Origin of the sequence: Caballeronia sp. GAFFF2, assembly GCF_023631485.1 — a bacterium.
Lineage (GTDB): Bacteria > Pseudomonadota > Gammaproteobacteria > Burkholderiales > Burkholderiaceae > Caballeronia.
Map to the genome: position 1 here is coordinate 1 of NZ_JALQDA010000027.1, position 461,373 is coordinate 461,373.

Annotated in this window: 403 protein-coding genes, 1 tRNA gene and 3 pseudogenes; 224 read left to right on the top strand and 183 right to left on the bottom strand. The window is 62.0% G+C overall.

The window, feature by feature from the left end:
* Positions 1–245 precede the first annotated feature (245 nt).
* The 4 genes from NCT04_RS16455 to xylB all read left to right on the top strand — a co-directional run bounded on the left by NCT04_RS16455 (position 246) and on the right by xylB (position 4,598).
* Complete coding sequence (locus NCT04_RS16455) at positions 246–890, top strand: SEN1982 family lipoprotein (protein ID WP_250466566.1); 645 nt, start codon at positions 246–248, stop codon at positions 888–890.
* 53 nt (positions 891–943) lie between these two features.
* A complete protein-coding gene (locus NCT04_RS16460; RefSeq protein ID WP_244828719.1) occupies positions 944–1,942 on the top strand; it encodes a LacI family DNA-binding transcriptional regulator in 999 nt (332 codons plus the stop codon).
* Between the two features lie 90 nt (positions 1,943–2,032).
* Positions 2,033–3,817 (top strand): IlvD/Edd family dehydratase, encoded by a 1,785-nt coding sequence (locus tag NCT04_RS16465; protein WP_250466567.1) that lies wholly within the window; start codon positions 2,033–2,035, stop codon positions 3,815–3,817.
* Between the two features lie 13 nt (positions 3,818–3,830).
* Complete coding sequence (gene xylB, locus NCT04_RS16470; RefSeq protein WP_250466569.1) at positions 3,831–4,598, top strand: D-xylose 1-dehydrogenase; 768 nt, start codon at positions 3,831–3,833, stop codon at positions 4,596–4,598.
* 58 nt (positions 4,599–4,656) lie between these two features.
* Here the strand turns inward: xylB and NCT04_RS16475 are convergent, their stop codons facing one another.
* Entirely contained in the window at positions 4,657–4,992 is a 336-nt protein-coding gene (locus tag NCT04_RS16475; RefSeq protein WP_244828716.1) for a hypothetical protein, read from the bottom strand.
* Between the two features lie 357 nt (positions 4,993–5,349).
* On the opposite strand from NCT04_RS16475, the gene NCT04_RS16480 reads away from it, so the two are divergent.
* From NCT04_RS16480 to NCT04_RS16515, 8 genes are all read left to right on the top strand, one after another.
* Positions 5,350–6,531 carry an MBL fold metallo-hydrolase gene (locus NCT04_RS16480; protein ID WP_250466571.1) on the top strand — a complete coding sequence of 394 codons (1,182 nt, stop codon included), beginning with the start codon at positions 5,350–5,352 and terminating at the stop codon, positions 6,529–6,531.
* Positions 6,532–6,669: 138 nt separating this feature from the next.
* Positions 6,670–8,310, top strand: coding sequence for a methyl-accepting chemotaxis protein (locus NCT04_RS16485; protein WP_250466572.1), 1,641 nt, complete (start codon positions 6,670–6,672; stop codon positions 8,308–8,310).
* A 13-nt stretch (positions 8,311–8,323) separates the two neighbouring features.
* The gene (locus NCT04_RS16490) at positions 8,324–8,791 is read left to right on the top strand and encodes a chemotaxis protein CheW (RefSeq protein WP_250466574.1); all 468 of its coding nucleotides are present in this window, start codon (positions 8,324–8,326) and stop codon (positions 8,789–8,791) included.
* A complete protein-coding gene (locus tag NCT04_RS16495; protein ID WP_250466575.1) occupies positions 8,788–10,116 on the top strand; it encodes a CheR family methyltransferase in 1,329 nt (442 codons plus the stop codon). Before NCT04_RS16490 ends, NCT04_RS16495 begins: the two co-directional genes overlap by 4 nt.
* Positions 10,113–10,829, top strand: coding sequence for a chemotaxis protein CheW (locus tag NCT04_RS16500; RefSeq protein ID WP_250466577.1), 717 nt, complete (start codon positions 10,113–10,115; stop codon positions 10,827–10,829). Before NCT04_RS16495 ends, NCT04_RS16500 begins: the two co-directional genes overlap by 4 nt.
* Entirely contained in the window at positions 10,826–13,264 is a 2,439-nt protein-coding gene (locus tag NCT04_RS16505) for a hybrid sensor histidine kinase/response regulator (protein ID WP_250466578.1), read from the top strand. Before NCT04_RS16500 ends, NCT04_RS16505 begins: the two co-directional genes overlap by 4 nt.
* A gap of 16 nt (positions 13,265–13,280) precedes the next feature.
* Positions 13,281–14,312, top strand: a complete 1,032-nt coding sequence (locus NCT04_RS16510; protein WP_250466580.1) for a chemotaxis response regulator protein-glutamate methylesterase — start codon at positions 13,281–13,283, stop codon at positions 14,310–14,312.
* On the top strand, positions 14,309–15,427 hold the full coding sequence (locus tag NCT04_RS16515; RefSeq protein WP_284503312.1) for a diguanylate cyclase: 1,119 nt from the start codon (positions 14,309–14,311) through the stop codon (positions 15,425–15,427). Before NCT04_RS16510 ends, NCT04_RS16515 begins: the two co-directional genes overlap by 4 nt.
* Before the next feature lie 78 nt (positions 15,428–15,505).
* Here the strand turns inward: NCT04_RS16515 and NCT04_RS16520 are convergent, their stop codons facing one another.
* The 5 genes from NCT04_RS16520 to clcA form a co-directional block, all read right to left on the bottom strand.
* Positions 15,506–15,667, bottom strand: a complete 162-nt coding sequence (locus NCT04_RS16520; RefSeq protein WP_035967564.1) for a DUF1328 domain-containing protein — start codon at positions 15,665–15,667, stop codon at positions 15,506–15,508.
* A 231-nt stretch (positions 15,668–15,898) separates the two neighbouring features.
* Positions 15,899–16,069, bottom strand: a complete 171-nt coding sequence (locus NCT04_RS16525; protein WP_244828708.1) for a hypothetical protein — start codon at positions 16,067–16,069, stop codon at positions 15,899–15,901.
* Positions 16,070–16,385: 316 nt separating this feature from the next.
* On the bottom strand, positions 16,386–17,000 hold the full coding sequence (locus tag NCT04_RS16530; protein ID WP_250466581.1) for a LysE family translocator: 615 nt from the start codon (positions 16,998–17,000) through the stop codon (positions 16,386–16,388).
* A gap of 118 nt (positions 17,001–17,118) precedes the next feature.
* A complete protein-coding gene (locus tag NCT04_RS16535) occupies positions 17,119–18,147 on the bottom strand; it encodes an aldo/keto reductase (protein ID WP_250466583.1) in 1,029 nt (342 codons plus the stop codon).
* 121 nt (positions 18,148–18,268) lie between these two features.
* Complete coding sequence (gene clcA / locus NCT04_RS16540; RefSeq protein WP_250466585.1) at positions 18,269–19,612, bottom strand: H(+)/Cl(-) exchange transporter ClcA; 1,344 nt, start codon at positions 19,610–19,612, stop codon at positions 18,269–18,271.
* Positions 19,613–19,804: 192 nt separating this feature from the next.
* Here clcA and NCT04_RS16545 point away from each other — a divergent pair, with 192 nt between their 5' ends.
* The 3 genes from NCT04_RS16545 (at position 19,805) to NCT04_RS16555 (ending at position 23,583) form a co-directional block, all read left to right on the top strand.
* Positions 19,805–22,114, top strand: coding sequence for a VTT domain-containing protein (locus NCT04_RS16545; RefSeq protein WP_250466587.1), 2,310 nt, complete (start codon positions 19,805–19,807; stop codon positions 22,112–22,114).
* Entirely contained in the window at positions 22,111–22,863 is a 753-nt protein-coding gene (locus tag NCT04_RS16550) for an endonuclease/exonuclease/phosphatase family protein (RefSeq protein WP_244828703.1), read from the top strand. Before NCT04_RS16545 ends, NCT04_RS16550 begins: the two co-directional genes overlap by 4 nt.
* 231 nt (positions 22,864–23,094) lie before the next feature.
* On the top strand, positions 23,095–23,583 hold the full coding sequence (locus NCT04_RS16555; protein ID WP_250466589.1) for an HU family DNA-binding protein: 489 nt from the start codon (positions 23,095–23,097) through the stop codon (positions 23,581–23,583).
* Positions 23,584–23,681: 98 nt separating this feature from the next.
* On the opposite strand, the gene NCT04_RS16560 is transcribed toward NCT04_RS16555, so the two are convergent.
* Complete coding sequence (locus tag NCT04_RS16560) at positions 23,682–24,575, bottom strand: LysR family transcriptional regulator (RefSeq protein ID WP_250466591.1); 894 nt, start codon at positions 24,573–24,575, stop codon at positions 23,682–23,684.
* A gap of 129 nt (positions 24,576–24,704) precedes the next feature.
* Between NCT04_RS16560 and NCT04_RS16565 the strand changes: the two genes are divergently transcribed.
* A complete protein-coding gene (locus NCT04_RS16565) occupies positions 24,705–25,448 on the top strand; it encodes an SDR family oxidoreductase (RefSeq protein WP_250466592.1) in 744 nt (247 codons plus the stop codon).
* A 45-nt stretch (positions 25,449–25,493) separates the two neighbouring features.
* On the opposite strand, the gene NCT04_RS16570 is transcribed toward NCT04_RS16565, so the two are convergent.
* On the bottom strand, positions 25,494–27,074 hold the full coding sequence (locus NCT04_RS16570; protein ID WP_244828699.1) for a 3'-5' exonuclease family protein: 1,581 nt from the start codon (positions 27,072–27,074) through the stop codon (positions 25,494–25,496).
* Positions 27,075–27,253: 179 nt separating this feature from the next.
* Between NCT04_RS16570 and NCT04_RS16575 the strand changes: the two genes are divergently transcribed.
* The gene (locus tag NCT04_RS16575) at positions 27,254–28,123 is read left to right on the top strand and encodes a proteasome-type protease (protein ID WP_244828698.1); all 870 of its coding nucleotides are present in this window, start codon (positions 27,254–27,256) and stop codon (positions 28,121–28,123) included.
* Between the two features lie 15 nt (positions 28,124–28,138).
* Here NCT04_RS16575 and NCT04_RS16580 read toward each other — a convergent pair whose 3' ends face one another.
* From NCT04_RS16580 to NCT04_RS16590, 3 genes are all read right to left on the bottom strand, one after another.
* Positions 28,139–29,104: a glycerophosphodiester phosphodiesterase family protein gene (locus NCT04_RS16580; RefSeq protein ID WP_250466594.1), complete on the bottom strand. Its 966-nt coding sequence runs from the start codon at positions 29,102–29,104 to the stop codon at positions 28,139–28,141.
* A gap of 219 nt (positions 29,105–29,323) precedes the next feature.
* On the bottom strand, positions 29,324–30,493 hold the full coding sequence (locus NCT04_RS16585; protein ID WP_244828696.1) for a porin: 1,170 nt from the start codon (positions 30,491–30,493) through the stop codon (positions 29,324–29,326).
* A 343-nt stretch (positions 30,494–30,836) separates the two neighbouring features.
* Positions 30,837–32,204: a YihY/virulence factor BrkB family protein gene (locus NCT04_RS16590; protein WP_250466595.1), complete on the bottom strand. Its 1,368-nt coding sequence runs from the start codon at positions 32,202–32,204 to the stop codon at positions 30,837–30,839.
* Positions 32,205–32,441: 237 nt separating this feature from the next.
* Here NCT04_RS16590 and fdnG point away from each other — a divergent pair, with 237 nt between their 5' ends.
* Genes fdnG through NCT04_RS16605 form a run of 3 tightly spaced genes read left to right on the top strand, consistent with a single transcriptional unit; the run spans position 32,442 to position 37,099 of the window.
* Positions 32,442–35,519, top strand: a complete 3,078-nt coding sequence (fdnG, locus tag NCT04_RS16595) for a formate dehydrogenase-N subunit alpha (protein WP_250466597.1) — start codon at positions 32,442–32,444, stop codon at positions 35,517–35,519.
* Positions 35,520–35,529: 10 nt separating this feature from the next.
* Complete coding sequence (fdxH, locus tag NCT04_RS16600; protein ID WP_244828693.1) at positions 35,530–36,462, top strand: formate dehydrogenase subunit beta; 933 nt, start codon at positions 35,530–35,532, stop codon at positions 36,460–36,462.
* Positions 36,449–37,099, top strand: a complete 651-nt coding sequence (locus NCT04_RS16605) for a formate dehydrogenase subunit gamma (protein ID WP_244828692.1) — start codon at positions 36,449–36,451, stop codon at positions 37,097–37,099. The genes fdxH and NCT04_RS16605 overlap by 14 nt, the downstream gene beginning before the upstream one ends.
* 12 nt (positions 37,100–37,111) lie before the next feature.
* Here the strand turns inward: NCT04_RS16605 and NCT04_RS16610 are convergent.
* Together NCT04_RS16610 and NCT04_RS16615 are read right to left on the bottom strand one after the other, a co-directional pair.
* Positions 37,112–37,459: pseudogene (locus NCT04_RS16610) on the bottom strand (type II toxin-antitoxin system ChpB family toxin).
* Positions 37,453–37,704, bottom strand: coding sequence for an AbrB/MazE/SpoVT family DNA-binding domain-containing protein (locus tag NCT04_RS16615; RefSeq protein ID WP_250466598.1), 252 nt, complete (start codon positions 37,702–37,704; stop codon positions 37,453–37,455). The pseudogene NCT04_RS16610 and the gene NCT04_RS16615 overlap by 7 nt, the downstream one beginning before the upstream one ends.
* 118 nt (positions 37,705–37,822) lie before the next feature.
* Between NCT04_RS16615 and fdhE the strand changes: the two genes are divergently transcribed.
* The 6 genes from fdhE (at position 37,823) to NCT04_RS16645 (ending at position 45,105) form a co-directional block, all read left to right on the top strand.
* Positions 37,823–38,800 carry a formate dehydrogenase accessory protein FdhE gene (gene fdhE, locus NCT04_RS16620; protein ID WP_250466599.1) on the top strand — a complete coding sequence of 326 codons (978 nt, stop codon included), beginning with the start codon at positions 37,823–37,825 and terminating at the stop codon, positions 38,798–38,800.
* 18 nt (positions 38,801–38,818) lie between these two features.
* Positions 38,819–40,270, top strand: coding sequence for an L-seryl-tRNA(Sec) selenium transferase (gene selA, locus NCT04_RS16625; protein WP_250466601.1), 1,452 nt, complete (start codon positions 38,819–38,821; stop codon positions 40,268–40,270).
* Positions 40,267–42,180, top strand: coding sequence for a selenocysteine-specific translation elongation factor (gene selB, locus NCT04_RS16630; RefSeq protein WP_250466602.1), 1,914 nt, complete (start codon positions 40,267–40,269; stop codon positions 42,178–42,180). Before selA ends, selB begins: the two co-directional genes overlap by 4 nt.
* A 61-nt stretch (positions 42,181–42,241) precedes the next feature.
* The gene (locus tag NCT04_RS16635) at positions 42,242–44,245 is read left to right on the top strand and encodes a bifunctional DedA family/phosphatase PAP2 family protein (RefSeq protein ID WP_250466603.1); all 2,004 of its coding nucleotides are present in this window, start codon (positions 42,242–42,244) and stop codon (positions 44,243–44,245) included.
* A gap of 48 nt (positions 44,246–44,293) precedes the next feature.
* A complete protein-coding gene (locus NCT04_RS16640; RefSeq protein WP_250466605.1) occupies positions 44,294–44,914 on the top strand; it encodes a DedA family protein in 621 nt (206 codons plus the stop codon).
* Between the two features lie 95 nt (positions 44,915–45,009).
* Positions 45,010–45,105 (top strand) — tRNA-Sec (locus NCT04_RS16645).
* Positions 45,106–45,135: 30 nt separating this feature from the next.
* Here NCT04_RS16645 and NCT04_RS16650 read toward each other — a convergent pair.
* Positions 45,136–46,368 carry an NHL repeat-containing protein gene (locus NCT04_RS16650; RefSeq protein WP_250466607.1) on the bottom strand — a complete coding sequence of 411 codons (1,233 nt, stop codon included), beginning with the start codon at positions 46,366–46,368 and terminating at the stop codon, positions 45,136–45,138.
* Positions 46,369–46,910: 542 nt separating this feature from the next.
* On the opposite strand from NCT04_RS16650, the gene NCT04_RS16655 reads away from it, so the two are divergent.
* Complete coding sequence (locus NCT04_RS16655; RefSeq protein WP_250466608.1) at positions 46,911–47,801, top strand: NmrA family NAD(P)-binding protein; 891 nt, start codon at positions 46,911–46,913, stop codon at positions 47,799–47,801.
* Positions 47,802–48,256: 455 nt separating this feature from the next.
* The gene (locus NCT04_RS16660; protein ID WP_250466609.1) at positions 48,257–48,439 is read left to right on the top strand and encodes a hypothetical protein; all 183 of its coding nucleotides are present in this window, start codon (positions 48,257–48,259) and stop codon (positions 48,437–48,439) included.
* 71 nt (positions 48,440–48,510) lie between these two features.
* Here NCT04_RS16660 and NCT04_RS16665 read toward each other — a convergent pair whose 3' ends face one another.
* Positions 48,511–49,422, bottom strand: coding sequence for a sterol desaturase family protein (locus NCT04_RS16665; protein ID WP_250466610.1), 912 nt, complete (start codon positions 49,420–49,422; stop codon positions 48,511–48,513).
* Positions 49,423–49,765: 343 nt separating this feature from the next.
* Here NCT04_RS16665 and NCT04_RS16670 point away from each other — a divergent pair, with 343 nt between their 5' ends.
* Positions 49,766–51,973, top strand: coding sequence for a TonB-dependent receptor (locus tag NCT04_RS16670; RefSeq protein ID WP_250466612.1), 2,208 nt, complete (start codon positions 49,766–49,768; stop codon positions 51,971–51,973).
* 81 nt (positions 51,974–52,054) lie between these two features.
* Here NCT04_RS16670 and NCT04_RS16675 read toward each other — a convergent pair whose 3' ends face one another.
* From NCT04_RS16675 to NCT04_RS16685, 3 genes are all read right to left on the bottom strand, one after another.
* Positions 52,055–53,353 (bottom strand): SUMF1/EgtB/PvdO family nonheme iron enzyme, encoded by a 1,299-nt coding sequence (locus NCT04_RS16675; RefSeq protein WP_244828681.1) that lies wholly within the window; start codon positions 53,351–53,353, stop codon positions 52,055–52,057.
* 136 nt (positions 53,354–53,489) lie between these two features.
* Entirely contained in the window at positions 53,490–54,200 is a 711-nt protein-coding gene (locus NCT04_RS16680; protein ID WP_244828680.1) for a helix-turn-helix domain-containing protein, read from the bottom strand.
* A gap of 101 nt (positions 54,201–54,301) precedes the next feature.
* Entirely contained in the window at positions 54,302–54,772 is a 471-nt protein-coding gene (locus tag NCT04_RS16685; protein WP_250466613.1) for a universal stress protein, read from the bottom strand.
* 264 nt (positions 54,773–55,036) lie between these two features.
* Between NCT04_RS16685 and NCT04_RS16690 the strand changes: the two genes are divergently transcribed.
* The 3 genes from NCT04_RS16690 (at position 55,037) to NCT04_RS16700 (ending at position 59,424) form a co-directional block, all read left to right on the top strand.
* On the top strand, positions 55,037–56,569 hold the full coding sequence (locus NCT04_RS16690) for an MFS transporter (protein WP_250467442.1): 1,533 nt from the start codon (positions 55,037–55,039) through the stop codon (positions 56,567–56,569).
* A gap of 297 nt (positions 56,570–56,866) precedes the next feature.
* A complete protein-coding gene (locus NCT04_RS16695; RefSeq protein WP_250466615.1) occupies positions 56,867–58,453 on the top strand; it encodes an aldehyde dehydrogenase (NADP(+)) in 1,587 nt (528 codons plus the stop codon).
* A 32-nt stretch (positions 58,454–58,485) separates the two neighbouring features.
* On the top strand, positions 58,486–59,424 hold the full coding sequence (locus tag NCT04_RS16700; RefSeq protein WP_250466616.1) for an SMP-30/gluconolactonase/LRE family protein: 939 nt from the start codon (positions 58,486–58,488) through the stop codon (positions 59,422–59,424).
* Positions 59,425–59,522: 98 nt separating this feature from the next.
* Here the strand turns inward: NCT04_RS16700 and NCT04_RS16705 are convergent, their stop codons facing one another.
* Positions 59,523–59,981 carry a hypothetical protein gene (locus NCT04_RS16705; protein ID WP_250466618.1) on the bottom strand — a complete coding sequence of 153 codons (459 nt, stop codon included), beginning with the start codon at positions 59,979–59,981 and terminating at the stop codon, positions 59,523–59,525.
* A 185-nt stretch (positions 59,982–60,166) separates the two neighbouring features.
* On the opposite strand from NCT04_RS16705, the gene NCT04_RS16710 reads away from it, so the two are divergent.
* Entirely contained in the window at positions 60,167–60,319 is a 153-nt protein-coding gene (locus NCT04_RS16710) for a hypothetical protein (RefSeq protein WP_244828674.1), read from the top strand.
* Between the two features lie 61 nt (positions 60,320–60,380).
* Here NCT04_RS16710 and NCT04_RS16715 read toward each other — a convergent pair whose 3' ends face one another.
* Positions 60,381–60,998 (bottom strand): DUF3005 domain-containing protein, encoded by a 618-nt coding sequence (locus NCT04_RS16715; protein WP_250466619.1) that lies wholly within the window; start codon positions 60,996–60,998, stop codon positions 60,381–60,383.
* Positions 60,999–61,278: 280 nt separating this feature from the next.
* Here NCT04_RS16715 and NCT04_RS16720 point away from each other — a divergent pair, with 280 nt between their 5' ends.
* On the top strand, positions 61,279–61,512 hold the full coding sequence (locus NCT04_RS16720; protein ID WP_244828671.1) for a DUF6566 family protein: 234 nt from the start codon (positions 61,279–61,281) through the stop codon (positions 61,510–61,512).
* A gap of 97 nt (positions 61,513–61,609) precedes the next feature.
* Positions 61,610–62,590, top strand: a complete 981-nt coding sequence (gene epsC / locus NCT04_RS16725; RefSeq protein ID WP_250466620.1) for a serine O-acetyltransferase EpsC — start codon at positions 61,610–61,612, stop codon at positions 62,588–62,590.
* 5 nt (positions 62,591–62,595) lie between these two features.
* Here the strand turns inward: epsC and folE are convergent, their stop codons facing one another.
* From folE to NCT04_RS16745, 4 genes are all read right to left on the bottom strand, one after another.
* A complete protein-coding gene (folE, locus tag NCT04_RS16730; RefSeq protein ID WP_250466621.1) occupies positions 62,596–63,246 on the bottom strand; it encodes a GTP cyclohydrolase I FolE in 651 nt (216 codons plus the stop codon).
* A gap of 73 nt (positions 63,247–63,319) precedes the next feature.
* Positions 63,320–63,538 carry a hypothetical protein gene (locus NCT04_RS16735; protein ID WP_244828666.1) on the bottom strand — a complete coding sequence of 73 codons (219 nt, stop codon included), beginning with the start codon at positions 63,536–63,538 and terminating at the stop codon, positions 63,320–63,322.
* 49 nt (positions 63,539–63,587) lie between these two features.
* A complete protein-coding gene (locus NCT04_RS16740; protein WP_250466622.1) occupies positions 63,588–64,043 on the bottom strand; it encodes a VOC family protein in 456 nt (151 codons plus the stop codon).
* Between the two features lie 37 nt (positions 64,044–64,080).
* On the bottom strand, positions 64,081–64,503 hold the full coding sequence (locus tag NCT04_RS16745) for a YybH family protein (RefSeq protein WP_250466624.1): 423 nt from the start codon (positions 64,501–64,503) through the stop codon (positions 64,081–64,083).
* 150 nt (positions 64,504–64,653) lie between these two features.
* On the opposite strand from NCT04_RS16745, the gene NCT04_RS16750 reads away from it, so the two are divergent.
* Positions 64,654–65,289 carry a TetR/AcrR family transcriptional regulator gene (locus tag NCT04_RS16750; protein WP_250466625.1) on the top strand — a complete coding sequence of 212 codons (636 nt, stop codon included), beginning with the start codon at positions 64,654–64,656 and terminating at the stop codon, positions 65,287–65,289.
* A gap of 56 nt (positions 65,290–65,345) precedes the next feature.
* Here NCT04_RS16750 and NCT04_RS16755 read toward each other — a convergent pair whose 3' ends face one another.
* The gene (locus NCT04_RS16755) at positions 65,346–66,725 is read right to left on the bottom strand and encodes an MFS transporter (protein ID WP_250466626.1); all 1,380 of its coding nucleotides are present in this window, start codon (positions 66,723–66,725) and stop codon (positions 65,346–65,348) included.
* A gap of 419 nt (positions 66,726–67,144) precedes the next feature.
* Here NCT04_RS16755 and NCT04_RS16760 point away from each other — a divergent pair, with 419 nt between their 5' ends.
* From NCT04_RS16760 to NCT04_RS16810, 11 genes are all read left to right on the top strand, one after another.
* Positions 67,145–68,107, top strand: a complete 963-nt coding sequence (locus NCT04_RS16760) for a 2-hydroxyacid dehydrogenase (RefSeq protein WP_250466628.1) — start codon at positions 67,145–67,147, stop codon at positions 68,105–68,107.
* Between the two features lie 85 nt (positions 68,108–68,192).
* Positions 68,193–69,092: a LysR family transcriptional regulator gene (locus NCT04_RS16765; RefSeq protein ID WP_250466630.1), complete on the top strand. Its 900-nt coding sequence runs from the start codon at positions 68,193–68,195 to the stop codon at positions 69,090–69,092.
* Positions 69,093–69,265: 173 nt separating this feature from the next.
* Positions 69,266–71,143: an ABC transporter permease gene (locus NCT04_RS16770; protein ID WP_250466631.1), complete on the top strand. Its 1,878-nt coding sequence runs from the start codon at positions 69,266–69,268 to the stop codon at positions 71,141–71,143.
* Positions 71,140–71,886, top strand: a complete 747-nt coding sequence (locus NCT04_RS16775; protein ID WP_244828647.1) for an ABC transporter ATP-binding protein — start codon at positions 71,140–71,142, stop codon at positions 71,884–71,886. The genes NCT04_RS16770 and NCT04_RS16775 overlap by 4 nt, the downstream gene beginning before the upstream one ends.
* A complete protein-coding gene (locus NCT04_RS16780; RefSeq protein WP_244828646.1) occupies positions 71,883–72,602 on the top strand; it encodes an ABC transporter ATP-binding protein in 720 nt (239 codons plus the stop codon). Before NCT04_RS16775 ends, NCT04_RS16780 begins: the two co-directional genes overlap by 4 nt.
* Before the next feature lie 30 nt (positions 72,603–72,632).
* On the top strand, positions 72,633–73,838 hold the full coding sequence (locus tag NCT04_RS16785) for an ABC transporter substrate-binding protein (protein WP_250466633.1): 1,206 nt from the start codon (positions 72,633–72,635) through the stop codon (positions 73,836–73,838).
* Positions 73,839–73,854: 16 nt separating this feature from the next.
* Positions 73,855–74,775: a LysR family transcriptional regulator gene (locus NCT04_RS16790; RefSeq protein WP_244828644.1), complete on the top strand. Its 921-nt coding sequence runs from the start codon at positions 73,855–73,857 to the stop codon at positions 74,773–74,775.
* A gap of 150 nt (positions 74,776–74,925) precedes the next feature.
* The gene (locus tag NCT04_RS16795; protein WP_250466635.1) at positions 74,926–76,014 is read left to right on the top strand and encodes an HlyD family secretion protein; all 1,089 of its coding nucleotides are present in this window, start codon (positions 74,926–74,928) and stop codon (positions 76,012–76,014) included.
* Positions 76,015–76,018: 4 nt separating this feature from the next.
* Positions 76,019–77,593 (top strand): DHA2 family efflux MFS transporter permease subunit, encoded by a 1,575-nt coding sequence (locus NCT04_RS16800; RefSeq protein ID WP_244828642.1) that lies wholly within the window; start codon positions 76,019–76,021, stop codon positions 77,591–77,593.
* A gap of 12 nt (positions 77,594–77,605) precedes the next feature.
* Entirely contained in the window at positions 77,606–79,066 is a 1,461-nt protein-coding gene (locus NCT04_RS16805) for an efflux transporter outer membrane subunit (protein ID WP_250466637.1), read from the top strand.
* A complete protein-coding gene (locus NCT04_RS16810; RefSeq protein WP_250466639.1) occupies positions 79,063–79,512 on the top strand; it encodes a PaaI family thioesterase in 450 nt (149 codons plus the stop codon). Before NCT04_RS16805 ends, NCT04_RS16810 begins: the two co-directional genes overlap by 4 nt.
* Before the next feature lie 42 nt (positions 79,513–79,554).
* On the opposite strand, the gene aptA is transcribed toward NCT04_RS16810, so the two are convergent.
* Entirely contained in the window at positions 79,555–80,883 is a 1,329-nt protein-coding gene (gene aptA, locus NCT04_RS16815; RefSeq protein WP_250466641.1) for an omega-aminotransferase AptA, read from the bottom strand.
* A 163-nt stretch (positions 80,884–81,046) separates the two neighbouring features.
* Between aptA and NCT04_RS16820 the strand changes: the two genes are divergently transcribed.
* A complete protein-coding gene (locus tag NCT04_RS16820) occupies positions 81,047–82,456 on the top strand; it encodes an aminotransferase-like domain-containing protein (protein ID WP_250466642.1) in 1,410 nt (469 codons plus the stop codon).
* Positions 82,457–82,473: 17 nt separating this feature from the next.
* On the opposite strand, the gene NCT04_RS16825 is transcribed toward NCT04_RS16820, so the two are convergent.
* The 5 genes from NCT04_RS16825 to NCT04_RS16845 all read right to left on the bottom strand — a co-directional run bounded on the left by NCT04_RS16825 (position 82,474) and on the right by NCT04_RS16845 (position 85,519).
* Positions 82,474–82,872, bottom strand: a complete 399-nt coding sequence (locus tag NCT04_RS16825; protein ID WP_244828624.1) for a hypothetical protein — start codon at positions 82,870–82,872, stop codon at positions 82,474–82,476.
* 112 nt (positions 82,873–82,984) lie between these two features.
* Positions 82,985–83,752 (bottom strand): class I SAM-dependent methyltransferase, encoded by a 768-nt coding sequence (locus tag NCT04_RS16830; protein WP_250466644.1) that lies wholly within the window; start codon positions 83,750–83,752, stop codon positions 82,985–82,987.
* Between the two features lie 10 nt (positions 83,753–83,762).
* Complete coding sequence (locus NCT04_RS16835; protein WP_250466645.1) at positions 83,763–84,542, bottom strand: ABC transporter substrate-binding protein; 780 nt, start codon at positions 84,540–84,542, stop codon at positions 83,763–83,765.
* Between the two features lie 120 nt (positions 84,543–84,662).
* Entirely contained in the window at positions 84,663–85,067 is a 405-nt protein-coding gene (locus NCT04_RS16840) for an Hsp20/alpha crystallin family protein (protein ID WP_244829720.1), read from the bottom strand.
* A 17-nt stretch (positions 85,068–85,084) separates the two neighbouring features.
* On the bottom strand, positions 85,085–85,519 hold the full coding sequence (locus NCT04_RS16845) for an Hsp20/alpha crystallin family protein (protein WP_250466646.1): 435 nt from the start codon (positions 85,517–85,519) through the stop codon (positions 85,085–85,087).
* A 261-nt stretch (positions 85,520–85,780) separates the two neighbouring features.
* Here NCT04_RS16845 and NCT04_RS16850 point away from each other — a divergent pair, with 261 nt between their 5' ends.
* From NCT04_RS16850 to NCT04_RS16860, 3 genes are read left to right on the top strand one after another with little or no spacing between them, the layout of a single operon-like run.
* Complete coding sequence (locus NCT04_RS16850) at positions 85,781–86,761, top strand: 2-dehydropantoate 2-reductase (RefSeq protein ID WP_250466648.1); 981 nt, start codon at positions 85,781–85,783, stop codon at positions 86,759–86,761.
* A 44-nt stretch (positions 86,762–86,805) separates the two neighbouring features.
* Positions 86,806–87,246 (top strand): nucleotide pyrophosphohydrolase, encoded by a 441-nt coding sequence (locus NCT04_RS16855; protein ID WP_244829719.1) that lies wholly within the window; start codon positions 86,806–86,808, stop codon positions 87,244–87,246.
* A gap of 59 nt (positions 87,247–87,305) precedes the next feature.
* Complete coding sequence (locus tag NCT04_RS16860; protein ID WP_250466650.1) at positions 87,306–88,481, top strand: acyl-CoA dehydrogenase family protein; 1,176 nt, start codon at positions 87,306–87,308, stop codon at positions 88,479–88,481.
* Between the two features lie 36 nt (positions 88,482–88,517).
* Here the strand turns inward: NCT04_RS16860 and NCT04_RS16865 are convergent, their stop codons facing one another.
* On the bottom strand, positions 88,518–88,781 hold the full coding sequence (locus tag NCT04_RS16865; RefSeq protein ID WP_250466651.1) for a DUF4148 domain-containing protein: 264 nt from the start codon (positions 88,779–88,781) through the stop codon (positions 88,518–88,520).
* 388 nt (positions 88,782–89,169) lie between these two features.
* Here NCT04_RS16865 and NCT04_RS16870 point away from each other — a divergent pair, with 388 nt between their 5' ends.
* The 7 genes from NCT04_RS16870 to NCT04_RS16900 all read left to right on the top strand — a co-directional run bounded on the left by NCT04_RS16870 (position 89,170) and on the right by NCT04_RS16900 (position 101,183).
* On the top strand, positions 89,170–89,409 hold the full coding sequence (locus NCT04_RS16870; RefSeq protein ID WP_244828611.1) for a hypothetical protein: 240 nt from the start codon (positions 89,170–89,172) through the stop codon (positions 89,407–89,409).
* A gap of 292 nt (positions 89,410–89,701) precedes the next feature.
* The gene (locus NCT04_RS16875; RefSeq protein ID WP_250466652.1) at positions 89,702–90,163 is read left to right on the top strand and encodes a DUF3293 domain-containing protein; all 462 of its coding nucleotides are present in this window, start codon (positions 89,702–89,704) and stop codon (positions 90,161–90,163) included.
* A 442-nt stretch (positions 90,164–90,605) separates the two neighbouring features.
* Positions 90,606–99,344 carry a hemagglutinin repeat-containing protein gene (locus NCT04_RS16880; protein WP_250466654.1) on the top strand — a complete coding sequence of 2,913 codons (8,739 nt, stop codon included), beginning with the start codon at positions 90,606–90,608 and terminating at the stop codon, positions 99,342–99,344.
* A 1-nt stretch (position 99,345) separates the two neighbouring features.
* On the top strand, positions 99,346–99,621 hold the full coding sequence (locus tag NCT04_RS16885; protein ID WP_250466655.1) for a hypothetical protein: 276 nt from the start codon (positions 99,346–99,348) through the stop codon (positions 99,619–99,621).
* Positions 99,622–99,892: 271 nt separating this feature from the next.
* Positions 99,893–100,135 (top strand): hypothetical protein, encoded by a 243-nt coding sequence (locus NCT04_RS16890; protein WP_250466657.1) that lies wholly within the window; start codon positions 99,893–99,895, stop codon positions 100,133–100,135.
* Between the two features lie 419 nt (positions 100,136–100,554).
* A complete protein-coding gene (locus NCT04_RS16895; protein WP_250466659.1) occupies positions 100,555–100,938 on the top strand; it encodes a tRNase toxin domain-containing protein in 384 nt (127 codons plus the stop codon).
* Positions 100,935–101,183 (top strand): hypothetical protein, encoded by a 249-nt coding sequence (locus NCT04_RS16900; RefSeq protein ID WP_250466660.1) that lies wholly within the window; start codon positions 100,935–100,937, stop codon positions 101,181–101,183. Before NCT04_RS16895 ends, NCT04_RS16900 begins: the two co-directional genes overlap by 4 nt.
* Before the next feature lie 39 nt (positions 101,184–101,222).
* Here the strand turns inward: NCT04_RS16900 and NCT04_RS16905 are convergent, their stop codons facing one another.
* Positions 101,223–101,420, bottom strand: coding sequence for a SymE family type I addiction module toxin (locus tag NCT04_RS16905; protein ID WP_250466661.1), 198 nt, complete (start codon positions 101,418–101,420; stop codon positions 101,223–101,225).
* A 106-nt stretch (positions 101,421–101,526) separates the two neighbouring features.
* Between NCT04_RS16905 and NCT04_RS16910 the strand changes: the two genes are divergently transcribed.
* The 5 genes and pseudogenes from NCT04_RS16910 to NCT04_RS16920 all read left to right on the top strand — a co-directional run bounded on the left by NCT04_RS16910 (position 101,527) and on the right by NCT04_RS16920 (position 105,521).
* Complete coding sequence (locus NCT04_RS16910; protein WP_250466662.1) at positions 101,527–101,967, top strand: Imm42 family immunity protein; 441 nt, start codon at positions 101,527–101,529, stop codon at positions 101,965–101,967.
* A gap of 135 nt (positions 101,968–102,102) precedes the next feature.
* Positions 102,103–102,270: pseudogene (locus NCT04_RS34880) on the top strand (tRNase toxin domain-containing protein); the annotation flags it as partial.
* A 495-nt stretch (positions 102,271–102,765) separates the two neighbouring features.
* Positions 102,766–102,918: a hypothetical protein gene (locus tag NCT04_RS16915; protein ID WP_250466663.1), complete on the top strand. Its 153-nt coding sequence runs from the start codon at positions 102,766–102,768 to the stop codon at positions 102,916–102,918.
* 518 nt (positions 102,919–103,436) lie between these two features.
* A complete protein-coding gene (locus NCT04_RS34710) occupies positions 103,437–103,523 on the top strand; it encodes a hypothetical protein (RefSeq protein WP_350030018.1) in 87 nt (28 codons plus the stop codon).
* A 201-nt stretch (positions 103,524–103,724) separates the two neighbouring features.
* On the top strand, positions 103,725–105,521 hold the full coding sequence (locus NCT04_RS16920; RefSeq protein ID WP_250466665.1) for a ShlB/FhaC/HecB family hemolysin secretion/activation protein: 1,797 nt from the start codon (positions 103,725–103,727) through the stop codon (positions 105,519–105,521).
* A gap of 86 nt (positions 105,522–105,607) precedes the next feature.
* On the opposite strand, the gene NCT04_RS16925 is transcribed toward NCT04_RS16920, so the two are convergent.
* Complete coding sequence (locus tag NCT04_RS16925; RefSeq protein ID WP_244829716.1) at positions 105,608–106,108, bottom strand: M48 metallopeptidase family protein; 501 nt, start codon at positions 106,106–106,108, stop codon at positions 105,608–105,610.
* Positions 106,109–106,321: 213 nt separating this feature from the next.
* On the opposite strand from NCT04_RS16925, the gene NCT04_RS16930 reads away from it, so the two are divergent.
* The 3 genes from NCT04_RS16930 (at position 106,322) to NCT04_RS16940 (ending at position 112,463) form a co-directional block, all read left to right on the top strand.
* Entirely contained in the window at positions 106,322–106,882 is a 561-nt protein-coding gene (locus NCT04_RS16930) for a metal-dependent hydrolase (RefSeq protein WP_244828604.1), read from the top strand.
* Positions 106,883–106,940: 58 nt separating this feature from the next.
* On the top strand, positions 106,941–107,438 hold the full coding sequence (locus NCT04_RS16935) for an LEA/WHy family protein (protein ID WP_250466667.1): 498 nt from the start codon (positions 106,941–106,943) through the stop codon (positions 107,436–107,438).
* Positions 107,439–107,606: 168 nt separating this feature from the next.
* Positions 107,607–112,463: an NAD-glutamate dehydrogenase gene (locus NCT04_RS16940; protein WP_250466669.1), complete on the top strand. Its 4,857-nt coding sequence runs from the start codon at positions 107,607–107,609 to the stop codon at positions 112,461–112,463.
* A 1-nt stretch (position 112,464) separates the two neighbouring features.
* Here the strand turns inward: NCT04_RS16940 and NCT04_RS16945 are convergent, their stop codons facing one another.
* The gene (locus NCT04_RS16945) at positions 112,465–112,653 is read right to left on the bottom strand and encodes a hypothetical protein (protein WP_244828599.1); all 189 of its coding nucleotides are present in this window, start codon (positions 112,651–112,653) and stop codon (positions 112,465–112,467) included.
* A 297-nt stretch (positions 112,654–112,950) separates the two neighbouring features.
* Between NCT04_RS16945 and NCT04_RS16950 the strand changes: the two genes are divergently transcribed.
* Both NCT04_RS16950 and NCT04_RS16955 read left to right on the top strand, forming a co-directional pair.
* On the top strand, positions 112,951–114,231 hold the full coding sequence (locus NCT04_RS16950) for a sensor histidine kinase (protein ID WP_250466670.1): 1,281 nt from the start codon (positions 112,951–112,953) through the stop codon (positions 114,229–114,231).
* Positions 114,228–114,908: a response regulator transcription factor gene (locus tag NCT04_RS16955; protein ID WP_250466671.1), complete on the top strand. Its 681-nt coding sequence runs from the start codon at positions 114,228–114,230 to the stop codon at positions 114,906–114,908. The genes NCT04_RS16950 and NCT04_RS16955 overlap by 4 nt, the downstream gene beginning before the upstream one ends.
* Positions 114,909–114,949: 41 nt before the next feature.
* Here NCT04_RS16955 and NCT04_RS16960 read toward each other — a convergent pair whose 3' ends face one another.
* The 10 genes from NCT04_RS16960 to NCT04_RS17005 form a co-directional block, all read right to left on the bottom strand.
* A complete protein-coding gene (locus NCT04_RS16960) occupies positions 114,950–115,219 on the bottom strand; it encodes a hypothetical protein (RefSeq protein WP_250466672.1) in 270 nt (89 codons plus the stop codon).
* A gap of 144 nt (positions 115,220–115,363) precedes the next feature.
* A complete protein-coding gene (locus NCT04_RS16965; protein WP_250466674.1) occupies positions 115,364–115,699 on the bottom strand; it encodes a host attachment protein in 336 nt (111 codons plus the stop codon).
* Between the two features lie 195 nt (positions 115,700–115,894).
* Positions 115,895–120,712 (bottom strand): cellulose synthase subunit BcsC-related outer membrane protein, encoded by a 4,818-nt coding sequence (locus tag NCT04_RS16970; RefSeq protein WP_502800682.1) that lies wholly within the window; start codon positions 120,710–120,712, stop codon positions 115,895–115,897.
* Positions 120,712–121,863, bottom strand: a complete 1,152-nt coding sequence (gene bcsZ, locus NCT04_RS16975; protein ID WP_250466678.1) for a cellulose synthase complex periplasmic endoglucanase BcsZ — start codon at positions 121,861–121,863, stop codon at positions 120,712–120,714. Before bcsZ ends, NCT04_RS16970 begins: the two co-directional genes overlap by 1 nt.
* 1 nt (position 121,864) lies before the next feature.
* Positions 121,865–124,345 (bottom strand): cellulose biosynthesis cyclic di-GMP-binding regulatory protein BcsB, encoded by a 2,481-nt coding sequence (gene bcsB / locus NCT04_RS16980; RefSeq protein ID WP_250466679.1) that lies wholly within the window; start codon positions 124,343–124,345, stop codon positions 121,865–121,867.
* A gap of 10 nt (positions 124,346–124,355) precedes the next feature.
* The gene (gene bcsA / locus NCT04_RS16985) at positions 124,356–126,572 is read right to left on the bottom strand and encodes a UDP-forming cellulose synthase catalytic subunit (RefSeq protein WP_244828583.1); all 2,217 of its coding nucleotides are present in this window, start codon (positions 126,570–126,572) and stop codon (positions 124,356–124,358) included.
* Entirely contained in the window at positions 126,569–127,354 is a 786-nt protein-coding gene (gene bcsQ, locus NCT04_RS16990) for a cellulose biosynthesis protein BcsQ (RefSeq protein WP_250466681.1), read from the bottom strand. Before bcsQ ends, bcsA (NCT04_RS16985) begins: the two co-directional genes overlap by 4 nt.
* On the bottom strand, positions 127,351–128,211 hold the full coding sequence (bcsP, locus tag NCT04_RS16995; RefSeq protein ID WP_250466683.1) for a cellulose biosynthesis protein BcsP: 861 nt from the start codon (positions 128,209–128,211) through the stop codon (positions 127,351–127,353). Before bcsP ends, bcsQ begins: the two co-directional genes overlap by 4 nt.
* Before the next feature lie 157 nt (positions 128,212–128,368).
* On the bottom strand, positions 128,369–128,827 hold the full coding sequence (bcsD, locus tag NCT04_RS17000) for a cellulose biosynthesis protein BcsD (protein ID WP_250466685.1): 459 nt from the start codon (positions 128,825–128,827) through the stop codon (positions 128,369–128,371).
* A gap of 606 nt (positions 128,828–129,433) precedes the next feature.
* Entirely contained in the window at positions 129,434–129,631 is a 198-nt protein-coding gene (locus NCT04_RS17005) for a hypothetical protein (RefSeq protein WP_244828575.1), read from the bottom strand.
* Positions 129,632–130,064: 433 nt separating this feature from the next.
* On the opposite strand from NCT04_RS17005, the gene NCT04_RS17010 reads away from it, so the two are divergent.
* Positions 130,065–130,679, top strand: a complete 615-nt coding sequence (locus NCT04_RS17010) for an NAD(P)-dependent oxidoreductase (RefSeq protein ID WP_250466686.1) — start codon at positions 130,065–130,067, stop codon at positions 130,677–130,679.
* A 91-nt stretch (positions 130,680–130,770) separates the two neighbouring features.
* Here the strand turns inward: NCT04_RS17010 and NCT04_RS17015 are convergent, their stop codons facing one another.
* The 5 genes from NCT04_RS17015 to NCT04_RS17035 form a co-directional block, all read right to left on the bottom strand.
* Positions 130,771–131,244, bottom strand: coding sequence for a DUF3331 domain-containing protein (locus tag NCT04_RS17015; protein WP_250466687.1), 474 nt, complete (start codon positions 131,242–131,244; stop codon positions 130,771–130,773).
* 871 nt (positions 131,245–132,115) lie between these two features.
* Entirely contained in the window at positions 132,116–132,955 is an 840-nt protein-coding gene (locus NCT04_RS17020; RefSeq protein ID WP_250466689.1) for an ABC transporter permease, read from the bottom strand.
* A gap of 4 nt (positions 132,956–132,959) precedes the next feature.
* On the bottom strand, positions 132,960–134,231 hold the full coding sequence (locus NCT04_RS17025) for an ABC transporter permease (protein WP_250466690.1): 1,272 nt from the start codon (positions 134,229–134,231) through the stop codon (positions 132,960–132,962).
* Between the two features lie 87 nt (positions 134,232–134,318).
* The gene (locus tag NCT04_RS17030; RefSeq protein ID WP_250466692.1) at positions 134,319–135,359 is read right to left on the bottom strand and encodes an ABC transporter substrate-binding protein; all 1,041 of its coding nucleotides are present in this window, start codon (positions 135,357–135,359) and stop codon (positions 134,319–134,321) included.
* 85 nt (positions 135,360–135,444) lie between these two features.
* Positions 135,445–136,542, bottom strand: a complete 1,098-nt coding sequence (locus NCT04_RS17035) for an ABC transporter ATP-binding protein (RefSeq protein ID WP_250466694.1) — start codon at positions 136,540–136,542, stop codon at positions 135,445–135,447.
* Between the two features lie 216 nt (positions 136,543–136,758).
* Between NCT04_RS17035 and pdxR the strand changes: the two genes are divergently transcribed.
* The 11 genes from pdxR (at position 136,759) to NCT04_RS17090 (ending at position 151,204) form a co-directional block, all read left to right on the top strand.
* Positions 136,759–138,261, top strand: coding sequence for a MocR-like pyridoxine biosynthesis transcription factor PdxR (pdxR, locus tag NCT04_RS17040; RefSeq protein ID WP_250466695.1), 1,503 nt, complete (start codon positions 136,759–136,761; stop codon positions 138,259–138,261).
* A 416-nt stretch (positions 138,262–138,677) separates the two neighbouring features.
* Complete coding sequence (locus NCT04_RS17045; RefSeq protein ID WP_244828565.1) at positions 138,678–139,223, top strand: fimbrial protein; 546 nt, start codon at positions 138,678–138,680, stop codon at positions 139,221–139,223.
* A 116-nt stretch (positions 139,224–139,339) separates the two neighbouring features.
* Positions 139,340–140,083, top strand: coding sequence for a fimbria/pilus periplasmic chaperone (locus tag NCT04_RS17050; RefSeq protein ID WP_244828563.1), 744 nt, complete (start codon positions 139,340–139,342; stop codon positions 140,081–140,083).
* 156 nt (positions 140,084–140,239) lie between these two features.
* Positions 140,240–142,837: a fimbria/pilus outer membrane usher protein gene (locus NCT04_RS17055; protein WP_250466697.1), complete on the top strand. Its 2,598-nt coding sequence runs from the start codon at positions 140,240–140,242 to the stop codon at positions 142,835–142,837.
* Positions 142,838–142,849: 12 nt separating this feature from the next.
* The gene (locus NCT04_RS17060; protein WP_250466698.1) at positions 142,850–143,956 is read left to right on the top strand and encodes a fimbrial protein; all 1,107 of its coding nucleotides are present in this window, start codon (positions 142,850–142,852) and stop codon (positions 143,954–143,956) included.
* 75 nt (positions 143,957–144,031) lie between these two features.
* A complete protein-coding gene (locus NCT04_RS17065; RefSeq protein WP_250466700.1) occupies positions 144,032–144,550 on the top strand; it encodes a fimbrial protein in 519 nt (172 codons plus the stop codon).
* 135 nt (positions 144,551–144,685) lie between these two features.
* Entirely contained in the window at positions 144,686–144,841 is a 156-nt protein-coding gene (locus NCT04_RS17070) for a hypothetical protein (RefSeq protein WP_250466701.1), read from the top strand.
* 664 nt (positions 144,842–145,505) lie between these two features.
* Complete coding sequence (locus tag NCT04_RS17075) at positions 145,506–146,441, top strand: lysophospholipid acyltransferase family protein (protein WP_250466702.1); 936 nt, start codon at positions 145,506–145,508, stop codon at positions 146,439–146,441.
* Between the two features lie 68 nt (positions 146,442–146,509).
* Complete coding sequence (locus tag NCT04_RS17080) at positions 146,510–147,739, top strand: HlyD family secretion protein (protein ID WP_244828543.1); 1,230 nt, start codon at positions 146,510–146,512, stop codon at positions 147,737–147,739.
* A 2-nt stretch (positions 147,740–147,741) separates the two neighbouring features.
* Entirely contained in the window at positions 147,742–149,862 is a 2,121-nt protein-coding gene (locus NCT04_RS17085; RefSeq protein ID WP_250467443.1) for a peptidase domain-containing ABC transporter, read from the top strand.
* Positions 149,855–151,204 carry a TolC family outer membrane protein gene (locus NCT04_RS17090; RefSeq protein ID WP_250466704.1) on the top strand — a complete coding sequence of 450 codons (1,350 nt, stop codon included), beginning with the start codon at positions 149,855–149,857 and terminating at the stop codon, positions 151,202–151,204. The genes NCT04_RS17085 and NCT04_RS17090 overlap by 8 nt, the downstream gene beginning before the upstream one ends.
* On the opposite strand, the gene NCT04_RS17095 is transcribed toward NCT04_RS17090, so the two are convergent.
* A complete protein-coding gene (locus tag NCT04_RS17095; protein WP_250466706.1) occupies positions 151,201–151,773 on the bottom strand; it encodes a TetR/AcrR family transcriptional regulator in 573 nt (190 codons plus the stop codon). The two genes, NCT04_RS17090 and NCT04_RS17095, sit on opposite strands and share 4 nt — an antisense overlap.
* Before the next feature lie 106 nt (positions 151,774–151,879).
* Between NCT04_RS17095 and NCT04_RS17100 the strand changes: the two genes are divergently transcribed.
* Entirely contained in the window at positions 151,880–152,347 is a 468-nt protein-coding gene (locus NCT04_RS17100) for a nuclear transport factor 2 family protein (protein ID WP_250466708.1), read from the top strand.
* A 13-nt stretch (positions 152,348–152,360) separates the two neighbouring features.
* Here NCT04_RS17100 and NCT04_RS17105 read toward each other — a convergent pair whose 3' ends face one another.
* Positions 152,361–153,383, bottom strand: coding sequence for a transporter (locus tag NCT04_RS17105; RefSeq protein ID WP_250466709.1), 1,023 nt, complete (start codon positions 153,381–153,383; stop codon positions 152,361–152,363).
* Positions 153,384–153,630: 247 nt separating this feature from the next.
* Here NCT04_RS17105 and NCT04_RS17110 point away from each other — a divergent pair, with 247 nt between their 5' ends.
* From NCT04_RS17110 to NCT04_RS17120, 3 genes are all read left to right on the top strand, one after another.
* The gene (locus NCT04_RS17110; protein WP_244828535.1) at positions 153,631–153,954 is read left to right on the top strand and encodes a hypothetical protein; all 324 of its coding nucleotides are present in this window, start codon (positions 153,631–153,633) and stop codon (positions 153,952–153,954) included.
* An 82-nt stretch (positions 153,955–154,036) separates the two neighbouring features.
* Entirely contained in the window at positions 154,037–154,483 is a 447-nt protein-coding gene (locus tag NCT04_RS17115) for a response regulator (RefSeq protein ID WP_250466710.1), read from the top strand.
* Positions 154,484–154,805: 322 nt separating this feature from the next.
* Positions 154,806–155,084 carry a hypothetical protein gene (locus NCT04_RS17120; protein WP_244828532.1) on the top strand — a complete coding sequence of 93 codons (279 nt, stop codon included), beginning with the start codon at positions 154,806–154,808 and terminating at the stop codon, positions 155,082–155,084.
* A 136-nt stretch (positions 155,085–155,220) separates the two neighbouring features.
* On the opposite strand, the gene NCT04_RS17125 is transcribed toward NCT04_RS17120, so the two are convergent.
* The gene (locus tag NCT04_RS17125; protein ID WP_250466712.1) at positions 155,221–156,180 is read right to left on the bottom strand and encodes a chemotaxis protein; all 960 of its coding nucleotides are present in this window, start codon (positions 156,178–156,180) and stop codon (positions 155,221–155,223) included.
* A gap of 355 nt (positions 156,181–156,535) precedes the next feature.
* Between NCT04_RS17125 and NCT04_RS17130 the strand changes: the two genes are divergently transcribed.
* The 3 genes from NCT04_RS17130 (at position 156,536) to NCT04_RS17140 (ending at position 159,020) form a co-directional block, all read left to right on the top strand.
* Entirely contained in the window at positions 156,536–156,979 is a 444-nt protein-coding gene (locus NCT04_RS17130; RefSeq protein WP_250466713.1) for a CBS domain-containing protein, read from the top strand.
* Between the two features lie 191 nt (positions 156,980–157,170).
* Positions 157,171–158,181, top strand: coding sequence for a diacylglycerol/lipid kinase family protein (locus tag NCT04_RS17135; protein ID WP_244828528.1), 1,011 nt, complete (start codon positions 157,171–157,173; stop codon positions 158,179–158,181).
* Positions 158,178–159,020, top strand: a complete 843-nt coding sequence (locus NCT04_RS17140) for a metallophosphoesterase family protein (protein WP_250466715.1) — start codon at positions 158,178–158,180, stop codon at positions 159,018–159,020. Before NCT04_RS17135 ends, NCT04_RS17140 begins: the two co-directional genes overlap by 4 nt.
* A 42-nt stretch (positions 159,021–159,062) precedes the next feature.
* On the opposite strand, the gene NCT04_RS17145 is transcribed toward NCT04_RS17140, so the two are convergent.
* Complete coding sequence (locus NCT04_RS17145; RefSeq protein ID WP_244828521.1) at positions 159,063–159,470, bottom strand: PPC domain-containing DNA-binding protein; 408 nt, start codon at positions 159,468–159,470, stop codon at positions 159,063–159,065.
* A 132-nt stretch (positions 159,471–159,602) separates the two neighbouring features.
* On the opposite strand from NCT04_RS17145, the gene NCT04_RS17150 reads away from it, so the two are divergent.
* A complete protein-coding gene (locus NCT04_RS17150) occupies positions 159,603–159,992 on the top strand; it encodes an MAPEG family protein (RefSeq protein ID WP_250466717.1) in 390 nt (129 codons plus the stop codon).
* 39 nt (positions 159,993–160,031) lie between these two features.
* Positions 160,032–160,718: an alpha/beta hydrolase gene (locus NCT04_RS17155; RefSeq protein ID WP_250466718.1), complete on the top strand. Its 687-nt coding sequence runs from the start codon at positions 160,032–160,034 to the stop codon at positions 160,716–160,718.
* 115 nt (positions 160,719–160,833) lie between these two features.
* Here the strand turns inward: NCT04_RS17155 and NCT04_RS17160 are convergent, their stop codons facing one another.
* The 9 genes from NCT04_RS17160 to cobA form a co-directional block, all read right to left on the bottom strand.
* Positions 160,834–161,793, bottom strand: a complete 960-nt coding sequence (locus tag NCT04_RS17160; RefSeq protein ID WP_250466720.1) for a nucleoside hydrolase — start codon at positions 161,791–161,793, stop codon at positions 160,834–160,836.
* Positions 161,790–163,817: an ATP-binding response regulator gene (locus NCT04_RS17165; protein ID WP_250466722.1), complete on the bottom strand. Its 2,028-nt coding sequence runs from the start codon at positions 163,815–163,817 to the stop codon at positions 161,790–161,792. Before NCT04_RS17165 ends, NCT04_RS17160 begins: the two co-directional genes overlap by 4 nt.
* 332 nt (positions 163,818–164,149) lie before the next feature.
* A complete protein-coding gene (locus NCT04_RS17170; RefSeq protein WP_244828514.1) occupies positions 164,150–164,308 on the bottom strand; it encodes a hypothetical protein in 159 nt (52 codons plus the stop codon).
* A gap of 159 nt (positions 164,309–164,467) precedes the next feature.
* Positions 164,468–167,290: an Hsp70 family protein gene (locus tag NCT04_RS17175; protein WP_250466724.1), complete on the bottom strand. Its 2,823-nt coding sequence runs from the start codon at positions 167,288–167,290 to the stop codon at positions 164,468–164,470.
* Positions 167,291–169,174: an Hsp70 family protein gene (locus tag NCT04_RS17180; RefSeq protein ID WP_250466725.1), complete on the bottom strand. Its 1,884-nt coding sequence runs from the start codon at positions 169,172–169,174 to the stop codon at positions 167,291–167,293.
* The gene (locus NCT04_RS17185) at positions 169,171–169,755 is read right to left on the bottom strand and encodes a DUF2760 domain-containing protein (protein WP_250466727.1); all 585 of its coding nucleotides are present in this window, start codon (positions 169,753–169,755) and stop codon (positions 169,171–169,173) included. The genes NCT04_RS17180 and NCT04_RS17185 overlap by 4 nt, the downstream gene beginning before the upstream one ends.
* A gap of 488 nt (positions 169,756–170,243) precedes the next feature.
* Complete coding sequence (locus NCT04_RS17190; protein ID WP_250466729.1) at positions 170,244–171,383, bottom strand: CmpA/NrtA family ABC transporter substrate-binding protein; 1,140 nt, start codon at positions 171,381–171,383, stop codon at positions 170,244–170,246.
* Between the two features lie 20 nt (positions 171,384–171,403).
* Positions 171,404–171,979, bottom strand: a complete 576-nt coding sequence (locus tag NCT04_RS17195) for an ANTAR domain-containing response regulator (protein WP_244829714.1) — start codon at positions 171,977–171,979, stop codon at positions 171,404–171,406.
* Positions 171,980–172,168: 189 nt separating this feature from the next.
* Positions 172,169–172,930, bottom strand: coding sequence for a uroporphyrinogen-III C-methyltransferase (gene cobA / locus NCT04_RS17200; protein WP_250466730.1), 762 nt, complete (start codon positions 172,928–172,930; stop codon positions 172,169–172,171).
* Between the two features lie 716 nt (positions 172,931–173,646).
* Here cobA and NCT04_RS17205 point away from each other — a divergent pair.
* The 5 genes from NCT04_RS17205 to NCT04_RS17225 are packed head-to-tail and all read left to right on the top strand — an operon-like array spanning position 173,647 to position 181,908.
* The gene (locus NCT04_RS17205) at positions 173,647–174,972 is read left to right on the top strand and encodes an MFS transporter (RefSeq protein WP_244828502.1); all 1,326 of its coding nucleotides are present in this window, start codon (positions 173,647–173,649) and stop codon (positions 174,970–174,972) included.
* Positions 174,973–174,995: 23 nt separating this feature from the next.
* Positions 174,996–177,539, top strand: coding sequence for a nitrite reductase large subunit NirB (gene nirB / locus NCT04_RS17210; RefSeq protein WP_250466731.1), 2,544 nt, complete (start codon positions 174,996–174,998; stop codon positions 177,537–177,539).
* Positions 177,540–177,554: 15 nt separating this feature from the next.
* Positions 177,555–177,899, top strand: coding sequence for a nitrite reductase small subunit NirD (gene nirD / locus NCT04_RS17215; RefSeq protein WP_244828499.1), 345 nt, complete (start codon positions 177,555–177,557; stop codon positions 177,897–177,899).
* Complete coding sequence (locus NCT04_RS17220) at positions 177,896–179,164, top strand: NAD(P)/FAD-dependent oxidoreductase (protein ID WP_250466733.1); 1,269 nt, start codon at positions 177,896–177,898, stop codon at positions 179,162–179,164. Before nirD ends, NCT04_RS17220 begins: the two co-directional genes overlap by 4 nt.
* A 2-nt stretch (positions 179,165–179,166) precedes the next feature.
* On the top strand, positions 179,167–181,908 hold the full coding sequence (locus NCT04_RS17225) for a nitrate reductase (protein ID WP_250466735.1): 2,742 nt from the start codon (positions 179,167–179,169) through the stop codon (positions 181,906–181,908).
* A gap of 554 nt (positions 181,909–182,462) precedes the next feature.
* Here NCT04_RS17225 and NCT04_RS17230 read toward each other — a convergent pair.
* The 6 genes from NCT04_RS17230 to NCT04_RS17255 form a co-directional block, all read right to left on the bottom strand.
* The gene (locus tag NCT04_RS17230; protein ID WP_250466737.1) at positions 182,463–183,983 is read right to left on the bottom strand and encodes a heavy metal sensor histidine kinase; all 1,521 of its coding nucleotides are present in this window, start codon (positions 183,981–183,983) and stop codon (positions 182,463–182,465) included.
* Entirely contained in the window at positions 183,980–184,693 is a 714-nt protein-coding gene (locus NCT04_RS17235) for a heavy metal response regulator transcription factor (RefSeq protein ID WP_244828488.1), read from the bottom strand. Before NCT04_RS17235 ends, NCT04_RS17230 begins: the two co-directional genes overlap by 4 nt.
* A 100-nt stretch (positions 184,694–184,793) precedes the next feature.
* Positions 184,794–186,257 carry an efflux transporter outer membrane subunit gene (locus NCT04_RS17240; protein WP_250466738.1) on the bottom strand — a complete coding sequence of 488 codons (1,464 nt, stop codon included), beginning with the start codon at positions 186,255–186,257 and terminating at the stop codon, positions 184,794–184,796.
* Positions 186,254–187,504: an efflux RND transporter periplasmic adaptor subunit gene (locus tag NCT04_RS17245; RefSeq protein ID WP_250466740.1), complete on the bottom strand. Its 1,251-nt coding sequence runs from the start codon at positions 187,502–187,504 to the stop codon at positions 186,254–186,256. Before NCT04_RS17245 ends, NCT04_RS17240 begins: the two co-directional genes overlap by 4 nt.
* Positions 187,505–187,529: 25 nt before the next feature.
* Positions 187,530–190,730, bottom strand: a complete 3,201-nt coding sequence (locus NCT04_RS17250) for an efflux RND transporter permease subunit (RefSeq protein WP_250466742.1) — start codon at positions 190,728–190,730, stop codon at positions 187,530–187,532.
* 352 nt (positions 190,731–191,082) lie between these two features.
* Positions 191,083–191,364, bottom strand: coding sequence for a DUF4148 domain-containing protein (locus NCT04_RS17255; RefSeq protein WP_244828483.1), 282 nt, complete (start codon positions 191,362–191,364; stop codon positions 191,083–191,085).
* A gap of 331 nt (positions 191,365–191,695) precedes the next feature.
* Between NCT04_RS17255 and NCT04_RS17260 the strand changes: the two genes are divergently transcribed.
* Entirely contained in the window at positions 191,696–193,027 is a 1,332-nt protein-coding gene (locus NCT04_RS17260) for an Nramp family divalent metal transporter (protein WP_250466744.1), read from the top strand.
* Positions 193,028–193,094: 67 nt separating this feature from the next.
* On the opposite strand, the gene motB is transcribed toward NCT04_RS17260, so the two are convergent.
* Both motB and motA read right to left on the bottom strand, forming a co-directional pair.
* Positions 193,095–194,075: a flagellar motor protein MotB gene (gene motB, locus NCT04_RS17265; protein WP_244828478.1), complete on the bottom strand. Its 981-nt coding sequence runs from the start codon at positions 194,073–194,075 to the stop codon at positions 193,095–193,097.
* Positions 194,076–194,108: 33 nt separating this feature from the next.
* Positions 194,109–194,978, bottom strand: coding sequence for a flagellar motor stator protein MotA (gene motA / locus NCT04_RS17270; protein WP_244828477.1), 870 nt, complete (start codon positions 194,976–194,978; stop codon positions 194,109–194,111).
* A 254-nt stretch (positions 194,979–195,232) separates the two neighbouring features.
* On the opposite strand from motA, the gene NCT04_RS17275 reads away from it, so the two are divergent.
* Complete coding sequence (locus NCT04_RS17275) at positions 195,233–196,114, top strand: helix-turn-helix domain-containing protein (protein WP_250467444.1); 882 nt, start codon at positions 195,233–195,235, stop codon at positions 196,112–196,114.
* Between the two features lie 63 nt (positions 196,115–196,177).
* Positions 196,178–196,450, top strand: a complete 273-nt coding sequence (locus NCT04_RS17280; RefSeq protein WP_250466746.1) for a hypothetical protein — start codon at positions 196,178–196,180, stop codon at positions 196,448–196,450.
* Positions 196,451–196,666: 216 nt separating this feature from the next.
* Here the strand turns inward: NCT04_RS17280 and NCT04_RS17285 are convergent, their stop codons facing one another.
* The 3 genes from NCT04_RS17285 to NCT04_RS17295 all read right to left on the bottom strand — a co-directional run bounded on the left by NCT04_RS17285 (position 196,667) and on the right by NCT04_RS17295 (position 199,831).
* Complete coding sequence (locus NCT04_RS17285; protein WP_244828474.1) at positions 196,667–196,834, bottom strand: hypothetical protein; 168 nt, start codon at positions 196,832–196,834, stop codon at positions 196,667–196,669.
* Between the two features lie 106 nt (positions 196,835–196,940).
* A complete protein-coding gene (locus NCT04_RS17290; protein ID WP_250466747.1) occupies positions 196,941–198,398 on the bottom strand; it encodes an MFS transporter in 1,458 nt (485 codons plus the stop codon).
* 122 nt (positions 198,399–198,520) lie between these two features.
* Positions 198,521–199,831 (bottom strand): MFS transporter, encoded by a 1,311-nt coding sequence (locus tag NCT04_RS17295; protein ID WP_250466748.1) that lies wholly within the window; start codon positions 199,829–199,831, stop codon positions 198,521–198,523.
* A gap of 501 nt (positions 199,832–200,332) precedes the next feature.
* On the opposite strand from NCT04_RS17295, the gene NCT04_RS17300 reads away from it, so the two are divergent.
* A complete protein-coding gene (locus tag NCT04_RS17300; protein WP_250466750.1) occupies positions 200,333–201,076 on the top strand; it encodes a response regulator transcription factor in 744 nt (247 codons plus the stop codon).
* Between the two features lie 113 nt (positions 201,077–201,189).
* Here NCT04_RS17300 and NCT04_RS17305 read toward each other — a convergent pair whose 3' ends face one another.
* Complete coding sequence (locus NCT04_RS17305; protein ID WP_250466752.1) at positions 201,190–202,095, bottom strand: dihydrodipicolinate synthase family protein; 906 nt, start codon at positions 202,093–202,095, stop codon at positions 201,190–201,192.
* A gap of 213 nt (positions 202,096–202,308) precedes the next feature.
* Here NCT04_RS17305 and NCT04_RS17310 point away from each other — a divergent pair, with 213 nt between their 5' ends.
* From NCT04_RS17310 to NCT04_RS17340, 7 genes are all read left to right on the top strand, one after another.
* Positions 202,309–203,259 carry a 4-hydroxyproline epimerase gene (locus NCT04_RS17310; RefSeq protein ID WP_284507785.1) on the top strand — a complete coding sequence of 317 codons (951 nt, stop codon included), beginning with the start codon at positions 202,309–202,311 and terminating at the stop codon, positions 203,257–203,259.
* Positions 203,260–203,264: 5 nt separating this feature from the next.
* Complete coding sequence (locus NCT04_RS17315) at positions 203,265–204,404, top strand: NAD(P)/FAD-dependent oxidoreductase (protein WP_250467445.1); 1,140 nt, start codon at positions 203,265–203,267, stop codon at positions 204,402–204,404.
* Positions 204,405–204,541: 137 nt separating this feature from the next.
* On the top strand, positions 204,542–204,799 hold the full coding sequence (locus NCT04_RS17320; protein ID WP_250467446.1) for a (2Fe-2S)-binding protein: 258 nt from the start codon (positions 204,542–204,544) through the stop codon (positions 204,797–204,799).
* Complete coding sequence (locus tag NCT04_RS17325) at positions 204,796–206,058, top strand: NAD(P)/FAD-dependent oxidoreductase (RefSeq protein ID WP_250466753.1); 1,263 nt, start codon at positions 204,796–204,798, stop codon at positions 206,056–206,058. The genes NCT04_RS17320 and NCT04_RS17325 overlap by 4 nt, the downstream gene beginning before the upstream one ends.
* A gap of 52 nt (positions 206,059–206,110) precedes the next feature.
* On the top strand, positions 206,111–206,284 hold the full coding sequence (locus NCT04_RS17330) for a hypothetical protein (RefSeq protein ID WP_250466755.1): 174 nt from the start codon (positions 206,111–206,113) through the stop codon (positions 206,282–206,284).
* A gap of 40 nt (positions 206,285–206,324) precedes the next feature.
* Positions 206,325–207,164: an AraC family transcriptional regulator gene (locus NCT04_RS17335; RefSeq protein ID WP_250466757.1), complete on the top strand. Its 840-nt coding sequence runs from the start codon at positions 206,325–206,327 to the stop codon at positions 207,162–207,164.
* Between the two features lie 377 nt (positions 207,165–207,541).
* Positions 207,542–207,952 (top strand): response regulator, encoded by a 411-nt coding sequence (locus NCT04_RS17340; protein ID WP_244828431.1) that lies wholly within the window; start codon positions 207,542–207,544, stop codon positions 207,950–207,952.
* A gap of 72 nt (positions 207,953–208,024) precedes the next feature.
* Here NCT04_RS17340 and NCT04_RS17345 read toward each other — a convergent pair whose 3' ends face one another.
* Positions 208,025–208,195 carry a hypothetical protein gene (locus NCT04_RS17345; RefSeq protein ID WP_244828429.1) on the bottom strand — a complete coding sequence of 57 codons (171 nt, stop codon included), beginning with the start codon at positions 208,193–208,195 and terminating at the stop codon, positions 208,025–208,027.
* Between the two features lie 139 nt (positions 208,196–208,334).
* Between NCT04_RS17345 and NCT04_RS17350 the strand changes: the two genes are divergently transcribed.
* From NCT04_RS17350 to NCT04_RS17360, 3 genes are all read left to right on the top strand, one after another.
* On the top strand, positions 208,335–209,006 hold the full coding sequence (locus NCT04_RS17350) for a glutathione S-transferase family protein (protein ID WP_250466759.1): 672 nt from the start codon (positions 208,335–208,337) through the stop codon (positions 209,004–209,006).
* 89 nt (positions 209,007–209,095) lie between these two features.
* Positions 209,096–210,733: an ATP-binding domain-containing protein gene (locus tag NCT04_RS17355; RefSeq protein ID WP_244828427.1), complete on the top strand. Its 1,638-nt coding sequence runs from the start codon at positions 209,096–209,098 to the stop codon at positions 210,731–210,733.
* A gap of 4 nt (positions 210,734–210,737) precedes the next feature.
* Positions 210,738–212,582, top strand: a complete 1,845-nt coding sequence (locus NCT04_RS17360; RefSeq protein WP_250466760.1) for an ATP-binding response regulator — start codon at positions 210,738–210,740, stop codon at positions 212,580–212,582.
* 6 nt (positions 212,583–212,588) lie between these two features.
* Here the strand turns inward: NCT04_RS17360 and NCT04_RS17365 are convergent, their stop codons facing one another.
* Complete coding sequence (locus tag NCT04_RS17365; protein ID WP_244828425.1) at positions 212,589–213,443, bottom strand: helix-turn-helix domain-containing protein; 855 nt, start codon at positions 213,441–213,443, stop codon at positions 212,589–212,591.
* A gap of 292 nt (positions 213,444–213,735) precedes the next feature.
* On the bottom strand, positions 213,736–214,005 hold the full coding sequence (locus NCT04_RS17370; protein ID WP_250466762.1) for a hypothetical protein: 270 nt from the start codon (positions 214,003–214,005) through the stop codon (positions 213,736–213,738).
* A gap of 548 nt (positions 214,006–214,553) precedes the next feature.
* Here NCT04_RS17370 and NCT04_RS17375 point away from each other — a divergent pair.
* From NCT04_RS17375 to lra1, 4 genes are read left to right on the top strand one after another with little or no spacing between them, the layout of a single operon-like run.
* A complete protein-coding gene (locus tag NCT04_RS17375) occupies positions 214,554–215,315 on the top strand; it encodes an SDR family NAD(P)-dependent oxidoreductase (RefSeq protein ID WP_250466764.1) in 762 nt (253 codons plus the stop codon).
* 57 nt (positions 215,316–215,372) lie between these two features.
* Positions 215,373–216,698, top strand: a complete 1,326-nt coding sequence (locus NCT04_RS17380) for an MFS transporter (protein ID WP_250466766.1) — start codon at positions 215,373–215,375, stop codon at positions 216,696–216,698.
* A 32-nt stretch (positions 216,699–216,730) separates the two neighbouring features.
* A complete protein-coding gene (gene rhmD, locus NCT04_RS17385) occupies positions 216,731–217,909 on the top strand; it encodes an L-rhamnonate dehydratase (RefSeq protein WP_250466768.1) in 1,179 nt (392 codons plus the stop codon).
* 11 nt (positions 217,910–217,920) lie between these two features.
* A complete protein-coding gene (gene lra1, locus NCT04_RS17390; RefSeq protein ID WP_244828419.1) occupies positions 217,921–218,703 on the top strand; it encodes an L-rhamnose 1-dehydrogenase Lra1 in 783 nt (260 codons plus the stop codon).
* Here the strand turns inward: lra1 and NCT04_RS17395 are convergent.
* Positions 218,690–219,646 (bottom strand): LysR family transcriptional regulator, encoded by a 957-nt coding sequence (locus NCT04_RS17395; protein WP_250466769.1) that lies wholly within the window; start codon positions 219,644–219,646, stop codon positions 218,690–218,692. The genes lra1 and NCT04_RS17395 overlap by 14 nt on opposite strands.
* Positions 219,647–219,807: 161 nt before the next feature.
* Between NCT04_RS17395 and NCT04_RS17400 the strand changes: the two genes are divergently transcribed.
* The 6 genes from NCT04_RS17400 to rhaS all read left to right on the top strand — a co-directional run bounded on the left by NCT04_RS17400 (position 219,808) and on the right by rhaS (position 225,867).
* Positions 219,808–220,122, top strand: a complete 315-nt coding sequence (locus NCT04_RS17400; RefSeq protein WP_250466771.1) for an L-rhamnose mutarotase — start codon at positions 219,808–219,810, stop codon at positions 220,120–220,122.
* A gap of 33 nt (positions 220,123–220,155) precedes the next feature.
* Positions 220,156–221,046 (top strand): amidohydrolase family protein, encoded by an 891-nt coding sequence (locus NCT04_RS17405; protein ID WP_250466773.1) that lies wholly within the window; start codon positions 220,156–220,158, stop codon positions 221,044–221,046.
* A 149-nt stretch (positions 221,047–221,195) separates the two neighbouring features.
* Entirely contained in the window at positions 221,196–222,719 is a 1,524-nt protein-coding gene (locus tag NCT04_RS17410; RefSeq protein ID WP_244828413.1) for a sugar ABC transporter ATP-binding protein, read from the top strand.
* A complete protein-coding gene (locus tag NCT04_RS17415) occupies positions 222,719–223,759 on the top strand; it encodes an ABC transporter permease (RefSeq protein ID WP_502800683.1) in 1,041 nt (346 codons plus the stop codon). The genes NCT04_RS17410 and NCT04_RS17415 overlap by 1 nt, the downstream gene beginning before the upstream one ends.
* The gene (locus tag NCT04_RS17420; protein ID WP_250466775.1) at positions 223,752–224,756 is read left to right on the top strand and encodes an ABC transporter permease; all 1,005 of its coding nucleotides are present in this window, start codon (positions 223,752–223,754) and stop codon (positions 224,754–224,756) included. The genes NCT04_RS17415 and NCT04_RS17420 overlap by 8 nt, the downstream gene beginning before the upstream one ends.
* A 97-nt stretch (positions 224,757–224,853) precedes the next feature.
* The gene (gene rhaS / locus NCT04_RS17425; protein WP_244828410.1) at positions 224,854–225,867 is read left to right on the top strand and encodes a rhamnose ABC transporter substrate-binding protein; all 1,014 of its coding nucleotides are present in this window, start codon (positions 224,854–224,856) and stop codon (positions 225,865–225,867) included.
* Between the two features lie 189 nt (positions 225,868–226,056).
* Here the strand turns inward: rhaS and NCT04_RS17430 are convergent, their stop codons facing one another.
* The 7 genes from NCT04_RS17430 to NCT04_RS17460 form a co-directional block, all read right to left on the bottom strand.
* Complete coding sequence (locus NCT04_RS17430) at positions 226,057–226,656, bottom strand: hypothetical protein (protein WP_244828408.1); 600 nt, start codon at positions 226,654–226,656, stop codon at positions 226,057–226,059.
* A gap of 34 nt (positions 226,657–226,690) precedes the next feature.
* Positions 226,691–227,095, bottom strand: coding sequence for a helix-turn-helix domain-containing protein (locus NCT04_RS17435; RefSeq protein WP_244828407.1), 405 nt, complete (start codon positions 227,093–227,095; stop codon positions 226,691–226,693).
* A gap of 647 nt (positions 227,096–227,742) precedes the next feature.
* Positions 227,743–228,072: an H-NS family nucleoid-associated regulatory protein gene (locus NCT04_RS17440; protein WP_244828406.1), complete on the bottom strand. Its 330-nt coding sequence runs from the start codon at positions 228,070–228,072 to the stop codon at positions 227,743–227,745.
* A 401-nt stretch (positions 228,073–228,473) separates the two neighbouring features.
* Positions 228,474–228,725, bottom strand: a complete 252-nt coding sequence (locus NCT04_RS17445) for a hypothetical protein (RefSeq protein ID WP_370652151.1) — start codon at positions 228,723–228,725, stop codon at positions 228,474–228,476.
* Between the two features lie 212 nt (positions 228,726–228,937).
* Positions 228,938–229,933 carry a luciferase-like monooxygenase gene (locus NCT04_RS17450; RefSeq protein ID WP_250466776.1) on the bottom strand — a complete coding sequence of 332 codons (996 nt, stop codon included), beginning with the start codon at positions 229,931–229,933 and terminating at the stop codon, positions 228,938–228,940.
* Between the two features lie 134 nt (positions 229,934–230,067).
* On the bottom strand, positions 230,068–230,883 hold the full coding sequence (locus tag NCT04_RS17455; protein ID WP_250466778.1) for a phosphate/phosphite/phosphonate ABC transporter substrate-binding protein: 816 nt from the start codon (positions 230,881–230,883) through the stop codon (positions 230,068–230,070).
* 62 nt (positions 230,884–230,945) lie between these two features.
* Positions 230,946–232,040, bottom strand: coding sequence for a fatty acid desaturase (locus NCT04_RS17460; RefSeq protein ID WP_250466780.1), 1,095 nt, complete (start codon positions 232,038–232,040; stop codon positions 230,946–230,948).
* Between the two features lie 303 nt (positions 232,041–232,343).
* On the opposite strand from NCT04_RS17460, the gene NCT04_RS17465 reads away from it, so the two are divergent.
* Positions 232,344–233,375: a HoxN/HupN/NixA family nickel/cobalt transporter gene (locus NCT04_RS17465; protein ID WP_250467448.1), complete on the top strand. Its 1,032-nt coding sequence runs from the start codon at positions 232,344–232,346 to the stop codon at positions 233,373–233,375.
* A 98-nt stretch (positions 233,376–233,473) separates the two neighbouring features.
* Positions 233,474–234,382, top strand: coding sequence for a formate/nitrite transporter family protein (locus tag NCT04_RS17470; RefSeq protein WP_250466782.1), 909 nt, complete (start codon positions 233,474–233,476; stop codon positions 234,380–234,382).
* Positions 234,383–234,445: 63 nt separating this feature from the next.
* Here the strand turns inward: NCT04_RS17470 and NCT04_RS17475 are convergent, their stop codons facing one another.
* From NCT04_RS17475 to NCT04_RS17500, 6 genes are all read right to left on the bottom strand, one after another.
* Positions 234,446–234,757, bottom strand: coding sequence for a beta-xylosidase (locus tag NCT04_RS17475; RefSeq protein WP_250466784.1), 312 nt, complete (start codon positions 234,755–234,757; stop codon positions 234,446–234,448).
* 162 nt (positions 234,758–234,919) lie between these two features.
* A complete protein-coding gene (locus NCT04_RS17480; protein WP_244828399.1) occupies positions 234,920–235,228 on the bottom strand; it encodes a hypothetical protein in 309 nt (102 codons plus the stop codon).
* Between the two features lie 336 nt (positions 235,229–235,564).
* Positions 235,565–235,834 carry a hypothetical protein gene (locus NCT04_RS17485; RefSeq protein ID WP_250466785.1) on the bottom strand — a complete coding sequence of 90 codons (270 nt, stop codon included), beginning with the start codon at positions 235,832–235,834 and terminating at the stop codon, positions 235,565–235,567.
* Between the two features lie 6 nt (positions 235,835–235,840).
* Complete coding sequence (locus NCT04_RS17490; RefSeq protein WP_250466787.1) at positions 235,841–236,173, bottom strand: hypothetical protein; 333 nt, start codon at positions 236,171–236,173, stop codon at positions 235,841–235,843.
* Between the two features lie 124 nt (positions 236,174–236,297).
* Entirely contained in the window at positions 236,298–238,001 is a 1,704-nt protein-coding gene (locus NCT04_RS17495; protein ID WP_250466788.1) for a peptidoglycan D,D-transpeptidase FtsI family protein, read from the bottom strand.
* 50 nt (positions 238,002–238,051) lie between these two features.
* Entirely contained in the window at positions 238,052–238,894 is an 843-nt protein-coding gene (locus NCT04_RS17500; protein WP_250466790.1) for an arylamine N-acetyltransferase family protein, read from the bottom strand.
* A 221-nt stretch (positions 238,895–239,115) separates the two neighbouring features.
* Between NCT04_RS17500 and zwf the strand changes: the two genes are divergently transcribed.
* From zwf to NCT04_RS17515, 3 genes are read left to right on the top strand one after another with little or no spacing between them, the layout of a single operon-like run.
* Positions 239,116–240,696 carry a glucose-6-phosphate dehydrogenase gene (gene zwf, locus NCT04_RS17505; protein WP_250466792.1) on the top strand — a complete coding sequence of 527 codons (1,581 nt, stop codon included), beginning with the start codon at positions 239,116–239,118 and terminating at the stop codon, positions 240,694–240,696.
* Positions 240,697–240,713: 17 nt separating this feature from the next.
* Positions 240,714–241,559: an ROK family protein gene (locus tag NCT04_RS17510; protein WP_244828393.1), complete on the top strand. Its 846-nt coding sequence runs from the start codon at positions 240,714–240,716 to the stop codon at positions 241,557–241,559.
* A complete protein-coding gene (locus NCT04_RS17515; RefSeq protein WP_250466793.1) occupies positions 241,556–242,443 on the top strand; it encodes an HAD family hydrolase in 888 nt (295 codons plus the stop codon). Before NCT04_RS17510 ends, NCT04_RS17515 begins: the two co-directional genes overlap by 4 nt.
* Before the next feature lie 180 nt (positions 242,444–242,623).
* On the opposite strand, the gene infA is transcribed toward NCT04_RS17515, so the two are convergent.
* The 6 genes from infA to NCT04_RS17545 all read right to left on the bottom strand — a co-directional run bounded on the left by infA (position 242,624) and on the right by NCT04_RS17545 (position 247,587).
* Entirely contained in the window at positions 242,624–242,890 is a 267-nt protein-coding gene (gene infA, locus NCT04_RS17520; RefSeq protein WP_244828391.1) for a translation initiation factor IF-1, read from the bottom strand.
* 543 nt (positions 242,891–243,433) lie between these two features.
* On the bottom strand, positions 243,434–244,411 hold the full coding sequence (gene corA, locus NCT04_RS17525; RefSeq protein WP_244829707.1) for a magnesium/cobalt transporter CorA: 978 nt from the start codon (positions 244,409–244,411) through the stop codon (positions 243,434–243,436).
* A 174-nt stretch (positions 244,412–244,585) separates the two neighbouring features.
* On the bottom strand, positions 244,586–245,026 hold the full coding sequence (locus NCT04_RS17530) for a bactofilin family protein (protein ID WP_244828389.1): 441 nt from the start codon (positions 245,024–245,026) through the stop codon (positions 244,586–244,588).
* Between the two features lie 63 nt (positions 245,027–245,089).
* The gene (locus tag NCT04_RS17535) at positions 245,090–245,446 is read right to left on the bottom strand and encodes a hypothetical protein (RefSeq protein ID WP_244828388.1); all 357 of its coding nucleotides are present in this window, start codon (positions 245,444–245,446) and stop codon (positions 245,090–245,092) included.
* Positions 245,433–246,416 (bottom strand): M23 family metallopeptidase, encoded by a 984-nt coding sequence (locus NCT04_RS17540; protein WP_250466795.1) that lies wholly within the window; start codon positions 246,414–246,416, stop codon positions 245,433–245,435. The genes NCT04_RS17535 and NCT04_RS17540 overlap by 14 nt, the downstream gene beginning before the upstream one ends.
* A 208-nt stretch (positions 246,417–246,624) precedes the next feature.
* The gene (locus NCT04_RS17545; RefSeq protein WP_250466796.1) at positions 246,625–247,587 is read right to left on the bottom strand and encodes a LysR family transcriptional regulator; all 963 of its coding nucleotides are present in this window, start codon (positions 247,585–247,587) and stop codon (positions 246,625–246,627) included.
* A 192-nt stretch (positions 247,588–247,779) separates the two neighbouring features.
* On the opposite strand from NCT04_RS17545, the gene NCT04_RS17550 reads away from it, so the two are divergent.
* The 3 genes from NCT04_RS17550 (at position 247,780) to NCT04_RS17560 (ending at position 250,856) form a co-directional block, all read left to right on the top strand.
* Positions 247,780–249,327 (top strand): CoA-acylating methylmalonate-semialdehyde dehydrogenase, encoded by a 1,548-nt coding sequence (locus NCT04_RS17550; protein WP_250466798.1) that lies wholly within the window; start codon positions 247,780–247,782, stop codon positions 249,325–249,327.
* Positions 249,328–249,340: 13 nt separating this feature from the next.
* Positions 249,341–250,243 (top strand): 3-hydroxyisobutyrate dehydrogenase, encoded by a 903-nt coding sequence (mmsB, locus tag NCT04_RS17555; RefSeq protein WP_250466800.1) that lies wholly within the window; start codon positions 249,341–249,343, stop codon positions 250,241–250,243.
* 256 nt (positions 250,244–250,499) lie between these two features.
* Positions 250,500–250,856, top strand: a complete 357-nt coding sequence (locus NCT04_RS17560; protein ID WP_244828383.1) for a hypothetical protein — start codon at positions 250,500–250,502, stop codon at positions 250,854–250,856.
* A 70-nt stretch (positions 250,857–250,926) separates the two neighbouring features.
* Here the strand turns inward: NCT04_RS17560 and NCT04_RS17565 are convergent, their stop codons facing one another.
* The 4 genes from NCT04_RS17565 to glgC form a co-directional block, all read right to left on the bottom strand.
* A complete protein-coding gene (locus tag NCT04_RS17565) occupies positions 250,927–252,363 on the bottom strand; it encodes a dihydrolipoyl dehydrogenase (RefSeq protein ID WP_250466802.1) in 1,437 nt (478 codons plus the stop codon).
* Positions 252,364–252,427: 64 nt separating this feature from the next.
* On the bottom strand, positions 252,428–253,228 hold the full coding sequence (locus NCT04_RS17570) for an SDR family oxidoreductase (protein ID WP_250466804.1): 801 nt from the start codon (positions 253,226–253,228) through the stop codon (positions 252,428–252,430).
* A gap of 58 nt (positions 253,229–253,286) precedes the next feature.
* Complete coding sequence (glgA, locus tag NCT04_RS17575; RefSeq protein WP_250466806.1) at positions 253,287–254,750, bottom strand: glycogen synthase GlgA; 1,464 nt, start codon at positions 254,748–254,750, stop codon at positions 253,287–253,289.
* Positions 254,751–254,787: 37 nt separating this feature from the next.
* Complete coding sequence (glgC, locus tag NCT04_RS17580; protein ID WP_244828377.1) at positions 254,788–256,062, bottom strand: glucose-1-phosphate adenylyltransferase; 1,275 nt, start codon at positions 256,060–256,062, stop codon at positions 254,788–254,790.
* 451 nt (positions 256,063–256,513) lie between these two features.
* Between glgC and pdxY the strand changes: the two genes are divergently transcribed.
* Complete coding sequence (gene pdxY, locus NCT04_RS17585) at positions 256,514–257,392, top strand: pyridoxal kinase PdxY (RefSeq protein WP_244828375.1); 879 nt, start codon at positions 256,514–256,516, stop codon at positions 257,390–257,392.
* Positions 257,393–257,507: 115 nt separating this feature from the next.
* Positions 257,508–258,467, top strand: a complete 960-nt coding sequence (locus tag NCT04_RS17590; RefSeq protein WP_250466808.1) for an MBL fold metallo-hydrolase — start codon at positions 257,508–257,510, stop codon at positions 258,465–258,467.
* Between the two features lie 30 nt (positions 258,468–258,497).
* Here the strand turns inward: NCT04_RS17590 and NCT04_RS17595 are convergent, their stop codons facing one another.
* Positions 258,498–258,980: a hypothetical protein gene (locus NCT04_RS17595; RefSeq protein ID WP_244828372.1), complete on the bottom strand. Its 483-nt coding sequence runs from the start codon at positions 258,978–258,980 to the stop codon at positions 258,498–258,500.
* Between the two features lie 584 nt (positions 258,981–259,564).
* Between NCT04_RS17595 and NCT04_RS17600 the strand changes: the two genes are divergently transcribed.
* Positions 259,565–260,830: a glycosyltransferase family protein gene (locus NCT04_RS17600; protein ID WP_250466810.1), complete on the top strand. Its 1,266-nt coding sequence runs from the start codon at positions 259,565–259,567 to the stop codon at positions 260,828–260,830.
* 300 nt (positions 260,831–261,130) lie between these two features.
* Here the strand turns inward: NCT04_RS17600 and NCT04_RS17605 are convergent, their stop codons facing one another.
* Both NCT04_RS17605 and NCT04_RS17610 read right to left on the bottom strand, forming a co-directional pair.
* Positions 261,131–261,958, bottom strand: coding sequence for a shikimate dehydrogenase family protein (locus tag NCT04_RS17605; RefSeq protein WP_250466811.1), 828 nt, complete (start codon positions 261,956–261,958; stop codon positions 261,131–261,133).
* 484 nt (positions 261,959–262,442) lie between these two features.
* Positions 262,443–264,161 (bottom strand): SulP family inorganic anion transporter, encoded by a 1,719-nt coding sequence (locus NCT04_RS17610; protein ID WP_250466813.1) that lies wholly within the window; start codon positions 264,159–264,161, stop codon positions 262,443–262,445.
* Positions 264,162–264,534: 373 nt separating this feature from the next.
* Here NCT04_RS17610 and NCT04_RS17615 point away from each other — a divergent pair, with 373 nt between their 5' ends.
* The 5 genes from NCT04_RS17615 to NCT04_RS17635 all read left to right on the top strand — a co-directional run bounded on the left by NCT04_RS17615 (position 264,535) and on the right by NCT04_RS17635 (position 270,199).
* A complete protein-coding gene (locus NCT04_RS17615) occupies positions 264,535–266,313 on the top strand; it encodes an FAD-dependent oxidoreductase (protein WP_250466815.1) in 1,779 nt (592 codons plus the stop codon).
* The gene (locus NCT04_RS17620) at positions 266,310–266,921 is read left to right on the top strand and encodes an NIPSNAP family protein (RefSeq protein ID WP_250466816.1); all 612 of its coding nucleotides are present in this window, start codon (positions 266,310–266,312) and stop codon (positions 266,919–266,921) included. Before NCT04_RS17615 ends, NCT04_RS17620 begins: the two co-directional genes overlap by 4 nt.
* A gap of 10 nt (positions 266,922–266,931) precedes the next feature.
* Positions 266,932–267,756, top strand: a complete 825-nt coding sequence (locus NCT04_RS17625) for a sugar phosphate isomerase/epimerase family protein (RefSeq protein WP_250466819.1) — start codon at positions 266,932–266,934, stop codon at positions 267,754–267,756.
* 69 nt (positions 267,757–267,825) lie between these two features.
* A complete protein-coding gene (locus tag NCT04_RS17630; protein ID WP_250466821.1) occupies positions 267,826–268,686 on the top strand; it encodes an IclR family transcriptional regulator in 861 nt (286 codons plus the stop codon).
* A gap of 67 nt (positions 268,687–268,753) precedes the next feature.
* Positions 268,754–270,199: a cytochrome P450 gene (locus NCT04_RS17635; RefSeq protein WP_250466822.1), complete on the top strand. Its 1,446-nt coding sequence runs from the start codon at positions 268,754–268,756 to the stop codon at positions 270,197–270,199.
* Between the two features lie 13 nt (positions 270,200–270,212).
* Here NCT04_RS17635 and NCT04_RS17640 read toward each other — a convergent pair whose 3' ends face one another.
* Positions 270,213–270,818 carry a helix-turn-helix domain-containing protein gene (locus tag NCT04_RS17640; protein ID WP_250466824.1) on the bottom strand — a complete coding sequence of 202 codons (606 nt, stop codon included), beginning with the start codon at positions 270,816–270,818 and terminating at the stop codon, positions 270,213–270,215.
* A gap of 199 nt (positions 270,819–271,017) precedes the next feature.
* Here NCT04_RS17640 and amaB point away from each other — a divergent pair, with 199 nt between their 5' ends.
* From amaB to NCT04_RS17685, 9 genes are all read left to right on the top strand, one after another.
* Positions 271,018–272,517, top strand: coding sequence for an L-piperidine-6-carboxylate dehydrogenase (gene amaB, locus NCT04_RS17645; protein ID WP_250467449.1), 1,500 nt, complete (start codon positions 271,018–271,020; stop codon positions 272,515–272,517).
* An 18-nt stretch (positions 272,518–272,535) separates the two neighbouring features.
* Positions 272,536–273,708: an NAD(P)/FAD-dependent oxidoreductase gene (locus tag NCT04_RS17650; protein ID WP_250466825.1), complete on the top strand. Its 1,173-nt coding sequence runs from the start codon at positions 272,536–272,538 to the stop codon at positions 273,706–273,708.
* Between the two features lie 255 nt (positions 273,709–273,963).
* Positions 273,964–274,164: a hypothetical protein gene (locus NCT04_RS17655; protein WP_244828357.1), complete on the top strand. Its 201-nt coding sequence runs from the start codon at positions 273,964–273,966 to the stop codon at positions 274,162–274,164.
* A 348-nt stretch (positions 274,165–274,512) separates the two neighbouring features.
* Complete coding sequence (locus NCT04_RS17660; protein WP_250466826.1) at positions 274,513–275,061, top strand: hypothetical protein; 549 nt, start codon at positions 274,513–274,515, stop codon at positions 275,059–275,061.
* Positions 275,062–275,231: 170 nt separating this feature from the next.
* Entirely contained in the window at positions 275,232–275,618 is a 387-nt protein-coding gene (locus NCT04_RS17665) for a PaaI family thioesterase (protein WP_250466828.1), read from the top strand.
* A gap of 11 nt (positions 275,619–275,629) precedes the next feature.
* Positions 275,630–276,547 (top strand): LysR family transcriptional regulator, encoded by a 918-nt coding sequence (locus tag NCT04_RS17670; protein ID WP_244828354.1) that lies wholly within the window; start codon positions 275,630–275,632, stop codon positions 276,545–276,547.
* A gap of 107 nt (positions 276,548–276,654) precedes the next feature.
* On the top strand, positions 276,655–277,848 hold the full coding sequence (locus NCT04_RS17675) for a CaiB/BaiF CoA transferase family protein (RefSeq protein ID WP_250466830.1): 1,194 nt from the start codon (positions 276,655–276,657) through the stop codon (positions 277,846–277,848).
* Positions 277,845–278,777: a hydroxymethylglutaryl-CoA lyase gene (locus tag NCT04_RS17680; RefSeq protein ID WP_244828352.1), complete on the top strand. Its 933-nt coding sequence runs from the start codon at positions 277,845–277,847 to the stop codon at positions 278,775–278,777. Before NCT04_RS17675 ends, NCT04_RS17680 begins: the two co-directional genes overlap by 4 nt.
* Before the next feature lie 75 nt (positions 278,778–278,852).
* Entirely contained in the window at positions 278,853–280,181 is a 1,329-nt protein-coding gene (locus NCT04_RS17685; protein ID WP_244828349.1) for an MFS transporter, read from the top strand.
* Between the two features lie 326 nt (positions 280,182–280,507).
* Here NCT04_RS17685 and NCT04_RS17690 read toward each other — a convergent pair whose 3' ends face one another.
* The 3 genes from NCT04_RS17690 to NCT04_RS17700 form a co-directional block, all read right to left on the bottom strand.
* Positions 280,508–281,614 (bottom strand): acetate/propionate family kinase, encoded by a 1,107-nt coding sequence (locus NCT04_RS17690; RefSeq protein WP_250466831.1) that lies wholly within the window; start codon positions 281,612–281,614, stop codon positions 280,508–280,510.
* A 4-nt stretch (positions 281,615–281,618) separates the two neighbouring features.
* Entirely contained in the window at positions 281,619–284,018 is a 2,400-nt protein-coding gene (locus tag NCT04_RS17695) for a phosphoketolase family protein (protein WP_250466833.1), read from the bottom strand.
* Positions 284,019–284,198: 180 nt separating this feature from the next.
* On the bottom strand, positions 284,199–285,497 hold the full coding sequence (locus tag NCT04_RS17700) for a glycosyltransferase family protein (protein WP_250466834.1): 1,299 nt from the start codon (positions 285,495–285,497) through the stop codon (positions 284,199–284,201).
* 123 nt (positions 285,498–285,620) lie between these two features.
* Here NCT04_RS17700 and NCT04_RS17705 point away from each other — a divergent pair, with 123 nt between their 5' ends.
* Positions 285,621–290,084, top strand: a complete 4,464-nt coding sequence (locus NCT04_RS17705; RefSeq protein WP_250466836.1) for an Lhr family helicase — start codon at positions 285,621–285,623, stop codon at positions 290,082–290,084.
* Positions 290,085–290,242: 158 nt separating this feature from the next.
* On the opposite strand, the gene NCT04_RS17710 is transcribed toward NCT04_RS17705, so the two are convergent.
* Positions 290,243–290,464: a hypothetical protein gene (locus tag NCT04_RS17710; protein WP_250466838.1), complete on the bottom strand. Its 222-nt coding sequence runs from the start codon at positions 290,462–290,464 to the stop codon at positions 290,243–290,245.
* A gap of 618 nt (positions 290,465–291,082) precedes the next feature.
* Here NCT04_RS17710 and NCT04_RS17715 point away from each other — a divergent pair.
* Positions 291,083–293,227 (top strand): serine/threonine protein kinase, encoded by a 2,145-nt coding sequence (locus tag NCT04_RS17715; protein ID WP_250466840.1) that lies wholly within the window; start codon positions 291,083–291,085, stop codon positions 293,225–293,227.
* Positions 293,228–293,278: 51 nt separating this feature from the next.
* Here the strand turns inward: NCT04_RS17715 and phaP are convergent, their stop codons facing one another.
* Entirely contained in the window at positions 293,279–293,701 is a 423-nt protein-coding gene (gene phaP, locus NCT04_RS17720) for a phasin family protein (RefSeq protein WP_244828337.1), read from the bottom strand.
* A 480-nt stretch (positions 293,702–294,181) separates the two neighbouring features.
* Complete coding sequence (locus NCT04_RS17725) at positions 294,182–294,568, bottom strand: DUF3564 family protein (protein ID WP_244828335.1); 387 nt, start codon at positions 294,566–294,568, stop codon at positions 294,182–294,184.
* Between the two features lie 60 nt (positions 294,569–294,628).
* On the opposite strand from NCT04_RS17725, the gene NCT04_RS17730 reads away from it, so the two are divergent.
* Positions 294,629–294,823 carry a hypothetical protein gene (locus NCT04_RS17730; RefSeq protein ID WP_250466841.1) on the top strand — a complete coding sequence of 65 codons (195 nt, stop codon included), beginning with the start codon at positions 294,629–294,631 and terminating at the stop codon, positions 294,821–294,823.
* Positions 294,824–295,293: 470 nt separating this feature from the next.
* On the opposite strand, the gene NCT04_RS17735 is transcribed toward NCT04_RS17730, so the two are convergent.
* The 3 genes from NCT04_RS17735 to NCT04_RS17745 are packed head-to-tail and all read right to left on the bottom strand — an operon-like array spanning position 295,294 to position 297,656.
* Positions 295,294–296,628 (bottom strand): ATP-binding protein, encoded by a 1,335-nt coding sequence (locus NCT04_RS17735; protein WP_250466843.1) that lies wholly within the window; start codon positions 296,626–296,628, stop codon positions 295,294–295,296.
* Positions 296,625–297,338, bottom strand: coding sequence for a response regulator (locus tag NCT04_RS17740; protein ID WP_250466845.1), 714 nt, complete (start codon positions 297,336–297,338; stop codon positions 296,625–296,627). The genes NCT04_RS17735 and NCT04_RS17740 overlap by 4 nt, the downstream gene beginning before the upstream one ends.
* Before the next feature lie 12 nt (positions 297,339–297,350).
* Positions 297,351–297,656 carry an EF-hand domain-containing protein gene (locus NCT04_RS17745; protein WP_244828329.1) on the bottom strand — a complete coding sequence of 102 codons (306 nt, stop codon included), beginning with the start codon at positions 297,654–297,656 and terminating at the stop codon, positions 297,351–297,353.
* A 239-nt stretch (positions 297,657–297,895) separates the two neighbouring features.
* Here NCT04_RS17745 and NCT04_RS17750 point away from each other — a divergent pair, with 239 nt between their 5' ends.
* The 3 genes and pseudogenes from NCT04_RS17750 to NCT04_RS34715 form a co-directional block, all read left to right on the top strand.
* Entirely contained in the window at positions 297,896–298,225 is a 330-nt protein-coding gene (locus NCT04_RS17750; RefSeq protein WP_244828327.1) for a hypothetical protein, read from the top strand.
* An 893-nt stretch (positions 298,226–299,118) separates the two neighbouring features.
* A complete protein-coding gene (locus NCT04_RS17755; RefSeq protein ID WP_250466847.1) occupies positions 299,119–299,955 on the top strand; it encodes a 3-oxoadipate:acetyl-CoA acetyltransferase in 837 nt (278 codons plus the stop codon).
* A 635-nt stretch (positions 299,956–300,590) separates the two neighbouring features.
* Positions 300,591–301,163, top strand: a pseudogene (locus NCT04_RS34715) (ESPR domain-containing protein); the annotation flags it as partial.
* Between the two features lie 53 nt (positions 301,164–301,216).
* Here NCT04_RS34715 and NCT04_RS17760 read toward each other — a convergent pair.
* Positions 301,217–301,636 (bottom strand): hypothetical protein, encoded by a 420-nt coding sequence (locus NCT04_RS17760; protein ID WP_250466848.1) that lies wholly within the window; start codon positions 301,634–301,636, stop codon positions 301,217–301,219.
* On the opposite strand from NCT04_RS17760, the gene NCT04_RS34885 reads away from it, so the two are divergent.
* The 8 genes from NCT04_RS34885 (at position 301,557) to NCT04_RS17810 (ending at position 312,241) form a co-directional block, all read left to right on the top strand.
* A complete protein-coding gene (locus NCT04_RS34885) occupies positions 301,557–304,982 on the top strand; it encodes a YadA family autotransporter adhesin (RefSeq protein WP_502800684.1) in 3,426 nt (1,141 codons plus the stop codon). The genes NCT04_RS17760 and NCT04_RS34885 overlap by 80 nt on opposite strands.
* A gap of 142 nt (positions 304,983–305,124) precedes the next feature.
* Complete coding sequence (locus NCT04_RS17780) at positions 305,125–305,817, top strand: FadR/GntR family transcriptional regulator (RefSeq protein ID WP_250466855.1); 693 nt, start codon at positions 305,125–305,127, stop codon at positions 305,815–305,817.
* Positions 305,818–305,941: 124 nt separating this feature from the next.
* On the top strand, positions 305,942–306,913 hold the full coding sequence (locus NCT04_RS17785) for a dihydrodipicolinate synthase family protein (protein WP_502800670.1): 972 nt from the start codon (positions 305,942–305,944) through the stop codon (positions 306,911–306,913).
* 279 nt (positions 306,914–307,192) lie between these two features.
* Positions 307,193–308,365 carry an ABC transporter substrate-binding protein gene (locus NCT04_RS17790; RefSeq protein ID WP_250466856.1) on the top strand — a complete coding sequence of 391 codons (1,173 nt, stop codon included), beginning with the start codon at positions 307,193–307,195 and terminating at the stop codon, positions 308,363–308,365.
* 87 nt (positions 308,366–308,452) lie between these two features.
* Positions 308,453–309,529 carry an ABC transporter ATP-binding protein gene (locus NCT04_RS17795; protein WP_250466858.1) on the top strand — a complete coding sequence of 359 codons (1,077 nt, stop codon included), beginning with the start codon at positions 308,453–308,455 and terminating at the stop codon, positions 309,527–309,529.
* The gene (locus NCT04_RS17800) at positions 309,526–310,392 is read left to right on the top strand and encodes an ABC transporter permease (RefSeq protein WP_250466860.1); all 867 of its coding nucleotides are present in this window, start codon (positions 309,526–309,528) and stop codon (positions 310,390–310,392) included. Before NCT04_RS17795 ends, NCT04_RS17800 begins: the two co-directional genes overlap by 4 nt.
* Positions 310,392–311,306 carry an ABC transporter permease gene (locus tag NCT04_RS17805; RefSeq protein ID WP_250466862.1) on the top strand — a complete coding sequence of 305 codons (915 nt, stop codon included), beginning with the start codon at positions 310,392–310,394 and terminating at the stop codon, positions 311,304–311,306. Before NCT04_RS17800 ends, NCT04_RS17805 begins: the two co-directional genes overlap by 1 nt.
* Complete coding sequence (locus tag NCT04_RS17810; protein WP_250467451.1) at positions 311,306–312,241, top strand: aldose epimerase family protein; 936 nt, start codon at positions 311,306–311,308, stop codon at positions 312,239–312,241. The genes NCT04_RS17805 and NCT04_RS17810 overlap by 1 nt, the downstream gene beginning before the upstream one ends.
* Positions 312,242–312,345: 104 nt before the next feature.
* Here NCT04_RS17810 and NCT04_RS17815 read toward each other — a convergent pair whose 3' ends face one another.
* On the bottom strand, positions 312,346–312,798 hold the full coding sequence (locus tag NCT04_RS17815) for a response regulator (RefSeq protein WP_244828312.1): 453 nt from the start codon (positions 312,796–312,798) through the stop codon (positions 312,346–312,348).
* 195 nt (positions 312,799–312,993) lie between these two features.
* On the opposite strand from NCT04_RS17815, the gene NCT04_RS17820 reads away from it, so the two are divergent.
* Positions 312,994–313,689, top strand: coding sequence for a response regulator transcription factor (locus tag NCT04_RS17820; protein ID WP_284503325.1), 696 nt, complete (start codon positions 312,994–312,996; stop codon positions 313,687–313,689).
* Positions 313,690–313,918: 229 nt separating this feature from the next.
* Positions 313,919–314,407 (top strand): hypothetical protein, encoded by a 489-nt coding sequence (locus tag NCT04_RS17825; RefSeq protein ID WP_250466863.1) that lies wholly within the window; start codon positions 313,919–313,921, stop codon positions 314,405–314,407.
* 15 nt (positions 314,408–314,422) lie between these two features.
* Here the strand turns inward: NCT04_RS17825 and NCT04_RS17830 are convergent, their stop codons facing one another.
* Positions 314,423–314,683 carry a hypothetical protein gene (locus NCT04_RS17830; protein ID WP_250466865.1) on the bottom strand — a complete coding sequence of 87 codons (261 nt, stop codon included), beginning with the start codon at positions 314,681–314,683 and terminating at the stop codon, positions 314,423–314,425.
* 499 nt (positions 314,684–315,182) lie between these two features.
* Here NCT04_RS17830 and mprF point away from each other — a divergent pair, with 499 nt between their 5' ends.
* From mprF to NCT04_RS17845, 3 genes are all read left to right on the top strand, one after another.
* The gene (mprF, locus tag NCT04_RS17835) at positions 315,183–317,780 is read left to right on the top strand and encodes a bifunctional lysylphosphatidylglycerol flippase/synthetase MprF (protein ID WP_250466867.1); all 2,598 of its coding nucleotides are present in this window, start codon (positions 315,183–315,185) and stop codon (positions 317,778–317,780) included.
* Positions 317,777–319,075: a virulence factor family protein gene (locus tag NCT04_RS17840; protein WP_250466868.1), complete on the top strand. Its 1,299-nt coding sequence runs from the start codon at positions 317,777–317,779 to the stop codon at positions 319,073–319,075. Before mprF ends, NCT04_RS17840 begins: the two co-directional genes overlap by 4 nt.
* 227 nt (positions 319,076–319,302) lie before the next feature.
* Positions 319,303–319,686 carry a VOC family protein gene (locus tag NCT04_RS17845; RefSeq protein ID WP_250466870.1) on the top strand — a complete coding sequence of 128 codons (384 nt, stop codon included), beginning with the start codon at positions 319,303–319,305 and terminating at the stop codon, positions 319,684–319,686.
* Here the strand turns inward: NCT04_RS17845 and NCT04_RS17850 are convergent.
* Positions 319,679–320,188 (bottom strand): DUF1993 domain-containing protein, encoded by a 510-nt coding sequence (locus tag NCT04_RS17850; RefSeq protein WP_250466872.1) that lies wholly within the window; start codon positions 320,186–320,188, stop codon positions 319,679–319,681. The two genes, NCT04_RS17845 and NCT04_RS17850, sit on opposite strands and share 8 nt — an antisense overlap.
* 250 nt (positions 320,189–320,438) lie before the next feature.
* The gene (locus NCT04_RS17855; protein ID WP_244828304.1) at positions 320,439–320,609 is read right to left on the bottom strand and encodes an oxidoreductase-like domain-containing protein; all 171 of its coding nucleotides are present in this window, start codon (positions 320,607–320,609) and stop codon (positions 320,439–320,441) included.
* A 188-nt stretch (positions 320,610–320,797) separates the two neighbouring features.
* Here NCT04_RS17855 and NCT04_RS17860 point away from each other — a divergent pair, with 188 nt between their 5' ends.
* The 3 genes from NCT04_RS17860 to NCT04_RS17870 all read left to right on the top strand — a co-directional run bounded on the left by NCT04_RS17860 (position 320,798) and on the right by NCT04_RS17870 (position 326,389).
* Positions 320,798–323,527: a penicillin acylase family protein gene (locus tag NCT04_RS17860; RefSeq protein WP_250466873.1), complete on the top strand. Its 2,730-nt coding sequence runs from the start codon at positions 320,798–320,800 to the stop codon at positions 323,525–323,527.
* Positions 323,528–323,637: 110 nt separating this feature from the next.
* Positions 323,638–325,107 carry a M20 family metallopeptidase gene (locus NCT04_RS17865; RefSeq protein WP_250466875.1) on the top strand — a complete coding sequence of 490 codons (1,470 nt, stop codon included), beginning with the start codon at positions 323,638–323,640 and terminating at the stop codon, positions 325,105–325,107.
* Between the two features lie 184 nt (positions 325,108–325,291).
* Positions 325,292–326,389, top strand: coding sequence for a malate/lactate/ureidoglycolate dehydrogenase (locus NCT04_RS17870; protein WP_244828300.1), 1,098 nt, complete (start codon positions 325,292–325,294; stop codon positions 326,387–326,389).
* Between the two features lie 126 nt (positions 326,390–326,515).
* Here the strand turns inward: NCT04_RS17870 and NCT04_RS17875 are convergent, their stop codons facing one another.
* Positions 326,516–327,412: an NAD-dependent epimerase/dehydratase family protein gene (locus tag NCT04_RS17875; protein WP_250466876.1), complete on the bottom strand. Its 897-nt coding sequence runs from the start codon at positions 327,410–327,412 to the stop codon at positions 326,516–326,518.
* Between the two features lie 150 nt (positions 327,413–327,562).
* Between NCT04_RS17875 and NCT04_RS17880 the strand changes: the two genes are divergently transcribed.
* Positions 327,563–328,462 carry a LysR substrate-binding domain-containing protein gene (locus tag NCT04_RS17880; protein WP_244828296.1) on the top strand — a complete coding sequence of 300 codons (900 nt, stop codon included), beginning with the start codon at positions 327,563–327,565 and terminating at the stop codon, positions 328,460–328,462.
* A gap of 32 nt (positions 328,463–328,494) precedes the next feature.
* A complete protein-coding gene (locus NCT04_RS17885; RefSeq protein WP_250466877.1) occupies positions 328,495–328,890 on the top strand; it encodes a RidA family protein in 396 nt (131 codons plus the stop codon).
* Between the two features lie 280 nt (positions 328,891–329,170).
* Here NCT04_RS17885 and NCT04_RS17890 read toward each other — a convergent pair whose 3' ends face one another.
* Together NCT04_RS17890 and NCT04_RS17895 are read right to left on the bottom strand one after the other, a co-directional pair.
* Entirely contained in the window at positions 329,171–330,868 is a 1,698-nt protein-coding gene (locus tag NCT04_RS17890) for an acid phosphatase (RefSeq protein WP_250466879.1), read from the bottom strand.
* Positions 330,869–331,126: 258 nt separating this feature from the next.
* Positions 331,127–331,921 carry a sulfite exporter TauE/SafE family protein gene (locus NCT04_RS17895; protein WP_250466881.1) on the bottom strand — a complete coding sequence of 265 codons (795 nt, stop codon included), beginning with the start codon at positions 331,919–331,921 and terminating at the stop codon, positions 331,127–331,129.
* 229 nt (positions 331,922–332,150) lie between these two features.
* Between NCT04_RS17895 and NCT04_RS17900 the strand changes: the two genes are divergently transcribed.
* Positions 332,151–334,343: an amylo-alpha-1,6-glucosidase gene (locus tag NCT04_RS17900; protein WP_250467452.1), complete on the top strand. Its 2,193-nt coding sequence runs from the start codon at positions 332,151–332,153 to the stop codon at positions 334,341–334,343.
* A gap of 125 nt (positions 334,344–334,468) precedes the next feature.
* On the opposite strand, the gene NCT04_RS17905 is transcribed toward NCT04_RS17900, so the two are convergent.
* Positions 334,469–335,650, bottom strand: coding sequence for a 4-hydroxybenzoate 3-monooxygenase (locus NCT04_RS17905; RefSeq protein ID WP_250466883.1), 1,182 nt, complete (start codon positions 335,648–335,650; stop codon positions 334,469–334,471).
* 187 nt (positions 335,651–335,837) lie between these two features.
* Here NCT04_RS17905 and NCT04_RS17910 point away from each other — a divergent pair, with 187 nt between their 5' ends.
* Positions 335,838–336,704, top strand: coding sequence for a glucose 1-dehydrogenase (locus NCT04_RS17910; RefSeq protein ID WP_250466884.1), 867 nt, complete (start codon positions 335,838–335,840; stop codon positions 336,702–336,704).
* A 9-nt stretch (positions 336,705–336,713) separates the two neighbouring features.
* On the opposite strand, the gene NCT04_RS17915 is transcribed toward NCT04_RS17910, so the two are convergent.
* Complete coding sequence (locus NCT04_RS17915; RefSeq protein ID WP_250466886.1) at positions 336,714–337,754, bottom strand: aldo/keto reductase; 1,041 nt, start codon at positions 337,752–337,754, stop codon at positions 336,714–336,716.
* A 233-nt stretch (positions 337,755–337,987) separates the two neighbouring features.
* On the opposite strand from NCT04_RS17915, the gene NCT04_RS17920 reads away from it, so the two are divergent.
* From NCT04_RS17920 to NCT04_RS17940, 5 genes are all read left to right on the top strand, one after another.
* Positions 337,988–338,983, top strand: coding sequence for an AraC family transcriptional regulator (locus tag NCT04_RS17920; RefSeq protein ID WP_250466887.1), 996 nt, complete (start codon positions 337,988–337,990; stop codon positions 338,981–338,983).
* Between the two features lie 144 nt (positions 338,984–339,127).
* The gene (locus NCT04_RS17925) at positions 339,128–339,499 is read left to right on the top strand and encodes a COG4315 family predicted lipoprotein (protein WP_244828283.1); all 372 of its coding nucleotides are present in this window, start codon (positions 339,128–339,130) and stop codon (positions 339,497–339,499) included.
* Between the two features lie 71 nt (positions 339,500–339,570).
* On the top strand, positions 339,571–339,714 hold the full coding sequence (locus tag NCT04_RS17930; RefSeq protein ID WP_244828281.1) for a hypothetical protein: 144 nt from the start codon (positions 339,571–339,573) through the stop codon (positions 339,712–339,714).
* Positions 339,715–339,739: 25 nt separating this feature from the next.
* Positions 339,740–340,258 carry a sigma-70 family RNA polymerase sigma factor gene (locus NCT04_RS17935; protein WP_250466889.1) on the top strand — a complete coding sequence of 173 codons (519 nt, stop codon included), beginning with the start codon at positions 339,740–339,742 and terminating at the stop codon, positions 340,256–340,258.
* Positions 340,255–341,013: an anti-sigma factor family protein gene (locus NCT04_RS17940; RefSeq protein ID WP_250466890.1), complete on the top strand. Its 759-nt coding sequence runs from the start codon at positions 340,255–340,257 to the stop codon at positions 341,011–341,013. The genes NCT04_RS17935 and NCT04_RS17940 overlap by 4 nt, the downstream gene beginning before the upstream one ends.
* Positions 341,014–341,081: 68 nt before the next feature.
* Here NCT04_RS17940 and NCT04_RS17945 read toward each other — a convergent pair whose 3' ends face one another.
* Entirely contained in the window at positions 341,082–341,297 is a 216-nt protein-coding gene (locus NCT04_RS17945; protein ID WP_404989445.1) for a hypothetical protein, read from the bottom strand.
* A 398-nt stretch (positions 341,298–341,695) separates the two neighbouring features.
* On the opposite strand from NCT04_RS17945, the gene NCT04_RS17950 reads away from it, so the two are divergent.
* Positions 341,696–342,220, top strand: coding sequence for an RrF2 family transcriptional regulator (locus NCT04_RS17950; protein ID WP_244828276.1), 525 nt, complete (start codon positions 341,696–341,698; stop codon positions 342,218–342,220).
* 16 nt (positions 342,221–342,236) lie between these two features.
* Here NCT04_RS17950 and NCT04_RS17955 read toward each other — a convergent pair whose 3' ends face one another.
* Entirely contained in the window at positions 342,237–342,662 is a 426-nt protein-coding gene (locus NCT04_RS17955; protein ID WP_244828275.1) for a BspC domain-containing protein, read from the bottom strand.
* 259 nt (positions 342,663–342,921) lie between these two features.
* On the opposite strand from NCT04_RS17955, the gene NCT04_RS17960 reads away from it, so the two are divergent.
* From NCT04_RS17960 to NCT04_RS17970, 3 genes are all read left to right on the top strand, one after another.
* Entirely contained in the window at positions 342,922–343,482 is a 561-nt protein-coding gene (locus NCT04_RS17960) for a putative glycolipid-binding domain-containing protein (RefSeq protein ID WP_250466894.1), read from the top strand.
* A 63-nt stretch (positions 343,483–343,545) separates the two neighbouring features.
* Positions 343,546–344,610: a selenide, water dikinase SelD gene (gene selD / locus NCT04_RS17965; protein ID WP_250466895.1), complete on the top strand. Its 1,065-nt coding sequence runs from the start codon at positions 343,546–343,548 to the stop codon at positions 344,608–344,610.
* A 51-nt stretch (positions 344,611–344,661) separates the two neighbouring features.
* On the top strand, positions 344,662–345,591 hold the full coding sequence (locus tag NCT04_RS17970; RefSeq protein WP_250466898.1) for a cation diffusion facilitator family transporter: 930 nt from the start codon (positions 344,662–344,664) through the stop codon (positions 345,589–345,591).
* A 22-nt stretch (positions 345,592–345,613) separates the two neighbouring features.
* Here the strand turns inward: NCT04_RS17970 and NCT04_RS17975 are convergent, their stop codons facing one another.
* Complete coding sequence (locus NCT04_RS17975; protein WP_250466900.1) at positions 345,614–345,853, bottom strand: hypothetical protein; 240 nt, start codon at positions 345,851–345,853, stop codon at positions 345,614–345,616.
* A gap of 261 nt (positions 345,854–346,114) precedes the next feature.
* On the opposite strand from NCT04_RS17975, the gene NCT04_RS17980 reads away from it, so the two are divergent.
* The 6 genes from NCT04_RS17980 (at position 346,115) to NCT04_RS18005 (ending at position 356,868) form a co-directional block, all read left to right on the top strand.
* Positions 346,115–348,679, top strand: a complete 2,565-nt coding sequence (locus NCT04_RS17980) for a mechanosensitive ion channel domain-containing protein (RefSeq protein ID WP_250466901.1) — start codon at positions 346,115–346,117, stop codon at positions 348,677–348,679.
* Between the two features lie 139 nt (positions 348,680–348,818).
* On the top strand, positions 348,819–349,970 hold the full coding sequence (locus NCT04_RS17985; protein WP_244828266.1) for a purine-nucleoside phosphorylase: 1,152 nt from the start codon (positions 348,819–348,821) through the stop codon (positions 349,968–349,970).
* Between the two features lie 514 nt (positions 349,971–350,484).
* The gene (gene flhD / locus NCT04_RS17990) at positions 350,485–350,802 is read left to right on the top strand and encodes a flagellar transcriptional regulator FlhD (protein ID WP_244828265.1); all 318 of its coding nucleotides are present in this window, start codon (positions 350,485–350,487) and stop codon (positions 350,800–350,802) included.
* A gap of 18 nt (positions 350,803–350,820) precedes the next feature.
* Positions 350,821–351,483, top strand: a complete 663-nt coding sequence (gene flhC / locus NCT04_RS17995) for a flagellar transcriptional regulator FlhC (protein WP_244828264.1) — start codon at positions 350,821–350,823, stop codon at positions 351,481–351,483.
* 196 nt (positions 351,484–351,679) lie between these two features.
* Positions 351,680–354,064 carry a DNA polymerase II gene (locus NCT04_RS18000; protein ID WP_502800671.1) on the top strand — a complete coding sequence of 795 codons (2,385 nt, stop codon included), beginning with the start codon at positions 351,680–351,682 and terminating at the stop codon, positions 354,062–354,064.
* Between the two features lie 125 nt (positions 354,065–354,189).
* On the top strand, positions 354,190–356,868 hold the full coding sequence (locus NCT04_RS18005; protein ID WP_250466905.1) for an ATP-binding cassette domain-containing protein: 2,679 nt from the start codon (positions 354,190–354,192) through the stop codon (positions 356,866–356,868).
* A 128-nt stretch (positions 356,869–356,996) separates the two neighbouring features.
* Here the strand turns inward: NCT04_RS18005 and NCT04_RS18010 are convergent, their stop codons facing one another.
* From NCT04_RS18010 to sctC, 15 genes are all read right to left on the bottom strand, one after another.
* Entirely contained in the window at positions 356,997–357,422 is a 426-nt protein-coding gene (locus NCT04_RS18010) for a hypothetical protein (protein ID WP_250466907.1), read from the bottom strand.
* Positions 357,419–358,750: a FliI/YscN family ATPase gene (locus tag NCT04_RS18015; protein WP_250466908.1), complete on the bottom strand. Its 1,332-nt coding sequence runs from the start codon at positions 358,748–358,750 to the stop codon at positions 357,419–357,421. The genes NCT04_RS18010 and NCT04_RS18015 overlap by 4 nt, the downstream gene beginning before the upstream one ends.
* Positions 358,750–360,825: a flagellar biosynthesis protein FlhA gene (locus NCT04_RS18020; protein WP_250466909.1), complete on the bottom strand. Its 2,076-nt coding sequence runs from the start codon at positions 360,823–360,825 to the stop codon at positions 358,750–358,752. The genes NCT04_RS18015 and NCT04_RS18020 overlap by 1 nt, the downstream gene beginning before the upstream one ends.
* A 17-nt stretch (positions 360,826–360,842) precedes the next feature.
* Positions 360,843–361,583 (bottom strand): EscU/YscU/HrcU family type III secretion system export apparatus switch protein, encoded by a 741-nt coding sequence (locus NCT04_RS18025; protein ID WP_250466911.1) that lies wholly within the window; start codon positions 361,581–361,583, stop codon positions 360,843–360,845.
* A gap of 15 nt (positions 361,584–361,598) precedes the next feature.
* Positions 361,599–362,324 (bottom strand): EscT/YscT/HrcT family type III secretion system export apparatus protein, encoded by a 726-nt coding sequence (locus NCT04_RS18030; RefSeq protein WP_250466913.1) that lies wholly within the window; start codon positions 362,322–362,324, stop codon positions 361,599–361,601.
* 2 nt (positions 362,325–362,326) lie between these two features.
* Positions 362,327–362,602: a type III secretion system export apparatus subunit SctS gene (gene sctS / locus NCT04_RS18035; protein ID WP_244828251.1), complete on the bottom strand. Its 276-nt coding sequence runs from the start codon at positions 362,600–362,602 to the stop codon at positions 362,327–362,329.
* Positions 362,599–363,249, bottom strand: a complete 651-nt coding sequence (locus NCT04_RS18040; RefSeq protein ID WP_244828249.1) for an EscR/YscR/HrcR family type III secretion system export apparatus protein — start codon at positions 363,247–363,249, stop codon at positions 362,599–362,601. Before NCT04_RS18040 ends, sctS begins: the two co-directional genes overlap by 4 nt.
* Positions 363,246–364,229 (bottom strand): FliM/FliN family flagellar motor switch protein, encoded by a 984-nt coding sequence (locus NCT04_RS18045; RefSeq protein ID WP_250466915.1) that lies wholly within the window; start codon positions 364,227–364,229, stop codon positions 363,246–363,248. The genes NCT04_RS18040 and NCT04_RS18045 overlap by 4 nt, the downstream gene beginning before the upstream one ends.
* On the bottom strand, positions 364,226–364,981 hold the full coding sequence (locus NCT04_RS18050; RefSeq protein WP_250466917.1) for a FliH/SctL family protein: 756 nt from the start codon (positions 364,979–364,981) through the stop codon (positions 364,226–364,228). The genes NCT04_RS18045 and NCT04_RS18050 overlap by 4 nt, the downstream gene beginning before the upstream one ends.
* Entirely contained in the window at positions 364,975–365,556 is a 582-nt protein-coding gene (locus NCT04_RS18055; protein WP_250466919.1) for a hypothetical protein, read from the bottom strand. The genes NCT04_RS18050 and NCT04_RS18055 overlap by 7 nt, the downstream gene beginning before the upstream one ends.
* Positions 365,553–366,395, bottom strand: a complete 843-nt coding sequence (gene sctJ / locus NCT04_RS18060; RefSeq protein WP_250466921.1) for a type III secretion system inner membrane ring lipoprotein SctJ — start codon at positions 366,393–366,395, stop codon at positions 365,553–365,555. Before sctJ ends, NCT04_RS18055 begins: the two co-directional genes overlap by 4 nt.
* Positions 366,395–366,718, bottom strand: coding sequence for a hypothetical protein (locus NCT04_RS18065; protein ID WP_250466923.1), 324 nt, complete (start codon positions 366,716–366,718; stop codon positions 366,395–366,397). The genes sctJ and NCT04_RS18065 overlap by 1 nt, the downstream gene beginning before the upstream one ends.
* A gap of 80 nt (positions 366,719–366,798) precedes the next feature.
* Positions 366,799–367,170, bottom strand: a complete 372-nt coding sequence (locus NCT04_RS18070) for a hypothetical protein (RefSeq protein ID WP_244828241.1) — start codon at positions 367,168–367,170, stop codon at positions 366,799–366,801.
* Between the two features lie 136 nt (positions 367,171–367,306).
* On the bottom strand, positions 367,307–368,404 hold the full coding sequence (locus NCT04_RS18075; RefSeq protein WP_250466924.1) for an FHA domain-containing protein: 1,098 nt from the start codon (positions 368,402–368,404) through the stop codon (positions 367,307–367,309).
* Positions 368,401–370,155, bottom strand: coding sequence for a type III secretion system outer membrane ring subunit SctC (sctC, locus tag NCT04_RS18080; RefSeq protein ID WP_250466926.1), 1,755 nt, complete (start codon positions 370,153–370,155; stop codon positions 368,401–368,403). Before sctC ends, NCT04_RS18075 begins: the two co-directional genes overlap by 4 nt.
* Before the next feature lie 4 nt (positions 370,156–370,159).
* Here sctC and NCT04_RS18085 point away from each other — a divergent pair, with 4 nt between their 5' ends.
* Positions 370,160–371,923: a hypothetical protein gene (locus NCT04_RS18085; RefSeq protein WP_250466928.1), complete on the top strand. Its 1,764-nt coding sequence runs from the start codon at positions 370,160–370,162 to the stop codon at positions 371,921–371,923.
* A gap of 218 nt (positions 371,924–372,141) precedes the next feature.
* Here NCT04_RS18085 and NCT04_RS18090 read toward each other — a convergent pair whose 3' ends face one another.
* Positions 372,142–373,224: a DUF1521 domain-containing protein gene (locus NCT04_RS18090; RefSeq protein ID WP_250466929.1), complete on the bottom strand. Its 1,083-nt coding sequence runs from the start codon at positions 373,222–373,224 to the stop codon at positions 372,142–372,144.
* Between the two features lie 406 nt (positions 373,225–373,630).
* Here NCT04_RS18090 and NCT04_RS34725 point away from each other — a divergent pair, with 406 nt between their 5' ends.
* The 6 genes from NCT04_RS34725 to NCT04_RS18120 all read left to right on the top strand — a co-directional run bounded on the left by NCT04_RS34725 (position 373,631) and on the right by NCT04_RS18120 (position 380,919).
* A complete protein-coding gene (locus NCT04_RS34725) occupies positions 373,631–375,304 on the top strand; it encodes a YadA family autotransporter adhesin (RefSeq protein WP_350030016.1) in 1,674 nt (557 codons plus the stop codon).
* 145 nt (positions 375,305–375,449) lie between these two features.
* Positions 375,450–375,995 (top strand): fimbrial protein, encoded by a 546-nt coding sequence (locus NCT04_RS18100; RefSeq protein ID WP_250466931.1) that lies wholly within the window; start codon positions 375,450–375,452, stop codon positions 375,993–375,995.
* A gap of 82 nt (positions 375,996–376,077) precedes the next feature.
* Positions 376,078–376,821, top strand: coding sequence for a fimbrial biogenesis chaperone (locus NCT04_RS18105; RefSeq protein ID WP_250466933.1), 744 nt, complete (start codon positions 376,078–376,080; stop codon positions 376,819–376,821).
* Positions 376,822–377,040: 219 nt separating this feature from the next.
* Positions 377,041–379,554, top strand: a complete 2,514-nt coding sequence (locus NCT04_RS18110; RefSeq protein WP_250466935.1) for a fimbria/pilus outer membrane usher protein — start codon at positions 377,041–377,043, stop codon at positions 379,552–379,554.
* Positions 379,551–380,672, top strand: a complete 1,122-nt coding sequence (locus NCT04_RS18115) for a fimbrial protein (RefSeq protein ID WP_250466938.1) — start codon at positions 379,551–379,553, stop codon at positions 380,670–380,672. Before NCT04_RS18110 ends, NCT04_RS18115 begins: the two co-directional genes overlap by 4 nt.
* A 106-nt stretch (positions 380,673–380,778) precedes the next feature.
* On the top strand, positions 380,779–380,919 hold the full coding sequence (locus tag NCT04_RS18120) for a hypothetical protein (protein WP_250466940.1): 141 nt from the start codon (positions 380,779–380,781) through the stop codon (positions 380,917–380,919).
* Positions 380,920–381,022: 103 nt separating this feature from the next.
* On the opposite strand, the gene NCT04_RS18125 is transcribed toward NCT04_RS18120, so the two are convergent.
* The 12 genes from NCT04_RS18125 to NCT04_RS18180 form a co-directional block, all read right to left on the bottom strand.
* Entirely contained in the window at positions 381,023–382,003 is a 981-nt protein-coding gene (locus NCT04_RS18125) for a UDP-glucuronic acid decarboxylase family protein (RefSeq protein ID WP_250466942.1), read from the bottom strand.
* Positions 382,004–382,024: 21 nt separating this feature from the next.
* On the bottom strand, positions 382,025–382,984 hold the full coding sequence (locus NCT04_RS18130; RefSeq protein WP_250466943.1) for a glycosyltransferase family 4 protein: 960 nt from the start codon (positions 382,982–382,984) through the stop codon (positions 382,025–382,027).
* Positions 382,971–384,035, bottom strand: a complete 1,065-nt coding sequence (locus NCT04_RS18135) for a glycosyltransferase family 9 protein (protein WP_250466945.1) — start codon at positions 384,033–384,035, stop codon at positions 382,971–382,973. The genes NCT04_RS18130 and NCT04_RS18135 overlap by 14 nt, the downstream gene beginning before the upstream one ends.
* Positions 384,032–385,099, bottom strand: a complete 1,068-nt coding sequence (locus NCT04_RS18140; RefSeq protein ID WP_250466947.1) for a glycosyltransferase family 2 protein — start codon at positions 385,097–385,099, stop codon at positions 384,032–384,034. The genes NCT04_RS18135 and NCT04_RS18140 overlap by 4 nt, the downstream gene beginning before the upstream one ends.
* Positions 385,096–386,841: a carbamoyltransferase family protein gene (locus tag NCT04_RS18145; protein ID WP_250466949.1), complete on the bottom strand. Its 1,746-nt coding sequence runs from the start codon at positions 386,839–386,841 to the stop codon at positions 385,096–385,098. Before NCT04_RS18145 ends, NCT04_RS18140 begins: the two co-directional genes overlap by 4 nt.
* A gap of 12 nt (positions 386,842–386,853) precedes the next feature.
* Complete coding sequence (gene waaF, locus NCT04_RS18150) at positions 386,854–388,038, bottom strand: lipopolysaccharide heptosyltransferase II (RefSeq protein ID WP_404989430.1); 1,185 nt, start codon at positions 388,036–388,038, stop codon at positions 386,854–386,856.
* Positions 388,014–388,604, bottom strand: coding sequence for a D-glycero-alpha-D-manno-heptose-1,7-bisphosphate 7-phosphatase (locus NCT04_RS18155; protein WP_250466952.1), 591 nt, complete (start codon positions 388,602–388,604; stop codon positions 388,014–388,016). Before NCT04_RS18155 ends, waaF begins: the two co-directional genes overlap by 25 nt.
* On the bottom strand, positions 388,601–389,881 hold the full coding sequence (locus NCT04_RS18160; protein ID WP_250466953.1) for a glycosyltransferase family 4 protein: 1,281 nt from the start codon (positions 389,879–389,881) through the stop codon (positions 388,601–388,603). Before NCT04_RS18160 ends, NCT04_RS18155 begins: the two co-directional genes overlap by 4 nt.
* A gap of 189 nt (positions 389,882–390,070) precedes the next feature.
* Positions 390,071–390,979: a glycosyltransferase family 2 protein gene (locus NCT04_RS18165; protein WP_250466955.1), complete on the bottom strand. Its 909-nt coding sequence runs from the start codon at positions 390,977–390,979 to the stop codon at positions 390,071–390,073.
* Positions 390,976–391,695, bottom strand: coding sequence for a PIG-L deacetylase family protein (locus tag NCT04_RS18170; protein WP_250466957.1), 720 nt, complete (start codon positions 391,693–391,695; stop codon positions 390,976–390,978). Before NCT04_RS18170 ends, NCT04_RS18165 begins: the two co-directional genes overlap by 4 nt.
* Positions 391,696–391,766: 71 nt before the next feature.
* Entirely contained in the window at positions 391,767–392,774 is a 1,008-nt protein-coding gene (locus NCT04_RS18175; RefSeq protein WP_250466959.1) for a hypothetical protein, read from the bottom strand.
* A gap of 162 nt (positions 392,775–392,936) precedes the next feature.
* Entirely contained in the window at positions 392,937–394,553 is a 1,617-nt protein-coding gene (locus NCT04_RS18180; RefSeq protein WP_250466961.1) for an FAD-dependent monooxygenase, read from the bottom strand.
* Positions 394,554–394,772: 219 nt separating this feature from the next.
* Here NCT04_RS18180 and NCT04_RS18185 point away from each other — a divergent pair, with 219 nt between their 5' ends.
* From NCT04_RS18185 to NCT04_RS18240, 12 genes are all read left to right on the top strand, one after another.
* A complete protein-coding gene (locus tag NCT04_RS18185) occupies positions 394,773–396,101 on the top strand; it encodes a glycosyltransferase family protein (protein WP_250466963.1) in 1,329 nt (442 codons plus the stop codon).
* 196 nt (positions 396,102–396,297) lie between these two features.
* A complete protein-coding gene (atzF, locus tag NCT04_RS18190) occupies positions 396,298–398,133 on the top strand; it encodes an allophanate hydrolase (RefSeq protein ID WP_250466965.1) in 1,836 nt (611 codons plus the stop codon).
* A complete protein-coding gene (locus NCT04_RS18195) occupies positions 398,130–399,227 on the top strand; it encodes a BMP family ABC transporter substrate-binding protein (protein WP_250466967.1) in 1,098 nt (365 codons plus the stop codon). Before atzF ends, NCT04_RS18195 begins: the two co-directional genes overlap by 4 nt.
* Before the next feature lie 26 nt (positions 399,228–399,253).
* Positions 399,254–400,387: an ABC transporter permease gene (locus NCT04_RS18200; RefSeq protein WP_244828204.1), complete on the top strand. Its 1,134-nt coding sequence runs from the start codon at positions 399,254–399,256 to the stop codon at positions 400,385–400,387.
* Positions 400,380–401,306 (top strand): ABC transporter permease, encoded by a 927-nt coding sequence (locus NCT04_RS18205; protein ID WP_250466969.1) that lies wholly within the window; start codon positions 400,380–400,382, stop codon positions 401,304–401,306. The genes NCT04_RS18200 and NCT04_RS18205 overlap by 8 nt, the downstream gene beginning before the upstream one ends.
* 23 nt (positions 401,307–401,329) lie before the next feature.
* Positions 401,330–402,022, top strand: a complete 693-nt coding sequence (gene biuH / locus NCT04_RS18210; RefSeq protein ID WP_250466971.1) for a biuret amidohydrolase — start codon at positions 401,330–401,332, stop codon at positions 402,020–402,022.
* Between the two features lie 4 nt (positions 402,023–402,026).
* Complete coding sequence (locus NCT04_RS18215; protein ID WP_250466972.1) at positions 402,027–403,613, top strand: ABC transporter ATP-binding protein; 1,587 nt, start codon at positions 402,027–402,029, stop codon at positions 403,611–403,613.
* Positions 403,614–403,632: 19 nt separating this feature from the next.
* A complete protein-coding gene (locus tag NCT04_RS18220) occupies positions 403,633–404,631 on the top strand; it encodes a formamidase (RefSeq protein ID WP_250466974.1) in 999 nt (332 codons plus the stop codon).
* Positions 404,632–404,635: 4 nt separating this feature from the next.
* Positions 404,636–405,301 carry a cysteine hydrolase family protein gene (locus NCT04_RS18225; RefSeq protein WP_250466976.1) on the top strand — a complete coding sequence of 222 codons (666 nt, stop codon included), beginning with the start codon at positions 404,636–404,638 and terminating at the stop codon, positions 405,299–405,301.
* Complete coding sequence (gene hpxZ / locus NCT04_RS18230) at positions 405,298–405,702, top strand: oxalurate catabolism protein HpxZ (RefSeq protein WP_250466978.1); 405 nt, start codon at positions 405,298–405,300, stop codon at positions 405,700–405,702. The genes NCT04_RS18225 and hpxZ overlap by 4 nt, the downstream gene beginning before the upstream one ends.
* A gap of 139 nt (positions 405,703–405,841) precedes the next feature.
* The gene (locus tag NCT04_RS18235; protein ID WP_244828193.1) at positions 405,842–406,498 is read left to right on the top strand and encodes a GntR family transcriptional regulator; all 657 of its coding nucleotides are present in this window, start codon (positions 405,842–405,844) and stop codon (positions 406,496–406,498) included.
* Between the two features lie 142 nt (positions 406,499–406,640).
* Positions 406,641–406,820 (top strand): hypothetical protein, encoded by a 180-nt coding sequence (locus NCT04_RS18240; protein WP_250466980.1) that lies wholly within the window; start codon positions 406,641–406,643, stop codon positions 406,818–406,820.
* On the opposite strand, the gene NCT04_RS18245 is transcribed toward NCT04_RS18240, so the two are convergent.
* Both NCT04_RS18245 and NCT04_RS18250 read right to left on the bottom strand, forming a co-directional pair.
* Positions 406,821–407,207 carry an HPF/RaiA family ribosome-associated protein gene (locus tag NCT04_RS18245; RefSeq protein ID WP_244828189.1) on the bottom strand — a complete coding sequence of 129 codons (387 nt, stop codon included), beginning with the start codon at positions 407,205–407,207 and terminating at the stop codon, positions 406,821–406,823. It abuts the gene before it with no gap.
* Positions 407,208–407,310: 103 nt separating this feature from the next.
* The gene (locus NCT04_RS18250; RefSeq protein WP_250466982.1) at positions 407,311–408,192 is read right to left on the bottom strand and encodes a LysR family transcriptional regulator; all 882 of its coding nucleotides are present in this window, start codon (positions 408,190–408,192) and stop codon (positions 407,311–407,313) included.
* 130 nt (positions 408,193–408,322) lie between these two features.
* Here NCT04_RS18250 and NCT04_RS18255 point away from each other — a divergent pair, with 130 nt between their 5' ends.
* The gene (locus NCT04_RS18255; RefSeq protein WP_250466983.1) at positions 408,323–409,093 is read left to right on the top strand and encodes a TerC family protein; all 771 of its coding nucleotides are present in this window, start codon (positions 408,323–408,325) and stop codon (positions 409,091–409,093) included.
* 28 nt (positions 409,094–409,121) lie between these two features.
* Here NCT04_RS18255 and NCT04_RS18260 read toward each other — a convergent pair whose 3' ends face one another.
* Entirely contained in the window at positions 409,122–410,735 is a 1,614-nt protein-coding gene (locus NCT04_RS18260) for a Na+/H+ antiporter (RefSeq protein ID WP_250466985.1), read from the bottom strand.
* A gap of 131 nt (positions 410,736–410,866) precedes the next feature.
* Here NCT04_RS18260 and NCT04_RS18265 point away from each other — a divergent pair, with 131 nt between their 5' ends.
* Complete coding sequence (locus NCT04_RS18265; RefSeq protein WP_250466987.1) at positions 410,867–411,070, top strand: hypothetical protein; 204 nt, start codon at positions 410,867–410,869, stop codon at positions 411,068–411,070.
* Between the two features lie 123 nt (positions 411,071–411,193).
* Positions 411,194–413,032: a glycoside hydrolase family 15 protein gene (locus tag NCT04_RS18270; RefSeq protein ID WP_250466989.1), complete on the top strand. Its 1,839-nt coding sequence runs from the start codon at positions 411,194–411,196 to the stop codon at positions 413,030–413,032.
* 62 nt (positions 413,033–413,094) lie between these two features.
* Here the strand turns inward: NCT04_RS18270 and NCT04_RS18275 are convergent, their stop codons facing one another.
* Genes NCT04_RS18275 through bcsA (NCT04_RS18290) form a run of 4 tightly spaced genes read right to left on the bottom strand, consistent with a single transcriptional unit; the run spans position 413,095 to position 420,861 of the window.
* Positions 413,095–413,373 carry a hypothetical protein gene (locus NCT04_RS18275; RefSeq protein WP_250466990.1) on the bottom strand — a complete coding sequence of 93 codons (279 nt, stop codon included), beginning with the start codon at positions 413,371–413,373 and terminating at the stop codon, positions 413,095–413,097.
* Positions 413,360–416,182 (bottom strand): cellulose synthase subunit BcsC-related outer membrane protein, encoded by a 2,823-nt coding sequence (locus NCT04_RS18280; RefSeq protein ID WP_250466992.1) that lies wholly within the window; start codon positions 416,180–416,182, stop codon positions 413,360–413,362. Before NCT04_RS18280 ends, NCT04_RS18275 begins: the two co-directional genes overlap by 14 nt.
* Positions 416,163–418,475: a cellulose biosynthesis cyclic di-GMP-binding regulatory protein BcsB gene (locus NCT04_RS18285; protein ID WP_250466994.1), complete on the bottom strand. Its 2,313-nt coding sequence runs from the start codon at positions 418,473–418,475 to the stop codon at positions 416,163–416,165. The genes NCT04_RS18280 and NCT04_RS18285 overlap by 20 nt, the downstream gene beginning before the upstream one ends.
* Positions 418,476–418,488: 13 nt before the next feature.
* A complete protein-coding gene (gene bcsA / locus NCT04_RS18290) occupies positions 418,489–420,861 on the bottom strand; it encodes a UDP-forming cellulose synthase catalytic subunit (protein ID WP_250466996.1) in 2,373 nt (790 codons plus the stop codon).
* A gap of 375 nt (positions 420,862–421,236) precedes the next feature.
* Here bcsA (NCT04_RS18290) and NCT04_RS18295 point away from each other — a divergent pair, with 375 nt between their 5' ends.
* Positions 421,237–422,118 (top strand): IclR family transcriptional regulator, encoded by an 882-nt coding sequence (locus NCT04_RS18295; protein WP_250466998.1) that lies wholly within the window; start codon positions 421,237–421,239, stop codon positions 422,116–422,118.
* On the opposite strand, the gene NCT04_RS18300 is transcribed toward NCT04_RS18295, so the two are convergent.
* On the bottom strand, positions 422,115–423,188 hold the full coding sequence (locus NCT04_RS18300; protein ID WP_250466999.1) for a porin: 1,074 nt from the start codon (positions 423,186–423,188) through the stop codon (positions 422,115–422,117). The genes NCT04_RS18295 and NCT04_RS18300 overlap by 4 nt on opposite strands.
* 462 nt (positions 423,189–423,650) lie before the next feature.
* Here NCT04_RS18300 and NCT04_RS18305 point away from each other — a divergent pair, with 462 nt between their 5' ends.
* The 14 genes from NCT04_RS18305 to NCT04_RS18370 are packed head-to-tail and all read left to right on the top strand — an operon-like array spanning position 423,651 to position 436,915.
* A complete protein-coding gene (locus NCT04_RS18305; protein ID WP_250467001.1) occupies positions 423,651–423,968 on the top strand; it encodes a non-heme iron oxygenase ferredoxin subunit in 318 nt (105 codons plus the stop codon).
* 1 nt (position 423,969) lies between these two features.
* On the top strand, positions 423,970–424,278 hold the full coding sequence (locus tag NCT04_RS18310; protein ID WP_250467002.1) for a recombinase-like helix-turn-helix domain-containing protein: 309 nt from the start codon (positions 423,970–423,972) through the stop codon (positions 424,276–424,278).
* A 45-nt stretch (positions 424,279–424,323) separates the two neighbouring features.
* Positions 424,324–425,382, top strand: coding sequence for an aromatic ring-hydroxylating dioxygenase subunit alpha (locus NCT04_RS18315; RefSeq protein WP_250467004.1), 1,059 nt, complete (start codon positions 424,324–424,326; stop codon positions 425,380–425,382).
* A complete protein-coding gene (locus tag NCT04_RS18320) occupies positions 425,375–426,130 on the top strand; it encodes an SDR family oxidoreductase (protein ID WP_250467006.1) in 756 nt (251 codons plus the stop codon). Before NCT04_RS18315 ends, NCT04_RS18320 begins: the two co-directional genes overlap by 8 nt.
* Before the next feature lie 33 nt (positions 426,131–426,163).
* Positions 426,164–426,691, top strand: coding sequence for a cupin domain-containing protein (locus NCT04_RS18325; protein WP_250467008.1), 528 nt, complete (start codon positions 426,164–426,166; stop codon positions 426,689–426,691).
* Between the two features lie 8 nt (positions 426,692–426,699).
* A complete protein-coding gene (locus NCT04_RS18330; protein WP_250467009.1) occupies positions 426,700–427,557 on the top strand; it encodes an alpha/beta fold hydrolase in 858 nt (285 codons plus the stop codon).
* Between the two features lie 17 nt (positions 427,558–427,574).
* Complete coding sequence (locus NCT04_RS18335) at positions 427,575–428,441, top strand: IclR family transcriptional regulator (protein ID WP_250467011.1); 867 nt, start codon at positions 427,575–427,577, stop codon at positions 428,439–428,441.
* Positions 428,438–429,247: an SDR family oxidoreductase gene (locus tag NCT04_RS18340; RefSeq protein ID WP_250467013.1), complete on the top strand. Its 810-nt coding sequence runs from the start codon at positions 428,438–428,440 to the stop codon at positions 429,245–429,247. Before NCT04_RS18335 ends, NCT04_RS18340 begins: the two co-directional genes overlap by 4 nt.
* Positions 429,240–430,907, top strand: coding sequence for a thiamine pyrophosphate-binding protein (locus NCT04_RS18345; protein ID WP_250467015.1), 1,668 nt, complete (start codon positions 429,240–429,242; stop codon positions 430,905–430,907). Before NCT04_RS18340 ends, NCT04_RS18345 begins: the two co-directional genes overlap by 8 nt.
* Positions 430,900–431,724, top strand: coding sequence for an aspartate dehydrogenase (locus tag NCT04_RS18350; protein ID WP_250467017.1), 825 nt, complete (start codon positions 430,900–430,902; stop codon positions 431,722–431,724). The genes NCT04_RS18345 and NCT04_RS18350 overlap by 8 nt, the downstream gene beginning before the upstream one ends.
* A gap of 15 nt (positions 431,725–431,739) precedes the next feature.
* Positions 431,740–433,230 (top strand): aldehyde dehydrogenase, encoded by a 1,491-nt coding sequence (locus tag NCT04_RS18355; protein ID WP_250467019.1) that lies wholly within the window; start codon positions 431,740–431,742, stop codon positions 433,228–433,230.
* A gap of 20 nt (positions 433,231–433,250) precedes the next feature.
* The gene (locus NCT04_RS18360) at positions 433,251–434,216 is read left to right on the top strand and encodes a VOC family protein (protein ID WP_250467020.1); all 966 of its coding nucleotides are present in this window, start codon (positions 433,251–433,253) and stop codon (positions 434,214–434,216) included.
* Positions 434,209–435,444 carry an NAD(P)/FAD-dependent oxidoreductase gene (locus NCT04_RS18365; protein WP_250467022.1) on the top strand — a complete coding sequence of 412 codons (1,236 nt, stop codon included), beginning with the start codon at positions 434,209–434,211 and terminating at the stop codon, positions 435,442–435,444. Before NCT04_RS18360 ends, NCT04_RS18365 begins: the two co-directional genes overlap by 8 nt.
* 40 nt (positions 435,445–435,484) lie before the next feature.
* Positions 435,485–436,915, top strand: a complete 1,431-nt coding sequence (locus tag NCT04_RS18370) for an MFS transporter (RefSeq protein WP_502800672.1) — start codon at positions 435,485–435,487, stop codon at positions 436,913–436,915.
* Between the two features lie 103 nt (positions 436,916–437,018).
* On the opposite strand, the gene NCT04_RS18375 is transcribed toward NCT04_RS18370, so the two are convergent.
* Complete coding sequence (locus NCT04_RS18375; RefSeq protein WP_250467024.1) at positions 437,019–437,252, bottom strand: hypothetical protein; 234 nt, start codon at positions 437,250–437,252, stop codon at positions 437,019–437,021.
* 400 nt (positions 437,253–437,652) lie between these two features.
* Here NCT04_RS18375 and NCT04_RS18380 point away from each other — a divergent pair, with 400 nt between their 5' ends.
* Positions 437,653–439,284, top strand: a complete 1,632-nt coding sequence (locus NCT04_RS18380) for an ABC transporter substrate-binding protein (protein ID WP_250467026.1) — start codon at positions 437,653–437,655, stop codon at positions 439,282–439,284.
* A 1-nt stretch (position 439,285) separates the two neighbouring features.
* Here the strand turns inward: NCT04_RS18380 and NCT04_RS18385 are convergent, their stop codons facing one another.
* The 10 genes from NCT04_RS18385 to NCT04_RS18430 form a co-directional block, all read right to left on the bottom strand.
* The gene (locus NCT04_RS18385; protein WP_250467027.1) at positions 439,286–439,912 is read right to left on the bottom strand and encodes a DAK2 domain-containing protein; all 627 of its coding nucleotides are present in this window, start codon (positions 439,910–439,912) and stop codon (positions 439,286–439,288) included.
* A 12-nt stretch (positions 439,913–439,924) separates the two neighbouring features.
* Positions 439,925–440,935, bottom strand: coding sequence for a dihydroxyacetone kinase subunit DhaK (locus tag NCT04_RS18390; protein WP_250467029.1), 1,011 nt, complete (start codon positions 440,933–440,935; stop codon positions 439,925–439,927).
* A gap of 41 nt (positions 440,936–440,976) precedes the next feature.
* Positions 440,977–441,978: an ABC transporter permease gene (locus tag NCT04_RS18395; RefSeq protein WP_250467031.1), complete on the bottom strand. Its 1,002-nt coding sequence runs from the start codon at positions 441,976–441,978 to the stop codon at positions 440,977–440,979.
* A complete protein-coding gene (locus tag NCT04_RS18400) occupies positions 441,975–443,510 on the bottom strand; it encodes a sugar ABC transporter ATP-binding protein (protein ID WP_250467033.1) in 1,536 nt (511 codons plus the stop codon). Before NCT04_RS18400 ends, NCT04_RS18395 begins: the two co-directional genes overlap by 4 nt.
* Before the next feature lie 83 nt (positions 443,511–443,593).
* Entirely contained in the window at positions 443,594–444,706 is a 1,113-nt protein-coding gene (locus NCT04_RS18405) for a sugar ABC transporter substrate-binding protein (RefSeq protein ID WP_250467035.1), read from the bottom strand.
* Positions 444,707–444,770: 64 nt separating this feature from the next.
* Entirely contained in the window at positions 444,771–445,442 is a 672-nt protein-coding gene (locus tag NCT04_RS18410) for a class II aldolase/adducin family protein (protein ID WP_250467037.1), read from the bottom strand.
* Positions 445,439–446,518 carry an S-methyl-5-thioribose-1-phosphate isomerase gene (mtnA, locus tag NCT04_RS18415; protein ID WP_244829676.1) on the bottom strand — a complete coding sequence of 360 codons (1,080 nt, stop codon included), beginning with the start codon at positions 446,516–446,518 and terminating at the stop codon, positions 445,439–445,441. The genes NCT04_RS18410 and mtnA overlap by 4 nt, the downstream gene beginning before the upstream one ends.
* A gap of 16 nt (positions 446,519–446,534) precedes the next feature.
* A complete protein-coding gene (mtnK, locus tag NCT04_RS18420) occupies positions 446,535–447,803 on the bottom strand; it encodes an S-methyl-5-thioribose kinase (protein WP_250467039.1) in 1,269 nt (422 codons plus the stop codon).
* Positions 447,804–447,854: 51 nt separating this feature from the next.
* Complete coding sequence (locus tag NCT04_RS18425) at positions 447,855–448,550, bottom strand: GntR family transcriptional regulator (RefSeq protein WP_250467041.1); 696 nt, start codon at positions 448,548–448,550, stop codon at positions 447,855–447,857.
* Positions 448,551–448,762: 212 nt separating this feature from the next.
* A complete protein-coding gene (locus tag NCT04_RS18430; RefSeq protein ID WP_459904443.1) occupies positions 448,763–450,931 on the bottom strand; it encodes an NHL repeat-containing protein in 2,169 nt (722 codons plus the stop codon).
* Between the two features lie 166 nt (positions 450,932–451,097).
* Between NCT04_RS18430 and NCT04_RS18435 the strand changes: the two genes are divergently transcribed.
* Positions 451,098–451,586 carry a nucleoside deaminase gene (locus NCT04_RS18435; protein ID WP_250467042.1) on the top strand — a complete coding sequence of 163 codons (489 nt, stop codon included), beginning with the start codon at positions 451,098–451,100 and terminating at the stop codon, positions 451,584–451,586.
* Here NCT04_RS18435 and NCT04_RS18440 read toward each other — a convergent pair.
* The 8 genes from NCT04_RS18440 to NCT04_RS18475 all read right to left on the bottom strand — a co-directional run bounded on the left by NCT04_RS18440 (position 451,574) and on the right by NCT04_RS18475 (position 460,422).
* Entirely contained in the window at positions 451,574–453,403 is a 1,830-nt protein-coding gene (locus NCT04_RS18440) for a serine aminopeptidase domain-containing protein (protein ID WP_250467044.1), read from the bottom strand. The two genes, NCT04_RS18435 and NCT04_RS18440, sit on opposite strands and share 13 nt — an antisense overlap.
* A gap of 422 nt (positions 453,404–453,825) precedes the next feature.
* Complete coding sequence (locus tag NCT04_RS18445) at positions 453,826–454,587, bottom strand: IclR family transcriptional regulator (RefSeq protein ID WP_250467046.1); 762 nt, start codon at positions 454,585–454,587, stop codon at positions 453,826–453,828.
* Between the two features lie 14 nt (positions 454,588–454,601).
* Positions 454,602–455,342 carry an amino acid ABC transporter ATP-binding protein gene (locus tag NCT04_RS18450; RefSeq protein WP_250467048.1) on the bottom strand — a complete coding sequence of 247 codons (741 nt, stop codon included), beginning with the start codon at positions 455,340–455,342 and terminating at the stop codon, positions 454,602–454,604.
* On the bottom strand, positions 455,339–455,989 hold the full coding sequence (locus NCT04_RS18455; RefSeq protein ID WP_250467049.1) for an amino acid ABC transporter permease: 651 nt from the start codon (positions 455,987–455,989) through the stop codon (positions 455,339–455,341). Before NCT04_RS18455 ends, NCT04_RS18450 begins: the two co-directional genes overlap by 4 nt.
* A gap of 14 nt (positions 455,990–456,003) precedes the next feature.
* Positions 456,004–456,720: an amino acid ABC transporter permease gene (locus tag NCT04_RS18460; protein WP_244829669.1), complete on the bottom strand. Its 717-nt coding sequence runs from the start codon at positions 456,718–456,720 to the stop codon at positions 456,004–456,006.
* A gap of 46 nt (positions 456,721–456,766) precedes the next feature.
* On the bottom strand, positions 456,767–457,600 hold the full coding sequence (locus NCT04_RS18465) for an ABC transporter substrate-binding protein (protein WP_250467051.1): 834 nt from the start codon (positions 457,598–457,600) through the stop codon (positions 456,767–456,769).
* Between the two features lie 200 nt (positions 457,601–457,800).
* The gene (locus tag NCT04_RS18470) at positions 457,801–458,799 is read right to left on the bottom strand and encodes a PDR/VanB family oxidoreductase (protein ID WP_250467053.1); all 999 of its coding nucleotides are present in this window, start codon (positions 458,797–458,799) and stop codon (positions 457,801–457,803) included.
* Between the two features lie 78 nt (positions 458,800–458,877).
* Positions 458,878–460,422: a Rieske 2Fe-2S domain-containing protein gene (locus NCT04_RS18475; protein ID WP_250467054.1), complete on the bottom strand. Its 1,545-nt coding sequence runs from the start codon at positions 460,420–460,422 to the stop codon at positions 458,878–458,880.
* Positions 460,423–460,656: 234 nt separating this feature from the next.
* On the opposite strand from NCT04_RS18475, the gene NCT04_RS18480 reads away from it, so the two are divergent.
* On the top strand, positions 460,657–461,343 hold the full coding sequence (locus tag NCT04_RS18480; protein WP_244829665.1) for a GntR family transcriptional regulator: 687 nt from the start codon (positions 460,657–460,659) through the stop codon (positions 461,341–461,343).
* Positions 461,344–461,373 lie beyond the last annotated feature (30 nt).

Sequence of the window (461,373 nt, forward strand, 5' to 3'; positions counted from 1 at the left end):
TGATAGTGCGGATCTCCCGTGTGAAAGTAGGTAATCGTCAGGCTCCTCATGCAGCAACAAAAACCCCACCCCCAAACCAGGTGGGGTTTTTGCATTTCTGCGGCGTTGGGCGTGCGAGAGAACACGACGTCAACGCATCCATTAGAGTCAGGCACGTTATAAGCTTCGAAGGCTGTGATTCTGTCGGTAGAATGGCAACGCAAGGTTGTCCATGCCGAACGATTAGGCTGACCTCTGGAGCGCATATGAGAACGAGTCTGTTGATCGCCGCCGTGAGCGTCTCGCTGCTATTCGCAGCCTGCGGCAAGAAGAACGATGCGAGCGAGTCCAGTCTGGGCGACGCCATTTCCGCCGATATGAAAACAGATCGCGGGCTTCTGTGTCTGAATCGCAGTGGACGTGGCCCGTACACATTTCCATCGGCCTATACGAGTCGCGACCTCAACGAATATTCCGGCGCCGCGCTGCGTGAGCAACTCGCGGCGCTCGAAAAAAGCGGACTTATCGCGCGCTCCGCGGCGACGCCCGCCAATGCCAATGCCAAGCAAAATGGCATTGCATATAGCCTGACGGGCGAAGGGCAAAAGTACGCGGTTGAAACCACGCGTCCGGCTGGCGACCCGAACGCCACCAGCGATTCCCGTGTCTGGATGCTGTGCTACGCGCACGTCAAGCTCGACAAGGTCGTCAGTTGGACAGAGCCTGATCCCACCGCGCATCGTTCGGACGTCACCTACACCTATAAGCTCGATAATCCCGCGTCGTGGGTCGACGACCGCGACATCAAGCGCGCTTTCCCCGACCTGACCGCCGCCGATCGCGAAGCGGGCGAGACCAAGCTGCACGTCACGCTCGAACAGCGTACCGATGGCTGGGTGCGCGTGGATTGAGGAACTTCGCGCAAGCCAGGCCGAGCGACGACGCGCCATCGGGTCCGCCCCGCATGTCCGATGTAGCGGCGCTCGCGGGCGTCTCGAAAATGACGGTATCGCGCGTGCTCGCGGGACACAGCGTTGCCCTGGCGACTCGTGAGCGCGTGCAGAAAGCCATCGAAGAACTCGGCTATGTAGCGGATGCCGCCGCCGGTGCGCTTTCATCCGGGCGGTCGGAATTCGTTGCCGTGCTCGTGCCGTCGCTCGCAAGCTCCAACTTCTCCGATACGGTGCGCGGTCTGTCCGCGTCGCTCGAACCGCATGGCTTGCAACTGCTGATCGGCGATACCGACTACGACTTGCAGCGCGAAGAACGCATCGTGCGTTCGATGCTGCGTCATCAACCACGCGCCATCGCACTGACCGGCTCGCGTCACACGGACGCTGCCCGCGTTTTGTTGCGCCGCTCAGGCGTACCTGTCGTGGAAATGTGGGATGCGCCCGCCGAGCCAATTGATTCCGCCGTCGGCTTCTCCAACGTCAGCGCCGCGCGCGCGATGGTGCGCCATCTTGCGGAACGCGGCCATCAACGTATCGGATTTCTGGGTGGCGCGAGTGAGTTGGACAGGCGCGGCCTCGACCGGCTCAAGGGCTTTCGTTCGCAGATGAAGGCGTTCGGTCTCGACGATACCCGCGTCATCCGGCTAGGCGACTCGCCGATCACGATGAGCCACGGCGGCCCTGCAATGGCCGCGCTGCTCGAAGCATGGCCGGATACGCAAGCCGTGATGTGCGTGAGCGACATGTCCGCGTTCGGCGCGATAATGGAATGCCACAGGCGCGGGCTTCGCGTGCCGCAGGACATCGCCATTGCGGGCTTCGGCAACTTCGAAGTCGCCATGTGCTGCACGCCGTCGATCACAACCGTTTCCGTCGATGCTTACGGCATCGGTTCGCGCACGGGCGCGACGCTGCTCGAAGCGATCGAAGCGCGCGATCGCGGAGTGATGGAGGGGATGGGCAAGAAGGTACGCGTCGGTTATTCGGTATTGGCGCGCGAGAGTGCTTAGGCGCATATCGAAGTAACTCGAACGCTGCGATAAACAACCCGCCCGTGTTACCGGTAACATAACGCAATCGAAAACCACGGAGACAACCCCATGCCCCAGCATCCAACTCGCCGTCTACGTAGCCAGGAATGGTTCGACGATCCCTCGCACGCCGACATGACCGCGCTCTATGTCGAGCGCTTCATGAACTACGGTCTTACGCGCGAGGAGCTGCAATCGGGCAGGCCGATCATCGGTATCGCTCAGACGGGTAGCGATCTCGCGCCATGCAATCGCCACCATATCGAGCTTGCCGAGCGCACGAAAGCCGGTATTCGCGATGCGGGCGGCATTCCCATGGAGTTCCCCGTGCATCCGCTCGCGGAGCAAAGCCGCCGTCCGACCGCCGCGCTCGATCGCAACCTGGCCTATCTCGGTCTCGTCGAAGTGTTGCACGGCTTCCCGCTCGATGGCGTCGTTCTCACGACCGGCTGTGACAAGACCACGCCCGCATGTCTGATGGCAGCGGCGACCGTCGATCTGCCGGCCATCGTGCTGTCAGGCGGGCCGATGCTCGACGGCTGGTACGAAGGCAAGCGCGTCGGCTCGGGCACGGTCATCTGGCATGCACGCAATCTGCTTGCGGCAGGCGAGATCGATTACGAAGGCTTCATGCAACTCACGACCGCATCGTCGCCGTCCATCGGCCATTGCAACACCATGGGCACCGCGCTCTCCATGAACAGCCTCGCCGAAGCGCTCGGCATGTCGCTGCCGACTTGCGCGAGCATTCCCGCCGCATATCGCGAGCGCGGTCAGATGGCGTATGCGACGGGCAAGCGCATCGTCGACATGGTGCGCGAGGACTTGCGGCCATCGCAGATCATGACGCGCGAGGCTTTCGAGAACGCGATCGTCGTGGCGTCGGCGCTGGGTGCATCGACCAATTGCCCGCCGCATCTGATCGCGATTGCGCGTCATATCGGTATCGAATTGAGTCTGGAGGATTGGCAGCGTTATGGCGAGGACGTGCCGCTGATCGTGAACTGCATGCCTGCTGGAGAGTATCTCGGCGAGAGCTTTCATCGCTCGGGCGGGGTGCCGGCCGTGCTCAGGCAACTCGATGCGGCCGGTCTCATCGAGCGCGCGTGTCGGACGGTATCGGGCCGCAGCATCGGCGAAATCGCGGACGACGCGCCCGCCGCCGACCGCGAAGTCATTCGCACGGCCGACGATCCGCTCAAGCACGGCGCGGGCTTCATGGTGCTGTCGGGCAATTTCTTCGACAGCGCGATCATGAAGATGTCCGTGGTCGGCGAGGCCTTCACGAAGACCTATCTCAGCAAGCCGGGCGAAGAGAACGTGTTCGAAGCGCGCGCCATCGTTTTCGATGGACCGGAGGATTACCATCGGCGCATCAACGATCCCGCGTTGAACATCGACGAGCATTGCATTCTCGTGATTCGCGGCTGCGGCACGGTGGGTTATCCGGGCAGCGCGGAAGTGGTCAACATGGCGCCGCCTGCGGAAATGATCAAGCGCGGCGTCGATTCCCTGCCTTGTCTCGGCGACGGCAGGCAAAGCGGCACGTCGGCGAGTCCGTCCATTCTCAACATGTCGCCGGAAGCGGCCGTCGGCGGCGGTCTCGCGCTCTTGCGCACGGGCGACCGGATTCGCGTGGACCTGAATGCGCGTTCGGTGAACGTGCTGATCGAGGAAGGCGAACTCGAAAGCCGCCGCACGCATGCCGCGTTCGCCACGCCGCCCGCGCAAACGCCGTGGCAGGAGTTGTATCGGCAGACGGTGGGGCAGTTGTCGACGGGCGGGTGTCTCGAACCCGCGACCTTGTATTTGAAGGTGATCGAGACGCGCGGCAATCCGCGTCATTCGCACTGAAGAGGAGACGCTCATGGCCTATGCAATCTATCCGAGCCTCGTAGACCGACATGTCGTCGTGACGGGCGGCGGCAGCGGAATTGGCGCATCCATCGTCGAGGCGTTCGCGAAGCAAGGGGCGCGCGTGTCGTTCATCGATGTCGCCGAAACCGACGCGCGCGAACTCGAACAGGCGCTCGCCAACGAAAAGCACGCGCCGAAGTTTTACCGTTGCGATCTGCGCGATACGGCCGCCATCGAAGCCATATTCGACGACATGATCGCGGCGGCGGGACCGCTCGATGCGCTTGTCAACAACGCCGCCAACGACGACCGCCATCGATGGGACGACGTGAGCGCCGCGTATTGGGACGAGCGCATGGCCGTGAATCTGCGGCATCAGTTCTTTTGCGCGCAGGCGGCGGCCAAGAGCATGCGCGCGAACCGGCGCGGCTCGATCATCAACATGGGTTCGATTTCGTGGCATCTCGCGCTGCCGGAACTCACGCTCTACATGACGGCGAAGGCGGCTATCGAAGGCCTCACGCGCGGATTGGCGCGCGATCTCGGCGCGCACGGCATTCGCGTGAATACCGTGATTCCGGGCGCCGTGCGAACGCCGCGTCAGATGAAGCTGTGGCAGTCGCCCGACAGCGAGGCCGCGCTTCTTGCGCAGCAGTGTCTGCACGAGCGAATCGATCCGGAACACGTCGCGCGGATGGTGCTCTTTTTGGCATCCGACGATGCGGCGCGCTGCACGGGGCGCGATTATTTTGTCGATGCGGGATGGTTTGGAACCTGAGCGTTACGGCCAGGACGTTCCATGTGTCGTCTGCCCGTAACGTAACGTACACGGCACCTCACACCCGCGCGTCGCGCCCACGCATTGCACGCGGCGTCGCCTTCACCTTCGGCACGCTGCTGGTTTCGATGTAATGCTGCACGCGTTCGGCCGCGTCGTAGTAGCCGCGTTCATCGAGCCAATGCCAGACTGCCGCGAGGAAGAGCCCGAGGCCCGTATGGCCGCAATGGGCGATGAAATCCGCGACGCCTTCGGCCAGCGCGGCATCGCGCCCGGGCTCCTGCAGTGCGCTCGCCACGTGAGAGGCGCTGCGCGACACGAGCATGGCGTGCATCGAGAAAAGTTGCGGATTGAACGTGCGTGCAGCGTGACTGCGTTGTTTACTGCCCATCATCGGGCCCCCGGTTTCGAAAGTGCGGTGTACGGCGCGCTCGGTCCTGAACTGCTAGATGAGAAACGAGCGCGCGCCACCAATGGTCTATTTGGATTGTTCGTGACGCCTGTGCCGACGTTCGGAGCGGTTTATTGCAAGAAACGGGCCTACTTTGTCGATTTCGTTGTCCCGCCTTGCGGGATAAGGCAGACGAATACATGCGGCTTCATCCAAACAGCACCTGCCGGTGCGAAAAGACAAGTTTTTCTACATTCCGTAGAATCAATTGCCCGGCGTGCTTAATTCATAGCGAAGCCTAAGAAGCCGCCAACCGCGCATGGCCTGGCCTAAAGCCCAATGCGCTCAACCGGTCAACTCATGCGCCGTATCCTTGCGAGCCTTTTCAATGCAGGACAGCACGGCCCGCGCGCCGTCGTATGTGCCTTCGCCGTGCTGGCCGGCTGCTCCGGCAACACGGTCGCGCAGAGTGAGGAGCCAGCGAGCGCGAGCACCGCGAAGACCGATGCGCAAACCCAGCCGCAGCCGTTGCATCACGCGAAGCACACCGCGTCCGGCTTCGAGAACGACTACGGCCAGTTGCCGCACGAGTCGCTTCTGAAGTGGCGCTGGGAGCGCTTGCGGCAGGGTCTGCCCAAGCCGCCCGCGAACGGATATCGGTTTCCGATGGCGCATCCCGACATCGCCTGGCTCAAGGCCAATCGCACGGAGAACACGTTCACGTGGATCGGCCACGCGAGCGCGCTGCTGCAAATCAACGGCGTGAACATCCTCGCCGATCCGGTGTTCTCCGAACGCGCGTCGCCGTTCTCGTTCGCGGGTCCGAAGCGCAAAACGCCGCCCGGGCTCACACTCAACGAGTTGCCGCACATCGATATCGTGCTGATTTCGCATAATCACTACGATCATCTGGATAAGGCGAGCGTCGAAGCGCTCAACCGGCAGGCGGGCGGCCCGCCGCGCTTTCTGGTGCCGCTCGGCGTGAAGAAGTGGATGAACGACGACGGCATCCAGAACGCGGAAGAACTCGACTGGAGCGACGAAACCCATGTTGCCGGCCTCGATATCTGGTTTGTGCCGAGCCGGCACTGGTCGGCGCGCACGCCCTTCGACCGCGCGGAAACGCTGTGGGGCGGCTGGGTCGTGAAGACGCCGGCGGGCGCGGCGCATCCGTTTTCGTTTTACTTCGCGGGCGACACGGGTTATTCGCCGGACTTTCGCGATATCGGCGCGCGCTTCGGCGGCTTCGACCTTGCGCTCATTCCCATCGGCGCGTACGACCCGCGCTGGTTCATGCACGGCCAGCACGTCGACCCCGAGGAAGCCGTGCGGATCTTCCAGGACGTGCAGGCGAAGAAGGCGATTGGCATCCACTGGGGCACGTTCGAACTCACCGACGAGCCGCTCGACGAGCCGCCGCGCCGGCTCGCCGATGCCGTGCGCCGCGCGGGCCTGCCCGCCGATTCCTTCACCGTGCTCAAACACGGCGAAATGATCCGTCTCGATTCCTCCCCCTCAAGCGCCGCCGCAATCAGCCGTTAACCCAGTCAACTGCACTGGCATATACCGTGCATGGTGCGTGGGACGCCGCGCGCAGTCAGAACGCGCGCGCCGCAAACGATTCAATGCTCGTGACGCCTTCCGACGCGGTTTCATACGGTCCGCGCCGATCGATTACACATGAGGGTTCATCGCGTGAAGCATCTGTCCATCCGGCATCGCATACTGGCGAGTTTCGGCGTCATTCTCTTCCTGATGCTGGTCATGGCCGCGCTGTCCTATACGCTGCTCGGCGGTATCGACCGCGAGGCGAAAAGCCTCGAAGAAGATTCGATGGTCGGTCTTTCGCTGTCCAACGATCTGCGCGCGGCCTGGCTCGAAAGCTACGCCGTGACGCAACGCCTGGTCTTCGCCGATAGCGACGAGGCACTCATTCGCCGCGATAGCGACCGTCTGACGCAAACGCGCGCGACGCTCGACAAGCTCATCGAGAACTACGCGCCGACCGTCCACGAAGAAGACGAGCGCCGCATCTTCGACGAATTCAGGCATCAGCGCGCGCTCTACGCGCCGCTGCAGGACGAAGCGCTGCGCGGTCTCATCGATTCGAAACAAGCCGGCGCCACGGTGTTCAACACGCGCCTGACGCCAGTCTGGGAAGCGGGGCAAAACGCGGCGCGCGCGCTCGTCGACTACAACGAGGCGAGCAACACGAGTTCGGTCAAGAGCATCCGTCATTCGGTGGGCAAGTCGGAGACGACGCTCGTCGTCATCATGCTGGTGGCGTTGGCCACGGCCGCCGTGCTCGGCTTTCTGCTAATGCGCGCGCTGACCGTGCCGATGCTGCGTCTCGTCGATGTCGTCGACAAGATGCGTACGGGCGATTTCACGCAGCGGCTCGACCTCGCGCGCGCCGATGAGTTCGGCACGCTCGAAGCGGGTTTCAACCGCATGACCGACGAACTCACGGGGCTCGTCGGGCAGGCGCAGAAGTCTGCGCTGCAAGTGACGACATCGGTCTCCGAAATCGCCGCCACCGCACGCGAGCAGCAAGCGACCGCGAGCGAGACTGCGGCAACCACGACGGAAATCGGCGCGACGTCACGCGAGATCTTCGCGACGGCGCGCGATCTCGTACGCACGATGAACGAAGTGTCGGGCGTCGCGGAACAGTCGGCGACGCTCGCGGGCACGGGTCACGCCGGACTCACGCGCATGGAGGAAACCATGCGGCACGTGATGGAAGCGGCCGGTTCGGTGAACGGCAAGCTCGCGATCCTCAACGAGAAGGCGGGCAACATCAATCAGGTCGTCGCGACCATCACGAAGGTGGCGGATCAGACGAACCTGCTTTCACTGAACGCGGCCATCGAAGCGGAAAAAGCCGGCGAGTACGGGCGCGGCTTCGCGGTGGTGGCCACCGAGATTCGGCGTCTTGCGGATCAAACCGCGGTCGCGACCTTCGATATCGAACAAATGGTCAAGGAGATTCAGTCTTCGGTCGCGGCGGGCGTGATGGGCATGGACAAGTTCTCGGAGGAAGTGCGGCGGGGCATGCTCGACGTGCAGCAAGTGGGCGGGCAACTGTCGCAGATCATCCATCAAGTGCAGACGCTTGCGCCGCGCGTGTCGATGGTCAACGAAGGCATGCAGACGCAGGCAGCCGGCGCGGACCAGATTTCTCAGGCGCTCTCGCAATTGTCGGAAGCCGCGCAGCAGACGGCGGAGTCGTTGCGTCAATCGACTCAGGCCATCGACGACCTGACGCATGTCGCCAACGGTCTGCGCACCGGCGTATCGCGCTTCAAGGTGGCCGCGTAAAGCGGCGCGCGCCATGCTCTTCGTCCAGTTCACGCTCGGCTCCGATCGCTATCTGCTCGACAGCGCGCAGATCGAGCGCATGTTGCCGCTCGCGCCGTTGAAGGCGCTGCCCGGCGCGCCGGAGTGGGTTGCGGGCCTGTTCGATTACGAAGACGCACCCGTGCCCGTGATCGATGTCGCGGCGCTGGCGCTCGGGCGCGCGTCGCGCGAACGCTTGTCGACGCGGCTCGCGCTCGTCGCTTACCGGCGCGGCGGCGCGCACGATTCGACGACGCATCGACTGGGTCTCGTGCTCGAACAGGCAACCCGCACCGTCACGCTCGATACCGCCGCGTTCGCCGATGCGGGCATCGACACGCCGCACGCACGCTATCTCGGTCCCGTCGCGCGCGATGAAGCAGGCCTGCTGCAATGGGTGCGCATGGAACATTTGTTGCCGCTCGACGTGCAGGCGTTGCTCTTTGCCGAGAGCACATCATGAACGAAGACAACACGCGCCGCTTTACCGAGCTGCTGCATCGGACGATCGGGCTCGACGCCGAGTCTATCGGCACGAACGCGGTGATGCGCGCGGTGCGCGAGCGCTTCGATGCATCGCGCGCGGTGACGCTCGACGACTACTACCACGCCGTATCAAACGATCCCGCGCTGTTGCAGGAACTGATCGAAGCGGTCGTCGTGCCGGAAACGTGGTTCTTTCGCGATCCCGAGGTCTATACGGCGCTCGCGCGGCTTGCGCGCATTCGTCTGTCGGAGCGCCCTTCGAACCCCGTGCGCGTGCTGAGCCTGCCCTGCTCGACGGGCGAGGAAGCCTATTCGGTGGCGATGGCCTTGAGCGATGCAGGCATCGCGGCGGACCGCTTCGTCATCGAGGCTATCGATGTAAGCGAACGCGCGTTGTCGCATGCGCGCCGCGCGCACTATGGACGCAATGCGTTTCGTGGCCGCGCGCTGGGTTTTCGTGACCGGCATTTTCGCGCGACCGAAGACGGCTGGCAGCTCGACGAGCGCATGGCGCGCTGTGTGCGCTTCACGCAAGCCAATCTGTTTCAACTCGATGCGCGCATGTTCGAACGCTTCGACTTCATTCTGTGCCGCAACGTGCTGATCTACTTCGATCGCGAGACGCAGAGCGCCGCGTTGCGCGTGCTCGACAGCTTGCTGGCCGACGGCGGCATGCTCTTTATCGGACCTGCTGAAACGGGTCTCCTGATGCGCGAAGGCATGAGTCCCGCGAACATTCCGCTGGCTTTCGCGTTCAGAAGGCCCGAGCGCGAGATCGTGAATGCCGCTCCTCCGCTAAAGCCCGCGGCATCCGGCGAATTCGTCATGCCTGCATGGGCGCGAGGCGCTACGCGTGTGGACTCGTCGAAGATCTCCGTGTCGAAGCCGATGGCGTTTGCAGCGCCTGCAATGGCGTTGCATCGAACCTCGACACCGGTGAGCGTCAATCCGGCGCCGGCCTCGACGCCAACGCCAACGCCAACGCCAACGCCAACGCCAACGCTCGCGCAAGCCCACGCTCTCGCCGATGCCGGTTCGCTGATCGAAGCCGAATCCATCGCGCGCGGGTGGTTGCACAAGCACCCGGCAAGCGCGGATGCGTACTATCTGCTCGGCGTGATCGCCGATGCCCGCAACGCGCACGACGAATCGCGCGCGCATTATCGCCGCGCGCTTTATCTCGATCCGACGCATCGCGAAGCGCTCACGCATCTTGCCGCGCTGCTTCAACTCGATGGCGACACGGACCGCGCGCGCATCATGCTGGCTCGCGCCGAACGCAGCGCCGAGAGCGCGCGATGAACGCCCGCACGCCGCTCATTCCCGATGTCATCGACGACTGCTGGAACCGCATCGGCGTGCGCGGCGACGGCTCGTGTCCGAAGCTCGAACGGTACGTGCATTGCCGTAATTGCCCGGTCCATGAGTCGGCGGCGGCGCGCGTGCTCGATCGTGTCGATGCGGTTTCGGTCGTCGAGCGCTTCAAGGGCGACGCAAAACGAACGCGCGACGCAGCCGATGCCGTTTCGTATCTCGTGTTTCGCATCGGCGGCGAATGGCTCGGCTTGCCGACCGCGTGTTGTGCGCAGGTCGCGCAACTTCGGCCGGTGCATACGTTGCCGCATCGGCGTAACCGCGCGGTGCTCGGCGTCGTGAACGTGCGTGGACGTTTGCTGGTATGCGTGTCGCTGGCGCGTCTCTTCGGTATCGAGGAAAGCGTGGCGAAAGCGGTTTCGAAATCGCAAGTTGTCGATGCACGCGAACTCGGCCGTCTGCTCGTCGTTCAACGGCATCGGGATGACGCGCACGCGGATGACGAAGGACCGCTCGCTTTTCCCGTCGATGCCGTCGATGGCGTGCATCGCTTTTCGGCCGCGCGTTTGCAGCCGGTGCCCGCGACGCTCGCGCAACGTCATGCGTCGCATACGCAGGCGCTTGCGCCGTTCAAGGATACGACCGTCGGCTTGCTCGATGCCGAACGTCTCATCGACAGTCTCGACGGGAGTCTCGGATGACGAGTGCCGATCCCGGACGCCGCTCGCTGCTCGACCTGTTTCAGGAGGAAGCGCGCGCGCAGGCGCAGATTCTTTCCGATGGCCTCATCGCGCTGGAACGCGCGCCGAACGATCCGGTCACGCTCGAAGCGTGCATGCGCGCGGCGCATTCGCTTAAGGGCGCGGCGCGCATCGTCGGTGTGCCGGTCGGCGTGACGCTCGCGCATGTCATGGAGGACTGCTTCGTCGCGGCGCAGGAAGCGCGCGTGACGCTCGATGCGGTCTATATCGACATGCTCTTGTGCGGCGTGGATATGATCGTGCGGATCGGTCAGGCGGAAGAAATCGACGCGCAGACGACGCTGGAAAGCGAGGTGAATGCGTTTGTCGAGGGGTTGAATGCGCGTTTGGTGGGCGATTCGGATGGATCGCGCGAGTTGGCGTTGGCAACGTCCACGGCGGATGAGACGGACAGGCTTCGCCTAGGCGCAACTTATGATGTTTCGTCGCGCGATCGTGCAAACGATGAGCCTCGTTCGCACACACCGCGTCATACGCATTCCGCAATGCGCTCGAACGAAGCTCACGCGCTTCACGCAAGCGATGAATCGAATCTCACATCGCGTTCTGACGAAGCCCACACGCTGCGCGCAAGCGCCGAAACGCATCGTTCACGAGCGTCGCAAGAAGCATCACGCCCAACCGAAGCCCGCATGCTTCGCGTGCGCGCCGAAACTCTCGACCGCCTGTTGAGTCACTCCGGCGAGACGCTCGTCGAATCGCGCTGGCTCAAGCCTTTCTCGCAATCGATGCTGCGCGTGAAGCGCATTCAGCATGACGCGAGCCGCGCGCTCGAACGCCTGCACGACACCTTCGCCGACAGCGCGCCACTCGACGCGCGCGCACAGGCCGCGCTCGACGAAGCCCGGCGCCTGACGAACGAAGCGCATCGGCAACTGAGCGAGCGGCTCGCCGAACTCGAAAACTACGACCGCCGCTCGACGCATCTCGCGCAACAAATCTACGACGAAGCGCTCGCTTGCCGCATGCGTCCCTTCGTCGATGCAACCGGCGGCTTTGCGCGCATGGTCCGCGACGTGGCACGCTCGCTCGGCAAGGAAGTACGCCTCGTGATCGCCGGCGAAACCACGCAAGTGGACCGCGATATCCTCGATTTGCTCGACGCGCCGCTCGGCCATTTGCTGCGCAACGCGGTCGATCACGGCATCGAAGCGCCGTCGCTGAGACGCGCGCTCGGCAAGCCGGAAATCGGCACTATCACGCTCGAGGCACGGCATAGCGCGGGCGCGCTTTTCATCAGCGTATCCGACGATGGCGGCGGTATCGACCTCGATGCATTGCGCCGCAACGTCGTGCACAAACGCCTTGCAAGCGAAGACACGGCCGTGCGTCTTTCCGAGGCGGAACTGCTCGAATTCCTCTTTCTGCCAGGCTTCACCATGCGCGACGCCGTCACCGATGTATCCGGCCGCGGCGTCGGGCTCGACGCCGTGCAAGACGTCGTGAGGCAAGTGCGCGGCAGTCTGCGCGTGACGCAGGATGCCCACGCCGGCACGCGCTTCGTGCTGCAGTTGCCGATCACGCTGTCGGTCATTCGCAGCCTGATCGTCGAAGTCGCGGGCGAGCCCTATGGCTTGCCGCTTGCGCATGTCGTGCGCACGCTCGTGCTGCCGGCGAACGCTATCGATACGCTCGAAGGTCAGCAGCATTTCGCCTTCGACGGCAAGCGGCTGGGTCTTGTGACGGCGCATCAAATCTTGCAGACGCCGAGCTTCGAAGCCACGAACGACGCGCTCGATGTCGTCGTGATCGGGCAGGGCGCGTCGAGTTACGGCATCGTCGTGGACCGCTTTCTCGGCGAACGCATGCTCGTCGTGCAACCGCTCGACAAACGGCTCGGCAAGGTGCGCAACATCGCGGCGGGCGCGTTGATGGAAAACGGCGACCCGCTGCTCATCGCCGATCTCGACGACTGGCTGCGCTCCGTCGAAAAGCTCGTCGCGGGCGGCGAACTCGGTCGTGTCGATAGAAGCGCGTCACGCACGACGACAGCAAGCGCGAAACGTGTGCTCGTGGTCGACGATTCACTCACCGTGCGCGAGCTCGAACGCAAGCTGCTTGCATCACGCGGCTACGACGTCGCCATCGCGGTGGATGGCATGGACGGCTGGAACGCGGTGCGCGGCGAGCACTTCGATCTCGTCATCACGGATATCGACATGCCGCGTCTCGACGGCATCGAGCTCGTGACGCTCATCAAACGCGACGCGCAACTTGCGCGCACGCCCGTGATGATCGTGTCGTACAAGGACCGCGCGGAAGATCGCCAGCGCGGTCTCGATGCGGGCGCGGATTACTATCTCGCCAAGGGCAGTTTTCACGATCAGGCGCTGCTCGACGCGGTGCGCGATCTCATCGGCGAGGCGAAGCCATGACCACGGAGCGCGCGCGATGAAGATCGGTATCGTCAACGACATGCAGCTCGCGGTCGAAGCGTTGCGGCGCGCGCTTGCCATTCGCCCCGACCTCGAGATTCTGTGGGTTGCAAGCGACGGCCGGCAGGCTGTCGACCTGTGCGCTTCGCAGGCGCCGGATGTCGTGCTCATGGATCTCGTCATGCCGAACATGGATGGCGTGGCGGCCACGCGTCACATCATGGCGAAGTCGCCGTGCGCCATTCTCGTCGTCACGGTGGATATCGGCGCGAACACGTGGCGCGTGTATGAGGCGATGGGCGCGGGCGCGCTCGATGCCGTCGATACCCCCGCGCTCGCCGGTGCCGATGCGCGGCGCGGTGCAGCGGCGCTCATCGCGAAGATCGATCAGATCGGCGCACGGCTCGCGCCTTCGATGACCATGACGGCCACGCCCAAGAGCCAATCGCGGCTGCTTGCAATCGGCGCATCGGCGGGCGGCCCGGCGGCGCTCGCGACATTGCTCGGCGCATTGCCTGAAGATTTCTCCGCCGCGACCGTTATCGTGCAGCATGTGGACCGCGCCTTCGCCGAAGGCATGGCGGACTGGTTAAGCGGTCAATCCGCGCTGCCGGTGCGTATCGCGCGCGAAGGCGACGTGCCCGCGCCCGGCGTCGTGCTGCTCGCGGCGACCAACGATCATCTGCATTTCACGGATGCCACGCATCTCGGCTACACCGCGCATCCCGAAGCGTTGCCGTACCGGCCATCCGTCGATGTGTTCTTTCAGAGCGTGGTCGAACGCTGGACCGGACGCGCGGTCGGCGTACTCTTGACAGGCATGGGACGCGACGGCGCCATCGGTCTCAAGGCGATGCGCGCCAAGGGTTATCACACGATCGCGCAGGACGAAGCAACGTCCGCCGTCTACGGCATGCCGAAAGCGGCCGCCGCGCTCGATGCCGCCGTCGCGATCCTGCCGCTGCCGCGCATTGCGGGCGCACTCGCGCAAGCTTTCGACAAAGAAAAAGAAGCGCGTATAACGACATTTCCGAGGACACGTTTATGAAGCTCCCTCATCCCGATCCGCTCGCCGAACGCGTGAAGCGCGCAACGGCCGCCGCGGCTCAGAGCATCGAGCAGGCGAGCGCGCGCTCGCTGGCCCATGAACGCGCCGTATCCGAACTGCTCGCGGTGGCGCTCAATGCGCCGCCTGCCGCCGACTTGCCGGTGATGGTGCTGCTCGTGGACGATCAGGCGATCATCGCCGAGGCACTGCGCCGCGCGCTCGCCGACGAACCGAATGTCGATCTGCACTATTGCGCCGATCCCGCGAGCGCGCTTGCCGTCGCGCGCGAAACGCGGCCGACGGTGATCCTGCAGGATCTCGTGATGCCCGGCGTCGATGGACTCACGCTCGTGCGCCAGTACCGCGAACATCCGGCTACGCGCGACATTCCCATCATCGTGCTTTCGACGAAAGAAGAGCCGCGTATCAAGAGCGCGGCGTTCGCGGCGGGCGCGAACGACTATCTCGTGAAGCTGCCCGATACCATCGAACTGGTGGCGCGCGTGCGATATCACTCGCGTTCGTATCAGAACCTGCTGCAGCGCGACGAAGCGTATCGCGCGTTGCGACAGTCGCAGCAAAAGCTCCTGGAAACGAATCTGGAATTGCAGCGCCTCACGCATTCGGACGGTCTCACGGGACTCTCGAATCGTCGACGACTCGACGATTATCTCGATGCCGAATGGCGACGTGCGGCGCGCGATCGCGCATCGGTCGGCTTTCTCATGATCGATGTCGACAACTTCAAGTCGTATAACGATACCTACGGACACGTCGCCGGCGACGATGTGTTGAAGCTTATCGCGCATGCCATCGAAACCAGTCTGAATCGTCCGGCCGATCTGGCCGCGCGCTTCGGTGGCGAGGAATTCGCGGTGGTGTTGCCATCGACATCGGCGCCGGGTTTGCGGCTGCTCGGCGAGAAGATTCGCATCGCGGTCGAGGCGTTGCAAGTGCCGCATGCGGGATCGGCCACGGACTTCGTGACCGTGAGTGTCGGCGGCGCGACGCAGGACGTGATCGACGAAAACGCTTCGAAACAACTGGTCGAATCGGCCGATCTCGCGCTCTATCGTGCAAAGCGCGATGGACGCAATCGCGTGATCATCGGTTGACTGGTGTAAAAAGCAAAGCCGGAAGCAAAAACGCGCGGTCCGAAGCTCCGCGCGTTTTCGTTTGGGCTCACGCTTTCGTCATCGCCTGAACACGCCGAGCAAGAGCGTAGCGAGGAAGATCACGATAAAGATGAAGAACAGGATCTTGGCGATTTCCGCCGCGCCCGTTGCGATCCCGCCGAAGCCGAAGAAAGCCGCGATGAGCGCAATGATGAAAAAAATGACAGCGTAACGGAGCATGAAGCCTCCCACGGGGACACGATTGGTTGGTTTTTGATTCGCATGCGGACTGACATCGTCGCCGCCATCGCTCATCGGTTCATGCCGCGCTTTTGTTCAATGTTCGACGCGGCACGAGGACCTGAGCAACCAATGTGCCTAAGACCATGTCTGCATTTAAATGCAACAACGCCGCGAGCACTGCTCGCGGCGTCGAGTAACGCGCTTCCATATGTGAAATGTCGATGCGCTCTAGCTGCCTGGCGCGCGATTGGAATCGGCTTCGTCTTGGAGATCGTCTTCGTCGTCGACTTCGTTTAGCGCATCCGGCAGGTTGTTCTCCATTTCGTCGCGCTCGATCTGATCGGCCAGGTCGAGAGATTTACGCGTGGCGGGACCGGATGGGCGGTTGGCTCCAGACATGGCATGACTCCTTGAACGGATTTCGAAGCCGCGCCGGGAAGTGGCGCGAGTGAACGGTGCCAGTCGAGGCACGTGCACGCCGGCAAGAGCCGCCTTAACGAATCGCTTAAGGGTGAATGCGCGATCGCTCGAAACGGCAATGGGTCGATGTCGACCGATGTCGACCACCGGGAAAAGACGCAGTCCCAAACTTGCAAGGGGGACGGCAAGAATTGCGCGGCCGGCGCGTCGGACCAGTATGCACCGGTCCGGCGGCGCGGCAAAGAGGCAATTAAAAGATCATCGGATGTTTAGCGCCGCGCTGGAAAAGCAAATCTCAGGCGAAGAAATGCGCGACGATGGGATACAGCGAGCACACGAGCAGCACGGCCATGGTGATGTTGAACGCGCGCAACCAGCGCGGTCTTGAAAGGAAGCGCCGCAACGACATGCCGAAAGCCGCCCACGCCACGATGCACGGCATGCCGATCACGACGAACAGGAGCGCCATCAGCCCGGCATTGAGCGAGAGACTCGAATGCAGATGGATGGTCGTCGCGGCGGTGAGGACCATCATCCACGCTTTGGGATTGACCCATTGAAACGCGACGGCTTCGTAAAAGCGCATGGGGCGGCGCTCGCCGTCGCGCATCTGCACGGACGACGACGTTCCGATCTTCCACGCCAAATACAGCAGATAGACTACGCTTGCGGTTTCGAGCACCGTATAAAGCCACGGCAGCCGCTCGAAGGCTTGCGCAAGCCCGAGCCCCACTGCAAGCATCAGGAGCGCGACGCCCGCACTGATGCCGAGTACATGCGGCACCGTGCGCTTCAGGCCGAAGTTGACGCCCGACGCGAGCAGCATGGTGTTGTTGGGACCGGGCGTGATGCTCGTCACCATCACGAAGAGGGCAGCGGCGGGCAAGGCGTTCAGGAAGTCGATTGGCATGGTGCAGTCCGCAAACAAAAAATCTATTGCACCAAGTGTAGGGAAAGCCGGCAGTACAGTACCGGTACAAAACGTCAGAGGCTTTCCGGTACGGTACGAGCGCCTTCAACGAGAGCTATCAGACAGGAAACGGATTGCGCTCCGCAAATCCTTGCTGATGCCAGTACGGATACGGCGGCTTCACCGTGCCCGCTTCGTCGAGCTTCTTCACCTGCTCCGCCGTGAGGTTCCAGCCGACCGCACCGAGGTTCTGCCGTAACTGTTCTTCATTGCGCGCGCCGACCAGTACGGTCGCCACCGTCGGTCTTTGCAGCAGCCAGTTCAGCGCGATTTGAGGAATGGTCTTGCCGGTTTCCTCGGCGATGGCGTCGAGCGCGTCGATCACGCGATACAGATGTTCTTCCGGCACCGGCGGCCCCATGTCGGCGGTCTTATGCAGACGGCTCGACGCGGGCAGCGGCTGGCCGCGCCTGATCTTGCCCGTGAGACGCCCCCAGCCGAGCGGACTCCACACCACCGCGCCCACGCCTTGATCGATACCGAGCGGCATCAGTTCCCATTCGTAGTCGCGCCCGATCAGCGAGTAGTAGGTCTGATTGGCGACATAGCGCGGATAGCCGTAACGGTCCGCGACATCCAGCGACTTCTGCAGATGCCAGCCCGAGAAATTCGACACGCCGGTATAGCGGATCTTGCCCGCGCGCACGAGATCGTCGAGCGTGGAGAGCGTTTCCTCGACGGGCGTTTTCGCATCGAAACCATGTAGCTGGAAGATGTCGATGTAGTCCGTCTGCAAGCGCTTCAATGCATCGTTCACGGCATGAATGAGATGGAAGCGCGACGAGCCCACGTTGTTCGGCTCGTCTTTATCGAAGCGAAAGGTCGCCTTGGTCGAGATGATGACTTTGTCGCGCCGGCCCTTGAGCGCTTCGCCGAGGATGGCTTCCGACGAGCCGCCCGAATAGATGTCGGCGGTGTCGAACATGGTCACGCCCGCGTCGAGGCAAATGTCGACGAGCCGCTGCGCTTCGCTGACGTCGGTTTCGCCCCAGGCCTGAAAGAACTCGCCCTTGCCGCCGAACGTGCCCGTGCCGAAACTCAGCACGGGTACCTTGAAGCCCGAAGCGCCTAGATGTCGATATTCCATTGTTGCGTGTCCTCATTCGGTTGTCGGTCTGTCCTGCCGCATGTATCGCGGAAGGGGGATCGTCGAGACTACCGCAATGCGCACGTATGCGCTGAGACTGCCGCCGTGCGCTTTCGCGAGGCTAACGCCGTTTTGCCGCGCGCTCGCCGAGCGAATCGTATATGGGCGGACAGCGCAGCAGCATGGGCACGAGCATGGCGGTGAAGCACGCGGTAAGCATCGGCAGGAGCAGCGTGAAGCTTGCGGTCATTTCGGTGACGAGCACGATACCCGTCATCGGCGAACGCACGACTGCCGCGAAGAACGCGGCCATGCCGACCGCCGCGAAGGTGCCGATATCGCCGGTGGATGCGGACATGCCGGGGAACCAGTCGAAGCAGATGCGGCCGAACACGAAACCCGTCTGCGCGCCGAGCACGAGCATGGGCGCGAAGAGACCGCCCGGCGTGCCGGCCGCATACGATACCGAGCCGAGCACGAAGCGCAGCGCAAGAATGGCCGTGACGCCCGCGATGCTGCCCGCGCCCACCAGCGTTCGTTGCGTGAGGACATCGCCGCCGCCCGCCAGATCGGGCGCGAACCACGCGAGCAAACCGACCGCCGCGCCAATGACAGCCGCGCGCGCGAAGGCTCTGCGCGTCGGCGATGCAATCAACGGATGACGCGTGAGCCAGTCGGATGCGTCGAGTGTCCAGAGAATCGTGCGTGAATAAGCGGTGCCCAACAGGCCGAGCGCCACGCCGAGCACGAGATGCGCGGCCGTCATGCCGAAGCCTGGAAACGGCTGCGCGGGCAGATGGAAGTCGGGCAGATCGCCGTGCATGAGACGCGCCATGGCAATCGCACTTGCCGATGCGCCGAGCGCGGCCACGGCGGTGCGCGTATCGAAGCGGCGCATCAGTTCTTCGAGCACGAACACCGCGCCCGCGATGGGCGCATTGAACGCGGTGGCGAGCCCCGCGCCCGCGCCGGCCGCGAGCAAGACGCCGCGATCGGTTGCGCTGCGTCCAAGCAAGGTGCCGATGCGATGCGCGATGCTCGCGCCCATCTGCACCGTCGGTCCTTCGCGTCCGAGCGCGAGTCCTGCACCGATGGCGAGCACGCCGCCCACGAACTTGACCGGGATGAGGATGAGCGAAGCGGGCGGCGCCTTGCCATGCAAGACTGCCTCGACATGGGGAATGCCGCTGCCGCTTGCCTCGGGCGACAAGCGCGCGACGAGCCACGCCGCCAACGCAGCGGCGAAAGCCGCCGCAAGCACCACGACAATGCTTGCCGCGCCATGCCCCGAATGCGCCCATGCAACGAGCGCGTAGCGCAGCGCATCGGCGCGTTCGAGCGAAAAGCGGAATAACGCACCGAGTGCGCCACTCGCCGCCCCGACGATGACCGCGGCTACGGCGAGCGGAATGAGTCCGCGTGGCGAGTCTGCTTCGACTTCGGCTTCGGGCTTGTAGTCGGTCATGGCGCTCGGTCGTTTGAAGGATGCGCGCCAAGCGTAGCACCGAACGCGGCTGCATCGCGGGCACGGCACTTGCAAACTTAGACTCGATGCAAATGCCGCGCTTGAATCTGGCGCGGCGAGCGAAACCTTCACGGAGCAACCGGCATGAGTCGTACCCACGAACGCACGACGTCTGACGAAGCTGCATAACGCATGACGCACGTCGATGCCCCTTTCTTCGAGCCGGACCGCAATTGCGCGAACGTGCGCCATGCGGATCGCTTCAGCCTGCTGATAGACGGTGCGGATTATTTTCGCGTGCTGCGCGAAGCGATCACGCGCGCGGAGCGCACCGTGTTCATCCTCGGTTGGGATATCGACAGCCGCATGCAGCTCACGCCGGAAGGTGTGGACGATGGTTTCCCAGCTGCGCTCGGCGACTTCCTGCATGAGATCGCGGCGAACAAGCGCCGTTTGCGCATCTACATCCTCGCGTGGGATTTCGCCATGCTGTATGCGTTCGAACGCGAATGGCTGCCGGTCTACAAGATGGGCTGGCGCACGCATCGGCGTATCGCGTTTCAGATGGACGGCAAGCATCCGATGGGCGGATCGCAACATCAGAAGGTCGTCGTGATCGACGATAAGCTCGCGTTCGTCGGCGGTCTCGATCTCACGCGTTCGCGCTGGGACACGACCGCGCATGCACCCGACGATGCGCTGCGCCGCGATGCGAACGGTGCGCCGTATCAGCCTTTCCACGATGTCCACACCATGTTCGATGGCGATGCCGCGCGCGAAATGGGTATCCTGGCGCGCGAACGCTGGGCGCGCGCGTGCGGAAGACGGCTTGCGATACGCGCACATCGCGCGGCCGCCGACAGCGATCCGTGGCCGCCTGCGCGCGCGGTCGATATCGACGATGTGCGAATCGCCATCTCGCTCACCGAGCCTGCTTACGGCGGACGTCAGCCCGTGCAGCAGATTCGCACGCAATATCTCGATGCCATCGCGAGGGCGCGCCGCTCGATCTATATCGAGAACCAGTACTTCACGTCGGGTTCCATAGGCGCGGCGCTCTCGGAGACGCTCGCGCGCGAGGACGGGCCGGACGTGGCTATCGTGGTGCCGCGCAATCAGAGCGGCTGGCTGCAGGAGGTGACGATGGGCGTGTTGCGCGCGCGGCTCAACACGCTCTTGAAAAGCGCGGACCGGCATGGGCGATATCGTCTGCTGAGCCCAGAAGTGCCCAATCTCGGCGAGCAGATCGTCAACGTGCACAGCAAACTGATGATCGTCGATGACGAATTGTTGATCGTCGGCTCCGCGAATCTGAACAATCGCTCGATGGTGCTCGACAGCGAATGCAACGTATCCATCGACGCTGGCGCCGATCAGCGCATTCGCCGCGCGATTGCGAAGATGCGCGATACGCTGCTCGCGGAACATCTCGGTTGCGAAGTCGCGGATGTCGTGCGCGAGCGCGATGCACGTGGCGGCCTCAATGCCGCGATCGAAGCGTTGCAACGCAATCGCGATGAACATCGCACGTTGATTGCGCTCGACCCGGAAGTATCGGCGGAACTGGATCAGCTCATTCCGCCCGATGCGCTGATCGACCCTGAAACGCCTATCGCCGCCGATCAGCTCGTCGAACAATTTCTGCCCAAGGAAAGGACGCGTCCGCTGATTGGCCGCTTCGCGCTTCTCGGCGTGCTCGTGCTGATGGTGGTCGGCGTGGCCGCGCTTTGGCACTGGACGCCGCTTGGCGACTACGCCAATCTGAAGTCGTTGACCAACGCCACACGCCACATCGAAGCACTGCCGTTCGCGCCGCTGTTGATCATTCTGTGCTACGTGGCGGCCGCCGTGCTCTCGGTGCCGGTGACGTTACTGATCGCGACGACGGGCATCGTGTTCGGCGGTCTATGGGGCGGCGTCTATGCGTTCGCCGGCACGCTGGCAGCGGCGGCGATCACCTATTCGCTCGGCAACTGGCTTGGGCGCGATGCCGTGCGCAAGGTCGCGGGCGCGCGCGTCAACCGGCTATCCGAACGCGTGGCGAAGCGCGGCATCGTAGCGGTCGTCGTGTTGCGGTTACTGCCGGTGGCGCCGTTCGCCATCGTCAATCTCGTGGCGGGCGCCTCGCATATCCGCATGCGCGACTTCATGATCGGCACGGCGCTCGGCATGGGACCGGGCATCGTTCTGACAGTGGCGTTCGCGCATCAACTGGTGGCGTCGTTCCGGCATCCGACGGTCGGCTCGTTCGCGGTGCTGATCGGCATCGGCGCGGCGTTACTCGGCGTGTCGCTGCTGTTGCAACGCTTCCTCGGAAGTGGCGAAGAAGAAAAAGTCCACGAAGGCGCACCGAGCGATGCCGACAAACCGCGCGCCAGCGACGAGGCGCAACGCGCGAGCCGTCTGCGCGAAAGCGGTGCGATGCCGCGCGAAACCGGCCATGCCGCAAGTAACGGCGCGAACAAGGGCGCGCCTACACGCCATGACGAGGTCAACCCATGACGATGATGCACGAAGCGGGAATGGATATCGGCAATCAATCGAAGCACGTGGCGCGTGCGAGAGAGTTGCGTATCGCGACTTACAACCTGCATGGTGCGGTTGGCATCGACGGACGTTTCGCGCCGGAGCGTATCGGTGAAGTGCTCAACGAAATCGATGCCGATATCTTCGCGCTGCAGGAAGTGCCGCTCGGCGGCAGTGCATCGTCCGATGTACTCGAAGTGCTGCAGCGCATGACGGGTCTGCACGCGGTCGCGGGCCCGACGCTCGATACACCTGCGCGCCGTTATGGCAACGCGGTCCTTACGCGCTATCCGGTGCAGGCCGTGCGCACGCTCGATCTTTCGTTCAGAAGCCGCGAACCGCGTGGCGCGCTCGATGCCGACATCGACTGTGGCGGTGAAGTGTGGCGCGTGGTCGCGACGCATCTCGGGCTTGCATCGAGCGAACGTCGCATGCAGGTCGAACAAGTGCTGCAAAAATTCGATACACCTGCCTTGCCCGTGATCCTTCTCGGCGACCTGAACGAATGGTTCGTTCATGGCCGCACCTTGCGCCGGCTCGTTACGCACTTCCATCGCGCGAGTGCGCTGCGCACGTTTCCGACGCGCTATCCGCTCTTCGCGCTCGATCGCATCTGGGTGCATCCCGGTGAACGTCTGATGAGCGTGAACGTGCATCGCACGCGCTTGTCGCGGGTTGCATCGGATCACTATCCGCTCATTGCGCATATCGCGCATCGTTCGTGACTGGCTCTTCATGAGCCTTTCAACTCGACGCATGAGCATCGATTCGATGCTCATCACTCGATCGTCGACTCGCATGTCAGCGCGACGCCACGAAAAAGCCCTAGAAAAACGATATAAAAACGCAAAAGACTCGCACGAACTCGCTTGGCGTATGTAGAATCCGGCCTGATACGAACGCATTACCGCGAACGTATTCCGATATCACTGACCAAAAACACAGGTAGGAGAAACATGCCGACTTCCGCAAAAACCGCTGCCAAGAAAGCCACGGCCAAAAAGGCCACGGTAAAGACCGCCGCACCGGTTAAGAAAGCAGCATCGAAGGTTGCCGCGAAGAAAGTACCCGCCAAGAAGGCCGTCGTTGCCAAGAAGGCAGTCGCCGCCAAGAAGACCACTGGCGCGCTGGCTCCGATCAAGGACACCTTCACCAAGGCATCGCTTGCAACGCATCTGTCCGAGCGTGCAGCCGTGGATGTGAAGGCGGTCAAGGCCGTGCTGGTCGCGCTGGAAGACACCATTCTCGGGTCCATCCACAAGAAGGGCGCAGGCGAGTTCACGCTCTCCGGTCTTCTGAAGATCACGGCGCAAACCGTTGCCGCGAAGAAGAAGCGCTTCGGCAAGGACCCGTTCACGGGCACGGAGCGCTGGTTCCCGGCCAAGCCCGCAAGCGTTCGCATCAAGGCGCGCGCGTTGAAGAAGCTGAAGGATGCCGCAGCGTAAGGTTTAAAGCCTGAACTGATTGCCTGATTTTCGGTGATCGGGAATCGAGAGGCCAGCGTTCCTTTTAATCGAGGACGTTGGCCTCTCGTGCTTTGATTTCAAACGTCGGCTTTCGCAAAGATATCGCTCAACCAGTCCACGAAAACCCGTACGCGCGCTGAAAGCTGCCGCGCATGCGGATAAAGCAGCGATACCGGCATGGGCGGAACAATCAAATCAGGTAACACGCATTGCAGCCTGCCATCGGCGAGTTCGCTTTCTATGCGATAACGCGGCACTTGCACAATACCGAGTCCCGCGAGCGCAGCTTGCGTATATAGCTCGACGCCGGTAACGGAAATCGCGCCCGGCAGTTCTATGCTTTGCACGCCGTCGGCCATTTCGAATTCAAGGGCAACATTGCGCCCGCTTGCACTCGATACATAATTCACCGCGCGATGCGCCGCAAGCGAATCGATATCTTCAGGCGTGCCCATTCGCGCGAGATAAGTGGGACTCGCCACCGTCACTTGTTCGAGCGTGGCGACGCGTTTTGCGATCATCGACGAGTCCTGCAGGGTGCCCGCGCGCAACACGCAATCCACGCCTTCACGCACGAGATCGACGAAGCGGTCGTCTTCGCCTACATGCAGTTCGATCTGCGGATAGCGTTCGAGAAACGCCGGCAACCCAGGCACGATGAAATGGCGTGCAAGCGTTCCTTGCAGGTTGACGCGCAGCAAGCCCTTCGGCTCCGCATGCCTGAACGAACCTTCCGCTTCCTCCATGTCCGCGATGAGCCGCACGCAACGGCGATAATGCGCGTCGCCATCGGGCGTGAGGCGTACGGTGCGTGTCGTGCGTTCGAGCAGGCGCGCACCGAGCCGTTCTTCCAGGCGCTTCATCAGATTGGTGACGGTTGCGCGCGGCATCTGCAAGTCGTCGGCGGCTTGCGTGAAGCTGTGGCGCTCGGCAATGCGCACGAACACCTGCATTTCCTGAAAGCGGTCCATGTCGGCTGAAGTTCGAGGTCTGAGATTGTTGAGGCAACTGGAACGATGATACTAATCCGCAAGCGATGATCGCGAAAACGAAATGATCCATCATGGCGCTCATCGATTAACGAACATGAGGAGCAAACCATGAATCAATCGCACGCGAACAAGGTTGCCATCGTCACGGGCGCATCGCGCGGAATTGGCGCGCAGATTGCGAGACGTCTCGCGGAGGAAGGTTTTGCGGTAGCGGTGAACTATGCATCGAGCGCGAAGGAAGCGGACGCGCTCGTCGCGGAACTGGAAGCCGCGGGAAGCCGCGCGCTCGCGGTAAAGGCGGACGTGGCTAGCGCCGACGACGTGCGACGCATGTTCGATGCGGTCGAAGCGCAACTCGGCCCCGTCGATGCGCTCATCAACAACGCAGGCGTGCTCAAGGCCACGCCGCTCGCCGACACGAGCGACGCGCTCTACGACCAGACTTTCAACATCAATGTGCGCGGCACGTTCAACACGCTGCGCGAGGCGGCGAAGCGTTTGAACGAAGGCGGGCGTATCGTCAATTTTTCGAGCACGACGCTCGCGCTCAACATGCCGGGATACGCCATTTACAACGCCACGAAAGCGGCCGTCGAAGCGTTCACGCATGTCTTCGCGAAGGAGTTGCGCGGACGAAGCATTACCGTGAATGCGGTGGCGCCGGGGCCGGTTGCGACTTCGCTCTTTCTCGATGGCAAGACCGACGAACAGATCGCGAACTTTTCGAAGATGCCGCCGCTTGAGCGGCTCGGCCAGCCGGAAGATATCGCGTCGGTGGTTGCGTTTCTCGTCGGCAAGGATGCGGGATGGGTCAACGCGCAAGTATTGCGGGCGAACGGCGGGTTGGCTTGAGTTGGGCGCTCGATCGCGCCGTGTCGTTAGGGCGCCGTCTTCGCGTCAGAAACTCAATGCGAATTGATCTTCGACGTAACGCGTCTTCATGCGCTTCGTCTTCGTTTGGGTCGGCGCCGGCGTCTTCATCGGCGCCGCCACGATTTGCGCGATCTGCGCGACGAGACTGAACGCAGGTCGCGCATCGCACGCGATCCATTCGAACTGACCGGCCGACAGGCGTTTCGCGATCAGCGCGTACACATCCGGGTCGAACGGACGTATCTCCGGCGCACTGGCAAGCAACGATGCAATTTCATCGCGCGCGGCGCATGTGCCGAGATAGCACCATCGATCGATGACATGCCACGCCTCGCGATTCGTCGATGCATCGCGTTCGCTGATCGCGATGGCGCCTTCATGCGGCCAGCGCACGAGGCGCGCATTGCCGAGCGCTTCGAGCGCACGCGCCGCATGGTCCGCGAACGGCTCCGCGCCCGCGCATGAACCGAGACAGCGCTTCACCTGATAGCCGAAGCAACCGCGCGCCGGTCCCGCTTTTTCCAGGCCGAGCGTGGCGTGGCAGAGTCGATGTTCATCGGCGAGATGGCGCAGATACGCATGCGCCTTCGCGCGCGATTCGAACACGCCGAAGAGATGCGCCTCGCGCGACAGATCGCGCTTGCTCGCGCGCAGCAGCACGGGCGCAGGCGCGCCCGGCAGCCATTGCCACGCGCACGCCGCCGACGCGCGCTTGAGCAGCCGGTTATGCAGCGGCTGCAAGTCCTTCACGAGCTTCGCTTCGAGCAACAGCGCGCCGAGTTCGCCCACGGTCTCGCGGTATTCGATTTTGCGGATGGCCTGCGATATCGACAAATCCTTCGCCAACCGATGATCCCCCGCGAAATGCGCGCTCACACGCTGCTTCAGATTCACGCTCTTGCCGACGTAGAGCGTAATGTCGTCCGCGCCGTGGAAGAGATAGACGCCGGGCGTGGCAGGCAACGCGTCGAGCGCGCCCTCGGGCAACGCGGCGGGCAGACTCGCGCGCCTGACGAGCGCTTTCACGGCGGCATCGACGAGTTCTTGCGAATAGAGCGCGTGAATCTTTTGCCAGAACTGCCAGAGGAGGTCGGCATCGGCGAGCGCGCGGTGGCGTCCTTCAGGCGCGAGATTGAAGCGCGCGATGAGCGCATCGAGCCCATGACGTTCGACCGATGGAAAGAGCGAGCGCGACAAGCGCACCGTGCACAGCGTATCCGCGCGAAACGCAATGCCCGCGCGACGGAACTCGTTCTTGAGGAAGCCGTAGTCGAAGCGCGCGTTATGCGCGACGAAAAGCTTGCCCTGGAGACGCTCGGCAAGCGCCTGCGCGAGCGATTCGAAAGTGGGCTGACCGCGCACCATGCTGTCCTCGATGCCCGTCAGACGCGAGATGAACGGGGGCACCGGCATGCCCGGATCGACGAGCACGCTATAGCGTTCGATGCCCGCCTTGCTCACTTCTATGACGCCGATTTCGGTGATGCGATCCACCGTCGGATTGCTGCCGGTGGTTTCCAGGTCGACGAACACGATGGGACGCGCGAGGCCTGCGAGCAGCGTGTCCGCTGCGAATTCATCGAGGTCGTCCGTGAGATCGTGCATGAATAAGGTGCTGGAAGTGCGCGCTGGTGACGCTCTCAAGCAGCGCGGATAAGTGCCGTTAATCAGTTTAATGCCTTTACTGCCGCATTTATGCGATTCAGCGAAAAAACGCAGCGCGAATGCGATGCGCGGGCAGCGTCAGTACAATAGCGTTTTGTTTGGCTTCAGGATTGATCGACATGACTTATTGCGTGGGTATGTGTGTGGACGAGGGCCTCGTGTTCCTTTCCGACACGCGCACGAATGCCGGTGTGGACCACGTAAGCGCCGCCCGCAAAATGACTGTTTTCGAACAGCCGGGAGACCGGGTGATCGTGCTGCTCGCGGCCGGTAACCTCGCGCTCACGCAAGCGGTGACGCACATGCTCGCCGAACCCGCGGACCCGGACGCGCCCACGCTTTATAGCGTCGCCACCATGGCGGAAGCCGCGCGCATCGTCGGCGACGCGGTGCGCGAAGTGCATCGGCGCGACGCGCTTTCGCTCGCGGAATTCAGCGTCGATTTCAACTGCAGCTTCATTCTCGGCGGTCAGATACACGGCCAGCCGCCGCGCCTTTTCATGGTTTATGCAGCGGGTAACTTCATAGAATCGACGCGCGTTTCGCCTTATTTTCAGATTGGCGAGTCGAAATACGGCAAGCCGATCATCGACCGCGTCATTACGCCGTCCACGGATCTCGACGAAGTCGCGAAATGCGCGCTTATCTCCATGGATTCGACGCTGCGTTCGAATCTCTCGGTGGGCTTGCCGCTCGACTTGCTGGTCTACGAGAAAGACGCGTTGCGCGTGACGCGTTTCGCCTCGCTCGACAACGACAGCGCGTATTACCAGATGATCCACCGCACGTGGGGCGAGCGCCTGCGGCAGATTTTCGGCGAGATTCCGAACCCTTCGTGGACCGATCTGGCCAACGTGCCGCTGCGTCCGCGCGAGTCGCGCACGATCGTGCCGCGGCTTGTCATCGGCGATCTGCCAAGTTCTGGTGAAGCGCCGGCGCAGACGCTCGCCGAGGACGTGGATTCAAACGGCAACGCGCCGCAGCAGTAGACCTTCAAGAATCCTTCAGGGCGCGTTTGCAGGGCACTGGAGCGGCTCGGCGAGGCTTGTCTTGCTCGCGTATGCCCGGCGCGGCGAATCGGCCAGCACGGCGTCCATTCCAAGACACGCGGCGGCGCGATAATCCTCCGCCTGGTCGACCCCGATCGCCAGAATCCGCACGTTGCCGTTCGTCTTGAAGCAACTGACCGCCTGCGGCGTCCAGAGTCGCGCATCCACGGCGGAGCGCGCTTCGCCAAGCGTGAACGTCTCGACCAGTTCCATCTTTCTCCTGTATTCGAACGCCGTCCATGTGCCTTCGGGCGGCGGCTTTCGGCACTCGTGCTCCAGCGCGACTTGCGCCAGGCGCTCACGCGTCGCATCGCGCGATTCGAAAAGACGCGCTTCGCGATAAGGCGCAAACGCCGCCTGGTAGGCGGCATCCGTCGAATAGATCAGCACGCGCGGCCACGCGCTTTCCTCGCTCAGCACGCGGGCGACGGCGCTTGCCTGCGTTTCGGCGGGCAGCGCTTTCATGTCGAGTATGACCGTCGTGGACGATGGAATGGCCCGCAATGCCTCGGCGAGCGAGGGAATAGGCAACGGCCGCGCGCGATACGGATACTGCTTCTCGCCGTTCGCATCCGTCTGCGTGAAGTTCCAGCCCGCGTTCAGGCTTCGCAACGCGGCGAATTCGTGGCTGGCGACCGTGCCCGTACCATTTGTGTTTGCGGAGAGATCGGCCGGACGATAGAGCACCGGGACGCCATCGCGCGTGAGTTGCACGGTGAGCCAGATCGCATCCGCGTGATTCGCGAGCGCGGTCTCAATGGCGAGCAGGGTGTTTTCAGGCGCGTCCGCCGCGCCGCCGCGATGCGCGACGATCATTGGCAAAGCGTTGCCGGATGCGGCTGGCACAGGCGCGAAACGGCAGGCCCCGAGCAAGATGAGCCAAGCGAAACACGAGACAGCGGCGAGTTGGCGCGACAGCATGAACGAATCCCCCCGGATGCTTGGTTATCCGAACGATTGTGCTTTATGCGCGCGTGTCGATGAAGCCCGTCGGCACAATTTGTTGCGGTTCACGCTGGCTCGATGTGTGGGGCAAAGGCTTTGCACAAGAAAAAACAGCCACCGGAAAACCGGTGGCTGTCGAGGTGTGCTGCTCTATCGTGTGGCGCGGTACTCGCGTACCGGGCCATCCGCTTGTTCTTAGAACTTGTGACGCACGCCGATGATGACGATTTCTTGATGGCTGCTGCCGCTGTCGTAGCCGTAGGAACCGATCGAGGCTTGCGCCGAGTTGATGCCGCCCGTCGTGCCGTCGCGCTGATCGCCGCTTGCGTGCTGGTAAGCCGCAACTGCGTAGAAGTCCGTGCGCTTCGACAGCGAGTAGTCCGCACCCAGGCTGGCCTGGTGGTACTTGGCCGACGTGTCGCCGCCCGACTTTGTGTAGGTGTAGCCCACGCCGAGCAGCAGCGCCGGGGTTGCCTGGAAGTTCACGAAACCGTTGCCGACGTTGAAGTGTTCCGAGCCGAAGCGCGAACCACCGTCTGCCTTGAACTGTGCATTGCTGTACGAACCGCCGACCGTGAACGCGCCGATCGTGTACTGAACCGCGCCGCGAGCGATGCCGATTGCGTGCGCCGATGCGTATGCGTTGTTGATCGGGCCGTCGAACAGTGCGTCCGACGTCGTGCTGTTCCACGTGCTTGCGCCCGTCGGCGGAATGCGGCCGGCGTTCGGGTTGTTAGCGTAGAAGTAGCCGCCGGCGACTGCCAGGGGGCCGTTGTTATACGTTGCAGCGCCCGACCAGGTTTGACCTTGGCCCGTTGCGCCTGCCAGACCCGAGAAGCCGTACAGGCCTTCGACCTGGAAGCCCGCGTAGTTCGGCGAAACGTACTTGACGGCGTTGCTCACGCGCAGCGAGTTGTCGTAGTTGTCGACGTCGCCCGGCGTTGCGAAGATTGCGCCCCAGTAGTTGTCGGCCGTGATGCCTTGGACCATGTCAACCAGCGGATCGTATTGGCGACCCAGGGTGACCGTACCCCACTGATTGCCCGACAAACCGACGAATGCTTGACGACCGAACTCGCGGCCACCTTGGCCGAGACGGCCGGTGCCGATGTCAAAGCCGCTTTCCAACTGGAAAATTGCCTTCAGACCGCCGCCCAGATCTTCTTGACCCTTCAGGCCCCAGCGATCGCCGGACAGATTGCCGTTGATCATGCCGTACAGGTGGTCGCCATTTGCGTTGGCGTTGCTCACATAACCGAGACCAGCGTCGATCACGCCATACAGCGTCACGCTCGTTTGTGCCTGTGCCGCGCCAGCTGCGCCGAGCAGCGCCAGCGAGAGGGACGTCAGTGCGAATCGTTTCATCGAATTCTCCACGCGATTGTTAAATATCGTTGTTGCCGGCGCAGAGAATAACGCAACGTTTCGAATCTTAAGAAACGAAAAAAATTTACTGTCTCGTAAAAGACACAGTTGCTAACGTGGTCTCAAAAAGAAGGATTTCTGTTTGTTTTGAACGGGTTGCGGGTGACAGGCTAACTTGAAATAAGTTCCGCGCTCAATTCTAGGATATTCCGATGGCGCGCGATTACCATCAATCCGATTAACAAACAGCAGCCGTGAGCGGGTATTTTCCTTTCACCAAGGCAACAAAAAACGCCGCGCTCTAGAGGCGCGGCGTTCGTGGAAGGCGAAAAGGAAATGCGGATCAGCTTTGCAGGTCGTCGTTTTCCCGAGGCGCGGAGCCGCGGCGTGTGAGCAACGCGACTGCCATTCCCGCGCTTGCCGCGAACAACACCGAGCGCCACGGGTGCCGCTTCACTGCGGCATTGGCGGTCGATGCCTTGCGACCCGCACCCAGCATGGCCATCGCCGTGGCGCGCGTCGCGGTGCTCTCGACGCGCGCGATCTTGCGCGATATCTCCAGCGCCTTCGCCACCGCCGATACCTTCTTGCGCGCCTGTCCCGTCAACAACTGTGTGTGTTGAGCGCGCGCGCCGATGGCACGCCGAGCGCTCGCGGGCACGGGCGCATCGATCCGAGCGCTGGCGGGCGATACGACTGGCGCTGCGTTCGATGCCCCCGTCGTCGCCGCCGATGCGGATGCCGCCGCGGGCATGCCCGTGCGCGTGGAAGCCGCGAGCATCGAACCGATCTTGGCGCGGCTGCCCGGCGGCACGCGTCCCATGTTTTGCTGGCCCCACGCGCCGCGCGGATCGTGCAGACGCGCGCGGGCCGCCGAGAACTCCGCGCCGAGCAACAACACGGCCGCCGAAAAATACAGCCACATGAGCAGAACCGCGAGCGATCCGGCCGCGCCGAACGCGCTGGCCGTGCCTGCGTGCGTCAAATAGAGCGCGAACAGTTTCTTGCCCGCCGAGAACAACAGCGCCGCGACAAGCCCGCCGACGAGCGCGTCGCGCCACTGCACGGGGGCATCGGGGAGAAATTTGAGCAGCGCGCCGAACGCAACGGTCAGAATGGCGAGACCGGCGACCAATTGAACGATATCGCCGATGATCACGAACGGCGAGTCGCCCCAGAGCCACATGCCGACGGCCTGGATCGCGGTGTCCAGCACCAGCGAGACGATCAGGAGAAACGCCACGCCGAGCACGAGTCCAAACGAGATGAGCCGCACGCGCACCATCGCAAAGACGCTCGAGCGCTGATCGCCCGTGAGCGGCCACACAAGATTGAGCGCCGTATTGAGCGATGAAAACGTCGCCGACGCACCGATCGCGAGCAGCGCGAACGAGATGACCGCCGCGATGCCCGTCCCGCCGCTGCGATGCGCATTCTCGACAATACTCTGCACGCCCGCCGCGCCCTGATCGCCGAGCAGCCCGTTGACCTGATGAAAGAGCTGACCGCGCGCGGCTTCGGCGCCAAACACCCAACCGGCCACGGCGATCACCATGACGAGCGTCGGCGCGAGCGAAAACGCAGAATAGAAGGCGATACTCGCGGCCATCGCGGCGCAGCGATCCTCCGAAAATTTCTTGAGCGCGCCGAGCACCCAGGAGGCGTCCTTTTTGACGACGGCTTCGATCTTCTGTGTGGATACGGAACTCATGGCGGACCTCTGGATACGATGAACGGACTGACCAAACTCGAACGAAGTAGAGCAGGAACTATTCCAGTCCAACCGTAAGTCGACGTGACTGGGTGCAACGTTTGGCTCTTGAGCGCGCGTCGGCGCAATGCCACAACGAGGCTTCGCATCGAGTCGAAAGTGCCGTGTTCGCCAGCGAAATAAGACAGCGCGCCCTATAATTTCGCCACCCACATTACAAAACGCCGAGGCACTAAAATGCTGCAAATGTCACGGCGACAGTTCCTGAAGGTCTCAGCGAGCACGCTCGCCGGATCGAGCCTGGCGGCGCTAGGCTTCTCTCCGGCACCTGCGCTCGCCGAAGTTCGTCAGTACAAGCTGTCGCGTACCACGGAAACGCGTAATACCTGCCCGTACTGCTCAGTCGGATGCGGCATCCTCATGTACGGCCTCGGCGACAACGCCAAGAATGCGAAGGCCAGCATCATCCATATCGAAGGCGACCCCGACCATCCCGTCAATCGCGGCACCCTGTGCCCGAAGGGTGCATCGCTCATCGACTTCATTCATAGCCCCAGCCGCCTCATGCATCCCGAGTATCGCGCGCCGGGATCGGACGAATGGAAGCGCATCTCGTGGGAAGACGCGCTCGACCGTATCGCCAAACTGATGAAGGAAGATCGCGACGCGAATTTCATCGAGACCACGGCGGACGGCAAGAAGGTGAATCGCTGGCTGACCACGGGCATGCTCGCGGCGTCGGCGGGCAGCAACGAAGTCGGCTATCTGACGCATAAAACTGCCCGCAGCCTGGGCATGCTCGCATTCGACAATCAGGCGCGTGTCTGACATGGCCCGACGGTGGCAGGTCTTGCCCCGACGTTTGGCCGTGGAGCGATGACGAACCATTGGGTCGACATCAAGAACGCGGACGTGATTCTGGTAATGGGCGGCAACGCAGCCGAGGCGCATCCGTGCGGTTTCAAGTGGGTGACCGAGGCGAAGGCGCATCGCAAGACGCGTCTCATCGTGGTCGATCCGCGCTTTACGCGCACCGCATCGGTGGCGGATTTCTATGCGCCGATTCGCACGGGAAGCGACATCGCGTTCCTGGGCGGCATCATCAATTACCTGCTCACCAACGACAAGATTCAGCACGAGTACGTCCGCAACTACACGGACATGTCCTTTATCGTGCGCGAGGACTTCGCATTCAAGGACGGCGAGTTCTCGGGCTATAACGCCGAGAAGCGCAACTACGACAAGTCGAGCTGGGACTATGAACGCGGCGACGATGGCTTCGTCAAGGTCGATCCGACCTTGCAGCATCCGCGCTGTGTCTACAACCTGCTCAAGCAGCATTTCTCGACCTATACGCCCGAGATGGTGACGAAGGTCTGCGGCACGCCGACCGACAAGTTCCTCAAGGTCTGCGAGATGCTTGCCACGACCGCCGCGCCGAATCGCGCGGGAACCATTCTGTATGCGCTCGGCTGGACGCATCACTCGGTCGGCGCGCAGATGATCCGCACCGGTGCGATGGTGCAACTTCTGCTTGGCAACATCGGCATGGCGGGCGGCGGCATGAACGCGCTGCGCGGGCACTCGAACATTCAAGGCCTGACCGATCTCGGCCTGATGTCGAATCTGCTGCCCGGCTATATGACCTTGCCGATGGAAGGCGAGCAGGACTTCGACGAGTTCATCAAGAAGCGCGCGACGCAGCCTTTGCGGCCGAATCAGTTGAGCTACTGGAAGAACTATCGCGCGTTCCATGTGAGCTTCATGAAGTCATGGTGGGGCGACAACGCGACCGCCGAGAACAACTTCGGCTTCGACTATCTGCCGAAGCTCGACAAGTCTTACGACATGCTCCAGGTGTTCGAGCTGATGGCGCAGGGCAAGATGAACGGCTATATCGCGCAGGGTTTCAACCCGCTCGCGGCCGCGCCGAACAAGGCGAAGATCGGGCTCGGACTGTCGAAGCTGAAGTGGCTCGTCATCATGGACCCGCTCGCCACCGAGACTTCCGAGTTCTGGAAGAACCACGGCGAGTTCAACGATGTCGACGCCTCGAAGATTCAGACTGAAGTCTTCCGTCTGCCGACCACGTGTTTCGCGGAAGAGCGCGGCTCGCTCGTGAGTTCGAGCCGCGTGCTGCAATGGCATTGGCAGGGCGCGGTCGCTCCGGGCGAAGCGAAGAGCGACCTGGAGATCATGTCGGGGCTGTGGCTGCGCATTCGGCAGGCCTATAAGGAGAAGGGCGGCAAGTATCCCGATCCTATCCTCAATATGACCTGGCCTTACGCGGACCCGGAAAGTCCGACGCCCGAAGAGATCGCGATGGAGTTCAACGGCCGCGCGCTCGCGGATGTCGCCGATCCCACCGACAAGACGAAGGTGCTGGCGAAGAAGGGCGAGCAGTTGTCGAGCTTCGCGCTTTTGCGTGACGATGGCTCGACGGCGAGCGGTTGCTGGATCTTCTGCGGATCGTGGACGCAAGCGGGCAATCAGATGGGCCGGCGCGACAACTCGGACCCGACGGGCATCGGTCAAACGCTCGGCTGGGCGTGGGCGTGGCCGGCGAATCGCCGTGTGCTCTACAACCGCGCGTCATGCGATGTGAGCGGCAAGCCTTTCGACCCGACGCGCAAGCTGATCGCATGGAACGGCAAGGCGTGGACCGGACCGGACATTCCCGACTTCAAGGCCGACGAGCCCCCGGAGAACGGCATGAATCCGTTCATCATGAATCCGGAGGGCGTGGCGCGTTTCTTCGCGCGCGACGGCATGAACGAAGGACCGTTCCCGGTGCATTACGAACCGTTCGAGACGCCGCTCGGCTATAACCCGTTCTTCCCGGACAACAAGGCCGTGGTGAGCAATCCAGCCGCGCGCATCTTCCCGGATGACCGCGCGGCGCTCGGCACCGCCGACAAGTTCCCGGACACGGCAACGACCTATCGCCTGACCGAGCACTTCCACTACTGGACCAAGCACGCGCGACTCAACGCCATCGTGCAGCCGCAGCAGTTCGTGGAAATCGGCGAGGAACACGCAAAGGAAGTGGGCGTCGTGGCGGGCGAGCGCGTGAAGGTATCGAGCAATCGCGGGCATATCGTCGCGGTGGCGCTCGTCACCAAGCGCATCAAGCCATTGAACGTGGAGGGCAAGAAGGTGCATACCGTCGGCCTGCCGCTGCATTGGGGCTTCAAAGGCCTCACGCAGCCGGGCTATCTCGTCAACACACTGACGCCTTCCGTGGGCGACGGGAACTCGCAGACACCGGAGTTCAAGTCGTTCCTCGTGAAGGTCGAAAAGGCCGAGAAGGCTTAAAGGAGACGAGATGGCTCTGCAATCGCTCGACATCAAGCGCCTCTCGGCCACCACCACGCCGCCGCCGCAAGTTCGCGAGCCGGTGACGGGGACGGTCGCGAAGCTCATCGACGTATCGAAGTGCATCGGCTGCAAGGCATGTCAGACGGCGTGCATGGAGTGGAACGACCTGCGCGACGACGTCGGTCATACGACCGGCGTCTACGACAACCCGCGTGATCTCACCGAACATTCGTGGACGGTGATGCGCTTTACGGAGTACGAGAACCCGAAGGGCGACCTCGAGTGGCTGATCCGCAAGGACGGCTGCATGCATTGCGAGGATCCGGGGTGTCTCAAGGCGTGTCCGTCGCCGGGCGCGATCGTGCAGTACACCAATGGCATCGTGGATTTTCACGAGGAAAACTGCATTGGCTGCGGATACTGCGTCACGGGCTGCCCGTTCAACATTCCGCGTATTTCGAAGGAAGATCATCGCGCGTACAAGTGCACGCTCTGTTCGGACCGCGTCGCGGTCGGGCAGGAGCCGGCGTGCGTGAAGACGTGTCCGACGGGCGCGATCATGTTTGGCACCAAGGTGGACATGATCACGCAAGCGGAGGATCGCATCGAAGACCTGAAGGAGCGCGGTTTCGAAAACGCGGGTCTTTACAACCCGGCGGGCGTGGGCGGCACGCATGTGATGTACGTGCTGCATCACGCGGATCAGCCGCAGCTTTATCACGGGCTCGCGAAAGACCCGCACATCAGTCCGCTGGTGTCGATCTGGAAAGGCGTGACCAAGCCGCTTGCAATGGCGGGTATCGCGCTGGCCGCGATCGCCGGGTTCTTCCACTACACGCGTGTCGGTCCGAACGAGGTGAGCGCGGAAGAAGAAGCCGAAGCACAGCACGAAGCCGAAGAGGCGTTTCAGCAAAGGGAGCGTTCGAATGAAACACGATAGCGAACTGCGCGACGTGAAGGGCAACCGCCTGATCGTCCGTTACACGCCGAACGAGCGCAGCAATCACTGGATCACCGCGATCACGTTCGTCTTGCTGGCGCTCTCCGGTCTCGCGATGTTTCATCCGTCGATGGCCTGGCTCTACGCAATCTTCGGCGGCGGCCAGTGGACGCGCATTCTGCATCCGTTCGTCGGCTGCGTGATGTTCGTCTCGTTCATGATTCTTGCGCTGCGTTTCTGGCATCACAACTATCTGGACAAGGCCGACGTGCAGTGGATGAAGCAGATCGACGACGTGCTGGCGAATCGCGAAGACCGGCTGCCGGAGATCGGCAAGTACAACGCCGGGCAAAAGCTGCTGTTCTTCACGATGGCCGCTTGCCTGCCGCTTCTGCTGTTGAGCGGCATCGTGATTTGGCGGCGCTACTTCTCGTTCTACTTTCCCATCGAGATCATTCGCGTGGCGGCGGTCGTGCATGCGGCGGCGGCGTTCGTGCTGATCGTCGGGATCATCGTGCATATCTACGCGGCGATCTGGATCAAGGGTTCTGTCGGCGCGATGACACGCGGCACGGTCACTTATGGATGGGCCAGGAAGCACCATCCGCGGTGGTTCAAGGAGATCATCGGCAAGTAGGCCGAATGCGCGTCAGTCGAGAATGGCGTGACGGCGCGCTAGCGCGTCGTCCGTCACTTCGATTGGCGCGCGTTCCTCGACTCGCACCGCGCGCTTCGAGGTCTAACGTGCGGACCATGTTGACGAGCGCGACGCCTTGCGTCCTTGTGCCAAGCCCGGCGAGCGGGACTGCGAAACCGGCGTATCGCGCGAAGCCGCCGCTCTGCGTGACAGGCGCGACCAGTGCGGTCTCCAGCGCATTGAATGACGCAGCCGACAGCACGAGCCCGGGCCTGAAGTCGCTTTGTTGCTCATGGCCGATTGCCGGACTCAGGCCGACGTGCGCAATATCCCCGTGTCAAATTTGTTGCCTTTCACCATAGCTCACGTCCTACCGGTTTTAGATTGTTCCAGTCAGCCAATTCATCGGAGATAGGCGCCTTCGGGTCGCACTGCACCTGCAGTTCCTCGAGCGACAATTCGCGACGAGCCGGCATCGGCATGATTCCGTCCGGGCACACCTCGACATTGAATTTGTCGCCAAGGGTCCGTTTCATGCCTTTCAGCAGCGCGGCGGGCAACCGGACTGCGGCGCCATTTCCCTGCTTCCGTATTGAAAGTTCCATTTAAGTTTCCGTTTGCGTGAACTCATTTTTGTACCTCCGCGCGGAGCATGAGCATCCCTGAGCGCTCCGTTATAAGCTGTTATTCTTGATCCCGCCCCGACCTTCCTTAAGGAATCCCGTGGTCCAACGCATTCTCGAAGCCGCCAAGATCGAGTCTCTCGATCCTTCGGCCATTCCCCGTCTTCGCATGCCCGAACGCGGCACCGTGTTCGCCGCCCGCGCCGCGCGTCTGTTGCAACTCGCCGAAGCGAGCAATCCGATCGCGGGCTATCTGCGCCTCATGGCCGCGCTCGCCGATGCGCAGCAACGCATCCTTTCGACCTCCACCGCATTGATGCCCGCGCGCGAGTCGATCGAACGCAATCAGCAGCATTCGATGCCTATCGTCCCCGCGCTCACCGACGAGCGCGATCCCGCGTGGCGCGACGTGCTGTTCATGCTGCTCGACAGTATCGAAGCCGCGGGCGCGCTTACGCCGCCGCTCGCGCAACTCGTCGCGCGTCTGCGCACGACCGACGCCGCCACGCTCGACACGCAGGCCGACGCGATCATCGCGCTGCGCTTCGCGGAGATCGATCCGGCGGCGGCGCCATTCATCGTCGCCGCGCTGCAAGTGGTGTGGACCGATCTGGCCACGCGCATCGCCGTGTCGGATGTGCCTTATCTCGATGCGCCCGGCGTCTGCCCGCTCTGCGGCTCGATGCCGGTGGCGAGCATCGTGCGCGTCGGCGGCACGCATGATGGATATCGCTACGTGCAGTGCGGCTTGTGCTCGACCGAATGGCATGTCGTGCGCGCCAAATGCTCGAATTGCGACTCCACCAAGGGCATTGCGTATCACGCCATGGGCACGCCCACGGACGACGAAACCGAGGAACAACGCGCCGCCCGCGCGAAGCAGGCCGCGCTCAAGGCCGAGTCGTGCGACGAATGCGGCATCTACAGAAAGATCGGCTATCAAGACAAGGCCTACGACTTCGAGCCTTACGCCGACGATCTGGCAAGCCTCACGCTCGACCTTCTGATGGGCGACGCCGGTTTTCGCCGTGCGTCGCCGCATCCGTGGCTGTGGCCCGAACACGTCGATGAAGCATGAAGGGAAGAGGATAGAAGCGTGAGTAATGTCACCGGCAACAACGACAGCGAATTGCGCGCGCTGATGGCACGAGTGCCATCGGTGGAGCGCGTGCTGGCATCGGCGGCATTCGCGCCGGTCTTGGCCGCGCACGGACGCACGCAGACGCTCGCCGTGCTGCGCGCGTCGCTCGACGCATGGCGCGCCGAAGCGCAGGCGGGCCGCGCATCCGTCGAGGCACTGGCCGATGCGAGCCTCGCGGCAAGCGTCGGCGCGACGCTCGACAAGCGCGCGGAAAGCAGCGTGAAAAGCGTCTTCAATCTCACGGGCACGGTGCTGCACACGAACCTCGGCCGCGCGCTGTTGCCGGATGAAGCGCTGCGCGCCGTCGCCGAAGTCCTGTCGCGGCCGGCCAATCTCGAATTCGATCTCGCGACCGGCGCGCGCGGCGACCGCGATGACCTCATCAACGAACTCATCTGTGAACTGACGGGCGCCGAAGCCGCGACGGTCGTCAACAACAACGCGGCCGCCGTGCTGCTGACGCTGTCCGCGCTGGCCGCGCGTCGCGAAGTGATCGTGTCGCGCGGCGAGCTGGTCGAGATTGGCGGCGCGTTTCGCATTCCCGACATCATGAGCCGCGCGGGCGCGAAGTTGCGCGAAGTCGGCACGACCAACCGCACGCATCTGAAGGATTACGACGAAGCGATCAACGCCAGGACCGCGCTCCTGATGAAAGTGCATTGCAGCAACTACGCGGTCACGGGCTTCACCAAGGAAGTCACGCTCGCGGAACTCGCGCCGCTCGCGAGGACGCGCGGCTTGCCGGTTGTCGTGGATCTCGGCAGCGGCACGCTCGTCGATTTGGCGCAATGGGGCTTGCCGCGCGAGGCCACGGTTCGCGAGACGGTCGAGGCTGGCGCGCAACTCGTCACCTTCAGCGGCGACAAGCTGCTCGGCGGCCCGCAGGCGGGCCTGATCGTCGGTACGAAGGAACTGATCGCGAAGATCAAGAAGCATCCGCTCAAGCGTGCGCTGCGGGTCGGCAAGCTCACGCTCGCGGCGCTCGAAGCGGTGTTGCGGCTTTATCGCACGCCGGAGACGCTCGCCGAACGTCTCACCACCTTGCGCCTGCTGACGCGTCCAGCGGACGCCATGCGCCTTGCCGCCGAACGCATCCGGCCCGTGCTGCAGGCAATGACCGGTGCGGATTTCGTCGTCGCCACCGAGCCGATGTTCAGCCAGATCGGCAGCGGCGCGTTGCCGGTCGATGTCCTGCCGAGCTACGGCCTCGTCGTGCGGCTCACGAGCGGCAAGAAGGCGGGCGGCCAGTTGAATCGCATCGAGCGCAGACTGCGCGATCTGCCGCGCCCGGTCATCGGGCGCATTGCGGATAACGCGCTGTGGCTCGATCTGCGCTGTCTCGAAGCACAGGACGAAGCCGCGTTCATCGCCCAGTTGGAGATGCGGGCAACGGGCCGCAACGCATGATCGTCGGCACGGCGGGGCATATCGATCACGGCAAGACCACACTCGTGCGCGTGTTGTCGGGGGTGGATACGGATCGTCTGAAGGAAGAGAAGGCGCGTGGCATTTCCATCGAACTGGGTTATGCATACGTGCCGCTCGGCGATGGCGGCGTGCTCGGCTTCATCGACGTGCCGGGGCACGAAAAGCTCGTGCATACGATGGCTGCGGGCGCATGCGGCATCGACTTCGCGCTCGTGGTGATCGCCGCCGACGATGGCGTCATGCCGCAAACGCGCGAACATCTCGCGATTCTCCAGTTGCTCGGCGTGAAAGACGGCGCAGTGGCGGTGACGAAATCCGATCGTGTCGATGCCGCGCGCCTGAACGAAGTCCATGCCGAAATCGCCGCGCTTCTAGCCGGCACCGCTTTGCAACACGCACCGCTCTTTAACACCAACGCCACGCGCGATGACGACTCCGGCGTGGCCGCGCTGAACGCGCATCTGCACAATGTCGCCATGCACTGGCGCGCGCGCCGCGACGACGGCTTCTTTCGTTTGGCCGTGGACCGCGTGTTCACGCTCGCGGGCCAGGGCACGGTGGCGACCGGCACGGTGTTCGCGGGGCAGACGAAGGTCGGCGACACGCTGGCGCTCGCGCCGCGCGAGGGCGAAGCGCCGGTTCGTGTGCGCAGCATTCACGCGCAGAATCGCGCTTCGGAGACGGGGCGCGCGGGCGAGCGCTGCGCGCTCAATCTCGCGGGCATCGAGAAAGACGCGCTGTCGCGCGGCGACTGGATTCTCGATGCGCGTCTCGCGCGAGCGTCCGAGCGAATCGACGTCGAACTCACGCTTCTCGCCGATGCCTCGCCGGCGCTCACGCACTGGAGCCCGCTGCATGTACATCTGGGCACGATGCACCGCGTCGCGCACATCGCCTTGCTCGACGGCGAAACGCTCGCGGCCGGGCAGACGGCGCGCGTGCAACTCGTATTCGATAAGCCGGTTTGCGCGCTGCCGGGCGACCGCTTCATCGTTCGCAATGCGCAGGCAGATAAAACGGTAGGCGGCGGGCGTGTGCTCGACCCGTTTGCGCCCGCACGCAAGCGCCGCACGCCGCAGCGCCACGCGTGGCTCGATGCGCTCACCGCGATGCTCGACACCGGCGCCATCGACGAACTCTTCGCGCAGTCGCCGTATGGCTTGCCGCGCTCGCTCGTCGAGCATCTTGCAGGTCGAACGCTTGGATCGATGACCCAGCCCGACGGTCTGCGCAGCATACCCATTCACGACGATGCGCTCTTGATCAGCGTCGCGCGATGGGACGCGTTGCACGCGTGTCTGACGGATGCACTCGCCGCCTTCCACGAACGCTTTGCGGACGAGCAAGGCCCGGATACCGCGCGCCTGCGCCGCATGGCCGCGCCGCTCGCGCCCGAAGCGCTGTGGCGCGCGCTCATCGACGACGCCGTGACGCTAGGCACGATTGAGCGAAGCGGTCCGTGGCTGCATTTGCCATCGCATACGGTTACGCTCGATGCCGCCGAGGACGCGCTGGCCCGCGTCGTGCTCTCATCGATCGAGGAAGGCCGCTTCGACCCGCCGTGGGTCAGGGATTTGGCCACCACGCATGGCGTGCCCGAAGACGCGGTGCGGCGTCTGTTGCGCAAGCTCTCGCGCCGTGGCGATGTCTTTCAGGTGGTGCGCGACTTGTTTTACGGACGCGCGTCCATCGCAGCACTTGCACGGCTGGCTGCCGAACATGCAAATGCGAACGGTGCGATAGGCGCGGCCGCATTTCGCGATGCCAGCGCGCTCGGCCGCAAACGCGCGATCCAGGTTTTGGAGTTCTTCGACAGGGTTGGGTACACTCGGTTTCACCGCGACCTTCATCTGTTGCGAACCGACAGCCGCTGGCACGAATCCGTCTGACTATCGAACGTCGAGTTACGACGTGGAGACCTTCGCGGCGCACGCTGTCGCGTGAAATCCGATGGAGCATTCCTACTACAAGCTCTTGCATCTTCTGTCGAGCCATCCCGAATGGACGCTCGTGGTAGTGCTGCTTGCGTCCTTTCTGGAGTCGCTCGCATTCATCGGCACCTTCATTCCGGGCAGCACGGCCATGTTCATCGCGGGCGCGCTCGTCGGAACCGGCGCGCTCAATCTTGGCTGGGTGATGGTCTGCGCGGTCGTCGGCGCCATTGCGGGCGACGCAGTCAGCTTCTGGTTCGGCAAGCGCTATGCAACGAGCATTGCGCAGATGTGGCCGTTTCGGGCACATCCCGGCGCACTCGTCGCCGGCCGAAGATATTTCGACAAACACGGCGCGAAGAGCGTGGTGCTCGCGCGTTTCGTCGGACCGATGCGCGCGGTGGTGCCGGTCGTCGCTGGCGTCGCGGGCATGACGCCCGCGCGCTTTCTGGCGGTCAACATCATTTCCGCGCTGATCTGGGCGCCGCTGCACATCCTGCCGGGCGTGGTCTTCGGAGCTTCGATCGAACTGGCGGGCGCGGTATCGATCCGGCTCGTGGTGATCCTCGTCATCCTCGCGGCGCTTGCGTGGCTCGTGTTCAATCTCGCGCGCGTGGTGATTTCGCATGCGAAGGAATGGACGTTCGCCTCGCGCGACATGTTGCTTGCGACCTGCCAGCAACGCCGTGGTCTGGCCGCGCGGATGCTCGCACGCGCGCTCGATCCGGGCAATCCGGCGACCGGGCTCATCGTGATGATCTCCGCGCTGCTGCTCGTCTCGGCGGTCGCGTTCTTCTACGTGCTGTCGGGCGTGGCGCGCGGCAGTTCGCTCGTGCAGGTGGATACCTCCATCTTCCGGCTGTTGCAGTCGTTCCGTTCGACCTGGGCCGATTCCATCCTCGATGCCGCCGCCACGCTCGGCAGCACGCCGACGCTCGCCGCGCTCGCCGTAACGGTCGTCGTGTGGATGGTGTTCGAGCGGCGCTGGCGCACGGTCACGTACTGGCTCGTCGCCGTCGTGTTTTCGCAATTGCTGGTGCTCGCGATCCGCTTCACCGCGCGCGATCCGATGCTCGTCACGCTCGCGCCCGCCGACCATTCTTTTCTGAGCAGTCACGTCTCGGCCACGGTCGTGATCTACGGCTTTCTCGCGTTCTTGCTGCTGCGGCGCGTCGGCACCATTTCGGGCGTGTTGATCGCGACGGCGACATCGGCGATCGTCACGGCCGTCGCGCTCGCCGGGTTGTACTTCGGCCGCTTCACCATTTCCGCCGTGCTCGGCAGCGTCGCGCTCGCGGCCATCTGGGTGTTTCTGATCGCGCTCACGGCGGTGTGGCGCAATCCCGGCAAACCGAAGCCGCGTCCGTGGATGCCGTTCGCGGTGCTAGCCGTCATCTGCGCAAGCGTGGCGTTGCAGTTGAGCGATTCATCCGAGGCGCACAGCGCGCCGCCCGTCACGGTCGTCATCACGCCGATTCAATGGACCGATACCTTCTGGCGCACGTTCTCGTGCTACCGGTCGGCCATGGATGGCGACCGTCGTGAGCCGATCACCGTGCAATGGGCGGCCACGCCCGCGCAGATCCGCGCGCAACTGACGAGCCGCGGCTGGACCGAGGTGTCGGGTGTGTCGGTGAAAAGCGTGATGTCGGTGGTGTCGCCCAACGCACCGGCGGTCGCCTTGCCCGCGCTGCCGCGTCTGAACAACGGCGAGCCGTCGAAGCTCGTGTTCACGCGATCCCATCTCGGCCCGCAGGAGCGCGACGTCCTGCGTTTCTGGCCCACGAACTACGCGCTGGGCATGGGCGCCCGCGCGCGGCCCATGCCGATCTGGCTCGGGTCCGTGGTCCATGAGCGCATCAGGCGACCGACCTGGCCGTTCAACGTGCTGCGCCCGGACTTGCGTGGCGACCCGATGGCGTTCGACCGTGGCGCGAGTTCGCCGTGGGGCGGCATTGAAATTGCGAATAGCGCGGGGTGCGGCGGCATTCCCGTGATGCTCGTCGAATCGCGGGCCGATTGAGCGCGTCCGGCCGCGAGACCATAGACCACAACGAACCGAGGAAGACGCGTGATTCAGATACCGCCATCGGCGATTGCGCAGTGGGGCGGGGCGGCGGTGTTCGCCAATGTGCTGCTGACGCGGCTCGGTGTGCCGCTGCCTTCCGCGCCGTTGCTGCTGTTTGCGGGAACGGCTGTCGCGAACGGGCGGCTCTCGTTCGTCTCCGTGCTGATGGCGGCGGTGGCGGGCGCGCTCATCGGCGACGGTGTGTGGTTTGCGGCGGGACGCATCCACGGGCGCAAGCTCATTGCCGCGCTTTCGCGTCGCTCCTATGCGATCGACAACGGCATGCGTACGACCGGCGCTCTTTTCGAGCGGCATGGCGCGCCTATCGTCGCGGTATCGAAGTTCATACCGGGACTCGGACTCGTCACGCCGCCCTTGATGGGTACGACGCAAATCGCCGTGCCCGCGTTCTTTCTCTGGGATACGGGTGGGATCGTCGCGTGGGCTGCGTTCTGGCTGCTGGGCGGCGCGCTCTTTCAGCGGCAACTGCAATGGACGCTGATGGAGTTGCATCTGCATGGCGCGACGGTGATCGACCTGCTGGTGGTGCTCGCGCTTATCTTCTTCGCGTACCGTCTGTTACGCCGCAAGCCGCCGCATCAGCCTAGCGACAAGAGCGGTTAATGGCCGGTGCGCCGGCACGTATGCGAATTACGCATCACCGCTATAATCGCGGCGCGCCTGGTCGAAGTGTTGTCAGCGTGCTGAGTTTCTCCGCAGGAAGGCATTCGTATCCGGTGGTACGGCCGGGCTTCAAACCCGGTTGGGGATGTCAGACATTCCCAGGTCGGTTCGACTCCGGCTGCCTTCCGCCAATGCCTTTCCTCGCGCCTCTTTGGGTGCCGTTAGCGACGCTCGTACGACAACGTCGCCGGATCGCTGTTTCTGAAAACCGCGAACCACGGATCGACGAGGCCTCCGCCAACCGGAACGACGACGTCGCATTTCTTCGTGCGCGTGTCGCATCGGCGCAATTCGCCTGTCGTCTCCGCTGCGCTCCCAGAGATCGGAATGTACAGCTTTCCTTCGGGACCGAAGATCAGTGCCTGCGCGGATGCTCGCGGTTTATCGAAGTCGGATAGCGGCAAGGAGTCGACGACTTTCCCGCTCCTCACGTCGAACTTCAGAATGCGGTCGACGTTGTTCTTATCCAGCGGATCGGCGCTGCTGGTGGTATCGCGAAAACTCGTGACCCAAAGGTAGCCCTTGTCGTCGAACACCAAGCCTTCTGGCCGATGGAATCCGAACTTCAAGCCCTGACTTTGCACCGATGCATTGGTCGCAATCACCTTGTCCAGTTTATGGGTGTAGGGATTGAAGCGAAGGATGTACGCGAGCAGCGATAAGGGGTCCGTCGGCGCTACCGCAGGACAGCCGCGCGCCGCGACATACAGCATGCCGTCCGGCCCGAATACGACGCCACGCGGATAAAAGCCCGCCGCGAATCCGACACGGTCCAGCGTGCGAACGAACGCGCCCGATTCGCTGTATTCCCGCACATCGCCTTCGTCCACCTTCGTGCAAGTTTGCCCGCTCTTGATGACGTTCGCGACGTAGTAATGGTCCGGCTGATAACCGTAATGCCAGTCGCGCGTGCCGCCGCCGAAAACGATGCCCTGCGGCGCATAAGGTACGTTTCGCGATTTTGGATTCACGAGGTACTGCTCGAACATGCCCGTGCGCCCATTCAGCTTGATGACGTCGCCACTCGCCGTAGGATCGATGCTGAAGTTTTGAATGCTGGCGATCAAGGAGGCGTCGTTGAAGATGATGCCCATGACGCCGTTCAACTCGCCACCGAAGGTAGAAGATGCGAAAACGCGCACGGCTCCGGTACGGAGGTCGACCTGCTTGATGGTGTCATCGTTCGTGTCATTCGGGTCGCCGATATCGCCGACGAAGATGCTCTCGCTTCTGTTGCCACCTCCTCGCGAGAACGAGTCATCGGCTTGCGCCCAATGCGTCGTGAATATGCCGCCCGCGACGGCCGCACCCAAAAATAATGAACGAAGAATCTTCGACGCGAATACCGCTCTTGCGTGCCGTGTCTCGCTTGAGACCGGGAAAGCTGGTTTCATTGCCGCCTCCATGGATGAGCTTGATGTGTTCCTCGTATGCGCCACGGTCCGATCGCGCATCCGTGTCGCGACATGTGTGTACGGCCGTGGCTTTCATCGACGTCGCGTGCGGCGTCTGGTCTTGCTGAATTGCGCGGACAAAAGGAGAGGCGTGCTCGTGTCCGTCGAGCAGCATGAATTCGTTTGGAGTCGGAAATATACCGAACGGTCGGATGCGCGATTGCTTTCTGGCGCGCGCTGGGACGCTGGCGATGACCTGACTTAGCATAGTCGGAACGAAGCGGAATGCAAGGCAATGACAATACGCTCGTCGGATGCGTCCGGTGGGTTTCGGGTACAGCCAATTCAGCGCGAATCTTCGAGCCATGCGGAATTCACAATTCAGACTTGCTTTGACCTCTGTATAGATTTTGGCTAACATCCAATCACTTGGTGTGTTCGTTTCGGGTTTTTGCAGCTCTTGCCCGCGCTTAAAAGTGCATATGCACTTTAGCCGGCCAACCTGGAACGGACGTGCTTAACCACGAAACAGGAGAGGCATCATGGGACAGCAACGAATTTTGGTTACGGCAGCGGCGGGCAAGACGGGCGTGCATACCGTTCAGAACCTCCTCGACAGCGGACATGCAGTCCGCGCGCTCGTGCGAACAGTGGATGCGCGCAGCGAGGCGCTTCGGCAGGCCGGGGCGGAAGTCGTCGTCGGAGACTTGCTCTCGCACGACGACGCCATTCGTGCGACGGATGGCGTCTCTGCCGCGTATCTCTGTTTTCCCGTGCGTCCGGGCTTCATCCAGGCGACCGCGTATTTCGCCGATGCAGCGCGTCGCAACGGACTCGATGTCGTCGTCAACATGTCGCAAATTTCCGCGCGAGAAGATTCGAAAAGCCACGCCGCGCGCGACCATTGGATTGCCGAGAGAGTGCTCGACTGGTCGGGCGTGCCGACGGTGCATATCCGTCCGACGTTTTTCTCCGAGTGGATGGTTTTTCCGTGGGTGCGCGATACGATCGTGCAGGACGGCAAGATTGCGCTGCCATTCGGCAACGGACGTCACGCGCCGATTGCCGCCGAAGATCAGGCGCGCTTCATCGCGACAGTGCTCGCGAAACCCGCAGGTTATATCGGCAAGACGTACGAGCTTTGCGGTCCCATCGAGCTGAGTCAGAAGGAAATTGCCGAGAAGATCGGCGCGGTGCTCGATCGCAAAGTCGTCTACGACCCGATGACGCTCGACGCTTATCGCGAGCATCTGAGCCAATACAAGCTGCCCGAGTTCATGATCCAGCATTTCATCGAAGTGGCGGTGGACTATCAGAACGGCGTATTCGAAGGGCGCGACGAGATCATCGGCCGGGTCACCGGGAAGGCGCCGCAGACCGTCGAGGAGTTTGTGGAAGCCAATCGGGCTGCGTTCGAAAAGCGCGGCATTTAAGGCGCGTGCTCTGTAGCGTTGCCGTGGCGCGTTTAGTGTAAGAGCGCGTCACCGGCCCGCTTCAGCATCACGGACGTGTGCCGTTTGCAGATGTTCTCTGCATTAACGCGTCGCATGCGTTCCGACCCGTAGCGGTCTTTGGGTACGCTGGCTTATTCGCTGCAGAGCGCGTACCGCGTCGTCCGCGCCATGTACGGCCGAATAGCTTGAGTTTTGCAACCGGTCTAAATCGTTACCGGCCGACTGGCAGCGCAACGTATATGCGTCTTGCCAAACGACAGACATATTTAGGACGTTTAATAAAGTATCTTTCGTGCAGCTTGGTTACGATTGGGGTTCCGCTTGCTTTCGAACGACCGAGCCTGGTGGCTCCGGTTGTCGACAGCTTAAGTATCTGGCGACAGCATGTTTGCTGAAAGCGGACTGTCGCCCCACATAACCAGAAAAGGTTTGAAATGATCAAGATCGATCGCATTGCACTGGCACAATCGAATATCGCTGGCGGCGCTGTGAAGCAGGGCACGGGCACCGGCCCGTACTCGCCGAGCACGCCTGCCGCACCGACGCAAACGGGCACTGCCAGTTCCGTCATCATCGTCAACGGTCAGACGGTCATCAGTCAAAGCGTCACGTTCTAACGAACGCTGCGGCTGACAGTCGGCAAAGGCGGATCGCACGATCCGCCTTCGTTCGAGTGTGTAACTGCCGTTTAACCTGCCTGCGCGGGTTGTACGCTGTCTTTCTGCCTGCGCTGCAGTTCCTGCGTCGTCTCGCCTTGACCGTTCGGCAACCAACCCGGCGGGCGAAGCACGAAGGACACGGCATCCGAAACGCGCTTTGCACCGGCCATGTCTTTTGCAAGGCTCACCCAGTGCTCCGTCTCCACGACGACCGGGTTATGCGAAGTGGTCGGCGTTGTCAGGCCGTAGCGGAAGGGTTCATCGGCGCGTTCCTCCACGTAAGTGCCGAACAGCCGGTCGAAGATAATCAGCACACCGCCGAAGTTGGCATCCAGGTAAGTGGCATTCGAAGCATGATGAACTCGGTGTGAAGAGGGCGTGTTGAACACGTATTCGAGCCAGCCGAGCTTGGGTATCCACGTAGCGTGCAACCAGAACTGATAGAGCAGATTGATGGACACGACGGCTATCACCACTTCCGGTTTCACGCCGAGCCACGAGAGCGGCGTGAAGAAGATGGCCGAACCCGTGAGCTTGGTGGTCCAGCCGAGCCGATAAGCGGATGACAACGTCAACTGGTTCGGCGAGTGATGAACCGCGTGGCTCGCCCAGAAGAAGCGCACCGTATGCGCGATGCGGTGATACCAGTAGTAGCAGAACTCCTGGCCAATGAAGAGCAGGAAGATCGTCAGCATGTCGTTGGTCGCGACGGTATGGATACGGTGTTCCCACGCGAAATGAAACACAGGCGTTGCTAGCGAAAGCGGCAAGAACGCGAGCAGCTTTCGGCCGATCAGATCGGCGAGCGAGATCCAGAACTCGTGCCAGTCAAACGCGCGGTCGGTGCCTTTGTACTTGCCATGCAGTACGAACGCTTCGGTCATCGATGCAACAAGCACGATGGCCATCATGTACGTCGTGATTTTGCCGATCAATTCCATGATTTCACTCGGTTCCAGTGGGTTGCGAATGAAGTCACTTTAGCGATCGACTTCGTTGAAAACCATGCAGAAGTTATTTCGCGGGATGTCACGTCAACGACCTGCACCGGGCCTGCCGAAAAATCGAATTTAGATGCGCTTGCCTTTGGACAGCCGTCTGAATGTTGCGTCGCTACAAATTTTCCATGCGGTTAATGATAACGAATCGCATTTACACTATAATGCCGGCGACAATAGAACAGACCGAACGTGCGTGAGCCTTTCGGCGTTCGCCAAAATAATCCCGCCCGGATTCCCCTTGCCCTGGGACGGTAATCGACCATCACCGACGTTCTTCCGATTCATGCCCGTGTTCCGTTCGAATTCCGCGCAGGCCTTGCCTGCCAAGGCGCTTGTTCATCGCGCCGCTATCGTTGCCGCTATCGCCGTCGTGTTTTCCGTGTCGGCCCAAGCTCAAACTGCCGACGCTCCATCCAGCACCGATAACAGTGCTTCTACCGCCAATACTTTGCCTGCGGTCAAGATTCAGGCATCGAAAGAAGCGTTGCCCGGTTCGCTCGAACCGACTTATGCAGGCGGCCAAGTCGCGCGCGGCGCAAGTTTTGGCGTGCTCGGCCAGCAGAAGATGCTCGACGTGCCGTTCAGCATGACGACTTACACGTCCAAGCTGATCGAAGATCAACAAGCGCGCACTATCGGCGACGTGCTGATGAACGACCCGTCAGTGCGCACGTCTTACGGCTTCGGCAACTTCGCCGAGACCTACGTCATTCGCGGCTTCCAGTTGCAGGGCGACGATGTGTCGCTCAACGGTCTCTATGGCATCACGCCGCGCCAGCTCGTCGCGACCGACGCGCTCGAACGCGTCGATGTCTTCAAGGGCGCAAATGCGTTTCTGAATGGCGCATCGCCGGGCGGTTCGGCGGTGGGCGGTGGTTTGAATCTGCAGTTGAAGCGCGCGGACGATAAGCCGCTTACGCGCGTGACGGTGGAGGAAACCGCTTCGGGCGATTTCGGCGCGCATGTCGACGTGGGTCGCCGTTTCGGCAGCGAAGGGCAGTTCGGTATTCGCGTGAACCAGGCGAATCACGACGGCGAGACGAGTATCGACGGCGAACATCGGCGCGACAATACGACGGCCGTGTCGCTCGACTGGCGCGGCGAAAAGCTGCGTCTCTACGGCGATTTTCTGTATCAGCGCCAGCGCGTGAACGGCGGCCGGCCGACGGTCAACGACTCGGCGAACTACATCCCCGAGCCGCCCTCGGCCACGTATAACTATGCGCAGACGTGGAGCTATTCATCGCTCGAAGATACCGTCGGCATCCTGCGCGCGGAATACGATTTTCTGCCTGGCTGGACGGCTTACGTGACGGGCGGCACGCGTCACACCAACGAGCACGGGGAGTATTCGTCGCCCACGGTGAGCGCGACTGGCGTGACGGCCACGCGTCTCGGCGTGCCGCACCAGGAGGACAACACGTCGGCGGAAGCGGGTGTGCACGGTCATTTCAACACGGGACCGGTGTCGCATTTCGTGGCGGCGGGCGCGTCGATCGTACGGACGGATTCGCAGTCGGCCTACACGCTTTCCGGTTCGTTCCCGACGAGTCTGTATGACACGCCGCAAGTCGGCTATCCGGCTAACGCGTTCACGGGCGGCAATCTGCAAGATCCGCAGACCACCGCGCTGAATCTGCTGCGCAGCATTTCCGTGTCGGATACGCTCGGCTTCCTGAACGATCGCGTGCTCTTCACCATTGGCGCCCGGCACCAGGAATTGCTGTCGAATTCTTACTCGTACACCGGAGCGCAGACGGCGAACTATAACCAGTCGATCACGACGCCGGTCTTCGGCCTGGTCGTGAAGCCGTGGGAAAACGTGGCGCTGTTCGCGAATTGCAGCGAAGCACTGACCATCGGCGACACGGCGCCCAACACCGCGCTCAACTTTGGCCAGCAACTCGCGCCCGAGAAGTCGAAGCAATACGAAGTCGGCGCGAAGTACGACAACGGCAAGTACGGCGCATCGCTCGCGCTATTCCAGATCGAAAAGCCGATGACCTACACCAACACCGCGGGCTTCTTCGTCGCGGACGGTGACGAGCGCCATCGCGGCGTGGAGGCATCGGTGTACGGCGAGCCGGTAAAGGGCGTGCGCCTGATCGCGGGCGCGACTTACATCAACGCGACGCAGCAGGACACGGGCACGGCCGTGACCAACGGCAACAAGCCGATCGGCGTGCCGACCATGATGTTCAACCTGAACGCGGAATACGATGTGCCGATGCTGAACGGCCTCACGCTGACGGCGCGCTGGATCCACACGGGCTCGCAGTATCTGAACGTGAACAACACGTTGTCGATCCCGGCGTGGGATACCTTCGACCTCGGCGCGCGCTACTCGACGGCGGTTTTCGGCCGTCCGACGACCTTCCGCGCAAGCGTGCTCAACGTGGCGAACAAGTCTTATTGGTCGTCGACGAGCGGCGGGTATTTGCTGCAAGGCGCGCCGCGCACGGTGCTGTTGTCGGTAACGACGGATTTCTGATGCTCACATAAAAACGCCGCTGGTTCGCAATGGAACCGGCGGCGTTTTCGTTTGCGCGATACACGTCAGGCAATCAGGCGTTCAGGCACTTATGCAGCGAAACCCGGCGTAGACGTACTGGTAATGCCCTTGAAACCAGTTGCGAAAACTTGGTCTCAACATGCATGCCGCGGTACGCGGTGAGCCGCCCTTCATGATGAAGTGCTTGCCGTCGAAGAAATTGGCCGAATAGCCGAGATAGAACGGGAAGGGCTCGAAGCCTTCGAGCGGCCCGAAGACCGTCGAGGTCCATTCCCAGCCATTGCCGAACTGGCCTTCGACGCCAAAGCCGCTGCGATTCTCCGGATAGGCCTGCACGGGTGAGGGATCCCAGCGCCGGAAGTCGAAGTTGCCTTCTACTTCATGCGGCGCGCCTTCCGCCGCGCGCTGCCATTGCGCCTCGCTCGGCAGCGCCTTGCCGGCCCAGCGCGCATAGGCGTTCGCCTCGGCATAACTCACGTACACCGGCCAGTCGAGCGGCAACTCGATTTCCTCGAACATCGTGCGCAGTCGCCAGCCATCGGAGCTGTCGCTTTCGGCGGGAATCCAGAACGCCGGATGCGCCACGCGTTGCTCCTCCTTCCACGCCCAGTCGGCATCGGTCCAATAGGCACGATTCCAGTAGCCGCCGGCATCGATGAAGCGCAAATAGTCGCCGTTCGTCACCATGTGACGGTCGATCTCGAACGCAGGCACGTCCACGCGAACCTGGCCGAACTCGTTGTCCCAACCGAACATGCCGCCTTGGCGCGTCAGCCCGAGTGTCGCCGTTCCGGCCGGCACGCTCACCGTCTCGTGGGAAAGTTCACGTTCGGAGTTTCGCTGCGAAATCGCATTGGCCGGCGCGATTTTTCTATCGACTGGCAATTGATGCAGCATGTAGGCAAGCGTTTCGGCGTGCATCAGCCGATGTTCGATTGCGACTTCCAGCAACTGCGCGGGCGATTCGTCGGCGGAAAGCGGCCGTGCGGCGATGGTCACCGGATCGAATTGCGCGTCGATATCCGCGCGCACGCGGTCGCGATACGCCCGCACTTCGGCGAGCGTGGGCCAGTCGGCGGGCTGATCGGTGGGCAAGCCGCCATCGACCGGATCGATGCCGAAAGCAAAGAGTTGGTCGTAGGCAGGATTGAAGTCCGGCAGGTCGAAGAGCCGTTTGTCGAGCAGATTTCGGTCGAAGGCTTCGAGATGCCCGATGTAGAAAACGATGCGATGCCGTTCGGCAATCGGCCGGTCGTAAAGATGCTCCGGCTTGACGATATCGAACAATTCGTCGGTCACGCGACGCGCCTCGGCGAGCCGGTCGAGCAACGGGTGACGCAGGGAAGGTTCGCGATTCATGTCGCCCAATCTCCGTGGCTTAGCCAATCAGAAAGATTAAAGCGTAGCGAACCGCGTGCCAACTGAAAAATCCACGCGGTTTATGCGCGTTTTGTCTAACAATCGCGGCGCAAGGCGCGCCGCGCAAGGCTTGGCGTCAGATGCTGCGCAGGCGTTCGAAATCGTTGATGCGAATGGATTTGCCCTTCGCTTCGATGAGGCCGAGCTTGTCGAAACGCGAGAGCGTGCGGCTCACGGTTTCAAGCGTCATGCCGAGATAGCTGCCGATATCGTCCCGCGTCATGCGCAACGTGAACTCCGCCGTGGCATACCCCCGCTTGGCGAGCCGCATGGACAGATCGAGCAGCAAGCGCGCAACGCGCTCTTCGGCGCGCAGTAGGCCGAGTTGCAGGACATGATCCGCCTCGCGATTGATAGCCTGTCCGAGCATGCGAAGCATCCGCTTTTGCAGGGTGTCGGTTTCGCGGCACATGCGCTCGAAAAGCGCATACGGAATGACACACACGGAACTGTCTTCGAGCGCGATTGCGTCGCAGGCATGCTCGCCTTCGCCGATACCGTCGAGCCCGAGCGCGTCGCCCGCCAGCAAGAGGCCCGTGACCTGTTCGCGTCCGCCTTCGCGGATGACCACGGTCTTGATCGACCCCGAGCGCAACGCGAACAGCGAATCGAACGGAGTGCCCGCACGGTAGAGCGCTTCGCCACGCCGCACCGAACGCGTAACCGAGATCACATGTTCGAGCTTGGCGATGTCACGAGCGTTCAGGCCTTCGGGCATGCAGAGATGGCGCATGGCGCAGGTCGAGCACTGAGCCAGATTGCGCCGTGAGGGAAAAATGTCGGACATGGCGGCCGCTTTTGTTGATGGATGACAAAAACCATTGTCCCATCGCGGGATTGTTAACCCTGGCGACAAAATGCCGCGCATCCGTTTGCGCTAGTCCATGGTTAGGCGCTCTCGTTGCCTTCCGGGCTGGCTGCCGAGGGAATCAGCAGAACGGGCAGCGTGGCTTGCCGCAGGCATCGCTCCGCAACGCTGCCAAGAAGCAGGCGCTGAAAGCCTTTGCGTCCGTGCGTGCCCATGATCAGCACATCGGCGTTGAAGTCGACGGCGGCCTTGGTGATGAGCATCGCAATGTCGTCGCTCGCGGTGGCCTCGACGGTCACAACCTGCCCTTCGATGCCGCGTTGCCTGAGCGCGTCCGCCGCCTGTCGAGCAAGGTCGGAGCCTTCCTCCGCCAGCGTTTTCTGCAACTGGCTCGGATCGTAGCCGGGCACGTCGAAGTACACGGCCCCGCTCTCGACGACGTAATACGGCTGCACGACGGCCTGATGCGTGACAGCGAGATCGAGCGCGATTTCGAAGGCGCGCTGTGAAGTGCGGCTTCCGTCGATGGCGACGACAATGCGTTTGAACATGACGTTTTCCTCATTCCCGGTCGATGTTTCACCGTGGATTGCACGGCGAGAAGGCGCTTCCAGCATAGCGCGCGAGTAGTCCGAAGACGTGCGGTTAATTTTGCGCTGAGTCGATCTGCCGCAAGCTAACCCGTACAATTCGTCTTTCTGACATCAGCGCCCGCTTAAAAATTCCACGGGCGTTCCTCCGACTCGTTTTCTCCAGCCCGCCGCATGACCGAAATCCAGCCGCCAGCACTCGCCTTCAGAACCGCGCTTTACGCGATGCTCGGCATCGGACTCGTCAACATGCTCGTGGCGCTCGATCAGACCGTGGTGAGTACCGCGCTGCCGTCTATCGTCGCGGAACTGCACGGCTTCGAGTATTACGCGTGGATCGCGAGCGCGTATCTGCTGGCGTCGGTGGTGACGGTGCCCGTGTTCGGACGTCTCGGCGATTACTTCGGGCGCAAGCGTTTCGTGATCGCCGCGGTGATCACGTTCACCGTGGCGTCGGTGCTGTGCGGACTCGCGCCGGACATGCTGTTTCTCGCGCTTGCGCGCGGCTTGCAGGGCGTGGGCGGCGGCATGATGGTCGGCACCGCGTTCGCCGCGATCCCCGATCTCTTCCCCGATCCGCGTGCCCGCGTGCGCTGGCAGGTGGTGCTGGCGGCGGCATACGGCATAGGCACGGCGGCGGGGCCGTCGCTCGGCGGCTGGATGAGTCAGCACTGGGGCTGGCGCTCGACCTTCCTCGTGAACTTGCCGGTCGGCGCGCTGGCGCTGTACTTCATCTGGGCGCATTTGCCGAATCTGCATCAGCCGCGTGAAGGTGGCGTGAAGATCGACTGGCCCGGCGCCGTGCTCGTCGCGCTCGTGCTCGGCGGTTTTCAGGCGTTGATCGAGGCACTGCCGAAAGGCGGACTGTCGGCTGGCAATCTCGCGCTCGGCGGCGCGGTGATCGTGGGCGCGGCGGCGCTTCTGATTTGCGAGCGGCGCGCGACGCATCCGATCATCCCGCTCGATATTTTTCGTGAGCCACAACTCGTCACGTTGTTCACGCTGTCGTTCCTCGCCGGCTTCGTCATGTTCTCGCTGATCTTCTTCGCGCCGCTTTTGCTGCAGGGCGGCTTCGGCCTTTCGCCGCAGGAGGCGGGGTTGCTCGCCACGCCGATTGCCGCGTGCATTGCGCTTGGCAGCTTCATCAACACGCGTATCGTCATTCATTTGCGCAAGCCGACGATGATCCTCACCATCGGCTTCACGCTGCTGATGCTGGCGTCGGTGGCGCTTGCCTTCGCGCAGGAAACGACGCCCTATTTGTATATCGAGCTGCCGATGGGCGCGGTCGGCATTGGTTTGGGCTTCGTGCTCAACAACATGAATATCTTCGGGCAGGAGATCGCGGGGCGCGAGCGTTTCGGCATCACAACGGCGCTCTTGCAGTCCACACGCATGGTCGGCGGCATGCTCGGAACGAGTATCGTCGGGACGATCGTCGCGCATCATTACGCGAGCGTGGTTTCGCGCACGATCAGCGTTCTGGGTACGAGCGCGGCGTCGCAGTGGCGGCCGCGTTTTATCGACCCGCGCATTCTCGTCGATGAAGCGTTGCGCGACACACTGCTGTCCGAACTGCGCACGGCCGGGCTCGATGCTCCCGCGCTCTTCGATGCTGCCCGCGACGCGCTCGTGCAGTCCATTCACATCGGCGTGATGTTGACCGCAGTGGCCGCGCTGGTGGCGGCGTTGCTCGTGCGGCGGATTTCGCATATCACTTTTCGGCGGGCTGGGGCTTCGGCGAAAGACGCGGCGTAAGGCGCGGCGGTCAGGCTGAACGGCTGCCGCGCTCGAAGTACGATCGGTTGCGCCTTCCACGTTTGATACCTTTCTGGCGCCAGTGTGCTAGCTTTTCGACGCGATCACCGCAGCTACGACACGCGTCGCTCATGCATTCGCGGAACGCTTCCCTCGCGTCGCCGGTCACTTAAATCAAGACGCGCAGCGCCGCACGCGGCACGCTTACTGCGCCCGTTCGTCGACACGTTCATTGCCGCGCGCCCTCGGATTTAGTGAAAGAAGGCGCATCCGGCCTCATCGATACAAGGAGCTGACATGAAGATCACCGGCGAAATGCTGATCGGCGCATCGGCCGTACGAGGCACCGACGCCACGCTGCGCGCCTTCGATCCCGCACGCGACATCGAACTCGAACCCGTCTTCGGCGGTGGCGGCGACGCCGAAGTCGCGCGTGCCTGCGAACTCGCGGATGCCGCATTCGACGCGTATCGTCTCGCGCCGCTGGAAACCCGCGCGCAGTTTCTCGAAGCGATCGCGGACAACATCATCGCGCTCGGCGATACGCTGATCGACCGTGCGCACGCGGAATCCGCGTTGCCGAAGGCGCGAATCGAAGGCGAACGCGCGCGCACGGTCGGACAACTGCGGCTCTTCGCGTCGCTCGTGCGTGAAGGCCGATGGCTTGCCGCGACGCTCGATTCCGCCCAACCCGACAGAAAGCCGTTGCCGCGCTCCGATCTGCGTTTGCAAAAGATCCCGGTCGGTCCGGTGGCCGTGTTCGGCGCTAGCAATTTTCCGCTGGCGTTCTCGGTCGCGGGCGGCGACACGGCGTCGGCGCTCGCGGCGGGCTGTCCTGTCGTCGTCAAGTCGCATCCGGCTCATCTCGGCACGTCGGAACTCGTGGGACGCGCGATCCAGAAAGCCGTTGCCGACAGTGGCCTGCCCGAAGGCGTGTTCTCGCTGGTGGTCGGCGCGGGCAATGCCATCGGCGAGGCGCTGGTGGCGCATCCCGCGATCAAATCGGTTGGTTTCACGGGCTCGCGCCGCGGCGGCCTCGCGCTCGTGAACATCGCGGCGAAGCGCCCCGAGCCGATTCCCGTTTTCGCCGAAATGAGCAGCGTGAATCCGGTCTTCGCTTTGCCGGGCGCGCTCGCCAAGCGCGGCGATACGCTCGCTTCGGGCTATATCGATTCGGTGACATTGGGCGTCGGCCAGTTTTGTACGAATCCCGGCCTCGTGATCGCGCTGGCGGATTCCGATCTCGACGACTTCATCGATCACGCGGCGGCCGCGCTCGAAAAGAAGGGCACGCAGACAATGCTGACCGCGGGCATCGCCGACGCCTACGCGAACGGCGTGAAGGAACGCGACGCGACGGGCGCGGAACGCATTGCAACGGGCAAGCAGGAAGGTGGCGCAGGTGGCAAGGGCGGCGCGTTGCCGGCGCTGTATCGCGTGACGGCGGAGCAGTTCTTGACCGTGCCGCAGCTCGCCGACGAAATTTTCGGGCCCACGTCGATCATCGTCGTGTGTCAGGGCGAGGACGAGATGATCGACGTCGCGCGTCGTTTGGAAGGCCAGTTGACCGCGACCTTGCTGATGGACAACGACGACATCGATCTCGCGCGCCGGCTCATGCCCGTGCTCGAACGCAAAGTGGGCCGCATTTTGGCGAACGGCTTTCCGACCGGCGTCGAGGTGTCGTACGCGATGGTGCACGGCGGCCCGTACCCGGCGACTTCCGACAGCCGTGCGACTTCGGTCGGCGCGATGGCGATCGAACGATTCCTGCGGCCGGTCTGCTATCAGGATTTGCCGGCAGCGCTCTTGCCCGAATCGCTTGCCGATGACAACCCGCTCAATCTCTGGCGCCTGCGCGACGGCGAGCTGGGACCGAATTGATCCACTTGAGCCAAACCGAGGAGACCCCAAGCATGACAAGCAACGAGCGCCGCTATCCCGACCCTGCCGTCCGTGTGCTGGACCCGCGCTTCAATGCGTTGAGGCTGGCATCGGCGTCGGTGGAATGTCTGTATCAGGGCGCGCGATGGTCGGAAGGCCCGGTCTGGTTCGGCGATGGCCGCTATCTGCTGTGGAGCGACATTCCGAACAACCGCATCCTGCGCTGGGACGAAGAAAGCGGGCAGGTCGGCGAATTCCGCAAGCCGTCGAATAATGCCAACGGCAACACGCGCGATCGCGAAGGGCGGCTCGTCACGTGCGAGCATCTCACCCGGCGCGTGACGCGCACCGAGTACGACGGTTCGATCACCGTGCTCGCGGATCAATACCAGGGCAAGCCGCTCAATTCGCCGAACGATGTGGTCGTGAAGTCGGACGGCTCGATCTGGTTCAGCGATCCGCCTTTCGGCATCGACGGCTATTACGAAGGCGAAAAGCAGACGGCGCAATTGAAGCCCGCGGTGTATCGCGTCGACGGCCAAAGCGGCGAGGTCACGCTTGTGTTCGATGGCTTCATCGGGCCGAACGGGCTGGCTTTTTCGCCCGATGAGTCGGTGCTGTATGTCGTCGAATCGCGTTCGTCGCCACGCACGATTCACGCGTTCGATGTGCTCGACGACGGCCGGAAGCTAGGCGAACCGCGCCTCGTCATCGACGCCGCACGCGGTACGCCGGATGGCTTTCGCGTGGATATCCACGGCAATCTTTGGTGTGGCTGGGGTATGGGCGACGCGGAACTCGACGGCGTGCGCGTTTTCACGCCGCAAGGCGAGGCGATCGGACATATCGATTTGCCGGAGCGTTGCGCGAACGTGTGTTTCGGGGGAAGGCATCGCAACCGGCTGTTCATGGCGGCAAGTCACGGCCTGTACGCGCTTTATGTGAATACGCAGGGCGCAAAAGGCGGTTAAGCCATTCAGAATGCGCCGTGTGTGAGCGCGGCGCGTTCAAACCGATGCTTACTTGAAACCTGAACGGGTTCCGGCATCGAGCGCAGCGCCTACGCAATTCAGGCTGTAGCGCGCAGCGGCATCCGCGAGACGAGATAGAGCGATGCCGCGAGCTTGCACACCAGTGCCGCACCGCAAATGACCGCGCCGGTCGGCAACGCATGCCATTGCAGGGCGATGGTCGGCGCCACGAATATGACGGACACGAAGCCGAGCGCGACGGTCATCCAGCGCGCCCACTGCAGTCGCGCGGCGACGCACAGATAGAGCAAGCCGACAAGCAAGCGCGAGACAATCGATGCAGCGAGCGGATGACTCGACGCATCGCCGGGAAATCCAATCGCGATAGCTAGCGCGAGTTCGGCCCATGACAGCGCGTACGCCGCGCCAAGGCACACGAGCGCGGATCTGAAGCGCTGTTCGGCCGCCGTGCGCGGCTCAGGAGGAAGCGTGTTATCTGTTGGGACGGATGCGGCGGTGTCGCTCGCGTAGCTTTCATAGGCTTCGATCGTGGCCATTTGTTCTTCCCCTTGGTCGCGCTTCAGTCGATTAACGCGTTATCCGCGCTGTCGTTCTCATGCCTGTTCTCAGGCGTTTTTTCGTTGCATGACATGAGCATACGGCGTGCCTGAGCGATTGACGTTCGTCGGAGGAACACGCGTTGCTCGCTGAACATCAGCTTTCACCACGACAGGAGCCGAACATGAGCAACCAGAAAGAGCAAAATCCTCACTCCGAGCGCGACGAGGAAGACGTCGACAAAGCCGTGGAAGATACTTTCCCGGCAAGCGACCCGCCAGCAACCGGCGGCGTCACGCGTATCGAGCCGGATGAAGAGAAAGATCAGAAGAAATGAAAAAAGCCACGCTTCGCGCGTGGCTTTTAGTGGCGTCACGCCAGCGTGGCGTCGCGCTACGTTACGACTTGTCGATTTCGAAAAGCCGCGAAGGCCGCATGTGATTCAGGGCGTAATGCTTACGGCCACGCAAGGTGTTGCCATGTGCATCGCGGCTCACGTAAACCTGATTTTCCTCGACGGCGCGAATGCTTGGCGGCACCATCCCGCGGTCGATCACGCGATAACCGTGATCTAGCGCCAGCAATATTCCGTTGCGACCTGGCCGGCTGTCGAATCCGCCAAAGCCGTCGCCTTGCTCGGCGACATGGTTGGCATGCGTCGCGTTCGAATTGATGACGGCATCCGGATCGGTGGCCTGCATCTGCTCATAGCGCTTTGCCTGAATGTTCTTGCCATCGGCATCGACGGTGTCGTCGAGGGTCTCGTCGTTGGCGACGTCGATGCCGCGAGGCCGCGACTCCGGCGTGCCGAGCGGTCCGATATTGCGGTCGGCCTGGCCCGCGCTTTCCTGCTTCGCGCCCGCGCCCGCGCCCGCATGCGCCTCGCGGCCAGACTCGGCCTTCTTCGCATCGCTCATGTTCACGCGCGCAGTCTCTGCGCTCGGCGTCTTGATCGGGCTGTCGGCGGCGCGATCCGCTTGCTTGTCTTGCGACTCGTTGGATTCGGCGTTATTCATTTCCTGCTCCTTGGGAACTGGCTAAACCGTTTTCCCTCACGCAAGACTCGTTCCGGAAATTTGGCGACGGAACTCTAGCCCTTGCAGGCGGGACACTCAATCGTCATCGAATTTTTAAGGCTTTTTTTTCAATGCCAAGCGGATTTCCTGCAAGTATTATTTGGAACCTGCTGGCAGCAAAGCGCGAATGCGGGACGCGAGCAACAAGGAGGGCGCGTCCAATACGGCTGCTGGTTGAGCAAGTCATACGAACGAGCAGGGCACTTCACACAGGTGACTCATGCAACAAGATGCAGCCTTTTCACATCGAGGCTATCTACTCAACTGTGCGCCAGCCAGGACGGGGGATGGCAATTATCAGCCGTACGTCGTGATCTCGCGATCCAGCGACGGCGAACTCGTTGCGAACCGATTCTTCCCTGCGGACTTGCGATTTCGCAACGAGGGGGAAGCCATCGCGCACGGCCGCGATTGGGCCGTCCGATGGATTGACGCAAGTCACGTGACCGTTTAATCCGCGGGCCGTACACGCAGCACGCTTGCGCAAAACCGTTTACGCTTAGCGTTCATCCGCCGCCACTGCGCGGCCTCCGAACGCCAGCCCAGAAGACATGCAGAACAAGTCCTTACCCGAGCAGGCAGCGCCATCCGATTCTTCCACTCACGCGCCCCACGAATGGGGCTTGTCGCGCATCGTCGCTGACTTACGCCAATCGCGCGAGGAACTGCATCGCACGCGGCATCCGCTTGGCATACGTGAGTTGCCTTCGCGCGAGGCGATCGTGAGGATCGTCAACGGCCTGCGCTCCGCGCTCTTTCCCACGCACTACGGCGCGCCTGATCTGACCGATGAAAGCGTCGACTACTATGTCGGCCAGACGCTGGAAACCACTCTGCGTCTCTTGCATGAGCAGATTCGCCGCGCGCTGCGCTTCTTGCCCGAGCATCGTGAGACGGGCGAAGCGGAGGTCACGGCGCAAGCGTTCGCCATTGCGCGCGAGTTCGGCTCGCAGTTGCCGGAGATTCGCGCGCTGCTCGTCAGCGACATTCAGGCTGCCTTCACGGGCGACCCCGCCGCGCAGCACATCACCGAGATTCTGCTGTGCTATCCCGGCATCTGGGCGATGACGCATCACCGGCTCGCGCATGCGTTGCATCGGTTGGGCGTGCCGCTGCTCGCGCGCTTCATCAATGAGATCGCGCATTCGCTGACGGGTATCGACATTCATCCGGGCGCGACCATCGGGCCGAGCTTCTTCATCGATCACGGCACGGGCGTGGTGATCGGCGAAACGGCCGTGATCGGCCGGCATGTGCGCGTGTATCAGGCCGTGACGCTGGGCGCAAAGAGCTTTCCCTCCAGCAGCGACGGCGTGCTCGTGAAAGGCAACGCGCGGCATCCGGTTGTCGAGGACGATGTCGTGATCTACGCGGGCGCGACCATTCTCGGGCGCGTAGTCATCGGCAAGGGCTCGGTAATCGGCGGCAACGTTTGGCTCACGCACAGCGTGCCGCCGGGCAGCAGCGTTTCGCAGGGCAAGATCCGCGAAGGCAGCGGCGCCGATTCACCGGGCAACGGTTACGGCGCTTGATAGCTCTAAGTGTTCGAGACGTTGAACACGCTTTGAGTGCCGACGATAGACAAGAACTCACGCCGCGTCGATGGGTCGTCGCGGAACGAGCCAAGCATGCGCGACGTAACCATCGACACGCCCGCCTTGTGCACGCCGCGCGTCGACATGCATTGATGCGCGGCTTCCAGAATCACGCCGACACCGAGCGGTTGCAGCACTTCGTTGAGCGTATCGGCAATCTGCGCGGTCATCTTCTCTTGAATCTGAAGGCGCTTGGCGAAGGCGTCGACCAGACGCGCGAGCTTGGAAATGCCAACCACGCGTTCTCGGGGCAGATACGCGACGTGCGCCCGCCCGATGATCGGCACCATGTGATGCTCGCAATAACTCTCGAAGCGAATGTCCTTCAGGACGATCATCTCGTCGTAGCCCTGCACTTCGGAAAAAGTGCGGGCAAGGATTTCATGCGGGTCTTGCTGATAGCCGGCGAAGAACTCTTCATACGACCGCACGACACGCGCCGGGGTGTCGAGCAGGCCTTCGCGACGCGGATCGTCGCCCGCCCAGCGCAAGAGAACGCGCACGGCGGCTTCGGCTTCCTCGCGGGACGGACGATCGGCCGATTTAGCGTGGATGTCCGAATCGGAAAAATGGGTTTTGCGCGGGGCGCTCATTATTAGCTCCTTTCACATCGAAAGTGCGGATAGCACCCCTGTATTGTTCCATGTTTTCGGACCCTATCAGGGGTCAGGTCTTTCCTCCACCGTCGATGCCTGAGCCCGTCCGCCAGACTTGCTTGCCGTCTTCGGTGAGCGTGCCGCTACTGTTGTCTTTGTCAGGCTCGGTGCCCGGTTCGGCCAGATGGCCGCCCGGTTGCTCCTGCGCGGGCTGCTTCTCGCCCTTGCGCTGCTCGATGCGCTCCTCTTGCGAACGTCCCGCGTAATTGTTGCTGCCTGCATTAGTCATGGCGCTTCTCCTCGATTAAGTTACGACCAGAAGCGCGCAAGAGCTATACCTAAGCGGGTTTGTTTTCCGCGCCGCCAACCACCATCCACGACACGCCGAACTTGTCCTGCACCATGCCGAAGCGCTTGGCGAAGAACGTCTGCGTGAGTGGCATCTGCACCTGTCCGCCGTCCGATAGTGCGTGGAAGAACTTTTCGGCTTCCTGCTCGTCTTCCGTAGAAAAGGACAGCGACACGCCCTGGAAATTCGGCTTGCCGCTGCACATGCCGTCGGACGCCATCAGCATGAACTGGCCCACTGTAAAGGCCACATGCATGACCTTGTCTTCCGACCCAGGCGGCATGCCGCAACCGCTCGCGGCCTCGTTGCCGCCACCGGACTTGCCGGCGTCAGGGTTGTCGCGAAAGCGCATCATCATCAGCACTTGTGCGCCGAGACTCTCGCGATAAAACGTGATCGCTTCTTCGCAGCGGCCTTCGAAGAACAAATAGGGTTGCACTTGCATGTCTGCTCCTTGAGTAATGCGTGAGTTGCCAGGTGAATTACTGGGACTCGTCGGGGTCCATGTCCATTGTCAATGGCACCGACGCGTGTTCGTGCACGACGCGCCAGTCGCCGTCGATTCTTCTGAAGCACACGGTTGCACGCACGACGTCGTCGCGCCCGCCCGCGGCCACGCGATTCACCGCATGCGCGAAGGCGAGATCGCCGCTCACCGCCACGTGCAGATCGCGCACCTCGAACACGAGCGGGCCGCTGATGCTGTCGAACCAGCGCTGCCAATGCTCGCGATACAGCTCGACGCCTTTAAAGGATGCGGGCGGCACGACATCGAACACGACGACATCCGCCGCGTAATGAGTCACCAGCGCAGCCGCGTCTTTTGCAAGCACGGCCTGACGCCACGATTCCGTGAGTTCACGGATGCGTGCTTCATCTTGCGCACGTTCGTTCTTGACGACCATGACATTCTCCTCGATGACGTTGAACCTGAGTCGTGACAATGCAACGACACAGCCTTTGTTTCAGGCGATATTTTTGTTTGTGTACACCGTCCACAAAAAATAGCAGAGATAATGGACAGTGTCCACATAGGTAAAGCCTCGCTTATAAAAATGACAAAAGCCAAGCCGCGCAGCACGTATCGACATGGCGATTTGCGCCGCGCAATGATCGATGCCGGCATTGCGCTCGCACGCGACGGCGGGCCGGACGCCATCGTGCTGCGCGAAGTCACGCGGCGCGCGGGCGTGGTGCCGAACGCCGCGTATCGTCACTTCGGAAGCAGGCAGGAGTTGTTGACGGCCGTGCGTTCCGCGGCGTTATCGGCGGTCGCGCAAGCAATGGAGGAAGAACTCGCCGCGCGGCCGAAAAAGCGCAAGCGTGCCGATGCCGCGAAGGCGGGGCTACGCGCGGTCGGCGTCGGTTATCTGCGTTTCGCGCAGACCGAGACGGGTCTCTTTCGCACCGCGTTCACCGCGCCGCCGACCGAGTGGGGCGAGCATGAAGCCTTGTATGGCGTTGGGCCGGGCGGGCTCGATCCCTTTCAGTTGCTGAGCCGCGCACTCGATGAGATGGTGGATGCCGGCGCGCTCGATCCGTCAAGCCGGCCAGAAGCCGAATATCTCGCGTGGAGCGCGGTGCATGGCTTCGCGCTGTTGCTGATCGAAGGGCAGTTGCAGGGATTGCCCGGCAAAGCCATCGAACCGCTTGCCGAGCGCTTGCTCACGATGGTGGAGAACGGTTTGTAATCGCCATGAAAAAAGGCCGCGAGACAATCGCGGCCCTTGGCAGAAGCGAACGCTGGTTACACTCGTTCTATCTTTCCGGACGCAGGCTCGACCACGCTGAACAGCAGCAACAGACAAAGCAGCGACGTCCCGAGCATGTAAAGGAATACACTGGTCCAGCTATAGCTGTCGAGCAGGAAGCCCACCACGAGCGGTGCGCACGCGCCGCCTATCTGCCCGAGCGAATTGACGATACCGAATGCAGTCGGATACGTCGCCTTGCTTGCAAGTCCCATGGGATACGCCGAGTATCCCGCGAAGCCGATGCCGAGCATGAGGCCCGAGAGAATCAACGCTGCGCCGAGATAGACCACGCTGTCCGGCGCGTCGATGAGCGCGAACATCATGAGCATGGTGCCGAGCGCGCCGAGCATCATCATTGGCTTGCGGCGGCCGCCGAGCAGACGGTCGGAGATCAGGCCGCCGAGCATGTTGCCCGCCACCGCGCCGATGAACGGCGCCGAAGCGAGAAAGCCCATCTTCACCGAGGCAAAACCCTTCACGGTGACGAGATACGTGGGGATCCACGAGATGAAGATGTTGCTGATGCCGATCATGCAGCCATACCCCAGCGCAATGCCGAAGATATTCCACGAGCGGAACACTTGCCCGACCGTTTCCAGCGGCGCCACGCGCTTCGTGCGATTGATGCCGTCGAGCCAGGGCATGGGCTCCATTTCGCCACGGCGCACGAGCTTGCCGGTCGAGCCATCGGTGGCGGATTCATCGAGAATATAGCGGCGTTCCGCAGGCGAGCAGAAGCGGTTTTCGCTCGGCGAATTCGTGACGAGAAACATCCATGCGACGGCAAAGAGAATGCCCGGAATGGCGAACACATAAAAGATTTCGCGCCAGCCCCAGAGCTGGATCACGATGATGCACACCGAAGGCACGATCAACGGTCCGAGCTTCGATGCGGCGATCCAGAGTCCTGCCGCCGTGCCTTTTTCGCGCGTCGGAAACCAGCGGTTGATGACGTTCGTGCAGCCAATGCCGAGCGGCCCTTCCGACAGCCCCAGACCCACGCGATACGTCATCAGAAGCAATACCGAGGACGTCGTTCCCATCAAGCCCGTGAAGACCGATGTCAGCAGCATGAAGACGGAAAACAGAATGCCCGTGGTGCGTTCACTGAGCCGTTTGTAGAGCAGGCCAACCGGAATCTGCACGAAACCGTAAGCGAAGGAAAAGAGACTGACGATCATCCCCGCCTCCGAATTGGAGATGTGATATTCCTTCTTGAGATACGGCAAAGCGAAGCCGAAGTTGGCGCGGTCCGCGCACGCGATGGCCCAGATGCAGAAGATCAGGCCCATCACTACCCAGCGATGGCTGGTTCGCTTCTCCGCGATCGGTTCTGCTTTCGCCGCGCCCGCGACGCTGTCGGCATTGTTCATTCGTCTTCCTCCGGTTCATACGGCTTCAGCGCTTCGACGCCTTTTCCGCGCGATGCTGCAACAGATGAATTTCAGCGCGCGTTGCCGCCGAGATAGACCGACTGGGTGGAATGCGATGCAGAAGGGGAAAAGAAGCGGCGTGTTTTCAAGCTGTGTCTCCGATCTGTATGCAAGGCTTTTTTATGGTGTTCCTGCCGGTGAACCCATTGTCGGGGTGGTGATTTTGGGCGTCCAATCTTTTATTGCTATTACCTGATTCCCGGATTGAATCGATCGAGCGATACCTTTGAGAGCACGCCAATAACGGTATCAGTTGATAGCGCTTTGGGATTGGACGCGCCATGCAAAAGGCGACATGATCCGTCGACATCGCGGCCTGGCGCATGGCAGGCGAGACATGACCCAAAGGAGCCACCCAATTGAAGCCGACGAAGCCGAGCATTCTGCAACTGAACCCGATCCTCGTTCCCGCGATCAACGAGACGCTGGAGTCGCTCTACATCATGCATCGTCTCTTTCAGGTGGACGATAAGGACGCGTATATCCGCGAGCATGGCGCTGCGATCGAAGGCGTCATCACGGGCGGCCATACGGGCATCTCCAACGATCTCGTCGACAAACTGCCCGCGCTCAAGGTGATCGCGGTCAATGGCGTGGGCACCGATGCCGTCGATCTCGCGTACGCCCGTTCGCGCGGCATTCCGGTCACAGCCACCTTCGGCGCCTTGACCGAGGACGTCGCGGATCTCGCCATTGGCCTGATTCTCGCGGTGTTGCGTGAAATCTGTCCGGGCAACGACTTCGTGAAGACCGGCAAGTGGCCTGAAAACCCGAGCCCCGCTGCGATTCCGCTGTCACGCCGTTTCAGCGGCAAGCGCGTGGGCATCGTCGGCATGGGCAAGGTCGGACGCGCCATCGCCGTGCGCGCCGCGGCGTTCGGCTGTCCTGTCGCCTATACCGATGTACGCGCCATGGACGACATTGCGCATCGCTTTGTGCCCGACCTGCTGCAACTCGCGCGCGACAGCGACATCCTCGTGCTTGCCGCAGCCGCCGATAAAGCGCAAGGCATCGTCGATGCAGCCGTGTTGGACGCCCTGGGCCGCGACGGCTATCTCATCAACATCGCGCGCGGCAAGCTCGTGGTGGAAAGCGATCTCGTGCAGGCGTTGCAGGGCGGCGTGATCGCGGGCGCGGGTCTCGACGTATTCGTCGATGAACCCAACGTGCCCGCCGAACTCTTCGGCATGGACCGCGTGGTGTTGCAGGCGCATCGCGCGAGCGCGACGGTGGAATCGCGCACGGCCATGGGCGAGATGGTTCTGTCGAGCATCGCGCAGGCGCTTGCCGGGCAGCGTCCCGAAGGCAGCCTGACGACCTGATGCATGCACGGCCGTAAAGCAACGCAGGAGCCACTCGCGAGCCTCGACCTATAATGATCGGCTATTTCGTCAAAGTCGATTCCGCATGCTCGATCTCGGACAAGTGCGTTGCTTCGTCGCCGCCGCGACGGAACTGAACTTCAGGCGTGCGGCTGCGCTGCTCAACATGACGCAGCCGCCGCTTTCCAGGCAGATTCATCTGCTTGAAGAGAATCTCGGCGTCATGTTGTTCGAACGCGTTGGCCGCACGGTCAAGCTGACGCCGGAAGGGCGCGTCTTTCTTGCCGATGCCGCGCGTCTGCTCAATCTCTCCGAGCAAGCGGAAAGCACGGTGCGGCGCGCGAGCAAGGGCAAGACGGGACGCGTGCGGCTCGGCTTCACGGGCGCGGCCGGCTACGAGTTGATTCCGCAACTGCTCGTCGCGGCCAAGCACGCGCTGCCCGATATCGATGTCGTCCTGCTCGAACTCGTTTCCGTCGCGCAGATCGAGGCCTTCGCGGCCAATACCATCGACCTCGGCTTTCTGCGGCCCTTGCCTTCGCGGCAACAGCTCGAATTTCTGCTCATCGACAGAGAGCCGCTGATCGTCGCGCTGCCCGCCGGTCACGAGCTATGCGCTTATGACGAGATCGCCCTGCCGCAACTCGATCAAGAGCCGTTCATCATGCACTCGCCGGTGCACGGCAAATACTTCTGCGACCGCATCATGGGCATGCTCGCGAGGGAAGAAGTGAACCCGCATTTCACGCAATATATCGACCAGACGCCCACCATTCTCTCGCTCGTGCGCGCGGGGCTTGGTCTTAGCATCCTGCCGGCGTCGGCGCAGCGCTTTCATTACGACAACGTCGAGTTCAGGCATATCGCCAACAATCACGTGCAGGCGGAAATGAGCATGGCATGGCGCGTGGATCAGGATAATCCCGCTGTGACGGCCTTCAGACTCATGGCCGCGGATCACTTCGCGAGCCGGGTGCAGGACTGATCGACGCTTGCGCCCCAAGCGCCCATGCGAGCTTCAAAAGCAGCGCTCGAACCGGTTTCCCGCGCGCCGCTTTTTAATGCAATAAGGCCGAAGCGTGCATTTCATCGATAATGACGGCTCGCTCGCCCAACGCACGACTCAGCCCGATTCAAGCCGACTCCCGACCGCGCCCGATGCTCGCCAACTTGCTCGTCCAACTCGTCAACGGTCTCGCCGATGCCTCCGCGCTCTTTCTCGTCGCCTCGGGTTTATCGCTGATATTCGGGGTGACGCGCATCGTCAACTTCGCGCACGGCTCGCTCTACATGCTCGGCGTGTACGTCGCGTACAGCCTGACGAGCCGCTTCGGACAGAGCGTCGCGGGCTTCTGGATGTCGGTGCTGGCGGCGGCGCTCGTCATCGGCGTGCTTGGCGCGCTGATCGAAGTCGGCGTGTTGAGGCGCATCTATCGCGCGCCCGAGTTGTTCCACCTGCTCGCAACCTTTGCGCTGGTTTTGATCTTTCGCGATGCCGCGCTCTATCTCTGGGGCCCCGAAGACCTGTTCGGTCCGCGCGCGCCGCATCTCGCGGGCGCCGTGCAATTGCTCGGTCACGCGTTGCCTTCGTATGACATCGCGCTGATGTGCATCGGCCCGCTCGTGCTCGCGGTGTTGTGGTGGGCGCTGACGCGCACGCGCTGGGGCACGCTCGTGCGCGCAGCAAGCGCCGACCGCGAGATGCTCGGCGCGCTCGGCGTGAATCAGGCGTGGCTTTTCACCGGTGTCTTTTTCGCGGGCGCGTTTCTCGCGGGGCTGGGCGGCGCGCTGCAAGTGCCGCGCATGTCGGCGAATCTCTCGCTCGATCTGGAGACTATCGGCAACGCGTTCGTCGTGGTGGTCGTGGGCGGCATGGGTTCGATACCCGGCGCGTTCGTCGCTGCCTTGCTGATTGCGGAGATCAAGGCGCTATGCATTGGCATTGGGCATGTGTCGCTCGGCGGTATCGACTTTTCCCTGTCGAAGTTCACGCTCGTCGCGGAGTTCGTCGTGATGGCCGTGGTGCTCGTATTGCGTCCGTGGGGACTCTTCGGCCGTCCGCAAGCCATCGCGCGCACTGCCGCGCCCGCCGATACGCCGCTTCGTCCCGCCACGCGCCGCCTGAAAATCGCAGCAGCGGGCGTAATCGTCTTGCTGGCGCTTGCGCCGCTCGCCGCTGGCGCGTTTCCCTACATGCCCGTGTTGCTCGTCGAAATCTTTATCGCCGTGTTGTTCGCCGCGAGCCTGCATTTCATCATGGGACCGGGCGGCATGCATTCGTTCGGGCACGCGGCTTATTTCGGCTTAGGCGCCTATGGCGCGGCGCTTTTCCTGAAGCTCTTTTCGTGGCCGATGGAAGTGTCGCTCGTGCTCGGCCCGCTCATGGCAGGCGTCGGCGCGCTCGTGTTCGGCTGGTTCTGCGTGCGCTTGTCTGGCGTCTATCTCGCCATGCTCACGCTCGCGTTCGCGCAGATCGTGTGGTCCGTCGTGTACCAATGGGATGAAGTCACCGGCGGCAGCAATGGTGTGCTCGGTATCTGGCCAGCGGCGTGGCTGGCGTCGCCGGTTGCGTTTTACTATTTGACGCTCGGGTTCGCGATCATCGGCGTATGGCTGTTGAGGCGCATGCTGTTCGCGCCGCTCGGCCTCGCCATGCGCGCCGGCCGCGATTCGCCGTTGCGTGCGGAAGCAATCGGCATCGACGTCATGCGCGTTCAATGGATGGCGTTCGTCGTCGCGGCGCTCGTGTGCGGTCTCGCCGGATCGCTCTATGCCTTTTCCAAAGGCAATATCTCGCCGGATGCGATCAGCGTCTCCCGATCCGTCGATGGTCTCGTCATGGTCCTGCTCGGCGGCATACAGACGCTATCCGGGCCTGTCGTCGGCGCCGCGCTCTTCACGTGGCTGCAGGATACCGTCGCGCGTCAGACCGACTACTGGCAGGCGCTGCTCGGCGGCGTGATCCTGCTGCTCGTGATCGCGTTTCCGCAGGGCATCGTGGGCTTTGCGCGCGAACGTTTCGGGAAGGCGCAATGACGCTCTTGCGCATCGAGCATCTTTCGAAATCGTTCGACGGCGTCAAGGCTGTCGATAGCGTGTCGTTCGATCTCGCGGCGGGCCAGTTGCTTGCGCTCATCGGGCCGAATGGCGCGGGCAAGTCGACGTGCTTCAACATGATCAACGGGCAGTTGAAGCCTTCGTCGGGATCGATCCGTTTCGACGGTCACGAGATCGCGGGCAAGCGTCCGCGCGATATCTGGCGGCTGGGCGTCGGGCGCACGTTTCAGATTGCCGCCACGTTCAATTCGATGACGGTGCTCGAAAACGTGCAAATGGCGTTGTTATCGCGTGAGCGTCGCGTGTTCAATCCGTTTGCGCGCGTGGCCGCGTGGCGCGAGGATGAAGCGCTCGCACTGCTCGAACTCGTCGGCATGACGTCGCACGCGAACCGTAGTTGCGCGGTCTTGGCGTATGGCGATGTGAAACGCGTCGAACTGGCGATCGCGCTTGCGAATCGACCGAAGCTGCTGTTAATGGATGAGCCCACCGCAGGCATGGCGCCGCAAGAGCGTCACGCGCTAATGGCGTTGACGGCGCGGCTTGCAAGGGAGCGCGATATCGGCGTGCTGTTCACGGAGCACAGCATGGACGTGGTGTTCGAATATGCGGACCGGTTGATCGTGCTGGCGCGCGGCAAGCTGATCGCGGCAGGCGACGCGCGCACCGTACGCGACGATCCGCGCGTGCGCGAAGTCTATCTCGGGGAGGGCAGCGAATGAGTCGATCGAACGCGCTCCTCAAGGTCGAGGCTTTGAACGCATACTATGGCCGCGCGCAGATTCTGTTCGATGTCGGCTTCGAAGTGGGGCGCGGCGAAGTCGTCGCGTTGATGGGCCGTAACGGCGCGGGCAAATCCACGACGATGAAAGCGGTCATGGGCATGCTCGCGCGGACATCGGGCACCATTCGCTTCATGGGCGAGGACATTGCGGGCATGGCGCCTTACCGTATCGCGCGCATGGGGCTTGGCTACGTGCCGGAAGACCGGCGCGTGTTCGGCGATCTCACGGTGATGGAAAATCTCGACACGGGACGCCAGCCGCCGCGCGAAGGTGCGCCGCAGTGGACGCCGGACAAGCTCTTTCGCGTATTTCCGAACCTTGGCGAGATGCGCGAGCGGCGCGGCAGCCGCATGAGCGGCGGCGAGCAGCAGATGCTCACGGTTTCGCGCACACTGATGGGCAATCCGCGCCTCGTGTTGCTCGACGAGCCATCGGAAGGCGTTGCGCCGGTGATCGTGCGGCAAATGGCCGACATGATCCTCGAACTGAAGCGCGAGGGCTTGTCGATCCTGCTGTCCGAGCAGAATCTGAACTTCGCGGAACGCGTCTGCGACCGCGCGTATGTGCTGGAGAAAGGGCAAGTGCGCTATGCGGGCGCGATGCGCGATTTCGTGCGCGACGGCACCGCGCGACGCGACTTGCTCGGCGTCTGACGGAACGAATCGACCAAAGGAGAACGCTTGATGATTACCCGAGCAGGCACGCTGATTCGCCTGACCCTGACTTCCGCCGCCGTGAGCGTGACCCTCGGCGCGTACGCCGACACCATTCGCATCGGCGAGATCAATAGCTACAAGGCGCAGCCTGCGTTTCTCATGCCGTACAAGAACGGCTGGAATCTGGCGCTCGACGAGATCAACGCGGCGGGCGGCATCAACGGCAACAAGCTCGAAGTCGTCTCGCGCGACGACAACGGTAATCCGGGCGATACGGTGCGCGTCGCGCAGGAACTCATCGCGCGCGAACAGGTGCAACTGCTCTTCGGCGGCTACTTGTCCAACACTGGCCTCGCGCTCTCGGACTTCGCCAAGCAGCGGCGCATTTTCTTCCTCGCCGCCGAGCCCTTGACGGACAAGATCGTCTGGCAAGATGGCAACAAGTACACGTATCGGCTGCGGCCATCGACCTATATGCAAGTGGCGATGCTCGTGCCCGAAGCCGCGAAGCTCAAGAAAAAGCGCTGGGCGCTGGTGTATCCGAATTACGAGTACGGACAATCGGCCGTGGCGACCTTCAAGCGTCTGCTCAAGGCCGCGCAGCCGGATGTGGAGTTCGTCGCCGAACAAGCGACGCCGCTCGGCAAGGTGGATGCCGGCGCGGTGACGCAAGCGCTCGCCGACGCCAGGCCCGACGCCATCTTCAACGTGCTCTTTAGCGCCGACCTCGGCAAGTTCGTGCGCGAAGGCAATACGCGTGGCTTGTTCAAGGATCGCGCGGTGGTGTCGTTGCTGACGGGCGAGCCTGATTATCTCGATCCGTTGGGCGCTGAAGCCCCGGTCGGTTGGGTGGTGACGGGCTACCCGTGGTATTCAATCGATACCCCCGCCAACAAGAAGTTCGTCGCGGACTACGAGGCGAAGTATCACGACTATCCGCGGCTCGGTTCCGTGGTCGGTTATACCGCGATGATGTCGCTTGCCAACGGCCTGAAGAAAGCCGGTTCCGCCGATCCCGACAAGCTCGCGGCCGCCTTCAAGGGCCTTGGCGTCGATTCACCGTTCGGACCGATCACCTACCGCAAGCAGGACAATCAATCGACGATGGGCGCGTATGTCGGCGTCACCGCGCTCAAGGACGGCAAGGGCGTGATGACGTCGTATCGTTATATCGACGGCGCGAGCGTGCAGCCATCCGACGACGAAGTGAAGAAACTGCGGCCCGCCGACTGACGCATCGACATTAAAAATGGACTACCTGACAAGCCTGAAGATCTTTCGCACGGTAGTGGAGGCGCGCAGCTTCGCGCGCGCGGCGGATATTCTCGGCTTGTCGCCGCCGGTCGTTTCGCGCGCGATCGCGGGTCTGGAGCAGCGCCTGGGCAGCAGGCTTTTCAATCGCACGACGCGGCAGATATCGCTGACCGAAACCGCCGAGCGCTTCTTCACCGACTGCTCGCGGCTTCTCGACGAGCTTCAGGCAATGGAGGAACGCGCCTCCAATCGCGCGAGCGAGGCGACAGGCCTCTTGCGGCTCGTCGCGCACACCACGGTGATGATGAGCCGCTATGTCCCGCTGATCGCGAGCTTCAGACGCGAGCATCCGCAAGTGCGGCTCGATGTGACGCTGACCGAGCGTCCCGTCGATCTCGTCGGCGAAGGCTACGATCTGGGTATCGTCATGCCGTTCATGTTGTCGAGCGATACCGTGGTCACGCGTCTGCTCGAAACCATTCCGCTTGCGCTCGTCGCCAGTCCCACGTATCTTGCGGCTCATCCGGCGCCGCGTCATCCATCCGAACTCATCGATCACGACTTCGTGCCGATGTCCGCGTCCATCCGCAAACCGGCGCTGACGTTTAGAATCGGCGGCGAGGACGTGATCGTGCCGCTGCGTTACGATACCTCGTCGAACAGCGCCGTCTTCAATCGCGCGATGGTGCTGGAAGGCTTCGGCATCGGCATGTTGCCTGTCGCGCTCGTGCACGAGGAAGTGCAAGCCGGCCGGCTCGTGACGTTACTCGATGCCTACGAACTCGTCGATGGCGCCATCGAATTCAAGCTTGCCTTCAGCACGCGTACGCTTTTGCCCGCCAAGGTGCGCGCCTTCGTCGAACATGCGGTGCGTTTCTGCTCGGACCAAAGCGCAACAGCCCGCCCGCACGCCTGATCCCCGATTCTTTCTCTCCGCGTTATTCACTCATGTCGGCCGCGCAGGTTGACCGGGTGCATATGCACATATAGTCTTTCGAGTCATCATGCGCGGCTCGAAACGCGCGCCATTCCGTTCACTTTCGTGCATATGCACAACGACTCGCAAATGACGACTCCATCGACCAATCTTCCTTCGGCCACTTCGCCCGCAGCGGCCGCGAAGCCGCGCCGGATACCGTGGATGCTGCTCTCGCTAGGGCTTGTCGCGATCATCGTGATTGCGGCTGCGGCATATTGGGCGCTCGTGCTGCGCTTCGTGCAGACCACCGACGACGCCTACGTCGGCGGCGATGTCACCGTGCTCGCCCCGAAGGTCAACGGCTTCGTGACGGATGTGCTCGTCACGGACAATCAGCCGGTGAAGGCAGGCCAGGTGCTGATTCGCCTCGATGCGCGCGACTACGACGCCCGCCTGGCGCAAGCGAACGCGGAAGTGTCGAGCGCGCGGGCCGCGGTCGATGAACTGCGCGCCAAGGACGCGTTGCAGGCGGCGGTCATCAACCAGCAGCAGGCGGAAGTGCGTGCTTCGTCGGCGGAATTGTCGCGCAGCACGTCCGACCGTTCGCGTTATCGGGAACTCGTCAAGGACGACGCGGTGTCGAACCAGATCGTCGAACGCGCCGATGCCGACTATCTCAAGGCGCAAGCGGCGATGGATCGGAGCGGCGCATCGCTCGTCGCGGCAAAACGCCAGTTGACGGTGATCGAAGCGCAGATTGCAGACGCGCAAGCGCGCGTGCAGACCGCCGAAGCCGCGCGGCGCGTGGCCGAACTCAACGTCGAATACACGACGATCCGTTCGCCTGTCGATGGCTACGTGGGAAATCGCACGGCGCGCGTCGGCGTGCTCGCGAACGTCGGGACATCGTTGTTGACCGTGGTGCCCGCCACGGGCCTCTGGGTCGACGCCAACTTCAAGGAAGACCAGCTCAAGAAAATGCGCGCCGGCGATGAAGCCGATGTGAACCTCGACGCATCGAGCGTGCCGCTGACGGGTCACATCGAAAGTCTCGCGCCGGCCACGGGCGCGACCTTCAGCGTGCTTCCCGCCGAAAACGCCACCGGCAACTTTACCAAGATCGTTCAGCGTGTGCCGGTGCGCATTCGTCTGGACGTACCGAAAGGCATGGAGCACGTGTTGCGGCCCGGCCTTTCCGCGACGGTGAAGGTTCATCTCGACAAATCGCGCGGATAAGACGATGACACAGACCGCTCCCTTGGACCCGGCAAGTCAGCCCACGCGTCAGCGCGTGCTCGCGTTCGCGCTGATGTGCCTCGGCTTTTTCATGGCGACGCTCGATATTCAGATCGTCGCGTCATCGCTCAAGGATATCGGCGGCGGTTTATCGGCGAGTCAGGACGAGCTTTCGTGGGTGCAGACGTCGTATCTGATCGCGGAGATTCTCGTCATTCCGATGTCGGGCTGGCTCTCGAAAGTGTTCTCCACGCGCTGGCTATTCGTGGCATCCGCGGTGGGCTTCACCATCACGAGCATGTTGTGCGGCATGGCGTGGGACATCAATTCGATGATCCTCTTTCGCGGCATGCAGGGCGCGCTCGGCGCCGCGATGATCCCGACCGTGTTCACGACCGCCTTCGTGCTGTTCCCCGGCAAACAGCGACTGATTGCATCGACAACTATTGGCGCGCTGGCCTCGCTCGCGCCTGCAATCGGACCGGTGATCGGCGGGTGGATCACCGATCAATGGTCATGGCACTGGCTCTTCTATCTGAACGTCGTGCCGGGAATCGTGGTCGCGGTGCTGGTGCCGAAATACGTGCATATCGATTCGCCCGATCTTTCGCTGCTCAAGAAGGGCGATTACGTCGGCATCGCGCTGATGTCCGGCTTCCTCGGCTGTCTGGAATACGTGCTCGAAGAAGGGCCGCGCAAGAACTGGTTCGGCGACAACGTAATCGTGGCCTGCACCTGGATTTCGGCGATCTGCGGTTTCCTGTTCCTCGTGCATGCGTTCACCGCGAAAGAACCGATTGTCGATCTGCGCGCGCTCGCGGTTCGCAACTTCGCAATCGGCAGTCTGCTCTCGTTCGTGACGGGCATCGGCATCTTCGTGTCAGTGTTTCTGACGCCCGTGTTCCTGAGCCGCGTGCGCGGCTTCGACTCGTTGCAGACGGGTCTCGCGCTGCTTTCCGTCGGCTGCTTTCAGTTGATCGCGCTCGGGGCTTACGCGTTCGCCACGCGCTTCTTCGACATGCGCATCTTGCTGGTTTTCGGGCTCATCTGCTTCGGCGCGGGATGCTTTCTCTATACGCCGCTCACGCATGATTGGGGCTGGCAGGAACTGCTTCTACCGCAGGCGTTGCGCGGCATCGGGCAACAGTTCGCGGTGCCGCCCATCGTGACGATGGCGCTCGGGTCGTTGCCACAGTCGCGGCTCAAATCGGCGAGCGGACTGTTCAATCTGATGCGTAATCTGGGCGGCGCGATCGGCATTGCAGTGAGTGCGACCATGCTCAACGACAGGCTGAATCTGCACTATCTGCGGCTGAGCGAGAGCGTGACCGTTGGCCGGCCTGTCATCGAGCAGATGCTCTCGCGCAGTTCCGCGCATCTCGCCGCCGCCGCCGGCGATGCGCTCGATGCATCGCAAGCCGGGCTCGCTTCGCTGCATGCGCTCGTGTTTCGCGAAGCACTCGTTCTGACTTTCGCCGACTGCTTCTATCTGCTCGCGCTGTGCTTTCTCGTCGGTATCGTCAGCGTGATTTTTTCGAAGCCGATTGCAAGCGCGCCGCCTTCGTCCGATGCGCATTGAGTGAATACGACCATGAAGAAGCTTCTCATCGAATTACTGGCCTTGAGCGCGTTTAGCGTGTTGAGTGCTTGCGCCGTGCAACCCGCGACGCGCGCCGATCTTCCGGCGACGGTTCAGACGACGGCTCCTGTCGATTGGAACGTGGAAGTGCCCGCCAATACCGCCGATCCAGCGGCATGGTGGAATCAGTTCAACGACCCGGTGATGCATGAACTCGTCGCGTCGGTGCTGAACGGCAATCTCGACCTCCAGGCCGCAGTGGAGCGCGTGAAGCAGGCCGAGGCGCTCACCACGCAACGCCGCGCTGCCTTGCTGCCGCAACTCGATGCGAACGTCACGGCGTCCGATACGCGCCAGAACACGCCGCCGCCGCTTGGCTATGTGCGTCAGGCGGGCGTCGGTCTTGCACTGAGTTGGACGCCGGATGTGTTCGGCGGCGAGCGGCTCGAATTGCTGGCGGCGCAGGCGCAACTGGTCGGCCGCGAACACGCGTCGGATCAACTGCGTCTTGCCCTCGCTGCCGATACGGCCGTCGCTTACGTCGATTTACGTTGGGCGCAGGCCGAACTCAAGATTCTGCAAGACAACGAGGCGATCCGCGAACGCGCGCTGAAGCTCACGCAACGCCGCCTGCAATTCGGCTTGTCGACGAAACTCGACGTGGCGCGCGCGCAGAATCAGCTCAGTGATCTGCAATCGCGCATGCCGCGCACGCAGTCGACCATTCAGCATCAGTTGAGCCTTATTGCCGTGTATTCGGGCCGCACGCCGGAGTCCATCGACCAACTGATGCTCGCCAATCCCGGCGCATCGCCCGTGATTCCCGTCCCTGCCGAGGGCGCGCCGCAATTACTGCCTTCCGAAGCGCTGCTGCGTCGACCCGATGTGCTGGTGGCCTACGCGACGCTTCAGCAACGCGCGGCGGAAGTGGGCGTCGCGCGCGCGGAGCGCTATCCGAAGTTCTCGCTGCGCTTGTCGGATGGCTTGCTTGCATCGTCGTATCTCGGCTTGCCGACGCTCACCGACAACCTGTTTTCGGCCGCGCTCAACGCCACGAGTCCGATTTTCAACGCGGGGCGTATCACGGCCGAGATCGAACAGAACGAGAGCAGGATGCGCGAGTCGGAACTGCATTTGCGGCAGACCCTGCTCGAAGCGCTCAAGGACGTGGAAGATACGCGCAGCGACCTCATCAGCACGACGGAGCAGAGCGCGAGATTGACCGACGCGCTCGGTGCATCGGGACAGTCGCTCACGCTTTCGACGCAGCTCTACAAGGGAGGCGCGGCAAGCTTTCTGGATGTGCTCGATGCCCAACAGTCCTATCTGCGCGACGCCGATGCGCTGAACCAGGCGAAGCGCGAGCACGCGCTCGCGGCGGTGGCGCTGTATCGGTCGCTCGGCGGCGGCTGGAGCGTGACTAACGATGACGATCCCATCAAGACAGCGAGTCTCAAGGAGAACACGAAATGAGCTTGATCGACGAAACCGCACCCGGCCTCGACGGCCTCGCTCAATTGCGCCGGCTGATCGCTAGCGGCCGCAAGCCCGGCATATTCGAGTCGCTCAGGCTCGACTTCGTGGAAGTGGAAGCGGGCAGGGCCGTGTTCGAAGGCATACCGGGCGATCATGCGTATAACCCGATCGGCACGGTGCATGGCGGGTACGCGGCCACCTTGCTCGATTCGGCATGTGGATGCGCGGTGCATTCGTGTCTGACCGCGACACAGGCCTATACGACGCTCGAGTTGAAAGTGGCCTATCACAAGGCCGTGACGCGCGATTCCGGTTTGGTGCGCGCCGAAGGACGCGTGCTGACGATGGGGCGGCGCGCGGCGTTTGCCGAAGCGACGCTCAAGGACGCGAGCGGGAGGTTGTTGGCTTCGGCGACATCGACGCTGCTGGTCATCGAACGGTGAGAAGGCCCGGCATCCTCGAATCGGGATGCCGGGCAGTGGCGCTTACTTCACGCTCTGCAACACCTTGCGCACCGTGCCGAAGATATGATCGATCTGATCGTCCTCGACGATCAGCGGCGGCGAGAACGCGAGGATATCGCCGGTGTAGCGCACGAGCACGCCTGCCTCGAAGCACTTCACGAACACTTCATACGCACGCGCACCCGGCGCGCCTTCACGCGATTCTAACTCCACGCCCGCGACGAGTCCGAGATTGCGGATGTCCTTCACATACGGCGCATCGCGCAACGCGTGCACGGCGCTTTCGAACTTCTCCGCCTTCGACGCCGCGCGCTCGAACAACTTGTCACGCGCGTACAGATCGAGTGTCGCGACAGCCGCCGCGGTTGCAACAGGGTGTGCCGAATACGTATAGCCGTGGAACAGTTCGATCGCGTTCGCCGCGCCTGCATCGACGATTGCGTCGTGCACCTTGCGATGCGCCGCGACCGCGCCCATGGGAATGGTGGCATTGTTGATGGCTTTCGCCATGGTGATGAGGTCCGGCGTCACGCCGAAATACTCGCTCGCCGTGGCCTTGCCCAGACGCCCGAAGCCGGTGATGACTTCGTCGAAGATCAGAAGAATGTTGTGTTTCGTGCAAATTTCGCGCAGCTTCTGCAAGTAGCCCTTCGGCGGCACCAGAACGCCAGTCGAACCTGCGAGCGGCTCGACGATGACCGCGGCAATCGTCGATGCATCGTGCAGCGCGACGATACGTTCCAGTTCTTCCGCGAGATGCTCACCCCACGCGGGCTGACCCTTGGAAAACGCGTTGTGCGCGAGGTCGTGCGTATGCGGCAAGTGATCGATCGACGGCAACAGCGCGCCCGAGAACGTTTTGCGATTCGGCGCGATGCCGCCCACCGAGATGCCGCCGAAGCCGACGCCGTGATAACCGCGCTCGCGGCCGATGAGACGCGTGCGCTGACCTTCGCCGCGCGCGCGATGGTAGGCAATCGCGATCTTCAACGCCGTATCGACGGATTCGGAACCGGAGTTCGTGAAGAAGATGCGATCCAGTCCTTCGGGCATCAGGCCCGCGACCTTGGTGGCCGCCTCGAAGGCAAGCGGATGGCCCATCTGGAAGGTCGGCGCGAAATCGAGCGTCGAGAGCGCCTTCTGCACCGCTTCGACGATCTCGTCGCGGCAATGGCCTGCGTTCACGCACCAAAGGCCCGCGCATCCATCGAGAATTTCGCGGCCGTCCGTCGAGCGGTAGTACATGCCTTTCGCGCTTTCGAGCAGGCGCGGTGCGGCCTTGAACTGGCGGTTGGCGGTGAAGGGCATCCAGAACGACGAAAGGTCTTCGATGACGGGGCGGGCATTCATATCAAGTCTCCTCAAGGAACGGTCACTCTATTCCTCGACAAAATGGCGAGGCATAGACAGTTGGTTCACTGCATTGCCAACTGTGCTGGCAAAATGATGCAAACTGTAGTGGCGAGCGCGGCGCATATTCATCCACTCCCGCGTGTTTCGACTATCCATATACATGATAGAACTCAGGCTCGAACGCGGCTCGCGTCATGCGCCGACGCTCGTCGAACAACTCGTGCAGGCTTTTTCGGGCGCTATCGAGGCCGAGACGCTGCGCGCGGGCGCGCTTTTGCCCTCGGTGCGCCGGCTGGCCGAGTCGCACGCGCTCAGCACGTTCACGGTGACCGAAGCGTATGGCAGGCTCGTGTCGATGGGTCTTGTCATCGCGCGGCGCGGTTCGGGGTATCGCGTGGCGGTGCGCCAGAAAAGCGAGCGCGTGCGGGCTGTCGAATGGCAGCCGCCTAGTCTCACGGCGACCTGGCTGCTCTCGGATGTCTTCGCGGATCATTCCGTGCCGATCAAATCCGGCTGCGGCTGGCTGCCGAACGAATGGGTCAACGAAAGCGGTTTGCAGCACGCGTTGCGCGCGGTGAGCCGCGTGCCGGCGGCGCGCATTGCCGATTACGGGCGGCCTTATGGATTTGCGCCTCTGCGCGAACGCATTGCGGAGCAGCTCGACCGGCACGGCCTGCCCGTCGATGCCGCGTCGAACGTACTGTTGACGGCCGGCGCCACGCAGGCGCTCGATCTGATCGTGCGCACGCTGCTGCGGCCGGGCGATGCGGTCGTCGTCGAAGATCCCGGCTACTGCAATCTGCTGCAGATTCTGCGGCTCGCGGGTCTCGACGTGCATGGCGTGCCGCGCACCGTGGCGGGCATCGATACGGAAGCGTTCGAGCGGATTGCAATCGAGCATCGGCCGAAAGCGGTTTTTCTCAATACGACTCTGCAGAACCCGACGGGCGCGACGTTCAGCATGGCGTCGGCGTTTCGTCTGATGCAGATTGCGGAGCGCCACGGCATGTGGGTCGTCGAGGACGATGTCAATCGTGAACTCGCGCCGCCCGGCGCGCCCTTGCTCGCGGCGATGGAAGGGTTGCACCGCGTGCTGTATGTCGGCGGTTTCGCGAAGACCATCACGCCTTCGTTGCGATGCGGTTATGTCGTCGCCGAGCGCGAAGTGCTGCGCGAACTCGCGCGCACGAAGATGGCGGTGGGACTGACATCGTCGGAGACGACTGAACGAATCGTCGAGAAAGTGTTGACCGAAGGCCGCTACGCGCGGCATGTCGAATTCGTCGTGGAAAAACTGAAGGACGCGCACGCGCTCGTGGAGGAGCGCATGGATGCGCTCGGCATAGCGCTGTTCCGCCGGCCGCGCGCGGGGCTGTTCGTATGGGGCGAATTGCCGATCGATCCCGCCGATTCAGGCGACATCGCAACGCGCGCGTTATCGCATGGAATCTGGCTCGCGCCTGGCTCGTACTTTCGCCCGGGCGACGCCGAGAGCGCGTCGTTCCGCTTCAACGTCCCGTATTCGATGGACGATTCGCTGTGGTCGTTCCTAGAAGGCGCGATTACGTAGGCACCCGCGATGCAGCCTCAAGCACTTCCGCTGGACTCATGCGTGCGCTGCCTCGCGATGTTCGCGTTGCGTGGCGGCGTCACCGCTGCGCTTACGTCGGAAGGATTGCGCAGACCATGCCGTGTCTCGCGCGACGCGGCCAAATGCGCCTGTAGCCGCTCACACACGTCTTTTCTGCGTACGGGATTGAGCGGATCGCACAGACGAATGGTGAGCGTGCAAGCGTCGATATGCTTGAGACGATTGGTGGCGGGCTCGGGCGCCTCCCACAGCACGACGGTGTGCGTGCCATCGGAAACCTGCACGACCTGAAAACGTGCAAGATCGATCTTGGTCAATTCATGCGGTTCGATCGCCTGATGCATGGTGTCCTCGACATTAGCCGGCTGGGTGAGCGAGAGCAATGCAAGCACCATGCCGAGATGCGCAAAGCACGTCGGATGGTCGAGCGCGTTTCGAGGCGCATTCGCCCGCGTGCAAAAAGGACAACGCGCGCTTCAAACTACGCGCCCCGTCTTCGTGCACGCGTCATTTCCTGACCGCAACGAAGGCCGCAGTCGTGTAGGGCACAGTGACGACATCCTTGCCGCGCAACTCCGGTTCGGCTTCGATCAACGCGCGTGCTTCATCGTCGATGAGCACGCGTTCCGCTTCCGGCAACGCCGCGATAAAACTGGTCGAGCGCACGCGATGCACGATCACATCGTCGGGGGAACCGGTGTGTCCGATCGAAAAATGGGTTTCGGCGAGCGCGTCGAAACCTTTATGCGGAAACGCGTGGCGCCATTCGCCTGTATAAAAGCGCGGCGCATCGCCCTCGTAGCGGTTCACGATGGCGTCGAGCTTCGCCACCCACGGCACACGAAAGTCGCGCAGATTCCAGACGAGGCCGAGCTTTCCGCCCGGCTTCAACACGCGATGAATCTCGCTCAACGCTTCGCCGTTCGCAAACCAGTGGAACGACTGTGCGCACACGACGGCATCCACCGATGCATCGTCAAGCGGAATGGCTTGCGCGGCGCCTTCCAGCACTTCCACACCCGGCTGCGCGGCGGCGAGCTTCGCGCGCATCGAAGCGACGGGTTCGACGGCAATCACGCGCGCGCCGGTTGCAACGAGGCGCGGCGTGAACTTGCCCGTGCCCGCGCCCAGGTCGACGACGCTCGCGCCCGGCCGCAAGCCGAGCGTCTCGGCGAGCCAACCCGCGAGTTCGGGCGGATAGTCGGGCCGTCCGCGCACGTAGCTATCCGCGTTCGCCGTGTAGCCGACGCTTGCGGCCTGATGAACGTTGGTCATGGCAGCTCCTTCATTCGCCATAGATATCGAAATCGAAATACTTTTGCTCGATGCGCTTGTACGTGCCGTCCTTGATCATCGCGGCGATGGCGCCATCGAGCTTCTCCTTCAAGTCGGTGTCTTCGCGACGCAAGCCGATAGCCGTGCCCGGTCCGAAGATCGCGGGGTCTTCCAGCGCGCCGCCTGCGAATGCGTAGGGCTTGCCGCGCGGGGTATCGAGAAAGCCGCGTTCCGCTTGCACCGCGTTTTGCAGCGACGCGTCGAGCCGGCCCGTGAGCAGATCCGCATAGACCTGATCCTGATCCGCATACGACACGATGGTCACGCCCTTCGCGCCCCAATGCGCCTTTGCGTATGTCTCTTGCATCGACCCTTGTTCGACGCCCACGGACTTGCCCGCGAGCGATTCGGCCGTAGGCTGGATCTTCGCATCGCGCTTCGAGACGAGACGCGTGGGAACGTGGAAGAGCTTGCTCGAGAAGGCGATCTGCTTGACGCGCGCGGGCGTCATCGACATGGTGGAGAGCACGCCGTCGAACTTGCGCGACTTGAGGCCGGGAATCATGCCGTCGAAGGCGTTTTCGACCCACACGCATTTTGCTTCGAGCCGCCGGCAGAGTTCGTTGCCGACATCGATATCGAAGCCGACGAGCGTTCCATCGGGCGCTTTCGATTCGAACGGCGGATAGCTCGCGTCCGTGCCGAAGCGAATGGTCGACCAGTCTTTCGCATGCGCGCTGACGGCTACAGTCAGCATGGAGCCCAGCAACACCGTCAACAGCCTCTTCACGATTAAGTCCCTTGTTTGAGTTTGATTGCTTGTGACCGCCCTGGGATTATAGAGGCTCGTGCAGACGAAAAAACGGCCGCGTGATAGCGGCCGTTCGTTATTGCTGAGACATCGAAGCGCTCAACTCGCGCGCACTTCCACGCGACGCGGCCGCGCTTCTTCACGACGCGGAATGGTCAGCTTCAGCACGCCGTTCTGCAGGTTCGCATCGATCTTCGCGGTGTCGAAGTCGTCGCTTATCGTGAATGCGCGTGCAAAGCGCGGCACGCGCAATTCGGCGTGATGCACACGCAGCGACGCCGTGACAGGGACGATTGCCTCGGCTTCGATGGTGAGACGCGAGTCATGCACTTTCACATCGAGTTTCTCGCGGGGCACGCCGGGCAGGTCGGCCCACAGCGTGATGCCCTGACTATCCTCGACGATATCGACCGCAGGCGTGACCGTCGTGCGGCGCACGGTGTCTTCCTTCTTGCGTGCAACTTCGTTTGCCTGACGCTCGGTGATTTGCGTGGTGTCGTTCATCATGTTCTCCCTGTGCCTTACTGAATGGTGATGGCGCGCGGCTTGGATGCTTCGCGCTTGCCGATGACGATAAACAAGGTGCCGTTTTCATAACGCGCTTCGACCTTGTCGGCATCCGCGTTTTGCGGCAGTTCGATCACGCGGCGAAACGCGCCCGTGAAGCGTTCCCTCGCGTAGGTGCGCGAGCCTTCGGTCAATGCTTCGGCGCGCCGTTCGCCGCTGATGGTGAGCAGGCCTTTGTCGACCGTCACGTCGAGCGATGCCGGCTCGACGCCCGGCACGAATGCCACGACTTCGATGGCTTCGTCGGTGCTGCCGACGTTCAGCGAGGGAAACGCATCCGCGCGGCTGGCACGAATGCTGGAAGGCAGATTGCCGAGAAGCGAAGACATCTGCCGTTGCACGCGGTTCAGATCGCTCAGGAAGTCGCCGCCAAAATAAAAGTCACTCATGATTCGGTCTCCGATGTTACGGCCGTCAAGCCGGCAGCAGGAAGTTGAGATATGTCACCATGACAGCGCGCTGGTTCGCTGCCTCTGCATGCAAGGTAGGTGCGACGGCTATCGTTTCAATATCGAAAAGCGTATTTTGGGCGGGAATATTTATTCGCTTTCGTGCTCTTGAAATGAGCGTCGGCGCGCCTAGATTGAACCGTTTCGGCATGCGCCAAGCTCTTACAATGAAGTCCGACAGTTCAGACGAGGAGACGAGACATGAAGGTGTGCATTTATGGCGCAGGCGCGATCGGCGGCTGGATCGGCGTGAAGCTCGCGCAGGCGGGTTGCGATGTCAGCGTGGTCGCACGCGGCGCGACACTAAACGCCATTCGCGCGCACGGTCTGCAACTCGTCGAGAAAGATGCGACGCATGCCGTGAAGGTCGCGGCGAGCGCATCGCCCGAAGAACTCGGTGCGCAGGATCTCGTCGTGGTGGCGGTGAAAGCGCCCGCGATGGAAGCCGTGGCCGTGCAGATCGCGCCGCTTTTGAGCGAAAAGACCACGGTTCTGAGCGCGATGAACGGCGTGCCGTGGTGGTTCTGCGAAGGCCTGGGCGCCGATTTCGCGGGCAAGCGGCTGAGCTCGATCGATCCGCACGGCGCCATCGCCGACGCCATTCCGGCCGCGCAAACGGTGGGCTGCGTGGTCCACGCGAGTTGCTTGGTCGAAGCGCCGGGCGTGATCCGGCATCATCAAGGCAAGGGTCTCATTCTCGGCGAGGCGGCGGGGCGGTCGGGCACGCGTGCCGAAGCGCTCGTTTCGCTCTTCACGAAGGCCGGTTTCGACGCGACGCTCTCGCCGCAGATTCAGCGTGACGTGTGGTTCAAGCTCTGGGGCAACATGACGATGAACCCGATCAGCGCGATCACCGGCGCGACCACCGACCGCATCCTGAGCGACGATCTCGTGCGCGGCTTCGTCACGAACATCATGCTGGAAGCGAAGGAAATCGGCGCGCGCTTCGGCATTCCGATCGAGCAGAATCCGGCGGATCGCCATGCCGTGACACTCAAGCTCGGTGCAATGAAAACCTCCATGCTGCAAGACGTGGAAGCGCGCAAGGCCGTCGAACTGGATGCGCTCGTGGCGTCGGTACGCGAACTGGGCGCCATGACCGGCGTCGCCACGCCTTTCACCGACGCCTTGCTCGGCCTCGCGCGTCTGCATGCGCGCACGCTGGGCCTTTATCCCGCATAACGACACAACGGCATAACGGCATGACGACACGTCAAAGGATGGCGATGGATCAGCACAACGCGCCAGAAGGCCGAAGCGAACTCACGGAAATGCGCGACATGCTGCGCGAGTTCGTGCGCGAGCGGGACTGGAGCCGCTTTCACTCACCGAAGAATCTGGCGAGCGCGCTTTCAGTCGAAGCGAGCGAATTGCTCGAACCGTTCACATGGCTGGCCAGCGGCGACAAGAGCGAGCTGGACGAGACGAAGCTCGTGGCGATTCGCCACGAAATGGCCGACGTGCTCGCGTATCTCGTGATGCTCGCCGATTCGCTCGACGTGGATCTGCATCGCGCGCTCATCGAGAAGATGGCGTTGAATCGCGCGAAGTATCCGGCGGACATGGTTCGCGGCGATGCCCGCAAATACTCCGAGTACAAAGCCGCAGATAACAAAGCGGATAAAAACAAAGCGGATGAAAACAAAGCGGCCGGGTACAAAGCCTGATGCCGCGCCGTTTCGCGCGCGGTTAAGCTTGTGGATCACCGCCTTCAGAGGATTTGCCGATGGACTTCTCCCTCACGCCCGAGTTGACTGAATTGCAGGCGCGCGTGCGTGCCTTCATCGCCGAAGAGGTCATGCCGCTGGAGAGCGATGCGCGCTGCACGCCGCATGGCCCGGACGAGTCGCTGCGCGCGGAACTGATCGCCAAGGGCCGTCGTGCGGGACTTCTGTCGAGTCACGTATCGCCGGAATTCGGCGGCCTTGGGCTCAATCATGTCGCCAAGGCGATCCTTTTCGAGGAAGCGGGTTATTCGCCGCTCGGTCCGGTCGCGCTCAATATCGCCGCACCGGACGAAGGCAACATGCATTTGCTCGAAGCCGTCGCGACGCCCGAGCAGAAGGAGCGCTGGCTGCGTCCGCTCGCCGCAGGCGAGATTCGTTCGTGCTTTTGCATGACCGAACCGCCGCCGGGCGCGGGCGCCGATCCTTCCATGCTGCAAACGCTTGCCGTGCGCGATGGCGACGGCTACGTGATCGACGGCGGCAAGTGGTTCATCACGGGCGCACATGGCGCGGCGGTCGCGATCATCATGGCGCGTTTCGAGGACGGCCCCGCGACCATGTTCCTCGCCGATATGACGAGCCCCGGCATCGTGATCGAGCGCGCAATGGATTCGCTCGATACATGCTTTCCCGGCGGCCACGGCGTGGTGCGTTTCGAAGGCTTGCGCGTGCCCGCGCAAAACGTCCTTGGTGAAGCGGGCGAGGGGTTCCGATATGCGCAGGTGCGCCTGTCGCCCGCGCGTCTCACGCATTGCATGCGCTGGCTCGGCGCGGCCCGGCGTGCGCACGATGTCGCCACGGCGTATGCGCGTCAGCGTCAGGCGTTCGGCAAGTCGCTCGGCGAACACGAGGGCGTCGGCTTCATGCTCGCCGATAACGAAATGGATCTGCACATCACGCGCCTCGCCATCTGGCATTGCGCGTGGGTGCTCGACCAGGGCGTGCTTGGCAAACACGAATCGAGCGTCGCGAAAGTGGTGTCGTCCGAGGCGTTATGGCGCGTCGTGGATCGTTCGGTGCAAGTGCTCGGCGGACAAGGCGTCACGCACGAAACGGTCGTCGCGCGCATTTTCAGCGACATGCGCGCTTTTCGCATTTACGACGGTCCGTCCGAAGTGCATCGCTGGAGCATCGCGCGGCGTATCTTGCGCGGTCAGCGGCCGCGCGCGGAGTAACGCGCGAGTACCGTGCTCAGGCAGCAGAAACGCTACCTAGTTCGCACCGGTCGCGCGTTGCGCTTGCCGTTGCTGGGAGACGATCTGTCCCGCGCGCATGGCATTGTCGGGATAGTTCAGCCAGTCGTTGGGATCGTAGCCGGCCGCGCGCCAGGCGAGAAACTCCTGCTTGACCTGAGCGCGTGTCTTCGGCGCGGAAGGGTCGCCGATCGGCGTGACCGGCTGGGCGAGCGCGCACGCGGCACATGAGGCGACGGTCGCAAAAAGTATCAGATGGGAAAGACGAAATTTAGATGCCATGGCGATCACCTCGCATCGCGTCGAGCGGTTATTCCATTCTAGGCGACGGACACACGGCGGACACGTTAGAAGCGCCACTTATCCGCATCGAATAGAGGTGTTTTTGGCGAGATAGCCTTGAGTCAATACGGGTGCTTCATTGTCGATCTTCCGTCTATCTCGTGTAAAAGGTTCCGCAATGATCGGCCTCGTCGGATCGGTACCACGCCTCGGGAAACCCCGTGTTGCAATGCAGCATCCCATTGCGTATGCTGTTCTGAGCGGGGCGGCTCACAGCCGCTCAAGAATATCAACAGACATCGACGCAATAACAAAGCGCCCGTTTTCGAGGGCGTTCGTCGAGGAGGCAGGTTAGCCTTACGAACGTCAGCTTGAAGGAGCCGCAAACATGGACTTGACCTTATCGTCTCTGCCGACGCTGCATGTTTTTTATCAGGAAGGCGGCTGGCATTGGGCCATCACCGTCGAACGTGCCGCAGGTGTCGGCATGAAAATCGCCGCTTATAGCGACGAAGGTTTCGATACGGAAGAGGAAGCGCGCGAGGACGGCGAGCAAGTGCTTCGCTCCGACGACTGGCGTTCGCGTCAAATCTTCAGCCGCGGCGAGCGGCAGCAGGGCTGCACATAACGGACGATCGTCGGGCCTCGTTGCTTCTCTGTCTTCTAGCTTCTCTGCGTTTTATCTTCGGCCGCGTTATGCGTGACACGCCGCGCGTCGTTATCGACACGAATCGCATGGGTCGATGTCTCTCTGCTTCTCTCTCTCGATGCACTCCGCTTCGCGATGCCTTGCATGAATTCGCTTCGCTGTGCGGTAGTCTGCGTTTTATCAATCCGCTAAGTCGAGCGCGGTAAAGTTCGAGATGCAACGTGCGTCTTCAGCGCATGCCTTCTCAGCCGCCGATTCGCGGATTACCTACATGAACCACGACGAGCACCAACGGTTTCAACCCAGCCCGAGCCTTTTGGACGCGACGCGAGATAGTTACCGCGAGGCGATTTATCGCATCGATATCGAGCCGGTCGTGGAGATGAAAATCGGCGAGCATAATGCCGATGTTGCTTCACTTCTTTCAAGGCATCATGTCTTTAGCGCGGTGTTCGTGACGGCCTTCAATCCATTCGGACACGTGCTTGAACCGGCGCATAACGCAAAGCGGCAGTGCTTGCTGATCGACCATATCGAACGAGCGGGCTTGCATGCGCTGCCCGGAGCCGGCATCGATCCGAAGGGAAAGTGGATCGCCGAAGCAAGTCTTTTCGTCCTCGGCACGACGCGCCAATTCGCCGATGCGCTTATGCAAAAGTTCGAGCAGAACGCCGTGGTTTATGTCGATGCTGCAGGTCTGCCTTGTTTGCTGTGGCATCCGGTTTATCGTTGATATCGGTATTAGCGGTTGATCTCCATCACTGGGTTTTCTGACTGACCACATCGCATGATTCGGACAGGTGGTGCTATGTGCACGCGCCAGTTGCTAACGTGATCGTCCATAAGACACGCAACGCAATTGCAAGTAATGCGTAGCACGCGACAAACGTAGACAGTTTTCGACACCTTCGTCGACGATGTCTGCATGCCTTCTGCCCGATCGATTTGCCAACACTACCGAACGCTTCGGACCCGATACCGCGTTTTCAGTCCGCGTCTTGCAAGCGTGTGACTTTGTTCTGCTTTTCGTTAGCGACAAGTCCTTCTGTCGAATGTCCGGCGTCCCATCAAAGTAGGAACATTCTGATTGTTACGAACGGTTAATCCGCGAGTAAATAGCGGCCTTCCGCTTCGGGCGTGACCTGCGTTTTGAAATCTTTATAAAACTATAAGAAATGAATAAGCATTCCTACCGGCTGGTTTTCAGTCGCGTGCGACGTATGTTGGTGGTAGTGGCTGAGTTTGCATCGGCCCACGGTAATGGTGCTGCACGGGGAGAAGGTCTTGCACGGCGCGCGCCCGTCGCCTCGATGTTTCAATCAGCTTTTAGCGCAATGGCCTGGGCGGCCATGCTGCTGCTCGGTTCGGCTTCCGGGCTGACGTTTGCACAGATCGTCGCCGCACCCGGTTCCGGCGCGCAGGTCATTCAAACTCAGAATGGTTTGAATCAGGTCAACATCGCGCGACCGTCCGGCAGCGGTGTTTCCGTCAATAATTTTTCACAATTCGACGTACCTGCGAAGGGCGCGATTCTCAATAATTCGCCGGTCAATATCCAAAGCCAGCTAGCGGGATATATCTCGGGTAATGGGAATCTGACACCCGGCAATTCAGCGAAGATCATCGTCAATCAGGTGATGAACAATGCGCCTTCGCAGCTGCACGGGTATTTGGAAGTTGCGGGGCCTAAAGCAGAGGTGGTCGTCGCCAATCCGAATGGCTTGGTAGTCGACGGCGCGGGCTTCATCAACACTTCGCGCGTCATTCTCACCACCGGCACGCCGAATTATGGCCCGAACGGCAGTCTCGCGGGCTTCAATGTCACGGGCGGCAATATCACCGTGCAAGGCGCGGGGCTGAATGCGACGAACATCGATCAAGTTGATCTTCTGGCTCGCGCGATTCAAATCAATGCGGCGGTGTACGCCAACAATTTGAACGCCATCGCAGGTTCAAATCAGGTTGATCACGACACCCTTGCTGCGACGCCCATCGCTGGCAATGGCACGGCACCGGCAGTCGCGATCGACGTGAGCGCCCTGGGTGGTATGTACGCCAACCGGATCTTTCTCACGAGCAACGAATATGGCGTCGGTGTATCGACCAAGGGTGTGCTGGCCGCGCAAGCCGGCGATCTGACGCTGCAGTCGAATGGTCAGCTCGTGCTTGCCGGAACGACGAATGCCAGCGGCTCGATCAACGCATCGGCGCTCGATGGCATTTCGAACAGTGGCACGACTTACGCGCAAGGCAATGTCATCGCCACGACGAGTGGTGCGCTGAACAATAGCGGCACACTGGCCGCGCAGCAGAACACGTCAGTCAGCGCAGGCAGCGTCGCATCGACGGGGACGCTCGGCGCGGGCGTGAGTACCAATGGCGCGGTCGCTCAGAGCGGCGATCTGACCGTCATGGGCACGGGTGCGGTAAGCGCGACCGGTCAGAACGTGGCGGGCGCAAGTGCGACGCTCTTCGGCAGCAGCATCAATCTTGCGGGCAGCCAGACCGCGGCAAACGGCGACGTTTCGTTGTCCGCGACCGCAGGGGATCTAAACCTGTCGGGCGCGACGACGAGCGCGGGTTCATCGGTGGTGGCCCGTGCAGCAGGCGCGCTTGTAAATGATCACGGGGCCTTGACGGCTGGCGGCAGTGTGACGCTCGACGCGGGCAGGCTCTCGAATCAAGGGGGCCAGGTCTCGGCGCAAGGACCGCTCGTCGTGCAGAGCGCGAGTCAGATTGCCAACGAGAGCGGCTCGCTCGTATCGCAAGGCGCGATGCAGGTGCGCGGTGGCATCATCGCGAACAATCAGGGGACGATGCAAAGTGCGGCGGCGCTGTCGGTGTCGGGGACATCGCTTGACAATACCGCTGGGCGCATCACGTCGCTCAACGGCGATGGCCTAACGCTGTCGACCATCGGCCAGCTCACAAACGTGGCTGGCGCGACCGCGACGGGCGCGCAGGGTGGCGTGATCGGTGGTAATGGCGCGGTTACGCTCCAAGGCGGGAGCATCGCGAACCACGGCGCGGTGAGCGCGCAGACGGATTTGCAGCTCACGAGCGCCTCGCTCGATAACAGCAACGGCACGCTCGCGGCGGCCGGCAATGCGACGGTGAACGCCGGCACGCATCTGGCCAACAACGGCGGGTCGATCACGGCGGGGCAGCGCGCCACACTCAGCGCGACCACGCTTGACAACAGCGCAGGGGCCATGCAGGCGGCGCAGTTGTCGCTAAACGCGACGAGCCTCGTCAATCACGCGGGCATCATTACGCAGACGGGCTCCGGGCCGATGACTGTCGCCGTATCGGGCACGCTGGATAATTCGAACGGCGGCACGCTGCAGACCAATAGCACGGATCTGACGTTGACACCCGCCACGCTCGATAATGACGGCGGCACGATTACGCATGCCGGGAACGGCACGCTGTCGATCAACGCTGCCAACGGCGCGGGCGCACTGTCGAACTCGGGCGGGACCATCCAGAGCAACGGGCAGGTCACCGCGCAGGCTGGAAGTTTCAACAACGCAGCAGGCACGCTGATCGGCCAGAAAGGCCTTGCGGCCACAGTCGGCGGCATGCTCAACAACGCCAACGGCAAGCTGCTGTCGAATGCCGATCTGAGCGTTACGAGCGGCACGCTGACCAATGACGGCGGGCAGATCGGCGCGGGCGCGAACGAAACGATTCGTACCGGATCGCTGACGAACAACGGCGGCTCCATTGTCGCCCCGAATCTCACGCTTGCGACCAGCGGCACGCTCGATAACAGCGCCGGCGACATCGAAGCGAACCAACTCGCCTTGACCGCGACCGACTTGCTGAACCACAGCGGCACGATCACGCAGTACGGCACGGCGACGATGGGATTCAACGTCGTTGGCACATTCGATAATTCGAACGGCGGCACGCTTCAGAGCAACAGCACCGACCTGACGCTCACGCCCGCCACGCTGATCAATGACGGCGGCGCCATCCTCGCGGCCGGCAGCGGCACATTGACGATTGCGCCCAGCAACGGCGCGGGCGCCTTCTCGAACGCGGGCGGCAAGATCATCGCGGCTGGCCAGATTGCGGCGCAAGCGGCCAGCCTGAACAACGCGAACGGGGTGCTAGCCGCGCAGGGCAATCTCGCGGCCAACATCGCGGGCGATGTGAACAACGCGCAGGGCGCGATGCGTTCGCTTGGATCGCTGTCGCTTGCGAGCGGCGGCGCGCTGAGCAACACGAATGGCCAGATTCAGTCTGGCACGGACACCGGCGATGCAAGCACGCTCGACGTTCAGGCGGCGTCCATCGATAACACGAGCGGGCTTATCGGCGATCTCGGTACAGGCGACATGCACGTGCAAGGCGGCAGCCGGATCGTCAACAGCGGTGGCGTGATCACGGGCAACGGTAATGTCGCCGTCGACACATCAACGCTCGTAAATACCAACGGCGCGCAACTCAGTGGCGCGAATGTCGCCGTGCAGGCGGACACCGTGGACAACAGCGCTGGCCAGATTGGCAGCCTTGCGGACACGATGGGCGATGTCGCCATCACGACCACCGGCGCGATCACGAACACGAACGGACAAATTGGCGCGAGTCACAATCTGTTGGTGACCGCTGCCACCCTCGCGGGCGGCGGTGCATACAGCGCGGCCGACGACGTTGCGGTGAACGTTCAGGGCAACTTCACGCTCGCTTCAGATCTGCAACTCAACGCCGGTCACGACTTGACTTTCACCCTGCCCGGCACGTTCAGCAACGGCGCCGCGCTGGAGTCGGTCAACAACCTGAACGTCAACGCAGGCGACATCGCAAACAGCGGCGTCATGATGGCCGGCGGCACGCTCACCACGCACTCGAATACGCTGACGAACACCGGCGCGATCATCGGTGGCAGCGTCTCGCTGAATGCGAACAGCACGCTCTCCAACGTCGGACCGACCGCACTGATCGGCGCCACCGACAGCAATGGTTTGCTGGAGCTGCTCGCATCCGACATCGAGAACCGCGACGACACGACGATGACCGATACGCAGGCCACCACTGCGATCTTCGGTCTCGGCAACGTCGTGCTGGCAGGCGCCAAGGATGCGAACGGCAACTATACGAACGCAAACTTGATCCGCAACCAGTCTGCGCTGATCGAATCGGCGGGCGATATGGCGCTGCACGCCGATCAGGTCACGAACACCCGTACGACGATGACCACCACCGGGCTGAATCAGCCGGTCGATCCGAATCTGCTGACGCAACTCGGCATCAGTCTGTCTGGATGCACAGCGGTGGTTGCCGCCGCGTGCGCGGGTCAAGATGTGGGCTGGACCACCTCGACCCCGGACATGATTGGCGGCGTCAATATCGAGCCGCCGCACGGTGGCCAGTGGAACAGCGGCTACCAGTACACGACCTATACGGGCGTGGCGGTGGCGAACCTGATCGCCTCCATCAGCCCGCAAGCGCAGATCGTGGCGGGCGGCAATCTGGACGCGTCGAAGGTGGGGCTGTTCCAGAACTACTGGAGCGCGGTGACGGCGGTGAGCAACATCGCCGCGCCCGTTTCGCTCGACCAGAACAGCTGGCAGGGGCAATCCGCGCCTCAGGTGCAGATCACCTATTCGGGCTACTACCACTACAACAACTACGACAACTCGGAACACAACTGGACGCTGCCGTTTGGTGACGCGCCTTTTGTGGGCGGTCGGCCCGGTGGCTACAGTCAGGCCGCGCCCGCCGATGTCCGCTTGTACGCGCTGCCAAGCGACGAATCGAGCTTCGTCGCGGGCGGCACGCTTTCGGGCACGGGCATCAGCATCGACAACACGGCAGGCAATGCGGGCATTCCGTCGATGGGACTCGCGCCCGGTCAGGCGATGTCAGGCGTGAGCATCGGCGGAGTGAACGGTAGTGCGGGCGGCGCCAAGGCTGGCGCGGCGAGCGTCAATGGCGGCTCGGGCCTCGTGGATCCCGTCATCGCCAGCGCGACGGCGCTCAATGTCCTGGAGAATCTTTCGATTCCCGCAGGCGGATTGTTCAGTCGGACCACCGCGCCGGGCGTCACGTATCTGATCGCGACGAACCCGGCCTTCACGAACCAGAAGAGTTTCATCTCCAGCGATTACTACCTGCAGCAGCTCGACATCGACCCGCAGAAGGTCGAGAAGCGTCTGGGCGATGGCTTCTACGAGCAGCAGCTCGTACGCAATCAGATCACGTCGCTGACGGGCAAGGCGGTGCTGGGACCGTACACCGATCTCCAGTCGATGTACGAGGCGATGCTCGGCGCGGGTGCATCGCTCGCGCAATCGTTGAATCTGCCGCTGGGCATGAGTCTGTCGCCGGAACAGGTGGCGTCGTTGACGTCCAACGTCATCATCATGCAGACCGAGGTGGTCGACGGGCAGTCGGTGCTGGTGCCGGTCGTGTATCTGGCAAAGTCGAGTCAGCAGAACATGAACGGACCGCTGATCGCGGCGACCGACATCGATCTGAAGAACGCGCAGACCTTCACCAACAGCGGCACGGTGCAGGCGGGCAATACGTTGTCGATTCAGGGAAATCAGATCAACAACGCCTTCGGCACGCTGCAAAGCGGCGGCCTCATGTCGCTCACGACGAAGGGTAATGTCGATCTAACGTCGGCGAGCGTGAACGCCGGCAGTCTCGCGCTGAATGCCGGTGGCGATTTGATCCTCAACACGGCGGTGAAGACGGTCGATCAGATCAGCCCGACGGGCGCCACGCGCACCACGGCAACGCTCGGACCCATCGCGAGCCTGAACGTCGCGGGCAACGCGGTCATCGTGACGGGCGGTAACGTCGAGCAGAACGCGGGCAACCTGAACGTGGGTGGCAACCTCGGCATGATCGTCGGTGGCGACTGGGATCTCGGCTCGGTGCAGACCGGTGAGCACAAGGTGGTCGAGCGCGCGAACGGTGTGTCGAACACCGATATCAATCGGACGACGGGCAGCAACGTGAACGTCGGGGGTGTATCGCTGATTGGCGTGGGTGGCGATCTGACGGCGACCGGCGCGAACCTGAATCTCGGCGGCGGCGGCTCGCTTGCGGCCAATGGCAACGTAACGTTGCAGGCAGCCAAGGCGACCTCGACGATCGACGCCAGCAGCGCGGGCAGCGACCACCACGGCAGCTATGCGGAGTCGATGCACACCGCCGACGATACGCTCACGGCCACCACACTCAACGCGGGCAATTCGCTGAGCGTGGTGGCGGGCAAAGACATCAGCCTCACCGGCAGCGCAATCAGCCTCGACAAAGGGACGGCGACGCTTGCCGCGGCGGGCAATGTCAATGTCGGCGCGGCCACCGAAACGCATGTCGACAACTCGCAGGAAACGCATAGCCACAGCAATGTGGTGAGCGGTAAGGAGGTGGCGAGTTCGTCTAACTCGACGGCGATCCTTTCGCAAGGCAGCATGATTTCCGCCGATGCGGTGACGATCACCAGCGGCAAGGATATCAACGTGCAAGGCAGCACGATTGTCGGCACGAACGATGTGTCGCTCAATGCCACGCACGACGTGAATATCACCACGACGCAAGACACCATGCAGTCGTCGGGCAGCCATCAGGAGACACGCACGGGGTTGGGCACGAGCGGGTTGACTGTCACGGTCGGCACCAACAAGCTCGCCACGACCGATCAGGCATCGAGCGTGACGAACAACGCGAGTACGGTCGGCTCGATCAACGGCGACCTGTCGATCCAGGCCGGCAACACGTTACACGTGACGGGTAGCGATCTTGTTGCGGGCGGAAACCTCGCGGGCACGGCGGCGAACGTGATCATCGACGCTGCAACCGATACCTCGCATCAGGCGCAGACGCAGAAGACCAGCAGCAGCGGCGTCACGCTCGGACTCGCGGGTTCGGTGGGCGACGCGATCAACAACGCGTATTCGGAATCTCAGGCGATCGGCCATTCGGCCAGCAGTGGCAATGACCGGGCGGCAGCGCTCCACAGCATCGCGGCGGTGGGCGACGCCGCGATGGTCGCGAACGGTGCAAAAGCCCTCGCCGGTGGCGGCAAGCCCGACATCGGTGTCAAGGTGAGTATCGGTTCGAGCAAGAGCCAGAGCCAGTCGTCGGAAGATCAGACCACGCAGCGCGGCTCCAGTGTGCAGGCAGGCGGCACCGTGGCGTTCGTCGCGACCGGGGATGGCACGCCGGGCAGCGGTAACGTGACCATCGCCGGTTCGAATGTGGGCGCGAACGACGTATCGCTCGCGGCCAAGAACCAAGTGAATATCGTCAACACGACGGACACCGACTCGACGCGTAGCTCGAATAGTTCGAGCAGCGCCAGCATCGGCGTCCAGTACACGTTGGGCAGCGGCTATGGCGTCTCGGCGGCGATGGCAAACGCGCATGGCGATGCGAACAGTGACGCATCGATCCAGAACGCCTCGCATGTCACGGGGGCGAACAGCGTCACGGTTATTTCGGGCGGCGACACCAACATCATCGGCTCGCAGCTGAACGGCAAGCAGATTGCGGCCGATGTGGGCGGGAACCTCAACATCACGAGCGTGCAGGACGTGACGAACAGCGCCGCGCACCAGAGCAGCGCGGGCGGCGGGGTTACGATCAGCCAGGGTGGCGGTAGCGCGAGCTTCAGCGCACAAAACGGTCATGCCGATTCGAACTACCAAGGCGTCAATGAGCAGGCCGGGATCAATGCGGGCGATGCCGGTTTCAGCATCACGAACGTTTCAAGTCAGACGCAGGATGTGGCGGGTCTTTCTCGCGACACGACGAGCACGAATGGCACCGTTTCGAAGACGCCGGACGTGAACAAGATTCTCAGCCAGCAAGCCGATACGATGCAGGCCGCGCAGGCAGCGGGTCAGGTGGTGGCGCAGGGGATCGGGGCGTATGCGGATATGAAGCGAGACGAGGCGGTCGATGCGGTCGACGCGGCAGCCAAGAGCGATGATCCGCAGGCGCTGGCCGCGGCGCTGGCCGACTACGCCGATTGGCGTGAAGGCGGTGACTCGCGTGCGATTCTCCAAGCAGGCGGTGGCGCCTTGATCGGCGGGCTGGGCGGCGGTGCATTCAGTGCATTCGGTGGCGCAGCGGGCGCGGCTATTTCCTCGAAGCTCGCAGACCAGACGAAAGCGGCGGCCGACGCAGTGACGGGTGCGACGGGTTCGTCGTTGATGGGTAACCTCGCTGGGAATATCCTGTCAGGTCTGGCCGGTGCGGCCGTGGGTGGCACAGCGGGCGCGGCGATGGGATCGAATGTGAACCTGTACAACCAGGGAAATGACAAGGACGCAGCCGCGAAAGACTCCCATGTGAAAGCCGTAATTGCGCAAGCGCTCGGCAACCCGCCTGACTTCAACGCGATTTCGCTTGGTACGCTGATTGACCAGTTTGTTGGGCTGATGAAGTCCGGCGCGCAGGCTAAGATGTCCGAATCGCCGGCGGACCTAATGGCGCAAGGCGCGGCGAACGGGCTCAATGCGATAGTAGGTACGGGCGGTGGCAAGCCGCCTGCTGCCAGTCCAGGAGTGGTGCTCGCGGATTCCACGGCGGCAAACGCTGTTCCTGGGACACCGGGGTATGGGCCGGGTAATGCGACGTTTAATAGTGGCGACAATTCTGGGTCGCAGGATGCAAGTACGCCGGTGGGGGTCAGCGGTAGTCCAATGGATGTGCCACGGGGTACTAATGCCCCGGCGACCATTGGAGGAGTTGATTACTCAGCTCATGCTATAGACCAAATGCAGGGTCGGGGTGTGCCACCCTCAGTGGTGAAAAACACCATTGATAATGGCGTTAACTACCCTACGCGTCCTGGAACAACGGGATACTATGATCCGGTGAACAACGTTCGGGTCGTCACGAATTCAAAAACCGGGCTTGTCGTCACGGTTATCCCTGGAGCACCTTAAAATGACGAGAACGTTTATTGGTCTGGATCTGGATGTGAAAAAAATCTTGCTCAAGGAATGGGATCCAATTGGTGTTGGCGCTTCACCTGAGGCGGACGATGAATACGACTCATATGTCCAGGATATTAGCCGTATGCTTCGAGAGGAAAAGACAGTCGACGAACTGTACTCTCACCTCAGGTGGATTGAGGTCGAGCATATTGGTCTCGATGGAGATGAATTACATACCAGAACTGTTGCCCATCGACTCATGAGTTTGGATAAAGCTACTCGCTGATGACGACAAACTCGGCCGCCGCCGGCCGCCGCCGGGCTTGTCGTCTGTAGAGTCGTTCAATCCGGTGTGATGACGAGCCTGCTGCGCTCGACCTAGATTCTCACCCGCTGGCCTCCTTCGGGCGGTGTGCCGAGTATTGCCATACTGAATAGCGGAAATGGAGATAGCGGTGCGGACGGTGGGGATAACGATAAGAGTTCGTTCTGGTCCTCCACTAAGGATAAAACGCCAGTCGAAAATGCCTATGGCCATTCGACCAAGCACGGAGACGATGGGATCGACGGACATCGACGTGGTTGCGCCAAACGGTGACCTTATTGCGGTGGGTGGTCCCGCGAAGGCAAACAACCTTGGCAAGTTGGGGCAGGAGCTTCGAATCTATCAAACGATTGCTGATCAACGTGGCGTGTCGGCACAGGTCTACTTCGCCGAAGGAACCCCGCAATCGGCAATCAACCTTGCGACCAAAATTCTTGGCGAAGGGAACGTAAAAATCATCTCAGGGACCAAATGATGGCAACTCGTATCTTGCGTGTTTCGATTCCAGGACGCCTAGTTTTGGCATTCACTTTTATCGCAGCTTGCCTCAATTCGGCGGGCTTGGTGATCGAAAATCCAGAGACTGGAAGAGTAACCTCTTGGTCTGATGAAGGTGAGCAGATCGTGACCGCCACGGAAAACCTTTTACACGAAATTAAGTCAAGGGCGCTCAAAAACGCAGTTTTGGATTTCACGCAGTGAAGATATGTTTGTATCGTGGAATGAAGACGGTAATCAGAGTGTTTTCTCGCTTCATCTTGATGGGGTTGACGTCAGTCGCTCGGTAGCTGTGGCTTCCAGCCTCATAGAAGGATTGCTCACTCAGTACGTAGGTATGAACTTATCAGGAGACGGCTTTGCCATGGTCTTCGAATAGATTCCGCATCGGGGTATGTGCCTAGTAATGCCATACTGAATAGCGGCAGCGATAGCCAGGCGTCCGCAAACAGTGGAAATGTCAGCGACCTTGAAAATGCAGCAAATGAACCATTTAAAGATGGGCAAGCGATAACCAATGCTGGTCGTGCTGCTACCAAGCATCCCGAGTACTTTGGTTTCGACTCTACACAGGATATGCGGCAGACCTATCGAAGCGGTGCTCAGTTGAATGAACTTGCATCGCAAGCGGTCCAAGATATCTTGCAAAATGGCACACAGACGAAAGGTGCCGGAGGTCGGTATCCGAATGGTTGGATTACGTACACACTTCCTGATGGTCGAGCGGCTAGCTGGACAACATCGGGTGAGTTCATCGGATTTAGAGGATTGCAGAAATGAACTACGGTTTGATATTCGAGAAGGTTGGTGACGTTAATAGTCTATACCCATACATTTGTGTATATGTAGAGGGAGAAGGAAATGCTTTTATGGAAATAGGTGTTACCGATGAAAAGCAGCTTGCATTTACGTTTTATGCAAATGATAAAAACGTTGCATTGACTATTGAGCAGTGGGAGGAAATCGTGAAGCGGGGCCGCGAATTCTTGCCCAAAGCAATAGCGGACGAAGAAGCATCGATGTAGGCACCCACAACAAACCCGGCCGCAGCCGGCTTTGTTGTTTTAAGGCATGGCAGGCAGTGGCGTAATGATTAGCTGCCCGTGCTGCACAAGCACGCAGACACGGGAATCGGGTTTGAATCCGGCTTGTTCAAGCCAGTGACCCATGACCCGGATGCGAGGCATGTTGCGCTCGTTGGAGTCGCAAGTGGTCGAGCGCACAGAAAACGTGTTCGTTGCTTTAAGATTGGCATCAGCCATGGTCGACTCCTGATTGGACAGGTTCCACTGGCGATACCAGATCACCTATCGACGTTTCAACCATCCCTATAGGTGTTAGGCGGCCCTCGGATTTAAAGGAAAATAAATGTTAGTTGGCAACCCTGATAGTTTCGCGATCTGGTGCGACGCCGTCGATTCATGGTCCACAGATCGATTTAAGAACGGTTGCTTTGCCTATTTCCATAGGTGGAGAACTTTTATGCTATCTGGGCTGAACTGCTTGAAGCACAGCGTTGAAGATGTGCGACTGTTCAATCTGCCCACTTCAAGCGCATACGCAGAGCTCGTTGCGCGAGCTTTTCCGCCAATGGATTCGGACGTGGCACATAGCGATTACAGTCATCTGGTTTCAATTGGTAGCCTGCTGGATGACGACGAAAATGTCTTTCTAGTGGAGTCGGGAGAACAGGCCAAACTTGTATTTGGTAGCCGTAGCGAAATGCCAACCTCGCGCGAAGTAATCCTGACGCGCGGCGAATTTCAATCCGTTGTACACGCTACGATAGCGCAATTAAAGACTTCGTAAAGTGGGATCGGGGTATGGGCCTAGTAATGCAATCTTTAATAGCGGAAATGGTGAACAGGGTTCGCAAGGCGATGCTCGCACTAGCAGCGTCAGTGACTTACAAAACGCAGCGGATCAACCGTTCAATGTTCAGGGTTATCTGCTGCAGCAAGAGCGTGGGACAAGCATGCAGGTCGAGCAGGAGGAACATTCGACCCACTCACAGGTTCTATTACTCACAAAAACGCGGCGGCGAGTGAATTTGTGAATCAAGTGTTGAATGATCCTGCTACAACAAGAACAACTCTCACGTGGCGGTGTTGAATTATGCCATTCCTAATGGATAGGGAATAAGATACAACGCAGACGGTTCGTTCTCTGGCGTTCTAGACCCAAGAAAATAAGGTGATTTAAATGACAGGATTTAGCATCGACTTTGTTAGTGATATGGATCACGAACACCTAATGGCGGAAATTAGCTTCAATGGTCAGCGGCTTTGCGTCTTGGACAAAGAAGGTGGGAATGATCGGATTGAAATCGAGTTTCTAGCTGACTTGTACGTTTTACCGGAGAGCGTGAAAATGAAGTTCAGTCTTGCGAAGTTTGTAGAGACAGTGGAAACCGCGAGAGCCGACTTGGAAAAGTGTGTCTAGGAACGTCAAGACAACAAACCCAGCTCCGAGCCGGGTTTGTTGCTTCTAGAGCCGTTCAGTAGGCATAGTGATAAGCCTTCCATCCTCGACCCTGAACGCGCACGCGGCTATCGGGTTTGAATCCAGTTTGTTCGAGCCACCGACAATGGCAATATGGCGTCGAACGTGAACCTGTATAACCGGCAAAACGACAAGAGCGAAAGCGAGGCTGCGAAGAAAGCTAAAGAACTTCGGAAGATACTGGATACAGAGCGAGCGGCGCTTGGGCAGAAGACTGTGCAAAAGTTGACAATGGCGCTGCAGCGATTGCTTTTCTGACCGGCGCGGTTGCCGCGAAGGGATCGACGATCGCACGGAACAAGGCAAAGGGCGACGCATTTGAACAAGAGATGCTCGACTGATCAAGTGGTCAAAATGCCCAGATCGGTCAGCAAGAACCATCAAGACGAATGATGGAGCGCGCGCCAGAGTGGACATTATGACGAAAGACGCGCAAGGTACAATTGGGTGTATCGAATGTAAGTCATCTTCCACTGCGCCGCTGACATCAAACCAAGCTATCGCTTTCCCAAACAAATTGAAGAGATCGGGCGCGTGATCGCGGGTAAAGGGAAACCAGGATTTTCGGGGGCACTGTGATTCCACCTACTAAGGTAGATATCGTAAGACCACCATAGAAGACAGGAACCAACTAAATGTCCATTACTGATTCGACCACCGTCGACTTCATTAGTGTCGATCCCGAAAAGAAAATCGCTTGACTCGACATTTCCGATCACGTGGGATGGGACGATGTGGAGTTGGAAAAGGAGCACCTTTGGCTTCTTTAAGAGAAAATCAACGGGTACCTATGTTTCATGGAAAGTGGAGATATTTTCGAGAACTATCCTGATGCTCGTGATGCGAAGTGCAAAATCGAATAGTCGCGAAATACCCGCTCTCAGTAGCTGGCGTAAGTCTCTTCGAGCAAGCGCGTGCCATTGTACGGGCAAGCGGATTTAATCTCGTTTATCGAGTTCTCGCTCCCAATAAGGGAACGGGAATGTCAACATAACTCAACACCCGGTTTCGGCCGAGTCTTTTGTTTCTACGCAGTTGTAATTGGTATGCCGAATAAAATAGCTATGAAAAGAGTCGCGCGACTGGCGGCTTTGCCGCTTACAGCCTTGGTTGCGTTCGCGGTCCACGCCCAGCAAGCTCCGAACAACGCAGATGAGACCGCAGCAGCGCGCGCCAACGCCCAGCAAGAACAACAGGTCCAGCAGCAACGCGAAGCGCAGCAACGTGAGACGTCAGTTCAAACGCCCGCCGTGCGCTCAAGTGTTCCCGGCGATCAGGGCTTTCCAACCCTGCCAACCGAATCGCCGTGCTTCCGCATCGACGCGTTCACGCTCGACGTTCCACCAAGCCTGCCCGACGCAATACGAGCCAAAGGCGCATCAGCCTTACCGCTCGATCCGTTCGCGTTCGCGCGTGAATGGCTCGGCCACTACACCGATCAATGCATCGGAAAAGAAGGCGTGAACGTGCTGACCAAAGGCCTGCAGCAAGCGATCCTGAGTCGCGGCTACATCACCACGCGCGTGTTGTTACCCGAGCAAGACCTGTCGCATGGCACGCTCAAGTTCGCGCTGGTCCCCGGCGTCATTCGTGACATACGGTTCGCCGAACCCTTGTCACGGGGCTCGTGGAAAACCGCTTTCCCCACAAGACCCGGCGACGTCCTCGACTTGCGCGATCTTGAACAAGGCATCGAACAGATGAAGCGCGTCGCCAGTCAAGATGCGGACATGAAGATCGAGCCGACCGACATCCCCGGCGAGAGCGATGTCGTGCTCACGGTCAAGCGCGGCAAGCCTTATTCGTTCGTCGCATCGGTCGATAACTCGGGCAGCCGCGCGACGGGCAAGCTCCAAGGCAACCTCAGTCTCGGCATCGACAACCTCCTTGGCCTGAATGACATCCTCACTGTCGGCGCAAATCAGGACCTCGAGTTCGGCGACAAGGGCTTGGGCTCGCATGGCTTCAACGGATCGTATTCGATGCCATGGGGCTATTGGACCGCGACCGTCTTCGGCAACACCAACACGTACTATCAACAGATCGCGGGCGCCAACCAGACCTTCGTGTCGAGTGGCAACTCACAGACCGCCGGCGTCAAACTCGCGCGCGTCTTACATCGCGGGCAAAGCGACGTGTTCGGCACCTACGTGCAACTGTCGAAGCGCTTCGGCGCGAGCTTCATCGACGACACCGAGATCGAACTCCAGCACCGCAACAACACGTTCCTGGAACTTGGTCTGACGGATCGGCATTACCTGGGTGGCGCGCAGTTCGACGGCACGCTCGCGTTTCGCCAGGGCATCGGCGCATTTGGCGCGACGCCCGATCCATCCTTGCCGCCCGACCCGAATATCGCACCGACGCCGGCGACCAAGCCGAGCGGCCCGACTTACCGCTTCCACATGGCCGTGCTCGATGCGAACCTCTCGGTGCCGTTCGCCATCGCAAATCAAGCGCTTCGCTACGTGACGACGATCCACGGCCAGTACACGAACGACACGCTCAACTACATCGACGATTTGACCATTGGCAGCCGCTACACGGTGCGTGGCTTCGACGGTGAACAGATGCTCGCGGCCGAGCGCGGTTTCTACTGGCGCAACGAGTTGCAAGCGCCGATCGGAAAGACAGGGCAAGCGCTCTATGCCGGCATCGACTATGGACGCGTGTTTGGCCCGAACACGGCGTTTCTCGCGGGTACGCAGCTCGTGGGCGCGGTAATCGGCATTCGCGGCGGCGTCCCAACGAAATATGCGGGCTTGAGTTACGACCTTTTTGCCGGCACGCCAATCTACAAGCCGTCAGGGTTTCCAACCTCACGCGTTACGGTTGGATTCCAAATGACGGCCCAACTCTAAGTCATCGCGAAGGGGCGTACTTGAAAGTACGACCCCTCGCTCGGGCACTGAGCGAGCAGGCGTCGCACCCTTAGCCTTCTTCCTGATCATCCTCCCCGCACCAAATCCCGATGCGTCAAATAAAGCCGTAGATCGAACTCGATTTGGTGATACCCCGGCTGCATCAATTCGCAAAGCCGGTAAAACGCCTTGTTGTGATCGTTCTCTTTCAGATGCGCGAGTTCATGCACGACAATCATCCGAAGAAACTCGGGAGCCGTATCCTTGAAGAGCGATGCGATCCGTATCTCTTTCTTCGCCTTGAGCTTGCCGCCCTGCACACGTGAAATCGCCGTATGAAGACCGAGCGCATGACGCAGCACATCGAGCTTGCTGTCGTAGATAACCTTGTCGATGGAAGGCGCCACGCGCAGAAACTCGCTCTTGAGCTCCGCACAGTATTGATAGAGCGCGCGGTCGGACTGCACCGCGTGCTTCTGCGGATAACGCGCTTCGAGATAGCTGCCGAGCTGTTGCTGGGCAATCAATCGGCGCACTTTGTCCTGTAGCGTATTCGGATAAGCGCTCAGGTATTTCAGCTGTTGCATGACGATAAAAGTCGATAGATAAAGATGCGCGAAGGCGCGCACGCGCAGCGTTGTTTTATTCATTCTAGTCAACGCTGCGCCATCTCGCCGCCGAAAGAACCATGAGCGGTGTTGCAGGTCCCGCATTTACGTAAGTTTCTGTATCCGCCCGCTCCGGCAGACGCGCGCCATGCGAACATCTGCGCTCTTCATTGCAAGCAGGACAAGGCAGTCATGGCATCGAGCAAGGCCCATCACGCGACCGGGTGGGCTGCGGGAATCATCGCGGCGGCAATCGTTGGCCATATGGGCAACATCGGCAGCGCGCAAGGCATCGACAAGACCAGCGGCGGCATGTATTACCTTTACCTTGCGCTGGCGTTACTTGCTGGGGTAGCCGGTGCAACCGCGCCGGACTGGCTCGAAGTCGCCTGGTGGAGCAAGAGGCGCAAGCTCTGGATCACGCATCGCACGCTGACGCATTGGGGCATCGGCTGGGGCGCCTTGCTTGCGCTTTCGTGGCATCTGTTGAGACAACATCCCGCCGCGGCGGTCGGCTTCGGGTTCGCGTGCGGCGGCATCATGCATTTGCTCGCGGACTGGCCCAACCCGCTCGGCGTGCCCTGGATCGGTCCGCGTCATTCGCTCAATCTCTGGACGAGCGGAACCTGCGACCTGATCGTGGTCGGCTTGTCATGGGTTGCCGCGTTCTATGTCGTGGACGATCTCTGGTTCCATCACGCGCATGTTCGCATGCTGCTGAACGCGGTGCATGTGCTGACCGGTCCGGCATGAAGGCATCACCCCGTTAGAATGTCCGTTGCCTAATCTCTCGCAACAGGAGCCCTTGCCGATGCAACCGAATCACGCGCGAAGCCGTTTCCTTTTCCTGATCACCGCTCTCGTGATGCTGTTCGCCTTCTCCGGGTGCGCGAGTCTGCTCAACCGCGACAGCCTGCGCGTGAGCGTCGCGGGCATCGAACCGCTCGAAGGGCAGGGGCTCGAAATGCGCTTCGCCGTGAAGCTGCGCGTGCAGAATCCGAACGATGCCGCCGTGAACTTCGACGGCGTCGCGCTCGATCTCGATGTCAACGGCCGTTCCTTCGCAAGCGGCGTCAGTCCGCAAAGCGGCACGGTGCCGCGCTTCGGCGAAGTCGTGGTGTCGGTGCCGGTGACGGTGTCGGCGGTATCGGTGGCGCGTCAGGCGCTCGGCTATGCATCCGGCGACTCGGTCAGCAAGGTCTCCTACGTCGCGCGCGGCAAGCTCGCGGGCGGTCCATTCGGCGGCACGCGTTTCTCCGACTCCGGCACCATCGACTTTCCCGGCGGCAACGGCGCGTTGGGTTACTGAGCAGCCCGTCTTCGGGCTGTCGCGCGTTCGTCATCGTGACGGAATAAGGTGCCCTGACGAGCGCTCGCGCATTGTGCATCCGCACATGGTCCATCCAAGGCTTCCGCACGACGGGGCGCATAATCCTGCAGAGCATCCGACAGACTCGAAAAGACTGAGGAGGGCACCATGCTGGTCAGGAACGAAGCGCAGGTCGAACATCTCATCAAGGATCTGCTCGAATTCGCACGCGGGCGTCTGCCTGACGGCGCCTTCCAGCTCATCGAGCCTTTCCTGCGTCATTACTACGACCAGGTGGATATCGAGGATATCGCGAGCCGCGATATCGCCGATCTCTACGGCGCGGCCATGGCGCACTGGCAAACGGCGCAGCAGTTCGCGGGCGGGCGCGAGGTCCTGCGCGTCTACAACCCCAATCTCGAACAGCACGGTTGGCATTCCGACCATACGGTGGTCGAGATCGTCAACGACGACATGCCTTTCCTCGTCGATTCCGTGACCATGGAGCTGAACCGTCTCGGTCTTGCGCTGCATTCGGCCATTCATCCGGTGTTCCGCGTGTGGCGCGCGGATGCCGGGCCGCACGCCGGCGAGATCGTGCGTATAGGACAAGGTCACGCCGATGCAGGCGATGGCCGCTCGTCGCTCGAATCGTTCATTCATTTCGAAGTGGACCGCTGCAGCGAAGGCGAGCGGCTCGAAGAAGTGCGCGAGAGCATTGCGCGGGTGCTCGGGGACGTGCGCGAGGCGGTCGAGGACTGGCCGAAAGTGGTCGATGCGGCGCGCGCGTCCATCGCCGATCTGAAAACGCGCGATACGTCTCCCGACGGTCTCGAAGCGCGCGCCTTTCTCGAATGGATGGTGGCCGATCACTTCACGTTCCTCGGCTGCCGCGATTACGACCTCGTCGAGCACGAAGACGGTCTCGCGCTGCGCGGCGTGCCGGGTTCGGGAGCGGGCATTCTGCGCGAGCCGGCGGGCGGCGATCTCACGCCGCTGCCGCCGGGCGCGGCTACTATCGTCGAAGGCGCGGCGCCGATCTTTCTGACCAAGGCGAATTCGCGTGCCACGGTGCATCGGCCGGGCTATCTGGATTACGTCGGCGTGAAGCGCATCTCGCCCGACGGCAAGGTCACGGGCGAACGGCGCTTTCTCGGGCTTTACACATCGACGGCTTATCTCGTGCCGACCTCCGAGATTCCTATCGTGAGGCGCAAGTGCGCGAACATCGTGCGGCGCGCGGGCTTCCTCGAAAAAGGGCATCTCGCGAAGTCGCTCATCTCCGTGCTCGAACAATATCCGCGCGACGAACTTTTCCAGGCCGATGAAGACGTGCTCTTCGACATCGCGCTCGGCGTGCTGCGTCTGCAGGAACATCAGCGCACGCGTCTGTTCGTGCGGCGCGATCGCTTCGACCGCTTCGTGTCGTGTCTCGTGTTCGTGCCGCGCGACAAGTTCAACACCGACTTGCGCCGCCGCATTTCCAAAGTGCTGATGGAGGCGTTCAACGGCAAGAGCATCGAGTTCACGCCGCTGTTGTCGGAGTCGCCGCTGGCGCGAATTCATATCGTCGTGCGCGCGGATCGTGGCGCAATGCCCGAAGTCGATACGCGCGAACTCGAAGCGCGCGTCGTGCAAGTCGCGCGCCGCTGGCAGGACGATCTCGCCGATGCGCTCATCGACAGTCACGGCGAGGAAGAGGGCAACCGGCTGTTGCGCCGTTATGCGGATTCGTTTCCCGCCGGTTATCGCGAGGATTATCCGGCACGCACGGCGGTGCGCGACATCGAACTGATCGAGGCGACGCATTCGCGCCCCGGCGGTCTCGCGATGAGTCTTTATCGGCCGATCGAAGCGGCCATAGAACCGGGACGGCGCGCGTTTCGCTTCAAGGTGTATCGCGTGGGCGAGCCGATCGCGTTGTCCGCAAGCTTGCCGATGCTCGAACATCTCGGCGTGCGCGTGGACGAGGAGCGGCCGTATCTGATCGAGCCGATCGGTGCGCCTACCGCGTGGATTCACGATTTCGGTCTCGAATTGCAGGACGACGTGGAGTTCGATATCGACCGCGTGAAGCCGCTCTTCGAAAACGCGTTCGCGAGCGTCTGGACCGGCGAAACCGAGAGCGACGACTTCAATCGCCTCGTGCTGCGCGCGCAGTTCGGCGCACGCGACGTGACCATCATGCGCGCGTATGCGAAGTATCTGCGGCAGGTCGGCTCGAATTTCAGCGACGCGTATATCGAACGCGCGCTCACCGGCAATCCGAAAATCGCGACGAAGCTGCTCGAACTTTTCATGGTGCGTTTCGATCCCGCACGCGGCGGCTCGGCCGAAGAGCGCGAACCGCACGTCGAACGCGTGCTCGCCGATATCGAAGCGGCCCTCGACAAGGTGCCGAATCTCGATGAAGACCGCATTCTGCGGCAGTTCCTCGGCGTCATCACGGCGACCGTGCGCACGAATCATTTCCGCCGCGAGCCGAACGGAGAACCGCGTCCGTATCTGTCGTTCAAGCTCGATCCTTCGAAAGTGCCGGGTCTGCCCGAACCCAAGCCGATGTTCGAGATATGGGTCTACGCGCCGCGCGTGGAAGGCGTGCATCTGCGCGGCGGCCGCGTGGCGCGCGGCGGCTTGCGCTGGTCGGACCGGCGCGAAGACTTCCGCACCGAGGTGCTTGGCCTCATGAAGGCGCAGATGGTGAAGAACGTGGTGATCGTGCCGGTCGGTTCGAAGGGCGGTTTCGTCGTGAAGAATCCGCCGCCGCTCACCGACCGCGAAGCGTTTCTCGCGGAAGGCGTCGCGTGCTATCAGATGTTCCTGCGCGGCCTGCTCGATGTCACCGACAACCGCAAGCCCGATGGCATCGTGCCGCCGCCCGATGTCGTGCGCCACGATCCCGACGATCCGTATCTCGTCGTGGCGGCGGACAAGGGCACGGCCACCTTCTCCGATTATGCGAACGCCATTGCGCATGAATACGGCTTCTGGCTCGACGATGCCTTCGCCTCGGGCGGCTCGGTTGGCTACGATCACAAGAAGATGGGCATTACGGCGCGTGGCGCGTGGGAGTCGGTCAAGCGGCATTTCCGCGAGATGAACTTCGATACGCAGACCACCGACTTCACCGTGGTCGGCGTCGGCGACATGTCGGGCGATGTGTTTGGCAACGGCATGTTGCTGTCGCGGCATATCCGCCTGATCGCGGCGTTCGATCATCGGCATGTGTTCCTCGATCCGAATCCGGATGCGGCCACGAGCTTCGAGGAACGTCAGCGTCTCTTTGCGTTGCCGCGTTCGAGCTGGGCCGATTACAACACCGCGTTGATTTCGGCGGGCGGCGGCATCCATGCGCGCACGGCGAAGACCATTCCCGTGTCGCCGCAAGTGCAGAAGGTGCTGGGCATCACGGCATCGAGTCTTGCGCCCGTCGAGCTGATCCGCGCGATTCTGCTCGCCGAAGCCGATCTGCTCTATAACGGCGGCGTCGGTACGTACGTGAAATCGAGTATCGAGACCAACGCGCAAGTCGGCGATCGCACCAACGACGCCGTGCGCGTGAACGGTGCGGAACTGCGCTGCAAGGTCGTCGCCGAAGGCGGCAATTTGGGCTTCACGCAACTGGGGCGCATCGAGTTCGCGCAGCGGGGCGGACGCATCAATACGGATGCCATCGACAATTCGGCGGGTGTCGACTGCTCGGATCACGAAGTCAACATCAAGATTTTGCTCGGCCTCGTGGTCGCGGACGGCGAGATGACCGAGAAGCAGCGCAACGTGCTGCTCGCGGAAATGACGGACGAAGTGGGCCTGCTCGTGTTGAAAGACAACTACGCGCAGACGCAGGCGTTGTCGATTGCGAACCGTCACGTCGCTGAAACGCTCGATGCCGAGGCGCGCATGATGCGTTATCTCGAACGCGCGGGCCGGCTCAAGCGCAAGATCGAGTTCCTGCCATCCGACGACGAAATCGCCGAGCGCGCCGCTGCAAGGTCAGGACTGACATCGCCCGAACGCGCCGTGCTGCTTGCCTACGGCAAGATGTGGCTCTACGACGAATTGCTCGAATCCGACGTGCCGGAAGATCCGCTCGTCGCCGATCTGCTGCCCGCGTATTTTCCGAAGCCGCTGCAGCGCCGTTTTAGCGCGACCATGCAGCATCATCCACTCAAGCGCGAAATTCTCGCCACGCATCTGACCAACGTGCTCGTGAATCGCACGGGTTGCACGTTCGTGCATCGGCTGATGGAGGAAACCGATGCGCGGCCGAGCGATATCGTGCGCGCCGCATTGATGGCGCGCGACGTCTTCAGCCTCGATGACTTGTGGCGCAATATCGACGGACTGGACAATCTCGTCGCGGATGAAGTGCAGGCACGCATGTTCGTCGATGTCGTGCGTCTGCTTGACGACACCGCACTCTGGTTTCTGCGAACGCTCGAACAAAGTCCGAGCGATGCAGCGGGCGTGCTCGCGCGTTGCCGTGAAGCCGCGCATAGGCTCGCGCCGCAACTGCCCGCGCTCTTGCCGGCCACGCAACTCGATGCCTGGTACGCGCGCCGTCGTGAACTCGAAGACGCCGGCGTGGAAAGCAGTCTCGCCGCACGTGTCGCGAGTGGCGAGATTGCCACGGCGGTGCTCGATAGCGCGGAAGTGGCCGCCTGCTCGGTGCGTGGTCTCGAAATCGTGGCGAGCGTCTACTTCGGCATCGGCACGTTGCTGGATTATCGCGGTATCGCCGAGCGCGCGATGGCTTTGCCCATCACCACGCACTGGGACTTGTTGGCCCGCGCCGCCGCGCTCGAAGAGCTCGGCCGGCTCAAGCGTGCGCTGACGGTGAGTGCGCTCGAACAGTCGAGAGGCATCGACGATCCGGATGTGATCGTGGAGAGTTGGCGCGCCAAACGCGAGGCGGCGCTCGACCGCTACACGCGCTTGCTCACCGAGCTTCGAGCGAGCGGCGGCACGAGTCTGTCGATGCTGCTCGTCGTGGTGCGCGAAATGGCGGTGCTCGAACGCGCCTGAATCAGCGGCGCTTTTTCCTGGTGGCTTTCGGTGGCGTGAGCGCGGCGGTCCAGAAGTCGGCTACTTGCTTCTGGCTGCGGCGCGTCGCCGTTTTCGTCTGTCGCCTGGCTGCCGCCGTTGCGTGGCCGCGCACCGATCCGGCCACGGCATTGGCGCCGGACAACCACATGCTCAGAAAAGGGTTCTTCATGGCGTTTGCCTGATGGTTGCGTTCGTTGATTCGTTTTCAACGCATCTCGAACGCACGGGACGTGCCCGCGCGGTGCGGTTGTGGTATTGCTTGGACGAAGCCTTGACGATCGAGGTTTTCGGTGAACGCAACATTCGCGCTGCGCCTTGCAGATGGCGGGTTGGCGCTGCGACCTTGATCGGCAAGAGAAGAAAGTAGCGACGCGCTTGGCAAATGCCGGGGCATCGCCTACGTCCTGCATGCCATTTCACGCCGCCGCGTTTGTAACGGGCGACGGACTGACAGGAGCACGGGGTCATGGCTATCGTGCACGCCACAGCGGCCTTCGCGGCCGCGTTGATGGGACTGACGCTCGCGCCCTTCGGCAAGCGCGCGCCGGCGCGGGACATTCGGGTGGCGCGCGCGTCGCTCTCGCTTCGTTTCAGCTCGCTGTTCTCCGTGCCGCCGTTCAAGCGGCATGCGCATGGTGCCGCATCGCAAGCCATTGCAGTGCCCGCGAGCATCGAACCCAATTCGTCCTTGCGCGATACGCTCGAATGCCTTCCGCTCGCGATCCTGATTCTGCAAGCCGATGGCCGTATCGAGTTCGTGAACGGCAGCGCCGAAAAGCTGCTCGGTTATGCGCGCTGCGAGCTGATCGGCGAACTCGCGGAGCTCGTCGTGCCCGGCTTGCAGATGGCGAGCCTGCAGCAGCCTGGCGATATCGGCACGACCGTCGCGCAACTCTTCGCACGCCGCAAGGACGGCACGCAGTTTCTGGCCGATGTCGCCCTCAACGCGATGCACGGCAGCGACGCCTGCCTCACGCTTGCGGTGGTCATCGACCGCACGGACCGTTACGAGCTGCAGCGCAATCGCCAGGAACTCGCGCATATGACGCGCGTGTCGATGCTCGGCGAACTTGCAGCATCGCTCGCGCATGAATTGAATCAGCCGCTCACAGCCATACTCAGCAACGCGCAGGCGGCCCAGCGCTTCATGAGCCGCGAGCCGATCGACCTCGACGAAATGCGCGAGATTCTGCGCGATCTCGTCGCCGACAACAATCGTGCGAGCGAGATTTTGCGACGCATTCGCGCGCTCGTGAAAAAGGGCGAGCTGGAAGTCGCGCCCTTGTCGATGGCTGGCGTGATCGGCGATGTCGCGTTGCTCGTGCATAGCGACGCCATCGTGCGCGGCATTCGCGTCGTGCTCGAATTGGCGCCCGACTTGCCGCAGATCCACGGCGACAAGATTCAGCTGCAACAGGTCGTGCTGAACCTGCTGCTGAACGCCTTCGACGCGATGAACGATTGCACCGGCAAGCGCGTCGTGACCGTATCGGCTGCGCGTGATGGCAATGCGTGGCTGCAAGTCACCGTGCGTGATGAAGGCGAGGGCTTGCCCGCTGCTTTCACGGACGAACTCTTCAAGCCGTTTCATACGTCGAAGCGCGATGGTCTCGGGCTTGGGCTTTCCATCAGCCGCACTATCGTGGAGATGCACGGCGGGCGCATCTGGGCGGAGAGCAACAGCGGACATGGCGCGGCGTTTCATTTCAGGTTGCCGATTCGGGATCACGTAAGGACCGCGCCATGAGCGAAGTCTTCATCGTCGACGACGATGCTTCCGTGCGCCGCGCGCTCGAGCGTCTAGTGGGCGCGGCGGGTTATCGCGTGGAGGCGTTTGCATCGGCACAAGCGTTTCTCGATCATGCGCGCAAGCGCGCGGACCCCGCGTGTCTCGTGCTCGATGTTCAGTTGCCGGGCGTGAGCGGACTCGACTTGCAACGCGCGTTATGCAACACGAGCGAGACCTTGCCGATCATCTTCATCACCGGTCACGGCGATATTCCGATGACGGTGAGCGCCATGAAAGCGGGCGCGACGGATTTTCTGTCAAAGCCCGTTGGCGATACGGCCTTGCTCAATGCAATCGATGCCGCGCTGCTTCGTTCGGCCGCGGCGCTAGCCAGCCGCGATGAAATGGCCGGAATTCAACGCCGTATCGAACGACTCACGCCGCGCGAACGCGAAGTGCTGATACTCGTGGTGAACGGCTGGCTCAACAAGCAGGTGGCGAGTGAACTCGGCACCGTCGAAAAGACCGTGAAGGTGCATCGCGCACGTGTGATGGAAAAGATGGAAGCGCATTCGCTCGCGGAACTGGTGCGTCTGTCCGACAAGGCGGGCATCTTCACTTCAGTCGGCGCATGCGCGGGGTACGCGAGCCGTGATCGTGGCGAGCGTGGCGCTGGCAATGCAGAGGTTCATTGAGCCGCGCCGGAAACTCAGGCGCGACTTCTTGCCGTTACGGCTTAGTGCGGGAAAGCGCCGTGTTCCGGTGCTTGCATCGGCGCGTGCTCGTGGTCGCGATTCTGCTCCATGCCGCGGTTGTCGGCGTGAAGCTCGTCCCGACGGCGTGCGTCCGGACGGCGTTCGTCGTGACGACGCGAATCGACGCGGCGTTCGTCGCGACGCTCTTCGTGACGGTACTCGTGCTTTTCATGCTTGTCGTGCTTGTCGTGCGCGGCGAACGCGCTCAGCGACAGCGAAGCCATGACGATCGCGGCGAAAATCTTTTTCATTTAAAGCGCTCCTGATTCCATGACCGCAAGCCGGATGGCTCGCGATGCGGAATCAACGTGCGCTTGGGTCTTTCGTTGACCCTTAGTATGCCGTTGTAAGGACTTTCAACATTTGTTCACAGATGTCGGCATGAGCGCGCGCCGTCAGAAGGGGCGGCGCGCGCTCATGCCGGCTGAGTCTTCGCTGGCATCTTCATGGACGAGCTTTTGAATCTCGATGCTCAGATACTCACGCAAGGTGCCGAGAAAACGCGGTTCCACTGCCAGCCGCAAGCGATCGAAGCGATGATTCACACGGCTGCGTTCGAGCATTTCGGCAACGGTTTTGGCGAATTGCCGGTCGCGTTCATTGGACTGCGGGGCGCGGGGCGCCGGGTTACGAAGCTCCTCGATTTGCCTGAGGTCAAGCTTAAGCCCTCTGGTTTCGAAGATCCGGGCACGGCTGTCATCGGCGGCCAGAACCCAGGTGATGGCGGTCATGTTGCTCCTCCTCCTCGCGGCCTTGAGCGCGAAGTCCCGACATTGTGCGCTTTCTCTCGCGCGTCGTCAGACATGTCTGTCACGCAGTGCAGCAAAGCGCGCGGCGGGTTCCAGGAGGAGCAACGATGTGAGGCAGCGTCATGCAATTTCGATGCGCCATGCACCGCAACGTAGGCGCATGGCGTCGAGTCCGCATCAATTCGCGAACGACAAATACGGCGAGCTGAAAGCCTGCGGCGGGAAGAGCGGCTGCACGCTGGTTTGCCGCGTGAAGCTGTATCGAACGTACACGGCAGCGAGCCATTCGCGATACTGATACGCGTTGCCGAACGAAGCCGTCGCGCCGATGGCGAGTTGCGGCGCAAGCTGGTATTCGCCCGTCGCGTTGAGCGAGTAGGACACGCCCGTCTTGCTCTGGCTCGGATAGACCGCGCCGGCATCCGGTGCAAGGTTGGCCGCCGTGAACGCCGCCTGATAATTCGGCTCCGTCGGGAAGTAGTTCGACGCGTCCTGCCGATAATGCTGCACGCCGATCGAGCCCTTCAGGTCGTATGTGAAAAGCCCGGTGCGGCCCATGTATTCGACCGGAAAGTTGAGAATGACGTACTGCTGCGGACTGAAGTAGCCGCCTTGTCCGTAGGTGAAGTACGAAAGGTTTTTGTCGTAGTGCATCAAGGTGGTATTCGCGCCGATGGTCAGCGCCTGATCCGCGTCCTTGATGATGCGCGTGTACACACCGCCGCCGCCCTTGACCGCGTTGTTCGTGGCGACGTTCTTGCCGTCGAGGAACTGGTACATCGCGTTGACATAGACACCGCTCGTGCCGTCGTCCCAGGCGAGGTCGCCGCGCGCACCGCTCGATGTCACGCCGCCCCAGGTCGCGCCCGCAAGCTGATCGCGCGCGCCGGCATAGGACAGCAGGCTGTCCGTGACCGCGCGTCGTGCGACGGCGAGCGAGTACGAGACTTTATCGGTGATGGCGTTCTGATACTGCAAACCGCCAACGACGTTGGTCTCGCGAAAGCCGAGCGGCGTCGTGCCGACGTCGCCCTTGAAGTTGCGGTTCTCGTAACCGACCGCGAGTCCCACGCCGGTCGCCGTCTGGGAGCCGTACTGGTTGCCGGCGGCCGGAGCGATCGCGTTGATGCCGGAGCCGAAGCGCGCGAGCGTGTTCTGCTCGCTGCTGGCGGTGCCGGCGTCGAGCGTGACGGGCGTCGCCCGCACGATCACGTGGCCGTTGCCGGCCTTGATGCGGCCTTCGATGGGCGCTTCGATATCGGTGAGGTTCGAGAGACCGTCTTCGCCGTTGCGATTGCGGAAGATGATCCCGCCCGACACCGTGCTGGCCTGTTCCCGCTCGATCTGCGCGAGTTCATCGGCGACGCCTGCAGTTTGCGGATTCGCGACGGGCGCGGGCATGCCGCCTGTGTTCATCGTGGCGGCGGACGCGGCGCGCTGCCCGGCTTGCGCGGCTTGCGGATAATACGGCTGCGCGTAACCGGCGGGTGGTTGCGGCACGTACTGTTGCTGGGCGTATTGCGGTGGATAGGGTTGTTGATATTGCTGTTGCGGATACTGTTGCTGCGGGTAGGGCTGCTGATATTGCTGCTGCGCATAAGCTTGCTGCGGATACGCTTGCTGATACGGCGGCTGATATTGCTGCTGCGGATAGCCTTGCTGCGCATAAGCCTGCTGACCATACGACGCCTGCGCGTACTGCTGCTGCGGCGCGTTGGCGGCTTTACGCGATGCCGAGCGCTTCGCCGTCGATGTACCCGCCCGAGTGCTCGCGCTTTGCGGCGCATAAGCTTCCGACTGCGCGGCTTGCGCCGCGGGCGACATCGGCCAGGGCGAACTGTTATACGCGTCCTGAGCGGCAGACGGCGCGCCTTGATACATCGGCGCTTGCTGCGGATACGGCGCGGGCTGCGCGTATTGACCTTGTTGCGGATATGAAGCGGGTTGCGCGTACTGCGCTTGCTGAGGATACGAAGCCGGCTGCGCATACTGAGTCTGCTGACCCGGGTAAGCCTGCTGCGCGCCACCCGCGCCCTGATCCTGTCCCGGGTACGGCTGCAACGGCGCACCGGATTGCCCCGAGCCATAGTTGTCGGGACCATAGCCGCCCTCGACCGGACGCGGCACCCTGACAGGGACGACCCCGCCACCCGACTCCCCCGACCCATCCGCCGCACCGCCATACCCACCGCCCGCAACCGGACGAGGCACATTGGCAGGCGCCCCCGGCGCGCCGTTATAAGGACTCACATAAGGCGCGGAATAAGGCACGGTCTGAGGAGGCGGCAAATAGTTCGGCACGGGCTGCGAATAAGTCGGTGTGATGTTCTGGCGATACCCCGGAAACGCATTCGATCCGGCGGCAAGCGCGGACGGCGCCGTATCGACGGCGGTCTTGCCTTCGAATGGATTGGTGCCCGGCAACGGCATCGTGCCGATGCGGCTCATCGCGGTCTGCCAGTCGCGCGGCAGGTTGCTCGCTGGCTGACCGGGAGCAGGCGCGAGCGGCGTATTGGCCGCAAGCAGCGAGCGCTGCAGGAACTGCGCAGCGAGATCGAGCTTGCCTTCTGCCCGATACATTCGCCCGATCGATGCAAGCACGCCCGGATCGTTTGGCGCGGTGTCGTACGCCTGTTTGGCAAGCGTCTCCGCCAGCTTGAAATCGCGCACGCCGGTGGCGGCCGACATCGCGGCGGCTTGCAGATTCACGTCGTCCGGACGGCGCGCGAGCGCAGTTCGATAGCAGTTGAGCGCGCTGCGGTCGTCGCCCGCCGAGGTGTACATGCGGCCGAGCGCGGCCTGCAAGTCGGCGTTGTCGGGCATCGCGGCGAGCCAAGGTGCGATCACGTCGTAAGCCGCCGCGAGATTGCCGCTCTGGCGCACGTTGTCCGCCCGCGCGATCACGATTCCGACGTTCAGATTGTTGAAGTCGGCGCGTTGCTGCGCGGTGAGCGGCATCGACTGCAGCCGGCGCATCACGGAACCGAGTTCGGCGTCCTGCTGGGTCTGCGAGAGAATGCCCGCGTATTGCAGCAAGAGACCGGGATCGTTCGGCGAATTGGCGATCGCGCCGCGCGTGAGCGAGAGTGCGCGCGATGCATCGCCCGCTTTCAGATACGCCGACGCCACCGCGCCCGTCAGTTCCGCGTTGCCGGCAGCAAGCGGCTCGGCGCGACGCAGAATCGCATAGGCCTGCTGGCGCTGACCGGCCGCGGCGGCGCGCGTCGCGAGTTCGGTCTGCTGATGCACCCACAGACGATGCTGCAACGCGCCCATCGCCGGCGTGCGCTGCGCGGCGGGAATCCGGTCCAGTTGCGATAGACCCGTCGACCAGTCCTGTGTTTCGGCGGACAGAAGGGCGCTCGCGTAGAGCGCGTCGGTCATGTCGGGGTGCGCCGCGAGCAAGCCGTCCATCATGCTGCGCGCATTGCCGACCGCGCCCTGACGCACGTAAATGCGCGCGAGGTCGAGCCTAAGCCACGGATCGTCGGGGCTATTGAGCAGCGCGTCCTCGAAGAGACTGCGCGCCGTACCCAGATCGCCGCGTGCTTCGGCGGCGCGTGCCTGCGCGGCTTGCGCATCGCCACGCAGCTTGTTGATGCCGCCGGCTTTCGCCTGTTGCTCCGCGTTCAGCTTGTTGGCGAATTCGAGCGCTTCATCGCCACGTCCCTGCGCCGCGAGCGCGCCGACGAGTCCGCGAATGGCATCGGGATTGTCCGCCTGACGCCGCAACGCCATGCGGTACGCCGCTTCCGCGCCCTTCGGATCGCCATTCGCGAGCAGCATTTCGCCGAGCAGCGTCTGCGCGGTGACATCGGCGGGACTCGTCGCGATGGCGCGTTCGAAGAGCGCCTTGGCCTTCGCGATCTCGCCGTTGCTGCGTGCGCCGATGGCATCGCTCGTATAGGTCCAGTACGTCGCGCTCGTCAGCGCGTCCTTCCAGCGCGCCGGATTGCCGGCCCGCGACGCGCGTTCGAGATAGCTGCGCGCTTCCGCGAAACGCTCCTGTTTCAGCGCGATGACGCCGAGGCCGCCGAGCGCGTCGGCATCGTTCTGATCGCTTGCGAGCACCGACGAGAAACGCGCCTGCGCCGCGACCAGATCGCCGCGATCCACGGCAGCGAAACCTTCTGCGACAGTGCGACCGCGCGCATCGACGACTGCGCCCGCCTGCGCGCGTTCGCGTGCTTCCTTGTCCTGCAGCACCATCGAATCGAAACGCGCCTTGACGGCGGCATCGTCGGGCGAACCTTGCAGATACGCCTGAAACAGCGGTGCGTCCGATGCGCGCGCGCCGAGCCACAGCAGCGCCTGCCGCCAGCTCTTCTTCGCCTGCGCGCCGACCGTGCTGTCGTTCGACAACGCCGCCAGCCGGGCGATGCCATCGCGCCGCGTCGAATCGCGATACGTCAGATGCTGCGCATAGGCGAGGGTGTAGCGCGGATCGTCGGCGTTCTGGCGCGCGAGTTGTTCGAGGCCGCGTCGCGCTTCGTCCCAGCCTTGCGGCGTCGCGGCGAGCGCCTGGTAATACTCGAGCTGAAGTTCGGGCGTCGCGGGCTTGCCTCCGATGGCACGCTTGTATTCCTGCACCGCCGACGCGCTCTGTCCGCTCTGCGCGAGACGGCGCGCGTCGTTGACGGTCTGATCGCGCGCGCTGGTTTCGCCGAGACGCCGCCCCAGATCGTCGATGTTCGGATAGTTCGGCGCGACCTGACGCAGTTGCGCGAGATACTGCTGCGCGCCGCTGCCGTCCTTGCGATCGGCGAGCACCATGCCCATGCCGAAGAGCGCATCGGGCTGCTTCGGGTCGAGGCGCAGCACCTTCTGCCACGCCTGCTCCGCGAGGTCGCCGCGCTTGTGCGACTGCCAGTATTTGCCCTGGTCGATCAACACGTTGAGCGGATCGGCACTCGTCTGCGCGATGGCGATGGCCGGCGCCGCCGCCGCGAACAATGCCGCGATGCGGATGGCCAAGGTACGTTGTCTGGCCCGCATCAGCATGCGCTTCTCCAGTTCGGCACGAGACGGCCGGATTCGTCGAAGCGATAGCGGCCTTCGACAAAGCCGCCACCGAAGAGACCGAGCACGCGGTCGTAATACACCGGTTCGCGGCCCGCGCCCGGCGGCGCGACGAGTGCTTCGAGATGCGTGCGCGCGAGGCCCAGGCCGTGCTGGTCGTTCAGCGCCTTGAAGTATGGCGCGAGCGCGCCCCAATACGAGAGCGGGCCTTCGCCGCTGGCCGTACCGGTCGTCGAAGAAACCTTCTCCGGCGGAAATCCCGTCTGCGCCACGCTCTGGCGCATGCCGCCGAGCGCGTCGAGCCAGGGCTTCGCGAGCGGATCGCCCGCTGCCGTCATGCCGGCCCAAAGATAGACGCGGATCGCGTCGTAGCTGCCGGTATCGCCGCTTTTTGGATCGACCACGAACTGGCCGTTCTGACTTGTTTGATACGCCGCCCAGTCGGGCGCATAGCCGCGCGGCGCGGTGATCTTGATCATGCGCGCGGCGCTTTGCGCGAGCTTCGCCCACGGGCCGTCGGGCATGTCGCGAGCCAATGCTCGCAGGAGCGGCAGCGGCAGATAGCTCGGGTTCAGACGCGTGACATTGCCTGTGCGAAAGCCTTGCGGACCGGGCAGCAGCATCGGCCCGAGGCCCGGCATATCGACCACTTCCTGCTTGGCGATCTGCGCCGCGAGCGCCTGGCCGAGCTTCGTATAAGCCGGCTCCTTCCACAGCCGTCCGGCTTGCAGCAAGTCGTATGCAATCCACAAGTCCGAATCCGATGCCGAGTTCGGGTCCATCACGCCATAGCTGCCGTCCGGCTTCTTGCCCCATTGCCACGAAGGCAGACGCACGTTGTTCGCATCGAACTGATTGCCGGCCAGATTGGCGCGCGTCCAGTCGAGCAGACGGTCGAAAGTCGCGCGGTCGTTGGCGACCAGCGCGAAGAAGAGGGCGTAGGACTGGCCTTCTGAGGTGGTCTGCTGCGCGTCGGTGGAATGGTCGACGACTCTGCCATCGGCCTGCACGACGCGCTCGACGAACAACCGATACGCCGGCCATTCGCATTGCTGTGCAGATTGTGAACTCAACGCCGCGCCGGCAAGAACACCCGCGACGGCGGCCTTCGAAATTGAACCCCGCATGTCAGTCCCTCAGACGCCGCGCGGCGAGCGAGCGCAGCGCACGATAAAAGACGGCAGCGATGATGAGCGCGGCGATCACGGCGGAAAACACCAGCAGCACCGGATGCGCGGACAAGGCCCAGCGCATGTAGTGCATGGGCGAAAGCTGGCCGACGTAATAGGCTTCGCCGTTGGACGTGACCGCGACCGTGCGGCCGTGAATCACCGCCATCGCGCCTTGAATGGATGGCAACAAGTCGTTGTCGAGCAGGGCGGCGGACAAATCCGCATCCGACTGTCCCGCCGCGCTGATGAGCGCCACCGCGCTGCGCCCGCTCTTCAACGGCGACTCGAAGCCGGTGAGAAGCGCGTCGCCGTTGGAGCTCACGAGCGACAGATCGGCGCGCGCCGGAGAACGTTCCGGGCCATGCTCGCCATGCCACCAGTCGACCAGCTTGAACGCGACATCGCTCAGCTGGAAGGTGCGCGCGTCGCCGTCGCCGGAAAAGGGCATGTTCTTCGCCCAGCGTTGCAGAAGCGGCTGGCGGCCCGGCGAGCCGAGGACCAGCAAGTCCTTGTCGGCGAAGCGGTCGACATCGTTCGCGCTCGTCACTGTGACGCCCGTGACCGGATAACCCGTCGACGCCCCCATGCGGCCCATCTCCAGCAGAAAGAGACTGTAGTCCGCCGAGTTCGGATCGTTCGGCAGCACGACCGCCGTCTGCGACAGGTCGGCCATGCGCGTGAACGGGAAACCGCCGTTGGCGAACGCGGCCAGATCGGGCAGCGCCATGTAATGCGGGAAGCTCGAAAGATCGATGGTCGAATTCGGGTCGATGGCGCCGACGACGTTATCGAGCAGACGGCCGGTGCATTCGCCGGTCTTCGGAATGTCGTAGTAAAAGTGCATGCGCAACTGCGCGCGCGGCGAGATCAGAAGCGGCGGCAGATAAACCTCGCGGCGCGCGGCCACGGTCTTGTCCGGCATCACGCGGCTGAAGTACTGGCCGAGATCGAACGTCGAAGTCGATACCGCCGGGATGCGCAGCGACTGCACGAAGCCATTGTTCACGCTGATATTGAGCGACGAACGGTCCGGCGCCGGACGCACGGTGTAGCGATAGCTCAGATCGACCGGCACGCCCTTGGTCTGCCACATGAAGAGATCAGGCGGCACACGCAGGTTCACGCGCACGGCGTCGGCGTCGTAACCGCGCGCGGTCAGATCCTGCGCTTCGGCCAATTCACCGAAACGCACGGCGCGGTCGGACGGCAGCCAGTTCGGCGCATCGTAGGGGCGGCGCGGTTGCAGATCGGCGAATTGCGTGATCGTCGCGCTCGTGCCGGAGAACGCGTTGCGACCGACACCCAGCGCTTTCGCGGCGGTCTTCAACTCGTTGTCGTCGCGGCCCATCACGAGCAGCAAGCGGCCGCGCGCGGCGGCATCGCGTTCGACGACCGCGATGGTCGGACCGGAAACCGGCGGCAGATCGACGCCCGCGATTTTCGCATCGCCGGTGGCGAACACGACGGCGTTGCCCGCGAGCGGGACGTTATCGGACTGTGCCGGGAAGATCGCGCCGCGATACCCCGCGAGCGAGCCGAAGTACGACGCCACGGTGCCCGCCGCTTCGAGCGCGGGCAGGCTCGGCTTGCCCGCGAAGACAAACGGCAGTTCCAGGCGGCGCACGTCGCGCCGGTCGAAGAACGGCGCGGGCAGCGCGGCGAGATCGGGCTTGCTGGCAAGCGACGCATAAGTGAGATCGAGCGAACTCGCGTTGCTGACCGTCGCCCACAGCGTCGAATTCGACGGGTCCTCGCACTGCTGCGTGTAATGGCCGATCAGCTGAACGTTGAGGTGATTGAACTCGGTGATGAAGCGCGGATCGATGGCGATATCGCGCGCCACGAGCGTGCCGGCCTGATCGCGCGGCACGGGCAGGGTCGCCGCGACTTCGCCGTTGACGAGCACCTTCAATTGCGAGATGGACGGCAACAGCGACGGCGAATAGCTATAGATCAGATGCAGGACCGCGGCCGTCACGACTTCGTCGCCGCGCACGGAAAACGCCACGCCGTTCTGGCCATCGGTGCCGCGCATTTGCAGCGGGTCCTGCGCGCCGAGGTCCACGAAAGTAAGCGTCTGACGACGGCCGCCGGGAACGAGCGTGCCCGGATCGGCGGTAGTCGGAAGACGCGCGGCGAGCGGCGAGGACGGCTTGCCGGAGAACGCGGGAACCGGCATGGCGAGCGCGGGCTGGACGATCGTCGCGGAGTTGTAGATCACGGCCGGGCTTGGCGCGGGCACGCTGCCGACGCCGGTGGCCTGCTGCGTCGGCGCGCCGTTGGCCGCGACGGCATCCGCCGCTGCCGCGATGGACGCGAGCGGGCCGGCAAGCGCGGTCTGCAGTGCCGCGAGGAACGCCAGCGCCCGCACCAGCGGGCGTTCGCAAAAACGCGGCGCGCGCTCGCCCGCATCGTGATCAACACGCAACTTCGCCATGCCGGTGCCTTTATTGGTCTTTGGTGTTCAGCTTCTTCATGTCGACTGAACGCTTGCTCGTCCAGGTCCGAAGGTCGCTGTAGAGATGCTCGAAAAGCCCCGCGATACCGCGCGTGCCTACCAGCAGCACGTGCGAAAGGCCGCGCAGCGGCGTATCGGGGCGGCGTCCTTCGGACCAGCCGGTCCACGCGTCCGCGCGCGCAAAAGTGGTTTTCACGAAGTCGTATTCCTGCTCGCGCGTGAGTTGCGAGAAGCGCAGGCCAACGCGGCCCTTCGCCGTGAAGCCGACCGTGGCCGGGAACGCGTATTCCTCGTCGCCTCGAAAGAGCGAGACGGTGACGCGTTCGTGCATCGGCACTTCGATGTCGTTCGGCAGCTTCACGCCGACGCCGCCTTCCGAATAGTCGATCGTCTCGCAAGCCAGCGTGCGCCCCGTCGAGAACTTGAGCATGACGGGCATCTTCATCGTCACGCGATGCGTGCTGCGCACCTGACGCCGCTCGCTAGCCGCCGCCACGCTCGCGCCGAGAATCAGCATGTTGTAGACGGTCCAGCAGAGATTCAGCACGGTGGTCTGCACTTCGCTGCGGATATGCCAGTTGATGACGATATGCACCACGCCCGCGATGAAGCCAAGCAGGTTCAGCAGCAACAAGAACAGATAAGGACGCGAGATGCCCCAGTCGAAGTAATCCTTCGCGATCTGGCCGCCCTTGGCCGTGACGTTGAACTTGCCGAGCTTCGGGTTGATGACGGCCAGCAGCGTCGGCGCCGTGATGTACGACGCCAGCACCGACTCATACACTTCGGCCCAGAACGAATGGCGGAAAGAACGCTGCATGCGCGAATTGGTGATGCTCGCGTGCATCATGTGCGGCAGCGCGAAGATGGCGATGGTGCCCGCCGCCGCCTCGATCACGTGCGCGCCGAAGAACAGATACGAGAGCGGCGCGGTAAGGAACACGAGACGCGGCACGCCATAGAAAAAGTGCAGCATGCCATTGAGATAACACAGCCGCTGGCCGAGCTTTAGGCCCTTGCCGGTGAGCGGATTGTCGATCCGGAAAATCTGCGTCATGCCGCGCGCCCAGCGAATGCGCTGACCGATGTGGCCCGAAAGACTTTCCGTGGCAAGTCCGGCTGCCTGCGGAATCGCGAGATACGCCGTGGTATAGCCCAGCCGATGCAGCTTGAGCGCGGTATGCGCGTCTTCCGTCACGGTCTCGACCGCAATGCCGCCGATCTCTTCGACCATCGAGCGGCGCAGCACGGCGCACGAGCCGCAGAAGAACGTCGCGTTCCACAGATCGTTGCCGTCCTGCACGAGACCGTAGAACAGTTCGCCTTCGTTCGGCACCTTGCGGAACGTGCCGAGATTGCGCTCGAACGGATCGGGCGAGAAGAAATGGTGCGGCGTCTGCAGCATCGACATGAGCTTGTCGCGCAAAAACCAGCCGAGGCAGATTTGCAGGAACGAGCGCGTCGGAATGTGATCGCAATCAAAGATGGCGAGGTATTCGCCCTTCGTGATCTTGAGCGCTTCGTTGATGTTGCCGGCCTTCGCGTGGCGGTTATGCGTGCGGATCGTCCAGTTGACGCCCACCTCCTCGCAGAACGCCTTGAACTCGGGACGGCGGCCGTCGTCGAGCACGTGGATCGCGATCTTGTCGGTCGGATAGTCGAGCGCGAGCGCCGCGTAGATGGTCGGCTTCACCACCGAAAGCGGTTCGTTATAAGTCGGAATGAAGACGTCGACGGTCGGCCAGTCGTTGCGATCGGCGGGCAGCGGCAGCGGCTTGCGCTTGAGCGGCCACGCGGTCTGGAAGTAGCCGAGCAGCAGCACGAGCGTGGCGTAGACCTCGGCTGCGACGAGCAACAGGCCCCACGCGGCGTCGAGCGGACGCTCCCAGTAGGTCGTCTCGGTCAGACGCCAGAACATGTAGCGTCCCGACGATACGACCGACAACATGATCATGACGAGCGTCGCGTACTGGCCTTGCAGACGCCGGAAGCCGAGCGCGCAGGCAAAGCAAACGGTTGCGAAAGCGAGCTGCTGACCGAACGCGAGCGGCACCGTCACCACGAAGTAGAGCGAGAACAGCGCGAACAGCGTGAGCAACACCGTGAGGATGCGGCTGCCCCAGATGCGCGCATCGACGAAACGTTCCAGCCGCGACGTGGCGACGCTGACTTCCGTTTCCTGCGAGGGAATCTTGGCGGAGCTCATGCGACGTTCCTCGAAGCGGCCATGGAGTCGACGGTGGCGAGAAGCCAGTCGCCGCACGCGCGCAAATCGGCGGCGGCTTGCGAGAGCGGGTCGTAGTGGATGAGTGTCGTGTCGCACGCAAGCGACTCGGAGACGCCTTCGTCCTGATGGATCACGCCCGGAAAGAGCTTCGTGCCGAGCATGTTGCGTAAGACCTTGAGCACGTCCTTGCTCAACTGGCGCGATTGGTCAACCTGATTCACCACGTAGCCCTGTCCGCCGAAGTCCTGACGCGGCGCGGCGTAGGCGTCGATCATGCGCTCCATGCCGGGAATCGCGGCGTAGGAGGCGGCATCCGCGAGCACGACGTTGAGCGCGAAGTTCGCGGCGCACAGCGCGGTGCGCGTATAGACCGACGAGCCCGGAGGGGTATCGACGATAACGATGTCGTTGAGATCGAGCGCAAGCGATTCGAGCGAGCGCGCGAGCCACGCGGGGTCCTGGTCGACGAGCGCCTCGAAGCGGCGGCGATCGTCTTCCAGCACCGCGCCGTAGGGCAGCACGGTGACGCCGTCGACGCCATCGAACATCACGGTCTGCCACGGGTCGCCCGCGAGCGTTGCACGCGAAATGCCGTCGATGCTGTCGAGCGGAATGCCGAAGTGCAAGCGCAGCGCGTTTTGCGGATCGAGATCGACGACGATCACGCGGCGATGGCGCGCGGCGAGCACCGAGGCGAGGTTCGCGGCGAGCGTGGTCTTGCCGACGCCGCCTTTCGCGGAAACTACCGTGATGACTTTCATGAGCGTGTGAGGCGGGCAGCGAAGAGGGCGCGGTTCGGCTGCGCGGAATCGGTTGCGCCGGATGACGGGCTCGGTTGGCGCAGGCGGTCGAACATCGCGGTGAGCGAGCCTTCGGGGGCTTGCGGTGCTTGTGGCTCTTGTGGCTTGAAGAGCTTGCCGAGAATGGAAGGCGCGTTGCTTTCCTGTTCGCGCGGGCCGGTGCGGGTTTGCACAGCCGGGTCGAGCGCGGCGGGTATTTCGCGAGCGCGGAAGGTCGAGGCGCCTTCCCGAGCGAGGGAGTTCGAAGCGGTTTTGATGCTGCCGCTCGCTTCCGCCGCAAGAATGGCCGGAGGTGTCACGGCACCAGCGTTCCCCTGCTCAGACGCGAAGGGCGACGCCGAAAACCGCGCCGGCGCGCTCGGACGCGCAAAGACAGGCGCTGGAGCGGAATCGGGAATCGGTGCCGCGCTTTCGGGCTTCGCCTCGACGGCAACCGGCGCGGCGTCGGCGAGCGCCGAAAAGCGCAAGGCGCTCAGCGAATCGAGCGCGGCGGGCGGCGTGACGGGCGGAATCGTGCGGCGATGCGCACGCGCGAAAAGCGGCGGCTTGGCGCGATTGATCGGCATTGGCGTGGGCGCGGCCGTGGCACGGTCGGCATCCGCTTGTGCCGCAAACTCGCGCTTGTGCACCGGACTCGCCTGCACATCACGACGCGGCGCGATTTCCGGGATGGCCGGTTGCGCGAAATCGAGCGTGGCCAGGAGCGGCCAGCGCGTGCGGGCATTCCTGGCCTCGTTTTCGCGGCCGATTTCCTGGTAGTCGCCTGCATTGCCGCCGAAATGATCGAACAGCTTTTCGATGTCGCGTGATGTATTCATGTTGCCGCATCCTCGTCGTGCCTTGCGTCGAACTGGCCTGATGCAATATTTTTGGCGCTGTCCGTTGCATGGACAGTCGATATCGCCGTTGCCTTCATATATAACGGCGGTCGTTGAAATTGATTGAATCCTTGCAGCGCCGCTTCAGTTGCGTCGCTTATCTCGTTGCGGCGCGCGCGAGCCGGAACTCGACTGCACCATCACTGCTCAATTCGCTTGCCTGGGAAATAGCAAGCCCTTGCGCGCCCAAACCGCTCAACCAGTGCTGATAAGCGCCTTCAAGAAAAGCCGGTGTCCATGCAAGCGCGCTTTCTCCGAACGCCGGCAACGGCGCGCAGTAGTGAACGATGCTCAGATACTCGCGCTCGTCGGCTAATTCGACGAAGCCCCATTCCGAATCGCGCCACAAAACATTCAGCGCGTGTGCGAGGTCGGCGGTCGAATCGCATTGAGGAAGCGGCCGGGCATCGGCGAATCGGCTGCCGACTCGATGCATCAACTGTCGAAGTTCCGCACGACCGATCTGCGCTTCGAACTCCTCGGCAAGCGCGCCAAGAAATCCACGCCATTGCCTGGAAATCGTGTGGTCGAAGAGGTAATCGAAAGTAGCTGACATGGTTGCCGTTCAGAATGGCCTAAGGGAGTCTGCAAGAATTCTTGCAATGTCGTCGGTTCTTTTTACCTGGAACGCTGCGACTGTCTAACTGCGCGACAGAGCACCGATCCGGTGGTTTGTCCAGTCGATAAAACACGTCTGAAGGTATCCCACTGGGTTTTTTTTCGCCAGTGGAAAGACTATCAGCGCATTTTTTTATCGTATTGAGCGAATAGGCATGCGATTGCGGCTCAGTTCGAGCATTCGAATAAACCTGCCTTTTCGACAAAATTTAGACAAGCTCGGGCGAAGGCCCGCCCGCTATGGCTCTGCGGTCGTGGACGCGAGAGTGTACCATCTTGTTAATATTATCAAACGACAAAACTCAGGCCTGATTCATACGGATTGACAATCACAGGAAGGGGTTAATCCTCTTATTAATTGCGTTGAGACAAAATGCATCTTTTTGTCTGACATTAGTGTTTCGAGGCATTTAAAAATGTCTGTAGATTGAACTGATATCGGTCAATGTGACCGATAATCGGCGCGACTCAGCGCAACTCTCTAACGCGTGACAGGCGAAAAAAAACGCCCCGAGCGGGGCGTTTTTTTCTTGGCAAGCAACGATCACGGATTTGCGCGCACCGCGTCTCGAACTGCATCCATGACGATGCCGTAGTCGAGCGGAATGTCTAGCGCATCGGAGTAACCGTTTTCGTCGGCGGACTCTTCGGGCGCGGCACTGACCGGAAGCGACTCGTAGGCGGTTTCGCCAGACGGATTGTCGCGTCCTTCGATGGCACCCTGTAATTGCGGATTCTTCACGATTAACTCCTTCCGGTAATGGAGCGGCGAGGAAATGCAATATAAACCAATGACATGACAAATTGACGAATCGATGGAAGCTCTCGATGAGCGTGCTTCGCGCGGTGCGCCGATGACCGCTGCAGTTGCATATTCCCAAGAGCACGGGGCCCTACAGTGTAAGGGCGACGTGCTCGTGTGAATGTGCGTTCTGATTATGACGAAGCATGTTCTGAATTGTCTTGCAAATCTGTTTTTCGGCTCGAAACTTGCGTCCTTTTTAGCGAGAAAAATGTAGCTAAACACGCGGCGAAAAACGAGATCGTCGTATGACGCGACTATGATGAAGAATCGTTGCGAAACGCCTTTCGAATGAGCGATTTATTGCGAAGTGGGGTAAGTTAAACGCAGGCCCGATCGCCGGCGAAAGCGGTGTCACAAAGGAGAACCAACAATGAGCAAAATAGCGATCATTGGCGCGACCGGACATGCCGGAAGCAAGTTGCTGGAGGAAGCGTTGCGGCGCGGACACACGGTGACGGCGCTTGCACGCAACACGTCGGAGATCGCCCAGCGTTTTGAAGTCAACGCGAAGAATGTAGACGCATCGGATGCGGCCGCGCTAAGCGAAGCCGTCGCCGGTCACGATGCCGTCTTCAGCGCCGCGCATTTCGCTTCATTGTCGGAGAGTGCGATCACCGAGCCGCTTCGACGCGCGGGCGTCAGGCGCTTGCTCGTGGTGGGCGGCGCGGCGAGTCTTTATGTCGGGCCGGGCCAGCGCGTGTTGGATCTGCCCGATTTTCCGGAAATGTACCGTTCAGAGGCAACCGCGGGCGCGGCATTTCTCGACGCGCTGCGTCGCGAGCGCGAACTCGAATGGACGTTCGTTTCGCCGTCCGCGGAATTCGTCGACGGTCCGCGCACGCGAAAATTCCGTATCGGCGTGGACGAATTGCTCGTCGATAACAATGGCCGAAGCTGGATCTCTTTCGCTGACTTTGCCATCGCGTTTCTCGATGAATTCGAGAGCGGAGCGCATATCAAGCAGCGTTTCACCGTCGGTTACTGACAGCAACCAATAGACGCAAGGCGGCGACGATCCCGACACCCTGGGGTGCCGGAACCCGTCGCCGTCGTCGCTGCGCGACCGAGCGGTCAGCTTAGTCGTGCACGTCGCATTCGACTTCCTCGCTGTTGGCCGGCATCGCTGCGGCGAGAATCATCGCGGAGGCATTCTGCGGTTTCGGATCGCGCTGTGACGGGCGATACACCTGATCGCCGCGATGAATCGGCATCCCCGAGAGCGAGCAGATGCCTTCGGCGCTCGCCGTCGTCGCGCGCCAACCTTGATAACCATAGTGGCAGGTACCTGGGTCCGACCAGTAGACGAGCGCCGTCGCGCTGGACGGCCGCTCGATCACGCGCACGACTGCCTGTGGGAAAGGCAGGCGGTCATCCGACGGGCGCGGATGCGGGTGGGCGCGGTTCCAGTCGCGCGTCAGGCGGTCGAGGAAACTATCTTCGATACGCGCGGTTTTTTGCGAGGGGCTGGTGTGGGCGGCGTCATGCGGCGCCGCCTCGAGCAGGTGAACCGTCTGTGACCACGGGTCTGCAATTTTCGAAAAAGCTGTCATGGCATTGTTCCAGGCTTTGACTCGACCTAGAACGTACGCTATTAAGCATATTCCGATAAATAGTGCATAGGTGAAAACACTGTCCCGTTGCCGCGAATAATCGCGCGCTGGCGAAGCGAAGGCTTGCTGGACATGGGTTTGAGCGCCGGACGCTTGCGATCGCGGACCGCCGGTATTGTACGATCGTTCTCCGAAGTGGCGGCCTTGGCGGCTTAATTGGCCGACATAGCAATGAGGCAAGCGGGTAAGCGGGCGCTTTACGCGTCCTTCGTCCCGGAAGCGACGATGCGCCGGGCACGCTCTTCCACACGTTGCGCTATATGCGAATCTGCCGGAAAGCGACGGCTTTATCTGACGGCCGGCGAAGCGTCAACGCGCAAAAAGTGGCCATCCTGGGTCTGTCGCGTGGCGCAACGAAGCCGGTGTCGGACGCAAGCAGCGCGTGCCGCGTCTTACGTTGCCGTTGTCGCTGTGTATGACCATCGTGTCACATTTTCACGCGCGCTGTGAGTCAGTTGCCGCGCGATGAATGAAGTATCTACAAGCAGCGCCTCGGTGGAAAGGTGACTTCAGCGTTAGCAAACTGCATGTCGTTTGGCGGTCGCGGGCCCAATCGAAGGCGTAGCCAGCAAGCGCCTCACGCCAACGGTGGGCACGCTTGCGGACTGGCGTATTAGCGAAGACATTGCGGATAAAGCGTCGACATTGAAAGGAGCACGCCGAACTCTCGCTTATCGCCGACCGAAACCTGAAAATACGACTTCGGCGACATCGCATTGCAGTGCTTTTCGCAGCCGAGGCCCTACTCGAAGCCTCAGCCGGCAACGCTTTGTCTCGATCTGGCGAGCTAGCTTGGACCGCTTGCAGATCATTACTCCGCAACCGCGCGCGCCGCCGCACGGCCCCGCAACCACTCCAGCGCCAGCAATAAACTCGTCGAAAACACGATCAGAATCGTGGCCAACGCGGCGATCGTCGGGCTGATGTTCTCGCGGATGCCCGTGAACATCTGACGCGGTAGCGTCGTCTGATCGGCGCCCGCGAGAAACAGCGTGACGACCACTTCATCGAACGATGTCGCGAACGCGAACAACGCACCCGAAATCACGCCCGGCGCAATGACCGGCAGCGTCACGCGAAAAAACGTCCGCAGCGGACTTGCGCCAAGCGACTGACTCGCCCGCACGAGATTCATGTTGAAGTTTTGCAAGGTCGCCGCAACCGTGGTCACGACGAACGGCACGCCCAACGCCGCATGCGCCAGAATTAACCCAAAATATGTGTTGGCGATGCCGAGCGGCGCAAAGAACAAATACATGCCGACGCCGACGACGATCACCGGCACGATCATCGGCGAAATGAGCACGGCCATGAGCACGCTCTTGCCGACGAAATTCGCCTTCGTCAATCCAACCGCCGCGAGCGTGCCGAGAATCGTCGCGACGAGCGTAGCCGAGGGCGCGACGATAAAGCTGTTCTTCGCCGCCATGCGCCACTCGTCCGACATGACGAGATTGTGATACCAGCGCATCGAATAGCCCGGAATGGGATAGACGAGAAACGTGCTCGACGAAAACGAAAGCGGCACGATGGCAAGTACCGGCAGAATCAAATAGAGCAACGTCAGCACGCAAATGAGGCGCAATGCAAAATACCAGACGCGCTCGATAGCGGACGTATGCGGCGCGAACATCGGTTTGGCGAGTTTCATTGTCTTACCCCAGGCTTACGTTCGAGCGCGTGAATCGACCGTAGACGACATAAAGCACGAGCGTCGCGGCAAGCAGCAGCGCACCGAGCGCGCAAGCCATGCCCCAGTTGATCGTTACGTTCGTGAAATACGCGATGTAGTAGCTGACCATCTGGTCGTTCGGCCCGCCGAGAAGCGCCGGCGTGATGTAGTAACCAATCGCCAAGATAAACACCAGCAGCACGCCGGCCCCGATGCCCGGATAAGTCTGCGGCACATACACGCGCCAGAACGCCGCGAACGGATGACTGCCAAGCGAAACAGCCGCGCGCTGATAAGTCGGCGGCACGGACTTCATCACGCTATAGAGCGGCAAAATCATGAAGGGCAGAAGAATGTGCGTCATCGAGATATAAACGCCCACGCGATTGAACAGCAGCGCGAGCGGCGAACCAATCAGCCCGCTCGCGAGCAGCGCCTTATTGACGAGCCCTTCGCTTTGCAACAGCACGATCCACGCGGCGACACGCACCAGCACGGAGGTCCAGAACGGAATCAGCACGAGCACCATCACGAGATTGGCACGGCGCGCGGGCAGCATGGAAATCCAGTACGCGAGCGGATAACCGAGCAGCAGCGCGAAAAACGTCACCGCGACGCCGATCACGAACGTGCGTCCAAAGACGTTCAAATAGATGGATTGATCCGGACCTGCATGCTCGATGTCACCGAAACCGTCCTGCCGGTGATCGAGCGAAGCGAGCAGATAAAACGGCGAATATCGACCGGCGTTTTTCGCGATTGCCTGCCAATACGCGGGATCGTTCCAGCGCTCGTCGAGTTCGACGATCTTCGCGCGAATCTGCGGCGCGGCGAGCGGCTTGCCGTCGTCCGCGGCGAGCGGCATCGCGCGGGCAGTTTTTGCAACCAGCGAGCGATAGCCCGGAATCTCGGTGTTGAGTCGGCGAGCGAGCGCGCCCAACGATTCGCCGTCCTGTATCGCGGTGAGATCTTGCGCGAGCGCGGCATAAGCGGCATCGGGCGGCGCGGTTTTGCGATCCCAGCTTGCGAGCGCCGCGCCCGTGTGCGGCAGCGCGTTCGCAACTTCGGGGTTCTGCACGGCGCGTGTGAGCAGCGCACCGATTGGCACCACGAAGATCAGGAACAGAAAAATGGCGAGCGGCGCAATCAGCGCGAGCGCCATTGCGCGCTTTTTCGCATCGACGAGCTTCAGTTCGCGCTTGAGTCGCGCGCTCGATTCGCGCGTGTCGTCCGCGGCGATCGTCATGGTGTTCACGCTTTCTGTCTCCTATCCATGCAAAGGCTTGGCGTTGGCTGCGGTTCGCATTGCACGAAACGCAGCCGTGCTTTCACCAAAAAACGCTTACTTCGACGACCACGCCGTGAAGCGCTGTTCGAGCTCGTCGCCGTGATCGGTCCAGAACGCCATGTCCTGCAGCACGGCATTCTTCGCGTTGGCGGGCGAATTCGGCATGTCGGCCTGGATCTTCGGATCGAGCGCCGCGATGGCCGCCTTGTTCACCGGACCATAGGCGATGTTCTTCGCGTACGTTTCCTGCGGCTGCTGCGACACCGAATATGCGATGTACTGCGTCGCGACATCCTTGTTCGGCGACCCCTTCGGAATGGCCCAGTAATCGAGGTCATAAATGCTGCCGTTCCAGACGACCTTCAGATTCTTGCCTTCCTTGCGCGCGGCATCGATACGTCCGTTATAGGCCGTCGACATCACGACATCGCCCGCGACGAGGAATTGCGGCGGCTGCGCGCCCGCTTCCCACCACTGGATATTCGGCTTCAGTTCTTCGAGCTTCTTGAACGCACGATCGGCGCCGGCTTTCGTGCCGAGCACCTTGTAGACATCCTTCGGCGGGACGCCGTCGGCCATCAGCGCGAATTCGAGGTTGTAGCGCGCGCCCTTGCGCATGCCGCGTTTGCCGGGGAATTTCTTCGTGTCCCAGAAGTCTGCCCAGCCGGCCGGCGCGCCCTTGAGCTTGTCGGCGTTATAGGCGAGCGCCGTCGACCAGACGAAGAAGCCGGCTCCGCAAGTTTGCGGCGATTCGGTGACGAGTTCCGACTTCTTAGCGATCTTCGACCAGTCCAGCTTTTCGTACAGACCTTCGTCGCAGCCGCGTCCCAGATCGCCCGATTCGACTTCGACGACATCCCAGTTGACGTGCTTCGCTTCGACCATCGCTTTGACCTTGGCCTGCTCGCCGTTGTATTCGACGGCCGTGACCTTGTTACTCGATGATTTTTCGTAAGGCTGATTGAATGCGGCCTTTTGCGCATCGCCGTTCGCGCCGCCGAAATTGACGACGGTCAGTTCCGCCGCGAATGCGGATGCGCCCGACATGCACACGAGCGCCGCCGACGCCATGGAGCACAGTGCGAACTTCTTCATGGTGGTTTCCTCTCTTCCTTTTTGGCTTGGTGTTAGCAGTGGACTTGCGAGTAGGCAAAGCAAAAGCGATGAAGCGCGCGCCGCTTTAGGCAAATACGCGCAAATGCTCGGGAGCGAATTCAAGCGCGACGGGCGCGCCGGGCGTGAAGGTATCGAGCAACGCATTGCCGAGTGGCACTTTCACGAAGCATTCGTCCTGTTCGCGTACGCCGCAGCGCATGCGTACGTGATCGCCGAAATAGATGAGGCTCTTGGCCTCGCCAGCGAGCGCGTTATGTGTCGCATGGTTCTGTTCGCGGATGGCCGCGAGCTTCATGCGCTCGGGCCGGATGCAGGCAATAGCCGACGCACCCGCCTTCGCCTTCGCGACATTCAGCCCGGAAAGCCGCGTGCCGTCGGCCAGGCGGATATCGCAGAACTCGCCTTGTGTTTGCTCGATGGTGCCGCGCAAGCGGTTGCTATCGCCGATGAAGTTGGCGACGAACTCGTTGCACGGCGCTTCGTAGAGATGGTCCACGGTATCGAGTTGCTGCACGATGCCTTTGTCGAATACCGCGACGCGGTCCGACATGGTGAGCGCTTCGCCCTGATCGTGCGTGACATATACGAAGGTCACGCCAAGCTTCTCGTGCAACGACTTCAGTTCGTACTGCATGTGCTCGCGCAGTTGCTTGTCGAGCGCGCCGAGCGGCTCGTCCATCAGCACGAGCTTGGGCTCGAATACGAGCGCGCGCGCGAGCGCGATGCGCTGCTGCTGACCGCCCGACAATTGCGCCGGGTAACGTTTCGCGAAGCTCTCCATGCGCACCATCCTGAGTGCGTTGTCGACGCGATGCGCGCGTTCCTCGGCGGACATCTTGCGAACCGTGAGCGGATATTCCACGTTCTGCTGCACGGAAAGATGTGGAAACAAGGCGTAGTTCTGAAACACCATGCCGATCTCGCGCTTATGCGGCGGCACCTTGTTGAGCAACTTGCCGTCTAGCCAGATCTCGCCGCCAGTCGGGAATTCGAAGCCCGCGAGCATCATCAGGCAAGTGGTCTTGCCCGAACCGGACGGCCCGAGCAGCGTGAGGAATTCGCCTTGATAGATATCGAGGTCGAGCGATTTGACGACTAGGGTTTCCCCGTCATAAGTCTTTCTAACGCCGCGAAAACTGACGATCACCTGATCGGATTTCATCTTCCGTGTCTCCTTCGGAAATCGATGCGTTGTAGCTGGGAGCGGCCTGTATCAAGCCTCTACGGCGCCTGACCGGCGCCTTTGCGGCGCTCGGAAATTTTTCCACTGCCTGCGATAACTATAGCCCGTGACGGTTCTACAATGTGGAGCCATTTCAATATTCAACTTGGAACCACTTTGCCTTCTGGCGAGGTTCCTGAGGGCTCGGGGAAATTCATGGATACCATCATCCTCGCGGACTGGCTGAGTACGCGACTCGTCGAACGCTCGCAGGCGGAGCCGATGTACCGGCAGATGCTGGAACTCATGCAGCAGGCCATCCTGACCGGTCAACTTGCGCCCGGCACCAAGCTGCCGAGTTCGCGCATGCTGGCAAGCGATCTCGGCATCGCGCGCAATACCGTGCTGCACGTGTACGACCAGTTGACGGCCGAAGGCTATGTCACGTCGACGACCGGCAGCGGCACCTATGTGGCCGATACGGCGCCGCGCGAACGCGCCGCTGCGAAGCCGGGCGCCAAGTCGAGCGCCGACGCCGCTCAGAAGCCCTGCGCGATTTCGCAACGCGGCGCGCGCTTGATCTCGCAGGCGGGGGTATCGCCGAAACAGTGGGGCGCGTTCATGCCCGGCGTGCCCGATGTACGCGAGTTTCCCGCGCAAACTTGGAGCCGCTTGCAAGCGCGGCTCTGGAAGCGCGCGAATCCCGATTTGCTGACCTATGCGCCCGGCGGCGGCTACCGGCCGCTGCGGCGCGCGTTGTCGGACTATTTGCGTGTCGCGCGCTCGGTCAAGTGCTCGCCCGATCAGATCATCATCACGACGGGCATCCATCAGTCGATCGATCTGACCGTGCGTCTGCTCACCGATTTCGGCGACCGCGCGTGGGTCGAAGAACCGTGTTACTGGGGCGTGCGAAGCGTCCTGCAGTCGTCCGGGCTGTTGCTCGTGCCCGTGCCCGTAGATGACGAAGGCTTGAATCCGAACGCGCGTGACATGGCCACGCCGCCGCGTATCGCGCTGGTTACGCCTTCGCATCAGTATCCGCTCGGCATGGTGATGAGCCTCGCGCGGCGTCGCGCTTTGCTGGAGTTCGCGCGGCAACATGGCACGTGGATCATCGAGGACGATTACGACAGCGAGTTTCGCTATGGCAGCCGGCCGCTTTCGTCGCTGCAGGGACTCGACGACGCCGGACAGGTGATCTATGTCGGCAGTCTCGGCAAGATGCTGTTCCCCGGTTTGCGCATGGGCTATATGGTGGTGCCGGAAAATCTCGTCGATACGTTTCGCACGGGCGTCGCGGAGCTGTATCGCGAAGGGCAACTGATGCAGCAGGCCGTGCTCACCGAATTCATTCTCGACGGGCATCTCACCTCGCACGTGCGGCGCATGCGCGGGCTATACGGCGAACGAAGGGAATTGCTCATCAACGCCATTCGCGCGCGGTTCGGCAATACGCTCGCGGTGCACGGCGATCAAGCCGGACTGCACTTCGTCCTGGGCATGCCGGAACACGTCGACGACCGCGAAATCACGCGTCACGCAATGACGGCGGGCGTGGTGACACGGCCGCTAGCCAATTACTACATGAACGCGGATGCCGCGCGTCCCGGTCTCATGCTCGGCTACGCGTGCGTGCCGAACGATGAGATCGCGCCCGCGTTTGCGAAGCTCGCCGAATCGATCGAGATGGCGCTCTCGCCGGCGATGCAGGTGTGATGACGGCTCGTTGGCACCATTGCGCCGCGTGACCGCGGCGGGGCGGTCAAGATAACTGCTGAAGCGCAATCGAAGCAGGCGAGCGCCTTGCATGCCGTCGGATGTTCGCTGACCAAAGTCACGTCGAACAGAGCTGCTGCTTGCGTCAGGCAGCATTTATCGCATCACTAACTATTCCCTGACAAATTAGGAAAAATCGAGTGCCGTTTCTCGACGGTCTCGATTATCGTTGCGCTTCGCATTTCAACCAGACGAGATAAACGTAGCGCGTAAGCGGATGTCTATCTGTAGCAAACCTGGAAGCCGAGATGCGGCATTTGGGCGTCAAGTTCGAGGAGTGTGCGACCGCCTTTCGCGGCCGAACATTCAGCTTGATCTGACGACTCATCCCTGTCAATTTTTATAAGCATATCCAAATGAAAAAATCCTTGATCTCGGCGATGGTCGCCGCAGCACTGGGCCTCGTAGCAAGCGCCGCGTTCGCGTCGGACGGCACCATCACGTTCAATGGCGCGCTGACGGCCACGACCTGCACGATCAACGGCAACGGCACCAGCAGCAAGGACTTCACGGTCACGCTGCCGACCGTTTCCACGTCGACCCTGACGGCATCGGGCCAGACGGCCGGCACGACTTCGTACAACATCGCGTTGACGGGTTGCGCGCCGGTTACGGCAACGAGCGAAGCGGGCGTGTTCTATGAAGCCGGTGCAACGGTCGATGCGAACGATGGTCGCCTGATCGTGGCCACGGGCGGCGCGGGCAACGTCAAGCTGCAACTCCTGAACTCCGATGGTTCGATGATCAAGGCAGGCTACTCGCGTGAGCTGCAGAACGTGAAGTCGGCCGACATCTCCAGCGGCGCGGCATCGCTCAGCTATCAAGTTCAGTATTACGCGACGGGCGCGACGACCGCTGGCGCAGCCAACTCGTCCGTGATCTACAGCATCGACTACATGTGATCTTGCGGTAGTGGAACGGGGTCTTCGGCGCGATCATCGGTTGAAGACCCGTACATATGCGGGCGCGAGCCCGCTTTATCTTTACACTCGCGCTCCGTTTCGGGCATTACGTCAACATGAAAGTGGCAAAGAGACTCATAACGACCGCGGCATTTATCGTCGCGATGCAAGGGTTCATTCCTTCCGCGAATGCGTCGGTGGTGATTGCCGGCACGCGCGTCGTCTTCAATCAAAGCGATTCCGAAGTCACGGTGAAGCTGACCAACAACGGCAAGCTTCCCGGCCTGACCAAGGTGTGGATGGACAAGGGCGATCCGAACATCAAGCCGGACGCCATCGACGTGCCGTTCACCATCACGCCGCCGATCATGCGTATCGATCCGAGTAAATCGCAGACCTTGCGGATCATGTCGACGGGCGAGCCTTTGCCTGCGGACAAGGAAAGCATCTTCTATTTGAACGTGCTCGAAGTGCCGCCGAAACCCACGGGCGACGAAGCGAGCGCGAACCAGCTGCAGCTTGCATTTCGCACGCGCATCAAGTTTTTCTATCGCCCGAGTGGCCTCAAAGGCCAGGCAACGGACGCGCCAGGACAGATCGTGTGGCATCTCAAACACGATGGCGGCAAGAACTCGATCGAGGCGAGTAACCCCACGCAGTATCACGTGTCGTTCGACCGCGTGCAGGTTAGCAACGGCGCGAGTGCATCGGAGTTCACTGACGGCGGCATGGTAGGCCCGGGCGAAAGCAGGGCTTTCCCACTCAAGGGCGAGGTGCCCGCGAACAGCACGAAGATTCGCTATACCGCAATCAACGACTACGGCGGCCCGCAGGACGGCGATGCCAGTCTGGCGCCCTGAGTCATTCGCAGGCTTCTCGTCGGGCCTGCCCAGCAGGCCGATTCCCCGCGATAGCGCAGCGTTGCGCTGAACATCGCCATCACTCGTTAAGGATGAACTCGGAGCATGCCGCATAGCGTGCCGAGTCACGCTGTTGCCGTAATTTCGGAACACTAAATGAATATGCAATACCGAAGCGCTCATGTGTCCGGCATGCGCCTGAGACCCATCAGCCTGTTCACGCTTCAGGCATTGGCCGCAATGGGCTTGAGCGCTCACGCATGGGCCGATTCTACCCAGCAGATCGCGGCCGTCGAATTCAACGAACAATTCCTCGAAAACGGCAGCGGCGAAAAGCTGGACATATCGCGCTTCAACAAGGGACAAGAGATTCTGCCTGGAACGTATCGCGCGGATACCTACGTGAACGCCGTCTGGAAAGGCAAGTTCGATATCGATATCCGCGAGGCGGGCGCAGGCGCGGGTGTTGTCGCCATGCAGCCTTGCGTGAATGCGGACCTGCTCGATCGCATGGGTGTCGATCTGCGCAAGCTGTCGCCGGAGGCATCGGCGAAGCTCGATAACGCGGGCGATGCCTGCCTTACGTTGCCCGATCTCATTGCTGGAGCAACCGCGTCGTTCGACAACGGCGAGCAGCGTCTCGACGTCTCCGTTCCGCAAATCGCGATGAATTCGCGCGCACGCGGCTACGTCGATCCGAAGTACTGGGACGACGGCATCAACGCGGGCACGCTGCAGTACAACGCGAACGTTTATCACAGCTCGTCCGGCGGATACAACAACGACTCGCAGTATCTCGGGCTGATCGGCGGCATCAATGCGGGACCGTGGCGCTTTCGCTATCAGGGCAACCTGACGCACAACACCATCGGCGGTCAGCACTATCAGAGCGTGCAGACTTACGTGCAGCGTTCGTTCAGGGACATCAAGAGCCAGCTTACCGCCGGCGATACCTTCACGGACGGCGCGCTGTTCGACAGCTACGGAGTGCGCGGCGTCACGCTCGGCACCGACGACCGCATGTATCCCGAGTCGCAGCGCGGCTATGCGCCCGTGGTGCACGGCATTGCAAACAGCAACGCGCGGGTGCAGGTCAGGCAGAACGGCAACATCATCTACGAGACGACCGTCGCGCCCGGCGCATTCGAGATCAACGATCTTTATCCGACGGGTTACGGCGGCAATCTCGATGTCATCGTCACGGAAGCCGACGGCTCGCAGCACATTTCCACCGTGCCTTATGCGGCGGCGGTGAACGCGTTGCGACCCGGCGTCACCCGCTATAGCGCGACCATCGGTCAGTACCGCGATCCGAGCATCGATATTCATCCGTTCGTCTCGCAGGCAACGGTGCAGCACGGCGTCAACAATCTCGTGACGCTCTACGGCGGCATGATCGGCGGAGATATGTATTTCTCCGGCATGGTCGGCGCCGCGCTGAATACGAGCGTCGGCGCATTCGGCCTCGACGTGAGCCACGCCACCGCGAGCTTCAAGGGCTACGGCACGCACAATGGCGCGAGTGTGCGCTTGAGCTTCAGCCGTCTGTTCGAGCCGACGAATACGAATATCGCGGTCGCGGCCTATCGCTATTCGACCAATGGCTTTTACACGCTGCAGGATGCCGTCGCGCTGCGCCAGTTGTACGAAGACCATCAACCAGGTTTTCTCGATGCTCGCCAGAAGTCGCGCGTTCAGTTCGTTCTGAATCAGAGTCTGGGCGAGGGCGGCAAGTACGGCTCGGTGTATGCCGTGGGATCGATTCAAAACTACTGGAACCGGTCCGATCACGACACGCAATTTCAGATCGGCTACAGCAATAGCTGGCGACGCCTGACGTATGGCGTATCGGCGGTGCGTCAGTATCAAGTGAACACGAATCGCTGGGATAACCGCATCATGCTCAACCTCATGGTGCCGCTCGGCTTCGGCGCGCACGCACCGCAATCGTCCACGACCTTCCAGCACGATACGAGCGATAGAAGCTCCACGTTGCAGGAATCGGTGACAGGAACGCTCGGCGCGGACAACGCGTTCAGCTACGGCGTCAACGCCAACTACAGCGACGGCGGAAATGGCTCGGGCAGTTCGACGAGCGCTGGCGGCAACGTCGGCTACATGTCGCCATTCGCGTTGATGACCGCAAACGCCAGTACCGGACGCCACTATTCGCAGGTCGGCGCGGGCATTTCCGGCGGAGTGGTCGCGTGGCGCGACGGCGTGGCGTTCACCCCGAATATGGGCGATACGGTCGCCGTGGTCGAAGCCAAGGACGCGGCAGGCGCGCGCCTCGCGAATGGTGCGGGCTTGCGCGTCGACCGTTGGGGGCATGCGGTCATCTCGGGCATGCAGCCTTATTCGAACAACGAGGTCGAAATCGACCCCAAGGGTCTGCCGCTCAACATCGCGCTGAAGTCGACGGTGCAGCGCACGGCGCCGACCGCCGGTGCGGTGGTCGCCCTGAAGTTCGAAACCGAAAACCTGGGCAAGCCAGCGGTCATGCGCGTGACGCAGGCCGATGGCACGCCGCTGCCGTTCGGTGCCGAGGTATTCGACGGCGACGCCCACACCGTCGGTACCGTGGCGCAAGGCAGCCGCATCATCGCTACCGGGTTGAAGGCGGACGCGGGCGCGTTGAACGTGAAATGGGGCGACGGAGCCAGCCAGCGTTGCGTGGTGCGCTATCAGTTGCCGCAGTCCGTCGATGCAACCAAACCCAATTCGATCTCCATCGGCGATGGCGTGTGTCAGTGAGGAGAAGACGCGATGATTAATCAAGAAAACCATATGGGTATGATCGACAAGGTCGCCTCGGCGCTGGTGCGCGCTCTGCTGTGCTGGCTCGTCGCGTGGGCGCTGTTACCGGCGAATGCATATGCGGATTCCGCTACTTGCCGGTCCAACTACAGTGCATTCACGCTTTCGATGCCCGCCGCCGTGGCCGTTGCGCGCGATCTGCCAAATGGGTCGATCTTGACCGCATGGTCACTGTCGCCATTGAAGAGCGACTATTACACGTGCACCGTGGTTGGCTCCGTGTACACGGGGACCGACTTCGAGACCGCGGGAGTGACGACGGACAGTCGAACCACATATACCGTGACCTACAACGGCGTTGCGTTCGCTGTGTACCCGACCACTGTGCCGGGTATAGGCATCGCGATGGGCGGTTACGTCGTCCCCGATGGCAGACAGACGAACCTTCGCTCGTTCGAAAAGATGGGTTCGCAGTGGAACTACCCCGGCACGATCTACAACGGCGGGCAATTGATCGTGGCTTTGGTGAAGATCGGAGACGTGACACCCGGCACACTCGCGGGAACGATCGCCCAGGCCTTCTCCTGGCAGACCTTGACACCACCGCCCGCTGGCAACGTGCTGTCCGCCGGGGTGATCGACTTCAACATCACGCCGGTCGTGATTACCGTTCTGACCTGCGAGACACCGGACGTGACCGTGCCAATGGGAACGCAGGGACCAGCCGACCTGCCATCCGTCGGAGCCGCGCCTAGCAAGGTCATCGGCTTCAATCTGAGCTTCAACAATTGCCCGGCCGGTGCGGCGGTGCCGAATACGTCGGCTGGATTGATCCACAGCGTGCAGTACCGGATCGATCCGACTAACGGAACCATTGCCGGCTTCACCGACGTGGCCGCGCTGAATGGCAGTCCGAGTGCGGGCGGCGTGGGCATCCAGCTGTATGACAGCACGGGCTCGGTATTCGGCTTTGGCGTCAACCGCACGTTGAGCGGATTCGACGGCACGCGCAATAGCAGTTACACGCTCCCCATGACGGCCCGTTACTACCGCACCGGCGCGCTGAGTGCGGGACCCGCCAACGCCACGATGACCTTGACCGTGCTTTATCTGTGACAACGCGCGGCGAATTTGCACCGAGATATCGCCGCGCATTGTCTGACCGCTCATCAACACAAAGGAGAAACTCGAATGAAGCTTTTGAAAACCGGCGTGGCCGCGCTTGCACTCGTTGCCGCGCATTCGTCATTTGCCGCCGATGCCACGCTCAATTTCACCGGAACGATCATCTTGCCGACATGCACGGTGGATACGGATTCCGTTAATCAGACAATCACGCTTCAACAGGCTAAAACGACCGACTTTGCAGCCGTTGGCGCAACCAACTCCGCGCAGGCGTTCAACGTCAAGCTGGTCAGTTGCGCGGCCGGCACGAATATAGGGATGACCGTCAATGGAACCATCGATACGGTGGCAAGCGTCCTGAAAAACACGGGTACTGCTGCGCAAGTGGGCGTGCAATTGCTCAAGGCCACGAATGTGGGTGACAGTACGGGTTCGCCTCTCGCGTTGGATAGCGCGCTCACGCTGGGCGCAGCGGACGCTTCGGGTTCGATGACCGTTCCGATGGTCGCCCAATACTATAGGCTCGGCACGATGACCGGCGGCACGGTGACGGCATCGGCTACGGTGAACTTCACTTATAACTAAGGTTTCAATCGCATCGTTAAACATAGCTGGCAAAACTACTTATTTGATTCCACGGAGTCGGTATGTAGTCTCTGATTGCCTGTTAAAACTGGCTCAAGCAAATCTTCCTACTTAGCAACAAACAGGACCATATTTATGCATAAGATCGATCGAGATGCGCTGGGCGAATGCTATATCGCCGGTGGTGAAGCCAAGACGTCGAGCAATTCCAGTTCAAATACTAACGTTTCCATTTCCATTACGTCTGGGAACTTCAACGACAAGGCAAGAATCTCCGTGGCGGTCAGCTGACGGTTTCATTCTGTCCGAAGAAGCGATTGAACGACGGGGCCAGTGGCCCCGTTGTCGTTTGCCTTTAAAAAACAGTCCACGATGACAATGAAAGCTCAATTGAAGCAACCGATAAGGGCTTCTCGGCAATCACAAACTTTATTTGATTGCCTGTGGGCATGTATATACCCCTATGACCAGTTTTATTTTTCGGAATTATCGAAGTTTAAATTCGTTTCGGGATGCCGTATCATTCGCCTTCCTTTGATATTCAGCAAGATTCGGATATCAAAGGCAATGTAATTCGCAAGAACCTCATACTTGAATTCTTGCGCGTATCGTCAATCTAAAAATAGTTTCAAGGCAATCATGCAAAAAATCGAACGTAACGCACTCCAATACGCTGACATCGCAGGCGGCTGCAACAAGGGTTCGTCGGCTAAGTCGCAAACCGTGATCAACATCTACATCACGGGCTAAATCGAATATCCTCTTAGCACTTCCCGGGCGGCGGTAAGTGGTGGCCAACAGGGTAGTGCTGGCGATTGATTGCTTGGCTTTTGACCTCTCCTGGTTTGCTCTCCGCGAGAGGTCATCGCAAGGGTAAAGAACGGATAATCCGCGCTGTATCCAATCTCGCCTAAGAGTGCGAGATCCGCTTTCTCAATATCTAACAGAAAATACCATGGCATCGTTGCGCCCAATGCTGAGAAAGTGGCTCGCGGTGTGTCGACATCGCGTGAAGCGCGCGGTGATCGGACGTATTCCGATGACCAAAGCGGAACAGCTCGCGAATATCATGCTGCGCGTCAACGGTTTATTCAATGCCGTCTGCCGCGCGCACGGCAACATTCGCGCAGAGATCGCGCGCGATATCCTGCATTTGCCAGCCGTGCAAATAAAGCGTTCACGCGCGGCAGCGCAACTGGAAAAGTTGATCGACCAGCGCATTTATTTCGGCCGCGATATTCGCAAGCACGAAGCCCTGCCCGAGTTAGACGCAATCGCGGAGAAGTTGGCGGCGCGAATCAGGCAACTCAAACGCGATGTGCCGAATCAGCCCGTGTTTGTCTCGCCCTTTCACTATGTCTCGCAATACGCGAATATTTATATCGTCGAGCGGCTTGTCGCCTTGCTCGACCTGAAGTCGCTTTCGGTGGTTTCGGGCGTGCCAAGGAATCAATATGGCGACGATCACAAGCTCATTCCCGGCATTAAAGTGCTTTACACCTATGGTGATGCGAATCGCAATGGTCTTGGCGTGCGCGTGGCGCGTTCGCTGAAACGCGATGGCGTCGTCGTTCTGTTCTCCGACGTGCCGCCATTCACCATGCATCGTTATCCCATGGAGACCGCCGAGGTCAGAATGTTCGGACGCAGCGCGCGTATTCATAACGGCGTGTTCCGCATGGGCGAGAGTTTCAATGCGCTGTTGCTGCCGTTTTATTTGCGCTTCGAGCGCGGACATTTCGAGGCGCATATCTTCGACCACATTCCGCTCGCCGCGCCCGACGCGCCCCAGCGGCTCGCAAATTACATCGAAAGCGCGCTGACCGATAACTATCAGCAGTGGACTCCGGGCGGTCATCCCGCCATGTATTCGTTCGCTCCCAATCGCTAATCAGCGCAACCGAATCTGCGCGTCACGCACCCGGTGCAGACCACGCAGCGAAGCCAGCCTTCATTCTCATGCAGCCGACCGATCTTCCCGAATTCAAAGACGTCCCGTGGCGATGGATAGCCTACGCGACGTCCATTTTTACTGTCGCCGCCGTCGCTTTCGCGTTCTTCCATCAGGTCGAACTGAAGCAGGATGTCAGTGGCGAAGTCATGTCTCCGTCCGAGGTCAAGATTCAAGGCTTGAGTGGACTGGTGTCGGGCATCTACGCGCGCACGGACGAAAAGGTGCAGCCCGGCACGCCGCTCTTTCGGCTGCAGCGGGATTTCTCGCTGACGACAGACGGACGTCGCCGACAAGTATTCGACGAGCAAATGCGCGATGACCAGATTCGCTCCATCGACGCGCAGTACAACGAGCGCCGCATCCAGTTGAATGCGCAGCGCGAATCGGCGCGCCTGACAGCAGTGAGCCGCCGCGCCGAGCTTGGGGCGCTCAACGCGCAGATCGCGCAGAACAATCAACTGGTCGGCGAGTTCCAGCAGCGGCTGGCGCGTCTGGATTCGGTGGCGGATTACGTTGCCGCCGACAAGGTCGAACAGGCTCGCGCGGATGTTCATCAGGGCAAGGCGACGGCCGCGCAAAGCGTCGCGCGTCAGCAGCAACTGGCGGGCGAAGTCAGCGCGTCGAGCAGCACGCAAGCCGATCTCGAAGCGCAATTGCGCGGCCTCGACGCGCAACATGAGCGCGACGTGCAAGACGTGCGCACGCGCTTCGAACGCGAACGTCAGGACGCGACCGTGTCCGCGCCGAAGGGCGGCACGGTCACGTTTTCGGGCCTCGTCGCGGGCCGCATGTTGACGACGGCCGACGTGGCGATGGTCATCGCGACAGACGAGAGCGGGCCCTTGCGCGCCGCGTTGAGCATTCCTTCTCGGCGTCGCGGTTTCGTGCGCGAAGGTCAGATCGTGCGGCTCAAGTTCGATGCATTTCCGTACGCCAAATTTGGCACGTACGAGGCGCGCATCGACTCCATCTCCGGCACCACCGTGCTGCCGGCGAGCCCGCCCAGTCCACCCGGCACACCAGGCGCGCCCGATCCGACCGAACAGACGGATAGCTCGAAAGAAGGCGAAGGCGATTACCTCGCATGGGCCACGCTGCGCGGCAACACCTTCGACTTCGAGGGACAGCATTTCAAGATTTTGCCGGGGATGCGGGCGACGGCGAGCATCGTCGTCGAGCGAAGGACGATTGCCGAATGGGTGCTGGCGCCCTTGTTCCGAATGCTGAGAGGTTGATGGTGCGGGTAATTTATCAGAATGAAGTGGCCGAATGCGGCTATGCGTGTCTGGCCATGGTGCTGTCGCATCTCGGCCGGGCGACCGAAGTACGCGAGTTGTCGAGCTACAAGCCCATTTCGGCGAACGGGCTGAGCTTGATGGACCTGTACGATGTCGCCACCGATTTCGGCCTTGCGGTGCAGGCATACCGCTTCGATCCCAACGATCTCTCGCAGGTCAAGAAGGGCTCGCTCATGCATTTCGGCGGCTCGCACTTCGTGGTGTTCGAAAAGGCGAGTCACGGCTACGTGCGCGTGCTCGATCCGGCAAGCGGCCGCCGGCGTATCTCGATGGACACGTTCCGCTCCGCCGTCTCCGGCTTTCTGCTGGAGTTCGCGCCTACGCCGCAAATGCCGCGCATCCGCGCGAAATCGCGCGTGCCCGCAGCGTTGAAGCGCGTGCGCGCACTTAATCCGGACCTCACGGCGCTCATCGCCAAGGTGCTGTTCGTCGCGCTCGGCAGTCAGTTCGCCATTCTCGCCGCGCCGTACTTCGGCAATCTGGTGCTCGACTACGTGGTCGCCGCGGACAATCGCAACTTGCTGAACGTGCTGATCATGACGTTCGCAAGCATCTTCGTGCTTGGCGCGCTGAGCGAATTCGTGCAGAAGTATCTGACTGAACTGCTCTATAACGTCACGCAGATCAACATGACCGAGGGGCTGATCGGCCATTTGCTGCGCAATCCCATGTCATGGTTCGAGAAGCGTCACGTCGGCGACGTCTTCGCGCGCGTGAAGGCGCAGGACGAGATCAGCGTGTTCGCCACGCGCTCCGCCATTTCCTTGCATATCGATCTGGCAGTCGGCGCACTCGCGCTCGTGCTCATGTTCATTCAGAGCCGCCAGCTTGCCGTGGTCGCGCTCGTCGTTTTCGCCGTGTATGTGGCGGTTGCGCTCAGCATGTTCGCGGCCATGCGCGACAATCACGCGCTCGTGCTCGAAACCTCGGCCCGTTGCGACGACTCGCTGATCGAGACCATCCGCGCGGCTTCGCTGCTCAAGCTCGCGCAAGGCGAGACCCGCCGCACGGCCATCTATATGACCGTCTACAAGGCTTACGCAGCGGCGCTTCTCAAGAGCAGCCGGCTGACCTGCACGCGCGACGGCATGCTCAAGCTCGTCAATTATGCCGATACCATCATCATCACGTATCTGGCGGCGCGTCTTATGCTGGGCGGCAAGGTGTCGGTCGGCGTGTTCTATTCGTTTCTGATCTACAAGTCGCTTATGTCGGAGCGCTTTGCGAGCGCCATCAACGCGATGTTCCAGTACTTCATGCTGAGCGTGCCGACCGCGCGCGTGGACGATATCGCCGAGAACGAGAACGAACGCTATACGCCGCTCGCGGATGCGCAGCGTGCCACCGAAGTGCGTCATTTCGAGCGTATCGACGTGCGCGATGTGACGTTCAGCTATGGCATTTCGGACCAACCGGTTCTGAAGAACGCGAGCTTCGAAGTGCGCAGGGGTGACAAGATCGTCATCACGGGGCCGTCGGGTAGCGGCAAGTCCACGCTCTTCAAGTTACTGTCGGCGGCCGAGCCGTTGCAGGAAGGGCATATCGCGCTCAACGACATCGCCTGGCCGAATCTCGCCGTCGATGAAATCCGCCGGCATCAGGCGCATATGCGTCAGGGCGACATCATCCTGCACGGATCGATCGCGGACAACATCACGCTCTTCACGGGCCAGGCGAACGAGGAGCGCATCCACAAGCTGCTCGACGACGTCGGCTTGTTACCCGACATCATGCGTTTGCCAATGCGAACGCGCACTGTCATTAGCGACACCATCGCGAATATATCAGCGGGGCAGCGGCAGCGTCTGTTGCTGGCGCGCGCGCTCTATCAAAATCGCGAGCTATTGCTGCTCGACGAACCGACCTCGAATCTCGATCCTGCATCGGTGAAGCATATCGCCGGGTTGTTGCGCAATCTCGATCGCACCGTCGTCGTGATTACGCACGATATGTCGCTGGCTTCGGCTTTCGATACGCGCTATCGCTTCGAGGATGGTGGACTCGTGCGCGAAGGCCAAGCGCCTGTGGTTGCGACGCCGGAAGAAGAAGCTCATGCATAAATCGTTGAAGCGCAGCTTGCTGCTCGGTATGTTGATACACGCGTCGTTCGCCCATGCCGACGATCTCATGGCGGTCGTTCAACAATCGCTCGGTCACGACGCCGAATTCGCGCAGGCGCGCGCAAGCTACGAGGCCGCGAAGCAAGCGGTGCCGATCGCGCGCGCCGCATTGCTGCCGCAAGTCGGAGGCGGCTGGGGACGCGCGTATAACCGCATCGTCATGGACGGCTTTCCGCGTCAGGACTATTGGCAGAACGGCTGGATGGTGACCGTCTCGCAACCGCTCTTCGACTGGAGCAAGTGGACCGCGTATCGTCAGGCGGATTTCACGGTGGCGCAAGGCGCGGTGGACTTCGCGGGGGCGCAACAGGCGTCGATCCTTCGCGCGGTGCAGGCTTATTTCGATGAGCTCGCCGCGGAAGACGAGCAGAAGCGCACGGCGGACTATCTCGCGGCCATCGACTTGCAGCTCGATCAGGTGCGTCGCAAGCGGGCGGCGGGTGAGGCCACGCTCATCGACCAGCGAGAAGCCGACACCGCGCGCGAACAAGCCCAATTGCAGCAGGCGGATGCGCAGGAAGATGTATCGACGAAACGCCGCGCGGTCGAGCAAGTCACCGGCCAGCCGTTCTCGGCGTTACTTGCGTTGCCCCCAGGCATGACCTTGCCCGCCCTTTCCGACGGCGAAGAGTCGTGGACCGAGCAGGCGAAGGCGTCCAACTATTCGGTACAGTCGAAGCAACTCGGCTGGGAGATCGCGAAGTTCGATACCGCGAAGGCGCGCGCCGCGCATTATCCCGTCGCAAGCATTACGGGCACTTATCAGCCTGCGGGCGCTGCATCCGGCTACTCACGGCCTACGACTACCACCACGGCCATGTTTCAGGTGCAGATACCGCTGTTCTCGGGCGGCGAGGTTCAGGCGCGCGTGAAGCAGACGCTCGCGCTCGCGGACAAGGAGGAGCAGGCGTATCTGCTGGCATCCAGGCAAGCAGAAGCGTCCGCGCGCGACAACTTTGCTCGCTATACGCGTCAACGGATTCGGGTGGATTCGCTCACGCATCTCGTGCAATCCTCGCGAGACACGCTGGATGCCACGCAGATCGGCTACAAGGTTGGCAGCCGTTCGGGCACGGATGTGCTTCGATCCATCGACGCGCTTTACACCGCGCGCCGCGATCTGCTGCGCTCTCGCTACGATGCCATCGTCGCGTTCCTGAAACTGAAGGCCGATGTCGCGACCTTGAGCACGAACGATATCGAGGCCATGAACGCGAAGTTGTGTTGCAGCGCGCAGACGGCGCTCACGGCATCGGCGAAAGCGAGCGGCGGGTCGTTCTAGTCCGCGCTCGCTCCGCGTTTCACCGCTCGCACCACGCGTGCGAGCGCCTTCAATGCATCGGCGGGGGAGTCGGCGAATTGCGCGGCGACTATGGCGCCATCCACGGCGAGCGCCAGCGCTTGTGCATCGGCCTTGGCTGTGCGCGATGCCGGCATGAGTGCGCGAATTGCCGCTGTCATATCCTGCTTGTGCCGCCGCGCGATATCCACGGCCGGCGGCAACGTGCCGCCCACTTCCACCACCGAATTGATGAACGCGCAGCCGCGATACGTGTCGCCGCCGAACCACTCGGCAAGCGCGGGCACGAGCGCTGAGAGCGAGCCGCCGTGACGCGCGAGCGCGTCGCGAAACCACGTCATCCAGTTCTCGTGACGGAACGCCAGGAACGCGACGATCAGATCGTCCTTGCTCGGAAAATAACGGTAGAACGTTTTCTTCGCGACGCCCGATTCCGCAATCACCCGGTCGATGCCGGTCGCGCGAATGCCGTCGCGATAGAAGAGATCGTGAGCCGTTTGCAGGATGCGCGCGTCGGGCGTGAGTTCCGTGACTTCGGTATGCGTATTCATGCAATCGATTGTAGACAGGTTCGTCTACCTGCGCTAGAGTAGGCCGCAGGTAGACAGACCTGTCTCCCCATATCGACTACATGTCAGAGGCAAAGGAGAGTTCGCCATGGAAAGCAAACCGCCGTTCCCGCCGTTCACCGCCGAAACCGCCGTGCAGAAAGTCCGTGCCGCCGAAGATGGCTGGAACACGCGCGACCCGAAGAAAGTCGCACTGGCTTATAGCCAGGACACCCGCTGGCGCAATCGCGCGGAATTCGTCGACGGCCGGGCCGCCGTGGAAGCGTTCCTGCAGCGCAAGTGGGATCGCGAACTGGACTATCGACTCATCAAGGAACTGTGGGCGTATACGGGGAATCGCATTGCCGTGCGTTTCGCTTATGAATGGCACGACGATTCGGGCCACTGGCATCGCAGTTATGGCAACGAGAACTGGGAATTCAACGAGGCGGGTCTCATGACGCACCGCCATGCGTCGATCAACGACTTGCCGATTCGGGAAGCGGATCGCAAATATCATTGGCCGCTCGGACGCAGGCCGGGCGACCATCCCGGCCTGAGCGATCTCGGCTTTTAACACGCGCGTACGCTCACATGTTGCGACGGCGGCGAAACGCCCACCATCCCGCGAGCACGGTAAAGCTCGCGACGATCAACACGAGCAGCCAGAAGCCGTGATGATTTTCCGCGAGCGGAATGCCGCCCACATTCATGCCGAAGAAACCCGCGACGATATTGATCGGCAACGCGAGCACGGTCACGAGCGTCAGCGTGAACAGCGTGCGATTGCTCTGCTCGTCCATGCGCGTCGCGATCTCTTCCTGCAAGAGCTTGATGCGCTCGACGAGTCCCGCGAGATCGTTGAGCACGAGCGAAAATTCCTCGGTGGCGTCGCGCAATTCCTGAATGTCCTGCGCGTGCAGCCAGCGCGGCGGACGCGCAAGCAGCCGGAATACCGAGCCCGGTTCCGGCGCGAGCAGGCGTTGCAGCCTGACGAGCACGCGTCGCAACGCGCCGAGATCCGAACGGCTCGTGGGCGAATGCAGCGACAGAAAGCGGTCTTCTATGCCGTCCACTTCCACGCTCGTGCGCCGCACGATCTGCACGAGCAATTCCGCCTGATCGCGCAGCAGATGCGCGAGTAATTCCGCGGGCGAACGAAACAGCTCGCCACGTCGCACCGATTCGCGCAGGGAGTCAACGGAACGCAGCGGCTTCATGCGCGCGGTGACGAGAATCTTGTGATGCGTATACGCCCACAAGGTGGCGATCTCGGACGGCGTCAGTTCGAAGTTGAAGATCACATCGTTGATGACGGCGAACAACGCGCCTTCCTTATGCTCGATGCGCGTCGAGTGCGAGCCTTCGCTGAGCGTCTCGAAGAATGTGTCGGGAAGGCCGAGCCGCGTGCGCATCCAGCGTTCGCACGCGCTATTGGCCAGATCGAAGTGCAGCCAGATGAATTCCTTCGACGTATCGTCGCGGGCGAGCCAAGCGCTCGCGGTGTCGGCGTCGATGGCAACGCCCGGCTGGTCGAGATGAAACCGGAAGCCGCAGACGAGGCCGGAGAAGTCGGAGCCGTAGGACGGTCTATGCAGGGTAGCGGGATTCATGCGGGCGGTCGGTGGCAGTGGCTAAACGGCGTCATCGATATCGACTGGCGTGACAGGGCGGCAGGCGTTAGTGTGCCATTGCTCGCGCGTCTGTCGAATGGGGCGCGCGAGCCTGGTTCTTCATACCCGTGCAAATATGGCTGTCACAAAGCGGGCGTATCATGGCGCAACGCAAGAAGGGCGCGGCGCGCCCTCGCATCGGACGATATCGACGCGAATCATTTGCCCAAACTGGGGAGAGGCAAGAGTGGACGACCGTGATGAACTGGATGGCGATACGCAAACCACGGCAGCAGGCGTGGTCCGGCTGGCTTCGGTGATCGCTGTTCTCGTGCGCGAAGGCGCGGTGGATACGCGCTTTGGCGGCAAGCTTTTCAAGCGGATCGACAAGGAAGCCCGGCGCGTGGCGGAAAACGAAGAAGCGGAGCGGGACGCGGTTTTCGCGGCGCTCGGCGAACTCGATCTGGCCTTGCGTCAGCACGACGCCGCATCGCTCGTGGAAGCAAACGCGCGCCTGCGTGACCGCGAAGAAGTGGTCGCGGGCAAGCGTCGCAAAAGCAAAAAAGACTGACCGCGCACGCCGAGAAGCGGCGGCGCGCGTCTCTGGTCCGAAACCTGCTGGCTGTTCGGCAAAATGAATTTGCCGGATTGCCATGCCTCTGACTTCGCTGACCTCGTCTTCTCAACCGTGTTCGCTGTGGACCAACCGCAGCGTCGACGTCGACCGTAAGCAATGGCGCATTCTCATCGTGGATGACAACGCCACGAGCGCCGAGGCACTCTCTGCCGCCTTTCTCGCCGATGGCTTCGAGACGCGCGTCGCGCTCGGCGGCCTCGAGGCGCTGCATGCGGTGGATCGTTGGAGCCCGCACATCGTCATTCTCGATATCACCATGCCCGAGCACGACGGTTTCGCCACCGCCCGTGTCTTGCGCCGCGTGGCTCAGACGCGCGACGCCGGGATCATTGCGTTTACCGCGCTCGGTGAAGAACTCGTCAGGACGCAAGGGCTTCACGCCGGTTTCGACGGTTATTGCCAGAAGGGCAGTTCGCCGGCCGCGCTCGTGCGGCTCATCGAAAAGCTCGTGCAGGTGCATTGAGAGATAACGCCGGAAATCAGCCCGAGTTACCCGTCTATTGCACGCTCGTGCGATAAATAATCGTTTTGCCCCCGCTAAACAAAGTTCGCGCCGCTGCTGGACTGCATCGTCCGCAAACCCTTATCCGAAAAGGCTACTCAGAACTTAAGCACAATCGTGCTGCCAGCGATTGTTGGTTCAGCGTGAAAAGTGTATTGAAAGATATCGAGATAAAAAAACGATAGTAGGGGTATACACTGCATTTCATCGACGTAGCAGACAGTTTCTCGCAAGACCGCTGCGGCGCTTTCTGATTGAACGTCAACCGTCTTTGGAGCTCACCATGAAACGCAATCTTATCGCTACTCTTTTGATCGCCGCTTCCGCCACGCTCGCAGCACCCGCATTTGCAAGCGGCTACGGCCCGGCTCCGTTTTACCGTCCGGCAGTCGGCGCGCCGAGCTCGCAACAAGGCCCGAGCGCACAAACCATTGCTGCTGAAGAAGCGGCTCATGGCGATAATCGCGCTTTCGGCGGTTCGCGTGACTCGCTGGCTCAATCGGGCAACCGTGCGCAAGCCAACGGCGATAACAACGCAAACTCGGTTTTCTTCGGTCACTGATCGAAGCAGTCCGGCCGGATTATCGTTCGGCTGAACGGACTGACCAGTACGCAATAAGCAAAGAAAACGGCGCCCGGAGAAACAGACTCACAAGGTCTGTTTTCTCGGGCGCCGATTTTGTTTGATCGCTCGGTTTTCAGGCCGCGTTGGCCAATGCGCCGCGCATGACGGTTGCGAGTTCGGAAGCCTCGAACTTCGACACATACGCATTCGCTCCGACTTTGCGAACGTGCTGCTCGTTCGCGGAACCCGAAAGCGACGAGTGGATCACCACCGGAATATGCTGCAAACCGGATTCCGCCTTGATCCGTCGCGTGAGCGTGAAGCCGTCCATTTCCGGCATTTCCAGGTCCGTCAGCACGAGCGCGATCTGATCCGACACTTCCGTGCCGTCCTTCTGCGCCTTTCTGAGCGCCGATTCCAGCACGTCCCACGCTTCCTGACCGGTCTTGGTCATGACGAAGGGCACGCCCATCGCGGTGAGGCTCTGTCCGATGAGCGAGCGCGCCACGCCCGAGTCGTCCGCGGCGAGCACGCGCGCGCCGGGCTTGAGCCGCAGGCGGCCCGTGCTTTCCTCAGTGATATCCGATTCCTGCCCCGGCAGCACTTCCCGCACGATGCGCTCGACATCCAGCACTTGCGCAAGACGCGATCCGTCGACGTTGCCGTCCAGCCGCGCGAAGCTCGTTACCGTGCTGCCGCCCGAATGCGATTCCGCCGACAGCACCTGATTCCACTCCAGCCGCACGATGTCGTCGACTTCCTCGACCGCGAAGCCCTGCGTGGTACGCGCGAACTCGGTGACGAGCAGGATCTTCGGACCGTTTTTCGGCCGGCATCCGGTGATGCGCGCCAGATCGATCACGGGAATGATCTGCCCGCGAATGTCGGCGACGCCGAGAATTGCCGCGCTCGATCCCGCGACGGCGGTGATCGTCGGCATCGCGAGAATCTCGCGCACCTTGAACACGTTGATGCCGTAGAGCTCGCGCTGTTCCGAACCCGGCGCCTCGCCGAGCCTGAACAGAAGCAGCTCGAACATGTTGCTGCCCGCGAGCCGCACGCGCTGCTCGATATCCTGTTGTGAACTGCTCACCTTTGTCATCTCCATGAGCGGCGCCTCATTGCGCCGCTTGATGCGCGCATCGCGGCGCGCGTGTCTGATTAGCGGCACGAATCGACAAAACTGAAGGCGACGCGCCATGCGCGCGCAAACGCAAGTCCAGCGGGCTTGCGAAAACATGCGAGCGGACGGGCGCATATCCGCGAGCCGGGGTTGATCTATACTTTTTCCACGGTCGGACTTTCGCCGATGCAGCCGGTCACTTTTAAGCCCGCGCTACATGTCGCACGACGAACTGCCTCGCCCGTTACGCGCAACATCGGTTCCGCACAACAAAAGCGCGTGTTCATCGGCCGGTGAGCCGCGCGAAGCCAGACGGAGGCGCTCGATGGCAACAGTCGCACAGGTACTCAGTTCCAAACCCGATCAGACGGTCATCACGATCGCGGCAACTGCATCGGTCTACGATGCAATCAGATTGATGGCCGACCGCCATATCGGCGCGGTGATCGTCACGGAGAACGAGGAGATCGTCGGGATCGTGACCGAGCGCGACTATGCGCGCAAGGTCGTGCTGATGGACCGTTCGTCCAAGCAGACGCCGGTGCGCGACATCATGACCTCGCACGTGCGTTACGTCCGCCCCGACCAGACCACGGACGACTGCATGGCGCTCATGACGGAAAAGCGCATGCGCCATTTGCCGGTGATCGACGACGGTAAGCTGACCGGCATGATTTCCATCGGGGACTTGGTGAAGAACATCATCTCCGAGCAGCAGTTCACCATTCAGCAGCTCGAGTACTACATTCGCGGCGGCGAACACACCTGATCTGCCTTGAGCGATGGCGCACGTCTGGCGCGTGCGTCTCGTCATGCAGCTGTAAGCATTTTGTTATGATTCGGCAGATACTCGCCGGGTTTCGTTGCGTGCGTGTCGGCGGGACGTGGCGTCTTAAGCGCGCTTCCACGGCACGTCGGCGGCCAGGCGGGACGAATCGCACGATGCCAGGAGCGCTGCCGATGACCCCGACCGCCACACCCGTCATACCCGCCGAACCTGCTCGAGGCGCGGAACAAGGGCAGACACTTGCGCCGCACGCGCCGTTTTTCATCGTGATGAACGCGGGATCGGGCCGCAAGCAGGCCGATGAAACCCGCGCCGTGCTGGACCGCGAACTTGGCGCAGCGGGTCGGCGCTTCGAAATGTGCGTCGTCGATGACCCTGGCCGTTTGCCCGCCGCCGCGCGCGAGGCGGCACAATTGGCGTTCGATCAAGGCGGCGTGCTGGTCGGTGCCGGTGGCGACGGCACGCTATGCGCCGTGGCGGAAGCGGCGCTTACGCGCGGCGTGCCATTCGCGGTGCTGCCGCGCGGCACGTTCAATTACTTCAGTCGCGATCACGGTATTCCCGCCGATCTCGAGCTTTCCACCCGCCTGTTGCTCGAAGCGCGCGTGTTTCCCGCGCAGGTGGGCTACGTGAACGGCCAGATGTTCATCGTCAATGCGAGTCTCGGGCTTTATCCCAAGCTGCTGGAAGATCGCGAAACCTACAAGCAGCAATTTGGCCGCAGCCGTCTGGTCGCGCTGTGGTCCGCGCTCAACACGCTATTGCGGCGGCATCGGCATTTGCGGCTGCACATCGAGCACGAAGGGCAAGTGCGCGACATCCGTTCATCGACGCTCTTCGTCGGCAACAACCGGCTGCAACTCGAACAGATCGGCATGGCCGAAGCCGGCGCACTGGAACATGGCTTGCTCGTGGCCATTGCGCCGCGTCCGGTCGGGCGGCTCGCGCATCTGTTCCTGTCCTTGCGCGGCGCGGCAGGGCGGCTATCCGACTCCGATCACGTGACGAGTTTCACATTCGAGCGCATTACGGTGACGCATCCGTCCGGACGACGCCGTCGCGTGAAGATCGCAACCGATGGCGAAGTGGCGTGGCTGCAGATGCCGCTGGAATTCCGCGTTTCCGACAAGCCATTGCTGCTGCTCAAACCCGAGCCGGCCGTGGCCGAAGCCAATCGCTCATGAACGTTTTGCTGCAAATATCCGATCCGCATTTCGGCACCGAACGCCCGACGGTGGTGGCGGCGCTCTTGCGGCTTTCCGATGCCATCTCGCCCGATTTAGTCGTCGTCTCGGGCGACATCACGCAGCGCGCGCGGCGTTATCAGTTCGCGCTGGCGGGCGCCTTCTTCGATGCCCTCGGCACGCGGCCCCGGCTCGTCATTCCCGGCAATCACGACATTCCGCTCTTCAATCCGCTCGCGCGGCTTTTTCGTCCGTATGCGAATCATCAGCGCGTGTTCGGCGCGGAGCTCGAGCCGTCGTTCGAATCGGACACGCTGCTCGTGCTCGGCGTGAACACCACGCGTCCGTTCCGTCACAAGGACGGCGAAATTTCGATGCAACAGGTCAAACGCGTTTCCGCGCGGCTCGAAGCGGCAAGCGCGAAGCAATTGCGCGTGGTGGTCACGCATCAGCCGGTCGCGGTCACGCGCGCGAAAGACGAGGCCAACCTTCTGCATGGACACGAGCGCGCCGTGCAGCGCTGGGCGCGCGCGGGCGCCGATCTCATTCTTGGCGGGCACATTCATCTGCCCTACGTGTTGCCGCTGCACGATACCTTCGCCGGCCTGCCGCGCAAGCTGTGGGCGGTGCAGGCGGGCACGGCGCTGTCCCGGCGCACGCGCGGGACCATCGACAATTCGGTGAACGTGATTCGCTACGACGGGTCATCGGGTACGCGCAGCACGACCGTCGAGCGCTGGGACTATGTGGAAACAAGCGAGCGCTTCGAGCTGATCGCGCGTCACGATCTCGCGCTGGATAGCGCCGCCGCCGAACCGGCAACAGTCGCATCCGCCTGATCGACGCTCTTGGAGCGCTTCGTGCTGCTGCAACTCAGGAAGCTATGTACGCCGGATGACGAGTTCCGCGAAACCTGTCGCGGGATCGTGCTCACGCGTGTAGCGTTCGTCCGGCAACTTTGCGATCAGCACTTCCGCCGTCGTGCGCACGATGCATCCCGCCGTGACGTGGCCGCCGAAGACGCGGCCATCGGCATCGGAGATGCTCATGTGCAGATGCGGCCCATCCGCCGATAGCGATCCCGCCAGCGTCAAGATTTCGAGGTCGCCGCGCAGAACGGTTGCCTCGTCGCGCCCGGCATAGCGCAAGGCAGCCACGCTCAAGCTGCCAATGCCTTGCAGGACGAACGCCGCGCCCGCTTCTTGCGCGCTTTTTTGCGAGCGAACTGCGAGATCGAGCGCGAGGCGCAGGTCATCGCCGGGAGAAAGACGCAGGGTAAGCGTGTGCATGGGAGTTTCGCCGCAAGCGTAAGCGTGAGAACGAGCGTAAGTCGAAGGAATGCCAACAAGCGTACACGTTCGCACGGCCCGATGGCATGATGGACCGTCGCTTGCATCGCCAACAAACCGATTGGAGACGCCATGAGTTTCGAACTGACGATGCTGGCCTGGACGCTCATCCTCGCTCTCGCGCAAGTGCTGCTGCCCGCGTTCTTGCGCAACAAGGAGACGGGCCTCAGATACAACGCCGGTCCGCGCGACGGCCCGGCGCCGCCGCCGCGCAAGCTCACCGGGCGTCTGATGCGAGCGCAATCGAACCTTTTCGAGACCTTGCCGATCTTCGCTGTCGCGGTGCTGATCGTGCATGTCGCCGGGCGCGAAAATGCGCTTACGCACTATGGCGCGCTCATGTATTTCGTCGCGCGCCTGTGCTACGTGCCGCTTTATGCGGGCGGTGTGCCGTTCGTGCGCTCGCTGGTGTGGCTCATTTCCATCGTGGGTATCGTGTTATTGCTCGTGCCCATCATCTGACGCGTGATTGAACGTGATCGACCTCAAGGGAGTGATTGCATGTCCGCACAACCGTACGATCCATCGGTAGTGGAAGTCGAAACCGCGCCGGACCCCGAGTTCGCGGTGATCCTCATGCACGGACTCGGCGCGGATGCCAACGACTTCGTGCCGCTCGTGCCCGAACTGCGTCTGGCCGATGCCCCCGCCATGCGCTTCGTGTTTCCGAACGCGCCGGAGATTCCCGTAACCGCGAACAACGGCTACGTGATGCGCGCGTGGTACGACATCCTGTCGTTCGAAGGTATCAACCGGCGCGTGGACGAGGCGGGCATCGAGACGTCTGTGGCCTTCGTGCGCGAACTCGTCGCGCAGCAGAACGCGCGCGGCATCGCCTCCGAGCGCATCTTTCTCGCCGGCTTTTCGCAGGGCGGCGCAATGACCTATCAGGCGGGGCTCACGCATCCGGAAAAGCTCGCGGGGCTGATCGTGCTGTCGGGTTATATCCCGTCGAAAGGCTTGATCGATGCCTCGTTTAGCGAGGCGAACCGCGACACGCCGATCTTCGCCGCGCACGGCAGCTTCGACGACGTACTCAACGTGCGGCTAGGCGAGGAAGCCGTGGACTTCGCGCGCGAGCAGGGCTGCACGGTGGAATGGAATACGTATCCGATGCCGCATTCGGTCTGCATGGAGGAAGTGGAAGCACTGCGCGAGTGGCTGGGTGCGCGCTTGCGCGAGGGTTGAAGCGCCGCGTTGGTATGCCCGCCGATCCGCTTCGGCAAGGTGGAAGCCGCAGCGTGTCGGCATTGCCGCGGCGCGCGCCGGTTGCATGAAAGAAGCGGTGCACTAGACAAGCACGTCAGCCGCGCAATGTCCGAGCAAAGAGTTCGAGCACCGCGTCCGCATTGACGCCGATACACGCGTCGCACGATGGCCGCGTGTCCCAATCCGGCGCGCTGGCACGCATCGACGTGGGCTTTTGCACAGTCAAACCCGCCGCGATACCTTCGGTCAGCACGCGCACCGGCCCGCTTCTCGTCGTGAACAGTTCGCGCGCGACGACGAAAGCGGCCGCCGAATAATCGTGCGCGTAGATGCCGCGCGTCTCGCCGTCGTTCGCGTGAAAGCGCTCGTAAAAGCGCGAGACGTTCCATACGAACCGGCCGGCATTGCCTGCGCTGTCCCGCACATCGGCGAGAAACGCGTTCGTCATCACGGTTTCATGCGTTACATCGAGCCCGACGATCGACACCTTCCACGGCGCGCCGAAGACGATATCGGCCGCTTCCGGGTCGCCATGGATGTTCGCCTCGGCGGCGGGCGTCACGTTGCCGAGCGCGCCGTTGTAACCGAACGCGCCGCCCATGACGACGACCTCGCGCACGAGCGATGCAATCTCCGGATCGTCTCGCAACGCGAGCGCGAGATTCGTGAGCGGCCCGACCGCGAGCAGCGTGATTTCGCCCGGCTCCGCGCGCACCTTCTCGATGATGAACCGATGTGCCGCGCGCCCGTCCTCCTTCACCGTGACGGCTTCCGTGCGCTCGACGTTGCCGAGCGCATCGTCGCCGTGGATATGCGGAATAGGTTCGGGCGCGGCGCGTTGCAAAGGCGCCGCCGCGCCGCGCGCGACCGGCACGTTCGGCGCGAAACGCGATGCAAGATAGAGCGCGTTGGCGGTCGTCGTATGGATGTCGGCATTGCCGAACACGCTCGTGATGCCGATGAGTTCGATCCGCGGATGCAACGTCTGAAACACGAGCGCGATAGCGTCGTCGATACCGGGGTCGGTGTCGTAGATGACCTTGTGCACACTCATGCGATGGCTGCCTCGCAAGCGCTCTGGCCGGCGGCTGCGTTCGGCATCAACGCGACCATGCCGCGGCGCAATTCCGCCGGGCTCACGGGCTTGCTCAGCACATCCTGCTCGCACGCGAGCGGCACGATGGTGGCCGACGGTTCGCCCGTCACGACCAGACACGGACACGGACGGCCGAGCCTTGCGGTGCCCAGCATGGCCACTTCGCGCGCGGTCTTGGAGTCGCGCAGGCGGTAGTCGGTGATGATGAGATCCGGGAAGCGCTCGATGTCCGCGAGAATGGTTTCGAACTCGTCGAAGGTCGCGGCGGAGTCGTAAAGCACGCCCCATTGCGAAAGCAGCGCCTCGGTGGATGCGCGCACGAGGCCGTCGTCTTCCACGAGCAGCACGTAGCGCCCGCTCAGCGCCGCCGCTTCGTTCGCCTCGGACAATGCAGGCGCGCGCGTGGACGGCTTGTCGAGCGTCGGTCCGCACTGCGGCATTTCCAGCGAGAAACGCGAACCGCGCCCTTCGGTGGACTTGAGCTCGATGCGGTGTTCGTCCAGCATCGAAATGACCGCATTGACGATAGACAGGCCGAGTCCCAGCCCCTTGTCGCGATCTTGCTCCGGGTTGTCGACCTGGAAGAAGGGCTGGAAGATGGCATCGAAATAATCGGCCGGAATGCCGATGCCGTTATCCAGCACGTCGATGCGCGCCCGCGTCGGCGAGCGCACCACGCCGACGATCACGGTGGGCTTGGCGGTCTTGCTTTGATCGGCGTACTTGATGCCGTTCGAGATCAGATTGGCGATGGCGCGTCCGAGCCAGTGCGCGTCGCTTCGCACGCAGACGACTTCCGACTTCGGCAGCCGCAGCCGCAAGTCGACGCCACGGCTCATGGCGAACGGACGCAATTGTTCGACGGCTTCCTCGATGGTTCGCCGCACGTCGAACACATGATATCGCGGCACCACGCGGCCCGATTCGAGCCGCGAGAGATCGAGCACGGCATTCAAGAGCCGCGCCAGAATGATCGACGAGCGCCCGCATTCGTCGATGAGCCGTTCCGCCTGCTCGAACTCGCCGTTGCGGATGGCCTCGGCGGCGGCTTGCAGGAACAGGTTGAGCGCGTGCATTGGCTGGCGCAGATCGTGGGTCGCGGCGGCGAGGAAATTGGACTTCTCGCGGCTCGCGGTTTGCGCGGCGATCATCTGCTGTTCGCGCAACGCGAGCAATGCCGTGGTCTTGTTCTCCTGGTCCTTCCTGGAGATCTCCAACTCGTCGTTCTTGCGCGCGAGCGAGCCGTTCGCGGCGCGCAGTTCGTCGTTGAGCGAGGCGAGCGCGCGCTCGGCGGAAAAGCGTTCGCGCGAGACGCGTTCGGCGTGCACGCAGACGCCGTGGCCGACCACGATCACGTTGAACATATAGAACAGTCCGGCAAAGAAATTCTCCGGATTGAGCAGATGCGCGGTGAGCTGCAGCACCACGATCGACGCCATGGTGACGATGCCCGCCGTCAGCACGACCCGCGAGCGCAGATAGAAGAAGCTGAACTGCACGAAGAGCGCGAGGCACAGCCCCGTGAAATGCTGCGTGTAGTTATAGGGCGAGGGCGTGATCGCGAAGAGCGCGAGGATCAGACACAAGAGCCCGTAGATGCCCGTGAGGATGACCTTCTCGGACATCGCGTGCGAGCGGAACGAGGGCCGCAGGACGAGACAGCATTCGAGAATCAGCAACACGATGCCCGCAAAGCGGATTGCCAGAATGTCGGACAGGCGCCCGTTCAGCGCGCTGTTGCCTTGCGAGAAACTGAAGTCCCACCAGAGGAAGCAGGTCCAGATGACGAGCGCGAGCAGCGCGGATGCGCGCCTGAACGCGCAGAAGCGCTGCGCGTGATCTTCGAGGAATTGCGCTTCCAGCGCGCGGTCGGCGAAAGCGGCCGGAATGGAAAGATTGCGAACGAGACTGAGCCCCGCTTCTCGCGCGGCGGAGAAAATCTCGGGAGTGCGCACACGTTCGGCGCGTTGAGGGACGGCCATCGCTTGTTCGAGTCGCGGTTTTGGGGATATCTACTGTAGGCCAACTTGGTCTTACCAATACGCCTTTTTTTAGGCATCAACCGTTAAAAACGGAAATTAATGCGAGCTTTTGGCGGGCGGACGCTGAAAAAAGATGGCTTTGGACGGCAGCGGCGGAGAAGGAGGAGAGAGTCGACGCACAAAGCAACCGGTGTATCTCGAACCGGATCAGTCGAACGGCGAGCCGGGCATGCCTGCTCGCCGTATCGAAGGACAGCCACGACCGATGCCCCCCCGCGATGACGAGGGCTAACCGTACCGCGCGAGAGTGCGCGATACCGCGCCTCACGCATTCACGATTTCGGTTTGGCCTTGGTGCTGCGTTTGGCGACCTGCGTTTCCTTGGCGCCCGCTGCCTTGGGCGGCGATGCCTTGGGACCGGCCGTTTTCTTGCGGCTCGACATTTCGGTTTCGGCGGGATTGCTCGCTTGAGCCTTGCGTGGGGATGGCATGATGACCTCCTTCAGTGTGTGTCCAGGACGAACACACTGATAACCATAGGACGCGCATAGCCGGGAATCAAGACGGCGCAAGGCTTTCGCGCCGTCTTTCGCAAAAAGCTTCTGAGAGCGAAGCAATTCGCGGTCTCGACGCGCCGCATCGACGCCAGTTCAGCCGATGAGCTTGAGCCCCGCCGGCAACGCCTCGCCGAACACGCGGCCTTCGTCGGCGCGATCGAGCGTGACGACTTCGCGCACCATGGCGATCCACGCTTCCGCCGCGCCCATCGTCTCCAGGCGCTGCACGACGGCGGCGCGAATGTCGTCGGGAAGGTCGCGCGAACGGTCGCCCGTCATGCGCGCGATCTGCACGGCCGCGAACGCCGCCGGATCGACCTTCTTCCAGTCGAGCGCGAGGATCGTGCCGAGCCAGGCGGTCGCCGTCTCGGGCGGCACGACGCCATGCGCGCTGCCGTAGAACGGCTGCCGCGCGCCGATCCGCCCGACCGCCCACCAGCTCTGCACGTTCTCCGAAGGCTTCTTCAGCCGCGTGAGCAGCCATTCGCCGGTTTCGATCTTGCGCGCGACCGGCACGCGTTCGAGCGATGCCGCGAGCCGCACCATGTCTTCATAGCCCGCGCGCGCAGCGCCCGCCGCGCGCCGATAGCGGCTCGTGCCGGGCGGCTGAAGCACGAAGGCCATGTCGTCGAGCAGGCGCAGTTGCGCGGCTTCGGGCAGACCACCTGCCGCGCGCCGCCATAGCGTCCACCACTCGGACCAGATCTGGCTTTCGTTGCCGTACTGGATGCCCTGGTCGAAGAGCGTCCACAATTGCTCGACGCGCCAGCCATCCAGCGGATGACCGAAGCCCGGCCGCAAGCAATAGCCCGTCAGGTTGAGCCACAGCCGTTCGTGATCGGCGGAACGGCGGCGGCGTTTCGCGCGGTCCCACAGCGCGCCGTAAAGCTCGCGCAAGAGCGCGAGATCCCAGCTATCGCGCGGGCCGAGCGCCTGTTCGAGCAGCGCGCGCAGGCGCTTGATCTCCTTCGGGCCGACGTCCTGCGAACGCGCGCCGAAAGTGCGGTCGATCAGATCGATGGCTTTCGGCAACGCAGGATGCGTTTCGCTTGCCGCCGCGTCGTTCGACGCATTCTCCCGGCGCAATTGAAATTCGAGCAGCCAGCGTTTGGCGGGATCGTCGGTGGCGATGCAGTGCATCTCCAACGTGCCGACTTCAGTGAGCGAAGTCGTCAATTGCACGGGCGTCTCGTTGGGCTTGTGCGCGTGATTCGCCTCCTGGCCGCGCGGATCGACGACCGTGGCGATGGGCGGCAAGCGCACGAAGTCGCCGGCCGAGGCGCTGACATCGGCGATTTCGCCTGCCTTGAACGTCGCATCCGCCACCGAAGACACCAGGTGAAAGCGCACCGGCGCGCCGAGCCGCAACGCGAAGGTGCGGTCCGCCAGATGGATGGCCTGACCTTCCTCGGTGCCGCGCGGCAGCACGCAGACGCCGCGCTCGCCAGCGTCGCTCTTGTCTTCGTCGAGCAGCAGGAAGTAGCTGCGTGCAGAGCCGCCGCCGATCTTCGGTGCGCGGCCCGCGCGCGCGAGCGCATAGGCGACCGCGCCGCGCGCCACGGCAACGTCCGGATCGTGATTGGCCAGCACGTGGACCGGCGCGCCGCGCCATGAACCGAGCGCCTCGGCGATACGGCTCGCAAGCGGTTCGGCGCGAAACACGCCGCCGTTCAGGAGCAGCGTGTCGGGAACGGGCAAGCTGGCTTGGTCAGATGCCGCTTCGCCCAACGCCTCGCGCGCCTGCGTGGCGTGTTGTGCGAGAAACGCCGCGACGTGCCGCGTGACGCCGGCATCGCTTGCATAAGGCAGCCCGAATTCGACGAAACCCCCGCGCGCGCGACGCGGACGCTCGTCGGGCGCGACCATCGGAAAGAAGCCATCGACGATGATCCGCGCGATCTCCTCGCGCGTCACTTCCGTGGAGCGCGCGCCGCCGATCAGCTTCGAGCCCGCGCCGAGCAGCGTGATCGTGGCCTTGTCCGGCGCGTTGGCGCCGAGCAATTGCTCCTTGGCCGCGCGGCAACGTTCGACGAGTTGCGAAAGACGCGCGGCGGAGAGGCGCTCCTGATCGTTGCCGGCAAGGCGTTGCTCCACCAGATGCGCAAGCGCCAGGTCCATGTTGTCGCCGCCGAGCATCAGGTGGTTGCCCACGCCGATGCGCGTCAGGCGCGGCTCCGAGCTGTCCATCGCGACCTGGATCAGCGTGAGGTCGGTCGTGCCGCCGCCGACATCGCAGATGAGCACGAGCCGCGTGGCCGCGAGTTCATCGGCGAGCTTTTCGCGATGGTGAAACAGCCAGTCGTAGAACGCCGCCTGCGGTTCTTCCAGCAGGCGCAGCGCCGTAAGCCCGGCCATGCGCGCCGCTTCGAGCGTGAGGGCGCGCGCGCCTTCATCGAACGATGCGGGCACGGTGAGCACGAGGTCCTGCGCTTCGAGCGGCGAGCCCGGAAAGCGATGGTTCCACGCCGCGCGCACATGCGCGAGATAACTCGCGCTCGCGGCGACGGGCGAGATCTTTTCGATGTCGTCGCCCGCGCCCCACGGCAGAATTTGCGCGACGCGATCCACCGAAGCATGCGAGAGCCAGCTTTTCGCGCTCGAAATGAGCCGCCCCGGAACCTGCGCGCCCAGCACGCGCGCGAGCTGGCCAACCACCTCGGGCTGTGCCCCGGAATTTGCGTCACGGGGCCACGGCAACTGCAAGTCGTTCGCGTTCAGTTCTCCCGCCGCCGCGTGATACCGCAACGACGGCAGGAGCGGGCGCGCCGCCACTTCGCCCGGACTCACGAGCTGTTCCATCTCGAAGACGCGAATTTCGTCCGAGCCCGCTTCGGCATAGGCGACGACGGTATTGCTCGTGCCCAGATCGATACCGACGCGATAGCGCGCGCCCGCCGCCTTCTTACGCGCCGGCACTTACAGGCCCATGCCCGAGTCGGCGCTCACGCCGCCGCGCATGTCGAACTCGACCTTCCAGCGCTCGGACGATCCGCGCGGCACGGCTTCGAGTTCGAGCGTGCCGGCCTCGGTGATGCGCGCGTGCAGCTTGACCGGCACGACTTCGCCGGGCGTGCGCCCTTCCGATGGCAGCGATGCCTCGATCTCCTCGAGTTCCTGCAGTTCGTCCGGCTGCCAGTATTCGAGCAGCGTGCCCACCTCGTCCTGACGGCGCACCGACGAGCCGAAGAAGCGGAAATGCACCGGCTCTCCGACCACGAGCCCGAACTCCTGCGCGGGCAGCGCGGCCTCCGTGCCTTCCTCCATGCCGAAAGGCGCCACGCACAGTGCCTGCACGGGCGGTTCGAGTCCGGGCACGGCAGGCATTGCCGACTCGACCGCGACGTAGTATGCGCGTGCCGTGCCGCCACGAATGCGCACGCCCTTGCCGCGCCGAACATAGCCGTAATAGGCCGCGCCGCGCGCCACCGCCAGATCGAGGTCCGCGCCTTCGAGCAGACGCGCGGCGGGCGCGTTCTCGGCGGCGAGCCATGAATTGAGCGTGGACATGACGCGCTCGACCAGGAGCGGCGACTTGAACACGCCGCCGTTGAAGAGCACCGCGGTCGGATGCAGCAGCGTCGCGCCTTGCGGGGCTTCGTGCGGCAAGCCTTCGATTTCCGCGAGCGCGTTCACCTGACGGCCGAGGAACGCGGCGAGGTGACGCGTCACGGCGGCATCCTGCGCATAGGGCAGACCGAGTTGCGTGAGACCGGCGCGTGCGCGGCTGACCGGGCGCGCGCTGCCATCGACTTGCGGGAAGAAGCCTTCGAGCAAGATCTGCGTGAGTTCGGCGCGCGTGAGCTCGGTGCGCAGCGAGCCGCCGATCAGCTTCGAGCCACGGCTCGGCACGACGAGCGGCACGGTTTCCGTGTCCGGATGGGTGAGCAGCGTTTCCTTGGCCGAACGGCACGCATAAGTGAGCGCGCGCAGTTGCCACGGATCGGGTTGTGTGCCGGCGGCCGCGAGCTTGCGCGCGACGATATGCGCGAGCGCCAGGTCCATGTTGTCGCCGCCCAGCAGGATGTGTTCGCCGACCGCGACGCGATGCAGTTCGAGATTGCCTTCACGCTCAACCACGGCGATCAGTGAGAGATCGGTGGTGCCGCCGCCGACATCGACGACGAGAATCACATCGCCCACTTTCACTTGCTTGCGCCAGCCGCCCGTCGACTTCTGAATCCAGCTGTAGAGCGCGGCTTGCGGTTCTTCGAGCAGCGTCATGCGCGCGTAGCCGGCCGCCGCCGCAGCTTCGGCGGTGAGTTCGCGGGCGGCGGGGTCGAAGGAGGCGGGAATCGTCACGGTGACGTCCTGCTGATCGAAAGGCGCGTCCGGATGCGCGTGATTCCATGCCTCGCGCAAGTGCGTGAGATAGCGCACCGAGCTTTCGAGCGGCGAGACGCGTTCGACTTCCTCGGGGGCATCGGCGGGAAGGATGGCCGCGCGACGATCCACGCCCGGATGGCAGAGCCAGCTTTTCGCGCTGGAGACGAGGCGGATGGGCGTGCCAGCGCCCCGGCTGCGCGCCAGCTCACCGACGATAAACGGCCGCTCCTGCGTCCACGGCAAGGTCAGATCGCCGGGCGCGAGTTCGCTCGGATGCGGCAGATACAGAAACGAAGGCAGCAACTCGCGCTCCTCGGCCGCGCCAGGCGCCGTCAGTTGCGCGATGGACAGCACGCCTTGCGCGGTCTTCTCGCCGTCGCTTGCGGACAAGTCGACGTAGGACAGCGCGCAGTGCGTGGTGCCGAGATCGACGCCGATGGAATAGCGCGGCGCGTTCTCTTCGTGATGATCGCTCATAGCTCCACCTCGGCCGGTGCGACGATGCTCGCGTCGTGTTGGTCCGCGAGCTTCGGCAGACGTGTTTCAGCGACCTTCCAGCCGCGATGGCTGAGATTGCCCGAGAACGGCGGCTTGCCGACGACGTTGCCGGTCACCCGCACGGCGCTGGCGTCGAAACCTTCGGGCAGCGTGATGCGGCTGCCTTCGGCTTCGTTGCGCACAGGCTGGATGGTGAAATGTTCGCGCAGCACCGAGCGGCAGCCGTCGTGCACGAGACGCGCGGCCGCGCCGATATCGGCGTCGCTGTAGTTGGCGATGTCTTCCTCGACGAAATCGATGAAGCGGGCGTCGCGCTGCAAAAGGCCGAGCAATTGCAAGGCGGCGACGGGGCTCGATTCCTTCAGCGGCGACGGCGCGGGCTTGGGCGCGACCGGCGCGGTTGCTACCGGCGCGGCGGCGGGCACGGGCGCTTCCGGCGCATGCGGGGCTTCGCGCAGGCGCTGCACGCGGCCGGCGAACGCGCCGTTGCCGAGCACGCCGAAGAACGCTCCGAAGGCAATGCCTATCCTGCCGAAGAAGGACGGATTCATGTCGGTCATGTGTTTGATGCTCCTTGTGGCTGCTTGCGAGGACGACCTATCCTCGGCGGCGCTGGTGGCCGGTGGCGGCGCGGTTCTGGTGTGCGGAAAACGGCAGCCGATGCCGCGAGCGGCGGCACGGCAGGCCGTTTGAGCGCGGTTGCGTGAGCCGAAGCACGCGACGAGAACGTCAGCGCGTTTCGATCCGTATCCCGATATTGTCCATGATGTTGGCGCCGGGGCGCTAAAACCCGCCCGCGAGGGTCGCGCGGCGGCGCCCATTCTCTTGATTTAGGCGCTTAAGTCAAGGCTTGGCGGGATCGAGACGGCTTGATCGTGGCGCGGAGGCCGAGTCGCCACTGAACCTTGCGTTGGCTGGCGTGCTCACGACCGGGTCGAACCGACGTGCATGCAAGCTGGCGTACGGCGTGTCTTGGTCGCTTGCGACGTTTGCGCCTGGCCCTCGCACCGGCCGATGCAGTTTCGCGAGACGAGACAACAGCCCGCGCTCAAGCCTTCACATCGAAGCCCGCGAGATAACCGGCCGTATCGCCGCCATCCCAAACGCGTCCATCGCACAAGGTCGCTTTCCGATACTCGTCCGGCACACTTACGCCTGCCGCCAGCGCCGCCTCGCGATACAACGCCGTCTGGTTCACTGCCGACGCAATGGCGGCATCGTCGTGTTCACCGGAAAGCATGCCCCAGCGCCGATACTGCGTGACGAACCACGAGCCATCCGACACGCGCGGAAAGTTCACCGCGCCATTGTCGAAGAAGCGCACGGGAAGCGCGCGCGCGTCGCCGCCATCGGCAGCAGCCAGCCGGCTTTCGATGAGCGCCGCCGGGACGCCAAGCAACTCCGCCGAAGCCAGCGCCCGCGAAATCTCCACGCGATGCTCGCGCGCGTCGAGCCACGCGCATGCGTCGAGCAGCGTACGCACCAGCGCCCGCGCGCTATTCGGATACAGCGCGACGAAATCGCGCCGGCACGCAAGGACCTTCTCCGGATGATCCGGCCAGACTTCGCTCGTGTACGCAACCGTGCGTCCCACGCCGCGCGCTTCGGCCACCGCATGCCACGGCTCACCCGCGCAGAAGCCGTCGAGCATGCCTTCGGCCATCGCATCGGCCATGCGCGGCGGCGGAATCACGACGCTTTGCACGTCGCGCAGCGGATGCACGCCATTCGCCGCCAGCCAGTAATACAGCCACATCGCGTGCGTGCCGGTCGGGAAAGTCTGCGCAAGCACGGGCGGGCGGTCGAGCGACGCCAGCGCATCTTTCACGCTCGCGCCATTCCGAATGGCATCGGCGAGCGGGTTTGAAAAGGTGATCGCCTGACCGTTGCGGTTGAGGACCATCAGGACGCCCATGTCCGCCTGCGGCCCGCCGATGCTCAGTTGCACGCCATACACGAGCCCATATAGCGCGTGCGCGGCGTCGATCTCGCCGGAAAGCAGCTTGTCGCGCACGGCGGCCCACGAAGGCTGACGGCACAGTTCGATACGGATGCCGTGGCGCCGCCCCATCTCGTGGATGGCCGCGACGGCAAGCGGCGCGGCGTCGCTCAACGCGACGAAGCCGAGCCGCAAATGCGTGCGTTCGGGCAACGCGGACGGGGATGTATTCGTTTCGGGCAAGTTCATGGTCTGTGCAGTGTGCTCGGTCAGGGCAGCAAATCCGCGACCGAGAGAAGCTGGCGCGCGATCTCCGCGACTTTCACGCCCTGGTCCATCGCGCGTTTGCGCAGCATGGCGTAGGCGTCGTTCTCGGACAGGCCGCGGCGATCCATCAGCAGCCGCTTCGCGCGGTCGATGATCTTGCGCTCCGCAAGCTCGTTCTCCACTTGCGCGAGCCGCTGCCGCAACTGCGCCTCGTGTGCGAAGCGAGCAAGCGCGACTTCGATGATCGGTGCAAGCCGCGCGGGCGCGAGCCCCTCCACGGAATACGCTGTCACGCCCGCGCCGACGGCGGCGCGAATGAACTGCTGATCGGCGTCGTTGCTGAACATGAGCACGGGACGCGGCGCGGCCTTGTTCATCACCGCGAGCTGTTCGAGTGTGTCGCGCGAAGGCGAATCGGTATCGATGATGACGACATCCGGCTTCTGGCTCTCCACGGCCGCATGCAGCGCGGAAGGCGCGGCGACCTCGGCGAGCATGTCGTAACCGAGACGCGCCAGCTGCTCGCGCAAGTCGCCGATGGGCTTGGCGGTGTCGGTGACGAGCAAGACGCGCAACATGGATGGAGCAGGAGTCATGCGGGAAACGGTCGGAACGAAGGCATACGCGATACCTTCGACTCTAACGTGCGCCAGGCCGCTTGAGAACCTGGCCGAATGGCATAGGCAATACGGCGTGCGAATGTGCGCGACCAACGTCTTTCGTTGCGACGAACGCGCGGATTCAACGTTGCATCGCGAGCTATTCGTTCAAGCGGCATGCGCGAGACCTTGCCTGGAATGGCACGCGAATTCGACGGCTTCGCCGATCGCGCTGCCAATCAGAATGACGGCGGGGCTGCCGAGTCCGGCGGCGGTGGCTTCGGCGGCGAGACGATCGAGCGTGGTGACGAGGCGCTTCTCATCGGGCGATCCCGCGTGCTGCACGACCGCGGCCGGCGTATCGGCACGCAGCGCCAGGAGCAACGCCTGAGCGATGCTCGCAATGCGGCTCATGCCCATGTAGATGGCGAGCGTCGTGCCGGTGGCGGCGAGCGCGGCCCAGTCCGGTTGGCTGTGATCCTGCATGTGTGCCGTGACGAAGGTCACGCCCTGACAATGATCCCGATGCGTCAGCGAAATGCCGAGCCCCGCTGCCGCCGCGAATCCCGACGACACGCCGTTCACGATATCCACGGCAATGCCTGCATGGCGTAGCGCCGAGATTTCCTCGCCCGCGCGGCCGAACAGCAGCGCATCGCCGCCTTTTACGCGCACCACGTGCAGGCCCTTTCTCGCATAACGCTGCATCAGACGTTCGATGAACGCCTGCGGTGTCGACCGGCAACCGCCGCGCTTGCCGACGCGAATCACGCGCGCGTTGGGCGCAAGCGTGACGATCTCTGGATTGGCGAGGTCGTCGAGCATGAGGATGTCGGCGGCGGCGAGCGCCTTGGCCGCGCGCAAGGTCAGCAAGTCGAGATCGCCGGGACCCGCGCTCAGGAGGGTGACTTTGCCTTCAACGTGATTCATCGTGTTCTCTTTCGGCTCGGGGCGAGATGACTCGCCTGTATCGGTGGGGCGCATCGGCGCGGCGGGACGAAATGCAAAAAGCGTCCGCCCGTGTCGTTGCACGAGGGGACGCCGTTGTCCTTGGGCCTTGGTCGATGCACGCATCGGTCGATGTATGCATGCTTTGCGCTGCTGCCAGCGCCGTTGCCGGCAGCGCTTCGAGCAATGCAATAAGCGGGCCATTTGCGCCGGGAACGCGCTTGCGTAGATGTCGCGAGGGCTTGCGCCTCGACGCGCGCATCACGTCGCACCGCAAGGAGGCACTGTCGATGTGCAGCCGGCACCCGAACAGCGCGCGCATGCCTCGATGCGTTGCCAAACGCATGGCGTCCCACGTTCATTCGCACGATTAACCAGACGGTTCAAAAATAAGCGACGTTCGCACGCCATCAGTGCTGCGCCGCACCAGCGATGTGCCCGCGCGCATCAAAACGCGACGCGGAGCCAATGCGCGTTGCCGGTGCAGGATGGCTCGAACGCTTATGCCGCATGGTTTTGAGCTGCACGCCTTCAACATGGCATATCCCTTGCCTTATGTCCCGCCATCGGATCAACGGCGATCCGTCCTGATTACAGCGCCCGGCAGGTTAAAGCCATGCGGGCATCGGACAACGGCGTCCCCCGCATCGGCTTCCCGGCTGATGCGCGGGACGCCTTTCTTTTTTGGCGGAAAGACGATGGACAAAGCCACCCGGATCGATCTCTTCAGCATGCGCACGGCGCCGATGCGCGCCTTCCATCTCACATGGATGGCGTTCTTCGTATGCTTCTTCGCATGGTTCGCTTGCGCGCCGCTGATGCCGCTCATCAAGCGCGAATACGGCCTCTCCAACGACCAGGTCGCCAACCTCAATATCGCGGCCGTGGCCGTGACCATTCTCGTACGTCTGATCGTGGGCCCGATGTGCGACCGCTTCGGCCCGCGCAAGGTCTATAGCGCGCTGTTGCTCGCAGGCGCGGTGCCGGTGTTCGGCGCGGCGCTTTCCACGGGCTACGACAGCTTCCTGTGGTGTCGTCTTGCCATCGGTGCAATCGGTGCGAGCTTCGTCATCACGCAATACCACACGTCGGTGATGTTCGCGCCGAACGTCGTCGGCACCGCGAACGCCACGACCGCGGGCTGGGGCAACGCAGGCGCAGGCGCGGCGCAAGCTCTCGTGCCGATGCTGGTTGCCGCCGCGATCGCGTTGGGCGCAGGCGCGGCATCGTCGTGGCGCATCGCGCTGATCGTGCCGGGTATCGCCATGCCTGTGATGGCGTACTTTTACTGGCGCTATACGCAAGACTGTCCGCAAGGCAACTTCACGCAACTGCGCGAACTGGGCGTTGCCATCGACGGCGGCAAGAAGGGCGGCTGGCAGAGTTTCGTGACCGCATGCTCGAACTATCGCGTGTGGATGTTGTTCGTGACCTACGGCGCGTGCTTCGGCGTGGAAGTGTTCATCCACAACATGGCGGCCGTGTATTACGTCGATCACTTCAAGCTCTCGCTCGGCGCGGCAGGACTGGCGGCAGGCAGCTTCGGTCTGCTCGCGCTCTTTGCCCGCGCGCTCGGCGGCTGGCTTTCCGATAAAGCGGCCGCGCGCCGCAGCCTCGATATTCGCGCGACCTTGCTGTTCGTACTGATCGCGGGCGAAGGCATCGGTCTCTATGCGTTCGCGCACGCCGAAGGCGTCGCGCTCGCCATCGTATCGATGCTCATCTTCGGACTCTTCACGCATATGGCTTGCGGCGCGACCTACGCGCTCGTGCCGTTCATCGACCGCAAGGCGCTGGGCGGCGTGGCTGGCGTGATCGGCGCGGGCGGCAACGTCGGCGCGGTCGCGGCGGGCTTCCTCATGAAAGGCGTGGGCAATGCGCAAGCCACGCTCTCGATGCTCGGCGTGATGGTCGGAGGCGCTGCACTGTGCGCGCTGGCCGTGCGCTTTACTCCGGAACACAAGGCACGCGAAGCCGCGTTGCGTGAAAGCGCGCTCGCGGGCAACAACCGTGTAGCTGGTTAAGTCATCACTCAGGCAGAGTCTCCATGAAAATCGTCGTCATCGGCCACGGCATGGTCGGCCACAAGTTCCTCGAATGTCTCGCCGAAAGCGGGCATGACACGCTGCAAGTCACCGTGCTCTGCGAAGAACCGCGCGCGGCCTATGATCGCGTTCATCTGACCGAATTCTTTTCGGGCAAGTCGGCCGATGAGCTTTCGCTCGTGCAGGAAGGCTTCTTCGATCGCTCGGGCTATGCGCTTCAGCTCAATGCGAAAGCCGTCGCGATCGATCGCGCGGCGCGTACCGTGACGGCATCCACGGGCGAAGTGCTGCCCTACGACAAGCTGGTGCTCGCAACGGGTTCGTATCCGTTCGTGCCGCCCGTCGAAGGCAAGGAGCGCGCGGGATGCTTCGTGTATCGCACGATAGAAGATCTCGAAGCGATGCGTGCCTTCGGTGCGAAATCGAAAGTCGGTACGGTCGTCGGCGGCGGTTTGCTTGGTCTCGAAGCGGCGAAGGCGTTGCGCGATCTCGGGCTCACCACGCATGTCGTCGAATTCGCGCCGCGTCTGATGGCCGTGCAAGTGGACGACGGCGGCGGACGCGTGCTGCGCAGCAAGATCGAGGAACTGGGCGTGACGGTGCACACGGGCCGCAACACGCTTGCCATCGTCGATGGCGAGGGTGCTGCGAATCGCATGAATTTTGCCGATGGCGCGCATCTCGATACCGACATGATCGTGTTCTCCGCGGGCATTCGTCCGCGTGACGATATCGCGCGTGCGGCCGGTCTCGAGATCGGGCCGCGCGGTGGCATCGTGATCGACGACGCATGCCGCACGAGCGATGCGGATATCTACGCCATCGGCGAATGCGCGCTGTGGCAAGGGCAGTTGTTCGGCCTCGTCGCGCCGGGTTACGACATGGCGCGCATCGTCGCGAAGCAGGTCATTGGCGCGGACGACGCCATGTTCGCGGGCGCGGACATGAGCACCAAGCTCAAGCTGATGGGCGTGGACGTGGCGAGTATCGGCGACGCACATGGCAAGACGCCGGGCAGCCGCTCGTATCAGTTCAGCGACGAGCGCAAGCAGATCTACAAGAAGCTGGTCGTGTCGGATTGCGGCAAGTTCCTGCTGGGCGGCGTGATGGTTGGCGACGCCACTGAATACGGCACGCTTTTGCAGATGATGCTCAACAAGATCGAGCTGCCGGAAGCACCCGAATTCCTGATCTTGCCGCAAAGCGACGGCAAGGCGAAGCCCGGCCTCGGCGTCGAAGCCTTGCCCGATGCCGCGCAGATCTGTTCGTGCAACAACGTGAGCAAGGCGGAAATCTGCGCGGCGGTGTGCGCGGGCGCGACGAGCATCGGCGCGTTGAAGAGCGCATGCAAGGCGGGCGCATCGTGTGGCGGCTGCGTGCCGCTCGTCACGCAGGTGCTGAAGAGCGAGATGAAGCGCCAGGGGCTCGCGGTCAACAACCATATCTGCGAACACTTCCCGTATTCGCGCCAGGAGCTTTATCACATGGCGCGCGTGGAAGGACATCGCACGTTCGGCTCGATGCTCGCGAAGCATGGCAAGGGTCTGGGCTGCGATATCTGCAAGCCTGCCGTGGCCAGCATTCTCGCTTCGTGCTGGAACGAGTTCGTGCTGAAGAAGGAGCATGCGGGCCTGCAGGATTCGAACGACTACTACCTCGCCAACATTCAACGCGATGGCACGTATTCCGTCGTTCCGCGCATGCCGGGCGGCGAAGTCACGCCCGATGGTTTGATCGCGGTCGGACAAGTGGCGAAGAAGTACGGGCTCTATACAAAGATCACGGGCGGCCAGCGCGTCGACATGTTCGGGGCGCGCGTGGAGCAGTTGCCCTTCATCTGGGAAGAGCTGATCGCCGCGGGCTTCGAATCGGGACATGCCTATGGCAAGTCGCTGCGCACGGTGAAGTCGTGCGTCGGTTCGACATGGTGCCGCTATGGCGTCGGCGATTCGGTCGGTCTCGCCATCGCGCTGGAAAACCGCTACAAGGGCCTGCGCACGCCGCACAAGATCAAGTTCGGCGTCTCGGGTTGCACACGCGAATGCGCGGAAGCGCAGGGCAAGGATATCGGCGTCATCGCGACGGAGAAGGGCTGGAACCTTTACGTCTGCGGCAACGGCGGCATGAAGCCGCGTCACGCCGAACTGCTCGCATCCGATCTCGACGAAGTCACGCTCATTCGCTACGTCGACCGCTTCCTGATGTTCTACGTGCGTACGGCGGACCGCCTGCAACGCACGAGCGTGTGGCGCGACAACCTCGAAGGCGGCCTTGATTATCTCGTCGATATCGTCGTGAACGACAAGCTCGAACTCGCCGCCGAACTCGAAGCGGAGATGCAACTCGTCGTCGATACGTACGAAGACGAATGGAAGAAGGCCGTCACCGACCCCGAAACGCGCAAGCGCTTCCGTCACTTCGTCAACAGCGACAAGAGCGACGAGAACGTGACCTTCGTGGAAGAGCGCGGCCAGATTCGTCCCGCGACGCCCGAGGAACGCAAGCTGAAGCTGATCGACATTCCTGTCGTCGTCGAAACCGTTTGAGCGCTGGAGACCACCATGAATGACCGCATTGAACAGGACTGGACCGAGATCTGCGCACTCGATGACATCGTGCCCGACACCGGCGTCTGTGCGCTTTTCAAGGGCGCGCAGGTGGCCGTGTTTCATGTGGCGGGCGACGAGCAGAGCGTCTTCGCCATCGACAACTTCGATCCGCATTCGCAGGCGGCGGTGCTCTCGCGCGGTATCGTCGGCAGCTTGGGCGAGCGCATTGTCGTGGCATCGCCGATCTACAAGCAGCACTTCGATCTGCGTACCGGCGAATGCCTCGAAGCGCCCGAGCGCTCCGTGACCGCGTATCGCGCACGCGTGGCCGGCGGTAAAGTGTGGATTGCCGCATGAAGACGGAATATGCGGTTGCGGCTGGCGCGGCCGATGTACCGGTGGTGCAGGCGCGTCAGCGTCTCGTCGTGATCGGCAACGGCATGGCGGGCATGCGCACGGTCGAGGAATTGCTGAAGATCGCGCCCGAGCTGTACGACATCACCGTGTTCGGCGCCGAGCCTTACGGCAACTACAACCGCATTCTGCTTTCGCCCGTGCTTGCAGGCGAGAAGAGCGTGGACGACATCATCCTCAATACGCGCGAATGGTATCGAGCCAATGACATCACGCTGCATGCAGGCGACGCCGTGGTCGGAATCGATCGCGTGCGGCGCATCGTGCGCTCGGCAAGCGGTGTCGAGGTGCGCTACGACCGACTTCTCATAGCGACGGGTTCGAAGCCTTTCATCATTCCCGTGCCGGGTTGCGATCTTCCGGGCGTGATCGCGTTTCGCGACATTCAAGACGTGGAAAAGATGCTGGCGGCATCGCGCGATCATCGTCACGCGGTGGTGATCGGCGGCGGCTTGCTCGGTCTCGAAGCGGCCAACGGTTTGCAACGTCAGGGCATGTCGGTGACGGTCGTGCATTCGAGCGAAAGCCTGATGGACCGTCAACTCGATGCGAGCGCGTCCACGTTGCTCAAGCGTTCGCTGGAAGCCAAGGGTCTGCGTTTCGCGATGGCCGCGAAGACGACGGAGATCGTGGGCGATGAACGCGTGACGGCGGTGCGCTTTGCCGATGGCCGCGAGATCGAAGCCGATCTCGTCGTGATGACCGCGGGCGTGCGTCCCAACATCGCGCTCGCGAAGGAAGCGGGACTGCACTGCGAGCGCGCGATCGTCGTCGACGACACCTTGCAGACTTACGATCCGCGCGTCTATGCAGTGGGCGAATGCGTGCAGCATCGCTCGGCTACGTTCGGTCTCGTGGCGCCGATCTGGGATCAGGCGCGTGTGGCCGGCGCGCATCTCGCCGGCGCGGGACATCGCCGCTATGTGCAGCGCGCGACCGCGACCAAGCTGAAAGTCACGGGCGTCGATCTTTACTCGGCGGGCGATTTCATCGGCGACGATTCGTCCGAAGACCTCGTGCTGCGCGATCCGCGTCGCGGCGTCTACAAGCGTCTCGTGTTGCAGGCGGGCTGTGTGATTGGCGCGGTGCTGTATGGCGACGTGAAAGACGGCGCATGGTATTTCGAGCTGATTCAGAACCGCACGGATGTCTCGCATCTGCGCGGACGTTTGTTGTTCGGCAAGACGCTTTGCGAAGCGCAAGCATAGATATGAACGCGAGAATCCCCATCATTCCGGTTCAGGCCGCTGCCGTTCGCACGACGTGTCCTTATTGCGGCGTGGGTTGCGGCGTAATGGCGACACCGCGCACGGCTATCGACGTGGCGATTGCTGGCGACGAAACACATCCGGCCAACTTCGGCCGCTTGTGCGTGAAAGGCTCGGCACTCGGCGACACGGTGAGCCTCGAAGGACGTCTGCTCAAACCGAAGCTGCGCGACAGTCAAACCGGCGCGCTCGCCGATGTCTCCTGGAGCGATGCCATCGGCACCGTGGCGAGCGGATTCGCTCGCATCGTCGAACGTCACGGTCCGGATGCGGTCGCCTTCTACGTATCGGGGCAATTGCTCACGGAAGACTATTACGTCGCCAACAAGCTGATGAAGGGCTATATCGGCAGCGCGAACATCGATACGAACTCGCGGCTTTGCATGTCGTCGTCGGTGGCGGGACACAAGCGCGCGTTCGGCGAAGACCTCGTGCCGCTGAATTACGAAGACCTCGAACTTGCCGATACCATCGTGCTCGTCGGATCGAATACGGCATGGTGTCATCCAATCCTGTTTCAGCGCATCGTGAAGATGAAGGAAGCGCGGCCGGACGTGAAGATCGTCGTGATCGACCCGCGCCACACGGCAACGTGCGAGATGGCCGATCTGCATCTGCCGCTCAAGCCCGGCAGCGATGTGCGGCTGTTCAACGGCCTGTTCGCGTTTCTGGCGGAGCATGGCGCATCCGATTCCGCTTTCGTCGATGCACACACCAACGGCTTCGATGCCGCGCTCGCGGCAGCAGGACCGTCCGATCTCGCGCAGACCGCGAAGGACTGCAAGCTCGATGCGCACGACTTGATGACCTTCTATCGGCTCTTTGCGCGCACCGAACGCGTGGTGACGGTTTATTCGCAAGGCGTGAATCAATCGAGCGCGGGGACGGACAAAGTCAACAGCATCATCAACTGTCATCTGTTGACAGGACGCATTGGCAAGCCAGGCATGGGACCGTTTTCCTTCACGGGACAACCGAACGCGATGGGCGGGCGCGAAGTGGGCGGCCTTGCCAACACGCTGGCGGCGCATCTCGAACTGGATAGCCCGTTGCATCGCGAGATCGTGCAGACGTTCTGGGCGTCGCCTGCGATTCCCGAACGCGCCGGATTGAAGGCCGTCGATCTGTTCGACGCCATCGAAGCCGGCCGCGTGAAAGCAGTGTGGATCATGGGCACGAATCCGGTCGTGAGTCTGCCGGACGGCGACCGCGTGAAGCGCGCGCTTGCAAAGTGCGACCTGGTGGTGAGCTCGGACATCATCGAGCGTACGGATACCAACGCTTGCGCCGATGTGTTGCTGCCCGCGCTCGGCTGGGGCGAGAAGGACGGCACCGTGACCAACTCGGAGCGCCGTATCTCGCGGCAGCGCGCGTTTCTGCCGGCACCGGGCGAAGCGCGCGCCGACTGGCGGATCATGTGCGATGTCGCGCGTCGCATGGGCTTTGCAGGCTTCGACTTCCAGGCGCCGCATGAAATTTTCGATGAACACGCGCGTTTGAGCGCGTATCGCAACGACACGGAGACGGGCGTTTATCGCGCATTCGATATCGGCGGACTAACGCAACTCGGAGAGCAAGATTACGACCTGCTCGAACCCGTGCAATGGCCGCTGCGCTCGAAAGACGACACCGGCAGCGCGCGACTCTTCGAGGAACGACGCTTCAGTCATGCCGATGGGCGCGCGCGTTTCATCGCGACGCCGCCGCGCGATCCGGTCAACGCGCCCGATGCCGACTATCCGCTCATTCTCAACACGGGCCGCGTGCGCGACCAATGGCACACGATGACGCGCACCGGGCGTTCGGCGAAGCTCGCCGGGCATATCAGCGAATCGTTCATCGACATGCATCCGCAAGACGCGCTTGCATACGGCGTGCGCGAAGGAGAACTCGCGCGCGTGACGAGCCGCTGGGGTTCGATGATCGCGCGCGTTCAATTCGGCGGCGGCATGTCGCGCGGCAGCGTGTTCGTGCCGATCCACTGGAACGATCAGGTTGCCTCGGATGCGCGCGTCGGCGCGGTGGTGAATCCGGTCGTCGATCCGGTATCGGGCGAGCCCGAGTTCAAGCACACGCCTGTGTCGATCGAGCAATTCCACGTGACATGGCACGGCTTTGCGCTTTCGCGACGCGCGCCCGCGCTCGATTCCGTCACGCACTGGACGCGCGTGCACGGCGCGCGTTTCGTGCGCCATGAACTGGCAGGACGCAATCGTTTCGATGCCGCGCATGACGATCATCGCGACTGGGCGCGCGCGCTTTTTCGCATCGACGATCCGCATGCGGACTGGATCGAATACGAGGACAAAAGTGCGGGCGTGTATCGCGCGGCGCATGTGGTGAACGATCGCATCGAGAGTTGCGTGTTCGTTTCCGAGCGCCCCGACTTGCCTGCGCGCGCTTGGCTTGCGAGTCTCTTCGATAAAGAGCGTCTCGACGATGAAGACCGCGCGAGCCTTTTGCTCGGCCAGCCGATAGGCAAGGGCGAGGACACAGGACCGACAGTCTGCTCGTGCTTCGGTGTCGGGCGCAATACGATCTGCAAGGCGATTCAGGACAAGGGTCTGAAGACGGCCGCGGAGGTCACCGCTTGCGTGAAGGCCGGCGGCAACTGCGGATCGTGCGTGCCGGAGTTGAAGAAGCTGATCGTCGAAACGGAGATGGCTCGGTTGAGCACGGTTTGATTTGTCATTGACGGCTGCGGCAAGAAGCGGGCGCCTCGGCGCCCGTTTTTACTTCATGCCGTCTTCCAATAAGCGCCCTGTGAGCGTTGTCGAACCAAACATCTGATGAATCAGCTCGATTTCAGCGCATATGTTGGTTCGCCCGCCAATTCCTTTCGCAAATCTCCTTACAGTCCTTTCCCACAGGCGCATCGACAAAAATGAGCGTCAGCGGGCATCGTCGAATGGCTATAGGGATTGAAACGAAGGCACGGTTATTTCGGATGGCGAATAAGTTTCTTGCGGACGCTTCCATGCTACACGGCACACGAAGCGAAGCTTGCCGCCATTGCAATAGCCATTGCCATTGCCATTGCCATTGCCGCGACTAAACCGACGTCGCAAACAGCTCAGTAACACCGTTGGAACTCCGGAGGCAACCAGGCAAGGTGGCGTTTCTGGAGCATGGAGATGTGCTTCACAGCCGTCTCTTCTTTTTGGGTTGGCTCGGATGTGGATACATCGGAAGGGCCAACCCTTTTTTTTGACGTCGAGGGAAAGCACTGCGAGAACAATCAGCCCGTGGAATGCCGTTCCGAAAGGCCCATCGCAATGCGCGCCTGCTGCGCATGCTCGGCGGATAACGGCGCCCCGGCCGATGCTCCGCCTTCGCTCATGGGCCGATGCTCATTGCCGAATCGCGCCACCGAGAACGCGAATGTGTTGATGCCCTTGGCACTCGTCGCCGATACCGTGCCGCGATGCATTTCCGCCACGGCCTTCACGATAGCCAGTCCCAGCCCGTGATTCTCCCGGCTGTTGGTGCGCGAGCTTTCGGCGCGATAGAAACGATCGAACAGATGCTCCATGACAGGCGGCGCGATCTGCTCGCCGGGATTAGCCACCGCGATCCGCACGCGCCCATGCTCGCGCGCGATGTTGACCGAGATAGTCGCGCCCGGCGCGCAATGCTGAATGGCGTTCATCACGAGATTGGAAAGCGCGCGGCCGAATAGCGACGTGTTGACGAAGGCGCGTGCATCGCCGCTTGCCGTCGCGCGCACTTGCGCTTCTTCGAGCGGTATCTCCAGAAACTCCAGCGTGCGGTTCACTTCCGCCGCGAGCGACACTTCGACGAGCCCCGTTGCGCGTTCGCCCTGATCGGCACGCGCGAGGAACAGCATGTCGTTGATGATCGCGCGCACGCGCTCGAACTCTTCGAGATTCGACTGCAACGTATGACGCAATTCTTCGATCGGCCGGTCGCGCGTGAGCGCCACTTCCGTCTGGCCGATGAGGATGGTGACGGGCGTGCGCAACTCGTGCGCGACATCCGCATTGAACGATTCGAGCCGTCCATACGCGTGATCGAGCCGTTCTAGCGCGCCGTTGAATGACTTCGCGAGGTCTTCGAGTTCAAAGGGCAACGAGCGCGTGTTGAGCCGCTGCGAGCGATTGTTCGGGCTTACGTTCTGCGCGTCGCGTGTCAGACGCGTCAAAGGCGCAAGGCCCAGTCGCGCCACCGAATAGCTTAGGAACAACACGGCGACCGTGGCGAGCGCCGTCAATGCGGCAAGCGCAAGCCCGAAGGCGCGCATGGTCCGCACGTTCGGCGAACAGTCCACGGCCACGAAAAGCTGCAACGGCGGACGGTCCATATACGGCGGAATGGTCAGCGTAGTCATGAGCATTTCATACGCGCGGCCTTCGGGCTGGAAGTGCCCGTAATGGTCCTGCACGCGCTTGATCTGATCGCGCAAGGGCGGCGCGCCGTAGTTATAAAGGCCGTCGTTGCTGGCCACGGCGAACATCGTGGAGCCGTCACGCGGCGTGATGTCCGCGAGCTTCTCCTTGGCCATCTTCCACTTGTCGGGGTTCGATACGTGCGAGACGATCAGCCGTGCGATCTCCGCGCGATTGTCGAGCGAGTCGCGCAGATGCTGTTCGAGCTGCACACGCAGCACGAGAAAAAGCCCGGTGCCTACGAGCGCGAACACGAACAACGCGACGACCGCGAACATGACCGCAAGCCGCCGCGCAATGGATCGCTGCGAGCGCGGTTCGCCGTCGCCGGATTTGGCCCACTGCACGTTCATGATGTTCTCGCGTCTTCCCTGGTTTCCCGCGTGTCGCGTGCTTCGCGCACTTCGAGCACGTAGCCCATGCCGCGCACGGTATGCAGGAGTTTGGTGCGAAACGGCCCGTCGAGCTTGGCACGCAGCCGCTTGATGGCGGTTTCCACCACGTTGGTATGACTTTCGAAATCTACTTCCCAGACGAGTTCGGTGATGGCCGTCTTCGACAGGATATCCCCATGACGGCGCGCGAGCACGCTCAGCAGCTGAAATTCCTTCGCGGTGAGATCGAGGCGCACGCCGTCACGCGTGGCGCGTCTGCCGATCAGATCGACGTAAAGATCGCCCACGGAAATGAGCGTGGATTCCTGCGCGCGCGTGCGCCGTGCGAGCGCGTGCAGTCGCTCGACGAGTTCGAGAAACGAAAAAGGCTTGGTGAGATAGTCGTCCGCGCCCTCGCGCAGACCGCGCACACGGTCATTGATATGATCGCGCGCCGTGAGCATGATGACCGGCGTCGACTTCTGCAGACGCAGCGCCTTCAGCACCGCGAAGCCATCGCGGCGTGGCAGCATGACATCGAGCACGACCACGTCGTAATCGTATTCGATGGCCAGATGCGTGCCTTCCTCGCCGTCCATCGCCACATCGACGACCCAGCCTTGCTCGGTCAGTCCGGAGCGCAGGTAATCGACTACCTTGTGTTCGTCTTCCACTATCAGGACTTTCATGCCTGCCTCTTCAAGGGGTTTGCTTACCGCTCGCTTGCTTATTGTTATAGGTGATTACTATACGATCCTCACGTCTAACATGCTTGCATCGAACCGCCATTCAACGCGATGATTCCTCGACGCTCTGATTCGATGCACCCTGTTCCTGCGCCGCGTCATGCACGTCCCATCCGCCGCCCAGCGCCTTGACGAGCGCGACAGACGTGGTGTGTTGCTGGCCACGTATCTGCACATCCTGGCGCTCGCTCGTGAGCAATTGCTGCTGTGCGGTGATCACGTCGAGATAAGCGACGAGGCCGCCCGAATATCGATCATTGGCAAGCGAAAGCAGACGCTGCGAGTCGACCACGGCTGCATGCGATTGCTTCGCCGCGCCATCCAGCACCGATAACCCGACGATACCGTCCTGCACCTGCTGGAACGCGCCGAGAACGGTCTGACGATAATTCGCCTCAGCCGCCACGTAGCCTTCGCTCGCGAAGTCGACGGCAGCGGAACGCCGGCCGCCATCGAACACGACCTGGCTCGCCATGGTGCCGATGGTCCACAAGAGGCTTGGCGCGGAGATGAGACTCGAGAACGCCGTGCTCTCCCAGCCGACGTTACCGTTCAAGGTCAGGCTCGGAAAGAATGCAGCCTTGGCGACGCCGATCTGCGCATTCGCCGACGCCATCGAACGCTCCGCCGATGCCACATCCGGCCGGCGTTGCAGCACGTCGCTCGGCAGGCCGAGCGGTATCGACGGCACCGGACGATCCTTGATGTCCGCCGCGATGGAGAACTGCGGCGCGGGCGTGCCGACGAGCGCCGCAATGGCGTGTTCGTATTGCGCGCGCTGATTCAGCAGCAGTTGCGCCTGCACGCGTGTCGAGTCGAGTTGCGACTGCTGTTGCAGCACGTCGAGACCGGATACCGCGCCCAGATCGTGCTGCGAGGTCACGTAATCGAGCGCTTTCTTTTGCAGCCCCACGGAGCGATTCAGCACGTCGATCTCGGCATCGAGTTCGCGCATCGAGAAATAGCTGCTCGCGAGTTCCGTGGTGAGAACGAGCCGCGCGTTGGCGAGGTCGTCGCGCGATTGTTCCGCCGTTGCCTGTGCGCCTTCCACTTCGCGGCGAATGCGTCCGAACAGATCGAGGTCATAGCTCACGGAAGGCGCGAGCTTGATGTCGTTCTGAACCGTGCTCATGACCGGCGTGTTGTAGCTCGTGACCGGACGATTCTTCGATACGCGCAGACGGTCGGCCTGCGCGCCGAGATCCACCTCGGGCAGCGCGAGCGATGAGGTTTGCGCGAGCGTTGCGCGGGCCTGTTCGTAATGCGCGACGGCGGCCGCGAGCGTCTGATTCTGCGCGAGTGCTTGCGTCTCCAGCGTGTTCAGCGTGGCGTCGTCATAGCCCGTCCACCAGTCGAGCGCGAGCGGCGCGTGCGAAGGTTCGCCGACTCGCCAGTACGAGTCGGTTTGCCAGTCGGGCGGCGTCTCGGCGACGGGGCGCTTGTAATCGGGGCCGACGGTGCACGCCGCGAGCATCGTCAACATGCCGATGGCAACGATGCCTCTCATGACGCGGCCTTTTGATTCGGAGTCTGCGGATCGTGCTGATTCTGCTGCTTCTGCGGCTGGACCACGACATGATCGCCGTCCGCAATGGAATCGCTCGGATTGATGATGATCTTGTCGGTCGGCTCGATACCGCTCTCGATTTCGAGCGACTGCCCGAGATCCTGCGCGATCACGATCTTGTTCAGATGCACATGGCCGTTCGAGTCGACCACCGCGACGCGCGGTCCTTCCGCACGAAAGAGCAACGCATTGCCCGGCACGAGCAGGCGTGCATGGACGACGGCTGGCACCGCGACCTGCACATAGGCGCCGGGACGGAGGCGCTGATCGGCGTTGGGCAGCGTGACTTCGACTTGCAGCGAACGCGTGGGCACGTCGATCGCGCCGGAGATATGCGTGATCTTGCCGTGGAACTGCTGACCGGGAAGCTCGGCCTGCATCACGATCACCGACTGACCGACCGACACGTTCTGCGCATACGCCTGCGGCAACTGCACGAACACGCGCAGCGGGTCCGACTGCGCGAGCGCAAAGAGCGCGCGGCTCGCGCCACTGCCCGCGTCGATGAGATCGCCGACATCGACGTTGCGCTGCGTGACCACGCCTGCAAACGGCGCGACGATGCGCTTGAACGATTCGAGCTGACGCAGACGTTTCACGTTGGCGTCCGCGGCGGCGAGATTGGCCACGTCCTGGTTATACGTGCTCTGACGTTCGTCGAGTTCCTGCTGCGAGACGGCATCGCGCTGACGCAGTTGTTGCCAGCGTTGCAGCGAGCTTTTCGCAAGGCCCAGGCTCGATGCTGTCTGATCGCGTTGCGCGACCGCCTGCGCGAGCTCCTGATCGATTTCAGGGGTATCGAGATCGGCGAGCAACTGGCCTTGCTTCACGCGTGTGCCGATATCCGCGTACCAGTGCAGCAGATAACCCGTCGCGCGCGCATAAATCGGCGATTCGACGAAGCCGCGCAGCGTACCCGGCAAGGTCGTGTTGCCGCCGCCATCGGTCTGCGTCGGCGCGACCACGTTGACGTATTGCTGGGCGTTCTGTTGCGTGCGCGTGACGACCGAGCGGTTGTGAATCATGTCGCTGATCACGGTGCGCGCCGCGCCGAGCGCGAGCAGCGCAAGCACGATCACGAGCGCGATCTTCGCGCGTTTCCATTCGACATGGCGCGGTGGCAGCGCGGGTCCTTCATTCGGATCACGCGCGGGAATCGCGAGCGAGGCGTGGTTCTTTTCAGTCATGTTCGTCGGAGTGCCTGGATTGAATTCAGTGCTGCGTGTTCGTGTCGTCGGACTGCGCTTCGCCGTGCGGTTTCTGGCCTTTGCGTTCCGCGCGTTTAGCAAGGCGCGCGTGAATACCCGCGAAGACGAGCGGCACGAAGAACAGCGTGGAAACCGTGGCAAACAGCAAGCCGCCGATCACCGCACGGCCGAGCGGCGCGTTCTGTTCGGCGCCTTCGCCGAGACCGAGCGCCATTGGAATCATGCCGATGATCATCGCGAAGGCTGTCATCAGCACCGGGCGAATACGGCTTGCGCCTGCTTCGAGCGCGGAGGCGAGCGGCGGCACGCCCGCTGTCAGACGTTGCCGCGCGAACGACACCATTAAGATACTGTTGGCGGTGGCGACGCCCATCGTCATGATCGCGCCCGTGAGTGCGGGCACGGACAGATGCGTGCCGGTGAGAAACAGCATCCAGACGATACCCGCGAGCGCCGCCGGCAACGCGCTCACGATGATGAGCGGATCGACCCACGACTGGAAGTTGACGACGATAAGCAAATACACCAGCACGATCGCCATGGCCACGCCAACGCCCAGCCCGAAGAACGATGTACGCATGGTCTCGACCTGACCACGCACGTTGATCTGCGTGCCGCGCGGAAGCGTGCGGCGCGCTTCATCGACGAGATGATTCACCTGACGCGCCACGCTGCCGAGATCGTTTCCTTCCACGCTCACGAAGAGATCGATCACGGGACGGATGTTGTAGTGCGAGACTTCCGCGAACTGATTCTGCGGCGAGACACGCACGAGGTTGCCGAGCAACTGCGTCGGTCCCGTGAGCGAGGCAGACACAGGCGTGCGCAAGAGTTCGTCGACCGATGAAACCTGATACTGCGGCGTCTGTACCGCGAGGTTGTATTCCACGCCATTCTTCGGGTTGAACCAGAATCCCGGCGACGTTTGCGAACTGCCCGATAGTGAAACGAGCACGTTCTGCGCGACATTGCTTGCCGAGAGATTGAGCTGCTGCAGACGCGTGCGGTCCATGGTCAGGTTGATGACGGGTTCGTCGAGCTTTTGCTGGATGTGCGTATCCACGTTGCCGGGAATCATGCGGATCTGCTTCATCAGCTTGGCCGCGACCTGAAAGTTAGCTTGCTGATTTTGGCCTTGAATCTGCACGTCTACGGCGGCGGGCAAGCCGAAGTTCAGAATCTGCGTGACGATATCCGCGGGCTGAAAGAAGAACTCCACGCCGGGGAATTTCTGCGGCAAGAGCGCGCGCAGTTCGTCGATATATTTTTCGGTCGGCGCGTGATCTTCCTTTAACGCGACCTGTATCTCGCCGTCGAGCGTACCGATGGTGCCCGAGTTGCTGTACGAGAGATTGATACCGCTATAGGGCAGGCCGAGATTGTCGAGGATGGTATCGAGCTCATCGGCGGGCACGACCTGACGCACGACCTTCTCGACTTCATCGGCGAGACGCGCGGTTTCCTCGATACGCGTGCCCGTCGGCGCACGCATGTGCATGCGGATGTCGCCGGCATCGACCGTGGGAAAGAAGTCCTGGCCGAGCACGAACACCAGCGCGGTGGAGATGAGACAGAAGCCGAGAAAGAGCGAACCGTAGAGCCGCCGCTTCACGAGCAGGCTGCTCAGAATCACGATGTATGCGGCGCGCATGCGCTCGAAGCCGTGATCGAACCGGCGATGCAGCCGCATGAAGAGATTCGGTTTCTTCTTGGCATCGGGTGCATGCGCGTGGCCCATCAGCAGCATGGCGAGCGTCGGCACGAGCGTCCGAGAAAGAATGTACGACGCGATCATGGCGAACACCACGGCTTCCGCGAGCGGCACGAACAGGAACTTCGCCACGCCGGTCAGGAAGAACATCGGCACGAACACAATACAAATACACAGCGTCGAGACGAGCGCGGGCACGGCAATTTCGCCCGCGCCTTCGAGAATCGCTTCGTGCAGATCGGTGCCCATGTGCAGATGGCGTTCGATGTTCTCGATGGTGACGGTGGCGTCGTCGACGAGAATGCCCACCGCGAGCGCGAGCCCGCCCAACGTCATGATGTTGATGGTTTGCCCGAGCGCATGCAGCACGATCAACGACGACAGAATGGACAACGGAATCGAGATCGCGATGATGCAGGTGCTGCGCCAGTTGCCGAGGAAGAGCAGGATCATGGCGGCCGTGAGCGCGGCGGCGATCAGCGCTTCGCGCACCACGCCCTGCACGGCGGCTTTCACGAACACCGATTGATCGAAGAGCGCGGTGATCTTGATGTCTTCCGACAACGACGAACGCGCTTGCGGCAGGAGACCCTTCAACGTGTTGACGATAGAGAGCGTCGATGAATCGCCGTTCTTCAGCACCGAGATCAGCACGCCGCGCCGGCCATCCTGACGCACGACGTTGGTCTGCGGCGAGAAGCCATCGCGCACGTGCGCCACTTCACGCAGATAAGTCGTCGCGCCGTTCACGGTTCGCACGGGCAGGTCGTTGAGGCCTTCCACGGTGGTCGGTGAACCGTTCATGTTGATGGTGAATTCTTTCGGCCCGATCTTCGCCGTGCCGGTCGGCAGAATCAGGTTCTGCGCGTTGACGGCGCTGACCACATCGGTTGGCGTCAAGCCTTTGGCGAGCAGCGCGCGCGTATCGAGGTCGATGGAGATGAGACGCGACTTCCCGCCATACGGATACGGCACCGATGCGCCCGGAATGGTCACGAGCTGTGGGCGCAGGAAGTTGAGCGCCGTATCGTTGAGCGATTGCTCCGACTCCTTAGGACTCGACAATCCAAGCTGGATCACCGGAATGCTCGACGCCGAATAACTGATGACGAGCGGCGGCGTTGCGCCGGGCGGCATCTGCTTGAGCTGCGCCTGTTCGACGGCCACCGTCTGCGCGATCGCCGTCTGAATGTTCGCGGTCGGCTGCAAAAACAGCTTGATGATGGCGATACCCGGCAACGACTGCGACTCGATATGCTCGATGTTGTTGACGGTGGTCGTGAGACTGCGTTCGTTCACGGACGTGATGCGGTTGGCCATGTCCTCGGACGAGAGGCCCGTGTACGTCCAGATGATGCTGACAACCGGAATGTTGATCTCCGGAAGTACGTCCACCGGCGTCGTCAGAATGACGAATGGCGTGGCCAGCAGGATCATGATGGCCATTACGATGAACGTATAAGGCCGCTTCAGCGCTACGTTGACAATCCACATTGAGGCGTTCGGAAGAGCGAGGGAGGGACGCAGGTGCTTTCACGCGCGGGACGAGTCTCGAAGCCGGGTCGGTGAGCCGCCTTCGGTGCCCTATGGTAGTGCCAACGTACCAACGAGATAATGACGCGAAAATGGCGATTTCGTCATCTTGCGTGAAATGAAAGGCGTGCGTAATACTAGGCGCTCGAAAGGAAAGCCGGCAGCGCGCAATGGAAGGTGAACGTAATCGGAAAGTACGTCGATGCATCGCGCGAAAGGCAATGCGAGTACCGCAGTGAGACGGCGCGGGATCGCTTCAATTCAGCGGAAGCCGCGCTGGCCTCGTTCGGAATGGCGTGACTGTTGAATGACGTTATTGCGGAGTCTGGCCGAGCGGCGTGGTCGTCATGGTCGGTTGTCCCGATGCGGACGAGCCTTCCGACGATGCGCCATACGACGGGTTCGAGACCTTCTGTTCGGCAGCCTGAATATCGTTCGGGTAAAACGCATCGCGCTCCGACGGGTTGTAGCCGGCTTGTTCGACCTTGACGAGATCCTGTCTGACCTGTGCACGGGTGAGTCCTTCGCTTTGAGCAAAGGCGGCAAGTGGCGCTGCGGCCAACGTAACGATAGCGATGCGAGCGAGTAGTTTCATGGCGAACTCCCTGAAAAGTTAAGGACGATTCGCGGCGTGCGGTTTCGTGGTTTCGAGCGTCATGAAGCTCGTTACACCCACCACCGCCACGGCACCGATTCTATGTCTGGCACCGTGACGAGATGCTGGCGGTCAAATGGCGCTTTGGTCAGATTGAAGCGGGCGCTGTCACAAACGTTTTCGCCTGTGGCGGCAAGCGCCCGATGATAGACTCGCGAGCTTCGAGCGTCCTGTAAGACAAAGGCATGGTTCGTTTCAGTGACGCTCGCTTTCGTTCGAACATCTTTCGTTCGAACATCTTTCGTTCAAACATCGACACCGGGACCGTCAATTGCCGTTCAAGCTGCCGACCACGGCCACCGCGCCATTCTGTCCGTCTGAAGTCAAAGGCTCCGTCGCCGTCGCGCCTGGCGCGTCGTTCTGGAAAAAGCTGCTGCAGTTCGCGGGGCCGGGGCTGCTCATCTCCATCGGTTATATGGACCCGGGCAATTGGGCCACCGATATCGAAGCCGGATCGCGCTATGGCTACGACCTGCTTTTCGTGGTCGTGCTTTCGAGCCTTGCGGCGATGGTGCTGCAATGTCTGTCGATGCGCCTCGGCATTGTCACCGGACGCGATCTCGCGCAGCTATCACGCGAACGCTACGCAAAGCCCGTCGCTCATGCGCAATGGGCGCTCGCCGAACTCTCGATCATCGCGTGCGATCTCGCCGAAGTGCTCGGCGGTGCGCTCGCGTTTCACTTGCTATTCGGCTGCTCGCTGATGTGGGGCGTGATCTTCACCGCGTTCGATACGCTCATCGTGCTCGGTCTCAAGGGCAAGAACTTTCGCGATCTCGAAGCCATCATGCTGGGTTTGATTGCGACCATCGGGCTTGGTTATATTGTCGAACTCGTGCTCGTGAAGCCGCATTGGGCTTCGGTCGCCGCAGGTCTCGTGCCTTCGATCAGCCTCTTCTCGCAGCGCGAGCCGCTGTATCTCGCCATCGGCATTCTCGGCGCAACCGTGATGCCGCATAGCCTCTATCTGCATTCGTCGATCGTGCAAACGCGCGTGGTTCAGCGCGATAAGAAGAGCCTGGCGTCGGCCATCGGCTTGTCGCGCATCGACACTATCGTCGCGCTCGTGCTTGCGTTGCTCATCAATGCGGCAATTCTGATTCTCGCGGCATCGGCGTTTCATGCGACAGGGCATACGCAAGTCACCGAGATCGAAGATGCCTACAAGCTGCTGGCGCCTATCGTCGGCACCGGGCTGGCCGCGGTTCTCTTCGCGGTGACGCTATTCGCTTCGGGACAAAGCTCGACGTTTACCGGCACCATCGCAGGCCAAGTCATCATGGAAGGCTTCCTGCACTTGAAGATTCCGTGCTATCAGCGGCGTTTCATCACGCGTGCGCTCGCGCTCGTGCCCGCGCTGATCGGCGTGTATGCGATGGGCAACGGCGCGGTCGGCAAGCTGCTGGTCGCGAGTCAGGTCGTGCTGAGCCTGCAATTGCCGTTTGCATTGTGGCCGCTCATTCGCATGACGAGCGATCGGACGCTGATGGGCGAGTTCGCCAATGCCATGACCACGAAGCTGCTGGCGTGGCTCTTGTTCGTCGTGATCAGCGTGGCGAATGTGTGGCTCGTCGTGCAGACCGTGAGCGACTGGCTTTCCTGAGCGCATGAAAGAAAGCGCCATGCACGCGTGATTCGTGCATGGCGCATCTGTCGATGAAGGCTGGAGGTTACTTGACCACCGCTGCCGGTGCGGTCGATTTCGCCGCCACGGCCGCCGGAATCGCGGTTTCGGGAGGCAAGGTCTGATCCACCGTCGTGCGGCCGCCATCGCGGAAGAATGCCTGTTCCGCAGCCTTGTTCAGCACGAGAATACTGATACGGCGGTTGGTCGGTTCGTCGGCAACGTCCTTATTGAGCGGCAGTGCATCGGCGAGACCGCGCACCTGAAGAATCTTGCTTTCCTTCATGCCGCCGCTGACCAGCGCCCGGCGCGCGGAGTTGGCACGCTCGCTCGACAGCTCCCAGTTCGAGTAGCCCGTCTGATTGCCGGAGTAGGGCACGGCGTCCGTGTGACCGGCGATAGACACGCGGTTATCGACGTCATTCAACGACGCGCCGATATTCGTGAGAATCGTCGTCACGTAGCTTTCGAGCTTGAAGCTGCCCGACGCGAACATGGGCCGCTTGAGCGAATCGACAATCTCGATACGCAAGCCTTCGCTCGTGATCGCGATCCGAATCTGATCCTTGAACGCTTTCAGTGCGGGCGTCTGTTCGATCAGCGCTTGCAGCTTCTGCTTCAGTTGCTGCAGGCGCTGCATGTCGTCCGCAGCGACGGCGGCACGCGCAATTTGCGGCGGCACTGGCTGCGTCTGGCTCTTCTTGCCTTCGCCGGGACGCGTGCTCGACAGATCGCGTCCGCCGCCCGGAATCACGCTCGTGTGCGCGGATGCGCCGCCGTCGTTGCCGAAGAGCGCGGAAAGCGGTGTGTTGAAGTAATCCTCGATGCCTTCCTTGTCGTACTTCGACGTGGAGCCCAGCAGCCACATCAAGAGAAAGAAGGCCATCATCGCGGTGACGAAGTCGGCGTAAGCAATCTTCCATGCGCCGCCATGATGACCGTGTCCGTGCGCCTTCTTCTTGCGGCGCACGATGATGGTCGGCGCGAGCACGGATTGCAGCGGATCGCGTGAAGGTTTCTCAGCCATGAACGTGTTTTCCGGTAATGAGCGCGAGCGGCTTTAAGCGGACTTCGGCATCTTGGTGGCGCGCACGGCGTCGTCCAGTTCCTTGAAACTCGGACGGTCCGCCGTGAAGAGCACCTTGCGGCCGAACTCGACGGCGATGGTCGGCGCGTAGCCGTTCATCGACGCGAGCAACACGGACTTCACGCACTGGAACGGCTTGGCTTCGGCCGCGCCCTTTGCGTTGAGCAAGTCAGCGAGCGGTCCGAAGAAACCGTATGCGAGCAGAATGCCGAGGAAGGTTCCGACGAGCGCACCCGCGATCATCTCGCCGAGCACGGCGGGCGCGGCGCCGACCGAGCCCATGGTGTGCACCACGCCCATCACCGCCGCGACGATACCGAACGCCGGCAAGCCGTCCGCCATCTTCTGAATTGCGTTGCCGGCAATCGCGCTTTCGGTGTGATGCGTTTCGAGTTCTTCGTCCATCAGGTCCTGCATTTCCATCGCGTTGACGTTGCCTGCGGACATCATGCGCAGATAGTCGACGATGAATTCGAGCAGATGATGATCGTTCATCACGTGTTCGTACTTCTGGAACACGGGGCTGGCTTCGGGAGCATCGACGTCGGCTTCGAGCGCCATCATCCCTTCCTTGCGGGCCTTTTGCAGCAGCTCATAGAGCAGCGCGATCAGCGCAAGGTATTTCTCTTTCGTGTAGGCGCCGCCCTTAAAGGCCTTCGGCAGACCTTGCAAGGTCTTCTTGAGCGTTGCGGTCGGATTGGACACGACGAACGCGCCGATTGCCGCCCCGAAAATACACAGCAACTCGAACGGCTGAACCAGCGCCGCCAGATGCCCGCCGACGCCGATAAAACTCCCGATCACCGAACCGATGACCACTACCCAACCGATAATGACAAACATGATCTCTCCGCAAGAAGTCAGGGCGTCGCGAGCACTGCGAGCTCGACATGAGACACGCACGGCACGCGAAACTTTATTGGCTTGTTGATGGCTTTTAACGGCGCGGACCACCCGAGATTTAGGGTTACGCGCGCAAAGATTTCTGCGCAATGGTTTGCGAGGTAAATGTTACGACGGCATTCGACGCAACTTTGACCGGTCATTACGCGTGAGGTAATGGATCGCGGATGGACGAATCGACTAACATCGGCGGCATGAATTCGACTTTTGCGTTCGTTGCATCGAGTGTTGCGCCGCCCGCGACGGTCGGCGCGCTGTTGCGTGAATGGCGCCAGAAACGGCGCATGAGCCAGCTCGACCTGGCTGGCGACGCCGATGTATCGACGCGTCATCTGAGCTTCATCGAATCAGGGCGATCGTTGCCAAGCCGCGAGATGCTCATGCGCCTGGCCGAGCAACTCGATGTGCCGCTGCGCGAGCGCAATACGCTTCTGATGGCGGCGGGTTATGCGCCGCTATATCGCGAACGCCCGTTCGCCGATCCGCAACTCGATGCCGCGCGCCGTGCCGTCGAACTCGTGCTCAAGGGACACGAGCCGTATCCGGCGTTGGCCGTCGATCGTCACTGGACGATGATCGCTGGCAACGCCGCCGTGGCGGCGCTGGTTGCGTTCGCGGCGGATGCGTCGCTACTCGCGCCGCCCGTGAACGTGCTGCGCTTGTCGCTGCATCCGCAAGGCTTGGCTCACGCAATCGAGAACTGGCACGAATGGCGCTCGCATCTACTGGCGCGTGTGCGTCGGCAGATCGAGGTTTCTGGAGACGCCACGCTCGCCGCGCTGCTCGTGGAACTCGAGGCGTATCCAACGCCGCCGCATGCCGGCAAGGCGAGGAGTGCCGAACTCGATCCCGTGGTCGTGCCGCTGCGCCTTTTGACGCCACACGGCACACTGTCGTTTCTGAGCACGACGACGGTATTCGGCACGCCGGTGGACATCACGCTATCCGAGTTGGCAATCGAGGCCTTTTTTCCCGCCGACGAATTTACGGCTACCGCGCTCGCGGAGATGTCGTTGCGCTCACGGCCATCAGCTTACAAAATTGAACCTGACGACGCGGCGCGAATCAATGAATGAGCACGCGGCGTTTTAGCGAAGCGGCTAACCATGGCTTTTGTCCAACCAACGCGGAAGACAGCGATGATTCAAACATTCGAACAAGTAATCGGCGGGCAAAGCATGCAGTTCTGCGCGAGTATCGCGGACGGCGGCGGTCCCCGGCGCGTCATCATCAGCCGGGCGGATTCGGCGGAATCGCTCGTGATCGTGGAGGCGGGCGGCATTATCGGTGTCATCAAAGCGGAAGTCGAGGCGCCGGATACGTTCGTCGCGGATGCCGTGAAGCGGGCGCAGGAGGAAGGCTTGATCGAGCGCGCGCTGCAGACGGGTACCGTGCAAACTACGAATTTGTAATTCTGGTTTAGACAGCAACAACGCCCGCGCGGGGATGTTCGGTCGCGCGGGCGTTGTGCTTTCTGTGTTTGGAAGATAGTGCGAGCCAGACAGCGCGCTGCTTACTCGGTCTGCCGTCTCTGCGGTCAGTTAGGCGTGACCTCGACCGGCGCCGGAATTCAGCGGAGCCGCGCGGTCCGTTTCACGAAAGCAGCGCCGCTCGAACAACGCGCGTGTTCAAAGGCGCGGCTGCCCATTCCTCGGATCGGCGGGAACCAGTGGCGTCGCTGAATCCGGGCCATCGGGCATGTCCGGATCATCGGGATTCGGCGCCGCGTCGGGGTCGAGCAGCTTGTCCGGGTCCGGTTCCATCGGCTCTTCGGGTGAGCGGGGCATCGTCGACATGATGGGGTGTTCTCCAGAGTATGCAGTTCATGTGTGACCGGCACGGTTTCGTCGATGCCGGGCGTCCCTCATGCGTCTGCAACGCGCGTTCCCGAGTCTCGTCGCACTACTCCGTCGCCTGCCGAGCCGCGCTCATCGGGCGATTGCCACGCGCATCGCGCACGAGAAACCCGCTGAAGCAAGCGCAGACTAGGAGCGCGACGGATATGCCCGCCGACCAGCGCACCGCATCGACGATCTGCGCCGTTGCCGCGCCGCCTTCGCCATGTCCCGCGAGCGCGCCGAATGCCGCCACGCCGATTGCACCCGCCGCCTGCCGCGCCGTATTCAGTACTGCGGACGCCGTGCCCGCGCGCTCCTGACCGACCGTGCCGAGAAGCGCGGTGGTCATTGCCGGAACCGCGACGCCCATGCCGGTTGGAATCAGGAGGAACGGCACGATGAGCGCGAGCGCGGGCGTGTGGGCATCGACGAAAACGAGCGCCGCGAAACCGGCGGCGTCGATAAGCGCGCCGGCGATCATCGGCGCACGCGAGCCGAAACGCGCGACGACCGGTCCGCTCGCCAGATTCGACAGCAGAAAGCCGCCCGTCAGCGGCAGAAAAGCGAGACCGGTCTGCAAGGGCGTATGTCCGAGCACGCGCTGCAAGTACAGACTCAGCACGAACACCATCCCATAGTAGGTAAGATTCACGCCGATACCGAACACCACCGCCGCGCTGAAGGTGCGATCCTTGAAGAGCGCGAGCGGCAGCATCGGCGAACGTGTGCGGCCTTCGATCACGACGAACGACGCGCCCGCCAGCAACGCCAGCGCAACCCCGCCGAGCACGAGCGGATGCGTGAGTCCGAGCGGCCGCATCTCGATGACCGCGCCGACGAGCGCCGTGAGCGCGATCACGGCAAGCGCCTGACCGGGCAGGTCGATACCGCGCGCGCCACGACCGGTTCCAGGTTGCGCGGGTGTTTCGCGGACCCACGCGAACGTCGCCGCTATGCCCGCCGCACAGATCGGCACGTTGACCCAGAAGATGCTGCGCCAGCCGAACGCCGCGATCAGCACACCGCCGACGATCGGCCCGGCCGCGATCGAAATCGAGCCCGCAGCCGTCCACAGACCCACCGCGCGCGCCCGCAAACGCGGATCGTGACCGCAGGCTGCGTTGAGCAGCGCGAGCGAATTGGGCAGCATCGCCGCCGCGCCGATTCCTTGCAGCGCGCGGGCCGCGATCAGCTGCGGGGCATCGCGCGAGAACGCGCAGGCGAGCGACGCCAGCGCGAACAAGGCGAGCCCGCCCGCGAAAAGCCGCCGCGCGCCGATGCGATCGCCGAGCGAGCCGGCGGAAAGCATCAGCGCGGAAAAGGCGAGCGCGTAGCTGTCGATGGTCCATTGCAGACTCGCGACGTTCGCGTGCAGGTCGTGACCGATGCTCGCCAGCGCCACATTGACGATGGATACATCGAGTTGCGAGACGACGAAGCCGACGCTGGTGGCGGCAACGATAAGCACCTGACGCGCGCTCAGGCGCGCCGTTTTGGGATCGAGATCGAGGTTCGAGTTCATGCCCTCAATGCTAGACGCGGCGCACGCTCGATGTTTCAGGCACGGGTGAAACGTGGCGGTTCAAGGCGAGAAAAGCGCACTCACGGGGAGTGCGCGTTGCCTGATCGGATCAGGCCCGCCGTTCAGGCCTCGACCGCCGCTTCCCGGATAAACAGCGTAGTCACCGCGCCCACCGCGCACAGCGCGCAGACGTAGATCACGGGCGCCATCGGACTGGATTTCATCATCAGCGAAACGACGATCGGCGTGAGTCCGCCGAAAACGGCATATGCGACGTTATACGAAAACGAAATGCCCGAAAAGCGAATGGCGGGCGGAAACGCTTTCACCATGACGAACGGAATCGCGCCGATCACGCCAACCGTGAAGCCCGCGCACGCGTACCACGGCAAGAGCACGGACGTATCGAGCGAAACTTGCCGGAACAGCAGGTAATACGACACGCCGAGCGCAATCGCGCCGATGAAAATCGTCCTGCCCGCGCCGATGCGCCCCGCAATCGCGCCCGCCAGCACGCAACCGATGGTCAAGAACAGCGTCGCCATGCAATTGGCCGCGAGCACGGTCGCCGGCGCGATGTGGAATTGCTTCTGCAGAAGCGACGGCGTCATCAGAATGACCACGACGATAGCCGCGGAAAGCTTCCACGTGAGCAGCATCGACACGATCACGGCGCGGCCATGATCGCGCAGCACGGCTTTGAGCGGAATCTCGGCGGCAAGCGACTTGCGCTTTTGCAGTTCGGCGAACACGGGCGTTTCATGCAGCCAGCGTCGCAGATACACCGAGCACAGCCCGAATAATCCGCCGAGCAGGAACGGCAGACGCCACGCGAAGTCCGCGACTTGCGCCGGCACGAAGCTCTTGTTGATCGCGGTCGCGACCAGCGAACCGAGCAGAATGCCGGCCGTCAGTCCCGCCGTGAGCGTGCCGCACGCGTAGCCGACATGACGACTCGGCACGTGCTCCGACACGAAAACCCACGCGCCAGGCACTTCGCCGCCGACGGCCGCGCCTTGCATCACGCGAAAGAGGAGCAGCAGAACGGGCGCCATCATGCCAATCGAAGCGTAAGTGGGCAGCAGGCCCATCAGGAGCGTCGGCACCGACATTAGCAGCACGGAGAGCGTGAACATGCGCTTGCGGCCGAGCAGATCGCCGAAATGCGCCATGACGATACCGCCCAGCGGCCGGGCAAGATAACCCGCCGCGAAGATGCCGAAAGTCTGCAATTGCCGCAGCCAGTCAGGAATCGTGGCGGGAAAGAACAGCTGGCCGATCACCGGCGCAAAGAACACGAAAATGATGAAGTCGTAGAACTCGAGAGCGCCGCCAAGTGCGGCGAGGGTGAGCGTTTTATAGTCGCCGCGCGTGAGACGGCGGCCCGCGGCGCTCGTGGTGTCCGGGGCGCCGGGCAGAGGTGTTGCATGCATCGAAAAAAGAACCCGTAAATGAAAAGAGCCGCGCACGTGTCGGGACGTGCCGCGCAAGAAGAGGCGTTGTCCTGCGGCTTTTCAAGACGCGCCGGGTGAGCGCGAATCAAGGACCGGATGATGAGCCCGACGGACGCATTATCGTATCGCGCCCGGCGGCCGCGCTGCGCGAACGACTCGGAGTCGCGCGGCAGCGTTCCTTTGCGAGACATCGGTAAGAGCTCGCAAACGGGGACGTTCAAGCCAGACGCGCGATGTTACAGGATGAAAGGCCACCTCCGGCAGAACGGCCGATCTATTTTCGAGATGGTTGCGCGTGCGACACGGTGTCGAAATCGTCACATGCGTTGACAAATTCGGATGAGTCCGATGGGAAAGGGAAACAGGTCTGCCCAGAATGCCGCCTGTATTTAACCGTCTCAGTCTGTAACGAGACGTCCTGCGGTGCCCGTTCGACAAGGCATCTGCTTATTGCCCCTCAGACTCATCAGGCCAGACCCTATGCGCGTCGCCGTTTTGCAAACCGACCCAAGTTATAGAAATCTCATCAGCGACGTCGTCAAGCGGCTTGGTCACGCGTGCGTGACCTTTGGCGACGGCCTTCAGTTGTCCAAGGCGCTCTCGCGTTCCACGGTCGATCTGCTCATTCTCGACTGGAATTCATCCGGTCTGTGCGGTCTCGACCTGCTCAAATCCGTGCGCTCCAGTTTCGGCGAGCGCGTGCCGGTCATGTTCGCCACGCCCGACGGCGCCGAACACAACGTCGTTTGCGCGTTGACGGCAGGCGCGGACGATTACGTCGTTTATCCGGTGCGCCCGGGCGAATTCGGCGCGCGCATCGAAGCGCTGATCCGCCGGGCGTATCCAACCACGTCGAGCGCTTGCCTCGAAGTCGGGCCGTATCGCTTCGACTCGCGTCAGCAAGCCGTCACGGTGCGCGGCCGTCCGGTGCAGTTGAGCGGCACGCAATTCCGCCTCGCCCAGTTGTTCTTCTCGAATATCGGTCGCGTGCTGTCGCGCGATCATATTTTCGCGATGGTCTGGGGTCGCGAGTTCCGCGAAACCACTCGCACTATCGACAGTCACGTGTCGCGTCTGCGTCTGGCGCTGGAAATCGAGCCGGTCAATCACTTCCGACTGCAGCCGGTGTACAAGAGCGGTTATCGCCTGTTGCATCTGTATGGCGATGGCGAGGAAACCGGCGACGAGCGCGTCGAACCCGAGCATGCCCGTATTGCTGCTTAAGAGCACCAAGTAAAAATGCCGTCGCGAGACGGCATTTTTGCGTTTGCCTTGAAAGACTCACGCTTTCACATAATGGATTCCGTCGCGAGACGGCATCGCTGTGATCGGCGAAATCAGAACCGCGGCAATTCAGGCCGCGTTTCGATACTTTGCCGGATCAGCGCTTCGATCTCCTTGCGTTCGTCGCCGGCAAGCGGAAGTCGCGGCGGGCGTACCGGCTCCGTGCCAAGGCCGACGATTGTTTCCGCGAGTTTGATGTTCTGCACGAGCTTGTGCGACACGTCGAGCGCGAGCAGTGGCGCGAACCAGCGGTAAATCGCGCGCGCTTCCTCCATGCGTCCCGCCTGCAAAAGCTTGTAGATCGCCACGGTCTCGCGCGGAAACGCGCACACGAGGCCAGCCACCCAACCGTGTGCGCCCATCAGCATGGCTTCCATCGCCAGATTGTCGACGCCGCAAAAGAGCGCATAGCGGTCGCCGACTTCGTTGATCAGGTCGGTAATGCGCCGTACGTCGCCGCTGGATTCCTTGATCGCCGCGAATTTGCTGTCTTCGGCCAGTTCCGCGAACATGCGCGGCGTGACATCGACGCCATACGCGAGCGGATTGTTGTAGACCATGATCGGCAGCGGACTTGCATCCGCGACCATGCGGAAATGGTTGAGCGTCTCGCGCCGATCCGACATGTAACGCAGACCCGGCAGCACCATGTAGCCTTTCGCGCCCCGGCTCGCCGCGCGCGCCGCCTGGCGGCAGCCGTCGAGCGTGCTGTTTTCCGCGATGGTCAGCAGTACCGGCACGCGTTCGCGCGCCGCGTCCACGGCGATATCGAGCACGTCGAGCTTTTCGTCGAGCGAAAGCGTCGAAGCTTCGCCGAGCGAGCCGCACACGATGATGCCGTCCACGCCAGCCTCGATCTGCGCTTCGATGTTCTTCTTCGTCCACGCGCGGTCTATGCTGAAATCGGCGTTGAACTTGGTGGTGACGGCGGGCATCACGCCTTCCCAGATATGCGACACGGCGGCTCTCCGAAAATGTTTGAACGCTGTGCAGTTTAAGCACGGCAAAACAAGGCGTCTTGCGCGTTTCGCGCGCGGCGCGTGCCGATTTCGGCACAGCGCGCGCGGGCTCCGGCGAGCGTCATCGGGCGAGGGCGGGTTATGCCGATATCGTCATCGAAATCGCGTAGCCGCTCCAAGACGCCTGCCGCGCGCATTTTTAGGATAGGCGGCATGAAAACCATCGACATCATCGATTCGCATACGGGCGGCGAGCCGACCCGCCTCGTCACCGCGGGCGGTCCGGACTTGGGCGACGGCACACTCGCGCAACGGCTGGAGACGTTTCGCACGCGTTTCGACGACTGGCGCCGCGCCATCGTCACCGAGCCGCGCGGCTCCGACGTCATGGTCGGCGCGCTTCTCTGCGCGCCCGACGACCCCACCGCGACTGCGGGCGTCGTCTTCTTCAACAACGTCGGCTATCTCGGCATGTGCGGGCACGGGACCATCGGGCTCGTGGCGTCGCTGGCGCATGCGGGACGGATAGCGGCGGGGCGGCATCGTATCGATACGCCCGTCGGTCCCGTCGATGCCACGCTCAATCCGAACGGCAGCGTTAGCGTGCGCAATGTGCCGGCATACCGGCATCGGCGCGCGGTGACGGTAGATGTGCCCGGCTACGGTCCGCTCACGGGCGATGTCGCGTGGGGCGGCAACTGGTTCTTCCTCGTCGCGGACCACGGACGCACGCTCGACGGCGCGCGTATCGCGGAGTTGACGGCATTTTCCGATGCGATCCGCGAAGCGCTGCAGGCGCAGGGCATAACGGGTGCGGCGGGAGCGTACATCGACCATATCGAACTGTTCGCGGATTCGCCTTCGACGGGCATCGACAGCCGCAGCTTCGTACTGTGCCCAGGCAGCGCGTACGACCGGTCGCCGTGCGGCACCGGCACGAGCGCGAAGCTCGCGTGTCTCGCGGCGGACGGATTGCTCGCGCCGGGCGAAATCTGGCGGCAGGAAAGCATCATCGGCAGTGTGTTCGAGGCGAGCTACGAGCACGCGCAAGGCGAGATCGTGCCGACGATCACCGGCTTTGCGCACGTCATGGGCGAAGGGCGGCTCGTGTTCGACGAGCGCGATCCGTTCGCGCGCGGCATTCCGGCGAGCGTTGCCGCGTGACGCACATGTCGGCGGATGTGATCGTCGTCGGCGCGGGCATCGTCGGCGCGGCGTGCGCGGCGGAACTGGCTGCGCGCGGGCTTGTGGTCGATGTCGTGGATGCGCGGGGTATCGGCGGCGGCGCGACGGCGGCGGGCATGGGGCATATCGTCGTGATGAACGATTCTGCCGCCGAATTCGCGCTGACCCGCGCGTCGCGCGACTTGTGGCTGGCGCTCGCGCCGCACTTGCGCGAACGCGACGCCTTCGTGCGATGCGGCACCGTCTGGGCCGCCGAAGACGACGAGGAACTCGACGCGGCGCAAACCATGCGCGATGCCTTCGCGGCAGGCGGCGTGCGCGCGCATTTGCTCGATGCGACCGGCTTGCGCGAGGCGGAGCCATCGCTGAGTCACGCGCTGCGAGGCGGCGTTCTCGTCGATGACGACGCCATCGTCTATGCGCCTGCAGCCGCGCAATGGCTGCTGACGCGCTCCGAAGGCGCCGCGCGCATTCGCGTCGTCACCGGCTGCGCGGTCGCTGGCGTCGCCGCGACCGACAGCGCTGCGAGCATCACGCTTCGCGGCGGCGAGCGGTGTCACGCGGCGCATGTGGTCGTCGCCAACGGGATTGCGGCGGCGGAGTTGATCGATGGCGTGTCACTCGAAGCCAAGAAGGGGCATCTGCTGATCACGGATCGTTATCCGGGCACGATCAGGCATCAGGTGGCGGAACTCGGGTATATCAAGAGCGCGCATCACGCGCGCGGCGTGTCGGTGGCGTTCAACGCGCAGCCGCGACCGACGGGACAGATTTTGATCGGCTCTTCGCGGCAGTTCGGCAATGTCGATCCGGCCATCGATGCCCGCGTGCTCGCGCTCATGCTCAGACGCGCGTCGCGGTTTTTGCCGGGCATCGGCGCGCTCAACGCGATTCGCGCGTGGACCGGTTTGCGCGCGGCGACGCCGGACGGCATGCCGCTGATCGGCCCGGCGCGGTTTGCGGGCGATCGGTTGTGGCTTGCGGCCGGGCATGAAGGGCTGGGCGTCACGACTTCGCTAGGCACTGCCGCGTTGCTGGCGGATCAGATTCTCGGCGCGATGCAAGCGCCTTACGCGGCTGCGTTTTCGCCGCAGCGGTTTGCGCGGGAGCCGGTCGATGGTTGAAATTGCGCGCTTGCCGCTTGCGTGGCCGCTTTGGCTTCGCAAGCTCGCAAGCAGGAATGCCTCGACGATTGCTGCCGGGCGTGGCGAAATCGACGGCGAAGCGCCGGGTCCGCTCGCGCTCTTACAAGATCATCCAGATGGCTGAAACCGTCCGCATCTTCATCGACGGTGAAGCGCTCGACGTCGCCGCTTTCACCACCATCGCCGCCGCGCTCGCGATGCGCTCGATCGGAGGCACGCGCCGCTCTGTTTCGGGCGAGCCGCGCGCCGCGCTCTGCGGAATGGGCGTCTGCCAGGAGTGCCGCGTCGTCGTGGCGGGCCGCGCGCATGTGCTCGGCTGTCAGACGTTGTGTGACGAAGGCCTCGTCATCCAGACGATGGCGACGCCGCGATGACGCCCGAAATGTTCGATCTCGCGATCGTCGGCGCGGGGCCGGCGGGGCTTGCGGCGGCGCAGGAAGCCGCGCGCGCGGGCGCGCGGGTCGCGCTCATCGACGATAACCCGCGTCCCGGCGGTCAGATCTGGCGGCAGGGTCCGCAGGCAGCGCTCGCCGATCCACTTCGTCACTGGCTCGCCGATACCGCCACGCGCCCGAATCTCACACGCTTGAGCTCGACCAAAGTGGCCGCCGTCTCCGGCGACAAGCGGCTCCTGCTGGAGCAGCAGACGGCATCGCTCGAAATCGCATGGTCGAAGCTGATTCTCGCGACCGGCGCGCGCGAGCGTCTGTTGCCGTTCGAGGGCTGGACGTTGCCCGGCGTCACGGGCGCGGGCGGCTTGCAGGCGCTCATCAAGAGCGGGATGCCGGTGCGCGGGCAGCGCGTCGTGGTGGCGGGAAGCGGTCCGCTACTGCTCGCCGCCGCCGATACCGCGCGCCGTCACGGCGCCGAAGTTCTCGCGGTCATCGAGCAGGCGCGTTTTGGGCGCATCGCGCGTTTTGTCGCGTCACTTGCGGTGACGCCCGCGAAGCTCGCGCAGGCCATGGCGCTTGGGACGGCTGGCTATCGGACGGGCGGTGTCGTCGTGAAGGCGCACGGGCGTGAGCGCGTTGAAGCCGTCACGATCCGCACTGGCAGTCGGGAGCGAGTCATCGAAGCCGATCGCATCGCGTGCGGTTACGGGCTCGTGCCGAATACGACGCTCGCGCAGGCGCTAGGCTGCGCATTCGCCGATACCGCCGCCCTTTGCGTCGACGACACTCAGCGCACTTCGCTCGATGCGGTGTTCGCCGCCGGAGAATGCACGGGCATCGGCGGCATGGAGCTGGCGCGCGTCGAAGGATTGATTGCGGCGCGCGCGGCGCTGGGGCTCGCCATCGACATGCGTCTCGTGCGCGAACGCAGGCGCTGGCGTGCGTTTGCCGGGCGCGTCGAGCGCGCTTTCGAGCTGGGTGCCGCCGCACGCACGCCGCCATCCGCCGACACGCTCATATGCCGCTGCGAGGACGTGCGCTTTGGCGACGTCGCGGCGCATGCCAATTGGCGCGATGCGAAGCTGCAGACGCGCTGCGGCATGGGCGCGTGCCAGGGACGCATTTGCGGCGAGGCGGCGGCGGTGTATTTCGGCTGGGAACGCCCGATGACGCGTCCACCGTTCGCGCCGGTTCGCATCGATACATTGATGGCGGAACTCGACGAAGGCGCGGTGGATTGAGATCTTGGCGGCCGATGAACCGCGTACTAGCGTGATGAAGCCGTGCCGCGATATGCTTCACGCCAACGCCAACGCCAACGCCAACGCCAACGCCAACGCCAACGCCAACGCCAACGCCAACGCCAACGCCAACGCCAACTTCAAGAACCGACGCCCGCTCACGCATGAGCCGCCATGCAAGGCAGACGCCACGCTCAATTTTGTCCCGATGCACGCGCTCCTATAATCACCCGCATCGCGTTCAAAGTCAGCCCAACCGAAAACGCATGCCAACCTCGCCCGGCCTTCCCGACGAAGAACCCGCAGCCGATGCCTCGCCTGCATCGACGCTCGGCGCCATGCTCGCGCACTTCGCGCTGCTCGCGCCGGTGTTCGACGCGATGCCCGACATCGTGTTCTTCGTGAAAGATCGCCACGCGCGCTACGCGATGGTCAACCGCACCCTCGCGCGCCGCTGCGGCCACAAGGACGACAAGTCCGCGCTGCTCGGCCGAACCGCCGAGGACGTTTTTCCGAGCCGCTTCGGGCGCATCTATACGGCGCAGGATCAGGCGATCATCGCGCAGGGCACTCAGCTTATCGATCAACTCGAATTGCATCTGTATCCCGGCCGCGAGCCCGGCTGGTGCATGACCTGCAAACAGCCGCTGCATGATGCGACGGGCAAAATCGTGGGTCTCGCGGGTATTTCGCGCGATCTGCAAGCGGCCGAAGGCACGCATCCGGCCTACAGTCGGCTCGCGGCGGTCGTGCAGCACATCCAGGAAAATTTCGTGCAGCCGCTCAACATGCGGCAACTCGCGCAGATGGCGAACATGTCGATCGCGCAGCTCGAACGATATTTCCACAAGGTCTTTCACCTGACACCGCGCCAGGTATTGCTGAAGACCCGGCTCGATGCCGCCACCGCACTGCTCGTCTCAAACGACAACAAGGTGACGGACGTGGCAGCGTTATGCGGCTACACCGATCACAGCGCCTTCACGCGGCAGTTCAAGGCGACGGTCGGAATTACGCCGACGGAATATCGCGCGCTCTTCCAGACGTCGCAGGCGCCGCAGCCGTCTTCCACGCGCCCCGATTCCGCCGCGAACCTAAATGTCTGACGAGAAATCGGGGCATGGCTGCGGTTTTAATTACACGGTCGTGCGGCTTTACCGGCCGGTGCGCCACTAGAAAAACGCTGAAACCGCCACCAGTCAAGGGTCTGCGGGCGACGCCGCAGACCGGTCCGGTTCTTGCTCGATTTCGGTGCGCCGAGACCGGCATTACCCCCGTTGTTCCGGCGCGAGACATACTGCGCGGCATTCCGCACCGGTGCACGCGCAGCATAGAACACGGTGCGTTCGGAATTCCCGCCGCGTTTTCTTGTCAACGTATGCTTGGTGCGCGCAGTCGACGCAAGGTTGCCCAGGCAGTCAGGAGCGGCGAGCCGTGGAGACCGTGCGCGAGAATTCCGTTTTAGGCAGTCGAAAAGAACATCATGAACGAAGTAGCAAGACTGGGGCACACGCGGATCGTGCTGGTCGAAGACGATCCCGAAAGCAGGGCATCACTGCAAATTTTGCTGGAAGAAGAAGGCGCCGATGTGATCGCCGTAGCCGACGCCGAAGACGGCGCGGAAGCCGCGATCCGGAATCTTCCCGATGCGGTGATATGCGATCTCGACCTTCCCGGAATGGACGGTTTCTACCTCGTGCAACGTTTGCGCGACCACGAAATACGGGGCAATCTCCCGCCTTCCGTGGCCATCGCGCTGACAGGACACGACGGCGACGAATACCGATTACGAAGTATCGGCGAAGGATTCCAGCATTTCATGACGAAGCCCGCGCATCCCGATGAACTGGTGGCGCTGATTCAAGACGCGCTGTCGGCACGTGTGGTGACTTGAATTCGCGTTTGTCTTGCGCGAGCGGCGTCGGCTGCAAGCGCAAGACAGCGGGAAAAGGCAGGCGATAAGCGGCTACGAGCGGTCGCGATTGCGGGCGCGCGTTGCGCCGGTAATGACGGCGATGCCGAGCAGGATGACGGCTACGATGGCGATCGTATGTTGCGACACGTGCATGGCAACGAGCCCCCACGCTACGCCGCCGATGAAAATCAGCCAGCCCACCAGATAAATGATCAGCGTCACGGTTTCTCCTGTTGTCCCTGTGTGCGTGTGAAAGAGATGCGCCCTCGGGCGCGCGGACATTATCCTTCGACGTATGCTCGCGTGGTGTCGGCTTGCAAGTCGCATACCAACGCTCACGATAACAATACGAGGCAACAGCGTGCTCACCGTCCATCACCTCAATAATTCCCGCTCGCAACGCGTCCTCTGGATGCTCGAAGAACTCGGCGTCCCGTACGAGTTGAAGCGTTACGAGCGCGATCGCAACACCATGCTCGCGCCGCCCGAATTACGCGCCGTGCATCCGCTCGGCAAGTCGCCGGTCATCACGGATGGCGCGCAGACCATTGCGGAATCGGGCGCCATTCTCGAGTATCTCGTCGATCGCTACGGCGAAGGGCGTTTCTCGCCGCCGCATGGCGCATCGCCGGAACGCGTGCGCTTCAATTACTGGATGCATTACGCCGAAGGCTCGGCCATGCCGCCGTTGCTGCTCAAGCTCGTGGCCTTGCGCATCGGCAGCGCGAAGATGCCGTTCTTCGTGAAGCCGATCGGCCGCCGGATCGCGCAGACCATGCAGACCAGTTTCATCGATCCGCAATTGAAGCTGCACTTCGGTTATATCGAAAGCGAACTCGCGAAGTCCGAATGGTTCGCGGGCGACACTTTCAGCGCCGCCGACGTGCAAATGAGCTTTCCGCTCGAAGCCGGCAGTCAGCGCGCGGGCGCGAAGAGCTTGCCGCATGTGCGCGCGTTTCTCGAACGCATTCACGCGCGGCCTGCATATCAGCGTGCGCTCGAGCGCGGCGGCCGTTACGATCTCGCGGGATAGCGTCGGATAGCGCCCGACGCTTCGGCGCGCGCCGTTGCGTACAATGAAGCGCGACTTCATCGCAGATGCAACCAAGCTCCAAGGCAAGCATGGCTCGAATCGTTCCCGACGACTGGAAGAACCTGGAAGCAACCGGCGCAGCGGCCCGCGAGCTCGAAACGCTCGCGCTGCTGGAAAAGCTGCCCGAGGACTACACGGTGTATCACGGCGTGCACTGGACGCGCGTCAACGAAGGCTTCTCCGTCTTCGGCGAAGCGGATTTCGTGGTGGTCGCGCCATCGGGCCGCGTGCTGATGATCGAGCAGAAAGCCGGTTTCCTGCGCGAGACCAGCGCGGGGCTCGTGAAGGTCTACTTGCAGAAGGAACGCAACGTCGCCATTCAACTCGCGCGCACGCTGGAAAATCTGCATCGGCGCTTTACGGCGGCGTTCGGCGCGGGAACGTATCGCATCGAGGAACTGCTGTATTGCCCAGACTACACAGTGAAGGACGCGGCCATTGCCGGCGTGCCGCCCGGACGTATCGTCGATGCAAGCCGCAAGGCGCAACTGCCGAAAGTCGTGCTGGAGATTCTGCCGCCCGACGAGCCGCGCTTCGAGTCGGCCGCGCGCATCCATCACTTTCTCGCCGATGAACTCTCGCTCACGCCCGATACCAACGCGCTCGTCGGCGCAGCCAACACGCTCGTCACGCGCCTTTCAGGCGGTTTGGCGACATGGGCGCGCCGGCTGGAGTTTTCGCCGTTTCGCTTGCGCGTGATCGCAACCGCCGGCGCGGGCAAGACGCAACTCGCCGTGCGCGTCATGCGCGACTCGCTCGCGGCGGGCAAGAGCGTGCTGTACGTATGCTTCAACCGGCCGCTCGCGGATCATATCCGCGCGATTGCGCCGAAAGAGGCGAGGATCGCGAATTATCATCAGCTGAGCGCCTCGGTGGCGCGCGATGCCGGCAGTCCGCCCGACTTCTCCCAGCCCGATGTCTTCGCGACGCTCGAAGAACGCTTCGCCGCCGTGCCCGTGCCCGAGCACTGGAAGACGGATGTGTTGATCGTTGACGAGGGACAGGATTTTCAGCCGGGATGGGTCGAACCGCTGGAACGGTTGCTGAATCCGGACGGCGCGTGGTGGTGGCTCGAAGATCCGATGCAGAACCTGTATCTGCGCGAGCCCGTGCCGCTGCCCGGCTGGACCATTCTGCGCGAGACGACCAATTACCGCAGTCCGCGCGATCTTCTGGGCTTCATCCGCAAGATCGTCGGTCCGGGCGCGCGGCTGGATGCGGGCAGTCCGTTCGATGGCTCGGACGTGACTATCGCCACCTACGAGAACGGCCATTCCGACGAAGTGATCGAGGCGACCAAGCGCGCCATCACGCAGGCGCTCTCGCTCGGCTTTCGCAAGCAGGACATCGCGGTGCTGTCGTTTCGCGGGCGCGAGGGTTCGGCGCTCACGCCCGTCGATCATCTCGGGCCGCATCGGTTGCGCGCGTTCACCGGCACGTACGATCTGTTCGGCAATCCGGAGTATCGCGAGGGCGACGTGCTGCTCGAATCGATCTATCGCTTCAAGGGACAATCCGCGCCGTGCGTGATCCTCACCGAAGTCGACTTCGACGTGCTCGATGAACAAGCCGCGCGCAAAGTCTTCGTCGGCGCGACGCGCGCGACCATGAAGCTGATCGTGGTCGCGTCGGAGCGGGCGGCAGCCGCCATCGAAACGCTGCCATAAAGCAATGTCCGTCATAGCCGCCAAACCTGCCGCGCCCGGCGTGCCCGGAAGGCCGTGGTTTCGCCGTTTCTGGTACGCGGCGCTGATCGTGCTCGCGGTGGCACCGCCTATCGGCGCGGTCGGCTACATGCTGTATTCGGGGCTGTTGGCGCGCGATTCGCATCGCTTCGCGCTGCCTTACGACGGCCTCTATTGGGACGCGGCGCAATTTCAGATCGACTACGAACGTTTCGAGAGCCAGGTGCTGCTGTTCCGTGGCGGAATCGATGAAGACGCCGATGCCGTGCGCGCAAGCTACCGGCAGCTACGCGCGCGGTTGAAGCAGGTCGCGGAATCGAACGATCTGCTCGCCGGACACGACACGCTGCGCAATCGTCAGCAGGAAATTCTCCGGCAGATCGATACCGCGCTCGGCTCGGTCGAAACCGATGTCGAGGCATTGCGCACCGACCATCAACGCACGCTGCGCACCATCGGCGTGTTGCGGCAGAACGCGCCCGCCGTCGCGGAACTCGCGAGCGGCCGGCGTCTGATGGAAATCGTCGGGCGCGATTCCGTGGTGCGCGACTTCGAAAAGAAGCGCACGTATCTGATCTACGGTGGCATTCTGCTTGGGCTTTTATCGGCGGCGGCCACGGCGCTATTGCTGTTCAACGGCTACCGGCGCACGCGTCTCATCGAGCAGCAACGCGCCGCGCTCAGCGCCGAGCATCAGGCGACCCGCGCCGCGCGCGAGGCGGGCGTCGCGAAAGACACGTTCCTCGGCATGATCAGCCACGAACTGCGCACGCCGCTGCACGCCATCGTCTCGTCGGTCGAGCTTCTCGGGCTGAATCTGCGCGCCGAGGCGGATCGCAAGATCATTCAGCGGCTTGAAGCAGGCGCGCGCCATCTCGAAGCGCAGATGCGCGATCTCACCGACTACGCGCGTCTCGGCGCGGGCAAGCTCGAACTGCGCATGGCCGTGTTCGATCCCGCGGAACTGCTCGATTCAATCGTCGATGCCAACACGCCCGCGGCCAACGCGAAAGGTCTTGCGTTACGCGGCGGATTCGAAGGCGCGCGCGGGCCGCTCGAATCGGACCCGCATCGCGTGCGGCAGATCGTGACCAACCTCGTGACCAACGCCGTCAAATACACGGAGGCAGGTTCCATCGACGTGCATTTCGTGCGCGCCGACAAGCGCCTCGACATCTCCGTGGTGGATACCGGACCCGGCATCTCTCGCGAACAATTGCCGCTCATCTTTCAGGAGTTCACGCAACTGGATTCGTCCAGCACGCGGCGCTTCGACGGCGCGGGCATGGGTCTCGCGGTCGTGCGCGGCCTGGTGAATTTGCTGGGCGGGACGATCGAGGTATCGAGCGAAGTCGGGCAGGGCGCGGCGTTTCGCGTGAGTCTGCCGGCGGTATCGGTGGACTACTTGCCGGAGCCGCGCGATGAAGCGATAGAAACGCCCGCCAGCGGCAGATCGCGCGTCCTCGTGATCGACGACCACGAAGCGATCCGCGATTCATTGACGGAAATGCTCACGCACCTGGGGTATTGGACAGTCGCAATGCCCGATGTGGACAGCGCACTCGCATGGCTGCGCGCCAACGACGCCGATGTGATCCTCGCCGACCTGCACATGCCGGGCAAGGACGGCTACTCGTTCGCCAACGAATACCGCGCGCGCCTTTCGCCGGGCGCGAGCGTGCCGATCATCGCGGTGAGCGCCTACGCGCCGGAACTCGTCGACCCGCGCGCGGCGATTCTCTTCTTCGATTATTTGCTGAAGCCCGTGCGCTATGACGTGCTGAAAGGCGCTGTGCACCGCGCCGTGACGGTGCGGCGGCGCGCGGCGTGAGCGGACTCAACTACGCAAAAGCCGCTTGGAAAGATCCGCGACGAGAATGCCGAGCCGCGCCGGTTTTTCGAAACACGTCACGTTGTAGTCGCGAATCACCTGGCTGATTTCGGACTCGCTCGCCTTGCCGGTGGTTAATTCGCCTGTCAGCACGAAGATGGGCGCATCCGGATTGTCCGACTCGCGCACGTCGCGGATGGCGCCGGCTGACGTGTGTACGCCGAACAGCCAGTCGATCACCACGGCATCGAACACCTGCACTTGCAGCGCTTCGTGGAACGCGTCGAGCCCGTAGTAAGCCATCGCCGTGAAGCCGCTGAATTCCAGATAGTCGTGCAGATTGTCGGCGGAAGCGTGATCGTCGTCGACCACGGCGATGATCGGCTTCTCGATATCCGCGCGGCGCGGCAGGATCTCGATCTTGTGGACGTCGAACGCTTCGTGAAGCAGCACGCCTTCGTGACGCGAGACGATCCAGCGGTTATTCAGCTTCTGCGCGATGAAGTCGGGCCGGCTGCCCGCGTCCAGCGCATTTCCGACCCATGTCATGCAGGGAATTTCCAGCGAGCCGATCTTGAGCACCGCGTCGTGCGCCGTGCCTTCACTCTCGTCGGCGCGCGTGTCGATGGGTTCGAAGAGCTTGAGCGCGGCTTCGTCGAACGCGTCCGCGACCTTGCGAATTTGCGCGAGCGTCCACGGGCTGTTACCGCGCAGTTTGCGGTGCCCTTGCGAAAAACTCAGGTCGAGGATGCGGCACAGTTCGGCGGTTTGCTGCCGCTTGCCAATACCGTGGCGGGCCATGAGCTCACGCACGCGCTCAGCGACGGCGAGCGATTCCGATGAAGACGTTTCAGTGACCATACAGCCAAATGCGTAGAGGGGTGTCGACAAGGAAGCGGTTCGAGCGAGGCAAGACGCCTGAGTGCCACATTGTAAAGGGCGCGGCTAAGCGAACTCAAAACGGACCGGCGGACGATCGACAATGAGCTCGCATTTTACTTTCGTGCGATTGCTGCCGTCGTTCGTTGGCGCTCATTGAAGATCGTGGTTTACGAGGCGTGCGTAAGTGTTGCCGATCGACCCGCCAGGGGCGTCGGATCGGCGTCGCGAGCCGCGACGCTCGATTGCGCAACAGGCATCGGTTGCGCCGGTTTCAGGCAAATGCGGGCGCGGCTTGGCGCGCGGATTTTTGCGAGACGGGCATTTCATCGCGCAGCGTGGAAAGCTGGCTTTCGGCGTCGCGTCCACTGAATTCGCGCAAGGTGGCAAGCAGCGTGCGCCACGGCGCGGGCCAGCGCGTCTCGCGGACGCAATGTCCGGTTGCGTCTGTGATGCGCAGTAGTGTGGTGTCGGGGAAGTACGTGAGCGTGACGGGCATTCCGTCGAGTACGCAAGTGGCAGTGCAGGCTTTCGGTGTGAACATGCTTTCTTATGTGAGTAATGTTCGGGCGCGGCCCGATTTATCGTCTGGTCAATGCGACCGTGAAGAGCTAGAGCAACGCGCGTTCCCGACGATGGCTGCGAACGCTACTTGAACATTCGGAATCGGCTCCATCTTAAAAAGTCGCTTCGATAGTTAAACGGCGTTTTGCGAAGTTGGGGATAATTTGACCGAGATTATCGCTTTATACTGCGACGTAGCCAGTTTAAGGAGTTTCTCGTGTTCGTCGCCATTCTTCTCTTTAGCCCAATCGGTATCGCCGCTTTATTTGCCTTTGCCATGTTCGCCGACCGCGCCTTTCACGACCAGCACTTGGAAAGGTCTGGGACTGCAGTCCACCCCGAGACACCTCGGCGCATGTTCAAACTTCGCTCACGCGACGCAAAACCTGCTCGTCGATAAGCCAGCCGATCCGCTTTCGCTATCGAACGATTGCCCTTTCGAATTGTTGCGCTATTGCCGTGGGACTATAGTGCGTCTCACGGCATTCATTTCTTGCATGAATGACGCAACAACAAGGAGACGAAAGGATGAACCGGATCGATCTGGCGGGCCGCACGGTGGTTGTAACAGGCGGCGCGCGCGGCATTGGCCTCGCGGTGGCGCAACGGGCGCTCGAATCGGGCGCGGATGTCGTGCTGTGGGACGTCGACGGCGAACGGCTGCAACGCACGACTGCGGAACTCTCCGCCAAGCATGAAGACCGCAAGGTGAGCGACGCAGTCGTCGAACTCACCGATGAAGCCTCCATCGAGGCGGCCGTCCAGAAAGCGCTCGCCGCGCACGGCCATATCGATGTCCTCGTGAACAACGCAGGCATCACCGGCGGCAACGGCACGACCTGGGAACTCGCTCCCGATGTCTGGCGCCGCGTCGTCGATGTCAATCTGATCGGGCCGTATCTCACTTGCCGCGCCGTCGTTCCGCACATGCTGAAGGCGGGTTACGGGCGCATCGTCAACGTGTCGTCCATCGCGGGCAAGGAAGGCAACCCGAACGCCTCGCACTACAGCGCGTCGAAGGCCGGGCTGATCGGGCTCACCAAGTCGCTCGGCAAGGAACTCGCGGGCAAGGGCATTCTCGTCAACGCGGTCACGCCGGCCGCCGCCAAAACCGAAATCTTCGATTCGATGTCGCAGCAGCACATCGACTACATGCTGTCCAAAATTCCGATGAACCGCTTTCTTCAGCCGCAGGAAGCCGCGTCGCTGATCCTCTGGCTCTCGTCGGAAGACTGCGCGTTCAGCACGGGCTCGGTGTTCGATCTGTCGGGCGGACGCGCGACTTATTGATATCGCCGTGATTGCTCGATCGCCATCATAAAAAAGCAAGGCGACGTGGAGAGAGACATGAATGACTCCGTTAGCGCGGAAGGCGCCGTCACGTCCCGCGTGATGCGCCGGCTGCTGCCCTTTCTGCTGCTCATGTATGTGCTTGCGTTTTTGGACCGCGCGAACATCGGTTTCGCGCAGAAGGCGCTGCAGCAGGACACCGGCCTCACCAATGCCGCGTTCGCGTTCGGCGCGGGCGTGTTCTTCGTCGGCTACGCAATCTTCGAGGTGCCGAGCAATCTGCTCTTGCATCGCGTGGGCGCGAAGCTGTGGATGTGCCGCATCATGGTGACGTGGGGTCTTGTTTCGGCGGCGATGTCCTTCGCGCACAACGCCACGACCTTCTACACGTTGCGCTTTCTGCTCGGCGTGGCGGAAGCCGGATTCTTTCCCGGCATCGTCTATTACCTGACGCGCTGGTTCCCGCAAAGCGCTCGGGCGCGTGCGCTCGGCGTGTTTTACTTCGGCGCGCCGCTCGCGTTCATCTTCGGTGCGCCTTTGTCCGGATTGCTGCTGGACTTGCACGGCGCGCTCGGCTTCTCGGGCTGGCAATGGCTTTTTCTGGTCGAAGGCTTGCTCGCGTCGATCGTCGGTGTCTGGGCGTTCTGGTATCTCGACGACGACCCCGCCCGCGCACGCTGGCTCACTCAGGATCAACGCGCGCTGCTCGTCGCGCGTCTCGATGACGACGCCCGCAACGCGTCATCGCACGGACCGCGTGGCGTGCTGGCGGCGCTCATCGATCCGCGCGTGCTGGTCTTGTGCTGCGCGTATTTCCTGATCCAGGCAGCCGTCTATGGCGTGGTGTTCTATCTGCCGCAACAAGTGTCCGCGCTGCTCGGAACCAAGGTCGGCTTTCGTGTCGGACTCGTGACCGCGTTGCCGTGGGTGGCGGCCGTCATCGTCACGTGGATCGTGCCGCGTTATGCGGATCGCACCGGCAAGCATCGCGTGTGCGCTATCGCGTTGCTCGTGATGTCGGGCGTCGCGATCGTCGTGTCGGGCATCGCGGGAACGCCGGTGGTATCGCTTATCGCGCTGTGTTGCGCCGCGAGCGGATTCATCGCCGCCCAGCCGCTCTTCTGGACGTTCCCGACGCGTTATCTCACTGGCGCGGCCGCGGCGGCCGGCATCGCGCTCATCAACTCGTTGGGCGGCCTCGGCGGATTCTTTGCACCGATGGCCCGCACCGCCGCCGAAGCCGCATTTCATTCGACCAGCGCCGGACTCATGGTGCTCGGCGCGGCGAGCGTCCTGGCTGCGCTCGTGATCGTCGCCTTCGTGCGCGTGCCGCAGCGCGACGCCTCGCGCGATGCCCGCGCCAAACCCGCCAGCGCATCCTGAACAACAACGCCTTCAAACGGAGACAGACACTCATGTCCATGCCCACCATTCGCCAAGTGCGCGCTTTCACCGTTCGCGGCGGCGGCGCCGATTATCACGACCAGGGCGCGAACCACTGGATCGACGATCACATCTCGACGCCGATGGCGCGTTATCCCGAGTATCGCCAGAGCCGTCAGTCGTTCGGACTGAACGTGCTCGGCTCGCTCGTCGTGGAGATCGAGGCAAGCGACGGCACGGTCGGCTTCGCGGTGACGACGGGCGGCGAGATCGGCGCATTCATCGTCGAGAAGCATCTGGCGCGCTTCCTCGAAGGGCAGCGCGTGACGGATATCGAAAAGATGTGGGATCAGATGTATTTCGCGACGCTGTACTACGGGCGCAAGGGTATCGTGCTCAACGCGATATCGGGTGTCGATCTGGCGTTGTGGGACCTGCTCGCGAAGGTGCGCCAGGAACCCGTCTTCCAGTTGCTCGGCGGCCCGGTGCGAGATGAACTCCAGTTCTATGCAACCGGCGCGCGGCCGGATCTCGCCAAGGAGATGGGTTTCATCGGCGGCAAGATGCCTTTGCAGCATGGACCGGCCGAAGGCGAGGAAGGGCTCGCGAAGAACATCGCCAAACTGGCCGACATGCGCTCGAAAGTCGGTGACGACTTCTGGCTCATGTTCGACTGCTGGATGAGCCTCGACCTCAACTACGCGAAGCGCCTCGCGAACGCGGCGCGCGAGCATGGCCTGAAATGGATCGAAGAGGCGCTGCCGCCCGACGATTACTGGGGCTATGCCGAACTGCGCCGCGCGGTGCCAGGCGGCATGATGGTGACGACGGGCGAACACGAAGCCACGCGCTGGGGTTTTCGCATGCTCTTCGAGATGGGCTGCGCGGACCTCGTGCAGCCGGATGTCGGCTGGTGCGGCGGCATCACGGAGCTCATCAAGATATCGGCGCTCGCGGATGCGCATAACGTGCTCGTGGTGCCGCACGGTTCGTCGGTGTATAGCTATCACTTCGTGGTGACGCGTCACAACTCGCCGTTCGCCGAGTTCCTCATGATGGCCGAGAAAGCCGATCAGGTCGTGCCGATGTTCACGCCCTTGCTGCTCGACGAACCCGTTCCGGTGAACGGCCGCATGAAGGTGCCGGAGACGCCGGGCTTCGGCGTGCGGCTGAATCCCGAATGCGCGTTGACGCGTCCGTACACTCATTGAAGGAAACGTTCATGCTGTTGAAAGACAAAGTGGTGATCGTGACGGGCGGCTCGCGCGGCATCGGCCGGGCGATCGCGCTGGCGAGCGCGCGCGAAGGCGCGAACGTCGCGATCAACTATTGGGGCGACAACGACAAGTCGTACGGCAAGGGCTACGCCGTCGAGTCGATCCTGCGCGAGATCGAGGCGCTCGGCCGTCGCGCGATTGCGGTCGAAGGCAATGTCGCCGAACACGAGACCGGCCGCGAACTCGTGCGCCGCACGGTGGACGCCTTCGGGCGCGTCGACGTGCTGTCGAGCAACGCGGGCATCTGTCCGTTCCATGCGTTTCTCGACATGCCGCCATCGGTCTATGAAACCACGGTCGCGGTGAACCTGAACGGCGCGTTCTACGTGACGCAGGCCGCGGCGAATCAGATGAAGGATCAAGGCACGGGCGGCGCGATCATCGCGACGAGTTCGATCAGCGCGCTCGTCGGCGGCGGCATGCAGACGCATTACACGCCGACCAAGGCGGGTGTGCATTCGCTGATGCAGTCGTGCGCCATCGCGCTCGGCCCTTACGGCATCCGCTGCAATTCGGTGATGCCGGGCACCATCGCCACCGACCTCAACGCCGAGGACTTGTCCGATACGGAAAAGCGCGCCTATATGGAAAAGCGCATTCCGCTCGGAAGACTCGGTGAACCGGACGATGTGGCGCAGTGCGTCGTGTTTCTGGCATCGGATCGCGCGCGTTACGTGACGGGCGCGTCGCTGCTCGTGGATGGCGGTCTCTTCGTCAACCTGCAGTGACCGCGAGCGACGACGCCGAATACTTGCGCAACAGCGCGATGAAGTATTCGGCGGGTTCGGAAAGCGTCTCGAACTTGCGGCGCAGCAAGCCGAAGCCCGACAGACTCTTGCCGATTTCAATGGGCAGTTCCACCAGGAATTGCGCGCGCAGATAATCTCGCACGACGGATTCCGGCAGCATTGCGACGGCGTCGCTGTTTTGCAGCAGTTGCAGCGTCGCGAAGATGGACGCGCATTCCACGATATCGGCAGGCGTGGTGAGCCCGGCGCGCGCGAGTTCATCCTCGAAGAGATGACGCGCGGGACTCGTGATCGGCTGGAGGATCCACGGCCAGCCGACGAGTGTATCGAGCGCGAGCGTCGTCTTCGAAACGAGTGGATGTCTAGCGCGCACGACGAGCCGCATGGCTTCGCGCGCAAGCGGTTCGAAATCGAAGTCGTTGTGCTGCAAAGGCGTGGTGAGACGGCCGAGCGCGAGATCGACTTCGCGGCGATGCAGCAGTTGCACGACCTGGTCGCTGGTTTCGCCGAGGATGCGCACGTTGAGCAGCGGCCGCTCCGACTTGAGTTCGGTTACGGCCATGGCGAGCACGTCGGGCGCGGCGCCCATGATCGCGCCGACCGTGAGTTGGCCATGTCCGCCACGGCGTTTGTTGTCGAGGTCGTCGGCGAAGCGGGTGAGGTCGGCAAGCGAGCGGCGCGCGTAGGCGAGCGCGGACATGCCGAGCGGCGTTGGCTGCATGCCGCGCGCGTTGCGCTCGAAGAGCAGGAAGCCGAACGCTTCCTCGATATCGGCCAGCATGCGGCTCGCGCTCGGCTGCGCGACGTTGATGGCATCGGCGGCCTGGTGCAGATTGCGCGCGTCGTCGAGCGCGACGAGCAGCGCCAGATGCTTGAATTTCAGGCGATTGACGAGCGCCACCTGTGAGACGTTCTGATTCATTGTCGGTCCGCGGTGATGCAACGCAGTAGCTTCAAACCGATACGCATTTGCGATCGGCCAATCCTTCTTTCGGATTGTCGTGTTATCGGTCGGCGAATTATAGTCGCAGCACAACGAGCCGCGAACATTCGGGCTCACTAAACAAAATCAGGCGGTCCGCCATGGAGACAATGGCATTTCGCATGACCCTGAAGCCGGGCATGCGCGAGGAATACGAGAAGCGCCATCGCGAGATATGGCCCGAACTGGCCGATGCGCTCGTTGCAGCGGGCATCCGCGACTACTGGATTTTTCTCGACGAAGCGACCGGACATCTGTTCGCCACCTACAAGCGCACCGGCACGCATTCGACCGACGCGTTGCCGCATTTGCCCATCATGCGCAAATGGTGGGACTACATGGCCGAGCTGATGGAAACGCATGCGGACAACGCGCCTGTTGCCGTGCCGCTTGCGCCCGTCTTTCATCTTCCGTAATCGCGCATTTCCAAGCTCGTGAGGAACACCATCATGCAGGTCGTCGATCCGCATATCCACTTGTGGGATTTGTCCACGCATCACTATCCGTGGCTGGCGAATCCGCAGACATCGTTCGTCGGCGACGCGCGCGATTTAAAGCATGACTATCTGCTCGCCGATCTGTTGCGCGATGCCGGCGACATCGAAGTGCTGAAGATCGTGCACGTCGATGCGAACCACGATCCCGCCGATCCTGTCGAGGAAACGCGCTGGCTGCAAGGACTCGCCGACGACACCGGCCGCGGCATGCCGAACGGCATCGTGGCGGGCGCGGATTTATCGGCCGACGATGCACCCGCCGTGCTCGAAGCGCACGCGGCCTTCGCCAACACGCGCGGCATCCGGCAGATTCTCAACGTGCACGAAAACCCGTTGTATGACTACGTCGGGCGGCACTTCATGCACGAGCCTCGGTGGCGCCGGAACTTCGCGTTGCTCGAGCGCTTCGGCATGTCGTTCGACTTGCAGCTTTATCCGTCGCAGATGAACGATGCCGCGCAACTCGCGCGCGAACATGCAAACACGCAGTTCATCGTCAATCATGCGGGGATGTTCGTGGACCGGTCTTCGGTCGAAGGATATCGCGCGTGGCGCGACGGCATGCGTGCGCTCGCGGCTTGTCCGAACGTCGCGGTGAAGCTGAGCGGCTTCGCCATGCTCGATCACGAATGGACAGTGGAGAGCTTCCGGCCGTATGTGCTCGAAACCATCGATACCTTCGGCGTCGGCCGCGCGATGTTCGCATCGAACTTCCCGGTCGACAGGCTTTTCGGTACTTACAAACAGTTGTGGAACGCCTACGCGCAGATCGTGAGCGACGCGAGCGACAGCGAAAAGCAAGCACTATTCGTGCGTAATGCGGAGCGGATTTACCGCATTTGATAGCAACGTTCGAAGACCGGAACTGGCGTCGGACTTGATCGAAGGCGTCGCGTGAAACTCGCGTAAGCGCTCAGGCGCAACGCCAAGGTCCACGGCGTTGCACAGGCCGGAGCAAGCGCCAGCTTCGGCCGACAAACAGGAGACAGCGCATGACAACCAACAAGCCGCCAAGACTCGAATTGCGGCACGCGAGCAAGGCGTTCGGCCGCGTGCGCGCATTGGGCGACGGCAGCCTGCAACTCTTCGCGGGCGAAGTCCACGCGTTGCTCGGCGAAAACGGCGCGGGTAAATCCACGCTCGTCAAACTGCTCGCCGGCGTGTATCAGCCGGATGCAGGCGAGATTCTCGTCGATGGCGAACCGCGCCGCTTCGCCAATCCCGCCGAGGCACGCGATGCCGGTCTCGCCGTCATCTATCAGGAGCCGACGCTGTTCGCGGACCTTTCCATCGCGGAGAACATCTACATGGGCCGGCAGCCGCGCGACCGGCTCGGACGCATACGCTACGACGAAATGCATCGCGAAGTCGATGCGCTGCTCGCGTCGCTCGGCGTGAACCTGCGCGCGCAACGGCTCGTGCGCGGCTTGTCGATCGCGGACCAGCAAGTGGTCGAGATCGCCAAGGCGCTTTCGCTCGACGCCAACGTGCTCATCATGGACGAGCCCACCGCCGCGCTCTCGCTAACGGAAGTGGAGCGGCTCTTCGCCATCGTGCGTGCGCTGCGTGAGCGGGATGTCGCGATCCTCTTCATCACGCACAGGCTCGACGAAGTCTTCGCACTGACGCAGCGCATGACCATCATGCGCGACGGCATGAAGGTCTACGACGCGCTCACCAGCGACATGACCATCGATGCCATCGTGAGCAAGATGGTCGGCCGCGATCTGGACACGTTCTATCCGAAGGCGGACGTGCAGCCCGGCGACGTGCGTCTCTCGGTCCGCAACCTGACGCGCGAAGGCGTATTCAAGAACATATCCTTCGATGTCCGCGCAGGCGAGATCGTCGCGCTCGCGGGCCTCGTCGGCGCGGGACGTAGCGAAGTCGCGCGCGCCATCTTCGGCATCGATCCGGTCGATGGCGGCGAAGTGAAGATCGCGGGGAAGGCGCTTGCCCTCGGCCATCCGGCGGCAGCCGTGCGGGCGGGCCTCGCGCTCGTGCCGGAGGATCGCCGCGCGCAAGGGCTCGCGCTGGAACTGAGCATCGCGCGCAATGCATCGCTCACCGTGCTCGGCCGCTTGATGCGGCACGGGCTCATCTCCGCGAAAAGCGAATCGACGCTCGCCGCCGACTGGGGCAAGCGCCTGCGCCTCAAGGCCGGCGATCTCGATGCGCCCGTCGGCACGCTGTCGGGCGGCAATCAGCAGAAGGTCGTGCTCGGCAAGTGGCTCGCGACGAATCCGAAGGTGCTCATCATCGATGAACCGACGCGCGGCATCGACGTGGGCGCGAAAGCCGAGGTGTATCGCACGCTCGCCGAACTCGTGAAAGAGGGCATGGCCGTGCTGATGATTTCAAGCGAGCTGCCCGAAGTGCTCGGCATGGCGGACCGCGTGCTCGTCATGCACGAAGGCCGTATCAGCGCCGACATTGCTCGCGCCGATGCAAACGAAGAACGAGTGATGAGCGCCGCGTTGGGCGCATCGCCGCAAACCTTGGGACGCGCCGCATGATGACACGACACTCTCCCACCATGCCCGCGCTGCCTGCCGCCGAAACGAAACGCGAGAGTCTCGCGGGTTCGATCGCGAAGAGTCGCGAGCTCACGCTCTTCATCGTGCTGCTCGTGCTGATTGGCGCGACCGCTGCGGTGAAGCCGGACTTTCTGAATCTGCAGAATCTGCGTGACGTGCTGCTGAATGTGTCGATCATCGGCTTGCTGACGGCGGGCATGACGATCGTCATGCTGATGCGGCATATCGATCTGTCGGTCGCGTCGATCGTCGGCGTGAGCGCCTATGCGGTCGGCAGCCTCTTCGTGATGAACCCGCACATGCCGGTGATCGTCGCGATGTGCGCGGGCATGGGCGTCGGGCTCGTGATCGGCGCGGTGAACGGCGCGCTCGTCACCTTCGGGCGCGTGCCGTCGCTCGTCGCCACGCTCTCGACGCTGTATATCGTGCGCGGCGCGGACTACGCGTGGGTCCACGGCGGCCAGATCAACGCGACGAGTCTGCCGGATAGCTTCGCCTCGATCGCAACCGGATCGCTGCTCGGCGTGCCGAATCTCGTGTTGATCGCGCTCGTCGTGCTGATCGCGTTGTCGGTGTATCTGAAGCAGTATCGCGGCGGCCGCGAGCATTACGCCATCGGCTCGAACCCCGAAGCCGCGCGTCTCGCGGGCATTCGCGTGGACCGCCGCGTGATGATCGGCTTCCTGCTGTCCGGCGCGATCGCCGGCCTTGCGGGCGTGCTGTGGCTTGCGCGTTTCGGCACCGTCGATGCCAGCACGGCGAAGGGCATCGAGCTGCAGGTGGTCGCGGCGGCGGTGGTCGGCAGCGTTGCGATCACGGGCGGCGTCGGCACGGTGGCGGGCGCGACGCTCGGCGCGCTGGTGCTGGGCGTCATCAACATCGCGCTCGTGGTGTTGCGCGTGTCGCCGTTCTGGCAGCAGGCCATTCAAGGCGCGCTGATCGTCGCGGCGATCGCGCTGGATACGTTGCTCGCGCGCTCGGTCGCGCGCCGCATGATGAGGAAACGCGATCATGGCTAAACCCGACTCGGCTCTTTCCACGGCAAAACGCCGTCATCTGCAATGGGAGGCGATGCTCGCCATCGTGCTGGTCGTCTCGCTGATCGGCGGACGCGTGCTTTCGCCGATGTTCCTTTCCGGCGCGAACCTCTCGAACATGCTCGCCGATTTCACCGAGATCGCGCTGATCGCCTTGCCGATGACGCTCATCATCGTCGCGGCGGAAATCGATTTGTCGGTGGCGTCGGTGCTGGGCGTGTCGAGCGCGTTGATGGGCGTGCTCTGGCACATGGGCTTGCCGATGCCGCTCGTCATCGCCATAGTGCTCGTCGCGGGCACGATGGCCGGGTTGCTCAACGGGCTCGTGATCGTGCGCTTCAATCTGCCATCGCTTGCTGTCACCATCGGCACGCTAGCGCTGTTTCGGGGTCTCGCTTACGTGTTGCTCGGCGATCAGGCCATCGCGGACTTTCCGTCGTCGTACACGTCGTTTGGCATCGATACCATCGCGGATACCTTCCTGCCGATGCCCTTCGTTCTCGTGATCGCGGGCGCGCTCGTCTTCACGGTGCTGTTGCAGGCGACGCCGTTCGGCCGCAGCCTCTTTGCCATCGGCGCGAACCCCACGGCCGCGCAGTTTTCGGGTATCGACGTGACGAAGACCAAGATCAGACTCTTCATGCTGTCCGGCGCGATGGCGGCGCTCGCGGGCATCGTCTATACACTGCGTTTCACCAGTGCGCGCGGCGACAACGGCGAAGGCTTCGAGTTGTCCGTGATCGCGGCGGTGCTGTTCGGCGGCGTGAGCATCTTCGGCGGACGCGGGTCGATGATCGGCGTGCTGCTGTCGCTCGTGATCATCGGCGTGCTGCGCAATGCGCTGACCCTCGCGGATGTATCGAGCGAAACACTGACTATCGTGACCGGGGCGCTGCTGCTGTCCTCGGTGCTAATTCCCAATCTGGTCGCGCGCTGGCGGGCCGCGCGTGAAAGACGCTTCATGGCGCAGACGTCGTAGGTGTTGAGGGCTGGTCGAGGGTGCATTGAAGAACGTTGATAACCAGCGCAACGGTTTGTCCAAAGGCAAAACTCGCGCGCAATGACAGGAGACATACATGAAAAAACCGTATCGATTCTCACGCGGGCCGGTGCTCGCGGCGGCCTTGCTGGCCGCCACCGTGGCGCTTGCCGCAAGCGCCGCCGAGCTGAAGAGCGGGCTGAAGATCGCTTTCCTGCCCAAGCAGATCAATAACCCGTACGAAGTCATTGCCGATGACGGCGGCATGGCCGCGATCAAGGAGTTCAAGGGCGATGGCAAGGTCGTCGGCCCGTCGGATGCGGGCGCGTCGTCACAGGTGAGCTATATCAACACGTTGATCACGCAGCGGCAGAACGCCATCGTGATCGCCGCCAACGACGCCAACGCGGTCGTGCCGTATCTGAAAAAAGCGATGTCGCAGGGCATCAAGGTCGTGACTTTCGACTCGGACACCGCGCCCGACGGACGGCAAATTTTCGTGAATCAGGCCGAATCGGAAGCGATCGGACGTGGACAGATCCAGTTGCTGTCGAAGCTGATTGGCGGTGAAGGCGAATTCGCGATTCTCTCCGCGACGCCCAACGCGACCAATCAAAACACCTGGATCAAATGGATGCAGGACGAACTGAAGAAGCCGGAGTATTCGAAGATCAAACTCGTGAAGATCGCCTACGGCAACGATGACGATCAAAAATCATTCGTGGAGACGCAGGGCCTGCTGCAGGCTTATCCGAACCTGAAGGGAATCGTGGCGCCGACATCGGTGGGCATCGCGGCGGCGGCGCGTTATATCTCGAGTTCGCCAGCCAAGGGCAAGGTCACGGTGACGGGTCTCGGCACGCCGAACCAGATGCGCGCCTTCGTGAAGAACGGCACGGTCAAGGCGTTCCAATTGTGGGACCCGGGTCAGTTGGGTTATCTCGCGGCGTACGCGGCGGCCAGTCTTGCGTCGGGCACGATCACGGGCAAGGAAGGCGATTCGTTCGAAGCCGGGAAGCTGGGCAAGCGGACCGTGGGAAAGAGCGGGGAAGTGATTCTCGGACCGCCTACGACGTTCGATTCGGCGAATATCGATAACTTCAATTTCTGAGGTCGAAAGGGTAGTGGGAATGAGAGGTTGGCCCCGCGGTCGCGGGGCTTTTTTATTCGCGTATGCAAATGGGTCATCCACGAAACTATCCACAGTTTCTGTTGAAAGCCCTGTGGATAGCCGCTGCGTGACCCATCCAACGCATTGATCCGCAAAGGCTTTCCTGAGGATGGCGATTGCGCGTCAAGATCAGCGTAAGGGCTGCCCGTCCCTGAGCACTTGAATGGCCGTCGCCGATTCGAATTGCGCATGCACCATATCGCCGGACTTCAAGCCGTCAAGCGATAAGTCCGGCGCGACCGCAAGCGTCACCGTGTGGGTCGGGCCGCGTAGCGTGATCTCGCGCTTTTTCTTGTCGATGTGCTGAATCGTCGCCAGTATCTCCACCGTGCGCGCCTGCGCCGTCACGCCGTTCGTCGCCGGAACGGTCGCTTGCGTGTCGACGCGCTCACGAATCGCACCCGGCTTCGCCTTGACCGCGCGCATCAGCACGGCGTTGCGATACTCGATGTTCACCGTGTCGCCTATCTTGAGCTTCTTGACATCGGCGACCTGCGGATTGACGGCTACTTCCACGACGCGCCCCGCCGGCCCCTTTAGCGCGACGCTGTTCGTCACCGGGTCGATGCCAACCACATGCGCCTGCACTTGCGCCACCGCCGCCCCGGCTCGCGCTTGCGGTTCCGACGCGGCATCCTGCGCCGCAGCCGGCAAAGCCGAGCCACAAGCAAGCGCGACGAGTGCGCATCCGATCCATGAACTGCCTGCACGACGCGAAGTTCGAAGCATGGTCATCTCCTTTGATATGTGAACATCACCGGCATCAGCGTCGCGACTTCGACAGCAGATGCCCAAGTCCGAGATTGGTCGCAATCTGCCACACATAGACGCGCGAATAACGCACGCCGAAGCGCCGCTCGATCAGTTCGCGCAGACGCGAGTTGGTCCACGCGTCGCTCGCAAAACCATGCACGCGCGCCGGGCCCTGCAAGGCGGCCGCGATCCATTCGAGCGCCTCGCGGTCCAGCACCGATACCCGTCCGCCCACGCCCATTTTCGCGAGCTCGTCGAGCCCGCCATCGGACACGATTGCCTTGTAACGCTTCACCGTCTGCAAGGACAGATGCAGATGCTCCGCCACGGCCTGCACCGATGCCCCTTCGAGCAACATGCGCCCGGCTGTCATGCGCCGCTCGACGCTCGGCAGGGTAGTGGGCCGGGGCAACATGGCGCTCCTCGTTCGATACGCGTTTCGCGGACGCTATACGTCAGCCGCGATGCAAGGCGAGGCCTGAGCGCGTGCTCCGCTTCCTCGTCTGTCGATGCAGCTGCCAATCAGTTTCGGTTTCGGTATCGTGGCGCGCGAGGCGTCGGTAAGCGTTCATGCGTTCCCCCTGTCGAGCAAAGACTGCGGGACCTGTTCGGCGTACTTGCGGTGTACTAACGGTGTGCTGGATGTAACGATGAAGTGTTCGCGAAACGGCGGCGCTTTCAGGAAAGCCGGGTACTGGTCACCACCAATAAACGTTTTCCGCCGCGAAAGGGAACCATCGTCGAAATTTTTTAGGCTTGATTATTCGCGATGAATTGCCTATGCGCGAGGCTTCGCACGCGCCGAGCCGCGCAATTGCATGCGTGTGCGTTTCGAGTGTGCACGGCCGGTCGGCAAATGCGGGCGCGATTAACCACGCCGTCTTTGCGAAAAACCGGCGCGCGCAGAAGCGCGCGGAGCATTCCGCTTGCATGGCCTGAGGTGACAATGACGAAGGCGAAACGCCCATGCCTTACGAATCGCGCTTAATGACTACGCATAATGATGGCGTTTATTGGCCACCGTGCATGCGTATCCGAAAGGCGGGGAAACGAGGAAGGGCGTTACACGCGATAAAACTCGATATCCTGACCGGCATGTACGGCGCGCTTCAGCCATTCGGGCATGTCGCCCAGGCCGTCCCACGTGTCGCCGCTGGCGTTACGGAAAATCGGCGCTGCGCCGTCTCCGGATTGCGGCAGTGACGGCAATTGCGGCATGGCCCGAGCTGGCTTCGCCGTACCGTTGGCGCCGTTGGTCTTGGTAAAGGTAGGCGGCGGTTCGGCCGCTGGTGCGTCGGCCAATGCTTCGGCCAGCGCGCCTTCCGTAATGCCGAACTCGACCATCCGGCTGCGTAAATACGCGATGATGCTGTCTCGCTTTCTTTCGTCCACGGCTTTCCTGATTCAGCTTTTTGATTTGCGAAAGACGAACCGATGCCCCGCGCGGACCGGGGCGGCTCGATGACTAGGTTTGATATGTTTTATCCAGCGTGACGCACAGTGAAACGTGCGTCAATTAGTGTATTTACCGCAGACCGCGCTTATCCCATCACACGCGCCGCCCACACCGATTAATGTCCCCGCTGTGTCGGCTATATAACAGTAATACCGGCTTCGGACATTGGCTCGTGCGGGAATCGCCATGACGGACGCACGACTATGGTGCGCGCGGGAGGTCACGTCGGGAGGCTACGAACTGCGGGAAAGCGACACTCGAACCGCCCGGTTTCCCGAACGGCTGATGCGTCGCCTGAACGCTATTGTATGCTGCTTGCGCCAACTATTAAATTGTTTTAACGACTATGTTGTTCACCCGGCAATTCCGCACCGTGCGCGCGAATTGCCGCAATCAGTTCGGCGGGCGTAATTTCATAACGAACTTCACGATGAATACCCGGCTTGCGCTCGTCGATCTCGATCAGCAGAACAGCCTTGCCGTCGGATGCGGGTTCGAGCCGAAGCGAACGCACTTCCTGGCCGCTCGATTCATCGTATTCCGTCAGGAGCGTCATGGCGCCCGTGGCGGCGCTTTTCGGCATCGACATTCTTCCTCCCGTCTTGCGACGTATTTGTTGTTGTCTTGCCGCGCCTCCTCTCTCATGCACGAATTTCGGGCGCACGACGAAGGCAGACACGGCGGATAAGCAGATGCGAAGCGCGCACGCGCCCCGCCTGTCTCATTATTGCCTGTCAAAAGCGCGCGCGTAAAGCGTAGGGGCTTTCCCGAATGTCGTGCGGCCTTCGTCGTTGCGCCGATTCAACCGCGGGCGGCAATCGAATCGCGTACTTCCGCCGTGATCTCGAACGAGCGCAGACGCGCCCGATGATCGAAGATCTGCGCCGTGACGATCAACTCGTCGGCCTGAGTCTGCTCGATCACCGAGCGCAAACCCGCTTCGACATCCGCACGCGCGCCGACCACCGAACACGCGAGCGACCGCTCGACGCCTGCGCGCTCGCCCTCGCTCCACGCGATCTGGTCGACGGGCGGCGGCAACTGGCCGGGCGTGCCGCGCCGCAAATTGATGAACTGCTGCTGCAGCGAGGTAAATAGAAAGAGGGCTTCATCGACGGTATCGGCGGCGAAGACGTTCACGCCGACCATCGCGTGAGGCTTCTTGAGCGTCGCCGATGGCCGGAATTGCGTGCGATACACCTCCAGCGCGGTCAGCAGATAATCCGGCGCGAAATGCGACGCGAACGCGAACGGTAGCCCGAGCGCCGCCGCCAGTTGCGCGCTGAAGAGCGACGAGCCGAGCAGCCAGATGGGCACATGAAGACCGGCGCCGGGCACTGCGCGCACGCGTTGTCCCTCGACGGGATCGGCGAAAAAACGCTGCAGTTCGACGACGTCGTCGGGGAAGGAGTCGGCGCTGCCTTGCAAGTCGCGACGCAGCGCGCGAGCCGTGGTCTGGTCGGTGCCGGGCGCGCGTCCGAGGCCCAAGTCGATACGTCCCGGAAACAGCGACGCGAGCGTGCCGAACTGTTCGGCAATGATGAGCGGCGCGTGGTTCGGCAGCATGATGCCGCCCGAGCCGACGCGAATGGTCTTGGTGCCCGCCGCGATATGGCCGATCACGACCGCCGTCGCCGCGCTGGCAATGCCCGTCATGTTGTGATGCTCGGCGAGCCAGTAGCGGTTATAGCCCCAGCTTTCCGCGTGACGGGCGAGGTCGAGCGAATGCGCGAAGGCGTCGGAGGCGGTCGAGCCGAGCGGAATCGGTGAGAGGTCGAGAAGCGAGAAGGGGATCATTGCGACGTTCCGGATGCGTGGGACGGCGAGAAGCGTGGCCGTCAGCGTTCAGGCCCGGCTGGCGGACAAGCCGCGCCGGCGCCTCGCGTTTAAAAGTCGATTGTGCCGAATGTGCGGGATTCTTGCCGAAGCGATCAGGCCAGCCGCGGATAGCCTTGCGCGATGGCATCGCGTTCGAGGTCGAGAATCGGCGCGTAGTCGGCGCGCGTGGGGCGCACGAAGCCGTCGAGCCGCAGCCGTTGCGCAAGCGCGGGATGGTCGCGTACGGAATCCGCGAGCGCGGCGGCGAGCCGCTCGATGCCGTCTTGCGGAACCCGCTTCGAGGCGATGAAAGGCAGCGCGGGCGAACTCGCCGTCACGCCGATTTCCCTGACGCCTTCGGCTAGTTCCGGCACATGTTCGCGCACGTAAGCAAAGGTCACGCAGTCGATGGCGGCGACATCCGCGCTTCGGTCCGTCGCGAGCGCTTGAAGCGAAGCCAGATGCCCACCGCTTCGCTCGACCGATGCGAAGAAGCGGCCCTCGCGGGCCAGCGGCGCGACCGCGTGACGCAAGAAGTTCATGCCGCTGTTGGAGTCGTCGCTGTTGTAGATGGCTCTGAGGCCGCGACAGTCGGCGAGCGTCGTCGCCTGCGTGTGCTTTCCGGCGACGATCACGCTGCGATAGCTGCCGTTCGCGCAGCCGGGGACATCGAAATTGGGCGTGGCGACGAGTTGCACGCGGCCTTCGAGCGCGTGAACGAGCGGATAACCGCAGGTTTGCGACAAGAGCAGATCGTCGCGTTGCCAGAAAGTGGTGAGATCCGCGCCCGGATCGACGATGTCGAGCGTATCAGCGCGTTCGTCCAGCCAGTCTGTCACCCGCGCTTTCACGTCCGTCAGCAGCGCGCGCCAGTCGGCAGCCAGCGCGGGCGTGACGTTGTACATCGGAAGGGCGGTGATCCATTGCATGGGCGAGCTTTGCGAGAAGCGAGAGCGCTCTATCGTACAGGGCGGCTCGGCCGCAAGCCGATCTACGAAACCTTCGCCGAGCGCGAATCACGCGTGGACGCCGCAGCCCTGACGAGCACCGGCTGCCCGAAGCGCTTGGCCGCGCCGCGTTGCATCGCGTTCGTGCGCGTCGTGACGGCGGTATCGGCGATCCATTCCACCGGCGCGCGCGTCCCGCCCGCGAACGGATGCACCGGTGAAACCGCGCGCGCGAATGCATGCTTTTTGATCCACTCGCCGTACCCGCGCACGACGAATCCGCCATTGCTCGCGCCGTACGCTTCGCGCCGCTGCCGATACACCGCGCCCAGCGCAAACCACGGCACGCCGGGCAAGTCGTGATGCACCGAATGATAATTGTTGTTCAGAAACAGCAGTCGCCAAGGCCACGCGGCCTCGTTCAGAACGGTGCGTTCGCGGGCATCGCCTTCCGCGCGATGCTCCTGAAACGATCGCACCGAAGCCAGCGCCAGCGATGCATAGCCGACGCCGAACAGAAACGCGCGCCACGGAATGCCGCAACGGGCATCGAGCCACCATGCAAGCGCGGCAAGCGACGCTGCGTGCACGAGCCAGCTCGCGACGATCCGCCATTGACCCAGCGCGACCGCCTGCGCGGCTTCGCGCCACGAGGCGGCGATCGAGAACCATGGACCGATCAGCACGCGGCCCAAGAACGTATTGCGGGCAGCGAGAGCCGCGCGCAATACGACGCCCGCATTGGCCCACTGCTCCGGCGTGACGTAATAGCTTTCCGGGTCGCGGCCGGGCTCGGTCAGATGCGCGTCGTCGTGATGACGCAGATGCGAGTCGCGATACACCGCATACGGAAACCAAACGGCGAGCGGCGCCAGGCCGAAAAGCATGTTGACGAGCGGCCAGCGCGTGGGATGTCCATGCAGCAGTTCGTGCTGCAGCGACATGTACCAGCACGAGAGCACCGCGAGCAGCGTGAGCGTGACCGGCAAGCCGAGCGTGCGCGCATGGAGCGCCACGCCGAACCAGCCGCTGTACACCGCGACGATCACGAGCCACGTCGGCCACGCGCTGCGCCAACGCCACGTCGCGCGTTGTTTTTGGAGTTGCTCGCGTTGCGCGTCGTCGAGATAGCGGGGCATGGCGAAAGTCGGGATAAGCGAAGTGCCATCCTAGCTGCGCGCTTCGATGCGCCCAACCAATGAATCCGCCTATGTTTTCCCCGCTCAGCGAATAGGAATAGGCAAAAAGTCATATATGCGGCAGGTCACGTGATTGCCCGGTGAACGCGCCGAACGCGCGGGAGTGGCCGCGCCGATTATTGGCCGCCCATCGAAGCGCGGTATCCTTTGACCCTTTGTGGCCCCAAATCCACCGACATGTCCCGATTTCACGACAGAGACGCCAACCCGAGTCACAGCGCGGTCATCGAGACTGCCGGGCGAATGGGCGCTTTCAGTCTGCAACGCAAGTCGACGCGCATGTTTGCCGGGCTCATCGTCTTCAATGTGCTCGCGTGGCTCTGGGCGCTCGTCGCGTTCCGGCACTATCCGGTGCTGCTTGGCACGTCGCTGCTGGCGTATTCGCTCGGACTGCGCCATGCCGTGGATGCCGATCACATCGCCGCTATCGATAACGTCACGCGCAAGATGATGCAGCAGGGTAAGCGTCCGCTTGGCGTCGGCATCTTCTTTTCGCTCGGCCATTCGACGGTCGTCGTGGTGGCGAGCGCGCTCATTGCCGCGACCGCGTTCGCCGTGCAGGGCCGCTTTGCGCAGTATCGTGAGATCGGCGGGGTGATCGGGACGTCCGTCTCCGCGCTTTTTCTCTTCGCCATCGCGGCGATGAATCTGTTCGTGCTGCGCGGCGTCTGGCGCGCGTTCGGGCGCGTGCGTCGCGGCGAAGCATGGCACGACGACGACGCCGACCTGCTGATGGCGGGCGGCGGACCGATCGCGCGCATCGCCCGGCCGCTTTTCCGCCTCATCAGCCGAAGCTGGCATATGTATCCGCTCGGCTTTCTCTTCGGACTCGGTTTCGATACGGCGACCGAGATCGGCCTCATGGGTATCGCCGCCGCGGAAGCCGCGCGCGGCATGCCGGTGTGGTCGATCCTCGTGTTTCCGGTGCTTTTCACCGCGGGCATGTCGCTCATCGATACCGCCGACAGCATGCTCATGGTCGGCGCCTATGGCTGGGCTTTCATGAAGCCGATCCGCAAGCTCTACTACAACCTCACGGTCACGCTGGTGTCGGTGCTGATCGCGGTGCTGATAGGCGGCATCGAAGCGCTCGGGTTGATCGCGGACCGGTTGCAACTGAAGGGCGGACTGTGGGACGCGGTCGCCGTGCTTTCCGAACACTTCGGCGCGCTCGGTTATGCAATCGTCGGTCTCTTCGCCGCGTGCTGGCTTATCTCAGCGCTGATCTACAAGTGGCGCGGCTATGATTCGCTCGATGGCGGCATCGTCCGCTAGAAATGTCTTCAAACTGACTCGTCGGGCATTCTTTCTGCTTGAAAGCTTCGCCGCCGCTCATCCGATCCCTGCATCGAGCGGCTTTCAGGGAGAAAAACATGTCACAGCCGAAACCCGGCGCGCAGCAAGAAGAAACATCCACCGAAGCTTCTCCCAAGGAAAGTTCCGCTGGCGCACAGTCGCCCAACCTCGATAACGCCGAGCGTGAACAGGCGGCCGAGCATTCGACGCCGCATGCGCTCGTCGTTCACGAAATCGTCCGCGAAGAAGGCGAGGCGGCGATGGAGCGGACCTTCGGCGCGCTGATGTGGTCGGCGCTTGCCGCCGGCCTTTCGATGGGTTTCTCGTTTCTCGTCCAGTCGATTCTCGAAAGCTCGTTACCGGAGACGAGTTGGCGTTCGCTCGTATCGAGCTTCGGCTATACGATCGGTTTCGTGTTCGTCGTGCTCGGACGCCAGCAATTGTTCACCGAGAGCACGCTGACCGCTGTGTTGCCGGTGCTCACGCGCCGCGATATGAAGACGCTGTTCAAGACACTGCGGCTTTGGGCGATCGTGCTCGTCTTCAACCTTGTCGGCACGGCAATTTTCGCGGGCATTCTGCAGATCAAGGGCGTCTTCTCGCCGGAAGTCACCGAAGCGCTCGCCCACGTCGCCGAGATGCCGTTTTCCGCCGACTTCGGCGTGACGCTCGTGCGCGGCGTGTTTTCAGGATGGCTGATCGCGTTGATGGTCTGGCTGCTGCCGAGCGCGCGCTCGGCGCGGCTGCTGACCATTTTGATCGTGACTTATACGGTTGCTGTGAGCAAGCTGACGCACGTGATCGCGGGATCGGTGGAAGCGGCCTATGCGGTGATGATCGGTGCGGCGAGTATCGGCGATTACTTTCTGGTCTTTATGATTCCGACCGTGATCGGCAATATGCTCGGCGGGATATCGCTCGTGGCGATCGTGAATCACGCGGCCATTGCGCCGGAAATCGAGGGAACGCCGCAAGGCGAGAAGTAACGGATAGGCGGCACAGGGCGTCGAGTAACCGGCAACGCCCTGATCGCTATCCGACCACACGCCTTATTTATTGTTGCCAGCTCCCGTGCCGTAGAGACCGTTGTTGAACCCGCCCGCGCCATCGGTCTTGTGATCCTTGCCGGCGCTGGGGCCTCGCGCCGCGCCCGCCGCATCCTTCGATTGCGGCTTTTGCGATTCATGCACCGTCACGCCCGCCGGATTCGCACGCGAAGTCGAATCCGAGGCGCGACTGTCTTGCGAGTCGGAGCCGGAGCCCTGGACGATCTGCGCAAAGCCGTAAGTGCTGAACACCGTCGTGCCGATGGCAACGATAGCAGCGACCATCTTCGAGGTGCGGTGTGATGTGTTGGACATGGCGTTCCCTGTATGAATCGATGACCTTTCATTGAGCAGGAACGATGCCCGGCAGTGAGCACCGGGAACCCCTCGCGCAGCTTTCGCGCGAACGGATATGACAATAGCGCGCGCCGCAGCGCGGAATTTCGCGCCGCCCGGCGCGAGTGGCGAAAGCGGTTTTTAGGCCGCTTTCGCCCACAGCCTGTTCGTGGATTTCTTGCGGCTTCCCGGGCCGCTCGGCCCTTTGCTGCTCACGGAATCGAGCGCCGTCGAAAGCGCTTCGATGCGCTGCTTCTGCGCCGGCACGAGCGCGAATCCCGCCGATACCGCCGCAAGCCGCTCGCGCCAATAGTCGACATTGAGCGTGCCGGAAGACTGGTTGTTCATCGTGCGAAGCTGCGCGACTGCGCGCTCGATATGCTGAAGTTCGAGATCCGCCATGGCCGAGGGCAAGAGACTGCCCTTGGTCTCACTTTTCTTTTTTTTCATTTGTGGTCTTCCTCTCGGCAGGCAAGCGCGCGATGAAATCGCTCATCGTCGTGCTACGCCGTAGCCGCTTCACCCCGTACCCCGATCACCCACGCCGGCTCTGGTCGAACCGTCGTGAGCGCCCCTTACTCGTCTTTGTTTTCACGACTCGTGCGGCGACGACATCCCCATGTCAACGCCTTGCGAATTGTTGAAAAAATAGTCGCAAACGGCGAGGCGGCGCTCCGTCTGGCATCGCACATTCAAGCAGGCGCGGTGCGGCGCTATGTGCGCTGCGCCGCGCAAAGGGCTGATGAGATTCGGAAGGATGCGGGACTACCCGCGAAGACGAAACTGCTACTCGGACGCGCGCTTGCCGCTGCGGCCGATCTGCGCTTCGAGCGCCTCGTCGAGCTTGCTGACCTTGCGCGGCTTGCCGGGCTCGCGCGCGTTGACGAAGGCGACGAAATCGTCCATTGGCATTGGCTCGGAGATCTTGCGCGAGCCTTCCGCCGATCGTTCGATTAGATAGAAGTAGCCGCCGGGCATGGAGACGGCCGCATAGTGCGCGTTGCCGCTACGCGTTTTAAGCCGTTCGACGGCGTTGATGGCTTTGGTCGAGCGCATTTGAACTCAGGGCGCGCACTTTTTGCCAGCGCCTTCGATCCAAAGATTCGATGCGTGGCGCTCGCCGGGATAAAAGCGGTACGTGGTTTCGCCGTTGTCGTAGCGGACCTTGACGACGTTAGAATCGCCGAATTCGAGCATGGTGCCCTGCGGGATTGGCGTCGACTTGTATTTGGTGTCGTGCTTCTTTGCTTCGTCGGTGATGCACTGGACGATTTCGCCGACCCGGTTATCCGTGGATGCGGCTTCGACTTCGGGTTGCCCGGCATCGGCGTTATGAAAACGGCCGCACGCGGTAATGAGCAAAGGCAGCGCTAGCGCCGCGAAAAATTTCTTCATGAGTCTCCCGAATGACCGTTGTTCTCTGCGAACCCGCATTAGAGCACAGGGCCTTTACAGTTCGATAAGGCGGCCATGCGGCAAGGTTCGCGCTCGATGAATGGGCAGCAAAGTGCGCGCCCGCTCAAGCATCCGGCGGCACGCCCAGCAATGGCAACGTCGCGCCGACGATGCCCGAGAACACCGGCCCCGCTACTGTCCCGCCGTAATACGTCGTGCCCGACGGCTCATCGATCATTACCGCGACGATCACGCGTGGATCGCTCATCGGCGCGATGCCGACGAACGACGCGCGATACTTGTTCGCCGCATACGACCGCCCGATCTGCTTCCTCGCCGTGCCGGTCTTGCCGCCCACGCGATAGCCTTCGACCGCGGCGGCGCGGCCGGTGCCGTTCGGGCCCATCGCCATTTCCAGCATGTTGCGCACGGCCTTCGCGGTGGCGGGCTTCGTGACCTGCAACGGGTCGCGGCGCGTTTCGCCCTGAATAAGCGTGGCTGCGTGAAAGCGCCCGTCGCCAGCATAGGCCGTATAGATCTGCGCAATCTGCACGAGCGACAGCGACATGCCGTAGCCATAAGCCATGGTCGCCTGCTCGATCGGCTTCCAGCGCTCGGGCGCGCGCAACCTGCCGACCGCCGCGCCCGGAAAAGTCAGCTCCGGCGCGCGGCCGATGCCGTAATCGCGGTACTTGTCCCAGATGGTCTGCGCGGGAATCTGCAGCGCGAGCTTCGTGAGCGCGACGTTGCTCGACATCTGCACCGCCTCCGACACGGTGATGACGCCGTGATTCGACGTATCGTGGATCACGTTCGGGCCGATCTTGAGCGTGCCGGGCGACGTATCGATGCGCGTCTCCGGCCGCGTCTTGCCGAGGTCGATGGACAACGCGGCGACCAGCGGCTTGATGGTGGAGCCGGGCTCGAAGGTATCGGTGAGCGCGCGATTGCGCAGTTGCTCTCCGGTCAAATGGCTGCGGTCGTTCGGATCGAAGGTCGGATAGTTGGCGAGCGCGAGCACTTCGCCGGTCTTGGCGTCGAGCACGACGACACTGCCCGCGCGCGCCCGATGCTTCGCAATCGCCGCCTTCAGATGCGTATGCGCAAGCTGCTGAATGCGCCGGTCGATGGTGAGCGCAATGGTCTCGCCGTTTTGCGGCAAGTCGGGCTCGCCGATCTGCGAGATCACGCGCCCGAGCCGGTCGCGAATCACTTCGCGCTGACCCGCTTCGCCTGTCAGACGCGCGTTCGCCGCGAGTTCGACGCCTTCCTGACCGTTGTCCTCGTTGTCGGTGAAGCCGACGATATGCGCCGCCGATTCGCCTTCCGGATAAAAGCGCTTGGTGTCCGGCACGAGCGTGATGCCCGCGCGCCCAATCTGCGCGATCTTCTCCGCTGTCTCGGCCTCCACTTGCCGCCTGAGCAATACAAAGCTGCGGCCGGTTTCGACGCGTCTTTGCAAATCGCGCGCGGGCATGCCGAGCAGTTGGGCGATGTCGTCGCCGCGCGTGCCGTCGAAGAGTTTCGGGCTTGCCCAGACTTCATACGTCGACAGGCTGACGGCGAGCATGGCGCCGTGACGGTCCACTATCTTGCCGCGCGTCGCCTGCAAGGAGAGCGTGCGCTGATAGCGCTTCTGACCTTCGCCGATATAGAACTCGCGGTCGACCACCTGCACCCACGCCGCTCGTCCGGCGAGCGCGAAAAAAGCCGCGGCAAGGCCGATCACCACGAGTTGCGAACGCCACGCGGGCAACTGCCGCGCGAGCATCGTACTGCGATGATGAGTCTGAAAATCGCTGCCGCCGCGCGTCTTTTTCTTGAGCATCGTGGTCTCGTGCGTGTGCTGGGAGTGGGATCGGCGTTGCGCTCGCTGCGTTACGGAAGCCGCGCGAGCGCGCCATCGAGATCGGCGGCGTCCGGCAGACGAATGGCGAACTCGTCCGACAGCACACGCCTTAGTTCTTCTATCGTCTTCAGTTCGCGATGACTCGTGCCTTCGCGGTCGTCGTGCACGCTCAGGCGCCGGTTGAAAAGCCCGTAACGCTTGCCGGGCGCAAGACGTGCCGCGAGCAGGTTGTTCACGAAGACGGAACTCGGGTAAGTCGACACGAAATGGTTCGACATCTCGTAGTCGACGTCGTATTGCGGATCGAGGTCGAAGCGATAGACCGGCTTCCAGTCGCCGTCGATATAGGCGTTCAGGATGTAGCCCGGCAGCATGGTTCCGGTTTCGATGCCGTCGAGCCGGAACGCGCCATGAGGCGTGATCTGTTCAAGCCCGGACTTGAGCGCGAGCGGCGCGGAGAGCGTCATGCCGCCGAAACCGACATCCGTGAGGAAGGGACCTTCGTCGAGATCGACGATCAGCAGCATGTGGGCACGCGGCGGCATGGCGGGATCGTCGCGGCCCCACAGCACACGTCCCGCGTAACCTCGCGCGCGAAAACCGAGCGCTTCTAGTACCCTGCGGAACAGCAGATTGTGTTCGTAACAATAGCCGCCGCGCGCATTGGTCACGAGCTTGCGCTGAACCGAGGCAAGATCTAGGCGAACGGGACGGCCGAGCAGGACATCGAGATTTTCGAACGGGATGGCTTGCGGGTGCAGCGCATGCAAGGCGCGCAGTGTTTCGAGCGTGGCCGCCGTATGCTGCGTTTGCTCGTAGCCGATGCGTTTGTAATAGGCGGGCAGGTCGATCTTGGTATCGTCGGCATTCATGTGAGGTCCGTGTCGCATTGATGGTTGATGATGACGCATGCCCCGCACCGCCCGTACCCACGCCGCTGGCGCGCATATTTTACGACACGTAAGGTTGCTAATTACAAAAGCCATACGTCTTTATTGCTTCTACCGCAAAGCACTGCAAGCTTTTGAACTGTGCCGCGTCGCTCGGGGTCTGTCCTGAGTACTGCACAAAACGATCAAGGGGCGAACGAGTCATGCCGAACGAGAACAACGAAGCACAGCAATCGAACCCAACGCAATTGAGCGGGCAAAAGCCGGAACAGGCCACGCCGCTTGCCGGCAAGCATCCCGCGCCGCCTTGCACGCTGGTCATCTTCGGCGCGGGCGGCGATCTCACCAAGCGGCTCCTGATGCCCGCGCTCTACAACCTCGCATCGGATGGCCTGCTCGACGACGGCATGCAGATCATCGGCGTCAATCACGGCGAGCGCGAAACCGCCGACTGGCGCGATGAGCTGACGCAGTCGCTACGCAAGTTCGCCGCCGACAAAGCGAGCACGTTCCACACGTCGCAACTCAACGAAAAAGCGTGGAGCTGGGTCACCGAGCGGCTCGAATACTTCGCGGGCGAATTCACCGAAGACGAAACCTTCGAGCGCCTCAAAAGCCGGCTCGCAAAGGCCAAGGGCGGCAACGTCGTGTTCTATCTGGCGGTGAGCTCGCGGTTCTTCGGGCCTATCGTCGAGCATCTCGGCAGCGCGGGCCTGCTGGAAGAGAAGGACGGCAACTTCCGCCGCCTCGTCATCGAGAAGCCGTTCGGTACCGACCTGGCCACGGCGCAGGAGCTCAATCGCTGCATTCTTTCGTATGCGTCGGAGTCGCAGGTTTATCGCATCGACCATTTTCTCGGCAAGGACACGGTGCAGAGCATTCTCGCCGTGCGCTTCGCCAACGCCATGTTCGAGCCGATGTGGCGGCGCGAGTACATCGATCACGTGCAGATCACGGCGGCGGAAACCATCGGCGTGGAAGGGCGCGGCAGCTTCTACGAACAGACCGGCGCATTTCGCGACATGCTGCCGAACCATCTGTTCCAGTTGCTCGGCATGGTGGCAATGGAGCCGCCCAATTCCTTCGACGCCGAAACCGTGCGCGACAAGAAAGCCGAGGTGTTCGATGCAATCGTGCCGCTGCATCCTAAAGACGTCGTATTCGGCCAGTACGAGGCCGGTCCTGCGGGCAAGGGTTACAAGGAAGAAGACGGCGTCGCGAAAGACAGCCGCACCGAAACCTATGCCGCGGCGCGCGTCTATGTGGACAACTGGCGCTGGGCGGGCGTGCCGTTTTACTTGCGCACTGGCAAGCGTTTGACCGAGCGCCGCACGGAGATTTCGATCTATCTCAAGGCCGTGCCGTTTCGCCTGTTCCGCGACACGCCCGTCGATGAACTCACGCCCAACGTCTTCACGCTGCGTATCGATCCGGCGCACGGCACGAGTTTCGACTTCAACGTGAAGGTGCCGGGACCGATCATGCAGATCGGCGCGGTGCGCTCGGCGTTCAATTACGGCGATTTCTTCGCGGAGCGCGCCAACGTCGGTTACGAAACGCTGCTCTACGACTGCATGCTCGGCGACGAGACGCTGTTTCAGCGCGCGGACAGCATCGAGACGGCATGGGCCGCGGTGGACGACGTACTGCATCCGCATGACGGCGAGGTCGAGGTGCACGGGTATCCGGCCGGTAGCGCGGGGCCCGAGGCATCCGACAAGCTGCTCGCAGCCGATGGCCGCGCGTGGCGCTCGCTTACCGACACCATCAAGAAAACCGACTGATCAAGGGGACGAAAAGCGTGAGCACGACATCCGTAGCGAAAAAAACCAAGAGCCGCACGACCATCGACAAAGGCGCCGCGCGCGCCGAGCGCATTCTCGCCATCGACGTGGGCGGCACGGGCTTGAAAGCCGCGATCATCTCGGAAGAAGGCGAGATGAAGAGCGATCGCCTGCGCGTGGCAACGCCGCATCCGGCGACGCCCGAAGTGCTCGTCGATACGCTCATCAAGCTGGTCGAGCCGCTCGTTGCCGAACCGCCGACGCATATTTCCATCGGCTTTCCGGGCGTGGTGCGCAACAACGTCGTCCTGACCGCGCCCAATCTCGGCAATGAATACTGGAACGGCATCCCGCTCGCGGATTTGATCTCGCAGCGCGTCGGCGGCGTGCCCGTGCGCATGATCAACGATGCCGAAATGCAGGGGCTCGCGGCTATCGAAGGGCGCGGCCTGGAGTTCGTGCTGACGCTTGGCACCGGCGCCGGCACCGCGCTCTTTCGCGACGGCGAACTCATGCCGCATCTGGAACTCGCGCATCATCCGGTGTCGAAGAAGGGCGACGCGTATGACCAATACATCGGCGCGGCGGCGCGCGAGAAGGCGGGCAATAAACGCTGGAACAAGCGCGTACAGAAGGTCATCGGCATTCTGTCGTCGCTCGTGAATTACGACAAGCTGTGGATTGGCGGCGGCAATGCCGCGAATCTGAAGTTCGAGTTACCGCCGAACGTGGCGGTGGTGTCGAACGCGGCGGGCATCGAAGGCGGCGCGAAGCTCTGGCATCCGCGTTCCGTGCGGGAAACGCGTCAGTTGCCGCATTTCAATACGCAGCACGCGGAGAAGGAAAAGGGAGCGCAAGCATGAGCGCCGCCGATATCCGCTACGGCCTCCATAGCGCAACCGGCGACGGCGCCGCCGCGTTCGAGGCGCTCGCCAAGGTCGAACTCGTCGTCACCGATTGCGACGGCACGCTGCTCTACACCGACAAGACGCTCGGCGACAAAGCCGTCGACGCCGTGCGGCGCCTGCGCGAAGCGGGCGTGCAGTTCACGGTGGCGAGCAGCCGGCCGGGCAAGGGCATGCGTCATATCGTGAAGACGCTCGGCGTGGATTTGCCGTTTGGGTCCTACAACGGCGGCAGTCTGGTTCAGCCGGGAACGTGGGAAACGTTCGCCGCGCACAAACTGCCGCGCGATGCCGTGCAGACCGCGCTGGACACGCTTGCCGAAACGGGCGTGGATGCCTGGGTGTTCATCGACGATAACTGGTACTTGACCAATCCCGATGGCGAATACGTGCCGCTCGAAACGCGCACCGTGGGCTACGAAGGCGTGCGCGTACAGCGCTTCGACGAACTCGATCTGTCGGCGGTGGACAAGATCGTCGGTTCGACTTCGAATGCAATGCTGATCGAAAAGGTCGAGAAACAGTTGGAGGAGCGGCTGAAGGATCGCGCACACGCGGCGCGTTCGCAAACCTATTACCTCGATGTCACGAGCCTCGAAGCCAATAAGGGCGACGCCGTGCGCGAGCTGGCGAAGCGCGCGAATGTGCCGCTGGATCGTGTGGCCGTGCTCGGCGACATGGGCAACGATGTCGCCATGTTCGAGATCGCGGGTGTGTCAATTGCCATGGGACAAGCGTCGGAGGCCGTGCAACGGCGCGCGAGCCTGGTTTCGGCAAGCAATGACGAAGACGGTTTCGCTATCGGCCTCGACGCCATATTGGCGATGCGGGCCGCTCGATAGCTCGATTAAGCGAAACGTACAGACATCGACGCGTGGCGCAGCCGTGGCGGTTTGCCCAACCGGGCTGGCTAGCGGCCGCGTCGAAGTTGTGAAGATCCGCTCAAGGTAATGCACGCGTTTGCCGCGGATCGGGCGGGCGCGTTCCTGATCAAACCGTTACCGCATGTACGACGTTGCCGCTTAACGACGGCGCATCGGCGCACGCGGGCCGCCGCTGCCTGCGCGTTCGTCCTTGTGCCGGAAGTTGATACGGCCCTTGGTCAGGTCGTACACCGACAATTCCAGCGTCACGCGGTCGCCCGCGAGAATACGAATGTGGTTCTTGCGCATGCGGCCCGAGGCGTATGCGCCCACGACGACGCCATTGTCCAGCGTCACGCGGTAGCGACTGTCGGGAAGCACTTCATCAACGATACCGTCGAGTTCGAGTAGTTCTTCTTTCGCCATATGGAGCTCCTGTTGAAGTAGTAATCATGGGTGCCGCGCCGTTGCCACAGTGCCTCGCCGCGGAAGTCGCCAAAAAGGCGGGCGGCGCTGCACGGGCGTGGTCGCTGCAGGGCGGCGTGCATCGCAAACAAAGCGCGAAAGCGGTGCCCGACGCGCCCCTGACAATGAGCGCGCCGCGTCTCAATTCAGGCCCGAGAGCTTGACGGACAGAGGCCGGAACGACATGGCGGCTCGGAAGTGAGCGCCTGGCCGGCATGACCGGGACGGCGACATCGGCGTGGCCAAGGCCGTGCAGGACCTTGAATTTTTGCCGACGTGCGGTTGGTGCGGTACAGGTGAAGCTTAGAGTGAACGTGTCGAATGCGCGCTGGCAACAGTCTGGAGGAGATATGAGGCCGTTTCGCGTCAATTCAAGCTACCAGCTCAGAACCGGTGAGCCTGCCGACAGACCCTGAAGCGCCTCGCGCCGACATGTTCTGTTAGACAAATGAAATCGCGCTTTGGTTCCGTTTTGGCGCCAGGCGCGAGCTCCGCAAGACAGCATTATAGCCAACCTGCCTTCTTGAAGCGCCAATATAGTACTAAATCCACCGCTAGCATGACAGCAAGACACGCAGGATAGCCGTAAGCCCAGTCCAGCTCAGGTATGCGATGGAAGTTCATCCCATAGATGCCGGCGATCATGGTCGGTACGGCAAAGAGCGCGGCGAACGAACCGAGACGCTTGGTCACTTCGCTTTCCGAGAGTGCGATCAGGCCGAGATTCACCTGTATCGCGGTAACGATCATTTCGCGACGTCCTTCGATGGTCTTCACGATTCGCAGCAAGTGATCGTACACATCGCGGAAATATTCTTGCATGCCCGCGCACACCCCCGGCGAGCGTCCGCCATACAGTTTGCTGACTGCTTCGAGCAACGGCGCCGTGTGATGTTGCAAGATCGTCATGCGGCGCTTGAGCGAATAGAGATCTTCGATGATCTCGCGCGAAGCCGTCGAGCCGTTCTGTTCGAAGATGCGCTCCTCGACTTCATCGAGTTCCGAGCCGAGCGATTCCAGCACGGGAAAGTAACGATCGACCACCGCGTCGAGCAGCGCGTACATCACGAACGCCGGACCGTGCTTGAGCAAATGCGGCTCGCGCTCGCAGCGCTTTCTGACTTCCTGAAAGCCTTGCGTTGTCCGGTTACGCACCGAGAGCACATAGTTCTTGCCGACGAATACGTTCATCTCGCCAACGAGCACTTCGCCTTCTTCATCGAACTCGACAGTGTGGAACACGGCGAATAGCGAATCGCCGTATTCCTCGATCTTCGGACGTTGATGCCCGTTTTGCGCGTCTTCAACCGCGAGTTCGTGCAAGCCGAACTGATGCGTCATGTGGGCGAGTTCGCCGGGACCAGGTTCCTTCAATGCAACCCAGATGAAAGAATCGGGCAGATCGCGATAAGCGTTGATATCGTCGATATGCACGTCCGCGAGCTTCCGGCCGTTTTGATAAGCCGCGCAATTGACCAGCATGGGGCGCCCTTGTTGTGTCGATGTCACGGGCCACGCGTCGATGGGCGCTCGGGCCGCGTCATGTACGAGCGACATGCGAGGGCGCGAGCGCGTGGCCTCTTCATCTCCCGAATCTTAGCGGAAATGCCTCGCCTTGCATGCTCGCTGTTTCCCTTGCTGCAAGAACGCGACGCCTTATTTCGCCGAGTAATCGAGCACGGGAATGGGTTCGGGCGCGGGCAGCGTGGCGACGAGGCCGCCTTGCATCGAATCGAGCCGAGTCAGCTTGCCTTCTACGGTGGCGCCGACATCCATGCGCAACTTTTGATAGTAGATGTTGCCGTGCACGTGAGCGTTGGACTGAAGCTCGACGAAATTCGCGACGGTGACGTCGCCGACCACGCGTCCGTTGATGATCACATCGTGCGCGACGACGTTGCCGTGAATCGCGCCCTGATCGCTCACGACGAGCAGCGACTCGTCGCCCATGCGGCCCGTCACGTTGCCAGTGACCTGACCGTCCATGCGCAGGCCCTCGCTGAATTCGAGGTCGCCCGAGATATGAACGTTATGCGCGATGAGCGTGGCAAGCTTGGCTTGCTTCACGCCTTGAGTGTCTTTCTTCGATGAAAACATATCGAGTCCTTGCAATGCTGTTTGGATGTGACGAGCGACGCCGGCGGCGCGGCGAGAAGCGCATCAACGCTGTTTCTTGAGGAAGGCGAGATCGGTCTGCAATTTCTCGATCTGCGCGGTGGCCTGCGCCGCGCGTTGTTCGAGCGCCGTGCGCGTCGCGGCTTCCTGTTCGAGCGCGAATTGCGCATGCTGAAGTTGATCGCGCAACGTCTGTTCAGGGGCGGGCGGCGCGCACAGCACGTCGAGCTTGCGCGCCTGTTCGTGCGAAGTCTTGAGCGAATAGCCGGCAGCGCCGAGCGCGGCGATGGCGCAGACCGCGGCGATGACGCCCGGTACGAACGCGAGACTGCGCTTGGGCGTGAGCGAGTAGGTGTGGCGCGCGAGTTGCATCGACGCCCGTTTGGAATCAGCCTTGCGCATGAGCGATGCCCCTGAAAAGCATGAGATAGGGCTTCGGATTGATCTGCGCGCCATCGAGGATCACCTCGAAGTGCAGATGCGGTCCGGTCGAACGCCCCGTGGAACCGACTTCGGCGATCTCTTGTCCCGGCATCACGTAGTCGCCCTGATGCACGAGCAGTTTCGATGCATGGCCGTAACGCGTGACGACGCCGTTGCTGTGACGGATATCCACCGCATTGCCATAGCCGGAATGCTCGCCGGCCTGGACCACGCGACCGCCCGCACTCGCGAGAATGGGTGTGCCCGTGGGCGCGACCAGATCCATGCCGGGATGGAAACTGAGCCTGCCGGTGAACGGGTCGAAGCGATTGCCGTAAGGCGAGCCGAAGTGCGAGCCCGGCGCGGGATCGCGGCCGGGGTAGGCCATGTAGGCGGCGTAGTGTGCAAAGGTCTTGTCCTGGAGCAGCGAGAGTTTGTCGCCGATACAGTCGATGATCTGCTCGGCGCGCTTCATGCGCTGCCGGGGCGAGCCGGTCGCGCTGCTGTTCGTATCGCAAAGATGCGGTGGCAGTTCGGGGCCGCCCGCGCCATCGAGTGCGGGGCCGCCTTCGTCGCTATCGGGCAGCGGGGGGACGTCGTGGACACCGGGTGCTCCGCCCTCGCCGCCGTTCGCGGCCTTGAGGTGAGCGTCGAAATCGTGCAGTTCGCCGACTTGCGCGGCAAGACTTTCCACGCGCGGCGCGAGTTCGATCAGCGAGGCATTGAGACGGCCGAGTTGTTCGATCTCGTAGGAATTGCGCGAGACGAGCGCGTGTTCCTCGCCGAGATGACTGCGCCCGAAGATCGTGCCGATGGCAATGCCGAGCGCGAGCGCCGCGATGAGCAGCGCGATCAGCGCGACGACGGCGATTGCACGCGCGGTACGCGCTTCGACGAAGCGAATGCGCTTGCTCGATACCGATCGCCGTGACCAGATGACGAAAGCCATTAGCGAGACGCGCGAGCAGAACGGGCGTCGTGAGCCCGTGCGGATTGAAGCAGGATGAAACTAGGCGAAAGCATGAGGATAGGAGGATCGCGGCGCGGATCGAACATGGAAACCGGCCGGCGATTATGCCGCACGAATGCGCGTATTTGAGGTCTCGAATCAAAATGCTACGAATTCCGCTTTTTGGCCTTATTTATCTCGGAAGTAATCAGGATGCCTTGACGTCGACCCACGTCATGTTCGAGTCGCTGCCCATGAGAAACGCGCGGTTGGCGTCCGCTGCTTCGCGCAAGTAATCCCACACTGTCGTGATGCGTCTGAGCTTGCGCAAGTCCTCGCGGCAAGAAAGATAGAACGCCCGCGTCACTTCGACTTGCTCCGGCAACACCGCCACGAGTCGCGCATCCGGCGCGGCCATGAAGCACGGCAGAATGGCGAGCGCGCGGCCCTGCAACGCGGCGAAGTACTGCCCGATCACGCTCGTGCTGCGAAAGCGCGAAACCGCGCCCGGCACCGCGCGCTCCAGATAGAGCAGCTCGTAGCTGAAGGCGAGATCGTCGATATAACTCGCGAAACGATGACGCGGCAGATCGTCCTTCGTCTGAATGCGCGGATGCGCGTCGAGATATTCGGCGGTGGCGTAGAGCTTGAGCCGGTAGTCGCAGAGCTTCGTGTAGACGTACTGGCCTTGCTCCGGGCGTTCGAGCGTGACGGCGATATCCGCTTCGCGTTTCGAGAGACTCACGAAATGCGGCACGGGCAGCAGATCGATGGAGATGTTCGGATGCGCATCTTGAAAGCGCGCGAGTTGCGGCGCGAGGAAGAAGCAGCCGAAACCTTCCGTCGAGCCGACACGCACGTGGCCGGACAGCGCGTGGCCCGTGTTGGCGATCTGCTCGGTGGCGGACTGTACCGTGGTCTCGATCGAATCGACGAAACCGAGCAGATGTTGTCCCTCCGCCGTGAGGACGAAACCGCCACTGCGCGATTTATCGAAGAGCAGCGCGCCGAGTGCGTCTTCCAGCACGCGAATACGCCGCGCGACCGTCGTGTAATCCACGCCCAGCCGCTTGGCGGCGTGGCTCGCGCGCTGCGTGCGGGCAACTTCGAGAAAATAGCGCAGGTCGTCCCAGTTGAGTTTGCTTAGATCGAAGTTCGTGTGTTTTTGCATATCGATCGGGTGTTTTTATGGCGCGTCGATGGACTTTTGCATAACTATACTCAAGGGTACGAGTGCGCTGCATGACGGCGCGCCGATAACGATTCCGGAGACGACATGCTCATTCCCTTGCCGCTGGCCTTCTGGCGCGTCCCGTCGCTTCCGTTCGTCCTTTCTGCATGACATTCCAACAAGGAGACATTCGTGAATATTGCTGCTGAACATCCGGCTCAAGGCGCGGCTCGCGCAGACACGTCGACTCGCACGGCCAAATTGCTGATCGACGGCAAGTTCATCGACTCGAAGACTGCGGATTGGCGCGATATCGTCAATCCGGCGACGCAGGAAGTCGTCGGCCGCGTGCCATTCGCGACCAAGGAAGAAGTCGATGCCGCCGTCACTGCCGCGCACAAGGCGTTTCAGACCTGGCGCACCACACCGCTCGGCGTGCGCATGCGCCTCATGCTGCGCTTTCAGGATTTGGTGCGGCAGAACCTGAAACGCGTGGCGCAGACGCTGACCGCCGAGCAAGGCAAGACGCTGGCCGATGCCGAAGGCGATATCTTCCGCGGCCTCGAAGTCGTCGAACATGCGTGTTCCATCAGTACGCTGCAACAGGGCGAGTTTTCGGAGAACGTCGCGGGCGGCGTGGATACCTACACGCTGCGCCAGCCGATTGGCGTCTGCGCGGGCATCACGCCTTTCAACTTTCCGGCCATGATCCCGCTCTGGATGTTCCCGATGGCGATCGTCTGCGGCAACACTTTCGTGCTGAAGCCGTCGGAACAAGATCCGCTTTCGATCATGGAACTGGTCGAACTCGCGGTCGAAGCGGGCATTCCGGCGGGCGTGCTCAACGTCGTGCACGGCGGCAAGGAAGTGGTGGATGCCATCTGCACTCATCCGCTAATCCGCGCGATTTCCTTCGTCGGCTCGACGGCGGTCGGCACGCACGTGTACAACCTCGCAAGCCAGCACGGCAAGCGGGTCCAGTCGATGATGGGCGCCAAGAATCACGCCGTCGTCCTGCCCGACGCCAACAAGGAGCAGACGCTCAACGCGCTCGCGGGCGCGGGCTTCGGCGCGGCGGGACAACGCTGCATGGCGACCTCGGTCGCGGTGTTCGTGGGCGCGGCCAAGGACTGGGTGCCGGAACTCGTCGAACGCGCGCGCTCGCTCAAAGTCAACGGCGGCACGGAGCCGAATACGGATGTCGGGCCGGTTGTATCGAAGGCAGCGAAGGAACGCATTCTCGGGCTGATCGGCCAAGGCGTGGAAGAGGGCGCGACGCTCGCGCTCGACGGACGCGACGTGTCGATCGAAGGCTACGAGAGCGGTAACTTCATCGCGCCGACCATTTTCACGGGCGTCACCACCGAGATGACCATCTATAAGCAGGAGATATTCGGGCCGGTGCTATGCGTGCTGGAAGCGGCGACGCTCGAAGACGCGATCGAACTCGTGAACCGCAATCCGATGGGCAACGGCGTCGGCCTCTTCACGCAAAGCGGCGCGGCGGCGCGCAAGTTCCAGAGCGAGATCGATATCGGTCAGGTCGGCATCAACATTCCGATTCCGGTGCCGGTGCCCGCGTTCAGCTTCACGGGATCGCGCGGTTCGAAGCTCGGCGATCTCGGTCCGTACGGCAAGCAGGTCGTGCAGTTCTATACGCAGACTAAAACCGTGACCGCGCGCTGGTTCGACGACGCCACAGTCAACGACGGCGTCAACACGACCATCGCGTTGCGTTAAACAGGAGACAGCGATGCATATCGGCTTTATCGGACTCGGGCACATGGGTGGCCCGATGGCGGCGAATCTCCTCAAGGCCGGTCACGCGGTGACGGCGTTCGATCTTTCCGCGCCCGCGCTCGATGCGGCGAAAGCGGCGGGCGCGACGCTCGCCGCGCGCCCGAGCGACGCGGTGCGGGACGCGGAAGTGGTCATCACCATGCTGCCCGCCGCCGCGCACGTGAAGGCGGTCTATCTCGGCGATGACGGCGTGCTTGCGGGCGTCAAGGCAGGCGTTCCGCTCGTGGACAGCAGCACGATCGACCCGGCGACCGCGAAGTTCATCGGCGCGGCGGCGGCGAAGCACGGCAATCCGTTCGCGGACGCGCCGGTGTCCGGCGGCGTGGTCGGCGCGCAGGCCGGCACCCTCACCTTCATGGTCGGCGCGGAAGAAGCGCTTTTCGAAACCTTGCGTCCCGTGTTGGCGGACATGGGTAAAAACATGGTGCGTTGCGGTGAAACCGGAACGGGCCAGATTGCGAAGATCTGCAATAACCTGCTGCTTGGTATTTCGATGATCGGCGTAGCCGAAGCAATGAAACTCGGAGAAACGCTCGGTATCGATCCTTCAAAACTGGCGAGTATCGTCAATACATCGACGGGGCGTTGCTGGAGTTCGGATACGTGTAATCCCCATCCGGGGATTGTCGAAACCGCGCCGGCTTCGCGCGGATATAGCGGGGGCTTCGGCGCGGATCTCATGCTCAAAGATCTCGGCCTCGCCGTCGATGCCGCGCGCGGCGCAAAACAGCCTGTCTTCATGGGCGCTCTGGCACAACAGTTGTATCAGTCGATGAGCCAGCAGGGATTAGGCGGACTCGACTTTTCGGGCATTATAAAGTTATACGGAAAACCCAGGAGCGGTAACGCAGATTAAGCAATAGGTTGATTAGGCACGCACGTGCGTGCCTAATTCGTCTTAACGTAATAATCGCTTTATTAAGCTGCACTGCACCATGTCGCTTTGAACCCCTTACTGGGTGGAATCATCGGGATAACGATGATTCGCTTTCTCGAAAATTGTCCTATTCTGAAAGCACGACGCCCTTGTACTGTTAAAACACGGCTGCAATGGCGTTACTGGATGCAGGCGATTAGCCCGGCCTGTCGGGCGCTCAGACGAGGAGTACGCGATGCAAGTAACACGACACTTAAATATGGAATTGCGGCACGCCACGCTGCCGACTTATGTAGCCAGCTACTTTTTCCCGTTGCTATTATTGGCATACGAAATCTGGCGAGTAGGGTCTTACGTTGCGGTCAACGGCTTTAATTTCATGAATTTCAACGCGATGGGTTATGAGTTCGCGTTGATGATCGCCGTGTTCGCCATGCAGGTCATCGTTGAAATTGCTTTCCTGGCGGGCGCGGTGTTGACGAAGCATAAGGACGTGGGGCATCGCCTTGCGAATTTGTCGCTGGGCCTGTTCTGTTCGCTCGTCGTCCTCGGATTTGACCTTGCACTGCAATATGGTTTGAGCCAAAGCTAAATCACGCGTTCTTGCTCTGAGTCAAAAGGGGCCGGCTGCTTTTGCAGCCGGCCTTTCTCGTTTCAGGCGTTCAATAACCTGCGGCGCTGGGCAATCCCGGTGGCGTCTCCGAGCGTTCTTCATAGCACTTTCTATTCGCATCTTTTAACGCGGTGCGCAATCCTTCTTCGACAACCGGGTGATAGAAAGGCAGCTTCAGCGTTTCGTCCAGCGTCAAGTCGAGTTGCAATGCCCAGGCGAGTAAATGCCCGAGATGTTCCATCGCCGGGCCGCAGCCTTGCGCGCCGCGCAGCTTGCCGGTTTTGGCATCGGCGTAGATATGGAGAAGGCCGCGATTCTGCCGCATCACACGACTGCGTCCTTGCGTCTCGAACGATACTTCGCCCGTCACCGTCATCTGCTTGTCGAGATCGTCGTAGGCTGCGCCGACGATCGCCACCTGCGGCTCGCAGAACACGATGGAAAAGGGCACCTTGCGCTTGACCGGCTTCACGTCCGGGAAGCGCGCGGCATTGTCGCCTGCGAGCTTGCCTTCGTCGGCGGCATCCTGTAGCCAGGGACGGGTGCCGTCGCAATCGCCTGCAATGAAAATCGCGCTCTTGCCGCATTGCATGGTGTTTTCGTCGAAGAGCGGAGCGCCCTTGTCGTTCAGCTCGATGCCCGTTTTGCCGAGGTCGAGCGGCTTTAGATTCGGCGCGCGTCCGGTCGCGGCGAGCACGAGATCGAAGCGCTCGATGCGCTCGTCGCCTTGGGGCGTCTTGAAGCGCAGCGTCGGTTGCCCGTCCATAAGCGACATTTCGTCGATCTTCGCATCCGCATCCAGATAGAACTCGTCGGCGAGCGCGGCGGCGAGCGCATCGCGCACGGGCGTGTCGCTGATCGCGCCGACGCCGCCGCCTTTCGCGAACATGAATATTTCGACGCCCAGCCGCGACAGCGCCTGTCCGAGTTCCAGCGCGATAGGTCCCGCGCCGAAGATGGCCATGCGCTTTGGGAACGTGTGCAGTTCGAACAGATCGTCGCTCGTGATGAGTTTGTCCTCGAAAACTTTCAACTCGTCGGGAATCACGGGCGCCGCGCCCGTCGCGATCACGATAGTTTTCGCCTCGATGCGCGTCTCGTCGCTGACGACGAGCGTCGTCGGCCCGTCGAAGCGGGCGTGGCCGCGCAGGATCGACCCGTCGGGAAACGGCTTCGTTTCCTCGATCACGCTATTCACGAAGTGATCGCGCTCGTGCCGCACATAGTCGAGCACGTGCGCGAAATTGGCATCGAGCGCATGCGTGCCTTCGATACCGCGCGGAGCCAGCGCGTGCGCGTCGTGCAGGCCATTCGCGGCGGCGAGCAAGAGCTTCGACGGCATGCAGCCGATGCGCGCGCACGTCGTTCCCAGTTCGCCGCTTTCGATCGCGACGGCCTTCGCGCCAGCCTCGCTTGCCGCGCGAAACGCGGCGAGACCGGCCGTGCCCGCCCCGATCACGGCGACGTCTACTGTGATTGTCTTCATCGTATGTCCCGTTGGTTATGTGGTTGCGGCCCGCTGGCCTTCGTTTGTTGTCGGGACGAACAGATCATCCGTTGTCGGCGAAACCGGGGTAAAGCGTCATGCCGCCGTCGACGCAGAGCGTCGTGCCGATGACGTAATCGCTGTCGTCGGAGGCGAGCCAGACCGCCGCGCGCCCGATGTCTTCCACTTCGCCGACGCGCCCATAAGGCACGAGCGTGAGCAGCCGGTCGAGCGCTTCCTGCGTGTCCCACGCGTCCTTGTTGATCGGCGTGCGGATGGCACCGGGCGCGATGGAATTGACGCGGATGCGCAGCGGCGCGACTTCCTGCGCGAGCGACTTCATCATCATCTGAATGCCGCCTTTCGACGATGCGTAGTTCACGTGCCCTGCCCACGGAATGATCTCGTGAACCGAACTCATGCAAATGATCTTGCCGAGCGCCTTCGACACCGGCCGCGGCCCGCGCCGCTGAAACTCGCGTACCGCGCGCTGCGCGGTGAGAAATTGCCCGGTCAGGTTCGTGTCGATAACCCGGCGCCAGTCGTCGAGCGTGAGTTCGGTGAACCTCGCGTCCTTTTGCAGGCCGGAGTTCGCCACGACGATATCCACCGTGCCATAGCGCTTGACGACGGCATCGAACATGGCGTCGGTTTCGTGTTCGTCGGAGACGTCGGCGGCGACGGCGAAGGCATCGCCGCCATTCGCCGTAATCTCGGCGGCGAGCTTTTCGGCGGGTTCCGCGTGCGAGTGATAGTTGATGGCGACTTTCGCGCCGGCATCGGCGAGCGACTGGGCGACACCCGCGCCGATGCCGGAACTCGCGCCCGTGACGAGCGCGATCTGGCCTTCGAGGGATCGTTGCATGAGCGTTTCCGTGTGATTTGCGTCACGTGGCGGCAAGCAAGGTGCGCGCCCGGCACGTTCACGCGCCGAGCAAGCCCTGATAGACCTCCGCGTAGCGCAATGCCGCCGTCTCCCAGCCGAAGTTCTGCGTCATTCCGCGTTTCACGACGGTCTTCCACTCCGTGCGACGCGCTTTCAACGCGAACGCGCGCCGGATTGCGCCGACGATTCCCGCGCGGTCGAAGACATCGAAGGTAAAGCCGGTCGCGAGTTCATCCGCGAGATTTTCCAGCGAGCAATCGACGACCGTATCCGCGAGCCCGCCCACGCGATGCACGAGCGGCGGCGCGCCATACGACAGCGCATAAAGCTGCGTGAGTCCGCAAGGCTCGAAGCGCGACGGCACCATGACGACATCGCTGCCCGCGATGATCGAATGCGAGAGCGTTTCGTCGAAACCCAGTTCGACGGCCACCGCGCCCGGATGCGCGAGCGCCGCGTTCTTCATGCCGGTTTCGAGCGCCGGGTCGCCCGTGCCGAGCACGACGAGCTGGCCGCCGCGCTGCACGATATCCGGCACGGCGGAAAGCAGCAGGTCGAGACCCTTCTGCTCGGTCAGGCGGCTGACGACGCCGAAGAGCAGGGCGTCGTCATCGCGCGTGAGGCCCATGCGCTCCTGCAAGGCGGCTTTGCATTTGCTTTTCGCCGATGGCTTCGCGGCCGTGTAGCGCGACGCGATGGAGTCATCGACGGCAGGGCTCCAGATCGAATAATCGACGCCGTTCAGAATGCCGGTGATGTCGTGAGTACGCGACTGCAACAGGCCATGCAGACCCGCGCCGTGGGCTTGCGTCTGGATCTCGCGGGCGTAAGTCGGACTCACCGTGGTGATGCGGTCCGCGTAGTAAAGCCCGGCCTTCAGAAACGAGACATGACTATAGAACTCGACGCCATCGACCGCGAAAAAGTCGCCCGGCAATTGCAGCGCGCCGAACTCGGACGCGGGAAAGACGCCCTGATACGCAAGGTTGTGCACCGTCATCACCGTGGCGACGCGCGGCGCGCCTTCACGCTCGAACGCGCGCATGTAGGCGGGCGCGAGGCCCGCATGCCAGTCGTGCGCGTGCACGATCTGCGGCTGCCAAGCGGGATCGGCGCCGCCAGCGATACGTGCCGCGCTCCAGCCGAGCAGCGCGAAGCGCCGGTCGTTGTCCGCATACGGGCGATGCGCGGCATCGAGATAAGGATTGCCCGGACGGTCGTAAAACTGGTCGGCCCGCACGACGTAGACGATCACGCCATGCGGCTGCAACACACCGCGTTCGAGCCGCACATTGCCGGCGCCGAACGCAGCGCCCAGATCCGCGACGGGCTCGATGCCGGTGAGACCTTCGAGCACGGCGGGAAAGCCCGGTAGCACCACGCGCGCGTTCGTGCCCAGTTGCGATTGCGCCGGCGGCAGCGCCCCGACTACGTCGGCGAGGCCGCCGGTTTTCAACAGCGGAAACATTTCTGCTGCAACATGCAGCACGCACACGGTCATCGGCGCTCCCGTAGGTTGAGTTGACTACTTCGTGGCTTCAACGATCCGCGAGCCGCTGCAACGCTTCGCGCGTGACGAGCGTGACGCCGGACTCCGTGCGGAAAAAGCGCGCGGCATCGTCGTCCGGATCTTCGCCGATCACGAGACCTTCCGGTACCGTGCAACCGCGATCGATCACCACGCGCTGCAATCGGCAACTCGGTCCTATCGTCACCTGAGGCAACAAGACTGCCTCATTGATGTTACAGAACGAGTGCACCCGCACCGCCGACGAGAACACCGACTTCGAAACTTGCGAACCCGAGATCACGCAGCCGCCGCAGACGAGCAGATTGGTGATCGCGCCTTGCTGGCCGTTGAGATCGCGCACGAACTTGCCTGGTGGCAACTGTTCCTGATTGGTCCAGATCGGCCATTTGCGGTCGTACAAATCCAGTTCGGGGATGGTCGATGCAAGGTCGAGGTTTGCGGCCCAGTAGGCATCCACGGTGCCGACATCGCGCCAGTAAGCGGGCGCTTCGGGATCGGCGCTGGAGGTCACGCACGACATGCTGAACGGATGCGCGATGGCCGTGCCGCTCGTCACCACGCGCGGAATGATGTCCTTGCCGAAGTCGTGATCCGTGTTCGACGCGGCGATGTTCTCTTCGAGCAGGTGATAAAGATACTTCGCGCTGAACACGTAGATGCCCATGCTCGCGAGCGCCACGTCGGGCTTGCCGGGCATGGCGGGCGGATCGGCGGGCTTCTCCAGGAAGTCCGTCACGCGGCGATTTTCATCGACATGCATCACGCCGAAGGCGGTCGCGTCCATGCGCGGCACTTCGATGCAGCCGACCGTGCAATCCGCGCCGCTCTCCACGTGGTCGAGCACCATGCGCGTGTAATCCATCTTGTAGATGTGATCGCCCGCCAGCACGATGATGAACTCCGGCGCAATCGACCGGATGATGTCGAGGTTCTGGAACACGGCGTCGGCCGTGCCGCGATACCAGCTCGAATCGACGCGTTGCTGCGCCGGCCAGATATCGATGAACTCGTTGAACTCGCCGCGAAGGAAACCCCAGCCGCGCTGAAGATGGCGCAATAGCGAGTGAGCCTTGTATTGCGTGACGACGGCGATACGGCGGATGCCCGAGTTAAGGCAGTTCGATAAAGCGAAATCGACGATGCGGTACTTGCCGCCGAAATGCACGGCAGGTTTGACGCGCCTGTCGGTAAGCGGTCCGAGACGAGTGCCGCGCCCTCCGGCGAGGACGATTGCCAGGGTCGACTTTTGCAAATCGGTGCGATTCTTTGACGACGTCTCCATGTCAGCTCCTGATTTGACCTGCGACTAGTGAATTGATGCTGCTCTCTTGTTCGTCCTCGTATGCTGGCGGCGCGCGAGCTCGCTGGCTTGGGGTAGGTCCATGGGTTCGCGCGCACGAACAGGGTGGAAGCATTATCCGGTGCGCGTCGGCATTCGTGTACCGATGACGCTCTTTTTTTGTTCCACCGATCCGCACTGCCGCGCGCAGTGCACGGAAATGCTGGCGGCATTTTCGAGCAAACAGCGTGCCGAACGCCCGTGCGACGGCCTTCTCGGGTGTTGCAGTTGCGCAATTTATCGTGCGTGGACGATGCCGCGGTGCGTTAAGGCACGGCACAATACGGCTACGCAAGCTTCGCGATCCACACGCAAACGCTTGCGAGCACGAAGAGAAGCCGCATGCCATGCGGCATTCTCCTGACCGAACAAGCCGCACCCGGGAATCAAAAACATGAACAACGTCCTGAGTATCCAGTCGCATGTGGTGTTCGGCCACGCCGGCAATAGCGCGGCGGTTTTCCCAATGCGCCGTCTCGGCGTCAACGTCTGGCCGCTCAACACGGTGCAGTTCTCCAATCACACGCAATATGGCCGCTGGACCGGAAGCGTGGTCGACGCCGACGAGCTTCAGAGCGTGATCGAAGGTATCGGCGCGATCGGCGTGCTCGGTCGCTGCAACGCCGTGCTGTCGGGCTTTCTCGGCGCGACCGAGCAAGGCCGCGCGGTGGTCGAGATCGTGAAGATGGTGAAGGCGGTGAATCCGCGCGCGCTCTTCTTTTGCGATCCTGTCATGGGCGTGACGGGCGGCTGCACGGTGGCGCCGGGCATCGAAGACTTCCTCGTGACGACCATGCCCGAAGTCGCCGACGCCATGATGCCCAATCACCTCGAACTCGAAAAGCTCGCGGGCCGGCCGATCGAGACGGTGGAAGAAGCCGTCGATGCCTGCCGCGAAGTCATCGCGCGCGGGCCGCGCACGCTGCTCGTCAAGCATCTGCTCGACCGCAACAGTCGCGCCGATACCTTCAACATGCTGGCCGTGAACGCGCACGAAGCGTGGTTCGCGCAGCGTCCGCTGTATCCGTTCGCGCGTCAGCCAGTGGGCGTCGGCGATCTGACGAGCGGTGTGTTCGTCGCGCGCACCTTGCAGGGCGATTCCTTGCGCCACGCGCTCGAGCACACGCTCGCGGCCGTCAACGCGGTGGTGAAGACGACTTACGATGCAGGGCGTTACGAACTGGAGATCGTCGCCTCGCAGGACGAGATCGCAAAGCCCACCGACTGGTTTCCGGCCATTCGCGTGTCGGGCACCGAGATGGCGCGGCGATAGTCCGGCCACGCGCCCCGTATTTACCCTTGGTTGGCTGACAGAGCGCGCGGTTGCTTTTGACAAGCCGCCAGATGGGCGTCGATGATTCACCGACCCTCACTCATGGAAGCGCGACATGGCAAAGGCTTTCGCATCCCAGGCGGACCTGGAAGAGAAGAAGATCACCTTCACGCAGCTCTCCGAGAACGCCTACGCCTATACGGCAGAAGGCGATCCGAACTCGGGCGTGATCGTCGGCAACGACGCCGTGCTGATCGTCGATACGACCGCGACGCCCGCAATGGCGCAGGATCTCATCGCGAAGATTCGCAGCGTCACCGACAAGCCGATCAAGTACGTCGTGCTGTCGCACTATCACGCGGTGCGCGTGCTGGGTGCATCGGCGTATTTCGCGGAAGGCGCGCAGCAGGTCATCGCGAGCCGTGGCACGTACGAGATGATCGTCGAGCGCGGCGAGGCGGACATGAAGTCGGAGATCGAGCGCTTTCCGCGCCTCTTCGCAGGCGTCGAGACGGTGCCGGGCCTGACATGGCCCACGCTCGTGTTCGATCGCGAGATCACGCTCTGGCTAGGCAAGCTCGAAGTGCGCATCGCGCATCTCGGCGCGGGTCACACGAAGGGCGATACGGTCGTATGGCTGCCATCGCAGGACGTGCTGTTTTCGGGCGATCTGGTCGAATACGACGCCGCGTGTTATTGCGGCGATGCCCAGCTCGCGCAATGGCCCACGACGCTCGAAGCCTTGCGCGCGCTGAATGCGCGGAAGCTCGTGCCGGGCCGTGGCCCCGCGTTGCTCACGCCTCAAGATGTGCACAAGGGTCTCGACTACACGAAGGACTTCGTCACGATACTGCTTGCCGCCGGGCGCGAAGCCGTTGCGCAACGACTCGACCTCAAGGGCGCGATGGCGCTCGCACGCAAGTCGATGGACCCGAAGTTCGGCCACGTCTTCATCTACGAGCATTGCCTGCCTTTCGATGTCTCGCGCGCCTTCGACGAAGCGAGCGGCATCACGCATCCGCGTATCTGGACCGCCGAGCGCGACAAGGAAATGTGGACCGCGTTGCAGGAATGATGCGCGCGGCCGTTCGCGTTTGGTCGTCAATCACGCGGTCGCGGCGGCTGCGGCCATTGCCTTGAAGTTCTCCGGCGTGGCGAATGCGAGGTACTGCGCCTGCATGTCGGGCGTGAGGAATTCGAGCATCGTCGAGTTTTCGATCCATAGTTCGATCACGTCGAAGAAATTGCGGCCGCGCGTGCAGCGCACCGCGCGCCAGCCTTCGCGTTCGCCGATGGCGATCACTTGCGCCGCGTCCATCTGCGTGGCAATCGCCATATGAAACGCGCTGTATTGCGGACGGTCGACCTTGCCCGCGCCAAAACTCACGCTGGTTTCCGCGCCGCCGCCGGGCGTGATGACGCGATCGCCCGGATAGACTTCGATGATGCTGCCGCGGTCATCGCCGGCGACGGCCATCCACGAGTCGGGAAACGATGGAAACGGCGCGGCGAAACCGTTCCAGAGTTCGGCGAGCACGTTGGCGACGTGTTGTGGATCGCGGGCGGGAATGGATGCGTGGTAGATCATCGCGAAGGTCTCCGGTGGCTTTGAGGAAGATCGACGGCGATGCTTTCATGCTTCGCAAGTGGCTGTCAATTGGCACTGCTACGAAGCGCGGAAGAGTGCTTAGTTTTGGCGTTATTTTGTCACTAAGCGCTGATAGAAAAGCGCTTGAAGTGTCTGAGGAAAATCCGTCGATTAGTTAGCAAGACAGACGGATAAAAAAATGCCGCCCGGGGTAGGCGGCGAGAGCGCGTCCAGTTGAAATCCCGTTAGGGTGAACGCGTGAGGAGACAACATTGAGGAGTATGGCAAACGCCCGGGCGGCGCTCAACCTCGAATCGGAAGCACACCATTTCATGGTCGCCGTGATTCCGTTCAGGCTGAAACCTCGTCGTCGCAGGGTTCATTGCTTGAGTAAGCGCTTCGGAACGATGTGCATCATCGTTGCGCTTTCAAACATATCTTTGCGTTTCTGAACACGCGCAACGCCATGCGTTGGCTACACTGATAATCCGCTTCGTTTCCTCGCTTCATTCATGCCTTGTCTGCTCGTTGATTCATTCGATTTCAAGCAGTATCCCGACGCGAACCACGCACTCAAGCACGCTTTGGAAATACGTGATTCCGGCGATTGGGCGTTGCTCGAGCACTTTTGTGAAAACGCGCTGCAGTGCTTTCCTGGCGATGTCGAACTGTCCTGGCAACTCAGTCATAGTCACTGGATGCGGCATGACTGCATAAAGGCCGAAGCGGTCATGCGCGATGCCGCAAGGCTGCATCCGGACAACGGTCTCGTCACGGGCGCGATCGCGATGTATCTGAACGAAGAGGCGCGTTATGAGGAAGCGGAAGCGCTTTACCGCCAGGCTATTGTGCAGAGTCCGAATGCGCCGCATCTCCCGATCGATCTAGCCGATCTCGAATTGCGTCGCGGCGCGTGGCGTGACGGCTGGACGCGCTTCGAACATCGTTTGACTAACCCGCATCATGGCGACAAGAGCGTCGTCACCCGCGTGGAACGTGAAGCGCCGCGCTGGCGCGGTGAATCGCTCGCGGGAAGGCGCGTGGTTGTGTATAGCGAGATCGGTCATGGCGACGATATTCAGTTCGTGCGTCTATATCCGCGATTCGCAGAGTTGGTGCGCGCGCACGGCGGCGAGCCGATGCTGGCTGTGCGCCATGTCCTTCACTCGCTCATCGAGCGTGTCGTGCCTGATTGCGTGCTGGTCGCGGAACATGCATTCCGCGGCTGCGATTACTCCATACCCATGATGAGCATGCCGTTCTGGCTAGGCTTGATGCCGGCGGAAATCGAGGGCCGCGCGTATCTGCATGCCGATGCGGAACGCGTTGCGGCGTGGCGCTGCTTGCTCGAAGAAGAAGGCGCCGATAACTTGCGTGTCGGCATCGTCTGGGCGGGCAGTCCGACGCATCGGCGCGATGGTCAACGCAGCATTCCCGTCGATGCGCTCGCGCCGCTGTGGCGTCTGTCGAACGTGACGTTTTATCCGGTTGCTCCCAGCCGCGATGGCGATATCGCAAAGATGCGCGCGGCAGGTGCGTGTGTCGTCGAGGTTGCGCAGCGCTATCGAGACAATTTTCATGACTCCGCTGCATTGCTCACGGCGCTGGACGTATTGGTGACTATCGATAGTTCGCCCTTGCATCTCGGTGGCGCGCTTGGGCGGCCGGTGCTGGCGATGATCGATCTTGCATCGCACTGGTGTTGGGGAACCAGCGAGACGCAGCCGTGGTACGACTCGGTGCAACTGCTGCGTCAGCATGTGGCGGGCGACTGGCGGCCCGTGGTGGAACGCGTTGCCGATGAACTGGCGCAACGCGTCCGCATGCATCAAAGGAAGGCGGGCAAATGAGTTGACCCGCCGTTGCCGCTCATGAGCACTCGTGGCAGGCATGGGCCGCGCATAGCCGCGCTGGGCGGAATGGATGGTGGTCACGCACTGACCGTCTTGCGGTTCAAGCGCGCTGTCGATATCGCGCTTGGCGCCGTCGTGCGTCTTCATGCCGTAGCGACTCTCGCGGTGCGCTCCGGGCTGCTACGAAGAGGCTGATGAGATCGGCACGCGCTTCGGAAGGAAGCGAATGCGCGGCCATCAAAGTGCAGCAAGGATCATGGAATTAAAACCGGAAGCCTTTATTCGGCTGGCGCGGCCTCAGCGCTTCAACAGATAGTCCACGATTTTGTCGCACACGCGCCCGAACATTTGCGTGCCGGTGACGGTGCGGCAACCTTGCGCGCGCGCCGCTTCGATGAACGGCGTAAGCGGTGGCTTCGTGACGACATCGCCGACGAAAGTCTTTGCATCGAGCTTCGATACATCGATCGGCAGCGGATCGCCTTCGCGCATTCCGGCAGGCGAGGCATTCACGACGATGTCGAAGTTCTCCGCGCCCGAGTCGCTATCGACGCTCACGGCGCCGCGACCCAGACTCGCCAGACGCGAGGCGAGGGCTTTGGTGCGCGCGGCATCGAAATCGCGGACAGCGAGCGATGCGACGCCCGCATTAACCAACGCATGACCGATTGCCGATCCCGCTCCGCCCGCGCCGATTAGAAGCGCGCGTTTTCCTTGCGGATCGCAGCCTGCATCGCCGAGGGCCGCGACCATCGCGGCGCCGTCGGACATGCCGCCGTGCCAGGAGCCGTCCGCGTTGCGTCTTAGCATGTTGGCCGCTCCGAGGAACGCGGATTCTTCCGCGAGCGACGCGCAAAAGCCAGCGGCGCTGAACTTGTGCGGCACGGTGATGATGACGCCATCGACGTTTTGCATCGGCGTGACGCCGGCGAAGAAAGCGGCGAGGTCGGCAGGTGCGACGTGAGCCGGGATCACGATTGCATCGTGTCCTGCCTTGCGCAAGGCGGCGGTCACGCCGGAGGGCGAACGTACTTGCGCAATGGGATCGCCGACGATGAAGTAGAGGCGAGTTGCGCCGCTTAAGCCCGCATCGAGCAATGCGGAGAAGGATGTGTCCTGCGCCATGCTTTGAATGTCTCCTTTGTGCGCTTCGGTCGGGGGACGTTGCGCGGATGGGTGTCTTAGCTCAAAAGCGTTGATGAACTGTAGTCTAAATTGGAATGGGATTCAATCTTCGGTATGCATTGGCAACTAACGGTCTTTGATTTCGGCTTACTTGAAATACGCAGAGTGAGTGGTCGGAGGAAGTGCCTCACGGCCTTCAGCGCCAGCGTAAGCGAAGTGCATGCAGTACGCAACTTGTGGGTATCTAAAATACAAAATCCAATGCAAAACGAGTGTGAACGTGCCGAAGCCGAACGCCGAACGCCAAACGCCAAACGCCAAACGCCGAACGCCAAACGCCGAACGCCGAACGCCGAACGCCGAACGCCGCAGCCGCAGCCGCAGCCGCAGTCGCAGTCGAAGCCAGATGCCGAAGCCAGATGCCGAAGCCGAAGCCGAAGCCGAATGCCGAACTCCGAGCCCTACGTGCCGAACGCGCCGCACCTCAAAGCGCCCCCGCTTCATGCGCCTCGGCACTCACCCCCGCAGCCGCAAGCGCCTCATGCAGCGTCGCGAATACATTGGACTTGCCGATCACTTCCGTTAGTCCATGCCGATCCATGTCGAGCCGAAGAAACGGATTCACTCGTCCAAAGATCATCGCGATATCGCGATGCCGCACGCTCGCGACTAGATCGCTCAACGTGCGCGCGGCCGAGTAGTCCGGATCGGTGATCGCGCCGGCATCGACGACAAAATGACGTAGTTTAAGAGGCGCCGCATCGATCAACTGCTTCACTTCCGCCGCGAAGAGATGATCGTTCGCATAAAACAGATCGGCGCCGAACCGATACACGATCAAGCCAGGCGCGGTGACGACGCCGGGACGCGTCGGTACGAACTGCCACCGGCGGTCCGGCGCGACGGGCGCGAGTACCATCGTATGCGGACGATAGCTGTGCCGCACATGCCGCATCAGCGACAACGCCACGGCAAGCAAGATGCCATGCTCGACCCCGATCAGAACGACCGCCGCCGCCGTGATCAGCGCCAGCGTGAACTCTCCCGGACTCTCGCGCCGAATGGCCTGCAGGCTTTGCACATTGACGAGCCCGACGGCGATGGTGAAGACAATCGCGGCAAGCACGCAATGCGGCAGGTACTGCAAAAAGCCGCTCAAAAACATCAAGACGACGACCACCACCGCCGCGAAGGTGAGTTGCGCGATCTGGCTGCGTGCGCCGGCGCGATCGGCCATCGCTGTCTGCGTCGGGCTGCCGTTGACCACGAAGGCGCCGCTGAACGCGGCAGCCGCATTCGCGGCGGCGAGGCCGAGCAAGTCGCCGTTGGTATCGGCGGATTCGTGGTGCTGCTGTGCGAAGACACGCGCCGCGGCCGCGCTTTGCGCCACGATCATCACGAAGCACGACGCCGCCACGGGCACGAGATCGAGAAACTGCTGCCACGTGACGTGCGGCACGCGCAGCGGCGGCAATCCGCCTGCGACCGGGCCCAGTACCGCGATGCCGTGGGCCGCGAACCCAAACGTCTTGCTCGCGAGGATGCTGCCGATGACCGCGACGAGCGGTATCGGCACGCGCGGCCAGATACGTCTGAAGCCAAGTATCGCGACGATCACGAGTAACGAGAGAGCGAGCGTCGGCAAGTTCGCTTCGACGATATGGTCGACAACATACCAAAGCTGCGCAAGGCTGCGCGACGACGGCACCGGCACGGTCATGCCGAGGATATCGCCGAGCATGGCGATCGACACCTGTATGCCGACGCCCGCCAGGAAACCGGCCAGCACCGTGCGCGAAAGGAAATCGGCGAGAAAGCCGAGCCTGAAGAGCCGTGCGAGCAGCAACAACGCGGCAGTCAGCAGCGCGACCATGCTTGCCAGTTCGACATATTCGGCGCTCGCCATCGGCGCGATGGTCGATACGCGGCTCGCGAAAATCGTGGCGGTGGCGGAATCCGCGGCCACCACGAGATGGCGCGATGCCCCGAACAACGCGAACGCGGCGAGCGGAATGAATGCGGTATACAAACCTGTAACCGCAGGCATGCCGGCAATGCGCGCATAGCCCAAGACTTGCGGGATATCCATCGATGCGAGCGAGAGCCCCGCAAGGATGTCGCGTCCCGCAGCGAGCCGGTCGATCGGCAAGATGCCTTTCAGGAAACGCGGCGGCACGGGAGGTCGCGGAGTTGAATCTTGCATGCGTTATACCGGGTCGCGGGAAGAGCGCATCGTGCCCCATGACGGCCGCAATGCCAAGCGGCTTCATCACTCACGCCGAGCAATCTAAAAAGGTCTTTGCGCGCGATCCGAAAATGGAATAGGATTCCAATATCAAAGGCAGTTCTACATCTAAAAGGCAGCTTCGAGTCGCGTATAACTGCGATCCGAATCGGAAGGAGCGAGACAAAAATGATGGAGACGCTGGTTAGATCGAATACAAGCGGCCGTATGCGCGAGCTTGTCTCTCGGCTGTCTACGCGACATCGAACGTCACCAGACAGCATGCGTTTGCTGCACGAGGACTCTTCGCCGCGTGCGCCGGCAAGCAATAGACATCAACCCAGGCCTAGCGATGAAGCCTGACCCAGTACTGGAATGCGATGTCCTCGTGCTCGGTTCCGGTGCGGGCGGACTATCGACGGCCGTGACAGCGGCCACGCGCGGACTCTCCGTTTTGGTCTGCGAGAAGGAAGACGTCTTCGGCGGCACGACCGCGTGGTCGGGCGGCTGGATGTGGGTTCCGCGCAGTCCGCTTGCGACGCGCGCAGGAATGATCGAGGAAGCAGACGCGCCGCGAACGTATCTGAAGGCCGAACTCGGCGCGCAATACGACGCGGCTAAAGTCGACGCGCTCATCGAACACGGTCCGCGCATGGTCGAGTTCTTCGAGACAAATACGTCGATGCGTTTCATCGATGGCAACCGCATTCCGGACTTTCATACCTCGCAAGGCGCGGGAACGGGTGGCCGCTCCGTGTGCGCCATGCCTTTCGATGGTCGCGAACTCGGGGCGCTCATCGACAAGCTGCGGCCACCGCTTCTCGATACGACGATCAACGGCATGGCGATTTCTCCTGGACAAGAGCTCACGCACTTTCTGAACGCCACGCGCTCGGTGCGCTCCGCGTGGCATGTCACCAAACGCTTCGCCAAGTTCGCGCACGACAAGCTTCGCTACGGCAGATCGATGCATCTATTGAACGGCAATGCGCTCATTGCAAGACTCTTGAAGTCGGCGGCGGATCGTGGCGTCGATCTGCGCACGCGCGCTAAAGCGGTCGGTCTCTTGCGCGATGGCTATCGTGTGATCGGCGCTCATGTCGAGATCGAAGGCGTAAAGCATGAGGTCCATGCGCGACGCGGCGTGGTGCTCGCGTGCGGTGGTTATCCGCACGATGAAGCACGTCGCGCGGCTACGTTCGCTTATACGCCGACGGGCCGCGAACATTGGTCCGCGGCGCCGCGTTCCAACACCGGCGACGGCATTCGCATGGGCGAGGCCGCAGGCGCACACTTCAATGCAGCGCTCGAAAACCCCGCGGCTTGGGCGCCCGTTTCGCTCGTTTCGAAGCGCGATGGTCCGCATGTCGCGTTCGCGCATCTGATCGAACGCGGCAAGCCTGGTCTGATCGCGGTGACGCGTGCGGGGAGGCGCTTTGTGAACGAGGCGTCGTCGTACTACGACTTCATGTCCGCGTTGATGGACATCACACCCGCAGGCGATGAAGTGTGCGCGTGGCTCGTCTGCGATCATCGTTTTCTGCGACGCTATGGCCTTGGTGCCGCGAAGCCGTTTCCATTCCCGTTGCGCGCGCACGAACGCTCGGGCTATCTGAAAAGCGCGCCCACGCTCGAAGCGCTCGCGCGAGTTTGCGGCATCGAGACAACTGGTTTCATCGAAACCATCGCGGCGTATAACCACTACGCTCGCGACGGCTTCGATCCGCAATTTCATCGAGGCTCGACACCCTACAACCGCATGCAGGGCGATGCATCGCATAAGCCGAATCCATGCGTTGCACCTATTGCCGATGGCCCGTATCACGCAGTGAAAGTGCTGCCCGGCAGCCTCGGTACATTCGCCGGCCTCGCTACCGATTCGAGCGCCCGCGTGCTGGACGAAGCGCACATGCCGATTGCCGGCCTCTACGCAGTTGGCAACGATGCCGCGAGCATGATGGGCGGCCACTATCCCGCAGGCGGCATCACGCTCGGTCCGGCGATGACCTTCGGTTATCTCGCGGGCCACGCACTTGCAGATCAAAGCGATGACAGCAGTGAACGCGAAGCGCATCGCATCGAAACCATGACCACTCTCTCTCAATTCAATCAGGCAAGGACATTTCAATGACCCTGTACGACACAGTCACACTCACCGTGAAGATTGGCACGAACGCGCAGGTCTTCGAAAACATCAAGTCGAGCGGCGAGCAAGCAGGCGCGCGCTTGCTCGGATGCTGGTATTCCGATATCGGTGCCTTGGGCAAGGTGATGGTCTTGCGCGGCTACGCATCGGAAGGGGCACTGATCGATGAACGCAGGCGCCTTCTGCTCGAAGGCAATCCGTTCGGCTGCGGCGAATTCATTACGGATGTCGAAATAAACAGCTATGCGCTCTTTCCATTCCTGCCGCCGATCGAGCCTGCCGAACACAACGGCATCTATGAAATGCGCGTCTACGGCACGAAGCTCGCGAGCCTGCAGCACACCATCGACGCGTGGCAGAACGCCTTGCCCGAACGCACGAAGCGTTCGCCGTTGATCGGTGCAATGTACGCGCTCGATGGCACCGTGCCGCGTTTTCTGAACATCTGGCCGTACAAGAGCGTGGATGAACGCTCGCGTATTCGCGCGGAATCGGTGAAGGATGGCGTATGGCCGCCGAAGGGCGGACCCGCGCATCTGACGACGATGGAATCGACCATCTATGTGCCCGCACCGTTCTCGCCACTGCGCTAAGGAAAACCATATGTCCACACGAAAACTTTCGCTCTCAGCTTTGACCGTGCTCGAATTGACGCCGCCGCAGATGGTCGAATGCGCGGCGAACGCCGGCTATGACTATGTCGGCCTGCGCCTTCTTCCGGCGACCGATACCGAAGTGCGGCACGACATCATCGGCGATACACCGCTCGTGCGCGAGACGCTCGCGGCGTTGAAGGACACCGGCATTGGCGTGCTCGACACGGAAATTCTCCGCCTCAAACCCGACACCGATGTGACCGCATACGAGCCGATGCTTGCGACCGCCGCCGAACTTGGCGCGCGCTATGTGCTCGTCGCGGGCAACGATCCCGACGAGTCGCGCACCGCCGAGCGTCTCGCGCAGTTGTGCGATCTGGCGCGTCCGTATGGCCTCTCGCCATCGCTCGAACCGATGCCGTGGACCGACGCTAAGGACATCGTGCAAGCCGCGCGCATCGTGAAGGCGGCGGAACGCAACAACACGGGGCTGATCATCGATCCGCTTCACTTCGACCGCGCGGGGTCGTCGACCCAGACGCTGAGTGAGTTGCCGCGCGAGTATTTCGGCTATGTGCAGTTCTGCGACGCGCCCGCCGAGCGCCCGACCGACCTCGAAACACTACTTTTCCAGGCGCGCTGCGAGCGGATGATTCCGGGTGAAGGCGGTATCGACTTGTCTGGCATTTTGCATGCACTGCCGGGAGACTTGCCGCTTTCACTCGAAATACCGACGCAACAGTGGGCCAAGACCGCCAGCGCGCTCGAGCGCGCGAAGCGCATGCGCGAAGCGACGCTTGCCTTGCTTGACGAGGTTTATGCCGGGCATTGAACGATGGCGGTTGAATTCCGAGGTGGAATCATGTTCAAATTCCGAATCGGAACTTCGAGGTAACGAAACATGGCAGGAAATCTTGAGCGCGCGTTGTCCATCATCGAACTGCTGGCGAAGAACGGCGGACGCATGCCGCTTGCCGCCATCGCGGATACCTTGAGCATTCCCCGCAGCGGCACGCATCGTCTGCTCGCGATGTTGATCGACGAAGGCTACGTGCGCCAGGACGAGGATCACGGCGAGTACATGCTCGCGCTGAAGCTCGTGTCGCTTGCGCTGATCTATCTTTCGACGGGCGGCGTGCTCGATGTGTCGCAACCGGTGCTCGACCGCCTCGCGGCGGCGTCGGGCGAACTGGCGCGGCTTGGCGTGGTGGAGGACGATCACATCACCTTCGTCGGCAAGGCGCAGGGCGCGAAGTCCGGGCTGCGCTACGACCCGGACATGGGCAGCCAGCCGCCCTTGCATTGCACGGCAAGCGGACAGGCGTGGCTGTCGTCGCTGACCGATGAGGAAGCGCTCGAACTCGTGTCGAAGCAAGGCGGACTCGGCAAGCCCGGACAAGGCGGTCCGAAGGCGCCGAAGACGATTCAGCAGTTCCTGACCGACTTGCGCGCGGCGCGCGAACGCGGTTACGGCATCGCAAGCGAAACCTACGAAGCCGGCATGACGTCGATGGCCGCGCCGATTCATCATCCTATGACGGGCGTGGTCGTGGGTGTCGTCAGTCTCGCGGGTCCGACGAGCCGTTTGCCGGAAACGCGTCTGAAAGAGCTCGCGCCCGCGCTGCTCGAAGCGGCATCCGATATGAGCGCGGCAACCTTGAGCTCGCCTTATTTCAAGCGGCCGTCGACTCAAGCTCCGGTCGTTGCCGAGACGCCGGCGCCTGCTGGCAAGAAGCGGGCAAAAAGCGCTCTCGTTCAATAAGCGTAACGGCCGTCGCGCGCGTCGCGCTTGCACTATGCTGTGCACATCAGCGCTTGCGAGGCCGATCATGAATGCCGCGTCCGTCACAGCGTCTTTGCGCGAAATCGACGACTTGCCTTCGCCGCGCGGCTTGCCGCTCGCGGGCAATCTCTTTCAATTGCCGCCGTCGACTCATCATCTGACGCTCGAGCGATGGGCGAAGGAACTGGGCACGCCGTATCGCTTCAAGCTCGGCCGCGTGCCTATTGTCGTGTGGTCGGATTTCGAGCTATCGCAAGCGGTTTTGCGTGAACGTCCGCATCGTTATCGGCGTTACGGTCCGCTCGAAACCTTGTTCGATGAAGTCGGCTGTAACGGTCTCTTTTCCATCGAAGGCGAAGCGTGGGCGCCGCAGCGTCGGCTCGTGATGCAGGCGCTGTCCGTGCCGCATATCAAGGCGTTTTATCCGACGCTAGCCGCGATCACCGAGCGTTTGCGGCGGCGCTGGGAGTCGGCCGCGCGCGAGGGACGTATCGTCGAGATGAACGACGATTTGAAACGCTATACCGTCGATGTCACGAGCGCGCTCGCATTCGGCGAAGACCCGAACACGCTGGAAAAAGAACGCGGCGTCATCCAGGAGCATCTCTCGCAGCTTCTGCCGATGATCATGACGCGCCTCTCCACGCCGTTTCCCTACTGGCGCTATATGCGGCTGCCGCGCGACCGCCGATTCGATCGTGCAATGGCCGAAGTGCATCGCTATGTGCGTGGCTTGATGTCGAGATCGCGCGAACGCATGCGTGACGAGGCATCTGCACTCGAGCCGCGCAATTTGCTCGAAGCGATGCTCGCGCTGCGTGACGCGCCCGAGTCCGGCCTCACCGATGACGAAGTCGCCGCCAACGTCATGACGATGCTCGTCGCGGGCGAAGACACGACGGTGGCATCGCTCGCATGGGGACTCCTGTTCCTCGGCGGCGATGAAGCCTTGCAGACGCGCATCGCGACGCATGCAAAATGCACGTTCGGCGACGCGCGCGTTTGTCCGAGTTATCAGGCAATGCGCGAACTCGATCTATGCGAGGCCGTCTGCACGGAGGCGAGCCGACTGCATCCGGTGGCGCCGTATTTGTCGCTGGAACCGCTTGCGGAAGTCGAGTTGCAGGGCGTGCGGCTACCCGCGGGCACCAAGCTCTTTTTTCTAAATCGTCCCGCGATGCTCGACGAAAGCCACTTCAGCGATCCCGCGCGCTACGATCCGGATCGCTGGCTGCGCGAGCATCGGCTGCAGGCGGGGGAGCACGCAATTCAGGGGACGCACGATCCACGCGCTTATCTGCAATTCGGCGCGGGGCCGCGCGTGTGTCCGGGACGGCATCTGGCAGCGGTCGAAATGCGGCTCGTCATTTCGATGCTCACGGCGAATTTCACGGCGCGCCTGGCTCAGGATGCCGCCGATATTCACGAAGTCTGCAGCTTCACGGTGGTGCCAAATCGCATGCCGATGCGGCTCGCTCTGCGGCCCGCTTGAACCGCGTCATCGTTCATTGAACGTCGGCGGCACCGGTTGCCATCCACAGAACTTCGGCATCTTCCGCGCTGGTCGATATCGCCGCGTGGCCCGTGCGGCTGTCGAAATAGATGCTGTCGCCCGCATTCAGATGCGTCGGCGCATAGAGTTCCGAGTAGAGGCATACGCTACCGCTGATCACGTACAAAAACTCTTCGCCTTCGTGACGGCCCCAGTCGTCGAAGGCATCCAGTGTATGCGCCGAGATGCGGATGCGAAACGGCAGCATCGCCTTGTGCGCGAGTTCAGTCGCCAGCAATTCCATCTGATAACCGCGATACGCGTGCCTTTGCCCTTCGTCGCGTCGCGTGAGTGCGCGCCGGCCGCTTGCGCTGGCAGCGGGCGCGCTGCCGAACAGTTCCGCGAGATCGATCTGCAGGCCGCGTACTATCTTCTGCAAGACATCGAAAGTCGGCGACATCAAGCCGTTCTCGATCTTCGACAACGCCGAGCGCGACACGCCGCATAGCCGACTCGCGGTTTCCAGCGTGAGATTCTGAGCGCTGCGAGCGTGCTTTACCCGTCGTCCGAGATCGGCTGCGGATTGCTCAGTCGAATTTTTGGCGGGCAAAGTAGACATGAGAGGTCGAAGGTGGTTTGTTTCCGATAATACCATCGACTTTTCGGGCGTTTGCATTCGGTATGCAAACCGAGACTGGTGAGAACCCCAATATTGACAGCGTTGTGAGCATGCGACGCTGGGCGTATAGTTTCCGAACTTGACCGTTGTTTCGCATCGGAAACAGCGAGGCTAATCTTGCATGCAAAAGGAATTCACTGTGGACGCCAAGACCATTCTCTCCGACCTCGGTATCGCAGGCATCGCGAACGAGGGCGACATGACTGTCACTTCGCCCATCAGCGGCGAAATCATCGGACGCGTGAAACGCCATACTTCCGCCGATGTCGATACCGCGCTTGCGCAAGCCCGCAGCGCATTTGCCGTATGGCGCAACGTTCCGGCGCCGCGACGTGGCGAACTGGTGCGTTTGCTCGGCAATCGCCTGCGCGAAAAGAAGGCTGCGCTCGGCCGGCTCGTCGCGCTTGAGGCGGGCAAGATCCTGCAAGAGGGCCTGGGCGAAGTGCAGGAAATGATCGACATTTGCGACTTCGCCGTCGGCCTGTCGCGGCAACTGTATGGCCTGACGATCGCCTCCGAGCGGCCCAGTCATCGAATGGCGGAAACGTGGCATCCGTTCGGCGTCTGCACGATCATTTCTGCATTCAATTTTCCGGTCGCGGTGTGGTCGTGGAACGCGGCGCTTGCGCTCGTGTGCGGCAATGCGGTCGTGTGGAAGCCGTCGGAAAAGACGCCGCTTACCGCGCTCGCCGTCGATCGCATCATGCGCGATGTACTCGACGAGTTCGGCACCGCGCCGGCCGGCCTGGCATCGGTTCTGATCGGCGACCGTGAAGTGGGCGCGAAGCTCGTCGCGGACAAACGCTCCGATATCGTCAGCGCGACCGGCAGCACGGAAATGGGCCGCGCGGTGGGCGTGGAAGTGGCGCGCCGTTTCGGGCGCTCCATTCTCGAACTCGGCGGCAACAATGCCGGCATCGTTTCGCAGACGGCCAATCGTGACCTCGCGCTGCGCGGCATTCTGTTTTCGGCGGTCGGCACGGCGGGGCAGCGCTGCACGTCGCTGCGGCGTCTTTTCGTCCATGAGAGCATCTATGACGAAACCGTCGCTCGCCTCAAGGATTTGTATGCAAAAGTCCCGGTCGGCAATCCGTTGAACGACGGCGTGTTGATGGGACCGCTCATCGACGTGCAGGCTTTCGCGCGCATGCAGGACGCCCTGGAACAGGCGAAGGGCGAGGGCGGCAAGGTGTTCGGCGGCGAACGCGTGAGCGTGACGGGTAACGAGAATGGCTATTACGTGCGTCCCGCGCTCGTCGAAATGCCCGCACAAAGCGAAGTCGTGCTGAAGGAAACCTTCGCGCCCATTCTCTACGTGATGCGCTACACCGATTTCGATGACGCCATCGCCGCGAACAACGCCGCCGCGCACGGCTTGTCCTCATGCGCCTTCACGACGGATCTGCGCGAGGCGGAGCGCTTTCTGTCGGCATCGGGCAGCGATTGCGGCATCGCCAATATCAACATCGGGCCGAGTGGCGCGGAGATCGGCGGCGCGTTCGGCGGCGAAAAGGAAACCGGCGGCGGACGCGAATCCGGCTCGGACGCGTGGAAGGCCTACATGCGGCGCGCGACCAACACGATCAACTATTCGTCGGAATTGCCGCTTGCACAGGGCATCGACTTCAATCTCGGCTAGTCCTTAAACGGAGGCGGCGTGGTGTCCAAGGTTGTGATCGTTGGCGGCGGCGTGATCGGCAGTTCGACCGCGTACTTTCTTCGCTTGATGGATCCAGGCGTGCAAGTCACGGTGATCGAGCGCGATCCGACTTACGCGCGCTCGTCGTCGGCGTTGTCTGCGGCGTCGATCAGACAGCAATTCTCGACGCCGCTTTCCGTGCGTATGTCGTTGTTCGGTATCGAGTTCTTACGGTCGATTGGCGAGCGGCTCGAAGTGAACGGCGAACGGCCTTCGGTCGATCTGCACGAAGGCGGCTATCTCTTTCTAGCGACGCCGCTGGGCCTGTCCACGCTGCAAGAGAACCATGCGCTGCAACGCGAACTCGGCGCGGATATCACCTTGCTCGATCCCGCTTCCCTGCGCGCGCGCTTCCCTTGGTTGAATACAAAAGACCTTGCGGCGGGTGCGTTCGGCGAGACCGGCGAAGGCTGGTTCGACGGCTATGGTCTCGTCCAGGCGCTACGACGCAAGGCGCAGGCGCTGGGCGCGCGTTACGTGGCCGCCGAAGTGACGGATATTGAATGCCAAGGCGGCCAGGCGAAGCGCGTGCTTGCCTCGAACGGCGAAGCGTTCGCATGCGATGTCGTCGTCAACGCGGCGGGCGCTTGGTCGCGCCGGATTGCGGCAATGCTCGACATCGATATTCCGGTGCACGCGCGGCGGCGCAGCATTTTCAACGTATCGTCGCCAGCGGTGCTCGAAGACTGCCCATTGTTGATTGATCCAAGTGGCGTCTACTTTCGCCCTGAGGGACGCACGTTTATCTGCGGCACATCGCCTTCGGCGGACAACGATCCGGACGACCTGCCGCTCGATGAAGTCGATCACGCGCTTTTTGACGATGTCATTTGGCCGACGCTTGCGCATCGCGTTCCGGGATTCGAAGCGCTGCGCGTGGAACGATGCTGGTCTGGGTATTATGAATACAACGTGTTTGACCAGAATGCGATCATTGGGGCCCACCCGCACATCGAGAATTGCCTTTTTGCCAATGGGTTCAGCGGACACGGCTTGCAACAAGGACCCGCAACGGGACGGGGCTTGAGCGAACTTATCTTGCATGGAAAATACATCACGCTGGATTTATCTTCGCTCGATTGGGCGCGCGTGTTGACCGGCCGGCCAATCATTGAAAAAAACGTGGTTTGAAAAAGCTATATGCAGTCGAGTTGCATAAACCAGCATGGCTGCATTACCGTCTGCAAAAGCAGGCGCTAATATGGCCGTCAGAGAAATTAGCAGATTGCTGTCAACGACATGGGCACGCGGTAAATAGCAATTTTTTCGAGCAAGTCACAAAAATGCCGTTCGTCCATCAATGAAATCCACTAGGGCCAATAGACGCCGATAAGCGCATGCTTAAACCGTCAGACGCAACTTGCGTTTTTAGTACGGAGACAAGACATGGAAGCCTATATGAGCGCCCGGCTCGCACAATGGCTGGAAGACGAAGCCGACACCGCGTCGGCAACAACTGCCCCGGTGTGTCACAAGTCCAGCCAGGTCAGCGGCGCACCACAGTATGTTGCGGAAATCTGCGGTCGTTTTGCAGGCGAGAAAACCGAAGAGGAACAAAAATCCTGCGTGATTCGCGGGTATAACTGATCATTTTCTTTTCCGATTCGTTGCGCGTGCGACACGCTTTATGGCACGCGTAGCGCAACTCTGCCCGATAGAAAAAGCCATTCACGCGAGAAAAGGATTTTGCTTATGATCGCTTCAGGTCATTAAGCTTCCACGATTCACGCGCATCAATCGGCGCTGGAAAATTATTTCCATTGCAAGCTAGAAAATCGCGGTTGACGCATTTTGGCAATGTGGCGTCGCGTGAGAACGTGGAGCGAGTTTTTTTGATCGCCTACGCTGACGCTTGTGAATGGAGAATTCCAATGAAAGATATCGGGGAGCGGCAAGATTTGACCGCTCGGCAACCGCATGTTTTGCGAGCGTGTCATGAGCGGCGGTGACGATCCCGGGCCACTGGAACTGATGTCGCCGCCCGCCCGGCGCATGCGCGACAGACCAGCCGACTTGCCGCCGGTCGCGTTCGAGCTGCCTGTCACGCCACCGTTCGAACCGCCGTCAGGCAAGCGCTCGCTTCAAGATCTCGTGGCGGACGCGGATCGTCTGCGCCGTGCGGTTGCGGCGTCGGCGTGTGTAGTCGTTGCATGGTCGATATTCGAGGCGCCTTGGGAAATCGACGCCAACAGCAGCACGGAGGAGATTGCCGGCGTCATCTTTTCGAAGGCGATGCTCGGCGCTATCGCAGCCTTTGCGCTTGCCGGACGCAAGTCGGCGCGCTATCTGCTGCTCTTTGTATGCTTGACGAGCGTGCTGGCCATCGTACCTGACTTGCCTGCCGAATTCGTTCATGCGCCATGGCTGGCGTTCTTATCCAGCGTCGAGTCTTTGGCAAAGCTCGCGACTTTTGCCATGCTCGCGTGGTATCTCAAGCTCGTCAGCCGAATCGACGCTTTGCGCGCAGTTGCGCCGACCAAATGAAGGCTTAAGACTTGAACAACCTCTTCAAAACCCGCCTCGCGCGGGTTTTTTGATGTGCGCGAGAAACCCAACGTGGCGGCACGTTGCGCGCCTCGATGGCACAATCGAATGCAATATTCCAAACCCGCGCAGCACCCACAAGCATCGACGATGCAAGGAGATCCGCAAACGTGGCGAACCTGGATCTGGACAATCCGTTTCTCGAAGCGCTTGGCGCGACCCTTACGGCATGGCGCGCCGGGTATGCAGAATTCAATATGCCAATTCACGCGGGGCATTTGAACCGTCAACGCATTCTTCAGGGCGGCGCGATCGCTACCTTGCTCGACGCCGCCTGCGGTTACGCGGGTCTTTTCACGAGCGGTTCCACGCCCATCCACGGGTTCACGCTTTCGCTCACGGTCAACTATCTGGATCGAGGTATTGGCGACAAGGTGGTCGCCAAAGGATTCCTTGAGCGACAAGGCCGCTCGGTTTACTTTGCGCGCGGCGAAGCGTGGATAGACGAGCGCGTGATGATTGCGAGCGCGCAAGGCACGTTCAAGTACGCGCGCTGAAGCACCATGCCATGACCTCTCGCAACCTGCTCCGGCGCCTCGACCTCACCACGCTGCAACTCTTTCTCGCGGTTTTCGAGGAAGGCACGCTCACACGCGCGGCGGAACGTGAAGCGATCGCGGTTTCGGCGGCGAGCAAGCGGTTGCTGGAACTCGAGCAAGCGGTCGGCGCCGTGTTGTTCGAGCGCAAGGCGCGTGGAATGGAGCTCACGCCCGCGGGCGAAACGCTACTGCACCATGCGCGCCGCGTGTTGCGCGATGTCGAGAATATCGGCATCGAACTGGCGGAACATGCGAGCGGCGTGCGCGGTTATGTGCGGATGATGGCGAATCTTTCCGCCATCGTCGAATTCCTTCCGGAAGATTTGCGCGCGTTCATCACCGTGCACGATCAGATCAAGATCGATCTGGAGGAGCGGCCGAGCGGCGGCATCGTGGAAGGCGTGCTGGATAGTCTCGTCGATCTCGGCATTTGCTCGGGCGATGCCGACACGCGCGGACTTCAATCCACGCATTACCGCCATGACCGTCTCGTGATCGTGACGCCGGGCGATCATCCGCTGAGCCAACGCGAGCACGTCACTTTCGCCGATACGCTCGACTTCGACCATATTGGCCTGCATTCGGCCAGTTCCATCAATATGCGCACGCATCTGGCCGCGCGGCAAGCTGGCAAGGCGTTGCGGCTGCGCATTCATGTGCCGGGCTTCGATGCCGTTTGCCGCATGGTTCAGGCGGGCATGGGCGTGGGCGTGTTGCCGCATCGCGTGTTCGAGGCGATGGGGCGACAGCTTGGACTCGCTGCCGTCGCGCTCGACGAGGAGTGGGCCGCGCGCAGCCTCGTGATCGTCGTGCGCGATACGGGCGCCTTGTCGCCAGTGAGCCGTCTTTTGTTCGATCATTTGCGATCGGTGGAAGCGGGCACATAAGCGAGCGTTCGTCATCCGCGAACGATGCTTGCCAAAATGCGGTTGGACGCGGTCGAGCGTTCGCCAATAAGCTTGTCTCAAGCAAATCATAAATGGAGACAAGCACCATGAGCGGACCCCTCAAGGGCATTCGCGTCATCGAGATCGGCACCCTCATCGCGGCGCCTTTCGCGGCGCGCATGCTGGCCGAATTCGGCGCCGAAGTCATCAAGATCGAAACCCCCAACGGCGGCGATCCGTTGCGCAAATGGCGCAAGCTTCATGAAGGCACGTCACTCTGGTGGTATCTACAGTCGCGCAACAAGAAATCCGTGTGCGTGAATCTCAAGTCGCCGGAAGGCGCGGACGTCATCAAGCGTCTTGCGGCGGATGCGGACGTCGTCATCGAAAATATGCGGCCGGGCGCGCTCGAAAAGCTTGGCCTTGGCTGGGACGTTTTGCATGCAATCAACCCGAAGCTCACGATGGTACGCATTTCCGGCTACGGTCAGACGGGCCCGTATCGTGACCGGCCGGGCTTCGGTGCAATCGGCGAAGCGATGGGTGGCATTCGGTATACAACCGGCGATGCCGATGGCCTGCCCGCGCGCGTCGGTGTCAGTCTTGGCGACTCACTCGCGTCGCTGCATGGCGTGATCGGCGCGTTGATGTCCCTGTTGCGCGTCAAGACCGGACAAGGCGACGGTCAGGTGGTCGATGTCTCGCTCGTGGAAAGTGTTTTCAACCTGATGGAGAGCCTCGTACCCGAATACGATTTGCTCGGGCATGTACGCGAGCGCAGCGGCGGCGCGCTGCCGGGAATCGCGCCATCGAACACCTATCGGACCGAGGACGGCGGCTTCGTCGTGATCGCAGGCAACAGCGACCCGATCTACAAGCGTCTGATGAACGTGATAGACCGCCCCGATCTCGCCGACGATCCTGCGCTCGCGCACAACGATGGTCGTGTGCGGCAGAGTGCGATGCTCGACGAAGCCATCACGGCGTGGACCACGCATCATGCAATGGACGATGTGCTCGACACACTCGCCGTTGCGGAAGTCCCTGCGGGACGCATCTATTCCGTTGCGGACATCATCGACGATGCGCATTACCAGGCGCGCGATATGTTGCTGCAGGCCGACTTGCCGGGCGGTGCATCGGTGAAGATGCCGGGAATCGTGCCGAAACTGTCGGATACGCCAGGCGAAGTGCGCTGGCAAGGACCGACGCTTGGCGAACATACGCAATCGGTGCTGGAATCGCTCGGCTTCGATGCAAGCGAAGTGCAAAGGCTTCGTGCCGAAGGAGCGGTTCAATGAACGATGATCGTTTGCTCGTTCAGGAAGTCGCGCCGCGCGACGGCTTGCAGATCGAATCGAAATGGGTCGAGACTGCCGACAAGATTGCATTGATCGATGGTCTCTCGGCGTGCGGCTTCACGCGCATCGAAGCGGGCTCGTTTGTATCGCCGAAAGCCATTCCTGCGTTGCGTGATGGCGAGGCCGTGTTCAAGGGCATCGAGCGTCAAGAAGGCGTGATCTATGTCGCGCTGGTGCCGAACGTGAAGGGCGCGCAGCGTGCGCTCGATGCGAACGCCGACGAACTGAACCTCGTGATGTCTGCAAGCCAGACGCACAATCGCGCCAACATGCGCATGAGTTGCGAGGCATCGCTCGAGGGCTTCGGGGATATCGTCGCGCTCGCGCAAGGTACGAAGGCCATGCTCAATGCAACGGTTGCCACCGCGTTCGGCTGTCCGTTCGAAGGGCATATCGATGAAGACCGCGTGGTGTCGATCGTGCGGGCATATCGCGAGTTGGGTATCGATGGCATCACGCTTGCCGATACGACGGGCATGGCGAATCCGCGACAGGTCGCGCGGCTCGTTACGCGCGTGCTGGAGCAAGTGCCGGCCGCTGCGTTGACGTTGCATTTTCATAATACGCGAGGGCTAGGCCTTGCCAACGTACTCGCCGCATACAACGCAGGCGCACGCCGGTTCGATGCCGCGCTCGGCGGCCTGGGTGGTTGTCCATTCGCGCCGGGTGCATCGGGAAACATCTGTAGCGAAGACCTCGTGAACATGTGCGACGAGATGGGCATACCCACAGGCGTCGATTTGCAGAAGCTCATCACGTTGTCACGCACTTTGCCTGCGCTCGTCGGCCATGACGTGCCGGGACAAGTCGCGAAGGCAGGACGCAACTGCGACCTGCATCCCGTTCCCGATTACGTGCGCGCAATCTGAAATCATCGACGACAAACCATACGACCGGATATCACAAAACAATCCGGCCACTTTGCTTCGAGCAAGGAGACAAACATGAGTGACTTGAGCGTAGGTGCGCCGCGTGAGCAAGCGCTAGGCAATACCGCGGACATCATCCGCAAGGTGGCATGGCGGCTCATGCCGCTCATCATGCTGTGTTATCTGTTCGCGTTCTTCGACCGCATCAATATCAGCTTCGCGAAGTTTCAACTGCAAAGCACGTTGGGTTTCTCCGATACCGCCTACGGTCTCGGCGCGAGTCTCTTCGTGATCGGCTATGTGCTTTTCGAAGTGCCGAGCAACTTGCTGCTCTACAAAGTCGGTGCGCGTCGATGGATAGCGCGCATCATGATTTCATGGGGTATCGCAACGGCGCTGATGGTTTTCGTGCAGACCGAGTGGCAGTTCTATGGCTTGCGCTTCATCATCGGCGCGATGGAAGCGGGCTTTGCGCCAGGCGTGCTTTACTACCTGACGCTGTGGTTTCCGGCGAGCTATCGCGGACGTATCACGTCGCTGCTGTTTCTTGCATCGGCGTTCTCGGGTTTGTTTGGCGCCCCGTTGTCCGGTCTCGTGCTGGGGCATATGAACGGCGTGTTCGGTATCGCCGGATGGCATTGGCTCTTTCTGCTTGGCGGCCTGCCTTGCGTGCTGCTTGGCATTCTCGTTTTGAAGGTGCTGAAAGATCGTATCGACGATGCCGCGTGGCTCACGGGCGCCGAGAAGACTTACCTGAAAAGCCAAATCGCGACGCAGAGCCAGCACACGGACTCCGGGCACTCGCTCTTCGGCGCGATCAAGACACCCGGTTTTCTGATGCTCGGACTGATCTACTTTCTGATTCAAGTCGGATCGTATGGTCTCAACTTCTGGGCGCCGCATTTGATTCGCGCCGCCGGGACGGAGAATCCGACGATCATCGGTCTGTTGACGGCGGTGCCTTATATCTGCGGGGCGATCTGCATGGTCGTGGTAGGGCGCATGTCGGATCGCTCCGGCGAGCGGCGCAAGTTCGTCTGTGTATTGCTTCTGATGGCGGCTGCAGGCTTCTTCGCGGCCGGCGTGTTCGACAAGCAGACGGCGTTGTTGATCGCCGCGCTCGGTGTGATGGGTGCGGGCGTGATTGCATCGATTCCGGCGTTCTGGGCGTTGCCGCCCAAGCTATTGACGGGAGCAGGCGCGGCGGGCGGGATCGCGCTTATCAATACGCTTGGACAGCTTGGAGGCATCGTGAGTCCGGTGATGGTCGGACGTATTCGTGATGTCACCGGCAGCACGACGCCTGCGCTGTATGCCATCGGTGCGATGAGCCTGATTTGCGCGCTGCTGCTCTTGTATGGGCTGCCGCAGTCGTTGCGGCAAAGGGATCATTCGGAGAAATAGGACCAAGGTGGTCCGAGGAAGGTTGAAGAAGCGCCCGGCGATGGTTGTTCACCGGGCGCTTTGCCTATTGCATGCTGCATTCGGTACGTTGAATGCAGAATGGGATTTGTCGACACGTGGCCGTTCTTCACGCTTGGTGCTTTCACGTTGTGCAGCCTTTTGCATGCAAAAGTCAAAGAAACTCGGCGTGCAATCGGATCGTGGTTAGCGCGTTGCGTTGCTTGTACGAGTGCACGCAACCTAAAGATCTACGTCTTGTCCGCTGCATTCTGCATGCAAAATGCCGCCGACCATCCGACGGCACACTGCATGCAAAATGCAACCAGTCACGCATCAAGCAACCGCCGACAATGCCTTGCAATCTGCCGTTCCTCGTCGGTCTCCACGACCCGATGCGAAGCCCCAAGAAACGAAAGCCCATCGAGAATCTGCGCACGAACCGCCTCGCTATGCTCGCCAATTCCTCCGCTGAACACGATCTCATCCAGCCCGCCGAGCAAAGCCGCATACCCGCCGATAGTCTTCCGTATCGCCGTGCAAAACACGTCGATGGCAAGCGTTGCGTTCGCATCGCCGTGATCGCGGCGTTCGATCAGCGTTTGCATATCGTCGTCCGATTCCGATAACGCTTTGAGACCGCTTTGCCGATTCACGAGCGTCTCCAGCGCATCCGCGTCAAGCGACTCCTGGCGCAAGAGATGAATCAGCACACCGGGATCGAGGTCGCCGCTGCGCGTCGCCATCGGAATGCCGCCGGTGGGCGTCATCCCCATCGACGTATCGATTGAATGGCCATTGTGCAACGCGCACAGGCTCGCGCCGCTGCCAAGATGCGCGATGACCGTGCGCGGCTTCAGCTTCGCGCCAAGCGCGTTGACGATGGATTCATACGACAGTCCGTGGAATCCATAACGCATGACGCCACGCTCGGCAAACTCTCGCGGTAACGCATAACGCGTCGCGCGCTCCGGCATCGTGCGATGGAATACCGTATCGAAGCATGCAAAATGCCGTATGCCAGTGAAGATGCCCTGCGCTTCGTCGATGAGGGCAAGCGATTGCGGCAGATGCAGCGGCGCAAACGGCACGGCGTCGCGCAACGTGTCCTTGAGCGCGGCAGTAATCTCGCGATGCTCCCGCACATCCGGTCCACCATGCACCACGCGATGCCCGACCGCTGCAAGCGGTTCGCGCATATGCTCGCGCAGGGCATCGGCGACACGCTGCAACGCGTCGTACTGCGACTCCATCAGATGGTCCTGCGCGACATCGATCTGCTTGTCGGAAGAACGCATCGTCAAGGAACCGTTGTCGCGGCCGATGCCCTTCGCGCTGCCCGTGAGCCACGCCTCTTCATCGCCGTCGTTCGCCATGAACACGCCGAACTTGAGCGAAGACGAGCCGCTGTTCAACACGAGAATGCCCTGTGTCATGGTGTCAGTCCTTCCATGTCCACTCGCGGATCTCGTCGCGGTCGATACCTTCCGCATGGGCATACTGCACGCTCTCGATGATCTGATTCTTGAGCCATTCCTTCGTATGCGCGGCGGTATCGGAGATACGTTCCACGCGGTCGATCACGTCGATGGCAAGCGAGAAGCGATCGACGCCATTGATGATCGCAAGCTCGAACGGCGTGTTGATGTTGCCGCGCTCGCAGTAACCATGCACGTGCAAATTGTCGTGATTCGTGCGGTTGTACGTGAGTTTGTGCACGAGCGACGCATAGGAATGGAAGTTGAAGATGACCGGTTTATCACGCGTGAAAATGGAGTCGAAGTCGCGATCGGAAAGACCATGCGGATGGTCCGTATCCGGCATCAGCCTGAAAAGATCGACGACATTGACAAAGCGTATCTTCAGATCGGGGCATTGCGCCTTCAAAATTTCGACGGCAGCGAGCGCTTCCATGGTCGCGATATCGCCCGCGCTGGCAATCACCACGTCGGGCTCGTGGCCCTTATCCGTCGATGCCCAATCCCAGATGCCAATGCCCTTCGCGCAATGCACGATGGCATCTTCCATGTTCAGATACTGCAGATGCGGCTGCTTGTCCGCGACGATCACGTTCACGTAATCGTGCGAGCGCAGACAATGATCCGCGACGCTCAACAAGCAATTCGCGTCGGGCGGCAGATAAATTCGCACGACACCCGGGCTTTTGTTCGTGACGACATCGAGAAAGCCAGGGTCCTGATGCGTGAAGCCGTTATGGTCCTGCCGCCATACGAGCGACGTGATCAACAAATTGATCGATGGCACCGGCGCGCGCCACGCAATCTCATTCTTTGCTTTTTCGAGCCACTTTGCGTGCTGATTGAACATGGAGTCGATCACGTGCACGAAGGCTTCGTAGGTCGCGAAAAGACCGTGGCGACCGGTCAACACATAGCCTTCGAACCAGCCTTCGAGCGTGTGTTCGGAGAGCATCTCCATCACGCGGCCATCGACGGAAAGGAAGCCGCCGTCTGCATCTTCGGGCAGCGTTTCCGCAAGCCAGCGCTTGCCCGAAACTTCATAGACGCCGTCGAGTTTATTGCTCGCGGTTTCGTCCGGACCGAAGAGGCGGAAGCGCGTCATGTTGCGACGGATCACTTCGCGCAGATAAATGGCGAGCACGGCCGTTGGCGACTGATACGTCCCGGCCGCGCTTTTGAATTCGAAAGCAAAATCACGAATGTCGGGTAGATCGAGCGATTGCCGCAACACGCCGCCGTTTGCATGCGGATTTGCGCTGATGCGGCGCGCGCCTTCCGGCGCAAGTTCGCGCAGCGGCTCGATCAGCCGGCCGTTCTCGTCGAACAACTCCTCGGGCTTGTAACTGCGCATCCAGGTTTCGAGTACCTGCAGATTTTTGCGATTGGTCGCCGGATCGGCCACCGGCACCTGATGCGAGCGCCAGAAATTTTCGACCTTGTGACCATCCACTTCTTTCGGACCGGTCCAGCCTTTCGGCGAACGCAGCACGATCATCGGCCAGCGCGGACGCTCCACCTTTTCCTTGCTCGCGCGCGCACGCTCTTGAATTGCGCGAATCTCGCCGATGCAATGTTCCAGCGTCGCCGCCATCTTCTGATGCATGGTGTCGGGGTCGTCGCCCTCGACGAAATAGGGCGTGTAGCCGTAGCCCTTGAAGAGCGCTTCGAGCTCCTCATGGGGAATGCGCGCAAGGATAGTCGGATTGGCGATCTTGTAGCCGTTCAGATGCAAGACCGGCAGCACGGCGCCGTCGGTTATCGGATTGAGGAACTTGTTCGAATGCCAGGACGTGGCGAGCGGTCCGGTTTCGGCTTCGCCGTCGCCGACCATCGTGGCGACGATCAGATCGGGATTGTCGAAGGCTGCGCCGAACGAATGCGACAAACTATAGCCGAGCTCGCCGCCTTCGTGAATCGATCCCGGTGTTTCCGGCGTGCAATGCGAGCCGATGCCGCCCGGCGAAGAGAAGGCGCGAAAAAGCCGCTGCATGCCGTGTTCATCGGCGCTGCGATCGGGATAGATTTCCGAGTAATGGCCTTCGAGGTAAGAGTTGGAAAGCGTGGCGGGCGCGCCGTGTCCAGGGCCCGAGACGAACATGACGTTGAGATCGTCGCGCTTGATGAGACGGTTTAAATGCACCCATACGAACGATTGCCCCGGGTCCGAGCCCCAGTGGCCGAGCAAACGCCGTTTGATGTGTTCGGGCTTGAGCGGTTCGCGCAGCAACGGATTCGCGCGCAAATAAATCATGCCGACCGAAAGATAATTGCAGGCTCGCCAATATGCGTCGAGCTTACGCAGGAGGTCGGTGGAAAGAGGCGTCTCGGTTGCTGTCCTGCCTTGGACGTCGTCGTTCAATTGCATCTCCTTGCGGTGAAGTGAGAAATCGAGCGTCGGGATACGGCCTGGCGCGTGTACTTGCCATGTTCGAGCTTTATTGTTGCGCTTTAGTTGCAGCGCCGTGCGGGAGTGTGACGCGATGCCGCGAACATCATACTTGGGTTCGCCAGATGATGTCCGCAAGCATGCAGAGGCAGGTTAATCGCGGGCGGATTGCCTGAGATCGTAGTCCATCAGCAGCGCTTTATGGGTTTCCCATATGCCGATGTAATGCACCATGAAGCTGGTCGGCCGCTGATAAATCCAGGGTGTGTTGAAGTCGATAAGACTGGCTACCTGCGTTGCGTCGAAGTCGGGGCGCGCGGAAAATTCGGCGTTGAAATAATATTGATCGCCCTTATTTGCGTAGACAGTGGATTTGTCGTCGATGCAATTGCACGCTTCGAGTATGCGATGAAGCGAATCGTAATTACGTTGGGTGCGCTTGAGTCCCATGATGCCGGAATTGAAGCGCCAATAGCCGATATCGCGTGCAAACACCGCTTCCTTGTCGTGCATGATGGATTCGAGCGGCCGGTTCATGTCCTTGATGAGCACGTCGGCGTCGACCCAGAAAATCCATTCGTGATTCGGGAGGGTTTCGCGCAGTAAGGCCGCCTTGAGCCAATTGCCCGAAGTTTTACCGTCGTTCAGATGCGCGGGAATTTCGCGGTGCACGTAAAGTGTATAGCCGTGGCGTTTGCAGTATCGCGTGAAATTGGCTTCGGCAATACGGCCGTAAATCGCGATGTTCGGCGTGTATAGCGTCACTATCGCGACCGACCGATTCGGCTGTCGAATACTGACGGCGGATGTATCGGTAATGCCGGTGTCGTTTAGCGAAAGCAGTGGCAGGCCGCGCGTCTGGCAGTCGTTGATATGTTCGAGGAGCGCATTGCGGAATCGCCGATGATGCTTCTGGTCACAAATCTTGACCGAGAAAGCAGACCAGTGCGCCCAGACGCTCTCGACGTTGGTGGAGGCGGGCACGACAGCCATGACATCACCAACGCGATACCGCGACGGACAATACGCAAATGCCTGCAAGAGGAGCGCTTCTTCCTTCGGAAGCACGACGCCATTGCGGCATCGCGTGACTATCTCGAACAACTCACGCATGACGTGCTCGGTCTTGCGCCAAATTTGCATGTCGAGTTGCGGCAGATCGGACTCGATGCAGGTTAGAAGCCAGTCGCGGCCCTGCATGAGTTCCGGCAAAGCGAGCGGCCTGAGAATCGCGGCATTCTCGTTCAACAGCAAGACGAGTTCGTCCTCATTCGCCAAGCCGAGCTGATGCAGCAGCGTTTCGTATTTGATGATCCAGCGTGTTTCGTCGCTGCAGCCGCTGATTTCGGACATATCGATTTCGATGTGCCGATAACCATGCCCGCGCGCATAACGCCGATGATTGGCAAGCGCGGCAGGCGCATGGTCGAAAAGCAGACTGATGACGATCATAAGACGTAGAAATGGCCAGAAGCGCGGAGCCGTAAGGATCAGTGACAGCCTACCTTTCTCGCATGGGATTCGTCCGAAAAAGCCTGATAAACGCAGTTTCAAAACCCCTCATACAATGACTGCATGACCCGCACCGACGCCCTGAAGGGCTTTCATCCCGCCGTCGTCAACTGGTTTCGCGCGCATTTCGAAACGCCGACCGCCGCGCAGGCGCGCGCGTGGCCGCTCATCCACGCGCGCCGTTCCACGCTCGTGGCTGCGCCAACTGGCTCGGGCAAGACGCTGACGGCCTTTCTCGCCGCGCTCGATGAACTCGTGCGCGAAGGCGTGGAAAGCGCGGCAAGCGGCAAAGTGCTGCCCGACGAGACGCGCGTGGTGTATGTGTCGCCGCTCAAGGCCTTGTCCAACGACATTCGCGTAAATCTGGAAGAGCCGCTTGCGGGCATTGCGCGCGAGCTTGGCCCCGACGCGCCGCTGATACGCGCCGCCGTGCGCACGGGCGACACGACCCAGCAGGAACGCAGCGCCATGCGAAAGCGCGCGCCGCATATTCTCGTGACGACGCCTGAATCGCTTTACTTGCTGCTGTCGTCCGATTCCGGCCGGGCGATGCTTTCGACCACGCGCACGGTGATCGTCGATGAAATCCATGCCGTGGCGGGCAGCAAGCGCGGCTCGCACCTGAGTCTGAGCCTCGAACGGCTGGATGCGTTGTGCGAGGCGCGCGGCGCGGCGCGGCCGGTGCGCGTCGGTTTGTCGGCGACACAAAAGCCGATCGAGCTCGTCGCGAAGTTTCTCGCGGGCGTCGGAAAGCCGTGCGAGATCGTGGATGTCGGTCACGTCCGCGCCCGCGATCTCGCCCTCGAAATGCCGCCGATGCCGCTCGAAGCGATCATGTCGAACGACATGTGGGAGCGCGTCTATGACCGGCTGGCCGAGCTTTCCGGCATGCATCGCACGACACTCGTGTTCGTCAATACGCGACGCATGGCCGAGCGCGCGGCGCGGCATCTGACCGAGCGCCTTGGCCGGGACGCAGTCGCGGCGCATCACGGCAGCCTTGCGCGCGAGCAGCGGCTTTCCGCCGAACAGCGCCTGAAGCGCGGCGAATTGCGTGTGTTGATCGCGACGGCATCGCTGGAATTGGGTATCGATATCGGCGATGTCGATCTCGTCTGCCAACTCGGCTCGCCAGGATCGATCGGCGCATTCTTGCAGCGCGTCGGGCGCTCGGGGCATCACGTCGGCGGCGTGCCGAAAGGGCGGCTCTTTCCGACTTCGCGCGACGACCTGATCGAGTGCGCGGCCTTGCTCGATTGCGTGAGGCGTGGCGAACTCGACGCGCTTTCCATTCCGCGCGCGCCGCTCGACGTGCTTGCACAGCAGATCACGGCGGAGGTCGCCTGTCGCGAATGGGGCGAGGATGAATTGTTCGAGCTGATCGGGCGTGCGTATCCGTACGCGACGCTCGAGCGCGCCCGCTTCGACGAAGTGGTGCGCACGCTCGCCGAGGGCTATACGGGGCGGCAGGGCGTGCGCGCGTCGTATGTTCATCGGGATGCGGTGAGCCGCACGTTGCGCGGACGGCGCGGCGGCAAGCTGACGGCCGTGACTTCCGGCGGCGCGATTCCCGACAACGCCGACTTCGCCGTGCTGCTGGAGCCGCAGGGCTTGCAGATCGGCACGGTGAACGAGGACTTCGCGGTCGAGAGTCTGGCTGGAGACATCTTTCAGTTGGGTAATACGTCGTACAGGATCATGCGGATCGAAGGTGGCCGGGTGCGAGTGGAGAACGCGAATGGTCAGCCGCCGAACATTCCGTTCTGGCTTGGAGAGGCGCCGGGGCGCAGCAGTGAGCTTTCCTTCGCGATCGCGCGGTTGCGGGCGGGGGTGGATGCGCGGTTGGCGGGTGTCGGGGCCAAGGGCGCGAAGGATTTAAGCCTCGCGCATGGCGCCAATGACGCGTACGCGGCGAACGCGGCGAAGGACGCGCGCAACGCCGACAGCGCGAAAGACGCACTTAGCGACTCGCTAGCTCCCACCATCGCATGGCTCGCCGATGAAACCGAAGGCATCGGCGCCGATGCCGCGCGTCAGATCGTCGAATATCTCGCACGCGCACGCGCCGCGCTGACCGTGCTCCCGACCCAGGACACGCTCGTCATGGAGCGCTTCTTCGACGAATCCGGCGGCATGCAACTCGTGATTCACGCGCCGTTCGGCAGCCGCGTCAATCGAGCGTGGGGTCTCGCGTTGCGCAAGCGTTTCTGCCGCACCTTCAATTTCGAACTGCAGGCGGCGGCGACGGAAGATGCCATCGTCCTGTCGCTCACGGGCAGCCACAGCTTCGCGCTCGATGAAGTCTGGCGTTATCTGAAATCGGCAAGCGCGGAACATGTGCTGATCCAGGCGTTGCTCGACGCACCGCTTTTCGGCGTGCGCTGGCGCTGGAACGCGACCAACGCGCTCGCCTTGCCGCGCTATTCGGGCGGCCGCAAAGTCGCACCGCAGTTGCAGCGCATGCGAAGCGAGGACTTGCTCGCCGCCGTTTTCCCGGATCAGGTCGCGTGCGCGGAAAACATCGCGGGCGAGCGTGAGGTTCCGCGGCATCCGCTGGTCGAGCAGACTCTCGACGACTGTCTGCACGAAGCGATGGACAGCGAGGCTTGGCTGGCACTTTTGCGTCGTATCGAAACGGGCGATGTGCGGCTCGTCACACGCGAGTTGCCCGCGCCGTCGCCGCTTGCCGCCGAGATCTTGTCGGCGCGGCCGTATGCTTTTCTGGACGACGCCCCGCTCGAAGAGCGCCGCACGCAGGCTGTCTTGGCGCGCCGCTGGACCGATCCGCAATCGACCGATGATCTCGGCGCGCTCGATGCCGACGCCATCGAAAGCGTGCGCGCGGAAGCCTGGCCCGCGGTGACGAGCGCCGATGAGATGCACGAAGCGCTGACCGGTCTCGCGTGCATCGCGCATGGCGAGGCGGCGCGTTGCGACGGCTGGCCAGCGTGGCTCGACGCGCTCGCACGCGCCGGGCGTGCGACGCGCTTGCAGATTGCGGAGCACGACGCGCTGTGGATCGCCGTGGAGCGGCTTGCCTGCCTGCGCGCGGTCTATACGCATGCGCCGATGCATCCCGCACTGCAGCCGCCGCCCGGTTTCGACCATGCCTGGACTGAAGATGACGCGCTCGTCGAGATCGTCCGCGCGCGGCTTTCGGGATTCGGTCCGCTGACGGTGCCGGAAATTGCGCGTCCGCTTGCGTTGCCTGCGTCGAGCGTGGCTTCGGCGTTGACGCGTCTGGAAGCCGAAGGCTATGTGATGCGTGGCCGCTTCACGCCCGCGGCTAAAGACGAGGAATGGTGCGAGCGGCATCTGCTGGCGCGGATTCATCGCTACACGGTGCGGCGTTTGCGTCGCGAAATCGAACCCGTGGAGCGGCAGGATTTCATGCGTTTCCTGTTCGAATGGCAACGCGTCGCGCCGGATTCTCACGGCGAAGGCCGCGATGCGCTTCTCGGCGTGCTCGAACAGCTCGAAGGTTTCGAGGCGCCCGCCGTGGCGTGGGAGGATGACATCCTGCCGGCGCGCATCGCCGATTACTCGGGCATGTGGCTCGACGAGGCTTGCCGTGCGGGCAAGATCGTGTGGACGCGTCCGGCCGGCCGTGCGCGCGCGACGGGTGGCCCGGTGCGCGGCACGCCGATCGTGCTGCTGCCGCGTCGCCATTTGGGGGCATGGAATACGCTGATGCGCCCCGACGAAGCGCCGCAGTTGTCGTCGCGCGCGCAACGCGTGTTCGAGGCCCTAAGCACGCACGGCGCGATGTTCTTCGACGAACTTCTCGCCGATGTACGGCTCCTGCGCACGGAACTCGAAGATGGGCTCGGCGAACTAGTCGCGCTGGGCCTCGTCAACGCGGACAGTTTTGCGGGCTTGCGCGCGCTTCTGGCGCCGGCCGCCAAGCGCAATGTGTTCGCGCGGCGGCAGCGTCGCGGCGGGCTTTTCATCGGCGGGATGGACGATGCGGGCCGCTGGGCGCTCTTGCGTCGAGCCAATTCCAACGATGATGAGGACATCGAGCACGTCGCGCTTGCGCTGTTGCGCCGGTATGGTGTCGTGTTCTGGCGACTGCTCGAACGCGAAGCGCAGTGGCTGCCGCCGTGGCGCGATTTGCTGCGTGTCTATCATCGGCTCGAAGCGCGTGGCGAGATTCGCGGCGGGCGCTTTGTTGCGGGCCTCGCGGGTGAGCAGTTTGCATTGCCAGATGCGGTGCCGCTGTTGCGTGACGTGCGCAGGCGGGCGAAAGAGGGCGCGCTCGTCGCGCTTGGCGCGGTCGATCCGCTGAACCTCGTGGGCACGTTGCTGCCAGGCGAGAAAGTGCCGGCGATTGCGGGCAATCGCGTGTTGTTTCTGGATGGCTTGCCGGTTGGGGCGGTCGTGGCCGGTAAGACGCGATATCTCGGCGATTTCGATGGCGATACACGCGAACGTATCAGGCTTGCGCTTGTGAAGCGGAGCGGGCGGTCGATCGGTACGCCATTGACGGGCGGAATGGGCACGATCGGGATGACGGTGCGTAGTTGACGCACCGCCCGCTGGCATTTTGCATGCATGACGCAGCGCGGTGGCATTTTGTATTACGACCACCGTGCCTCGCGTTGCTGCTTGCTTCAATGCATAAGCAGCACGCTAATCGTTCACCCCGCGAACATCGACGGACGTAAGCGCTATGTCCTCAAACGCTACTTCTTCGACACGATCTTGGTCGTGAATGGCCCAGGCTTTTCAGCGGGCACATCGTTCACCGGCACGCCTGGATAATCGACCACGCGATTCGCGTTCGCTTTTGGCCTGATACGAAAGAGCGGACGGGCACCGTTGCGTGCACCGCCCGTGATCGCGGTCATTGCCTGACGGTCCAACTCGATGCTGTCCGCGAGATCCTTGATTTTGACAATGGCCATGACTGTGTCCTCCAAAAAGTGAGAAGCATGAAGCCGCGCCGATTCCGGTCAGATGCGGCGCGTCGAACTTACCTTGCATGCAGCATGCACATTCGACGAACGCAGAACGCATTCAGTATATGCATTTCGTCTGACGCTGCCACGCAAGGCTACTCGTGATGCCGCGACCGTTTCATTCTGACCGGATGTGCCAAGCGGCAAGACGGCGGAGGGGTGAAACCCTTGGCCGTTTGTATGATGCATGCGTGATTCACTGAATGCACCATGCCTGATCGAGAGTGCAACGTCGTACCCTTTCCGGTCATGTCATGCATCAGGTATGCCAGTCGAACGCCTTGGCATGAACGAATCGACGGACCCCATGTGTGACGTGCTTTACGCAGCGACGAGCCGCTTGGCCAACCGCGCGCAATAAGACGCAAAAGCCTGTACCTGACTTAACCGAACCAACACCCGAACCAAACATGTCGGTATCCGAACGACATGTGCGCGATGCCGCGCATCATCGAAAACGCCATTTGCGTAAGGCGCATGCGGAGGCTAGTATCAAGCGATTACTGGGTATTTGTTACGACAAGTGAATTGTCGGTCGATTTGGAGCCGCGTCGCGTCGCACAGATGACAAGCTTTGCGCAGGCGATTCGTACATATCGGGGCGACGGCGGGTCGCGCGACGAGTTCTTTGCCGGGGTCGATGGCGCGCTCGCCATCGAACGAACTCCGGCCAAGCGGCTCATGGAGATCCTCGACGAGGAGCACGCGGCTCGGCCTCTACCACCCGATATCTACGTTGCCATTCGACGCCGCATCGAACATGTGGCGCTCGCTCATCCCGAAACAGAGTTCGGCACCGGCTTCGCGCCCGGCCGCGACGAGACGCGCGTGCAGACCACGCCGGGTTTCCCGGCGCCTTTGCCGCCGCGCGCATCGGGCGACGCGAGCGCATCGACGTCCGGCCACGCCACGCAGGTGCTCACGGAAGTCGTTCAGGTCAAGGGTGTCGGCGACACGCTGAACAATCGCTTCGTGCTGGAAGAATGTCTCGGCATCGGCGGGATGGGAACGGTCTACAAAGCGCTCGATCTGCGCAAGCTGGAAGCGTCGGATCGACGGCCGTACGTGGCGATCAAGGTTCTCAATCTTCAATTTCGCGGCAACCCGAAATCGCTGATCGCACTGCAGCGCGAGGCGCGCAAGGCGCAGCAACTCGCGCATCGCAACATCGTGACCGTGTACGATTTCGATCGCGATGGCTCGATCGTCTATCTGACGATGGAATATCTTTCCGGCCAGCCGCTTTCAAGAATGCTTCGGAACCCGAACTTCAAGGGTCTGCCGTTTGCCGAAATGTTTCCGATCTTCAAGGGCATGGCGAACGCGCTCGCATACGCGCACGAGCGAGGCTTCGTCCATTGCGATTTCAAGCCGCCGAACGTTTTTCTCACCGATACGGCGGAAGTGAAGGTGATCGACTTTGGCATTTCGCGTGCAATCACGCGCCCCGAGGACGAAAGCGAGGCCACGGTCTTCGATCCCGGCAGCCTGGGCGCGCTCACGCCTGCCTATGCAAGTCCGGAGATGCTCGAGCATCGCGAGCCCGATCCGCGTGACGATATCTACGCGCTTGGCTGTATAGCGTACGAATTGCTGGCGGGGAAGCATCCGTTCGAGCGCGTTCCCGCGCTGCAGGCAAAGAGCGCCAACATGAAGCCGCAGCGGCCCGAGAATTTGGGCAACAAGCAGTGGAAGGCGCTCAAGGGCGCGCTGGCGTTCGAACGCGAGGCGCGAACGCCGAGCGTCACGCAGTTCCTGGATGAGCTTAGCGAACCGCCTGCCGCTGCGCCCGCAAGCAATAAACCGAAGCGCGAAGGCGGCCCCAGGATTGCGATCGGAGCCGTGGCGGTTGCGGCGATCATTGCTGCGGGCGCGAGCTATTACTTCTTCGAGCGGTCAAAAAACAGCGAACAAGCGCCACCCTCGAACGCGAGCGCAAGTCCGGTCGAACCAGTAAGACCGTCGAGCGCTGAACCGCAAGCGAGCGCGTCGGTGGTCGCGATAACGCCTGCCGTTCCCGTCGCCGCCGCGCCGCAGCTTACGATGGCCGCGGTCACGCCGGTGCTGGCGAGCGCGCCGTGTTCGGCGCTCGTCGCATCGGTTCACGATCAGACGGTCGATGTGCAGGGTTTCATATCGGAGAAATACGGGCTCGCGCGTTTGAAGGACACGCTTGGACGCGTGCCCGGCGTGAAGACCACCAACTTCGGCGTGCAGCAAGTCGTCGACGACAAATGCGATCTGCTCAAAGTCTTCGCGCCTTACTGGACGGCGAACCGGCAGTTGGGACATCCGGCATCGGTCCATACGCGGTCGAACCAGTTGCGCCTGACCGAAGGCGATCCGCTGATCGTCGATCTGATGACGCCCGCGTTCGAGTCCTACGTCACAGTCGATTACTTCATGCTCGACGGCAGCGTGGTGCATTTGCTGCCGACCGAAAGATCCCGCGACAACCAGGCGCCTGCAAACTACGCGGCCACACTCGGCTCGATGGGCGATTGGGTCGTCGGCAAGCCGTTCGGCTCGGAGATGATCGTATTGACCGTGACGCCCGCGCCGCTCTTCGATGCCATCCGCCCGGACAGCGAAGCGAAGAGCGAATATCTGCGCGCACTCGACAGGCGTCTTACGGCGCTCACCGGCAAATACGGACGCGATAAAGTCGTCGTGGACATGTTCCAGATCACGACGCAGGCGAAGAAGTGAGCGTCGCCACGTAAGCGACGGCTCACCGGACCGTTAGCTGATCTCGCGCGATCAAGCTTGTGGTTTGTTGACCGACGCCTTCAGTTCCTGCAACGCATCCTCCATGCGCTTCGTGACGAGCGCATAGGCTTCGGCCTGCGTCTGCTGCGTGGTGCGGGCGATGTCCTGCATATCGGCGAGCGCATTGTGCAATGCCCGTTGCACGACTTCGTTGGCGTTGAACGGCGGTTTCGCGGCCGACGATGCCATTTGCTTGGCGATATCCTCTAGATCGCCCAGCGTGCGCCGCAAGATTTCAAGTTGCTTGTCGCGCAAGGCCTCGATGCCGCCGAACGCAACGCGATTGGTGGCCGCGAGCGCCTCGACGTCTTTGCGTCGCGATTCCATGATCGCGGTGACATCGAAACCGGGAAGCTGATACTGCTGAAACATGGCGGCAAACTGGCTGAACGGATCGCTGAATTTCTGATTCATCTTGCCTCCCAGGTCGTTCGGTGGAGCGCGTTCTCATGCATGGAGCCATTCGATCGCGCGGCAACGTGCGCCGTGTGCCACGTCTTCTCGACGCGCGGCCCGGCCCCTGATACTACCAATTTAACCGTGCTAAATGGGGCAAGGGAAAACACCAGAGCGATTGCATTCAAACGACCAACTGTCGGGATGCTTAATGCAAATCAAGGCGCGTCGCGTCGCAGCGAGCACGCAATAGAGCAACGGTTGACAGGCCGCGCGACTGGCGGCCGGGATCGGAGGCGAGGGGGGTGTTACGACGGTCCGCGTGGTCTTCGTTTCGTTGGCCAGCGCGGCACGGGCATGGTGTTCGACCGCCACGCAGTTTTCCAATTACCGCGCGATAGCGATTGCGATTGCGATTTGCACGACAATCTTCGTCAGGCCGCTCATGCCGCTATCGAACGGCGACCCATTATCTTCGAGATGTCGTGCCTGCCCGCTTCAGAGCGCGGTCCAGTTGACCTCCTCGCCAGCGAATACGCCGTGCTCCGCCTTGATCTGCGCGCGGTCGATACATTGCACGTGCCAGCGTCCCTCGCTCTGTGCGCCGGATTGATCGGTGTACCAGAGCGCGCGTCCGGCGAGCCCTTCGGGCGGACCGCCCGGTACGTCGAAATCGAGTTGTTCGAGCACGCAGATCGGTTGCGGCGCATCCTGCCCGCAGATCACGGTGTCGCCCGCGCCTTTGGTCAGACCGCCCCAATCAGGCACGTCCATCGATTGGTGACCTTCGCGTGACCAGCGGCTGGATTCTCTGTCGAGCCACAAAATGGCGTAGGCGGCCGATTGAGCGCCTTCGAATCCATCCAGCTTGACGGTGATACGCATGACTTCCTCCATTACATCGATTTGGCGGACGGGACGCTCGAGCGCTTGTTCGCGCTGGCCATGAGCGTCTTCGATTTGAACGGTGGCGTCGCGCGCCACGCTGCAATACGTGTCTTTGCTATTTTTGTATTCGGTACGCACTTAAACACTCGCGGGTTTAGGCGCAATGTCTGGTTCGAGCGCGATACTGGCGATCGGTTCGATAAGCCGAAAGAAATCGCAAATCGGTCGGTGCTGTATGGCTCCACGCCATGAGTGCTGCGGCGCACAACAACGCGGTCAACTTAAAGCAAGTGCGATGCCGACCTCAGCTCCTGCACGATGGTGAAGCTTAGTACGCCAATCTGACGCTTCGGAGGCATGGCGGTATTTTTGCGTTGTCGATGAATGCACTACCTCGTCAGCCCGCGCCCCAACAGCATGCCTGCGTGCCCCACACCGGACCTACACGCCGAACACGCTCATTGCACTGCAGCAACTCAGATTCGCTATGGGTATTCGGTCGACGATATGCGCGGTCCATCCATTCAGATTGATAGCGTCTTCAAGTTGGAGCGTCGATGGCAACCGGCTGACGATTTTTGATTCAAGGGGTGTAGGCGCGAGCCATAGGCACCCGCAGGCAGTTTGATATTTCGTCCTGCTGCGCGACCGTTTCATCTTACGAGAACAGTATGGGCTCACCGGAGAACGAATGCAAAATACTATTAAGCCGCGCATGAATTTTAAATACCAAGCGGCAAGACAATGCACGCCTCAGCGCCACCACCATCGCGTGCCCGCAAAACTAGCGTTCCGCCGTGCTGCCGAGCGATGCGCTCTACGATCGCCAGACCCAATCCCGTGCCTTTTGGCTGCGCCTCGCCGCCGCCGCGCTTGAACGGCTGTTTGAGCGCTTCCGGGTCCTGACCGCCAAGCCCCTTGCCGCGATCCGCGATCACAATGCATGCAGCATGCAATCGCGTATCGGTCCAGCTACGCACTTCGAGTCCGACGACGCCATAGAGTATGGCGTTCTGCATCAGATTCATCAGTACGCGCATCATGCCGATGGGACGGAAGGCGAACGGCTCTATGGGCTCGAGCGTAAGCGCGAACTCCTGGCCAAGGCCCGCAAAATCCGCTGCCAGATTCGAGATCAATGCGTTTATGTCTCCCACGACCGGCGCTTCCTTGGCACCGCTCCCTGCATAGTCCATGAACTGCTGGAGGATGCTGTCGATCCGATCCAGATAACCTTCCGCCGATGCCGTGAAGTGAGCGTCCGCCGCACTCGCCGAGGACATTGCCATCGCAAGGCGCAGCTTCGTCATCGGGGTGCGGATGTCATGCGAAATACCAGCGAGCATCAGTGCTCGCGTGGCGTCCGCTTCGCTCAGGGCAGCGCTCATTTGGTTGAACGCGCGACTAACCTGGGCAATCTCGGTGGGGCCGTCTATCGGCAAGACGCCGGGTTCATCGCCGGCAGAGAGGCGCCGCGCGGCATCGGCGAGGTGTTCGAGCGGGCGATTCAAATGCCGCTGGATCAAATACGCGGTCGCGATTGCGAGCGCCCCAAGGCCGAGCGATAGCAGCAGGGCCGTGGCGAGGCCGTCGTCGTGCGCGGCTTCCGGCACGGGCAGGGCGACCCAGCGTGGCTCGCCGGACAGATGCGCACGTATCCAGAGGCGCTGCTGGCCATCCGCCGCCGTCGCGCCGCTTTCCCAGCGCACTAGCATGTCTGGCGGCAGATGCGCTCGCAAACTATCGATGAAAGTCTGACGCTGATACGTGCGATAGAAGCGCAAGCGCGACTCTTCGGGCGTCTCGCGCGCGTCCTCGGGCAGGGCGGCGCGCACTTCGAGATGAGCGGCGATGGAATTCGATGCTTGCGGCGGGCTTGCTTTCAGAAGGGTATCGAGCGTCTCGATGTAGGCCGCGAATGTGGTCGCCGCCCGTTCGATGCGCGGCGTCTGAATGAAATGGAGCAGCACGGCGAGCGCGCATACCTGACTCACCGCCACCAGCGCCACGAGCAAAAGAATATTGCGTGCAAAAAGGGACCGCGGCGCGAGGCTCACGTTTCCACGTCCGCAAGCAACATATAGCCGACGCCCCATACCGTTTTGATGAAACGCGGCTTGCCCGGATCTTCCTCGATGAGCTGGCGCAGACGCAGCACCTGGACATCGATGCTGCGATCGAGTGCATCGTGATCGCGTCCGCGCGTGCGGGCGATGAGGTTGTCACGACTCACGGCGCGGTTCGGTGACGATCCAAGTGCATGCAATAACTGCATCTGCGCGGAATGCATTTCGAATGCATTACCGCTGCGCGTAATCTGCTGCTTGCCGAGATCGAGCCGAAACTCGCCGAAACGCAGTACTTGCGAGGTGAGCGTGGGATCGCCCGCTGCAATCTTCTGACGGCGCAGCAGCGCTCGCACGCGCGCCACCAGTTCCTGCGGCAGGAAGGGCTTGGCGAGATAGTCGTCGGCGCCTGTCTCCAGGCCGACGACCTTGTCCACCGGATCGCCCTTGGCCGTCAGCATGAGAATGGGCAGCGTGTGTCCTTCGGTGCGCAGACGCCGGCATATCGAAAGGCCGTCTTCCGGCTCCATCATCCAGTCGAGTACGAGCAGGTCGTATGGTTCGCGTTGCAGATAGCGGTCGAGCCGCTTGCCGTTTTCCACGACCCGCACCTCGAAGCCTTGCGATGTGAGGAAACGTTGCAGCATGTTGCGCAGTTCGGCTTCGTCGTCGAGCACGATGATTTTCGGAAGTGCTTCCATCGGCGATCTCCGTTAGCGTTGCGCGGCATGCTGATGCATGAAGGCTTCGATCTGCGGCAGCGTCACGTAGCCGGCTTTTTGCGTGTCGATTTCGTCGAAATGTCGAGCCACCATCGGCATGCTGGACGATGCTTGCGCGCGCGTGAGCTTGCCGTCGTGCGTGGTGTTGGCGCTTGCGAAGCGCGTCTGCAGACCGTGCATGACCTGCTCGATATGCGGACTTGCGCCCATTGGCTGCGTGGCGGTTTGTGCGAAGACCGCCGTGGCGATTGTGAAGCCGAGAATGCCGGCCACGCACGCTCGTGGAATCTTTTGCATGTCGGTTCTCCGTAAATTCGATGCAGCCAGACAGTGACGACATTTTATTGAGCTGCGTAGCGAAGGCAATCTCGGGGAAACGACGAATCATGTCGCCATGTGTCATGCATCGCCCGGCAAGTCTTTCTCGACATCCAGTGAAACATGTTTGCGCTCACGTTTTTCGCGGTCGTTCGATATCGTTCTGCTGGCCGGCATTGCTGGTCGCCGCCTTCCTCTCAAGACTCAAGGACATCGCCATGAAAGTTCGTCTGCTCAGTATCTCCGCTCTTGCCGCCCTTGCCCTCACTTGCGCAGGGAGCGCATGGGCGGGAACTTCAGTCGTCGTTTCGTATGCTGCGCCCGCGGTGATTTACGCGCCACCGCCGCGCCCGGTTTATTACTACGCGCCTCCGCCTGCTCCGACTTATTACGTGCCAGGACATGCGGTGGTTGTGACGCCCGTCGCGGTGCCGCCGCCGCGTACGGTCGTAGTGGCGGCGCCCGCGCCGACCTATGTCGTGGCGCCGGCCGCGCGCGTGATCTATGCGCCGCCGGTTTATCGCCCGCCTGTAGTCATCGTTCGATAGGCGCATTGGATTTTGAATGCCAATGGGCCGTTGCACTTCGTCTGTGCCAAGTGCTTTGGTGGCGTTTGGTTCCCTTGAGCCGCTCGTGCGCCGCGTCAATTTGCATTCTGCATTTGGTCGATTGAATGCAGCATACGCATTGAACCGACCGTTTGAAGGTCACGGGCAAATTCACTGCGCGCGGTTATGCACCGGCACTGATTAGCCGCACTAGACGTTTTTTGCAGTCTCGCACTGTGTGACACACAATTCGCAAATTCCAAGCGAGAGCGCCAAATGCGATTTTGCATGCCATATGCGGCGTCGCGGCATACAAAAGGCAACGTCACATCGACAGCTAGCAAATGCCGCCTTCTATACTGTATGTAAGCGTCAGGGCGTCTACTGGCGGAGGCGGCTATCGGATTTTTTTGCCGTTGTCTGTGGTCTCGAAGTTAGGGCGAATACGCGACCTATCGTGAACACGGCATTTTGCTGGAATCAAATGAGCTCGAACGAGCGCTTACTATAAACACGCGGCTCGCCGCCGCAAGGCGTGCGATCGCCGGAGCGCTGGCACGCAATTGGCTCGTTAAGTGTGTCGCCATCTGCGAATGCGACAGTTTCCAGTGGCTCAGGCAAAAAACGCAAGACCGGGCTCGCTTGTTTCAGGCGATTTATGGCCGGCGATTACCGACTAGTCGTTTGACAAGACGGTTGCTGGCCCAGAAGCGACAATCGCTCCACTGTCGGAGTCAGAAAAAGCACGAACGTGAGATCGATTGGGTCCATAAGAATAAGGGTTTGCGCGGCTTGCAACGGTTCGTACGATCCAGCAACATATTAAACGTACTAGTTAGTTAAAATTAACCGAACCGCCGGCGACTAGATCGGCGCCTCACAGGAGCACGAACGTGACGCAATCGCCTACAACTGATCCTTGCATCATCTCGGTCGCCATCACGGGCTCGGTACCGAAGAAAAAAGATAATCCCGCTGTGCCAACCACGATTCCCGAGCAGATCGAAAGCACGCACGAAGCCTATGAAGCCGGTGCGACGCTGGTTCATCTGCACGTACGCGATGAAGACGAGAAATCGAGCTCGGATCGTCACCGCTTCGAAGAATTGCAGGACGGCATCCGCAAACACTGTCCGGACATCATCATTCAGTTTTCGACAGGTGGACGCGGCCGATCTTTCGAGCAGCGTGGGGCGATGCTCGATCTGAAACCCGACATGGCTTCGTTGGCGACGGGTTCGGTGAATTTCCCGACCATCGTGTACGAAAATCCGCCAGACTTCGTGCGTTCGCTCGCGCAAACCATGCTCGACCACGATGTAAAGCCCGAGATCGAGATCTTCGATCTGGCGATGCTCTACAGCACTTATGACCTCGTCAACCAAGGTTTGCTCAAGTCGCCGGTTCACGTGCAGTTCGTACTTGGTGTAAAGAATGCATTACCGGCGCGTCGCGAAATCCTCGAGTTCGAAGTGGAGCAGTTGGGCAAACTCTTGCCCGAGGCGACATGGACGGCTGCAGGAATCGGCCGGCATCAACTCGAAGTGAATCACTGGACGCTGGAACTCGGCGGCCACTGCCGCACGGGTCTGGAGGACAACGTGCGTTGGGACAAAGACACGCTCGCCAAGAGCAATGCGCAACTGGTGAGCCGCGTGGCGTCGCTGTGCGCGGAGTATGGCCGGCCGGTGGCGAGCGCAAAGGAGGCGCGGCAGTTGTTGTCTCTTTGAAGTTTCAATCGCTTGAAAAGGCGCGTCGACGAGAAATCGCGACGCGCTTTTTTTGTCTCGCTTATTCATCGCAAGTTGATAGGCGATGTTGTCGCTTATGTTTGACGCATGCGCATGCGCATGCAGCATCGGTTACCGCGTGTCTTCGCATACTGGTAACGCTTTCCAATACGCAAGTTCTGTTTAATTTCCTGCTGACTCATCTTTTAACTGCCTAATGGCAATTGAATGGCCATATCGCCAGCTAGATCTTCTTCGTATTTATACATCGCTGATTTTCGGCAAATACATCGTTCGGCACGTTCAGATATTCGATGCATTTTTAAGACTTTCTGAATGGAAAAAACGCTTCGATAAGACAAAAATCCAAGCGTGGATAGAGACTTCTTGCCGCGCGATTGAGGAATGCAGAGGCTCCATGTCCTGGTGACACTCTGACATGCGTGATTAGGTTTTGGAAACCTAAATAATCGAAGCTCTGACGATTATTGCTTCTTCATGTTTATCCGATGGCCCCGAGCCAAGCGGTCTATGTCGCGTTTGGTCAAGCGCCGTGTTGCTCATTACGAGCACATCAGTCCGTGTCGGAAATCACGAAGAAAAAGAATTTCAACTTGAACTCGAAGAAGGTTTTGATGAATAAGACGTATCGCGTGGTTTGGAGTCAGGCATCGGAAAGCTGGGTTGCCGCAGCGGAAAATGCGCGGACCAAAAGCAAGCGTGGCCGAACAAACGCAGCAGTGTTGGCGGTGTTCGCACTCGCTGCGGGCAGCGCGCAGGCGGGGAGTGGGTATTCCGTCGGTGTGTTATCGGACGGATACACGCCGGCCAGTTGCCTGAGTGACCAAGGCGCAGGGAACGTCGTGCAAACGTCTTCCGTGGCTTGTGATGGCACCAATCACCCTGGAGCGGGTCTGGTTGCCTATTCAGCAAGCGGGGGAATGGGCGCTTACGCCGTCGCTGTCGATTCCAATACACTTGTAATGGGAGCCGGGGGCGGGACCCTCATGACAATGACTCCCGGCAATATCTCGGTCACTGCATCGACCTTCTCGATCAGTACCGGTACCACGTTCGACATGGGCAACAACAAAATTCAGAACATGGCGCCGGGGGGACTGACAGCAGGAAGTCATGATGGCGTGACCGGTGCTCAGTTATATCTGGCTCTTTCGACGACCGCGTCTAGTTTGGGCGGCGGCGCGTCCGTGAGCGGCGCAAGTATCTCTTCACCGTCTTATCCTGTAGCCGGAACGACCTATCATGACGTAGGCGGGGCGATCAACGGGCTGAACACGCAGGTCGGCTCTTTATCGACGACAGTCAGTTCGGTGTCGACAACGGTTGCTTCCCTTTCCACCACCGTAGATTCGGTTTCCACTGGTCTCAATTCGTTATCCACAACGGTTTCGACGACGGCCACTTCCTTGTCGACGAGCGTGGACTCGTTATCGACGTCGACTTCAAGTACTTTGAACTCGCTGTCTACCTCTTCATCGACGGCGGTGACGTCACTGTCCACGACCGTCGATTCGGTATCCACGAGCGTGACTTCCCTATCCACGGGTGTCGACTCGCTCTCGACCTCGGTTTCCACGGGGATGAACTCGCTGTCGACCGGGTTGACCTCGGTGTCGACTACCGTCGACTCACTGTCGACAAACGTCGGTTCGCTGTCCACCGGTCTCAATACGTTGTCGAGTTCGACATCGACTGCCGTAGGATCGCTGTCGACGGGTCTCGCGAACTCGGTTCAGTACGACAACGCAAGCCATGACTCCGTCACGCTGGGCGGTGTCGCCGCGCCTACCGAAGTGAAGCTGACCAACGTCGCCAAAGGCGATGTAACAAACTCAAGCACGGACGCCATCAACGGTAGTCAGTTGTATTCGCTTTCGACGTCTGCTTCAACGGGCCTCGACTCGCTCTCGACCTCGGCTTCGTCGAGCGTAGCCTCCTTGTCGACCTCCGTTTCGACCACGACCACCTCGTTATCGACAAGTATCGATTCCTTGTCGACGTCGGCTTCGACCACTGTAGGCTCGCTGTCCACCTCGGCCTCGACCGCGGTAACCTCACTGTCTACAACTGTCGATTCAGTGTCGACGAGCGTGAACTCGCTGTCTACGGGCGTCGACTCTCTTTCGACTTCGGTTTCCACGGGCGTGACCTCGCTGTCAACCGGGTTGACTGCAGTGTCGAGCACGGTCAACTCGCTGTCGACTAACGTCGGCTCGCTCTCCACGAGTGTGGACACGCTGTCCATCTCGACTTCGACCGCTGTCGGATCGCTGTCGACGGGTCTCGCGAACTCGGTTCAATACGACAACGCAAGCCATGACTCGGTCACCCTGGGCGGTGTCGGCGCCTCTGAAGTGAAGCTGACCAACATAGCCAAGGGCGATGTAACAGACTCGAGCACGGACGCCATCAACGGCAGCCAACTGTACTCGCTTTCGACGTCGGCTTCGACCGGCCTTAACTCGCTTTCGACTTCCGCTTCGACGAGCGTCGCTTCGCTTTCGACGAGCATCGATTCCGTGTCGACAAGTGTTGGATCATTGTCCACAACTGTCGATTCTGTGTCGACTGGCGTCAATTCGCTGTCCACGAGCTTCGACACGCTTTCGGCTTCAGTATCGACGACCACGGGCTCCATCTCGACCAGCGTCGAATCGCTTTCGGCTTCCACTTCGACCTCTGTCAATTCGCTGTCTACCAGCGTCGATACGCTGTCGACATCCACTTCGACCGCAGTCAACTCGCTTTCAACGGCAACCGCGACCAGCGTTAGTTCCCTGTCGAAGAGCGTCGATTCGCTTTCGACGTCGGCCTCGACGAGCGTTGCCTCGGTGTCCACGAGCGTCGGCTCGCTTTCGACCTCGGTGGATTCGATTTCGACAAGCGTAAGCACACTGTCCACAGCTGTCGATTCAGTATCGACGAGTGTCAGCACGCTGTCCACGTCCGTGGATTCGCTTTCGACGTCGACATCGACGAGCGTTGCCTCGCTCTCGACGGGCGTGGACACGCTCTCGACCTCCACCTCTACGGCAGTCGCCTCGCTCTCCACCGGTGTCGATACGCTTTCCACTTCGATGTCCACGACGGTCGGGTCGCTTTCAACAGGTATCGACACACTGTCGGGATCGACGTCGACATCGGTGGCGTCGCTTTCCACCGGTCTCGCGAACGCCGTCCAGTATGACAACGCGGCCCACGACTCGGTCACGTTCGGCAACGCCGGCACGCCCGTGAAGCTTCACAACGTTGAGGACGGCGTTGTAGCAGCAGACAGCAAGGACGCGGTCAACGGTGGTCAGTTGTACAACTTGTCGTCATCCGTGTCGACGGGCATGACCTCGCTTTCGACCAACATCGACGGCATTTCGACCAGCGTCACGTCGCTGTCGACGAGCGTCGATTCAATCTCGACGGGCATGACCTCGCTCTCGACCGGCGTCGCCAACTCGGTTCAATACGACGACGCTAACCACACGTCGGTTCGCTTGGGCGACACCGGCGCCGCCCCGGTCAAGCTGACGAACGTTGCCGATGGCGAAGTGGCTGCGGGCAGCAATGAAGCGGTGAACGGCGGGCAGTTGTTTACGCTCTCGACATCGGTATCGACGAGCATGACGTCACTTTCGACCGGCATTGCCAACGCGGTCCAATATGACGACGGCGACCACAAGACGGTCACGCTGGGCAATGTGGGTACGCCGGTCAAAATCAAGAACGTGGACGCGGGTGAAGTGAGCTCGGACAGCCTTGAAGCGGTGAATGGCAGCCAACTCTACAAAACTGCATCGAGCACGGCCGACGCCCTCGGCGGCGGTTCGACCGTAAATCAGGACGGCACCATCACTAAGCCGACGTACACGTTCCAGGACGGTAATACCTTCAACAACGTCGGCGACGCCCTTACCAATCTCGACGGCCGCGTCACGCAGAACACGACCGACATCTCGACGATCAACGAGACGCTCAACAACATCAACACGGGCAACGGCATCAAGTACTTCCACGCCAATTCGGTGCTGGAGGACTCCCAGGCCACGGGCGCGGAATCAGTGGCGATCGGCGGCAATGCTCAGGCTATTGCGAACAACTCGGTGGCGCTCGGCTCGAACTCGCTGGCGGATCGTGCAAACACCGTGTCGGTCGGATCGAAGGGCGCGGAACGTCAGATCACCAACGTGGCAGCCGGTACGCAGGATACCGATGCCGTCAACGTCTCGCAGTTGAAGGGCGCCGGTCTCATTAATGGAGACGGCACGACCAATACTTCCGTGACCTATGACCACAACGCGGACGGGTCGACCAACTACTCGAGCATCACGCTCGGCAATAACGTCGCAGGCGGCACGACAATCCACAATGTTGCTGCGGGCGTTGCGAGCGACGACGCGGTCAACGTCGACCAGATGAATGCCGCAATCGATCGCGTGACGAACATCGCCATGAGCGGTGGCAACCCAATGTTCGCCGCGCAAGGCGATGTCAACACTGAAGTCGCTAGCGCGACAGGCGTGCATTCCGTTGCCATGGGCGCGAACGCCAGCGCTACTGCGGACAATTCCGTCGCGCTCGGGGCTAACTCGGTGGCGGATCGAGTCAATACGGTTTCGGTCGGGTCTGCGGGTAACGAACGTCAGATCACGAACGTCGCGGCGGGCACGCAGAGTACCGATGCGGTCAATGTGAGTCAGTTGAATCTCGCTTCCACACAGGCGCAGAACTATACCGACTCGCGTATCGCGGGCGTGCAAGGCCAGATCAACAACATGGCGAAAGCGGCTTATGGCGGTATCGCGGCCGCGATGGCTTCAGCCGGACTGCCGCAGCCTACCGCTCCGGGCAAGACCATGGTCGCGTTGGCCGGCGCACGTTACGCCGGGGCCTCCGGCGCGGCACTCGGCATCTCTCATGTTACGCAAGACGAGAGTTGGGTAATCAAGGCTTCCGGTAATACAAGCAGTTCCGGAAATGTAGGCTTCACCATCGGAGCGGGGCATCAGTGGTAATACCCAGTGCGTAAAGTGAAGTGAAGTGAAGTGAAGAAGGCCGACGCAGCATGGCGTGCGTCGGCCTTCACGCGTTATCGCGACAACGCAAAAATTTGCCTTACAATCGTTCCCTACTCTGACAAGCACGTCCAGCGTACACATGAACGAGCGTAAATCGCATGGTCTCGCCGACCGAATCTACAGCGATATCCTCAACAGCATCATGGAAGGCGAGTTCAAGGAAGGCGATCGTCTTCTGACAGAACACGCCCTTGCCGAACGCTTTGCGACCTCGCGCCCGACCGTGCGCGAGGCGTTGGCGCGACTGCGCGCGGACGGCATCATCGTCACGCGGCGCGGATCGGGCACCACTGTCGGTCGTCGTCCAGACCCGGATGTGCGGCGCTTCGCTCCGTTAGAAACGCTGTCAGACATTCGCCGATGCTACGAATTTCGCGTAGTCACGGAAGCAGGCGCAGCCGAGCTTGCCGCGCTTAAGGCGGATGACGACGACATCCGCGCCATCGAAGCCGCCTGGGAACAGCTCGAACGCGTGGTGGAGGCGCAAGAAGGCATTGGCGCGAAAGACGACTTCGCGTTCCATCTTGCGGTCGCAAAGGCATCGAAGAATCAGTTCTTCATCACGGTGCTCTCGTTTATCGAGGAGCAGATCGTTTTCAGCATGAACCTGTCGCGAAACCTGTCGCTCGTGAAAACAGTCGAGCGGCAGCGTCTCGTCCAGCGCGAGCATCGTGATGTGCTCGATGCCATTCGTGCTCGCGATTCGTCACGAGCCGGCGAAGCTATGAAGTCGCATCTCGAAAATGCGCTGAATCGGATGTTTGGCAGTTAGGCGTAGATGTCATACGACCGTATTGATAGATTCAAGGGGAAACCCTAGTTAACAGAAAAGTTGTTTGACAACTTTGGGGTGCCTTGCTACTTTCGATCGTTCCAGACGACTACCGCGAGGCGCCGTGAACATCCAACCGATTACCGTAAGTGAATTTTCCGAGTGCGTCATGGCCGTGCCGCCGCTAGCACGAAATGTCGATTACTCGTTGAATCCTCATGCAAACCGCAAGCTGGTCGAGCATATGGAAGCGGGCGGAGTGCGCACGCTCCTATACGGCGGCAATGCGAATCTTTATCACGTTGCCGTGAGCGAGTACCGCGAGTTGCTTGACATGCTTGCCGAGATTGCGAGGCAAGAGACGCGCGTAATTCCCGCCATCGGTCCGGACTACGGAAAAATGCTCGACCAGGCGCACATTCTTTCGCAGACGGACTTCCGTACCGCGATGGTGCTCCCGCTTGCCGGTTTCACGACGCCACTGGGCGTGGCGACGGGCCTCAAGCGTCTGGTCGATGCAGCCGGCATGCCGTTCACGCTCTATATCAAGAGCGAAGATTATGTCGATGTCGATACGCTCGCCGCACTCATCGATGACGGTACGTTGCTGGCCGTCAAGTACGCGATTGTGCGTGCCGATCCCGCCGTCGATCCGTATCTGCTCCGCCTGCTGCAAAGCGTTCCGGCCGCGAAAGTCGTGTCCGGTATGGGCGAGCGCCCGGCGATCACCCACGTGCGTGAATTCGGACTCGCTGCGTGGACAACGGGCTCGGGCTGCATCGCGCCTAACGCGGTGACGGCGTTGCTGCACGCCGTGAGAACCGGTCGCATGGACGAGACTCGCCAGCTTTATAACCGCTTCCTCCCGCTCGAAACCCTACGCGACGAAATCTCGCTCATACGCGTCCTGCATGACGCCGTGACGCTCTCGGGCATCGCGGATATGGGGCCGCTTCTGCCGCTTCTGAGCGGCTCGCCCGAGGCGGCGTTGCCTGCCGTCGCAAAGGAAGCGCGCGACCTCGTTGAAATGGACCGCGCCATCGCGCGAGTGCGTAATGCGGCGCCTTCACGGGAAACGCCAGTTAAAAGCGGTTAAACAAGTCGCTCGGGGTATATCCCGAGAGCGCGCAGCAAACATCGGCAGACAAAGCGTCAACGCCTGTTTGACCCGGTTGGGAAACAAGATCTGCTTCCGTCGATTTGCTTGACATACGATGATCGCGTTAGCTATTTTTCAACTTCCGAAGTAAAAGGAAGCATTGCGCGGCTGCGCTGCAGCGTGCGAAATCGCGGAAGTATCGAAAAATCAGAGCAAGCAAACCCAGGCCGGGCACCAATAAAACAACCGGCCTTGCGAAAGACGTGAGGAGACGAAATGGCTTTCAAGGCAGGACTGTCAGTGAAACTGGCGGCGGTATGCGTCGCCGTCAGCGCGACCTTTGCGGCGGGCGGGGCGAATGCGGCCGATCCGGTATCGATCAACATCGTCGACGTTGCGGGCAATCTTCAACTGACGCAGAAGGGGTTCGAAGCCTTCAAGGCGAAGTATCCCGATCTCGTTTCCAGCATCACCTTCACGAACGCGCCCGCGCCGCAGTTGCCGGGCAAGATCAAGGCGATGCAGGGCGCGGGCCGCTCGGACATCGACCTCGTCGTGACGGGCACGGATGCGCTCGCGGCCGGCATACAGCAAGGTCTGTGGGAAAAGCTGCTGCCCGATAACGCCAAGGCGTTCCCCGGTGTGCTCGAAAAGTACGCACCGGGTCCGCGCAAGATGCAGGACATCGCGCAAGGTTACGGCCTGGAAGTCACCTACATGCCTGCAGGTCCGCTGCTCGAATACAACCCCGCAAAGGTCACGGACGTGCCGAAAACGCCGGATCAACTGCTCGCGTGGTGCAAGGCGCATCCGAACAAGCTGATCTACGCGCGCCCGGCGAATTCCGGTCCCGGCCGTACCTTCCTCATGGGTCTGCCGTATGTGCTCGGCGACAAGGACCCGACCGATCCGGTCAACGGCTGGGACAAGACCTGGGCCTTCCTCAAGCAACTGAACGACTGCATTCCCTACTATCCGGGCGGCACGTCGGCGGTGATGAAGGAACTGGGCGAGGGCACGCGTGACATGACCGTGACCGTGACGGGCTGGGACATCAACCCGCGCGCGCTCGGCATCGTGCCGGCGGAATTCAAGGTGCAAGCCTTCGACAACATGACCTGGGTGAACGACGCCCACTACATGGTGATCCCGAAGGGCGTGCCCAAGGAAAAGCTCGACGTGCTTTACAAGCTGATGAACTTCATGCTCGAGCCCGCGCAGCAGGCGCTGACTTACGACGACGGCTATTTCTATCCCGGCCCCGCCGTGAAGGACGTGCCGCTGTCGGCCGCGCCCGCCAAGAGTCAGGAAGTGATTCAGAAGTTTGGCCGGCCGGAATACGCGAAGTTGCTTGCCGACCGTCCGCACGTCGTGCCGCTCAACGCGCAGGCGATGGTCGCCGCGTTCCAGAAATGGGACCGTGAAATCGGCGCGGCGAAAACGAAGTAAGCATCGACGCCAGGCATCGATACCGCGTCATTGATAAAGCGGCGGCGCTCCTCATCGGACGCCGCCGCTTCGCACAAGGGTTTCGCCATGAAGCATGATTTTGAGCAGTTGCGTCTCGACTCGGTCTCGCGCAGTTTCACCAATGCGGAAGGGCAGCAGCTCGCCGCGCTGAAAGGACTCGACCTGAACATCCAGCGCGGCGAGTTCATCGCGCTGCTCGGGCCTTCGGGTTGCGGCAAGTCGACGGCGCTGAACTGCATCGCCGGTTTGCAGCCTTTGACGGGCGGCGGCATCTGGCTGGACGACAAGCGTATCGACGTGTTGCCGCCCGAGAAGCGCGGCTTCGGCATGGTGTTTCAGAACTACGCGCTGTTTCCGCATATGTCGGTGCTGGATAACGTCGGCTTCGGCCTGAAGATGCGCGGCGTCGCGAAGGCGGAAGCCACCAAGCGCGCCAAGGCCGCATTGAATCTCGTGCAACTGATCGGGCACGACGCAAAGTTGCCCGGCCAGTTGTCAGGCGGCCAGCAGCAGCGCGTGGCGATTGCGCGCGCAATCGTGATCGAGCCGCCGCTCGTCCTGATGGACGAGCCCTTGTCCAATCTCGACACCAAGTTGCGGATCGAGATGCGCGCGGAAATCCGCCGCATTCACGGCAAGCTCGAACGCGCCACCATCTACGTGACGCACGATCAGGACGAAGCGCTGTCGATGGCCGACCGCATCGTCGTGATGAAAGAGGGGTCGGTGCAGCAAGTGGCCGCGCCGAAGGAAGTGTATTCGCGGCCGAAGAACCTGCATGTCGCGCGCTTCATGGGCTTTCGCAATGTCGTGCCGTTCACGCTCGAAGGCACGCAGGGCGAATCCGTCGCGATCACCGCGAACGGCGTGCGTTTGCTCGGCATGCCGATGGAAGGCTTCGACAGCAAGAACGTCAGCGTCGCGCTGCGGCCCGAAGACATGGAACGCGCCGCGCCCGGCGAGCCAAACGCGTTCGACGCGCTCGTCGAGATCGTCGAATACGGCGGCCGCGATTCGCTCGTCATCGTGAACACGGCGTTCGGCAAGCTGTGGGCGCGCATTGCGGGCGAGTACAGCGAAGGCGAACGCATCACGTTGCGCGTTGCGCCTTCGAAGACGCTCGTGTACGGAGAAGACAAATGATCGCCACGCTTCCCGCTCAGCGCGATCCGAAGGGTTGGCTCGTCGCGCCGGCGCTGATTTTCATCGTCGCGCTCTTCATCTATCCGTTCGCCTACGGTCTCATGCTGTCGTTCAATCCGATGAACGGCGGCAGCGCGTGGGCCAACTACATCACGTTCTTCACCGATACGTCGATGTGGCCGACGATCATCGTGACGCTCAAGCTCGCGGTGCCGGCGACGCTCATCAACGTCGGCGTCTCGGTGCCGGTCGCATTTGCGTTGCGGCGCTCGTCGCCGTATCAGAAATTCGCGACCACGCTGCTCGTCATTCCGGTGACGCTCGGCACCGTGCTGATCGCGGATGGCATGCTGACGTACTTCAGCCCGAACGGCTGGTTCCCGCAAGCCGTGCAGGCGTTGCATCTCTATGGCGATGAAGTCCGGCTCACGCATAACTACTGGGGCGTGCTGATTTCGCTCATCGTGTCGGGCTTTCCGTTTGCGTTTTTGCTGACGCTTTCGTATGTGACGGGCATCGACCCGACGCTTGCGCGCGCGGCCGCCACGCTCGGCGCAAGTCCGTGGCAACAGTTCCGGCAGATCTACTTTCCGCTGTTGCTTCCCGGTCTCACGATGACCGCGTGCCTCTCGTTCGTGCAGGCGTTCTCGGTGTTTCCGTCGGCGGTGCTGCTCGGCGCGCCTGCGGGTCCCACGCGCGTGATCTCGATCGCCGCATCCGAAGCGGCGTTCGAGACTTACGATTACTCGCTGGCATCGACCATCGCACTCGTCATGGGCTTCGTGCAGTTGCTCGTGGTGGGCGGCATGCTCGGCGCGCGGCGCTTCTTCTATACCGGTCCTGTCACCGGAGGGAAGGGATAATGGCTACCGACAATCGCGCGGCCCAGAACTGGCCGGCCGCCACCCTCGGCGAAGGATCGAAGCCAGGCAAGAACATGAAACAACGCGCTAGCTTGCCCGACCGGTTGTGGAAAGCCCTCGTCTGGGCGACGATGGGTTTCTTCCTCTTGAACGTGCTGCTGCTGATTGCGACCGTCGCGGTGAATTCGGTCGCGACGCGCTGGTTCGGCACGCTCTTGCCGCAAGGTTTCACGCTGCACTGGTACGCGCAGGCGTGGAGCGACTTTCAATTGTCGAGTGTGCTGCTCGTCACGATGGAAGTGGTGGGCGCGGTCGTGCTGCTGTCCATCGTGCTGGGTGTGCCCGCTGCGTATGCGCTTGCGCGCGTGCAGTTTCCCGGCAAGCGCTTTGCCATGCTCGTGTTTCTGCTGCCGCTGATGGTGCCGCCCGTCACCTACGGCATTCCGATGGCCACCGTGATGTACAAGTTCCATCTTGCCGGCACGCTCACGGGCGTGATCCTCGCGAATTTGGTGCCCGCGCTGCCGTTCGTGATTCTGGTGATGACGCCGTTCATCGAGCAGATCGATCCGAATCTGGAATCGGCGGCGCGCATCTTCGGGGCGAACACGACGCGTTACTTTCGCTATGTTTTGCTGCCGCTGCTCGTGCCGGGCATGCTCGCGGCCGGTTTGCTTGTGCTCGTGCGCACCATCGGCATGTTCGAGCTGACGTTCTTCACGGCGGGACCGACCACGCAGACGCTCGTCGTCGCGCTCTATTACGCGGTGTTTTCGACAGGCGTGCGAGCGCCGCAGTCCATCGACGCCATGGCGATGATCTACATGGCGATCACGCTGATCTGGGTGCTGATCGCGCTGCAGTTCGTGAGTCCGACGCAACTGGTTTCGCGCGTGAAGGAGCAGCGGCAGTGATGGGACCGCGTGATGTCGTGGCGCTCGCGGCCGAGCCGCGTCTGACGATTGCGAGTGGGCCGCATGTCATCGAAGTGGCGCCGTCGGCGGGCGGGCGCATCACGCGCTTCGCCACCGAATTCGCCGGCGGTCTGCAAGACTGGCTCGTGCCGATCACGCTTTCAGGCTGGCCCGCCGATACCTGGCCGAAAGGCGGCAGCTATCCGCTCGTGCCGTTTTCGAATCGCGTGCGCGATGCGCGCTTTCCGGCACCGGATGGCGAGCGTGTCGAGTTGTCGACGTTTCCGGGCATGGCGCACGCGCTGCATGGCTTCGGGCAATACGCGGCGTGGCAGGTCGAGCGCCATGACGCGGATTGCATCGTGATGCGTTATGTGCATCGCGAGGACGAGCATGGCTGGCCGTGGCCGTTCGAAGCGGAGCAGGTTATCCAGGCGAACGCCGAGGGTGCGCGGCTGTCGATGCGCGTGTTGAACCGTTCCGCGCGGCCGATGCCGGTCGGCATGGGTTTTCATCCGTATTTCGCGGCGCAGGAAGCCGAACTGGATGCGAGTATCGACTGGCGGCATGAATGCGAGATTGCGGTCGAGCCATCGGGGGAAGCGCCGGCGCGCTGGCATCGACGAGAAGAGGAAGGGTACACGCGCTATCTGAGCGGATGGAGCGGCCGCGCGACGCTAAATTTCGCCGACGGCCGCACGCTTTCGCTCGACGTCGGCGACACGCTCGACCACGTCGTCGTGCATTGCCCGGCCGGTGCGGGCTATCTGTGCGTCGAGCCCGTGTCGCACGTGAGCGATGGTTTCAATCTCGACGCACGGGGCTTGCGCGGGACGGGCGTCGCCGTCATTGCGCCAGGTAGTGAAAAAGCGGTGTCGCTCGTGATGGCAACCGGCGTGAGCCGGGACGAACGCCCGGCCGGCGCCGGCGCCTGACGCGCGCCGCCACGGCGTGCCGCATGCGCGATGCATTGGCCGGCAACATGCCCCCGGCTAAAAGGCAAGCATCCCTGTTCATGCGGCACCTCCCGTTTCGAGCGTCAGCGTGTGGCCGGCGCGGAGAAAAATGCCTCGACCATTTCGACGATGCGCCACGTCGAACACGGTCTGCGGCAATGCGCGTCGAAGCCGGCTTCCTTCAGCGTCTGCACCGGATCGGCGGGTAAAACGTTGCTGAGGGCGACGAGCAGCCGCCCGGTGACATCGACATCCATGCGCAGCGTGCGGATAAAGACGTAGCCGGACTCACTGTCCAGACTCGTATCGACGATAAGCGCCTGCGGCTTCCAGCTATTCACGAGCGCGCGCACCGACTTGAGATCCTGCGACAGAATGACCTGCAGGCCCTTCAGGCGAAGCTGTACGGCGAGCGATTCACCGATCGATTTATCCTTATGAGCCACCAGCACGCGCCGAGGCGCATCGCCCGTGTGAGCCCGCTTCATTCGCCACAACGCGAACTCCCGTTCGTTGTTGGCTTGACTGCTTGACATCTCATCCTCCCGGTCTTGGTTGATCTCTTGGTTGATTCGATGCCGAGCATTTTTGACCGGCCGTGCTTTGTCCAACACCCGGCACGGGTAGGGGGTTCAGGGGATTTTGGGAGACTGCCGAATGTATCCCTGCGAAGGGAGGGTGGAAGTCAATCAGCGAACGCGTAATATCGGAACCGTTCTCGGAGCTTTGCAATGGAAAACGGTTATTTCAAAAATGTATTGCTGGTAGAGGACGAAGGGCTGACCAGGAGCGCGATGAAAAGTCTCATCCTGGCGAACGAGCCTTTGCTTGAAATCGACGAAGCGGACGGTTTCGAGCAGGCTAAGGCCAAGTTGTCGGCCAACTCGTATGACCTGATGTTTCTCGACTACCACTTGCGCGGTCAGACCACGGGTATGGATTTGCTCAACTGGATCCGCGAGGAAGATCGCGAAATTCAGACGGTCATGCTTTCAGCCCAGGACGACCGCGATACGGTGCTCGAGTGCATCAAGAACGGCGCGTGCGGATTCATTTCCAAGGGTAGCGAACAGGGCGCTGGCGTGTTCCGCGAGGCGCTCAAGACTATCCTGAACGGCCGCGTCTATCTGCCGAACACGGTACTCGGCAAGGGCGGTCATAGTCCGCGTCCGGTCACGCCTCACGCTGGGATTACCGTCGAATCGCTGGACTTGCCGCCACGGCTTACCGAAACCTTGCGGTATCTTCTGCAGGGCTTATCGAATAAGGCGATTGCGCGGAAGATGAATATCAGCGAAAACACGGCGAAAGAGTATTCCAGCGACTTGCTGGCGCGCTTTCACGTCACGCGGCGCACGTTCCTCATCGTGGAAATGGCGCGGCGAGGAATTGAGATGCCGATGAGCAATACGTCGTCGGCTTCCTGAGGCGGTTCTCTGCCAATGCTGCGCGGGCGCACCGAGAGGGCGTCCGCGTCGTCGTTTGGGTTTGGGAAAATCCGTCGCAAAAGCGCCGCGTCCCCATTTCTCAAAATTCGGACGAATCCGACGACGGTGTTAAGGTAGAGCCCGTTTATTTCAAGACGGGAATCTGCAGGTGAATAGCGGTTCGAGATTCAGCACACTCCGGCGCGGCGGCGCAGCTTTCGCGGTAGCGATGGCGCTGACCTTGGCACTTGGCGCTTGCGCGCCCCTTCCGCAACAGGCCGATGCCGATGCGGCCGCCGCGGCATCTGCCGCGTCCGCGGCTCAGGCAGCACAGGCGGCGCGTGCTGCCGCCAAGCCCGTGGCACCGTCCCCGCCGGGCGAGCAGCGTATCGTGATCGGCGGCACTAGCGGGTTCCACACGACCGTGAAGACCACGCCGCCCTCGCAAGTCTGCGATACCGACGCTTTCGCCGACGGCGTGCGCTACGGCTACGCGCTCACCTGGAATCGGCTCATCGCTGAGGCGGCGCGCAGCGGTGGCCGCGTCGACAAGCGCAAATTCGATGCATCCGCCGTGCACTCGCAGGACGACCAGTACAAGATCCAGTGGGACGGCAAGGAGCGTACTAACGCGTGCGCGTCGGATGGCTATCTGATTGGACGCATCGTCGGCACGCACCTCGCAGGCTTGAATCTGCGCGACGGCAAGCCGTCTTGAACGCCTTCTAGTTGCTTAGTCGCAAAGGTGGGCCGCAGTCACATAGCGGCTCGCGACCGCGATATCCCCGTAAATCGTGTAGCCGGTGCCGCCCGCGGATTGTTGCGCGACGGCCAGCACGGTCGATGCACCGCCTTTTCCCGCCACCGAAACCGCTTCGGTATCCGCGCTCAGCGAGTATTCGCGTACGCGCCCGCCAATCGGCATCCACCTGGCCTTGGCGCATTCCACGAAGTCGTAGGGCGCGCGCTGCGAGGTGCCGGAACCAATCGGCACGGTCTTGATGAGGGCGTCGTCCGTGCTTGCGCAGGATGCAAGGACGAGAGCAAAACACGTTGCTGCACAGGTTGTGACAATTTTTCTCATAATTCCGATGACTTTCTCTGCAGTATCCGCTTAATCTGCGCCCCGTGCGCCGAAACTGGCGTGCCGATGCGGTGGCCGTCGATCGTAACCGCAAGGCTGACGAACCGTAAACCCGCCAGTTCTTGCTATTCGAGCATGGTCGGCCGCTTGCGAAACCGCTCCAGCTCACGATTTCCACGTTCTTACCCGTGGTTGTCCCAATATTAGTCAAGTTGGGTCAACCGTCGCCGTTATACAGGCGTTTCTCGCTCTGAAGCCTTTTGTATGGCGCGAGCACGGGCGGCAAGTGTAGACGAGCCGAACGAGCGCTGCGACCGCGCAAGGTTGCGCGGTTCCCGATAACGATGATCAGCGCTCGTTCCGGGCAGTATCCCTGCCCACGCGAGCGCGGGCAAGTTCCAAAGAACGCATGTCTCGCAGAAAGTTGTTCTCCCGGCTTCGCGCCACGTCGATGCCCGCTCGTTTCAGCGGCATCGTTTCCGATCCTCAGCGGCTCGCCGCGCCTGCGCTCACGGTAATCGTCGGCGTGTTGCTGCTCGTGGTCTTCGAGCATCTTTCGCGCGCGGTCAATTATCAGTCGGTGATGCACGCGCTGCGAGCGACGACGCCGCAGGCGTGGCTCGGGGCGCTTTGCGCGACCGCGCTCAGTTTCGCCGCGCTCGTGGGACGCGACGCCGTCGGTTTGCGGCACATTGGCGTGAGCGTGCCGCGTTCGCTTCTGTGGGTCGGCGCGACGGTGGGATCGGCGCTCGGCAACGTGACCGGCTTCGGCGCGCTGACGGGCGGCGCCGTGCGCTGCCGCGTGTACGGCGCGGCCGACGTCACGCCGGCTCAGGTTGGCCGCCTTTCCGTCTTCACGGGCGTCACGCTCGCTTTGTCGCTCGCCTTCATGGCTGCGGCCGGCATGCTGTTCTCGGCGGGCACGCTTGCCGGCATGATGCATCTTTCGCCGACGATCCTGCAGATCATCGGCGCCGCGCTGCTCGCCGTGTTCGTCGCGATGCTCGTCTTTTGCGGCCGCGCGCCGCGCACCTTGCAGTCGCGCTGGAAGTGGCTCGCGTTCACGGTGCCGTCGCGCCGCGATTTCTTGGCGCAAACGGCGCTTGCCGTCGTCGATGTGTTCGGCGCCGGTCTCGCACTGTGGGCGCTGTTGCCGGGCGCGCAGGTCGGCTTCGGCGAATTCATGACGGTGTTTTCGGCGGCCATGTTGCTCGGCATGATCGGTCATACGCCGGGCGGCGTGGGCGTGTTCGAAGCGGCGATGGTCTTCGCGCTCGGCAGCAGCGCCCGGACGCCGGACGTGCTCGCCGCGCTGCTCGCGTATCGTGCGATCTATTTCGGCCTGCCGCTGATCCTCTCCGCCGGTGTGATGACCGCGTTCGAAGGCCGCGCGCTCAAGGGCCGCTTCGGCTTCCTGCGGCCGAGCCGCGTTTCGCAACTCGCGCCGCTGTTTCTGTCGATCGTGACCTTCGCGGCTGGCTCCATGCTCGTCATCTCCGGCGCCACGCCCGCCTTCAAGATCCGCATTGCGTTCTTGCAGACCGTGCTGCCGCTGTGGGTGCTGGAGAGCTCGCAGCTGCTCGGCAGCGTGCTCGGCGTGCTCCTGTTGTTCGTCGCGCGCGGCCTGATGCGCCGTCTCGATGCGGCGTGGTGGCTCGCGCTCATGCTCGCGGTGGCGAATCTGGCGCTGTCCCTCGCGAAGGGTCTCGCGTTCGTCGAGGCAGGCGTGCTCGCGGTCCTGATCCTCCTGCTCGTCGCGACGCGCGAGCGGTTCAACCGCCGCTCGTCGCTGTTCGCCGAGCGCTTCACGGCGACTTGGCTGTTTTCTATCGGCATGGTGATCGCAGTTGCCGTGTGGATCATGTTCTTCGCTTTCCGCGACGTCGCCTACAACACCGATCTCTGGTGGCAGTTCGCTTTCGACGACCGCGCGCCTCGCGCCTTGCGTGCAACGCTCGCGGCGGGCGTGTTCGCGTCGGCGTTCGCGGTGTGGCAACTGCTGCGTCCGGCGGCAGGCCGTTTCGAGAAACCCGCGCCGCAAGATCTCGCCGATGCCGCGCGCATCTTCCGCGCGCAGGAGCGCAGCGACGCCGGTCTCGCGATGATGGGCGACAAGAGCTTCCTCTTCTCCGAGTCGCGCCAGGCTTTCCTGATGTACGCGAAACATGGCCGCACGTGGGCCGCGCTGCACGACCCGGTCGGGCCGCGCCACGAGTGGGCCGCGTTGATCCGTCAATTCGTCGCGCTCGCGCATTCGCACAACGGCCGCGCGGCGTTCTACCAGGTGCGCGCCGATGCCTTGCCGCTCTATCTCGACGCCGGCCTCACGCTGATGAAGCTCGGCGAGGAAGCGCACGTCGCGTTGTCGGAATTCGATCTGAAGGGCTCGCATCGGTCGCATCTGCGCTATGCGTTGAAGCGCGGCGAACGTGATGGCTTCGATACCGAAGTGATCGATCCGTCGCGTGTCGCCGAATGCATGCCGATGCTGCGCACCATCTCCGACGACTGGCTCGACAGCCGTTCCGCGCGCGAAAAAAGCTTCTCGGTGGCGGCGTTCAACGAGGATTATCTGGCGGCGCAGTCCGTGTTGCTCGTGCGTCAGCAGGGCGCGCCGGTCGCCTTCGTCACCTTCATGACGACGGACATGAACACCGAAGCGACCGTCGGCGTGATGCGCCATGTCGCCGAGGCTTCGCCGTACGCGATGGAATATCTCTTCACCAAGCTCGCGCTGCATTTGAAGGAAGCGGGCTTCAAGTCGCTGTCGCTCGGTATCGCGCCGCTGTCGGGGATGGAGCCGACGCCGCTGGCATCGCACTGGCATCGGCTGGCGGGCCTTGTGTGGCGTTTCGGCGGGCGCTTCTACAACTTCCGCGGTCTGCGCGGATTCAAAAGCAAGTTCCAGCCGCGCTGGGAACCGCGTTACCTCGCGGCGTCCGGTTCGGTTGGCGTATTTTTCACTTTGGCGGACCTCTCGCTTCTGGCGGGAGGCTGGCGTTCATGATTTTGAATAGCAAGAAACTGATTGCGGCGGCGCTTGCCGGCATGTCGATGCTGGGCGCGGCTCACGCGGCATCCACGATTTCGGGTGGCACTTATGGCCAGGTCACGCTCACCAAGCCTTCGGGCGACATGACCGGCTTCGTCGTCTTGTTCTCCGAGAAAAGCGGCTGGAATGCGAGCGATCAGCAAGCCGCCGATGCGCTCGCCGCGAAAGGCGCGATGGTCGTCGGCGTCGATACGCCGCGCTACGCCGCCCGCCTGACCGCGGAAAAAGAGAAGTGCCACAACCTCGTCGGCGACGCCGAGAGCATGAGCCATCAGCTCGAACGCACGGTGCAGGCGAGCCACTATTACTCGCCTATTTTCGCGGGCACGGGCCAAGGCGCGATTCTCGCCGAGCAGGCGCTCAAGCAGGCGCCGGACAATACGGTTGCGGGCGCGATATCGCTTGCGCCGGATACTCAACTCGACGCGCGCTTTAATCCGTGTCCGCCCGACCCGACCATCATCCACGCGAAGGGTTTGCCGGGCTTCATGGCGCGCGATGCGGTGCAGCCGGGCCGCGGCAAATCCGATGCGATCGTCGCGATGGCGGCGCCGCATCTGAAGAAGGCGGAGGTCGCGGGCGAGCATGACGTGTCCGATCTGCCGCTCATCGAGTTGCGCGCCGCGCAGCCGACGGATCTGCTTGCCATCGTCATTTCCGGCGATGGCGGCTGGCGCGATCTCGACAAGACGATGGCGCTTGCGCTACAGCGCGATGGCGTGTCGGTGATCGGCATCGATTCGCTGCGCTATTTCTGGAGCGAGAAGTCGCCGCAGCAAACGGCGGCGGATATCGCGCGCGTGGTTCGCACTTACAACGCGCGCTGGCATACGAGCCATGTGGCGCTGGTTGGCTATTCGTTCGGCGCGGACGTCATGCCGTTTGCCTACAACCGTTTGCCGGACGACGTACGCGATCAGGTTTCGTATGTCTCGCTGATGGGTTTTTCGCCGTCGGCGGATTTTCAGATTCGCGTGACGGGTTGGCTCGGCATGCCGGCAAGCGACAAGGCGCTCAAGGTACGGCCCGAACTCAACAAGCTGCCGCCGGCGCTCGTGCAATGTATCTACGGCGAGAAGGAGGAAGATACGCTGTGTCCGTCGCTGACGAAGACGGGGATCGAGGTGGTGAAGCTGCCAGGCGATCATCATTTCGGCGGCGACTACGATGCCTTGGCGCGGCGCATTCTCGCGGGATGGCGTAAGCAGATCGCGGCGCGAGGAGAGCAGGCGCAGACGGCTTCGCGGTAGGCGGGTCGTTCGAGTTTGGTTTGAAAAGCCGAAGCGCGATGGGTCGCGTTTCGGCTTTTTTGCGTTTGCGGACTGCGCTCTTGATTAATGCGGGCGCTTCGTTCGAGTTCGCTCGTTGGTGCGGTTCGAGAGTCAGGGCGCAAGGCAAGCGCCAGTTTCCCGAGCGCCGTCGTTCACGATTCAGCGTCATCGTCTACCATGACCGGACCCTACACGCGGAGTCCGGCATGTCTCTCATCGATCATCTCGACCATCTCGTCCTCACCTGCGTCGACGTGGAGGCGACCAAACGCTTTTACGTCGATGTGCTGCAGATGAAGCTCGAAAGCTTCGGCTCGGACCGTCTCGCGTTTCACTTCGGCAATCAGAAAATCAATCTGCACGTGCGCGGTTCCGAATTCGAACCGAAGGCGCATCTGCCGGTGCCGGGCGCGCTCGATCTGTGCTTCATCGCCGCCGTGCCGCTCGACCGGGTGATCGAACGGCTCGCGCAGATGAACGTGCCGATCATCGAAGGTCCGGTCGAACGAACCGGCGCGACGCAAAAATTGCGCTCGGTCTATGTGCGCGATCCGGACTACAACCTGATCGAGATTTCCGAACTCATTTGAGCGGACCGAGATAGTCCAGCTTGCCGATAGGCGCGCCAAGGTGACGCAGGATGTCGTGCGTCGTCACGACATGGAAGTAGAAATTCGGCAGGCCGAAGCCGAACAGATAATCGACGCCCGAAAACGATGGTTCGAAGTTGGGAAACTTCATCGTGACGGTGCGCGTTTCGCTGTCGGCCAGTGTCTCTTGCTGAATGCTCTTCAGAAACACGATGGTCTTCGCGATGCGCTCTTGCAAAGCGGCAAAGCTGTCTTCGTTGTCTTCGAAACGCGGAGCTTCCGCGCCTGAAAGACGCGCGGCGGAAAGTTTGGCCGTATCGCTTGCGCGCTGAATCTGCGCGGCGAGCGGCAGCATGTCGGGGGCGAGACGCGCGTTGATTACATCGGCGTGGGTGAGGCCTTTCTCATCGGCGAAGGCGGCGCCTTTTTCCAGCAGGCTGGCGCAGACCTCGAGTCCGCGAATGAACACGGGAATCGACGCGCGATACATCGAGAGTGACATGGGAGAGCGCTCCTTTTTTGGTTTGTGATGCGGGTGGGGCTAGGGTAGGCGTTTTCGAGTTGCCTCAATCATGGCCGCCGCGCCGAGTATGTCGGCGGGGCATAAGCATAGCGCTGTGAGGTGCGGGCTGCTGAAGTGAATCGGCGAGCCGGCTTGGTCCGTCGTGTTGCGGACATGAAAGCTCGAACGGCTGTTTGCGACGCTTTCCATGAACGGCGATTCGGCCTGCCACGCCGCGAGAACCGCATTCTCACCCAGACGCCTCACCATGTCTCGCGTTCCACTCCCGAAGTCGTTCTTCGTAACGCTCCAGCGCTTCTTCATAAAGATCGAACACGCAAGGATGGCAGCCGCTTTGGCAGCAGTCTTCCGGCAATGGACGTTCGGGGGGCGCAGGGCGCGGGTCGTTGGTAGGCGGCATCTCGCTGGGGGGAATCTCATCGGGTCATTGTGCATTGCATGTTGCATGCAACATGCCGCATGCAAAATGCTTCGTCACCCACGAGCGCACGGTCGTCTAAATTTTGGCGGCGGCCTGCGAACGCCGAATGCGATACTTTCGCGCGAGGCATTCTAAAAACCGCGTCGATCGGACACAGGATTTTCCCGATGAACCAGACCGTCAGGCATGCGATTTCTGGTGCGCTTCTAAGCGTGTTGCTGGCCGCCTGCAGCGCGCCTCAGTCCGATGCGGGGCGAGCGCAAACCGCGCAATCGACGCAAGCCGGAAACACAGCGTATAGCGCGGAGATCCGCCGCACGGAGTCGGGCATCCCGCACGTACGCGCGGCGGATTGGGGCAGTCTCGGCTTCGGTTTCGGCTACGCGCAAGCCGAAGACAACCTGTGCACGCTCGCCGATGCCTTCGTCACCTATCGCGGCGAGCGCTCGGCCTCGTTCGGCGCGGATGCGCGTCCGCCATCGATGTCGACGTTCGGTCAGCCGCGCAACCTCGATGCCGATTTCTTCTTCCGCATCGTTATCGATCAGGCCGCCGTCGAACGCTATCGCGCGGCGCAAGGCGTCGACCTGCGCGATCTGATCGATGGCTTCGCCTCCGGTTACAACCGCTATCTCGCAGATTTGAACGCGGGCAATTTTCCGAAGTTGCATGCTGCATGCAAAGGCAAGCTGTGGGTCGACAAAATCACATCGGACGATATTTACCGTCGGCTGATCGCGGCGAATCTCGCGGGCGGATCGACGCGCTTCGTGCAGGCGATTGCGGCGGCGCAACCCCCGAAAGCGGGAGCGACGCCGCGCGGGGAGACAACGCCGGACGCGGCGCCAGCGACGAGCAGTACATCGGCTGGTTCGCTGGATGAAAGCGGCGGGCGAATCGCGCCAACGCCATCTCTGGTGAACAAGGGCGCTCTGCTTGCTGCCGCCAGTCCGCGAACATTGCCGCGCTATCTCGGCGGCGAAGGTCCAGGCATGAGCAATGACGCAGCATCCGGCACTCCGCTTCATGCCACAAAATCGCACGATTTTTCAGGCTATTCCGCCGGTGACGATCCCGGCATCGGCAATCAAGCACCCGCATTCGGCACTCCGTTCCACGCCAACAACCCGCTCGATGCCCTGCGCTATCCGATCGGCGAAAACCCCGGCATCGGCAGCAATGCACTCGCATTCGGCGCGCCGGTAACACGCGACCAACGCAGCATCCTCTTCGGCAATCCGCACTGGTTCTGGCGCGGCCCGGACCGCTTCTATCAGGCGCAACTGACCATCCCCGGACGCGTGAATGTGGCCGGCGTGTCGTTTCTCGGCGTGCCGCTCATCGTGCTCGGCTTCAACGAGAACATCGCGTGGACGCATACCGTATCGAGCGCGCGCCGCTTCGGCATCTTCCAGTTGACGCTCGATCCCGCCGATTCCACGCATTACATGTTCGATGGTCGAAGCCAGCCGATGACGCCCGTGCCGCTCACCGTCCGCGCGCTTCGCGCCGATGGCACGATCGAATCCGTCACGCGCACGCTGTATCGAACGCGCTTCGGTCCGGTGATGGACCTGTCCGCGCTCTCGCCGGCACTTGGATGGAACACGCAGCGGGCCTATGCGCTCGCCGACGTCAACGCCGACAACGCGCGCGCCTTCCAGAACTTCTTCGCGTGGAACCAGGCGCACTCGCTCGAGGATTTCATCGCGATCCAGAAGCGCTATGCAGCGATGCCGTGGGCCAACACGCTCGCGATCGGCCGCAACGACGCGCGCGTCTGGTTCGCCGACATCGGCGCGATCCCCGACGTGCCCGACGCGATCGCCGATGCATGCACGCCGCCCGCCGGCCGCGCGCTCGCGAGCCGTATGCCGGGCGTGCCGTTCCTCGACGGTTCGAAGAGCGCCTGCGCGTGGCGCGCGGATGGATCGAGCGTGCAGCAGGGCGCGCTGCCGGTCGCGCAAATGGCGAGCGTCGTGCGCGGCGATTACGTCGGCAACTTCAACGACAGCTACTGGCTCACCAACGCGAACGCGCCGCTCACGGGCCTTGCGCGCGTGGCCGGAGCGACGCGTTACGAGCAGTCGCTGCGCACGCGTTACGGCCATCTGCTCGCGGCGCGGCTGCAGCGCGAGCCGGGCGGCATCACGCGAGACGCGCTGGAAACCGCGGTGCTGGCTACCGGCTCGATGTCGGAGAGACTGTATCGCCAACCGCTGCTCGATGCCGTGTGCAACGGCAACGACGCGCAATACGCTTTGCATGATGCATGCGAAGTGCTGCGCAGCTGGAACGGTTCATCGGATATCGATGCACGCGGCGCGAACCTCTGGGACGAGTTCTGGCAACGCGTGACGCGCCTCGCGCCCGAGCGCCTCTACGCGACGCCCTTCAGCCCCGACAAGCCGCTCGATACGCCGAGCGGCTTCAACATCGACAATCCCGCCGTCGTGCAGGATCTGCGACAGGCGCTCGGCGGCGCGGCGCTCGCGCTCCGGCTGAACGGTTTCGCGCTCGATTCGCGGCGCGGCGACATTTTGTATACCACGCGCGCGGGCGAACGCGTGCCGCTCTACGGCGGTTGCGACGAAGCGGGCTACTTTACGGTGGTATGCGCGCGGCGTCCGCTGGACGCGAAGGGGTATCCGATGGACGCGAACGGTCAGGGCGACAGCTACGTACAAGTCGTCTCCTTCGCGGCCGATGGCCCGGGCGGCGTGGAGGCCGACACGCTGCTGTCGCATTCCGAGTCCGACGATCCCGCTTCGCCGCACTCGGCCGATGCCACGCGTCTTTTCTCGGCGAAACAGTGGGCGCGCTTTCCGTTCACCGATCAGGCGATCGAAGCCGATCCAGCCGTTTCGCGCACCGTAATCACGGGAACGCGCTATTGATCATACATATTGAAAAAAATTGCATGATTGCCGCACGATCAAAGGCATGGGCGCAAAAGGGCCGCGAAACCCGTCTATGATGAAGGTTTTGCCCGCCTGGACACACGCTCATGACTAACGGCGACAATACGCAACACGAAGAAGCGGTACGGCTCGATTCGACGGAACTGCAGCGTTTCGTCGACCAGAAATGGAACGATGAGATCGTGCCCGCGCTGACCGACTACATCGCGGTGCCCGCGAAAAGCCCGATGTTCGACGCGAACTGGGCGCGGAACGGTTTCATCGAACGGGTAGTGACGGACGCGGTGGACTGGGTGAAGGCGCAGCGCGTCATGGGCCTGAAAGTCGAGATCGTGCGTCTGCCTGAACGCACGCCCGTGATCTTCTTCGAAGCGCCCGCAACGCGTTCGGGCAGCACCGAAACCGTCGTGCTGTATGGCCACCTGGACAAGCAGCCTGAATTCGAAGGCTGGCGCAATGATCTCGGCCCTTGGACGCCGAAGTTCGAGGACGGCCGGCTCTACGGCCGGGGCGGTGCGGACGACGGCTACGCGACCTACGCCAGCATCACGGCGCTCGCCGCGCTCGACGCTCAAGGTGTGGAGCGGCCGCGCTGCGTCGGCATCATCGAGACGTGCGAGGAATCGGGCAGCTACGACTTGCTGCCGTATATCGACGCGCTCCGCGAACGCCTGGGCGATGTCGGCCTCGTGATCTGCCTGGACTCCGGCGCGGGCAACTACGACCAGTTGTGGCTCACGACTTCGCTGCGCGGCCTGGTCTCGGGCGACCTCGAAATCCAGGTGCTCGAAGAAGGCCTGCATTCGGGCGGCTATGGCGGCATCGCGCCATCGACCTTTCGCATCATGCGGCAATTGTTCGAGCGGCTCGAAGACGCGGCCACCGGCAACCTGCTCCCGAAGGACTTTCATTGCTCGATTCCCGCGCAACGTCTGCGTGAGGCTGAAGCGACCGCCCGCATTCTCGGCGACGATGTCTGGAAGAAACTGCCGTGGAGTTGTGGCCAGGACGGCGGCAGTGTGTTGCCGACCACTACCGACCCGCAAGAAGCGCTCATCAATTCGACGTGGCGTCCGTCGCTGACGGTCACGGGAGCGGCCGGCCTGCCGTCACTCGCCGACGCCGGCAACGTGCTCGCACCGCGCACCGCGTTCAAGCTGTCGCTGCGCCTGCCGCCGCTTGTCGAAGCCGCCGAAGCGGTCGGTCAGTTGAAGTCGCTGCTGGAACTCGATCCGCCTTACAACGCCAAGGTCACGTTCAAGGCTGAAGCCGGCGCGGCAACTGGTTGGAGCGCGCCCGAGCTTGCGCCCTGGCTGGGGACGTCGTTGAACGATGCATCGCGTCGCTACTTTGGCGCGGATGTCGCATACATGGGGCAGGGCGGCACCATTCCGCTCATGAACACGTTGAAGGAAGGCTTTCCGCGCTCGCAGTTCATGGTGTGCGGCGTGCTCGGCCCGAAGTCCAACGCGCACGGGCCGAACGAATTCCTGCACGTGCCCTACGCAAGGAAACTGACGGCGGCGGTGGCGGAAGTGATCGCTGCTGCGCCCTGATTCAACGCGTCTTCCGGAATCAGAAATCGCCCGCTTCGCGCGGGCTTTTTTTCGGGCCTTTTCAGCGAATTCTTCAAAACGAACTGGTAAGGCCAGTTGATCATGGGTAAAGTAATAGGCCCTCGCCCGTCGTGCGGCATTGCGGCCGGGCCATGCACTTCACATACAGGAGACAGACATCGCGATGAACGATACCCAAAAATCCCCCGAACTGCGCATCGCCGCCGATACCCTTCACGCCTATGTGCGCGCCATCTGGGAAAGCGCCGGCAGCGCGCCGCGCGAGGCCGAACTGGTGGCGGACCATCTCGTGATGTCGAATCTCTCGGGGCATGATTCGCATGGCGTCGGCATGATTCCGCGCTATACGTCCTCCCTCGCGGATGGCCAGCTCAAGCTCAACACGCATGCTGAAATCGTTCGCGATGCGGGCGCCGTCATCACCGTCGATGGTCGCAAGGGCTTCGGTCAAGTGGTTGCCTACGAGGCGATGGAATTCGGCATCGAGCGCGCGAAGAAGTTCGGCGTGTGCGCGGTCGGCTTGCGCAACGCGCATCACATCGGCCGGATCGGACACTGGGCGGAGCAATGCGCGAAGGCGGGGCTCGTGTCGTTTCACTTCGTGAACGTAGCGGGCGATCCGCTGGTGGCGCCGTTCGGCGGTATAGACCGGCGCTTCGGCACGAACCCTTTTTGCGCGGCGTATCCGCGTAAGGGCAAGAAGCCGCTGGTGCTGGATTTCGCGACGGCAGGCATTGCTTACGGCAAGACGCGCGTGGCCTACAACAAGGGCGTGCAGGTCGCGCCGGGCATGTTGCTCGACCACGCAGGCGTGCCGACGCTCGAACCGAAAGTGATGCATGAAGAGCCGTTCGGCTCGCTGACCGCATTCGGTCTGCACAAGGGCTCGGGGCTTGCCGCGCTCTGCGAGATTTTCGGCGGCGCGCTGTCGGGCGGATATACCACGCATGAGAGCACGCTGGAGAAGTCGAGCGCGATCATCAATTGCATGACTTCAGTGATTCTCGACCCGAACGCCTTCGATGCCCCGGCCGCAGAGGCCGAAGCGGAAGCGTTCCTCGAATGGATGAAGGCTTCGCCGAAAGCCGCTGGCACCGATGCGATTCACGCGCCTGGCGAACCGGAGGAAGCGCGCCGCGCCGAGCGCAATTCGAACGGCGTGCCGGTCGACCCGACTACGTGGCGGCAGATTCGCGAATCGGCTGTGAAGTCGGGGATGGCGGAGACGGAAATCGAGAAGTTCGCGGGCGCGTTGAAGTAACGTGAAACCGAAGGGCAAATTGGTCAAGCCAGTTTGCCCTTCGCGCGTTGTTTTGCTCGATGGCAGAGTGCCTCTGGCCTCAGTCGCGGAATAACGGCGCGACGTTCAGAGCCGAAGCGACACCGTTCACCGCACCATTTCTTTCTCGATCCAGTCAATGACCGAGGTCCGCTTCGGCTCCCAGCCCAGCAGGAAGCGCACGCGCTTGCCTCTGACGCGGCTGTTGGAGCCAAGCCCGTAGTTGGCCATCTCATAACCCCATTCCTTGACGGCATCTTCAAGCGGCCAGTCTTCGGGGCCGCGCAATTGCATCGCGCGCGCCATGGCGGTGGTCATGTCGCGATATTGCGCCTCGCCGCTTTCGATGAAATAGAACGTGCCGGCCGGCGTCTTGTCGAGTGCGCGTCGATAAGCGTCGACGACATCGTCGATATGCACGTTCGACCAGATGTTCAGCCCGCGTCCGACATGACGCACGATGCCGCTCTTCTGCGCCTGACGTTCGAGTCGCGGCAGTTGCACGCTTGCGGTGTTCGGAATGGCGCCGTGACCGTAGATCAGCGTGTTGCACAGCACGGCAGAGCGCACGCCACGCTTGGCGGCGCCCAGCACGAGCTTGTCGATGGCCACGCGCGGCGCCTTGTCGGCGGTCGGTTCCGGCAGATTCTCTTCGGTGTAGATGTTGTCCGATGCTTCGCCGCCCGACGCATCGCCGACAATGCTCGATCCGCTCGTATGCAGGAACGGTTTGTCGGAGCCTTCGAGCGCGGCGATCAGGGTTTCGACCGCGCCGCGATGATCGCTGCTGGCCGCGTTGATGACTGCATCGGCAGAACGGGCTTCGGCGGTGAGAAGCGCGGCGTCGTCGAGACTGCCGACGACGGGCTCGATACCCGCCTGCTTCAAGGCGTCGCTCTGCTCGTCGCGACGGATCAGACCGCGCACCGTGTGACCGTCGCGCGCGAGTCCCGCCGCGATCGAACCGCCGATAAAGCCGCCTGCGCCTGTGATGAAGATCTTCATGTTTTGCTCCTGTGGTCCCATGCAATGCGATTTGCGGGAATTCGTTTGAACCGATGAAGAGAGTATGTTCCGTTTCGACTTTCGCAAAAACGATGCTAGTCTCAAATCAAACTTGACTTGAAATCAACAATCGATCCGCATCGCGCCCGCATGAAGACCAATACCGACGAACTACAGGTTTTCGTGACCGTCATTGACAGTGGTTCGATGACCGCCGCCGCCGAAACGCTTCAGCAAACCGTATCCGGCGTGAGCCGCACGCTGACGCGTCTCGAAAAGAAGCTCGACACGACCCTCGTGCGCCGCACGACGCGCCGTCTTCAACTCACCGAGGAAGGCGAGCTGTTTCTGACGCGCGCTCGCGCCATCCTCGCCGCGATGGATGACGCCGAGGAAGCGATCTCGCGCCGGCACGAGCGTCCGGCCGGGCGCCTGCGTGTGGATGCGGCGTCGCCGTTCGTGCTTCACTGCATCGTGCCGCATGTGAAGGCGTTCGCCGCGCTTTATCCGGACATCACGCTGGAACTGACGAGCAACGAGCGCATCGTCGATCTGATGGAGCAGCGCGTCGATATCGCGATTCGCATCGGCGTCCTGCAGGATTCGACCTTGCACGCGCGCTCGCTCGGCAGCAGCCGGCTGCGCGTACTGGCGAGTCCGGATTATCTTGCCGAACACGGCGAGCCGCGTGATGTCGATGAACTCATGCGCGCGCGGCTGATCGGCTTCACCGCGCCCGAAAGCCTCAATGACTGGCCGTTGCGCGCATCGGGCAATATTCCGGGCGCGCCGTTCGTGACGATCCGGCCTGCGGTATCGGCGTCCAGCGGCGAGACTATCCGGCAATTGGCGCTCGATGGCGGCGGCATCGCGTGCCTCGCCGAATTCATGACCGCCGCCGATATCCGCGCGGGCCGTTTGCGTCCGATACTTGACGACGCGCTCGAAGACGTGCGTCAACCGATCAGCGCGGTGTTCTATCAGACCGAGTCGATGGCCGCGCGCTCGCGTGCGTTCCTCGACTTTCTGGCGACGAGGCTCACGCTTTGAAATCAAGCTTTGATAATCATCCGACCATGACCATGCCTACGATCAAGACTATCAACGCACCCGAACTTCCGGTTCCCGCCGGCCACTACAGCCACGCAACGCGCGTGGGCAATCTCGTCTGCGTTTCGGGCCAGTTGCCAATGCGCCCCGACGGCACGCATACCGGGGACAGGCCGTTCGAGGAGCAGGCAGAGCAGACGCTTGCCAATCTGCGGACCGTGCTGGAAGCGGCGGGCGCGCGCATCGAGGATTGCATGGAGGTGACGGTGTATCTCGTTGGCGTCGATCACTGGAAGACGTTCAACGAAATTTACACGCGCTTCTTCGGCGACTGGAAGCCGGCGCGCGCCGTCGTGCCGGTAGGCGCGTTGCATTATGGATATTTGGTCGAGATATCGGCGCGGGCGTGGGTGGAAGACGGACGATGACTTTGGGCTTGGGATCATCGCGGCTTTCCACGGGTGTTGAGTTTCGCGCGTGATCTTTGAAATGCGAGTCGGCCGTCGCCGCGCGAGTTACCGCACTTTGTTGAATCCGGAACGGCTCCGGGCGTAACGGTTTGCGTCGCGCAACGCAGTTCCCGCCGCTCGCTGCCTCGCGCGCTTTACGCCGAGTCCGATATTTTGTCGGATACCGGAGGGCTTCGACCGGACGCGTAATTCCTCGCGTGATGCGAAGTTCCGTCCGGCCGTCGGCACGCGAGTGTTGTCAGGCCAAATCCAGCGCCCCCGTCAAATCGCCGAGCGGCTTCTCCCCGTTCGCCGCAAACGCCCGATCCCGCGACGCCACGCCATCGAGCGGTTCGAGATCGTGCACGCGCGAGATGAAGCGAAGAATCGAGTTGGTGTCGTAGACCGTGTGATCGACATATCCCTTTTTCGCGTACGGCGAAATCACCAGTGCCGGAATGCGCGAACCCGGCCCCCAGCGATCGCCCTTCGGCGGCGAGACGTGATCCCACCAGCCGCCGTTTTCATCGACCGTGACGACGATCACCGTGTTCGCCCATTGCGGTCCGCGCTGAATATGCTCGATGACATTGGCGATATGCCGGTCGCCCGAAGCGACATCCGCATAGCCCGCGTGCATGTTGAGATTGCCCTGCGGCTTGTAGAACGTGACGGAAGGCAGGCGTCCGGCATCGATGTCCGCGAGCAGCTTGTTCGTGGATGGATCGTCGCCGAGACCCGCATCGCGCAAATGCCGGGCGCGTGCAGCCGTGCCCGGCGCGAAATTGCGAAAGTAGTTGAACGGCTGATGGTGATACTGGAAGTCCGGCACGGAACCCGTGTCCCGATGATCGAGCGCGTACTGCCACGCGCCGCTGTACCACGCCCAGTTGACGCCCTTGGCCGAAAGCCGGTCGCCGATGGTCGCGTAAGTTTGCGGCGGCAGCACGAGCGGATTCGAAGGATCGGCGGTGAAGCTATCGCCGCCGGGCGCGGGACGCACGTTGCTCGGCTGGTACGGCGGGAACATCGTGTTGACCGCATAGCCGTCCGCGGTGAGGGCGCCATCGCGAACGAATTTGGGCGGCCCTTCGAGCGCGGATTTCGGCGAATCCGGCGCCAGTTTCAGGCGCGGCGTGGTCGGATCGTCGCCATCCACGACGGCGAGCAATCGCGCCGCCGGAGTGTTGTGCACATCGGGATAAAAGGGCGCTTGCGCCGAGATCAGGAAGATATGGTTCAGCCACGAGCCGCCGAATGCCGACATGAAGAAGTTGTCGCATAGCGTGTATTGCTGCGCGAGGCCCCAGAGCCTGAGCGTATCGGGCGAATTCTGGTAATGGCCCATGACGAGGCCACCCGAGTCGCCCCACGCGGCGAACTGGTTATTGCGGCCCGCGTTGATCTGCATCTGGTTCTGATAGAAACGATGCACGAGGTCGCGTGTAATGACCGAATTGGGAAGCGGCGCGCCGTTCGCGTCCATGATCCGGAAAGGCGAGTTCTTGAGGCCGGCAATCTGCTGCTCGGTGATGGCGTAGCGCGTGCCATCCACTTCCTGCGCCTGCGGCACGAGCCCGCCCCAGATTTTCGGCAGTGTGGGCATGGGCGTGACGCCATCGCGGTCGAGCTGCGTGAAGCGCGACGCCGACACCGCCGACAGCGGATACTGCACGCCCGGAAAATTCCCGTACAGATTCGTGAAACTGCGGTTTTCCGCGTAGATCACGACGATCTGCCGCACGTTCGCCGTAAGCGCGCGGTCGAGCGCGACATCAGCCGCTGTTTTTGGTGTGGCAGGCTTCTGCTCGAAAAGATTGCAGCCGCCCAGCGATAAACCGGCGAGTCCGACGCCGGCCGCGAGCAAGCGGCGCCGCGCCGGATCAACAGGCGCGTCGTTCGCCGATGCTTCAGGAAGGGAAGACAACTCGTGATGCGGATGGTCGTTCTCGTTCATCGCCTGACTCCTCGTGGTCTTGTCGCACGCACCGCGCGCCGTGCATCGACGCCTTTTCACGCCGCACGCACCAAGGGCGCGCACGCTTTTCCGCTCTCCGCTGAAGAATGCGGTGACGCGGGCCCAACTGAGAGCGCATGATGCCGTATCGGCGCGCTTGGCGAAACCCGGCCAAACGGCATAAGGCGGATTGCGAACGGCTGCGTATCCGCCTATGTCATTTGGCCGACTGGAAACCGCCGGGCCGCGTGACTAACATCAACTGAACACGAGTTTGGCTCCGACCAGGATCAGCGTCGCGGCAAGCAGGTAACGCAGCACGGTTTCGGGCGCTTTCGAGGAAAGCATGCTGCCAATGGCAATGCCGGGAATCGAGCCGATCAGGAGCGAGAGCAGAAGCGCCCAGTCCACCGAGCCGAGCATCCAGTGCCCGGCGCCGGCAATGAGCGTAAGCGGCACCGCATGCGCCACATCGGAACCGACGATGCGTACTGTCGCGAGACGCGGATAAAGCAGCAGCAAAACCGTCACGCCGATCGCGCCCGCGCCGACCGACGTGATCGAAACGAGCACGCCGAGGATGGCGCCCGTCAGCACGGTCAGAGCGGTTGTGCGGGCAGGGCGTTCGGCTCGTCCCTGGCCTTTGCGGTAGGCCAGTCGCGCGAGCTGCGGCCGAAACACGAGCGACACGGCCGTGATGAGCAGCGCGACGCCGAGAATCAACTGGATCAGGCGGCCCGTGTCGGGTGAAGTCATGCCGTGCCGGTGCAGGAAATACAGCGTGATGGCGGCGGCCGGCACGCTGCCTGCGGCGAGCCGGCCAGTGATGCGCCAGTCCACCGAGCCCTTGAGGCCGTGTACGAGCGTGCCGGCGGTCTTGGTCGCGGCGGCGTACAGCAGGTCGGTGCCGACTGCCGTTGCCGGATGAATCCCGAAGAGCAGCACGAGCAGCGGCGTCATCAGTGAACCGCCGCCCACGCCGGTGAGGCCGACCAGAAAGCCGACGCCGAGGCCCGAAGCAGAATAAAGTAAGTCGATATGCGGAAATGCCATGGATGCGGAGAACCCGTCAGGCCCGGTCCGGTCGAAAAACCGTCGATGATATCCGGTGAGCGGCCCGATTGCTGCGCATGAGCGGCGGGCACCCTGCAAAAACATCGGTCTGGTCGAGCTGGCCAGCCGTCGTGATTACACATTACTTTCAGTTCAGGAAGGCGCAATGGACACAAAGGATCAGACGCAGGACCAGACGCAACAGCAGCAGCAACAGGCGCAAGCGACTATGCCCGGCGCGGACGATGCCTTCATTCCGACCGAGAACGTCAACATTCCGAGCGAGCGCCAGTTCGTCCTGAAATCGGGCAACACGTTCGCCGTCTACGACGCCAAAGGCGATATACGTGGCGGCGACGACGGCCTGTTTGTCAACGATACCCGTGTGCTCTCGCAATTGGTGCTCACGTTCGGTGGACGCGCGCCGTCGCTGCTTTCAGGCAGTGTATCGAGCGATAACGCTGTCTTCACCGCGCACTTGACCAACCGGCCGCTGCCGCCCATCGGCGGAGCCCAGACACCGGAGGGCGTGATCCACGTCGAGCGCAAACGTGTGCTTTCCGGGCACGTATTGCACGAAAGCATCGTGCTGACGAACTACGGCACCGAGCCATCCACGGTGCCGATCTCCATTTCGTTCGCCGCGGACTTTCTCGATATGTTCGAGGTGCGTGGCTCGAAGCGCCAGAAGCGCGGAACGTTGCGGCCGCCCATTGTCGAAAATGGCGAGGTGGTGTTGCGCTATATCGGCCTGGACGAAGTGGAACGCACCGCGCGCATCCAGTTCACACCCGCGCCGGACGTGCTCTCGCCAACGCGCGCCGATTACGCGCTGCGTATCGAATCGGAGACGGCGATTTCGGTCTATCTCTCCGTCACGGCCGTGACACACGCGCTCAGCGACGCCAGCGAAGAGAGCAAGCGCAACGCCGCCGAAGCCGCCGAGTGTGCGCCCGAATCGGGCCGTCCGGCTATCCGCGAAGCGCTCGTCGAGGCGCATCGGCGTATGCGAGACCGGCGTCGCGCCAGTGCGCGCGTGCGTTCGAGCAATCCACTCTTCAGCGAATGGATCGACCGGTCGCTGGCCGACCTCGGGCTTCTCACCACCGATCTCGAAACCGGCCCGTATCCGTATGCGGGCATCCCGTGGTTCTCGACCGCGTTCGGGCGTGACGCGATCATCACGTCGTTGCAGATGCTGTGGCTGCATCCCACGCTCGCGCGCGGCGTGCTGCGCTTTCTCGCGGCTCATCAGGCGCGTGAGGACTCGGCGTTCCGCGACGCGGAAATCGGCAAGATCATGCACGAGACGCGCAAGAGCGAGATGGCCGCGACCGGCGAGGTGCCATTCGCGCTTTATTACGGTGGCGTCGACAGCACGCCGCTTTTCATCGTGCTCGCGGGCGCGTATGCGGAGCGCACCGGCGATCAGGCGCTCATCGACGAAATCTGGCCCGCGTTGCAACTCGCGGCGGACTGGGTCGCGCGTCATTGCGACAAGAATCCGCACGGCTTGCTCGACTATCAGCGCGCGTCCGAGCATGGACTCGCCAACCAGGGCTGGAAAGATAGTCAGGACTCCGTGTTCCATGCGGACGGTAAATTTCCCATCGGACCGATTGCGCTGGTGGAAGTGCAGGCATACGCATCGACGGCATTCTCGACGATGGCGCGGCTTGGCCGCGAACGCGGCGAACACGAACGTGCGGACGAGTTCGAGCGGCGCGCGCGCCATATCCGCGAGCGCGTGGAAGCAATGTACTGGATGCCGGAGATGGACTTCTACGGCATAGCGCTCGACGGGCGTGGCGACTTGTGCAGGGTGTTGTCATCGAATGCGGGGCATCTGCTCGCGTTCGATCTGGTCGAGCGCGAGCGCGGCGAGAAGGTCGCGCGTCAGCTCGAATCCACCTTGTTCCACACCGGCTGGGGCGTGCGTACGCTCGCCGCCGGGCAGCCGCGTTTCAATCCGATGTCGTACCACAACGGCTCGGTCTGGCCGCACGATACGGCGTTATGCGCGCGTGGCCTTGCGCGTTACGGCGAGCGTGGCGCGGCGGTTGGTCTGCTGCAGGCTTTGTTCGAGGCGGCCGTCACGTTCGACATGCGTTTGCCCGAGCTGTTTTGCGGCTTCACGCGTCAGCGCGGCGAACGGCCGATCGCTTATCCGGTGGCGTGTCTGCCGCAGGCGTGGGCAGCGGGCGCGCCGTTCATGGTCCTCGAAGCGTGTCTCGGCGTGACGATGGACGCGATCAACGACGAAATACGCATCGACCGGCCGCAGTTGCCGGAGGGCATCGACTGGCTGGAGATCGGCGATCTGCGTCTCGGCGACAAGAACGTGACGATCACGTTCCGGCGCGTGGGCGGCCAAGTGGTGCCATCCGTGGAAGGGGATGCGCGGGTCGTCGCGGTGCTTTGAGTGAAGGAACGCGCAACGCGTGGGAAGCGTTGCGCGCGTGAGCCGAGTTGCCGCGTGCTTGCAAGGTTTCGGGAAATGACCTCGCAAGCTGCGCCGTCCATCCGCTCGAACTTAACGCGCGGAAATCAAACCGCCACGCTGCCCACGTAGTTTTCGGCAAGCGCCGTCGCCGCCGCATGCGAAGTCGTCACATGCTCCAGTTCCGCGACCTGCAGGCGTTGCTCGAAGGGCGACGTATCGTCGAGCTTGTGCAGCATGCGCGTCATCCACCACGAGAAATGCTCCGCGCGCCACACGCGCTTGAGCGCGGTCTCGGTATATTGCGCGAGCTTGTCGCTTTTGCCTTCCTTATAGAAATCGACGAGGGCGGCATTGAGCACCCGCACGTCCGACACCGCGAGATTCAAGCCCTTCGCGCCCGTCGGCGGCACGATATGCGCCGCGTCGCCGGCGAGGAAGAGCTTGCCTGACTGCATCGGCGTGGATACGAAGCTGCGCATGCCGACAATGTTCTTCTGAAAAATCTTCCCTTCCGTGATCTGCCAGCCATCGTGGGTATCGACGCGTGCGTGCAGTTCGGCCCAGATGCGGTCGTCGGACCAGGCATCGACGGACTCTTTCGGATCGCACTGGAAATACATGCGCTGCACGCCGGGCGAGCGCGTGCTGATGAGCGCGAAGCCGCGGTCGTGGCGCGCGTAGATGAGTTCGTCGGACGAAGGCGGCGCTTCGACCAGAATGCCGAACCAGCCGAACGGATACACCCGCTGATAGTCCTGCCGCACCGCTTCCGGAATGCACGGGCGCGAGACGCCCTGCGAGCCATCGCAGCCGATGATGAAATCGCACTCCAGCGTTTCGGCGCGCCCTTCATGCGTGTACTCGATGCGCGGCTTGCCGTCGCTGTTCTTCGCGAAATCGTGCAAGCTCACGTTCGACACGTTGAACTTGAGCGCGCCGTTCGCCGCAAGGCGCGCCGCGACCAAATCCTTGATGACTTCATGCTGCGCGTAGACCGTGATCGAATGGCCCGTCAGTTCTGTCAAGGCGATACGGCGCCGTTGTCCCTCGAACGCCAGTTCGAAACCGTGATGCAACGCGCCTTCGGCCTGCATGCGCGCGCCGACTCCCGCCTGATTGAGCAAATCCATCGTGCCTTGTTCGAGGACGCCCGCACGAATGGTCGATTCGATGTCCTGCTGACCGCGCGCTTCGAGTACGACCGACTCGATGCCGCGCAAATGCAGAAGATGGGAAAGCAGAAGCCCGGCCGGGCCCGCACCGACGATGCCGACTTGAGTACGCATGATGTCTCCGTGATTGCGTCGAAATGTTGTGCGTACAGTCTCGTTGCAGCGTCGGTATGTCGCAACGCGATACGGAGCATAGCGCCTATCCCATTTCGAGATAAAGGCCCGAAAATGCCGCGATCACGGGTCCATCCCTTGCTGACTCAGGGTAAATCCCGAGCACGCAATCGAATGGAGAGAACAGATGAGCGCGAAGAATTACCCCAAGCCGCCGTTTCCTGAACAGCAGCAAGAACGCCGTCCCGGATTGACCAAGCCGCTCGATCCGCAGCCCGACCACGGCGAGGAGAGTTACAAAGGTAGCGGCAAACTTGCCGGCAAGACTGCGCTCATCACAGGCGGCGATAGCGGCATCGGGCGGGCGGTGGCGATTGCATTCGCGCGCGAAGGCGCAGACGTGGCGATCTCTTATCTCGACGAACACGACGACGCCAAGGAGACGGCCCGCTGGGTGGAAGAAGCGGGACAAAAGGCGCTGCTATTGCCCGGCGACATCACCGACCGCGCGCATTGCCGCGAACTCGTCGCGAAGACGGTGGAGGCGTTCGGCCATCTCGAAGTGCTGGTGAACAACGCCGCTTACCAGATGACCTACGACGGCCTCGAAGACATCAGCGACGACGAGTGGGACAAGACCTACTCGACCAACATCGGCGCGATGTTTCGCATCACCAAGGCGGCGCTACCGCATCTGAAGGAGGGCGCGGCGATCATCAACACGACGTCGGTGAATGCGGACGCGCCGAATCCCGGTTTGATTGCGTATGCGAGTACGAAGGGGGCGATCCAGAACTTCACGGGCGGCCTCGCGCAATTGCTGGCCGAGCGCGGTATTCGCGCAAATTGCGTGGCGCCGGGACCGATTTGGACGCCATTGATTCCTTCGACGATGCCCGTCGAGAAGGTCAAGAATTTCGGCTCGCAAGTGCCCTTGAAACGCGCCGGCCAGCCTGCCGAACTGGCCGCCGCTTACGTGCTGCTCGCCTCGGACGAGGCGAGCTACATTTCGGGCGCCACCGTCGCGGTGACGGGCGGCAAGCCGATCATTTGAAGCCGCGCGTCACTCGCTCAACTGCTTGCGACGATACTCGCCCTGCCGCGTCAGCATCCAGCCGGGATATTCGGCGGGAAGCTGGCTCACTTCGTCGAGCGCGGCGAGCTCGTCGGCGTTGAGCGTTACCTTGGTCGCCGCGATGTTGTCATCGAGTTGCTCGATACGTTTCGCCCCGACGATCACGCTCGTCACCACCTTCTGGTGCAACAACCATGCAAGCGCGATCTGCGCCACCGAAACGCCCTTGGCTTCGGCGACACGACGCATTACGTCGATACAGTCATACGCGCGGTCCACGTTCACGGGCGGAAAATCGAACTTCGTGCGGCGGCCGCCTTCTTCCTTGCCGCCTTCGCGCGTGTATTTGCCCGACAAGAGGCCGCCCGCGAGCGGACTCCACACCATCAAGCCGACGTTCTCGCTTTGAAGCAACGGGACGAGTTCGCGCTCCAGGTCGCGCCCGGCGATCGTGTAATACGCCTGCAACGACTCGAAACGCGCCAGGCCCAGACGCTCCGAAATGCCAAGCGCCTTGGCAATCTGCCACGCGGCCCAGTTCGACACGCCGATGTAGCGCACATGGCCGTGCTGCACCAGATTGTCGAGCGCGCGCAGTGTTTCCTCGATTGGCGTGGCGGGATCGAACCCGTGAATCTGATACAGATCGACGTGATCGAGTTGCAGCCGCTTGAGACTGGCCTTCACGCCATCGATGATATGAAAGCGCGACGCGCCGCGCGAATTCACGCTCTTGGTTCCCGCCTCGCCCAGAATCTTGGTCGCGACGACCACGTTCTCGCGCGGCACCTTGAGATTCTTCAACGCCTGGCCCGTGATGATTTCGGACTGGCCGTCGGCATAGACATCGGCGGTATCGATGAAATTGATGCCCGCGTCGAGCGAGCGGCCGACGAGCTTGTCGGCGTCCGCCTGCTGAAGCTGACCGATGTTGTCCCAGATGCCGCCGCCGCCTCCGCCGAAGGTCATGGTGCCGAGGCACAGCTCGGAGACGAATAGGCCGGTATTGCCGAATTTCCTGTAGCGCATGGAAGGCTCCAGAGTAACGATGCGGTGATCGGAAGGCGCGAAGTGTCGATGTTTCGACCGGTCGACGCGTCGCGCCGGCAATGCAGTATCTTCCCGCGCCTCTTGCGTGTCATAGCCTGATCCTGTCGAATCCTTGCCAATTCCTGCAAAGCGGGCGCGCGACCCCAAGCACAACCGCGCCCGCGCGAGTAAGCTAACGAGACTCCTTCGAACGCTAAATTCCTCGGAAAATCATGGCGCTGAACGACACACCCGGCCTCGCCGACAAAGATCCGCACGAGCATCCCAGAGAGATGCGCAATAACAGTCAGACGCTCGATCCCGCGCTGGATCAGGCGCGTCTCGAACTCGTCTCGCTACTCGACCGCTTGACGGCGGGCTGCGAGGGTTCCATCGAAACCTGCGTGCCAGGCGTCTTCGTGCACCGCATCATGAATCCGGGCGGGCCGAAACCGGGTATTCAAACGCCCGCGCTCGCGCTGATCGCGCAAGGCACGAAGCGCATCATGGTTGGCGACGACGTCTACGTCTACGACCCCATGCATTACCTCGTTTCGTCGGTGGATCTGCCGGTGATCGGGCAAGTGACAGTGGCAAGCGAAACGGAGCCCTATCTCGGCATGCGGCTCGATCTCGATGTCGAAGAGATCACGTCGCTGATTCAAGACCAGCATCTGCCGCCCGTCACACAGTCGGACGCCACGCGCGGCGTGTATGTGAATCGACTCGGCAATTCCATGCTCGACGCGGTGCTGCGCCTCTTGCGCCTCATCGACACGCCGGACGACGTGCCGATTCTCGCGCCGCTGGTGAAGCGCGAGATTCTGTATCGGCTGCTGATGAACGGTTCCGGCGCGCGGCTGCGCCAGATCGCCTTGCAGGACAGTCAGACGCAGCGCATCGCGAAGGCCATTCTTCTGCTGCGTCAGAACTTCGATCAACCTTTGCGCGTCGAAGATATCGCGCGGGACGTGCATATGAGCGTGTCTTCGCTGCATCATCATTTCAAGGCCGTGACGGCGATGAGTCCGCTGCAGTATCAGAAGCAGTTGCGCCTGCAGGAAGCGCGGCGTCTGATGCTGCTCGATATCGCCGATGCCGCGACGGCCGCGCATCGCGTCGGTTACGAAAGCGCGTCGCAGTTCAGCCGCGAGTACAGCCGCCTTTTCGGCGCGCCGCCGCTGCGCGACACGCGGCGCTGGCGCGATGCCGCCGCAACCGGCGCCTGAACGAAGCCAAGCGCGCCGCACGGTCGAACAAAGCTTGCCGCATGGCGATGCGACGGCGCTGCCGCATCGGTTTATTTCATCGTCCGCGGAATAGCGCAGCGCTGCCGAACGTTCTACGGATACTTCTCCAATAAGGAAGATGAAATGAAGAAGCGCATCCTCACGATCGTCACGGCCGCGGTTGCGGCGGCGTGTCTGGCATCGCCCGCGTTCGCCGCGGCGCCGAAAGAATCGAACGGCATGTTCGTCGATGACAACGGCATGACGCTCTACACCTTCGACAAAGACACCAAGGGCGGCGCGAGCGCCTGCTCCGGCGGCTGCGCGCAGGCGTGGCCCGCCGCGATGGCGGGCGCCTCGGATCAGCCGAGCGGCAAGTGGACCACCGAAACCGCCGACGGCGGCAAGCAATGGGCGTACGACGGCAAGCGCGTATACCGCTTTGCCAAGGACACCAAGCCCGGCGATAAAAACGGCGACAACTTCAAGGATGTCTGGCACGTCGTGAAGCCGTAAGCGTTTCTGCGAGCGGGCTCGCGGGAATAAACCGGCGAGCCTGCGAGTCTTCTTTCTGACGGGACACGAACATGAAACGACTGTCCGGAGCAGCGTTGCTCCTGGCTGCGCTCGTCTGCGCGCTGGCGTCGAGCGGCTGCGCGAGCGGCACGGCGGGTGCTTCGGGTAATGCGGGAGCCGGCGCCGCCGATCCGGTCATGAAGGGCAGCTACTGATGCCGAATCGTCCGGTTCTACGGCCGTGAGTTTCGAGAGCGATCTCCTCGCGCATCTTCCGCAATTGCGCCGCTATGCGCGCGCGTTGACGGGCGACCGCGCCTGGGCCGACGATCTCGTGCAGGACGCGACCGAGCGTGCGTTGAATCGCATGCGGTCGTTTCGCGCGGGGACCAATCTGCGCGCGTGGCTGTTCACGATCATGCGCAACCTGTATATCGACCAGTTGCGCGGACGGCGCGACATTGCCGTCGACGATGAAACCGCGCCGTGGCGGCAAATGGCCGCGCCGCGTGGCGAAGTGGACGGACTCGTGCTGCGCGACGTGCAACGCGCGCTTTACTGCCTGCCGGTCGAACAGCGCGAAGTCATGTTGCTCGTGTGTGTCGAGGAAATGAGTTACCAGGAGGCCTCCGTGGTCTTGAACGTGCCAGCCGGAACCGTGATGTCGCGCCTCTCGCGGGCGCGCGAACACATGCGCGTTCTGCTTGGCGAGGAACCGGGGCGCCGTGCGTCGTCGCTGAAAGTGGTGAGCCGGACATGACCCACGACGAACGACCGCCGGATCGCGACCTTCAGGCGCTCTCTGCCTGGCTCGACGACGAGCTTCACGGCGATGAGCGCAAGGCCGTCGAAGCGCGCCTGGCCGATGACCCCGCGCTGCAGGCGACGGCGACCGACTATCGCGCGCAGGACAATGCGTTGCGCGCGCTCTTCGCGGCGGAGCAGGCCGAGCCGCAGATCGTCGTCATGCGTGCGCGAAAGCGCGAGCGCTTTCTACTGGCCGCGTGCTTTCTCGTGGTGGGCGTCGCGTGTGGATTCTTGATGCACATGCTGCTGCCTTCGTTCGGCGAGCCGCGTGCGCGCTTCGCGGAACGCGCGGACATTGCCTATGCGGTGTATGCGCCGGAGCAACGTCACGCGGTGGAAGTGGCGGCGTCGCAGCAGGACCATCTCGTCAATTGGCTGTCGAAGCGGTTGAATCGAACGTTGACGATTCCATCGCTCGTCGAGTATGGCTTTCAGCTCGTGGGGGGCAGGCTCTTGCCCGGTGAAGACGGGCCGGCCGCGCAGTTCATGTATCAGAACGCAGCGGGCGAACGTCTCACGCTTTACATGGCGACGGTACGACGCAACGACGCTCAGATCCGGATGCTGCGCGACGGCCCGCGCAGGACGTATTACTGGGCCGCGGACAGCGTGGGTTATGCGCTCTCGGGGCAGATCGGGGAGGCCAAGCTGCAAGCGATTGCCTACGACACCTGCAAGGAACTGGGCGGCAACCCCAAGGACTGGTGAGGCTCAGGCTCGCCAGGCAAAAAAAGCCGCAGCGCTTCGAGTCGCTGCGGCTTTTTCTTTAAAGCCGATCAATAACGATGCGGCTCTTCGTGATGCGGACGATGGTGACGTTCCCACTCGTTACGCGCCCAGTAGCGATGACCGTCCCAGTAGCGCTCGCCATGCCAGCCGACCTTCACCACATGATGCGGACGATGATCGTCCGCCGATGCAACGTTCATCATGCCCATGCCAAGCGACGCTGCAAGGGACGCGATCAAGAGGCTCTTCTTAGTCTTGTTCAACATGATTTGCTCCTTCGGTATTCGTGGTCTTCCGTTGGCTCGCTTCGTAACTACGAGCGCGGTGGTAGTAGTTATGGATTTTTGTCATGCCGGTGTTCTAGCGGTAGTAATCGTGATGATGGTGGTAACCGCCACCGTCCGGCAGGATGATGCAGCCCGAGAGTGAGCCCGCGAGCGCCACGCCCAGTGCTACAAGTATCGCCAGCTTCTTCATGGATTTCTCCTTGGTGAGTCCATGAGAGCAATTTAGCGGTTCGTAAAATGACAAGCCGTGTTCGTTTGTAAGCAAAGGTGAAGCTTGAAATATTTGGAAGCACGCTTATTAATTTGAGATTGCCGCTGTCGGCCCGCGAGCGTGGCACTATCCTGAACTACGATCACGCTTATCGGAGTAACACATGGCGCATATCAGCACGGGCGTGGAGTACGCGCTGCACTGCATGCTCTATCTCGCGGAGCCGCCGCACGGTGTGAGCGGCGCCAGCGTGCGCGATCTGGCGGAACTGCAAGGCGTGCCGGCGGAGTTCGTGGCGAAGCTGTTCACGAAGCTGCACAAGGCGGGGCTCGTCACCGCGACCGAAGGCGCGCGCGGTGGTTTCTCGCTGGCGCGGCCATCGCGAGAGATCAGCGTACTGGATGTCGTGCATGCCATCGATGGCGACAAGCCGCTCTTCGAATGTCGCGAGATTCGCGCGCGTTGCGCGGTGTTTGGCGAAGAAGCGCCGCCGTGGTCGACGAGCGGCGTGTGCGCCGTTCACGCCGTCATGAAGAACGCGGAGAAGCGCATGCGCGAAGCGCTGGCCGCGGACAAGCTGTCCGATCTCGCAGGCCGGGTGAATGCAAAGGCGCCGCGCAGTTTCGGGCCGCAGGTCGTCAAATGGCTGGGCGGAAAGAACGTGGGCAAACGCGCCGCGCGAGGCTAGTCTGCACCGTCGCCAATCAACGCACGATGGTCGGCTTTATATTCGGCGTAAGCGATACGCCCACGACGTGCCCGTCGCGCACGCCACATCGGCTGTCCACGCGCGTCCATTTCGTCTTGCCGCGCGCCTTGGCGAACGCGCGCATCACGATGACCTGATCGACTGGAATCGGATTGCCCACGCTAAACACGGGCGTTTCGCTGTCGATTCTGGCTGACAACACGCGGCGGTCGGGCACGATGAGCGCGTCGTACTTCGGCGCGTCCGCAACCCATCGGTCGAAGGCCGCGACGCATTGCGCGACGCTCTCCGGCACATGCAGCCGCGACAGATACGAATAGTCTTCCGTCACGTTATCGGGTGCCTCTTGGGCCTGCGCGATCTGAACCATCGACGCGGACAAGAGCAATGCGAACAAGGCGGGAACGAAGGCAGTTTTCATGCGATGAGTCATGAGCGGCGAGAGCGAAGAGGCGGACAAAGACGAGCCTGCGCGATGAACGGCAATACGCTGGCGCCTGTCACGTGGGCTCGGGCGACATCGCCAACGTCGGCACGGATCGGGCGCGTCTTTTTGAGATTTCGCGAAGTATACCGTGTGATGTTTCGGCGCGTCGAGCGTGCGGCGTGTGTCGAAGGTGGATCGATGGCGTTTGGGCTGCGTTGTATGCTGCGCTTTCGAACTCACAACGAGGCGCGCGATGAAAACAGTGAGATGGTCGCAAGTGGACGGCACAGGACTGGAACATCTCGTATTGGACGATGAAGCGTCGCCGATCGTGATCGAGAGCGTGGTCGCTGGCGAAAGCAAGGCGGGCGCGTTCGGCCTCGTCTATCGCATAGAGTGCGATACGCGCTGGCAGGTCACGCGGCTTGCCGCGAAGCTCCCGGGCGGTGCGACGCTCGATCTGCATCGGTCAGATGGAGACGACGGAGACGAACACGCATGGACCAACGCCGACGGCTCCGCACGCGATGAACTCCGCGGTTGTATCGACGTCGACCTGAGCGCGACGCCTTTCACGAACACGCTGCCCATTCGCCGGTTGAAGCTGCAACGCGGTGAGCGGCGCGTGATTCGCGTCGCTTATGTGAACGTGCCGACGTTGACTGTCAGCGCGGTCGAGCAGGCTTATACGTGCCTGGAAGATGGGCGCCGCTATCGCTACGAAGGGCTCGATACGGGCTTTACGGCCGAGATCGATGTCGATGAGAACGGGCTCGTTACAGCGTATCCGGGGCTATTCAAACGTACTGCCTGAGCGCGCGTTTGTTCCCGAGCGGCGATAATGCCGCATCGATCGCACTTACCGGATGAAACCAAGATGACCGCCCATTTCAGCGCATCACCCCGCCTGACCAGCCTCTCGCACGGCGGCGGCTGCGGCTGCAAAATCGCGCCCGGCGTGCTCGCCGACCTGCTCAAGCGCAGCACGCCATTGCCCGCGTTCCCCAATCTCCTCGTCGGCAACGACACCGCCGACGATGCCGCCGTCTACAAGCTCAACGACGAACAGGCTATCGTTGCGACGACCGACTTCTTCATGCCGATCGTCGACGATCCGTTCGACTTCGGCCGCATCGCCGCGACCAATGCGCTCTCGGATGTCTATGCCATGGGCGGCAAGCCAATTTTTGCGCTCGCACTCGTCGGCATGCCGATCAACGTGTTGCCGCATGACGTGATCGCGCAAGTCCTCAAGGGCGGCGAGTCGGTATGCGCCGAGGCGGGCATTCCCGTCGCGGGCGGGCATTCAATCGATTCGGTCGAGCCTATCTACGGGCTCGCCGCGCTCGGTATCGTGCATCCGTCGCGCGTCAAGCGCAACGCGGCAGCGCGCGCGGGCGACGTGCTCGTGCTCGGCAAGCCGCTCGGCGTCGGCATACTGTCGGCCGCATTGAAGAAAGATCAACTCGATGCCACGGGCTACGCCGCGATGATCGCCGCGACGACCAAGCTCAATCGCCCCGGCGCGGAACTCGCCCTGCTCGATGGCGTGCATGCACTCACCGACGTGACGGGCTTCGGCCTGCTCGGCCACGCGCTCGAACTCGCACGCGGCGCGCAACTTACCGCACGTATCGACTATGCAAGGCTGCCGTGGTTGCCACAGGTGCGCGAGTTCGTGCGCGCGGGCATTTACACCGGCGCGTCGGGACGCAACTGGAACGCGTATGGCGCCGATGTATCGCTTGCCGCATCCCTCGACGCGCCTCAGGACGAGGCTCGCAACTTGCTTACCGATCCGCAGACTTCGGGCGGCCTGCTCGTTTCGTGCGCGCCTGAAGCCGTGAACGACGTGCTCGCGATCTTCCGCGCGGATGGCTTCTCCGACGCCGCCGTGATCGGCGAGATGGTGGACGGCGCGGGCCGTATCGAAGTGGCCTGAGACGCATCCGCGTAACCCAGCTCTTAGCATCCACCGGGACATCACTTGCACATGAAGGAAGAATCTCCGAAAGCGATTCTCTATGCGCTCGCCGCCAACTTCGGCATCGCCGTATGCAAGTTCGGCGCGGCTGCTTTCACTGGCTCAGGCTCCATGTTCGCCGAAGCCATCCACTCCACGGCCGATTGCGGCAATCAACTGCTGCTGCTCCTCGGACTCAAGCGCGCGCAGGCGCCCGCCAACGCGCTGCATCCGCTCGGCTCGGGGCGCGAGATTTACTTCTATGCGCTGATCGTGGCGCTGTTGCTCTTCTTCGTCGGCGGCGCGTTTTCGGTGTACGAAGGCACGCATCGTTTGATGCATCATGAGCCGCTAACGAACCCGATCGTCGCGCTTGTCATTCTCGGCATCTCGGTCGTGCTCGAAGCGTTTTCACTGGCGGGCGCGGTGCGCGAGATTCGCAAGACGGCGGGCAACAAGACCATGTGGCGCTGGTTCCGCGAGACGCGCGAGTCGGAGTTGCTGGTTGTCGCAGGCGAGGATGTGGCCGCGCTCGCGGGTCTCGCCATCGCGTTCGCTGCCGTGCTCATGACGATGATCACCGGCAACCCCGCATGGGACGCGGCGGGCTCGGTCGGCGTGGGCGTGTTGCTGATGCTGATTGCGTTTCTCGTCGCGCGCGAAGTGAAGTCGATGATCGTCGGTGAATCGGCCAGTCCCGAAGTGCGCAAGGCCATCGACGCGCATTTGCGCGCGCGGCCCGAGATCACGCGCATCATCAGCTTGATCACGCTTCAGTGGGGCAAGGATGTCGTTGTCGCCGTGCAAGCCGAGATGATCGACTATGCCAGCGGCCGCGCGATGATCGATGCAATCAACATCGTCGAGGAAGATTTGCAGCAAGCCTTTCCGCAGGTGCGCTGGGTGTTCTTCGAACCGGACGTGCCGCGCGAAGCCAGCAAGCCCGCCGCCGCGGCTTGAAACATGTCGTCCGTCGTCCGGCTCACGGCAAGTGAGCCGGCGGTCGTGCGTTGTGCGGCCTTGGTGTGACAGGTGTGTCCGGAACTTGCGTATTGCCGCGCGCGGGCACTTGCGTCACGCCCGTTTCCGGCAAGGACGATGCATCGTCCGGCAATTCCGCTGAAGCCGCCGACGCCGCTCGTCCACCCCGCATGAGCGGACTTTGCGCTGCAAACAGCAGGGCAGGCGCGGCAAGTGCTACCCAGAGCACGGTCAATTTCATTGCAGGACGCGTGAGCCAGTTGGAGCGACGGTCCGGATTATCGTCGCGGCGAGCTTGCGGGAGCCTGTCTCCAGAATCATTGAGTCTCGCGTTCATTTCAATTCGCGTCGTTTCAATGTCTGCATATCAGCAGACTTCATTCCGGCCCCGCGTCGAGACCCGGCCATGCCGTTACTGCGTTGGACCGGGGCATCGCGTTAGGATAGGGCGTGCGCGTCGTCCGCATCGAGTCCCAGCAATTTCGTGATTTTCATTCGACCCATGCGCAAACTCATACTCTTAGTCTGTCTGCTCGCCTTCACGAGTATCGGCTCGCTTCTTTCGGCGTCCGCCATTGCCGCCGGTTCGGCGCAAGGCGCGTCGCAACCCGCGGTCGCGCTCACGCCGCAACAGGCCCGCGATGCCCTTGCGGTGCTCAACGATCCGCAACGCCGCGCACAGGTCGCCGATACCTTGCGCGCAGTGGCGGCGGCCGGCGCGCTTGCCGCACCGACGGCCGCGAGCGCCACGGCGGCGAGCGGCGCGGAAACGGCTGCGCCTGCCTCGGGCGCGTCGGGCGTGCTTGCGAAATCGCTGACGGCGAACGGGCTTGCCTCGCAGCTATCGCATCAGGCGGGCAACTGGGTCGTTCAGTTCGCAACCGAGATGCGGCATACGCTGGCCGAGTTGCTGAACATTCGTTCCGTGGTGCATTGGTGGAGCCAACGCATGGCGACGCCGGAATCGCGCGCGCAGTTCGGTCACGTGCTCTGGATCGTGCTCGTGTGTCTCGTGCCCGCGTTTTTGCTTGAAATCGTCGGCGGCCGTCTGCTGCGTAAATCGCGTGCGAAGATCGCCGCGCGCGGTGTCGCCGATGCCGAGGTCACCGATCCCGAACTCGTGCAGAACGAACATGCGGCGGAACGCGCCGAGCACTTCGCCGAGCGCACCGGCGACGAAGCCGCGCAGCACGCAGCCGAGCGCAAGGTGGAAACGGCGCGCGGCCAGCGGCACGCGGCACGTCACTGGACCCTGTTGCAGCGTCTGCCCAATGCGCTTTTGTATCTGCTGTTCAAGTTCATTCCGCTTGGCGTGTTCATCGGCGTGGCGACGCTTCTGGTGTCCATCTTTATCGACGACAACTCGATCGAATCGCACGTCGCGAGCGAGTTTATCGATGCCTACCTCGTCTGCCGCATCATCATGCTCGTGAGCGGCTTTCTGCTGGCGCCGCATGCCACCGGCTTGCGGCTTTTGCAGATGCGCGATCAGTACGCGCTCTACACGTATCGCAAGCTACGCAGCATGGTGATCATCGCGGGTATCGGCATCGCGCTGGCCAACGGCGCGGAGCCGCTCGGACTGTCGGAAGCGGCGCGCATCGCCATTCTGAAGATCGTCACGCTCGACATCCATCTGATGCTCGCCTACACCATTTTCGACTGCCGCAAGCCCGTGGCGGAGCGTATCCGCGAACGCATGCGCAGTCATAAATCGACCGCGCTGTTCGGTGGCTGGATCGCCGATATCTGGGCCGCCGTCGCCATCTTCTTCGTGCTCGCGCTGTGGTTCGTCTGGGCGCTGGACGTGCAGAACGGCTATCGCACGCTGTTCCATCTCGGCGGCGTGTCCATTCTCGTGCTGGTCGGTGCGCGCGTCGCGGCAATCGTCGCGTTCGGTGCGCTCGGCCGCGTGTTCCACGAAAACGATGACGACGACTTCGCGGCGAAGTCCATCGCGCATCGTCATGCTTATCGCTATTACCCGCTCTTGCGCCGCGCCGTGCAGACGATCATCGCCGTGGTGACGGTCGTGGCGCTGCTCGAAGTGTGGGGCGTGCATATCGTGCAGTTCTTCACATCGGGCGGCATTGGCAACCGGCTGGCATCCGCGCTCGTGACCATCGCGGTCGCGGCGGTGTTCGCGGTCATCGTGTGGGAGACGGCCAACGTAATGGTCGAGCAGCGTCTCGATCAATGGAACGCGAGTGGCGACCGCGTGCGCGCGGCACGCCTGCGCACGCTTTTACCGATGATGCGCTCCGCGCTTTTCATCGTCATCGCCATGGTCGTCGTGCTCACCGGTCTCTCGGAAATCGGCGTCAACACCGCGCCGCTTCTGGCGAGCGCGAGCATTTTCGGCGTGGCGCTCGGCTTCGGCTCGCAAAAGCTCGTGCAGGATTTCATCACCGGCATCTTCCTTTTGATGGAAAACGCCATGCAAGTGGGCGACTGGGTGACGGTCGCGGGCGTCTCGGGCACGGTCGAATATCTGTCTATTCGCACGGTGCGTTTGCGAGGCGGCGACGGCTCGCTGTTCACGGTGCCGTTCAGTTCGGTATCCACGGTCAACAATACGAATCGCGGCATTGGCAACGCGGCGGTGCGCGTGTCGGTCGCGCTCGGTCAGGACGTGGATCTGGCCATTTCGACGCTCAAGGAAATCGGCACCGCGCTACGTGAAGACGACGCCTTCAAAGACGGCATTCTCTCCGACTTCAGCTTCTGGGGCGTCGATGCCGTCGATGGTTCCACCGTCACGCTCGCCGGTCAGATTCAGTGCCGCGACAGCACGCGCTGGCCGGTGCAACGCGAGTTCAACCGGCGCATTCTCAACGAGTTCACGGCGCGTGGTATCGAGATCGCCAATCCGCAGCGTAACTTCGTAATCGTCAACGGCACGCAGGACGCGGCGCACGATCCGGCGCATCCAGCCGACGTCGATGGTGACGCCCCCGCCGATCAGCGCGGCGAACCGTCGAAGGCGGCGCAGCATCCGACGGGCGAGGCGGCTGCCGGACAGGGCACGGCGCCCAGTGCGCCGCCGCCGCGGACATCGCAGGCTTGAGCGTTTTAAGGGTTGGCGCGGGGCTTGTTTTGTTATTGACGCTTCTATAATCGGTCGGGCCGGCCGCGCCCCTCAAAACGAATGGCAACAGGGCGCGGCTTTCTTCGAAGTTCGAACCTTATCGAGGAGCACGCCCCCCATGAACATTGCCGCCCGGTCACGTTCAAAATCCGCTTCACGCTTCCCCTCACGTTCTTCTTCACGCGCGTTAAGCAAGACTGTCCGCAAGGGCCTGTTTGCGTTAGGACTCGCAAGCCTCACGGCCGCAACGGGATGCGCCTTCGCCCAACAATTCGACGATCACGACAGCGATGACCGCTACGGCGGCGGTGGCGGCGGTGGCCGTCAGGTCAAGGTGATGATCGTCAGCATGTTCGGTCCGGAAGGCCAAGTGTGGCTCGACAAGCTCGGGCCATGGCAGGCCATCAAAGTGCCGGGACTCTCGCCGGACTATCCCGAAGTCCATTGCAACCGCGACGATGTCTGTGTGATGACAACTGGCATGGGACACACGAACGCGGCCGCATCGATGATGGCGCTCGCGTTCTCGGAGCGCTTCGATTTGCGCCGCACGTACTTTCTGGTCGCGGGCATTGCCGGGATCGATCCGGCGCGCGGCACGCTCGGCTCGACGGCGTGGGCGAAGTATCTGGTCGATTTCGGCATTCAATGGGAGCTCGACGCGCGCGAGAAACCCGCCGACTGGCCGAGCGGTTTTCTCGGTATCAACACGAAGGGGCCCACCGAAAAGCCGCCGCTCGATTACCGCACCGAAGTGTTTGCCCTCAATGCATCGCTGACGGATGCCGCCTATGCCATCTCGCGCAACGTCACGCTCTCCGACAGCGACGACGCCAAGGTCGCGCGCGCCAAGTTCAACTACGCGCCGGCCAACCGTCCGCCGCACGTGATCCAGTGCGACACGCTCGCGGGCGATACCTGGTGGTCGGGTAAATACATCGGCGAAAGGGCACGCTACTGGACGCGCCTGCTGACCGATGGCAAAGGCATCTACTGCACGACGCAGCAGGAAGACAACGCGACATACGAGGCGCTCAAGCGCGCGGCCAGCATCAAGCGGGTCGATCTGTCACGCATTGCGGTTTTGCGCGCCGGTTCGGACTTCGACCGGCCGTACGAAGGACAAACCGCCTCCGACAACCTGTTGAACTATTCCGCGCAAGGCGGTTTCGTACCCGCAATTCAGAACTTGTATCTGACCGGTAACCCATTCGTGCAAGAAGTCGTTACACATTGGGGCGCTTGGCGTAAAGGCGTGCCGCAACACTAGTCGCGAGTGCTGCTCAAACGGCGTTGCAAACCTGTAACTGCATAAAAGTAAATATTGCCACTTATGCCGCGACTCGGTAAAAACCGGATTCGCGGCATTTTTACTGATTTTTACCGCTTTCCCATCGTCTCAAAAATACTCGTGACCAGTGTCAACCGAACCGCCGGAAGCCCCGTTCTTGCGGGCATCGGCGATTAATCCTACAAAAAATCAGCCGTCCGTATTAAGCGCTCAATCCAAAAGAATGACAAAAACGGCGCGGTCAATATTGCCGCTTTTTTAGGCGCGAAAAAGTTACCGATGCAAAGTGTTGTTTGCAACAAAATATTATTGAGATGCTCTTGCGTTCGCTTCAGAGTCTTCTTAGAATCCGTTTCACAGTGTCTGTTACAAGATGTAACGCGCTGAAACAAAATCAGATGGACGTAGCCGGGCAGAGTTGAGTTCGGTGAGGCAAAAAAATATATCGGCACAAAGCCGGCGGGAAATCGGGGATTTACTGGAAGTTGCAACCATGAACGGTCGCGAAACGTTGGAATCGATCCGGGAAATCAACTTGTCGTACATCATGCTCGCGCAGCGTCTGTTGCGCGAGGACCGCGCCATCGGCATGTTCCGGCTCGGTCTTTCGGCGGAACTCGCCGATCTGTTGTCGGGCCTCACGCTCGCTCAGGTCGTCAAGCTCGCCCAGTCGGACAACCTGCTGTGCGCATTTCGCTTCAACGATCACTCGATGCTGTCGGCTTTGACGCAGCCCGCCAAGAACGCGGAAATTGCGCCGACGCACGCGGCAATCCTGCTGGCTGGCCAGCCGGCTGAACAGTTCGCTTAAGTAAAGACGGAGCGAGCCATGCTGAAGAAGAGCCTCACTGAAGATGCCCAGGAAGTGTTCCGCGCCATCGCGCTGATCGAGCTCGGTGCACGCATGCAAGTGCTCGAGAGCGAGCTGACGCTCTCGCGGGATCGCATGATTCGTTTGTATCGCGAAGTGAAGGGCGCGTCGCCGCCCAAGGGCATGCTGCCGTTCTCGGCCGATTGGTATATGACGTGGCTCGCGAACATCCACGCATCGCTGTTCTACAACACCTACACGTTCCTCAAGAACGAGGCCGGCTGCTCGCATCTCGACGCGCTGACCAAGGGGTATCGCCTGTATCTCGAGCACTGCAACCATAGCGGCGCCGAAGCGGTACTCGATCTCACCCGGGCCTGGACCCTTGTGCGCTTCTTCGACGCGGGCATGCTGCAGATGACCAAATGCTGCCGCTGCACCGGGAAGTTCGTCGCACACAAGCATGATTTGCAGAATAACGTGGTGTGCGGGGCCTGCCAGCCGCCGTCACGCGCGGGGAAGACCAAGAAAGCGGCGGCCGCTAAACAGGCCATTCAAGAAGCCGCGCTGGAGGCTGTGTCTGTCAAGAACGAAGTGCCAGCCGAGCTTGAAGAACTGGTACTCGACAACGTAGCGGCTTTGCAGCCGCAACGGGCTGGCCTGGTCGCACAGGCCGCTTAGGCGGTAGCGGCGCTGAACTGATCCTCCGGGGGCCGTCCGGAAGGACGGTGGACAATCAGCATGCCGCTACCGCTTTTTACTTTTCTGGTTCTCGTAGCTGATTTTCATCTCGATGCCGGCGCGCTGACTCCATGGTCATCGCGCCGTTCGTTTTTTTAGCTCGCCATTAAAATACCTCGATTGCATGCCTTGCCGCATGCGCTTTTCGAAGGGACGGGCTTTGTCATCCGCACAACAGGGATTTTTGCTGACGCGCCACTGGCGCGATACGCCGGCCGGCACGGAGGTCGAGTTCTGGCTCGCCACCGATGACGGCCCACGCAAAATCCGAATCGGCGCGCAGACGCCTGTTGCATTCATCCGCGCCGAAGATCGAGCGAAAGCGGAGCCGCTCGTCGCGAGCGTGCGCAATGCCGAACTGCGCGACTTGCAGCTCAAGGACTTTCGCCAAAAATCGGTAATCGGGCTGTACTGCGCACAGTATCGGCAACTGCTGGCGCTCGAAAAAACCCTTAAAAACGCGGGTATGGTTGTCTATGAGGCGGATATTCGGCCAACCGAGCGCTATCTCATGGAGCGCTTCATCACCGCGCCCGTGACCTTCGAAGGCGAAGCGCGCGACGGTTACATCTTCAGCGAACTCAAGCCTGCAACTTCGTATCGGCCAAACCTCAAGCTGGTTTCGCTCGATATTGAAACGAGCGTTCGCGGCGAACTCTATTCGATCGCGCTCGAAGGCTGCGGCGAGCGACAGGTCTATATGCTCGGCCCGGCCAATGGCGCCGATGCATCCGTCGACTTCGACCTCGACTACTGCGCAAGCCGCGCCGACATGCTGCGCCGCTTCAACGAGTGGATGGAGCGGCACGATCCGGATGCGATCATCGGCTGGAACGTGGTGCAGTTCGATCTGCGTGTGCTGCAGAAACACGCGGACGATTACGGCGTGCCGTTACGTCTCGGCCGCGATGGCAGCACGGTGGAATGGCGCGAACACGGCATCAAGCGCAATCATTTCTTCGTTTCGATTGCGGGGCGGCTCGTGATCGACGGCATCGAGTCCTTGCGTTCGGCGACGTGGAATTTTCCGTCGTTCAGTCTCGAATATGTCGCGCAGTCGCTGCTCGGCGAAGGCAAGGCGATCGACACTCCCTATGCACGCATGGACGAAATCGAGCGGCGCTTTCAGGAAGACAAGCCGGCGCTCGCGCGTTACAACCTCGTCGATTGCGAACTCGTGACCAAGGTCTTCGACAAGACCGAACTGCTGCCGTTTCTGCTCGAACGCGCAACCGTTACGGGTTTGGCGGCGGATCGCAGTGGTGGATCGGTGGCGGCGTTCACGCATCTATACATGCCGCGCATGCATCGGCTGGGCTTTGTCGCACCCAATCTCGGCGATGTCCCCGAGGAAGCGAGTCCCGGCGGATTCGTCATGGACTCGCGGCCCGGTCTTTACGATTCCGTTCTTGTGCTCGACTACAAGAGCCTGTATCCGTCGATCATCCGCACGTTTCTGATCGATCCGGTCGGGCTCGCGGAAGGCATGCACGAGACCGATGAAGCCGCTACCGTGCCCGGTTTTCGCGGTGCGCGTTTCGCGCGCGAGAAGCATTGTCTGCCCGCTATCGTCGAGCAAGTGTGGGAAGGTCGCGAGGCGGCGAAGCGTCAGCGTAACAAGCCGCTTTCGCAAGCGCTCAAGATCATCATGAATTCGTTCTACGGCGTGCTGGGTTCGAGTGGATGCCGCTTCTTCGATCCGCGCCTTGCGTCATCCATCACCATGCGCGGACACGAAATCATGCACCGTACACGCGAACTGATCGAAGCGCGCGGCTATGGCGTGATTTACGGCGACACCGATTCCACCTTCGTGTGGCTGCGCCGTGCACGCGACGAAGCAGATGCTGCGCGTATCGGCCGCGCTCTCGTCGAGCATGTCAACGAATACTGGCAATGTCATTTGCGCGAGACCTTCGGACTCGAAAGCGCGCTGGAGCTTCAGTACGAAACGCATTACCGGCGCTTTTTGATGCCGACCATTCGCGGCACGGAAGAAGGCAGCAAGAAACGTTACGCCGGTCTCACGGCGCGCGCGGACGGCAGCGAGGAGATCGTGTTCAAAGGTCTCGAAACGGTGCGCACGGACTGGACGCCGCTTGCGCAACGGTTCCAGCAAGACCTTTACATGCGTATCTTCAAGGGCGAATCTTATGCGGACTATGTGCGCGATTACGTCGAACGCACGCGACGCGGCGAGCAGGACGAACTGCTCGTCTATCGCAAGCGCCTGCGCCGCAGCCTCGACGATTATCAGCGTAACGTTCCGCCGCACGTACGCGCCGCGCGCAGTGCCGACGAACACAACACGCGCCTCGGACGTCCGCTTCAATATCAGAACGGCGGCTGGATTAGCTATGTGATGACGCTCGCCGGTCCCGAGCCAGTGGAAGCGCGCCATGCGGCCATCGACTATGAACACTACGTGACGAAGCAGCTACAGCCGATTGCCGACGGCATCCTGCCCTTCCTGCGCGAAGACTTCGATACGCTGATGTCGGGGCAAGGCGCGCTGTTTTAGCCGGTTCATGCGGGCGCGTTCCTTGCTGCCGCATCTCCCCGAAGTCCGGCAAGAGAACGACGGACCGCGCCGCGTTTAACCGCTCCCAAGGCGCCTTCCTCCCTCAACTTCCGGGATGGTTGCATATGTCGACTGCATCAAGCGAAATCAGCCGCTCGCAATTGCGTAACCGCATTACTGGCGATCTCTGGCAGGCAATCTGGAAATTTCGCGTACAGACGCTCGTCGCGGTGACGTTGATGATCGCGTCGCGCCTCGCTGTGGTGTCCGTGCCGCTGATGCTGAAGCACGTCATCGACGAGTTCAGCCGGCCCACGGCGAACCTCGTGTTTCCGGTGTTCGTGATCCTCACTTACGTGCTGATGCGTTATCTCGGCGACGTGCTGAACGAAGCACGCGACGTGGTGTTCAGCATCGTCACGCAACGCACGGTGGCGTCATTCACGGAGCGTACGTTCGCGCATCTGCATAACATGGGTGCGCGTTTTCATGCGCAACGCGAAACCGGTGGCGTGGTGCGCGACGTGCAGAAGGGCGCGGACGGTATCGGCTTTTTGCTGGGCGTGGCGATCTTCACCATCGTGCCGACACTGATCGAAATCGGCACCGTCGTGGCGATCATGGTGAGCCAGTATGCATCGACTTTTTTGCTGGCGATTGGCGTGACCTTCGTGTGCTATGCGGTCTATACGTTCATCTTCACGCGCTATCGCATGCGCTTTCAGCGCGCGGTCAATCGGCTCGAAGCAAAGTCCGACAGCCGTCTCGTCGATAGCCTGCTCAACTACGAAACGGTCAAGCTCTTCGCAAGCGAAGAGGTCGAACGCGGCCGGCTTTCGAGCGTGCTCGAACAATGGGTGCATGCACGCACCGCGAATCAACGCGCGTTGACCATTCTGCATGTCGGGCAAAGCACGATCATCGCGGTGGGCATTGCGGCGGTCATGCTGCTTGCCGCGCAACACGTGGTTTCGGGAACGATGAGCGTCGGCGATCTCGTGCTGGTGAACGCGTACATCGTGCAGGTGTGCTCGCCGCTGAACACGCTCGGTTTCGTGTTTCGCGAGACCAACGATGCAATCGTGAACGTCGAACGCATGTTCGAGATTCTGCTTGCGCGCGGACGGCGTGGCGAGGATATCGACGAACAGGACGCGAAGCCGCTCGTGGTGAGCGCGGGCGAGATCGAGTTCCAGCACGTGGATTTCGGCTACGATCCGGCGCGGCAGATCCTGCGCGATATCGACTTTCGCGCGCACCCGGGCAAGAAACTCGCGGTGGTGGGCGGCAGCGGGTCGGGTAAGTCCACGTTGATGAAACTGCTCTTCAGGCTTTATCAACCGACGGCCGGTGTGATCACCATCGACGGACAGAATCTCGGCGAAATCACGCAGAAGAGTCTGCGTGAAGCCATTGGTATCGTGCCGCAGGATACGGTGCTCTTCAACGATACGATCGCCTACAACATCGCGTATGGCCGCCCATCGGCGACGCGTGCCGATGTCGTGCGTGCGGCGCGCGCGGCGCAACTCGACGGCTTCATCGAACGCTTGCCCGATCACTACGAGACGCGTGTCGGCGAACGCGGTGTACGGCTGTCGGGCGGCGAGCGGCAGCGTATTGCAATTGCGCGCGCCATTCTGAAGGACCCGCGCATCATCGTATTCGATGAAGCCACTTCTGCGCTCGATACCCGTTCGGAACGCGCAATTCAGAGCGAACTCGACCGGCTCGCGCAAGGGCGCACCTCGATTGTGATCGCGCATCGGCTCTCGACCGTGGTCAATGCAGACTGGATTCTCGTGATGGAGCACGGGCGCATCGTGGAGCAGGGGCAGCATGCTGAATTGATCGAACGCGCGGGCGTCTATGCACGCATGTGGTCGCTGCAATCGCAGCAAGGCGAACTCGCGCACGCGCAACGCAAGGTATCGTCGCAACCGGTGGGACTCGGCTCGCTGATCGCCGGCGTGGTGGATGGACTGCATGAAGAGATCATCGAGCACGGCGTGCATCTCTTCACGATGATGACAGAGCCGGATCTTCGCGTGACGGGCGATCCCGGCGTGCTGCAGTTCGTGATCGCCGATCTGTGCCGCACGGAAGTTCGCGCGGCAACGCGCGGCGCGCGTGTCGAACTGCGAGTGGAGCGCGAAGACAATCAGGTGCGCTTGTGCGTGCTCGGCCCGGGCAACAAGCCCGCGCCGCTGACCGAGGAACAGGCGGCGCGGCTCGAAGAGGCGCTTACCAGCACGGGCGGCAGTTTCACGGTGAATTACGTCGATGGCCATCTCGCGTATGTCGCCGTCATGCCGTTGCGGCCTGTCGTCGAGGCCGACGATGCATCGACATTGGCCGAGCCGAAAGTGAACGTTGCCGACGCGCTCAACGGCCTTTCGGTCATGGTGCTCGACGATCAGGAAGATGCGCGCGAAGCGCTCGAAGCCGTTCTGGAAACGGCTGGTGCACAGGTGCGGTTGGCCGCGTCGGGAACGGAAGCGCTCGACTGGCTTGAAGCGACGCCTGCCGAGGCGTGGCCGAATGCGTTTCTATGCGACATCGTGCTTGGCGAGGAAGACGGTTATCAAGTGCTGCGTCGGGTGCGCGAACTCGAAGCGTCGCGGCGGGTGTCGCTGGATCGGCGCATGCCGGCAATCGCATTGACGGGACATACGCAGACGGATGACCGCTTGCGCGCGCAGCTTGCGGGCTTCCAGTTGCACATGACGAAGCCCGTGCCTGCGGAAAAGCTTATTGAAGCGATTCTGCAAGTCGCCGCGCGGCTGGAGCGCGCGGGGCGTTGAGCGCGTTGGCGCGCGTCAGGCACGCTTCGATCGCGTCGTGAGCCCGAGCGCTCTGACATAGCTCGCAGTGCCTGGGCGATGAGACGCGATGCACGAGGTCGTCGGCCATGCTGGCCGCGCCGATCGGTTCATGGATCGTCGTCGTCGTCCTTAAAGCTGGCTAGCGCCGCTCTTTCACGGGCGCGTGCGTCGTCGTGCCTCTTTATGTCACGCTGCAAGGCGGACATGGCGGAACGGACGTTCGCCTCGGCGCGCAGCAACAAGGCTTGCGTCTGCAAGACCGACGCGTTCAGCGCCGCTGCCTGAAGCCGATGCGCGTGTAAAGCGCCTCGCCATGTCGCAGCACCGCCATGCTCGTGCGAGCACAAGGCGAGTAGGCGCGGCAGTTGTGCGGCATGGTTGCGCAGCAGTTCCGTGCGACGGGCTACTTCGTCTCGTGCCTCGCATGCGGCCTGTCGCGCCTGCGCGAGCGTTGCCTCGCCGCGCCGCACCCGCAGCCCGCGTACGCGCGCAAGCACCGCCCAGCGACGCAGATCTCCGGCGCGGCCCGTCACGTGGATGTATCGGCGCCTTCGCCGAGCGCCTGCAATGCCGCGATTGTCTTATCGAAAGCGACGTGGCTGTCATGACGCTGCCGAAGGAAGGCCGTAATGGCCGGATGACGGTCGATGGCCCGGTCGCTCGCGGCATCGCTGCCGCGCCGGTATTCGCCTATTTGCAGCAGCAGCTCGACGTCCCGATACCGCGCGAGCCACTCACGCACGCGCTGGGCGCATGCGCGGTGCGATTCCCCGGCGACCCGCGTCATGAGCCGGCTCTTGCTCTGCAAGATATCGATGGCGGGATAGTGTCCCGCGGCGCCTAAACGCGACGAGAGCTGGATATGACCGTCGAGCAGCGAGCGCGCTTCTTCCACGATGGGATCGGCGAGATCTTCGTCCTCGGCAAGCACGGTAAAAAACGCAGTGACGCTGCCGCGACCGAGCAGGCCGCCCATTTCGACGATTCTCGGCAGTTCCGCGAACACGCGTGGCGGATAGCCCCGCCGCACGGGCGGTTCGCCCACGGCGAGGCCGACTTCGCGCAGGGCGCGCGCGTAGCGCGTCAGCGAGTCGAAAAGCAGCAGGACGTGGCGACCTTGGGAACGCAGCGCGGCCGCGATCTCGCAGGCTAGACGCGACGCGCGGATACGTTCGGCCGCTGGACGATCCGATGTCGACGCGACGACGACAATCCGCTCGCGTTCATGCAGATGGTCATGCACGAACTCATTGACCTCACGCCCACGCTCCCCGACGAGCGCGATCACGATGGCATCGGCTTGTGCGCCGTTCGCGATCATGCCGAGCAGCGTGCTCTTTCCGCCGCCCGCGGTTGCGAAAATGCCGACACGCTGTCCAACCCCGCAAGTGAGCAATCCGTCTATCGCCCTGACGCCGGTAACGAAGGGTTGCGCGATCAACGGGCGGTCGAGCGGATTGATCGCGGTCGTTGCGTCGAAGCGCGCGCTCGCATGGGCAAGCGGCGCGGGCGGCCCGCCATCGAGCGGCTTGCCGAGGCCATCGAGAATGCGCCCTTGCAAGCGAGTTGCATCTAGTCGATTCCAGTCGAGCCCGCATCCCTCCACGCGCGTGATGTCGGAGAGTCCCGCGAGTCCGGATAACGGCATGACGAGTGCGCCGTCCGGAGCAAAACCGACTACTTCGCCTGTTTGCTCCTCGAGTGTGTCGGGCCGCACGAGTCGCACACGTTCGCCGATTCGCAGCGACGCGCCCACCACGCGGACGATCACGCCACGCGCCTCCACCACGCGGCCGTGAAGCGTCGGTCTGGCCATCAAGCTGCCGACCGGCTTTGCGTCTTCATCAGTCGTCTTGCGCATTATGGCCTCGTGAAGGTAACCGAAGCGTTGATGCGGTAGACGTCGCGCGGAATCTCGTCTATGGCGAGCACATCCATGCGGATGCCGATCGCTCCCAGCACCTGCGCTAAATGCGGCCGTAGAATCGCCGATGTGAGCAGCAGCCTCACGGGCGTGGCCGCACCGCTCAAAACGCGGCGCAACGTATCCAACTGCATGAAATCGAGCGGGCAATATGGCTCGCCGTCCGAGCCGTGGCGAATGCTGGCTTCGAGCTCGTTCTCCCACTCGGCTTCGAGCACGCCGCCGCGAATCTCCCAGGTATCGAGGTTCGCATGGGTACGCGCGATTTGATGGCCGAGTTCGATACGGCTTTCGCGCACCATGCGTTCGAGCGTTTGTTCGTTTGCGGACACGCGCAGAATGGCTTCGAGGATGCCACGCAGATTGCGGATCGACACGCGTTGCTGCAGCAACTGCCGCAGCACGGCCGCGAGCCGGGCTGTCGTGATCCGTTGTTCGATCTGCGCGACGAGTTCGCGAAACTCGGGGCTCAGACGATTGAGCAGAAAGCGCACCTCTTGCGTGCCGATCAGGCGCGGTGCGCACCGCTCGAATATCTCGATGAGGTGTTGAGCAAGGACGTCGTCGGGCGTGGCGGTATTCAGAACGGAGGCATCGAGCGACGCGGCGGCGCCGGCCGCGATCCACACTGACTTCTCGAATCCCGGTCGATACCCCGACGGGCCTTCGGCTGGCACGTCCGCCGGGCGTCCGCTCGCCAGGACGTGCTGGGGCATGAGCGTGCCGCTCGCGAACGGTACATCGTCGACATCGATGATGTAGCGCTCGGCGGCGAGCCGCTCGTCGATCACGACGGCAAGGCCGGGAAAGGGCAGGCCGAAGCGCGTGTTGAGATGATGGCGCAGCGTGCCGAGCACGCGGTTGAACGCATCGCGCGGCACGGCTGTGAAGGCGTCGTTGCCAAGTCGAAGGCGCAGCACGGTGCTCGTTCCAACCTCGGCCTCGTCGAGCAAATGAGGCATGTACCGGCTGCCGTCGCGCGCAAGCGCGGGCATGGGAGCGCGTGCCTCGTCGCGCGCCCGTTGCGCCGCGCGCATGAGCACGAAGCCAAGTCCTCCGAGCAGCGCGGCCAGCAGCGCAAACTGCGCATGCGGAAAGCCGGGAATGAGCGCCAGTGCCGCGCAGCACGCGCCCGCCATGACGAGTGCGTGAGGCCGAAGCGTCAACTGCTCGTAAAGGTCCGTGCCGAGATTGGTGGCGCCGCTCGCGGGCGATACTCTCGTGACGAGCAGACCGGCCGCGATCGACACGACGAGCGATGGTATCTGCGAAACGAGGCCATCCCCGATAGTCAGGATCGTATAGACCTGCAAGGCGTCGCCAAACGGCATGCCGCGCTGCCCGATACCAACCGCGAGTCCGCCCACGATATTCACGAGCGCGATCACGAAACTTGCAATGGTGTCGCCCTTGACGAACTTCATGGCGCCGTCGAGCGATCCGTAGAAATAGGTTTCGCGTTCGAGTCCGGCACGCAGCAGCGCTGCCTGCTCGGCGGTGATGAGCCCGCTTCGCGAATCGGCGTCGATACTCATCTGGCGTCCTGGAATGCCATCCAGCGTGAAGCGCGCCGCGACTTCCGCGATGCGGTCCGCACCCTTCGCGACCACGATGAACTGAATCGCACAGAGCACCAGGAAGACGACGATGCCGACTGCGACGTTGCCGCCCGCGACCAGCTCGCCGAAGGCCTGGATGATGCGTCCGGCGTGCGCCTGAAGCAGGATCATCTTGGTGGATGCGATGGCCAGCGCGAGACGCAGCAGCGTGGTCATGAGCAGAAGCGCGGGAAAGCCCGGAAGATCCGCCGCGCGCGACACGTAGATCGTGGAGAACAGCATGACGAAACCCGCGCAAAAGCTCATGCCGATGAACAGATCGAGCAGGAACGGCGGGATGGGCAGAATCAGCAACGCCAGCACGCTGATGAAACCCGCGGCTGCCGCGATGTGTGCGTGGCGCGCGATCTGTCGGGGCAAGCTGGCAAAGAGAGGAACGGATGGGCGGCTCATGATTCCAGATTCGGGGTTTAACGGTTCAGATCGCGATGAAGCGCGCGTCGCCGGCCTTTGACGTAGGGGTCGCCGTGTTCGTCGCGGTATTCGCGTTTGAGTTCTTCCTTGTCCATGCGCAAACGGCGCTTTCTCAGCACGTGCTGCATGGCATAGTCGGCTACCGCGGGCGCAGCCTGCGAAAGCGCAACCAGCGCGAGCAGACGGGAATGGCTGAGAGACGCGAGCGCAAGCTGGGATAGCGGATCGAGCGAATACGCCGGCTCGATCTGCACGAGCCATTCTGCCGTCACACGCCAGGCCACGAAGATGAGCACGGCGAACTGGAACAGCATCAGTACGGTCTCGAACGCGACCTTCAAGCCGAACAGATTCTTCAGCCCTTCCACCGGGTTCAGACGCTTGAGATCGGGCGCGATCCGCCTGAACGACACGAGTCCACGCGTTTGAACGAGTTCAGTTATGACGTTGGCAAGCATGCCGGCACTGAGCATGATCAGCGCTCCCTTGCCCGGTTCGAGCAGCGCATTCAATACGGCCTTGAACTGCCACGCGAACGAACGGCTGGCGTCCAGTCCCGACACGGCGTCGATCATGTGGACGAAACCGGAGAACGTGTGTGGCGCTTCGAACGCCAGCAGCAGCCACCACAGCGCGGCGCTCATCGCGGTGCTCAAATGGGCGCTCTTCGCAATGTCGCCGTCGGTTCGGGCGCGCAGCAGCCGGCGAGGCGTGGGCTTTTCGGTTTTGTCGCTCATATCGACCGGTGCCTCCTATTCGAGATTCAGCGAGACGGCGAAGATGCGCGCGAGTCGATCGAGGATCGCTGGAACGCACGCCATCAGCGCGAAGGAGAGCACCATTGCCTTGAACGTACGCGCAGTGGAAAACGGATTGAGACGCTTTGCATGCCGCGACGCGAGTCCGAGCGAAACGTCGGTGAGCAGCATCAAGGCGAGTAACGGGGCCGAAAGCTGCAAGCCCTGCGCTAAAGACTGCGGCAGACGCGCTTCCGAGAACATGGCGAGAAGGCGCGCGAGTCCACCGGGATACGGACCGCCCGGTGGCCAGATCGACCACGCGTCGGCGAAGACTCCGCACAGTGCGACAAGACCGTGGCCCGTAAAGAGCGTGAACGCCGCGAATTGAGTAAAAAGCGTTTGAAACGCGGCGGATTCCTGCTGAAAGTTCGGGTCATATACCGCGCCCACGCTATAGCCGCCTTGTTGATCGAGGATGGCGCCCGCCGTGGAGGCCGCATGAAAGACGACGCCGAAACCGAGTCCCAGCAAAAGACCGATGCCAGCTTCCATGACGCTTGCTGCAAGCGGTTCGTGCGGCAATCCCGCTTGCGCGGGCAGCACCGCGAAGATCAGCACGAGCGGAGCACGCAGTGTCACACCGAGCGCTCCGTCGTTACCAAACGGAATCAGGGCGAGCGCCACGGCTGGACGAATCATGCAGAATGCGAAGCCGCTCAATTGATCGAGGATGTTCATGGTCAATGCGTGCGGCCCGAGGCGATCATCGTGAAGATATGGCTCAAAAGACGCGCGACTTCCCGGTTTGCCCACGGCGCCGTCACGATCAGCACGAGTCCGACGCACACGATCTTTGCACCGTACGGCAGACTCTGATCTTGGATCTGCGTGACCGATTGCAACAGACCGAGCAAAAGGCCGACCGCGGTCGCGACGGCGAGCATTGGCAACGAAAGCCAGAACACGAGCAACAGCGCGTCGGTTGCGAGCGAGGTAAGGGAAGGAAGCGAATTCACTTGGCGTAACCGAGAATGAGTGCATGCATGAGTCTGGGAATGCCGGAGGCAGCCACCAGCACGAAGAGCTTGAGTGGAATGGAGACGGTGCTCGGCGACAGCATCATCATTCCCATGGCGGTCAGCACGTTCGCGACCACCAGATCGATGACTAAAAAGGCGATATAGAGCAGGAAGCCCGCTTCGAAGCCGCTCGAAATCTCGCTGATCAGAAACGCCGGAACGAGCAGCGTGAAGTCGCTTTCTTGCGCGTCGCGAGCGGGATCGGTGCGCTTTGCCGCGTCGAGCAGGAACGCACGTTCTGCCGGGCGCGAGTGCGCCAGCATGAATTCCCCGAGCGGTCCACGAACGGCGTCGATCATCTGCGGAAGGGGCGGCAATTGCCCGCTTTCGACGCGCTCGTCGAGGGAGAGCGCGTCGCCGATAGCGTGCAGGGTAGGCGCCATCACGACCAGCGTTGCCGCGAGCGCGAGACCGGATATCGCCAGGTTGCCGGGCGCTTGCTGCACTCCGAGCGCGGAGCGCAACAGCGTAAGGACGATGCTGAACTTCGTGAACGAGGTGCACATGATGACGACGAGCGGCGCCACGCTCAGTAGAAAGAAGACGCCGACGAGCTGCAGTTGCCCGGTTTGCGCTCCGATCATGACGCGACATCCGTATGGGCGGATTGCAGCACGCTCGTGATCCGCACGGCCAGCACATCGTCTATGTTCACCAGTTCTCCCTTGGCGAAGGGCAATCCCTGGCACAACAGCGTGACCGAGCGCTCGCGCACCGAAAGCTGCAGCGACACCAGCGAACCCTGTCGCAAGCGGCTGAGTTCGTATAAGGACAGGCGCATCGAGCCGATCACGGCGTCGAACGGAAAAGTGAGGGCTTCGACCGGAATGAATTCGCTGGTCAGTTCGGATGGCTGATTGTCTTCGTTGAGAATGGGGCGATCTAGCACGATCTGATCTCCAAGAGTTTTCAAGAGAATGCGCTGCGTGCCGTTGCGAAGGGGCAAGCGCAGGTATTGAACCGATTTGTCGAGCACCAGCGCATCACCGGCGCGAATGCGCCGCAAACGCAAGAGCGTGAGCGTTGGCCCGGCGACGCAGACCGGAATGCTGACGACGATCTGGCGCGCAAGCGCTCTCGAATTGCACTGCGGATCAGGCTGGCGCCGCAGCCAGCGATCCACCGCCTCGCAGTGAAATGACAGGCTCGCCGTGCGTCCGCTTTGGACGTGCGTAAGCGCGAGGCCATAGGCGCCCGGCGCGGGCGACGCGTCATAGGAAACGCCGGTTACATCGAGCGCGAAGCCGAATGCGCCTTCCAGCGCGCAAAGCCAGTCCTCGCACGCGTCGGCAATCAGCTTGTGTGCGAGCTTCCCGGTCTTTTCCAGACTCTGGCGCGAAAGTTCGGGGATGAGCGCCCGCGCATCCAGATCGAGTACCAGCGGCTGACCGCAGGCCATGCCGTGCAGCCGCAGCGGATAGTGCGCGCGACATGGCTCGAACGCGAGCGTGTAGCGCCGATGGCCGACGCTCACTGGCACGTCGGCGCCGAAATGCAAGGCAGCGATGTTCTGCCGCTCCGCCTGTTCACGTGTGAGCCGTTCGAGGCCGGCGAACGGATTCATATCGCGGCGCCCCCGTTCGTGGCATTGAACGCGATCCAGCCGGCCGGCGCGGCATCGCGGGAAAGGACGTCGAGCGTGTCGCGCAGTCCTTGCTCGATGACATCGAATTGCCTGAGAAGACGGTCGTCCAGGCGCGTGTATTCGTCGAGCACGGTGGCGATCGCATCGCGGATACCGCGTTCGAGTGCGGCGAGCTGCTGCCGCAAGCTGCCATCGATTACGCCGATATCGGTTTCGACCACGCACGAACGCGGCGGCAGATCGGCGTCGCCAAGAACGGTGATGAGCGTCAGGCCCAGCTCGTCTTCCATCGCGCTGACTGCTTGCCTGGCTTCCTCGTAATCGCATGCCGAGACGCGCACGGAGAGCGGCCGTTGCCCAGGCGCCGCTTGCAGACTGCGGCGAAGTTGATTCGGAAAGATCGCGCCGGCAGGCATGTCGCCGACGACGTCGCGTACGGCCTCGACGACGATCTTCACGAGGCGATCGTTCAAGCCACGAAGCGCAAAGGCGGCCGCGGCGGCCGGCATGGCGAGGTCATGCACCGCCGCCGCGCGGCCTGCGATGAAACCGCGTGCGAGCGCCTGCCGTCTGACACGCCGGGCGCGTTGCGCGAGGTCGGCTGCCTCTTGCCTCGCGCGTTGGGCATTCAAGCGCTGCAGCGCGGGCAGGTCTTGCAGCAAGGCGAGATCGTTGGCGCAAATATAGCCGTCCGATTCGACCCGCCAGTCGGAAACTCGCCAGATCAGCATGGCCGCCTCTCTGTGTCGAGGAGTTGCAGTGCATCGCCGATCAATTCCAGCGCCGCTCGCGCCGACACGAAAGGCAGGCGCCATTGCGCCGCGGCCGTGGCGTACTCGCAGGGCAGACGCACTTTCATCCACAGCCGTTGTGCGTGGCCGCTCGTCGCGCGCAGTGCGAGCGCGATCCCGGCTATGCACAGGCTGCGCCGGTTGAAGAAGTCGACAGGGGAGTCGAGCCTCAGGTCGGGCTGCTCTCCGCGCCGATGGCACTGGAGCCGCGCGAGCGGCGGCAAGCCCACCGCGCCCGAGAACTGCGTGTGCGCGGCGGCGCTCACGAGAAGGCGCAGCGAGCGCGCGCACGCCAGCGCGGCGCACAGGCGCAAGAGTCGTCCGCATGCCGGGCGCGCGAGCGGCGCGGCGAACCACGGCAATTGCTTGGCGCCGGCCTCGGCGAGCGTCGGGAAGCGCGCGAAAAGATGCAAGGCGGCTGCGGCGCGGGCGCGCTCGCTGCGTGCGGGCGTGGCTCGTCCGCACCAGCTGTGATGCGCCCAGCCTGCGACGTCGAGAATGGGTAGGGATTTCATGTGCGGTCTTCGCGAGAATGGGAGGAGTCGTTGGCGGCTGCGCCCGGCTGCGGCTTCGCCGGCACGGCCTGGCGGGTCCGCCGCCTGAAAAACGTCACACCGGGTATGCGTATCCGCGGCAATACGCGAATGCCCGAATCCCACACCCAGACGGCCAGGATCAACAGCAGCGCCATGACGGTCAGAACGATGAGGACACGCTCGACCTTGCGCTGATCGGCAAGCGGTGGCGGACAGTGGCCCGTCTGCGCGCACAGATCGATTTGCGTGACGACCGGCATGACGGGAACGAGCGTCACGTAGACCTTGTCTTGCGTGAGCCCCTGCACCGCGCCGGCGACGAGCGCGCGGATCTTCTCGCGCATGGGCTCGAGATTCGCGTCGCTGCGATATCGCACCATGACAGACGCGCTCGGCAGCATCGGGGGGCCGAGTAGCGGATCTCGCTGCGGATCGACGATATGCACCCGCGCCACCAGCACGCCGTCGATCGTTTCGAGCGTGGCGGCCAATTCTTCGGTGAGACCATAGACGTAGCGCACGTGGTCTTCTTCGGGGCTCGAGATCAATCCCTGGCGGCTGAAGAGTTCGCCGAGATTGGCATGACTGGCGTGGGGCAAGGCATACGCGCCGGTCAGCTCGGTCGCGGTGACGGCTTCGTCTTCACCGACGGATACGGTCCACGTCTTGTCGGCGTTGCGCTCCTTCGAGCTCTCGACACCGTGTTGACTGAGGACCGCGACGATGCGGTTGGCCTGGTCCTCGTCCAGCCCCTCGTATAACGAGGTCTTGCATGCGCCGAGCAGGACGAGCGGCAGAAGAATGAGCGCGCGACGCATTACGTTCTCTGAGTGATGGATTGGATGGCGCTGCCTACGCTCTGGGCAAGATGCGAAAGCGTGATCAGCGTGACCGAGTAGTCGCTGACGGCGGCTTGCAGCGTGAGCATCTCGCCTGTTGTAAGCGGCCGTCGGCGGGTGGGATCGAGCAACGCGCCGAGGGGCGCGGCCGCTCCTTGCAAGGCGAACTGAGCTTGCTCGGCAAGGCGCGTGATCCCTTCGCCTCCCGTGCCGGCATCCAGTTGCGCCGGTGTGGCGGCGATCGCTGGCGGCGTCGCGTCGACCTGAAAAGATTGGATGGCAACTGCTTGCGAAAGCATCATCGTGAATATTCTTGGTTGGACAGTAAAATCCGGCGCGCGGGAGCCCCCGCATTGGAGGCCCCGCCGGTGTGTGCGTTGGCTTACTTCGTGTTCTGCGCGACGGATTTGTGTGTTTCCGCCAGGCTGCTCAAGATGGACGTCCCTTGTTGCAATGAAGACGTGTACTCGCCGACCTTTTTCTGCATGTCGAGCATGCTGGCGCTGCCCACGCCCCCGGCTCCGCCTTGCCCTCCTTGTCCGTTTTGGCCGCCTTGCGCGCTCTGCGCGCTAGCGTCTTGCTCCGATTGATTGATCGACTGGGCCTGCTGTTGCAGGTTTCGCTTGACGGCGTCCGCCACGCTTCCGAGCGACAGCGTGCCGTCGGGTGCGATCATGCTGCCGCCTTGGGCGCCGCCCATGCCATAACCGAACATGGCAGGGGTGTAACCGATATTTGCCGCTTGCATCGACATATTCTGCTTTCCTATATAAGTGATGGCGCGCTAAAAGGATCGTGCAGACTCCATGAACCTTCGTGCGGCGCGCCGACGCGCGAAGGGCAGCGCACCGGTAAGGGGCTGTCGGGTGCGGCTCCGGCGGCGTGAGCCGCTAGCAGGACTTGCCGGAACTCGTGCGTTGTGCAATCAGGACATAGATGCTTCCGTCATCGCGAATCACCGATGCGCCGCATGGGTCGATTCGCTCGATCCGTCCTATCGACAGATGCGCTCCTGCGAAATATCGGGCTCCTTGCTGGTCGGCGAGCCACGCGGCGTGCGGAGAATTCAGCAGATTCAATCCGAGCGCTTCGAGCGGAACACGCACGGGGCCGCTGTTGTTCTCGTGACCGTCGAAGCGCAACGCCTCTAATCCATCCACCTGTCCTTGCGCGAGCCGGTCGACCCGCGCGTAGTCCCATGACTCGGGTTGCAGATAGGCGTCCGCTGCGGGAAGTGTCGCGACGAACACGCCGGGCCGTTCGCCTGCACGCAAACGGACGCTGCGGTAGTACTTGTCGAGAAAATCGCTCAGTTGCTCCCGCATGCTGTCGATCACGGCGACGCGCACACGCACCGCGCCGCCGCGTGCGCGCGCGACGAGGGAAACGGCGCCAAGGTCGGCGGCGGTCTGTACGTAACCCTCGTAAACACGTGCGCCCGTTGTCTGATCCGTGCGCTGGCGAACGTTGCGAAAGGCGGGCTCGTCCAGAGGCGACGACCGTTTTTCTGAAGGTCTCGGAACAAGGTTATTCAGGCTGTACAGCAACGCGAATCCGAGCGGCACGACCGCTATCGCAAGCCATTGATAGCGAGGTATGCGCGCACACTTCCTTCGCAGCCACGTAAATGGCGCGTGAGCAAGGAGCCATGCAGATTCCGCGCTTTTCATGGCCTGCTCTGTCGGCGGGGCGCCGTTGCTGAACTGCAAGGCCGTCTCTCCCAGCCGGAATGTGGCACCGTGGCGCAACTGCGTTCGTGCGCCGACTTTGAGCGCTTGCCCGAATACCGCGATGTCGGCGTGAGCGGCATGCAGTTCGAGCCTGTTGCCGTGCAGTCGAACGCTCGCGTGATGTGGCGCGATGCCGGTATCCAAAAGGATCAGGTCGGCGTCGGCCGCGCTGCCGATTTGCAAGTCGCGGTCCGCCGTTAGGGCGATGCTCGCGCCCGCATGCAGCCCGGAGGCGACGAAGAGTCGTGCGTCGGTCATTGCTTGCTCCCTTGCGATGCATGCGCGGCATTGCGTGGAGCGGCAAGCTGACTGGCCGGCAGTGGTGGCAACGGAGGAAACTCCGCATCGGGCAAGGGCGGGCGCGGATAGTCCTTTCCAGTTATCGCCGAGAGAGCGGGCACATCGTCGACGGAGAGTTCGGCCGGCGCCGCGGCGTCCGCTTTCAGCCGCTTCAATCGCGGCGTGATGAGGACGAGCCGCTCGGTGCGATCGAAAGATGTCTGCTCATCGCCAAAAAGCGTCCCGATGATCGGAATGTCGCCCAGGATAGGGACTTTCGATCCGCTCGTTTGCGTATGCTCGTATTCGTAGCCGCCGATCAGCAGGCTCTCGCCATCGCCCACTATGGCCTGAGTGATGATCGAGTTACTGTTGACGCGCGGTATGCCGTCAACCGACGCGTCGCCGTCGAAGGAGCCATCCTCGATCTGCACGCTGAGAAGAATCCTGCTGTGCTCGCCGCCGCCTTGCTCGACAGTGGGCGTAACCTTGAGCGTGAGTCCCGTGTCGACATTGAATAGATTGGCATCCTGATTACCTGCCACGCGAACATAGATGGAATTGTGCGACGACAGGACTGCCTCGGCGTTATTGAGCGTCAGCACGCGAGGACGAGACAGGATGCGCGCGCGACCGGTTTTCTCAAGCGCGTGGATCTGCTCGTAGAGGAAGTGCGCGGAATTGCCGATCAACGTCGTCAGCGTGAGTCCCGCATCCACGCCGAGGGCGACGGACGACGCTCCCGGCAGGGCAGGCGCTACGGAACCAAGCGTGTTTGACTGGCGGCTGGATGAAGCCCCAGCGCCCCAGCGGACGCCGAGTTCCCTGGCGGCATCGCTAGACACATCCATCACGAGAGCCGAGATTTCCACGAGATCCTGCGGCCGGTCGAGCATGGAGATGGCCTTCTCGTAGGCGGGCATCATCGCCGGTACGTCGTACACCACGACCGAGTTCGTGCGCGGGTCCGCGACGATGTTGCGCCTTGCCGGCGTCACGGCGGATTGGGGAAGTTCCGCCGGACTGTCATCCACCGAGGCATCTTGTGCGGTTTCCGTGAACCCGGGCACGCTCGGTAAAGGCGGAATCCCCTTGACCGTGCCGTGCAGGCTATCCGGGCGTCCGCGAGTGTTCGTCGCCGCCGGTCTCGCCACGCTCGTGTTTCCCATCAGCGTCCGGAGCAACGAAGCCACGCCCGCGATGGTCTGCTGACGATTCCCCGAGGTATAGGTGATGTCCTGTGCCTGGGTATAACGCAGCGGAAACACGCGTATCTGTGTCTGTTCGAGCGTCTGCTGCGGCGGCGGCAATTGCTCCTGGGCTTTGACGATCGCATTGGCCACGGCATCGACGTATCGGGACGGGCCGGTGACTTTCACGCTGTCGCCCGAGAAATGCAGAGGAAGATGCGGATCATCGAGATCGAGGTTGCGCAGCAGGGCGCCCACCGCGTCCCCCGACAGCGGCGCGAACCCGATCGTGCGGCTTTGCAAGTCTTCGGCGGTGGTGATGTGGATCGTCTGGCCGTCGAAATACCAGACGAGCCCCCACGCTTCGACCAGCGTGCGAAAAACCGAGGAAGGCGATTGCTCGAACACGCCGTTTACGTTGCCGCGCACCGTGCGTGCAATCTCCAGACGCAGACCGCCCGCGCGCCCCACGTCGTTGAGCACATCCGCAAGCCGCGAATTGCGCGCGACGTAGTCCACGCAGACGTTCAAGGATGGCAAGCGCGTGCAGTCGCAGACAGTCGACTCGCAGGGCAAACCGCTGCGAACCGTCGATTACTCGAACCACGGCCCGGACGGCAGTTATCGCATCGATGTAAAAGACGGCAACGGCAAGACGATTCAACGAAGTGACTTCAACGGCGACGGTTCCGGCATCGAGCGCGGCTTCCATGGTGACGGCTCACGCCTGGAAACGACATTCGGCCCGTTGAAGTCAGACGCGGCTTCATTCGGTGCGCAAAGCCCGACGAAGCTGATGACACAGTACGATGCGCAGGGCCGCGAAAAGCAGAAGGACTATTTCGATCCCGATCAGGGCATCAACACGAATCAGGTCGTGACGCGTGCGGACGGCAGCAAGACGATGTACTCCTTCAACGACCAGGAAAAGGTCGGTTTGCAAAACGACTACGACGCGAAGGGGAAGCCGGTTGACACTTACCGCTACGACTCCGGCTCGGGCAAGGTATCGTCACACACTCATTTCAACGAGGACGGTAGCCGTACGGTGGATACGATCGACGCGGGCGGGAAAGGAACGCGCACGACCGCGACAAATGACGGTCAACGGTCCACGGCACAACCCGCGACCTTCAGCGCAGCGGAACAGCAAGCATTGAAGGAACATGGCGAGCGTGCGTCGAAGATCGTGCCGCCGCAGCCCGTCGGCGCAGATACCGCATTGGGCAATCAGCGGACCTACTTCGATCCGGCCTCGAATCGGCTGACGAATCAGGACATCAAAGAGCCTGACGGCAGCACGACGAGCTATGCGTATAACTCGATGAACCTGGTGGGCTACGAGCAGCACTTCGACCCGAACGGGCGCATTGTTTCCTCCAAGCACTACCCTCCGCATGACAGCCCGGACGTGATCATTCAATACGCGCCTGACGGCAGCCGTCAGGTCATGAGGCCAAACAATGGTCAGCCCACGATAGAGCACTACAATGCGGACGGGCAACTGACGCAAAAACAATCGCTCCTCGACGCCGGGTTCCGGACAGACAACTACGACGCGCAGGCCGGCCGCGTGGTCAACACGAATATGCGCAACAAGGACGGCAGTTATTCTGACTATGCGTACAACGATCTGGGGAACGTGGGTGCAAAGTTCGACTACGACTCAAAGGGTAAGGCCGTCTCGTCTGTCGCCTTCGACCGCAATGAAAACTCCGGCACGATCACGGCTGTGAACTACAACGCGGACGGCGGCCGTGACGTCACAAAGACGAACAGCGCCGGAACGACTGTCCGTTCCATTGGCGGCGAGGGTCGCAACTCGAACACGCAATCTCGTCCGATGACTTCGGCTGATCGTGCGAGTTTGAATCAATGGATGTGGGGCGCAGGCATGACGCCCGGACGGGGCGCGAACGAGCAGCAGACGCAAGCACAGCCGCAGACGCAAGCACAGACTCAGACGCAAGCACAGACTCAGACGCAAGCACAGACTCAGACGCAAGCACAGACTCAGACGCAAGCACAGACTCAGACGCAAGCACAGACTCAGACGCAAGCACAGACTCAGACGCAAGCACTGACGCAAACGCAAGCACTGACGCAAACGCAAGCACTGACGCAAACGCAAGCACAGACGCAAACGCAAGCACGGACGCAGACGCAAGCACAACCGCTGACGCAAGCACAACCGCAACCTCAAGCACAGCCGGAAGGTGGCTCGAATGCGGGAGCTTCCGTTGACCAGTCGACGGTGGCGTCTCCCAATGACGCAGCTGAAGACACTTCCTCGGGCGATGATGCCTGAGTCTGCCGAGCGCTAACGTGCCGCCACCTCACAGCGCTGTCAGCGGTGAGGTGGCGGCTCTCGAGCAGACGAGCCGTATCGAAAGAACCGTCCAGTTAGCGAAGGTGAGACGCGACTGCCGCGCCGTGCGCGATCAATTGGCGTGATGCCAGCGCCGCCGCCGGTGGCAGCTTCCGCTGACGCCGGCAGCCGACGCGCAAGCGCGCCGGGAAGGCTACTTAAGCCTTGAAGTCCGATGCAGTCACCGCCTGATGCGTCGGCGCATTGATCCACCCCGTGCCGCTCGAACTCGCGAAGAGGTTCATCCCATCGCGCGGAGTCTGCTGTGCCAGCGCGAAGCCGTCCTGACTGCGCTGCACGCTGAGCGGGGCGCTGTCTTGCTCGCTCAACCCATTGACGACATATGCCCGATTACCCTGCGTAACCGTCACGTTATCGGCGAAGGATACGTTCGAATTGCCGTTAGCCGGTGTCGTGCCGATGCTCACGCGGGTGTGATCCGGCAGGTTAAAGTCGATCGAGCCATTGAACATCCCGCTCGTCTGGTTCGGCGTACCCGAATTGAGATCGATATGCGGGTCGCCCCAGACCTTGGTTTGATTACCCGTCTTCTCATCGGTAAGGTTGATCGAGGACTTGGATTTGTCGAAGTCCAGCTTGTAATCGCCAAGGTCGATGGACGATTTTCCGTCGTGTACGCCCGTGTCCGACCATTGGCTTTGTTGACCCGCCGCGCCGTCACAGGCGTCCCCACGCATCCGGTTCAGGTAGCTGCTCGATTGCATGCTGCTGTATTGCATGTCCTGTCTCGGACTCTCACGCTCAAAGTACGAGTAATTGGCGGAACTCGCCGACTGGCTGAATCCGTCCGGGCCGCGTGACATTTGCTGCGAAGAATCACTAAAGTCGCCGCGCATCTGGTTCGAAAAGCCGCTCGGTTGCATGCTGTTGTACTGCATGTCCCGGCCAGGACTCTGACGCTCGAACGACGAGTAGCTGGCCGAAGTCGCCGACTGGCTGAATCCGTCCGGGCCGCGCGACATCTGCTGCGTCGAATAACTGAAGTTCGAACTGGACATGCTGCTGCCGCCGAATGCACGCGGCATGGCCGGCTGATTGAAGGGCTGACTGAAAGACTGGTTGAACGGCTGATTGAGCGACATGCCACCGTAGGGCATGGAAATCATCTGAAGCGGCCGATTGCTCGAAAAAGACGAGTTCTGTTCGAAACCGGTAGTCGAGGACGGAAACCTCGGCAGGTTCATCGAGAACGAGGCACGGCTGTCGAAATTTGCTTGCATGGTTAGATATCCTTGTAAATGGACGGATGTGCATAACTGAGTATCACAGAGCATCGGCGACCAATTTCCGTGATGGCTCGAAATTGCTCTGCAGAGGCAGTGTAGGTTTCGCAGATCTGCCCATGCACTAAATATTCAACGCGCGCGAAAGAAATCCGACATCGGGGGTCCCCGTCGAACGACATCGCTCGCATGTCTTGCCCCAAAAACGCACAAGTAATGAAGGAGTATCACCTTCGTCGCGTCCGGGATTTGTACGCTTCAGTCATGCGAATCACCTTCATGTTGGATGCCGCGTGCATTCGAGAAGTCGACCAAAATCTAATGAGGAAAACGAGTGACGTCATCCCGCGAATCGATCCACGTTGAACCAGCGCATGCCGCGGGTGTCGTCAAGACGGGCAGAGTGCGCAATGTCAAGCTCTTCAAACCGCGCGCGCTAACCGGTGCCGCGAAGGCTTTGCTCGTCGTGGGATTTGGCGGCACGGTTTCGTACGCTTCGGCGCAAGCCAGTGGAGACGCAGGTCACGAAAACGCAAGAGCGGCCAGGACGCGCGGCGATTATTCGTCGGTGGGCATGGACGATTCGAAATCGTTGAAGGCAGGCGCCATCGGCTCAGGCGTGTTGCAAGTCGAGTCATCCGAGCCGCTTCGATCGTTCGATTCCCCCAAGCTTCATTTGCGAGGCTGGCCGCACGATTCATCATTCGCGCAACGCTTCTCTATTAGATCCGATGCAACGGCAAGCAACGAGCTGCTGGCTAATACGATGCATACGCGGCCTCAACATGCCGTGTTCTTCGCCGCACCATTCGTGAGCAATGGGCTTGATAAAACCCCCGATTACGGCAAGGTATTCGACACGCACATGACCGTGCGTTCGTCCACGCCTTTATCGCACGACGCATCAAAACGACGCGCGCCACCGGACAAGCTTGCGGGCCATGTGCAAAGATTCACTAAGCGGCACGCCGCCCACGCGCGAGTTCATCAAGGCGTTGGGACACCGATGCATTCCAACCGAACGAGGCGGGTTGCGCCGCGAGTCGCGCATCACGCTGAGGGCGCATGGAAGCATCGTCACCACGCAGTCGTTTCGGGCAGCGGCATGGTCACCGCGCGGGTTGATGACATCGCCGCGCACTTGGATCATACGCGGCACGACGCGCCGGAAACGTCGCTTTATGCACTGGGACAGCAGCGCGCTGCGCAGATGCCACAGATGCCACAGATGCCACAGATGCCACAGATGCCACAGATGACGCCAGCCTTGATGGCAGACGTCGCCAATGTCAACACGGCCGCAGCCCATCCCGCGAGTCGACTCGTCGCCACCAGGTTGAGCGCGGATGAACCGGAAATCGTTCTCGGCGATGTAGTGAGTCGTTCCTTGGATCAAAAGCCAACAGTACGTTTAAAGGAGGCCAGAAGCCCCATAACGAGTCTTGCCGCGCGGCCTGACTCAACGCCTCCGAATGCCGAAGACGTAAGCCATGCCGCGCAACGACCGGAACTGGCAGAAGGGCCACACGCTGCAATGCGGGCATCGATTGGCCCTCCTTCGACCAAGGGCACGGCAACCGTAGCGGTGGGCAACGATGCAATCGCCCTTGGTGCACATGCGAGCGCTTTTGGCGATTCCGCGATGGCAAGCGGCGAAAATGCCGTGGCAATAGGTGCGAATTCGCTAGCCGACCGGGATAACACGGTGTCGGTCGGCAGCACGGGCCACGAGCGCCAGATCACGAACGTCGGGGCTGCAACGACGCGCACCGACGCGATCAACCTTGGACAACTCAACGACGCCATCGGCGGCGTGAACGGTCGTATCGACGATGTCGATCGCGCCGCGCGACGAGGTATTGCAGCGGCTTCAGCACTCAACATTGCCACGCCGTATTTGCCGGGGCGGACCACGTTCAATGCAGGCATGGCGAGCTATCGCGGTCAGGCGGCGCTCGGTATAGGCGTTTCAAGCTGGAATCGTAAAGGAACGGTGAACTATAACCTTGGCGTTTCTACAGCAGGCGGCAATAGCACCATCGTGCGCGTCGGTATGGGCATCGTACTAGGCGCGTGAGCGAAGAGGAACTGCGAATCTTTATAACATCGAGGAGGAGCCGGGGTTGGCCAGATGACCCAACGATCCATTCGGAATCGAACTGGCAGTTTATGTAGTACTACCAATATCGCAAGAAATTCAGGTTACGTGGAGAATTTATCAAATGAAGAAATCTGTTGTCGCAACGCTTTTCGCGGGTGTCTTTGCCGTGTTTACCGGCAGTGCTTTCGCATCTGACGGAACCATCACGTTCAACGGCGCGCTGACTGCCTCCACCTGCGCCATCAACGGCAATGGGACTTCGGCCAAGGACTTCACGGTCAAGCTGCCGACGATCTCGGCCAGTACGCTGAAAGCCGCAGGCGAGACAGCCGGAACGACGTCCTATCAGATCGCTTTGACGGGATGCACCCCGGTGACGAGCTCCAGCAAGGCAGCGGTCTTCTACGAAGCCGGCACCTCGGTCGATCCCGCCGACGGCCGACTGACCGTCACGGCTGGCGGTGCCAGCAACGTCAAGATGCAGTTGTTGAACCTGGATGGCAGTCGAATCAAGGCGGGCTATTCGACCGATCTCCAAAACTCGAAGGCTGCCGACATCTCGTCCGGTTCGGCAACGCTTAGCTACAACGTTCAGTACTACGCAACTGGCGTAACCACCGCCGGTGCGGCCAACTCTTCTGTCGTTTATAGCATCGACTATCAGTAAAGCGACACGCGGGCCACGGAGATCGTCATGTCATCGCGGCCCGCCGTTCACTGCAACGTCTTGACGACGAGACACAACGCCAATGAAACTCGCGATAAAGATCCTCACGATTGCAACCCTGGGCACGGTGATGCTCGCGCGCACGCACGATGCTGAAGCATCGGTGGTTATTGCAGGAACTCGCGTCATCTATAACCAAAGCGACTCCGAGGTCACGGTCAAGTTGACGAACAACGGCAAGCTCCCTGGCCTGGTGAAGGTGTGGATCGACAATGGTAATCCGGACACCGCGCCGGACACCATCGAGGTTCCGTTCGCCATCACACCGTCCATCATGCGGATCGATCCGGACAAGTCTCAGACTTTGCGGATCATGTCATCAGGCGAGCCTTTGCCCGCGGATAGGGAATCGATCCTTTACTTGAACGTGCTGGAGGTTCCGCCCAAACCAACGGGCGATGAGGCGGACGCGAATCAGCTACAACTTGCGTTCCGCTCACGTATCAAGTTCTTCTATCGGCCAAGCGCACTGAAGGGTCAACCTGATAGCGCGTCCGGACAGGTCGTGTGGCAAATAAAGCCTGGCGACGCCGCCAACAAGATCGCGGCATTCAATCCCAGCCAGTACTTCGTCTCCTTCGATCGAATCACGCTAACCGACGGCGCGCGCACCGCCGTGTTCGATGAGGGCGGGATGGTTGGTCCAGGTGAGACCCGAGTCTTCGCGCTAACCGGCGACATTTTGGGTCCAGGCGCGAAGTTGCACTACACAGCAATCAACGATTACGGCGGACCACAAGAGGGTGAGGCCGACTTGCAGCCGTGAGCAGGAGATATCGAAGCTGCTGACACACAAACGGCAATGCGGTTTTGTAGCGAACCAAACGCCAATCATACAGACAGGACGCGCTGATGCAGGCCAGGTCTCATGCGTAAGGCTTGCCTTTGAGATGGAATTTCGGAATCCGTAATGAAAGCAAGAAAACATAAAAGCAATGAGCCTCAACCCAGGCTCAAGCCAATAAGTGTCTGTACGATACAGGCATTGGCGGCGATTGGTGTAAGCGCTCATGCGTGGGGTGTATCCGCGCAAGTTGCAGCGGTCGAATTCAACGAGCAATTTCTCGACACGGGCGACGGCGGGAAAGTCGACATCTCTCGCTTCAACCAGGGACAGCGCGTATTGCCTGGCACCTATCGCTCCGACCTCTACGTGAACGATGTCTGGAAAGGCAAGCTCGATATCGAGCTACGCGAACCCACGCCCGGGACCGGGACAGTGCATCCGTGCGTCACGACCGGATGGCTCGAAAAGTCCGGCGTGGACTTGAGGAAGCTTTCGCCCGAGGCATCCGCAAGGCTAGAGAACGACAGCGGGGAATGCCTTGAACTTCCCGACTTGATACAGAACGCGACTGCAACGTTCGACAGCGGCGAACAGCGGCTCGATGTAAGCGTGCCGCAGATCGTCATGCTCAAACGTGCGCGTGGCTATGTCGATCCGAAGTATTGGGATGATGGCGTGCCAGCCGCGTTGCTTCAATATTCCGCAAACGCTTATCACAGCGAGTCGGGAAGCGCCCGAACCGACACGCAATACCTCGGCGTCAACGCCGGTCTCAACGCCGGACCGTGGCGCTTTCGCTATCAGGGAAACCTTACGCGCGGGAATCTCGGCGGGCAGCATTATCAAAGCGTGCAGACTTACGTGCAGCGCGCGTTCAAGGACATCAAGAGCCAATTCATTGCAGGCGACACCTTCACCGACGGCGCGCTGTTCGACAGCTACGGCGTGCGAGGCGTGACGCTAGGCACGGATGACCGGATGGTTCCCGAGTCGCAGCGCGGCTATGCGCCAGTCGTTCGGGGCATTGCAAGCAGCAATGCGAAAGTGCAGATTCGCCAGAACGGCAACGTGATCTACGAGACGACGGTCGCGCCCGGTGCGTTCGAAATCGACGATCTCTACCCCACGGGCTATGGTGGAAATCTGGAGGTACTTGTTACGGAGGCGGACGGTACGACCCACGTTTCCTCGATTCCATATGCCGCTGCCGTCAACGCGCTGCGCCCCGGTGTAACACGCTATAGCGCGGCAATTGGCGAGTATCGCGACCCGGCCGTGAGAATTCATCCGTTCGTATCTCAGTTCACGGTTCAGCGCGGCATGAGTAACCGTGTGACGCTGTATGGCGGTATCACCGGTGCGGACATGTATTTCTCCGCGCTCGCCGGCGTGGCGCTCAATACAAAATTCGGCGCATTCGGGTTCGACGTGACGGAATCGAGCGCGAGCTTCAAGGGCTTCGGAACACGGAATGGGACGAGCGCTCGCCTAAGCTATGCCCGAATGTTCGAGCCGACCAACACCAACATTGCAATCGCGGCCTATCGATGTTCGACTGGCGGTTTTCTGAGCCTGCCAGATGCGGCCACGACGCGTCAACTGATCAGCGATCATCAGCTCGGTTCGATGTCCGCTCCTCAAAAGTCGCGCTTGCAGTTCACGCTGAATCAAGGACTAGGCGATAGCGGACGCTTTGGCGCCATCTACGCGGTGGGCTCGCTCACGACATACTGGAACCGGACATCGCGCGATACGCAGTTTCAGCTCGGCTACAACAATAGCTGGAAGCGCCTGACCTACGGGGCGTCGGTCATCCGTCAATACCAGGTGGACAACAAGCGATGGGATAACCGCTTCATGTTGACGGCGATGGTGCCGCTCGGTTGGGGCTCGCACGCTCCTCAGTCTTCGACCAGCTTTCAGCACGACACCGGCAACGGCAACTCCAGCCTTCAGGAATCGGTGACGGGCACGCTTGGCTCGGACAGCGCGCTTTCATATGGCATGAATGCGTCGTTCAGCGATGGCGATCGAACGAGCGGCAATACCGCCAGCGTGGGTGGAAATCTAGGCTATGTATCGCCATTTTCCTCGCTGTCGGTCAACGCAAGCAAGGGACGCGACTACTCGCAATACGGCGCGGGCATTTCCGGTGGCGTGGTGGCCTGGAAAGGCGGCGCGGCATTCGCGCCAAACATGAGCGACACCGTCGCCGTCATCGAAGCGAAAGACGCGGCGGGCGCAAGGCTCGCGAATGGCGCAGGTCTTCGTGTTGATCAATGGGGACACGCCATCGTCTCCGGCGTGCAGCCTTATTCCGACAACGAGGTCGAGATCGATCCTAAAGGGCTACCGCTCAACGTGCAACTCAAGTCGACCGTACAACGCGCTACGCCGACTGCGGGCGCCGTGGTGAAACTCGAGTTCGACACTGAGAACACCGGCAAGCCCGCCCTGATGCATGTTCTTCAGGCAAGCGGCAAGCCGCTTCCGTTCGGCGCGCAAGTTTCGGATGGCAAGGACGACACCGTGGGCACCGTGGCGCAGGGCAGCCGCATCATTGCCACCGGACTCAAGAGCGATGAGGGAACGCTCAATGTCAAATGGGGAGACGCTCCAGAGCAGCGTTGCGTGGTTCGCTACGCGTTGCCAAAAATGCCGCTGGCCAGCACGCCTAATTCACTTAGCATAGCTGATGGAGTCTGCCGATGATCCTCGACAGATCACTTGAGATCATAACTTCGATGAACCGTTTAAACACAATCGTCCGTGCCGTTGCACGGCATGCAGCGGCCTGGCTTATGCTGGCCGGATTGATTCCTTCCGCCGCATGGGCCAGTGCGTCTTGCCATTCCAACTACAGCGCATTCACGCTTTCTTTTCCGTCTACGATAGCCGTGGCGCGCGACCTGCCCGACGGATCGCTTCTGAGTGCATGGTCCGTGTCTGCGGCCACCCCAAACTATTGGACCTGCACTGTGTCCGATGGCTGGTACACCGGCACCGATTTCGAGCTGGCAGGTATCGTCGCCGGTGCGCCAACCCGCTATAAAGCCTCCTACAATGGCGTCGAATTTTCGGTCTATGCGACTAATGTGCCTGGCATCGGGATCGCACTTGGAGGAACAGTCTATGCCGCTAAAACGCAATACGGCCCGTGGGACTTTCCGGTTCTAGGATACGAGAGAAACAATGTCGGTAGCCCGGTGGACAATGGCGGCCAGCTCATAGCGGCCCTCGTGAAGATCGGTGACGTTACCCCGGGTACAGTTTCCGGATTGATCGCGAGGGCCTTCTCGTGGGAGACCGCCGGGAAAAGTCCTCCTGGATACAACGCGGCTTCGGGTTCGATCGACTTCAACATGACGCCGGTGATCATCACCGTTCTGACATGCCGCACACCCGACGTAACGGTGCCAATGGGAACGCTAGCCCTGACGGACCTGCCGGCATTGGGACCCGCACCGCGCAAGTCGGCATCTTTCAATCTGAGCTTTGACAACTGTCCCGCAGGCACGTCCGTGGAGGGCACTTCGGCGGGCATGATCCATAGTGTTCAGTACCGGATCGATCCGGCGAATGGGACGGTGTCGGGCTTCAGCAATGTTGCGGCACTAAGCGGCACGCCTTCGGCAGGAGGCGTCGGCATTCAGCTATTCGACGGCGCGGGCGCGGCAATTCCGTTTGGAACGAACCTTACCTTGAATGGTTTCAACGGAGCATTCGCTTCGAGTCACACCGTCGCAATGACCGCACGTTATTACCGGACAGGTCCGTTATCCCCCGGTCCGGCCAACACGACAATGACAATGACCATGTACTACCAGTAGTAATGCGATCGACGTGAAGATGTGCGCTCCCCGACCTCGCGGAAGGGGTAGATCGGCTCACTTGCGGGCCACGTTCATTTACTTGTTTAACCGAAAGGAGTTTCAAATGGAATACATCAAGCGCGACGCCTTGGCTTACGCGTCGGTGGCCGGTGGCAGCGCGAAGGCGTCGAGTAGTTCGTCTGCGTCGACGAACGTGAGCATCGTAATCAGTGCACCGGTTCCACATGGCAACCAGAAGGGATGATGCATTAGCCCATCCGTAAAGCAGGCAAGACCTGCGTTTCGCTTGTCTTTAAAGCGAAGGCCGCCCTTGATTCTCTGAAAGCGGCCTTCGTCCTACCTCGCATTCAACTGGCGAACGTCGCCATCGTGCGTTGCGCCTCGGTGATCTGGCGGAAGTACCGCGCCGTACGCTGCAAGCCTTCATCGAGTTCTGTCACGGGTTGCCAGTCGAGCAGCGTGCGCGCCTGCGTGATATCCGGTTGACGATGCCACGGATCATCCATCGGCAATGGATGAAACACGATCTCGGAACTCGAACCCGTCAACGCGATGATGCGTTTGGCAATGTCCAGCATCGAAAGTTCGTGCGGGTTGCCTAGATTGACTGGACCCGTGACGTCATCGGGCGTGTTCATGAGGCGGATGAAGGCGTCGACCATATCGTCGACATAACAGAAGGAGCGTGTCTGCGTGCCTTCGCCATAAACGGTGATCGGCTCGTTGGCGAGCGCCTGCATCATGAAGTTGGACACCACGCGGCCATCGGCGGGATGCATGCGCGGCCCATACGTATTGAAGATTCTCGCGATCTTGATGTTGAGGCCATGCTGCCGCCGATAATCCATGAAGAGTGTTTCGGCGCAACGCTTGCCTTCGTCATAGCAAGAACGCGGACCGATAGGATTTACATTGCCCCAATAGGCTTCTTGTTGCGGATGCACACGTGCGTCACCGTACACTTCACTCGTCGATGCCTGAAAGATGCGCGCCTTCACACGCTTGGCGAGACCCAACATGTTGATCGCGCCATGCACGCTCGTCTTCGTGGTCTGAACGGGATCGTACTGGTAATGAATGGGCGAAGCGGGGCATGCGAGGTTATAGATCTGGTCCACTTCCACATAGAGCGGAAACGTCACGTCGTGGCGCATTAGTTCGAAATTCGCGCTGTCCAGCAGATGCGCGATGTTGTCCTTCGTGCCGGTATAAAAATTGTCGACGCACAAGACATCGTGTCCTTGAGCGAGCAGGCGTTCGCATAGATGCGAGCCGAGAAAGCCCGCACCTCCCGTGACCAGAATGCGCTTGCGAAAGGCTTCCTTCATGGATGTTCTCTAAAATGATGTTTAGCTGCAGACGTGACGCAGCGTGGCTTCCCACTCGGCTGCGAAGCGATCGATATGAAAGCGTTCCAACGCCACCTTGCGTGCACCTTCACCGAGCCGGCGCGCCTCGGCGGGATCGCGTAGAAGGTGTTGCATGGCATCGATCAACTGGTCCGTATCGGTATGGATGAAGCCGCTCTCGCCGTTGCGAATGACGGTTGCAAGCTCGGTCGTCGCGAGGCCGACAATAGGCATGCCTATCGTCATCGCCTCGACGCTTGCGAGACCGAGGCTCGTCCAGCGAATCGGATTAAAAAAGAAACGGTATTGCGCGCTGAAAGACGCGAGATCGAGATTGCCGATCTCGCCGAGTCCTCCCGCTGCGTGAGCATCCATGCCGACTAGGTCGAGCGGCACACGCCGCGCGGCTTCGGTGAATACATCGTGACCGAGCCTGCGTCCACGCTGCTTCAGATGATTGATGATGACAATGCCGCGTTCTTTCTCGCCGCTATAGCGCACGCTGTCGGGCACCACAACACCATGTTCGATCACCTGCGTCGGCGTCTCGCCGCTGTCCCACATGAGGCGGTTGAAGTGGGTCACATGCACGAGCAGGGTGTCGCGGTCTTGCACCCAATGCCGCTGTTCGAAGGCATTTTCCTGCGGCGGATCATGCTCGATATAGACGCGCGGCAAGCGGCGTTGTGCGTTGCTCAAGAGGTTCAAGCGGTCGTCGTCCCAATGCGTGCGATGCTGAAAGAGCACGACATCGAAATCTTGCGAAGCCAATTCGTCATAAGGCACTTCGTGGACATTGTCGCCCCACGGCAAGACGCCGACCTTGCCCGCGTAGCCCGGAGGATGGCCGGGCTTCGTGACGAGATAGAAGTCGTGCTTCGCTTGACTCAAGTAGTACATGTAGTTGCCGTGCACGTGCCATGTCAGAACACGCAGGCGTCGGTTGTCAGCAGTGAGCATGGATCGGGGCCGTATGAAATCGAGGTTCGGGCAGCTGCGCATGTGCGACATCCAGTACCTGTGCAACACTGATATTCAGCGCGCATGGATGCCCATACGGGCAGTCGCGAAACGAGCAGGGACGACAGGACGGATAATCCGCCAGCACGCGATGACGTTCATGGTCGAGCGGCGCCCAGCGGCGCGTGTCGCTACCTGACGCGATGACGACGCTTTTTGTGCGCATTGCCGCCGCGATATGCGATATGCCGGTGTCGTTGCAGACAACGAGTTGCGCCTTCGCTACGAGCGCGGCGAGGCCGCCTAGCGATGTCTTTCCGGTCAGGTCGATTGCATCGCAGCCTTCCAGTGCCCGCGCTATATGCGACGTGATCGGCGCTTCTCCCGCGCTGCCAGTCAATGCGATCTGCCAACCCGCATGGGCAAGCGATAAAGCCACTTGCGCAAAGCGTTCGGCGGGCCAGCGGCGTGAAGGCAGTTGCGAACCCGCATGCACGAGCACGAGTCGCGTGGAATCGAGTTCATAAGCATCGAGCAATCCGGCGCACTCTCGGATGTCTTCGTCGCTCAATGGGATGTCGAGATCGGTATGGCTTGCATCGATACCGAGCGCATCCATCAGCGCGTTATAGCGTGCTATCTCGGGTAGCGTATCGGGCCAGGGAATGAAGACGCCTTCGCGCATCGCTTCATCAGGCTTCAGATAGCCGGCGTTCAAACGCGCGCCCATTCGTTCGACGATATCGTTCGCCACACCGCCGCTGCCATGCAGCTGAATCGCAAGATCGAAGCGGCGCTCCTGCATCGCGCTCCAGAATGACGGCAAACCCGCATCGGTTTCTTCCTGCTCGGGAAAACCGACAGCGCCGGGAAAGGGAACGAGTTCATCGATCAGCGAACGATAGCGCGTCACGAAACTGCTTGCCCACGGTAGCCCTATCAGCACGATATGCGCACGCGGATGAGCAGCTCGTAACGCGCGCAACGCGGGGACGCAGCAGAGCATGTCGCCAAGCTGCAAAGCCCTGAAAATAGCGATGCGTTCGATCATACGAACACCACGCGAAATTTGAAGGCGCCGTATAGCCGCCAGTAGATCGAGAGAAACGGAATCCACAGCGACGTCCACGCCATTTCGAGCACGTGCGATGGCGTAAGCGCTGTCTTCATCAGGCGCTTTACACAGAACCAACCGCTCATGGCGAGCCACGCAATCACGCAGGCAATGGCGAGCGAGTTGAAACGCAGTGCGTAAGCGACGATGGCCGCCACGACCACCGCGAGGATCATGTAATACAACACGGGCGGCGTGCTGCGTATGCGCGATCTGAACAGCGCAGGATGCTTCTTGTAAAGCAACGCATCGAACTGACTCTTCTTCTGTTGCGACAAGCTCACGCCCCAACGTGCGGGGCGCACGGGGTGCAACACCATCGCATCGTGCGAACGGACGATATGCGCGCCGCTGCGCAGGAGCTGGAATTGCAGATCCGAATCTTCGCGCCACGCAGATGTAAAACGCGCATCGAATCCGCCTATACGGTCCATCGCGGAGCGCTTGACGAAGGTATTGGCCGTTGCGAACTCCGCGCTTGAAAGACCTGCTGCGTCCTGCTCGTAGTCGGTCGGCCGCGCGGGAAGCGGCACGACGATGCGTCCCGACACCGCATCCGCGCCGGCATCGAGCGCGGCGACGCCCGCACTTAGCCACTGCGCATCGGGGATGGTGTCGTCATCGGTGAATGCGATGAAACGTGACTGCGCCGCACGCCATCCCGCGTTGCGCGCACCCGCAGGCCCTTGCGTCGCGGTGACGGGAACATAGCGAATACGCGGGCCGCGCGGTTCGGTTGTCTCGCATTCGCGCGCAAGCGCCATGACCTTGGCGCGCGTGGCATCATCGGGACCGTCGTCGCAGACGATGATCTCGTAACGCGATGCGCGCATGTCCTGCGCCATCACCGCGCGCAAGCATCGTTCGAGCATGTCGGGACGACGATAAGTCGGCACGACTACGCTCACGTCGTACGCGAACGATGATGGCGTTACCGCGCTCTCGCTCCTTTCGAAAGCGTCGGCGCCATCGAAGCTAAAGCCGCCGGAAACCGTGCTCATGCATGTGCTCCGGGTTTTTCGATTAAGAAAGAACCGATTACGAGCGCATCGAGCGGCGACGTCCAGAAAGATTCGAGCGCATCGCGCGGCGAGTTGACCATCGGTTCGCCACGCGTGTTGAACGACGTGTTGACGAGCACCGGTACGCCCGTGCGTGCCTTGAATGCGGCGAGCAGGTCGTAATAGAGCGGATGTTGCGAGCGGTTCACGGTCTGTACGCGCGCCGTGCCATCGATATGCGTCACGGCCGGAATCTTCGGCTTCATCTCTTCGCGCACGTCGAAGACGAAGAGCATGAAAGGCGCCACGCATGCATCGACGAACCAGTCGACCGCGTGTTCTTCCATGACCACCGGCGCAACAGGACGGAAGTCTTCACGATCCTTGATCTCGTTGAGCTTCGCTTGCATGGACGGATCGATCGGCGATGCAAGTATCGAACGTGCGCCGAGTGCGCGCGGTCCGAATTCCGTGCGGCCCTGATACCAACCGATCACGCGATTCCGCGCGAGCAGATCGGCTGTTTCGCCCGCGACGTTATCGAGCTTCCGATACGGCGCCTTGGCCCACTTGAGAAACTGTTCGACTTCATTGTCGTCATAACGCGGGCCGAGATATGCGTGATCCATGCGCCATTTGCGGCTGCGGTCGCCTTGCTTCTCTCGTTCGCGATAGTCCGTCCAAAGCGCCGCGCCCAGCGCGGTACCGGCATCGCCGGCCGCAGGTTGCACCCAGATCTCTTCGAACGGGCCACGGTCGCGCAGACGCGCGTTCATCACGCAATTGAGCGCCACGCCGCCTGCCATCGCGAGCTTCGATAAACCAGTTCGCTCGTGCAACCACTTTGCCAATTCGAGCGCCGTGTCTTCGAGCACGACTTGCAACGAGTGCGCGATATCGTAATGATGCTGATCGAGCGGACCGCCGCGTTCACGACGCCGACCGAAGCGTTCTTCCAGGCGCGGGGCATCGACGGTGTAAGTGCCGTCATGCCGATAGTTCACGATCTCGCGAAACTGGTCCACGTAAGCCGGCTTGCCGAACGAAGCCAGCGCCATGACCTTGTACTCGTCCGAGGAATGCAGAAAGCCCAGATAGTCGGTGACGGTCTCATATAGCAGCCCGAGCGAATGCGGCAGTTCCACCTGTTTGACGCGCTCGTACTGTCCGTTGACGAATTGCCCGAGACTCGTTGTTACGCCTTCACCGCGTCCGTCCATGGTAAGCACGGCGGTATCTTCGAAGGGCGCAGCGAGAAACGCGCTCGCTTCATGCGACAGATGATGATCGACGTAATGCCAGTCGAACCGCGGCGCGCGTCCGCCGCTTGCGAAACGCTTCTTCAGATGATGCGGCGCGCCATCCACCAATTGACCGCGCGCATTGACGATATAGCTTAAAAAAAGCGGGTCCCAAGGCGATTCGGATGGGTTGCCGCTCGAATGCTCGGACGGCATGAACGGCAACGCAATGCTCGCTTTAGGCTGCCGTGGCATGGCGGAAAGCAAATGCGGGTCGTATGAATAGGCGACATGATCGACATCCGCCAGTTCGATACCAGCCTCTTTAAGGCAATAGTCGATAGCGTCGAAGGGCAATTGCCATGTCGAAAACGGCACCGGACGCTTCGCATGCTTGACGTGCGTGAAGCGTTCGTCTTCCGCTGCCGCAACAACGACACCGTCCTTGATCAGCGCAGCCGCGCTGTCGTGATAGACCGCATTGATTCCGAGGGTGTACATGGAAAGCGAACCTTATGGATGGATCGAGAGAGGGGCGGCAGCGTCTGCGCGGGCATCGCAAAGCAACATGACAGCGTCGATTACTTCATCTACGCTCACGCCGAGGAGGCACAAATGATGTCCTTCGGGACAGATGCTGCGATAGCACCACCGGCACGGCACATCGTGATTGAGCACGCTATGCGGCGTCTGCCATGGCGTATGTTGCGGATTGGTGAGTGCATAGAGATCGACTACAGGCGTGCCGAGCGCAGAGGCAATATGAACGGGACCGCTATTGTTTGAAACAAGGACGCGTGCGTGCTTCACGAGAGCGGCCAGTTCGCCGAGGTCGAGTGCGCCCGACAGGTCGCTGATGCCGCCGTGACCGCCGCTTACCTCGCGACACAATTCCGCTTCGCTTGCCGAGCCCGTGACGACGACTGGCCAGCCCGTGCGCGCGTTGAGCGCTTGCGCGACCTCCGCGAAGCGGTCCGGCGGATAACGACGCGATGCTGCCGTTGCACCTGGATGCATCATGAAAAAAGGCCCATGAAGATCGATACCGCGCGCATCGAGCTTCTGCGCAAGCGATGCCTCATCGCCGTCGCGAACCGTGAAGCGCATGCGTCTGTCATCGGCGCGTGCGCCTACCTGAGCGACCAACGCAAGCTGACGCTCGACCTCGTGACGTGTGCCGTTCTGCGGTTCAGTTTCGGCGACCCAGTCGGTGAGCAAACCGTAGGGATTCTCGCGGCAATGCGCCAACCTTCGAGGGATATCCGCAAGATGACAAAACATTGCGGCAGGCAAGGGATTCTGGCTATAGACCGTGAAGATCACGGCGGCATCGAAGCCGAGCGTTCGAATGCGTTCGAGCATTGCAAGATCGCGACTCGCGTCGATGGGCGTGTCATGCTTGACCCACGGCGCGTCATACTCGATTACGTCGTCGATATCTTCGACGAAGCGCGCGGCCATCGCACCCGAACGCGATGCAAGCAAGCTCAGATGCCGTCCGGGATACGCATGTTTGAGAGCGTGCAGAGCAGGCGTCGTCATCAGCACGTCGCCTAGATTGTCGGTACGTACGCAGAGGATGCGCTTGACGTTCTCGCCCCAGACGCCTTGCGGACGCGACTCCGGTGCGCGCGCGTGAGGCGCGATGGCGACGACAGGGATTCGCTCGCGCTTCACGCTGCAAGCTCCCCATGCCATGCCGCTTCAATCACGCGCGCTGCTTCGTGCATGTCTTTCGCAATGGCGTCGGGCTCGCGCAGTGGGCCACGCTGCCATAACGTCTCGTTGCCATTGTCTATAAGCACGGCGCGGCAACCTGCACGATGACCCGCTTCGACATCGTCGAGTATGTCTCCGACGAACCAGCTACGTGCAAGATCAAGACCGAGGTCACGCGCCGCGCGTTCGATCATGCCGGGCGCTGGCTTGCGGCATTCGCATATTTTCCGGTATTTCGCCACCGTTCCTCGTGGATGGTGCGGGCAGAAGTACACGCCAGCGAGTCGCGCGCCTGCGCGCGCCGCAAATTCATGCAGCGTGCGTTCGACATCGACGAGCGCCGCTTCATCGAACTTGCCAAGCGCCACGCCGCTTTGATTGCTGATGACGACGACCGGTACGTCCATGCGTGCGAAGAGCGCGAGTGCATTGATGGCGCCAGGTGCAAGACGCATCTTCAGCGGGTCGACGTTGTAAGGCACATCGTCGAGCAAGGTGCCGTCCTTATCCAGAAACACGGCAGGGCGAAGGAGTCTCGGCTTCATGCGGAAGCGCCACCGTAAGCACTGCGCTCATCGAGCACGGTGTTCGAAAATTCCACTTCCGCCACGCGCGCATAGACGCGTTCGAGCGCTTGCGCGACGCCGGTCCATGTGAACATCGAACGCGCACGTTCCAACCCCGCCGCGCCCATGCTTTCGGCGAGCGCGGGATCGCGCTTGAGCATGGCAAGCGCGACCGCCAGTGCATGCGGGTCTTTCGGCGGAACGAGCAGGCCAGTCTCTTGATGAGCGACCGAGTAGCGAATGCCGCCCACATCCGCGCCGATTACAGGCGTGCCACAGGCCATGGCCTCGAGCGGGGTAATGCCGAAGGGCTCGTACCAGGGCGTCGTGACGAAGACATCCGCCGCGTTATAAAACTCCTTCAAACGCTGGCGTCCATGACGTCCGAGAAAATTGACGCGGTCTTCCACGCCGCATTCGCGGGCTATTCCGCGCAGTCTGCCGATTTCCGGTGTCGCGATTTCGTTGGCCTCATCCGAGTTGCCGCCGATCACGTAAAGATGCGCGTCTTCGTTCAACTCGCGATTGCACACGGCAATCCCGCGCACGACATTATCGATCCCCTTGCGCGGCACCATGCGCCCGAGTTGCAATGCAATGAACTTGTCCTGCGGCCAGCCGAGCCGCTCGCGCGCTTCATGCTTGTTGATCGGATGAAACTCCGCGCTGTCGAAGCCGCATGGCACGAGGTCGATCCGCTGACGCTCCGCCTGATAGAGCGCGATGAGATCGGCAGCATCTTGCGGACATTCGGCGATAACGGAATCCGACTTGCGAACGAGCGCATCTTCTATGTCGAAGCGCTCGTCAGGAAAGCCATCGCCTGCGCCTTGATGAATGCGTCGCACGCGACCGAGCGCGTGGAACGTGGTGACGAGCGGCGTGCCGAGCGCAGCCTTGATCCGCATGCCGACGAGTCCCGACATGAAGAAGTTTGCATGGACCACGTGATAGGGCGTTTCCTCTTTCTCGAAGAACCCGATCATGAAGCGCGCGAATTCGTCCATGAACGGAAGTAATTGCTCCTTGGGCAATTGCACGGGCGGCCCTGCCGGAACATTGATTACGCGAATTCCTTCGAAGCGCGAGACAAGCGGAAGTAAAGAACGATCGCGACGCGTGAACACATCGACTTCATGACCGCTGCGTGCAAGTTGCCGCGCTACGTGCGCGACATAGATGTTTTGTCCGCCGCTATCGACGCCGCCCGCCACTGCGAGTGGAGAAGCGTGTTCACTGATTAGTGCGATCTTCACTGTGCCCGTCCCCATCACGAAGGTCCAAAGTAGGCTCGTCGCGCTTGATCGTGCGAGTCCTTCGGAGTCGTGGAGTTAGAGCATTCGTTGTGCCACTGAAATGGAAATACGCAGAATCGTTTGTTCGTTGTCGGACGAAAGCAATTTCGTTTTGGGTTCGCACACGGCCGAGTCCGTGCTGGTGCGCTTCTATATCGCGCTGGCAGTGGATGAGCGGCGCCGGTCGTCATCGCGGACGACGGCGCGCATCAGCAGGACGCTGCGTGCAACCACGCGCCGTTTCGACAACGCCCACGGCAAACCGCGCAACATTGCGAGCGAGTCGCGTAAGAGCGTGCGTTCACGCCGCATGATGAAGAAGGCATTCAGACTTGAACGCAGCGCTTCGGCAAGCGGCAGGCGCAACCATGCGACCCATGCCTCATTCCGCGCAAGGAGACGCCTACGCAGCGCACTGTCGCGTATTTCCGATGGATGGTGATGCAGCACGAGCTCATCGGCATAGACGAGCGCATGGCCGCTGCTCAGAATATCGAGTGCTAGAAGCGACTCTTCGCCGCCGATGAAAAGCTTCGGCTCATATCCGCCCATTTCGCGGTAGACGCTTGTGCGGAATACGCTAGCACCCGCCATGAAGCCGATCAGCGCAGGCCCCGGCAGCCCATGCGACCCGAGCGGACTCACGCGCATGCGCTCGCAGGTTTCGTCCGTCGATTCGGCATCCCCGACGACCACGCGAGCGCTTAAAACAGCCACGCGAGGCGACGCATCGAGCATCTGTACTGCGTGTGAGAGCGAGCCGGCTTGCCACCAGGTGTCGTCATCGCAGAAGGCAACGTATTCGGTCCGTACGCGAGCCACGCCGAGATTCCGTCCAGCCGCGCCCATGTTCTCGGGCGCAATCACGAGTTCGATCGAGGGAAATTTTTCTGCAATACGGCGGGCCGTATTATCGGCAGAGGCATTGTCGACCACCACGATACGAACGGGATCGGGCAGGGCGGCAAGTTTTGCGATCGTGCGCAGCACGACATCGGCACGATTATAGGTAAGGACGACAACGCTAAGGCGTACGGACGAGACGTCGTGCGCGCTCATCGGCCATCCTCGCAACGTTCGAGCGTCCAGTAGCGCTCAGGAAGAAAAACGTCGTCATATCCGCCGGGGCCGAACGCCTTCAGTTGGCTCGTATACGCCTGCACGGCGTTTCTCTTGGCTGCATGCGCGCGTTCGGTATCCGCGGGATTCGTCGTCGCGGCTTCATAAGGCGTTGCATCGATGCCGATGCCGTGCAGGTCGACGAGACGCCGCTGCACCAGACCGCGCATTCGCCGATATAACCCTTCCTCATAGCCGATGCAGGCGAGCGCGGGATGTTCGAGCCATGCATCGCAAGCGGCGAAGTGCGTGAGCGCATGGTCCGAATGGAACAGGCCGAGTGGAATCAGCAGAAGATCAGGGCGATATTCGCGCACCACATGCAGCAGTGCATCGCGAATCGCCGCGCGCGTCGGTTTTGCCGACTCCGGCGCATGCGGCACATATTGCGAATCGAGAAAGCCGAGATTGACTGAACGCGCGCTTAGCAATCCGAGCGCCCGCTCGTCCTCGTCGATGCGTGTGCGCATCGCATCGTGAGCGTTACTAAAACCGCAATGCTGGTCCCAGTCCGTCGTCAAATCTTCTTCGGGGCTGCCGGTGAAGACATTGCAGACGATAGTCTCGTTGGATGCAGCGAGCAGGGCGCCGCAACCGAAGACGGCGTCGTCGAGATGTGGCGAGACCAGGAGAACACGGGAGCGCATTTTAGGCATGGGGCAGGTCCACTTGCGAATGACGGCAGCACCGCAATCGCCGGACCCGCCCGCCTTGCGTTTGCGCCATGTCAGAAGCGCATGCCGATACCCGCTTCGATGATGTCCGAATCGCGGTCATAACGCGTGACCATGCGATTCCATGTCAGCCGCGCGAGCCATCGGTCGGTAAAGCGATAACTCGCCGATGCCGACACCACTCCCGCGAAACGACCGTCGCCCGTGCGGTTTTGCGGCAAATCGTCGTTCTGCGTGATCGACAAATAAGGACCCGCGCCCACGCCGAGCGTGAGTCTGTCGTTGAAGAATGCGCGCGTGGCCCAAAGCTGTGCCGCAATGCCATCGCGACGCGACTGCACGTGACCGCCTTCGTGCAGATACGACGCGGTGAAGTCGACGTAATGCCACAGTCCGCGCCTGTACTCGACGCTCTCCGAGAGATTCGATTCCGAGTCTAGACTGTTGAGGATCGTGCGCCCGAGCATGACCGTAACTTCGTTGCTGGTGACGTTCGTGCTGCGCGACGGCGCGTAGGCGCGCGGACCGCGACCATCTGGTGCGTCGAGCTGGTAGCCGATACCGAACAGAAGCGCGGTCGTGTCCGGACCGCCGAACGCCTGCACGCGGTTGAGCTTCATCTCCGCGATCCACCGGTTATCGAAGTAGTACGCGGCGCGCAGCGCGAACATGCCGCCCCAACCGTGCGAATTCGAATAGCCGCTGCCGGCTTCCGCTTGGCTCGTATCGAAGTAACGGTAGGGACCGGCGCCCGCGGAAAGTTCGAGCCGGTTGTTCCAGAGCGGCAAACGGCCCCACAACTGCACGGCCTGACCATCGCGATGATGATCGGGAATGTGGCCTTCGTTGAGCCACGAAAAACTCCAGGCCGCATAGCGTCCAAGGCCTTCCCGATAGTTCGCTTCCCATGAATAGCTGTTCTGGCTGCTGCTCTTGAGCGGCCCGGCGAGCACCGAAAATTCCTGAGCTTGTGCGCTTGTGACCGTGCCCGCAAGGGCAGCGCCAGCAATCGTCCAGGCAGCTAACTTGCGAGATCGTCTTTTGATCGAAGTAGTAGTCATCAGGTGGAGTTAAATGCGCATTGTTTGCATTGGCAGCATAGCGGCTATAAGCGGCTTTTGCCCAGATGACGCTTTACCGAATGTTCTTGCATTGAGTCGATGGCTCGACGCGGTGCCTTTGGAAGCTGTCCTCGGCACTGTAAAACGTTTGCGGCGGCGAATTCACGCGCGCTGCGGGCTTCCGAGCATTGTGGTGAGCCATGATTCAAGCGTCGTCGCGCTAGCGCCTCTGAAGCCGATATGACCATCCGGACGCAGGGCCCAGATCATGCCGCTGCGCGCGCCGAAAAAAGCCGCGAATTCACCCGCCGCATCTGCGAGAACGGCGTACGTCTCGCTGCATTCAGGCGATTTTCCCGCCGTAATCAGCACCGCATTGCCTGCGTCACCCAGCATATTGCGCCACGCTTGAAACGCTGCGTCGAACGGTTCGCGTGAGTCGCCGTTCATGTCGTGATCCAGATACCCGATGAGCGTATGCCGCCCGCGACCGATATGGTCGCGCAGGCGCACGGCATGCCCGACGAACGCTTCAGCGAGCCTGCCGCATTCCGGTACGCGATCCCCAGGCGCGGGTAGGCCGGGCGCAATCTGCGCGTTGATCTCGTCGTTTGCATCCGCCACGATTGCACTGCCACGATATCCGACGAGCAACTGTGTTTCGCGCATCGCCGGCCGCACTTCGCCATGCACGAGCACGGTGTTCAAAGCGCGGCTCGTTGCTTCGACCACATCCAGTCCGACCGGCCGACGTTCGGCTTCGTAGCTCGACAACAGTGTTTCGTTCGCGATACCGCGCGCCACGAGCGCGAGTTTCCACGCGAGATTGTGCGCATCCTGCAAGCCTGTATTCATGCCCTGGCCACCGACAGGCGGATGAATGTGCGCGGCATCGCCCGCAAGGAACACGCGTCCGCTCGTGTACTTTTGCGCAATGCGATGACTCACGCGGTACACGGACGACCACCGCATCGACGAAAGCCTCGTTCCCGGCGGAAGTAACGGCAGCATGATGCGTTCTACGTCGGCAAACGCGGGCGCGGTTTCATTGACGAGGCGCGCGGCATCGTCGTCGCCGAGGATCATGGAGAGGCGATAACGGCGGGCCGAACCGCGCACCGGCAGCGCGGCAATCGTCGTCGCACCACGAACGCCTTCCACTGCGGACAGGTTGAAACGCAGCATCGGTCCGCGCTGAACGTGCCAGTCGACATCGAGATCGGCGAGCATGAACGTCTGCGGATACTGCCCGCCTTCGAACGGTACGTTCAGATGATGCCGCACGGTGCTCCGTGCGCCGTCGCAACCGACCAGCCACCGGCAGCGGATTTCACGCATGGTGCCGTCGGCGTCTTGCATGCGAGCGAGGACGCTGTCGCCGGTATCATCGAAATCGATGAGGGTTGTCCCGTAGTGCACGTGCCCGCCCATACGCGCGAATGCCGCTTCCAGAATGCGCTCGGTTTCATATTGCGCGAGTGAGAGTGCGCCATAAGGCAGGCCCTCGCGCGGCACTTCGACGCTGAAAGCTAGCGTGCCGTCTTTATAAGTATCGGCGCCAGTGAGCCAGACACCCGCATCGATGGCTTCACGCGCGATGCCCAGATCGTCGAAGACTTCGAGCGTGCGCGCGGTCACGCCCAGCGCCTTTACGAAGAACGCGCGGTTGGCGCGCGCGTCGATCACTCGTGCGTCGATGCCGTCGCGGCGCAGTTCGGTTGCAAGGAGGAGACCGACAGGTCCCGCGCCGGCGATAAGAACGTCGATGGTATCGGGCATGGCGAGCGTTCTCCTGAGCGTTCAGCCGAGGTCGTTTTGCGAGGATAACCGTGCATGCGTCGCCGCGGCTAGTGATTTATGGCGCATGAAAGGAGGGCATGTATTCGCACGCGTCCTACACTTTATTTGAAGCACGCGGCTCGCTCAATAATTTGCAATTTCGACCCGACGGTTGGCTATGCTCACGCCTTCATTTTCATTTACGCTGGTTTAGCAATCATGGTCACGCTGGTCAGTTGTTTCTTCGATCGAAACGCTCACGAATCGCTTGTCAATCACGCGGAATATTGCCGTCGCGCGGGTGCTCGTCACCGCTTCGAGCCGGTCGCGGCGGGAGCTGCATCGCTTGAACTGAGGATCGTTTATAAATATCAGTTGCTGTGCGATCTCATGGTCCGTGCAGCCGATAACGAGCTCTTGATCTTCGCTACCGAGAACGCGCTCTTCCTGCGCTTCGACGATTTCGAATCGATGATGGCCGGACGCGATGCCCTCGTGACGACAGGCCATTTCGGCATCAACAGCGAGATAGTGGTGCTGAGAAATACCGAAGGCAATCGCGTCATTGCAAGGAGCATGGCCGCGAAGGCTCGGGCGTATTACGACTATGGCCAGTTCGTCACGGAAGATCAATTGCTCGAAGCGCTGCCCGTGCAGAGCGAAGCCGATAGCGTCAACGAAAGATTCCCGATCGTCTCGGCGTGTTCGACTCAGTTTCCCGAGTTGAACGCTTCCCCGATCGTGGCGTTGTCGCTTGTCTTCACCCCGCGCCTTTATAGCAAGTACGGGCCGCGCTGGGGAACGACGCTCGCTCGGCATGTGAACGCGTGTCACGCTAGCGCACAGCGGTTCTTCGAAATAGCGCCGCCCGAAGGCGTGTCGGCTGAAGCGCTATCGATCTATCAGCCAGGCCAGCGTATCGCCGTGGTCATGCTGTACACACCGAACATAGCGAATTACGCATGTTTTGGCGAAGCGAGCCTGCGTGATTACTGCGAACAGCACGGCTACACCTTGTACATGCATCGCGAGGTGCCGGCCGACTTTGCTCGCGAAGCGTGTGGCAACTGGGCCAAGCCATTTCTGCTCAGCAAGTACTTGCCGCATCACGACTGGGTCTTCTGGATCGATGCCGATATTCTCGCGACCAATCGCACCGTCAAGCTCGAAGACTTCATGGAGGGACGCGAGCGCGTGCTGAGCGCGGATATCGCCGGCTGGCCTTTCAACTCCGGCGTCATGGGCTTTCGCAATACCGACGTCAACGCGCGCGTGCTGCAGGGCACGCTCGACCGTATTCGCGGACTGGACGATCTAAGCTGGACCTTTTCCAATCATGGCGATCAGGCGCACTTCATGTTCGAACTGGAAGCGAACGGCGTCTTGCCAGCGCGGGAATCGACCGAATTGGTCAGTTTCCGTGAACTGAATACGCCTTGGTATTACGCAGACCAGAACACGTTCCTCTGCCATTTTCATGGCATCGGCAGCGAGTTGCGGATGCTGTTCATGTCCATGAAGGGCGTGCCCGAAGGCGGGTTCGACTGAAGTCTTTCGCGCACTTCAAGCGGGAGCCGCGCACCAACTTGAACGCTGCGCGAACCATGTTGGGACGTGATCAGTCCTCTTGCATGAGACACCACACCACGCACGAAGCCTCATGGATAAAGGCTTTTGAGCGTCATGGCGTTGACTGGCACAGATGCTGCACAGTGACGTTCAACTTGTATTCAAGATTGAACTCATGTCCTACGACCTGCTTTCAGGCGTGTACGCGCTTATCGAATCGTATAGGCAAGGCAGCACTGATCCGATCGCCATGATCGAAGAAGTGCTGCGCAGGCTCGATGCAAGCAATCGGCCCGAAGCCTGGCTGCTGCGCGTGCCTCATGCCGACCTTCGTGCGCGTGCCGCGAGCCTTGCGCATGAACTCGCCGAAGAGGGCGGCGCGATCTTCGCGCGCAAGCCGCTTCTCGGCGTGCCCTTCGCGGTGAAGGACAACATCGACGTGGCAGGCTTGACCACCACCGCCGCGTGCCCCGCATTTGCCTATACGCCGCAAGAGACGGCGTTCGCCGTGCAGCGTTTGCTCGATGCGGGCGCGGTGCTTATCGGCAAGACCAATCTCGATCAGTTTGCAACGGGCCTCGTCGGTACGCGCTCGCCTTTCGGCGCGGTACGTCAGGTCGATCACGACGCATACATCTCGGGCGGATCGAGCTCGGGTTCGGCGGTAGCGGTCGCGGCGGGCATCGTCGCGTTCTCGCTTGGAACCGATACAGCGGGCTCCGGCCGTGTGCCAGCAGGCTTTAACGGTCTCGTCGGTCTCAAGCCGACGCTGGGTCTCGTCAGCAAGCGCGGCGTGGTGCCCGCGTGCAAGAGCCTCGATACGATCTCGATCTTCGCGCATGACGTAGCCGACGCCTGGCACGTCCTCTCGACGATGGCCGCGTTCGACGCAGCCGATGGCTATTCGCGCCGCATTCCTTCCTTGCCGGTTTTGCCGCTTGCGCCGCAAGCCTTGCGCGTCGCCATTCCCGACACCCTGGAATTCTTCGGCGATACCGCCGCCGCCGATGCCTTCGCCGCGACACTCGAAAAGCTCGCGCTCAAGCCGTCGACGTTCGCCTTTGCGCCAATGCAGCAAGTCGCTGCGCTGCTTTACGACGGTCCGTGGGTCGCCGAACGGCGCGCCGCGTTAGGCGACTTCTTCGAGACGAATCACGACGATATCGACCCGGTGGTCGCAAAGGTGATCGGCAAGGCCAGCAACTTCAGCGCCGCCGATGCCTTCGACGGCCAGTATGAACTCGCACGCTTGAAGCGCCACGCCGAAGCGCTCTTCGAAAGCGTGGACGTGTTGATCGTGCCGACCACGCCGACGCATCCGACCATCGATGAAGTGCGCGCGAACCCTATCGAAGTGAATAGCCGTCTCGGGCTCTACACGAACTTCGTCAACCTGCTCGATCTGTGCGCGCTCGCGGTGCCGGGCGTCTCGCGCGCCGATGGCTTGCCCGCCGGCATCACGCTGATCGCGCCCGCTGGCGCAGATCAGCGGCTCGCCATGCTCGGTGCGCAGTTCGAAGGCATGCAGAAGCAAGATGCCATTGCAGCCAAGCCATTGCCGTTCAACGAGCCGACCGTGCAGCTTGCGGTGGTTGGCGCGCATCTACGCGGCATGCCGCTCGAATGGCAGATGCGCAAGGCCGGCGCGCGCTTCGTCGAAGCGACGACGACCTCGGCTAACTATCAGCTATTCGCGCTTGCGAACACGCAGCCGCCGAAGCCGGGCCTCGTGCGCGCGAATTCTGCGGGGCAAGCCGGGCAAGCCATTGCCATCGAAATATGGGACATGCCCGTGCGCACCTTCGGCGCGTTCGTCGAAGCGATTCCGGCGCCGCTTGGCATTGGCAGCATCGAGACGGCGGATGGCCGCATCGTCAAAGGCTTCATCTGCGAGCCACTGGCCGTCACTCCCGAAAGCGGCGCGCGCGACATCACGCGTTTTTGCGGCTGGCGCGCCTGGCTCGACAGTCATACCTCCAACGACCCAACCACACAGGAATTGAGACCATGACCAACCGCCGTGAGTTCATCAAGGGTGCGGGCGCGCTCGCGCTCGGCAGTGCATTGCCGTTCGATCTGGCGTTTGGCGCGAGCAATCTCACAGTCGGCGTGATCTACGTCGGCGCGCGCGGCGACTATGGCTACAACCAGGCGCAGGCGCAAGCCGCCGCAGTCATCAAGAAGCTACCCAACGTGAAAGTGGTCGAGGAAGAGAACGTGCCCGAAACCGTGGCCGTGCAAAAGACCATGGAAGCGATGATCGAGCAGGACGGCGCCACGCTCATCTTCGCGACCTCGTTCGGTTATTTCGATCCGCACGTCCTGAAGATGGCCGCGAAGTATCCGAAGGTGCGCTTCGCGCATTGCGGCGGATTGTGGAAGCAAGGCAACCCTTCGAATATCGCGAGCTACTTCGGTTATATCGACGAATGTCAGTATCTGAACGGCGTCGTCGCGGGTCATATGAGCAAGAGCAAGAAGCTTGGCTTCGTCGCGGCCAAGCCCATTCCGCAGGTGCTGCGCAACATCAACGCGTTCACGCTGGGCGCGCAATCGGTCGATCCGGCCATCACGACGAACGTGATCTTCACCGGCGACTGGTCGATGCCCGTCAAGGAAGCCGAAGCGACCAACAGTCTCATCGATCAAGGCTGCGATGTGCTTACGTGTCACGTCGATGGTCCCAAGGTCGTCATTGAAACAGCGGAGAAGCGCGGTGCGATGAGTTGCGGCTATCACGCGAGCCAGGCCGCGCTCGCGCCGAAGGGTTATCTCACGGGCGCGGAGTGGGACTGGGCGACGCCCTACAAGGAACTCGTCACGGATGCGCAAAGCGGCAAGCCGCAGCCCAACATTCTGCGCGGCGGCCTCAAGGAAGGCTTCGTGAAGATGTCGCCATACGGCGCGAAGGTCACGGCCGATGCGAAGACCAATGCAGACGCCATCAAGACGAAGATGGTCGCGGGCGACTACGCCATCTTCAAGGGGCCGATGAAGGACAACAAGGGCGGCACGGCAATCGCGGCGGGCACGAGTCATCCGCAGACGGACATCGCGCTCGAGAGCATGAACTATCTCGTGGCGGGTGTGGTGGGGCAAATCTAATTATCTGCAATCGATAGGAGCCGCGGATGTCCACTGTGATCGGTTCGAATTCAGGCGCGCTCGGTCCACGGCTCCTGCTCGGCGTCTTGCCCGCGCTGCCCACGTTGTGCGCGCTCGTCGGCACGCTGGTGCTGTTCTCGCTCTTTCTGCTGGTGCAGGGACAGCCTGCGCTGGATGCGCTCGGGCTCATCGTGCAAGGCGCATTCGGTTCGTCGTTTGCATGGCAGAGCACGTTGCTGCGCGCGGCGCCGCTCATGCTGACCGCGTTGTGTGTCGCGTTGCCGGCTCAAGTCGGTTTGATCGTGATTGGTGGCGAAGGCGCGCTGGCGCTCGGCGGTCTCGGCGCGGCCATCGTGCCGTCCATCGTTCCTGCATCGTTGCCGTGGTTCGTCGCCACGCCGCTGATGGCGGTCGCCGGAATGCTCGCGGGCGCGCTTTGGATCGGTGCCATCGGCGCGATGCGGCAATGGCGCGGCGTCAACGAGACCATCAGCAGCCTTTTGATGTCGTATATCGCCATCGCGCTCTTCAAGCATCTCGTCGAAGGCCCGTTGCGCGATCCGGCAAGCCTCAACAAGCCCTCCACGCCTCCCGTTCCCGATGCCTTGATGATCGGCTCGCTGCCCGGCCTCGACGTCCACTGGGGCCTGCTATGGGGCGCGCTGGCATGTGTGGCCGCGTGGGTCTTCGTGCGCCAGAGCACCAAGGGCTTCGCGATGCGCGTTGCCGGCGGCAATCATCACGCGGCGCGTCTGGTCGGCTTGCCGGTGACGAGGCTCGCGCTCACCGCTTGCATGCTCGGCGGCGCGGCGGCGGGACTCGCGGGCATGTTCGAAGTCGCAGCCGTGCAGGGCAGCGCGAATGCGTCGCTGCTCGCGGGTTATGGCTATGCGGGCATTCTCGTGGCCTTCGCCGCGCGTCAGAATCCGCTCGCGATCATCCTGTGCGCGGTGCTCGTCGGCGGGATTGAAGCAAGCGGCAGTTTGCTGCAACGGCGCCTCGGCCTGCCCGATGCCACCACGCTCGTTCTACAAGGTCTGTTGTTCGCCAACCTGCTCGCGTGGGAAGCGCTCGGCGGCAGGATTACCGCGTGGCGCGTGAAGTTGCAGGCAGCGGCGCTCGCGCGTTCCACGGTTCGACTGGAGGGGACTCATGCCTGATGCTCAATCGCCCGCTGTCGTGCTGTTGCTCTCGCTGTTCGCGGGCGCCATTCGCGTGAGCACGCCTTATCTTTTCGTGAGTATCGGCGAATGCCTGACCGAGAAGGGCGGGCGCGTCAATCTCGGGCTCGAAGGCATTCTCGTCTCCGGCGCGATGACGGGCTACGCGGCGGCTTATCTGTCGGGCTCACCGTGGATCGGCGTGCTTGCGGCAGCGGCCACGGGCTTCGTGCTCGGTTGCCTGCATGGTCTCGTCTGCTCGTTGCCGCGCGTGTCGGACATCGCGTTCGGCATTGCGTTGATGCTTGCGGGCACCGGCCTCGCGTTCTATCTCGGCAAGCCCTTCATCGAACCGCAAGCGCCGATGCTGCCTTCCATCGATCTCGGCGGCTGGAGCGCATCCGCGCAATTGCATAACGCGTTGCATATCAATCCGCTCTTCGTGATCGGTGTGTTGCTCGCGTTCGCGTTGCAATGGGGCTTGCGTCATACGCGCTGGGGCATGGCCCTGCGGCTCGTCGGCGAGAACGCGGAAAGTGCGCGCGCCATGGGCTATCCGATCACGCGTGTGCGTATCGTTGCCACGGCCGTGGGCGGCTTGCTGGCGGGCGTGGGCGGCGCGTATCTGTCGCTCGTCTATCCCGGCAGCTGGAACGAAGGCCTGTCGAGCGGCCAGGGTCTCATGGCCGTCGCGCTCGTGATCTTCGCGCGCTGGCAGCCGCTGCGCTGCCTGTGGGCCGCGCTCATCTTCGGCGCGGCAGGCGCGCTCGGTCCCGCGTTGCAGGCCATAGGCGTGACGAGCGGCTATTACCTCTACAACGCAGCGCCCTATGTCCTCACGCTCGCGATCATGGTCATCAACTGCCGTCCCGACCGTACCCTTGCCGGCGCGCCCGGCGAACTGAGCCTCACACGCTGATGTCATCTTCCGGAGAAACGCTCATGACCCGCTTCATCGAGGCTCGTCCCTATCCGTGGCCCTACGACGGCAACCTGCGCGCCGATAACACCGCGCTCATCATCATCGACATGCAGACGGACTTCTGCGGCATCGGCGGCTATGTCGACAAGATGGGCTACGACCTGTCGCTCACGCGCGCGCCTATCGAGCCGATTAGGAACGTGCTCAAGCTCATGCGCGAACAGGGCTTCACGATCATTCATACGCGAGAGGGGCATCGGCCGGATTTGTCGGATCTGCCTGCCAACAAGCGCTGGCGCAGCCGGCAAGTAGGCACGGGTGGCGTGGGTATCGGCGACGACGGTCCTTGCGGCAAGATCCTCGTGCGCGGCGAACCGGGCTGGGAAATCATCGAAGAACTCGCGCCAGTGGCGGGCGAAATCGTCATCGACAAGCCGGGCAAGGGCTCGTTCTGCGCCACCGATCTCGAACTCATCCTGCGCACGCGCGGCATCGTGAATCTCGTGCTCACGGGCATCACCACCGACGTGTGCGTGCATACGACGATGCGCGAGGCCAACGACCGCGGCTTCGAATGCACGCTGCTCGCCGATTGCTGCGGCGCCACCGACAAGAGCAATCACGACGCCGCGCTCAACATGGTGCTCATGCAGGGCGGCGTGTTCGGCACGGTATCGGACTCGGCGTCGATGCTCGCCACGCTCGGACGCTAACGCCATGACGCCCGCTCGCCAAGCTCTGGGAGTCGAAGTGGTCGGTGCGACCAAGCGTTTTGGCGCGTTTACCGCGCTCGACGATGTCACGCTAAAAGTGCGCCCCGGCACCGTACATGCGCTGCTCGGCGAGAACGGCGCGGGCAAGAGCACGCTCGTGAAGGGACTCGTGGGATACGGCGTGCTCGATCGAGGCGAGATCGTCGCGGATAGCCGTCAAGTGAAGATCGCTTCGCCCCGCGACGCGCAGGCGCTTGGCATCGGCATGGTGTATCAGCATTTCACGCTGGCAGCGGGGCTTTCCGTTGAAGAGAATCTACTGCTCGCGCGGGGCCGGTTGTCGTGGAAGATCGACTGGCCGAAGGAACGCGCCGCGCTCGATGCCTTCATGCGCGGCATGCCGTTTCGTCTTGCGCTCGATACGCCCGTCGCGAGTCTTGCCGCTGGTGAAAAGCAGAAGCTGGAGATACTCAAGCAACTCTATTTGCAGCAACGCTTCTTGATTCTCGACGAACCCACTTCGGTGCTCACGCCGCAAGAAGCCGACGAAGTGCTGGGGTTGATGCGCGATCTTGCTTCGAGCGGCGCGTTGACGGTCCTCATGATCACGCACAAGTTCCGTGAGGTGATGTCTTATGCCGATGACGTCACCGTGCTGCGCAAAGGCAAACTCGTCGGAACGAGCCGAGTGGCGGACACGAATCGCGACAGCCTTGCCGCGATGATGATGGGCGGCGACGCGCCTCATGCCGCAACGGATGTCGAGCGTCCACCGCGCAAGCCGCTCGCTGTCGATGCACCCGTGCGTCTCGCGTTGTCCGGCCTATGCGTCGTGGATGATCGCGGACATATGGCCGTGCGTGAAGTGTCGCTTGCGGTGAAGTCGGGCGAGATACTCGGCATTGCAGGCGTGTCGGGCAATGGACAGAAGGAACTGATCGAAGCGCTCGTCGGCCAGCGGCGTGTGCATGCAGGCGAGATGCGCATGCATGGCGAACCCTACACGGCGACACGCGACGAGATGACCCGTCTGCGGGTTTTTGCGTTACCCGAAGAGCCGCTGCGCAATGCATGCGTGGCGGGCATGAGTATCGCGGAGAATCTTGCGCTGCGCGATTTCGATCGCGCGCCGATGAAGCAAGGCGGCTGGCGTCTGGACCGCCGTGCTATGCGTGAACGCGCGGAACGCTTGATTGCCGACTTCAACGTGCGCCCGCCCGTGCCTGCGCGCGCCATCGGCACGTTGTCGGGCGGCAATGTGCAACGCGCGGTGCTGGCGCGTGAACTGGGGCAAGCGGTGGATGTGCTGATCGTCGCGAATCCTGTGTTCGGGCTGGACTTCGCATCGGTCGCGGATATCCATGCGCGCATTCTCGCCGCACGCGACACGGGCGCCGCCGTGCTGCTCGTGAGCGAAGACCTCGATGAACTGCTGGAACTCGCGGATCGCATCGCGGTGATCGCCGAAGGGCGGCTCGTGCATGAAAGCGCCGCGAGCACCGCGGATCGCGTCACGCTGGGGCGGCACATGGCCGGTCACCGTGACAGCACGGATAGCGGTGCGGCCGAACCCGTCACCGCGCATGCGTGAACAACAAGGAGCGTAACGAATGAGTTCGAGCGGACTGGGCGGTCTCAACAAATCGCCGCAAGGAATGGTGATAGGTCTCGTGCAATTGCAGAATCCCGACGTTGCCACGCCCGCGGATCTTGCGGCGCAGACGCGGCGTATCGTCGAGATGGTTGGCAAGGCGCGGCGCAACAATCCGGCGATGGACCTCGTCGTGTTCCCCGAATACGCGCTGCACGGCCTCTCGATGCGTATCGACGACGACATCATGTGCGATCTCGATGGTCCAGAAGTGCGGGCGTTCAAGGACGCGTGCATCGAACATCGCATATGGGGCTGCTTTTCGATCATGGAGCGCAATCGCGGAGGCAATCCTTATAACAGCGGTATCGTTATCGACGAACAAGGCGAGATCAAGCTCTATTACCGCAAGCTGCATCCGTGGGTTCCGGTTGAACCGTGGGAACCGGGCAATGTAGGCGTGCCGGTTTGCATCGGACCGAAGGGCGCGAAGCTTTCCCTGATCATCTGCCATGACGGCATGTTTCCAGAGATGGCGCGCGAGGCCGCGTATAAAGGCGCTGAAATCATTCTGCGCACGGCGGGCTACACCGCGCCCATTCGCCACGCATGGCGCATCACGAATCAATCGAACGCATTTCAGAACCTCGCGCAAACGGCAAGCGTTTGCCTCTGCGGTACGGATGGTTCGTTCGATTCCATGGGCGAAGGCATGTTCTGCGACTTCGACGGCACCATCATGGTCGAGGGCAGTCATCGGCCGGATGAGATCATCACTTGCGAAATGCGCCCGGACCTCGTTCGCGAAGCGCGCGTGCATTGGGGCGTGGAAAACAACATCTACCAGTTCGGGCATCGCGGTTATGTCGCCGTGAAAGGCGGTGCGCGCGATTGTCCCTACACGTTCATGCAGGACATGGTGCGCGGCGAATATCATCTGCCGTGGGAAGACGAAGTGAAGATAACGGACGGTCAATCGTGCGGTTTTCCCGCACCCGCACGCCATTACAAGGGCTGACCACATGCCGACCTTGAACGGCGCAAAGCCGTCCCCTTACACGTTCGATGCGAACACGACCGCGCTCGTCGTCATCGACATGCAACGCGATTTCATCGAGCCGGGCGGCTTCGGGGAAGCGTTGGGCAACGACGTGTCGCTGCTGTCGTCCATCGTGCCGACGGTGCAGCGTCTTCTCGAACATGCGCGCGAACAAGGCTGGTCTGTGGTGCATACGCGCGAATCGCATGCCGCCGATCTGTCGGATTGCCCGCCCGCGAAGCGCTTGCGCGGAGCGCCGCAGGCACGTATCGGCGATGAAGGACCGATGGGACGCATCCTCGTGCGCGGCGAGCCGGGCAACGCGATCATCGATGCACTCGCGCCCGTCGAAGGCGAACTCGTCATCGACAAGCCGGGCAAGGGCGCCTTCTACGCGACGCGCCTCGCCGAAGAACTCGCAGAGCGTTCGGTCACGCATCTCGTGTTCGCGGGCGTGACGACCGAAGTCTGCGTACAGACCAGCATGCGCGAGGCCAATGACCGCGGCTATGAATGTCTTCTTATCGAAGACGCGACCGCGAGCTACATTCCCGCGTTCAAGGACGCGACCATCGACATGATTCGTTCGCAAGGCGGCATCGTGGGCTGGACCGCGACGCTCGCCGACTTAACGGAGAACCGAGCATGACGCTTGCGGTGAATCGCGCCGAGGTGGTTGCGGAAGTAAGCGGCGCGTTCGTCGCATACGAACGTGCGCTCGTCGATAACGATGTCGAGACCATGAACATGCTCTTCTGGAATGCGCCCGAGACGGTGCGTTACGGTGTAGCCGAAGTTCAGCACGGCGGCGAAGCGATTCGCGCGTGGCGTGAAGCGGCCGCGCCGGTGCCGCCATCGCGACGGCTGCATGGCACGGTGGTGACGGCTTTCGGCGACGATCTCGCGACCGTGAGCACCGAGTTCACGAGCGACGTCACGCCCTTGCTCGGTCGCCAGATGCAAACGTGGGCGCGGCTGGGCGACGCATCGTCCGCGTTCAACGGATGGATCATCGTGGCGGCGCATGTCAGCCTCATCGACGCGCCGTAAAAGGGCGATAATCGTTGCATCATGATGGAGACACGGCATCGGCTCGCTTAAAACTCGCGGAACCGCAGCGCTCGCATTCGAGGCACCGGACGCGACGCTCACGCGGACTGTCCAGAGCGCCAACCCGCTAGCGGAACAGGTGTATCAGCTTCTCAAGCAGGACATCTTCAATTTCCGGCTATTCCCGGGCGATCGCTTTTCGGAGACCGACATCGCGCAACATTACGGCGTGTCGCGCACACCCATGCGCGACGCGCTGTTCCGCCTGCTGCGCGAAGGTTATCTCGAAGTTGGTTTCCGGCGTGGCTGGAAAGTGTCGGACATCAACTTCGACCAGCTCGACCAGTTGTATGACTTGCGTATCGTTCTCGAAGTCGCCTCGCTCGACAAGCTCGGTAATACGCCGCCGCCTTATCCTCATATCGATGCACTGAAGGAAGTGTGGTGCGTCTCGCCCGAAGCGCGCGAAAGCGATCCCGTCGCCATGTTCAACATGGACGAGAATTTTCATCGCGGCATTGTAAGCGCGACGGGCAACGCGGAAATCCTGCGCGTGCACGACGAAGTGACGGAGCGGATCAGGATCGTGCGGCGGCTGGACTTTCTGAAGGCACACCGCACCAGCGCGACTTACGAAGAACACTCGACCATGCTGAATTACATCGATCGCGGCAGACATGGCGAAGCCGCTATGCTGCTGCGCGCGCACATCACGCAGAGCAAGCTCGAAGTGCGCAAGATCACTGTGTCTATGCTGTCCGAGGCGCGTGACCGTAAGCTGCCCTTCGTGAACTGAACTAACCTCAAGAAGCCATTCGATCTCACGGAAACGGCCAATGACGAAGGTGGTGCTGAAGACGGCCGCCCAAGCGCCTACTGGTATCGCGGGCCTGACGTTTGCTGTATTTTCATGCCGACGTTTTTGAAAGGAGCTCGACATGACATCCGTTCCCCGCGCAACTGCCGACGACATGGACGAACCGCAAGGTAAGTCCGCGACCCCCGACACCACACAGACGGACGTCGACACAGCAGAGAAGCAAAAGCACGAGGACAGCGAGAACGCACTGCCCTCGTCACAGGACAAAAATCCTGTGCCGCCCGACTCGACGCGCTGATCATGCGCCAGCAGGCGTGAGTGCTTGATCCGCTGTTTCGTCCGGCGCAAGCTTGTAGGCAACACTTCGCGCACGCACTCGCCGCGCGAGTTTCGCACTCTGGCGCTTACGCACCAGCGTGCGCGCTGCGCGTGCCAAGGCAAGATCGATTGCGCCTCGCCAGTCACGCGCTATCGATGTTGCCACCACGGTATTGCTCCGGTCTATCTGCACTTCCACCTGACAGCGCTTGTCGACGCCGCCACGCGGGCCGTTGATATCGGAGAGACTGACGGTGGCCTTCGAAATCAGCCATGCAAGCCGGCGAAACACGAACTCACTGCGCGTCTTGGCGAGCTCGTGCATGGCGATAGCTTCAGGTTCACGCGATTTGAAAAGGACCTTCATGTATGCCTCCTCGTTGGATGTGAACCAGCGTAAGGTTCGGCAAGCGAATGAAAAAGCAGGGTGAGCAGAACTCAAACTTCGGAAAAACCGAAGTTGCATTAGTCTAGGAAGCTGCCCGAGCCAGCACTTCCTGAGTCAAAGGATGATGCCTTCCACGTCGCGACACGATCGCGTAAATCTCTTCTTTTACTTCCTCGGAACGGCCTAGCCAGCGAAGACCGCGTAACAACGGCGTCTCGCCCGCACCGAATTCGGCCAGCGGAAACACGCCGAGTCCACGCGCACCGAACACGGCCATCAAGGCGCTATCCTCGAATTCGCCGACAATGCGCGGCACGATACGCTCCGTCTCCAGCCATCTGTCCAGACGCGCGCGCAACGACGAGTGTCCGGTTGGCAAAAGCATGGGCAATGCGGCGAGGCTGCCGGGAAATTGATCGACCGCGCTCTTGCGCACGACAGACGCCGGCCCATACCAGTCAACGGGCGAGGCGATCAACCGCTCGCTCGTCAAACGCAGATTGTGATTGTGCGGTGCAGGCTGGCTTGCAAGCACGAGATCCAGCCGATGCAGCGCAAGCTCGCCGAGCAGTTCGTCGGTCTCGCCTTCGTGACACAAGAGACGCAGCGCCGGATTGCCGAGTACGGGTTCGAGCAGCGCATGCGCCGCCAGCTTGGATATGCCATCCGACAAACCCACGGCAAGCCGTGCAAGCTTTCCGCTTGCGGCCTCGCGCACTTCGTCCGCAATATGCTGGCCAATCTGAAAAATTTCCTCGGCGCGAGCATAGGCCGCGTGGCCGGCTTCGGTCATCGTCACGCCGCGTCCCGATGGCTTCAGTAACTGATGACCGAGCGATTTCTCGAGTTCGCGCACTTGTGCGCTGATGGTCTGCACGGCCATGTCGAGCCGTTCCGCCGCGCGTGCAAAACCGCCTTCCTTGACCACGACCCAGAAGTAATGCAAATGTCGATAGTTGAGCATGCGAGTAATGCCTCCATCCATGTGTTCGAGAAAACCGAAGTATGGATTCGATTATCACTGATTTTTCCGATCACGTATTTTCGCCATCATCGGGGCTCGGTCACCTATCGACAACAATATCCCACTGCTCATGGAATACCTTCTCGCGCTCGCTTACGACCCCGCCGTCTGGGCCGCACTCGTCACGCTCATCGTGATGGAAGTGGTGCTCGGCATCGACAATCTGGTCTTCATTTCGATACTCAGCAACAAGCTGCCCGAAGCGCAACGCGCACGCACGCAGCGTCTCGGCATCATGCTTGCGCTCGTCATGCGGCTCGTCTTGCTCGGCACGGTGGCGTGGATTGCGCAACTGACTCAACCGGTGTTCACCGTGTTCGAGCACGCGTTTTCATGGCGCGATCTGATCTTGCTCGCGGGCGGTCTGTTCCTGGTATGGAAGGCCACCACCGAGATGCGTCATCACGTGAACAAGGACGCGCATGCGCCGGGCGCGGTATCGGGCGTAGCCAGTCTGACGGCATGGGCGGCCATCGGTCAGATTCTGTTGCTCGATCTCGTGTTCTCCGTCGACAGCATCATCACGGCGGTCGGCATGACGGAGCATCTGCCGATCATGTTTATCGCAGTGATTTTCGCGGTCGCCACCATGCTGTTTGCCGCACAACCGCTGTCACGCTTCATCGAGCGCAATCCGACCGTGGTCACGCTGGCCTTGAGCTTCCTGCTCGTGATTGCGATGACGTTGATCGCCGAAGGCTTCGGCACGCACGTACCGAAGGGTTATATCTATGCGGCGATGGGTTTTGCGGGCTTCGTCGAAGGCTTGAATCTGCTGTCGAGGCGCGGCAAGAAGAAGCCGCGCGAAGACCCGGCGCGGCTCGATGGCGTGTCGGGCTAAGCGACACGATACGAGGCTTCGCGGCGGTTTATCCTCTTGCGAGCAACGCCGAGACTTCCTGCAGATCGAACTCGCGTTCGAGCGAATGCAGCAGCGAATCGTGGATCAGGCCGCCGCGATGCATCTTGAGTAGCTCGGCGCGACCGGCCGCAAGGCCCGCGAGCACGACATCGTAATGAGCACGGCGGGCATCGACCGGAAAATCATCCAGCGACTGGAAGCGTTGCGAGAGGCTCGCCCGATACGAGTATTGCTCGAAGAGACGCGGATGGATCACGTTGCCCTGCGCATCGTGGACGAGCGGGCGGATTGCTTCGAGTTGCGCCGCTTCCAGGCGCGACCACGCTTGCGGCTCGCTCAGATGACGCTTCGAGCGCTCGGGGCCGCCTTGAATGGCGAGGAGGGCGATCAACGGGCCGATAGTCGTGCCCTGCAGCAGCACCGTGACCAGAATGACGGCAAAGCCCGCGAAGAGAATGAGGTCGCGTCCGGGCATCGAATCGGGCAAGGACAACGAGACAGCCAGCGTTACCACCCCGCGCATGCCTGCCCAGCCGATGACCGTGGCCGCGCGCCAGTTCGGAACGATAGCGTTCGGCTCACCGTCCTCGTTGCGGTCCTTTCGCCCGGTGGCGTGCCATATCGCGCTTTTGACAGCTTCCACGGCATAGACCCACACGAAACGCGACAGGACCACGACGGCGATCACCGCGCCCGTCGCTGGCGCGAGCAATTCGAAGGCGTTGCCTGCGCCGCCCAGACGCGTCACGATACCGCGCAGCGACAGTCCGATCAGCACGAACACGAGCGATTCCAGCACGAACACGACCACTTGCCAGAACGCCGTGCCGCGCATGCGCTGCGCCGCCGAGAAGACGTCATGCTGATGCCAGCCGACCACCATCCCGCACGTGACGGTCGCGATCACGCTCGAAACGCCCAGCTCTTCCGCCGCGATGTAGCTGACCCACGCGGTGAGCATCGATGTCGTGATGACGAGGTAATCGTCCTCGAGCGCGCGCAACAGCCGCACCGCGATGAATCCCGCCACCACGCCCACGATCACGCCGCCGACCGCGAGCACGGCAAAGCTGCCGAGCGCACGCGGCGCGCTGAACACGCCGCTCAATGCGGCGGCCACCGCAAAGCGAAACAGCACGAGACCCGCGGCGTCGTTGAGCAGACTTTCGCCTTCGAGCAGCACCATGAGCCGTCGAGGCAACGCGACGCGTTCCAGCACGGCCTTCGCGGCGACGGCATCCGGCGGGGATACCACGGCACCGAGCGCGAAGCACGCGGCCCAGGGCAGGGCGGGCACGACCAGATGCACGGCATAGCCGACCGCGAAGGTCGTAAAGGCGACCGCGCCTATGGCGAGCAGCATGATGCCGCTGAGATTACGCTTGAAGTCGTCCCATACGAAGAAATACGCGCCATACATCAAGAGCGGCGGCAGAAACACGACGAGCACGAGTTCCGGGTCGAGCTCGAAATGCGGCGTGCCGGGGATGAATGCCATGGCCGCGCCGCCCACCAACAGCGCGGCTGCGGGCGGCAGATTCAGGCGCCGCGCCAGCACTTCCAGCGCGATGATGGCGATGAGCGAGACAAGCACCAGATTGAATGCCGACACAGCATGCATGGGTAGATTCCTGGCGGATGGTGGCTATGTTGTGCCTTGCACGGACGGAAATCCGTTAATCGGCTATCTTCGAGTCTTGGCGACCGGGCGTTTTCGCGTGCCGGCAACATCGTATCCGATTGGGAGCCTGGATGAAGCGAAACACGTCTGGAGTGGCAGTGGTGGCGGTGCTCGTGGCCGTCGTCGTGGCGGCAACGGTTTATATCGCGAGCTTCGGCAAGTCGTCGCGGCATGCCGAACTAAATGCCGAGCCGGCGCAAGCTCTCGCCATCGAAGCGTCCGCGCCGATGGCCAGCGGTGCGTCGGAGGCCGACGCGCGCACTGCGGCGCGTTAGATGTCGACCGACATACGACAGAAGGACGACAAAAACGGGAACGTGTCTTGCGTGTTCGGCGTGATCAGGCAGACCGACCGACTCGCATTACACACAGGCTGAAGTCAGGCCAAAGGCATTCTCATGGGCCATCCATCCCAAGAAGTTCCGCCTAAAAAGATTCCCATCGATGCACGCGGCATGATCGGCAACATGAAGACGTCCGCTCTCGTGTCGTTGCGCGGCGCCATCGACTTCATGTGCTTTCCGCGCATCGATTCGCCGACGCTCTTTGCCGAGCTTCTCGATGGCGAGCACGGCGGCGCATTCGCGATCACGCCAAGAGAGGAGCAGGCGAACGTCAAGCAGATGTATCTGCCCGAAACGAACGTGCTGCTCACGCGTTTCATGACGCACGATGGCGTATGCGAATTGCTCGATCTCATGCCGGTGCCATCGGGCGAGGCGAGAGTCGATGCCGTGCCCAACTGCGTCATGCGTATCGTGCGGCTCATTCATGGAACCATGACGCTCGATGTGCGTTGCGCGCCGCGCTTCGATTACGCGCGCATTCGCCATGGCGCGCGCGCAGTGACGAAGGGCATCGAATTCATTCCGGACGACAAGACCGCGTCCGTCCAGTTGCTGGCAAGTGTCCCGCTGGACATCCAGGATAACGACGCTCACGCCACGCTCGAATTGAAGGCTGGCGACTCCGCATGCTTCGCGCTCGGCGCAGGCGACGACTTGCAAAAGCTCGAATCGAACTTCGAGAGCATCCTTGCCGAGACCATCGATTATTGGAAGGAGTGGTCGTCGCGATCGACGTATCGCGGACGTTACCGCGAAGTCGTGTTGCGTTCGGCCCTCACGTTGAAGATGCTCAGCTCGGACGAGTTCGGCGCTATCGTTGCCGCACCGACCTTCGGCTTGCCGGAGTCGCAAGATGGATCGCGTCGCTGGGACTATCGTTTTACATGGATACGCGATGCCGCGTTCTCGGTCTATGCGCTGCTCAGACTCGGCTACACGGGCGAAGCGGAACGCTTTATGAAATGGATTGGCGAGCGCAATCGCGATTGCAGTTCGGACGGCTCCTTGCGCGTGATGTATGCCGTCGATGGTGAAACCGCGCTCGAAGAAGCGGAGCTCAGGAACTTCGCCGAAGCCACGCAGGCGAAGGTCGTGGTCGGCAACGAGGCGCGCGAGCAGATGCAGCTCGATGTCTACGGTGCGTTGCTCGATTCGCTATATCTCTACAACAAGTACGGCGCGGCTATCTCGTATGAAGGCTGGAAGCATGTGACGCGTACCGTCGACTACGTGGTCGAGCACTGGCGCGAAGCCGATCACGGTATCTGGGAGTTTCGCAACGGCACGCGTCCGTTGCTGCATTCGCGGCTCATGTGCTGGGTCGCGGTGGATCGCGCGTTGCGGCTCGCGGAGAAGCGTTCGCTGCCTGCGCCGCTTGCAAAGTGGTTCAAGACGCGCGATGAGATTCATCGCGACATTCACGAGGAGTTCTGGAACGAGGAGTTGAAATCGTTCGTGCAGACGCCGGGTTCCGCGACGCTCGATGCCTCCACGTTGATGATGCCGCTCGTGCGTTTCATCGGTCCGAAAGATCCGCGCTGGGTCGGTACGCTCGATGCAATCGGCCGCGAATTACGTGTCGATCCGCTGATTTTTCGCTATACACGCGGCTCGACGCTCGATGGATTACCGGGCCTGGAAGGCGGCTTCAGCGCATGTTCGTTCTGGTATGCGGAAGCGTTGGCGCGCTCCGGCCGTGTGGATGAAGGCCGGCTCGTGTTCGAGAAGATGCTCGCATATGCGAACCATGTGGGGTTGTTTTCGGAGGAAGTGGCGACCAATGGCGAGGCGCTGGGTAATTTTCCACAAGCGCTGACGCATCTGGCTTTGATCAGCGCGGCTTATCAGTTGGATCGGGATCTGGACCGGGTGCACGTGGCGTGGACTTGATGCTAGCTTGGCCACGGCGCGACATCTGAGCGTGTGGCCAGCAACCAATATCGAGGCCAGATTCAAATGATTGCCGCAGCCCCTGAGCACGACATCAGGATATTGCCGCTACAAACAAAAAGTTTGCTAATTTGTGTTATGTAAAGTAATAAGTTGCCCGCCTTATCAGCTCGTCTGTCTTCAGCCAAAGCACCACGACAACCGCCAGCGCAAATCAACTTCGTCGCGCCGAAGCGGACAAATCCATCATCAAAACGGTCGCGCGAAACGTCATCGACACGCCGATCGCCCACAAACCGTGACCGACGTGCCGAAGCCCCAACCGCATCACCGCGATTCATCAAACGCCAGCCTCGAATTCCGCGCACTTTGCGGCAAATCACGACTGAACACCGCGCTGCGCGGCGACAAAAAGTACCGCACGTATGCAATGGCGGCAATTTGCCGGTCCCGTCCAGGCGTTACGTTGACATCGGCAAGCGCACCCACTTGCCAGCGCGAAGTCACCTGCAGCGCGCCCGCAAGTTGAACGTGCGCGTAAGGCCCGCGATCGTTGCTGCCGCTGCAATCGATCACCACGCCCAGTTTCGCGGCCTCGGTCGTCGAGCATGACCCCATCGATTGCTTCGAATAATTCCAGCCGCTTTCAATGTTTCCCGAGACCTGCCAAGACCGGCCTTCCTTCGATAGAAACTGAAGCGCCGCGCCCACGCTGGTCGATCTCTGCGGACTGTAATAGCCGCCCTGCGTCGGCACGAAGAAGTTCTCGTTACGCCGATAGCCCAGGTAATGCAGCGCAGGCCCGATGCTCAAATAGTCGAAGCCCGGCGCACGCAAGTCGTAGCTCGCCGCGACATCGACGCCTAAGCCTTCGTTACCTTGGACCTCATGGCCCGTCAGCCAGTCCAGATGACCGCCCGCGCTGACGTTCCAGCGCTCACCGATCTGCCAGCGCGCGCTGCCGCCCGTCGTGGCACGCGTGACGCGGCCCCATTCGAAGACGTTCGCGTTGGGATTCGTGCCGTCAAGACGCACGGTCTCGCCGCGCCAGGAAAGCAGCGAATCGCGCACCGGCAGCGCCGCGGCATAGGCCGACCACGCGCCCCACGACGTCGTCTGGCCGACGCCCGCCTCGCCCTGCAACGATGCGCCGAACGGTCCGCCCTGCGTGGCGCCCGCCATCGCATGGACGTCGAGGCGATCGTCGCCCAGACGCACGGTCTGTGTGAGCTTGCCCTGCAATTCTTCGGCGTTGACGTTGCCCGTGCCGCTGTTCAGAAACAACTGGCGATAGCGCAGTTCGTATGAGCGCGATGCGTCGAACCATTCGGCATCGAGCGTCGGCGAAAACACCGTCAAGCGGTTCTCGCCGCGCGTGCCCGCGTGATTCGCCCAGCCCAAACCGGCGGTGATCGACGGCGCGTCGATGCCGGTGAGATCGGCGGGCAGATAGTGCGCGATGCGCTGCGCGTCGGCGTTGCCCGCAATCGCATTGCGCCACATGCGCTCTGCTTCGACGAACTGCTTCTGGTAATAGAGATGCTGCGCGTCGAGCGCCGCGGTGTACGCGGGCAACGGCCCCGTATCGGCGCTTTCGGTACGCGTCGCGCGATGACCACGCCCTTGCGCTTTCGCACTCAGCGCAATGCCCTCGGCGCTGTCGTCGTCATGATGTTGCTGATAGTTCGCCTCGAACACGCGCTCCGCTTGCGCATAGTCGCCCAGCGCAAAGAAATTCCAGCCGCGCAACGGCTCGACGCGTTCATCGGCCGCGCCCGCGTCTTGCGCGGCGTCGAGCGCCGTCAGACTATCGCGATAGCGCGCTTGCCGGTACGCATCGCTTGCACGCGCCATGGCAACTTCCGCGCGCAGCGCACGCGTACGCGAATCGGTTGCGAGCGAGGGTGACTCGATCAGGCGCTCGGCATCATCGAGATCGCCTTGCGCCATGCGTACTTGCGCGAGGCCCAGCATCGCGTCGTTCAAGGTCGCTTTGTCGCAGTCGCTCGCGAATTCGAACCATTGCGCGGCTGCGACGTAGTCGTTCTGTGCGAGTTCGAGCCAGCCCGCGCGCATGGCGGACGGCCCATCGCGCGAGTCGCGGATCGACGGCGCGAGTTCGGCGAGCGTGCGCTTCGTGCTTGCCGCGTCCGTCGCCCATGTCGATGATGCATCGAGCACGCGCGCATTGCGCAGGCGCGCGAAATCGCGTGCGGCGGGCTCGCCGCGAGTCCCTTGCTTCCATTCAATGTCGATCAATGCGTCGGCCTGTGCGGCGGGCAACTGCTGCGTCGCGCGCTGCAGCGTGACCACACGATTCACATCGGACGTGCAAGCGGCGACTATCGGCCGATAGAGCGCGTAGACCGCTTTGTCATCGCCCGCGGCGGCGAGCAGTTCGCCCGCTCGCCATGCACGGTCGATGTGCGCACAGCCGAACGCATCGGGGTCGCTGGCAATCTGCGCGCGCAGCAAGGCGACATCGCCCGCGAGCGAGCGCTGGATTTGCGCGTCACGCTGCTGACGGGTGCGTTCTGCGACGAGGCTCGCGGGCGGTGACCACGCAGGAAAACGCCGCTCGACGCGTGTGAGCATCGCGTCGAAATCGGCGAGGCGCCTTGCGTGCAAGAGGTTCCAGAGCGGACGCTCGTCGGGCGCGCCGGGCGCTTTGGTGGCGGGCGTGCGCATGCTTGAAGCGTGAGCCGCCGTCGGATCGCCGGACGGCGTGCGCGGCATTGCGTGCACGAGAACGTTCGTTTGAGCTTGTTGCTGGACTTCCTTGATGGTGCTCGTCGAGTTCGCGCTGTTCCTCGCGTTTGCCGCACTCGCTGCGCCCTTCACGCCTGGCGCACGCGTTGAACTGGCCGCGTTAGCCGCACTCGCGGCCACTCCCGGCATGACGCCACGCTCCGCCGAAACCACGTTCCCCTGCCCGCCTGCCGCGACCGCGGCGGACGGCAACGCGGCAACGCAAAGCAATGCCGTCGCGAGCCGCGCACCTACGGCCGGTGTAAAGCGCGCACGGTGGCGCGGGATGTCGCGGCCCATCCTGTATGGATCGCGCGGACCGATGACGCTCATCGACATGGCCGTTTCCCGCACGAGCAATTCGGCGAGCGCATTGCGCCGATCAGCTTCTCGAATCGACATGATGCTTGCGGTGATAACGACGCAACAGCAACGCCGTGAGCGCCGCGAGCATCGCAAGCGCCCCGGCCAGCACGCCGTAAGCCATCCACGGATGCGCCGACACTTCGTAGCCGATATGATCGAACGCGCCGATCTCGCCGACTTCGTAGCGACGGCTCACGCGCGTCGTCCAGAGCGCGTCGCTGTCGAAGCTGACGACGCTCACGTCGCCATCGAGCGATCCCCAGTGCTGCGGCGCGATCAGCTGCTGCACGCCATGCAGCAACTCGGCAGGCGTCGCGGCCGTTAAAAGCGTGGTCGTCGCGGTGGTTTTGCTCGCGGCGCTGCGATACTGCATCACGAGCAATTGACGCGACAACTTCATATCGCCGTCGAGCACCATGTCGGGCGCGATGTCCGCCGCGTAGGCCGGCTTGCCGAACACGCCCGCCACGCGTGCCCAGATGCTGTCGGCGAGCGTGGGCTCGGCCGGTGCGGGCTCGTTGCTCGCAAAGCGCATGGACTTGCCCGGCGCCCACGGCGCGCCGTTGAGCGCCGCGCGCGGCAACTCGGCGCCCGCGCCGACGACGATGGTCTGCCGGCCCACGCCCGGCACGCCCGCCGTGATTTGCGCGGCGGTCAGCGGCCTGCCCTGTTTCTGCGCGAGCTTGCCGAGGAGCGACCACGCGGCGTTCAGCGTGTCGTCGTCGCGCGCGTTGAGCTGAATCGCGAGATCGGCGCCATTGGCGCGGCGCGTGTATGGAAAGCCGCTTTCCGCGAAACGCCGAAGGTCCGGCAGATTCGTGAAGTGCAGCATGGGCGGCAGCTCGATGGAGGAATCGTCGAACAAGGACAGTTGCAGATTGGCCGACTGACGCAGCGTGCAGCGATCGGTCACGAGCGGCACGAGCACCGGGCGCAGCGAGAGCACGTTGGCACCCGGCTGGAAGCGCTGCAACGGCACGGACACGCGATAGCGGTTGACCACCGCGCCCTGCTGCTGATCCAGCGCGACGGCTTGCACGAAGCGGTCGTTCAGGTACAGGTTCAGCACCGAGTCCGAACGCATGCGCGCGCCTTCGGCAAAGTTGAGCGTCAGCACGGCCTGCGCGTTTTCCGGCGCGTAGGCATCGGCGGGTAAGGTCAGTGTCACATCGGCGCTTGAGCCCACACCGAGCGTCGTGCTGCGGAAGCCCAGATCGCGCAGCGAGTACGGCTTCGTGCCGGACAGCGCGTCACCACCCTTCGCGCCGTCCATGCGCGCTTCCGTCAAACCGTCGGCCGTCATTTCGGCGCGGCGCGGCAGCGGCAGTTCCGCGTGCGAGAACACGCGCGCGGCCAGATTCACTTCTTCATCGGTACGTCCCGCGACGAGCAGCACGAAATGTCGCGGATCGTCGGGCTTCGGATAGACGCCGAGAAACGCGCCGCCGATACGCTCCAGCATGGCTGCATCGAGATACGGCGCAAGCGTGTCGCGCTTGCCGATCAGGAGTACGTCGGCGTTGGCGAGCGACGCGAGATCGAGGCCACGCAACATGCCCGCGCCCTCGCCCGCTTGCGCATCGAGCACGCGCAGATCGGCATTCCTGTAACGCAGCCGCAACGCGACGCCCTGAGCAAGCAGACCGCCGCTCGAAAGCTGCGAGTCCGTCACCGGATGGACTGCGTTGACGATCGCGATGGAGCGCTGCGCGTTCTGCTTCGGATCGATCAGATCGTCGAGCGTGGCAAGCTGCGGCGGCGTGCTGGTGAGCGGGCGCAATTCCGTATCGACGGCAAAGGTCGACGCGCTGGTATCGACTTCGGTCCATAGTTCCGGCGCATTCGGTTCTTCGCAGTTCTCGGTCGAATGCTGCGCGACCTGGAAGGTCAAATTGTTATAACCGGCGCGCAGCAGTTCGGCGGGCACGCGAATGTCGGCAGTCAGTTCCGGCTGACGCGGCGAAAGAGGAAACTGTGCGATTGCGCGATCGTTGACGCGCACGACGAGCTGCGAGCGTTCCCCGAGCAAGGACACCGAGTTGGACGCGACCAGATGCAGCGTCGCGCCGCGCACCGCTTCACGCGCAGACACGGGCACGCTGACCGAACGTGAAGCGGACGCGCCGACGATACGCATCGGGCCCGACAGATTCGCGTAGGTCGCAAGCGACACGGGCGACGATGCCGCCGTCGCGTTGGCGGTGGCGTCGGCATTGGCCGCGAGCGGCGCGGATGCGGCTTTCGGCGCATGCGATGCCGCCTCTGCCGTCGCGCCGAAAATCGCGCACGCCGCCCAGCCGGCAATCATGGTTTTTCGAATGGCAAACATGGTGAAGATCCAGTCAAGACTTCGCTTGCGTGACGACGCCACGCAGATCACGCCGTCGCTGCGACAACCGTTTCGCGACATAGCGCAGGAGCGCGGTGAAAAAGGTCCGGTAGTGCGCGAGCGCGTGCACGGTGCCGAGCCGCACGACGAGGCCGAGACCTCGCCGGATGCCGATGCGTTTGTTGCGGCCGTCGCGGAAGCTGCGCCAGCGGCCGCTGTCGCCATAGACGAGCGACACGCGGTCGCTCAAGCCTTCGACGCTGCGATCGGCGAACTCGACGCCGACCGCGCACGTGCCGTCGCCGCGCTCGAACACGCCGCGCACGATTACCGGCAACTGGCTGTGGCAACCGCGCGCGGCATCGAAGGCATCGAGCGTCGCGGGCGACCCGCGCGGAATGGAAGACTCGGCGTCGAATGGCACGATGAGCTTCGCGCCGCCTGCCGAGAGATCGACGATATGGCAGCCGAACGCCGGAGAAAACGAGCGGACGGGTGTTGCCGCATCCGTGTTGGCGGACTCCGGCAGCAGAAGCGTGCCGGCAATGTCGGCGGGTACGCGCGGCGCGACGCGGCGCTGACGGCGTTCGTATAGCACGCCGATACACGCATTGAGCAGCACGAGATTCAGCACGCTCCACGCAACCGACGAAGCGATCACGCCGCGCTGCGTGGCGCCGTCGATCAGACGCCATACGCCGACGATGGCGGAAATCAGCACGCCGAGATACATCGCGTAGAACGGCCCGGCGAGTTCGGAGATCTGATCCGCGTCGCTTTGCTCGCCCTTGGGCGTCACGTTGAAGGTGGGCGCGCGCGGATTGAGCAGCACGGCGATCACGCCGCGCAGCGAGAACAACGACAGCAGCATTTCGTAGACTTCGGAGATGAGCGTCCAGCGATACTTGCCGAAGAGATAATCCGTCGTGAGGATCACGCCGGCCATCTGCGGCAGACCGTATGCAAAGAACTCGGGCAGCGTCGCGTTATAGAACTGCAAACCGAACAGCAGATACAGTGCGGGCGCGAGCAGAAACACGACGCGCGCATAGCAGAAGAACCAGAAGAACGCGTTTGAAAAGTAACAGATGCGCTGCGCGAGCTTGAGCCCTTTCATGCGCAACGGATTGCGAAAGAGAAGAAGCTGGATCATGCCCTGCGCCCAGCGCACGCGCTGAACGACGAAGCTCGCGAAGGTTTCCGGCTGCAATCCGGCGATCAGCGGTTCGTTCAGATAGGCGCTCCGATAGCCGCGTGCGTGCAGCACCAGCGCCGTTTCCGCATCCTCGGTAATCGACGTGCCCGTAATGCCGCCAATCTCCATCAGACACTTGCGGCGCAGCACCGCCGCCGAACCGCAGAAGAACGATGCGTTCCAGAAGTCGAGACCGCGTTGAATCACCGAGTAGAACATCTCGTTCTCGGGCGGCATCTTGCCGAACATGCCGAGGTTCTTTTCGAGCGGATCGGGATTGCTGAAAAAGTGCGGCGTCTGCAACAGGAACAGCTCACTGTCGCGCTGAAAATGACCGACGGTCTTTTCGAGGAAATCGGCGGTCGGCACGTGATCGGCGTCAAAGATCACGATGAGTTCGCCGCTGGTTTTGGCGAGCGCCGCGTTGATGTTGCCCGCCTTAGCGTGCTCGTTGCGCTCGCGGCTCAAGTACTGTGCGCCATGCCGCGCGGCGAGCAGGGAGAGCGTCAAGGCGCGTTCCTGCGCGGCGGCAGCCTTGACCGGATCGGTCTGCGTGCGCTTTTGTTCGGTGCCGCCATCGTCGAGTAAGTAAACGTTCACGCGCTCGCGGTCATAGCGCATGTCGAGTGCGGCGCGCAGCGTGATCTCGAGCATCTCCGGCGGCTCGTTGTACGAAGGCACGTAGACGTCGACGGTCGGCAGCGGGCCGGCCGAGCGGTTCAACGGCACGCCTGGGCGCTCCAGCGCCCGGCTATTGACGAACAGACCGCCCAGCGTCAGCACGATGCCGTAGAGCTCCGCGCCGTACATCATCATCATCAGGATGAAGTCGGCGAAACCGTTATAGCCAAGTGTCGAGGTGGTGCGCCAGCAGACGTAGCGCATCGAAAGGAAAGCGGAACACAAGAGGAAGAAGAGCCGCGTGTGTTCGATGAAACGCGAGCGGCGCAGCACGACCATCACGGCGAGCGTGGCGAACGCCAGGCAAAACTGCGCTTCGAGGTCGATGCGAACCATCGCCAGCACGGCGACGACCGCGAACGCCGCGACGCATGCCACGACGATGACCCAGGTCGGCAAGCCGTCGGGCCGTCGAGGCGGCGGCGCGTGTTCGACACCGACGCTCGGCATCTCGCGCGCGGGCGGCCGCAATGCACGCGGCGTGAAATTTAACCTGGTCGTTACACTCATTAATCTCGCCCGCGTTGATTCGATTCAAGGCACGGGTCCTTAAGACCGTGCGTTGCCCCATTGGCATCGGCGCGTTCCGCCCACACGGAGAAGAACCAAGGAGAACAAGGCGCCTGATTCACTTATCGGCAGGTCGCAAGAAATCCTGAGCAAACGTTTCCTGGGAAAGAGCGGTTCGGTTTGAAAATGATTTTTATATGAAAGAAGTACCGACATTCGCTTGTGAAAAGCGTGGAAAGCACCTTTTCGGTGCTCTCGATATCGGGGGGCGCGCAGGTCGAATCGCAAACGCGCACTTTCGACGATCGGCCTGCCTAGTCAGCCCGCGCGTTATCATTGCCATCTCTCGAATAACAATGAAGACGACCGCCGATCATGGCTTCAGGCAGACAAGATGAAACCGACGCGGACTTCCGCCCCGACGGGGAAGCGGACGCGTCCACGGCAGGCGCCAACTATCTCGTGCCAGGGCTCGAACGAGGCCTGCGCATTCTCGCTGAATTTTCGGCGCGTGAGCCGGTGCTCGGCGCGCCGGAATTGTCGCGCCGCATCGGCATTCCGCGCACGACCACGTTTCGCCTCTTGCAGACGCTCGAATCGCTCGGCTTTCTCGAACGCGTGAATGGCGACCGCAATTTCCGGCTGGGCGTCGCGGTCTTGCGACTCGGCTTCGAATATGTGAACTCGCTCGAACTGACCGACTTTGGCACACCGCTGCTTGAACGCCTGCGCGATGCCACCGGCCTTTCCACGCATCTGCTGATCCGCGATCAGTGTGACGTGGTCTTTATCGCCAAGGCACAGAGTCACGAGCGCATGTTCAGTTCGGTGAAGGTGCAGGTCGGCACGCGCCTGCCCGCTCATGCGACCGTGCACGGTCACGTACTCATGGGCGACCTGACGCGCGAGGCGCTTCGCACGCTTTATCCGGAAAAGCGGCTCGAGCAGTACACGGACCGCACGCCCGTTACCGTCGATGAACTGTACGAGCGCGTCCGCGAGTGCGCGACGCTTGGCTATGGTCTGAGCGAGGCGTCGTTCGAGCGCGGCATTTCGGTGGTCACGGCGCCGGTGCGCGACCGCGCGGGTGCTATCGTTGCGGCCGTCACGGCGACCGTGCCGCGCTCAGACATCGGGCGGGACGAGGAGAAGCGCCCGCTTATCGAAGCGGTGTGCGGCGCGGCCATCGACCTGTCCGCGCGGCTGAACTACCGCCCATCGCCCGACGATCCGACCGCGCGGCTCCTCTCCCGCTAGAACGAGTGATGAATGCCCGCGAGCACGATCACCTGATTGGCCGTGCTCGACACGCCCGCCGTGAAGAACGCCGCCTTGGCGCCCGACGTGGCGTGCTCGTAGAGCGCATTGACGTATAGCTGCGTGGACTTCGACAGCAAATAGATCTCGCCGATTTCGAATTGCGTCCAGCGTCCGCCCGCGAAAGTCGTGGTGGCCGCGCCGCCCGCGATCCAGTTGTCGGGCATGAGCTTGTAGGTGAGACCGGCATCGTAGGACTGGAACGTGTTCGAGAAGCCATTCGATTCCAGCTTCACACGCGTATAAAGCCCATGCACGAGAAACTTGCCGATCTCGTATGACGCGCCCGCGCCCATCACTTCCTGCTTGTCCGCCACGTAACTCGCGGATGCAACGCCCTGGAAGGTGTTGATGCCCGTCGTGACGATGGACGGGGTGCGGTTATGCTCGTTCGCGTAAGTCGCGGCCGCCTTGAACGGACCGTTTGCATACGAGACGCCAAAACCGAGGTTCCTGCCCGTGGAAAAGTTCGTCGTGTTGCCTAGGCCCATCATCGCGCCGGCGGAAAAGCCATAGAAGTTCGCCGAGCGGAATTTGACCGAGTTGTCGTACGGCACCACGCCCGTATCGGCGAGTTCGTCGAGATTGCCCGGATGGAACGCGTACCAGCTTGCCGCGAGATAGGCCGTCGAAAGCGGTCCGAGCATGTCGAAGCTGAATGGCGTCTGATGCCCGAACGTCAGCGTGCCCACGTTGTTCTGATCGAGACCGAGGTAGGCTTGCCGATTCCACAGCGTGTTGGCCTTCGCGAAGGTTCCGGTATTCGTATAAAAGCCGTTTTCGAGTTGCGCCACCGCCTTAAGCCCGCCGCCCAGATCCTCGACGATCCGAAAGCCCCAACGATCCGGCTGCATGTTGCCCTGCTCTTCCATCCACTTTGGATGTCCGCCCACGTTGTTCACGTACGCGATCCCGGCATCGAGGCTGCCGTAAAGCGTCACTGTACTTTGCGCCGCCGCGCCGGTTGCGATCCCGGCTCCGAGCAGCCCCGCTGCGATGATGTGCTTCACCCTTCGTCCTCCTAACCGTGTGGTTCAAGAGCGGACCCGTTCCGCTTCTTTCCTTTGCCGTTTCATAGCGCTTGACCGCAACCCGGACGGCCTTCGATGACCGTGCTTCGGAAGGCATCGCGCCGATCCATGGTTGTGTTCCATATATGGATCAACGTCCTGCCTATGGAAAGTATAGTGAGGTTTTTAGCGCGGAAATAATAATTTTGCGACGCGGTCGGCAACGTCAAACGGGGCTGAAGAACTGTAGCTCCGGCAGGAAAAATGCTTCTGAATCAAGGTCAAAGCGCACGCTAGGCGCGTTGCTAGTGAGAGGGATGCACATTTTTAAGACGCAGCTTCAGTGTTTTCACCTAGAGCGGCGGATTTTTATTTTGTCGCAGCAAAAGCACTCCTATAATGCCCATACATAAACTGATGTTCCTTAGGTGGAACGCAATACGATCCCAAGGAAGGTGAGAGATGGCAGAACAGTGGCGTTGCGCCGGTCATGCCGGCGACCTGTCGGAAGACGCGCCGATCGAGTTCAAACTCGACGACGGCGCGGAAATCGGCATCTACAAAGTCGGCGATGAGGTGTATGCGCTCGAAAACGTCTGCCCGCACGCGTATGCGCTGCTGACGCAGGGTTTTATCGATGGCGACACCGTCGAATGTCCGCTGCACGAAGCGGTGTTTCACATCCCCACGGGCAAATGCATGAAAGAGCCCGGCGGACGCGACCTGAAGATGTATTCGGTGCGTCTGGCCGGTGAAGAAATCCAGATCAAGGTGGCGTGACATGGAAAAAATCGTGAGCTTCAATCCGCATCTCAAGCCGTGGCTCGCGCCGCAACCGAATAACGTCGCGGGCAAGGGCGTGATCGAGCAGCCCGGACAAACCGAAAACTTCGTCTGGCAGACGCGCAAGGCGGAACCGACCCAGTACGAGAACGATTTCGGCGATGCCCTCGAACGCGTGTTCGAAGCCGGTGCGCTGGAACTCGATCAGGTGGCCGCAGGCTTGAACAAGGATGGCTTTCGCACGCCGGAAGGCGCGGCCTGGACCACCGAGCGTCTCGCCGCCGAGTTGCGCACGCTCGCGGAATGACGCGGCGGCACTGACAAAACGACATCGAATCCGGAGCAGATCCCCATGACGTCCCTCAAGCAAATCTCGACCGCCGATCCCGTCCAGCGCTATCTGGATCGCGGTCTGCGTAATTACTGGTATCCCGTGGCGCCGAGCTGGCAAGTGGCGAATGCGCCTATCGGGCTCACGCGTCTCGGCGATCAGATCGTCCTGTGGCGCGATAACGAAGGCCATGTACATGCGCTCGAAGATCGCTGCCCGCATCGCGGCGCGCGGCTGTCGCTCGGGTGGAATCTCGGCGGCAGCGTGGCGTGCTGGTATCACGGTATCGAAGTGGATGGCAGCGGCACCGTGCAGAAAGTGCCGGCCGTTTCCGCGTGCCCGCTCGAAGGACAGAAGTGCGTGAAGTCGTATCCGGTGGAAGAGCGCGCCGGCGCGATCTTCCTCTGGTTCGGCGACGACGCCAATCAGGAACCCGCGCCGCTCGTGCTGCCGGAAGAACTCGTCGGCGAGGAATACGCGAGCTTTCTTTGCATGTCGCACTGGAAGTGCAATTACCAGTACGCCATCGATAACGTCATGGACCCGATGCACGGCGCATATCTTCACGCGACCTCGCATTCGATGGCCGAAGGCGACAAGCAGGCCGACATGCGCGTGCGCAAGACCGACACCGGTCTCATGTTCGAAAAGGTGAATCAGCGCGACGTGAATTTCGACTGGGTGGAACTCGGCGAAACCGGCTGTCTGTGGATGCGCCTGGCTATTCCCTACAAGAAGAAGTTCGGCCCGGGCGGCAACTTCGGCATCATCGGTTTTGCGACGCCCGTGGACGAAGACAACTGCCAGGTCTACTTCTGGCGCACACGCAAGGTGTCCGGCTGGCAGCGCGACGCATGGCGTTTCCTGTATCGCAATCGTCTGGAAGGGCTGCACTGGGCCGTGCTGGAACAAGACCGCTACGTGCTCGAAAGCCTTGCGCCCAACGCGCGCGATCACGAATTTCTCTATCAGCACGATGTCGGCATGACGCGCGTTCGGCGTCTTCTGAAGCAACGCGCGCAGCAGCATTTGGCCGCGCTGGAAACGAGTGCAAAGGACGCGGAGCACGTTCATGCGTGACGCGCTCAAAGGCCGCCGCGTACTCGTGACCGGTGGCGCTCGCGGACTCGGCGCAGCGTTCGTCACGGCGCTCGCCAAACAAGGCGCGCGGGTCGCTTTCGGCGATGTCCTGCATGCCGAAGGCGAAGCGCTCGCGCGATCGCTCAGAGAAGCGGGCCACGACGCGCATTTCATCGCGCTCGATCTGGCAGACCCGTCAAGCATCGAAGCGTGCGTGGCGGCGAGCGTGCAGACGCTCGGCGGTATCGACGGCCTCATCAACAACGCCGCGATCACCAACTCGGGCGGCAAGTCCGCGGAAGAGCTGACGCCCGCGACCTGGGATGCCGTCATGAACGTCAACGTGCGCGGCGCATGGCTGATGAGTGTGGCATGCCTGCCGCATCTCGCGAAGTCGGGGCGCGGAAGCATCGTCAATATCGCTTCGGATACAGCGTTGTGGGGCGCACCGAAGCTTCTTGCCTACGTTGCGAGCAAGGGCGCGGTGATTGCGATGACGCGTTCCCTCGCCCGCGAATTCGGCGGCCGCAACGTGACGGTCAACGCCATTGCGCCCGGCCTCACCGAAGTCGAGGCGACCGCCTACGTTCCCGCCGAGCGTCACGAGTATTACCTGAAGGGCCGCGCGCTCACGCGTGCGCAAGTACCCGACGACGTGAACGGCCCTGTGCTGTTCCTGCTCTCGGACGCCGCGCGTTTCGTGACGGGCCAGTTGCTGCCGGTCAACGGCGGCTTCGCGATGAATTGACTTCTACCTCATTCGAACACCTGGAGATTGACGATGGCCGATGCAGATATCGAACGCAAATCGTGGGAGCAGCCCGCTGGCGCGAGCTTCGATCAATGGATGACCACGCGCGTCGCGCGCCTCGACACGCGGCGCTACGACTGGGACGCGCTTAAGTTTCAGGCTGACTACGACCCGAAGTATCGCCGTGCGCAGATGCGCTATGTCGGCACGGGCGGCACCGGTGTCGCCAAGGACATGAACACGGTTCCCGCAGGCGGCTTCACGTTCTCGACGATGGTCATTCCCGCCGGCAACATCGGACCGAGCCATATCCACATGGACGTCGAGGAAATCTTCTTCGTATTGCGCGGCAAGATGAAAGTGGTTTGCGAGAAGGACGGCGAAACCTGGGAAACGGTGATCGGCGAGCGCGATCTCATTTCGGTGCCGCCGGGCGTGTATCGCACGGAGATCAACATCGGCGAGGAAGACGCGCTCATGTGCGTGATGCTCGGCGCGGCCAAGCCCATTACGCCGACGTATCCGCCGGACTCGCCGCTCGCCAAGCTCAAGCGTTGAGACCCGCCATGACCGCTCGCACGCTCACCTACCTCGACGCGCTCGCGCAGTTTCCCGAAGCGCGTATCCATACCGCACATGGTGTCACGGGTTATCGCAAGGCAGGTGCCGCGCACCTGCGCACCCTGCCCGTGGTGCTTCTGCATGGTATCGGTTCGGGCGCGGCGTCGTGGCTCAGGCAACTCGACGCACTCGGCGCGCATCGCCGTGTGTTCGCATGGGACACGCCGGGTTATGGCGTATCGACGCCCGTGGCAAGCGCGCAGCCGCATGCGGCGGATTATGCGCAAGCGCTTGCGGCATGGCTCGATGCGCTCGATATCCCGCGTTGCGTGCTTGTCGGTCATTCGCTCGGCGCGATCATCGCGGGTTCGTTTGCAGCGCGCATGCAAGGGCGCGTCGCGGGCTTGCTGCTGATATCGCCGGCGGCGGGATATGGCGCGGCATCGAAGGAAGAGCGTGAAAAGAAACGCGACGCGCGTCTGGCGATGCTCGCCGAACTGGGTGCGCAAGGCCTTGCACGCGAACGCAGCGCCAACATGCTGTCGCCCGATGCGGACGATGCCGCGCGCGACTGGGTGCGCTGGAACATGGCGCGCATCGTTCCTGCCGGCTATGCGCAAGCGACGCATCTGCTCGCCAACGCGGATCTTGCAGCGGACGTTGCACGTTATGAAGGACGCGTGGCCGTGGCCGTCGGCGCGCATGACGCGATCACGCCGCCGGTTGCGTGCGAGCGCATCGCGCAAGCGGCACGCGTGAGCTTGCAGGTGATGCCGCACGCGGGCCACGCAGGTTATGTCGAAACGCCCGGCGCTTATACGGCGCTGATCGAATCGTTTTGCACTAGCGCGGATCGACCATGAAAGACGAAGGACAAACAATGAAACCGGAGACGTTCGGCGCAGACGACGCCGACAAAGCCGAACCGACTTACATCGTGCCGGGACTCGAACGCGGCCTCAAGATTCTCACGGAGTTTTCGCCGCGCGAGCCGGTGCTCGGCGCGCCCGAGCTGTCGCGGCGTCTAGGCATTCCGCGCACGACGGTGTTTCGCCTCTTGCAGACGCTCGAATCGCTGGGTTTTCTGGAGCGCGCGGACAAGGATCGCAATTACCGGCTGGGCGTGGCCGTATTACGCCTCGGCTTCGAATACCTCAGCTCGCTCGAATTGACCGATCTCGGCTTGCCCGTGATCGAAGCCTTGCGCGATGCAACCGGCCTCACGAGCCACATCCTGATTCGCGATGGCCGCGATGTCGTGTTCGTGGCGAAAGCGCAAAGTCACGCGCCGATCTTCAGCTCGGTGAAGGTGAATGTCGGCACGCGTCTGCCCGCTCATGCGACCACGCACGGTCATGTGCTGATGGGTGATCTTTCGCTCGACGAGCTACGCGCGCTTTATCCCGAGCCGCATCTGGAACGCTTTACGAAGGCGACGCCAGAAACGGTCGAGGAACTCTTCGAACGCGTGAAGGAAGACGCCGAACGCGGTTTCGCCACCAGCCAGTCATCGTTCGAGCGCGGCATTTCGGTGGTGACCGCGCCGGTGCGTAACGACACGGGGCGCATCGTTGCCGTCATCACGACGACGATCCCGCGTCCGGAGATCGATGCCGCGCTGCTCGAAAGCGGTCTCATCGACCGGGTCCGCGAAGCCGCCGATGCGCTCTCCATGCGTCTGAATTATCGTCCGGCCGCGCGGACCGCCGCGTCGAGCCGCTATATGAAGTCTCTGGGGTTGCAATGATTCAGATCGATCTCACGGATAAGGTTGCGGTAATCACGGGCGGATCGTCTGGTATCGGCTTCGCGACGGCGCAACTCTTCCTGCGCGCGGGCGCGGCAGTCGCCATCTGCGGCCGCAACGGCGAACGCCTCGACGCCGCGCAGGCCGAACTCGAGCGCCAGTTCCCCGATACGCCGTTGCTCGCGGTCCGCTGCGACGTGCTTGATGCCGAACAGGTGAACGCTTTCGCGGCGCGCGTCATGGAGCGCTTCGGCCGCGTCGACATGCTGGTGAACAACGCGGGACAGGGCCGCGTGTCCACCTTCGCCGATACCACCGACGACGCCTGGCGCGACGAGCTCGACCTCAAGTACTTCAGCATCATCCGTCCGACGCGCGCTTTCCTGCCGATGTTGAAGGATGCGCCCTCGCCCGCGATCGTCTGCGTGAATTCGCTGCTCGCGCTGCAGCCCGAGGCGCACATGGTCGCGACGTCATCGGCGCGTGCGGGCGTGTTGAGTCTCGTCAAGTCGCTAGCGACCGAGCTTGCGCCCGAGCGCATCCGCGTGAATTCGATCCTCATCGGCATCGTGGAATCGGGACAGTGGAAGCGCCGCTATCGACACTATCTCGATGCGCAGCCCGAACCGCGTCAGAGCTGGGAGCAATGGACCGCCGAGCTCGCGCGGAAGAAAAACATTCCGCTCGGCCGCTTCGGTCTTCCCGAAGAAGCCGCGCAAGCGCTCTTTTATCTTGCTTCGCCGTTGTCGTCCTACACGACCGGCAGTCATATCGATGTTTCTGGAGGCTTTGCCCGACATGTCTAAAACCACCACGGTCGGCGAACTGATCGCCGCGTTTCTCGAACAATGCGGCGTGCGCACGGCGTTCGGCGTCATCTCGATCCACAACATGCCGATCCTCGACGCCATCGGCCGGCGCGGCAACATCCGCTACGTCGGCGCACGCGGGGAAGCCGGCGCGCTCAACATGGCCGACGGTCTTGCGCGCGTGTCGGGCGAACTGGGCGTGGCGTTCACCTCGACCGGCACGGCGGCGGGCAATGCAGCAGGCGCGATGGTCGAAGCGCTGACGGCGGGCACCGCGCTGCTGCATATCACCGGTCAGATCGAAACCGAGTATCTCGACCAGGACCTCGCGTATATCCACGAAGCGCCGGACCAATTGGCGATGCTGCATTCCATCTCCAAGGCGGCGTTTCGTGTACGCACCGTGGAGACCGCGCTGCCGACCATCCGCGAAGCCGTGCGCGTCGCGCTGACCGCGCCTGCGGGTCCGGTGAGCGTCGAGATTCCCATCGACATTCAGGCGGCGCAGATCGAATGGCCGGCGAACCTCGCCGCACCGCACGTCGGCATGCTCACGCACGACACTCTGCGCGTGCAGCAACTCGCCGAAGCGTTGACGCAAGCGAAGCGCCCGCTCCTGTGGCTTGGCGGCGGCACGCGTCACGCGCGCGCGGCGGTCGAGCGTCTGGTGAAGCTGGGCTTCGGCGTGGTCACGAGCGTGCAGGGGCGTGGCGTGTTGCCCGAGGATCATCCGGCCACGCTCGGCGCGTTCAACGTGCATCCTTCCGTCGAAGCGTTCTACAAGACGTGCGACGCGCTCGTGGTCGTCGGCTCGCGTCTGCGCGGCAACGAAACGCTCAAGTACAAGCTCGCGCTGCCATGGCCGCTCTATCGTATCGATGCCGACGCACTCGCCGATAACCGGGGTTACCGCAACGAACTCTTCGTGCATGGCGATGCCGCCACCGTGCTCGACGAACTCGCCACGTTGCTCGAGGGCCGCTTGCGCGTCGATCAGACGTTCGCTGGCGATCTTGCCGCCGCGCGGGAAGTCGCGGTGGCGGAAGTATCGAAGGGACTCGGGCCGTACAAGCGTCTGGTCGATTCGCTGCAACGCGCGGTAGGCCGCGACTACAACTGGGTGCGCGACGTCACCATCTCGAACAGCACGTGGGGAAATCGGCTGCTGAAGATTTTCAACCCGCGCGCGGGCGTGCATGCGCTAGGCGGCGGCATCGGTCAGGGCATGCAGATGGCCATCGGCGCGGCGCTTTCGTGCGCGGCGAAGAAAACCGTCGCGCTCGTCGGCGATGGCGGTTTGATGGTGAACGTAGGCGAACTCGCCACCGCCGTGCAGGAAAAAGCCAACGTCATGATCGTACTGATGAACGACCAGTGCTACGGCGTCATCCGCAACATTCAGGACGCGCAGTACGGCGGTAGGCGCATGTTCGTCGATCTGCATCAACCGGATTTTGCGCAGTTTTGCGCGAGTCTCGGCCTCGCGCATCGCCGCATCACGTCGATCGATCAGGCCGATGAGATCGTGCGCGAAGGGCTTGCCATCGACGGTCCCGTGCTCGTGGAAGTGGACATGCTTTCGGTCGGCTCGTTCGCGACCGCGTTTGCCGGGCCGCCCGTGAAAAAGGAAGAGCCGAAGGAGCCGGAATATGCGTGATCCCCGACATGTCCATCAAGCGATCGATGTCGCGATGATCGGCTTCGGCGCGATCGGCCGCGCGGTGTATCGCGCGCTCGATCACGATCCGCATGTGCGCATCTCGCATGTGATCGTGCCGGAGCGCGATCGCCACGATGTGCGCGCCTTGCTCGGTGACGGCGTCGATGTCGTATCGCATGTCGATGCGCTTTCGCATCATCCCGAGTTCGCACTCGAATGCGCGGGCCATGCGGCGCTCGTCGATCACGTGGTGCCGCTGCTCAGGTCGGGTACGGACTGCGCGGTGGCGTCCATCGGTGCGCTGTCCGACGTGAACCTGCTCGCCGCGCTCTCGCACGCCGCCGACGAAGGCGCGGCCACGCTCACGCTGCTTTCCGGCGCGATAGGCGGTGTGGACGCGCTGGCATCGGCGAAAGAAGGCGGCCTCGACGAAGTGCAATACACCGGCCGCAAGCCGCCGCTCGGCTGGCTCGGCACGCCCGCCGAAGGCGTCTGCGACCTGCACGGGCTGACGGTCGAGACCGTGATCTTCGAAGGCACGGCGCGCGATGCGGCGCGGCTCTATCCGAAGAACGCGAACGTCGCGGCAACCATCGCGCTCGCGGGCCTCGGGCTGGATGGCACGCGCGTCACGCTGATCGCCGATCCGACAGTCGAACGCAACGTGCATCGCATCGTGGCGCGCGGCGCGTTCGGCGAGATGTCGCTCGAAATGTGCGGCAAACCGCTGCCGTCGAATCCCAAGACGTCCGCGCTCACCGCGTTCAGCGCGATTCGTGCGTTGCGCAATCGCGCTGCACGCTGCGTCATTTGAGGAGCATGTAGAACCATGAATCATCCCGACACTTCGATCGTTTCGTCTGGCGAGATTTTTCTCGGCGGCGAGTGGCGCAAAGGCCGCGGCAACGGTTACGCGAGCATCTATCCGGCCGATCAATCCGTCAACGCGGAGATCACCACGGCGAGCGCCGACGATGCGCTCGAAGCCGTGGAGATTGCAGATCGCGCGTGGCGCCGCGACGACTGGGCCGGCCTCAAGCCGCATCAGCGCGCGGCGGTGCTGCATCGCATCGCTGCCCTGATCGAAGCGCGCCACGAAGCGCTCGCGCAATTGCAGCGCCGCGACAACGGCAAGCCGATCAGCGAAACGCGCGCGCTCGTCGCGAGCGCCGCCAGCACGTTCCGCTATTTCGCATCGTGTCTCGAAACACTCGAAGAAGCGCTGACGCCCCCACGCGGCGACTATCTGACGATGAGCGTGCACGAACCGCTCGGCGTTATCGCCGCGATCACGCCGTGGAATTCGCCCATCGCCTCCGATGCGCAGAAGCTCGCACCCGCGCTCGCCGCCGGCAACGCGGTCGTGCTCAAACCCGCCGAAGTGACGCCGCTTGCTTCGCTGGCGCTGGCGCGCATCTGCGAGGAGGCGGGCGTGCCGCGCGGCGTGGTGAGCGTGTTGCCGGGCAAGGGATCGGTGATCGGCGACGCGCTGGTGCGCCATCCGCTCGTCAGAAAAGTCGCGTTCACGGGCGGCACCGAAGTGGGCCGTGGCATCGCGCGACTCGCGGCGGAGAAGTTGATGCCGGTATCGCTCGAACTCGGCGGCAAGTCTCCGACCATCGTCTATGCCGATGCGGACCTCGATCACGCGGTCAACGGCGTGCTATACGGCATTTTCAGTTCGTCGGGTGAATCGTGCATCGCGGGTTCGCGCTTGTTCGTCGAACGCAAGGTATATGGCGAATTCATGGCGCGCCTCGTGGAAGGCGCGCGCAAGCTGCGTGTCGGCGACCCGACGCGCGAGAGCACGCAGATGGGTCCGCTCATCACGGCGCAGCATCGCGAGACCGTGGAACGCTTCGTCGCGCTCGGTCAGTCCGAAGGCGGCCGTGTGTTGTGCGGCGGCGAACGTCCCACGGGCGAAGGCCGCGAAAAAGGCTTCTTCTATCTGCCGACGATCATCGAGGGTTTGAGCAACGACGCGCGCATGTGCCAGGAAGAGATCTTCGGCCCGGTGCTCGCCGCCCTGCCCTTCGACGACGAAGACGCGCTCATCCGCGCTGCGAACGACAGCGTGTTCGGTCTTGCCGCAGGCATCTGGACGCGCGACTACAAGCGCGCGTGGCGCACGGCCCGCACGCTTGCAACCGGCACCGTGTGGATCAACACCTACAAGCAATTCTCGATTTCGACGCCATTCGGCGGCTGGAAGGACAGCGGCATGGGACGCGAAAAAGGCCATTTGGGCCTGCGCGAATACATGCAGCAAAAGAGCCTTTACTGGGGCTTGAACGACGCCCCGCTGCCGTGGGCGAACTGAAGAGAACTGAAGAGGCGGCTATGACCATCCTTGGCATTGAAAGCATCACTTACGGCGTGAACGATCTCGACACCTGCCGGCGCTTTTTCGCGGATTGGGGTCTGCGCGAAGTCGCCCACGACGAGACGCGCGCGCGCTTCGAAACGCTCAACGGTTGCGCCGTGCAACTCGCGCTCGCCGACGACCCCGCGTTGCCGCCCGCCTTCGAAGCCGGTCCAACGCTGCGCGAAGTGACCTGGGGCGTCGCCACGCGCGAGGAGCTCGACGCATTGCGCACACGCTTCGCGGGTCAGCCGGGTCACTTCGAGACCGATGACGCGGTCGCCTGTATCGACCCGAACGGCATGTCGATACGCGTGGTCGTCACGACCAAACGCGCGCTCGACGTGAAGGGTTCGCCTTCGAACGTGTGGGGACAGACGCTGCGTGTCGATACACCGAGCCCCGTCTACGATCGCGCCGAACCCGTGGAAGTGGGACACGTCGTGTTCTTCACGAACTGCGTGGCCGAGCAGGAGAAGTTCTATCACGAGCTGCTCGGCTTCGAGACCTCCGATCGTTACCCGGGTCGCGGCGCGTTCATGCGTTGCGCGCCGCACGGCGGGCACCACGACATCTTTCTTCTGCAATTGCCCGATGGCAAACGCGGCCTGAATCACGTCGCCTTCACCGTTCGCGACATCCACGAAGTCTTCGGCGGCGGCCTGCATATCAGCCGCTGCGGCTGGGCCACGCAGCTTGGACCGGGGCGGCATCCGGTTTCATCGGCGTACTTTTGGTACTTCAAAAATCCGGCGGGCGGTCTCATCGAGTATTACGCCGATGAAGACATGCTCACGCCCGAATGGCAGCCGCGCGATTTCGAGCCAGGTCCGACGGTCTTCGCCGAATGGGCCGTGGATGGCGGGCTGGACGGCCACACGCGCCGTCAGAAGGACGCGAAGGCGCCGGAAGGCAAGTTCATGACGGAGCGTAAAAATGGCTGATTCGAACGTGCTCGACGCGCCACGCACCGTGGTCGTCATCGGTGGCGGACAGGCGGCCGGCTGGATCGTCAGGACCTTGCGCAAGGAAGGCTTCGATGGCCGGCTCGTGATGATCGCCGATGAAATCCATCTGCCGTACGAGCGTCCGCCGCTTTCGAAGGCCGTGCTCTCGGGCGATGCGGACATAAGCACCGTGCGTCTCGTCGATCACGATGCCTTCGCTTCGCTCGATGTCGAAGCGTGGCAGCCGGAATGCGCGGCATCGATCGATCGCGAAGCGCGCGTCGTGCGGACGGCGAGCGGCCGCGAAGTGCATTACGACCGCCTGGTGATCGCGACCGGCGGCGCGGCACGCCGTCTGCCGGACGCGCTGGTGAAGACCTCGCATCTTGCCTACTTGCGCACACTCGACGACGCCGTCGCGCTCGGCACGCGTATGCGCGAGTCGCATGGCAAGCGCCTGCTCGTGATCGGCGGCGGCTGGATCGGTCTCGAAGTGGCGGCGACCGCGCGCAAGCTCGGCGTCGATGTGACGGTGATCGAAGGTGCGTCGCGTCTATGCGCGCGCTCGGTGCCCGAAGCGGTATCGGCGTTTCTGTTGCGTCTGCATCGCGATAACGGTGTCGACGTGCGTTTGAATGCATCGCTCGTATCGCTGGACGATCATGCAGGCGGCGTGCGCGCGCATCTCGCCGATGGCAGCACGCTAGACGCCAATTTTGCGGTAGCGGGCATCGGCCTGAATCCGCACACGGCGCTTGCCGAACATGCGGGTTTGGACGTGAACGATGGCATCGTCGTCGACGAATTCGGCGCCACGTCGGACGCTTGCGTGTTCGCTTGCGGAGATGTCGCCAATCATCCAAATGCGTGGCTCAAGCGTCGCGTGCGGCTCGAATCGTGGGCCAATGCGCAAAATCAGGCTATTGCCACGGCACGCGCCGTACTCGGGGTGCGCGCGCCGTATGCGGAAATTCCGTGGTTCTGGTCGGATCAATTCGACGTCAATCTGCAGATTCTCGGCGATATCGCGCCCGGCTACACACATGTCGTACGTGGCGATCTCGAAGCGCGCCGAGCTTCGCTCTTCTTCTTCGATGGCGACGCGCTGCGCGGCGTGATTGCGATCAACGCGGCGCGCGATCTCAAGGTCGCGAAGAAATGGATGAGCCAGGGACGCGCGGTGGACCTCGCCGCCCTCGCCGACACCGCGAAAGCGCTCGCCTGAGACGACCATCACCCCTTTACCGAATCACCCAGGAGCAGGCATGAGGACCATGGGCAATACGGTCGCCGAGCACGGCGGCACCGCCACCACTGCCGAGGGCGCGGCCGCAGCCGCCGCTTCCCCGGTGACGAAAGGATCGATTATCGCGCGCATCGAGAGGCTGCCCGCCAATGCGATGCAGGTGCGCGCCCGGATTCTGATCGGCGCGGCGACTTTTTTCGATGGCTTCGATGTCATCGTCATTGCGGCCACGTTGCCGCTTCTGATACAGAAGTGGGGGCTGACGCCGGGGCAAGTGGGCTTTCTGATTGCGTCGGGATCGATCGGGCAACTCGTAGGCGCGTTCCTGTTTCCATCGCTCGCGGAACGTTACGGGCGTGTGCGTTCCATTGCGTGGAGCTCGGGCATCATCGGGCTGACCAGTATCGCGTGCGGCTTCGCGCCTTCGTTCGCGGTGTTCGTGGCGTTGCGTATCGTGCAGGGGCTGGGATTGGGCGGCGAATTGCCGGTGGCGGCGACCTACATCAACGAGATCACGCGTGCGCATGGACGCGGACGTTTCGTGCTGTTGTACGAGATCGTGTTTCCCATCGGACTATTGGCATCGAACGGGCTTGGCGCGTGGATCGTGCCGCGCTTCGGCTGGGAAGCGATGTATATCATCGGCGGCGTGCCGCTCGTGCTGTTCTTCCTGTTGCGCACGCTGGTGCCGGAATCGCCGCGCTGGCTCTCGGAACGCGGCCGCATGCGCGAAGCGAGCGATGCGCTCGGCGCCTTCGAGGCCTCGGTGAAAGGCCCGTTGCCGCCGCTTGGCAACGTCGCCGAATTCGATGCCATGGCGCTGCGCCATCCGAAGCGCCGCCGTCTCGATCTGATCGGCCCGGCGTATCTAAAACGCACCATCGCGGTCGCGATGTTATGGATGACGTGCGGGGTGATTCAGTACGGTCTCTCGACGTGGCTGCCTACCATCTACAAGACGGTTTATCACACACCGCTGCAACTCGCGTTGAACCTGGCCGTCGCGGCTTCCGTGCTCGGCGTGATCGGCTCGCTCACCTGCGCGTTGATCGTCGACAAGGTTGGGCGCAAGCCGGTCATCAACTGGTCGTTCGTTCTGTGCTCGATTTCACTGGTGCTTGCGGGCGTGTTCCAGCATGAATCCGTCTACGTGGTCGCGACGTTCTGCGCGCTTGGGCTTGGATTCATGGCGTGCGGCTTTATCACCGCTTATGTCTATACGCCGGAACTGTATCCGACCAGCATCCGCGCATTCGGCTGCGGACTTGGCGGCGCATGGCTCAAGGTGGCCGCGATCTTCGCGCCGGCGCTCGTCGGCAAGACGCTGCTCGGCGGCCAAATGGACCTCGCCTTCTATGCGCTCGGCGCGGTGCCGTTGCTGGCCGCGCTGGCGGTGCATTTCCTCGGAATCGAAACCAAGGGCCAGGTGCTGGAGCAGTTGGAGGCGTGAGGCGCTCAGGCGGCGGTCATTGGCTTGAGATTCGCCATCGGATTCCAATGCCCGCCAGTCGGTGAAACGAATCAACGGCCGCAGATGGAAGCGGCCGTTGCGTTTAATCGTCGAACCAGCAGTGCTCGTTCGGATCGACGCTCAGAAAATCGATCATATCCCTCAGGAAATCCAGTTCAAGCGCTTCGAACTCGCGCGTGCCTGCTGCGACGTCGTCGGGATTGAGCTTGCCTCGCGCCTTTCGCAGCGCGGCGACAGCTAAAGCGACGGATTGAGTATTCCCGTGCAAGGCGCTGCCGGGAGCGAATGGGAGAGAGGTTTTTGAGTTCATGTTCACGATTACGGCAGGCTCGCGTGAAACGTGAGGCCTGTTTTCTCGAAAGCGCTGATTTTTTACGGCACCCGATGCGTAAGCCTAACTTGGCGCGCATCGTCGGCTTTACTTGCTTGCGTTCGACGCGACGGTTTCTTCGCCAAAGGCCGCATCTGCTTCAATAGATAAAGCTTCGATGATGACAAGATAATTCACTCACGTTCTACAACGTAAAACGATAAAAATGTGATCCCTCGTCGGTCGCTATTAGACATTAGTTCTATTATGTTGGACGCTCGGCTATAAATCCGAGCAGCGACCCCACTTCCCGATCAGCGCGTCACGCAATTACGCTCGACGACTCAGAAGCCAATCCCTTGCTAAAGTACGCCTCATCCACTCATCTCCATCCCAGCGAGGCACAATGGTTAAAGCTCCGACTCGAAGAAGCGCACGCGCCCTGTGCGGTTTTGCCGTCTCCCTTCTCGCCGCCTTCACCGCCACGCCTCAGACCGCATCGGCTCAAAGCAAGACCCTCGTCTTCTGTTCCGAAGGCAGCCCCGCCGGATTCGATGCCGCCCAGTTCACCACCAGCACCGACTTCGACGCCAGCGCGCACGCCGTCTACGACACGTTGGTCGAATTCAAACGCGGCACGCTCGACCTTACACCGGGCCTCGCCGAAAAGTGGGACGAGTCGTCCGATGCCAAGACCTTCACCTTCCATCTACGACGCGGCGTGAAATTCCAGTCGACATCGTGGTTCAAGCCCACGCGTGATTTCAACGCCGACGATGTAGTCTTCACGTTCAAACGCATGATCGACCCGAACGACCCGTTCCAGAAGGCGCACCCGGTGAGCTTTCCGTATTTGACCGATCTCGGCTACGACAAGAACATCGCATCGGTCGAGAAGCTCGACGACAACACCGTGCGCTTCACACTAAAGACGGCCGATGTCGTTTTCGTGCGCAACATCGCCATGGAGTTCGCGTCTATTCTTTCCGCCGAATATGCCGCGCAATTGCTCAAGGAAGGCCGGCCGGAGGACATGAATCAGAAGCCTGTCGGCACCGGCGCTTTCGTGTTCCGCGATTATCAAAAGGACGCGACCATTCGTTACGACGCGAACCCAAGCTATTGGAATCGCAAGGACGTGCATATCGACAAGCTCGTCTTCTCGATCACGCCCGATGCCGCCGTGCGCGAACAAAAGCTCGCGAGCGGCGAGTGCCAACTCACCTCGTTCGCGCGCCCTGCCGATATCGTCGAGGCGAAAAAAAATCCGAAGCTCACGGTGTTGTTGGGCGTGGGCTTCAACGTTGCCTATGTCGGCTACAACACGACGCACAAGCCGCTCGACAACGTGACGGTGCGCCGCGCGCTGGACATGGCGATCGACAAGCAGGCGATCATCAAGACCGTCTACGAAGGCGCGGCCACGCTGGCCACGAACCCAATGCCGCCTTCGCAATGGTCGTATAACAAGGCGCTGAAAGACGCACCGCACGATCCCGCGAAGGCGCGCGAGTTGTTGAAGCAAGCGGGCTTTCCCGATGGCTTCACCATTACGCTATGGGCCATGCCCGTGCAGCGCGGCTATAACCCAAACGCGCGACTGATGGCGCAACTGATTCAATCGGATTGGGCGAAGATCGGCGTAAAGGCGAATATCGTCAGCTACGAATGGGCCGAATATAACAAGCGCGCAAAGACCAATGGCGAGCACGACGCCATTCTCTACGGCTGGCTAGGCGATAACGGCGACCCCGACAACTGGCTCGGCACCACGCTGGGCTGCGATGCCGTGCATGGCAGCAACATGGCGAAATGGTGCAACAAGCAGTTCGACGATCTCTTGGCTAAGGCGCGCCTCATAACAGATCAAAGCGCGCGCACGAAGCTTTATGAAGAAGCGCAAGTCGTCTTCAAGGATCAGGTGCCGTACACACCGCTTGCGCACGCCAATACGTTTCAGCCGATCTCGAAGCGCGTGCACGGTTATCTGATCAGTCCGCTTGGAGGCCATCGTTTCGACGGCATCACGCTGGATTGATTCAACTGGCGACCGCTTCGCGCAAGGCCTGCAAAAAGCGCACATAAGCGGTCGCACCAGGGTCAGCGTGGCCGATGCTGCGTTCTTGCACCCATGCCGCGCGCCCCTTTTGCGATTGCTTCGAGGCCGTAGCCGTTACCTGCGCTTGCGCAGTCGCGATCATGGCATCGAGCAACTCAGTCGCGCTGCCTTGCGATGCTTCGAGCGTATCGAGACTCGGCACGAGTGCATCGAGCACGGTCTTGTCGCCGACCTGACTCTTGCCACGTTCGATGATGCGCGCAGCCACCGCGCGTCCGATGCCAAGCGCCTCGTCGCGGCTCACCGTGTCCTTGCCGTTCATCTCCTTGCCTGCCGCGAGCAAGCCGCCGCCGACGAGCGCTGCAAACGTAGATGGATTCGCTGTCGAGAACGCCTTGCCCGCAGCAAACAATACGTCGGTAAGCGAGGCGTCATCGTTCAAAGCGGCAAGCGCCTTCACGATGGCAATGGACCCTGATTGCACCGTGATGCCGAGATCGCCGTCGCCCAAAGCGGCGTCGAGGTCGCGTAACTCGTCGGCATGCGCGGGCAGCGCGCTTAGCGCACGCGTCAAGATGGCGCGCAGTTCCTGGTTCGATACGCTCATTGCGCACTCCTCTTACGATGCGGTGCCGTCGCGGAAAAATGGCGAACTCGCGGGCGCTTCGAGCAGCGCTTCGAGTTCGTCGTCGAGCAGCATCACCGTGATCGATGCCCCCGCCATTTCCAGACTCGTTACGTATTCGCCGACATACGAGCGCGCTATTTTCAGGCCCTGATCGGCGATGAGTTGCGAGGAACGGCGATACAGCAAATACAGTTCTTCGAGCGGCGTCGCGCCGAGGCCGTTCACGAGTATCGCGAGCTTCGATCCCTTAGGCGCGTTCAGATCGCCGAGAATCTGACCGATAAGCCGCTCGGCGATGGCATCGGCCGTTTCGAGCTTGCCGCGATGCGTTCCCGGTTCGCCATGAATGCCGATACCGATTTCCATCTCGCCATCGGGCAATGTGAAGGTCGGCTTGCCTGCCGCGGGAAGTATCGTCGGCGAGAGGCCCACGCCCATGGTCCGGCAATGGGCATTCGCCTTGGCGCAAATGCGCGTGACCTCATCGAGCGAATCGCCGCGTTCAGCGGCGGCGCCCGCGCATTTGAACGCGAACAACATGCCCGCGACGCCGCGCCTGTCGGCCGCACGTTCCTTCGGCGCGGATGCTACATCGTCGGTCAACACCACTGTCTTGATGTCGATGCCTTCGGGTTCGGCCAAGTCGGCGGCAAGGTCGAAATTCAGGACGTCGCCGCCATAGTTGCCGTATACGTAAAGCACGCCCGCGCCGCCATCCACTGCCTTGGTCGCTTCGAATATCTGTTCCGCCGAGGGCGATGAAAACACGTTGCCCACGGCCACGCCACTGCAAAGCCCCACGCCGACGTACCCGAGAAAGCCGGGCAAATGTCCCGAGCCGCCGCCTGTCACGATTCCCACTCTGCCTTCCTTGGGCGCGTCCTTGCGCACGAGCGCGCGTTTGTCGTCCGTCGCGCTCTTGATCCACGCGGGATGAGCGATAAGCAAAGCCTCGATGATTTCATCGACGAAGACATCGGGCTGGTTAATGATTTTCTTCATGTTGTGCTCCTCCGGTTTTAGGGTGCGTTGCAAGAACACGTCTAACGCTTGCGCCGCTGACTAAGCGCGTCGAGCAAGACAGCCGCGAAAATGACCCCACCTTGAATGAATTGCGTCCAGAAGGGATTCACGCCGAGTAGCGACAAACCCACGTTGATCACGCCGATCAGCACGACGCCGATAAAGGTGCCCACGATCGAGCCACGTCCACCCGCAAGCGATGTCCCGCCAATCACGATAGCGGCGATCACCTGCAATTCGAGTCCGTTGGCCGCGGACGGCAAGGCGGAATTGAGCCGTCCGGCAAGCACGATCCCAGCGATGGCAGCAGTTACGCCGGCCAGCATGTAGGTGAAGAAAACCACGCGGCGCACGGGAATACCGGCAAGACGCGCGGCTTCCTGATTGCCGCCGACTGCAAAGACCTGATGCCCGAACGTGGTCTTGCGCAAGAGCACATGGCCTATGGCGAAGATCACGAGCATGACGATCATCGGCATGGGCAAGCCCGCGACGGTCTTCGCGCCGAAGGCCGTGAAGGCGGTGGGGAAATCGAACTTCGTGCGACCATCGGAAATGGCGAGCGTGAGGCCGCGCGCCATGGCCATCATCGCGAGCGTGACGATGAAGGGCACGAGGCGCAACCACGACACGGCAAGACCGTTGAGCGCGCCTGCCGTGGCCCCGACCGCAATTGCGACGCATAACCCTCCAACGCCGAGACCGACGGCGCCTGGGCTCGATCCTGCCATGACCGTTGCCGCGACCATGCCGCTCAACGCAACGAGCGATCCGACCGAGAGATCGATCCCCGACGTGATGATGACGAACGTGCCGCCTACCGCCGCAATGCCCACCACCGAGACCTGCACCATGATGTTGGTGAGCGTGCTGGTCGTCAGAAACTCGGGCGATGCAATCGACAAGGCGATGCAGATGATGACGAGTGCGGCAAACAATGGCCCGATGCCGCTCCTCAGTTGGCGAATCACGCGGCGCGAGAGCGCCTCCGAGTCCTCGCGGTTGGCTGCCGTGGAGGTCATGCGCCTGCTCCTGTTGTAGCCCATTGAATGACAGTTTCAGAGTCCGCTTTGTCGCGCCGTAGCTCCGTCACGATGCTGCCGCGATACATCACGAGCACGCGATCCGACATGCCGAGCAACTCCGGCAACTCGGAACTCACCATGACGACCGCTGCGCCCGCACGCGCCATCGACACCATGTGTGCGTAGATTTCGGTCTTCGCACCCACGTCGATGCCGCGTGTGGGTTCATCGAGCATGATGACTACGGGTGCTGTCGCCGTTGCGCGGCCAAGAATGACTTTCTGCTGATTGCCGCCGGAAAGCGTGCCGGTGATCTGCAACACCGAAGACGAGCGAACGCCGAAGCGCGTGCTTGCTTCCTGCGCCAGCTTGCGTTTCTTGGCGCGGCTCACGAAGCCGCCGCTCGCAAGCGCTTTAAGGCTCGACAGTGCGATGTTCTCTTCGATGTTGGCATCGAGCACGAGCCCTTCGAGCTTGCGGTCCTCCGAGGTATAAACGAGGCCGTGACGCACGCCTTGAGTGGGCGAATGATTCGTGACCTTCTTGCCCTTCACGAAAATCTCGCCACCGGTTGCGGGCAGCGCGCCAAAGATCGTCTTGAGCAATTCCGTGCGTCCTGCCCCGGCAATGCCCGCTATGCCCAGGATTTCGCCCGAGCGTACCGTAAAGCTCGCATTGCGCAGCAACGGCGCGCTAGCGAGATTGCGCACTTCGAGCACGACATCGCCATAAGGACGCGGCTCCCACGGATAGAACGATTCGAGATTGCGCGCGACCATTGCCTGCACGAGTTCGGCTTCGGTCCATTGCGACATCGGACGCGCGCCGACCGTCGCGCCATCGCGCATCACGACGGCGGAATCGGCGAGTTCGAACACCTCTTCCAGATGATGCGAAATGAAGATGATGCCCATGCCCGAGGCACGCAGCCGCCGCACCACGGCATAAAGATTGGCGATGTCCTGGCTCTGCAGCGCGGCCGTGGGTTCGTCCATGACGAGGATTCGGGCATCGCGCGCCACGGCTTTTGCTACTTCCACGAGCTGCCTCTTGTTGAGCGGCAGATCGCCGAGGCGCATCCACGGCGGCACGTTGTCGAGTCCCACGCGATCCAGCGCTTCGCGCGCAAGCTGGTTGGCCTCGCGTTGCTTGACGAAGCCGTTCCTTGCAGGCATGCGGCCAAGGAATAAATTTTCCGCGACCGTCATGTCGTTGATCAACGAGAGCTCCTGATAAATCACGGCCACGCCTGCATCGATCGCCGCGTTGGTGCCGCGCGCAAGCGGTACGCCGTCGATCTCGATCGTGCCTTCGTCCGGCTCATACGCGCCAGACAAGGTCTTCACGAGCGACGATTTGCCCGCGCCATTCTCGCCGACGATAGCGAGCACATGGCCCGTTCGCAGTTCGAGGCTGACGCCGCGCAGCGCCTTGACGCCAGGAAAGCTCTTGACGATGCCTTGCATGCGCAATAGCGACGCGGACGCTTCGAGCGGCGCCTGCGCTTGCGCTTCCGTTTCGACTGTCATGTCGTGCATTCCGTTAGCGGGCAACGCGCTAGAGCTCAAACGCTTGAACGCTTGAAGTCTTAAGCGTGTGCCCGCGGCTTGCCTTACTGTTTGACTTCCTCTGACCACAGCCCGTACTTCTTGGTCTCATCCGAATCGATATTCGATTTGTCGATGAGTAAAGTCGGCCAGGCATAATTCGCCGGAACGTCCTTCTTGGCGTTGTAGTCCGCGATGAACTGCAGCGACTTGGCGGCCATCTGAATGGGGTTCTGCGAGATGGTCGCGTCCTGCTTGCCCGAGCGAATGGCGGAAAGCGCCTGCGCCGTGCCATCCGCGCCGATCACGAGAATGTGCGCTTTATCGCCGAGCGGCTTATAGCGGCCCGCATTGTCGATAGCCTTTTCCGCACCCACGGTGTTGTCGTCGTTGGCGCCGAATACCGCGTCGATTTGCGGATATTTCTGCAGGATATTGGTCATCGCGTTAAGCGACTTCTCCTGATCGAATGCGCCTTCCTGACGCGCAACCACCTTGATGTCGGGATACTTCGCCATTTCGTCGCTAAAGCCTTTCTCACGGTCGGTGGCGGCGGTCGTGCCGACAAGGCCGATCAAATCCACCACATTCCCTTTAGCCGAACCGTAGCGTTTGGTCAGTTGATCGGCAATCCACTTGGCGCCGGTTTGACCGAGCGCGACGTTATCCGACGCAACGAACGAAGTTACCTTGCCGCCATCCGACCCACGATCGAGCGTGAAGACCGGAATGTTCATCGAGTTGGCTTTCTCGACAGCCGGAATGATGGCCTTGGAGTCGATAGGATTCAGCACGAGGGCAGTCACGCCTTGACTCAGCAAGTTGATGGCGTCGTTGACTTGCTGTTGCGCGTCGCCATTGGCATTGGTCTGGACGAGATCGAAGCCTTGCTCCTTGGCGCCCTTCTCCACGCCGGCCTTGAGCCCGACAAAGAACGCATTGTTAAGCGTTGCAATCGAAAAGCCTATTTTCGCCTTGCCGCCCGCGGCAGCGGCCGGCGCCGGTGCGCTTGCGGGAGCGCTCGCGGCTTCGCTCGAACTCGCGCCCGAACTGCTGGCGGTCGAACTGTTGTCGCTCTTGGAACAACCGCTAAGCGCGGCCGCCGCGCATAAAAAAACCGCGCCGGTCGATTTGCCGAACGTGCCCCATCCGTCGAATCTTGCTGAATTCCAGGCCATAGCTGTCTCCGTTGTAGGATTTATTCATTACGATGCAAACGACTATTTCCTCAAGGCAAGCGCGCTAAGAATCTTTCTTGTCGCGCCGGCCATAAGTCTTGAACTTCTCCAGCACTTCATCCATCTGCTCCTCCGAAAGAAGCGGCGGAGCACCCAACTGACAGGCGAGAAGATATTGCTTGGCAAGCACTTCCACTTCATGCGCGAGCCACACGGCGCGCGCAAGATCGGTGCCAAGCGCGATCACACCATGATGCGCGAGCAGACACGCTCGCCGGTTCAGAAGCGCGGCTAAGGCGTGATCGGAAAGAGTTTGCGTGCCAAAGAGCGCATAAGGCGCGCAGCGAATGGAATGTCCGCCGGCGGCCGCGACCATGTAGTGCACGGCGGGAATATCGCGTTCATGAATGGCAAGCGCCGTGGCCGCTATGGAATGCGTATGCACGACCGCGTGCATGTCTTGCCGTGCTCGAAGAATGTCGCGATGAATGCGCCATTCCGAAGACGGGCGAGCCGTGCGCAGCACGCTCGCGTCATCACCGACATTTAACGGCAGCCACACCATCATGTCTTCGTGCATTTCACGCGCAGGAACGCCGCTGGGCGTGATGAGAAAGCCGTCGTTGAAGCGGGCGCTGACGTTACCCGAGGTTCCCTGATTGATAGCGAGCCGCTCCATTTCGAGCGAGGTATCGACAATACCCCGGCGCAGCGCGCCTTCATCCACCGTGCTCATGCGGCATTACCTTCGGCTGCGAAGAAACCACGCAACGAACGTTCGAAAGGCGCTTTCACGATACCGCGCTCCGTGATGAAGCCCGTGACGAGTTCATGCGGCGTGACATCGAATGCGGGATTGCGCGCGTTGATGGCTCGCGGCGCAATAGGTTGCCCTGCAAGCGATGTCACCTCTTCTTCGCGACGTTCTTCTATCTCGATCTGCGCGCCGGTCGGTGTGCGGAAGTCCAGTGTGGACGAAGGACAAGCCACGTAGAACGGTATGCCGTAGTAATTCGCTGCGATGGCCACGCTCAGTGTGCCGATCTTGTTGGCGAAGTCGCCATTTGCCGCAACCCGGTCCGTGCCGACGATCACGAGGTCCACCAGTCCATGCGACATGATCGACGCGGCCGCGCTATCCACGATCAGCGTTACATCCACGCCCGCCTGCTGCAGTTCGAACACGGTCAGGCGCGCGCCTTGCAAAAGCGGCCGCGTCTCGTCCGCGAACACCTTGAACGCAATGCCTTCGCGATGTGCGGCATAGATCGGCGCGGTGGCCGTGCCTAAGCCTGTGGTGGCAAGCGCACCTGCATTGCAATGCGTGAGCACGCCGCTGCCCGGTTCGATAAGCGGCAGACCATGCATGCCGATGCCTTCGCATAGCGCCTGATCTTCCGCATGAATCTGTTTGGCCTCATCCACCAAAGCTTCGTAAAGCGCCTTCGAGTCGCTTGCGTTGCATGCGCGCGCGCATTGCAGCATGCGTCTCAATCCCCAACTCAGATTCACCGCCGTGGGGCGCGCGGTATCGAGCCAGCCCGCGCGCCGTTCAAGCTCGGCACGAAATTGCGTCAAGGGCAAGTCGCGCGCGTCCTGCATGGCGACGCACAATCCGTATGCTGCCGCGACGCCGATGGCGGGCGCACCCCGCACGCGTAATTCGTGAATGGCTCGCCAGACGGCGGCTGCATCGGCGACATGCTCCACCACGATTTCATGCGGCAGGCGCGTCTGATCGAGCAGCAGGAGATCGCCATCGCGCCATTCGATCGTCGGGGCAAGCGTGGGGAACAAGGACTGCGCAACCATGGAAGCTCCGAGTGGACTATGCATGTGTGATTGTTTCGCGCTGAACCTCGCGCGCAAGCATGACGACCTGTTCGATACTGCCAAGCGTCGCGCGCTTGACCAGCAGGTCTTCCGCGCAACGCAGACAGCGCACTTCGATACGCGCCCTCGCCTGAGCATCTGGAATGCGCGTGATGTCCGCGACCTTCGCCATGCCGACAATGCGCCGAATCATCTTGCAGCCAGCGAAGCCGAGCGTATCCGCTAGCAGCCGACGCATGAAGTGCGTGCGATAACCTTCGACAGATCGCGCTTCTGCGTGACCGCCTATAAAGCCGCGTCCGCTACGGCTTTCGTGCTCGCGCCACAGCTTTAGAAATTGCGCGCTAAAGCCATTCCAGACCTCGGCCACTTGAACGAGCAACCATTCCTGATAGCCGGAAGGATCTCGATCGTCTATACGGCCATGCCAGTCGCGCGAAAAATACGCGAGCAGCAGGTTTGCGAGCACCGCGCCGATATCGAAGCCCATCGGTCCGTAGAACGAGAATTCCGGATCGATCACGAAGGTTTCGTCTTTGTTGACCATGATCGAGCCGGTGTGCAGATCGCCATGCAGCAAGGTCTCGGCGTGATTCATGAACGCCCATTTCATGTCGCCCGCGGCAATGCGCAACGCTTCGCTGGTCCTCAGTCGTTCAAGCGATGACGCAGGCAATGCGGCGCTGTACACGTTCGACGGATGATCTTCGAAAGGAAACGTAAAGACGAGGTCCTCGGTGATTTTGCACAGCTCGGAATTGACCGCCGCGCTCATGGCCTCTTTCTTGATGTCCGGCGCAAGAAACAGATCGGACCCGTGGAAAAGCGTTTGCGCAAGATACGTCGACAGATGCGCGGCGAGCTTCGGATAGACGACGCCATCCATCAGGCCTTGCCGCAAAATGCGATGCGAGGCAAGCCTTTGCATCACCATCAGAAAGCGCTTGCCGTCAGCGTGATACACCTTCGGCACATGCCGCGGACATAGCGCACCGAAGCGGCGTAACGCCGCTACCTCATGCTCCATGCGCTGACACGACAACGGCCACGTCTTGCCGACTAGTCTTAAAAAAGGCGGCGCCTGCTTGACGACGACGCTGCGTTCCGGCGCCTTCGTGTTCGTCACGAAGTACACATAGTTCAGGTTGCCGTCGCCGACTTCGGCCACTTCCAGATCGTGCGGCTCGCCAAGCAGCGCACGTATCTCGGGAATTGCGCCGAGATACGCGGCAAGCTCGCTTGCGGTAAAAGCCTCGAACTCCATCGGTGTCTCCTCCGATGTTGCTTCTGGTGCGCGTCTAAACGCAAGATTGTCTTAGCGACGCTTGCGCACCAGATCGAATTTGAAAATGCTCGTGTTGTAGTAGTCGTTGCTATAGCAGAGCGGTTCCCCGCTCTGATCGAAATCCACTTCGTCCAGCAGGAGAAACAAACCGAAGCCGTCTCCGAGTTCCGGCAGATCGCGCGGCGTGAGGATGGTCGGCTGTATCGACGTATGCGTATGCGACAGACGCCGGCCCGTGCGCGCAAACATGCCGAAAAGCGATTCGCCGACTTCACCGTCCGCTGCATCGAAGAGCGTCTTCGGAATGGTGTCGATGCAATAGGCGGCTACGGCGTCGTCCGCGCGGCGAACGCGTTCGATACGTACGCACGGCGCCCCAAGCTCGATGCCGAGTCTTTCTGACAAACTCTCCGATGCCGCAATGGTATCCATCTGTATGCGACTCGTTGAAGGCACGGCGCCGACGCTCTTGATCATGTCGGTTACGGACATCAGATCATCCAGACCGCCCTGCAACTTCAGCGAAATTTGTCTGATGAAGGTGCCGCGACCTTGTACCCGAGACAGCAGACCGTGCGAGATCATCTGAGCAACGGCTTCACGCAAACTCGAACGGCCTACCCCGAGCAATTCGCAGAGTTCCAGTTCCGTAGGAATCTGATCACCTGGCTTGAGCTTGCGCTCACGGATCATAGTCAAAAGCGACTCTTGAATCTTGTCGCTCATTGAGCGCTCTACGCTTAGACGCATGTTGCTCTCTTAGGTAGCATCCAGTCAAATATACATCAGACATCAGATGTTTTTCTTAGGACTTTCCCTTGGATATTTTGTAGGCTCAATAGCTGGCGATAGCGATGAACGGCCATGCGGTTGCAGCAAGGCCACATTCATTTGCTTGCCGCGTCTAACTTGTTGGCGCGTTGCACTGCGCCAAGAATTCATGGCTTCCACTGGTACATCAGAATCTTGGCGCGGGCATCGTCTTCCACGAGAATGTCGTATTCACCATTGGCCCTTAGCGTGGCGCTGATACCCAGTTCCACATCGACATAGCCGCTAGCCCAGCCTACGTTCGCGCCCGGTGACATGCAGCCAACGTGTGCGCCGGTGCGCGCGTCGTACACATAAACCTTCTGCGTGAAGAGGCCCGCAACAAAGAGGTAATTGCCCGCTGTCGCAAGTCCAACGGGCGTGATTACGGGGTTGGCCGTCGTGTCCCAAGGCAGCGCGATGAGATAGGTCATGACGCGCGGCCCGCGAGTCCAGTTGTCGTAACGCGCGAGATATGGGCCGGCCTCTTTCCAGCGCGCGGCATCATAGGGAATGGTTTGCGTGAAGCCCGAGATATACATCGTGTCGGTCTCAGGCACGTAAAGCACTCGGCCAATGCGCGTGAAAGGCGCTGGCATCGTATAAGTCTTCGCCGATGTATAGGTGTAAAGCGGATTGCCCAAGGCATCGAAGCCCTGCAGCGGCATTTCTCGTATGCCGCTCGTCGGGGTACCGAACCATACGTTGCCAAGGGAATCGACCCAGATGAAGCTGTTGCCTATCAGACTCCCCGTCGATGGATTGCCTATGAATTCGCTCGTGTCGAGATGGCCATCGCCATTGATGTCGCGCCACATCCATTCGCCATAGGCCGGTTGATTCGCTGGAAAACCGCCTGAAATATAGGACTCGGCGAACATGACCGATGGTATTGCCGTATAACCGTGCGCGGCGTCGAAGCGATGCACATAGAGCTGATGCGAATATGGATCGAGCGTGAATAGATACGGCCGGTTGCCGTTCAGGCGCCGTACCATCGGCTGGCCACGCACCGCGCGTCCGATGTGAATCGAAGGGTCATCAGGAAAAGTGAAGCGGTCCACGGTATGCGCCGTGTACGTCCATTGCTTGCCGGGCGCCTTGCTCCAGTCCATCGTAAAGACTTTCGAGCCGGTATAGATGGTGTTCGGCGCGCCGGGATCGAAGCTCGCGCCATCGACGAACACGAGACCGTCCAGTTCCCATGTAACAGAACGTGTGACGCCTTTGAAAGCCTGCAGCACCGCGCCCGTTCCCACCGAGGCAGAGTTCAGAGCTCGCGGACCTTCGCCATTTTGTCCAACGTACAGATTGCCGGCCTGATCGAAACCGATACCCGTGACCGAGTTGAAGCGCCCTGCTTCGATCGTGCCAGCGGTCGCATGATTCACGCCCTTGAGCGTGCCGATCGCAGCTAGCGCTGCGTTTTTTCGGAAAGGCAAGATCTGCTGGCCCACGCCGTTATCTGCGATATAAAGATCACCCGATGGAGTGACCGCGATATCCGCGGGTACCGTTCCTATCGGGAGTATCGGCACGCCGCCAAGTAGCGCGCCCGTCGTCGAATAATGTGCAATGGCGGGGTGTCCGTTGAACGTGCCTGTAATGACCCAAAGCGTGCCGTCTATATCGAGTGCCATGCGTCCCGGTGATGTCACGTTGAACGCGCGATTACGCCTCATCGTGTTGGCATCGAACACGACGATCTGATTGCTCGACGCGTCGGAAACAAAAAGCTCGCTATCGTTAGCGGCCAGGCCGCGAATGCCCGCGTCCGTTCCGGCCGGCACAGTCGCCACGATTAGGAAACTGTTCTTGGTAGCATTCGCGCTGTTGCCGGCGCCGCCCGTAAAAGACGCGCCCTTGGCGATGTTGGCGATCGTGCGTCGCGTAATGCCGAACCACGTATAACCGTTGGGCGGATAATCCGCGCCGACGAGGCCACCGCCTTGATTGCCGATGGACATCGCCGCATAGAGGTATGTGCTGTTCGATGCAATGGCGTCGCCGCCCGCCGCGCCCCAACCATGCGTCGCACCCGCCACCGCGATTCGGTCGCCATTGCGATACGCCGCGATCTCGGCGCCGCTTTCATCCCACGGACTATTGGTATAGACGGTTCCTTCCGGTGCAACGCGGATGGCTTGTATGTCCTGCTGCATCCACTTGCCATCGCCGAAGCCAAAAGTGTTGCCGATCCAGGACGTGGTGTAATTGAGCGGCGACGTAGCCGCGCGCGCACCGCTGGCAAGGCTGAACACCATTAGCCATACCGCTAGAAAACATGAAACGTTCATCACCTGCACCCCGGCAAACCGCCGCAAAGCGAAATCGAGTTACGACCCTAATGATATGAAGAAAAGGCCTGTTTTCTTCTTAACGGCGGTCGGTACGAATGCTTGAATCCGGTTTATTGAGGCGTGTTCAATGTGCAAGAAGGCGAGCAAACAACGGAGAGGTCGAATGATAGATAGCGTGGACAGGAAACATCTCGAACGATGCATCGAACTGGCTAAAGAAGCGCTCGACCAAGGCGATGAACCCTTTGGTTCGCTACTGGTGGCGAGCGACGGTCACGTGCTCTTTGAGGATCGTAACCGCATCAGCACGGGCGACAAGACCTTGCATCCTGAGTTCGCTATTGCAAAGTGGGCTGCGGAAAATATGAGCGAGCCCGCGCGCAAGAATGCCGTGGTCTACACATCGGGCGAGCATTGTCCGATGTGTTCGGCGGCGCATGCATGGGTGGGGCTTGGGCGAATCGTCTATGCGAGTTCGACTGCGCAGTTCACGCGCTGGCGTGAGGAACTCGGTGCTGGGACCAGCCCTGTTCGCGCGCTGCCCATTGAAGAGGTGATCGACGGAGCAATCGTGGATGGCCCCGTCGACGACCTTGCAGAACGCGTGCGTGCACTACATGTCGCTTATAGGCAGAAGCATCAAACGCGTTGATCGGTGAGTGCGCTGCTATGGTTTCGCTGTTGCGACACGCCTGGAACTTCGGTCTGCACGTTCGTCTGCGTGATGACCGACTCGCACAACGCGATCACTTGCGGAAGACTCGCGGCATTGAACAACGAATGATCGACATCGGCGTAAGTTGCGACACGCACTGAACGAAGCCGCTTGAGTCGAGCGCCCAGCTTGCCGCAATGCGCGGCAAGCAAGTCCAGGCCCGCATCGTAGGCGCCGTAGACCAGCACCGTGTTCACGCCTCTAGCGTCGAGCGCGCGAATGATCGGCATGGGTGTAGTGGCCTGCTCGGGCGGCGTTTTGCTCAGGCTGTCGAGCCTCAATACATCGACGACACGTGAACGCGCACGCGTGAGCATGTAGCCGCCGATAAAGCCCATTACGCGAAGCAGATTTTTATCGCCGCGCAAAATGGCTTTCCACTTCTGCGGATCGAGCATGGAGAACGCATAACCCGCCATGGAGTTGCGTGTGGATTCGCGCAACGCTTCGGGCGTTTTGTCCTCGGGACGCTTGAACGTAGGGATATTCACCGAAATCACGCCGGTAATAACGCTCTCGCTGACCGCTGCCTTCAAAGCGTGATACGCACCTGAACAAATGCCGAACGCATAGATCGTCTTGTAGCCTTGCCGGGACAACCAACGCGCGGCAACGCCAGTGTCTTCGGTTGCGACCACGTTATAGATTCTGCCGAAGGGCGTATCTGACTGCACATCGCCCGAAGGAAGCGGACTGTCGCCACGGCCGCGTGCATCGAACCGCAATGAAGCAATACCACGTGATGCTAGCTCGCGTGCAATCCGCACGGAAAGCCGGCTATCGCCTACGCGTGAACTCGCCGCCGTATTCGTCATGACAAACACAGGGCCACGCGCTGCACCATGACGCGGCTCGCACAGCACGCCTACGAGTCCTTGTTCGTCCATTCGCACGGGACGCTCGACAGCCTCCGGCGTTTCGATGACGAGATCTGGCCACACGTCATGTGCCGCAGCCGATGTATTAACGGGGCCTGCTTCGAGCGCGCCGTTTGCAATCCACTCAGTGGCCGTTGCCAAAGCAGCCTTGGGCAATACCGTGAATGCCGACTCTTGAATGAAGCCAAGCAAATCTTCAAAGGGTTGTGTCTGCGTATCGACGCCAAGCCCACTGAGCGCATCCAGCAGCGGGTCTTTCGAGCTCGTTCGTGCGTGCATCAGCAATACGCGATTGGCGGGCGCATCAGCCGCACTTTTCACTTGCGACGCGAGATCGATCTTTTCCAGTCGGGCTCTAAAGGCATCGTCATAAACCTGACCCAGCACGTTGAACGGACCAGTCTTGGGTTGCGCTTCGCGAAGGGGCGGTGCGAGCTGGTCGAGCCAGGTCTTGCGCACCGCGCCGAGTTCGCGGATATAGGTGCGTCCGCTCACGACTGGCGCAAGCAAGGCGAGATCGTCGACGGGACACTTGAGCGCCGCAGCCAAAGCGAACGCGGCACCGACCCGAAAGCCCGCTAGCGTGACGTGTTCGATACCCGTCTGTTCCTTGAGGAAATCGACGGCTGAACCGATGTCATCCACCGCCGAATCGAACAGATCTTGTCCTGCTTCTAGATCGGCTGAATCCCCCGTGCCGAGATAGTCGAAGCGCAAGACCCACAAGCCGCGGGCCGCAAGAGCGTCTGCCAGGTGACGCACGCCGCTATAAGTCCACACATATTCGTGGCCATAGGTGTTGCAGAGAACGACGCCGCGCGTGCCGGCGCCTGCGTGCAGCCATCCGAATCTTTTGCCGAAAACCACCGGTCTCATTTGTATTTTCCTCGTCTTTGGCGGTGTTCAGACGTAAGCAAGGAGTGCCTTCGAAACCGCCAGCCTGCATGCGTCATTATTATGCTTGGACAACTGCAGGCACAAAGGGAACGGGCAGCAAGTGCTATTCCCATCGACACGGGACTCCAGCTAGTCCTAGTCGGGCGTTGCGCAAAGCTTCTCTCCGGGCTTTGCGCCGCCATGCAGCGAGGGTTACTTGTCACCAATTATATTGAGCCCGCTTAGCACTTGCGATGTGCCGGCGCGAATTTTGTTCAAACGGACTATCTATTGGCGATCATTGCATGGGGTGCATGATGTCTTGTCTGGCAAATGCGCTTAACTGCAAACAATCCGCGCGGCATCGCACAGAGCTTTTTAGGGTTTGCTTATATTCTTTTGGCTTTTCGCAAAGCGGCGAGTCATCCCCGCCTATGAGGTTGCGATAAGGCGCGTGCCGAGCGAATGAGGTCGTCAAGCATGAGATCGCGTTTCTCTGGAACGGTGTCGCGACTTGTCATGAAGCAGAGCGCCGCGACGGCCAAACCAGAACGATCGCGAACGGGCGCGGCCATGCAATAGCGAAACGTATGCGACAAGCCTGTCGTGCAGCAGAAGCCCTGCTCCCTTGCACGTTCCACATCGGCGAGGAAGTCTGTGAAATCTACTCGCTTGCCGTTGTCCAGAACGAAGTCTTCATCAGGAATGAGCGCGCGAATTGCGTCGCCGCTCAAATGACCTAGCAGCAGCCTGCCCGATGCCGTCCAGGGAATGGGGACCTTGACGCCAATATCCGAACTGATATTGAAAGGTCGAGAGCTGTTTTCTGAAAGCACGACCGTGTATTTGTCGCCTTCAAGCATGCACAGTTGCGCGGTCTCGTCGTGGCTGCGCACGAGCGCGAGAATGGACTGATGCGCGCGGCTGATCAAATCGTTGTGCACCGCGTAATCGGAGCCGTAGTAATGCATCTCGCGGCCAAAGAAGATGCTGCCGTCGGGGCCCGCTTCCAGTAGACCCGCCTCGCTTAAAATTGCAACCAGTTCGTAGATGCTTGAACGCGGCGCGCCAGTCGCTTCGATCAATTCGCGCATCGCAAGCGGCCTGCGAGCTAGATGCAATTGCTTCATGATCGCCACGACCCGATCCACCCCGCGCGCACGCGACGTTTCCACTGTCGACATCGGCCGGGCTCCGCTCAATGATCCAGCACGCGATGCAGAAACTGCCGCGTGCGTTCGTTCTGCGGATTCACGAAGATTTGCTCGGGTGCGCCCTGCTCTGTAATCACGCCCTTGTCCATGAACACCACGCGATCCGCCGTCTTGCGCGCAAAACCCATTTCGTGCGTGACCACGACCATCGTCATGCCATCGCGCGCCAGTCCGCGCATGACTTCGGTCACTTCGCCGACGAGTTCCGGATCGAGCGCGGAAGTCGCCTCGTCGAAGAACATGATGCCTGGCTCAACGGCGAGTGCGCGTGCAATGGCAACGCGTTGTTGCTGGCCGCCCGACAATTGACTCGGATAATGCGTCGCACGATCGGCGAGGCCAACACGGTCGAGCGCATCCATGGCGCGCTTCTTGGCATCGGCGGGACTCATTTTGCGCGCCTTGATGAGTGCAAGCGTGACATTGCCGAGCGTGGTCTTGTGCGGGAACAGATTGAACTGCTGAAATACCATGCCCACATGTCCACGAATTTCTTTAGCGCGACGTGCATCGTGCAGCGGCACCTGGTTGACCCACACTTCGCCCGCATCCGCGGTTTCAAGGCCGCTCATGATACGCAACACGGTGCTCTTGCCCGAGCCCGATGCGCCGATCAAGACAAGCACTTCGCCAAGCCTCACATCGAGATTGATTTCCCGCAGCACTTGCGTGGCACCGAACGACTTGCTCACGCCCGCGAGGTTGATGATCGACGCTTCACTCATGACAGCACGCTCCTTTTACGGTCGTGACGGCGCACCCACTGCGACAGCGGAAAGCACACTATGAAATACAGTATGGCGACGAGGCCATAAATCTCGACTGGCTTGCCCACGCGATCGACGATCGCCTGGCCGCCGTGCATCAACTCCGACATGCCGATCATGCTAACGATCGACGTGTCCTTGATAAGCGAGAGATATTGCCCGACCAGCGGTGGCAAAACGATCCGGCCGGTCTGCGGCAAGACTACGGAGAAGAACGCTTGCGCTTTGGAGAGACCGAGAATCTGCGAGACTTCCCACTGTCCTTTAGGGACCGCCTCGATGCCTGAGCGAAATACTTCGGCGATATACGCGCCTTGATAAACGCTCAAGCCGACGACTCCGGCGGCAAAGACATCGATGGCATAGCCGAAGTAGGACACGCCGAAATAGATGAACATCAGTGTGATGAGCACTGGCGTGCCGCGGAAGAGTTCGGTGTAGAGCCTTGCAATCTTGTCGGTGCCCCAAGGCCCGAAAGAACGAAGCACGGCGGCCAGAAGACCGATCACCGTACCGCCCACGATCGACGCGGCCGACAAGGCCAGCGTCATCAAGAGCCCTTGCAAAAGGATCGACAGGCTCGTCGTCAATAAATCGCTCGACATGTCTCGCTCTCCGATTAAGTGCGCGCGGCAGGACGGCGCAGCATGAACGATCGGCGCGAAGGCTTCCTGATGACGAGCGGCGGGTGAAAGAGCCTCAAGCCAATCTGCCCTGCAGCCCAGGAAAGCAGGTTGCTGAGCACGAGATAGGCAAGAAGCGTGACCGTGAAAGTCTGTACGTAAAGCAGCGTACGCGAATTGATGACGGTCGCCGTACCGCTCAACTCGGGCAGTGCAATCGCGGAAAGCAGCGACGTGCCGAGCAAAAGCTGGATCAGGTTGTTGACGATAGCCGGATAAACAGCGCGTGCCGCTTGCGGCAAGACCACTTGCGTGAAGATCTGCGAGCGCTCTAGTCCGAGAATCGATGCCGCTTCGAGCTGACCCTTGGGCACCGACTGGATGCCCGCCCGAAACACTTCCGCCAGATAAGCGCCTACGTTCACCCCTAGTGCGATCACGCCTGCTGTATAAGCATCGAGCGTAATGCCAAGGGACGGCAAGCCGAAGAACACGATGAATATCTGCAGCAGGACCGGCGTGTTGCGGATGACTTCGATATAAACGCTTGCGATTCCGCGCAGCACGCGGCTCTTGGACCCGCTTGCAAGCGCCGTCAAAAGACCGAGCGCCATTGCCAGAATGAACGCCAGCAGCGTGATTTGCAGCGTGAGCCATGCGGCATGCAGGAAGTCGCTGAAATAGCCAGCAAGCGTCAACCATTCATAGCCCATAATTTTTCCTCACGTTGGACGTCACGCAACCGGCGTCACGGTTAAATTAATATTGCGGGTTGAGCGGGAAACGCGGCTCTTGCCCAAACCATTTTTTATAGAGCTGCGCGTTCTGCTTGGACGCGTTGATCTGGAACAGGAACAGGTTCAGATAGTTGAGCCAGACCTGATCGCCGGCCTTGACGCCGAACGCGTTGTATTCAAGCGGCACGAGGGCTTCGTCAGTGACGGTAAGTTCCTGATCGAGCGATGCCTGGTATGCGAGAAAGTTGTTGTCTTCGATCATCGCGTCAGCCTGGCCTTGCTTGACGGCGAGAATGGCGGCTTGCGAGCTGTCGAATTCCTGAATCTTCACCTGCATGTTGAGTGAGCGCACTTCGTCGCCGTTGGTCGAGCCTTTGACGGTGGCAATCGTGCGGTTGCTCATGTCCTTGATGGATTTGATCCCGCTCGATTTCTTGACCAGCAGCGCTTCACTCGCCACCACGTACGGATTGGTAAAGGCAATTTCCTTGGCCCGTTCGAGATTGCGAGTGAAATTGCAGAACACGACATCCACCTTACTCGTCTGCAGATTTGGAATGCGGTTGGCGCTGGTGGCGTTGACCACTTCGAGCTTTACGCCCATTTGCTTAGCGAGTTCCTTAGCGAGATCGACGTCGTAGCCGTCCGGCTGGCCGTCCTTGTTATAGAAACCGAAGGGCGCAAAGCTCAAGCAATCGCCTACGCGCAAGGTGCCGCGTTGCAAAACGGTCTTAAGCATTGAGCTTGCCGCCCCATCCTGCGCTGGTGCTTCGACTTTCGAACAGGCTGCCAACGCGACAAGGCCGGCAATTGCAACCCAACGAGCAAAGCGCGCGCTTTCTCTAACAAGTTTCATGTGTGCATCTCGCAAGAGGAAAATCCGTTTGAGGCGTGTCCGATATATCGGACACGTATCCGACACGGCAGATGGGAGGCAAGTCTTCCACTAAAAAAAACTTGAGGCAAGCGGGTTTACGCGCGGATGGATTAGACGCTCGCAAAGAAAAAGGGCAGACAAATTTCTTTGTCTGCCCTTCATGGTGGTTCAAGCGCTTGCTAAAGATCCAGCACCAGCACCCTGCTCGTCGCACGCGATACACACGCCGTGAGAAATTCGGTCTTTTCGTCGTCGCCGAGAATGCAGTCGTTGTGTTCGACTTCGCCTTCGAGATAGCGCACTTTGCAGGTGCCGCATAGACCTGCGCAACAAGAGGTTTCAATCGGTACGCCTGCCAGTGCCAACGCGTCTGCAATGCTTTCTTCCTTAGATACCTCGATCTCTTGTCCCGTACTCGCAATGCGCACGGTGAAACTGTCAAGTGCATCGTTGGCGGCTTCATCGTCGAGATTGCGCTCCGGCGCCTTGAAATGCTCGAAGTGCACCGTGCCGGTGGGCCAGTGTCCGGCGGCATCGGCGCATGCCTTCATGAAGCCGCCTGGGCCGCAGTAATACACATGCTCGCCTTCGCGCGGCGCGTCGAGCAACCGGCGCAGATCGAGGCCCGTGGCCGGGTCGCCGCCATCGAAATGCAGGTGCAGCTTTCCGCTTGCGCGCATCGATTCGAACTCGTCGGCAAACGCGGCGCAGCTCGCGTCCCTGGTGCAGTAATGCATCTCGTAGTCGATGCCGGCGTCGTCCAGTTCATGCGCCATCGCCTTGAGCGGTGTGACGCCGATACCGCCTGCGATCAGTAACACGCGACGCGCGCCATCGACGAGACTAAAGTTATTGCGCGGAAGACTCACCTTTACGATGTCCTGTACGCGCAGTTGCTCGTGCAGTGCTTTCGAGCCACCGCGTCCGCGCTCATCGCGCAGAACGGCAATCACATAGCGATGCCGTTCGCGCGGCGCATTGCAGATGGAATACTGACGGATCACGCCGCCTGCAAGATGGATGTCCAGATGCGCGCCAGCCGTGAACGGCGGCAATGCATGTCCCTCAGGATCGACGAACTCATAGGAGTTGATGCCGCGTCCTTCGAAGCGGACTTGTCGCACCATCAATTGCAGCGTCTGTGCCTGGCGGTCGGTTGATATGGGTTGTGTCGACATGGTTGCGTCTCCTCGATCGATGAGCGGCGGGCTTGCGAAAGCGCTCGGCATTGGTCAAAGCGCCTTCGCCATATGCCGCTATTGCTTCATCGATTGTTCGAGTTCCTCGAAGCTTTGCCGCACGAAGTTGACGCGCTCATCACCCTTCATCGTCTCGCTCTGCGCGAGAATGGCGACGATCTTCTTGGTGACGGCGCGACGACGCGTGACTTCTTCTTCAACGGTCTTGCCCTCGGGAATTTCGAACACGTTGCCCGAGCAGAAGCTGTTGGGCGAGCCGGCGTTCTCGCGAAACCAATCGGCGAAATTCTGCGCGGATGCCGCCGGGTTCGAACCGCGCACCGCATCGCGCAACATCTTGCGGAAGAGGAAGAGGCCCGCATCGAACTTCGTCGGATTCTCGAGCGCGTGCACGGCAATGGGCCGCTGCGAAATGATCGCTTCGTAATCGCCCGGTGCGTATTGCGCTTCCTTATAAGTCTCGCGCTCGCGATGGTTCGGCGGAATCGGTACGATATCTTCGATCTTGTACTTGCCAAAGCGCTCTGGACGACGCATGGCGACTTGCCCTTCGAGAAAGTCGATCGACTCGTAGCCGACCATTTCCTTCTTGCCCACACCGCGTGTGTCGATGCCCGGACCCATCACGCGCCAGCCGATCATCTTGCTGTTTTGATCGTCGACAGGCACGGTCCAGCGCACGATATGAAAGCGGCTAAAGAGCTTCTTCTTCGAACCGTCCTCCGACGTATATGCATGCAGACTCAAGTTTGGCAGCACCTGATGCTGCACCCGCACGAAGAGACGATCCTTGTTCACGCGGCGCGCGCCCGCACAAGCGAGGCTTCGGCCTTGCTGCACCGGTTGAAAATGCATATCGGGAGCGACTTCCATCGAGGCCGCGCCGACTTCATCGAACGTCGTGCCCTGGAAGTTGCCATTGACGACGTTCTTGGCCGCATGCAGCGCGGTCGGGTGATAGTTGTCGGCGGCGTTGTCCTGTACTTGCAGCCAGTTGCAATGCTGGAAGTTGCTGTAGGGGACGAGTTCATCGCCGGGCAGCACGGTGTAGTCGCCTTCCCATTCAGGGAACGGCGGCTCGTTCTCGGGCGGCCCCATATAAGCGAACACCAGGCCGTTACGTTCGACGGCTTTATAAGCGCCTTGACGAATCGAACAGGCATACTTCTCGGCCTCTTTTTCTTCGCCCTTAGGGAACGGTACGTGAAGACACGCGCCATCCACATCGAACACCATGCCGTGATAGCAGCACATGATGCCGTGTTCTTGAATGGCACCGTACTCGAGCGATGCGCCGCGATGCACGCAATGCGCGTGCAGCACACCAATCCTTCCGCTGCCGTCACGGAACGCCACGAGTTCTTCGTTGAGTATTTTCAGGTAACGCGGAGTATCGGTCAGTTCGATCGACATGCAGATGGGATGCCAAAACGCGCGCATGTACTCGCCCATCGGCGTGCCGGGACCGGTCTCGGTCAACTCCGGATCGTGGCCCGGCACCTTGCTCGTGTAGTACCCGCCGAAGGGAATCAGCTTCTTGACGGCGGGCGTGGCGCCGCCACTGCTCTTCTGCCCTTCCAGCTTGTCTGATTTGATCGTCATGGAGAGTCTCGTCCTGATGTGGGGATGGATATGGTCCGCTGCTTTTGATGGTTGAAGTCCGAACTCCGATTACCGAACTCCGTACTCTGTATACAAAGATTAGCGACGGACCGCTGCGTTGTCTCTATGGGTAAACGCGAATGTGGACTAGCATGCGTGGCTTCGTTCGTTGACCGCCGCACTGGCGGGCTGTAACCTTGTCGTATTCTGTATCCAGAGATTGAGCTCGACATCATGCCCGCCAAACTTCTCAAGCTTCAGGCCCGCACGGACTACGTGGACGAGGTCTACAAGGTCTTGCTCGATGCCATCAGTTCCGGCTCGCTCGCGCCTGGTACGCGCATCACGCAGGAAGAGATCGCCGAGCAACTCGCCGTATCGCGTTCACCCGTGCTGCAGGCGCTGCGGCTCCTAAAAAAAGATGGGCTCGTGCAGGACGCGCCCGGTCGCGGTCTGCTCGTCACCCCGCTCGATCCCGCGTGGATCAGCCATCTCTACGAGATTCGCGGTGCACTGGATTCGCTTGCCGCACGCCTCGCGGCGGAACGTGGAGCGAAGCTCGACAAGTCGCTGATCGCGAACGGCCGGCGCGCGTCGAAAAGCGACGATGTCAAGGCGATGATCGATGCGGACATGGCGTTTCATGGCGCCATCTACGAAGCCTCGGGCAATCCGCTGATCGCCGATACCGCGCAGATGCATTGGGTACATCTGCGTCGCGTGATGGGCGCGGTCTTGCAGGCATCGGGACAGCGCAAGTCGATCTGGGATGAGCACGCCGCCATTGCAGCGGCAATCGCGGAAGGCGACGCGCAACGCGCATCCGAACTCACGGATCTCCATACCGCGAACGCGCGCAAGAATCTGGTCGAGCGTCTGGGTCTTGTACTGAATGAACAGAGGCAGGCGGAAGCAACGTGAACATGAATCGGCATCGCGCGAGAAAGCCCT

Excerpts from the sequence above, each read along its gene's own strand:
- NCT04_RS18040 (WP_244828249.1), bottom strand. The coding sequence starts at position 363,249 with ATGATCGGAGCGCAAACCGGGCAACTGCAGCTCGTCGGCGTCTTCTTT.
- NCT04_RS17065 (WP_250466700.1), top strand. The coding sequence starts at position 144,032 with ATGAAGCTTTTGAAAACCGGCGTGGCCGCGCTTGCACTCGTTGCCGCG.
- NCT04_RS18310 (WP_250467002.1), top strand. The coding sequence starts at position 423,970 with ATGGAAAAAATCGTGAGCTTCAATCCGCATCTCAAGCCGTGGCTCGCG.
- NCT04_RS18450 (WP_250467048.1), bottom strand. The coding sequence starts at position 455,342 with ATGAGTGAAGCGTCGATCATCAACCTCGCGGGCGTGAGCAAGTCGTTC.
- NCT04_RS18020 (WP_250466909.1), bottom strand. The coding sequence starts at position 360,825 with ATGAGCCGCCCATCCGTTCCTCTCTTTGCCAGCTTGCCCCGACAGATC.
- NCT04_RS17660 (WP_250466826.1), top strand. The coding sequence starts at position 274,513 with ATGAGCGGCGGTGACGATCCCGGGCCACTGGAACTGATGTCGCCGCCC.
- hpxZ (WP_250466978.1), top strand. The coding sequence starts at position 405,298 with ATGACGCTTGCGGTGAATCGCGCCGAGGTGGTTGCGGAAGTAAGCGGC.
- NCT04_RS16465 (WP_250466567.1), top strand. The coding sequence starts at position 2,033 with ATGCCCCAGCATCCAACTCGCCGTCTACGTAGCCAGGAATGGTTCGAC.
- NCT04_RS17095 (WP_250466706.1), bottom strand. The coding sequence starts at position 151,773 with ATGAATACGCATACCGAAGTCACGGAACTCACGCCCGACGCGCGCATC.
- NCT04_RS16810 (WP_250466639.1), top strand. The coding sequence starts at position 79,063 with ATGAGCTTGATCGACGAAACCGCACCCGGCCTCGACGGCCTCGCTCAA.
- NCT04_RS16955 (WP_250466671.1), top strand. The coding sequence starts at position 114,228 with ATGAGCGAAGTCTTCATCGTCGACGACGATGCTTCCGTGCGCCGCGCG.
- NCT04_RS17015 (WP_250466687.1), bottom strand. The coding sequence starts at position 131,244 with ATGACAGCTTTTTCGAAAATTGCAGACCCGTGGTCACAGACGGTTCAC.
- NCT04_RS16605 (WP_244828692.1), top strand. The coding sequence starts at position 36,449 with ATGAAACACGATAGCGAACTGCGCGACGTGAAGGGCAACCGCCTGATC.
- NCT04_RS18015 (WP_250466908.1), bottom strand. The coding sequence starts at position 358,750 with ATGCGCAAGACGACTGATGAAGACGCAAAGCCGGTCGGCAGCTTGATG.
- glgA (WP_250466806.1), bottom strand. The coding sequence starts at position 254,750 with ATGACCGTGTGCGTGCTGCATGTTGCAGCAGAAATGTTTCCGCTGTTG.
- NCT04_RS18205 (WP_250466969.1), top strand. The coding sequence starts at position 400,380 with ATGCCTGATGCTCAATCGCCCGCTGTCGTGCTGTTGCTCTCGCTGTTC.
- NCT04_RS18155 (WP_250466952.1), bottom strand. The coding sequence starts at position 388,604 with ATGAAGCCGAGACTCCTTCGCCCTGCCGTGTTTCTGGATAAGGACGGC.
- NCT04_RS17890 (WP_250466879.1), bottom strand. The coding sequence starts at position 330,868 with ATGAACGAGAACGACCATCCGCATCACGAGTTGTCTTCCCTTCCTGAA.
- bcsA (WP_250466996.1), bottom strand. The coding sequence starts at position 420,861 with ATGAGTGTAACGACCAGGTTAAATTTCACGCCGCGTGCATTGCGGCCG.
- NCT04_RS16965 (WP_250466674.1), bottom strand. The coding sequence starts at position 115,699 with ATGACCGCCATCACCTGGGTTCTGGCCGCCGATGACAGCCGTGCCCGG.
- NCT04_RS17475 (WP_250466784.1), bottom strand. The coding sequence starts at position 234,757 with ATGTCCAACACATCACACCGCACCTCGAAGATGGTCGCTGCTATCGTT.
- NCT04_RS18385 (WP_250467027.1), bottom strand. The coding sequence starts at position 439,912 with ATGAGCGTATCGAACCAGGAACTGCGCGCCATCTTGACGCGTGCGCTA.
- NCT04_RS17115 (WP_250466710.1), top strand. The coding sequence starts at position 154,037 with ATGCCTCTGACTTCGCTGACCTCGTCTTCTCAACCGTGTTCGCTGTGG.
- NCT04_RS18025 (WP_250466911.1), bottom strand. The coding sequence starts at position 361,583 with ATGAGCGACAAAACCGAAAAGCCCACGCCTCGCCGGCTGCTGCGCGCC.
- NCT04_RS16740 (WP_250466622.1), bottom strand. The coding sequence starts at position 64,043 with ATGCAAGTGCAACCCTATTTGTTCTTCGAAGGCCGCTGCGAAGAAGCG.
- NCT04_RS16720 (WP_244828671.1), top strand. The coding sequence starts at position 61,279 with ATGCAACAAGATGCAGCCTTTTCACATCGAGGCTATCTACTCAACTGT.
- NCT04_RS17300 (WP_250466750.1), top strand. The coding sequence starts at position 200,333 with ATGCGCGTCGCCGTTTTGCAAACCGACCCAAGTTATAGAAATCTCATC.
- NCT04_RS18145 (WP_250466949.1), bottom strand. The coding sequence starts at position 386,841 with ATGTACACCCTCGGAATCAATGCGGTCTATCACGACAGCGCGGCTGCG.
- NCT04_RS18390 (WP_250467029.1), bottom strand. The coding sequence starts at position 440,935 with ATGAAGAAAATCATTAACCAGCCCGATGTCTTCGTCGATGAAATCATC.
- NCT04_RS17405 (WP_250466773.1), top strand. The coding sequence starts at position 220,156 with ATGCAGGTCGTCGATCCGCATATCCACTTGTGGGATTTGTCCACGCAT.
- NCT04_RS16670 (WP_250466612.1), top strand. The coding sequence starts at position 49,766 with ATGCCCGTGTTCCGTTCGAATTCCGCGCAGGCCTTGCCTGCCAAGGCG.
- NCT04_RS18305 (WP_250467001.1), top strand. The coding sequence starts at position 423,651 with ATGGCAGAACAGTGGCGTTGCGCCGGTCATGCCGGCGACCTGTCGGAA.
- selB (WP_250466602.1), top strand. The coding sequence starts at position 40,267 with ATGATCGTCGGCACGGCGGGGCATATCGATCACGGCAAGACCACACTC.
- NCT04_RS16780 (WP_244828646.1), top strand. The coding sequence starts at position 71,883 with ATGAGTCGATCGAACGCGCTCCTCAAGGTCGAGGCTTTGAACGCATAC.
- phaP (WP_244828337.1), bottom strand. The coding sequence starts at position 293,701 with ATGAATCAGAAATTCAGCGATCCGTTCAGCCAGTTTGCCGCCATGTTT.
- NCT04_RS18400 (WP_250467033.1), bottom strand. The coding sequence starts at position 443,510 with ATGACAGTCGAAACGGAAGCGCAAGCGCAGGCGCCGCTCGAAGCGTCC.
- NCT04_RS16885 (WP_250466655.1), top strand. The coding sequence starts at position 99,346 with ATGACGAGAACGTTTATTGGTCTGGATCTGGATGTGAAAAAAATCTTG.
- NCT04_RS17790 (WP_250466856.1), top strand. The coding sequence starts at position 307,193 with ATGGCTTTCAAGGCAGGACTGTCAGTGAAACTGGCGGCGGTATGCGTC.
- bcsD (WP_250466685.1), bottom strand. The coding sequence starts at position 128,827 with ATGTCAGCTACTTTCGATTACCTCTTCGACCACACGATTTCCAGGCAA.
- NCT04_RS18070 (WP_244828241.1), bottom strand. The coding sequence starts at position 367,170 with ATGTCGATGCAAGCGGCAAATATCGGTTACACCCCTGCCATGTTCGGT.
- NCT04_RS16665 (WP_250466610.1), bottom strand. The coding sequence starts at position 49,422 with ATGGAATTGATCGGCAAAATCACGACGTACATGATGGCCATCGTGCTT.
- NCT04_RS17805 (WP_250466862.1), top strand. The coding sequence starts at position 310,392 with ATGGCTACCGACAATCGCGCGGCCCAGAACTGGCCGGCCGCCACCCTC.
- NCT04_RS16455 (WP_250466566.1), top strand. The coding sequence starts at position 246 with ATGAGAACGAGTCTGTTGATCGCCGCCGTGAGCGTCTCGCTGCTATTC.
- nirD (WP_244828499.1), top strand. The coding sequence starts at position 177,555 with ATGAATGACCGCATTGAACAGGACTGGACCGAGATCTGCGCACTCGAT.
- NCT04_RS17800 (WP_250466860.1), top strand. The coding sequence starts at position 309,526 with ATGATCGCCACGCTTCCCGCTCAGCGCGATCCGAAGGGTTGGCTCGTC.
- NCT04_RS18430 (WP_459904443.1), bottom strand. The coding sequence starts at position 450,931 with ATGAACGTTTCATGTTTTCTAGCGGTATGGCTAATGGTGTTCAGCCTT.
- NCT04_RS18245 (WP_244828189.1), bottom strand. The coding sequence starts at position 407,207 with ATGAAGGTCCTTTTCAAATCGCGTGAACCTGAAGCTATCGCCATGCAC.
- nirB (WP_250466731.1), top strand. The coding sequence starts at position 174,996 with ATGAAAATCGTCGTCATCGGCCACGGCATGGTCGGCCACAAGTTCCTC.
- NCT04_RS18340 (WP_250467013.1), top strand. The coding sequence starts at position 428,438 with ATGATTCAGATCGATCTCACGGATAAGGTTGCGGTAATCACGGGCGGA.
- NCT04_RS17530 (WP_244828389.1), bottom strand. The coding sequence starts at position 245,026 with ATGTTTTCATCGAAGAAAGACACTCAAGGCGTGAAGCAAGCCAAGCTT.
- NCT04_RS17180 (WP_250466725.1), bottom strand. The coding sequence starts at position 169,174 with ATGAGCGATCATCACGAAGAGAACGCGCCGCGCTATTCCATCGGCGTC.
- NCT04_RS17295 (WP_250466748.1), bottom strand. The coding sequence starts at position 199,831 with ATGCATGCAACACCTCTGCCCGGCGCCCCGGACACCACGAGCGCCGCG.
- NCT04_RS18200 (WP_244828204.1), top strand. The coding sequence starts at position 399,254 with ATGTCCACTGTGATCGGTTCGAATTCAGGCGCGCTCGGTCCACGGCTC.
- NCT04_RS17715 (WP_250466840.1), top strand. The coding sequence starts at position 291,083 with ATGACAAGCTTTGCGCAGGCGATTCGTACATATCGGGGCGACGGCGGG.
- bcsQ (WP_250466681.1), bottom strand. The coding sequence starts at position 127,354 with ATGAAAGTCATCACGGTAGTTTCCGCGAAAGGCGGCGTCGGCAAGACC.
- NCT04_RS16655 (WP_250466608.1), top strand. The coding sequence starts at position 46,911 with ATGGGACAGCAACGAATTTTGGTTACGGCAGCGGCGGGCAAGACGGGC.
- NCT04_RS17045 (WP_244828565.1), top strand. The coding sequence starts at position 138,678 with ATGAAAAAATCCTTGATCTCGGCGATGGTCGCCGCAGCACTGGGCCTC.
- NCT04_RS17140 (WP_250466715.1), top strand. The coding sequence starts at position 158,178 with ATGAACGTTTTGCTGCAAATATCCGATCCGCATTTCGGCACCGAACGC.
- NCT04_RS17170 (WP_244828514.1), bottom strand. The coding sequence starts at position 164,308 with ATGCCATCCCCACGCAAGGCTCAAGCGAGCAATCCCGCCGAAACCGAA.
- NCT04_RS16820 (WP_250466642.1), top strand. The coding sequence starts at position 81,047 with ATGATAGAACTCAGGCTCGAACGCGGCTCGCGTCATGCGCCGACGCTC.
- NCT04_RS17875 (WP_250466876.1), bottom strand. The coding sequence starts at position 327,412 with ATGAAGATCTTCATCACAGGCGCAGGCGGCTTTATCGGCGGTTCGATC.
- NCT04_RS18005 (WP_250466905.1), top strand. The coding sequence starts at position 354,190 with ATGTCGACTGCATCAAGCGAAATCAGCCGCTCGCAATTGCGTAACCGC.
- NCT04_RS17750 (WP_244828327.1), top strand. The coding sequence starts at position 297,896 with ATGAAAGTTCGTCTGCTCAGTATCTCCGCTCTTGCCGCCCTTGCCCTC.
- NCT04_RS16865 (WP_250466651.1), bottom strand. The coding sequence starts at position 88,781 with ATGGCATCTAAATTTCGTCTTTCCCATCTGATACTTTTTGCGACCGTC.
- NCT04_RS16660 (WP_250466609.1), top strand. The coding sequence starts at position 48,257 with ATGATCAAGATCGATCGCATTGCACTGGCACAATCGAATATCGCTGGC.
- mtnA (WP_244829676.1), bottom strand. The coding sequence starts at position 446,518 with ATGGTTGCGCAGTCCTTGTTCCCCACGCTTGCCCCGACGATCGAATGG.
- NCT04_RS16910 (WP_250466662.1), top strand. The coding sequence starts at position 101,527 with ATGTTAGTTGGCAACCCTGATAGTTTCGCGATCTGGTGCGACGCCGTC.
- NCT04_RS16870 (WP_244828611.1), top strand. The coding sequence starts at position 89,170 with ATGGACTTGACCTTATCGTCTCTGCCGACGCTGCATGTTTTTTATCAG.
- NCT04_RS17035 (WP_250466694.1), bottom strand. The coding sequence starts at position 136,542 with ATGAAATCCGATCAGGTGATCGTCAGTTTTCGCGGCGTTAGAAAGACT.
- NCT04_RS17910 (WP_250466884.1), top strand. The coding sequence starts at position 335,838 with ATGAGCGCGAAGAATTACCCCAAGCCGCCGTTTCCTGAACAGCAGCAA.
- NCT04_RS18225 (WP_250466976.1), top strand. The coding sequence starts at position 404,636 with ATGCCGACCTTGAACGGCGCAAAGCCGTCCCCTTACACGTTCGATGCG.
- biuH (WP_250466971.1), top strand. The coding sequence starts at position 401,330 with ATGACCCGCTTCATCGAGGCTCGTCCCTATCCGTGGCCCTACGACGGC.
- NCT04_RS17050 (WP_244828563.1), top strand. The coding sequence starts at position 139,340 with ATGAAAGTGGCAAAGAGACTCATAACGACCGCGGCATTTATCGTCGCG.
- NCT04_RS16785 (WP_250466633.1), top strand. The coding sequence starts at position 72,633 with ATGATTACCCGAGCAGGCACGCTGATTCGCCTGACCCTGACTTCCGCC.
- NCT04_RS18240 (WP_250466980.1), top strand. The coding sequence starts at position 406,641 with ATGACATCCGTTCCCCGCGCAACTGCCGACGACATGGACGAACCGCAA.
- NCT04_RS16705 (WP_250466618.1), bottom strand. The coding sequence starts at position 59,981 with ATGGCCACGATCGAAGCCTATGAAAGCTACGCGAGCGACACCGCCGCA.
- NCT04_RS17130 (WP_250466713.1), top strand. The coding sequence starts at position 156,536 with ATGGCAACAGTCGCACAGGTACTCAGTTCCAAACCCGATCAGACGGTC.
- NCT04_RS16695 (WP_250466615.1), top strand. The coding sequence starts at position 56,867 with ATGAAGATCACCGGCGAAATGCTGATCGGCGCATCGGCCGTACGAGGC.
- NCT04_RS18265 (WP_250466987.1), top strand. The coding sequence starts at position 410,867 with ATGAAGCGAAACACGTCTGGAGTGGCAGTGGTGGCGGTGCTCGTGGCC.
- NCT04_RS18185 (WP_250466963.1), top strand. The coding sequence starts at position 394,773 with ATGGTCACGCTGGTCAGTTGTTTCTTCGATCGAAACGCTCACGAATCG.
- NCT04_RS17535 (WP_244828388.1), bottom strand. The coding sequence starts at position 245,446 with ATGCGCAAGGCTGATTCCAAACGGGCGTCGATGCAACTCGCGCGCCAC.
- NCT04_RS18135 (WP_250466945.1), bottom strand. The coding sequence starts at position 384,035 with ATGATCGAACGCATCGCTATTTTCAGGGCTTTGCAGCTTGGCGACATG.
- NCT04_RS17700 (WP_250466834.1), bottom strand. The coding sequence starts at position 285,497 with ATGATCGTCATCAGTCTGCTTTTCGACCATGCGCCTGCCGCGCTTGCC.
- NCT04_RS16590 (WP_250466595.1), bottom strand. The coding sequence starts at position 32,204 with ATGAGTTCCGTATCCACACAGAAGATCGAAGCCGTCGTCAAAAAGGAC.
- fdxH (WP_244828693.1), top strand. The coding sequence starts at position 35,530 with ATGGCTCTGCAATCGCTCGACATCAAGCGCCTCTCGGCCACCACCACG.
- atzF (WP_250466965.1), top strand. The coding sequence starts at position 396,298 with ATGTCCTACGACCTGCTTTCAGGCGTGTACGCGCTTATCGAATCGTAT.
- NCT04_RS17205 (WP_244828502.1), top strand. The coding sequence starts at position 173,647 with ATGGACAAAGCCACCCGGATCGATCTCTTCAGCATGCGCACGGCGCCG.
- NCT04_RS17850 (WP_250466872.1), bottom strand. The coding sequence starts at position 320,188 with ATGTCACTCTCGATGTATCGCGCGTCGATTCCCGTGTTCATTCGCGGA.
- NCT04_RS17725 (WP_244828335.1), bottom strand. The coding sequence starts at position 294,568 with ATGCGTATCACCGTCAAGCTGGATGGATTCGAAGGCGCTCAATCGGCC.
- NCT04_RS18115 (WP_250466938.1), top strand. The coding sequence starts at position 379,551 with ATGATCCTCGACAGATCACTTGAGATCATAACTTCGATGAACCGTTTA.
- NCT04_RS16805 (WP_250466637.1), top strand. The coding sequence starts at position 77,606 with ATGAAGAAGCTTCTCATCGAATTACTGGCCTTGAGCGCGTTTAGCGTG.
- NCT04_RS17100 (WP_250466708.1), top strand. The coding sequence starts at position 151,880 with ATGGAAAGCAAACCGCCGTTCCCGCCGTTCACCGCCGAAACCGCCGTG.
- NCT04_RS17190 (WP_250466729.1), bottom strand. The coding sequence starts at position 171,383 with ATGAACTTGCCCGAAACGAATACATCCCCGTCCGCGTTGCCCGAACGC.
- NCT04_RS18295 (WP_250466998.1), top strand. The coding sequence starts at position 421,237 with ATGGCTTCAGGCAGACAAGATGAAACCGACGCGGACTTCCGCCCCGAC.
- NCT04_RS16970 (WP_502800682.1), bottom strand. The coding sequence starts at position 120,712 with ATGCGGGCCAGACAACGTACCTTGGCCATCCGCATCGCGGCATTGTTC.
- NCT04_RS17955 (WP_244828275.1), bottom strand. The coding sequence starts at position 342,662 with ATGAAAACTGCCTTCGTTCCCGCCTTGTTCGCATTGCTCTTGTCCGCG.
- flhC (WP_244828264.1), top strand. The coding sequence starts at position 350,821 with ATGCTGAAGAAGAGCCTCACTGAAGATGCCCAGGAAGTGTTCCGCGCC.
- NCT04_RS17490 (WP_250466787.1), bottom strand. The coding sequence starts at position 236,173 with ATGAAGAAATTTTTCGCGGCGCTAGCGCTGCCTTTGCTCATTACCGCG.
- NCT04_RS16960 (WP_250466672.1), bottom strand. The coding sequence starts at position 115,219 with ATGAAAAAGATTTTCGCCGCGATCGTCATGGCTTCGCTGTCGCTGAGC.
- NCT04_RS16460 (WP_244828719.1), top strand. The coding sequence starts at position 944 with ATGTCCGATGTAGCGGCGCTCGCGGGCGTCTCGAAAATGACGGTATCG.
- NCT04_RS18055 (WP_250466919.1), bottom strand. The coding sequence starts at position 365,556 with ATGAAATCCCTACCCATTCTCGACGTCGCAGGCTGGGCGCATCACAGC.
- NCT04_RS16825 (WP_244828624.1), bottom strand. The coding sequence starts at position 82,872 with ATGGTGCTTGCATTGCTCTCGCTCACCCAGCCGGCTAATGTCGAGGAC.
- flhD (WP_244828265.1), top strand. The coding sequence starts at position 350,485 with ATGAACGGTCGCGAAACGTTGGAATCGATCCGGGAAATCAACTTGTCG.
- NCT04_RS16525 (WP_244828708.1), bottom strand. The coding sequence starts at position 16,069 with ATGTCTGGAGCCAACCGCCCATCCGGTCCCGCCACGCGTAAATCTCTC.
- NCT04_RS17930 (WP_244828281.1), top strand. The coding sequence starts at position 339,571 with ATGAAACGACTGTCCGGAGCAGCGTTGCTCCTGGCTGCGCTCGTCTGC.
- NCT04_RS18050 (WP_250466917.1), bottom strand. The coding sequence starts at position 364,981 with ATGCTGATCTGGCGAGTTTCCGACTGGCGGGTCGAATCGGACGGCTAT.
- NCT04_RS17865 (WP_250466875.1), top strand. The coding sequence starts at position 323,638 with ATGACTAACGGCGACAATACGCAACACGAAGAAGCGGTACGGCTCGAT.
- NCT04_RS16920 (WP_250466665.1), top strand. The coding sequence starts at position 103,725 with ATGAAAAGAGTCGCGCGACTGGCGGCTTTGCCGCTTACAGCCTTGGTT.
- NCT04_RS17815 (WP_244828312.1), bottom strand. The coding sequence starts at position 312,798 with ATGTCAAGCAGTCAAGCCAACAACGAACGGGAGTTCGCGTTGTGGCGA.
- NCT04_RS16495 (WP_250466575.1), top strand. The coding sequence starts at position 8,788 with ATGAACGAAGACAACACGCGCCGCTTTACCGAGCTGCTGCATCGGACG.
- infA (WP_244828391.1), bottom strand. The coding sequence starts at position 242,890 with ATGGCGAAAGAAGAACTACTCGAACTCGACGGTATCGTTGATGAAGTG.
- NCT04_RS17435 (WP_244828407.1), bottom strand. The coding sequence starts at position 227,095 with ATGTTGCCCCGGCCCACTACCCTGCCGAGCGTCGAGCGGCGCATGACA.
- glgC (WP_244828377.1), bottom strand. The coding sequence starts at position 256,062 with ATGGAGACGTCGTCAAAGAATCGCACCGATTTGCAAAAGTCGACCCTG.
- NCT04_RS16735 (WP_244828666.1), bottom strand. The coding sequence starts at position 63,538 with ATGACTAATGCAGGCAGCAACAATTACGCGGGACGTTCGCAAGAGGAG.
- NCT04_RS16480 (WP_250466571.1), top strand. The coding sequence starts at position 5,350 with ATGCGCCGTATCCTTGCGAGCCTTTTCAATGCAGGACAGCACGGCCCG.
- NCT04_RS17885 (WP_250466877.1), top strand. The coding sequence starts at position 328,495 with ATGCCTACGATCAAGACTATCAACGCACCCGAACTTCCGGTTCCCGCC.
- NCT04_RS17460 (WP_250466780.1), bottom strand. The coding sequence starts at position 232,040 with ATGCCCCGCTATCTCGACGACGCGCAACGCGAGCAACTCCAAAAACAA.
- NCT04_RS17325 (WP_250466753.1), top strand. The coding sequence starts at position 204,796 with ATGACGCCCGAAATGTTCGATCTCGCGATCGTCGGCGCGGGGCCGGCG.
- NCT04_RS18140 (WP_250466947.1), bottom strand. The coding sequence starts at position 385,099 with ATGAGCACGGTTTCCGGCGGCTTTAGCTTCGATGGCGCCGACGCTTTC.
- motA (WP_244828477.1), bottom strand. The coding sequence starts at position 194,978 with ATGTTTGTCATTATCGGTTGGGTAGTGGTCATCGGTTCGGTGATCGGG.
- NCT04_RS17920 (WP_250466887.1), top strand. The coding sequence starts at position 337,988 with ATGGCGCTGAACGACACACCCGGCCTCGCCGACAAAGATCCGCACGAG.
- NCT04_RS17290 (WP_250466747.1), bottom strand. The coding sequence starts at position 198,398 with ATGAACTCGAACCTCGATCTCGATCCCAAAACGGCGCGCCTGAGCGCG.
- motB (WP_244828478.1), bottom strand. The coding sequence starts at position 194,075 with ATGGCTGAGAAACCTTCACGCGATCCGCTGCAATCCGTGCTCGCGCCG.
- NCT04_RS16880 (WP_250466654.1), top strand. The coding sequence starts at position 90,606 with ATGAATAAGCATTCCTACCGGCTGGTTTTCAGTCGCGTGCGACGTATG.
- NCT04_RS17310 (WP_284507785.1), top strand. The coding sequence starts at position 202,309 with ATGAAAACCATCGACATCATCGATTCGCATACGGGCGGCGAGCCGACC.
- NCT04_RS17410 (WP_244828413.1), top strand. The coding sequence starts at position 221,196 with ATGACAACCAACAAGCCGCCAAGACTCGAATTGCGGCACGCGAGCAAG.
- NCT04_RS17980 (WP_250466901.1), top strand. The coding sequence starts at position 346,115 with ATGCGCAAACTCATACTCTTAGTCTGTCTGCTCGCCTTCACGAGTATC.
- NCT04_RS17145 (WP_244828521.1), bottom strand. The coding sequence starts at position 159,470 with ATGCACACGCTTACCCTGCGTCTTTCTCCCGGCGATGACCTGCGCCTC.
- NCT04_RS16585 (WP_244828696.1), bottom strand. The coding sequence starts at position 30,493 with ATGAAACGATTCGCACTGACGTCCCTCTCGCTGGCGCTGCTCGGCGCA.
- NCT04_RS17925 (WP_244828283.1), top strand. The coding sequence starts at position 339,128 with ATGAAGAAGCGCATCCTCACGATCGTCACGGCCGCGGTTGCGGCGGCG.
- NCT04_RS18270 (WP_250466989.1), top strand. The coding sequence starts at position 411,194 with ATGGGCCATCCATCCCAAGAAGTTCCGCCTAAAAAGATTCCCATCGAT.
- NCT04_RS17975 (WP_250466900.1), bottom strand. The coding sequence starts at position 345,853 with ATGAAATTGACCGTGCTCTGGGTAGCACTTGCCGCGCCTGCCCTGCTG.
- NCT04_RS16690 (WP_250467442.1), top strand. The coding sequence starts at position 55,037 with ATGCTCGGCATCGGACTCGTCAACATGCTCGTGGCGCTCGATCAGACC.
- NCT04_RS16700 (WP_250466616.1), top strand. The coding sequence starts at position 58,486 with ATGACAAGCAACGAGCGCCGCTATCCCGACCCTGCCGTCCGTGTGCTG.
- NCT04_RS17780 (WP_250466855.1), top strand. The coding sequence starts at position 305,125 with ATGAACGAGCGTAAATCGCATGGTCTCGCCGACCGAATCTACAGCGAT.
- NCT04_RS16710 (WP_244828674.1), top strand. The coding sequence starts at position 60,167 with ATGAGCAACCAGAAAGAGCAAAATCCTCACTCCGAGCGCGACGAGGAA.
- NCT04_RS18465 (WP_250467051.1), bottom strand. The coding sequence starts at position 457,600 with ATGAAACTTGTTAGAGAAAGCGCGCGCTTTGCTCGTTGGGTTGCAATT.
- NCT04_RS17090 (WP_250466704.1), top strand. The coding sequence starts at position 149,855 with ATGCATAAATCGTTGAAGCGCAGCTTGCTGCTCGGTATGTTGATACAC.
- NCT04_RS16545 (WP_250466587.1), top strand. The coding sequence starts at position 19,805 with ATGACGCACGTCGATGCCCCTTTCTTCGAGCCGGACCGCAATTGCGCG.
- bcsP (WP_250466683.1), bottom strand. The coding sequence starts at position 128,211 with ATGAATACATCACGCGACATCGAAAAGCTGTTCGATCATTTCGGCGGC.
- NCT04_RS17455 (WP_250466778.1), bottom strand. The coding sequence starts at position 230,883 with ATGCAATGGATCACCGCCCTTCCGATGTACAACGTCACGCCCGCGCTG.
- NCT04_RS17245 (WP_250466740.1), bottom strand. The coding sequence starts at position 187,504 with ATGACTGAAAAGAACCACGCCTCGCTCGCGATTCCCGCGCGTGATCCG.
- NCT04_RS17565 (WP_250466802.1), bottom strand. The coding sequence starts at position 252,363 with ATGAAGACAATCACAGTAGACGTCGCCGTGATCGGGGCGGGCACGGCC.
- NCT04_RS17860 (WP_250466873.1), top strand. The coding sequence starts at position 320,798 with ATGAACCAGACCGTCAGGCATGCGATTTCTGGTGCGCTTCTAAGCGTG.
- NCT04_RS17515 (WP_250466793.1), top strand. The coding sequence starts at position 241,556 with ATGAGCGCCGCCGATATCCGCTACGGCCTCCATAGCGCAACCGGCGAC.
- NCT04_RS17380 (WP_250466766.1), top strand. The coding sequence starts at position 215,373 with ATGAATGACTCCGTTAGCGCGGAAGGCGCCGTCACGTCCCGCGTGATG.
- NCT04_RS16945 (WP_244828599.1), bottom strand. The coding sequence starts at position 112,653 with ATGAAGAACCCTTTTCTGAGCATGTGGTTGTCCGGCGCCAATGCCGTG.
- NCT04_RS18360 (WP_250467020.1), top strand. The coding sequence starts at position 433,251 with ATGACCATCCTTGGCATTGAAAGCATCACTTACGGCGTGAACGATCTC.
- NCT04_RS18445 (WP_250467046.1), bottom strand. The coding sequence starts at position 454,587 with ATGTCGACAGTGGAAACGTCGCGTGCGCGCGGGGTGGATCGGGTCGTG.
- NCT04_RS16550 (WP_244828703.1), top strand. The coding sequence starts at position 22,111 with ATGACGATGATGCACGAAGCGGGAATGGATATCGGCAATCAATCGAAG.
- NCT04_RS17675 (WP_250466830.1), top strand. The coding sequence starts at position 276,655 with ATGAGCGGACCCCTCAAGGGCATTCGCGTCATCGAGATCGGCACCCTC.
- xylB (WP_250466569.1), top strand. The coding sequence starts at position 3,831 with ATGGCCTATGCAATCTATCCGAGCCTCGTAGACCGACATGTCGTCGTG.
- NCT04_RS17285 (WP_244828474.1), bottom strand. The coding sequence starts at position 196,834 with ATGTCGACGATGCCCCGCTCACCCGAAGAGCCGATGGAACCGGACCCG.
- NCT04_RS17970 (WP_250466898.1), top strand. The coding sequence starts at position 344,662 with ATGAAGGAAGAATCTCCGAAAGCGATTCTCTATGCGCTCGCCGCCAAC.
- bcsA (WP_244828583.1), bottom strand. The coding sequence starts at position 126,572 with ATGAGCTCCGCCAAGATTCCCTCGCAGGAAACGGAAGTCAGCGTCGCC.
- NCT04_RS16860 (WP_250466650.1), top strand. The coding sequence starts at position 87,306 with ATGGACTTCTCCCTCACGCCCGAGTTGACTGAATTGCAGGCGCGCGTG.
- NCT04_RS16560 (WP_250466591.1), bottom strand. The coding sequence starts at position 24,575 with ATGGACCGCTTTCAGGAAATGCAGGTGTTCGTGCGCATTGCCGAGCGC.
- NCT04_RS18470 (WP_250467053.1), bottom strand. The coding sequence starts at position 458,799 with ATGTCGACACAACCCATATCAACCGACCGCCAGGCACAGACGCTGCAA.
- NCT04_RS18100 (WP_250466931.1), top strand. The coding sequence starts at position 375,450 with ATGAAGAAATCTGTTGTCGCAACGCTTTTCGCGGGTGTCTTTGCCGTG.
- NCT04_RS18090 (WP_250466929.1), bottom strand. The coding sequence starts at position 373,224 with ATGCAAGCAAATTTCGACAGCCGTGCCTCGTTCTCGATGAACCTGCCG.
- NCT04_RS16930 (WP_244828604.1), top strand. The coding sequence starts at position 106,322 with ATGGCATCGAGCAAGGCCCATCACGCGACCGGGTGGGCTGCGGGAATC.
- NCT04_RS16950 (WP_250466670.1), top strand. The coding sequence starts at position 112,951 with ATGGCTATCGTGCACGCCACAGCGGCCTTCGCGGCCGCGTTGATGGGA.
- NCT04_RS17185 (WP_250466727.1), bottom strand. The coding sequence starts at position 169,755 with ATGACCGACATGAATCCGTCCTTCTTCGGCAGGATAGGCATTGCCTTC.
- NCT04_RS17155 (WP_250466718.1), top strand. The coding sequence starts at position 160,032 with ATGTCCGCACAACCGTACGATCCATCGGTAGTGGAAGTCGAAACCGCG.
- NCT04_RS17370 (WP_250466762.1), bottom strand. The coding sequence starts at position 214,005 with ATGTTCACACCGAAAGCCTGCACTGCCACTTGCGTACTCGACGGAATG.
- rhaS (WP_244828410.1), top strand. The coding sequence starts at position 224,854 with ATGAAAAAACCGTATCGATTCTCACGCGGGCCGGTGCTCGCGGCGGCC.
- NCT04_RS16530 (WP_250466581.1), bottom strand. The coding sequence starts at position 17,000 with ATGCCAATCGACTTCCTGAACGCCTTGCCCGCCGCTGCCCTCTTCGTG.
- NCT04_RS18280 (WP_250466992.1), bottom strand. The coding sequence starts at position 416,182 with ATGTCGATTCGAGAAGCTGATCGGCGCAATGCGCTCGCCGAATTGCTC.
- NCT04_RS16775 (WP_244828647.1), top strand. The coding sequence starts at position 71,140 with ATGACGCTCTTGCGCATCGAGCATCTTTCGAAATCGTTCGACGGCGTC.
- NCT04_RS16790 (WP_244828644.1), top strand. The coding sequence starts at position 73,855 with ATGGACTACCTGACAAGCCTGAAGATCTTTCGCACGGTAGTGGAGGCG.
- NCT04_RS16580 (WP_250466594.1), bottom strand. The coding sequence starts at position 29,104 with ATGCTGTCGCGCCAACTCGCCGCTGTCTCGTGTTTCGCTTGGCTCATC.
- NCT04_RS18350 (WP_250467017.1), top strand. The coding sequence starts at position 430,900 with ATGCGTGATCCCCGACATGTCCATCAAGCGATCGATGTCGCGATGATC.
- NCT04_RS16750 (WP_250466625.1), top strand. The coding sequence starts at position 64,654 with ATGACAAAAGCCAAGCCGCGCAGCACGTATCGACATGGCGATTTGCGC.
- NCT04_RS16935 (WP_250466667.1), top strand. The coding sequence starts at position 106,941 with ATGCAACCGAATCACGCGCGAAGCCGTTTCCTTTTCCTGATCACCGCT.
- NCT04_RS16635 (WP_250466603.1), top strand. The coding sequence starts at position 42,242 with ATGGAGCATTCCTACTACAAGCTCTTGCATCTTCTGTCGAGCCATCCC.
- bcsB (WP_250466679.1), bottom strand. The coding sequence starts at position 124,345 with ATGGCGAAGTTGCGTGTTGATCACGATGCGGGCGAGCGCGCGCCGCGT.
- NCT04_RS17730 (WP_250466841.1), top strand. The coding sequence starts at position 294,629 with ATGAGCGTCTTCGATTTGAACGGTGGCGTCGCGCGCCACGCTGCAATA.
- NCT04_RS18045 (WP_250466915.1), bottom strand. The coding sequence starts at position 364,229 with ATGAATCCGTTCGCCGGCCTCGAACGGCTCACACGTGAACAGGCGGAG.
- NCT04_RS17470 (WP_250466782.1), top strand. The coding sequence starts at position 233,474 with ATGTCACAGCCGAAACCCGGCGCGCAGCAAGAAGAAACATCCACCGAA.
- NCT04_RS18355 (WP_250467019.1), top strand. The coding sequence starts at position 431,740 with ATGAATCATCCCGACACTTCGATCGTTTCGTCTGGCGAGATTTTTCTC.
- NCT04_RS17340 (WP_244828431.1), top strand. The coding sequence starts at position 207,542 with ATGAACGAAGTAGCAAGACTGGGGCACACGCGGATCGTGCTGGTCGAA.
- NCT04_RS18425 (WP_250467041.1), bottom strand. The coding sequence starts at position 448,550 with ATGAGCGACAAGATTCAAGAGTCGCTTTTGACTATGATCCGTGAGCGC.
- NCT04_RS17445 (WP_370652151.1), bottom strand. The coding sequence starts at position 228,725 with ATGTCGATGCCGAAAAGCGCCGCCACGGGCGCCATGACGCTCCTGACG.
- NCT04_RS17605 (WP_250466811.1), bottom strand. The coding sequence starts at position 261,958 with ATGGCGCAGGACACATCCTTCTCCGCATTGCTCGATGCGGGCTTAAGC.
- NCT04_RS17840 (WP_250466868.1), top strand. The coding sequence starts at position 317,777 with ATGATTTTGAATAGCAAGAAACTGATTGCGGCGGCGCTTGCCGGCATG.
- NCT04_RS16755 (WP_250466626.1), bottom strand. The coding sequence starts at position 66,725 with ATGAACAATGCCGACAGCGTCGCGGGCGCGGCGAAAGCAGAACCGATC.
- NCT04_RS18315 (WP_250467004.1), top strand. The coding sequence starts at position 424,324 with ATGACGTCCCTCAAGCAAATCTCGACCGCCGATCCCGTCCAGCGCTAT.
- NCT04_RS16680 (WP_244828680.1), bottom strand. The coding sequence starts at position 54,200 with ATGTCCGACATTTTTCCCTCACGGCGCAATCTGGCTCAGTGCTCGACC.
- NCT04_RS16770 (WP_250466631.1), top strand. The coding sequence starts at position 69,266 with ATGCTCGCCAACTTGCTCGTCCAACTCGTCAACGGTCTCGCCGATGCC.
- NCT04_RS16520 (WP_035967564.1), bottom strand. The coding sequence starts at position 15,667 with ATGCTCCGTTACGCTGTCATTTTTTTCATCATTGCGCTCATCGCGGCT.
- NCT04_RS16535 (WP_250466583.1), bottom strand. The coding sequence starts at position 18,147 with ATGGAATATCGACATCTAGGCGCTTCGGGCTTCAAGGTACCCGTGCTG.
- NCT04_RS17165 (WP_250466722.1), bottom strand. The coding sequence starts at position 163,817 with ATGGCCGTCCCTCAACGCGCCGAACGTGTGCGCACTCCCGAGATTTTC.
- NCT04_RS17825 (WP_250466863.1), top strand. The coding sequence starts at position 313,919 with ATGGCGCTGACCTTGGCACTTGGCGCTTGCGCGCCCCTTCCGCAACAG.
- NCT04_RS16505 (WP_250466578.1), top strand. The coding sequence starts at position 10,826 with ATGACGAGTGCCGATCCCGGACGCCGCTCGCTGCTCGACCTGTTTCAG.
- NCT04_RS16565 (WP_250466592.1), top strand. The coding sequence starts at position 24,705 with ATGAATCAATCGCACGCGAACAAGGTTGCCATCGTCACGGGCGCATCG.
- NCT04_RS17940 (WP_250466890.1), top strand. The coding sequence starts at position 340,255 with ATGACCCACGACGAACGACCGCCGGATCGCGACCTTCAGGCGCTCTCT.
- NCT04_RS18180 (WP_250466961.1), bottom strand. The coding sequence starts at position 394,553 with ATGCCCGATACCATCGACGTTCTTATCGCCGGCGCGGGACCTGTCGGT.
- pdxR (WP_250466695.1), top strand. The coding sequence starts at position 136,759 with ATGGATACCATCATCCTCGCGGACTGGCTGAGTACGCGACTCGTCGAA.
- NCT04_RS18220 (WP_250466974.1), top strand. The coding sequence starts at position 403,633 with ATGAGTTCGAGCGGACTGGGCGGTCTCAACAAATCGCCGCAAGGAATG.
- NCT04_RS18335 (WP_250467011.1), top strand. The coding sequence starts at position 427,575 with ATGAAACCGGAGACGTTCGGCGCAGACGACGCCGACAAAGCCGAACCG.
- NCT04_RS18065 (WP_250466923.1), bottom strand. The coding sequence starts at position 366,718 with ATGATGCTTTCGCAAGCAGTTGCCATCCAATCTTTTCAGGTCGACGCG.
- NCT04_RS18460 (WP_244829669.1), bottom strand. The coding sequence starts at position 456,720 with ATGGGCTATGAATGGTTGACGCTTGCTGGCTATTTCAGCGACTTCCTG.
- NCT04_RS17905 (WP_250466883.1), bottom strand. The coding sequence starts at position 335,650 with ATGCGTACTCAAGTCGGCATCGTCGGTGCGGGCCCGGCCGGGCTTCTG.
- NCT04_RS17055 (WP_250466697.1), top strand. The coding sequence starts at position 140,240 with ATGAATATGCAATACCGAAGCGCTCATGTGTCCGGCATGCGCCTGAGA.
- NCT04_RS16515 (WP_284503312.1), top strand. The coding sequence starts at position 14,309 with ATGAAGCTCCCTCATCCCGATCCGCTCGCCGAACGCGTGAAGCGCGCA.
- NCT04_RS18330 (WP_250467009.1), top strand. The coding sequence starts at position 426,700 with ATGACCGCTCGCACGCTCACCTACCTCGACGCGCTCGCGCAGTTTCCC.
- NCT04_RS18405 (WP_250467035.1), bottom strand. The coding sequence starts at position 444,706 with ATGGCCTGGAATTCAGCAAGATTCGACGGATGGGGCACGTTCGGCAAA.
- NCT04_RS18105 (WP_250466933.1), top strand. The coding sequence starts at position 376,078 with ATGAAACTCGCGATAAAGATCCTCACGATTGCAACCCTGGGCACGGTG.
- NCT04_RS17070 (WP_250466701.1), top strand. The coding sequence starts at position 144,686 with ATGCATAAGATCGATCGAGATGCGCTGGGCGAATGCTATATCGCCGGT.
- NCT04_RS17655 (WP_244828357.1), top strand. The coding sequence starts at position 273,964 with ATGGAAGCCTATATGAGCGCCCGGCTCGCACAATGGCTGGAAGACGAA.
- NCT04_RS16875 (WP_250466652.1), top strand. The coding sequence starts at position 89,702 with ATGAACCACGACGAGCACCAACGGTTTCAACCCAGCCCGAGCCTTTTG.
- NCT04_RS17895 (WP_250466881.1), bottom strand. The coding sequence starts at position 331,921 with ATGGCATTTCCGCATATCGACTTACTTTATTCTGCTTCGGGCCTCGGC.
- NCT04_RS17375 (WP_250466764.1), top strand. The coding sequence starts at position 214,554 with ATGAACCGGATCGATCTGGCGGGCCGCACGGTGGTTGTAACAGGCGGC.
- NCT04_RS16800 (WP_244828642.1), top strand. The coding sequence starts at position 76,019 with ATGACACAGACCGCTCCCTTGGACCCGGCAAGTCAGCCCACGCGTCAG.
- NCT04_RS17360 (WP_250466760.1), top strand. The coding sequence starts at position 210,738 with ATGTCCGTCATAGCCGCCAAACCTGCCGCGCCCGGCGTGCCCGGAAGG.
- sctJ (WP_250466921.1), bottom strand. The coding sequence starts at position 366,395 with ATGCGTCGCGCGCTCATTCTTCTGCCGCTCGTCCTGCTCGGCGCATGC.
- NCT04_RS16570 (WP_244828699.1), bottom strand. The coding sequence starts at position 27,074 with ATGCACGATCTCACGGACGACCTCGATGAATTCGCAGCGGACACGCTG.
- NCT04_RS18440 (WP_250467044.1), bottom strand. The coding sequence starts at position 453,403 with ATGAGACCGGTGGTTTTCGGCAAAAGATTCGGATGGCTGCACGCAGGC.
- NCT04_RS17810 (WP_250467451.1), top strand. The coding sequence starts at position 311,306 with ATGGGACCGCGTGATGTCGTGGCGCTCGCGGCCGAGCCGCGTCTGACG.
- NCT04_RS18215 (WP_250466972.1), top strand. The coding sequence starts at position 402,027 with ATGACGCCCGCTCGCCAAGCTCTGGGAGTCGAAGTGGTCGGTGCGACC.
- NCT04_RS17795 (WP_250466858.1), top strand. The coding sequence starts at position 308,453 with ATGAAGCATGATTTTGAGCAGTTGCGTCTCGACTCGGTCTCGCGCAGT.
- NCT04_RS17030 (WP_250466692.1), bottom strand. The coding sequence starts at position 135,359 with ATGAAGAAGTTCGCACTGTGCTCCATGGCGTCGGCGGCGCTCGTGTGC.
- NCT04_RS16490 (WP_250466574.1), top strand. The coding sequence starts at position 8,324 with ATGCTCTTCGTCCAGTTCACGCTCGGCTCCGATCGCTATCTGCTCGAC.
- mmsB (WP_250466800.1), top strand. The coding sequence starts at position 249,341 with ATGCATATCGGCTTTATCGGACTCGGGCACATGGGTGGCCCGATGGCG.
- NCT04_RS16830 (WP_250466644.1), bottom strand. The coding sequence starts at position 83,752 with ATGACCAACGTTCATCAGGCCGCAAGCGTCGGCTACACGGCGAACGCG.
- NCT04_RS17020 (WP_250466689.1), bottom strand. The coding sequence starts at position 132,955 with ATGAAACTCGCCAAACCGATGTTCGCGCCGCATACGTCCGCTATCGAG.
- NCT04_RS16500 (WP_250466577.1), top strand. The coding sequence starts at position 10,113 with ATGAACGCCCGCACGCCGCTCATTCCCGATGTCATCGACGACTGCTGG.
- NCT04_RS17680 (WP_244828352.1), top strand. The coding sequence starts at position 277,845 with ATGAACGATGATCGTTTGCTCGTTCAGGAAGTCGCGCCGCGCGACGGC.
- NCT04_RS16855 (WP_244829719.1), top strand. The coding sequence starts at position 86,806 with ATGGATCAGCACAACGCGCCAGAAGGCCGAAGCGAACTCACGGAAATG.
- NCT04_RS17335 (WP_250466757.1), top strand. The coding sequence starts at position 206,325 with ATGCCAACCTCGCCCGGCCTTCCCGACGAAGAACCCGCAGCCGATGCC.
- NCT04_RS17315 (WP_250467445.1), top strand. The coding sequence starts at position 203,265 with ATGTCGGCGGATGTGATCGTCGTCGGCGCGGGCATCGTCGGCGCGGCG.
- NCT04_RS17240 (WP_250466738.1), bottom strand. The coding sequence starts at position 186,257 with ATGAGAGGCATCGTTGCCATCGGCATGTTGACGATGCTCGCGGCGTGC.
- NCT04_RS17250 (WP_250466742.1), bottom strand. The coding sequence starts at position 190,730 with ATGTGGATTGTCAACGTAGCGCTGAAGCGGCCTTATACGTTCATCGTA.
- NCT04_RS18175 (WP_250466959.1), bottom strand. The coding sequence starts at position 392,774 with ATGACTACTACTTCGATCAAAAGACGATCTCGCAAGTTAGCTGCCTGG.
- NCT04_RS18480 (WP_244829665.1), top strand. The coding sequence starts at position 460,657 with ATGCCCGCCAAACTTCTCAAGCTTCAGGCCCGCACGGACTACGTGGAC.
- NCT04_RS16575 (WP_244828698.1), top strand. The coding sequence starts at position 27,254 with ATGACTTATTGCGTGGGTATGTGTGTGGACGAGGGCCTCGTGTTCCTT.
- NCT04_RS18075 (WP_250466924.1), bottom strand. The coding sequence starts at position 368,404 with ATGACCGACGCACGACTCTTCGTCGCCTCCGGGCTGCATGCGGGCGCG.
- NCT04_RS17320 (WP_250467446.1), top strand. The coding sequence starts at position 204,542 with ATGGCTGAAACCGTCCGCATCTTCATCGACGGTGAAGCGCTCGACGTC.
- NCT04_RS18475 (WP_250467054.1), bottom strand. The coding sequence starts at position 460,422 with ATGACGATCAAATCAGACAAGCTGGAAGGGCAGAAGAGCAGTGGCGGC.
- NCT04_RS18275 (WP_250466990.1), bottom strand. The coding sequence starts at position 413,373 with ATGAATCGCGGTGATGCGGTTGGGGCTTCGGCACGTCGGTCACGGTTT.
- NCT04_RS18260 (WP_250466985.1), bottom strand. The coding sequence starts at position 410,735 with ATGCATGCTGTGTCGGCATTCAATCTGGTGCTTGTCTCGCTCATCGCC.
- NCT04_RS18000 (WP_502800671.1), top strand. The coding sequence starts at position 351,680 with ATGCGCTTTTCGAAGGGACGGGCTTTGTCATCCGCACAACAGGGATTT.
- NCT04_RS17690 (WP_250466831.1), bottom strand. The coding sequence starts at position 281,614 with ATGACACAGGGCATTCTCGTGTTGAACAGCGGCTCGTCTTCGCTCAAG.
- rhmD (WP_250466768.1), top strand. The coding sequence starts at position 216,731 with ATGTCCATGCCCACCATTCGCCAAGTGCGCGCTTTCACCGTTCGCGGC.
- NCT04_RS16890 (WP_250466657.1), top strand. The coding sequence starts at position 99,893 with ATGGGATCGACGGACATCGACGTGGTTGCGCCAAACGGTGACCTTATT.
- NCT04_RS18395 (WP_250467031.1), bottom strand. The coding sequence starts at position 441,978 with ATGACCTCCACGGCAGCCAACCGCGAGGACTCGGAGGCGCTCTCGCGC.
- NCT04_RS17160 (WP_250466720.1), bottom strand. The coding sequence starts at position 161,793 with ATGAGTGTGCACAAGGTCATCTACGACACCGACCCCGGTATCGACGAC.
- NCT04_RS16845 (WP_250466646.1), bottom strand. The coding sequence starts at position 85,519 with ATGAGTGACTTTTATTTTGGCGGCGACTTCCTGAGCGATCTGAACCGC.
- NCT04_RS17855 (WP_244828304.1), bottom strand. The coding sequence starts at position 320,609 with ATGCCGCCTACCAACGACCCGCGCCCTGCGCCCCCCGAACGTCCATTG.
- NCT04_RS18165 (WP_250466955.1), bottom strand. The coding sequence starts at position 390,979 with ATGAGCGCGCACGACGTCTCGTCCGTACGCCTTAGCGTTGTCGTCCTT.
- NCT04_RS17280 (WP_250466746.1), top strand. The coding sequence starts at position 196,178 with ATGATTCAAACATTCGAACAAGTAATCGGCGGGCAAAGCATGCAGTTC.
- NCT04_RS17235 (WP_244828488.1), bottom strand. The coding sequence starts at position 184,693 with ATGAAAGTCCTGATAGTGGAAGACGAACACAAGGTAGTCGATTACCTG.
- waaF (WP_404989430.1), bottom strand. The coding sequence starts at position 388,038 with ATGGCATGGGGAGCTTGCAGCGTGAAGCGCGAGCGAATCCCTGTCGTC.
- NCT04_RS16940 (WP_250466669.1), top strand. The coding sequence starts at position 107,607 with ATGCTGGTCAGGAACGAAGCGCAGGTCGAACATCTCATCAAGGATCTG.
- NCT04_RS16925 (WP_244829716.1), bottom strand. The coding sequence starts at position 106,108 with ATGCAACAGCTGAAATACCTGAGCGCTTATCCGAATACGCTACAGGAC.
- mprF (WP_250466867.1), top strand. The coding sequence starts at position 315,183 with ATGTCTCGCAGAAAGTTGTTCTCCCGGCTTCGCGCCACGTCGATGCCC.
- NCT04_RS17500 (WP_250466790.1), bottom strand. The coding sequence starts at position 238,894 with ATGAATGCCGACGATACCAAGATCGACCTGCCCGCCTATTACAAACGC.
- NCT04_RS17255 (WP_244828483.1), bottom strand. The coding sequence starts at position 191,364 with ATGAAACTACTCGCTCGCATCGCTATCGTTACGTTGGCCGCAGCGCCA.
- NCT04_RS17400 (WP_250466771.1), top strand. The coding sequence starts at position 219,808 with ATGGAGACAATGGCATTTCGCATGACCCTGAAGCCGGGCATGCGCGAG.
- NCT04_RS16745 (WP_250466624.1), bottom strand. The coding sequence starts at position 64,503 with ATGGTCGTCAAGAACGAACGTGCGCAAGATGAAGCACGCATCCGTGAA.
- NCT04_RS17820 (WP_284503325.1), top strand. The coding sequence starts at position 312,994 with ATGGAAAACGGTTATTTCAAAAATGTATTGCTGGTAGAGGACGAAGGG.
- NCT04_RS16475 (WP_244828716.1), bottom strand. The coding sequence starts at position 4,992 with ATGATGGGCAGTAAACAACGCAGTCACGCTGCACGCACGTTCAATCCG.
- NCT04_RS16765 (WP_250466630.1), top strand. The coding sequence starts at position 68,193 with ATGCTCGATCTCGGACAAGTGCGTTGCTTCGTCGCCGCCGCGACGGAA.
- NCT04_RS18455 (WP_250467049.1), bottom strand. The coding sequence starts at position 455,989 with ATGTCGAGCGATTTATTGACGACGAGCCTGTCGATCCTTTTGCAAGGG.
- NCT04_RS17150 (WP_250466717.1), top strand. The coding sequence starts at position 159,603 with ATGAGTTTCGAACTGACGATGCTGGCCTGGACGCTCATCCTCGCTCTC.
- NCT04_RS16485 (WP_250466572.1), top strand. The coding sequence starts at position 6,670 with ATGAGGGTTCATCGCGTGAAGCATCTGTCCATCCGGCATCGCATACTG.
- NCT04_RS17845 (WP_250466870.1), top strand. The coding sequence starts at position 319,303 with ATGTCTCTCATCGATCATCTCGACCATCTCGTCCTCACCTGCGTCGAC.
- NCT04_RS17480 (WP_244828399.1), bottom strand. The coding sequence starts at position 235,228 with ATGAAAAAAAAGAAAAGTGAGACCAAGGGCAGTCTCTTGCCCTCGGCC.
- NCT04_RS18255 (WP_250466983.1), top strand. The coding sequence starts at position 408,323 with ATGGAATACCTTCTCGCGCTCGCTTACGACCCCGCCGTCTGGGCCGCA.
- NCT04_RS18410 (WP_250467037.1), bottom strand. The coding sequence starts at position 445,442 with ATGAGCACGGTGGATGAAGGCGCGCTGCGCCGGGGTATTGTCGATACC.
- NCT04_RS17545 (WP_250466796.1), bottom strand. The coding sequence starts at position 247,587 with ATGCAAAAACACACGAACTTCGATCTAAGCAAACTCAACTGGGACGAC.
- pdxY (WP_244828375.1), top strand. The coding sequence starts at position 256,514 with ATGAACAACGTCCTGAGTATCCAGTCGCATGTGGTGTTCGGCCACGCC.
- NCT04_RS16905 (WP_250466661.1), bottom strand. The coding sequence starts at position 101,420 with ATGGCTGATGCCAATCTTAAAGCAACGAACACGTTTTCTGTGCGCTCG.
- NCT04_RS17105 (WP_250466709.1), bottom strand. The coding sequence starts at position 153,383 with ATGAATCCCGCTACCCTGCATAGACCGTCCTACGGCTCCGACTTCTCC.
- NCT04_RS18325 (WP_250467008.1), top strand. The coding sequence starts at position 426,164 with ATGGCCGATGCAGATATCGAACGCAAATCGTGGGAGCAGCCCGCTGGC.
- folE (WP_250466621.1), bottom strand. The coding sequence starts at position 63,246 with ATGAGCGCCCCGCGCAAAACCCATTTTTCCGATTCGGACATCCACGCT.
- NCT04_RS17705 (WP_250466836.1), top strand. The coding sequence starts at position 285,621 with ATGACCCGCACCGACGCCCTGAAGGGCTTTCATCCCGCCGTCGTCAAC.
- clcA (WP_250466585.1), bottom strand. The coding sequence starts at position 19,612 with ATGACCGACTACAAGCCCGAAGCCGAAGTCGAAGCAGACTCGCCACGC.
- NCT04_RS17495 (WP_250466788.1), bottom strand. The coding sequence starts at position 238,001 with ATGCTCAAGAAAAAGACGCGCGGCGGCAGCGATTTTCAGACTCATCAT.
- lra1 (WP_244828419.1), top strand. The coding sequence starts at position 217,921 with ATGCTGTTGAAAGACAAAGTGGTGATCGTGACGGGCGGCTCGCGCGGC.
- NCT04_RS17010 (WP_250466686.1), top strand. The coding sequence starts at position 130,065 with ATGAGCAAAATAGCGATCATTGGCGCGACCGGACATGCCGGAAGCAAG.
- selD (WP_250466895.1), top strand. The coding sequence starts at position 343,546 with ATGACCGCCCATTTCAGCGCATCACCCCGCCTGACCAGCCTCTCGCAC.
- NCT04_RS18030 (WP_250466913.1), bottom strand. The coding sequence starts at position 362,324 with ATGAACATCCTCGATCAATTGAGCGGCTTCGCATTCTGCATGATTCGT.
- NCT04_RS17450 (WP_250466776.1), bottom strand. The coding sequence starts at position 229,933 with ATGATCCCCTTCTCGCTTCTCGACCTCTCACCGATTCCGCTCGGCTCG.
- NCT04_RS16850 (WP_250466648.1), top strand. The coding sequence starts at position 85,781 with ATGAAGGTGTGCATTTATGGCGCAGGCGCGATCGGCGGCTGGATCGGC.
- NCT04_RS17135 (WP_244828528.1), top strand. The coding sequence starts at position 157,171 with ATGACCCCGACCGCCACACCCGTCATACCCGCCGAACCTGCTCGAGGC.
- NCT04_RS16510 (WP_250466580.1), top strand. The coding sequence starts at position 13,281 with ATGAAGATCGGTATCGTCAACGACATGCAGCTCGCGGTCGAAGCGTTG.
- NCT04_RS17745 (WP_244828329.1), bottom strand. The coding sequence starts at position 297,656 with ATGCAAAAGATTCCACGAGCGTGCGTGGCCGGCATTCTCGGCTTCACA.
- NCT04_RS16555 (WP_250466589.1), top strand. The coding sequence starts at position 23,095 with ATGCCGACTTCCGCAAAAACCGCTGCCAAGAAAGCCACGGCCAAAAAG.
- NCT04_RS17395 (WP_250466769.1), bottom strand. The coding sequence starts at position 219,646 with ATGAATCAGAACGTCTCACAGGTGGCGCTCGTCAATCGCCTGAAATTC.
- NCT04_RS18195 (WP_250466967.1), top strand. The coding sequence starts at position 398,130 with ATGACCAACCGCCGTGAGTTCATCAAGGGTGCGGGCGCGCTCGCGCTC.
- NCT04_RS17225 (WP_250466735.1), top strand. The coding sequence starts at position 179,167 with ATGAACGCGAGAATCCCCATCATTCCGGTTCAGGCCGCTGCCGTTCGC.
- NCT04_RS17355 (WP_244828427.1), top strand. The coding sequence starts at position 209,096 with ATGGCTCGAATCGTTCCCGACGACTGGAAGAACCTGGAAGCAACCGGC.
- NCT04_RS18120 (WP_250466940.1), top strand. The coding sequence starts at position 380,779 with ATGGAATACATCAAGCGCGACGCCTTGGCTTACGCGTCGGTGGCCGGT.
- NCT04_RS17610 (WP_250466813.1), bottom strand. The coding sequence starts at position 264,161 with ATGCAAGATTCAACTCCGCGACCTCCCGTGCCGCCGCGTTTCCTGAAA.
- bcsZ (WP_250466678.1), bottom strand. The coding sequence starts at position 121,863 with ATGCGGGGTTCAATTTCGAAGGCCGCCGTCGCGGGTGTTCTTGCCGGC.
- NCT04_RS17420 (WP_250466775.1), top strand. The coding sequence starts at position 223,752 with ATGGCTAAACCCGACTCGGCTCTTTCCACGGCAAAACGCCGTCATCTG.
- NCT04_RS16675 (WP_244828681.1), bottom strand. The coding sequence starts at position 53,353 with ATGAATCGCGAACCTTCCCTGCGTCACCCGTTGCTCGACCGGCTCGCC.
- NCT04_RS18250 (WP_250466982.1), bottom strand. The coding sequence starts at position 408,192 with ATGCTCAACTATCGACATTTGCATTACTTCTGGGTCGTGGTCAAGGAA.
- NCT04_RS18170 (WP_250466957.1), bottom strand. The coding sequence starts at position 391,695 with ATGCCTAAAATGCGCTCCCGTGTTCTCCTGGTCTCGCCACATCTCGAC.
- NCT04_RS17670 (WP_244828354.1), top strand. The coding sequence starts at position 275,630 with ATGACCTCTCGCAACCTGCTCCGGCGCCTCGACCTCACCACGCTGCAA.
- NCT04_RS17880 (WP_244828296.1), top strand. The coding sequence starts at position 327,563 with ATGAAGACCAATACCGACGAACTACAGGTTTTCGTGACCGTCATTGAC.
- NCT04_RS18370 (WP_502800672.1), top strand. The coding sequence starts at position 435,485 with ATGAGGACCATGGGCAATACGGTCGCCGAGCACGGCGGCACCGCCACC.
- NCT04_RS17485 (WP_250466785.1), bottom strand. The coding sequence starts at position 235,834 with ATGCGCTCGACCAAAGCCATCAACGCCGTCGAACGGCTTAAAACGCGT.
- NCT04_RS17080 (WP_244828543.1), top strand. The coding sequence starts at position 146,510 with ATGCAGCCGACCGATCTTCCCGAATTCAAAGACGTCCCGTGGCGATGG.
- NCT04_RS17615 (WP_250466815.1), top strand. The coding sequence starts at position 264,535 with ATGAAGCCTGACCCAGTACTGGAATGCGATGTCCTCGTGCTCGGTTCC.
- NCT04_RS17230 (WP_250466737.1), bottom strand. The coding sequence starts at position 183,983 with ATGAACGTGCAGTGGGCCAAATCCGGCGACGGCGAACCGCGCTCGCAG.
- NCT04_RS17415 (WP_502800683.1), top strand. The coding sequence starts at position 222,719 with ATGACACGACACTCTCCCACCATGCCCGCGCTGCCTGCCGCCGAAACG.
- corA (WP_244829707.1), bottom strand. The coding sequence starts at position 244,411 with ATGCTGGTCAATTGCGCGGCTTATCAAAACGGCCGGAAGCTCGCGGAC.
- NCT04_RS17710 (WP_250466838.1), bottom strand. The coding sequence starts at position 290,464 with ATGGCCATTGTCAAAATCAAGGATCTCGCGGACAGCATCGAGTTGGAC.
- NCT04_RS17960 (WP_250466894.1), top strand. The coding sequence starts at position 342,922 with ATGAAAACAGTGAGATGGTCGCAAGTGGACGGCACAGGACTGGAACAT.
- NCT04_RS18130 (WP_250466943.1), bottom strand. The coding sequence starts at position 382,984 with ATGCTCACTGCTGACAACCGACGCCTGCGTGTTCTGACATGGCACGTG.
- aptA (WP_250466641.1), bottom strand. The coding sequence starts at position 80,883 with ATGAATGCCCGCCCCGTCATCGAAGACCTTTCGTCGTTCTGGATGCCC.
- NCT04_RS17620 (WP_250466816.1), top strand. The coding sequence starts at position 266,310 with ATGACCCTGTACGACACAGTCACACTCACCGTGAAGATTGGCACGAAC.
- NCT04_RS17625 (WP_250466819.1), top strand. The coding sequence starts at position 266,932 with ATGTCCACACGAAAACTTTCGCTCTCAGCTTTGACCGTGCTCGAATTG.
- NCT04_RS17685 (WP_244828349.1), top strand. The coding sequence starts at position 278,853 with ATGAGTGACTTGAGCGTAGGTGCGCCGCGTGAGCAAGCGCTAGGCAAT.
- NCT04_RS17870 (WP_244828300.1), top strand. The coding sequence starts at position 325,292 with ATGAACGATACCCAAAAATCCCCCGAACTGCGCATCGCCGCCGATACC.
- NCT04_RS17330 (WP_250466755.1), top strand. The coding sequence starts at position 206,111 with ATGCTTCACGCCAACGCCAACGCCAACGCCAACGCCAACGCCAACGCC.
- NCT04_RS17465 (WP_250467448.1), top strand. The coding sequence starts at position 232,344 with ATGGGCGCTTTCAGTCTGCAACGCAAGTCGACGCGCATGTTTGCCGGG.
- NCT04_RS16715 (WP_250466619.1), bottom strand. The coding sequence starts at position 60,998 with ATGAATAACGCCGAATCCAACGAGTCGCAAGACAAGCAAGCGGATCGC.
- NCT04_RS18380 (WP_250467026.1), top strand. The coding sequence starts at position 437,653 with ATGGTTAAAGCTCCGACTCGAAGAAGCGCACGCGCCCTGTGCGGTTTT.
- zwf (WP_250466792.1), top strand. The coding sequence starts at position 239,116 with ATGCCGAACGAGAACAACGAAGCACAGCAATCGAACCCAACGCAATTG.
- NCT04_RS17630 (WP_250466821.1), top strand. The coding sequence starts at position 267,826 with ATGGCAGGAAATCTTGAGCGCGCGTTGTCCATCATCGAACTGCTGGCG.
- NCT04_RS17915 (WP_250466886.1), bottom strand. The coding sequence starts at position 337,754 with ATGCGCTACAGGAAATTCGGCAATACCGGCCTATTCGTCTCCGAGCTG.
- cobA (WP_250466730.1), bottom strand. The coding sequence starts at position 172,930 with ATGAATCACGTTGAAGGCAAAGTCACCCTCCTGAGCGCGGGTCCCGGC.
- NCT04_RS18345 (WP_250467015.1), top strand. The coding sequence starts at position 429,240 with ATGTCTAAAACCACCACGGTCGGCGAACTGATCGCCGCGTTTCTCGAA.
- NCT04_RS17275 (WP_250467444.1), top strand. The coding sequence starts at position 195,233 with ATGAATTCGACTTTTGCGTTCGTTGCATCGAGTGTTGCGCCGCCCGCG.
- NCT04_RS17640 (WP_250466824.1), bottom strand. The coding sequence starts at position 270,818 with ATGTCTACTTTGCCCGCCAAAAATTCGACTGAGCAATCCGCAGCCGAT.
- NCT04_RS17740 (WP_250466845.1), bottom strand. The coding sequence starts at position 297,338 with ATGGAAGCACTTCCGAAAATCATCGTGCTCGACGACGAAGCCGAACTG.
- NCT04_RS17220 (WP_250466733.1), top strand. The coding sequence starts at position 177,896 with ATGAAGACGGAATATGCGGTTGCGGCTGGCGCGGCCGATGTACCGGTG.
- NCT04_RS17120 (WP_244828532.1), top strand. The coding sequence starts at position 154,806 with ATGAAACGCAATCTTATCGCTACTCTTTTGATCGCCGCTTCCGCCACG.
- NCT04_RS17900 (WP_250467452.1), top strand. The coding sequence starts at position 332,151 with ATGCCCGGCGCGGACGATGCCTTCATTCCGACCGAGAACGTCAACATT.
- NCT04_RS17195 (WP_244829714.1), bottom strand. The coding sequence starts at position 171,979 with ATGTTGCGCGTCTTGCTCGTCACCGACACCGCCAAGCCCATCGGCGAC.
- NCT04_RS16650 (WP_250466607.1), bottom strand. The coding sequence starts at position 46,368 with ATGAAACCAGCTTTCCCGGTCTCAAGCGAGACACGGCACGCAAGAGCG.
- NCT04_RS18365 (WP_250467022.1), top strand. The coding sequence starts at position 434,209 with ATGGCTGATTCGAACGTGCTCGACGCGCCACGCACCGTGGTCGTCATC.
- NCT04_RS17570 (WP_250466804.1), bottom strand. The coding sequence starts at position 253,228 with ATGCAACGATCCCTCGAAGGCCAGATCGCGCTCGTCACGGGCGCGAGT.
- NCT04_RS17635 (WP_250466822.1), top strand. The coding sequence starts at position 268,754 with ATGAATGCCGCGTCCGTCACAGCGTCTTTGCGCGAAATCGACGACTTG.
- NCT04_RS17950 (WP_244828276.1), top strand. The coding sequence starts at position 341,696 with ATGGCGCATATCAGCACGGGCGTGGAGTACGCGCTGCACTGCATGCTC.
- NCT04_RS17590 (WP_250466808.1), top strand. The coding sequence starts at position 257,508 with ATGGCAAAGGCTTTCGCATCCCAGGCGGACCTGGAAGAGAAGAAGATC.
- NCT04_RS17560 (WP_244828383.1), top strand. The coding sequence starts at position 250,500 with ATGCAAGTAACACGACACTTAAATATGGAATTGCGGCACGCCACGCTG.
- NCT04_RS17060 (WP_250466698.1), top strand. The coding sequence starts at position 142,850 with ATGATTAATCAAGAAAACCATATGGGTATGATCGACAAGGTCGCCTCG.
- epsC (WP_250466620.1), top strand. The coding sequence starts at position 61,610 with ATGCAGAACAAGTCCTTACCCGAGCAGGCAGCGCCATCCGATTCTTCC.
- NCT04_RS18125 (WP_250466942.1), bottom strand. The coding sequence starts at position 382,003 with ATGAAGGAAGCCTTTCGCAAGCGCATTCTGGTCACGGGAGGTGCGGGC.
- NCT04_RS16685 (WP_250466613.1), bottom strand. The coding sequence starts at position 54,772 with ATGTTCAAACGCATTGTCGTCGCCATCGACGGAAGCCGCACTTCACAG.
- NCT04_RS34885 (WP_502800684.1), top strand. The coding sequence starts at position 301,557 with ATGAACTCGCTGTCGACCGGGTTGACCTCGGTGTCGACTACCGTCGAC.
- NCT04_RS16795 (WP_250466635.1), top strand. The coding sequence starts at position 74,926 with ATGACGACTCCATCGACCAATCTTCCTTCGGCCACTTCGCCCGCAGCG.
- NCT04_RS16615 (WP_250466598.1), bottom strand. The coding sequence starts at position 37,704 with ATGGAACTTTCAATACGGAAGCAGGGAAATGGCGCCGCAGTCCGGTTG.
- mtnK (WP_250467039.1), bottom strand. The coding sequence starts at position 447,803 with ATGGAGTTCGAGGCTTTTACCGCAAGCGAGCTTGCCGCGTATCTCGGC.
- NCT04_RS17430 (WP_244828408.1), bottom strand. The coding sequence starts at position 226,656 with ATGCTTCGAACTTCGCGTCGTGCAGGCAGTTCATGGATCGGATGCGCA.
- NCT04_RS18320 (WP_250467006.1), top strand. The coding sequence starts at position 425,375 with ATGCGTGACGCGCTCAAAGGCCGCCGCGTACTCGTGACCGGTGGCGCT.
- NCT04_RS18435 (WP_250467042.1), top strand. The coding sequence starts at position 451,098 with ATGATAGATAGCGTGGACAGGAAACATCTCGAACGATGCATCGAACTG.
- NCT04_RS17075 (WP_250466702.1), top strand. The coding sequence starts at position 145,506 with ATGGCATCGTTGCGCCCAATGCTGAGAAAGTGGCTCGCGGTGTGTCGA.
- NCT04_RS17540 (WP_250466795.1), bottom strand. The coding sequence starts at position 246,416 with ATGGCTTTCGTCATCTGGTCACGGCGATCGGTATCGAGCAAGCGCATT.
- NCT04_RS18285 (WP_250466994.1), bottom strand. The coding sequence starts at position 418,475 with ATGTTTGCCATTCGAAAAACCATGATTGCCGGCTGGGCGGCGTGCGCG.
- NCT04_RS16840 (WP_244829720.1), bottom strand. The coding sequence starts at position 85,067 with ATGAACGACACCACGCAAATCACCGAGCGTCAGGCAAACGAAGTTGCA.
- NCT04_RS16900 (WP_250466660.1), top strand. The coding sequence starts at position 100,935 with ATGAACTACGGTTTGATATTCGAGAAGGTTGGTGACGTTAATAGTCTA.
- NCT04_RS17365 (WP_244828425.1), bottom strand. The coding sequence starts at position 213,443 with ATGGTCACTGAAACGTCTTCATCGGAATCGCTCGCCGTCGCTGAGCGC.
- NCT04_RS17985 (WP_244828266.1), top strand. The coding sequence starts at position 348,819 with ATGAACATTGCCGCCCGGTCACGTTCAAAATCCGCTTCACGCTTCCCC.
- NCT04_RS17595 (WP_244828372.1), bottom strand. The coding sequence starts at position 258,980 with ATGATCTACCACGCATCCATTCCCGCCCGCGATCCACAACACGTCGCC.